The following is a 457,266-nucleotide window of genomic DNA, read 5'->3' as shown; positions in this document are numbered from 1 at the left end:
GATGACCGGTGTGCGCCAGCCGACGCTGTCGCAGCAACTGGGCATCCTGCGCGATGAAGGGCTGGTCGCGACCCGTCGTGAGGGCAAATACATTTTCTACGGCCTCGCCAGTCCGGAAGTCATTCAGGTCATGAAAACGCTCTCCGGACTGTATTGCGGGGCAGTGCTGAAAAGTCTCGGCCATCAATAAATGCCAGCCAACACACAACCCCTACAATGGATTTGTGTGAAGGCTGAGAAATCCTTGCGTGCAGCAAAAGGAACAAGCAATGAACGATCAACACTGGGGCCCATCCATCAGTGCGGACATCGTGGTCATCGGCGGCGGTACGGCCGGTATCGGTTTCGTCGCCAGTCTGCTCAAACGTGATCCGGCTCTGAAAGTTACCGTGATCGAACCCAGCGCCCAGCATTACTATCAACCGGCGTGGACGCGGGTCGGCGGTGGTGCCTACGACGTCAAAGACACCGCACGGCCGATGAACAAGGTCATGCCAAAGCAAGCGAACTGGCTGCAAGCGGCAGTCACCGCGATCGACCCGGACAAACGCCAACTCACCCTCAATGATCAACGTACCGTCAGCTATCAGAACCTGATTGTCTGCCCCGGCCTGCGTCTGGCCTGGGAGAAAATCGAAGGTTTGCAGGAAAGCCTCGGCCAGCACGGCGTCACCTCCAATTACAGCTATCAGCATGCGCAGTACACCTGGGATCAGGTGCAGAAACTGCGCGGCGGCAAAGCGCTGTTCACCCAACCGGCGATGCCGATCAAATGCGCCGGCGCGCCGCAAAAGGCGCTGTACCTGTCCTGCGATCACTGGCGTAAAAACGGTGCGCTGAACAATATCAATGTCGAATTCAACCTGGCCGGCGCCGCGCTGTTCGGTGTGGCGACGTTTGTTCCGCCGTTGATGAAGTACATCGAAAAGTACAACGCGCAGTTGGCGTTCAATTCGAATCTGGTCAAGGTCGACGGCCCGGCGAAAACCGCGTGGTTCGAGATCAAGGATGCCGATGGCAATGTCATCCGCGAGGCGAAAACCTTCGATCTGCTGCACGTCGTGCCGCCGCAGGTTTCGCCGGATTTCATCGCACAAAGCGCGTTGGCCGACGCCGCCGGCTGGTGCGAAGTCAACCCGCACAGCCTTCAGCATCCGCGCTATCCCGAGGTATTCGCACTCGGTGATATCTGCGGCACCAGTAACGCGAAAACCGCAGCTGCCGTGCGCAAGCAAGTCGTTGTGGTCGCGGAAAACCTGCGGGCCCTGCGCAAACAACAACCGCTGCCGCTGAAGTACGACGGCTATGGTTCCTGCCCGCTGACGGTGGAGAAGGGCAAGGTGATCCTCGCCGAGTTCGGTTATGCCGGCAAGTTGCTACCGACTTTTCCACTGGATCCGACCGTGGCGCGACGTTCGGCATGGTTTCTCAAGGCAACCTTGCTGCCGTGGTTCTACTGGAACGGCATGCTCAAAGGCCGCGAGTGGCTGACTGGTCTGTCCAAGGTTGACTGAGAAAACCCTATGTTGCTGGCAAGTCTGTTTGGCGTGGTGATGGGGTTGGTCCTTGGCTTGACCGGGGCCGGCGGCGGGATTCTTGCGGTGCCGGCACTGGTGCTCGGGCTTGGCTGGACGATGACGCAAGCGGCGCCGGTGGCGCTGTTTGCGGTCGGCAGTGCGGCGGCGGTCGGTGCCATCGACGGCCTGCGTCATGGCCTGGTGCGCTATCGCGCGGCGTTGTTGATTGCGGCGTTGGGTGCGGTGTTCTCGCCGTTGGGAATCTACTTCGCGCACCAGTTGCCGGAGAAAATCCTGATGATCCTGTTCAGTCTGCTGATGGTCATGGTGGCCTGGCGCATGCTGCGCCGCGAGCGTCAGCAGGAGGGGCCGAGCGATCACGGTCACGCCAGCTGGGGTCAGAAAAATTGCATGCTCAATGAACAAACCGGGCGCTTCGACTGGACCGCTAAATGCACTGCTACGTTGGCGGCACTGGGCGCAATTACCGGCGTGGTGTCCGGATTGCTCGGTGTCGGCGGCGGCTTTTTGATCGTGCCGGCGTTCAAGCAACTAACCGATGTGCAAATGCGCGGGATTGTCGCCACATCGTTGATGGTGATCAGCCTGATTTCGGCGATTGGCGTGATCGGCTCGTTCCACGCCGGTGTGCGGATTGACGGGCAGGGCGCGGCGTTCATCGTCGCCAGCATTGTCGGCATGATCATCGGGCGCAAGCTCTGTGCACGGGTGCCGGCGCGGGCGTTGCAGGTGGGATTTGCCAGTGTCTGTCTGGTGGTGGCGGGGTATATGTTGTTGCGGGCGTGAGTATTGGAAGATCAAAAGATCGTCCGATCGCGGCCCGAGCCTTCGGCAGCTCCTACAGGGATTGCGTTTCCCTGTAGGAGCTGTCGAGTGAAACGAGGCTGCGATCTTTCAGGTTGTTACAACACCAAGTGCGGCAACCACAGCGAAATTGCCGGCACGTAAGTCACCAGCATCAACACCAGGAACAGCACGGCATAGAACGGCAGCAGCGCTTTCACGGTGCTCTCGATACTGACCTTGCCCACCGCCGAACCGACAAACAGCACGGCACCCACCGGCGGCGTTATCAATCCGATCCCCAGGTTCACCAGCATGATCATGCCGAACTGCACCGGATCGACGCCGATGCCGAGAATCACCGGCATCAGGATTGGCGTCAGGATCAGGATCAGCGGCGCCATGTCCATCACCGTGCCGAGCAACAGCAGCATGACGTTGATGCACATCAGGATCACGTAGCGGTTGTCCGACAGGGTCAGGAACAGCGTGGTGATCTTCGCCGGGATCTGCATCAGGGTCATGATGTAGCCGAAGCTCGCGGCGAAACCGATCAGGATCATCACGATCGAAATCGTCCGCACTGTGCGGTGCATCAGTTTCGGCAGTTCGCGCCACTTGTAGTCGCGGTAGATGAACATGGTGACGAAGAACGACCACAGCACGGCGATGGCCGCCGATTCGGTAGCGGTGAAGATGCCGGACAGGATGCCGCCGAGGATGATCACCATCGCCATCAGGCCCCAGAGGGCTTCGCCGACGATTTTCAACGCCTGGCGCATCGGGATCACTTCACCTTTGGGATAATCGCGTTTTCTCGCGAAAATCAGGCATAGCACCATCAGGCAGGCACTCATCAGCAAGCCCGGCACGATGCCCGCCATGAACAGCGAGGCAATCGAAACCGTGCCGCCGGCGGCCAGGGAGTAAAGCACCGAGTTATGGCTGGGCGGGGTCAGCAGCGCTTGCACCGAACCGCTGACAGTCACGGCGGTGGAGAAATCCCGTGGATAGCCCTTGCGTTCCATTTCCGGAATCAGCACCGAACCCACCGACGCGGTGTCGGCCACCGACGAACCGGAGATCGCGCCGAAAAAGGTCGAGGCGACAATGTTGACCAGTGACAGACCGCCGCGGACAAAACCCACCAGCACCCCGGCACACGCCACCAATCGACGCGACATGCCGCCCTCGGCCATGATCGCCCCGGCCAGGACGAAGAACGGAATGGCCAGCAGCGAGAATTTGTTCACCCCCGAAGCGACCTGGATCATTACCGCCTGGAACGGAATGTCGATCCACCATGCACCGATCAGGGCGGCCGCGCCGAGCGCGTAGGCGACCGGCATGCCGATCAGGATCAATACGATAAAACTGCCCAGCAGAATCAGAGCGTCCATTAAGCGGCACCTTCACTTTCTTCAACCAGATCGAACTGCACGACCCGCCGTTTGCTCTGGTCACCGAGCAAGAGTTTTTCCAGCACGAAAACCAGCGTCAGCAAGCCGCCCACAGGAATTGGCAGATAGGTCACGCCAACGCGCAGATCGGGCAGGGCTGCCATGAACTGGTTCCAGGTGGACATGCACAGCTTGGCGCCCCAGATCGTCATGAAGATGCAGATCGCCGCCATGAGCAGCTGTGAAAATATCGCCGCTGCAGATCTCAGTTGTGGAGGCATGCGATCGGTGAGCATGGCCACGGCCATGTGCGCGCCGGCGCGGTAACTGGCGGCGGCACCGATGAAGGTAAACACCATCATCAACAGGATCGCCGTGGGCTCGGGCCAGCTCGAACCGGTGCCCAGCACGTAGCGGGCGAACACGCCCCAGGGAATCATCAGGGAAATCGCCAGGACGGAAAGGCCGGCGACCCAGATGCACGTCATGTAGATCTTGTCGTTGATACGCAGCAGTAGATTCTTCATCGGGTTCCACCGTAACCGGGTGCGCCGCAGTCATCGGGCGCACCGGGCCTTGTTCATGAGGACGGAGCGGGAGGCGTTACTGAACGGCTTCGATTTTCTTGATCAGGTCGGCATACTTCGCGCCGTACTTTTCCCGCACCGGCGCGGTGGCGTCGTAGAAGGGTTTTTTGTCGACCTCGATGAATTCGACGCCGGCGGCCTTGAGTTTTTCTTCACTGGCAGCGGACTTCTTGTCCCACAGCACGCGCTCTTCGGCCTGGGCAGCCTTGGCGGCAGTCTTGACCAGCGCCTGTTGATCCGGAGTCAGTTTTTCCCAGGTGATTTTCGACATCACGATCGGCTCTGGCAGGATCAGGTGGCCCGTGAGGCTGTAGTACTTCGCATTCTGGAAGTGGTTGTGTTCGAGCAGGGTTGGCGGGTTGTTTTCCGCGCCGTCGATCACGCCGGTCTGCAGGGCACTGAAGATCTCGCCAGTGTCCATGGCGATGCCGTTACCGCCCATGGCGTTCATCATGTCGATGAACATCGGGTTGCCTTGCACGCGGATTTTCATGCCCTTGAGGTCTTCGAGCTTGCGCACCGGTTTCTTGGTGTAGACGTTGCGCGTGCCGCCGTCCATCCAGGCCAGGGCCACCAGGCCGAACTCAGAGTTGGTGATTTTGTCGAGGATCTCGTCGCCCACTGCGCCGTCGATGACGTTACGCATGTGTTGATGGTCGCGGAAGATGAACGGCATGTTGAACACGTTCACGTCCGGGACCACGGGGCCGACGATACCCAGGCTGACGCGAGACAGCTGTACGGCGCCGACTTGCATCTGCTCGATGACTTCTTTTTCGGAGCCCAGCACACCGCCGGGGAAGTATTGGAAGGTCAGTTCGCCGTTGGTCTCCTTGGTCAGCGTCTTGCCCATGTTTTCTTCGGCCACCACGGTTGGATAACCGGCGGGGTGAATGTCAGCGAATTTGAGTTGCAGGGCCTGAGCGGCGCCAGTGAAGGTAACCATCAGCGGGAGTGCAGCGGCCAGCAAGGTGCGTTTGAAGTTCATGGGGGTGAGTCTCCAGTCTTGTTATTTTTGTGTTCAAGGCGCAGCGGTGCAGTACAAGCGGGTATTACAGGGAATCGTTGAACAGCGGCTCCGGCAGGCCTTTGACGTTGGGGTTGAGGGCGAAAACGCCGCCGGCCAGGGATTGCGGATCGTGGTCATCGCCGGGACGAATCGAGGTGACGAAGAGGGTGTCCATGCGGCTGCCGCCGAAGGCACACATCGTCGGTTTCTTCACCGGCACTTCCAGCGAGAAATCAAGACGACCGTCCGGGGCAAAGCGGTGGATGAGGCCGGCATCGTTGGCGCAGATCCAGTAGAAACCTTCGGCGTCCACGGCGGCTCCATCGGGACGGCCGGGAAAGTGGTTCATGTCGACGAAGACGCGGCGGTTCGACGGTGTGCCGGTCTCGGTGTCGTAATCGAACGCCCAGATCAGTTGTACGTCGGGATGCGAATCTGACAGGTACATGGTCTTGCCGTCAGGGCTGAAACCGAGGCCGTTGGGCACGATGAAACCGTCGAGCTGCGTTTCGATGACGCCAGACTGCCCGGCACCGTAGCGGTAGAGCCGGCCTTCGGGCGCGTTCAGGCCCATGTTCAGCACCATGCTGCCGGCCCAGAAGCGGCCCTGACGGTCGCAACGACCATCGTTCAGGCGCATGTCGTCACGGTTGTGCTCGACACTCGCGAGCAGCTCGCTGTCGAGGCTGCCGTCGCTGTGCGGGTGCAGATGGAAGAAGCCGCTTTCCATGCCGGCGACCCAGCCGCCACGGCTGTGGCGCGCGATGCAGGCGAGCATCTGCGGGGTTTTCCAGGCATGCACATGGCCGGTCTCGGCGCTCCAGCGTTGCAGCCCGCCGTTGGCAATATCCACCCAGTACAGTGCGTTTTCCTCTGCCACCCAGACCGGGCTTTCGCCCACGGCGTTGCGCGCATCGACGATCAAATCGGCTTGCATACTCATTCCCTTGCGTCGTTGTCAGAGTGATCAGCCGCCGAACGGACCTGCGGCGACAAACGCGCCGCCCTGATAGATCCGCGCCGGATCATCGGCGGCCGGCATTGGCTGCGCTTCGACCTTTTCGCGGAACACCTCGGAGCTGTCCTTCGCGGCAAAACCGAGGTGGCTGGCGAATTTGTTGTCCCACCAGACGTCCTTGTTGGCGGACATGCCGTAGACCACGGTGTGGCCGACATTCGGTGTGTACAGCGCGCGTTCGAGCAATTGCGTGAGGTCGTCGAAGCTCAGCCAGGTGTGCATCATTCGACGGTTTTGCGGCTCGGGGAACGAGGAGCCGATGCGGATGCTCACGGTCTCGATGCCGTAGCGATCGAAATAGAAACTGGCCATGTCTTCGCCGTAGGACTTGGACAAACCGTAGTAGCCGTCGGGGCGGCGCGCGGAACTGGCGTCGAGTGGTTCATCCTGTTTGTAGAAGCCGATGACGTGGTTGGAACTGGCGAAGATCACCCGCTTGACGCCATGCCGGCGCGCGGCTTCATAGATGTGAAACACACCGCAGATGTTGGCGCCGAGGATTTCTTCGAAGGGCCGCTCGACGGAGACACCGCCAAAATGCAGGATCGCATCGACGCCTTCGACCAGTTGGTGCACGGCGTGTTTGTCGGCCAGATCGCAGACCACGATTTCTTCACGATCATCGATGGCCGGGGTGAGGGCGGCGATGTCCGACAGGCGCAGGACATTGGCATAAGGGCGCATCCGTTCGCGCAGGACTTTGCCCAGGCCACCGGCGGCGCCGGTCAGCAGCAGACGGTTGAACGGGGCGCGGGGAGTAGAGGTAGACGTCATGGCAATCCCTTACACGTTGTTATTAGGTTTGTTGTAGGTTGTCGTATGACTGCGCTGAAGTATCGGTAGGGTTTCCGGAACTTGTCAACGCGACTTTTGGTGTAAATGACGGAAGGGGCTCATTCACTTTTCAATCACCGCGACTCCTTCGTTGCAATGCAATCTCCTTGTGGGAGCGAGCCTGCTCGCGAAAGCGGTGTGTCAATTAACATCAATGGTGAATCTGCCGCCGCCATCGCTGGCAAGCCAGCTCCCACAGGTATCAGCGTTGTTTTCAATTACCGCATTCACCACAAAATCCTGTGGGAGCTGGCTTGCCAGCGATGAGGCCGGTCCAGGTAACTCTTGTATCGACTGACACGCCGCCTTCGCGAGCGGGCTCGCTCCCACAGGGAAATCCGGTGTGGCGACTGGCTTTACAACAACGAAATCGGATAACTGATAAAGATCCGGTTCTCGTCAAACTCGTTGGTGCTGAAGTCCCGGCGAATCGTCGCGTTGCGCCATTTCACGTTGAGGTTTTTCAACGGGCCGCTCTGCACGGTGTAGGCCAGTTCCGACTCGCGGCCCCATTCCTTGCCGTCATTGGTGGTGGCGGTGTGTACGTTGTCGCCGCTGATGTAGCGGTTCATCAGGGTCAGACCGGGAACGCCAAGGGCGACGAAGTTGTAGTCGTGGCGCAGCTGCCAAGAGCGTTCCTTGGCGTTGTCGTAGCTGGCGTTGTAACTGTCGTTGGCGAGGGTGCCGCCGCTGGTGCCGTTGACCCGCATCCACGCGTCGTCGCCGCTGAGCTTTTGCAGGCCGACATAGAAGGTGTTGCCGCCGTAGCGGGCCGAAAGCAGGGCGAACGCGGTTTTGTTGTCGAGGTCGCCGGCCTGAGCGCTGCCGTCCTCCTTGCCGGTGAAGAAACCGAGGTTGGCGCCCAGCGTCCAGTCGCCCAACGGCTGGCTGTGGCTGAGGTTGAAATACTGCTGCTGGTAGATGTCCGTGAGTTCGGCGTACCAGACACCGACCTGCGTGCGCTTGTCGTTGAAGCTGTACTCGCCGCCACCAAAGTTGAAGCGGTCGGAAGTGAACGCGCCGCGGCCGTTCATCGACATGTCTTCCATGCTCGCGTCGTTGCGCGGGCTGTTGCCACGGAACTGGCCACCGTAGACAGTCAGGCCATTGATCTCGGTGGAGGTGATCTGGCCGCCGCGAAAGGTCTGCGGCAGCGAGCGGCCATCGTCGGAGCGCAGGATCGGCAGCACCGGCATCCACTCGCCGACCTTCAATTCGGTCTTCGATACCTTGGCTTTCAGCGCTACGCCGAGGCGGCCGAAGTTGTCGGCCGGGCGTCCGTCATCGTGGATCGGTAACAGTTGCGTGCCGCCCGTGCCTTTGCCGCCATCGAGCTTCTGCGAATACATTCCCAGCACATCGAGGCCGAACCCCACAGTGCCCTGGGTGAAGCCGGATTTGGCATCGAGGATGAAGTTTTGCGTCCACTCCTCAGCCTTGCCTTGCGGGTAGGCCGGGTTGACGAAGTTGCGGTTGAAGTAGGCATTGCGCAGGTTCAGCGTGGCTTTGCTGTCTTCGAGAAAGCCTTCGGCATCGGCGCTCATCGGTAAGGCCAAGGCAAGGCTGCTGCAGCCGATCAGGCCGAGGGTGGAACGCGGGCGAAGCGTGGCAAAGCGGGAAGGGCGGACGGAACTGCAGACGAGTGTGCTCACTGTGACGCTCCCTGTTTCGTTTGTTGTTTTTATTATTTGTCATACGTCGTCGTACAACATGGGTGCGGATATTTCCTAGGTTTTACGGGAATGTCAACAGCAAGTTATACGATGACTTGCCGTCGCGACGCAGATCACTTTGTAGGAGCTGCGGAACGCTGCGATCTTTTGATCTGGCTTTTTAAAAAAAACAGGATCAAAAGATCGCAGCCTCGTTTCACTCGACAGCTCCTACAAGTATCTGTGTTGTCCATGGGATGTGTGTTGCCGGTGAATTTGCGGCAAACTTCACCCACCTTCCGCACAAGGCCTTGCAATGGATCAATACGCCCCGCGCAACTGGCAGCCCCACGAAAAGCCCAGTCTGCCCGGTTCCCCCTCAACGCCGTTGCATTCCAATCCCAAGCGCCTGGCCTATGCGCTGGTCGGTGTGCTGGTGGCGGTCACCGGTGGGTTGGGCAACTCGCTGGTGGTGGCCAACCTGCCTTACCTGCAAGGTGCGCTCGGCGCGACCACCGCGGAAATGGCCTGGCTGCCGGCAGCGTTCGTGATGACCAATGTGTCGATGAACCTGCTGCTGGTGAAGTTTCGCCAGCAGTTCGGGTTGCGTGCGTTCACCGAAGTGTTCCTGGTGTTGTATGCGCTGGTGACCTTCGGCCATTTGTTCGTCAATGACCTCAATTCGGCGGTGGCGGTGCGCGCGGCCCACGGCATGGTCGGCGCAGCGCTGAGTTCGCTGGGTCTGTATTACATGGTTCAGGCGTTCCCGGCGAAGTGGCGGATGAAGGCGCTGGTGCTCGGCCTCGGCACCTCGCAACTGGCCTTGCCGCTGGCGCGGTTGTTCTCCGAAGACTTGCTGCAGATTGCCGAATGGCGAGGTTTGTACCTGTTCGAATTGGGCATGGCGCTGCTCTCGCTGGGCTGTGTATTGATGCTCAAGTTGCCGCCGGGCGACCGCTTCAAAACCTTTGAAAAACTCGACTTTCTCACCTTTGCCATTCTCGCCACTGGCGTGGCGTTGCTGTGTGCGGTGTTGTCGCTCGGGCGGATCGATTGGTGGCTGGAGGCCGACTGGATCGGCTATGCGTTGGCTGCTTCGATTGCCTTGATCATCGCCGGTCTGGCCATCGAACATAACCGCAGCAACCCGCTGCTGATGACCCGCTGGCTGGGCAGCGGGACGATGATCCGCCTGGCGCTGGCGGTGACCCTGATTCGCATGGTCACCTCGGAGCAGTCCACCGGTGCGGTGGGTTTCATGCAGAACCTGAACATGGGCTATGAGCAGTTGCACAGCCTGTACGTGGTGATGCTGATCGGCAGTGTTGCGGGACTGTTGACCAGCGCACTGACGATCGACCCCAAGCACCTGCTGATGCCGTTGATCATCTCGCTGGGTCTGATGGCCACCGGGTCGGTGATGGATAGTTTTTCCAACAACCTGACGCGCCCGGAAAACCTCTATTTCAGTCAATTCCTGCTGGCCTTCGGCAGCACGTTTTTCCTCGGCCCGACCATGGTTTTCGGTACTCGTAACGTGCTGACCAATCCGCGTAATCTGGTGAGCTTTTCGGTGCTGTTCGGGATCTGCAATAACCTCGGCGGCCTGCTGGGCGCGGCGCTTCTGGGCACCTTCCAGATCGTCCGGGAAAAATTTCATTCCAGTCACATCGTTGAGCACCTGACGCTGTCTGACCCGTTGGTGGCTGCACGCGTGCAGAGCGGCGGCTCGGCCTACGGTTCGCTGTTGGCCGACCCGAGTCTGCGCAACCTGGCGGGTATTCGCAGCCTGTCCAATGCCGCCACCCGTGAGGCCAACGTGCTGGCCTACAACGATGTGTTCATGCTGATCGCCGTGATTGCGGTGCTGACCATGATCTGGCTGTCCATTCGCGCGCTGTGGCTGATGAGCACCACCAAAGCCGTCGCCCCAGCGCCATCCACACCTTCGAGCGGTGCCACTTCTTCATGACCGAACCGACCACCACGACCACCAATGCCATTGCCGCCACACCTGAAGGTGTAGCGCCGCCGTCATCACCGAACACCGAGCCGCGCTCGCTGCGGGTGCGGATCATCTCTTCAATGGGCTTCGCGGCGATTGCCATCGTCGGTGTGTTGATCGTGCTGTATGCCTGGCAACTGCCGCCATTCAGCAGTGCCGTCGAGACCACCGAAAACGCCCTGATTCGCGGCCAGGTAACGATCATCGGCCCGCAACTCGCCGGTTATGTCTATGAAGTGCCGGTGCAGGATTTCCAGTACGTGAAGGCCGGGGATTTGCTGGTGCGCCTGGACGACCGCATCTATCAGCAGCGCCTCGACCAGTCGCTGGCGCAACTGGCGGTACAGAAAGCCGCATTGGCCAATGTCGTGCAGCAACGCAACAGCGCCGAGGCGACGATCAAATTGCGTCAGGCCGTACAGGCCGACAGCGAAGCGCAGTTGCGCAAGAGCGAGGCCGATCTGCGCCGTAACCAGGAATTGGTGCGCGACGGTTCGGTGTCCAAGCGTGAGATGGATGTAGCACTGGCGGCGAATGCGCAGAGTGTTGCGGGGGTGGCGCAGGCCAAGGCCAATCTGGAAATCGCCCGCCAGGATCTGCAAACGGTGATCGTCAATCGTGGCTCGCTGGAAGCGGCCGTGGCCAGCGCCGAAGCAGCGGTGCAACTGGCGCGGATCGACCTGTCGAACACGCGCATCGTTGCCCCGCGTGACGGTCAGCTCGGGCAGATCGGCGTGCGTCTCGGCGCCTACGTCAACTCCGGGGCGCAGTTGATGGCGTTGGTGCCGAACCAGAAATGGGTGATCGCCAACATGAAGGAAACCCAGATGGACAATGTGCGCGTCGGGCAACCGGTGCGCTTCACCGTCGATGCCTTGAACCACCGTAAATTCACCGGGCATGTGCAGCATATTTCGCCGGGGACTGGTTCTGAATTTGCGTTGTTGCAGGCGGATAACGCGACCGGCAACTTTGTGAAAATTGCCCAGCGGGTGCCGGTGCGGATCACCATCGATCCGGATCAACAGGAAGAGGAACGGTTGCGTCCGGGGATGTCGGTGGTGGTCAGCATCGACACTGCAGCAGGCAACACCCAACCTCACTGATCAACAGATAACCCTGTGGGAGCTGGCTTGCCAGCGATGACGTCGGCATATCCGAAATATCTGTTCCTGACACACCGCCATCGCTGGCAAGCCAGCTCCCACAGGGGGATCGTGTTTCAGGTTGTGATCATTGGCGGTAGCGTGCCGAGCAGGGATACGGCGGCTACGGCACCAATGCCGAGTAACCATTCCAGCATCACAGTGCGCCGGAGCGTGCCCATCCGCTGCTCGCAATCCTCAACCCGCAAGCGATTGAACAGCGCCAACCCTAGCATCCCCAGCACGATCAGCGCCTTGATCAACAGAATCAACGCAAACCCGCTGAACAGCGGCGTCGGCCACCACTGGCCGGTCAGCACGCGGACATTGATCAAACCGGTGATCAGCAGCCCCGCGACCAAGGCATAACCGACTCCGCTGAAGCGCCGCAAAACTTCACGCATCGGCTCCGTCGGCTGACGCAAAATCATCACCAGCAACAACAGCCCGCCCAGCCACGCCGCCACACAGATCAGATGCACGATCTGGTTGAGAATCAGCAAATGGCCGCTCACACCATCGAGCATGGCGCCATGCCCGACCGGTGCGAGGGTTGCCAGTAGCAAGGCGCTCAGGCCCAGCCGCGACGGCATGTTCGAATGCCAAGGCGTAAGCAGCAACGCCAACAGCGCGGCATTGATCAGCAGATGCCAGCGCCACACCTGACCGAAAAACGTATTGCCCAACACCAGTGCAACCGTGTCCGGATCAAACGCCGCCGCTACCGAACCGGCCATACTCGCAGTGATCAACAGCGCCCAGGCAATCCCGCTGACCAGCGCCACAACGGCCAGCCAACGCGTCAGTCGCGCCAGGTGCCGGTCCACTTGCAGCGCCTCATCCCTGAGCAGCAACGGCCTGAACAACCAGGCCCCGAACAGCATCAACACCACGATGAAATGCACAAAGCGGCACAGCACCAGCGCTTCACTCATGAATTACTGACCAACCTTGAACTGATAAGCGCCTTCGCTTTTGTGCGTATCGACCGACACCGCGTGCCATTCGACTTTGTACTCGCCAGCGGACAGCGGAGCGGCGGGGGTGACGATCAGGGTTTTCTTGTCGCCTTCGGTGGTCAGTGGCTTGATCGCGACCGCTGCGCCATCCTTGGTCACGGTGACTTTGGTGAAACTGGCTTCGACGCCTTCAGAAAAGGTCAGGCGCAAATCGGCGGGAGCGGCGACTGTGCTATCGGCGGCCGGGGTCTGGCTTTTCAGGTGGGCGTGGGCAAATACCGAAGATGCGGCAAACAGCGAAGCGAGCAGGGCAGTGGTGGTCAGGACGTTCTTGAACAGCATCGCGAATACCTCTGAGGCAGGATTGAAGAAGCGTCAGTTTAGCCATCCGCTCACGCCAGCACGAAGTTTTGTTTGCAGCGGTCGCCCGCGGACCAGAGCGGATGCTAGTCTTGGGCAACGCTGTTGTCAGGGAGCCCTCATGGGCAATCACAAGATCGAGATTCGTCGCAACAACGTCGAGAAAATTCTCCTCGCGGCGGAAAAAGTCTTCGCCGAAAAAGGCTTTGGCGGCACGGCCATGGCCGACATCGCGGCTGAAGTGCAACTGCCGCGATCCAACCTGCATTACTACTTCAGCACCAAGAGCGAGCTGTACAGCGCGGTGCTGTTCGACCTGCTGGAAGTGTGGAAGCAAGACGCACTGTGCTTCGAGATGTTTGATGATCCGCGCGTGGTGCTGAGCAGCTACATCCGCGCCAAGATGAACCACTCGCGCAGCCGGCCGTACGGTTCGAAAGTCTGGGCCAATGAGATCATCCACGGCGCGCCAACGTTGGGTGAGGCGCTGGATGTCAGCCTGTATGACTGGGCGAAGATGAAGGAAGCGAAGATTCGTCAATGGGTCGAGGACAAGCGGATTTTGCCGGTGGAGCCGTCGAGTCTGCTGTACATGATCTGGGCGTCGACTCAGCACTATGCTGACTTTGATCATCAGGTGAATATTCTGAATGAACATCAGCCGTTGTCGGACATGCAGTTTGAGCGGGCGGTGCAGACGGTGACGAGTGTGATATTGCGGGGGATCGGGTTGGAACCCTGAAAGCAAAAGCTGACCCTCACCCCAGCCCTCTCCCGGAGGGAGAGGGGGCCTACCGAGGTGTCTTGCGAGTTACATCGACCTGAAAGCCCGGTTCGATTATGGATTCAAAGCAGTTCGTGCCTATGCATGTATCGATTTTGGATTCAAAGCAAATCGTTCACGTCGGTGGATTTCTAAAATATCCCCCAATCAGTCCCCTCTCCCTTTGGGAGAGGGTTAGGGTGAGGGGCTAGACCGCAACGTGATACGGATTCCGCGGATCATGATTCCAGTCCAGAAACGGCTTGCCAGTCTCCATCGGCACCATCTCGATGCAATCCGCCACCGGGCAAGTGATCTGGCACAAGTTACAACCCACACACTCCTCATCAATCACTTCATATTTATGCGTGCCGTCCGCTTGCTTCAGACTACCGATCGCCTGGTGTGAAGTGTCCTCACAAGCAATATGGCAACGCCCGCAACCAATGCACGCCTCCTGATCAATCTTGGCAATCACCTGATAGTTGATGTCGAGGTACTTCCAGTCCGTGGTATTGCCCACCGCACGCCCGGAAAACTCGGCAATGTTGGCGTAGCCCTGACTGTCCATCCACCGCGACAGCCCGTCCTTCATCTCCTCGACAATGCGGAAACCATGCAGCATCGCCGCCGTGCACACCTGCACTGCGCCGCTGCCCAGCGCCATGAATTCCGCCGCATCACGCCAACTGCCGATGCCGCCAATGCCGCAGATCGGCAAGCCTTGGGTTTCTGGATCGCGGGCAATCTCGGCGACCATGTTCAGCGCAATCGGCTTCACCGCTGAGCCGCAATAACCGCCATGCGTGCTTTTGCTGCCGACGGTGGGCAGGGCGACCATGTGTTCCAGGTCGACGCTGGTGATCGAGTTGATCGTATTGATCAGCGACACCGCGTCCGCACCACCGCGATGGGCCGCGCGAGCGGCGACGCGGATGTCGGTGATGTTCGGCGTCAGTTTGACGATCACCGGCAGCGAGCAATAGGTCTTGCACCAGCGTGTGACTTGCTCAACGTACTCCGGCACCTGACCGACCGCCGCGCCCATACCACGCTCGGGCATGCCGTGCGGGCAGCCGAAATTCAGCTCGATGCCGTCAGCGCCCGTAGCTTCGACCAGCGGCAGGATGTGTTTCCACGACTCCTCGACGCACGGCACCATCAGCGAAACGATCAGTGCGCGATCCGGCCAGTCCTTCTTCACCTGAGTGATTTCGCGCAGGTTGATTTCCAGCGAACGGTCGGTGATCAGCTCGATATTGTTGATGCCGAGCACTTCACGGTTATTGCCGTAGTGCGCCGAATAACGCGACGACACGTTGACCGCCGCCGGATCCTCACCGAGGGTTTTCCAGACCACGCCACCCCAGCCCGCTTCAAACGCGCGGACCACGTTGTAAGCCTTGTCAGTCGGTGGCGCGGAGGCCAGCCAGAACGGATTCGGCGCTTTGATGCCAGCGAAGACAATCGACAGATCGGCCATTTACGCAGCCTCCACGTTAAGCATCAGTTGAGCGTTGATCGCCTCGGCGGCGAGTTTGCCGTGCTGCACGGCTTGCACGGTGAGGTCTTGATCGAGGCTGGTGCAATCGCCGCCGGCATACACGCCGGGGATGCTGGTGCGCAGGTTTTCATCGACCTGAATGCGCTCGCCCTGGCGCTTGAGTTCGCGGGCTAGCGGGTCGGCGAGGGCGCTGCCGTCGAAGGCCTGACCGATGGCTTTGAAGATCGCATCGGCCGCCAGCTCGAAAGTTTCGCCGGTGGTTTGCAGGCGACCGTCGACCAGATCGGTGCGGGCGAAACGCATGCCGCGCACGTGGCCCTGAGCGTCGAGCAGTACCTCTTCCGGTTGCGCCCAGGTCAGCAGGCGTACCTGATTGGCTTTGGCGATGTCTTGTTCGTGACCGGTGGCGCCCATGTCCGCCGCGCCACGCCGATACACCAGATTCACATCACGGGCACCGAGGCGGGCCATTTGCACGGCCATGTCAATTGCCGTGTTGCCAGCGCCGAGAACGATGCAGCGTTCGGCCAGTGGCAGTTGTGTGAGGTCATCGGCCTGACGCAGTTCGCGAATGTAATCGGTGGCGGCGAGCAGGCCCGGGGCATCTTCGTGGGCCAAACCGAGTTGCTTGCTGGCGTTGAGGCCGAGGCCGAGGAACACCGCGTCGAACTGCTGATGCAGTTCACTCAGGGTCAGATTCTCGCCGAGCTTGTGCCCGTGACGAATCTCGATACCACCGATCTGCAGGAGGAAATCCAGTTCTTTCTGCGCGTAATCGTCGACCAGTTTGTACTTGGCGATTCCGTATTCATTGAGGCCGCCAGCCTTCTCCCGTGCTTCGAAAATCACCACGTCGTGGCCGTGCATGGCACTGCGGTGGGCGCAGGACAAACCGGCCGGTCCGGCGCCGACCACGGCAATCCTTTTGCCGGTGGCGGCGGCGCGCTGGAACGGGTGTTCGGTGAAGTGTGCGTTGTCGACGGCATAGCGTTGCAGCAGGCCGATCAACACTGGCGCGCATTCGTGGGCGTTGTTGCGCACGCAGGCTTGTTGGCAAAGGATTTCGGTCGGACAGACTCGTGCGCAACTGCCACCGAGGATGTTAGCCGAGAGGATTTTCTGCGCCGCACCCGGAACGTTGTCCTGATGGATATTGCGGATGAACGACGGGATGTCGATCTCGCTCGGGCACGCATTCACGCACGGTGCGTCGTAGCAATACAGGCAGCGAGAGGCTTCCAGATGTGCTTGGCGATCGTTGAGCGGTGGCGCCAGATCGGTGAAATGCCCGGCGAGGGCGGTCGCGCTTTCGTGCGGGTGGGGGAGATGGTTCAGGGTCTCGATCACGGGTTTGTGCCTCACGGTTATTGAGGTTCTCTGCCTCTGATGGGCAGTGGTTTGATCGTTCCCACGCAGAGCGTGGGAACGATCATCTTCGGGGGATCAGCGTTTCACAGCAGTCGGCTTGTGCAACTCAGCCCGCTTGCTCAGCAAATCAAACACCGCCGGATACGCCGGCCGTTCGATATACCGCCCGGCGCCACGCTCGGCGCGCAAATCACCATCGGCCCAGACCAGCCGGCCCTGGCTGACGGTATGGCTCGGCACACCGCGCACGGTTTTGCCTTCGAAGATGTTGAAGTCCACCTGCTGATGGTGGGTCTTGGCGGAAATGGTGCGGCTGCCTTGCGGATCCCACAGCACCAGATCGGCATCGGCGCCGACGCGAATTGCACCTTTGCGCGGATAGAGGTTGAAGATTTTCGCGGTGTTGGTGGAGGTGAGGGCGACGAAATCCTGCATCGATAAACGACCACTGTTGACGCCTTCATCCCACAGCACCGCCATGCGATCTTCGATACCCGCCGTACCGTTGGGAATTTTGCTGAAGTCATCGCGCCCGGCGGCTTTCTGCTCGGCGCAGAAGCAGCAGTGGTCAGTCGCGGTGGTGTGCAGATTGCCGTTTTGCAGCCCGTGCCACAGCGCCTCTTGATGACCGCGCGGGCGGAACGGCGGGCTCATCACGTAACCGGCAGCGGTCTGCCAGTCCGGATGTTGATAGACGCTGTCGTCGAGCAGCAAATGCCCGGCAAGCACCTCGCCGTACACCGGCTGACCCTTGCTGCGCGCATAGGTGATTTCGTCGAGGGCTTCCTTGGTCGAAACGTGCACCAGATACAACGGTGTGCCGATGGTTTCAGCGATACGAATCGCCCGACTGGCCGCTTCGCCTTCAACCTGCGACGGCCGCGACAGCGGATGCGCCTCCGGCCCGGTGATGCCTTGGGCCATCAACTTGCGTTGCAAGTGATAAACCAGTTCGCCGTTTTCCGCGTGCACGGTCGGCACCGCGCCGAGTTCCAGGCAGCGCTCGAAACTCGCCACCAGCGTGTCGTCGGCGGCCATGATCGCGTTCTTGTAGGCCATGAAATGCTTGAAACTGTTGATGCCGTGATGGCTGACCAACTCGGCCATTTCCTCACGCACCTGCTCGCTCCACCAGGTAATCGCGACGTGGAAGCCATAGTCGGAGGCGGACTTTTCCGCCCAGCCGCGCCACTGATGAAAGGCTTCCATCAGCGACTGCTGCGGATTGGGAATCACGAAATCAATGATCGATGTGGTGCCGCCGGCCAGACCGGCCGCCGTGCCACTGTAGAAATCCTCACTGGCCACAGTGCCCATGAAGGGTAGTTGCATGTGGGTGTGCGGATCGATGCCGCCGGGCATCAGGTATTGGCCGCTGCCGTCGAGTACTTCGGCGCCGGCGGGAATATCAAGGTTTTCACCGATGGCTTTGATCACGCCGTCGGCGCAATAGACGTCGGCGCGATAACTTTCATCATGGGTAACAACGGTGGCGCCACGGATCAACAGAGACATTCCGAGTTCCTCGCAGGCATTGACCGACTTGTGTCGGTTCTAGATGTTTTATTGATGTACGGCGTTGCAGGGTGTATTCCTGTCAGCGCTGTCAGGAATAGAAACTAGTCGCAGATTTGCAATAGATCAAGATTATTTTTTATAAGCTTATGACTGTTTTAAGTGTATGAAAAATAACGATAAAAAACGTAAATCACCAAAATGGTGAGGCCGTTCACCATTTTGACGCACTTGACAGGATGGAAATATGAGCAAGATTTCCTATGTGAAATCAGCCGCTTGAAGTTGAGCTGCGGTTGCTCGCTCACGATGAAAATAAATGCAGTGCACCAGATTGAGTCCTGTCTGTTCGGACAACTTGCCAGGTGTTTAGCCTGAGCACCCAGACAAGTTTCCGCGAACTCACCCGGTGAATAATTAAAACTGATGAATATCAGAAAGTTGCAAAGCGTTTAACGCTCGGCCCGATGCGCAAGCGGGGCACCCGGCACGTTTATTGATGCCGCCGCTGACACCATGGCCGGTGCACGAAAGTTGTCAGTTCCTCCGGCCATCGTCCGGCTCGCACCCTCGTGTGCAAGCCGCCTGATGAGCAAAAAAATAATCAGAAGAACAGTGGAGCGGCCATGCAACAGAACAGATCGCAAGTGACCGAGCGCGACGGCTTGTATGAACTCGAAGCCGGCAGCGACGTCCTCGACAGTCCCCGTTACAACCACGACATGGCACCGACCAAGGTGCGCGAACGAACCTGGAACAAATGGCACATCACCGCGTTGTGGGTCGGCATGTCGATCTGCGTGCCGACCTACACCCTCGGCGGTGTCCTCACGGCTTACTTCGGCCTGACCGTTGGCGAGGCGTTGCTGGCGATTCTGTTTGCCAACGTTATCGTGCTGATTCCGCTCACACTGAACGCCTTTCCCGGCACCAAGTACGGCATTCCGTTTCCGGTGTTGCTGCGCTCATCGTTCGGCATTCTCGGTTCCAACGTGCCGTGTTTGATTCGGGCGTTGGTGGCGTGTGGCTGGTTCGGCATTCAAACGATGTTCGGCGGGCTGGCGATACACCTGTTTCTCGGCTCGGTGTTCGAGGGCTGGAAATCCCTCGGCGGCACCGGGGAGGTGATTGGCTTCATGATCTTCTGGGCGCTGAACCTGTGGGTGGTGATTCGTGGCGCCGAGTCGATCAAATGGCTGGAAACCTTGTCGGCGCCGTTGCTGGTAGCGGTGGGCATCGGCCTGCTGGTGTGGGCGATGCCCAATGTGTCGATGACCGAGCTGCTGGCGATTCCAGCGAAACGTCCGGAGGGCGCCAGTGTGGTGAGTTACTTCGCCGCTGGGCTGACGGCGATGGTCGGGTTTTGGGCGACGTTGTCGCTGAACATTCCGGACTTCAGCCGTTACGCCAAGAGCCAGAAAGATCAGATCCTCGGGCAGATTTTCGGTCTGCCGCTGACCATGTTTCTGTTCGCTTCCCTTGGCGTAATCATGACCGCTGCGTCGGTGAAACTGGTCGGCGTCACCGTGTCTGATCCAGTCAGTCTGATCGGCCACATCCAGAGCCCGGTGTGGGTGGCGGTGGCGATGGCGTTGATCATCATCGCCACGCTGTCGACCAACACTGCTGCCAATATCGTCTCGCCGACCAACGACTTTCAGAACATCGCGCCCAAGGTGATCAACCGCACCAAAGCGGTGTTGCTGACCGGGTTTGTCGGGCTGGCGCTGATGGGCCATGAGCTGCTGAAAAAACTCGGTTTGATTGTTTCCGATGTCAGCCTGGAAACCGTTTACTCCAACTGGTTGCTGGGCTATTCGAGCCTGCTCGGGCCGATCGCCGGGATCATGGTGGTGGACTATTTCCTGATCAAGAAACAGCAACTGGACCTGGCCGGGTTGTACCGCGACGACGTTTATCCAGCGTGGAACTGGGCCGGTTTTGTTGCGTTTGGCGTGCCGGTGGTGCTGACCTTGTTGTCGCTGGGCAGCGATGCGTTCAGCTGGTTTTACAGCTATGGCTGGTTCACCGGCTCGGCGCTGGGCGGGATTATTTATTACGGGTTGTGCGTGATGCGTGCGCAGCCTTCGGTCGTGAAAACAGCGGTGTGAATGAGGGCCCCATCGCTGGCAAGCCAGCTCCCACAGGGATCGAGTCGTACACAAATTGTGTGTTCACTCAAGAACCTGTGGGAGCTGGCTTGCCAGCGATAGCGGTCTACCAGACACCACAGCGACATCCATAAGAAAAGCAGCCTGAGGAGATCCCCATGAACGCAGCCGTAGACGTTCTGCAATCGAGCCATCAGCACATCAACCGCGATCGCCTGTGGGCGTCGCTCATGGAGCTGGCCAAGCTCGGCGCCACGGTCAAGGGCGGGGTGTGTCGCCTGGCCCTGACCGATCTCGACCGCCAGGCCCGCGACCTGTTTGTGCAATGGTGCAAGGACGCCGGATGCAGCGTCACGGTCGATGCTGTCGGCAACATCTTCGCCCGTCGCCCCGGGCGCAATCCGAATCTGCCACCGGTGATGACCGGCAGCCACATCGACACCCAACCCACCGGCGGCAAATTCGACGGCTGCTTCGGCGTGCTCGCCGGCGTCGAAGTCCTGCGCACGCTCAACGACCTTGGCGTGGAAACCGAAGCGCCGCTGGAAGTGGTGGTCTGGACCAACGAAGAAGGCTCGCGCTTCGCCCCGTGCATGATGGGCTCCGGGGTGTTTGCGGAGAAATTCACCCTCGAAGAAACCCTCGCCAAAGTCGATGCCGACGGCGTCACCGTTGGCGAAGCGCTCAACGCCATCGGCTACGCCGGCCCGCGCGAAGTCAGCGGGCATAAGGTCGGCGCTTATTTCGAGGCGCACATCGAACAAGGCCCGATCCTCGAAGACGAACAGAAAACCATCGGCGTGGTACTCGGTGCGTTGGGGCAGAAGTGGTTTGATCTCAAGCTGCGCGGGGTCGAAGCGCATGCCGGCCCGACACCGATGCACCTGCGCAAAGATGCACTGGTCGGCGCTTCGGTGATCGTCGGCGCCGTCAACCGCGCCGCCCTCGGCCATCAACCCCACGCCTGCGGCACCGTCGGTTGCCTGCAAGCCTATCCCGGCTCGCGCAACGTCATCCCCGGTGAAGTGCGCATGACCCTCGACTTCCGTCATCTGGAACCGGCGCGTCTCGACTCGATGATTGCCGAGGTTAAACAAGTCATTGAGGCCACCTGTGAAGAGCACGGTCTGACTTATGAACTGACGCCGACAGCAGACTTCCCGCCGCTGTACTTCGAAAAAGGCTGTGTGGAAGCGGTGCGCGGCGCGGCGAAAGGGCTTGGCTTGTCGAATATGGACATCGTCAGCGGCGCCGGGCATGACGCGATTTTCCTCGCCGAACTCGGCCCGGCCGGAATGATCTTCGTGCCGTGCGAGGGCGGCATCAGCCACAACGAAATCGAGAACGCCGCGCCGGATGATCTGGCGGCCGGCTGTGCGGTGTTGTTGCGGGCGATGCTGGCGGCTTCGGCGATGGTCGCGGGAGGACAGCGCGCAGCCTGAAGATCAAAAGATCGCAGCCTTCGGCAACTCCTACAGGGAAACCATAGATCCTGTGCAGGAGCTGCCGGAGGCTGCGATCTTTTCGCTGTCACCACAACGTCATGAAAATGTGCGATTCTGCCGGCCCATGAAAATCATCACCTCCGGCGCGTCCTATCTGGACATCGACGCCTACGCCTGCTGCATCGCCTACGCAGAATTACTCAACCTGCAAGGCATTCCCGCCCGCGCTGCCAGTAACGCACAACCCAACGCCAGCGTTTCGCACACTGTGCTCGGCTGGGCTGCTGCTTTTGACGATTACCCGCCGACGCTGGACGATGAGTTTGTCCTGGTCGATGTCTCGGACTATCACCATTTCGACTCGATGGTGGTGCTCGAGCGGGTGGTAGAAATCATCGATCACCATCCAGGGTACGAAACCTATTGGCAGCAGAAGCTTGGGTCTGCCGCCGATATTCGTCCGATCGGCGCTGCGGCAACCCAGGTTTTTCAGCGCTGGCAGACGGCCGGTGTGCTGCCGCAGATCAGCGTACAAAGTGCCGCTTTGCTGGCCACCGCGATTCTCGACAACACGCTGAACTTCAGCGGGCAGATGACCACACCAGCGGACATTGAGGCTTACGTCGACCTCGCTTCACGCTCAAAGCTGACGTCAGACTGGCCCCGACAATATTTTCTCGAATGCCAGACTCGCATCGAATCGGACCTGGCCGCTGCATTGGCAGCCGACTCGAAGCGCATGAAACCCGAGAGCAACCTGCCTGGCTTCTTCGCACAAATGACGGTGTGGGATGCCGATGCCTTGCTGCAAAAACACCGGCCGATGATCAAGCGCTGGATGGCAGAGCAGGGCGATGACTGGCTGCTGAATGTAATCAGTATCCGCGACCGCAAAAGCTGCTTTCTGGCGCCAGGCGAGGTCAGCCAGCAAAAGCTCAATCGCTTATTGCCACTCGACTGGCAGGCCGGATTGGCCGTGCGGTCGCCGTCAATGCTGCGCAAGGAATTGTTGAAATTGGGGCTGGACGCTGGCAGTCACTGCGCACCAAATACCATCGTCCAGTAAACCCCTTCATCACTGCGCGCCTCACTGGCAAACCCGGCACCAACCTGGGTAAACATCGGGTTCATCAGGTTGGCGCAATGCCCGGGACTGGCCAGCCATCCGGCCATGGCCTTGCCCGGTGAACTCTGTCCAGCCGCAATGTTTTCGCCAATTTGCCGACCACGATAACCCGCCGCACGCGCACGATCGGCGGGCAGGTCGCCATCCGGGTCGCGGTGGGCAAAATAGTTGCCGTAAGCCATGGCTTTGCTGTGTCCCTGTGCGGCGGCGCCCAGCGCGGCGTTCCAGCTCAATGGCCGGGCGGCGGCGAAGCGCTGGCGTCCACACATCCGTGGCCGGGCGCGCGCGGCGTTGACCTCGGCGAGCAACGCCTTGCCGACGCTGCGGTTATCGCCAACGCGGCTGTCGAGCACCGGTTGCGCCAACACCACTTGCCACTCATTGCGCGAACGACTGATGCCGATGTCGGCGTAGCTCGCATCCAACAGCGCGGCGCAGTGCTCGTCTTGCAGCATGTCGAAGGCCTCTTCGGCGTCCTCGGCCCCGACCACGCGAATACTGCGCACCGCGATGGCGGAATAGCCTGACGACTTCAACGCTTCACGCATGCCGCCGGCGTAGCGATAACCGATCGGCAAGGCCAGGTTCGACTTCAGCGCCAACGGTGCCAGCCGTTGCGCCGGGCGTCGATCACAGCGTTGTGGATGGGCGCGATAGTCGTTGATGGCGGCCACCAGTTGTCGCTCCGCACCGGCATGGGCGGTTGCAGCGAACAGCGGCGAAAGGATCAGCAGGCACAGCGAAACCAAGCGAGACGAGCGAACGGCGTGGCGCATGAGACGGGCAGCTCTGAAGAGGGACAGCGCAAAAGTTGAGTGGACCGCAGAAAGCGGCGCGGATAGGACTGGGCTTTTTGGACTTGGTTCAAGGGGCGGGGAGATGTTTTGTTGTGGGGCGACGAGGCGCTGGTTGTTTCAGGAAGATCAAGCGTGGTTGGACTGGCCTCATCGCTGGCAAGCCAGCTCCCACAGGGTGCGGCGTCGTACACAAAATTGTGCTCGCCACAAAAACTGTGGGAGCTGGCTTGCCAGCGATGGCGCCCGCCCAGCCAACACATCAGCGATTCAACACATCCGCCATCCACTGCAAATACTGCGCACGGTCGGAGATCGAGTTATGCCCCGAATCCGGCACCACCCTGAGCACCGCCACGCCTTGCGGGAAACTCTCCAGCAAACGCTGGGTGCTGGCGCGCGGAATCACCTCGTCGTCACTGGCTGCAAGCAACAGCGTCGGCACGTGGAGATGCGCGGCGTATTTGCCGGATTCGAAACGATCCTTGAGTAACCACTTCACCGGCACCCATGGATATTGCCGCGTCGCGATTTCTTCGAGGCTGTTGTAAGGCGTCACCAGAATCAGCTGCTGCACCGGCCGCTGACTGGCCAGACGTATCGCGACACCGGAACCGAGGCTGCGCCCGACCACGGCAACCTGCGGGTGACTGGCGTAGACCTGATCGAACAGCGCCAACGCATCCTCGGCAATCGCCGCTTCGGACGGGGAACCGCCGCTGCCACCAAAGCCGCGATAGTTGAGCAGATACACCGCGTATTCGGGAAACGCCTCGGCAAACTCCGGCAGATTGCGCGACACATCCTCGGCATTGCCGCCGAAATAGATCAGCGCCCGTGGCCCGACACGTTCGCGGGTGAGCACCGAAACCTGCGCGTCCGGCATCGACAAGGTCAGTTGTGAGTCGGTGTTTGTGAAGGCATTGGGCTGCGGAAAATAGATCAGCGAGCGCTGAAAAAAGAACAGCGCCGCGCACAGCACCAGGTACACGGCAACGATCAATGCGACGAGTGACATCAGGGTTCGGGACATTCGGCTACTTTTAACGGTGTGTGAAGGATTGCTGTCGCAGTGTAGTCCAGCCCTGCAACCGGGCCGCTCGCACACACAACATGCAACAGATCCACGCAGCAGGGGAACCAGCATGAGCCACACTGAGGGTTACTCCCGTCGCCGATTGCTCACGCTGGCTGCCGGGGTTTCGGCGGTCTTCACCTTTGATCGGGCGTTGGCCACAACCACTACGTCCGCGACTTCTGGAGGCCACGCCATGCAGACCCGCGCCATCCCGTCCAGCGCCGAGTCGCTGCCAATCGTGGGGCTGGGCACCTATCGCGGCTTCGACGTCGCCCCCGGTGATCCGGCCTACCGGCAATTGCCTGCAGTGCTGGATGAGCTGTTCACCAAGGGCGGCACGCTGATCGACAGTTCACCGATGTATGGCCGTGCCGAACAGACCACCGGTGAGCTGCTGTCGATCCACGAACCGCGTTCGCCGGCGTTTCTGGCGACCAAAGTGTGGACGCGCGGACGTAAGGAGGGCATCGCGCAGATGGAGCAGTCGTTCAGCCTGCTGCGCACCGAACGCATCGACCTGATGCAGATTCACAACCTGCTCGACTGGCAAACCCACCTGCCAACCCTGCGTGAATGGAAAGCGCAGGGGCGCATCCGCTACATCGGCATCACCCATTACACGCCCTCGGCCTACGAGGAAGTCGAAGCAGTGCTGAAGGCCGAGCCACTGGATTTTCTGCAAATCAACTACGCCCTCGATGACCGCGGCGTGGAGAAACGCATCCTGCCGCTGTGCCGTGAGCGCGGTGTTGCGGTGATCTGCAACCGGCCGTTTGGTGGTGGTGATCTGCTCGCGCGGTTGAAGGGCAAACCGTTACCAGGCTGGGTTTCCGATGTGCAGGTCAACAGTTGGCCGCAATTGGCTTTGAAGTTTCTGCTCTCGCATTCAGCGGTGACTTGTGTGATCCCGGGCACGGGTAATCCGCGTTACATGGCCGACAACGCCAGGGCCGGGTTCGGGCCGATGCTCACCGACGCGCAGCGGCATCAGTTGATTGCGTTGGCAGGTTGAGCGAGCCGGGATCTTCCGTTTGCTTCGATGGCTGAGGTATTTAATTTCCAAATGGTCTTGGAAACTGTCAGATCTGACAGTTGGAGGGGCTTTGTTAGCACGTAGTCATGATGACACTACTTCGCTCAGGAAGAATCATCATGGATGCGCAAAGCCGTCGATTCGCCTGTTTTACCGGAGTTTGCCTCGTGTTCATTCTGTTTGCTGCTTACGCGCTTGATGAAAAATACATGTGTATGGGAGCGCAGCGTGGACAGTTTGCAACCGTGCCTGCGAATTCTGTGAAAGAGGCGGCGACGTTAGCCAAAGCGTTTTGGGGCGCTGCGGGTTGTTATAAAAAATGACAAGCCATCAACCGCGATAGCGCAACGCCTCCAGCAACAACGCAAACGCCGGCGCAGCCTGACGCCGGCTCGGGTAATACAGGTGATACCCGGCAAACGTCGGGCACCAATCCTCAAGCACCTGCAGCAAACGGCCGTCGGCCAGATACGGCGCGACGACGTTCTCCGGGATGTAGCTCAATCCGAAACCGTCCAGCGCAGCGTCGAGCAACGGGTAGACACCGTTCAGGGTGATTTGCCCGGACACCCGCACTTTCAGGCTTTCACCATCCTTCTCGAATTCCCAGCTGTACAACCCGCCGTTGGTGGGCAGGCGCAGGTTGTTGCAGGCGTGGTCGGTCAGATCGCGTGGCGTTTGCGGTGGGGTGCGTTTGGCGAAATAGGCGGGTGAGCCCACCACCGCCATGCGCATGTCGGGGCCGATGCGGGTGGCGATCATGCCTTGTGCGACGTCTTCGCCCAGGCGTACACCGGCGTCGAAACCCTGGCCGGCGATGTCGACGAAACCATAATCGCAGCAGACCTCGATGGATATGTCCGGGTACTGCGGCAGAAAATCCTTGAGCACCGGGCGCAGCAACCAGTTCAGCGAGTGATCGGTGGCGCTGATGCGGATCTTGCCCGCCGGGGTGTCGCGCAGGTTGCTCAGCGCCGCCAGTTCCAGTTCGATTTCTTCGAAGCGCGGGCCGATGGTTTGCAGCAGGTGTTCGCCGGCTTCGGTGGGCGAGACGCTGCGAGTCGTGCGGGTCAGCAGGCGCAAGCCCAAACGCGCTTCAAGCGCGCGAATCGTGTGACTGAGCGCCGATTGCGAAACGCCGAGTTTGGCCGCCGCTTTGGTGAAACTGCGCTCGCGGGCCACGGCGAGGAAGGCGAGGAGGTCGGTGGCGTTTTCCCGAAGCATTGATGAGTGTCCTGCATAAGTTTTTTTGAATTCTAGTCGATTATCGGAAGAGTTCGGCTGGGTAAAGTAGTGGCATTGATTATCTGGAGGAATTGCCATGAACCCGATTGCCGCTTCTGCGTTGACCCTTTCCCTGTTGGCGGGTGAGGTTCAGGCCAATGACAATCCGCGCGTGACCGTGACACCCAATGGCTCACAAGCTTCGGCCAGAGGCCCGGCCGATTGGTTCACTGGCACTGTGCGTGTCGATGCGCCGTTCAAAGGCTCCGACGCGGCACGGGTCAGTGGCGCAACGGTGACGTTTGAGCCGGGCGCGCGCACCGCGTGGCATACGCATCCGTTGGGACAGACCTTGATCGTCACGGCGGGGTTTGGGTTTGTACAGGAATGGGGGCAGCCGGTGCGTGAGATTCGTCCTGGCGATACCGTGTGGATTGCGCCGGGGGCCAAGCATTGGCACGGCGCGGCGCCGACCACGGCGATGAGTCATATCGCTATCGCTGAAGTACTGGATGGCAAAGTAGTGGATTGGATGGAGCAGGTGAGTGATGAGCAGTATTCGCGTTCCGAGTGAAGCGCTTCCCTCACCCCAGCCCTCTCCCGGAGGGAGAGGGGGCCGACCGAGGTGTCTGGCGTTATCCATCGACCTGAGAGACCGGGTCGATTGTGGATTCACAGCAAAGCGTTATCCATCGACCTGAAAATGCTCTATCGATTATGGATTCACAGCAAGACGTTCACGTCGGTGCAGCCCTCAAATATCCCCGGATCAGTCCCCTCTCCCTTTGGGAGAGGGCTAGGGTGAGGGGCTCTTTTCAGGCGTTTAGATCATCTCCGGCAGTGAAGAGAGGATTTTATCGAGGGTGATCGGATACTCCCGCACCCTAGCCCCCGTGGCGTTGTAAATCGCATTCGCCACCGCTGCACTGACCCCGCAAATCCCCAACTCACCAACCCCCTTGGCCTTCATCGGCGAAGACACCGGATCAGTCTCATCAAGGAAAATCACCTCCTGATGCGGAATATCGGCATGCACCGGCACTTCATACCCGGCCAGATCATGGTTGACGAAAAAACCCAGCTTCTTGTCCACCGCCAACTCTTCCATCAACGCCGCACCGACGCCCATGGTCATCGCGCCAATCACCTGACTGCGCGCCGCTTTCGGGTTGAGAATCCGCCCGGCCGCACACACTGCCAACATGCGGCGGACACGCACTTCACCGGTCGCGGCATCCACCGCAACCTCAACGAAGTGCGCACCAAACGTCGATTGCTGATACTGCTTGGCAAGGTCGCCGAATTCGATGCTGTCCTCGGCCACGATAACGCCATTTTGCGCAGCATTGCGCAGCGGCACGTGCTTGTCGCCAACCCGCACCTGACCGTCGACAAACTCCGCCTGATCCACCGCCATGCCCAACGTGCCCGCCACCGCTTCACGCAGCTTCATGCACGCGGCGTATACCCCGGCGGTCGAGCAGTTGGCGCCGAACTGTCCGCCGGAACCTGCCGACACTGGAAAGCTCGAATCGCCCAGATGCACGCTCACATCCTTCAAACCAACACCCATCATCTCAGCGGCTGTTTGCGCGATGATCGTGTAACTGCCAGTGCCGATATCCGTCATGTCAGTTTCAACGGTGATTTTGCCGTCACGCTCCAGCCGTACCCGCGCGCCCGACTTGACCAGTAGGTTGTTGCGGATCGCCGCTGCCACGCCCATTCCGATCAACCAGCGACCTTCACGCCGTGTTCCCGGTTGCGCATTACGCTTGTCCCAACCGAACTTCTCCGCGCCGGTTTGCAGGCATTCGATCAGGCGCCGCTGCGAGAATGGCCGCTCGGTTTTCACCGGGTCGACCTGGGTGTCGTTGAGAATGCGGAACTGGACCGGATCAAGCTTGAGCTGCTCGGCCATCTCGTCCATGGCGATTTCCAGCACCATCAGCCCCGGCGTTTCACCAGGTGCACGCATGGCGTTGCCTTCGGGCAGATCCAGCGGCGCGAGGCGCATGCTCACTAGTCGATTTTCAGCGGCGTATAACAACTGACTCGGTTGCGCCGCGACCTCGACCTTGCCTTCAGCCAAGTTGCCCGACCAGCCTTCGTGGGCGATCGCGGTGAGTTTGCCGTCCGCCGTCGCACCCATGCGAATGCGCTGAATCGTCGCCGGGCGGTGGGTGGTGTTGTTGGCGATCTGCGGGCGGGCGAGGGCGACTTTCACCGGTCTGCCAGCCATGCGCGCACCCAGGGCGGCAAGAATCGCATCGGCGCGAATGAACAACTTGCCGCCGAAACCTCCACCAATGTACGGCGAAATCAGCCGGACTTTTTCTTTAGGCAAACCAAGCGTCGTCGCGATGTCGTCGACGCTCCAGGCGATCATCTGGTTCGATGTCCACAAGGTCAGTTGATCGCCTTTCCAAGCCGCTAACGTGGCGTGCGGCTCCATCATCGCGTGGGACTGATCCGGCGTGGTGTAGGTCTGATCGAACTGCACCGGCGCGGCGGCGAATGCCTTGGCGAAATCACCGTGGCTGACGTCGGGCAATTCGTCTTTCGGCTCGACACCTTGGTCGCGCACGCTGGCCAGATCGAATTCGCCTTTGGCCGCGACGTAGTCGACCTTGACCATTTGCGCAGCGGCGCGCGCCTGTTCAAAGGTCTCGGCAACCACCAGCGCAACCGCCTGGTGGTAGTGCTGAATCTCCGGCCCGGCCAACAAATGCGCGGCGTTGTATTGGCCTTTGCCGAGTTTGCCGGCGTTGGCGGCGGTGACGATGGCCAGCACACCTGGCGCGGCTTTCGCCTGTTCAAGATCGATATTGTTGATGCGCCCCTTGGCGATGGCCGAGCCGACCATAAAGCCGTAAGCCTGATTGGCCACCGCTTCACGCTGCTCATAGGCGTAAGGCGCCTGACCGCAGGTTTTCAACGGCCCTTCGATGCGGTCGGTGGGCTGGCCGATGACCTTCAACTGGTCGATCGGGTTGGTGGTGGCGGGCGTGTCGAATTTCATGCTTCATCCCTCGCTTGCGCCAACACCGAACCGAGCGTGCGCTCGACCAGGGTCAGTTTGAATTGGTTGTCGTGGGTCGGCGTGGCGCCGTCGAGCAGGCGTGCGCTGACCGCTTTGGCGCCTTGGGGCAGCAACGCTTCGGCGGCTTCAACCCGCCATGGTTTCGGCGCGATACCGCCGACGGCGATGCGGCCGCTGCCGTCCTTTTGCAGGATCAGGCCGACCGAGACCAGCGCGAACGCATAGGACGAGCGATCTCGCACCTTGTGATAAACGTGGGTGCCGCCGACGGGCGCGGGCAGTGTCACCGAGGTGATCAACTCGCCAGGCGTCAGGCTGGTTTCGATGTTCGGCGTGGTGCCCGGCAATTGATGGAAATCGGCCATGGCGATGCTGCGGGTCGTGCCATCGGGTTTCACCGTTTCAATCTGCGCATCGAGTGCGCGCATGGCAATTGCCATGTCACTCGGGTGTGTGGCGATGCACGCGTCGCTGACGCCGATGATGCCCAGTTGCCGACTGACCCCGCCGATCGCTGCGCAACCGCTGCCGGGTTGGCGTTTGTTGCAGGCCTGATGGGTGTCGTAGAAGTATGGGCAGCGCGTGCGTTGCAGCAGGTTGCCGGCAGTGGTCGCCATGTTGCGCAACTGCCCGGAAGCCCCGGCGAGCAACGCGCGGGAGAGCAGCGCGTAATCTTTGCGGACGCGCGCGTCGGCTGCCAGATCGGTGTTGCGCACCAGCGCGCCAATGCGCAATCCGCCTTCGGGCGTGGCTTCGATCTGATCCAGGCCGAGGTGATTGACGTCGATCAGATGCAGCGGGGTTTCGATGTCGAGCTTCATCAAATCCAGCAGGTTGGTGCCGCCAGCGATGAAGCGTGCGCCTTCTACCTGTAACGCTTGCGCAGCGGCAGCGGCGGGGGAGTCGGCGCGGCTGTAATTGAACGGTCTCATGCCGGCACCTCTGCGACTTCAGTGATCGCTTCAATGATGTTCGAGTAAGCCCCGCAGCGGCAGATATTGCCGCTCATGCGCTCCTGAAACTCACTGGCGATCAGTTGCGGTTGCTCGGTCAAGCTGGGGCTGACGTGGCTGGGAATGCCGTCGCGGATCTCTTTGATCACCGCCACCGCCGAACAGATCTGGCCCGGTGTGCAATAGCCGCACTGATAGCCGTCATGCTTGATGAACGCGGCTTGCATCGGGTGCAGATTGTCGGGCATGCCGAGGCCTTCGATCGTAGTAATCTCACTGCCTTCATGCATCACCGCCAGAGTCAGACAGGAATTGATGCGTCGACCATCGGCGATCACCGTGCAGGCGCCGCACTGGCCGTGGTCGCAACCTTTTTTACTGCCGGTCAGATGCAGGTGCTCGCGCAGGGCATCGAGCAGGGTGGTGCGGGTGTCGACGTCAAGCGCACGCGGCTTGCCGTTGACGTTGATCGTCACTTTGCTCATGGCCGGTTGCTCCAGATTGGCCGCGTAGGCCTTGAGGCTGATAAACGGCGGCATCGCGAAGGCGGTGGCGGTCACGGCGCCGAGGATCAGAAATCCGCGTCGGGAAATCGTCATGGTTCGATTCCTTTTCTCTCTTCATCAGGGCAGCAGGGTCGTGGATGGCCCAAGCGGGCAGCCAGCGTCATCGCCGGTCTCGTTAAGGAGTGACTGCCGGAGGGAGGAAAAGGTTTTGTCGGATTTTCGCTATAGAGTTATGCGTGTGGCTCATTAATCGACGGTACGACACAATCGCCTGTAGGCCTTCGCGTGCTCGCGATGGCGTCTTGTCCGTCAACATGAGTGTTGAATGTCAGTGCCTCATCGCTGGCAAGCCAGCTCCCACAGGTTTCGATGTTGTGAACGAAATTTTGTTTACAGCATGAGTTCCTGTGGGAGCTGGCTTGCCAGCGATGGGACCAGATCATCCAGCCTCAATGCCCGCCGACCACCATCGAGGTAAACGGCGCCACATACGCCTGCAATGTCACCAGCCCGCCGACCAGAATCGCCAGCACGATCGAGTGGAAGAACACGTAGCGCAGAATCTCGCCCTCATGCCCATACCAGCGGGTCGCGGTGGAGGCGACCACGATCGATTGCGCATCGACCATTTTGCCCATCACCCCGCCAGAGCTGTTGGCCGCCGCCATCAACACCGGACTGATCCCGAGCTGTTCCGAAGTCACCCGCTGCAAGCCGCCAAACAATACGTTTGACGCTGTATCGGAGCCGGTCAACGCCACACCCAGCCAACCGAGCAGCGTGCCGAACATCGGATAGAAAATCCCCGTCGCTGCAAACGCCAGACCCATGGTCGCGTCGAGTCCGGAGTAACGCGTGAGAAACCCCAGCGCCAGCATCGCTGCAATGGTGATCAGCGAAAACCGCACCACCCACAATGTGCGCAGGTATTGCTTGATCAGTTGCGGAATCGAGTAGCCCATCAGCAAGCCACCAACAATCGCCGCCAGCAGAATCCCGCTGCCGGTAGCGGTGAGCCAGGTGAATTTGTACACCGCTTCTTCAGCCTTCGGTGCCGCGACCACCGGCGGGACTTTTTCGATTTGCAGGTGCAGGCTGGTGAACGTCACGGCCGGGGCGAAAATCGGGTTGGCCTCGCGTAGCGGTTTGCCGGTGGGATCAAGCTTGGCTGACTGGGTGACCGGATCAATCGCCGGACGGGTGTCGAACATGTTCTTGAAGCCCTGCGTGCCCCAGGCAAACACGAACACAGTGAGGATGATCCACGGCATCCACGCGCGCATCACCGCCGGGCGCGCCTGATCGCTGAACGCGGCGCTGGCAGTGATTTTTTCTTCATCGACTTTGGAGTTGTCTACGCGCCCCGAAAGCGCAGCGGAGGTGTGAATGGTCGCTGGTTTCCACACCTTTAAAAACAGCGTCAGACAGGCCATGGAAATCAGCGCGGCGATCACGTCCACCAGCATTGGCCCGTGGTAGTTCGACACCAGAAATTGCGGGATCGCGAAGCTGACGCCGGCCACCAGAATCGCCGGCCAGATCTCGAGCATCTTGCGCCACCCGGCGAATGCCCAGATCAACCAGAACGGCACCAGCACCGAGAAAAACGGCAACTGCCGACCGACCATCATCGACAATTCCATTTCATCCAGCCCGGTGACTTTGGCCAGTGTGATGATCGGCGTACCCAGTGCGCCGAATGCCACCGGCGCGGTGTTGGCAATCAGCGCCAGACCCGACGCGGCCAATGGCGAAAACCCAAGTCCGATCAGAATCGCCCCGGTCACCGCCACTGGCGTGCCGAATCCCGCCGCACCTTCGAAAAATGCACCGAAGCAGAACGCAATCAGCAGCAACTGCAAACGTCGATCATCAGTGATGCGTGCAAGTGAGTCCTGCAGCACTTTGAACGAGCCGTTCTCGGTGGTCAGGCGATGCAGAAAAATGATGTTGAGGACGATCCAGCCGATTGGCAGCAAGCCATTCGCCGCGCCAAACAACGCCGCCGAACCGGCCATATTGGCTGGCATTCCGAAGGCGAAAATCGAAATCAGCAGGGCGGACGCCAGCGCCAGCAGCGCCGCCAAGTGCGCCTTGACGTGGAAAAACGCCAGTGCCGCGAGCATCACCACCACCGGTACGGCGGCCATGAGCGTGGAGATCACCGGGTTGCCGAACGGGTCGTAAATTTGCTGCCAGACCATGGTCCACCTCTGCTTGTTGTTATTGAGGGCGCAGATCCATTGCGTGGGGCTAGGTTGCAAGCAGTATAGGTGGCATTTCGCCGCCGCTCGGGCAGCGCGTACGGGGCGACAAACGGTCGCTAGTGGCCAGTGAATCAACGGCGTTTTGCCCGGTCGTATCTGCGGCTGCGCGCACCGCGTCCTGATGGCGCGGGCAGTGTGGCCGATTCCGTCGTCAAGACCTTGGTTTTAGGGAAGTGTTGAATGAAGCGCGCAACAACGATGCTGCTGACCGTGACCGCCGCCGTAATGCTCGGTGGCTGTGTCGCGGATTTTGATGATGACCACCGCCATGGCCGGCATTACGACCGCGATCATGGCCGCAATTACGACCATGACCGGCGCTGGGATGACCGCGATGATCGCCGCGACGGGCGTCGTTACTATCGTGATCGGGATGATGACTGATTGAACGCAAGAGGGCGTCCCGCGATGGGACGCCCTCTTTGTTTAGCCCTCGATACTCAAGAAAAGTGAGCGCTCGCCCGGACGCTGGATCGCGCAGGCACGGAGGCCTCGATGTCCAGCAAATGGGTGGCGAGAATGTCGCTCAGAAAACGGAATTGATCGTTGATGCCGACCACTTCATTGCTGAAGTGATTGGTCGCAGCGGGCATCAACAGATCTTCGAAATCTTCGTTGAACACCAGTGCCTGCGCTTTGTGCGACACGGCGTGCTGGTCGTAATAGTTGCTGCCGAACACCGGGAAACTCACGGAGAGTGTGACGTGGGTGTGAATCATGTTGTGAACTCCTCGCTGTGTTTCGGATGGCTCAATCGTGCCTTTGATGGGCGGTGGGCGGAAGGCAATCGTGGCGATGGTGAATATCGATGGCAGTTATGGTTGGGGTTTTTTGGGTGTTGCTGATGGCCTCATCGCTGGCAAGCCAGCTCCCACAGGTTCTGAGGTGATCACAAAATCTGCGGCCGCTGGAAATCCTTGTGGGAGCTGGCTTGCCAGCGATGAGGCCGGTACTTCCAACATCAGGCTCAATTGACCCACCTATAATCAAATCTGCCTCTCACACATTTGAAGGAAACCGCCACCGTGAACCCGCGTGCGCTGCTCGTCGCCGCACTGTTGTTGCTGGCCGGCTGCGCCACCTCGGCGCGGGTGCCGGTGGCAGCGCCGCAGGCCGTGTTCGTCTCGCCGCAGACCTGGCAGCAGATCGACCGGGAAATCGTCAGTGCTTCGCAGCAGTCCACCGAGCAAGTCAAAGTCTTCGCCCGTGGCTCGATGGAACATTGGCGCACTCGGGTCTATCAGCAAACTGAAGAAAATTTCATCCCGTGGTTCAGCAGCTATTGGACCCAGGAATGGCTGTCGATGAAGGTCAGTTGGTACACGATCAATGCCGGTGGCGAGCAGGACGCCTCGGCCAAGCGTCTCGCGGCGTATCTGCTTGAGCAGTATCAGGAAAGGGTGCTGGCGCCGGTGGCGGTGGAGATCGATCCGGATGCGATTCTTGGTCAGGCCACGGCGTTCTATGCGCAGTTGATGGCGCAGCAGATGCCGCTCATCGCCCAACGTCATGGTGTGCCCGTTGGTCAGCTCAATGGACGTTTGCAGAAAGTCCCGGCCATTGCGCTTGGCCCGCCACCGGCGCGGGATGCCTCGCTGTTTCAGGTGATCAGTACCGAGCCGTTGAATACGCTGCCGGCCTATGCCGCGCTGATCGACAAGATTCACACCGAGGGTGGCGCCAAGGGCATTGCCTCGACGGACGCGGGCATGGCCCCGGTGGCCAAGCGCGCCAGTCAGCGGATGGAAGCGGAAATGGCCCCGCGTGGGGCTGCCAGCGCAGTCGCAGCAGCGGCCGGAAAACTGGCTGGCGGACTGATTTCGGTCGGTGTGGCCGGCATTCGCGCGATCATTCAGGCCAATGACCGCCCTGACAGCGAAGCGCTGATCCGCAGCAGTCTGGGCAGCACCTTCGACAAGGCCTGGATGAAACTGGTGCAGAACCCGACGACTGGCGTCATGGCCGGCACGTTGCACATGGCCGGGCAGGTCGAGCGCAATCTGGGTGGGGGCGATGAGCCGTCGGTCGGCTTGGGCGTGAATCCTGTCGAATGGCAGCCACCGCAATCTACTAACCAGCAGATCGAAACCAACATGCAAGGAGAGTGATCATGGCTTACATCGATATTTTTGTCGCACCGGTGCCGAATGCAAATCGTGAGCAGTACAAAAAACACTGTGAAATCGCGGCGAAACTGTTCAAGGAATACGGCGCACAGGACGTGGTTCAATGCTGGGGCGATGACGTGCCGGAGGGCAAGGTCACGTCATTCCCGATGGCGGTCAAACTCAAGGAAGGCGAAACGGTGTCGTCCGGCTGGCTGATCTGGCCAGACAAAGCTACGCGCGACGCCGGCATGGCAAAAATGATGGACGACCCGCGCATGCAACCGGACGTCAACCCAATGGGATTTGATGGCCAGCGCATGATCTTTGGTGGTTTCAAGAACATTCTTGAATCCTGAGGCCTGCGCAAAATCTCTTGTAGGCTTTCGTCTACTCGCGATGGCGCCCGTACATTCAAAATCATCATTGCCTGACCTACCGCTATCGCTGGCAAGCCAGCTCCCACAGGTTTTGTGTGAAACCAGCAATGGTGGGCGCACCGCACGACCCTGTGGGAGCTGGCTTGGCAGACCTGCCGCTATCGCGAGCAGGCGAAGGCCTACAGGTACTGTGTTCACTCGGGTGAGGGGGTGATGCGGCAGCTTTTGCGCTCGCGAATCTGTTCGTCAGTGGGCCGCTCGCGGACGAACTCGAAACGCGGCTCACCCTCGCTGTAATGCACCAGCCAGCCCCATTCCAGCTCCTTTTCATCCTGCCCGGGATGCGGTGGTCGCGCCCACCACGGTTCTTTGCTGAGGATCTCGCGCATGGCGGCCTCCGGTTGATGGCAATCCTTGAACTATAGCTTCCCGTCACGAGTCGTCAGATCAGGCTGTGTAGAATCCGGCGGAACACTTTGAACAGGGAGCAGGGCCATGACCGATGAAGCGAAGCGACTGTTTTTCGCCCTCGATTGCCCGCCGGCGCAACGCAAGGCGATCGCTCAGTGGCGCGGGGAGTTGGGGTTGCGCACCGGTAAGCCGGTGCCGGCGGACAATTTTCACCTGACGCTGCTGTTTCTCGGCGCGGTGCCATTGGCGCAGATCAACGACGTCTGCGAGGCGGCCGGACAAGTGCGCACGCCGGGAGAGGCGTTGAAGATTTCGTTGAACCACTTGCAGGTCTGGCATCGCGCCGGGGTGTTGTCGCTGGCGCCGGAGCAGGCGCCACAAGCGCTGCTGCGGCTGGTCTACGCACTAGAGCAGGCGATGTTGCCCTTTGGCTTTGAAGAAACAACCCGCGAGTTTCGCCCGCATCTGACGCTGGCCCGTGACTACCGTGCGCCGGAGCCTGAGTCGGCCACGCCGCCGGAGTTTTTCCTGCGCTCCGAACGCTTTGCCCTGTTCGAATCACACAAGGGTCGCTATCGGATCCTGCAAGATTGGTCGCTGATGTGAGCGCACAAAAAAAGGCGCCCGAAGACGCCTGAGAATTCACCTGAGCCGAGGGAGCCAGGTGAGGCCGTTCATAGCAGGGTGCAGCGGTGGTAAGGCGCTGCGTGAACGGGAAATTTTTACACTGATCGTTCCCACGCTCTGCGTGGGAATGCCTCTTGTGACGCTTCGCGTCACGCTTTGGGACGCAGAGCGTCCCGGACTGCATTCCCACGCGGAGCGTGGGAACGATCATCGGCTCACTTACCGAGTTTCACCCGGGTCCAGCCACGGGTCATGATCCGCTGCGTGGCAATCGGCTGATCCGGCACCGCATACAACGTCGCCATTACCGCTTGCGACGGGTACGAGCCCGGGTCGTTGCGGATCGCTTCGTCCACCAGTGGCGTGGCCGCCGCGTTGGCGTTGCTGTAGCCGTTGCTGTTGGTGATCTCGGCGATGATGTCCGGACGCATCAGGAAGTCCATGAACAGGTAGGCGTTCTCGACGTTCGCCGCATCACGCGGAATGGCGACCATGTCGTAGAAACTGCCGGCGCCTTCCTTGGGAATGCTGTAGTCGATCACCACGTTGTTGCCCGATTCCACGGCGCGGGCCTTGGCCTGCAGCACGTCGCCGGAGTAACCAACTGCCACGCAGATGTTGCCGTTGGCCAGATCGGAGATGTATTTCGAGGAATGGAAGTACGCCACGTTCGGGCGAATCTTCATGAACAGCGCCTCGGCTTCCTTGATGTGCGCGGTGTCCTTGTCGTTCACCGGATAGCCCAGGTAGTGCAGGGCGGCCGGGATCATTTCGGTCGGCGAGTCGAGGAAACTGATGCCGCAGGCTTTCAGCTTTTTAGCGTTTTCCGGCTTGAACAGCAAGTCCCAGGAATTGGTCGGGGCGTTGGCGCCGAGCACTTCCTTGACCTTGGCCGGATTGAAACCGATGCCGATCGAGCCCCACATGTACGGGAACGCGTGGGCGTTGTCCGGATCACTGGCGGCGGCGTTTTTCAGCAGCACCGGGTTGAGATTCTTCCAGTTCGGCAGCTTCGATTTGTCCAGGGTCTGATAGACGCCAGCCTTGATCTGCTTGGCCAGGAAACTGTTCGACGGCACGACCAGGTCGTAGCCGGACTTGCCCGCCAGCAAACGCGCCTCAAGGGTCTCGTTGCTGTCGAAGACGTCGTAGGTCACGCGGATGCCGGTCTCGTCTTCGAACTTCTTGACGGTGTCCGGCGCGATGTAATCGGACCAGTTGTAAACACGCAGCACCTTGTCGTTGGCCTGGGCGCCCATGACCATTGCGCCCATTAAGGACAGTGTCAGCAGAGTCCTGCCAAACATTTTCATTGGTACAACTCCATTCTTTTTATTCAAAAACACAAAGCCAAAACTCGGTTAACAGCGCCAGCATGTGTAGGAGCTGTCGAGTGAAACGAGGCTGCGATCTTTTGATCTTTCACATCAAGATCAGAAGATCGCAGCGTGCCGCAGCTCCTACAGGGTTATGCGGTGGCGGCTTGTTGCTGTGGTCGCCACGACTCGTTTGCGGTCTGATCCATCGCTTCCTGAATCGCCCGCTTGCGGTTGGCTTCTGCCTTGCGGCCGAAGTACCAGACCAGGAAAGTCACCAGCGACACCGCCAGCAGAATCAGGCTGGCCACGGCGTTGATCTCAGGTTTCACGCCCAGACGCACCGCCGAGAACACTTCCATCGGCAACGTCGTCGAACCTGGTCCGGAAACGAAGCTGGCCAACACCAGGTCATCCAGCGACAAGGCGAACGACATCATCCCGCCCGCCGCCAGCGACGGCGCGATCATTGGAATGGTGATCAGGAAAAACACCTTGAACGGTTTCGCACCGAGGTCCATCGCCGCTTCTTCGATCGACAGATCCAGCTCGCGGAGGCGGGCGGAGACTACCACCGCGACATAAGCGGCACAAAACGTGGTGTGGGCGATCCAGATCGTGACGATGCCACGCTCCTGCGGCCAGCCGATCAACTGCGCCATCGCCACGAACAGCAGCAACAGCGACAGGCCGGTGATCACCTCAGGCATTACCAATGGCGCGGTGACCAGACCGCCAAACAGCGTGCGGCCCTTGAAACGCGTGACGCGAGTCAGCACGAAAGCGGCGAGGGTGCCCAACGCGACTGCGGCAATCGCGGTGTAGCAGGCGATTTCCAGCGAGCGCACTACCGAGCCCATCAGTTGCGTGTTGTCGAGCAAACCGACGTACCACTTCACCGACCAGCCGCCCCACACCGTCACCAGTTTCGAGGCGTTGAACGAGTAGATCACCAGAATCAGCATCGGCAGATAAATGAACATCAGGCCGAAGATCAACATGAACTTGGAAAAACCGAAGCGTTTCATCCCCGTGCCTCCATCTCTTTGGCCTGGCTGCGGTTGAACAGCAGAATCGGCACAATCAGGATCAACAGCATCACCACCGCCAGCGCCGATGCCACCGGCCAGTCGCGGTTATTGAAGAACTCTTGCCACAGCACGCGACCGATCATCAGCGTCTCCGGGCCACCGAGCAGTTCCGGAATCACGAACTCACCGACCACCGGAATGAACACCAGCATGCAGCCGGCAATAATGCCGTTCTTGGCCAGCGGCACGGTGATTTTCCAGAAGTTGTTGAAGTTGCTCGAACCCAGGTCCTGCGCGGCTTCCAGCAAGCTGCCGTCGTGCTTGACCAGGTTGGCGTACAGCGGCAGCACCATGAACGGCAGGTAGGCGTAAACCACGCCGATATACACGGCCGTGTTGGTGTTGAGGATCTCGATCGGGTGATCGGTGAGTCCCGTCCACATCAGAAATGCGTTAAGCAAACCGTTGTTGCTGAGGATCCCCATCCACGCGTAAACGCGGATCAGGATCGCGGTCCAGGTCGGCATCATGATCAACAGCAGCAGGACGTTTTGCGTTTCCTTGCCGGTCTTGGTGATCGCGTAGGCCATCGGGAAACCGATCAGCAGACACATCATCGTGCTCAGCGCCGCGACCTTCAGCGAACCGAGGTAGGCCGACAGGTACAGCTCGTCTTCGCCGAGCATGGTGTAGTTGCCGATGTTCAGCAGCAGCTGGAATTTCTGTTCGGCGTAGGTGTAGATCTCCGAGTACGGCGGGATCGACAGTGCGGCTTCCGAGAAACTGATCTTCATCACCAGAAAGAACGGCAGCATGAAGAACAGGAACAGCCAGATGAACGGAATGCCGATCACCAGTTTTCGCCCGCTGGGCACCAGGCGCAGGAATTGCTGATTGAAGGTTCTCATGAGCGCAGTACCACGCCGCTGTCGTCTTCCCACCAGACGTAGACTTTGTCGTCCCAGGTCGGGCGCGCGCCACGGCGCTCGGCGTTGGCCATGAACGACTGGACGATTTTGCCGCCGGGCAATTCGACGTAGAACACCGAGTGGCCGCCGAGGTAGGCGATGTCATGCACCTTGCCTTCGGACCAGTTGTAGCGGAACTCGGGTTGGGTGGTGCTGACGAGCATTTTTTCCGGACGGATCGCGTAGGTGACCGACTTGTCCTGCACCGAGGTGCTGACGCCGTGACCGACGTAGATCTTCTGCTGCAAGTCCGGGCTGTGAATGATCGCGTGACCTTCAAGGTCTTCCACCACAGTGCCGTCGAAGGCGTTCACGTTGCCGATGAATTCGCAGACCATGCGGCTGACCGGTGCTTCATAGATGTCGACCGGGCTGCCGATCTGAGCGATCCAGCCGAGGTGCATGATCGCGATGCGCTCGGCCATGGTCATGGCCTCTTCCTGGTCGTGGGTCACCATCACGCACGTCACGCCGACGCGTTCGATGATCTGTACCAGCTCCAGTTGCATCTGCGAGCGCAGCTTTTTATCCAGCGCACCCATTGGCTCGTCGAGCAGCAACAGCTTCGGACGCTTGGCCAGCGAGCGGGCGAGGGCGACGCGCTGGCGCTGGCCGCCGGACAACTGGTGCGGGCGGCGTTTGGCGTATTGGGTCATGTGCACCAGACGCAGCATTTCATCGACACGGGCGTCGATTTCACTGGCGGGCAAACGGTCTTGCTTGAGGCCGAAGGCGATGTTCTGCGCGACGGTCATGTGTGGGAACAGCGCGTAGGACTGGAACATCATGTTGATCGGCCGCTCGTACGGCGGCATGTCGGTGATGTCCACGCCGTCGAGCAGAATCCGCCCTTCGGTCGGGCGCTCGAAACCGGCGAGCATGCGCAGCAGGGTCGATTTGCCCGAACCGGAGCCACCGAGCAGAGCGAAGATTTCGCCCTGATGGATCTCCAGGGACACATCGTCCACGGCCACGGTTTCGTCGAACTTCTTGGTGACACGATCGACTTTCACCAGCACCTTTTTCGGTTGCTGATGACCTTCAAGTGCCTTCCTGTAAGTGCTGGAGGCGTTTGCCATGTGAAACTCCCAACAGGTTTCGTTCGCCTGGCCAATGTGGCCGGGCTTAAGTGGATTGCAAGCCTGTAAGCGCTGCTCCGGTCGAATCGCCGCAATACACTGTGGGAGCTGGCTTGCCAGCGATGGCGGTGGGTCAGTCACCATTAATGTTGAAGGTGACGGCCTCATCGCTGGCAAGCCAGCTCCCACAGGGTTTTGCATTGTTCTGACAGGTATTGCACTTACCGATCCGGCTTGGTCGGCGCCGCCGTCCTGGCTGCCTGGGTCGTACTTGTTGTTATTACGGGTGTTGCTGTTCACGAATGACGGATGCGCGCAGGCACACCCGACGTCCGAGGGGGCAGTAAATCGTTACGTATTCTTGGGTTGGATCAGCGCTTGTTGCGCCGCGCCGCCCGTTGCCGGCAAGCCGCGCCGAACGCCTGGAATATCTTCAGGTAGTTCGGGTTGTCCAGCACTTGCCATTCCGGGTGCCATTGCACGCCGAGGGCGAAAGTCGGGCTGTGCTCGACCGAGATCGCCTCGATCAAACCGTCCGGCGCCACCGCTTCGGCGCGCAGGCCGGGCGCGAGGCGGTCGATGCCCTGGCTGTGAATCGAGTTGACCTGGAACTCGCCCGGCAGCTCCAGTGCTTCGAACACACCGCCAGCGAGTACGGTCACGGCGTGGGCCGGTGCGTATTGCACCGCCACGTCCGGGCTATCGGCTTCGCGGTGATCGAGCATGCCCGGCAGCTCATGCACCTTCTGATGCAGGCTGCCGCCGAACGCCACGTTCATTTCCTGGAAGCCTCGGCAGATACCGAGCACCGGAACGCCCGCCGCAATGGCTGCACGCAATAAAGGAAGGGTGGTGGCATCCCGCGCCGGATCGTGATCCGTGCCGGGGGCGCTGGCCGGGCCTTGATAGTGGAAGGGTTCCACGTTCGAGGGCGAGCCGGTCAGCAACAGGCCGTCGAGTTGACCGAGCAGGTCTTCGATTTCAGTCAGGTTGCCAAGAGAAGGAATGACCACTGGCAGCCCTTCAGCGCCAACGCTGACAGCACGTACGTACTTGTCGCCGCTGATGTGATAGGGGTGCAGGCCAATCTGTTTGACGCACGCAGTAACGCCGATCAATGGCTTGAATGCCATTTTTATTCACCTCGAAGTTTGACACTTGAACGAGCTTTTCCGGAGCTTAGCCTCGTTGATTTTAATTAACAACTGTCATGTAAAAAATTCTAAACGCCGTTCATCATATCTTCATGATTTCAGGGTCTGTGGCGCCTGTATTGGCACGCGAGTGTTAAAAAAAGCCCGAAAAATAAACCCTGCGCGGCCATCTGTTCGCTATTGACTTCACTTTGCCGTTCGGGTTGACTGGCTCGGCGAAACAGTAGTGAACATAATAATTAACAGCTAAATAGGTGCATCATGTCGGTCCCTCTGCGTACCGTTCAACTCAACGAAGCAAACGCATTCCTTAAGAAATATCCTGAGGTTTTGTACGTCGACCTTCTGATTGCGGATATGAACGGTGTGGTGCGCGGCAAGCGCATCGAACGCACCAGTCTTCATAAGGTTTATGAGAAAGGCATCAACCTGCCGGCCTCGCTTTTCGCGCTCGATATCAACGGCTCCACGGTGGAAAGCACCGGCCTGGGTCTGGACATCGGCGACGCTGACCGCATTTGCTATCCGATCCCCGGCACCCTGAGCATCGAGCCGTGGCAGAAGCGCCCAACCGCACAACTTCTAATGACCATGCACGAGATCGAAGGCCAGCCGTTTTTCGCTGACCCGCGTGAAGTGCTGGCCAACGTCGTACGCAAATTCGACGACCTCGGTCTGACCATCTGCGCCGCGTTCGAACTCGAGTTCTATCTGATCGACCAAGACAACGTGAACGGTCGTCCGCAATCGCCACGTTCGCCAGTGTCCGGCAAGCGTCCGGTGTCGACTCAGGTGTACCTGATCGACGATCTCGACGAATACGTCGATTGCCTGCAAGACATCCTCGAAGGCGCGAAAGAGCAGGGCATTCCGGCTGACGCGATCGTCAAGGAAAGCGCCCCGGCGCAATTCGAAGTCAACCTGCATCACGTCTCCGACCCGATCAAGGCGTGCGACTACGCCGTCCTGCTCAAGCGTCTGGTGAAGAACATCGCCTACGACCACGAGATGGACACCACCTTCATGGCCAAGCCGTATCCGGGCCAGGCGGGCAACGGTCTGCACGTGCACATTTCGATCCTGGACAAAGAAGGCAACAACATCTTCGCCAGCGAGGATCCCGAGCAGAACGCTGCACTGCGTCACGCGATCGGCGGTGTGCTGGAGACCCTGCCTGCGCAAATGGCGTTCCTCTGCCCGAACGTCAACTCGTACCGCCGCTTCGGCGCGCAGTTCTATGTACCGAACTCGCCGAGCTGGGGCATCGACAACCGCACCGTGGCCGTGCGCGTACCGACCGGTTCGCCGGACGCCGTGCGCATCGAGCACCGTGTCGCCGGTGCCGACGCCAACCCGTACTTGCTGATGGCGTCGGTGCTGGCCGGTATTCACCACGGCCTGACCAATCAGATCGAACCGGGTGCCCCGGTGGAAGGCAACAGCTACGAGCAGAACGAACAGAGCCTGCCGAACAACCTGCGTGATGCACTGCGCGAGCTGGACGACAGCGAAGTCATGGCCCGCTACATCGACCCGATGTACATCGACGTGTTTGTCGCGTGTAAAGAGAGCGAGCTGGCCGAGTTCGAGAACTCGATTTCAGACCTTGAGTACAACTGGTATCTGCATACGGTGTGATTGGCTGAGGCCCTCAAAAGCTGAAGAGCCCCTCACCCTAACCCTCTCCCCGAGGGAGAGGGGACTGACCGGGTTGTCTTGAGATGTTCAGCGACCTGAACGATCCAGTCGATTATGGAATCGGCAAAGATTTTTCAGGTCGGCGGAGATTCTGAGCATCCCCCGATCGGTCCCCTCTACCCCTGGGAGAGGGCTAGGGTGAGGGCAGCCACCTCAAGCCAGACATCGCAACCAGACAGCCCCCCAATTCCCCCTTGTCGAGCCACAACAATGACAACGACCCGCAACGACTGGGAACAACGCTTCCAGTCCCTGACCATCGAAGCCCGCGCGTTCATCAACGGTGAATACCGCCCGGCCATCAGTGGCGATACCTTCGAATGCCTGAGCCCCGTCGATGGCCGTTTCCTCGCCTCCGTGGCTAGCACCGATGAAGCCGACGCCAACCTCGCCGTTGACGTCGCGCGTCAGTCTTTCGAATCCGGCATCTGGGCGAAAAAAGCCCCGGCCGAGCGCAAGCGCATCCTGATTCGCTTCGCCGATCTGATCCAGCAGAACCAGGAAGAACTGGCGCTGCTGGAAACCCTCGACATGGGTAAACCGATCAGCGATTCGATGAGCATCGACATCCCGGCGACCGCCAATGCGATTCGCTGGAGCGCCGAAGCCATCGACAAGATCTACGACGAAGTCGCCGCGACGCCGCACGACCAACTCGGCCTCGTCACTCGCGAGCCGTCCGGTGTAGTTGCGGCCATCGTGCCGTGGAATTTCCCGCTGATCATGGCCAGCTGGAAATTCGCTCCAGCACTGGCGGCAGGCAATTCGTTCATTCTGAAACCTTCGGAAAAATCGCCGCTGACCGCAATCCGCATCGCTCAACTTGCGCTCGATGCTGGCATTCCGAAAGGCGTGTTCAACGTTCTGCCAGGCTTCGGCCACACCGTCGGCAAGGCGCTGGCGTTGCACATGGACGTTGACGTGCTGGCCTTCACCGGCTCCACAGCGATTGCCAAGCAACTGATGATTTATGCCGGCCAAAGCAACATGAAACGCGTCTGGCTCGAAGCAGGGGGCAAGAGCCCGAACGTGGTGTTTGCCGACGCTCCGGATTTGCGCGCGGCAGCACAAGCGGCGGCCGGCGCCATTGCTTTTAACCAGGGCGAAGTCTGCACTGCCGGTTCGCGCTTGCTGGTCGAGCGCTCGATTCGCGAGCAATTCATTCCGCTGTTGGTGGAAGCGCTGCAAGCGTGGAAACCCGGTCATTCACTCGATCCGGCTACCACCGTCGGTGCCGTGGTCGATCAGCGTCAACTCGACAATGTGCTGCGCTACATCAGCATCGGTCGCGAGCAGGGCGCCGAACTGATCGCCGGCGGCCAACGCATCCTCGAAGAAACCGGCGGCCTCTATGTGCAACCGGCGCTGTTCGACGGCGTGACCAACGCGATGACCATCGCTCAGGAAGAAATCTTTGGCCCGGTGCTGTCGCTGATCACCTTCGACACCGCCGAAGAAGCGCTGCAGATCGCCAACGACAGCATCTTCGGCCTCGCCGCCGGCGTCTGGACCAGCAACCTCAGCAAGGCGCACACCTTCGCCCGTGGCCTGCGTGCCGGCAGCGTCTGGGTCAACCAGTACGACGGCGGCGACATGACCGCACCGTTCGGTGGTTTCAAACAATCGGGCAACGGCCGCGATAAATCGCTGCACGCGTTCGACAAGTACACCGAGCTGAAAGCGACCTGGATCAAGCTCTGATTTTCGACAGCGGTGGTCGCTCTTGATGAGCGACCTTCGGAGAACAATAAAATGAAGCAACAACACGTAAACAGCTACTACGCCGCCACCCGCAATGAAGTCATCGACTTTCCGGTTCTGGAAGAGTCAGTCGAGTGCGACGTCTGCATCATCGGCGCCGGCTACACCGGTCTGTCCTCGGCGCTGTTCCTCACCGAAGCCGGCTACAAAGTGACGGTGCTGGAAGCGGCGAAAGTCGGCTACGGCGCCAGCGGGCGCAACGGCGGTCAACTGGTCAACTCCTACAGCCGTGACGTCGATGTGATCGAAGAGCGCTACGGCGACAAGACCGCAGAAATTCTCGGCAGCATGATCTTCGAAGGCGCCGACATCATTCGTTCGCGCATCAAGGAATACGACATCAAATGCGACTACCGCCCGGGCGGCATCTTCGCAGCGATGAACAAAAAACAACTCAACGGTCTGGCTGAGCAAAAGCGCAGCTGGGAGCGTTACGGCAACCGCAATCTGAAGATGCTCGACGCGGCTGACATTCGTCGCGAAGTCGGCTCCGATGCTTACGTCGGTGGCCTGCTGGACATGCAGGGCGGCCACGTTCACCCACTGAACCTGGCGCTCGGTGAAGCGGCTGCGATCACCCGTTTGGGCGGCAAGATCTACGAGCAATCGGCGGCCGTGGAAATCAAATACGGCGAGCCGAACGTTGTGCGCACCGCCAAAGGCCAGGTCCGCGCCAAGTACCTGTTGATCGCCGGCAACGCTTATCTGCCACAAGGTCTCGACAACCGCGTGACCGCGAAAAGCATGCCGTGCGGTTCGCAGATCGTCGTCACCGAACCGTTGACCGAAAAACAGGCGCGCAGCCTGATCACCAACAACTACTGCGTCGAAGACTGCAATTACCTGCTGGATTACTACCGCCTGACGGCCGACAACCGTCTGCTCTACGGCGGCGGCGTGGTCTACGGCGCGCGTGAACCGGACGACATCGAACAACTGATCCGCCCGAAGATCCTCAAGACCTTCCCGCAGCTCAAAGACGTCAAGATCGACTACCGCTGGACCGGCAACTTCCTGCTGACCATGTCACGCATGCCGCAATTCGGCCGCATCGAAAAGAACGCCTACTACATGCAAGGCTACAGCGGCCACGGCGTCACCTGCTCGCACCTCGCCGGCAAACTGATCTCGGAAATGATCCGCGGCGACGCCGAACGCTTCGACGCCTTCGCATCGCTGCCGCACATGCCAATGCTCGGTGGTCGCACCTTCTCCGCGCCACTGACTGCCCTCGGCGCCGTCTACTACTCGCTGCGCGACCGCTTTGGCATCTAAGTTACCTCCCCGGCGGCGGCCCCAAGACCCCGCCGGTTTTTCTTATCGCAACACTCCCTGATATCCAAATGTGGGAGCTGGCTTGCCAGCGATGAGGCCAGCAAACACAACATCAATCCGACTGAAACACTAAAGATCAAATTGTAGGAGTGAGCCTGCTCGCGATGAGGTTAGAAAAGACACCATCACTCCCGCTGACACACCACAAAACCTGTGGGAGCTGGCTTGCCAGCGATGGCGGTCTTTCAGCAAAAGGGATGTTGAATGTGCCACCCGATCGCTGGCAAGCCAGCTCCCACAGGTTTTGTATTCAGCCCAGAATTACCACCGGCAGGTTCATTTCACCCACCGTCCATCGAACCTGCTGAGCAACACCGGCAAACGTGATTTAATAGCCGCCTTTCACGGTTCCGGGACACGGGAGCAACGTGATCCGCGCCCCACGCGCGGCACCCGCCACCCACCCCCATTACCCGTGGGTCTGCGCGAGAACCGCCGAGCGGCGATCAGGCAAGGCAAAAACAGGCGAGGAAGCGGAGTGTAGGGCCCTACATGAGCATTCCGAGCCTGTTTTTAACGCAGCATGATCGTCGCGCAGGCAGTTTTCGCGCAGAGCCTAAGTACTTCTCACATAAGGCAGTCATGGATACGGGTTCTCGACTCAAACTAGTACGCGAAAGCTACAAACTCTCCCAGCGCGAGCTGGCCCGGCGTAGCGGCGTGACCAATGCCACCATCTCCCTGATCGAACAAAATCGCGTCAGCCCCTCCGTCAGCTCACTGAAAAAGCTGCTCGAAGGCATACCCATGTCCCTGGCCGACTTCTTCACCTTCGACCAACCCCCGCGCGAACACCAATACGTCTTCCGCGCCAACGAACAACCCGACCTCGGCCGCCACGGCCTGCGCCTGCTGCTGATTGGCGCCTCGGTGCCAAGCCGGCAGATGCGCTTGTTGCGTGAGCAATACGCACCGGGCGCTAGTTCGGGGGAAGAGCCGATTGTGCATGCTGAGGGTGAGGAGTGTGGACTGGTGACTCGGGGTACGGTTGAGTTGACCGTGGATGGGTCGGTGAGTGTATTGAATGCAGGGGATGGGTATTACTTCCCGACCACGCTGCCGCATAAGTTCCGGAATATCGGGGCGGATGAGGCTGAGATTATTAGTGCGAATACGCCGGCGAATTTCTGACGCGCTAGTGTGTGGTTTAATTGCAGTTATCAGAAGACGGTAGTTAGAAAGAAACCGCGTTATTGCGGTTTCTTTTCGTCTGCTGTTCTGCAAGCGTCATTTGTCTTGGCATTGACCATTGCGTTTTTCGGCTTCCGTACAGGTTACATATACAGCCTTATCGCCACGTACTGATTGTTCGGTATCTACAATTCCAGCCATCGAAAGGCTGGCATAGCCAATCGCGCTGGCTACCAAGAGAGCTCGAATAGAGTCGCGATAGATATTCATGTTTTATTCCTTCCGGTGATTTCAGTGAATGAGATATTACCTAACTAAATTTATATATATCTGCGAAAAATACACCTGTTAAAGTTGACAGGTTGTTAAAGCGATATGCGATAAGGCATATCACCAAAAAGTCAGGATTTTCTCATGGTCTAATGCCTATCCTTTCTTCGGTTGTTTTTCATTCGCTCTTTACAAAGCCCCTAGGCAGCAATCTCATCAGCCCCAACCGACTTGTAGGACGCAAAACCGGTCGGCGAGGGAGCCGGTTGGAATGCCGTAAAACCGCGTTTCAAGGTGCAATCGACGTAATCCGATGCGTTCGAAGTCTCAGGGCAAAAAAGCTCGCCATGTCTGTGCCACTTCATCGCCCTCGACGGACGAATCCCCTCACCACACGACGCGTTTTCCTACGCCTTTTTCAGAACTCAAATCCGCACACACCTCGATTTGGAACTTTCCTAAAAAGCGATGTCAATTTGATGGCGTGTCGCGACGCTCATTGAACAGGATCAACCAGTGCCAGGCTGTTTCCTGGCAACCCAAGGAAGTGTGTGATGAGACTATTACTCGCCATGTTGTTGATGTTCAGCAGTTACACGTTCGCCAGTTGCGGGAACATCGACGACCACGATCAGCGGGCCTATTGCAATGCGAGGGAGAGCGGCAGCAGTTGCGGCAATATCGATAATCACGATTTGCGCGCCTCGTGCAACGCCGAGTTGGGTGGCAGCTCCTGCGGCAACATCGATGACCATGATCAGCGCGCCTACTGCAACGCGAAGAAGAGCGGCAGCAGTTGCGGCAATATTGATAATCACGACTTGCGTGCGCGGTGCAATGCGGAGCAGGGCAACAGCTCATGCGGCAACATCGATGACCATGATCAACGAGCCTATTGCAACGCCACGACCGGCGGCAGCAGTTGCGGGAATATCGACAACCATGACCTGCGCACCCGCTGCGAAGCCCTGAAACGTTGAACCTTGCAGATCAGTTCGAATTGATGGCATTACGATATCAATGATAGAGTCCCGGGCCATTTTTCCAAGGAAGACCACTGTGCTACGTAATCGTCTCTTTGTCTGTGCTGCATTACTTACTTGCAGCTTTTCCGCACAGGCCATCTCAAAAACCGAATATCTGAAAGGCTGCAAGATCCTTGAAAACGCCGCGATGGTCGTGATGCAGGCACGTCAGGATGGCGCTCCCATGGCGACGCTTTGGGACATTTCGGAAAAAAATGAGAATAAGTTGATCACCAAGATGTATCAGAGGCTCATTCAAGATGCGTATGAAGAGCCACGGCGCGAAACCGCAGAGCAGCAAACGGCCGCGACCACTGAATTCCAGAACAAATACTTCTCTGCCTGCTTGGTCAGTACGCCCAAAGAATGAGTGCCGATTTAAAGATTCTGCGCAGCCAGTGTGAAGCGATGAAGCGCTGATATCCGGTTCCTGTCACCAATAGGGGAAACCGATGCCTGAACAGGCGTCGGTTTTTTTTCGCCTAAACCATGACCATTCATCCAATACACCGCACCTTCGAGCCAGCCACTCTTCCAATGCTGTAACTCACCCAGCAAAGGAAGAACCACCATGCTGAACCATAAAATCGCGGTGTTAACCCTCGCGGCGTTGCTGTCCGGCAGTTCGCTGTACGCGATCGCGGCCAGCGAAATGCCGACCCCGACAGCGAACGACGGCAACAGCCAGACGCGTGATCCGGCGTCTCCAGCCACCAATGCCGACCCGGATGCCGACTCGCTGCCCAAGGGTGGTCATGGTGGCAAGACCGACAATGGGCCGGTGCCTTCTGCCTCCAAGCCCAGCCCTGCGGGTCAACCGTCCGGTAGCAGCAGTGGTGGTAACGGCGGTGGTTAACGGATATTGCGCACTAAAAAGCCCGGTCCTTTTGAGCCGGGCTTTTCTTTGCCTGTCGCTGGCATGGAAATCAGTCGTTTACTTCGTTTTCCAATGCCCGCCACCATTCTCACAATCAATCCGCGCCTGCGCCAAATGCTCCACGTCGTAGTAATACGTGGTCACTTGCGCGTTGTCGGGGATGTTCAGGGCTTTGGCGTTTTTGTCCTTGCTGGTGGAATGCGGGTTGGCCAGGGATTCCTGGGTGATCGTGGCGATACACGTGGCCTGATAGTGATCGGCGCAGTGTTCAACCTTGGTTTTAGTGCTGCTCAGCATGTCCTTGCTTTCGTTGCTGCACGACCAGTCGATTGAGTTGACCGGCATGCCTTCGTATTCATAACAACTGTGGGTTTCCACCGCTGGCACCGAGGCGCTGGAGGATTGGGTCTGGACGTCGCAGCCTTCGGCCATGACGCAGGTGGGGATGACGGCGAAGGTGGCGATCAGAAGCAGGAATCGAATGTTCATCGGGCTTTCCTCTCCAATGGCGCCGTGTCTGATCGAGGATTTGGCGCTGATACAGTTTCGAGATTGTGCGGAGGAGGGAGGTTCCATCGGGTTTTTGATTTGCTCCTATCGCGTACACTGCGAAACAATCGGAAACATTCAGCGCCCAAGGATTGGAACATTGCCCATGATTGAAATCGGCAGCCGCAATAACGCGCCCCCCTCGCAGCATCCATTCCACGACATCTATTTGTTTCACATTGACCCTGCAAAGCCAGACACGCCTTTCTGTTTCGAACAGTCGATGTCCGGCGGGCATATGGAGCATGGCGGTGCGCGATGGTTGGCGCTGGATGAGCTGGACGCCTGGCCGGGAGAGTGGCGTGAGCATTTGAATAAGGCTGATTGCGCGTGGGTTGCCGAGTTGATCGATGCCCATCCAAAAGCCGATCAGGCTGGTTTGGTGTCGCTGATCCTTCAGCGGCATTGCGGGTCAGCGAAGCCAGTCGGGCGTCTTAAGGCCATCGGCAACTGGCTCAAACGCAACATCCATGTCGGCGGCCGCTACGGCGTTTAACCCTCGGAGAACCCCATGACCCAGACCCTCGAACGTGCAATCGCCATCGCCGCCACGGCCCACGCCGGACAGGTCGACAAGGGCGGCGCGCCGTACATTTTGCATCCGCTGAAAGTCATGTTGCGCATGACCACATTGGAAGAACGCATCGTCGCTGTGCTGCACGATGTGGTTGAGGATTGCGGCATCAGCCTCGTTGATCTGCGCAAAGAAGGCTTCAGCGAAGACGTTTTGAGCGCTATCGAATCCGTGACCAAAGTGCCGGGCGAATCCTATGAAGACTTCGTCGACCGCGCCGCACAGAACCCGATCGGTCGGGTGGTGAAGCTGGCGGACTTGGAGGAGAACAGCGACCTGTCGCGAATTGCCTCGCCAAGTTGGGAGGATTTGGAGCGGATCGAGAAATACCGTCGCGCGATTGGACGGTTGCGCGGCTGAAAACGAATACATTCCCTGTAGGAGCTGCCGAAGGGGTTGTGGTGTGTCAGGTAGATAGCCAGGAAGGCGACTATGAAATCCATTCTCTGTTTGTTGATTGCTGCCGGTTTCGGCGCGCTGTTGCAGTTCGAAGGCGTGCCCCACGGTTTGTTGTTAGGCTCAATTGTCGTCACCGCATTGTTTGCCAGCAAAACCGGTATCGCGCCGGCAACGCCTTATGGACTGGGCTACATCCAGGTCACGCTGGGTATCGCCACCGGGCTGATGTTCGAAGCGTGGGACAGCGAGACGGCCTCGACGATGTTGCCTAGCCTTGGTGTGTTGCTGATTTGCCTGACGGTGCAAATCGCGTTGGCCGGATGGTGGCTGACGCGCGGCGCAGGCTGGAACCGTACCGATGCGCTGTTGGCGGTTTATCCCGGCGCATTGGCAGCGGTGTTCGATTTACTCGAGTCGGAGAAAGCGTCGAGCAAGGTCATCATTGTGCATCTGATGCGCTTGCTGCTGATCACGGTACTGGTGAGTTTCCTGATTCCCGGCCAGGCGGCTGCGGTGGCGGTTGCCGATGGTGATCCTTTAACGACAGGCATGGCACTGACCGCGTTTTCGGTGATCGCATTGAGTGTACTGCTCGGACGCTTGCTGCTGGTGATCGGCGTACCGGCGCCGTTCATGCTCACGGCGATCATTATCACTGCCGTGTTCGTGAAATCGGGATGGCTGCACGGTTTTCATATGCCGGACTGGAGTTTGAATCTGGCGGCGCTGATTCTCGGCGTGCGGATCGGCTCAAGGTTTCAAGGCCTTGGCTTCGCGGAACTGGGGCGTCATGGCCGCACGGCGTTGGTCTCAGTGGGTTTGATGATCGTGGTAGCCGCAGTATTTGCTGAGGTGGCGGCGCGCTGGTTGGGCAGTGATCCGCTGTCGCTATGGCTGGCGTACATGCCGGGGGCGATTGAGACGATTGCGATTGTCGCGTTTGGTGGCGGGCTGAATGTGGTATTTATCCTGACTCATCATTTGAGCCGGATGGTGTTGCTGCATTTTGCCCCGGCGTTGTTGGTGCAAGTGCGGAGGGCGCGGGAGGAAACCTGACCGGAGCCACTGATGCCTGCATGTTGCTGCGTGTCAGTTAGATCCATCCCCCTCACCCCAGCCCTCTCCCCCAGGGGGGCGAGGGGGAAGGGAGCCGATTGTGGGCTGTTCAAAACTTGAGTTCGGCTCGCTATTCCAGGTCGGCGTAGCTCGGAAAAACAACTCGGTCAGTCGCCTCTCTCCCAAGTGGGCGAGGGGGAAGGGAGCCGATTGTGGGCTGTTCAAAACTTGAGTTCGGCTCGATATTCCAGGTCGGCGTAGCTCGGAAAAACAACTCGGTCAGTCGCCTCTCACCCAAGTGGGCGAGGGGGAAGGGAGCCGATTGTGGGCTGTTCAAAACTTGAGTTCGGCTCGATATTCCAGGTCGGCGTAGCTCGAAAAAACAACTCGGTCAGTCCCCTCTCCCTCTGGGAGAGGGTTAGGGTGAGGGGCTTTTGCTCTACGTGGTCGATGCGGCACTAGCGGATGTGTGCGTCGAAGCCTTCGCTATCCGGCGCGATATCGCTCTTCAAAGTCAAAGCAGGAATCTCATACTCCCCACCATTCTGCTGCCGAAACCCGATCGGCCGCGCACTCCACAACTCATCCAACCGCCGCCCCAGTTCATCACAAGTCTCGGCATACCGCGCCGCATCCATCCGACTAGTCCGATACACCACAAACGGTGGCACCACTTCAAACCCCGGGTAATACAAAATCCCGTGTTGAATCGGAAACAACAAATCATCCATCGGCCCGTTAATCCCGCGCGGCGCATAGTGCGATTCCCAGCCGCCAGTGGTGACCATCAACATCGCCCGTTTGCCTTTCATTTTCCCTTCGCCATAACGCTCGCCCCAACGACTGTCGGAATGTTCGCCGACGCCATAGGCAAAGCCGTATGCATACACCCGATCGACCCAGCCTTTGAGAATCGCCGGCATGGTGAACCACCACAATGGAAACTGCAGGATCAGCGCGTCAGCCCACAGCAGTTTCTCCTGCTCACGGGCGATGTCGGCAGCCTGAGTGCCTTCGGCGTAGGCGACTTTCGAGTCGAGGGAGGCGTGGAACGGTTTAGTCGCATCGCGCTGCGGGGCATCGTCAGCGTCGAGGCTGGCTTTCCAGTTCATCGCGTAGAGGTCGGAGACCTGCACGGTGTGGCCGGCGGCTTGCAGGCGCTGGACGCTGAAGTCGCGCAGCGAGCCGTTGAGGGAAGTCGGTTCTGGATGGGCGTAAACCAGTAGCACTTTCATGTTGAAGCTCCGTTAGCTGAGTGACTGCAGGATCGGCGTTCAACCGGTATATTGGAAATGAATGTCTGATATGTCTGGTATAGCCATGAATAATTTGAGACGACTGGATATCAATCTGCTGCTGACCCTTGATGTGCTGCTGTCGGAGCACAACGTCACCCGCGCGGCGCAGCGGCTGAATCTCTCGCAGCCTTCGGTGAGCGTGCATCTGGCCAAGTTGCGCGACATCTTCGGTGATCCGCTGCTGTTGCCCGGGCCGCGTGGCATGCGCCCGACGGCGCGTGCCGATGAACTGCGTGAACCGTTGCGCGAAGCGTTGGAGGCGTTGGAGAGGGCGGTGGCGCCGGCCAGTGCGTTCGACCCGGCGCTGGCGACGCACACCTGGAAAATCGCCGCGACCGATTACGGCGAGTCGACGGTGGTGTTGCCGGCCCTCAGCAGATTGCGCGAACAGGCGCCGGGCACGCGTCTGGCGGTGATCGATCTGACCCCGGCGCATCTGGTCAAACAGGCCGAGCAAGGCGTGTTCGATCTGGCGCTGCACATCAGCGAAGATGCGCCGCCGGAGCTGCATCGACGTCCGCTGTTCACCGAGCGTTATGTGCTGGCCGGTAGAGTCGGGCATCCAGGTTTGATGCAGGCGCCGAGCCGCGAACAGTTCTGCGCGCTGGAACACGTGATGGTGTCGCGCGAAGGTGGGGGCTTTTTCGGGGTGACCGATCGGGCGTTGGCCGATGTCGGGCTGATGCGCAAAGTGGTGTTGTCGGTGCCGCACTTTCTGATGGCGATGTCGGTGCTGGCGGCCACCGATCTGGTGGCGATGCTGCCGTCACGCCTGGTGCGTGGCAACCCGGCGTTGCAAGTGGTCGACGCGCCGCTGGAAGTACCCGGTTACGAGATGGCGATGTTCTGGGGTGAACGCTCGCATCGCGATCCGGCGCACAAATGGCTGCGCGAGCATTTGCTGGCGTCGGTCTGAGGCGCAGTCAGGCGTGGCCGAGGGCAATCGCAAACGACACGACGATCATGCACGCAAACGCAAAATTGAGATTCATGAGGTATTCATCCTGAGCCTTTTAGAAGTGCGGCCATTCTGAACAGGTTGAAAGCAAAGAAAAAATTCGCCTTGTCGATTCCAATGATCGAAACGATTGATACCCGGTCGGTTTGTGTTTACTTGGGGCTTTCGCTAGTCTTGCGAAACCTGCAATTACAAGCATAAACAGGCATAACCATGCACGATCATTCCGCAGCCGAACTGCCCTCTCTGCGCCGGCAGAAAATCCTTTTGCTCCTCGAACGTGACGGCAAGGTCATGGCCTCCGAGCTGAGTCAGCACTTTGCGGTGTCCGAGGACACCATCCGCCGCGACCTCGCCGAACTGGACAACGCCGGGCTGGTGCAACGCGTACACGGCGGGGCGTTGCCGCGTCCGAAAGACTCCGGCAAGGACTACTTCACGCGGCTGGACGAGACGGATGAGGTGAAAATCCGCCTGGCGCAACGGGCCGCGCAGGAAATTGAAGACGGGCAGATTGTGTTGTTCGATTCCGGCTCGACCACGCTACAAGTGGCGCGCTCGTTGCGTGCAGATATCAGCATCACGGCGGTGACCGCTTCACCGATGACGGCGATTGCTTTGTCTGAATTCAAGGGTGTGAAAGTGATTCTCGCTGGCGGCCAGTTGAACCCGCGAACGATGGCGGCGGGTGGGCATGAGGCGCTACGGCTGCTGGCCGGGATCAGGGCGGATCTGGCGATTACCGGGGTTTGTGCGATTCATCCGGAAGTGGGGATCACTTCGCTGCATTTCGATGAAGTGCCGGTGAAGCAGGCGATGCTCGATGGCGCCGCGCGGGTGATTGCGGTGACCACGGCGGACAAGCTGGGAGCGGTGGAGCCGTTTGTGGTGGCGCCGTGTTCGCGCCTGCATACGCTGATTACCGAGCGGCATGTGGCGTCGGGGAGTGTCGAGGATTATCGGCGGTTGGGGATTGTGGTGGAGCAGTTGCCGGATTGAGGTTTTGTGGTGGAGCTGATGGCCTCATCGCTGGCAAGCCAGCTCCCACAGGTTTTTGCGGTGTACATGAAATTTGGGTACGCCACGGACACTGTGGGAGCTGGCTTGCCAGCGATGGGGTCAGCAGGATCAACACAGGCTTAGCGAAGTCGCTCAAGCATCTGGTAATACCACATCCCCGCCGCCAACAACGGGTTACCGAGCAAATCCCCCATCGGCACACGAATGTGCTGGCACTGGGCAAACGTATCGAACTGCTCCATCTGCCCGGTGATCGCCCGGCCCATGATTTCGCCCATGATGTGCGTGGTCGCGATGCCGTGCCCCGAGTAGCCCTGGCAATACCAGACGTTGTCCGAGAGCTTGCCCAGTTGCGGGATGCGGTTGATGACGATGCCCATTGCGCAGCTCCACTGGTAATCGATCTGCACGCCTTTGAGCGCCGGGAAGGTTTGCTCGATGCACGGGCGCAGTTCGGCGGCGATGTCCCGTGAGTCCTTGCCGCTGTAGTTGGCGCCGCCACCAAACAACAGGCGGCCGTCGGCGGTGAGGCGGTAGTAGTCGAGGACGAAACGGCAGTCGTATACCGCAAGGTCTTCGGGGTTGATCTGTTTCGCCAGATCGCCGAGCGGTGCGGTGGTGACGATGCCGCCCATGGCCGGGAAAATCTTGCCCTTGAGCTGCCCTGGTTCGAGCTTGTGGTAGACGTCGCCGGCGAGCATCACCTGATTGGCGTCGATCTGCCCGTGAGCCGTGCGCACACCGGGCGTAGCGCCGTGAATGATCTCCAGCACTTCGCTGTTTTCGAAGATCAGCGCCCCGAGACTTTCCGCCGCCCGCGCTTCACCGATGCACAGGTTGAGCGGGTGCAGATGCATGTTGCGGGTATTCTTGATTGCGCCGTGGTAGAGGTCGCTTTGCAGCAGATCACGCACCTGACTGCGGTCGAGCAGGCTGACTTCATCACCTAATCCGCGCCGTACGGCTTCTTCATGATCCTTACGCAAATCAGTCATGTGGCTGGGCTTGTACGCGGCGTGCAAGTGGCCGTGTTTGAGGTCGCATTGAATGCCGTATTTCTCGACGCGTTGCTGGATGATTTCATGTCCGCGCCAGCGCAGGTGCCAGATGAAATCATCGACTTCATTGCCGAGTTTCGCGCGCATCTGTTTGCGCATCGCGCCGTCGCCGGAAAGGCTGCCGGTGACTTGTCCGCCATTGCGCCCGGTGGCGCCCCAGCCGATTTTGTGGCTTTCGACGATGGCGACTTTGATGCCTTTTTCAGCGAGTTCGACGGCGGTGGCGACGCCGGTAAAGCCGCCGCCGATGATCACCACGTCAACCTTGTGCCGGCCTTGCAGGGTCGGGTAGTCGGTGTCTTGGTTAAGGGTGGCGGTGTAGTAGGAATTGCAGCGTTCGGTCATGTCAGTGTCCACACAAATTCTTCGGTTGTACGCGGTCCCTGTAGGCCTTCGCCTGCTCGCGATAGCGGTGTGTCATTCACCTATGATGTGACTGACATGGCCTCATCGCGAGCAGGCTCACTCCTACAAGGGATAGTGGTGAATATTCAGGCGTCGGTGAGATACCACCGCCAATCCTGCTCACCCACTTCGGCCATGAACTGTCGATACTCGGCACGCTTCACCGCCAGATACACCCCGAGAAATTCCTGCCCCAATGCATCCCGCGCCCACACCGAATTTTCCAGCGCCTGCAGCGACGTCAGCCAATCCGTCGGCAGCAGTTCCTTAGCCTGCGCATAGCCATTGCCCTCGACCGGCGCACCCGGATCAAGGTCTTCACGAATGCCACGATGAATCCCGGCAAGGATCGCCGCCGCTGCCAGATACGGGTTGGCGTCGGCGCCGCAGATGCGGTGTTCGATGTGCCGGGTGTTGGCCGGGCCACCGGGCACGCGCAGGCTGACAGTACGATTGTCGACGCCCCAGGTCGGCGCCAGCGGCGCGTAGCTGTTGGCCTGAAAGCGTCGATACGAGTTGGCGTTAGGGCAGAACAGCAGCAACGAATCGAGTAGCGAGGCGAGCATGCCGCCAATCGCCGTGCGCAGCAGCGGCGTGCCGGCCGGGTCTTCCGAGGCAAACAGATTGTGTCCCGCGCCATCGGCCAGACTCACATGCATGTGCATGCCGGTGCCGGCCAGATCATCGAACGGCTTGGCCATGAAGGTCGCCTGCATGCCGTGCTTGTGGGCGATGGCTTTGACCAGACGTTTGTAGCGCACCGCCTGATCCATCGCCTCCAGCGCGTCGCCATGTTCGAGAGTGATTTCGACCTGACCCGGCGCGTATTCGGAGATCGCCGTGCGCGCTGGAATGCCGTGCAGTTTGCAGGCGCTGTAGAGGTCGGCGAGGAACGGTTCGATCTGTTCCAGCTCGCGCAAACCGTAAACCTGAGTGTGTCGCGGTCGACCGCCGTCAGCGTCCAGTGCCGGTTGCGGACGGCCGTTGTGATCGCGTTTGGCGTCGAGCAGATAGAACTCCAGTTCACACGCCATCACCGGGTGATAACCCTCGGCCTTGAGCCCGTCGATGACCTTGATCAGCAAGTGTCGCGGGTCGGCGCTGCTCGCAGGCATGCCCTCGGTCGGGTGCATGCTGACCTGCACGGCGGCGGTCGGAATCTTGCGCCATGGCAGGCGCACCAGACTGCCTTCCAGCGGATAGGCGCGGCAGTCGATATCGCCGACGTCCCAGACCAGACCGGAGTTCTCGACGTCTTCACCCTGCACGGTCAGACCGAGGATGGTGCTTGGTAGCGGTCGACCGCTTTGGTACACGGCGAGCAGTTCTTCGCGGTGCAACAGCTTGCCGCGTGGCACGCCGTTGGCGTCGAGAATGAACAACTCGATCATGTCGATATCGGGGTTCTGGTCAAGGAACAGGCGTGCGTCTTCGATGGCTGCGAATTTCATAATCAATCACTCACGATAGCGCCGCACAGGCGCGCAGATTCGGGCCAGACACGACGCGGCAAGAAGGCGTAGGTGTCCTGGCAGGGATATCAAGAAGCAGGGGACTGTCGCGGTTCTTTAACGGACGCGATCAGATAGACCGGGCGATATCCGGCGGGCGTGCGGAGTGACGCAGCTTGGAACGGCGCAGGGCCATGGGGAGATTGACGATACGATTCATACGCCGCCCTTGTGAGAGAGGGCGCGCAGGGTAGAGACGTTCAACGATTCTGGTTGTTGTAGTGACGTACTCATAACGCGTGTTTCCGTTGGCGGAAAACGTCGGTGGCGGGGGATGCCCGCCGACCGGTGTGCCCGGATAGTAAGGGGGAATTCGCGGGCGTGTAAACGGGAGATTCGCAGGCCAGGGTTCAGCGCATCAGTTCAAAGCCCAGCCCGGCGAGGGCGCAAACGATCAACACACTGATCACACCGCGTTTGAAAACGAACAAGGCCAATGCCGCCGCAACGGCCAGCGCCACTGAAAAAACATCTGTCGCCCCGTTAAAGCCATTCGGCCAGAACACGTGATAAGCGAAGAAACACGCCAGATTCACAATCACCCCGACCACGGCGGCGGTTATTGCCGTCAGCGGTGCGGTGAACTTCAGTTCGTTGTGCGTCGATTCCACCAATGGCCCGCCGGCGAGGATGAACAGAAACGAGGGCAGGAAGGTGAACCAGGTCACCAGCGTTGCTGCCAGTGCGCCGGCGGCAAAGGCATGTTCGGGGCCGAACGCCGGTTGCACGTAGGCACCGACGAAACCGACAAACGCCACCACCATGATCAGCGGGCCGGGGGTGGTTTCGCCGAGGGCGAGGCCGTCGATCATCTGTGTCGGCGTCAACCAGCCGTAATGCCCGACGGCACCCTGATAAACGTAAGGCAGCACCGCGTAGGCGCCGCCAAAGGTAAGCAGCGCGGCTTTGGTGAAGAACCAGGCCATTTGCGTGAACGTGCCGTCCCAGCCGAACAGCACCGTTAGTAACGCCATCGGTAAACACCAGAGCACTGCGCCGATCAAAGCCAGACGCAGCAGCTTCGGCAGGCTGAAACGGGCGTGTTCGGGGGCCGGCGTATCGTCGTCGATCAACGCCGGGCCGAAGGATTTCTCGCTGTTGCGCGCCCCTGTGTTGCTGAACCGCTGCGGTGCGAACCGTCCGCCCAGATAGCCGATCAACGCAGCCCCGAGGACGATCAAGGGGAAGGGCAGATTGAAGGCGAAAATCGCCACGAACGACGCCCCGGCAATCGCCCACAGCCAGGCATTTTTCAATGCACGCGAGCCGATGCGATGCGCGGCGTGCAGGACAATCGCGGTGATCGCCGGTTTGATCCCGTAAAACACCCCGGCCACCGCCGGCACGTCACCGAAAGCGACGTACAGCCACGACAAGCCAATCAGAATGAACAGCGACGGCAGCACAAACAGCGCACCGGCGATGACACCGCCCCAGGTGCGATGCAGCAGCCAGCCGATGTAAGTCGCCAGTTGCTGAGCCTCGGGGCCGGGCAGCAACATGCAGTAGTTGAGTGCGTGCAGAAAACGCTTTTCGGAGATCCAGCGCCGACGTTCGACCAACTCCTGATGCATGATCGCGATCTGCCCGGCCGGCCCGCCGAAACCGATGCAGCCGAGTTTCAGCCAGAAGCGCCAGGCCTGGCGCAGGGTGACGGGATCGGGGCGGGGCAGGTTGTTCGGCGCTGTGCTCAAGCGAGACTCCGGAGTTGAATCCTGGCGGAGTGGCTATCTAATCAGACTTTTAACCCTCACCCCAGCCCTCTCCCTGTATGTACCGGAGACATGGTGGACAGGTGTTCGGAGACATGGTGGACACATTTTAATAGACACATTGCTTATCGCGAAGGAGATGGCCTGTGTCTTGGGAAGAGGTGTCCACCGTGCAGCTTCGTTCAGAATTCGTGCTGTTGGCTCGGCAAGAAGGGGCCAATGTTCGGCAGCTTTGCCGTCGATTCAATATCAGCCCAAGCACTGCCTACAAATGGCTCAACAGGTTTGAAAACCTCGGTGCTCAAGGGTTGATCGATCAGTCTCGACGACCGAAGACGTCACCCAAACGCTGCGCTGATGAGGTTGAGCAGCAGATTTTGACCGTGAGTCAGGAGTACGCCGCTTGGGGCGCTCGCAAGCTCAAGCGCGTGTTGGAAGACGACGGCAAAGTGATGCCCTCTGTCAGCACCGTGCATGCGGTTTTACAGCGTCATTCGCGCGTTGATCCAAAGGCTGCCGAGGTCAAACCGTTTATCCGGTTCGAGCACGAGGCGCCCAACGATCTTTGGCAGATCGACTTCAAAGGCCATATCAGCCTGAAACACGGACGTTGCCATCCGCTGACGATACTGGACGATCACTCACGGTTCTCACTGTGCATCGCTGCGTGCGCCAATGAGCAGCGCCGAACCGTCCAGGAGCAACTAATGCGGGCCTTTCGGCGCTACGGTCTGCCTCTGCGCATGACGATGGACAACGGTTCGCCATGGGGTGACCAGACCGGCGTTTATACCGCGCTGGAGGTCTGGCTGATGAGCCAGGGCATCAAGGTCGGCCACTCCCGACCTTATCACCCGCAAACCCAGGGAAAGCTGGAGCGCTTCCACCGCAGTCTGAAAAGGGAAGTCCTGCAAGGCCAACTCTTCATCGATCTGGACGATGCACAACGGGCGTTTGATATCTGGCGTGATATCTACAACCAGAAGCGCCCGCATCAAGCGCTGGACATGCAGGTTCCTGCTACTCGCTACAGCAGCAGCCCACGGGAATACCAGGAGCAACCAGCGGCACCTGAGTACGACGATGGGGATGTGGTCAGGAAGGTTCAGGTGAAAGGAGAGATCTACTGGAGGAACCGTGAATACTCAGTTGGAAAGGCTTTTCACGGGAGGTCAGTAGCTATCCGGGAAACGACGGAGGACGGCATCCACGATGTCTACTGGAGTAGACATCGTATCGCCCGAATCGACTTGAACTTGCAGATCGTGACGGCAGGTAAGAAGATCTAAAACCGTCCACTATGTCTCCGAACATGTGTCCACCATGTCTCCGGTACATACACTCCCAGAGGGAGAGGGGGCCGACCGCGGTGTCTGGCGTTATCCATCGACCTGAAAGATCGAGTCGATTATGGATTTGATGGTCACCCGAAGGGGCCGACCGCGGTGTCTGGCGTTATCCATCGACCTGAAAAATCGAGTCGATTATGGATTCAGAGCCAATCTTTCAAGTCGGTGAATCTCTGCAATATCCCCCAATCAGTCCCCTCTCCCTCGGGGCGGTCCGACGTTTCGGGAGGGCTAGGGTGAGGGGCTTTTGCTTTTCAGGCATGCGCCAGGCTCCAGCGCAACGCCGCATCCCTATCGCTCTCACGGCCCTCGACCCAGTGAGAACCCTCAGGCGTAGTCTCGCGCTTCCAGAACGGCGCACGGGTCTTGAGCACGTCCATGATGAACGCGCACGCCTCGAACGCCATATGCCGATGCTTGCTGCTGACCCCGACAAACACAATCGGCTCACTCACCGACAACGCACCGACCCGATGCACAATCTCCACACCCAACAGCGGCCAGCGCTCGCGGGCCTCCTCGGCGATCTGTTCGAGGGCTTTTTCGGTCATGCCCGGATAGTGCTCAAGAAACAGTTCATTCACGCTCTGACCCATATTCAGATCACGCACATAACCAACGAAATTCACCACCGCGCCGACCCGTGGATTGCGCGCGTGCAGATCGGCGGTCAACTGGCCGACATCGAAGCTTTTGTGCTGGACTCGAATAGCCATCGATCAACCTCCGGTCACTGGCGGGAAAAACGCGATTTCATCGAAATCCTCAATCACCTGACTCGGCTGACACAACTCCTGATTCACCGCGCACATCAGGTTGCCGGCGCCGAGCACTTCACGCCAAAGATCGCCGCGCTGCATGAGCATTTGCCGCACGTCTTCCACGCAGCCCAGCGTGTCAGTCAGCGGAATTTTTTCACCGCCCAGATTGAGCCGGTCACGGTAGCTGGCGAAGTAGTTGATCAGGATCATTGCGCGTCCTCCCATTGAAAGTGCCCCGAGCGACCGCCCTGTTTGCTGAGCAGGCGGATATCGCCGATAACCATGGCCCGGTCCACCGCTTTGCACATGTCGTAAATGGTCAACGCGGCAACGCTGGCGGCGGTCAGCGCCTCGAGTTCGACGCCGGTCTGGCCGGTGAGGCGGCAGGTGCTGGTGATCTGCACGCGGTCCGGTTCGCAGGCCGTGAGTTCGACGTGAATCGAACTGAGCAGCAGCGCATGACACAGCGGGATCAGCTCGTGGGTACGTTTGGCGGCCTGGATGCCGGCGATCCGCGCCACCGCGAAGACATCGCCTTTCGGGTGACCGTTGGCCTGGATCATTTGCAGGGTTTGCGGGCGCATCTGCACCCAGGCTTGCGCGCTGGCTTCGCGGCGGGTCGCGGCTTTGTCGCTGACGTCGACCATGTTGGCGCGGCCCTGATCGTCAAGGTGGGTGAGGGTGTGGCTCATACGGAAAACTCCTGGATCGGGCTGTAAATTCGCGGGGCGTTGCGGTGCGGTACATGGATCAGATTGAGTCGGTGTTTGAGTGCCCAGCGCACGGTCAACGCGGTAGGCGCGGACAGACTGACGAGGGTGCCGAGGCGGGCGCGCACGGCTTTGTGAATCAGTTCGAGGCTGCAACGGCTGGTGACCACGACAAAGCCTTCAGCGGCATCGACGGCGGCGAATTGCATCGCGCCGATCAGCTTGTCGAGGGCGTTGTGGCGGCCGATGTCTTCGCGGCACAGCAAGGCTTCACCGTCAGCGTCGAAGAACAGCGCGGCATGCAAGGCACCGCTGCTGCGCGCCAGTTGTTGAGCGGCTTCGATGCGTTGGCGGATGCCGTCGAAATGTTCGGCCGGCGGCAGTGCTGACGGTTGCAGAATCTGCAGTTGCGGCAACGCCTGCTCAAGCGCTTCGACGCCGCAGATGCCGCAGCCGCTGGTGCCGGTCATTTGCCGACGATGATCCTTCAAGGCCCAGAACGCCCGGCTGGAAATCTGCACATCGGCCTGACAGGCCTGATCGAAATGCGTCAGGCGGATGTCGTAGATCTCGTCGACGCTGTCGATGATCGCGTTGCTCAGGCTGAAGCCACGGATGAAGTCTTCGAGGTTGCCGGGCGAGACCATCATCACTGCCTGGCTGAGGCCGTTGTAGGTGATGGCGAGGGCGATTTCCGAGGCCAGCGCGGCATGCGAGACGGCGGCGTCGGGCAGGTATTCGCGAAACGCCACTTGCGCCGGTTGTGGCGCGGGGGCGTTGGGTTCGCTGGTGGATTCTGTGAGGGTTTCGACGTGGCAGAGCATCTGAAAAGTCCCGAAGCGCTGAAGAGTGTTCAGGCTACGGGGGCGTTAAAAGTGCGTCCAATCGCTTGTTCCGATGTGGTGATTGCTTTGGTCGATCAACCAGGATTTGTCTTGGCTGGTCAGGCCCCATCGCTGGCAAGCCAGCTCCCACAGGTTTCTGCGTCGTGCGCAGAAACTGTGATCACATCGGAAACTGTGGGAGCTGGCTTGCCAGCGATGAGGCCGGGACATCCACCCTTGCTTATTCGGCAGAAACCTCAACCCCAAACAACTTCCGCGCCTCGGCAAAACACTTCTCGGCAATCGCCGAACGCGGCTCGGTCTTGCGCATCACCAGGCCTAGCGGCGCCAGCACGCTGGCATCCGGCAACTGCATGAACGACAGGTGCTCGATCGGCTCCTCAAGCCCGCTGTCCAGCGGCATGATCGCGCAGCAGAAGCCTTGGTGAATCGCCTGCAACAGCTGATAGGTCGAGTCGCTTTCCATGATCGGCTGCGGGCTGAGCCCACGGCTGCGGAAGCTCAAGTCGATGGATTTACGGTAATGCATGCCGGCGGTGATCATCCCCAGCGGTAACTCGGCAGCGTCTTCCCAGCTCATTTCCGAGCCTTCGAAATGGAAGTGGCGGTTGTCGTAGAGCAGGCCGACGCGGGTCTCGCCGATTTCGAAAAACTCGAAATAGTTCGGGTTGACGTGGTCCAGATAGCAGACGCCCAGATCAAGCTGATTGTTGCCCAGCCCGGCGATGATCTCGTCGGAACTGAGCGATGACAGGCTGAACTTCAACTCCGGATACGTCCCCGACAAACCCTGAATGTAATTGACCGGGTTGAAGCTGCTCAGCGGCACCAGACCCAGACGCAAGCTACCCACCAATTGCCCGCGACACGCCGCCGCTTCGGCGAACAAACCGTCATGCGCGGCGAGCAAGGTGCGCGCCCAGGCCAGCACGCGTTCGCCGGCCTGAGTGAACCCTTCAAAGCGCTGGCCACGGTTGACCAGCACCAGATCCAGCTCATCTTCGAGATTACGCAGGCGCATCGACAACGTCGGTTGGGTGATGTGGCAGCGTGCGGCGGCCTGGCCGAAGTGGCGGGTTTCGTCCAGCGCGATCAGGAACTTGAGTTGTTTGATGTCCACGATGGCACCTGCTCGATGGGGATTTTTTGATTGAGTATTGACGCGGATGCGCGAGACGCACGAAAAGCGCAGGGTGCGACGATCTCACTTGAACAGTTGTTCGTCCAATCGGAAGTATTTAAGGCACTATCGATCAGCTCTATCAGGCCCGGTTTTACTGGCCCTGAACAACGTGAAAGGCACCGATAGAGCCGGTCGATAATGTGGTTGGCCAGAGTGATTAGACAGTACTCATAAGTGGCACTTAGGCTGCTCGGCAATGTTGATTGACTGCTGCCGGAGAACTGCCATGAGTGCCAAAGCCGATGCCCTGTTTGTCCCCCTGAATATTGCCGTGCTGACGGTCAGCGATACGCGCGATTACGCCAGCGATACCTCGGGCCAGTTGCTGGTCAGTCGGTTGCTGGAAGCCGGTCATACGTTGAGCGAGCGCAACTTGCTCAAGGACGATCTGTACAAAATCCGCGCTCAGGTAGCGAACTGGGTTGCCGACGAAGGTATTCAAGTGGTGCTGATCACCGGCGGCACGGGTTTCACTGGTCGCGACAGCACGCCGGAAGCGGTGGCCTGCTTGTTTGATAAGCAGATTGACGGCTTCGGCGAGCTGTTCCGGGCGATTTCGATTCTGGACATCGGTACGTCCACCGTGCAAAGCCGCGCGCTGGCCGGGCTGTCGAACGGCACGCTGGTGTGTTGCTTGCCGGGCTCGACCGGCGCTTGCCGCACGGCGTGGGAAGGCATTCTTGCCGAGCAACTGGACAACCGTCATCGCCCATGCAACTTCGTCCCGCACCTGAAAGCCGTGCAAGCCTGCGGGTCACGCGGATGAGCAAAGCACCGTTGATGCCGGTCGAGGACGCCCTCGACCAATTGCTGTGCATGGCCAATGAGCAACGTCTGGCCGACAGCGAACTGCTGGCGCTCGACGATGCGCGTGGGCGGGTGCTGGCCAGTGATCTGCTGGCGACCCTCGACTTGCCGCCGTGGCCGAACAGTGCCATGGACGGTTACGCGCTCAATCTCGCCGATCTGCACCGACAGCCGCTGAAGGTCTCACAGAAGGTTTACGCCGGGCTGGCACCGGACACGTTGCTGCCCGGCACCTGCGCACGGATTTTTACCGGCGCGCCGCTGCCGCCCGGCGCCACCTGCGTCGAAATGCAGGAGAACGTTGAAGTGCTGGAGGACGGCCGCGTGCGCTTCTTGCAGCCGCTGAAGGCGGGGCAGAACATCCGCGCGCAAGGTCAGGAAAATCGCGTCGGCGACATCCTGCTGCGCGCCGGCAAACGCCTTGGACCGTTCGAACTGGCAGTCGCCGCCGGACAAGGGTTGGCGCAACTGCACGTGGTGCGTCGCCCGCGTGTGGCGCTACTGTCGACCGGTGATGAACTGGTCGAACCGGGTCAGCCGTTGCGCCCCGGCAGCATCTACAACAGCAACCGCGTATTGCTCGGCCACTGGTTGCGGGAATTGGGCTGCGAGGTGATCGACGCCGGCATCCTCCCGGATCGCCCGGCGCAGACGCGGCTCAAACTTGAGCAACTGCAAGTAAGCGTTGATCTGATTCTGACTACGGGCGGCGTGTCAGCCGGGGATGCCGATTGCCTCGGGCAAGTGCTGCGCGACAGCGGCAAACCGCTGTTGTGGAAACTGGCGATCAAGCCTGGCAAACCGTTGACGGTCGGGCATTTTGGCACGGTGCCGGTGATTGGTTTACCGGGCAATCCGACCTCGGCGCTGGTGACGTTTGGCTTGTTGGCGCGGCCGTATTTGCTGCGTATTCAGGGTGTGGAAGATGTCATGCCGCTGAGTTTTACGGTCAATGCAGGTTTCGACTGGCACAAGGCTGGCGGCCGCCGTGAATACCTGCGGGTGCGGCTGGAGGCGGGGCGTGCGGTGCTCTATCCCAATCAAAGCTCCGGCGTCCTGCTTGGCGCGACCTGGGCCGATGGCCTGGTGGAAATCCCCGAGAACAGCACGCACAGCCTCGGCGACCCGCTGCGCTTCATCCCCTTCAACGAACTCTTCTGACCTCACCACCAATCAAAACTGTGGGAGCTGGCTTGCCAGCGATGGCGGCAGGTCAGTTGGCATTGACGTTGGCTGATACGGCCTCATCGCTGGCAAGCCAGCTCCCACAGGGTTTTGAGGTGTACGGATCAGCTCAGCACATAATCCACTGGCTTCAGCGCCGGCGGCACTTCGGCGCCCAGTTCGGCGAGGATGTCGCGCTCGATGGTGCGTACCAGCGCATCGGTCGGCAGGTCGTTTTCGTCGCGGCCAAACGGGTCTTCCAGTTCATCGGCAATCGCATCGAGGCCAAAGAACGTGTAGCTGACAATCGCTGTGAACAACGGTGTCAGCCAGCCCAGCGGTTCGGCCATGGCGAACGGCAGCAGGATGCAGAACAGATAAATCGTCCGGTGCAGCAACAGCGTGTAGGGAAACGGCAGGGGCGTAGTCTTGATCCGTTCGCACACCGCTTGCGCCTGGGTCAGGCTGGTCAGGTGATTGGCCAGCAACATGTAGCGCCACTCAGTCAGTTCACCGTTCTGATGCAGATCGGAACACTGCTGGCCGATCGTTTGCAGAATGCGCCCACTGTAGTCCGGCGTCTGCGGATCAGGTTTCGGCATGATCCATTGGCTGCTCGCATCCGCTTCGCTTTCTTTACGCAAGCGCGCGTTCAACGCATGGGCAAAACCACAAAGATTGAGCAGCAACGGTTTACGCTCAGCCGATTCACGAATCACATGGGTTTCACGAATCACCGAGCGAATGTGCACGATCACTTCGCCCCAGGCTTTACGCGCCTCATACCAGCGGTCATAACAGGCGTTGTTGCGAAAATTCATGAAGATCGACAGCGACAAACCGAGCAAGGTAAACGGCGTGGCATTGACCTTGGTGAAGTTGCTCGGATGGAGGATTTCCACCAACACAATGGCCGAGGCAAGGAGGGTGACCATCAGCGTGCGCAGGGCGATGCGTTTGGCAATCGAACCCTTGAGGGTGAAGAGAATGGCGAACTGGTTGACCTTGGGTCTGATGATCATGCTTTGCGGTTCCGATAACCGATGAAACTGGCGGGATCAGCCGCCGGTCATGTTCATGAAGCGCACAACCTGAACATCGTCGTTCACTTCGAAATTATGTCGATACGGCTTGAGCTTCATCGCCTCGACAATGGCTTTCTCCAGCCGCTGCGGTTGCCCCGGGTGGGCGCGCAGCAGCGCTTTCAGATCCACCGAATGCTCGTTACCCAGACACAGTAGCAGGCGCCCTTCGACGGTGAGGCGTACGCGGTTGCAGGTGCCGCAAAAGTTGTGGCTGTGCGGTGAGATAAAACCCAGACGAATCTCCGGCGCCTCGGCCAGCCGCCAGTAGCGCGACGGGCCTTGTGTCGACTCGGCCGAGTCGATCAGGGTGTAGCGTTCGGCAATCTTTTCCCGCACCTGGGCGCTGGAGAAAAACGACTCGGCGCGACTGTGTTCACTGATGATCCCCAGCGGCATCTCTTCGATGAAAGAGACGTCGAGCTGACGATCAATGGCGAAGCTGACCAGATCGTTGATCTCCTGATCGTTACGGCCCTGCATCACCACGACATTGAGTTTAGTGCGGGTGAAACCGGCCTTGCGCGCAGCATCGATGCCGTTGATCACCTGCGCCAGATCGCCGGTGCGGGTCATCTGTTTGAAGCGCTGCGGATCAAGACTGTCGAGGCTGATGTTCAGGCGTTTGACCCCGGCGTCGAACAGCGGTGCCGCGAGTTTGCCCAGTTGCGAGCCGTTGGTGGTCATGCACAGTTCGCGCAGGCCGGGCAGGGCGGCGATCTGCTCGCAGAGCTTGACCACGCCCGGGCGGATCAATGGCTCGCCACCGGTCAGGCGAATCTTGCGCGTCCCCAGCGCCACAAAGCTCTGCGCCAGTTGATAGATTTCCTCCAGCGTCAGCACTTGTTGGCGGGGCAGAAACTGCATGTCTTCGGCCATGCAATAGACGCAGCGGAAGTCGCAGCGGTCGGTTACCGACATGCGCAGATAGTCGACGCGGCGGTTGTAACCATCGATCAAGACACGCTCTGACATGACAGCCTCGCAGGAATGAAAACCCCGGTTGAAGGAGTTTGGTCAGCGCAGGTTATGGCTAACTTTAAGTGCCGTCCAATCACTGTTAATGAACAGCTGATTGATCCCGTCGATGATGAATTATTTTGCGCAAAAAGTTGCTTCGTTAGTTTCGCAAAGCCCCGTAAATAAAGGGTTTTAATCCGTGATAGATGCTTTCGATAAGTCGGTCATTAATAGCGATTAGACAATGTTTTGTAACGGTTCATATCCTTGCCCCGGCAAACCCAACGACCCCTTTTCAACCTTGAAAGTCGGCCGTCGCTGTTTAACCGAATCAGGTTCATGCCTGTGTGCATCGTCATGGAGAGTCCCATGTCACAAGTCGACCGTTACAAACCCTACAAAGGCGCCGCTGCCGGTTGGGGCGCTGTCATCAGCCTCACCAAGAGCTGGCTGGGCAGTGAAAACGCCCTGAAAAACATCCGCGCCATGCTCAAGACCAACCAGAACGGCGGCTTCGACTGCCCGGGTTGTGCCTGGGGTGAAGCGCCGGGCGCGAGCATGTTGAAGTTCTGCGAAAACGGCGCGAAAGCGGTGAACTGGGAAGCGACCGGACGTTTGGTCGACCCGGCTTTCTTCAACAAGTACACAGTGTCGAGCCTGGCCGAGCAGAGCGACTACTGGCTGGAGTATCAGGGTCGTCTGACCCACCCGATGCGCTACGACGCGCGGGTCGACCGCTACGTGGAAATCAGCTGGGAAGATGCTTTTGCGCTGATCGCTGATCATCTGAAAAACCTCAAATCGCCGCACGAGGCCGAGTTCTACACCTCCGGCCGCGCGAGCAACGAAGCGGCGTTTCTCTATCAGTTGTTCGTCCGTGCGTTCGGCACCAACAACTTCCCCGACTGCTCGAACATGTGCCACGAAGCCAGTGCGGTGAGCATGATCGAGACCCTCGGTGTCGGCAAAGGCACCGTGGTCTACGAGGACCTGCATCACGCCGACGCGATTTTCGTCATCGGCCAGAACCCCGGCACCAACCACCCGCGCATGCTCGAACCGCTGCGTGAAGCGGTGAAGCGCGGCGCGCAAGTGGTCTGTATCAACCCGCTGAAAGAGCGTGGCCTCGAGCGTTTCCAGAACCCGCAGAACCCGCTCGAAATGCTCAGCAACGGCTGGGAAGCGACCAACACCGCGTACTTCCGTCCGGCCCTTGGCGGCGACATGGCGATGATTCGCGGCATGGTCAAATTCCTGTTGGAGTGGGAACGCGAAGCTCAGGCGACTGGCGGCGAGCCAGTGTTCGATCATGCGTTCATTGTCGAGCACACCACAGGGCTCGACAGCTATCTGGCTGAAGTCGAGGCGACAAGTTGGGAGCACATTCTCGAGCAGTCCGGCGTGCCGTTGCATGACATCGAACTGGCCGCGCGCATGTATGGCCGCGCCAAAAGCGTGATCATGTGCTGGGCCATGGGCCTGACCCAACACGTGCATTCAGTGGCAACCCTGCAGGAAGTCATCAACCTGCAACTGCTGCGCGGCAACGTCGGCCGTCCGGGCGCGGGGCTGTCGCCGGTTCGCGGCCACAGTAACGTGCAGGGCGACCGCACCATGGGCATCAACGAACTGGCGCCGAAGGACTTGCTGGACGCGCTGCAAAAACGCTTCAACTTCGACGTGCCGCGCATGCACGGGCACAACACGGTGATGGCGATCGGCGCCATGGAACGCGGCGAAGCCAAGGTGTTTATCGGTCTGGGCGGCAACTTCGCCCAAGCCACGCCGGACACCCCGCGTATCCACGCGGCGATGCGCAAACTCGACCTGACCGTGCATATTGCGACCAAGCTCAACCGCAGCCACTTGGTCACCGGTCGCGACGCGCTGATCCTGCCGTGCCTCGGGCGCACCGACATCGACATCCAGGCTGAAGGCCCGCAAGGCGTGACCGTTGAAGACACCTTCAGCATGGTGCATTTGTCGTTCGGTCAGTTGAAACCGAAGTCGGCGCAGTTGAAATCCGAGCCGGCGATCATTGCCGGGATCGCCGCCGCAACACTGGGCAAACATCCGATTGATTGGGAGTGGGTGGTGGGCGACTACGGGCGCATCCGCAACCTGATTGCCGACGTGATTCCGGGCTTCGAGAACTTCAATGAAAAACTGCTGATTCCGGGTGGTTTCCACCTCGGCAACGACGCCTCGGATCGGGTCTGGAACACCGCCAGCGGCAAGGCGCAGTTCACCCCGTGCGTGCTGCCCGAGCACTTGATCAGCGAGGGCGTGCGCAACCTGCCGGTCAAGCCGCATCTGATTCTGCAAACCATGCGTTCCCACGATCAGTACAACACCACGCTGTATGGCCTCGATGACCGTTATCGCGGTGTTTACGGCATGCGCGATGTGATCTTCGCCAACGAGCAGGACATCCAGCGCCTGGGCTTTGAACCGGGGCAGAAGGTTGATCTGGTGGCGCTGTGGGATGACGAGCGCGAGCGTCGGGTCAGCGGTTTCACCCTGATTGCCTACGACATTCCGCCAGGGCAGGCAGCGGCGTATTACCCGGAGACTAACCCGCTGGTACCGCTGGAAAGCTACGGCGACCGCACGTATACGCCGACCTCCAAATTCGTCGCGATCCGCCTTGAAGCCGCGAAGGTCAGCAACCTGATCCCGTCGTCGCTGGCGTAACCCGCGACTCATAAAAACCATAGCAATTTGACTGGCTGCAGGCGTTCGCGTCTGGCGGTGGCCCGGGTTCGTGCTGCCGCTTTTCAGCCTGGATGAGGACATCATCATGTTCAATCTGGAGGCACTGGACCTGGCGCGAATTCAATTCGCGTTCACGGTTTCGTTCCACATTATTTTCCCGGCGATCACCATTGGCCTGGCGAGTTTCCTCGCGGTACTCGAAGGCCTGTGGCTGAGAACCCGCAATGACACCTACCGTGATCTCTACCATTTCTGGTCGAAGATTTTCGCGGTCAATTTTGGCATGGGCGTGGTTTCGGGACTGGTCATGGCGTACCAGTTCGGCACCAACTGGAGCGGCTTCTCGGATTTTGCCGGGAGCATCACCGGGCCGCTTTTGACCTATGAAGTGCTGACTGCGTTCTTCCTTGAGGCCGGTTTCCTCGGGGTGATGCTGTTCGGCTGGAACCGTGTCGGCCGTGGCTTGCACTTCTTTGCCACGGTAATGGTCGCCATCGGTACGTTGATTTCGACGTTCTGGATTCTTGCGTCCAACAGCTGGATGCAGACGCCGCAAGGCTTTGAAATCGTCGACGGTCGGGTGATGCCGCTGGACTGGCTGGCGATCGTGTTCAACCCGTCGTTCCCGTTCCGGCTGGCGCACATGGCGATTGCCGCGTTTGTCGCCACGTCGTTCTTCGTCGGTGCCTCGGCTGCCTGGCATTTGCTGCGCGGCAATAACACGGCGCCGGTGCGCAAGATGTTTTCCATGGCGTTGTGGATGGCGTTGATCGTTGCGCCGATCCAGGCAGTGGTCGGTGACGCCCATGGCTTGAACACGCTGGAACATCAACCGGCAAAAATCGCCGCCATCGAAGGTCACTGGGAAAACGCCGACAACGGCCCGACGCCGCTGGTGCTGTTCGGCATCCCTGATATGCAGGCGGAGAAGACCAAGTATGCGCTGGAGATTCCCTATCTCGGCAGCCTGATCCTCACCCACAGCCTCGATAAGCAGATCCCGGCGCTGAAGAGCTTTCCGAAAGAAGACCGGCCGAATTCGACCGTGATTTTCTGGAGCTTCCGCGTCATGGCCGGGTTGGGGATGTTGATGATCCTCGTTGGTTTGCTGGGGTTGGCGCTGCGCCGGGGCGGCAAGCTTTATCAGCATCGCGGCTTCCAGCGACTGGTGTTGTTGATGGGGCCGAGCGGGCTGATTGCGCTGCTGGCCGGTTGGATTACCACGGAAGTCGGGCGTCAGCCGTGGGTGGTTTATGGCTTGTTGCGCACTCACGACGCGGCATCGCATCACTCGGTGGCGCAGATGAGCACGTCGCTGGCGCTGTTCGTGGTGATCTATTTCACCGTGTTCAGCGTGGGCATCGGCTACATGATGAAACTGGTGAAAAAAGGCCCGCAGCCGCACCACGAACATCCACCTGCGGGCGATGAATTGCAGACGCCGCGTCGACCGATTTCGGCGGCTACCGCCCCTATGAAGGAGCATTGAGTCATGGGTATTCAAGGTATCGATCTCTCGTTGATCTGGGGAGTGATCATCGCCTTCGGGGTGATGATGTACGTGATCATGGACGGCTTCGATCTGGGCCTGGGGATCCTGTTTCCGCTGATCCCGGATGAGCAGGAACGCGATGTGATGATGAACACCGTCGCGCCGGTGTGGGACGGTAACGAGACGTGGCTGGTGCTCGGTGGCGCGGCGTTGTATGGCGCGTTTCCGCTGGCGTACGGGGTGATTCTCGAGGCGTTGTATCTGCCGCTGATCCTGATGCTTTGCGGTTTGATTTTCCGCGGTGTGGCATTTGAGTTTCGCTTCAAGTCGTCGCCGCAAAAACGTCATTGGTGGGACAAGGCGTTTATCGGTGGTTCGCTGCTGGCGACGTTCTCGCAAGGTGTGGTGATTGGCGCGTATGTGTCCGGGATTCCGGTGGTCGATCGGCAGTTTGCCGGCGGCGGTCTGGACTGGTTGGCACCGTTTCCGCTGGTGTGTGGCGTGGGGCTGGTGATCGCGTATGCGTTGCTCGGCAGTACGTGGTTGCTGGTCAAGACCGAAGGCATGCTGGAGTCGCGGATGCGTCTGTTCACCCGGCCGCTGGCCTTGCTGTTGATGGCGATGGTGCTGGTGATCGGCGTGTGGACCCTGCAACTGCATCCGGAGCTGGCGACACGTTGGTCGACACACGGGCATCTGCAGGTGTTTGCCGGATTGGTGGTGTTGGCGTTGCTGGCGCTGTTCGGGCTGCTGCGCACGTTGCGTCAGCGCCATACGCACTGGCCGTTTGTGTTCACCCTGGTGCTGATGTTGCTCGGTTACATCGGCCTGGCGCTGAGCATCTGGCCGAACATCATCCCGCCGTCGGTAAGCATCTGGGCCGCCGCGTCACCGCCGTCGAGCCAGTTGTTTGCGCTGATCGGTGCACTGTTCATCCTGCCGGTGATCCTGATGTATACCTTCTGGAGCTACTACGTATTCCGCGGCAAAGTGAGGATTGGCGATGGCTACCATTGATTCGCGCGAAGTGAAGAACAGCCGCTGGTACAAGCGTCTGGGCTGGCTGTTGTTGATCTGGCTGGGCAGCGTGGTGTCGCTGGCGGTGGTGGCGAGCCTGCTGAAACTGGCGATGTATGCAGCGAGGATGAGGACCCACTGAGCCTGAAAAACCGCAGCCAGGCTGCGGTTTTTTATTGCCTCAATCTTCCGAGCGACTGCTGACCCTGTGGGAGCTGGCTTGCCAGCGATAGCGGTGGGTCAGTCGACATCAATGTTGAAGGGGCGGGCCTCATCGCTGGCAAGCCAGCTCCCACAGGGTTTTGTGTTGTTCAGGGATGATGAGCATTACACCGATCATTGTGGGAGCGAGCCTGCTCGCGAAGGCGTCAGGTCAGACAATGTTGATGTTGAATGTAAGGGCCTCTTCGCGAGCAGGCTCGCTCCCACATTGGATCTCGGTTCGGCCGAAGATCTACTGATCAACTCAAGCCCCTGTGGGGGCGGTGTGTTTGAGATTTGAGTTACTGGGCGCCGAACATCGCGGTCCAGTAGATACCGGCACTGCTTTTCGGGTCGGTCGCGTAGGCGGCGCCGAGTTCCTGGTATTGCGGGTTCATCAGGTTGGCGCAGTGGCCGGGACTGGCGAGCCAGCCTTCGACGACTTTGTGCACGGTGTCTTGTCCGGCGGCGATGTTTTCGCCGACCTGTTGGCCGCTGTAGCCGGCGAGTTCGGCGCGATCGCCGGGAGTACGGCCGTCGCGGTCCTTGTGGTCGAAGTAGTTGTTGTTGGCCATGTCGCGGCTGTGATCCTGGGCGATCGTGCCCAGCGTCGCGTTCCACGCCAGCGGTGCGGCAGCGGCGAACGCCTGACCACCACACTGACGCGCCTGACTACGGGCGACATTGAGTTCATTGAGCAACTTCTGTCCCTCACTTTGCGCGTCACCGAGCTTGGCCGACAGCAGCGGCCGCGCCAGCACGATGCGCCAGTCACGGTCATCGCGGCTGACACCGACATCGACGAACTGCGGATCGAGCACCACCTGACAGAAACTCTCCTGAATTGCCTTCATCGCCGACGCCGCATCACGCGGGCCGTTGAGCGTGATCGCCTGCACATTGACCATCGGGTAACTGGCGCTGGCCATGGCTTGCTGCAGATCGACGGCACCGGTAGCGCGTAATCTCAGCCGTGGATCAGCTGACAGCGGTGGCAGTTCGTTCGACGCCTGACTGCCGCAACGCTGCGGCTGGCTGCGGTAGCTGTTGATCGACTCGATCAGTTGCGATTCATCGCCAGCCATGGCCGGAATGGCAAACATAACGCCCACGGACAAAACGGCAAGACGCAAAACGGATGGCATGAAGCGCATGGAAATCTCCCTGGAGCTGAATGCGCCCATGATGCGCGAAAGGCCCCCGGGGAGTGCAATGTCTTTTTTCTTCATTCAGCGGTTTTTCTGCGCAACTTTGCCGATGGATTTGCCGTCTACACTCACCGAAGGCCCCGGAAACCGGGTGTCTCCCCGACGTAACACCTTGCCCGACTCGGGCGCTGCCGGAAGAACAGACATGGGATTGAAAGGATGGGCGGGTTGTCTCGTATTCACCCTGTTGGCAGGCTCTGCATGGGCCACCGATCAGGCCCCGATCAAAGCGAAGGCTGAAGAAAAAGCCCAAGTGCTGGAAGAGAAAGCGGCGGACAAAGTCAGCGCCGCACCGGCACCGAAAGCCGAAGCCATTACCCCCACCGAAGTGCAGGCAGTGGACCCGGTCGGCGCCGCGCCGCTGGATGATCCGATCACTTGCCTGGCGCGCAGTATCTATTGGGAAGCCAAAGGCAAAGACACGCCGGAAATGGAGGCCGTGGCCAGTGTGGTGATGAATCGCCTCGGCCACGAAGGTTTCCCCGATACGGTATGCGCTGTCGTCAAACAAGGCTCGGAAACCAAGAGCTGCCAGTTTTCCTGGTGGTGTGACGGGCGTCCGGATCAGGTCAAGGAAGATGCCGAATACACGCTGGCCAAGGATATCGCCCGCAAAGCGCTGAACCGCCAGCTCAAGGATCGCACCAACGGCGCGCTGTATTTCCACGACCGCAATGTGCATCCGAGCTGGGCTAAGGAGTACCGCAAGACTGCCGAAACGAAAAAATTCCTCTTCTACAAACCAGCGGGTGGCGACGCGCGTTAAGCGCAGACCTGCCGCACACAATCGCGCAACCAGCGATGCGCCGGGTCGGTGTCCATGCGCGGGTGCCAGAGCATCGACACGCTGATGTCCGGCATCGCGAAGGGCAGGGCGAAACTGTGCAGGCCCGTGCGCAGTTTGCTCGTATGACGTTGTGGAACGGTGGCAATCAGGTCTGATTCCCGCACCAGCGTCAGCGCTGCCGAGAAGCCACCGAACGAGGTGACGATGTCCCGCGTCAGTCCGAACGCGAGCAGTGCTTCGTCGACCGGGCCGCTGCTGCGCCCACGTCGGGAGATAAGAATGTGCTGGCCACCGGCAAAGCGCTTGCTGGTTATTTTTCCCGCGCTCAACGGATGCCCCTCACGCACTACACCGATCCACTGATCTTGAAACAGGATGCGGCTGTGCAGCGTCGGGTCGGTGCTGTCGTCGACCACGCCGGTTTCCAGATCGACGCGACCTTCGCGCAACGGCGTGCTGTCCTTGTCGGCTTTCTGCACAAAACGCAGGCGCACGCCGGGTGCTTCTTCGGCGATCCGCGCGAGCAGGGCGGCGGCAAAGGTTTCAACAAAACCGTCGGTGTTGCGCAGGGTGAAGGTGCGTTGCAAGCGGCCGGGGTCGAGCACTTCGGCAGGTCGTAAAACCGCTTCGGCGTCTTGCACCAGATGACTGACCCGTTCGCGCAGTTCCAGTGCGCGCGGCGTCGGTACCAGGCCACGACCCGCTCGCACCAGCAACGGATCTCCGGTGGTTTCGCGCAGACGGGCAAGGGCGCGGCTCATGGCCGACGGGCTCAACCGCAAGCACTGGGCGGCGCGGGCGACGCTGCCTTCACGCAGTAACACGTCGAGGGTAATCAGCAGGTTCAGATCCGGGGCGCTCATGACATGGCGTTCCATGCAGGTATTGAGTGCAAAGCATGCGTCTTGCGCCGTGTGTTGTCGAGGCTCAGGCTATGGCCGGTCACCTTTGCACTGTGAGCCTGCCATGTCCCAAGAACCCCTGAGCACTTCGGCCCGATGGGCGCTGACCAGTCTGGCCCTGTCGATGTTGATGCCGTCGCTGGACACCAGTATTGCCAACGCAGGGTTGCCGGTTCTGGCGACGGCGTTCGAGGCGACGTTTCAACAGGTGCAATGGATCGTGCTGGCTTACCTGCTGGCGATCACCACGCTGATCGTCAGTGTCGGGCGGCTGGGCGATGGCTTTGGTCGACGTCGATTGCTGTTGATCGGGATCGGCATTTTCACCAGCGCTTCGTTGGCCTGCGCGCTGGCACCGGGACTGGGCTGGCTGATCGGTGCGCGAGCGGTGCAAGGCGTCGGCGCGGCGATCATGTTCGCCTTGACCGTGGCGTTGGTGGCCGATGCGGTGCCCAAATCGCGGGCGGGCAGCGCGATGGGGTTGCTGGCAACAATGTCGGCGACGGGCACCAGTCTCGGGCCGTCGCTGGGCGGGCTGTTGATGACGCATGTCGGCTGGCAGGCGATATTTTTGCTCAACGTACCGCTGGGCTTGCTCAATGCGTGGCTGGTGTACCGCTATTTGCCGGCGGATCGGGCAACAGGGCCGCGAGTCGCGTTCGATTATTCTGGCAGCGTGGTGCTGGTGTTGACGCTGGCGGCCTATGCGCTGGCAATGACCCTTGAAGGTTTCACCGTGCCGTTGCTGCTGGCCACCCTGGGCGGCGCAGGATTGTTCATCGTGGTCGAGATGAAGGCCAAGTCGCCGCTGATTCGTTTGTCGCTGTTTAGCGACGCGCGATTGAGCAGCAGTCTGACGCTGACGTTGCTGGTGACCACGGTGATGATGACCACGCTGGTGGTCGGTCCGTTTTACTTGCACCGGGGTTTGGGTCTCAGCAGCACAATGGTCGGCGTGGCGTTATCGATCGGACCGCTGTTGTCTGCGTTTGGCGGTGTGCCGGCCGGGCGTCTGGTGGATCGTTTCGGCGCGCGCCGGATCGTGCCGGGCGCGTTGCTTGGCATGGCCTGCGGTTGTGGCTTGCTGGCGCTGTTGCCGATGAGTCTGGGGTTGCCCGCCTATTTGCTGCCGATTGCAGTGGTCGCCGTCGGCTATGCGCTGTTTCAGGCGGCGAACAACACCGGGTTGATGGCCGGAGTTCGTCAGGAGCAGCGCGGCGTGGTTTCGGCGATGCTCGGGCTGGCGCGCAATCTTGGCTTGATTACCGGGGCGGCAGTAATGGGTGCGGTGTTTGCGCTGGCGGCGGGGGATCCAACGCAGGCGCCGGCAACGGCGATTGCCAGTGGATTGCATATCACTTTCGGCGTCGCCTCAGCACTGATGCTGACAGCCCTGATCATCAGCCGAGCCGAGATCAAGCTGTGGGAGCGACAGCGCGCCGATTCGACCTGCTCGCGGTAGCTGCGGGTCAGGGAAAGTTGATGTTGATCAAGCTGACCTCATCGCTGGCAAGCCAGCTCCCACAGGGTTTTGGGTTGGCCGGAAATCTGGATTCAGCGCCAATCATTGTGGGAGCTGGCTTGCCAGCGATGACGGCGGAAAAGTCGATGAAGGTGATTGCCGGGCGGGGAAGAACAATTCGAAGCAGGTGATGCCATCGACACTGCTGACGCTATAGCGGCCCTGATGCAACTGCATGATGGTCGCGACAATCGACAGGCCCAGACCATTGGATTGCGCCGAGCGCTCGCGTGACTGATCGACGCGGTAAAAACGCTCGAACAGCCGGGCTAAATGTTCAGGCGCAATGGTTGTGCCCTGATTGCGCACCCGCAGATAACTGCCATCCAACTCGGCAATTGCCTCCACCTGCACCGTCGAATCAGCCTCTCCGTACTTGATCGCATTGGCGCACAGATTGGCCAGTGCGCGGCGTAGCAGCATCGGCTCGGCCCAGATCACACCGCTGCCACGGGCCTCGATACTCATCCCGACATCTGCCGCCAATCCTTCAAAGTAATCGGCAATGCGTTGCATCTCATCCGCCGCATCCAGCTCCTGGCGCTGGCTCAGGGCACTGGCCGGATCGGTGCGCGCCAGAAACAGCATGTTGTCGAGCATCCGCGTCAGCCGTTCGAGCTCTTCGACGTTGGAGGCGAGCAACTGCTGATAAGCCTCGATACTGCGATTCTGCTGCAGCGCGACCTGGGTTTCGCCGAGCAGATTGTTGATCGGCGTGCGCAGTTCATGGGCCATGTCGGTGGACACCTGACTCAATTGCGCAAAACCCGTGGCGAGGCGGTCGAGCATGGCATTGAACGCCTCGATCATCGGCTGCAATTCTCGCGGCGCACCGCTGCTGGCGAGGCGTTCGCCAAGGTTGCCGACACCAATGCCATGAGCGTGCTTCGCCAGTTGCCGCAACGGCAGCAAACCGCGATACACCAGCAAACAGCCAACCACCGCCAGTAACAGTGCCGCCAGCGAGGCGAGTCCATAAACACTCAAACGGTAATTGGCGAGCATCGCCGTGCGCTCGCTCATCAGGCGCCCGGTGGTGACTTGCAGATTGCCCAGTTCGCCGGAATCGATACTCGCCGCCACCGCCGAAAACGGCACGCCGTCGACACTCGGCAGATGCTGTACGTCTTTGAGTGTCATCGCATGATCGATGGGCACCGCTGGCAACGTCGGTGTATTCAGGTTGCCCGGGTTGACCACCAGCAGCGGCGGTTGCCCCGGCGTGCCGATGGTCAGCAGTGCTTCGTGGTTGCCGAGCATGTTCTGGAACAGCGCCGGTTTGTTCTTTATCAGCTCCAGAGTGTTGCTGTCGTTGAGAAAGGTGCGCAACTGATCGATGCGGCTGACCAGCGCTGTGTCATCACGGCGGATCAACTGCTGCTCCAGTTCGTTGTACAGCGCAGCGCCGAGGCCAGCCAGCGAGGCGAACGCAAGCAGGGCGAACACCAGCGCCAGGCGCAAGGTCAACGAATACGGCCGAGGGCTGCTCATGGCTGCGTATCGAAGCGATAACCGATGCCGCGCACGCTGTGGATCAGCTTGAGCTGGAACGGATCATCGATCTTCGCCCGCAAGCGGCGCACGGCGACATCGACCACATTGGTGTCGCTGTCGAAATTCATGTCCCACACCCGTGAGGCAATCAGCGAACGCGCCAGCACTTGTCCGGTATGCGTGGCGAACAACTGCAGCAACGCAAACTCTTTGTTGGTCAGGGTGATGCGTACACCGGCACGGCTCACGCGGCGCTTGAGTACGTCGATCTGCAGGTCGGCGACTTGCAGTTGTTCGTCTTCATGGATCGGCCCGCGCCGGGTCAGGGTGCGCAGGCGCGCCACCAGTTCGGCAAAGGAAAACGGCTTGATCAGGTAATCATCAGCGCCCAGTTCCAGGCCTTTGACGCGGTCAGCAATGTCATCGCGAGCAGTGAGGAACAGCACCGGCGTGTCAGCCTCCTTGCGCAACCGGCGCAGGACTTCCCAGCCATCCATTTTCGGCATCATCACATCGAGCACGATCACATCGAAACTGTGTTCCAGCGCCAGGTGCAGCCCGTCGGCACCGTCGCGGGCGAGGCTGACGCTGTAACCCAGTTCCTGTAATCCGTTGAGCAGGTAATTGCCGGCCTTGGGTTCGTCTTCGACAACCAGAATATTCATCGATCAGTCTCAATGGTCATTGATGCAACCGCTGCCTTGTACCTGATAGTCCAGCACATGCTCGCGGCCCTGATGGTCGAGATAATTCAATTGCGCCGGGACCACGCCACACGCTTGTGAAATATCAGTGCTGGACAGGACTTTGTCGACATCCAGATTGACGTAGAAGCCGGATTTGTCATGAATCACGGCGGTGTCGGGCATGTTCGCGGCGAACGCGCTGCCGGTGGCGAGGAGGGCGGTGAAGGCGAGCAGGAGGCTTTTCATGATCAGTCACTCAGTGGTCAAAGTTGATCGGCATTGGCGCCGGGACAACTTCAGGCTACCGAGCGATCCGCACGGCAAACCGACAGCTGAATGACAAAGTTGTAATGAAAGTGACTGCGAATCTCCCTGTAGGAGCTGCCGAAGGCTGCGATCTTTTGATCTTGCTTCTAAAAGTCAAAGTCAAAAGATCGCAGCCTTCGGCAGCTCCTTCAGGGATTTGTGGTGGTCGGTCAGCTCGCGTGGGTATTGAGGATGCTCGCCACCTGCTGCGGCTGGCAGTTCAGATAAGGCGAAGACTTCAACCAGCGCTGATCCGGGTACCACGAAAACATGAACTGGCCGTTCTTCAAGCGGTCGATCACCTGCTTGGCAATCTGTGGCCGTACCGCCGGGCAACCCTGGCTGCGGCCGATGCGCCCCTGTTTCTTGCTCCACAACGGATTCACATAGCTGGCGGCGTGAATGACGATCGCACGATCGCGGGCCATGTCATTGAAACCCGGCTCCAGACCGTCCATGCGCAGCGAATAACCGTGGGTGCCGCTGTAACTTTCCTGGGTGCGGAACAGGCCGAGGCTGGACTGGTAACTGCCTTCGACATTGGAAAACTGCGTGGCGAAGTTTTCCCCGGAGTTGGAGCCGTGGGCGACCAGATCGCGCAGCACCAATTTCTTTTTGCTCAGGTCGAAGATCCACAGGCGGCGTTCGGTGGACGGTTGCGAATAGTCGATGATCGCCAGATGGCGGGACGGCTTCGCACCGTTGTTGACCGCGCATTGCATGGCGTTCAAAGCACCTTTCAGCGCTTGGGGATTGAGTTCTGGCGCGGCGTGCGCGAGGCTGGTGAAGAGAACCGGCGATGGTTTGCCGGCGGCAAAAACTGGACTGGTCACGACGATAGCGGTGGCAGTCAGCAGAAGTCGGCGCAAAAACGTCAACATTTTATAAAGTGTCCTCACTTGCTACATATTTGGCACTTTGGCTCCTGACTCCCAGTCAATACCCGCAAGCCCGCAGATCGAGCCTGACTGTTCAGCGCACCTGATGTAAGGTTGGCCATCATCTAGACGGCCATGGATTGGAGTAAAGCAGTTGTTCAAAAAGTACGCATGCTACTTGAGCATTTGTTTGCTCGCTGCGCCGTTTGTCGCTTGTGCCGATGAGCCGCTGCCACCGCTGGAGACATTGCCAACACCACCGGCGGAAATGCCGGTCGAGCCGCAGAGTCCGTTGCAGGCGGTGTTGATCAGTCTGGCGCAGTCGTGTCCGGCGATTGCCACGCGCCTCAACGGCCCGGCGCTGACGCAACTGCAAGCGTTCTACCAGCAGCAAGACTGGATGCCGGTGTGGGCCAACGAATCCGCACGATTGCCGGTGTTGCATGCGCAATTACAGCTGTTGGCCGATGATGGCCTCAATCCAAAAAACTATCCGATCGCCACCACGGCGCCTCAGGATGGCGAGTTGTGTGCCGACATCGACATCAGTCGCAACTATCTCCAGGCCCTGCAGGATTTGCACTACGGTCTCCTGCTGCAATCGCACTTCGAACCGCTGTGGCATGCCGACGCCACTCCGCGCGACCGTCAGGCGGAATTATTGGCCATCGCCGTTCCCGGCCTGCACGACATTCCCGCTGCGTTCGACCTTGCCCGTCCGCGTCTGGCGCAATATCAGGACCTGCGTCAGCTCTATGCGGCGCAACGGCTCAAAACCTTGCCGCAATGGCAAGCGGTGGGCAACGGGCCGCTGCTGCGCCCGGCCATGGAAGACAAACGCGTACCGGAACTGGCCCAGCGTCTGTACAGCGAGGGCTATCTGACCCAGATCATTGGCACGCCCGGCAATGCGTATGACGGCGTGCTGGTCGACGCCGTGAAGAGTTTTCAGGCCAACCATTCCTTGCAGGCTGACGGGGTGGTTGGGCCGGGAACGATTGCTGAACTCAACATCAGTCCGCTGACCCGCCGCGAACAGTTGCGGGTCAACCTCGAGCGTTTCCGCTGGATGGCCCAGGACCTGGAGCCCAATGGCTTGCTGGTCAACGTCGCCGCCGCTGAACTGACGCTGTATCAGGGCGGCGTGGCGGTGTGGCAAACGCGCACTCAGGTTGGCCGCGCCGAGCGCCAGACGCCGTTGCTCAAATCCCGGGTGACACGCCTGACCCTGAACCCGACCTGGACCGTGCCGCCGACCATCTGGAAAGAAGACAAACTGCCGGAAATCCGCAAGGACCAGACCTTCCTCAGCCGCCAGAACCTGCAAGTGCTCGACGCCAACGGTCAGCCGCTGGCGGCAGCGGACATCGACTGGGACAACCCCGGCAACATCATGCTGCGTCAGGATGCCGGGCCGCGTAATCCGTTGGGGCAAATGGTCATCCGCTTCCCCAACCCGTTCTCGGTGTATCTGCACGACACGCCGAGCAAGGCGCTGTTCGAAAAAGGCCCGCGCGCCTTCAGCTCCGGCTGCGTGCGGGTCGAGCATCCGATGCAATTGCGCGACTTGTTGCTCACACCCGCAGAAAAGGCCCGCACCGAAACCCTGCTGGCCACCGGCACCACCCACGAATTTCGCCTGTCAGCGCCGGTGCCGATCCTGATGACTTACTGGACGGCACAGGTCGACAGCAGCGGCCGCGTGCGTTACTCACCGGACATCTACAGCCGTGACAGCGCCTTGCTCGCCGGCCTTGATCGGGCGCATTGAGCCTCAGCGGGTGCTCCGGTTCCAGAACACCCGCGCCAGCCATGCATCGACACTCAACTTGCCAGCGCCAGCGAACACCAGCGGCAGCAGCGCCGCCAGGTAAATCGCCGGCAGCTTGAAGTTGCCGAAGCCTTTGTTAGTGATCGCATACCCCTGCGCCAGCTCGCTCAGTGACGACCAGTCAGCCGGCCAGTGCACGGCGGCGGTGGCGACAACAGTGACCACGATCAGCGAGATCGCCGAGATCCGCGTGCCGAAGCCCACCAGAATCGCCAGTGCGCAGATCAGTTCAGCCCACATCGACAATTCCCAGTTGAGCGTTGCCGGCAGGTGATCGAACGGGAAGGGGAATCTGTCCTGGATGTCTTCGAACCAGTTCTGCCCGTTGAATTTCTCCAGTCCGGACTCGAAGAATTCCCAGGCGATGAACAGGCGCAGGGTCAGTGGGGCGATCCACGTGCCGGCGCGGTCGAGGTTCAGGTGCAGGGATTTGACCGCAGTTGAAAGAGTGGTGGTCATGAGGCGTCTCCGGTGAATTGAGTGAAATCGACCGGGTCATTTCAGCGTTGGGGTGTATCGGTGATGTGTCGGCAGGATGGGGAATTGTGCGTTGGGTGTGTCTGCGGCTTCCGGGTATACAGTGCGATACAGGCAAAAGCCCCTCACCCTAACCCTCCCGAAACGTCGGACCGCCCAGAGGGAGAGGGGACTGACCGAGTTGTCTTGCGTCATCCATCGACCTGGGAAATCCGGTCGATTATGGATTCACCCAAGCACGTTCAGGTCGGCGTACATCCTCAATATCCCCCGATCGGCCCCCTCTCCCTCCGGGAGAGGGCTGGGGTGAGGGTAACGGGCTGGACTCATATCGACGAGCCAGTCAGCATGACCAAAAAAACGGACCACCCCCCATGCGACGACTCCCCTCACTGGCCGCCCTGCGCACCTTCGAATGCGCCGCCCGCCACGCGCATTTCGGTCGGGCAGCCGCCGAACTGTGCGTCACCGACAGCGCCGTCAGCCATCAGATCCGCCAGCTCGAAGAACAACTCGGCGTCTCACTGTTCATCCGCGAAGGCCGACAAATCCGCCCGACCATCGCCGCCGGGCGGCTGATGCAAAGCCTGCAACAAGCCTTCGAACTGATCGGCGATGCCTGCGATGAATTGCGCGATCCGTCGTCGCTGGCCGTGCTCAGACTGGCCGTCACCGCCGAACTCGCGCAAAAGTGGCTGATGAGTCGCCTCACTGATTTCTACGCGCGTTATCCGCACATCACCTTGCACCTCTACGAACAACCGATCGACGCCACGGCGCCCGGCGAAGACATCGACCTGGCGATCACCTATGGCACCGGCCCGGTGGACAGCAGCGCCTACTTCGTTCGGCCACTGCCAGCCTTGCAGTTCTTCCCGGTGTGCAGCCCCGGCCTGTTCAACCAGGGCAGCTTGAAAACCCCGAAGGATCTGGCCCGTCACTGCCTGCTGCACGACGATCAGGACGGCAAGACCTGGACCGCGTGGCTGACCAGCCACGCCGGTGATCTACGTCCGCAGCGTCAGTTGTATTTCGCCCACGCTGGTTTGGCGTTGGAAGCGGCGGCGCAAGGGCAGGGCGTGGCCATGGGCGATAACCTCACCGCGCAGGAGGATTTACAGAGTGGTCGCCTCGTGCGGCCCTTCGCATCCAGCATGACTGCCCTTGGCCAATACGCGTTGGTCTGCGAGCGGCTGCGACTGGAGCGTCCGGCGGTGGCGCAGATGCTCGAATGGTTCAACGATCAACTGGCCGATTGATGAGTTGAATTCAACTGTTCCGCAATAATCATCGTTGGCGGGCGTACTGTGTGCGCCCTTAGCCTGTGGTCATTCCCATCGCGAAGACGAGGTTTGACCATGGCACGTTTGCTCGACTCCACCCCCAAACAGGACGGCTTCCGTCTGCCCGGCGAATTCGAAGCCAAGTCCGGCTGCTGGCTCGGCTGGCCGGAGCGCACCGACGTCTGGCGCAACGGCGCCAAGCCTGCGCAGAAAGTCTGGGTGCAGATCGTTACCGCCATTTCCCACAGTGAACCGGTCACCGTCTGCGCCTCCGCCGCGCAGTTCGCCACGGCCCGCCGGCAGTTGCCGCCACAAGTGCGCGTGGTCGAGATGACCTGCAACGACACCTGGTTCCGCGACAGTGGCCCGTGCTTTGTGGTCAACGATCACAGCGGTGAAGTGCGCGGCGTCGACTTCGAGTTCAACGCCTATGGTGGCCTCGACGGCGGTCTCTATTATCCGTGGGACAAGGATGATCAGATCGCCAGCAAGATCCTCGAGATCGAGCGCTTCGACCGCTACCGAGCGCCGCTGATTGCCGAGCTGGGCGGCATCCAGAGTGACGGCGAGGGCAGCATCCTCACCACCGAACAATGCCTGCTCAACCGCAATCGCAACCAGCATCTGGGCAAGGACGAAGTCACCCGACGCCTGACTGATTACCTCGGTGCCGAGCAAGTGATCTGGCTGCCACGCGGCTGCAAGTTCGACGAAACCGATGGCCATGTCGATGACCTCGCCTGCTTTGTGCGTCCCGGTGAAGTGGTGTTGCAATGGACCGACAACCGCGACGATCCGCAGTGGGAAATTTATCAAGAAGCCTACGACATCCTGCGCGGCACCCGCGACAGCCGTGGCCGCGAGTTGATCGTGCACAAGCTGCCGCAACCGGACGTGCTCGAGTGGACCGCCGAAGAAGCCGACGGCCTCGACCAGCAGGACAGCACCCACACTCGTCAGGCCGGCACGAAAATCTGCGCGTCGTACATCAACTACTACGCCGGCAACAGCTCGATCGTTGTGCCGCTGTTTGGTGATCGTAACGACAAGGTTGCCATGGCGACGCTGGCCGAACTGTTCCCGCAGCACAAGATTGTCGGCATCGAGAACTCCCGGGAAATCCTTCTCGGCGGCGGCAACGTCGCGTGCATCACCATGCCGCAATACGCCGGCCTGAAAAAAGGAGCCTGACCATGCGCCTGCACAAACTGACTCAAGCCTTGATGCTGGTGCTCGCCCCCTTGTGTGTGCAGGCTGCCGACACCGCCAAACCGGTAGTAAATCTGTACATCTGGGGCGAGTACCTGGCGCCGGATACCCTGAAGAATTTCGAGGCGCAGACTGGCATTCATGTGGTCGCCGATCACTTTGATTCGCTGGAAACCGTCGAGACCAAATTGCTCACCGGGCGCAGCGGCTACGATCTGGTGTTGACCGCCGGACAGCACCTGTCGCGGGCCATCGAGAGCGGCGCGATCCAGCCGTTGGACAAGGCCCGGGTGCCGCACTTCGCCGGGGTCGGTGAAGAGTTTCGCCAGCACATGGCGGTGTTCGATCCGGGCAATCGCTATGCCGGGATTTACGCCTGGGGCACCACTGGCTTCGGCTATCAGGAGGAGGCGATAAAACAGCGGTTACCCGATGCACCGACGGACAGTTGGGCGATGTTGTTCGATCCGGCGGTGGTTTCGAAATTCGCCGATTGCGGTGTGAGTCTGCTCAACGATCCCAACGAAGTATTCGCCGCTGTCATGAAGTACATGGGGCTGGACATCAACCGACAGAGCCTCGATGACTTGAAACTCGCCGAGCAGCAACTGGCGAAGATCCGGCCGTACATTCGCTACTTCGACAATGACCTGAATATCAGCGATCTGGCCAACGGCAATACTTGCGTGGCGATGTCGTGGAACGGCAACGTCGCGATCGCGGCGGGGCAGGCGGAGGCGGCGAAGAAGCCGTTCACATTGAGTTACCGGATTCCGAAAGAGGGCACGTTGATCTGGTTCGATGCCATGGTCGTGCCCAAGGACGCGCCGCATCCCCAGGCCGGGTTGGCGCTCATGGATTATCTGATGACGCCGGAAGTGATTGCGCCGATCACCGACACCATTCACTACGCCAATGCGATCACGGCGGCGGATGGTTTGGTGGACGCGTCGATTCGTAATGATCCGGGGACGTATCCGTCCGCGCAGGTCAGGGCTTCGCTGTACAGCAAGAATGACAATGGCAAGGCGTTCAATCGGGCTTTGATCCGGGCGTTCAGCCGGTTGAAATCCGGGCTTTGAAAAGCGGGCCCTCACCCCAGCCCTCTCCCTTCGGGAGAGGGGGCCGAGCGAGGTGTCTTGCGTTATACATCGACCTGAAAGACCGAGGCGATTATGGATTTAAGCCTTGGCGGTCATGGATTCACAGGCGCTATTTCAGGTCGACGTAAAATCTCCAATATCCTCCAATCAGTCCCCTCTACCTTTGGGCGGTCCGACGTTTCGGGCGGGTTAGGGTGAGGGCAGTCGATTATGGAATTGAGAAGTCTTGGCGATCATGGATTCACAGGCGCTATTTCAGGTCGACGTAAATCGCCAATCTCCCCCAATCAGTCCCCTCTCCCTCTGGGAGAGGGCTAGGGTGAGGGCAGCGGTTTAGGCACCCGCCACAAATACCACGCCGCCACCGTCCGAAAAGGACTCCAGGCTAACCCGATCTCAACCATCTGCCTGCGCGTCGGCTGCACCTCCAACCCCTTCAAACGCCGATACCCCTCACGCACACCAAAGTCATCCGCCGGCAGAATATCCATGCGTTCCAGGCTGTAAATCAGCAACATCTCCACCGTCCAGCGACCCACCCCGCGCAAACTGACCAAACGTTCGATCAGCACCTCATCGTCCATCGCCAGCGCCGTGGCGTAATCCGGCACCACGCCATCCAGCGTCGCCTGGGCAATCCCTTGGATCGTCGCAATCTTGCCCGCGGAAAACCCGCAACTGCGCATGCGCTCAAAATCCGTCGCAAGGATTTGCTCCGGCCGCGGAAACGACTGCCCAGGAAACAACCCCACCAGCCGCCCGACAATCGCATCGCCGGCCTTGGCATGCAGTTGCTGATAAGCAATCGCCCGCACCAGCGACTCGTAGGGATCACGCGCCGGATGCGGTTGATGCCGGCACGGGCCGACCGCTGCGATATGGCGTTGCCAGTCCGCATCGAGCGCGGCCAGAAACTCGCTGGCCGCTTGATAGGCATCAGGCATGTTATTTCAGCAAGCCGTTGACTTCGCCGTAGGTGAAAGCCTTGAGATCATGGGTATCGAGTTTGCCGCTGGCCAGAAAGCTTTTCACCAGCCCGCCCATGGCGCCATAGAGGAATTCGGCGATGCCGGAACCCGCGCTCAAGCGGCGCACACCCAGCGCTTGCAGTTCTTGCGGCGAAGGCAGGCAAGCGAAACCCAGGACATTGACCGGCAGCGTCGTGCCTTTGCAGATGGCCTCGATTTCATAGGCCGAGGTGACGCCCGCCGCGAACAAACCATCCGCGCCGGCCGCTTGATACAGCGCCGCGCGGTGCAGGGTTTCGGCGACGCGATCCTCGGCGGGCACAAGGCTTTTCAGATAGACATCGGTGCGTGCATTGATGAACAGCTGCACCTCGCGCTTGTTGGCCACCTGTCGCGCCACTTCGATCTTGCGCGCGAGCAGCTCGGGATCGGCAGAACCGTCCTCGATATTGATGCCCACGGTCTCCGCTGCGATCACCGCATCCAGCACTTCGGCGACGCGCCCGAGGTCATCGGAATAGCCGGCCTCGACATCCACGGTCAAGGGAATGCTGATCACCCGGGCGATGGATTCCACCGTCGACACCAGACGTTCAAGGGGCAGGGTGTTGCCGTCCGGGTAACCGTGAGCCCAGGCCACTGCCGCACTGCTGGTGGCCACGGCTTTACCGCCCAGGTGCTCGACCAGTCGCGCACCGGTGGCGTCGGCGACATTGGTCAGAATCAACAGACCTTGCTGGTGCAACTGGTGAAACTGCGTAGCGAGCGCGTTCATCAAAAATCCTTCTTGTCAGTTGATTCGGTGGGTCAGAATGCCAGTTGTTGGGTGAGTTGCACGGCGGCGTTTTCCAGCCGCAGCAGAAACGCCTTGCGCGGTTGTCCACCACCATAGCCGGTGAGCGAGCCATCCGCGCCGATCACCCGATGGCAGGGCACCACAATCGACAACCGATTGTGCCCATTGGCCAGGCCGACCGCGCGACTGGCGCCGGGTTTGCCCAAACCGGCGGCGATGGCGCCGTAGGTGCTGGTGTGGCCGTAAGGTATCTGCAGCAGCGCCGACCAGACCTGCCGGGCGAACTCGCTGCCGGGCAGGTGCAGTGGCACGGTAAAGGTCGTCAGTTGACCGGCGAAATACTGCGCCAGTTGCTGCTCGATCTGTTGCAGATGTGGGTTGTGCCCCGGCGCGACCGCATAGCCGTAGCGGTGTTGCAGTTCTTCGACTTCGCGGGTCAGCGCCGGGCGATCAAGAAACTCCAGCAGTACCAGGCCACGCTGCTCGGCCATGGCAATCATCGGCCCCAGCGGGGTGGTCAGTCGGGTGAACAGCAGCGGCTCGCTGTGTTCGGCGCGACCGGGGGTGATGTGGAACGACTTCTGGAAAGCATCACGAAAACCGCTGAGCGATTCATAACCGGAATCAAACGCGGCGTGATCAATCGAGGTGCCTTGCTTGATCCCGCCCAGCGCCATGCCCAAGCGGCGCGTTCGCAGCCACGCATGGAAGGTCATGCCGAAGTGCTGCTTGAACCAACGGCGCAGCTTTAGCGGCTCGATGCCTTCAGCGAGCAATTGTGCGTCGCTCCAGCGCAGCTCTGGATCGGCCTCCACGGCGGTGAGCAGGCGCTGCACCCAGTCCGGCGCGATGGCCGCCGCGTCCAGCGGTTTACAACGCAGGCAGGCGCGATAGCCCGCCGACAGACAGTCATCAGCCTGGGCGAAGAACTCGACGTTCTCCGGTTTCGGCTTGCGCGCCGTGCAACTGGGGCGGCAGAAGATTCCGGTGGTTTTCACGGCCGTAAAGAACACGCCTTCATAGGCAGTGTCGCGTTCGAGCATGGCGCGAACCATTTCGGCGTGGGGCGGCAGGACAGCGGTTTGTATGTTCATGGCTCGAGAGTAAAACCAGATTCTCGATGGCTCCACCGAAAAATCGACAGTGAATTTTCAAATCCCCTGAACTACCGTGTAGGAGCTGCCACAGGCTGCGATCTTGATCGTTCCCACGCTCTGCGTGGGAATGCAGCCTGGGACGCTCCGCGTCCCAAAATCCCAGATCGCCGCTATCGGCAGCTCCTACCGTTTGTTGAGGTGTGCCCGATGCATCCGTTTTCCATCCAACACATTGATCACATCGTCCTGCGCGTCGCCGATCTTGCGCGCAGCATCGACTTCTACGGCCAGGTGTTCGGCGCCGAAGTGGTCAAACGCAACGAACCGCTGGGCCTGATCCACCTGCGCGCCGGCACTTCGATGATCGACCTCGTCGACCTGCAAGGCGAACTCGGCCGCAAGGGCGGCGGGGCGGCCGGGGCCGAGCGACGTAACGTCGATCACTTTTGCCTGCGCATTGAGCCATTCGACGAAGCAGCGCTGATTGCACATCTGCAAACCTTCGGCCTCACCGCCGCGAAAGCCGAGTCACGCTTCGGCGCCGAAGGCAAAGGGCTGTCGCTGTACTGCTTCGACCCGGACGGCAATCAGGTCGAGCTCAAAGGCCCGTCCGAGGCTTAAGCGCGTTTGGCCATCAACAGCGCCGAAGCCGCCGCCGACAGCAAACCCGCGCAGCAACGATTGAACATTCGTTTGCCGCGCGGCTCGGCGAACCAGCGGCGCATGTGCAGGCCCATCCACGCGTAGGCGCTGATGGCGATCCACTCCAGCAGCAGAAACAGCACGCCCAGCACTGCAAACTGCGCCGGCACCGGGCGTGCCGGGTCGACGAACTGCGGCAGAAACGCGGTAAATAACAGGATCGCCTTCGGATTGCCCGCCGCCACCAGAAACTCCTGCCGCGCCAACGCAAAGAAGCCAACGGTCGCGCCCGTCACCTGCTGCTCGGCCTCAGGATTGGCCCGCCATAACTGCCAGGCCAAGTACAGCAAATACGCCGCGCCAATGATCTTGATCGCATGGAACAACCATTCTGAAGTTTGCAACACCACCGACAGACCGGCACCGGCCAGCGCGATCATCCCGGCGAACGCCAGAATCCGCCCGATACCCGCCGTGCAGGCGCGGCGAAAGCCATAACGCGTGGCGTTGCTGATCGATAGCAGATTGTTCGGCCCGGGGGCCATGTTCAGGGCGAAACAGGCCGGAAGAAACAGGATGAGCGTGGCGAGATCCATGGCGGCACTCCAGTAACGAGAACGATATTTTTATCACAGCCTCCGGGCGCCCAGACCCATACAGTCACGCGGTGCTGTCGCGGTACAGCGCCCGGCGCCGTTGGGCAACGCGGTCGAACTTTTTGCAGATGCCTTCACTCTGAATGACTCAGAGGGTGATGGTTTCGGCAGAAATAACTATCCGGCCGGTCAGAAACCGCGATAGCCGTGTAAAATTTCGCCGACGTTGCACTCACCCCGTTTGGCCCCAGGCGGCCCCACCAAGAGCGATCTACATGCAAGCAAAGGCCCGTGAAGTTTATGTGCCACCGGTGCTGCAAGATCTGCGAGCCGGCACTGCCGAGCTGCACATCGCGCTGGAAAAACGCCTTCCCTTTTTCTCCGATACCCTCGATACCCAGGCCTTTGTCCGGCTGGTGCAGGCCTATTACGGCTTCTATTTACCGCTGGAAAACGCACTGCAGCAAAGCGATGCAATCCCCACCGATTTTGATCTGGCGCCCCGCCTCAAAACGCCAACCCTGCGCGCCGACCTGCTAGCTCTGGGCGTATCCGCCGCAGCGCTGCAAAGCCTGCCGCACTGCCAGCAGTTGCCGATCATCGACTCAAGCGCTGCCTGCCTGGGCGTGCTCTACGTCCTCGAGGGCGCGACGCTCGGCGGGCAGATTCTGCGCCGCGAAATCTCTTCACGGTTAGGCCTGGAAGCCAACAACGGCGCGGCCTTTCTCGATATCTACGGCGCCGCCACGGGCCGGCGCTGGCGCGATTTCATCGAATATCTGGGCAATCAGCCGATGAGCGCCGATGAGCGCGCCGCCGTCGTCACAGCGGCACAAACCACATTCAGTTGTTTCGAGCGCTGGCTCGAAAGCCGGGAGGTACTGGCATGAACCCGCAAGACAAAGAAGCCTTTGAAGAACTGCTGGCCAACTGTGCCGATGAGCCGATCCGTTTTCCCGGCGCGATCCAGCCCCACGGTTTGTTGCTGACCCTGAGCGAGCCTGAGTTGGTGATCATTCAGGTCAGCGCCAATGTCGAAACGTTGCTGGCCCGAGAGCCGCAAAGCCTGATCGGCCAGCCGCTGGAAAGCCTGATCGGCGACGCCGAAGCGGCAAAAGTGCGCGAGGCCTTGCTGCAACCGTCGCTGTCCGACTTGCAGCCACTGCGCTTCAGGCTCAACGGCACCGCGTTCGAGGGTTTGTTGCATCGTCATCAGGGCGTATTGATCCTGGAGCTGGAAATCCACGTCGAAAACTTCCAGCCGCGCAACGTCGCCGGCAACCAGACTCATCTGGGGCGCATGCTTCAGCGTCTGCAAGCGGCGACCACGTTGCAGGCGCTGTACGACATCAGCGTCAAGGAAATCCAGGCCATGACCGGTTACGACCGGGTGTTGATCTATCGTTTCGAGGAGGAGGGCCACGGTCAGGTCATCGCCGAAGCCTCCGACCCGTCGATGGAAGTGTTCAATGGCCTGTTTTTCCCGGCCTCGGACATTCCCGAGCAGGCGCGCGAGCTGTATCGCACCAATTGGCTGCGGATCATCCCCAATGCCGATTACCAACCGGTGCCGCTGCTGCCCAAGCTGCGCCCGGACACGAACACGCCGCTGGATCTGAGTTTCGCCACCCTGCGCAGCGTGTCGCCGATCCACTGTCAGTACATGAAGAACATGGGCGTGTTGTCGTCGATGAGCATTTCCCTGCTCAAGGGTGACAAGCTCTGGGGCCTGATCAGTTGCGGCAATCGTCAGCCACTGCACGTGCCGCACGAATTGCGCGCGGCGTGTCAGACCATCGGCCAGGTGCTGTCGCTGCAGATCAGTGCCATGGAAGCGCTGGAGATCAGCCGTCAGCGCGAAGAAAAAGTCGAAGCGTTGGCGCTGCTCAATCAAGCGATGATCGATTCGCCGCAGAATGTCTTCGACGGTCTGGCCAATCAGCCGCAGACCCTGATGGCGCTGACCAATGCCGGCGGTATTGCAATCATCGAAGACAAACAACTGCACCGCTACGGCAACTGCCCGGAGCCGGAAGACATTCGCGCCTTGCACAAGTGGCTGCAGGACAGCGGCGAGTCGGTGTTTGCCAGTCATCATCTGACCAGCGTCTACCCGCCGGCCGCGCAGTATCAGCAGGTGGCCAGCGGCGTGCTCGCCATGAGCCTGCCAAAACCGGTGGACAACGGCGTGTTCTGGTTCCGCCCAGAGGTCAAGGAAAACATCAATTGGAGCGGCGATCCGCGCAAGCCGCTGGACCTGGAAAACTCCGATGCCGGCCTGCGCTTGCGCCCGCGCACCTCGTTTGAAATCTGGAAAGTCGAGATGGCCGGGATATCCACCAAGTGGAGCCACGGTGACCTGTTCGCTGCCAATGACCTGCGCCGTTCGGCACTGGAAAACGATCTGGCCCGGCAGGTGCGCCGCGAGCAGGAAGCGGTGCGCGCCCGCGATGAGCTGGTGGCGGTGGTCTCCCACGATCTGCGCAACCCGATGACCGTGATTTCGATGCTCTGCGGCATGATGCAAAAGGCCTTCAGCTCCGACGGCCCGCACACTTCGCGGCGCATCTCGACGGCCATCGACACCATGCAGCAGGCTGCCGGACGCATGAACACGCTGCTGGAGGACTTGCTCGACACCTCGAAAATCGACGCCGGGCGCTACTCCATCACCCCACAAAAGCTAGATGTCGCGCAGATGTTCGAAGAGGCGCAGGCGCTGCTTGCACCGTTGGCACTGGACAAGGACATCAGCATTTCCTTCGCGGCCGATCCTGATCTGCGCATTCATGCTGACCCGGAGCGGCTGTTCCAGGTGCTGTCCAATCTGGTCGGCAACGCGATCAAATTCACTCCGCGACTGGGCAGGGTGGGCGTGCATGCGACGTCGGTCGGCGATGACATTGTCTTCACCGTGCGCGATAGCGGCGAGGGCATTCCCAAGGAGCACCTGCCGCACGTGTTCGATCGTTACTGGACGGTGAAAGAGGGCAATCCGACCGGCACCGGCCTGGGTTTGTACATCACCCAAGGCATCGTCGAAGCCCACGGCGGGCGGATTTTCGCAGAGAGCGAACCGGGGCAGGGCAGTGAATTCCGCTTCACCGTGCCGCGTCTGGACTGAGCGTAGATTTTAATGTGGGAGCGAGCCTGCTCGCGAAAGCGGTGGGTCATGTGATCGTTCACACGCTCCGCGTGGGAATACCTCAACGGACGCTCTGCGTTCGGCTCTGAAGGGGACGCGGAGCGTCCCAGGCTACATTCCCACGCAGAGCGTGGGAACGATCAGGATCACAGGGGCATTTTCTTCAATACCGGGGATCGGGTGCTGGTTAGGGTGAGCACCTTGTTCCTCGATTTGAAGCAGGTGTGCGATGAGTCTGATTGTTTCCATGGCGGCGTTTGCGTTGGCGGCGTCGATCACGCCGGGGCCGGTGAATATTGTGGCGTTGAGTTCCGGGGCGCAGTTCGGTTTTCGCGCCAGTCAGCGGCATGTTGCCGGGGCCACGTTGGGGTTTGTGTTGCTGCTGGTGCTGATGGGGCTGGGCCTGCACGAGGTGCTGAAACTCTGGCCGTTCATGACCCGGGTGGTGCAACTGGCCGGCGTGGCGTTTCTGCTGTTCATGGCGTGGAAACTGGCCGTGGATGACGGGCAATTGAATGCCGGTGATTCCGGACGGGCGCCGTCGATGCTGTACGGCGCGGTGATGCAATGGCTCAACCCGAAAGCCTGGCTGGCCTGCGTCGCGGGCATGGGCGCGTTTGTCGCCGATGGCGAGGCGCGGCTGGTGTGGCAGTTTGCGGCGGTGTATCTGGTGATCTGTTATCTGTCGGTCGGCTGCTGGGCGTATGCCGGGACGTTTTTGCGTGGGTACTTGAGCAATGCAACGGGGATGCGCTGGTTCAATCGGAGCATGGCGGGGTTGTTGGCGCTGAGTGCTATCTACCTGCTGCTACCGTAAACCCTGTAGGAGTGTGCCTGCTCGCGATAGCGATGTATCAGTCAATATAGATGTCGACTGATACGCCGCTATCGCGAGCAGGCTCACTCCTACAATGGATCGCGGGTAGCCGAGAGATTATTAGCCGAACGGCTGCTGAAAGGCGCCGCCCTCAATGTGATACACCTTCGGCTCTTCGGAAAAATATTCCTCCAGACCCAGCATGAACAGCCGATGGTCCTCACTCGCTTCAAACCCCGGCGTGTGATCCTCAAGGGATTGCCAGCGCACAATCAAATTGAACACCTCAGGCGTTTCAATTCCCTGCGCAAGCAAGTGCCCGCCGTAACCCTTGGCGCGCCTGAGCAGTGGCTCGACCCCGGCAAATGCCTGCCGGAAGGCTTCGCTGTTCCCTATGTGAACGGGCAGTAAAGCGATCTCATAAATCATGGTGTTCTCCTCGGGACTGAGTTCAGCGATTGGCGAGTTCGGGCGACGGCACGACAGCAATCGCAATTTTCCCTTGAACGCCGTTGTTGGGCGTTTCCAGCCGGGCATGGGCGAGGCCGATGTCGGCCAGTGGATAGACCGCGCCGACGTGCGGGCGCAACTGACCGTTGGCGATCAATGCGCTCAACTCGTCGAGTTTGCCGCGATTCTGTCGGGTGAAAACGAAGTGATAACTGGCGTTCTTGCCCCAGGCCTGAATCAGGTTTTGCGGTTGGGCAAGGTCTACGATCGATACCACGCGGCCCAGTTGTGCGAGGGCGTCGGGGCTGCGCGCCAGGGTGTTGCCGCCGATCGTGTCGAAGACGACATCGACGCCACGACCCTCGGTTTCGCGCAGGATCGCGGCGACATAATCTTCCTTTTCGTAATCGATCAGCACATCGGCGCCCATACGCTGGGCGAACTCGAAATTGCCTTCACGCACAGTGGTGAAGACCTTCGCGCCGATGGCTTTGGCCAGCTGAATCGCGACATGACCAACGCCGCCCGCGCCGCCGTGGATCAGAATGCTCTCGCCGACTCTGAGCGCCGCCCGCACGACCAGCGCTTCCCACGCCGTGCCGCCAACCAGACTCAGGCTCGCCGCTTCAAGATGGCTCAGTGTGGGCGGCTTCTTGCCGACAATGTTTTCGGCCGCGACGTGGTATTCGGCATAACTGCCTGGACCGTCGAAAATCTGCGGGGTGTACCAGACTTCGTCACCCGGCATGAACGCTGTCACCCCCGGGCCGACCGCTTCGATAACGCCAGAGACGTCGTGCCCGGTGATGGCTGGCAGGGGCACCAGATCGGCATAGTCGCCACGGCGCACCTGATAATCCAGCGGATTGATGGAGGTGGCGTGCACCCGGACCAGCACTTCTCCCGCGTGTGGCACTGGTTTGGGCACTTCACAAAGTTCGAACGATTGTGCGCCGCCAAATGAAGTAAGGATCATCGCTTTCATTGCATTTCCTCGTTTCGGTAAAAAGGGATATCGGGAATTATCGATATCTTGGGGCAAAAAATTACAGCTCGCTGCCGATGATCTCGGCCAGCGCACTGATCGCTGCTTCGTTACGTTTGTAATAGGTCCACTGCCCAATGCGCCTGACCTCGACCAGGCCTGCGCGTTGCAGCGTCGCCAGGTAATCGGACACCGTCGACTGCGACAGCCCGACGCCTTCCTGAATACTGCTGACGCAAACGCCCACCGTGTGCACGTCACCTTCATCCTGGGGAGGAAAGTGCTTCTCGGGATCCTTCAGGCCTTTGAGGATTTCCAGGCGTGTGCGGTTCGAGAGGGCTTTGAAGATTTCGAGTAGGTCCATGCCGCGAAGATATCGGAATTTACCGATATGTCAATATCTGAATGTGTTGGCAGCGATTGATCGTTCCCATGCTCCGCGTGGGAATGCCTCATCGGACGCTCTGCGTCCGGCTCTGGAAGGGACGCGGAGCGTCCCGGGCTACGTTCCCCACGCAGAGCGCGGGAACGATCAATCGGGGCAAACCATCAGCCGCGATATTGGCCGGGCGTTGCCGCCAAATGCTGCTTGAACGCTCGCTGAAAATGCGCCTGATCGGCAAACCCGGCTTCCAGCGCCACATCCGCGATCAACTGCCCGCTGCGCAAACGCTCGCGGGCGAACTGGATGCGCTGGTTGACCACAAAGGCGTGGGGCGTCATGCCGTAATGCTGTTTGAAGGCACGGATCAGGTACGAAGGCGACAGTTGTGCCGCCGTGCAGATGTCGTCGAGGTTCAGCAGCTCGGTACAGTGTTCGCGGATGAAATCGGCCGCGCGTTCCAGCTTGAAATTGGGTTCGCGCAGCGAGGGGCCGGCGGGATTCAACCGCAGTTGCAGGTCGCTGAAAAACTCCACCGCAGCGCTTTGTTTGCGCAGTACGTCCTGCTGTTCGTCGACCAATGTTTCATAAAATCCATTCAGGTCGTTGAACAGCGCGGTGTCGTCGAGATGAGTAGTGGAGAAACGCCGAAACTCAAGATCACTGGCGAACCCCAACTGATGCTGCAAATCCGTCAGCCATGGCGTCTCGACATACAGCATCACATACGACCAGGGCTGATCATCGATCGGACTGCACGCATGCACATCGCCGGGATTCATCAGCACCACGGTGCCTGCCGCGACTTCGAACTGCGCCTGCTCATGCACATAGGTGCTGCGACCGGCGGTGATCGCGCCAATGGAAAAGTGCGCGTGGGAATGGCGCGCATAGCAGACCTCGCGGCCATCGGCGATGGCCCGCGCTTCAATGAACGGCAGCGCCGCGTCACGCCAGAAACGCGGGGCTTTTTCAGGGTTTTTGGCGGCAGCGTGTTTCATCGTTGTTATTCCCGGCAGGCCAGCGCGCCAGTGTATTAGCTCTGGCCGGCAAAGGCCCGTTCGAGTTCGGCAATGTCGAGTTTTTTCATCGTGAACATCGCCTGCATCGCTCGCTGCGATTTGCTGGTGTCGGCATCCAGCATCATGTGCATAAAGGCCACCGGCACGATCTGCCACGACACGCCGAACTTGTCCTTGAGCCAGCCGCATTGCTGGGCTTCGACGGGGCCACCCTTGGACAGGTTGCCCCAGAAATGGTCGACTTCTTCCTGATTCTGGCAGTTGACCTGAAACGAAATGGCCTCGCTGAATTTGAACATCGGCCCACCGTTGAGCCCGGTGAAGGTCTGGCCATCGAGCTCAAAACTGACGGTCATCACCGCACCTTCCGGCTTGCCGTGAAATTCCTGACCGACCTTGCTGTAGTGGGTCAAGCCGGTGATTTTCGAATGATCGAAGATCGAGCAATAGAACTTCGCAGCGGCTTCGGCCTGATCGTCGAACCACAGGCAGGGCGTGAGTTTCTGAAAGCGTTGCATGGCAGTCATCCTCGGCAGGTTAGACACGCTGGATTAACAGCGTAGTCAGTCCTTGGTCGATTTCCGGTGCCGTAGATCGACAAGTTAGCGGGCGTCAGATCGTAGTCATAACGACTAGAGATTGAGTCAAATTGACCGGCATCTACGGCGCTTATCTCTACAACGGCCAGATGCCGATTGCGCTGCTGGTGGCGATGCACGCCCTGACCATCCTCGGCCCAACCCTGATCAAGATCGGCTACGTCATGCGCCTGCTGGCGCAGCACCGCATCCGTGGTCCCGAAACCACTTTGGGAGCTGGCTTGCCAGCGATTGCGGTCTGATATTCAACATTGATGTCGCCTGAAATACCGTCATCGCGAGCAGGCTCACTCCCACAGGTTTGTATGGTGGTCGCAAATTCCTGGCACACCCAAACCACTGTGGGAGCTGGCTTGCCAGCGATGAGGCCAGCACCTTCAACATCAATGTTGACTGACCCGACGCCATCGCTGGCAAGCCAGCTCCCACAATGATTGATGGTGTTTCTGAAATCTCAGCGGCGCTCGGCAACCATCAGCAACGACTGCGGCACTGGACTTTGCGGATGCTGTGGCTCCTGCAAACCGGCCAATTGGAACCCGGCCATGTCCAGCGCATTCAGCCAACTCGACAACGTGCGGAAATACCACGGCATCGGCTGCCACTGACCTTTGAATCCCGCGAACGATTCTTCGCGCCAGCCATCCTGATAATCGCCTGCCGCGACAGACCATGGATGCAGTGTCTGAATGACCACAACACCTGTGGGAACAAGCAAGGCATTCATCGCGGCAAGCAGCGGAATTATGTCTTGATGCAGTAGCGAGAAATTCAAGCACACCAGGTTGTAGTCACGACCGATATCGACCTTGCCATCGACCAGCGCTTCGTAACTCGCAACATGCACCCGCGCCGCCCCCGCCAGACGCGCCGCCTCGATCAGCCGCGCATCGCCATCCACACCGACAGCTTCAATCCCGCGATCCGCCAGCGCCCGCAACAACCAGCCTTCGCCGCAACCCAGATCAAGTACGCGCTGCGGTTGGCGGCCCATAATCGCCAGCACAATCGCCTGATCGGTAACCTGCTGACGGCTTTCAATGGCGCCGCTGCGGATCGCTTCGATCCAGGCATCAGCGTTGGCATGCCAGCTCTGCAAAAGGCTGGATTCGGGGGAGGGCATGGCGGTGTCCCGACTTTTGAAAAACCACAGTATGGACGCTGATCGCGGGCAAGGGCTTGTAGATCAGCGGATTCACCACAACCCCGAACGCCGATTTTCTTTAAGACATCGATATCAGGTCCATTTTCAGGTCATTTTTTCGAAGCCGCCAAAACCTCCTTGAGCGCTGCATTCGCACGTTCGGCAGTCTGCGCATCCTCGTGTTTTTTCAACTGCTTAGTGACCTCGCCCAACTGTGCCGCGCTGAGCCCGACGCGCAAGCTTGCCGCCATATGCGCGCGCAGTTGCGGTTCCACGCCCGGCGTCGCTGCCAGCGCTCCGACAGTGGCCAGTTCACGGCTTTGCCAGTCGAGGTTGTCGCGCTCGAAGATGTCGCCGAACAGGTGGGTTTGCAGGAACCGGTTGATGACTGGGGCAAACTCGAACACCGGGCCTTTGACCGGAGCGCCCGAGATTTTCGTTTGATTCGCGGTGCCGGCGGCCAGCAGTTCATCCCCGACTGGAATCGCCTGGCTCGGCTCACGCCCCGGCGCATCTTCGATGCCGCGTTGTTTGCGCGCCTGCACCACGGTCATGAGCTCATTCAAGGCATTGAGGCTGCGCGGGAAGCCGACGTAGGCGTAGAGCTGCACGAGAATTTCCCGGGTTTCGCTGATCGTCAGGCCAGCGTCCAGTCCTTGGTTGAGGGCCGCGTTGAGGTTGGGCATGTCGCTGGTCGCCATGAACGCAGCAATCAGTGGAATCGTCTGTTGTTTGCTCGAAAGGGCTTGTCCGGTGGTTTGCGCGGTGGTCATGGATTTCGGTGCCTCGGCTGCTTGGGTGGTAAGGCTGAACATCGCGCCAACGCTCAGGCAGAGCGCCATGAGTGCGGGGAGGGCAGCGCTGCTGCGTGTGTCCGTGGCCATCGTGAAAGGCTCCGTCCACTGTGGTTCTGCGATTCTCTGGGTATCCGTGGTCGGGCCATAACCACGGCTCAGGCCCATGCAGCCAAAGCCGAGGGCGGATACTTCGAGTGAACGGATGCCGAGTGTGCGCTTGTGCATGTCGATCTCCCATTGGGCGTGGGGGAAAGACTAAGCGAGGTGACTGGTGGGGACTAGACGGATAAATCGGGATGGCTTGATGAGTTCTGCTCATCAATCTGCGGGAGGCGGCAAAGCGAAAGTGAGGGTGTGACCCCTCACTCAGTCCGTCTGTTGACTACTGCGGGATGCGCAGCTTGTCCAGCAGTCGGTTGACCAACAGCTCGTTCAGCATGATCACCTGTTGCAGCGCCAGCAGCGGTTTGCGCTCCGGGCCGCCTATCGAGTTGGCGATGTTACCGGCCATGGAGTGGGCGTAGGAAAGCGACTCACAGGCTTCGACCAACAGGGTTTCTTCATCCAGCGTGGGGTCGACCAGATAGACCGGGCGAAACTTGGGTGAGCTTGGCGGAGCCCCTAGTGCTTCGGGCCGGAGGTAGTAGTCGAGGGCGCGGTCGGTTGCCTCTTTGACCTTTTGCGGGTCAAGCGCGGGGTCGTGAGGGATTGGATCGGTGGGCGGTGGATTTGGCGTGATCTTGAACATAGATAAAGCTCCAATTTGAAAAAATGGGAGCCATCACCCTCGCTACCAAACGGCGGGTGGCGGCCATGCGCGGGTTGGTAGACCGGTCAAATTGGGTAACCCGGCGCTCACGGATGAGCCCCACGCATGCCCACCATTCAAAGCCATACCTCAAAAAAAGGAGACAGCATCGACGGTGTCGCAACAACGACAATTTAAAGCGGGCTACCAAACCCGATCACTGTTTTGCAGTGACAGGCCAACGATATAGCCCGGCCCATAGCCGTGTAAGCCGGCGGATTCTGGCGTACGCGTAGGTAACGACGCAAGGTGTTGTAGGGGGGATGGCGTAACGGTTTGTGTGTTTTAAACGCGATCACGGCTTAGTGTTTATTGATGAAAATACTGGATGGCGGGGGCTTTGTGTTTTGCGGTGTGTCAGTGCGATTCCCCCCTCACCCCAGCCCTCTCCCCCAAAGGGGGCGAGGGGGAAAGTGTAGTGGTCTAATGAAACCGGACACCCATTTAGGCGAGAATGCTCGCCAGATAGAGGTGTCTGATGACCAAACAACGTCGTTCTTTTTCCGCTGAATTCAAACGCGAGGCCGCAGGCCTCGTGCTCGATCAAGGCTATAGCCATATCGAAGCCAGCCGCTCGCTTGGTGTGGTTGAGTCCGCGTTGCGCCGCTGGGTTAATCAGCTTCAGCAGGAGCGCACTGGCGTTACTCCGCAGAGTAAAGCGCTGACGCCAGAGCAACAGAAAATCCAGGAATTGGAAGCTCGAATCGCTCGACTTGAGCGGGAGAAATCCATTTTAAAAAAGGCTACCGCGCTCTTGATGTCGGAAGAGCACGAGCGCACGCGCTGATTGATCAACTGAGCCCCCAAGAGCCGGTTGATTGGCTTTGCGCAGTCTTTGATGTCACTCGTTCGTGTTACTACGCCCACCGTCTCAGGCGCCGAACTCCAGACGTTGAGCGGCTTCGGTTGCGCAGCCGGGTTAACGAACTGTTTACGCAAAGTCGAAGCGCCGCCGGTAGCCGCAGCATCGTGTCGATGATGCAGGAAGACGGCGAGCAAATTGGGCGGTTCAAGGTGCGAGGCCTGATGCGGGAACTGGAGTTGGTCAGTAAACAACCTGGATCACATGCCTACAAACAAGCGACGGTTGAGCGGCCCGACATTCCGAACATATTGAATCGAGAGTTTGATGTGCCGGCGCCGAATCAGGTTTGGTGTGGCGACATCACCTACATCTGGGCTCAAGGGAAATGGCATTACCTAGCTGTGGTTATGGATCTTTACGCGCGCCGAGTGGTGGGCTGGGCGCTGTCGAACAAGCCGGATGCGGATCTGGTCATCAAGGCGTTGGACATGGCTTACGAGCAGCGTGGCAAGCCTCAAGGGCTTTTGTTTCACTCGGATCAGGGCTCGCAATATGGCAGTCGCCAGTTTCGCCAACGGCTTTGGCGTTACCGCATGCGCCAAAGCATGAGCCGTCGTGGAAACTGTTGGGATAACGCGCCGATGGAGCGTGTGTTTCGCAGCCTGAAAACTGAATGGATACCGACCGTGGGCTACATGACAGCTCAAGAAGCGCACCGCGACATCAGTCATTACCTGATGCATCGGTACAACTGGATTAGACCGCACCAATTCAACAACGGACTGGCCCCAGCTCAGGCCGAGAAAAAACTTAACGTCGTGTCCGGGATTAGTTGACCACTACAAAGGGAGCAGATCTCCAGGCCTTTCAAAACCTGAGTTCGACTCGGTATCTCAAGTCGGTGCAACTTGCACATTCAGCGCGGTCAGTTCCCTCTACCTCTGGGAGAGGGTTAGGGTGAGGGCTGTCGGTAATATAAAAATCTGAAGAGGAGGTGTGACATGAATCGATTGACTGGCGGCTGCCTATGCGGCGATGTCCGTTTCGAAGTGACAGGTCAGCCCTACCGTGTCGGCATCTGCCACTGCCTCGATTGCCGCAAACGTCACGGCACGCTCTTTCACACCTCGGCCATATTTCCCGAGGATGCGTTGAAAGTCACCGGCGAAACCCGCGACTTCAACGGGCGCTTTTTCTGCCCGCGCTGCGGCTCTCCGGTGTTCGCGCGTTCCGAAGATGAAGTAGAGGTAAACGTCGGATCACTTGATGAGCCTAATCAGTTCAAACCCACCTACGAACTCTGGACGATTCGCCGCGACGCGTGGCTGCCGGCGCTTCCACTGGCTCACCACTACGAACGTGATCGCGAAAGCACGGGGCGTACCGAAGAATAGTTGCAACCCTCAGCCGACCTTTGTGGGATCACAGCTAGCCTGCTAGCGAATGCGCTAGTTCAGCCAACACCTTCTTTGGCAGACCCGTCGCCATCGCCAGCAGGCTGGCTTCTACAAGGGATTGGTGTGGATCAAAGAATTGCGGGTTGGCACAAAACACTGTGGGAGCTGGCTTGCCAGCGATAGCGGTAGGTCAGGCAACAACGATGTTGAAGGTGCCGCCGCCTTCGCTGGCAAGCCAGCTCCCACAGGAATTGAGGTGGGTTGAGGATTTTTGGTGTGACAAATAGCTAATAGGGGAGCCAGCAGGCTGGCTGCCACAGAGATAAGTGTCAGGCACCGGTCCATTTTCAGCCGCGAATAAAGGCTAAAAGATCCGCGTTAATCGTTTCGGCCTCCGTCGTCGGCATCCCGTGCGGGAACCCCGGATACGACTTCAGCGTGCCATTGGGCAGCAACTTGGCCGACAACGGCCCCGAGTCCGCATACGGCACAATCTGATCATCCTCGCCATGCATCACCAGCACCGGCACGGTGACTTTCTTCAAGTCCTCGGTGAAATCCGTCTGCGAGAACGCGACGATCCCGTCGTAATGCGCCTTCGCTCCGCCGATCATGCCCTGACGCCACCAGTTGGCAATAATCCCTTCCGATGGCGTGGCTCCCGGCCGGTTGTAGCCATAAAACGGCCCGGTCGGAATATCCCGATAAAACTGCGCGCGATTCGCCGCCAGTTGCGCCTGAAAGTCATCGAACACCGATTTCGGCAGCCCACCGGGGTTGCTCTCGGTCTGCACCATCAACGGTGGCACCGCACTGATCAGCACACCTTTGGCGACGTTGGCCTGGCCATGCCGGGCGATGTAATGAATCACCTCACCGCCACCGGTCGAGTGACCGACATGCACCACGTTCTTCAGGCCCAGATGATTAACCACGGCCAGCGTATCGTCGGCGTAATGATCCATATCGTGCCCGTCCCAGACCTGGCTCGAACGCCCATGCCCACGGCGATCATGGGCAACCACCCGAAAGCCCTTGCCGAGGAAAAACAGCATCTGCGCATCCCAATCGTCGGAACTGAGCGGCCAGCCGTGGTGAAAGTGGATCACTGGCGCGTCTTTCGGGCCCCAGTCCTTGTAGAAAATCTCGACGCCGTCTTTGCTGGTGACAAATCCCATGTTCGCAACTCCAGACCAATCTGATGGATAACCCGCGCGTTAATCGCGGACCGGTTTCGCTCATGACGAGTTTTCTACTGTGCAGGCTCGGTGAGAGCCGTTATCAACTGTAGGATTAAAGTCGACATCTGCATGACCGGTGGTCGCAACGTCTGGCTTCGTACGCAAATTAGGCTTTGCTGAAAGGGATAAGCCGAGGCGCGCGTAGGCATCGATGGCCACAGCGGCGCCCCTTCAGAACACCGTGAGTCTGAGGAATTTCCCCGATGCTGACCTTGAATATCAATGGCAAGGATCAGGAGCTCGATGTCCCCGCGGACATGCCGTTGCTCTGGGTCCTGCGCGATGTCGCGCACCTGACCGGTACCAAATTCGGCTGTGGCATGGCCCAGTGCGGGGCCTGCACCGTGCACGTTGACGGCGCGCCGTTGCGCGCCTGCATCACCCCCGCGACGGCCGTGGCCCATGGACAAAAAATTCTTACCATCGAAGGCCTGTCCACCGACGGCTCGCACCCGGTGCAGCAAGCCTGGGCCGAACTCGACGTGGTGCAGTGCGGTTACTGCCAGTCGGGGCAGATCATGTCTGCGGCGGCACTGCTGGCGAAAATCCCCAAACCCACCGACAGCGATATCGATCAGGCGCTCTCCGGCAATATTTGCCGCTGCGGCACCTATCCCCGGATTCGCGCAGCGGTTAAGCGTGCGTCGGAAATCGGCTGATTCAATCTGTGGGAGATAGACGATGAACAGTCCTGTATCGCGTCGGGGTTTTCTCAAGGGCAGTGCCGTGTTGGGCGGCGGGTTGGTGGTGGCGTTTGTCGTCCCCGGCGGCCACAAATTTGCCTATGCGGCGGAGAATGAAGGCAAGGTTTTCGCGCCGAATGCGTTCCTGCGCATTGCCGCTGACAACAGCGTCACCGTTTTACTGGGCCATTCGGAGATGGGCCAGGGCATCTGGACCGGCCTGACCATGTTGATTGCCGAAGAACTGGACGCGGACTGGTCGAAGATCCGCGTCGAGCATTCGCCCGCGTCGGCAGCGGATTACGGCATGCCCGCGTTTGGCGGCATGCAGATTACCGGCGGCTCGACGTCGACGTGGATGGAGTTCGACCGCTATCGGCTGGCGGGCGCGACGGCGCGGCAAATGCTGGTAGAGGCGGCGGCGAAGCGCTTTGACGTGGCACCGTCGGCGATTCGTACCGAATCGGGCGTGGTCATCGCTGGTGACAAGCGCGCGACTTACGGCGAGCTGGCAGATGCCGCCGGACAACTGCCGGTGCCGGATCCGAAGTCGATCACTTTCAAGGAAGCCAAGGACTGGAAAATTATCGGCAAACCGACCAAACGCCTCGATACCCCGGAGAAAATCACCGGTCGCGCCAAGTTCGGCATGGATGTGCAGTTTGAAGGCCTGATGACGGCGATGGTTGCGCGCCCACCGGTATTTGGTGCCAGCGTTAAATCCTTCGAAGGTGCTGAAGCGCTGGCGGTGCCGGGCGTGCACAAAGTGGTGCAGGTGCCGAGCGGGGTCGCGGTGATTGCTGATCATTACTGGGCGGCGAAACTGGGCCGTGATGCGCTGAAAGTCGATTGGGAATTGGGGCCGAATGCGGACCTGAGCAGCGAGAAACTGCTGGCGAGCTTCCGTAAATTGGCCACGACACAAGGCACGTCGGCGAGTCAGGCCGGGGATGCCAAGGGCAGTTTTGGCAAAGCGGCGAAGAAGATCGATGTCGAATACAGCGTGCCGTATCTGGCTCACGCGCCGATGGAACCGCTCAACTGCACGGTGAAGATCAGCGCTGAAAAATGCGAAATCTGGACCGGCACGCAGTTTCAGACGCTCGATCAAATGGTCGCCGGCAAGATCACCGGGCTGAAACCGGAGCAGGTCGAGATCCACACCGAATTCCTGGGCGGCGGTTTCGGGCGCCGGGCCAACCCGACTTCAGACTTTGTCGCCGAAGCCGTGCAAGTGGCTAAAGCCGCGGCCATGCCGGTGAAAACCGTCTGGTCGCGGGAAGACGATATTCGTGGCGGTTACTACCGTTCGATGTTCCTGCATCAGGCGCGGATCGGGCTCGGTGCCGATGGCCTGCCGTCGAGCTGGCAGCATGTATTGGTCGGGCAGTCGATCATGGCCGGCACGATGCTGGAAAAAACCATGGTCAAGAACGGCGTTGATGCAACGTCGGTCGAAGGCGTTTCCGACAGCCCTTATGTCAAAGGCCTGGCCAACCACCAGGTCGATCTGCATTCACCGCAAACCGGGATCAATGTGCTGTGGCTGCGCTCGGTAGGTCACAGCCACACGGCGTTTGTCATGGAATCGCTGATCGATGAGATGGCCACGGCGGCAGGCAAAGATCCGGTGGAATACCGACGAACCTTGCTCAAGGAGCATCCTCGGCATTTGGGCGTGCTCAATCTGGCGGTGGAGAAAGCCAACTGGAAAGCACCGTTGCCGGACGGCCATGCGCTGGGCGTGGCGGTGCACGAGTCGTTCGGCAGCTACGTGGCGCAGGTCGCCGAGGTGTCGCAGGACAATCTGGCGATTCGCGTGCATCGCGTGGTCTGCGCGGTGGACTGCGGGATCGCGGTGAATCCACAGAGCATCGCGGCGCAGATGGAGTCGTGCATCACTTTCGGTCTGGGCATGGCACTGCACAGCAAGCTGACGCTCAAGGACGGCGCGGTGGTGCAGTCCAACTATCACGATTATCAGGTGCTGCGGCTCAACGAGATGCCGGTGGTGGAAGTGCACATCGTGCCCAGCAGCGACAAACCCGGCGGCATCGGCGAGGCCGGTGTGCCGCCGACCGCGCCGGCGGTGGCCAACGCGGTGTTCGCCCTGACCGGGCAGCGCCTGCGCGAGTTGCCGCTGCAACTGTCGGGGGTGTGAGATGAAACGACATCTAGTGTTGGGCACGGTGGTTTTACTGGGGCTGGGCGGTTATGCCTCGGACCTGTTCGCCGATGATCAGGAAGCGCTGAAAGCGTTCGGCACGGTGCAGAAAGTTTTCCAGAGCCCGCGTTGCCAGAACTGCCACATTCCCGGGGATTCGCCGCTGCAGTTCGACGCCGGCATCCCCCACGCGATGAACGTGGTACGCGGCATGGACGGCAAGGGCGCCGCCGGTCTGCCGTGCGCAACCTGTCACGCAGAAAACAATCCGCCGGCCAGTTACGGCCCGCATGCACCGCCGGGTGCGCCGCACTGGAGCCTGCCGCCGGCGGCGCACAAAATGGCCTGGATCGGCCTGCCGCCGGACAAGCTCTGCGCGATGATCAAAGATCGTTCGAGCAATGGTGATCGCGACTTTGCCGCGCTGATCAAACACGTCAGCGAAGACAAACTGGTGCTGTGGGGCTGGAACCCCGGGGCCGGGCGTGCACCGGTGCCAGTGCCGCACGATATTTTTGTCGCGCAATTCAAGCTGTGGGCCGAGGCGGGCGGGCCATGCCCGGTGGCGCAAATGTGAGCCATTGCCAAATTAGCGCTACGCTTGAAAGCATTGTTGCCAATGGAGTGTGCTGATGCTGGTTCCAGGAAAACCTGCGAATGAAACGGCGCGCGTTCAAGCGTTGCACGGTCTTGAACTGCTCGATTCCGCCCCTGAAGAGCGTTTCGACCGACTGACACGGTTGGCGAAACGCCTGTTCAATGTGCCGATTGCACTGGTGACGCTGGTCGACACCAACCGGCAGTGGTTCAAATCGTGTGTGGGGCTTGATGTCAGCGAAACGCCGAGGGATGTTTCATTCTGCGGCCATGCAATTCTTAACGACGGCCTGCTGTTGGTGCCGGACGCCCGCGAGGATGTGCGCTTCCATGACAACCCGCTGGTCACCGGCGCGCCGAACATTCGCTTCTACGCCGGTTACCCGCTGACTGTGCCCAATGGCAATAAAATGGGCACGCTATGCCTGATCGACACCAAGCCCCGCGACCTCGACCAGGAAGAGCGTGCGCTGTTGCGTGATCTGGCGGAAATGGCCGAGCAAGAGTTGGCTGCTGTGCAGATCGCGAGCATGGATGAATTGACCTTGCTGTCCAATCGCCGTGGTTTCAAGCAACTGGCGCAGCATGCGCTGGACGCCTGCGCGCGCCTGGAGCGGCCGGCAACCTTGCTGTTTTTCGACCTCAATGACTTCAAGCAGATCAACGATCTGTATGGGCATGCCGAAGGTGACGGTGCGCTGAAGACCTTCGCCGATGTGCTGCGTATTGCCTTTCGCGAAAGTGACGTGGTCGGGCGGCTCGGTGGCGATGAGTTCGTTGCGCTGCTGACCGGCTCCAGCCATGTCGAAACCACAGCGATCATGGCGCGGCTCAAGGATATTCTCGAAGAGCGCAATGCCACGTTGCATCGCGGGTATGCGATTCGCTTCAGCGTCGGGCAGATCGAGTACGACGCCAAGCGCCATGAGACCGTGGATCGGCTGCTGGCGGATGCCGATAGTGCGATGTATGTGCACAAGCAGGCCTTGAAGCGTTGTTGATTCGGGCCTCATCGCTGGCAAGTCGAATCGTCGCACCGCAGCTCCCACCGGGATCTGCAGTGAACCGGGATTTTGTGAACACCCGAGAAACCTGTGGGAGCTGGCTTGCCAGCGATGGCGTCCGCACATTCAACATCGTCATCGGCTGACCCACCGCCATCGCGAGCAGGCTCACTCCTACAATGGTGTCGGGAGTTCTCAAAATCCCGGTTCACCACAAATCCATGTGGGAACTAGCCTGCTAGCGAATGCGTCAGCCCGAACCATACATATCTATTTGGCAAACAACTGCCCAATGTCCTTGAACGCCTTGAACTCCAGCGCATTGCCGCACGGGTCAAACAGAAACATCGTCGCCTGTTCCCCGACCAAACCCTGAAAGCGAATTCCCGGCTCAATCACAAACTTGGTCTCGAGCGACTGCAAACGCTCGGCCAGCGCCTCCCATTCCTGCATACCCAACACCACACCAAAATGCGGCACCGGCACGTCATGCCCGTCGACAGCGTTGGTATGCGCGGCCTCCTGCGAGGCGTTTTTCGGTGCCAGGTGAATCACCAGTTGATGACCAAAGAAATTGAAATCGACCCAGTGATCACTGGAGCGACCTTCCTCCAGACCAAACACCTCGCGATAAAAGTGCCGTGCGGCTGCGAGGTCATACACCGGAATGGCCAGATGAAAAGGGCTGAGCTGCATAGTGGGATTCTCGATCGGTTGGGTTGACTGAGTTTAATGCTGTGAAATGTGATTGAAAGACGATAGTTTTTGCGTCGAGCTCAAATTATTTCGATCAGTCGAGGTGCGCATGCTGCGTGAACTGAAGACCTTTCTTGCCGTGGCGCGGCATGGCACTTTCGCTGCGGCGGGGCTGCACATTGGCCTGACGCAATCGGCGGTCAGCGCGCAGATCCGCAATCTTGAACAGGCGTTGGGGATTCGCCTGTTCGACCGCACTGGCCGCCAGGCAATGCTCAATCCGGCGGGGCAGCGGGCGGTGCCGATGGCGCAGGAGATGCTGGCGATTTTTGGCCGCATGGCGGTCAGCGAGGACGTCAGTGAGTTTCGTGGCGAGCTGAAAATCGGTGCCGTGGCCACTGCGCAAACCGGGTTGTTGCCTCAGGCGTTATTGCGCTTGCGTCAACAGGCACCGGGGCTGGAGCCGAAACTGGTGCCGGGCGTGTCGTTGAATCTGCTCAGTCAGGTGGATGCCGGCGAGGTTGATCTGGCAATCATGATCAAGCCGCCGTTCGAACTGCCCAAAGAGCTGTCGGCGCAGGTGATCCGGCGTGAGCCGTTTGTGTTGATCGTGCCGCCGCAGGTCGATGGCAACGATCCGCTGCGGTTACTCGCCGAACGGCCGCATGTGCGCTACGACCGCAATTCGTTTGGCGGGCGATTGGTGACGCGGTTTCTGCGCGAGCAGCGCATAGAGGTCAACGTAGCGCTGGAGTTGGATGAACTGGAAGCGATCGTGAAAATGGTCGAGTCGGGGCTGGGTGTTTCACTGCTGCCCAAAGCAGGGCTGTGGCTGGAGCATCCGCTCAAGGTCAGAGTGATCGAGTTGGGCGAACTGACGTTCTATCGCGAGATGGTTTTGCTGCAGCGTTACAGTCAGCGCAATCAGCCGATTCAAAAGCTGTTCGCACAATGTCTGGAATAACCCCAATCCCCTTGTAGGAGTGAGCCTGCTCGCGATCGCGGTGGTCCAGAGACATGAATGTTGCTGACCCGACGCCATCGCGAGCAGGCTCACTCCTACAAGGGATTTGGGTTGTTCAAGAAATAGCAGGCATAAAAAAACCCGCCAGATTGGCGGGTTTTTTATTGGCTAAGCGAAGATCACTCTTCGATGTTGCCCATGGCGGTGGTGTTGAAGCCGCCGTCTACGTACATGATTTCGCCGCTGATGCCCGACGCCAGGTCGGAGCACAGGAAGGCGCCTGCGTTGCCGACTTCGTCGATGGTGACGTTGCGACGCAGCGGGGTTTGCGCTTCGTTGGCGGCCAGCATCTTGCGGAAGTTCTTGATGCCCGAGGCTGCCAGAGTACGGATCGGGCCAGCCGATACGCAGTTGACGCGGGTGCCGTCCGGGCCCAGGGAGCCGGCCAGGTAACGTACGCCAGCTTCCAGCGAAGCCTTGGCCATGCCCATCACGTTGTAGTTAGGCATGGTGCGCTCGGCGCCCAGGTACGACAGGGTCAGCAGGCTGCCGTTGCGGCCTTTCATCATTTCGCGGCCGGCCTTGGCCAGGGCCACGAAGCTGTAGGCGCTGATGTCGTGAGCGATGCGGAAACCGTCACGGGTGGTGGCTTCGGTGAAGTCGCCGTCCAGTTGGTCGCCCGGGGCGAAACCAACGGAGTGGACGATGCAATCCAGGCCGTCCCACTTCTTGCTCAGTGCTTCGAAGACCTTGGCGATTTCTTCATCGCTGGCCACGTCGCACGGGAAGCACAGCTCAGGGCTCGAACCCCAGCCTTGGGCGAATTCTTCAACACGACCTTTCAGTTTGTCGTTCTGATAAGTGAAGGCAAGCTCAGCGCCCTCGCGATGCATGGCGGCAGCGATGCCGGATGCGATGGACAGCTTGCTGGCGACACCGACGATCAGTACGCGCTTACCGGCGAGAAAACCCATGTGTTGCTCCTCTTTCAGGTTATTGCGCAGTGGCTGGTGCCAAAAAAGCGGCTTCCAGCAACTGCTGTGTATACGGATGTTGGGGGGCGGCAAAAATACTTTGCGCGTCTCCCTGTTCGACCACTTGGCCATGCTTGACCACCATCAGCTGGTGGCTCAGCGCTTTCACCACAGCCAGGTCATGGCTGATAAACAAATACGTCAGGTTGTACTTGGCTTGCAGTGAACGCAACAGCTCCACCACTTGCCGCTGCACCGTCCGGTCGAGCGCCGACGTCGGCTCGTCCAGCAGGATCAGCGCCGGTTTCAGCACCAAAGCCCGGGCAATGGCGATTCGTTGCCGTTGCCCACCGGAAAATTCGTGGGGGTAGCGGTGCCGGGTTTCCGGATCCAGACCTACCTCCTTCAATGCCGCAATAATCGCCGCCTCTTGCTCCTCGGCGGTGCCCATCTTGTGAATCCGCAGGCCTTCGCCAACGATGTCACTGACACACATGCGTGGGCTCAGGCTGCCAAACGGGTCCTGAAACACCACCTGCATCTCCCGACGCAACGGGCGAACCTCGTTCTGCGTCAGGCAGTCTAGCTGCTTGCCTTCAAAGCGGATCGCGCCTTTGCTGCCGATCAACCGCAAAATCGCCAGGCCCAGCGTGGATTTGCCGGAACCGCTTTCGCCGACAATCCCCAGGGTCTGACCCTGAGGCAGGCTGAAATTGATGCCGTCCACTGCCTTGACGTGATCCACCGTGCGCTTGAGCAGGCCTTTCTTGATCGGGAACCAGACTTTCAGGTCCTCGACCTCAAGCAGCGGCGCGCCGATTTTATTGCTCGCCGGGCCGCCGCTGGGCTCCGCGCCGAGCAATTCCCGAGTGTACGGATGCTGCGGCGAACGGAACAGCTCTGCGCACGATGCCTGTTCGACGATGCAACCGCGCTGCATGACACATACGCGATGCGCAATTCTTCGCACCAGGTTCAAATCGTGACTGATCAGTAACAGCGACATGCCTAATCTGGCCTGCAATTCCTTGAGCAAATCGAGGATTTTCAGCTGAACGGTCACGTCCAGAGCGGTGGTCGGTTCGTCGGCAATCAACAATTCCGGCTCGTTGGCCAGGGCCATGGCGATCATCACGCGCTGACGCTGTCCACCGGACAATTCATGGGGCAGGGCCTTGAGGCGCTTGTGCGGCTCGGGGATGCCGACCATCTCCAGCAGCTCCAAAGTGCGTTTGGTCGCCACTTTGCCGGTCAGGCCCTTGTGGATGCCGAGGACTTCGTTGATCTGCTTCTCGATCGAGTGCAGCGGATTCAGCGAGGTCATCGGCTCCTGAAAGATCATCGCGATACGATTACCGCGAATGTGCCGGATGGTTTTTTCACTGAGGCCCAGCAGGTTTTGCCCGGCGTAGTTGATGCTGCCGGCCGGATGGCGGGCCATCGGGTAGGGCAGCAGGCGCAGGATCGAATGCGCAGTCACCGATTTGCCCGAACCGGATTCGCCGACCAGCGCGAGGGTTTCGCCGCGTTTGATGTCGAAACTCACGCCTTCGACGACCCGGTGCACGCGCTCGCCGAAACCGAACTCGACGGCGAGGTCACGCACTTCGATCAGATTGTCCTGATTCATTTCACTTCCTCGGGTCGAAGGCATCGCGAGCGGACTCGCCGATAAACACCAGCAAACTCAACATCAATGCGAGTACGGCGAAGGCACTCATGCCCAGCCACGGCGCTTGCAGGTTGGATTTGCCCTGGGCGACCAGTTCACCCAGCGACGGACTGCCGGCCGGCAAGCCGAAACCGAGGAAGTCCAAAGCGGTGAGGGTGCCGATGGCGCCGGTGAGGATGAACGGCATAAACGTCATGGTCGAGACCATCGCATTGGGCAGGATATGGCGGAACATGATCGCGCCATTCTGCATGCCCAGCGCGCGCGCGGCGCGCACGTATTCGAGGTTGCGGCCACGGAGGAACTCGGCGCGCACCACGTCGACCAGGCTCATCCACGAGAACAGCAGCATGATCCCCAGCAGCCACCAGAAATTCGGCTGGACGAAACTGGCGAGGATGATCAGCAGATACAGCACCGGCAAACCCGACCAGATTTCCAGAAAACGTTGGCCGGCCAGATCGACCCAGCCGCCATAGAAACCCTGCAAGGCCCCGGCAATCACGCCGATGATCGAACTCAACACGGTCAACGTCAGCGCAAAAAGCACCGAAATGCGGAAGCCATAAATCACCCGCGCCAACACATCGCGGCCCTGATCGTCAGTACCCAGCAGATTGTCCGCCGACGGTGGCGCGGGCGCCGGGACTTTCAAGTCGTAGTTGATGCTCTGATAGCTGTAGGGAATCGGCGCCCACAGCACCCACGCATCCTTGGCCTTGAGCAGTTCGCGGATGTACGGGCTTTTGTAGTTGGCCTCCAGCGGGAATTCGCCGCCGAAGGCGGTTTCCGGGTAGCGCTTGATCGCCGGGAAGTACCAGTTGTTGTCGTAATGCACCACCAGCGGCTTGTCGTTGGCGATCAGCTCGGCACCGAGGCTCAGGCCGAACAGCACCAGAAACAGCCACAGCGACCACCAGCCGCGCTTGTTGGCTTTGAACAGTTCGAAGCGGCGGCGGTTGAGAGGGGACAGGTTCATCTCAATGCTCCCGGCTTTCGAAGTCGATGCGCGGATCGACCAAGGTGTAGGTGAGGTCGCCGATCAGTTTCACCACCAGCCCGAGGAGGGTGAAGATGAACAGGGTGCCGAACACCACCGGGTAATCGCGGTTGATCGCCGCTTCGAAACTCATCAGACCCAAACCGTCGAGGGAAAAGATCACTTCGACCAGCAAGGAGCCTGTGAAGAAGATGCCGATGAACGCCGACGGGAACCCGGCGATCACCAACAGCATGGCGTTGCGGAACACGTGGCCGTAGAGCACACGGTGGCGGGTCAGGCCTTTGGCCTTGGCGGTGACCACGTATTGCTTGTTGATTTCGTCGAGGAAGCTGTTTTTGGTCAGCAGGGTCATGGTCGCGAAGTTGCCGATCACCAGTGCGGTCACCGGCAGCGCGAGGTGCCAGAAGTAATCGAGGAGCTTGCCGCCGAAACTCAACTCATCGAAGTTGTTCGAGGTCAGGCCCCTTAGCGGGAACCAGTCGAGATAACTGCCGCCGGCAAACACCACGATCAGCAGGATCGCAAAGAGGAACGCCGGGATCGCGTAACCGACGATGATCGCCGAACTGGTCCACACATCGAAGTGGCTGCCGTGCCGCGTGGCCTTGGCGATCCCCAGCGGGATCGACACCAGGTACATGATCAGCGTGCTCCACAGCCCCAGCGAGATCGACACCGGCATCTTTTCCTTGATCAGGTCGATGACCTTGGCGTCGCGGAAAAAACTGTCGCCGAAATCCAGCTGCGCGTAGTTCTTGACCATGATCCACAGACGTTCCGGGGCCGATTTGTCGAACCCGTACATGTGCTCGATTTCCTTGATCAGCGCCGGGTCCAGGCCCTGCGCGCCGCGATAGGACGAACCAGCCACGGACACCTCGGCACCGCCGCCGGCAATGCGGCTGGTGGCGCCTTCGAAGCCTTCGAGCTTGGCGATCATCTGTTCCACCGGGCCACCGGGCGCGGCCTGAATGATCACGAAGTTGATCAGCAGAATGCCGAACAGCGTCGGGATGATCAGCAGCAGTCGCCGAAAAATATACGCCAGCATCTGATTACTCCGTGCCCGCAGGGTCGGCTTGCAGTTTGGTTTCGACTTCTATCGCCGGTTTCGCGTCAGGTTTGACCCACCAGGTGTTAATCCCGATGTCGTACTTGGGCGAGACCTTCGGGTGACCGATGTGATTCCAGTAAGCCACGCGCCAGGTCTTGATGTGCCAGTTGGGGATCACGTAGTAACCCCATTGCAGCACACGATCCAGCGCACGGGCATGGGCCACCAGGCTTTTGCGCGAGTCGGCGTTGATCAGGTTCTCGACCAGTTGATCGACGATCGGGTCTTTCAAACCCAAGGAATTGCGGCTGCTCGGTTTGTCGGCGGCGGCGCTCATCCAGTATTCGCGCTGCTCGTTACCCGGTGAGTTGGACTGCGGGAAGCTGCCGACCATCATGTCGAAATCCCGCGAACGCACGCGGTTGATGTACTGCGAAACGTCGACGCGACGGATTACCAGATCGATGCCGAGGTCGCTGAGGTTGCGCTTGAATGGCAGCAATACGCGCTCGAATTCGGTCTGCGCAAGGAGGAACTCGATGACCACCGGTTTGCCGGTGGCGTCGACCATTTTGTCGTCGACGATCTTCCAGCCAGCCTCTTGCAGCAGTTGATAGGCCTCGCGCTGTTGGGTGCGGATCATGCCGCTGGCGTCGGTCTTCGGGTTTTCGAACGCCTCACTGAACACCTGTGCCGGCAGCTTGCTGCGGAACGGCTCGAGGATCGCCCGCTGATCGGCGTCGGGCAGGCCGGTGGCGGCCATTTCCGAGTTCTCGAAATAGCTGCGGGTACGGAAATAGGCGCCGTTGAACAGTTGCTTGTTGGTCCATTCGAAGTCGAACAACAGGCCGAGCGCCTGGCGCACGCGCACGTCCTGAAACACTGGACGGCGCAAGTTGTAAACGAAGCCCTGCATGCCGGTCGGGTTGCTGTTGGCGATCTGTTCCTTGATCAAGCGGCCCTCGGTGACCGCCGGAATGTTGTAAGCGTTGGCCCAGTTTTTCGCGGTCATTTCCAGCCAGTAATCGAACTGCCCGGCCTTCAACGCTTCGAGGGCGACGGTGTTGTCGCGGTAGTAATCGGTGGTCATCGTGTCGAAATTGTAGAAACCACGGTTGACCGGCAGGTCCTTGCCCCAGTAATCCTTGACCCGCTCGTAGCGCACCGAGCGCCCGGCCTTTACTTCGGCGACCTTGTACGGGCCGCTGCCCAGCGGGATTTCCAGATTGCCCTTGTTGAAGTCGCGATCGGCCCACCAGTGTTTTGGCAGCACCGGCAACTGGCCGAGGATCAGCGGCAACTCGCGGTTGTTGCTGTGTTTGAACTTGAACAGCACTTTCAGCGGGTCTTCAGCGATGACTTCGGAGACGTCGCTGTAGTAGCCGCGAAACATCGGCGAGCCTTCCTTGGTTAGCGTGTTGAAGCTGAACACTACGTCATCGGCGCGCACCGGGTGGCCGTCATGAAAACGGGCTTCGGGGCGCAGGTAGAAACGTACCCAGCTGTTGTCCGGGGCCTTTTCGATTTTGCCGGCGATCAGGCCGTATTCGGTAAAGGGCTCATCGAGGCTGTGCTTGGTCAGGGTGTCGTAGATCTGCCCGATATCATCGGCGGGCACGCCTTTGCTGATAAACGGGTTGAGGCTGTCGAAGCCACCAAAACCGGCCTGACGAAAGATGCCGCCCTTCGGCGCGTCCGCGTTTACGTAATCAAACTGTTTGAAATCGGCCGGGTATTTCGGCGGCTCGTTGTACAGGGTCACGGCGTGTTGCGGGGCGGCCAAGGCCAGCCCGGCGAACAGCAGGCCGCTGGCCTGGACGAGCAGGGCGCGGATAGGGTTCATCGATCTTTCTCCGAAGACTTCAGCCACCACGCGCTCAGGCCCAGGGTGTAGGGCGGCGTGGTGACGAAGGCCAACCGGTTGCGGTAGGCCAGGCGGTGATAATTCAGATACCAGTTGGGAATGCTGTAGTGCTGCCAGAGCAGCACGCGGTCGAGCGCCTTGCCTGCGGCGACTTGTTCGTCGCGGGTGCGCGCGGCGAGCAGTTGTTCGAGCAGGTGATCGACCACCGGGTTGGCGATGCCTGCGTAATTCTTGCTGCCCTTGACGCTCACCTGGCTGGAGTGGAAGTACTGCCACTGCTCAAGACCCGGGCTTAGGGTCTGGTTGAGCGTCATCGAGATCATGTCGAAATCAAATTGATCGAGGCGCTGCTTGTACTGCGCCCGATCCACGGTGCGCAGGCGCGCGTCGATGCCGATGCTGTTGAGATTCTCGATGTAGGGCTGGTACAGGCGCTCGAGGTTCGGATTGACCAGCAGCAGTTCGAACCGCAGCGGTTGGCCGCTAGCGTTTTGCAGACGCTGACCGTTGAGCTTCCAGCCGGCTTCAGCGAGCAATGCCAAGGCTTTGCGCATGGTTTCCCGCGGGATGCCGCGACCGTCGGTTTTTGGCAAAGTGAACGGCTCGGTGAACAGCTTGGCCGGCAGTTGTTCCTTGTACGGTTTGAGCATCAGCCATTCATGCCCGACCGGCAGGCCGGAGGTTGTGAATTCACTGTTGGGGTAGTAGCTGGTGGTGCGTTTGTAGGCATCGCTGAACAGCGCGCGATTGGTCCACTCGAAGTCGAACATCAGGCCCAGCGCTTCGCGGGTCTTTACGTCGGCGAACGTCGCGCGGCGGGTGTTCATGAACAGGCCCTGACTCTGGGTCGGGATCTGATGCGGGATCTGCGCCTTGATCACATCGCCACGGCGCACGGCAGGGAAGTTGTAGCCGTTGGCCCAATTCTTCGCCTGATGCTCGATGTAGATGTCGAACTCGCCAGCCTTGAACGCTTCGAAGGCCACGTCGCTGTCGCGGTAAAACTCGACTTCCATGCGATCGAAGTTGTACTTACCGCGATTGACCGCCAGGTCCTTGCCCCAGTAATCCTTGACCCGCTCGAAGATCAACTGCCGGCCCGGCGTCACCGAAGTGATGCGATAGGGGCCGCTGCCCAGTGGCGGTTCGAAGGTGGTGGCCTTGAAGTCGCGGTCTTTCCAGTAATGCTGCGGCAGCACCGGCAATTCGCCGAGGCGCAGAATCAACAGCGGATTGCCCGAGCGCTTGAGCACGAAGCGAATGCGCTGTTTGTTGAGAATGTCGACCCGCAGCACTTCCTGCAACGCGGTGCGGTACAGCGGATGGCCGTCCTTGAGCAGCGTTCGATAGGAGAACGCTACGTCGTAGGCGGTGATCGGCGTGCCATCGTGAAAACGCGCCTCGGGACGCAGATTGAAGACGACCCAGCTGCGATCTTCGCTGTACTCCACCGATTGCGCGATCAAGCCGTAACTCGACGCCGGTTCGTCGCCGGACGGCGAATACTGGCCGGTGCCGACCATCAACGGCTCGTTCAGCTCGTTGATGCCGTACTGGAGGAAATTCGCTGTGGTGACCGGGCTGGTGCCCTTGAAGGTGTACGGATTGACCGTATCGAAGGTGCCGAACGCCATCACCCGCAACGTACCGCCCTTGGGCGCTTGCGGGTTGACCCAGTCGAAGTGGGTAAATCTGGCCGGGTACTTGAGCGTGCCGAACTGCGCATAACCGTGACTTTCGGTAATCGTCGCGCTTGCGGTTGAGCTCAAGGCCAGGCTGATCAGGAGCAGGAGGAGGGCACGCTTCAAGTCAGATCCGATCCAGGCGGCTTGGGCTTAGTGGGCCGTACAGTAACAGCTTGTCTGGACAGGAAAAAGATGCGGGTTAATGCGGGGTTAATCGTTTGCGCGAAGAGCCCCTCACCCTAACCCTCTCCCAGAGGGAGAGGGGACTGACCGAGTTGTTTCTTCGAGCTACGCCGACCTGAACCGTCGAGTCGAACTCACGGTTTGAAAAGCCCCTCACCCTAACCCTCTCCCGGAGGGAGAGGGGACTGAAAGTGGTGTCTAGGCGAATTGCACCGACGTGCGATATCGAGCTGAACTCAGATTTTGAAAAGCCCCCGATCGGCTCCCTTTCCCCCTCTACCCCTTGGGGGAGAGGGCTGGGGTGAGGGGGATCGATCTAAAGCACGCCACAAAATCCGAACCAAAAAAAAGCCCCTGAAAATTCAGGGGCTCGTCTGTCAGTGCGGCTGATAAACCGTGAGCATCTGCCCCGGCTTCAATGCTTTACCCGCACCCGGATTCCAGCGCTTGAGATGCTGCATCTCAACGTTGAAGCGCTTGGCTACCACGTACAGCGTATCGCCGCGTTTGACCTTGTACTGAGTCTGCTGCGCGCTGTCGTCCTTGCCTTTGCTCTTGCTGTTGGCCGCAATCACCGTGTTCACACGGCCGGACTTGCGAGCCGGAGCACGCTTGGTGGTGTCCTGCATGACCAGAGTCTGGCCAACTTTGAGGTTCTTGCCGGTCAGCTTGTTCCAGCGTTGCAGATCCTTGACTTCGACCTTGTTGGCCTTGGCAATGGAACCGAGGTTGTCGCCACGCTTCACGCGATAAGCCCGCTTGAGCTTGGCCACTTCCGATGGGTCAGCACCCTCGAACACTGGCTTCAGCGAACGCGGGCTGATCAGTTCGTCAGGCCGCATGGTCTGCAAACTGGCGGTCAGCAATTGCGCCTTCGACGTTGGCACCAGCAAATGCTGAGGGCCATCGATGGTGGTGCGTTGCTTGAAGGCCGGGTTGAGCTGGAACAGTTCGTCTTCGTCGATGTTGGCAACCGCGGCGACTTTGGACAAATCCATGCGCTGGTTGATTTCGACGACCTGGAAGTACGGTTCGTTGGCAATCGGGTTGAGGTTCACGCCGTAAGCTTCCGGCGCCAGCACCACTTGCGACAGTGCCAGCAACTTCGGCACGTACGCCTGGGTTTCCGCCGGCAGCGGCAGGTTCCAGTAATCGGTGGGCAGGCCAAGCTTTTCGTTACGTTCGATGGCGCGGCTGACCGTGCCTTCACCGGCGTTATATGCCGCCAATGCCAGCAACCAGTCACCGTTGAACATGTCGTGCAGACGGGTCAGGTAATCCATCGCTGCCGTGGTCGAAGCGGTGATATCGCGACGGCCATCATAGAAGCGGGTCTGACGCAGGTTGAAGTAACGCCCGGTGGACGGAATGAATTGCCACAGACCCACCGCATCGGCCCGCGAATAGGCCATCGGGTTATAGGCGCTTTCAATCACTGGCAGCAGGGCCAGTTCCAGCGGCATGTTGCGTTCTTCGAGGCGTTCGACGATGTAGTGAATATAGAGACTGCCGCGTTCGCCGGCGTTCTCGAGGAAAGAGGGATTGCTGGCGAACCACAGGCGCTGTTGCTCGATGCGCGGGTTGACGCCGAGGCCTTCCTGCAGCTGAAAGCCCTGGCGCATGCGTTCCCAGATGTCCTGGGGAACCTGTGGGCTGGGCTTTTCGGTCAGCCAGATCGGCTTCTGCTTGGCTCGCGCAGCAATGTTCGGCGTATGGGTCGCTTCAGTCTGCGGAGCATGGCTGGAACAGCCCGCCAGCGTGGCGGACACAGCCACCGCGATGGCTTGCGCCAGGCGGGTCAATGCGTCTGAATTGACGGACTTACGTATGGATGACGACATTGGCTGGAAGTAAGTTCCGGGCAAAAATGTCGGGGGATTCTAGAAAGCGCACCCCCCTAGGTCAACCATTCAGAATTTTTGTACCAAGCGGCGGGGTACTTAGAACTTATCTTTCCAGGCCCGCAGAGCCGCAAATACCTCACTCGGCGCCCGGTTTTGAGCGCCTGCCCGTTCGTCCACTTTTTGTGTAACTAATGTTTCAGTGGTGCGCAAAAACGGGTTTGTGAGCTTTTCCAGGGCGAGCGTCGAGGGCAGGGTCATCACACCGTTTTGCCGCTGCTGGGTGACTTTTTCCAGACGGGCGGTAATGTCCGGGTTCGTCGGTTCGACGGCGGCGGCAAACTTGAGATTGCTCAGAGTGTATTCATGCGTGCAGTAGACCAGCGTATCTTCCGGTAACGCTGCAAGGCGGCTGAGAGAATGGTGCATTTGCTCCGGCGTGCCCTCGAACAGGCGACCGCAACCGGCGGCGAACAGGGTGTCGCCGCAGAACAGCAGGCCGTGGTGGTAATAGGCAATGTGTCCCAGGGTGTGACCGGGCACCGCATAGACGTCGAAGTCCCAGCCGAGCACGCTGACCGTGTCGTTGTCCTTGAGCGCCACATCGCGCCCCGGAATGTTTTCGCTGGCCGGGCCGTAGACCTTGGCGCCGGTCGCCGCTTTCAGGCGTTCGACGCCGCCGACGTGATCATGATGGTGGTGGGTGATCAGAATGTCGCTCAACACCCAGCCCGGGTGCGCTGCAAGCCATGCCTGTACCGGCGCGGCATCGCCCGGATCGACCACCGCGCAGCGCTGGGTGCGGTGATCCTGTAACAACCAGATGTAGTTGTCGGTGAACGCGGGCAGGGCACTGATCTGTATCATCGTCGGAATTCGCCAAGCGGAAAACATTGGCGCATCTTAGTAGTTCCTGGCGCTTTGGAGAATGCGATGAGTGATAAAGCGTTCGCACAGGCTGATCCTGACTGGCTGGCCCTGATCGGTGCAGCCCGTGAATGGCTGTCCGGCCCGCTCGGGCAATTTCTGCTCGATGAAGAGCGGCGCATGCTCGAAGACGAGTTGGGCCGGTTCTTTGGCGGTTATCTGGTGCATTACGGCCCCTCGGCCGAAACCCCGCCGGCGGCGCCGCAAGTACAGCGCAATGTGCGCCTCGGTGCGCCGTTGCCGGGGGTCGAGATTGTCTGCGAAGAGCAAGCCTGGCCGCTGAGCGAGCATGCCGCCGATGTGGTGGTGATGCAGCACGGCCTGGATTTCTGCCTGTCGCCTCATGGTTTGCTGCGTGAAGCAGCGAGCAGCGTGCGCCCCGGCGGGCATTTGCTGATCATCGGTATCAACCCGTGGAGCACCTGGGGTCTGCGCCATGTTTTCGCCCACGACGCCTTGCGTCAGGCGCGCTGCATCTCGCCGTCGCGGGTGGCCGACTGGCTCAATCTGCTGGGCTTTGCGCTGGAGAAACGCCGCTTCGGGTGCTATCGTCCGCCGCTCGCGTCACCCAAGTGGCAGGCCCGTCTGGCCGGCTGGGAACGCAAGGCCGGTGACTGGCAGCTGTCGGGCGGTGGCTTCTATTTATTGGTCGCGCGCAAGATCGTCGTGGGGCTCAGGCCGTTGCGGCAGGAACGTCGCGAGCCGATGGGCAAGCTGATTCCGCTGCCGATGGCCAAGGTCAACCGCCGCCGCATCGAACCGTAAACCTTCTTTTATTTGTGGCCGGGCTTGTCCCGGCCTCGGTCATTGTCGATCCGTGATCGGCAAGACAGGCATTTTTCTGGATAGAGTGGCATGAGCGAAAGCGTTGAAAGCGTCGACACCGTAGAACTGTTCACTGACGGCGCCTGCAAGGGCAACCCCGGCCCGGGCGGTTGGGGCGCCTTGCTGGTGTGCAAGGGCGTCGAAAAGGAGTTGTGGGGCGGCGAAGCCAACACCACCAACAACCGTATGGAACTGCTCGGCGCGATCCGTGGCCTCGAAGCCTTGAAGCGTCCGTGCGAAGTGCTGCTGGTGACTGACTCGCAGTATGTGATGAAGGGCATCAACGAGTGGATGGCCAACTGGAAAAAACGTGGCTGGAAAACCGCCGCGAAAGAGCCGGTGAAGAACGCTGATCTGTGGAAAGAGCTGGACGAGCAGGTCAACCGCCACAAAGTCACCTGGAAATGGGTGCGTGGGCACATTGGTCATCACGGTAACGAGCGGGCGGACCAGTTGGCTAACCGTGGTGTCGACGAAGTGCGCGGTTACAAGCAGAGCTGATTTTGCCGTTACACCGTGGCGCGGCCTTCGCGAGCAGGCTCGCTCCCACAGGGAAATGCATTCCAGATCTGATGCCCTAAGTTGGAATGCATTCCAATGTGGGAGCGAGCCTGCTCGCGAATGGGACGCCACGGTCTGACTGAAACACCCCACCGAGCGTGTTAACATCCGCGTTTTTTGCAAGATCGACCCGTTGAGAGCTGAACACTGATGGCCACCAGATCCGTTGTACTCGATACCGAAACCACCGGCATGCCGGTGACCGATGGTCACCGGATCATTGAAATCGGCTGTGTCGAACTGATCGGCCGACGCCTGACGGGCCGGCATTTTCACGTTTATCTGCAGCCGGATCGCGAGAGTGATGAAGGCGCCATCGGCGTTCACGGCATCACCAACGAGTTCCTGGTCGGCAAGCCACGCTTTGCCGAAGTCGCCGATGAGTTTTTCGAGTTCATCAAAGGCGCGCAGCTGATCATCCACAACGCGGCGTTCGACGTTGGCTTCATCAACAACGAATTCGCCTTGATGGGCCAGCAGGATCGCGCTGACATCACCCAGCACTGCTCGATCCTCGACACCCTCATGATGGCCCGGGAACGTCACCCGGGGCAGCGCAACAGCCTCGATGCGTTGTGCAAACGCTACGGCGTTGACAACTCCGGTCGTGAACTGCACGGCGCTTTGCTCGACTCGGAGATTCTTGCCGACGTCTACCTGACCATGACAGGCGGCCAGACCAGCCTGTCGCTGGCGGGTAATGCGTCTGACGGCAATGGTACGGGCGATGGTGCGGATAACTCGGCGACCGAGATTCGTCGTTTGCCGGCGGATCGCCAGCCAGCGCGAATCATTCGTGCGACGGAAGAGGAGCTGGCGGCGCATCTGGTGCGGTTGGAGATCATTGCCAAGTCTGCCGGTGGCCCGGCGTTATGGACGCAGATCGCCGAAGCCGACGCCCAGGCCTGAAGATCAAGAGATCGCAGCCTGCGGCAGCTCCTACATTGAAATGTGATCCCCTGTAGGAGCTGCCGAAGGCTGCGATCTTTTGTTTTTAGCGGTATGAAGCCAAGTGGCCACCCTCGCCACTTTCGCTGCAACCCTCTACCCTGAGTGCATTGGCCGATTCAATTCTGCCGCCTCGGGACACTGAGCCTCATGTACAAAGATTTGAAGTTTCCGGTGTTGATCGTCCATCGCGACATCAAGGCCGACACGGTCGCGGGTGACCGTATCCGTGGCATCGCCCGGGAGTTGGAGCAGGAAGGTTTCAATATCGTTTCGGCCATCGACTACACCGAAGGACGGTTGGTGGCATCGACTCACCATGGCCTCGCGTGCATGCTGATTGCCGCCGAGGACGCCAGCACTAACTCGCATCTGTTGCAGAACATGGCCGAACTGATCGGTCTGGCACGGGTGCGTGCGCCGGATCTGCCGATCTTCGCCCTCGGCGAGCAGGTCACCCTGGAAAATGCCCCGGCCGATGCCATGGCCGAGCTCAATCAATTGCGCGGCATTCTCTATCTGTTCGAGGACACCGTGCCGTTTCTGGCGCGGCAAGTGGCGCGGGCGGCGCGCAAGTATCTGGATGGCTTGCTGCCGCCGTTTTTCAAGGCGCTGGTGCAGCATACGGCGGACTCCAATTATTCCTGGCACACCCCCGGCCATGGCGGCGGCGTGGCGTATCACAAGAGTCCGGTGGGGCAGGCGTTCCATCAGTTCTTCGGTGAAAACACCCTGCGTTCGGATTTGTCGGTGTCGGTGCCAGAGCTTGGTTCGCTGCTCGATCACACCGGGCCGCTCGCCGAAGCGGAAGCGCGGGCGGCGCGCAATTTCGGCGCCGATCACACCTTTTTCGTGATCAATGGCACCTCGACCGCCAACAAGATTGTCTGGCACTCGATGGTCGGGCGCGATGATCTGGTGCTGGTCGATCGCAACTGCCACAAGTCGGTGTTGCACGCCATCATCATGACCGGCGCCATTCCGTTGTACCTGTGCCCGGAGCGCAATGAGCTGGGGATTATCGGGCCGATTCCGCTGAGCGAATTCAGCCGCGAATCGATTCAAGCGAAGATCGATGCCAGCCCGCTGACCAAGGGCCGCACAGCGAAAGTCAAACTCGCCGTGGTCACCAACTCGACCTACGATGGCCTCTGTTACAACGCCGAGTTGATCAAGCAAAGCCTTGGCACCAGCGTCGAAGTGCTGCATTTCGATGAAGCCTGGTACGCCTACGCGGCGTTTCATGAATTCTTCACCGGGCGCTACGGCATGGCCACCTCGCGCAGCGAAGACAGCCCGCTGGTATTCACCACGCATTCCACGCACAAACTGCTGGCGGCGTTCAGTCAGGCGTCGATGATTCATGTGCAGGACGGCGGCGCGCGGCAACTCGACCGCGACCGTTTCAATGAAGCGTTCATGATGCACATTTCGACCTCGCCGCAGTACAGCATCATCGCTTCGCTGGACGTGGCGTCGGCGATGATGGAAGGCCCGGCCGGGCGTTCGCTGTTGCAGGAAACCTTCGACGAAGCCCTGAGCTTTCGTCGCGCGCTGGCCAATCTGCGTCAGCACATTGCCGCCGATGACTGGTGGTTTTCGATCTGGCAGCCGCCGGGTGTCGAAGGCATTGATCGCGTGCAGACCGAGGACTGGCTGCTGCAACCGGATGCCGATTGGCATGGTTTCGGCGAAGTCAGTGACGATTACGTGTTGCTCGATCCGATCAAGGTCACCCTCGTCATGCCGGGGCTCAATGCCGGTGGCGCGCTGAGCGAGAAGGGCATACCGGCGGCGGTGGTCAGCAAGTTTCTTTGGGAGCGCGGCCTGGTGGTAGAGAAGACCGGGCTGTATTCGTTCCTGGTGCTGTTCTCGATGGGTATTACCAAAGGCAAGTGGAGCACGCTGCTCACCGAACTGCTGGAGTTCAAGCGCAGCTACGATGCGAATGTGCGCCTCGACACCTGCCTGCCGTGTGTGGCTCAGCAAGACGCCGCGCGTTATCGCGGCATGGGCCTGCGCGATTTGTGCGATCAATTGCACGCCTGCTACCGCAGCAATGCCACAGCCAAACACCTGAAACGCATGTATACCGTGCTGCCGGAAATTGCCATGAAACCGGCCCACGCCTACGATCATCTGGTGCGCGGCGAAGTCGAAGCGGTGCCGATCGATGAGCTGGAAGGCAGGGTTGCGGCGGTCATGCTAGTACCGTATCCGCCGGGCATTCCGCTGATCATGCCCGGCGAACGCTTTACCGAATCGACCCGATCGATTATTGATTACCTGAAATTTGCTCGCACGTTCGATAGCAGCTTCCCCGGTTTTGTCGCGGATGTGCATGGATTGCAGCACGAAGATGAAGGCAATGGGCGGCAATACACCGTCGATTGCGTCAAGGAATGAGGACTTTTCCCAGTATGCAACCGGTCATGAATCCAAAATACCCAGGGCTGTCGGTGCGCGTCGCCGATGAAGGCTTTGCGCCGTATATCTGGGGCAGCGACTTCAGCTTCGAAGTCGCGGCCTATGGTGCCGCCGTGATCGGCCAGCCTGTCGAACAATGGCGGGTGACGCCGATCGTGCCGTACCGCAAGTGCTACGGCATCGATCCGGAGGAGTTCAGCGCTTTCCACAACGCGGCCGATAGCGCGATTTTCATGGCCTATCTGGATGATGAGCCGGTTGGCCATCTGGTGATCAGCACCAACTGGAACGGCTTCGCGCATATCGATGAACTGGCGGTGCATGCGCCGGCGCGCCGCCATGGTGTGGCCAAGGCCTTGCTGGATGTCGCGCAGTTCTGGAGCCGCAAGAAAAAGCTACCGGGGATCATGCTGGAAACCCAGAACAACAACCTCGGCGCCTGTCGGCTGTATGAGCGTTGCGGCTATGTGATCGGTGGTATCGACCAGTTGCGCTATCGCGGCATTGATCCGAACACCGCCGAAGTGGCGCTGTTCTGGTATCGATTATTCGATAACCCGTTGGAGAACCCGATCAGCTCGCCAGCATCGCCTCGGCTTGTTCCGTGAGGATCGCCAGTAACGTCTGAATCGCTGCCGACGGCGCGACGTGCTTGAAGGTCAGCGCGTAGACGCTGATCGGTACGGCCGGCGACAGCGGGCAGACATCCAGCCCGGCCGGGCGCGCGCCCAGTGCAGTGAACGGGTCGACGATGGCCAGGCCTTCACCGGCCTCGACCATGCTGCGCATCATCTGATGGGTTTGCACCCGCGTCTGCACACTCGGCGCCGGGTGCAGCGCCTGGAGTTTGTTTTCCAGTGCCGGGCTCAACGGGTCCTGACCTTCGAGGCCGATCATGGCCTGACCGGCCAGATCCTGCAGGGAAATGTATTTCTGTTTCGGCTGCAACCAGCCATGGGGCGCGAGCAATTGCAGCTTGCCCTGGGCCAATGGCCGGCAATCAATGTCGGGATGTTCGGGGTCGTGCAGGCTTAAACCGAGATCGCTCTCGCGCAGCAACAGGCTGCGGACAATGTCGCGAGTCGGCGCGCTGAGCAGGCTGCACGGTGCGTCGGGCAGACGACGACGCAGGGCGGCGAGACTTTGTGGCAGTAATTGTTGCGCCAGCGGCGCAGTGCCGATGATGCGCAAAGGTGGGGCGAGGTATTGCTTGAGACTGCTGGCCAGCCGTTGCACCGGCTCCAACGCTTCATAAACGTGGGCGATTTCGACCTGCAACGCCCGCGCTTCGGGTGTCGATTGCAGGCGTCCGCGCACGCTGGCGAACAGCATGAACCCCAACTGACTCTCGGCTTCGCGCAAACGCTCTTCGACCTCGGCCACCGGCAACTGCAACCATTCGGCGGCGGTGCCCAGGTGACCGGTCTGCAAGAGCGCCTGAATCACTTCGATATGACGTAAACGCATGCGTGAAGTCCATGTTCAGCAGGTGGGGTCAGTGGCTGAATCCTACCCCAAGTCTGCGCATATGACTTCTGCTCATAACGGCCAGTTATGAAGCGACGGTTGGCTCGGGTTCACGCGTCAGGGTGATACCTGACTGGACCAGGAGAAACTCGTTCTCGCTGACCTTGTTGACGCGATCGCCAATCGCCAGTTTGTAAATCGGCTCCGAGCCAGTGGAACCGTCTGCCGACGGATTGGATTCCTGGAACTCATGCACGGAATAAACGCGGCCTTCCGCATCTCTTGCATGGAACTGACCGACGAGTACTGCTGCCATCTGCTTAGAACCTCTGGAGATAAAACGCTTGATTTGCGGCTTGGTAGACCGCCATCAAGGCCTGTAAGTTTTCCTACAGGAAAAAAATAATCAGCACGCAGGAATTTGCCCTTGTGTGCTGGTGGAATCGTCACCGGATCATCTATAACTACTCGCTCCTCCCACGGACCATCGAGAGTCTTCCATGAGCAATGTCTACAACGTCGCCGTAGTGGTCGGTAGCCTGCGCAAAGCATCGATCAATCGCAAAGTCGCCCTGGCACTGGCAGAACTGGCTCCGGCGAACCTAAAGCTTGAGATTGTCGAAATTGGCGATCTGCCACTGTATAACGAAGACATCGACGGTGATTCACCGCCGGCAGCCTACAGCACTTTCAGGCAAAAAGTGGGTTCATCCGACGCGGTGCTGTTTGTCACGCCCGAATACAACCGTTCGGTGCCAGCGCCGCTGAAGAATGCCATCGACGTCGGCTCGCGGCCTTATGGCAAGGCTGTCTGGAGTGGCAAACCGGGGGCGGTGATCAGTGTTTCGCCAGGTGCCATCGGTGGTTTCGGGGCGAATCAGCATCTGCGCCAGTCGTTCGTGTTTCTCAACGTGCCGTGCATGCAGCAGCCGGAAGCGTATCTGGGCGGTGCAGGCTCGGCGTTTGATGAGGCGGGCAAGTTGAGTGAGTCGGTGAAACCTTTTCTGCAAAGCTTTATCAATGCCTACGGACAGTTCGTCGAGCAACACAAGAAGTAACCTGTACACGGAACAATGTAGGCCTTCACCTGCTCGCGATAGCGGTGTGTCAGTCGACCAATTGGTAACTGACAGTCCGCTATCGCGAGCAGGCGAAGGCCTACAGGTTTTGTGTTGGCTTCATAACCCCATTTCAATTTAAGGCTGTTGCGGATGCTCGCTGCGTCACTGATTTTCCTGCTGACCATTACCCTTGTCATCTGGCAACCCAAAGGCCTCGGCGTCGGCTGGAGTGCGACGCTTGGCGCCTTGCTGGCGCTGATCTTCGGCGTTGTGCACCTGAGCGATATCCCGCTGGTGTGGCAGATCATCTGGAACGCCACTGGCACTTTTGTCGCGCTGATCATCATCAGCCTGTTGCTCGACGAAGCCGGGTTTTTCAATTGGGCCGCGTTGCACGTGGCGCGTTGGGGGCGGGGCAGCGGGCGCAAGCTGTTTGCCTTTATGGTGCTGCTCGGCGCGCTGGTTTCAGCGCTGTTCGCCAATGACGGCGCGGCGCTGATCCTCACGCCGATCGTGATTTCGATGTTGCTGGCGCTACGGTTCTCTCCGGCCGCGACCTTGGCCTTTGTCATGGGCGCGGGTTTTATTGCGGACACGGCGAGCCTGCCGCTGGTGGTGTCGAACCTGGTCAACATTGTTTCGGCGGACTTCTTTCACATTGGCTTCAACCGTTATGCCGCAGTGATGGTGCCGGTGAACTTCGTCAGCGTCGCGGCAACGCTGGGTATGTTGCTGTGGTTCTTCCGCCGCGACATCCCAGCGGCGTACGACCCTGAGCAACTCGAACATCCCGAAACCGCGATTCACGACAAAGCCACGTTCTATGCCGGTTGGGCGGTGTTGGTGATTCTGCTGATCGGTTGCTTTGCGCTGGAGCCGCTGGGCATTCCGATCAGTGCGATTTCCGCCGTGTGCGCCGCGCTGTTGCTGGGCATCGCCGCCCGTGGCCACAAGATTTCCACGCGCAAGGTGATGAAGGAAGCGCCCTGGCAGATCGTGATTTTTTCGCTGGGCATGTATCTGGTGGTCTATGGCCTGCGCAATGCCGGGCTGACCGGGTATCTGGCCGGTTGGCTGGATGTCTTCGCAGGTCACGGCGTCTGGGGCGCGGCAATGGGCACGGGGGTGCTGACGGCGTTGCTGTCGTCGATCATGAATAACCTGCCGACGGTGTTGATTGGCTTGTTATCGATCGATGCGAGTCAGGCGAGCGGGGTGGTCAAGGAGGCGATGATCTATGCCAACGTGATTGGCAGCGATCTGGGGCCGAAGATCACGCCGATCGGCAGTCTGGCGACGTTGTTGTGGCTGCATGTGCTGGAGCGCAAGGGGATTCACATTGGCTGGGGGTATTACTTCCGGGTCGGGATTGTGTTGACGGTGCCGGTGTTGTTGGTGACGTTGGCGGCTTTGGCTGTGCGGCTGTCCATTTAGACCGAGTCGGCCGCAATCGCTGGCAAGCCAGCTCCCACAGGGATCTTCTGTGTGCTCACTACCTGAGCCACACCACAAAGCCAGCTCCTATTAACTTTGTGGTGTGCTCACTACCTGAGTCACACCACAAAGCCAGCTCCTATTAACTTTGTGGTGTGCTCACTACCTGAGCCACACCACAAAGCCAGCTCCTATTAACTTTGTGGTGTGCTCACTACCTGAGTCACACCACAAAGCCAGCTCCCATTAGCTTTGTGGTGTGTTCACTATCTGGGCCACACCACAAAACCTGTGGGAGCTGGCTTGCCAGCGATGGGGCCGGTACAGGCGACACAAAAAAATCAGGCCTGGCCGGGTACATTCGGCCAAAGGTCGGACACCAGAAACAACCGCTCAGCCTCTTCCCATTGCCCTCGCGCATTCTCGATCAGGCGTACCATCAACTGCGCCGGGGCCAGTGGCTCAAGATCCTCCAGCCACATCCGTAAATGCTCCAAAGTCCAGGTCTGATCCGCCGGATAATGCGCCGGCGCCAGCCAGGCATGGCGGGGCAGGGGTTGCCAGCGTCCGGCTGGACGTTGCGCGACAAACGCCGGCCAGTCCTTCTGATGCAACCAACTGCCGCGCAAATGCTGCGGATGCGCACCGTTCGGTGATTCAGCCTGCCCGGGCCACGGGTACAACAGATAACCGCCCAGCCACAGCTGCGCACTGAACACCTCGATGTCCAGCTTCGCCAATACTGCACGGCTTTCCGGGCGCGCCGAAATCGGCAACTGATGTTGCGCCAGATGCGCCAGTTTGCGGTCCAGCCGATCATGACAACCCGGCCCCAGCCATTGCGCCGGATCACGACCGTCACCATTTTGCGGCCCAAGGTAAAGCTTGATCGCCAGTTCCAGGTGATGCACGCCATCGCGATCACGCAGCAGCATGTCCAGCTCACCGAGCGTGTGGCCCTCACGGCGGATCGGCAGGTTGGCGGCGATCAATTCAATGCCCGGCGCATGCTGCACGGCAAACTGCCACAGACGCTCGTAATACAAGCCCAGCCGCCGCGTACGTGCCTGTGACAACCAATGCAGCAAGCCATAGCTGTCGCGATCAAGCTGGCGCAACCAGTGCTCCAGTCGCTCTGGATCGTGCACCCAGTCACTGCCCGCCAGCGGATGGCGCTGCGGCCACGGTGTGGTGGCAAGCATCGGCGGGGCGAGGATCACCCACGCCAGATCGCGCACTTCCGGATGGCGTAATTGGTGGGGCAACTGCAGCAAGTCGGGAAATAGGATCATCTTGCGAGCATAGCCGTAAACACGAGCACACCCTTGAGGCTGAAAGGATTTTGTCTAACCGGCGCTTTCGCCCATAATCGTGTTTTTCGCGTTTTCGATTGTCCGCAGAGGTCCCATGGAGCAATTTCGTAATATCGGCATCATCGGTCGCCTGGGCAGTTCCCAGGTGCTGGATACCGTCCGCCGACTGAAACGGTTTCTGCTCGATCGTCACCTGCATGTGATCCTCGAAGACACCATCGCCGAAGTGCTGCCGGGCCACGGTTTGCAAACCTCGTCGCGCAAGATGCTCGGCGAAGTCTGCGACATGGTCATCGTCGTCGGCGGTGACGGCAGCCTGCTCGGCGCCGCGCGTGCGCTGGCCAAACACAATATTCCGGTGCTGGGGATCAACCGTGGCAGCCTCGGCTTCCTCACCGATATTCGCCCGGATGAGCTGGAAGTCGAAGTCGCCAAGGTGCTCGACGGCCACTATCTGGTGGAAAACCGCTTCCTGCTGCAAGCCGAAGTGCGCCGGCATGCCGAGGCCATTGGTCAGGGCGACGCGCTCAACGATGTGGTGCTGCACCCCGGCAAATCGACGCGGATGATCGAGTTCGAGTTGTACATCGACGGCCAGTTCGTCTGTAGCCAGAAGGCCGACGGCCTGATCGTCGCCACGCCGACCGGTTCCACCGCGTACGCGCTGTCCGCCGGTGGGCCGATCATGCATCCCAAGCTCGATGCCATTGTGATCGTGCCGATGTACCCCCATATGTTGTCGAGCCGGCCAATTGTGGTCGATGGCAACAGTGAGCTGAAAATCGTCGTGTCGAAAAACATGCAGATTTACCCGCAAGTCTCCTGTGACGGGCAGAACCATTTCACCTGCGCGCCGGGTGACACCATCACCGTCAGCAAGAAAGCGCAGAAGCTGCGGCTTATTCATCCGCTCGATCACAACTACTACGAAGTCTGCCGCACCAAGCTCGGCTGGGGCAGCAAGCTGGGCGGTGGAGGCGACTGATGCTCGATCCCGCGCGCAGTTATGACCTGATTGGTGACGTGCACGGATGCGCCCTGACCCTCGAACACTTGCTTGACCGACTCGGTTATCACAAGCAGGGCGGGGTCTGGCGGCATCCATCGCGCATGGCCGTGTTCGTCGGCGACATCATCGACCGTGGCCCACGCATTCGCGAAGCGCTGCACATCGTCCACGACATGGTCGAGGCCGGTCAGGCCTTGTGCATCATGGGCAACCACGAATTCAACGCGCTGGGCTGGAGCACGCCGGCGCTACCGGGCAGCGGCAAGCAGTTCGTGCGCGAACACACGCCGCGCCATGCACGCCTGCTGCACGAAACCCTGACTCAATTCGAAGACCATCCTGGCGACTGGCATGATTTCCAGCGCTGGTTTTACGAGCTGCCGCTGTTTGTCGACGCCGGACGTTTCCGTGTTGTCCACGCTTGCTGGGATGCCGGACTGATCGAACCGTTGCGAGCGCTGTTCCCCAATGGCTGCATCGACGAACACTTCCTGCAGGCCTCGGCCGTGCCGGACAGCTTCGCCTGCACCGTGTTCGACCGTCTGCTGCGCGGCACTGACATGCGCCTGCCGGATGGCCTGACCATGACCAGCGGCGACGGTCTGGTGCGTTCGTTCTTCCGCACCAAGTTCTGGGAAGACGATCCGAAAACCTACGGCGATATCGTCTTCCAGCCGGATGCACTGCCAGACCCGGTGGCGCAGAAGCCGCTGACCTCCAGCGAAAAAAACAACCTGCTGCGCTACGGCGTCGACGAGCCGTTGCTGTTCGTCGGCCACTATTGGCGCAGCGGCAAACCGGCGCCGATCCGCCCGAACCTCGCGTGTCTGGATTACAGCGCGGTGCTCTACGGCAAACTGGTCGCCTATCGTCTGGATCAGGAAACCCGCCTCGATCCGCATAAATTTGTCTGGGTCGATGTCGAGCGGCCGGAGGTGCTGCAATGAGTGCGGTAGCGGTATTACGTCTGCCGTTGGCAGTGGACTTGAGCGGTTTCGTCAAACTGCTGCAACGAATGCAAGTGCCGCATCGGGTCAGCGAAGAGGCCGGCGAACAAGTGTTGTGGGCGCCGGCGGAAATCAGCGATGACGTGCGTTCACTCTACGAACGCTTCCCGGCTGGCGATCCCGATCAGCAAATGGACATTCCCGTCGCGCCGACCGTCAAGCGGCCGAGCTTTGCCGAGCAACTGAAATACGCCAAGGCCACGGGGTTCATCCTGTTGTTGTGCCTGATCGTTGGTGGATTGACGTACCTCGGTGAGAATCTGCAGACCCTGCGCTGGCTGACCTTCCTCGATTTTCAGGTAGTCGGCGAGTACATCCATTTCACACCGTTGGCCGACAGCCTTGCGGCGGGGCAGTGGTGGCGGCTGGTCACGCCGATGCTGATCCACTTCGGCATCCTCCACCTGGCCATGAACGGCATGTGGTACTGGGAGCTGGGCCGGCGTATCGAGTCGCGTCAGGGCAGCATTAACCTGATCGGCTTGACGCTGTTGTTCAGCCTCGTTTCCAACTACGCACAGTTTGTCTGGAGCGGCGCGACCTTGTTTGGCGGGCTGTCCGGCGTACTTTACGGTTTGCTCGGGCATTGCTGGATCTTCCAGCTGCTGTCGCCGAACCCCGCCTATCGCCTCCCGCGCGGCGTGCTGGTGATGATGCTGGTGTGGTTGCTGGTGTGCATGTCCGGGCTGATCTCGATGATCGGTTTCGGCGAAATCGCCAACGCTGCCCACGTCGGCGGGTTACTCATCGGATGCTTCACCGGTTTGTTGGGCGGTTTGTATAACCGCCGTAAACTGGCCGCCTAAAATTTTCTGTAGATAAAGAGCACGGAGACCCTGATGTCCTCTTTTAACGACATGATCAACAACATTACCCCGGACATCTACGAGAGCCTGAAGCTGGCCGTGGAAATCGGCAAATGGTCCGACGGTGGCAAACTCACCGCCGAACAGCGCGAGCTGTCGTTGCAGGCGATGATCGCCTGGGAAATCCAGAACCTGCCTGAAGACCAGCGCACCGGTTACATGGGCCCGCAGGAATGTGCCTCGAAGTCGATTGAAGTGCCGAACATCCTGTTCAAGTCGGATGCCATCCATTGATCGAGATTGGCCGCGGTGCAATCAGCAAAATGTCGGCGCGCCTGGACGGGCCGAACGTGCAATACGCGTTTCGTCTGGATGACGTCGAGGTGCCGGTCAACCCGTTGATCGGCACCACGGTGCGTCTGGAATACCTGGGGGCGATCCACTGCACCCATTGCGGGCGCAAGACCAAAACCAGTTTCAGTCAGGGCTATTGCTACCCGTGCATGACCAAACTGGCGCAGTGCGATCTGTGCATCATGAGCCCGGAGCGTTGCCACTATGACGCCGGCACCTGTCGCGATCCAGCGTGGGGCGAGCAGTTTTGCATGACCGATCATGTGGTTTACCTGTCCAATTCGTCGGGCATCAAGGTTGGCATCACTCGTGCTACGCAACTGCCGACTCGCTGGATCGATCAGGGTGCATGTCAGGCATTGCCGATCATGCGCGTCTCGACACGGCAGCAATCGGGCTTCGTTGAAGACCTGTTCCGCAGTCAGGTGGCGGACAAGACCAACTGGCGCGCGTTGCTCAAGGGTGATGCGGCGGCGGTCGATCTGGCGCAGGTACGTGACCAGTTATTCGAAAGCTGCGCCGAAGGCCTGCAAGGTTTGCAGGAGCGATTCGGCCTGCAGGCGATTCAGACCATTGCCGATGTCGAACCGCTGGAAATCCGCTACCCGGTCGAGCAATACCCGGCCAAAATCGTCAGCTTCAACCTGGACAAGAACCCGATTGCCGAAGGCACGCTGCTGGGGATCAAGGGCCAGTACCTGATCTTCGACACCGGCGTGATCAACATTCGCAAGTACACGGCCTATCAGCTCGCCGTGCATCAATAAGGACGCCAGCATGCGCACCGAACAACCGAAGATGATTTACCTGAAGGACTATCAGGCGCCCGAGTACCTGATCGACGAAACACACCTGACCTTCGAGTTGTTCGAGGATCACAGCCTGGTGCACGCGCAGTTGGTGATGCGCCGCAACCCGGCGCGTGGCCCGGGCCTGCCGCCGCTGGTACTCGATGGCCAGCAGCTGGAATTGTTGTCTGTGAGCCTGGCCGATCAGGCGCTGTCTGACGCCGACTACCAGCTGACCGAAAACCATCTGACTCTGCAACCGACCAGCGAAACCTTCACGCTCGACACCAGCGTCAAGATCCACCCGGAAACCAACACCGCACTGGAAGGCCTGTACAAGTCCGGCACGATGTTCTGCACCCAGTGCGAGGCCGAAGGTTTCCGCAAGATCACTTATTACCTCGACCGCCCGGACGTGATGAGCAAGTTCACCACCACCGTGGTCGCCGAACAGCACAGCTACCCGGTGCTGCTCTCCAACGGCAACCCGATTGCCTCGGGCCCGGGCGAAGACGGCCGGCACTGGGCTACGTGGGAAGACCCGTTCATGAAACCGGCGTACCTGTTTGCGCTGGTGGCCGGTGATTTGTGGTGCGTTGAAGACACCTTTACCACCATGACCCAGCGCAATGTCGCGCTGCGCATTTACGTCGAGCCGGAAAACATCGACAAGTGCCAGCACGCGATGAACAGCCTGAAGAAGTCGATGCGCTGGGACGAAGAGGTTTACGGTCGCGAGTACGATCTGGACATCTTCATGATCGTCGCCGTCAACGACTTCAACATGGGTGCGATGGAGAACAAAGGCCTCAACATCTTCAACTCCAGCGCCGTACTGGCCCGCGCCGAAACCGCGACCGATGCTGCGCACCAGCGCGTTGAAGCGATCGTCGCTCACGAATACTTCCACAACTGGTCGGGCAATCGCGTGACCTGCCGCGACTGGTTCCAGCTGTCGCTGAAGGAAGGTTTCACGGTGTTCCGTGATTCCGGCTTCTCCGCCGACATGAACTCGGCCACGGTCAAGCGCATTCAGGATGTGGCTTACCTGCGCACCCACCAGTTCGCCGAAGACGCCGGCCCGATGGCCCACGCTGTGCGCCCGGACAGCTTTATCGAGATTTCCAACTTCTACACCCTGACCGTGTACGAGAAGGGTTCGGAAGTGGTCGGCATGATCCACACCTTGCTCGGCGCCGAAGGCTTCCGTAAGGGCAGCGATCTGTACTTCGAGCGCCATGACGGTCAAGCGGTGACCTGCGACGACTTCATCAAGGCGATGGAAGATGCCAACGGCGTCGATCTGACCCAGTTCAAGCGCTGGTACAGCCAGGCTGGCACGCCGCGTCTGGCGGTGAGCGAGTCGTACGACGCTGCTGCAAAAACCTACAGCCTGACCTTCCGCCAGAGCTGCCCGGAAACCCCGGATAAAGTTGAAAAACTGCCGTTTGTGATTCCAGTCGAACTCGGCCTGCTCGACAGCCAAGGCAACGAGATTGCCCTGCGTCTGGCTGGCGAATCATCGGCGCAAGGCACTACTCGCGTGATCTCGGTGACTGAAGCCGAGCAGACTTTCACCTTCGTTGATATCGCTGCACAGCCGCTGCCATCACTGCTGCGCGGCTTCTCGGCGCCGGTGAAACTGAGCTTCCCGTACAACCGCGATCAACTGATGTTCCTGATGCAGCACGACTGCGACGGCTTCAACCGCTGGGATGCCGGTCAGCAACTGTCGGTGCAGGTCCTGCAAGAGTTGATCGGCCAGCAGCAGAAGGGCGAGAGTCTGAAGCTTGATCCGCGTCTGGTGTCGGCGCTGAAAACCGTGCTGTCCGATGAGTCGCTGGATCAGGCGATGGTTGCGGAAATGCTCTCGCTGCCGGGTGAGGCCTATCTGACCGAAATCAGCGAAGTGGCGGATGTCGAGGCGATTCACACCGCTCGCGAATTTGCCCGCAAGCAACTGGCGGACAGTTTGTTCGAGGCGCTGTGGCTGCGTTATCAGGCCAACCGTGACCTGTCGAAGAAAACCCCGTACGTGGCCGAAGCCGAGCATTTCGCCCGTCGCGCGCTGCAGAATATTGCGCTGTCGTACCTGATGCTCAGCGGCAAGCCGGAAGTATTGGCAGCGGCGCTGGAGCAATTCGAAAGCGCCGACAACATGACCGAGCGCCTGACCGCGCTGGCCGTGTTGGTCAACTCGCCGTTCGAAGAGCAGAAAGCGCTGGCACTGGCCAGTTTCGCCGAGCACTTCAAGGACAACCCGCTGGTCATGGATCAGTGGTTCAGCGTGCAGGCCGGCAGCACCTTGCCGGGCGGTCTGGAGCGCGTGAAAGCGTTGATGCAGCACCCGGCGTTCAACATCAAGAACCCGAACAAGGTGCGTGCGCTGGTCGGTGCGTTTGCCGGGCAGAACCTGATCAACTTCCATGCGGCCGATGGCTCGGGTTATCGCTTCCTTGCGGATCTGGTGATCGAGCTGAACGGCTTCAACCCGCAGATTGCTTCTCGGCAATTGGCGCCGCTGACTCGGTGGCGCAAATACGACAGCGCTCGTCAGGCGTTGATGAAGGCCGAGCTGGAGCGGATTCGGGCGTCGGGGCAGTTGTCGAGTGATGTGTATGAGGTGGTGAGCAAGAGCCTGGCTTGATGGTGTGTTGGAGTCGGTGTTCCAGCTGTGGACCGGCCCTCACCCTAACCCTCTCCCAGTGGGAGAGGGGACTGACCGAGGTGATGTTCGAGTTACACCGACCTGAAAGTCCGAGCCGAACTCAGATTCTGAAACAGATCAAAAGCCCCTCACCCTAGCCCTCTCCCAGTGGGAGAGGGGACTGATCGAGGTGGATGTTCGAGTTACGCCGACCTGAAAGTCCGGAGGCGAACTCAGGTTTTGAACAGCACGAAGATCTGCTCCCTTTCCCCCTCGCCCCCCTGGGGGAGAGGGCTGGGGTGAGGGGGTGGGATTCACGCATCACCACAAAACCCAAGCCGTACATATAAAAAAACGCCGCACTAATAATGCGGCGTTTTTATTGACTGAAAGTTACTTCAGGTCAAACCGGTCCAGGTTGGTGACCTTCGTCCACGCCGCCACAAAGTCCTTCACAAACTGCTCCTTCGCATCCGAACTGGCATACACCTCAGCCAGCGCCCTCAACTGTGCATTGGAACCAAACACCAGATCCACCCGCGTCGCCGTCCACTTCACGCTGCCGGTTTTACGGTCGCGCCCCTCGAACTCATCCGCATCCCTTGAAGTCGGCTTCCACTCCACGCCCATGTCCAGCAGGTTTGTGAAGAAGTCGTTGGTCAGCGCTTCAGTTTGCGAGGTGAATACGCCATGCCGGGTTTGCCCGACGTTGGTATTCAACACCCGCAAACCACCCAGCAGCACAGTCATTTCCGGTGCGGTGAGGGTCAGCAGTTGTGCCTTGTCGATCAGCAGCGCCTCGGCCGAAACGGTGTACTTGCCTTTGCTGTAGTTGCGGAAGCCATCGGCAATCGGTTCAAGGAAGCCAAAGGAGTCGACGTCGGTTTGCTCTTGGCTGGCATCCGTACGTCCCGGAGTGAATGGCACCGTGACCGAATGGCCGGCATTTTTCGCTGCTTGTTCGACCCCGGCATTCCCGGCCAACACGATCAGGTCCGCGAGCGAGACTTTCTTGCCGGCAGCGCCGCCATTGAACTCGTTCTGAATGCCCTCAAGGATTTGCAGCACTTTGGCCAGTTGCTCAGGCTGGTTGGCTTGCCAGAACTTCTGCGGTGCCAGACGCAGGCGGCCGCCGTTGGCGCCGCCGCGTTTGTCCGAACCGCGGAATGTCGAAGCAGCGGCCCAGGTGGTCGAGACCAGTTGTGACACCGAAAGCCCCGACGCGAGGATTTTGCTTTTCAGCGCGGCAGCGTCGCTGTCGTCGATCAGTGGGTGCGTGGCATCCGGAATCGGGTCTTGCCACAGCAGTTCTTCGTTCGGCAGTTCCGGGCCAAGGTAACGAGACAATGGACCCATGTCGCGGTGGATCAGTTTGTACCAGGCACGGGCAAACGCATCGGCCAGTTGATCGGGATTGGCGAGGAAGCGCCGCGAGATCTGCTCGTAGGCCGGATCGAAACGCAGCGCCAGGTCGGAGGTAAGCATGGTCGGCGAAAGCTTTTTGCTCGGGTCATGGGCATGCGGAACGGTGCCGGCACCGGCGCCGTTTTTCGGAATCCACTGGTGCGCACCAGCCGGGCTTTTGGTCAGCTCCCACTCGAAGCCAAACAGGTTTTCCAGGTAGTTGTTGCTCCACTTTGTCGGCGTGGTGGTCCAGGTCACTTCGAGGCCACTGGTAATGGTGTCGCCGCCCTTGCCTGTACCGAACGCGTTGCGCCAGCCTAGGCCCTGTTCTTCGAGGCCGGCCGCTTCCGGCTCAGGCCCGACGTTATCGGCAGGGCCGGCGCCGTGGGTTTTACCAAAGGCGTGACCGCCCGCGATCAACGCGACGGTTTCTTCATCGTTCATGGCCATGCGGCCAAAGGTTTCGCGGATATCGTGGGCCGACGCGACCGGGTCCGGATTGCCCTCAGGGCCTTCGGGGTTTACGTAAATCAGGCCCATTTGCACCGCAGCGAGCGGGTTTTCCAGATTACGTTCGCCCTGATCGGTGCGGCTCTCTTCTTTGCCATGCAAATCCGGTTCGGCGACCAGCGTGCCGTCACCGGGCTCCTGCATGGCTGACTTGTCTTTGCCGTAACGGCTGTCGCCACCGAGCCATTCGTGCTCGGAACCCCAATAGACATCTTCGTCCGGCTCCCACACATCGGGGCGGCCACCGGAGAAGCCGAAGGTTTTGAAGCCCATGGATTCCAGTGCGACGTTCCCGGTCAGAACGATCAGGTCGGCCCAGGAAATGTTGCGACCATATTTCTGCTTGATCGGCCACAGCAGGCGCCGGGCCTTGTCGAGACTGACGTTGTCCGGCCAGCTGTTCAGCGGCGCAAAACGTTGTTGCCCGGAGCCGGCGCCACCACGGCCATCGGCGGTGCGATAGGTGCCGGCGCTGTGCCAGGCCATGCGGATGAAGAGGGGACCGTAATGGCCGAAGTCGGCCGGCCACCAATCCTGGGAGTCGGTCATCAGTGCGTTGAGGTCTTGTTTCAGGGCTTGAAAGTCGAGGCTCTTGAAGGCTTTGGCGTAGTCGAAGTCCTTGCCCAACGGATCGGACTTGGGCGAGTGCTGACTCAGGATTTTCAGGTTGAGTTGATTCGGCCACCAGTCACGGTTCGTCGTACCACCACCGGCGGCGTGGTTGAACGGGCATTTCGATTCGTTTGCCATGTTCGGGTCCTTATCAGGTCTGCTACGGCCGGCTCGTGCCGACTTCGGACTAGTAAGGCTAGACCCGACTTGAGGAGTCAGCTAATAGGCCGACTATTGGAGGCTGATAGGCAAAGTCTTTCAGCTTCTTTCGGAGCACTTCACGGATGAGCCGATAGCGGCTGCCTGCTTGAAACATGCGTTGTTGAGCCTCTGCAAAAAACAAAATGTGAAAATCGGGATGACAGGAAGAAATGTTATTGTATAACATAAAATTCGTTTCATTCTGTTTCTACCAGCGTTAAAGCAAAACGCTGGCAGCGATCCTCACATTTCAGCGCATGGAAATTTTGCAATGCCTGCCCGTTCCCACCCCCTGCAACGACGCCTCAATCCGTTGGCCGCCGCGCTGCTTTTTGCGTCGCCGGTATTCGCCGCCGACACCCTCGAACTGCAACCGCAAGTCATCACCGGCAATCCGCTCGGCAGCCAGACACTTGCCTCGCCCTCGACGGTACTTAGCGGCGACGACCTCACGTTCCAACAGAAGGGCAGTCTCGGCGAAACCCTGAACAAGCAACCCGGGGTTTCCTCGTCGTACTTCGGCCCGGGTGCGAGCCGACCGATTATTCGTGGCCAGGACGGTGATCGCATCCGTATTCTGCGCAACGGAGTCGGCGCGCTGGATGCCTCGTCGCTGTCTTACGACCACGCCGTGCCGCTGGACCCGGTCAACGTCGAGCGCGTTGAAATCGTCCGTGGCCCGGCGGCTCTGCTGTACGGCGGCAGTGCCATTGGCGGGGTGGTCAACACCTTCGATAACCGCATCCCGACTGAGGCCATCGATGGCATTCATGGCGCTGGTGAGTTGCGCTATGGCGGTGCCGACACCACGCGCAGCAGCGCCGGCAAACTGGAGGCTGGTAACGGAGAATTCGCCTTGCATCTGGACGCTAGCGCCCGCGAGTTCAATGACCTGAAAATCCCCGGTTACGCGAAAACCGCTCGCGAACGCGCAAACGACGACGGCGACTCGAAAAAACATCGCCTGGCCAACAGCGATGGTCGCCAGGATGGCGGCGCGGTCGGCGGGTCGTACACCTGGGATGACGGTTATGCCGGTCTGTCCTACAGCAACTACGATTCCAATTACGGTTCGCCCGCTGAACAAGACGTACGTATTCGCATGCAACAGGAGCACTACGCCTTTGCCTCGGAGATACGCAATCTCGACGGGCCATTCACCTCGATCAAACTGGATGCCGGTTACACCGATTACGAGCACCGCGAAATCGAAGGCGGCGAGGTTGGCACGACGTTCAAGAACAAAGGTTACGAGGCACGGGTCGAGGCGCGGCATCAGCCGTTGGGGCCGTTCAATGGCGTGATTGGTGCACAGGTCAGCCGCAACGAGTTTTCGGCATTGGGTGAAGAGGCGTTTGTGCCGCAGACCGATACCAATGCCGCTGCGCTGTTCATTCTTGAGGAGTTGCAAGCCACCGATCGACTGCTGTTCACCCTCGGCGGACGCCTTGAGCACACCACGGTCGACCCGGACGCGAAGGGTAACGAACGCTTCGCCAGCGCCGACCGCTCCAGCAGTTTCACCGCTGGCAGTCTTTCCTCTGGCGCGGTGTACACGCTGACGCCGATCTGGTCGGTGGCTGCGACGCTGGGCTACACCGAGCGCGCACCGACGTTCTATGAGCTTTACGCCAACGGTGCCCATGTGGCGACCGGCACCTATGAAGTCGGTGATGCCGGGCTGTCGAAAGAAAAAGCCGTGTCCAGTGATCTGGCGTTGCGTTTCGATAACGGCACGCACAAGGGCAGTGTCGGTGTGTTCTACAGCCACTTCTCCAATTACATCGGTTTACTCGGCACGGGTCGCACATTGAATGATGAAGGCGAGGAGGACGCCGATGGCATCCCTGAATACACCTACTCCGGCGTGCGGGCGCGCTTCAGCGGTATTGAGGCGCAGGACCGCTGGAACCTTGGCGAAAATGCCTACGGCAAGTTTGCCCTGGAGTTGTCCGGTGACTACACCCGCGCGAAGAACCTGGACACCGGCGAAGATTTACCGCGAATCGCGCCGCTGCGGCTCAACAGTGGTCTGTTGTGGGAACTGGATCGTTGGCAGGCGCGCATCGATGTAGAGCACGCCAGTTCACAACATCGGGTGCCGGATAACGAAAGCGGCACCGACGGCTACACCACGCTGGGCGCCAATGTCGGGTATCACTTTGATGTCGGCCAGAGTAAATGGCTGGCCTTCGTCAATGCCGAGAACCTGACCAATCAAACCGTGCGTTACGCCAGTTCGATCCTGCGCGACATTGCGCCGGCAGAAGGGCGCAGCATTCAGGTCGGATTGCGCACGACGTTCTGATAATCACTGATTCCCACTGTAGGAGCGGCCGCAGGCTGCGATCTTTTGATCTTTATTTTAAAAGCAAAAGATCGTCCGATCGCGGCCCGAGCCTGCGGCAGCTCCTACACGGGCGTGATCAGGTGGATTGGGCGGTGTCGTCATCCGGCACGTCGTCGAGAATATCCTCTTGCCCCGGCAATTCAGTAATCACACTGAAATCCGTCACTTCAACCGCACCCAATCCATACCCCAGCAAATGGAAAGAAAACGCTTTGCGCTCTTGCGGGTTGTCGAAGCTGAAGTTCATTTCCAGTGGCTGCTCGGCGGTTGCGACCATCTCCTGCGGCAAGCCGATCTGCACGTCCTGTTCAAACTCCTTGGCCTTGAGCTGAATATACGCCGCCTGCTGCGGATCGACCGAGCGCACGGTCAGACGCACGCGTGTGTGCGAGCCTTTGGGCATTTCCAGGTATTGCGCGCCAATCAGATTGTCGGCCCAGTCATCGTTGATCTGAGCTTGCAGCGGGATGACGTTGGTGCTGCCGAATTGATAGCGATGATTGAGCGGCGTGCGCAACAGCGACAGGTCGAGGGCGTTGGCACGGGCGGCGATCTGTCGGGCCGGGTGGCCGCTGTAGTTGCCTTTATAGATGGCGCTGTCGGCGATGAACCCGGCGCTTTCGTAGTAGCGGCAGCGACGCGGCATATCGCACTCGGAAAAGATCCCCTGACCGTTGTGATAGCGCAGCTTGCCGTTGGTGAACGACATGATTTCGCGGCCGCTGTCGTAGTCGCGAAACAGCGAGCGACCGCTCAGCGCGGAAGGCACCGGCAAGTCGAAGTAATCGAGAATCGAGGTGCTCAGATCGACGTGGCCATACACGCCTTTGTTCAGCCGTGGCAGTTGTGCCTGCTCCGGTGCCAGGGTCAGGTTGAAGCCCCACGAAGAAGCCAGGCGGACACCGTCGATGCCGTGGGACTCGTCCGAGGTGATCACCACCAGCGTGTCTTTCAGAACGCCTTGGCGTTCGAGGCCGTTGAGAAACTGCTCCAGCGCATCGTCGAGATAACCGACGGCCGCCTGTTTTGGCGTTTCGTAGCGTTCCAGATATTCCTCGGGTGCGGAGTAGGGCTGATGCGTGCCCACGGTCAGCAACGTCAGCAGCCACGGTTTTTTCTGTTTTTTCAGTTGGCCGACATAGTCCAGCGCACCTTCGAAAAACGCCTTGTCATCCTTGCCCCACGGGAATTCCAGGTAGTTGCTGTTGGTAAACCATTCCAGACCATGAGTCGCATCGAAACCGATGTGCGGCATGATCTTGTCTTTGGCCATGAAACGCAGGCCGGCACCTTGCAAATAGTGAGTGCTGAAGCCGTGATCTCGCAGTTGCGCCGGCAGGCAGGCCTGATTGCGCTCGTTGAGGGTGAGCATTTCCACGCCTTTGGGCGTGCCGTTGTTGAGCTTGTCGTAATCGCCGCAGAGCATCGCGTACAGACCGCGAATGGTCTGGTGTGTGTGCAGCACGTAATCCGGGGTGTTCATGCCGCGCTCGGCCCAGCGGCTGAGGTTGGGCATCAGGTCTTCCTGATAATGGCTGCCGATCGCCTCGCGGTTGGCGCGGATGTAAGCACCGGGAATGCCTTCCAGCGCGATGATCAGTACGTTGCGCGCTTGCCCCGGCGCGGCCAGCAATTTCTGCCCGTTGAGGTCGACGTCGGTGAGTCCGGCCATGGCCGGCGCGGGTTCTTCGACGTCACCGTCCAGCCACTCCTCGGCCTGGATCTGCAGATCAGCGGCCTCGCTGGCCAGCAACTGGTGTGGCAGGTTGTACTGGCGCCACGGATCGGCTTCGCTCGGCCACAGGTTTTGCGCACCCCAGTGCGCGGCGAACAATAGCAGTGGCGCGCTCCAGGCTGCGCGGGGCAGGGGCGGGCGCGGCATGCCACGGCCGGCAAATTGGGTCAGCAGCCAGAACAACAGAGCCAGCAGCAAAGTGATGCCCAGTGCAGGATGGGCCAGGCCGCCACCGGTGGAATTTTCCACGAACTGCGGATCGATCAGGTAATGAATGTCGGAAGGTGTCGGCAGACGCCCGACGGCGCTGACCAGTTCAGCGGTCGCCACCGCCAGCAAGCCCCAGAACAGCAGCACCGGCAAGGCCAGCCACCACGCCCGGCGATGCAGCAACACCACCAACAGGCTGCCAATGGCCAGATCCGATAAATAGCCCAACGGCGCCGACCAGCCCAGCGCCGCACGCAGGCACACCGGCACCACCAGCACCAGAACAATCAGCGAAAAGAGGCGGGCATGCGGCTGCCGCAACCGGTTAAAAAGAGCACTCACAAAAAAGACCTTCCAGCCATTAAATCGTCATAAAAGTGTGCGCGATGATACCAAGGGTGGGCTGTCTGATCGCCCTTTTAAACGCTCAGCTGATGCGCTGGCGTGCGGGCTAATCAAGGTGATGGTGCGTCCGCAGGCCTGACCGGCCCTCGTGTTGCACGACCATTGGCGATATTGCTGCCGACGGATTTATTGTTTCAGGCTGTTTAAGGTGCCTAACCATCACCGGCATCCAATGTAGGAGCTGTGCAACGCTGCGATCGTTTTAAACCTCACAATCAAAAGCGCGCAGCCCGATTTCGCTCAACAACCCGTGCTATCGATATGCGATAAAGATATTTAATTTCTATTTTTTATAGCGATAAAGTCAGGCCTTTCAGCAAACCACCCCCATGCTGCGAGGTTGTCATGGCCACACCGTTCAAACGTCCCGCACTGACTCTGTTGGCCGCTTCTCTGGTCGCGAGTGCGTTGTTCAGCACCGGCGCTCAGGCCGAAGGCAAGATCAGCATCGCCCAGCAATTCGGCATCGGTTACCTGATTCTCGATGTGGTGCGCGATCAGAACCTCATCGAAAAACACGGTAAGGAACAGGGCCTCGACATCAAGGTCGACTGGAACAGCATCTCCGGCGCCACCGCGATGAACGAAGCGTTGCTCACCGGATCGCTCGACGTGGTTTCCGCCGGCGTGCCGCCAATGCTCACCGTGTGGGATCGCACCAAGGGTAAACAGAATGTCAAAGCCATCGCCGCACTGGGCTCGATGCCCAACTATCTGCTGACCAACAATCCGAACATCAAAACGCTCAAGGACTTCACCGACAAGGACCGGATTGCCGTGCCGGCCGCCGGCGTCGGCTTCCAGTCGCGCACTTTGCAGATCGAAACCGCCAAGGAGTTCGGTGACGCGCAGTACAAGAAATTCGACGACATTTCAGTCAGCCTGCCGCACCCCGATGCGACGGCCGCGCTGATCGCCGGCGGCTCGGAAATCAACTCGCACTTCTCCAGCCCGCCGTTCCAGTACCAGGCCCTGCAGAATCCCAACGTGCACAAAGTGCTGAGCTCTTATGATGTGCTCGGTGGGCAGGCGACGTTCAACGTGCTCTACACCACAGAAAAATTCCACGACGAAAACCCGAAAACCTACAAGGCGTTCTATGACGCGTTGGCCGAGGCCGAGAAGATCATCAAGGCTGATAAGCCGGCGGCGGCTCAGGCGTACATTCGTGTCGAGCAGTCGAAACTGCCGCTGGCTCTGGTCGAGCAAATCGTCAAGGATCCGGAAATCGATTTCACTGTGGTGCCGCAGCGCACCTTTATCTATGCCGAGAAATTGCAGGAACTGGGCGTGCTGAAGAACAAGGCCGACAGCTGGAAGGATTACTTCTTTGAAGAGGCGCATGGTGGGGCCGGTAGCTGAAGAACCCGGCCCGGTGCAGGGGATTTCCGGAACTCAACCGGCAGGCTCGATCAGTCGCGTAATGGGGTGATCGTGCCCCTCGACGTGCCATTTCACCCACAACCGATTGCGTCCGTCGGAACTTTTATCTGGCTCGATGGACAGCCAGTTACGACTGGCAATCAGGCAATTTCCATCGTATCCAATGGCTTGCATTTCGGCAGTAAGGTCGGTGTCGATCTTTTCCCGGGTACCGGTGATCGTTTCCAGGCTTCTGATCGTCAGCACAGGCAGAGGAGGATGGACGATGCCGGTTGAAATCAACTGATGGATGACTTCTGCACCATTGTCGATATGTCGGGGGTTGGCCGAACGAATGACGCTGGCGGCGGCTACATGCACATCCCCGGAGACAATGGTGACTTTGCATTTCGCCAACTTGGCAAAATCGAGCAATCCATTGATCAGTTGCTTACGCTCGTTTTTGTGCGGCTGATGGCGCCAGTGGTCCCGGAAATCATCCTCCGGCCCGATCTCCCCTGGAATCCATCCGATCAGGGCCTCAAGCAGCGCAAGGTTGACGAACGATACCGGAACGCTGGAGATGAACAGCAGGTGTGAAGGTTTGCTGACCGTCAGGCTTTTGATCCAGGTAAACATCTGCGAGATGCTTTTTTGCGACATGATTTGCGTGGGCTGTTTGAGCTGGCCGTTTCTGCCTTTGATGTCGGGCGCGCGTTCAGACCTGAGGTCGGGAACGACAATGGCGAGGCCACCGAGGCCTTCAAAAGCGAAGGTATGCCCTTGACGAGTAATTGCTCCCGGGCGGCTCTCGGTTTCGTCAACCTGTAATTGGTAGAGTCGAAAATAATAACTGGCAATGCGGAACAGCCCCTGGTGTACGGGACTTTCATGCAGGGCTTGAGGATAGGAACCCCAACCGTCAATGATGTCGTGATCGTCCCACATCATCAGGGTCGGAACGCAGCTGAGCATGTTCAGTATCTGTGGTCGGGCCCAGTATCGCGGATAAACACTGGCGAAAAACTCGTCTGCCTGAATCTCCATTTCTTCAGTCCACAGAGTGTCATCGCGATTCCAGGAGAACTGTTTGTACCATTCATTCAAGGGGCCTTGAGTCTGCAACAGTTCATCGCTGTAAATCTGATCGCCTCCCATGACCAACAGATGGTACTCGGCTTGTTTGTGGGTCTGCGCGAGATGACTCCAGCGTTCGGCATAACGATCTGCCAACGAATTGAGGTATTTGACATCCGACACACCGTTGCAGGAGGTGTAAGCGATGCGGGGCGCCTGATCCAGAGGCGGGACGTGAAATGAGCCCGACACATCTCCCAAGTCATAGTCGATCTTCAACTGCGTTTTACTTTGCTGGATCTGCATGTCCAGTCGCCAGACGGCCATGCGCGGTTTGATCAAAGGAATCCGGGCAATCCGTTTGATCGTCGGATTGTGTGCCTGCGCGACCTGCGTAGTGGGTGCCGGCGCGTTGAGGTCTTGCACCAGCAGGGCAGATACACAGTATTTCTGATTCTGAATACCGCGAAAGCTCAAAACCGGGCCAAAGGGACTCATGTTGTCGTCCTCGCTGACAATAGAAAAACGGATGCCACGCAATGCCGTGGTGTCTCCGAGCGTAGTCCGTTTTTGCAAGTAGCGAGGACGCGAGGGGAGCGTTTCAGTTCATGCCATCATCAAAAATGCTTTCGATTGATAACCCGAATGCCCGGGCAATCTGAAAGGCCAGTGGCAGACTCGGGTCGTAGCGTTCGTTTTCAATCGCGTTAATCGTCTGACGCGACACGCTCAGGCGTTCAGCCAGATCGACCTGCGACCATTTGCGCTCGGCGCGCAATTCCTTGAGGCGGTTTTTCATTGGTAACGGCGTCGCGCAATGTGCAGGCCGACAATCCACATCAGACCCATCACCGGCCACACGCACGTCCACGGAATGTGCGGAGCGCCGACGTTTTCCAGAAAACCGTAGCTGAACGTCAGCAGTGCCGAGGCGGCAAAGGCAAAACCCAAGGCTTCGAACTGGATGCGCAGATGCATTTCATCCATGCGCCGCATATTGCGCACGATGGCCCAGCACATCAGTCCCGCCGGAACGATCGGCGTCAGTGCGACGGCCGAGCGCAGTACGATGGGGGCGTCCATCAGGTATTGCGAGGCAATCAATGAGGCTGTCAGGACCAGCATGTAGATGATTAATGCTGCGCCCAATTCGAGGTAGTACCGGTTCATTCTTCACTTCCTATGTAAAAGACCCTTTACATGGTCGCCGAAGATTTATCCGATGTAAAGCACGCTTTCCATCACGGCTGGTAGCCTCGAACAGACTCATGCCGGAGGATTTCGCCTAGCTCAGTAGCTTAAAAGCACACTTTCTGGACAGCGTAATAGCCACTCAGTAGCATTCGAGCCCAACGGATTATCCCTTCGCACGTCGTCCGACGTGGAACGCTCAAGGAATCGATATGCGCGACACCCCCATTGACCAAAAACGAACGATCGTGACCCAGGTCAACGGCGAGATTCGCTATGAAACCCGGATCAGTTTCAGCTCCACGTCGCTCGTCGATGGCGAAATTCGGGTGCATCGTGCTGAAGGCAATCAGCTAGATGTTCCGGTGGCCGGGGCGGACTTCGCTTTGCGCTTTGATCTGGATGGGGTGCATAGAGTACCGGTGACGCAGCAGGCAGCGGTTGAACCGGTTGAACCGGTGCCTGCCGATAACAGCTTGAAGTTATTCACCTCGAAAACCGTGTGGATCACCCTCGGGTTGTGGTTCTTCGTCAGTTCGGTGTTCGGTTGGCTGGGGATTGTGGTGGCAGGCGGATATCTCGGTTACCAGTGGCGTGAGGTGGAAAAGCGCAAGAAACAGTTGGCCAAGGCGCCCGTAGATAAAGCCGTGCCCCGTTCCGGCTCGGGGATGTCACGGGAAAGCGTACGCAAGGCATTGGCCCGCAGGCATTAATGTGGCGCACAGCAAAAACAAAAAAAGGGGCGGCCTGATCATCGATCAGGCCGCCCCTTTTTTATTGCTGCTCAGTCAGATCAATGCATTTTGCTGTGATCGTGACCTTCCATGTTGGTCAGCGCGCGAACCGGCGCTTTAACCTCGAGGGTTTCTTTATCACCCTTGGCGTTTTCCACGATCAGGGTCAGCGGCACAGTTTCGCCTTCCTTCAACTGAGCGGTCAGGCCCATCAGCATCACGTGGTAGCCGTTCGGATCAAGCTTGACGGCTTTGCCGGCCGGCAGCTCGACAAACTTCACCGGGCCCATGCTCATGACGTCGTTCTTCATGGTCATTTCGTGGATCTGCACGTCTTTGGCCGCTGGCGTCGCGACGCTGAGCAACTTGCTGTCGCTGTCGGCGGTGAGGGTCATGAACGCGCCGCTGGCGGACTGGGTCGGCACGGTGGCACGGACCCAGGCATCGTCGACTTTGGTCGCTGCGGTCGCCTGGAATGCCAGACCCAGCAGAGAAAAACCGATGACAGCGCGTTTGAGGTGGTTCAGAACAGGTTGCATCAGCAAACCTCCATAACAGTAAGCAAATCTTCCGTACATTGTTCTGCCGAAAGCGACGTGGACAGACCCAGGCGCAAGCCGCCGTTGGAGTCGTAAACGTAACTGGTGGCAGTGTGCGAGATGGTATAGGTGTCGCCGGCCGGGACTTTCTCGTAGAACACGTCGAATTCCTTGGCCGTGGCCGCGGTTTCCTCAAGCGTGCCGTACAGCGCAACGAACGTCGGGTCGAAGGCTTTCATGTAGGCGTCGAGGATTTCCGGGGTGTCGCGCTCGGGATCGAGGGTGATGAAAATCACCTGCAAGCGATCGCCATCGGCGCCCATCAGCTTTTTGATTTTCGCCGCGCGGGCGAGGGTGGTCGGGCAGACTGCCGGGCACTGGGTGAAGCCGAAGAAGACCATCGGCATCATGCCGCGAAAGCTCGACAGCGTCATGGTTTCGCCATCGGTGTTCTTCAGTTTGAAGGTGCGCCCCATGATCTTGTTACTCAGATCCTTGCCGTACTTGTACGACAGTTGGCCACGGGTGTCGCAGCCGGCGAGCAGGCCTAGCCCGAGCACGCCCATTCCCGCAAGCACCTTGCGGCGAGTCAACAAAGCCGTCATCTAATACCGCCTTTTGCAGCCCGTCAGTCAGCAGGACTGGCGGGGGGTTAACCGTAAAAGCGGCGCATGATACCAAACTGAAGGCAGAGGCCGGCCACGGATCGCCGCATGGCGCAGGATCGAGCGACAAAAGGTGTAAGAAAAAGTGACCACAGCTTACTGCACGCGTGATTCAGCGGCGCTCCAGCCCCCGCCCAGCGCGGTGTAAAGGTTGACCTCGGCGACCAGTTGCGCGAGGCGATCGGTGATCAGGCCTTGCTGCGAACTGAACAGCGAACGCTGCGCATCGAGGAACGTCAGGCTGCTGTCGACGCCATTCTGATAGCGGTTCTGCGCCAGGTTGTAATACGTCTGCGTGGCTGCGACGAGATCCCGCTGCGCCTGCAATTGTTGCTGATAGGTGCTGCGCGCGGCGAGACCGTCGGCGACTTCCTGAAACGCGGTTTGAATCGACTTTTCGTATTCGGCCACCGCCACATCTTTCTGTAATTTCGAATAATCCAGGCTGGCGCGCAGGCTGCCGGCGTTGAAAATCGGCAGGTTGATCTGCGGCTGAAAGGTCCAGGCCCCGGAACCGGCGCCGAACAGTCCGGACAGATCGCGACTCGACGTGCCGGCATTCGCCGTCAGGCTGACACTGGGGAAAAACGCCGCCCGCGCCGCACCGATATTGGCGTTGGCCGCTTTCAGTTTGTACTCCGCCTGAAGGATGTCCGGCCGACGCTGCAGCAGATCCGAGGGCAACCCGGCGGGCAGTTGTTGCACCAGATCGCTGGCCAGCGGACGGGCGGGCAGGGTCACTGGCACCGGCGCGCCAACCAGCAAGGTCAGGCTGTTCAAGTCCTGGGCGACCTGGCGCTGGTAGCGCGCCAGATTGGCCCGAGAGCTGTCGACGCTGGTCTTCGCTTGCGCCTGTTCCAGCGCCGACGATTTGCCGGCCTCGCGATTACGGGTGGTCAGGTGCAGGCTCTGTTCATCGGCGGCGAGGGTGTCGCGGGTCAGCTCCAGCAACTCCTGATCGGCGCGCCAGGTCAGGTAGGCGTTGGCGACGTTGGCCACCAGACTCAGCTCGGCACTGCGCCGCGCTTCTTCAGTCGAGAGCCAGGTCTGCAAGGCCTCCTCGCTGAGGCTGCGCACGCGACCGAAGAAGTCCAGCTCGTAAGCGCTGATGCCGAGGTTGACCGAGTACGTCGAATTGATCAGCGCTTTGCCCTGGGTCACGCTCGGCGGCATCCGCTGGCGTAACTCGTTGGCGTTGGCCGACACCGCCGGGAGCAGGTCGGCGCGCTGAATGCGGTATTGCGCCTGGAACGCTTCGACGTTGAGTGCCGCCACGCGCAGGTCGCGGTTGTTGACCAGCGCGCTTTCGATCAACTGTTGCAGCGCCGGATCAGTGAACAGCGTGCGCCAGTCCTCGCTGCTCGTGGCTGGCTGCGTGGCTGCGGGATACTGCGCGGCAGTGGGTGAAGCGGGGCGCTGGTACTCGGGAATCAATGAACAACCGCCCATCAGCATCGCCATGGACAGCAGGGAAAGTCGCAACGTCAACATCGAACTGCCTCATGCATTAAAAGAGCGTTGTGCTCAGGCCCCGGCCATCCATTTCGCCAGACCATGGCGACCACTGACCCCGAGTTTGGCCGTGGCGCGTTTCAGATATGTCTCGATCGAGCTGTTTTTGACTCGCAGCTGTTCGGCCATTTGTGGCACGGTGCCGCCGGTCAACAGGCCCAGACAGACTTCTTTTTCGCGCACTGACAGGGCGATGTCGCTGATCGCCAGGCGTTCATCGAACACCTGCGCCAACGGTGCCTGATCCAGTTCGGCCAGGGGCTGGCGCGGTTGTCTGGCGAGGATTTGCCGGCTGATCTGCGCGTGGCGTTCGATCAGTGGCAGCAAGGTGTCGGACAGGCGCTTGAGAAACGACAGTTCCGGCAGGGAAAACACCCGTTGGGTATGCGGTCGGTAAAACGAGATCACGCAACGGCGATTGGACGTGCGCGAAACCAGATTGCATTGATGTGCGCTGTGTTGCGGATGGCGAGGCTGGAGCGAGGCTTTCAGTTGAATCAGCAGCGAGTCGTTCATCTCGATCATCTTCTGCAGCAGCGGATGATCGTCGGGGCTCTCCAGCGGATCGGGCGCGGCACAGGTCTGCGCCAAACCGGCGCTGCCCAACGGTTTGATGTCGACCACGCTGGCCTGACGCTCATCCAGCGTCCACTCACTGAGATCTACCCGGTTGACCGGCACCAGCGTGTCGACCAACTGGAACATGTTCGTGGCGAAGTGATCATCGCCGGTGCTGGCAATCAACTCACCCAGTTGCCAGTAGAAGTGCGGGTTTTCCATATTACGAATGCTGCCGGTCAGATTCATATCCTTCATCCCTGGTTCAGAGCCATCACTGAATCGTCTGCCGTCTCTGTAAAAGCCGCCCACGCAGTCATTTCTCCTTGAACATGATCTGGAGCGGGATTTAAGCCTATGGATTTGTCCTACGTCTGTAGGGGAAAACAGGGACACAAAGTGCCACTATTTCTGAATATTGGCGCCGGGGTTCTGACGCTGTTGAACGCCGGCGTAACGGCGAGAGTGACTGTTCAGTCACGCTCAAGCCCCGGAAACCGGGCGATGATGAATACTGATCGGCAGTGCTCGGGTAAATGGCGGCGCTGCTATGTGGTTTTTTTCCTACAAGCTTTTCAGTATTTCCTCTCCGAATTTTTAGACAGTGCCTGCGATAACCACGCCCATAGCGCGTACCAGGGTGGTGGTTGTCCGGGTTTCAGGTGTCATGTCGGTGGCGGGGCCGATGCTTGAATACCGGCAAAATTTCATGAGAAGGACCTTATGCAGCCTACTTCTGCCAACGTGGCGGACGATCTGTCCGTGCCTGTCGAGACATTCGCGCTGACTGCCGCTCAGCGGGATATCTGGCTGGACCAGCTAAGCCGCGGTGATTCGCCGCTGTATAACATTGGCGGTTACGTCGAACTGAGCGGGCCGCTGGATCCGGCATTGCTGCAATCGGCACTCGAATGCCTGGTTGCGGCGAACGACGCCTTGCGCATTGTGCTGCTGGCGGACGTCGGTCACGACGGGCTGCCGTTGCAAGGGTTTGCACAGACGTTGCCGGTGCCCATGCCGCTGTTTGATTTCAGCGGGCACCCCGATCCCCAGTCGGCAGCTCGGGCGCTGGTCGAAGAGCAAATGGCCCAGGCTTATGTGATGAGCGGGCAAGCGCTGTTCCGCTTCTGTCTCATTCGCCTCGATCAGCACCGCCACTGGCTGGCGGCGCAGGCCCACCATTTGATTATCGATGGTTGGGGTTTTGGTCTGCTGTTCAAATCGGTGGGCGACATTTACAGCGCGTTGTCCCGTGGCGAGCGTCCAGATGTGGCGGCACAGTCCTATGTCGCCTTTATCGAAGATGACGCGCGCTATCATCAGTCATCACGCTATGAACTCGATCAGCGCTACTGGCTGGACAAATACCGCAGCCTTCCCGAACCCTTGTTGATTCCCCGTCATCGCGAACCCCTTGACCCTGAAGCGGCGCCGAGTTGCATCCACGTCGAGGCTTTTCCGGCCCTGCTGCACGAGCGCATGAAAGACACCGCGCGACACCTCGGCGGTTCGGCCTTTCACGTATTGTTGGCGGCGCTGCACGTGTATTTCAGTCGTACCGCCCAGCGTGATGAGTGGGTTGTCGGCTTGCCGATTCTCAATCGCTCCGGTGCCCGTTTCAAAAGCACCTTGGGCTTGTTCACCCAGGTCAGTGCGATGCGCATGGGCTTTGGCCGTGAGCTGTCATTCGCTGACTTGATCAAGGCGATCGGCGATGGCCTCAAACAGGACTTCCGCCATCAACGCTATCCGCTGAGCGAGATGAACCGTGCGCTGGGTCTGTTACGCGAAGATCGCTCGCAACTGTTCGAGCTGTCGGTGTCCTACGAGCAGGACGACCATGACTACCGTTACGCTGAGGCGCCGGGGCACGTGGTCAAAGTCTCCAACCAGCACGAGGCGACACCGCTGGCCATTCACCTGCGCAGCAACCGTTACAACGACAAGGCCTGGTTGCATCTGGTGTATTCGCCGGCCTATTTCACGGCTGACGAGATCGCGGCGTTGACCGAGCGCTTGTTGCTGATACTGGAGCAAGGGGTGGAATGTCCGGAACTGGCAATCGCCGATTTCAACCTTAATAGCCCGGCAGAACTGGCCCGGCTCAATCAGTGGAACGACACTCGCGTCAGTTATCCGCAAGGGCAACTGATTCATCAGCGATTCGAATCGCGAGTGGCCGAACAACCGGACGCCGTGGTCGCGACGTATCAGGGACGAACCCTTGGTTATGCCGAGCTGAACCGGCAAGCCAATGCGTTGGCCCATCATCTGCTGGGCCTCGGTGTGCGGCCGGATGACCGGGTTGCAATCGTTGCCCGCCGCGGCCTGGAAACGCTGGTCGGGCTGCTGGCGGTTCTCAAGGCTGGCGCCGCTTATGTGCCGATTGATCCGGCGCATCCGCCCGAGCGCCTGAGTTACTTGCTCGGCGACAGCGCTCCGGTGGCGCTGCTGACGCAAAGTGATGTGCGTGATCGCTTGCCCGCCACAGCGCTGCCAGTGATCGAGCTTGATCGCCGAGAATGGTCGCTCGACAACGTGACCGATCCCGACGTGCCGGGGTTGAACACCAGCCACCTCGCCTATGTGATTTACACCTCCGGCTCAACCGGGTTGCCCAAAGGCGTGATGGTTGAACACCGCACCTTGGGCAATCTGCTCGACTGGCACTGCGCGGCATTCGCTCTCGGCCCTGGCCAGCACACGTCGAGCCTGGCCGGCTTCGGTTTTGACGCGATGGCGTGGGAGGTCTGGCCGGCGTTGTGTGCCGGGGCGACGTTGCATTTGTCACCCGCGAGCGAAGGCAACGAAGACATCGATGCGCTGCTGGCGTGGTGGCGGGCGCAGCCGCTGGATGTCAGCTTCCTGCCAACGCCGATTGCCGAATATGCCTTCAGCCAACAACTCGATCACCCGACCTTGCGCACCTTGCTGATCGGCGGTGATCGTCTGCGCCAGTTCAATCGTGCGCAGAGTTTTGCGGTGATCAACAACTACGGCCCGACCGAAGCCACGGTGGTCGCCACCTCAGGTTTGATCCTTCCGGGGCAGGCGTTGCACATCGGCAAACCGGTGAGCAATGCCACGGCTTACCTGCTCGATGATCAGCAGCGCCCGGTGCCGATTGGCATCATCGGCGAGCTGTATGTCGGCGGCGCCGGGGTTGCCCGGGGCTATCTGAATCGCCCGGAATTGACCGCAGAACGCTTCCTCGACGACCCGTTCAGTGCGCAGCCGGATGCGCGCATGTATCGCACCGGCGATCTCGCACGGTGGCGCACCGACGGCAATCTTGAGTACATCGGTCGTAATGATGACCAGGTGAAAGTTCGCGGCGTGCGTGTTGAACCGGGCGAAATCGAAGCGGCACTGGCCAGCCATGATGCGGTGCGGGAAGCCGTGGTGCTGGTGCGCGACGGTCAACTGCTGGCATGGTTCACCGAGCGCGAAGCGCTGGACATCCTGCAACTGCACGCTCACCTGACAGCGCGTTTGCCGGCCGCCCTGTTGCCCGCCGCTTACGTCCGTCTGGCGAGTCTGCCGCTGACGGCCAACGGCAAGCTCGATCGCCAGGCCTTGCCGGCGCCGGGGCCGGACGCGTTGATCCGTCGTCAATACGAGGCGCCACAAGGTGACGTCGAAATCGCTTTGGCGCAGATCTGGGCCGAGGTCTTGCAAGTCGAACGGGTCGGGCGTCACGACCACTTTTTCGAACTGGGCGGCCATTCGTTGTTGGCCGTCGGCCTGATCGAACGCATGCGTCAGATCGGCATGAGCAGCGATGTTCGCGTGCTGTTCAGCCAACCGACCCTGGCGGCGCTGGCAGCGGCGGAGGGCAGTGGCCGCGAAGTCGAAGTGCCGGCCAACCGCATTGCCGCCGATTGCACGCACATCACGCCGGACCTGTTGCCACTGGTGCAACTGGATCAGGTGATGATCGAGCGTATCGTTGCGACGGTGCCGGGTGGTGCCGCCAATGTGCAGGATATCTACCCCTTGGCGCCGTTGCAGGAAGGCATTCTCTATCACCACATCACTGCCGCGCAGGGTGATCCGTATCTGCTGCAATCGCTGCTGGCATTCGACAGCCTCGAGCGGGTCGAGGCCTTCGCCGTTGCGCTGCGTCAGGTCATGGCGCGGCACGACATCTTGCGCACGGCGGTGGTCTGGGAGGGGCTGACGTCACCGGTTCAGGTCGTTTGGCGCGAGGCCATTTTGCCGGTGCAGGAAGTCGAACTTGACCCTGCTGGCGGCGCAATCATCGATCAGTTGCACGAGCGCTTCGATGCGCGGCGTTATCGCCTCGACATCAGTCAGGCGCCGCTGCTGCGCCTGATGTATTCCCGAGACCCGGCGCATAACCGGGTGGTCGGCATCTTGTTGTTCCATCATTTGGCGATGGACCACATTGCGCTGGAGGCGATGCGCGAAGAAATTCACGCCAGCCTGTCCGGGCACGGCGAACCGCTGGCGGCACCGGTGCCGTACCGCAACTATGTGGCGCAGACGCGATTCGGCGTCAGCGAGCAGGAGCATGAAGCGTTCTTCCGGCAGATGCTCGGCGACATCGACGAGCCGACCTTGCCGTTCGCTTTGCAGAACGTACAGGGCGACGGCAGCAACATCGAAGAGGCCGAGCAAGCCTTGGCGAGCGATCTCTATCAGCGTTTGCAGCAGCAGGCACGCCTGGCCGGCGTGAGTGTCGCCAGCCTGATTCACCTCGCCTGGGCGCAGGTGCTGGCGGCGACATCCGGCCAGCAAAGCGTGGTGTTCGGCACAGTGTTGATGGGGCGCATGCAGGGCGGCGCGGGTGCCGACCGGGCGTTGGGGGTGTTCATCAACACCTTGCCGCTGCGCGTCGATGTCGGCGAGGGTGCGCGCGCAGCGGTGAAATCCACTCATGCGCGCCTGACCGCTTTGCTCGCCCATGAACACGCGTCCCTGGCGCTGGCCCAGCGGTGCAGTGGCGTTGCTGCGCCAGCGCCGCTGTTCAGCGCCTTGCTCAACTATCGGCACAGCGATGATGTCGAGCAAAAAACCTCCCGGCAAACCTGGCAGGGCATCGAGACGCTGGCCAACGAGGAGCGCACCAATTACCCGTTTACCCTGAGTGTCGATGACTTCGGCACAGGCTTGCGTCTGACCACCAGAACCTTGTCGAACATCGGCGCGCAGCGGATTGGCGCTTACGTGCAAGCGGCCCTGAATGGCTTGGTCGCGGCGCTGGAGACCGAGCCTCAGCGGCCGCTGAATAGCCTGCTGCTGTTACCGCAGGAAGAACTGCAACGGCTGCTGATCGAGTTCAACGATACGGTGGTCGACTGCCCGCTGGACCAGCCGCTTCACACACTGTTTGAACAACAGGTGCAGCGCAAACCGAATGCCGTCGCCGTGCAATTCGCCGAACAGCGCCTGACTTATCGCGAGCTGAACGAGCAGGCCAACCGCTTGGCTCATTATCTGCGCGGGCTGGGCGTGCAGCCGGATTCGCGGGTAGCGATTTGTGTCGAGCGCGGGCCTGAACTGGTGATCGGCCTGCTGGGCATACTCAAGGCGGGCGGTGCTTATGTGCCGCTCGATCCGGATTACCCGCTGCAACGGCTGAATTACATGTTGCAGGACAGCGCACCGGTCGCGCTGCTGGTGCACGCCGCGACGCGCGACCTGCTTGGCGAACCCGGCGTGCCGCTGATCGATCTCGACCTCGGCGCCTGGCAGAACCAGTCGCACGACAATCTGCAGGTGCCGGATCTCGGCGCGGCGAATCTGGCCTACATGATCTACACCTCCGGCTCCACCGGCACGCCGAAGGGTGTGATTATCGAGCACCGCAGCGCCTGCAACATGGTGCACTGGGGCTCGCAGTTGTCGCCGCCAACTGAGCACGGGGCGTTGCTGCAAAAGGCGCCGTACAGTTTCGACAGTTCGGTATGGGAAATCTTCTGGCCGCTCTGCTCGGGCATGCGCCTGGTGCTGGCGCGGGCCGATGGCAACCGCGATTCGGCTTATGTCACGCGAGTGATTCGCGAGCAGAACATTACCGTGGTCAAGTTCGTGCCGGCGTTGTTGCAGCAGTTCATCGAACAGGACGACGTCAGCCAGTGCACCAGCCTCACCGACGTGCTTAACGGTGGCGGCGAGTTGACCGTCACCCTGGCCCGGCAAGTCCGCGAGCGCCTGCCGTGGGTGCGCCTGCACAACGTCTATGGGCCGACCGAAACCACGGTCGACAGCAGCGGCTGGACCCTGGAGCCCGGCGAACCGGTGCCGCCGACGCTGGTGCCGATCGGCAAAGCCCTGAGCAATACGCGGCTCTATGTGCTCGACGCCTGCGATCAACCGGTGCCGCTTGGCGTGAGCGGGCATTTGCACATTGGCGGGGTGGGCGTGGCGCGGGGCTATTTGGGACTGCCGCAATTGCAGGCCGAGCGCTTTATCGACAGCCCGTTCGTGGCCGCTGATCGCTTGTATCGCACCGGCGATCTGGTGCGTTACGGCGCCGATGGCAACCTCGAATTCCTCGGTCGCAACGACTTTCAGGTCAAGCTGCGCGGGGTGCGCCTTGAGCTGGGCGAGATTGAAGCGCGCCTGCTGGAACACCCGGCCATTCGCGAGGCCGTGGTGCTGGTGCGCGATGAGCGACTGGTGGCGTATTACAGCGTGCGTACCGGGCTGACTGCACCGACGCTTGAGGCCTTGCGAGCGCATGTACTGGCGCAGTTGCCGGAATTCATGGTGCCCGGTGCCTACGTGATGTTGGCCGCATTGCCGTTGACGCCTAACGACAAAATCGACCGCAAGGCCTTGCCGGAACCGGGGGCCGAGGCGCTGCTCAGCCGTCCTTACGAGGCACCCGAAGGTGACGTGGAAACGGCCTTGGCGCAGATCTGGGCGCAGGTGCTCAAGGTCGAGCAGGTGGGGCGCCACGACAACTTCTTCGAGCTGGGCGGGCATTCGCTGTTGGCGGTCAGTCTGGTGGCGCGCATGCGTCTGGCCGGGCTGCATGTCGACGCGCGGACGCTGTTCAGCCAGCCGACGTTGGCCGCGCTGGCGGCACAGACCTCGCGGCAGGCCAAGCAGGTCGAAATCGCCCAGACCACCATCCCGAGCCTCAACCGCAAACGCCGCCTCTGACGGCGACCACAATCCCTGTAGGAGCTGCCGAAGGCTGCGATCTGTTGATCTTGTTTTTAAAAGCAAAATCAAAAGATCGCAGCCTTCGGCAGCTCCTACAGAGACGAACAGCGAGCAGGGCGGCTTGTCCCCGCTTCCCATGTCAGACACCCACGCCCCGATGTTTTAGTTTTTCCAGGCTGCGCGCCGCGTGCACGGACTCGCTGCTGCGCGCTCCTTTTTTCCGTATTTACAGCAGGTTACCTCATGCATTTCAGCGAACTGATGGCTGCCATTTCCACCCATGCGATCCGCCTTCAACAGGAAGATGAAGACCTGGTCATTCTGGGCAGCGACGACGCGCTGGATGACGCGTTGTGGGACAGCCTCGCGGCGCACAAGGCGCAATTGCTGGAATTGGTTGCCCAACACGGCGGCGACTGGCTGAGTCCTGCGTTTCGCATCACTCCGGACATGCTGCCGCTGGTGAATCTGCAGCAGGACACCCTTGACCGCATCGTCGCCACGGTGCCGGGTGGCGCGGCTAACGTACAGGACATTTATCCGTTGTCCGCGTTGCAGGAAGGCATGCTCTATCACCATCTCTCGGCTGCTGCCGGTGACCCTTACATCTCGCAAGCGCGCTTCGTGTTCGACAGCCAGCAACGGCTGGACGCTTTCGCCGACGCGCTGCGTTGGGTGGTCAAACGTCACGACATTCTGCGCACCTCGTTCGTTTGGGAATACCTCGACGAAGCGGTGCAAGTGGTCTGGCGCGAAGCGCCGCTGGTGTGTGAAGAAGTCAGTGTCGACAGCGGCGCCGATGTGCTGACGCAACTGCTCGAACGCCACGACCCGCAGCACTTCCGTCTCGACATGCAGCAAGCGCCGTTGCTGCGCATGGTCTATGCGCAGGATCCTGCTCAGGGTCGCGTCGTTGCGCTGTTGCTGTTTCATCACATGATCATGGATCACGTGGCGCTGGATGTACTGCGTCGGGAAATTCAGGCCTGCCTGCTCGGGCAGACCGCGCAAGTGGCCGCGCCGGTGCCGTATCGCGATCACTTGGCCAAGGCGCGCAGTGCCGGCAATGAACCGGCGCAGGAGGCGTTTTTCCGCGACATGCTCGCCGACATCGACGAGCCGACGCTGCCCTGCGGTCTGCAGGATGTGCAGGGCGACGGCCACGCCATCGAGGAAGCCGCGTTGATGCTCGACAGCCGCTTGAGCCGGCAGTTGCGCGAGCAGGCGCGGCAGTTGGGCGTGAGTGTCGCGAGCCTGACGCACCTGGCGCTGGCGCGCGTACTGGGGCAATTGTCGGGGCGCACGGCGGTGGTGTTCGGCACCGTATTGCTGGGGCGGATGGACGCGGGCGAGGGCGGTGAGCAGGCGTTGGGGATGTTCATCAACACCTTGCCGCTGCGCGTTGATGTCGGTGCACAAAGCGTGCGTGCCGGCGTGCGGGCGACCCATCAGCGCCTGACGGCGTTGCTGGCGCACGAGCAAGCTTCGCTGGCCCTGGCCCAACGCTGCAGCGCCGTCGCGGTGCCGACGCCGCTGTTCAGCGCGATTCTCAACTACCGGCACAGCAGCGTCGAAGAAGTCGCTGACGTGGTCGACATAGCCCCCGGTGTGCAGGTGCTCGGTGCGCGCGAGCGGACCAACTATCCGCTGACGATCAACATTGATGACCTCGGTGTGGACTTGCGCATCACCGCGCTGGCGGATGCAGCACTGGGCGCCGAGCGCATGGCGGCTTATTTGAACACCGCGCTGGAGAGTCTGGCGGCGGCCCTGCAATCCAGTGCCGATGTGGCGCTGCAAGAGCTGAAAATCCTCCCCGCCAGCGAACGCGAACACCTGCTACACGACAGCAATTTGCCGCTGTCGCAGTTCCCCGACACCCCGCTGATCCACCAGCAATTCGAAGCCCGGGCACAGGCCCGCCCGGACGCTACGGCGCTGATCTTCGAAGGGCAAACGCTCAGTTACGGCGAACTCAATCATCGCGCCAATCAGGTCGCCCACCATTTGCTGGCGCTGAACATTCGCCCTGACGACCGTGTCGCCATCTGCGTCGAGCGCGGCCCACAAATGATCATCGGTCTGCTTGGCGTGCTCAAGGCGGGCGCCGGTTATGTGCCGATCGATCCGGCCTATCCGCTGGACCGAATCAGCTTCACCTTACAGGACAGCGCACCGGTGGCGGTGCTGATGCAGGCGGCGACGCGCGATCGCGTGGCCGCTCTCGAGGTGCCGCAGATCGACCTCGACAGCGCTCACCTCAAGGCCGAACTCGACAGCAATCCGCAGATCCCCGAACTGACCCCGGCGCATCTGGCGTACGTGATCTACACCTCCGGCTCCACCGGTCTGCCCAAAGGCGTGATGGTCGAGCACCGCAACGTGGCGCGGCTGTTTTCTGCCACCGATGGCTGGTTCCAGTTCAACCAGCAAGACATCGGCGTGCTGTTCCATTCCTTCGCCTTCGACTTTTCGGTGTGGGAAATCTGGGCCGCGCTGGCATTCGGCGGGCAATTGCTGTTGATCCCGCAAGCCGTCAGCCGCTCGCCGGACGACTGCTATGCATTGCTCTGCGAAACCGGCGTGACCGTGTTCAACCAGACGCCGAGCGCATTCCGCCAACTGATCGCCGCGCAGGGCCGCAGCCAGCTTCAACACTCGTTGCGGGAAGTGATTTTCGGCGGCGAAGCGCTGGAGCCGGGCTTGCTCAAGCCGTGGTATGCGCGGGTCGGCAATGCCGGCACGCGGCTGGTGAACATGTACGGCATCACCGAAACCACGGTGCACGTGACCTATCGGCCGTTGCAGGCTGCCGACGCGCAGTTGCTCGGCGTCAGTCCGATTGGCGTGCGCATTCCCGACTTGCAACTGTATGTTCTCGATGCGCAGCGCGAACCGGTTCCGGTCGGCGTGATTGGCGAGTTGTACGTCGGTGGCGCGGGTGTGGCGCGCGGTTATCTGAATCGCGAAGCACTGACCGCCGAGCGTTTTATCAATGATCCGTTCAGCGAAAACGCCCAGGCGCGGTTGTATAAAACCGGTGACCTCGCGCGCTGGGCCGCCGATGGCAGCCTCGAATACCTGGGGCGCAATGACGATCAGGTGAAGATTCGCGGTTTCCGCATCGAACTGGGCGAAATCGAAGCACGCCTGTGCGCTTGCGAAGGCGTGCGCGAAGCCGTGGTCATCGCCCGTGAGGAAAGCCCCGGTGATCAGCGTCTGGTTGCCTACTGGCTGGCCGACGAAGGCGCCGCGCCGGATGTGGCGCAATTGCGCGATCAACTGCTGGTTTCGCTGGCTGAGTACATGGTGCCGAGCGCCTTCGTGCGTCTCGAGAATTTCCCGTTGACCGCCAATGGCAAGCTCGACCGCAAAGCCTTGCCGGCACCGGACAGCGAAGCGTTTGCCCGACGGGGTTTCCAAGCGCCGGTCGGTGCCGTGGAAAATCTGATTGCCGAACTCTGGCAGACGTTACTCGGCGTCGAACAGGTCGGTCGTCATGACAATTTCTTCGAACTCGGCGGCCATTCGCTGCTGGCGGTGAAGCTGATCGAACGCATGCGCCAACAGGATCTGCATTGCGACGTACGCGTGTTGTTCGGTCAACCGAGCGTAGCAGCGCTGGCGGCGACCTTGAGCAGCGAACGCGGCATCCTCGTTCCCGTCAACCAGATCGAACCGGGTTGCACGCGCATTACTCCGGCGATGCTGCCGCTAGCCAATCTCGATCAGGCCGCGATCGATCGTGTCGTTGCAACTGTGCCGGGCGGCATCGCCAATGTGCAGGACATCTATGGGTTGGCGCCGTTGCAGGCGGGGATTCTCTATCACCATCTGGCGACCAGCGCCGGCGATCCGTATGTGTTGCAGGCGCAATTTGCCTTCGACGGTCTGGCGCAGATCAAAACCTTCGTTCGCGCCTTGAACGGCGTGATCAAACGCCATGACATTCTGCGTACCGGCATTGTCTGGGAAGGGCTGGAAGAGGCGGTACAAGTGGTCTGGCGTGAGGCACCACTGGCGCTGGAACGCGTTGATGCCGATGAACTCGACGGCGACGTGCTGGAGCAGATGCAGGCGCGTTTCGATCCACGCCACTATCGTCTGGACCTCAATCGCGCGCCGCTGATGCGCTTTGTCTACACCGAAGATCAGCCGCACAACCGTTGGATCGGCATCCTCCTGATGCACCATATCGTCCTCGACCACACCGCACTGGAAGTGCTGGTCGCGGAAATGAGCGATGTGATGCTCGGCCATAGCGTCGATCTGCCGCCGCCGGTGCAGTACCGCCACTTTGTCGCGCAGGCGCGGCTCGGCGCCGATGATCGGGTCCACGAAGCTTTCTTCCGCGAGATGCTCGCCGACATTGACGAGCCGACCGTGGCCTTCGGTTTGCAGGACGTGCACGGCGACGGCAGCGCGATCCTCGACAGTCATGCCGAGCTGGACGCCGGCCTCGGCCAACGTCTGCGCGAGCAGGCGCGGCGGCTGGGTGTCAGCGTTGCCAGCCTGGTGCATCAGGCCTGGGCTCAGGTATTGGCGCAGGTTTCCGGCCAGCAAGACGTGGTGTTCGGCACCGTATTACTGGGGCGCATGCAGGGCGGAGAAGGTGCAGATCGGGCGCTGGGCATGTTCATCAACACCTTGCCGTTACGCGTCAGCGTCGCTGCTGATGCGGTAGAACACGGCGTGCGTGCCACGCATGCGCGTCTGGCGCAGTTGCTCGGCCATGAGCAGGCGTCATTGGCGCTAGCCCAGCGTTGCAGCGGTGTCGGCGGTGCGCAGACGCTGTTCAGCACCTTGCTCAACTACCGCCACAGTGCGCCCGAGTCGGCCGCCGTAGCGTGGGATGGCGTGCAGATTCTCAGCTCGCGCGAGCGCAGCAATTATCCGCTGGTGGTCAGTGTCGACGACCTCGGCGAGGGGTTTCGCTTGAACGTGCAAGCCGTGCCGCAGGTGGACGGTGCGCGAGTCTGCGATTTCTTGCAAACCGCGTTGCACAGTCTGGTGACGGCGCTGGAGTACACGCCGCAGGCGCCGTTGCAGCAGCTGTCGATCGTGTCGCCGGGCGAGCGGCAACGGGTGCTGGTCGGCTTCAACATCAGCGGTCGTGAATACCCGCCCGCACAAACAGTGCCGCGTCTGTTCGAAGCACAAGTGGCGGCGCATCCCGAGGCGCTGGCGGTGGTGCAGGGCGAGCAACAGCTCAGCTACCGCGAACTGAATCAGCGCGCCAATCGCCTCGCCCATCACTTGATTGGCCTCGGCGTGCAAGTCGATGACCGTGTCGCGCTGTGCCTGCGTCGTGGCCCGGACATGCTCGTCGCACTGCTGGCGATTCTCAAGGCCGGCGCCGGTTACGTGCCGATCGATGCGGATTATCCGGCAGAGCGCATCGCTTACTTGTTGCAGGACAGCGACCCGATCGCGGTGCTGGCGCAGGCCTCAACGCGCGACCTGCTCGGCAGGGTGCCGGTGATTGATCTGGACGCCAGCGACTGGCAGAACTTGCCTGACCACAATCCGCTGCGGCCAAATCTGACCCCGGAAAATCTGGCCTACGTGATCTATACGTCGGGCTCTACCGGGCAGCCGAAAGGCGTGATGGTCGAGCACCGCACTCTGGAAAACCTCGTGCACTGGCACGCCGAAGCCTTCGATCTGCACGCCGGCAGCCACACCGCCAGCGTCGCCGGTTGCGGTTTCGATGCCATGGCCTGGGAAGTCTGGCCGGCGTTGTGCGTCGGCGCGACTTTGCACCTGCCACCGCCTTCAATCGGCAACGAACACCTCGATGAATTGCTCGAGTGGTGGCGTGCTCAGCCGTTGCAAGTGAGTTTTCTGCCGACCCCGGTCGCCGAATACGCATTCAGTCGCGAGCTGGGCCATCCGACCTTGCGCACGCTGCTGATCGGTGGCGACAAGTTGCGCCAGTTCCCATGTGAGCAGACGTTCGCTGTGATCAATAACTACGGCCCGACCGAAGCCACGGTGGTCGCGACTTCCGGGCGCATCGAACCCGGACGGGTTCTGCACATTGGCCGGCCGATTGCCAATGCCAAGATCTATCTGCTGGACCGTCAGCAACAGCCCGTGCTGACCGGTGTGCAGGGCGAGTTGTATGTCGGTGGCGCCGGGGTAGCGCGCGGTTATCTGAATCGCCCGGAACTGACGGCTGCACAGTTTCTCGACGACCCGTTCAGCGACGAGCCGCACGCGCGGATGTACCGCACCGGTGACCTTGCGCGCTGGCTGGACGACGGCAATATCGAATACCTGGGACGCAACGACGATCAGGTGAAACTGCGCGGTGTGCGTATAGAACTCGGAGAAATCGAAGCGGCGCTGAGTGCTCACGAGGCGGTTCGCGAATGCGTGGTACTGGTGCGTGACGGGCGTCTGGTCGCCTGGTTCACCGAAATCAAATCGGTCGAAATCGGCGACTTGCACCAGCATCTGCAAGCCCGACTGCCGGACACGTTGGTGCCGGCTGCATACGTACGCCTGGCCAGCCTGCCGCTGACCGCCCACGGCAAACTTGACCGTAAGGCTTTGCCCGAGCCGGATCAGGACGCGTGGCTCAGTCGTGAATACGAAGCACCGCAAGGCCCGGTCGAAACGGCGTTGGCGCAGATCTGGGCCGACGTTCTGAACATCGAACAGATCGGCCGTCACGACAACTTCTTCCAACTCGGCGGCCATTCGCTGTTGGCGGTGAGCCTGATCGAACGCATGCGTCAGGCCGGTCTGAGCGCCGATGTGCGCGTGCTGTTCAACCAGCCGAACCTGGCCGCGCTGGCGCGGGCCTTGGGCAGTGGCCGGGAAATCGCGGTGCCGGCCAATCTGATTGCGGCCGATTGCACGCACATCACTCCCGACATGCTGACCCTGACCACACTCGATCAGGCCAGCATCGAGCGCATCGTCGCCACGGTGCCGGGCGGCGCAGCCAACGTGCAGGATATCTATCCGCTGGCACCGTTGCAGGAAGGCATTCTTTATCACCATCTGAGCGCCGAACAGGGCGATCCGTACCTGCTGCAATCGCGTCTGGCTTTCGACAGTCTCGAACGTTTACAGACCTTCGCCGCACACTTGCAGCAGGTCATCGCGCGCCACGACATTCTGCGCACCAGCGTGATCTGGGAAGGCTTGCCGAGCCCGCAGCAAGTGGTCTGGCGCGAGGCGCAGATGGTTGTGCAGCAGGTGCCGCTGGATGCGCAGGACGGCGATATTCTCGAACAGTTGCACGCGCGCTTCGATGCGCGGCATTACTGCCTCGATCTGACCCTCGCGCCGCTGATCCGCATGGTCTACGCCGAGGATCCGGCGCAACAGCAAGTCGTCGCCATCGTGCTGTTCCATCACTCGATTCTCGACCACACCGCCATGGACGTGATCGGTCGGGAAATGCACGCGTTGATGTTCGATCAACTCGACACGCTGACGCCACCGATGCCTTACCGCAATTACGTGGCGCAGGCCCGCCTGGGCGCCGATGAGCAGGCGCACGAAGCGTTCTTCCGCGAGATGCTCGGCGATATCGACGAGCCGACCTTGCCGTTCGGGCTGCAGGATGTGCAGGGCGACGGGCGCGGCATCGAAGAAGCGCTGCACCCGGTGGATGCCGCGCTCAATCTGCGTTTGCGGGAACAGGCCAGGCAGTTGGGCGTCAGCCCGGCGAGCCTGATGCACATGGCCTGGGCGCAGGTGCTGGGCGTGGTCTCCGGCCGCCGTGACGTGGTCTTCGGCACGGTGTTGATGGGGCGGATGCAGGGCGGCGAGGGTGCCGACCGCACGCTCGGGGTATTCATCAACACCTTGCCGCTGCGCGTCGATCTCGCTGAAGGCGTGCGCGCCGGGGTGAAAACCACCCATGCGCGGCTGACGGCGCTGCTCGGCCATGAACACGCGTCACTGGCGCTGGCCCAGCGTTGCACTGCGATGAGCGGTTCCGCACCGTTGTTCAGCGCCTTGCTCAACTATCGACACAGTGCCGCCGAGCAGCAGCCGCACGACGGCCAGGGCATCTGGCAGGGCGTGCGCATGCTTGGCGGTGAGGAGCGCAGCAATTATCCGTTGACCTTGTCGGTGGATGATCTGGGCGAAGGTTTTGCCTTGGATGTGCTGGCGGTTGCAGAGATCGGTGCGCAACGGATTTGCAGTTACATGCACACCGCACTCGAACATCTGGTGACGGCGCTGGAAGAGGCACCGCAACGCCCGCTCAACCGTTTGCCGGTGCTTTCGGTGGCGGAATACGAACACTTGCTGGTCGGCTTCAACCAACATTCAGCGGCCTATCCGCGTGGCGCGACGATTCAACGCTTGGTCGAGGTTCAGGCTGAGCAGCAGCCGAATGCACTGGCCGTGGTGCAGGGCGCGCAGCACCTGACCTACGCGCAGCTCAATCAGCGCGCCAATCGCCTGGCCCATCACTTGCTCGGGCTCGGCGTGCAGCCCGATGACCGCATTGCCGTGTGTCTGCGCCGTGGCCCGGACATGCTCGTCGCGTTGCTGGCGATCCTCAAGGCCGGCGCCGGTTATGTGCCGGTCGATCCAGCGTATCCGGCGGAACGCATCGCCTATCTGTTGCAGGACAGCGCGCCGATGGCGGTGCTGGCGCAGGCTGCGACGGTTGATTTGCTCGGCGCCGTGCCGCTGCTTGATCTGGACAATCCCACCTGGCAACAGTTGTCCGAGAGCAATCCGCAACTGTCCGCGTTGACTCCGGCGCATCTTGCCTACGTGATCTACACCTCAGGCTCCACCGGCCAACCGAAGGGCGTGATGGTCGAACACGCGACGCTGGAGAACCTGGTGCACTGGCACTGCGAGGCCTTTGACCTGCGCGCCGGCAGCCACACGTCGAGTGTCGCCGGTTTCGGCTTCGACGCCATGGCATGGGAGGTCTGGCCGGCGTTGTGCGTGGGCGCGACCCTGCACCTGCCGCCGGAGTCGGTGAGCAACGAGCACCTCGATGAGTTGCTGGAATGGTGGTGCGCGCAGCCGTTACAGGTGAGTTTCCTGCCGACGCCGGTTGCCGAATATGCGTTCAGTCGCGACCTCGGCCACCCGACCTTGCGCACGCTGTTGATCGGTGGTGACAAGCTGCGCCAGTTCCCCCGCGAGCAGACTTTCGCGGTGATCAATAACTACGGCCCGACTGAAGCCACGGTGGTTGCCACCTCCGGCGCGGTCGAGGCCGGGCAGATGCTGCACATCGGTCAGCCGATGGCCAACGCGAAGATTTATTTGCTCGACGACCAGCAGCGCCCCGTACCGGTCGGTGTTGCAGGCGAGTTGTATGTCGGCGGTGCCGGTGTGGCGCGTGGTTATCTGCATCGGCCCGAGCTGACTGTCGAACGCTTCCTCGACGACCCGTTCAGCGACGAACCGCAGGCGCGCATGTACCGCACTGGTGACCTTGCACGCTGGCTGGCTGACGGCAGCGTCGAATACCTGGGGCGCAACGATGATCAGATCAAACTGCGCGGCGTGCGCATCGAGCTGGGCGAAATCGAAGCGGCGTTGAGCGCTCACGCGGCAGTGCAGGATTGCGTGGTGCTGGTGCGCGACGGCCAGTTGCTGGCCTGGTTTACCGAACGCCTGAGCGTCGACATCGAGGATTTGCGCAGTCATCTGCAAGCGCAGTTGCCGCAAGCTCTGGTGCCTGCCGCTTACGTGCGCCTGCAAGCACTGCCGCTGACCGCCAATGGCAAACTCGACCGCAAGGCGTTGCCGGAGCCTGATCAGACGGCGTGGCTGAGCCGCGAGTATGCCGCGCCACAAGGTTCGGTGGAAATCGTGCTGGCACAGATCTGGTCCGAAGTCCTCAATGTCGAGCAGGTCGGCCGTCACGACAACTTCTTCGAAATGGGCGGGCATTCCCTGCTGGCGGTGACGCTGATCGAACGCATGCGTCAGGTCGATCTGAGCACCGACGTGCGCGTGCTGTTCAGCCAACCGACTCTGGCCGCGCTGGCGGCGGCGGTGGGCAGCGGCCGCGAGGTTGCAGTGCCGGACAATCTGATTCCCGCCGATTGCACACAGATCACCCCTGACATGCTGCCGCTGGTGCAACTGGATCAGGCCAGTATCGAACGCATCGTCGCCACGGTGCCGGGTGGCGCTGCCAACGTGCAGGACATTTATCCGCTGGCGCCGTTGCAGGAAGGGATTCTTTATCACCACCTCAGCGCCGTGAAAGGCGATCCGTACCTGCTGCAATCGTGTCTGGCGTTCGACAGCGTCGAGCGTGTTCAAGCGTTCGCGGCGGCGCTGCGCCAGGTCATGACCCGCCACGACATCCTGCGCACTGCGATTGTCTGGCAAGGCCTGCCGGCGCCGGTGCAAGTGGTCTGGCGGCATGCGGAGCTACCGGTCCAAGCCGTGGCGCTGGAGCCTGCGCAGGGCGAAGCCATCGATCAACTGCGGGCACGCTTCGATGCGCGGCACTGGCGTCTGGACTTGGGTCAGGCACCGCTGTTGCGTCTGGTGTATGCCCTCGATCCGGAACATCAGCGCGTCGTCGCTATGCTGTTGTTCCACCACATCGCCATGGACCACACCGCGCTGGCGGTGGTCAGCGCGGAAATGCAGGCGATTTTGCAGGGCGATGAGCAACTGCCGGTGGCCGCTGTGCCGTACCGCAATTATGTTGCGCAGACTCGTCTGGGTGTCAGCGAACAAGAGCACGAAGTGTTTTTCCGCGAAATGCTCGGCGACATCGACGAACCGACTCTGCCGTTCGGCCTGCACGATGTGCATGGCGACGGTAATGACATCGAGGAGGTCTGCCAGCCGCTGCCCGCCGTGGTGGCGCAGCGACTGCGCAGTCAGGCGCGGTTGCTCGGTGTCAGTGTCGCCAGTCTTTTTCATCTCGCCTGGGCGCGGGTGCTGGCGGCAACGTCCGGTCAGGAACGCGTGGTCTTTGGCACCGTGCTGCTTGGCCGGATGCAGGGCGGGGCGGGCGCGGATCGCGGGTTGGGCATGTTCATCAACACCTTGCCATTGCGTGTGGATGTTGACGAAAGCAACGTGCGCGCCGGGGTCAAGGCCACGCATGCGCGGCTCAGTGCGCTGTTGGCGCACGAACATGCTTCGCTGGCGCTGGCCCAGCGTTGCAGCGGTGTCGCGGCGCCGTCGCCGCTGTTCAGTGCAATGCTCAACTACCGGCATAGCGACAGTGAGGCCCGTCAGAACGCCAAGCGTGAATCCTTGCAGGGCATCGAATCCCTGGCCGGCGAGGAGCGCACCAATTACCCGTTGACCCTCAACGTCGACGATCTCGGCAGTGGCTTCCAACTGACGGTGATGACCCCGTCGCGCATCGGCGCAGCACGCATCGGCCAGTTCATGCAGAACGCGCTGGTTGCGCTGGCCGAGGCGTTGGAGCAGACACCACAGCAACCGTTGAATCGTTTGACGGTGTTGCCGGACGAGGAGCGACAGGCGTTGTTGTTCGGCCTCAACGCCACCGACGTCGATTACGATTTGCAGCAGACGCTGCACGGCTCGTTCGAGGCGCAGGTGCGACGTACGCCAGAGGCTGTGGCCGTCGTCGCCGGCGATCAGGCATTGAGCTACACGCAGCTGAACGAGCGCGCCAACCGCCTGGCCCGGTACTTGATCAGCCTCGGCGTGCAAGTGGATTCACGGGTGGCGATCTGCGTCGAACGCAGCCTGGAAATGGTCATCGGTCTGCTGGCGATCAACAAGGCCGGTGCCGCGTATGTGCCGCTGGACCCGGCCTATCCGCCGGAGCGCCTGACCTACATGCTCGAGGACAGCGCGCCAGCCGTGGTGCTGGTGCACGGCGCGACCCGTGCGTTGCTGGGTGAGATCTCGGCAGCGATGGTCGATCTCGACCAGATCACTTGGCAATCGCTGTCTGCCGACAATCCGCAAATCCCGGCGCTGACACCTCAACACAGCGCGTACGTGATCTACACCTCCGGTTCGACCGGCCAACCGAAAGGCGTGGTCAACGAACACGCCGGTGTGGTCAACCGCTTGCTATGGATGCAGGACGCCTATCAGCTGACGGCGGCCGATTCGGTGCTGCAGAAAACTCCGTTCAGCTTCGATGTGTCGGTGTGGGAGTTCTTCTGGCCGCTGATGACCGGTGCGCGACTGGTCATGGCGCAGCCCGGCGGGCACAAAGATCCGCAGTATCTGAGCGAAGTGATCGAGCGCGAGCACATCACTACGCTGCACTTTGTGCCATCGATGCTCGATGTGTTTCTCGCCAACAGCGATACCACACGCTGCGACAGCGTGCGCCAGGTGATGTGCAGCGGTGAGGCGTTGCCGGGCAGTCTGGTGCGGCGCTTCAAGCTGCAACTGCCGGGCAGCGGTTTGCACAACCTGTACGGCCCGACCGAAGCGGCCGTCGACGTCACCGCGTGGGATTGCACCGGTTCCATCGAGCAGACTCCGGACAACACGCCAATCGGCAAACCGATTGCCAACACCCGCATGTACATCCTCGATGCGCAACAACAGCCGGTGCCGCAAGGCGTAGTCGGCGAGCTGTACATCGCTGGTGTGCAGGTGGCGCGCGGGTATCTGAACCGGCCTGAGCTGAGTGCCGAGCGCTTCCTCGACGATCCGTTCCAGCCTGGTGGGCGCATGTACCGCACCGGCGACGTCGCGCGGTATCGGCCGGACGGCAATATCGAGTACCTGGGGCGTAACGATGATCAGGTGAAGATCCGCGGTCTGCGTATTGAACTGGGCGAAATTCAGGCACGCCTGACCCAGGTCGACGGTGTGCAGGAGGCCGTGGTGCTGGCCCGCGAAGACGTGCCGGGCGACAAGCGTCTGGTCGCGTATTACACCGGCGAGCGCTTGGACATCGACCTGCTGCGCAGTCATTTGCTCGAGCACTTGCCGGACTACATGGTGCCCGCCGTGTTCGTGCATCTCGCCGCTTTGCCGCTAAGTCCCAACGGCAAACTCGACCGCAAAGCACTGCCGGCGCCGGATCAGCAATCGCTGAAAACCCGCGAATACGAAGCCCCGGTCGGCGAAGTGGAAATCACCCTCGCACGGCTCTGGGCCGAGCTGCTCAACGTCGAACGGGTAGGGCGCCACGATCACTTCTTTGAATTGGGTGGTCACTCATTACTGGCGGTCAGCCTGATCGGCCGGTTACGTCAGGAAGGCATGGAAGCCGATGTCAGGGGGTTGTTCGAACAACCGACCCTGGCCGGCTACGCCGCAATTACGGAAAGAATGGAGATCGTCCTGTGAATGTGCTCGAACTGTTGGCAACCCTGAAGGCAAAAGACATTCAGTTGGCGGTGACCGATGAGCAATTGCGCGTCAATGGCAACAAGCAGGCGTTGAGCGATCCGGCGCTGCTGGCCGCTCTGCGCGAGCACAAACCGGCGCTGATTGAACTGATCAAGGCCGGCCAATACTCGGCCACCCGCGTCGGCCAGATCGATGTTCCGGCCAACGGCATTCTCCCCGGCAGCACGCACATCACGCCAGCGATGGTGACCCTCGCTGAAGTGGATCAGCCGATCCTTGACCGTTTGATCGCCGATGTCCCGGGTGGCGCCGCCAATGTGCAGGACATCTACCCACTGGCGCCGTTGCAGGAAGGCATTCTCTATCACCACGCGAGCAACGAGCAGGGCGATCCGTACGTCATGCAATCGTACTTTGCGTTCAGCAGCCGTGAGCGTTTGCAGGATTTCGCCCAGGCGTTGCAAAAGGTCATTGATCGCCACGACATCCTGCGCACTGCCGTGCATTGGGAAGGGCTGGACGTGCCGCTGCAAGTGGTCTGGCGTCAGGCGCAGTTGCCGATGGAAGAAGTTGTGGTGCACGACGGCGAAAGCGCTGTGCTGCAGCAATTGCACGAGCGTTTCGATGCGCGGCATTTCCGTCTCGACGTCAAGCACGCACCGATGATGCGGCTGGCCTACGCGTGGGATGAGGCCGGTCAGCGCGTGGTCGCGACGTTGTTGTTCCATCACATGGCGCTGGATCACTCGGCGCTCGATGTGGTGCGTCACGAACTGCTCGCCTGCCTCACCGGCGAGGATCAATCGCTCGGCCGGCCGGTGCCGTTTCGCAATTACGTAGCGCAGGCGCGGCTGGGCATCAGCGAAGCCGAACACGAGACGTTTTTCCGCGACATGCTCGCCGACATCGCCGAGCCAACGCTGCCCTACGGTTTGCAGGACGTGCAGGGTGACGGCCTCGGCATCGCCGAGCTGAGCCTGCCGATCAATGCGCTGCTCGGTCAGCGTCTGCGGGCGCAGGCGCGGCAGCTCGGCGTGAGTGCCGCGAGCCTGTTTCATCTGGGCTGGGCGCAGGTACTGGCGGTGCTCACCAGCAAGCAGAATGTGGTCTTCGGCACGGTGCTGATGGGCCGTATGCAGGGCGCCGAAGCCACTGAACGGGCGCTGGGGATTTTCATCAACACCTTGCCGCTGCGCGTCGATGTCGATGCGCGGGGCGTGCGCGCTGCGGTGGAGGCGACGCACAAACGCCTGACCACGCTGATGCGCCACGAGCACGCGCCGCTGGCACTGGCCCAGCGTTGCAGCGGCGTGGTCGCGCCGACGCCGTTGTTCAGTGCCTTGCTCAATTACCGCCACAGTCACACGGCGGCGACGGCGAGTGCCGAGACCCTGGCCGCTTGGGAAGGCATCAGCACGATCAGCTCCGAAGAACGCACCAACTATCCGCTGACCCTGAGCGTCGATGATTTCGGCGATGCCTTCAGCCTGACGTTGCTGGCCACCACCGAGGTCGATCCACAGCGCATCTGCGATTACCTGCAGTGCGCCCTGGAAAGTCTGGTGCTGGCGCTGGAGCAGGCGCCGGACACCGCGCTCAACCAATTGCCCATTCTTCCGGCGGCGGAGCGCGAGCAGCTGTTGTTGGCGTTCAACGGCACTCACGCCGACTTCCCGGCGACGTTGACCATTGGCCAACGTTTCGAAGCGCAAGTGGTGCAGCGGCCCGAAGCCGTGGCCGCGCAATACCTCGGTGAGCAACTGAGTTATGCCGAGCTCAACCGGCATGCCAACGCGCTGGCCCATCATTTGATTGCGCTGGGAGTGAAGCCTGATGATCGCGTCGCCATCGTCGCCCGCCGTGGCCTCGATACGCTGGTCGGGCTGGTCGCCATTTTGAAGGCGGGCGCCGGTTATGTGCCGGTCGACCCGGCGCACCCGGCCGAGCGTCTGCACTACTTGCTCAGCGACAGCGCCCCCGTTGCCGTGCTGATCCAAAACACTCTGCGGGATCGCCTGCCGGCGCTGGCGGTGCCGGTGATCAATCTCGACCCGCGCACCTGGCCATTGAGCGAGACCTTTGATCCGCAGGTGCCGGGCCTGACCACCGCACATCTGGCCTACGTGATCTACACCTCCGGTTCCACCGGCCTGCCCAAAGGCGTGATGGTCGAACACCGCACCTTGTCGAATCTGGTCGACTGGCATTGCAGCGCGTTTGATCTGTGCGCCGGTCGCCATACGTCCAGTCTTGCCGGGTTCGGTTTTGACGCCATGGCCTGGGAAGTCTGGCCGGCGTTGTGTGCTGGCGCGACTTTGCATCTGGCACCGACGCACGAGGGCAGCGAGGACATCGATGCGCTGCTCGAGTGGTGGCGCGCGCAGCCACTGGACGTGAGTTTCCTGCCGACACCGGTCGCCGAATACGCCTTCAGCCAGAACCTTGAACACCCGACGCTGCGCACGCTGCTGATCGGTGGCGACCGCTTGCGCCAGTTCAGCCGCAACCAGCAATTCGAGGTGATCAACAACTACGGCCCGACCGAAGCCACCGTGGTCGCCACCTCTGGCCGCATCGAGGCGGGCGACGCCTTGCACATCGGTAAACCGGTGGCCAACGCCACGGTGTACTTGCTCGATGAACAGCAGCGTCCGGTGCCGATTGGCGTCATGGGCGAATTGTATGTTGGCGGAGCCGGGGTCGCTCGCGGTTATTTGAATCGCGCCGACCTGAGCGCCGAGCGATTCCTGCATGACCCGTTCAGCCCCGCGCCGAATGCGCGCATGTATCGCAGCGGCGACCTCGCGCGCTGGCGTGCCGACGGTACGATCGAGTACCTGGGGCGTAACGACGATCAGGTGAAAATCCGTGGTGTGCGTATCGAACTCGGCGAAATCGAAACCCGCCTCAATCAGTTGCCCGGCATTCAGGAAGCCGTGCTGCTGGCCCGCGAAGATGAACCGGGCCAACCGCGTCTGGTGGCGTATTTCACCGAGCAGAGTCAGGTTGAACCGCTGGCGGTAGCCGAGTTGCGCGCGCACCTGTTGACCCAGTTACCGGATTACATGGTGCCGGTGGCCTTCGTCAGACTCGACGCACTGCCGTTGACCGCCAATGGCAAGGTCGACCGCAAGGCCTTGCCGAAACCTGAGCGTGCGGCGCTGTTCACCCGCGAATACGAGGCGCCGCACAACGAACTGGAAAGCGCCTTGGCGCAGATCTGGGCGCAGGTGTTGCAGGTCGAGCGAGTAGGGCGTCAGGATCATTTCTTTGAACTCGGCGGCCATTCGCTGTTGGCCATGCGCATGGTGTCCCAGGTTCGCCAGCGCCTTGGCGTGGAGCTAGCACTGGGCGATCTGTTTGCCAACGCCGAACTGGCAGCGGTTGCCGAGGCGGTGGCGCAGGCCGGGCGCAGCACGCAACCGGAGATTGTCGCGGTGGCCCGTGATGGCGCCTTGCCGCTGTCGTTCGCGCAGCAGCGCTTGTGGTTTCTCGCACAAATGGAAGGCGCCAACACCGCGTACAACATCCCCATCGGCCTGCGCCTGCGTGGGCAATTGAATGAACAAGCGTTGCAACAGGCCTTGGCGCGCATCGTCGCGCGGCATGAAACCCTGCGCAGCCGTTTTGCCCAGTTCAATGACGAGGCGCAAGTGCTGATCACCCCGGTCGACAGCGGTCTGCTGCTGCGCGTTGAAGACCTGCGCCAGCACCCGCAACCCGATGAAACCTTGCAGGCGCTGATTCAGGGCGAAGCCTCGGGGCCCTTCGACTTACAGGACGATGCGCTGATTCGTGGTCGGTTGGTGCGCCTCGCCGACGATCATCACGTGTTGTTGCTGACCCTGCACCACATCATCTCCGATGGTTGGTCGATGGGTGTTCTGACCCGCGAACTGATGGCGTTGTATCAGGCCTTCAGTCATGGCCAGCCGGATCCACTGCCACCGCTGGCGCTGCAATACACCGATTACGCGGTGTGGCAGCGGCGCTGGCTCAGTGGTGAGGTGCTGCAGCGCCAAAGTGAATACTGGCAACAGACTTTGGCCGGCGCTCCGGCGCTGTTGACGCTGCCGACTGACCGCGTGCGCCCGGCACAGCAGGATTACGCCGGCAACACCGTCGACGTGGTGCTCGATGAACGCTTGAGCGCCGGACTCAAGGCTTTGGCTCAGCGTCACGGCGTGACGATGTACATGCTCATGCTCAGTGCCTGGGCGAGTCTGTTGAGTCGTTTGTCCGGGCAAGCCGAAGTGGTCATCGGCTCACCGGTCGCCAACCGTACCCGCGCCGAGATCGAAGGCTTGATCGGCATGTTCGTCAACACCCTGGCCTTGCGTATCGATACCTCGGGCGAGTTGAGCTGCGAAGCGCTGCTGGCGCGGGTCAAGGCGCGGACGCTGGACGCGCAGGCGCACCAGGACCTGCCGTTCGAACAAGTGGTGGAAATCACCAAACCGGCGCGGAGCATGGCGCACAGCCCGTTGTTCCAGGCGATGTTCAGTTGGGACAGCGGCCATGGCGCCAGCCTGAGTCTGGGCGAGCTGACGCTGGAAAGCGTCGCCGAGCCGAGCCACTTTGCCAAATTCGATCTGTCACTGACGCTGGCAGAGGAGCCGGGCGGGATTCGCGGTGTGCTGGAGTACGCCGTTGCCTTGTTCGATGAGTCGACTATTCAACGGTACGTCGGCTACTTCCAGCGCCTGTTGCAGGCGATGGTCAGCAACGATCAAGCGGTGCTTGAACACGTGGCGTTGTTGGCGGACGACGAGCGTCAGCACCTGCTGGTCGATCTGAACGCCACCGCCGTCGCCCACGATCTCGAACAGACCGTTCATGGCCGCTTCGAAGCGCAGGTGTTGCGCACGCCAGACGCTGACGCCGTGGTCGCCGGTGAGCTGCGTTTGAGTTACGCCGAGTTGAACCGCCGCGCCAACCAACTCGCCCATCACCTGCGCCAGTGCGGTGTCGATCGCGATTCGCGGGTGGCGATCTGCGTCGAGCGCGGGCCGCAGTTGTTGGTCGGTCTGCTGGCGATTCTCAAGGCCGGCGGCGCTTATGTGCCGCTCGATCCCGGTTATCCCGCCGAACGTCTGGCCTACATGCTTGAGGACAGCGCGCCCGTGGCGGTGCTGGTGCATGCGCCGACGCGTGCGCTGATCGGCGAGTGCGCCGGCGTGTTGGTCGATTTCGACGAGTGCAACTGGCAAGACCTTGCGCAGAGCAATCCGCAGGTGCCGGACTTGAGCGCGGCAAATCTGGCCTATGTGATTTACACCTCCGGCTCCACCGGCACGCCGAAAGGCGTAATGGTCGAGCACCGTAACCTGGGCAATCTGCTGCACTGGAGCGCCGGGCTGTGCCCGCTTTCTAGCGGCGCCGCGCTGCTGCAGAAAACCCCGTTCAGTTTCGACGCCTCGGTGTGGGAGCTGTTCTGGCCGTTGAGCTGCGGCATGCGCCTGGTCCTCGCCGGCCCGGACGATCATCGTGATCCGGCGGCGCTGGTGCAGCTGATTCGTGAGCAACAGGTCAACGTCGTGCAGTTTGTGCCGGCACTGTTGCAGCAATTCCTTGAAGTGGCAGAGGTCGGCGAGTGCAGCAGCCTCAGCGATGTGTTCTGTGGTGGCGGTGAGCTGACCGCCGCGTTGGTGCGTAGCGTCCGCGAGCGTCTGCCGCAGGTACGCCTGCACAACGTGTATGGCCCGACCGAAGCCACTGTCGACAGCACCGTGTGGACGCTGGAACCGGATTCGCCGGTACCGCAAGGCGCGCCGCCGATTGGCAAACCGCTGTGCAATACCCGTGTGTATATCCTCGACGCTCATCAGCAACCGGTGCCATTCGGCGTAGTCGGCGAGATGTATCTGGGCGGTGTGCAGGTGGCGCGGGGTTATCTGAATCGGCCTGAGCTGACAGCCGAACGCTTCCTCGACGATCCGTTCAATGATCAGCCAGGCGCGCGTTTGTACCGCACCGGCGACGTCGCGCGGTATCTCGCCGATGGCAATATCGAGTATCTGGGGCGCAACGACGATCAGGTCAAGATCCGTGGTCTGCGCATTGAACTGGGTGAGATCCAGGCGCATCTGGCGCGCGTCGACGGCGTGCGTGAAGCTGCCGTGCTCGCTCGCGAAGACGTGCCGGGCGATCAGCGCCTGGTGGCGTACTTCAGCGGCGAACCGCTGGACATCGATCAACTGCGTAGCCAACTGCTCAAACACTTGCCGGATTACATGGTGCCTGCCGTGTTTGTGCATTTGCCGGCCTTGCCACTGAGCCCCAACGGCAAGCTGGATCGTCAGGCCTTGCCGGCCCCTGACCAGTCGGCGCTGCTGACCCGCGATTACGAAGCCCCGGTCGGTGAAGTCGAAACCGTCATTGCCGGTATCTGGGCCGAGTTGCTGAAAGTCGAGCGAGTAGGGCGCTTTGATCACTTCTTCGAACTGGGCGGCCATTCATTGCTGGCGGTCAATCTGGTTGCGCGCATGCGCCGGGCCGGGCTGTCGGCGGACATTCGCGTGCTGTTCGGCCAACCGACGCTGGCCGCACTGGCGGCGGCAGTAGGCGGGGAACCCGCAGCAGCGGTGCCGGCAAATCTGATTCCAGCCGATTGCCCGCGCATCACGCCCGAACTGCTGCCACTGGTGACGCTGGATCAAGCAACGATCGACCGCATCGTCGCGAGTGTCCCCGGCGGTGCGCGCAATGTTCAAGACATCTACCCGCTGGCACCTTTGCAGACCGGCATTCTGTTCCATCATCTTTCGGCTGCGCAGGGTGATCCGTATGTGCTGCAGGCGCAGTTTGCCTTTGCCGACGAGCAGCGTTTACAGGTATTCACCGAGGCACTGCAACGGGTGATCGAGCGTCATGACATTCTGCGCACCTCGCTGTTCTGGGAGGGTCTGGAAGAGCCGGTGCAAGTGGTCTGGCGTGAGGCTTCGCTGAGCTGTGAGGCCTTGCAGCTGGACGCCGAAGCGGGCGATGCGCTGAGCCAGTTGCACAGACGCTTCACCATCGATAACTACCGCATGCCCGTCACCGAGGCGCCGCTGATGCGCGTGGTGTACAGCCGTGATGCCGTCAATCAACGGGTGGTGGCGTTGTTGCTGTTCCATCATTTGGTCATGGATCACGTGGCGCTCGAGGTGTTGCAGCACGAGATGCAGGCGTTTCTGCTGGGCAACGCCGGGCAACTGAGCGAGCCAGTGCCGTATCGCAACTACGTGGCGCACACCCGCGCCGGGCTGAGCGCGCAAGAGCACGAAAGCTTCTTCCGCGAAATGCTCGGCGCGATCGATGAGCCGACCTTGCCCTATGGTCAGAATCTGGCCCATGACGGTCCCGCGCAGGAAGCGCAGTTGACGCTGGAAAACACACTCAGCCACAGCGTAAGGCAACAGGCGCGGCGCTTGGGTGTCAGCGCCGCCAGCCTGATGCACCTCGCCTGGGCGCAGGTGCTGGGGCAATTGTCCGGGCGCGACGCCGTGGTTTTTGGCACGGTTTTGCTTGGCAGATTGCAGGGCGGCGAAGGAGCGGAGCGGGCGCTGGGTGTGTTCATCAACACCTTGCCGCTGTGCATCGAGCTCAATGCGCACAGCGTTAAAGGGGCGGCGCTGGCGACCCATCAACGCTTGAGTCAGTTGCTTGCTCACGAGCACGCGCAACTGGCGCAGGTGCAGCAGTGCAGCGCGATGCCGGCGGGTACGCCGCTGTTCAGCACGCTGCTCAACTATCGTCACAGCGCCCCGGTCGGGCCGATATCCGCGGAGGTGCAAGCGGCGTGGCACGGGATGCAATTGCTCGATGCCGAGGAACACACCAACTATCGACTGACCCTCAGCGTTGACGATCTTGGCGAAGATTTCGGCTTGAAGGTATTGGCCGGGGCTGGGATTGATGCACAGCGAATCTGCGGGTACATGCAGGGTGCATTGATGACTTTGCTGAACGCGCTGGAGCACACGCCGCACGCGGGGTTTGATCGGTTGTCGGTAGTCAGCGCCGAAGAACGTCATCAGTTACTGGTCGAGTTCAACGCCACACAACGCGAGTATCCGCAGGCGCTGACAGTGCACGCGTTGTTTGAGGGGCAAGTGGCGGCGCAACCGCAAGCGGTGGCCGCGGTGCACGGTGAGCAATCGTTGAGTTACTTTGAACTCAATGCGCAGGCCAACCGTCTGGCCCATCAGTTGATCGCGCAAGGCGTCCAGCCGGGCGACCACGTGGCTATATTGTTGCCACGTTCGCTGACGCTGCTGGTCGCACAACTGGCAATCGCCAAGTGCGCGGCGGCCTATGTGCCGCTGGACATCCATGCGCCGAGCGAGCGGCAGTCGTTCATGGTCGATGACTGCCAGGCTGTGGCACTGTTGACCTTGAGCGGTGAAGTCATCGACTACGCCGTCCGGCGCATCGATCTGGATATGTTGTCGCTGGATGAGCAATCAACGCAAAACCCGAACCTTTCGCAAACCTCGGAATCGCTGGCGTACATCATGTACACCTCCGGTTCCACGGGCACACCGAAAGGCGTGATGGTGCCGCACCGAGGCATCGGCCGGTTGGTGATCAACAACGGTTATGCCGATTTCAACCCGCAGGATCGGGTGGTGTTTGCCTCCAATCCAGCGTTCGACGCCAGCACCATGGACATCTGGGGGCCATTGCTCAATGGCGGTCGCGTCGTGGTCATCGACCATCAGACGCTGCTCGACCCGAACGCTTTCGGCCGTGAATTGAGTGCTCGCGGGGCGACGATCCTGTTCGTCACCACCGCGCTGTTCAACCAGTACGTGCAACTGATTCCGCAGGCGCTCAAAGGCTTGCGTATGCTGTTGTGTGGCGGCGAGCGGGGCGATCCAGCGGCGTTCCGGCAGTTACTGGCCGAGGCGCCAGCGCTGCGTATCGTGCACTGCTACGGTCCGACCGAAACCACCACATACGCGACCACTTTTGAGGTGCGCGAAGTCTCGGAAAACGCCGAGAGCGTGCCGATTGGCGGGCCGATCGGCAACACGCAGGTTTACCTGTTGGATGCCCATCAACAACCGGTGCCGATGGGCGTGACCGGTGAGTTGTATATCGGCGGTGAGGGTGTGGCGCTGGGCTATCTGAACCGGCCGGATCTGACTGCCGAGAAATTCCTTCGCGATCCATTCAGCGATAAACCCGGCGCGCTTCTGTACCGTACGGGCGACCTCGCGCGTTGGCTGGCGCCGGGGCAACTCGATTGCATCGGACGGAACGACGATCAGGTGAAGATTCGCGGCTTCCGTATCGAGCTGGGCGAAATCGAAAACCACCTGCTCAGCTGTGCCGGGGTCAAGGAAGCGGTTGTGCTGGCTCGCCAGGACAGTCAACAAACCACGCGTCTGGTGGCGTATTACACCGCTCACGCTGAACAGCTGGACAGCGCCGGGCTACACAAGCAGTTGCAAGCACGACTGCCGGAATACATGGTGCCGTCAGCGTGGGTGCAACTGGATAGGTTGCCGCTGAACAACAATGGCAAGGTTGATCGCAAAGCCTTGCCCAAGCCTGACGACGCTACGTTACTCAGCCGCGAATACACAGCACCACAAGGTGAGCTGGAAACCGCACTGGCGCAGATCTGGGCCGAAGTGCTGCAAGTCGAGCAGGTCGGGCGTCACGATCATTTCTTCGAACTCGGCGGTCATTCGCTGTTGGCGATGCGCATGGTTTCGCTGATCCGTCAGCGCCTCGGCGTCGAACTGGCGCTGAGTGATCTGTTCGCCGATGCGCAATTGAGTGCGGTTGCTGAAGTATTGAGCCGCGCCGGGCGCAGCGCGCTAGCGGACATTGTGCCGGCACCGCGTGATCAACCGCTGCCGATGTCCTTCGCCCAGCAACGTCTGTGGTTCCTCGCGCAAATGGCCGGTGGCAACTCGGCGTACAACATTCCTCTCGGCCTGCGCCTGCGCGGTCACCTCGACGGCGACGCCCTGCAAGCGGCGCTGGCACGGATTGTCGCTCGTCACGAAACCCTGCGCAGCCGTTTCATCCGCCTCGACGACACTGCGCAGGTATCGATTGCCCCGGTCGACAGCGGTTTGCTTTTGCGCGTGGACGATCTGCGCCAAGCCTTGCAAGCCGAGCTCACCTTGCAGGGATTGATGGCGCAGGAAGCCTCGACAGCGTTTGATCTGCAGAATGATTCGCTGATTCGTGGGCGACTGGTGCGCTTGGCCGACGATCATCATGTGCTGTTGCTGACCGTGCACCACATCGTCGCCGATGGCTGGTCGATGGGCGTGCTGACCGCTGAATTGATGGCGTTGTATCAAGCGTTCAGCCAGGGTCAGCCTGATCCGCTGCCAGCGCTGACGCTGCAATATGGCGACTACGCCGTGTGGCAGCGCCGCTGGCTAAGCGGGGAGGTGCTGCAGCGGCAAAGCGAGTACTGGCAGCAAACCCTCGACGGTGCGCCGGCCGTGTTGACGCTGCCCACCGATCGCCCGCGTCCGGCACAACAGGATTACACCGGCGGCAACGTCGACGTGCTGCTGGACCCGCGCCTGAGCGCGGGGCTCAAGGCCTTGAGCCAACGTCACGGCGTGACTCTGTTCATGACCCTGATGAGCGCCTGGGCGCTGCTGATGAGTCGTCTGTCCGGGCAAACCGATGTGGTGATCGGTACGCCGGTGGCCAATCGCACTCGCACAGAAGTCGAAGGCCTGATTGGCATGTTCGTCAATACGCTGGCCTTGCGCATCGACACCTCGGGCGCGGTGAACGTCGAAGCGCTGCTGGCGCGGGTCAAGGCGCAGACACTGGCGGCGCAGGCGCATCAGGATCTGCCGTTCGAGCAAGTGGTGGAAATCGCCCGGCCGCTGCGCAGCCTGGCGCACAGCCCGCTGTTCCAGACCACGCTGAACTGGGACAGCAGCGTCGGCCCGCAACTGGCGTTGGCTGATCTGACGCTGGAGGGCGTGGCCGGGCCGGGCGATGTCGCCAAGTTTGACCTGACGCTGACACTGGGCGAGGTCAATGGAGCGATTCGCGGTACGCTGAACTACGCCACGGCGCTGTTCGATGCGCTGACGATCAAGCGTTACATCGGCTACTTTGAACGCCTGCTTGAAGCAATGATCAGCGGTGAGCAAACGGTACTGGAACAGGTGCCGTTGCTGGCGGTGGATGAGCGCCAGCGTTTGCTGTACGACTTCAACGCCACGGTGCGTGACTACCCGCAAACACTGACCGTGCACGGGATTTTCCAGCAGCAGGCGGCGGCGCATCCCAAAGCGGTGGCGGCGGTACATGGCGCGCATTCGCTGAGTTACTTTGAGCTGAATGCCCAAGCCAACCGCCTGTCCCATCACCTGATCGCCCACGGCGTGCAGCCGGGCGATCATGTGGCGATCCTGCTGCCACGTTCGCTGGAGTTGCTGGTCGCGCAACTGGCCATTGCCAAATGCGCGGCGGCCTACGTGCCGCTGGACATCAACGCACCCAGCGAGCGCCAGGCGTTCATGGTTGAGGATTGCCGGGCGGTGGCGCTGTTGACCCTCAGCAGCGAAGTCATCGACTACGCCGCGCCGCGTATCGATCTGGACATGCTGACCCTCAACGGCCAGCCGACGCATAACCCGAACCTGCTGCAGTCGTCCGAGGCGCTGGCGTACATCATGTACACCTCCGGCTCTACCGGCACGCCGAAAGGAGTGATGGTGCCGCACCGGGGCATCGGCCGCTTGGTGCTCAACAACGGTTATGCCGATTTCAATGCGCAGGATCGTGTGGTCTTCGCCTCGAACCCGGCGTTCGATGCGAGCACCATGGACATCTGGGGGCCGCTGCTCAATGGCGGGCGCGTGGTGATCATCGACCATCAAACGCTGCTCGATCCGAATGCCTTCGGCCGTGAACTGAGTGCCAGTGGCGCGACGATCCTGTTCGTCACCACCGCGCTGTTCAACCAATACGTGCAACTGATCCCGCAGGCGCTCAAGGGCCTGCGGATGCTGCTGTGCGGCGGTGAGCGTGGCGATCCGGCGGCGTTCCGGCGACTGCTGGCCGAGGCCCCGGCATTGCGCATCGTGCATTGCTACGGCCCGACCGAAACCACCACGTACGCCGCGACATTCGAAGTGCGTGAAGTGGCGGAAAACGCCGAGAGCGTGCCGATTGGCGGACCGATCGGCAACACGCAGGTGTACGTGCTCGACGCGTATCAGCAACCGGTGCCGATGGGCGTGACCGGCGAGCTGTACATCGGCGGGCAGGGCGTGGCGCTGGGTTACCTGAACCGGCCGGATCTGACCGCCGAGAAATTCCTCCGCGATCCGTTCAGCGAGACGCCGGGCGCGTTGCTTTATCGCACCGGTGACCTCGCGCGCTGGCTGGCGCCGGGACAACTCGATTGCATCGGCCGCAACGATGATCAGGTGAAGATTCGTGGTTTCCGCATCGAGCTGGGAGAAATCGAGAGTCGCCTGCTGAACTGCGCGGGGATCAGGGAAGCCGTGGTGCTGGCGCGCCGCGACGGCCAGGACGCCACGCGACTGGTGGCGTATTACACGGCGCACGATGGCGTCTTGGACAGCGCTGAACTGCACGCTCAGTTGCACGCACGCCTGCCGGAATACATGGTGCCCACCGCGTGGGTGCAACTCGATGTGTTACCACTGAATAACAACGGCAAGGTTGACCGCAAGGCACTGCCGGCACCGACCCAGGAGGCGCTGCTCAGTCGGGTCTACGAGGCGCCGGCCAATCCACTGGAAATCAGCCTCGCACAGGTCTGGGCCGAAGTGTTGCAGGTCGAACAGGTCGGCCGTCACGACAACTTCTTCGAACTCGGCGGCCATTCATTGCTGGCCATGCGCATGCTCTCCCAGGTGCGCCAGCAATTGGGCGTGGAACTGGCGCTGGCTGATCTGTTTGCCAATCCGGAACTGGCGGCGGTCGCCAACGTATTGAGTCAGGCCGAACGCAGCAGCTTGCCGCCGATTCTGCCGGCGCCGCGCGATCAGGCGCTGCCGCTGTCGTTCGCCCAGCAACGCTTGTGGTTCCTCGCGCAGATGGGCGGCGGTAATACCGCTTACAACATTCCCTTGGGCCTGCATTTGCGTGGACGACTCGACGCAGAGGCGCTGCACCGGGCATTGGCGCGGATCGTCGCGCGTCACGAAAGCCTGCGCAGTCGTTTCGCACAATTGAACGACGAAGCACAGGTGCTGATTGCCCCGGTCGACAGTGGCCTGTCGCTGATTGAGGAGGATTGGCGACAACAGCCGCAGACCGACGAGGCCTTGCGCGCGCTGATCGAAACTGAAGCACGCGAACCGTTCAACTTGCAGGACGGTCCGTTGATTCGCGGACGGTTGCTGCGTCTGGCCGATGAGCACCATGTGCTGTTGTTGACGATGCACCACATCATCTCCGATGGCTGGTCGATGGGCGTGCTGACCCGTGAATTGATGGCGCTGTATCAGGCGTTCAGCCATGGCGAGGCAGATCCACTGCCAGCGCTGGCCTTGCAATACGCCGACTACGCGGTGTGGCAGCGGCGCTGGCTCAGCGGTGAGGTGCTGCAGCGTCAAAGCGATTACTGGCAGCAGACCTTGGCCGGCGCTCCGGCGTTGCTGAGCCTGCCAACCGACCGCCCGCGTCCGGCGCAACAGGATCACCACGGCGGCAGTGTCGAGATCGTGCTGGACGAGCAGACCAGCGCCGGCCTGAAGACGTTGTGTCAGCGTCATGCCGTGACACCGTACATGGTGCTCATGAGCGCCTGGGCAATGTTGCTCGCGCGCCTGTCCGGGCAGTCCGATGTGGTCATTGGCTCGCCGGTAGCCAACCGTACCCGCGCCGAGATCGAAGGGCTGATCGGCATGTTCGTCAATACTCTCGCGCTGCGCATCGATACCTCGGGCGATCTGACCGGTGCGGCGCTGCTGGCGCGGGTCAAGGCGCAGACTCTGGCCGCGCAGGCGCATCAGGATCTGCCGTTCGAACACGTGGTGGAAATCACCCGGCCGCTGCGCAGCCTTTCCCACACACCGTTGTTCCAGACCCTGGTGAGCTGGGACAGCAGCGTGGCGCCCGCCCTGGCACTGGACGGTCTCACGCTGGAAGGCGTGGCCGGGGAAAATCACTTTGTGAAGTTCGACCTGTCGCTGAGCCTCGGTGAGAACCCGCAAGGCATACGTGGCGCGCTGCGCTACGCCACGGCGTTGTTCGATGAGTCGACCGTGCAACGTTTTGTCGGTTACTTGCAGCGCTTGCTGGCGGCGCTGGTCAGTGATGATCAGGCGCTGTTGGCGCAGGTCAACCTGCTTGCGCCGGAAGAGCAGCAGCGCTTGCTCGGCGATTTCAACGCAACGGCGGTTGATTGCCCGGTCGAACAACCGATCCAGAGCCTGTTTGAAGCACAGGTGCGTCGTCAACCGGACGCCATCGCCGTGCAGTCGGGCGAACACAGCCTGACGTATCGCGAGCTGAACACGCGTGCCAACCGTCTTGCGCACCATTTGCGCGAGCAGGGCGTGGGGCCGGATGCGCGAGTGGCGCTGTGCGTCGAGCGCGGGCTTGATCTGATGGTGGGGTTGCTCGGCATTCTCAAGGCCGGTGGTGCTTATGTGCCGTTGGATCCGGCTTATCCGGCGGAGCGCCTGGACTTTATGCTCAGGGACTGCGCGCCTGTGGCGGTGCTGGTGCAGACGGCCACCCGTGTGCTGTTTGCCGGGACCGACGTGGCCGTGATCGACTTTGACCAATGCAGCTGGCACGAACAATCGGCAAGCAATCCGCAAGTGCCCGGTCTGAACGCCTCGAATCTGGCGTACATGATCTACACCTCAGGTTCGACCGGTACGCCAAAAGGCGTGATGCTCGAACATCGGGGCTTGTGCAATCTGGTGCATTGGGGATCGCAGATCTGCCCGCCGACCCCAGACGGCGCGCTGTTGCAAAAAGCGCCGTTCAGTTTCGATGGTTCGGTGTGGGAGTTCTTCTGGCCGCTGACCGCCGGTGTGCGTCTGGTGCTGGCACGGCCGGGCGGCCATCGGGAACCGGCGTATCTGGCGCAAGTGATTCGTCAGCAACGTGTGACGGTGGTCAAGTTTGTGCCGGCGCTGTTGCAGCAGTTTGTTGAACTGCAGGATGTCAGTGAATGCACCAGCCTCACCGATGTGTTCTGCGGTGGCGGCGAACTCACCGCGGCGCTGGCCGCTGCTGTGCGTCAGCACCTGCCGTGGGTGCGCCTGCATAACGTGTATGGCCCGACCGAAGCCACGGTTGACAGCACGGCGTGGACCCTGGAACCGCACATGCCGGTGCCAACGTCTGAATTGCCGATCGGCAAAGCCATCTGCAGCACGCGTCTGTATGTACTCGATGCCCATGACCAACCGGTGCCGCTCGGCGTCATTGGCCAGTTGCACATCGGCGGCATCGGCGTGGCGCGCGGTTATATGGGGCTGCCGCAGATGCAGGCCGAGCGCTTTATCGACAGTCCGTTTGTGGCCGGTGATCGCCTGTACCGCACCGGCGATCTGGTGCGATACCGCGCTGACGGCAACCTCGAATTCCTCGGGCGCGACGACTTCCAGGTCAAGCTGCATGGCTTGCGTCTGGAACTCGGTGAAATCGAAGCGCGGTTGATCCAGCACCCGGATGTGCGCGAGGTGGTCGTGCTGATGCGCGACGAGCGTCTGGTCGCGTATTTCACGGTGCGCGAGGGCAGTGCAGCGCCCGCGATCGACACGCTGCGCGCGTTCATCCTCGAACAATTACCCGAGTACATGGTGCCGGGCGCGTTTGTTGCGCTCGACGTTTTACCGTTGAGTCCCAACGGCAAGATCGACCGTCAGGCGCTGCCGGCACCGGGCCTCGACGCGGTGCTCAGCCGCCACTACGAAGCGCCGCAAGGCGAGGTCGAAAGCTTGCTCGCGCAGGTCTGGGGTGAAGTGTTGAATGTCGAGCGGGTCGGACGTCACGACAACTTCTTTGAATTGGGCGGGCATTCGCTGTTGGCGATTCGTTTGGTCAACCTGCTGCAACGTGCGGGGCAGGAGGTGACGCTGGCGCAGTTGTTCCAGCGGCCGAGTGTCGAGTCGCTGGCGGCGCTGCTCAGTCAGCACCATGCCGTGCCCGCGCAGCCGGAAGGACTGGTCGTGGTGCGACCGGGCGAGGGCGGCAATGCGCTGTTCCTGATCCATGAATTCAGCGGGCGGGACGTGTATTTCCCGGCATTGGGCCTGCATATCGAGGGGCAGTTTCCGATTTACGGTTTGCCCGGTGTGCCGCTGGGGCAGCCGCAACTGCGGACCCTTGAGTGCATGGCCGCGCGGATGGTCGGGATCATCCGCTCGGTGCAGCCGCATGGGCCGTATCGTCTGGCCGGGTGGTCGTTTGGCGGCTTGCTGGCGTATGAAATCGCCCAGCAATTGCTCGGTCTCGATGAGGCGGTAGCGTTTGTCGGCCTGCTCGATACCTACGCGCCACATCCGGCCAGTCAGGATAAAACCCGCTGGAGCGGCGCGCATCGCGACAAGCGTCAATTGCTTGAACACTGCCGCGCGCGTTCGCAGATGCGGGGGGCAGAGGGGCTGCCAGCGTTAGCCGACGTAGAGAAGCTTGAGGCTGAAGTCGAACTGATCGCCTTCGACGAGCTGTTCCAGCGCTGCTGCGAACAGCAATTGCCCGACCCGGAACTGGCCGCACTGAGCGCAGCGGATGCCTGGAGTTACTTTGATCGTGAGGCCGCTCATGGTTTGGCGCTGGCGCATTACCGGGTCAGCCCGGCCAGCCAGCCGGTGCACTTGTTCCGCGCTCAGGCACTGATGCCGGGGCAGGCACAGCCGAGTCCGACCCGTGGTTGGGAGAACAAGGTCGGTGCAGGTTTGCTGCGCTGCATCGATGTGCCGGGGGATCACCGCAGCATGATGAAAAACCCGGATGTCCAGGCACTCGGCCAGGCCTTGAGTCAGGCCATGGCCGCTGCGCAGGCCCCGCAACCACAGGTTTATCAACCCGTGTTGACGATCCAGAGCGGGCACGCCGGGCATGCGCCGATCTTTTGCGTGCCGGGGGCGGGCGACAGTGTCACCGGGTTCATTCACCTGACCGAAGCGCTCGGTCCGGAATGGCCGATTTTCGGTCTGCAACCGCGCGGGCTCGATGGCAGCGGCGTGCCGCACAGTCAGGTGGAAGCGGCGGCGAGGTGTTATCTGCAAGCCGTCGAGCAGTTGTATCCGCAAGGTCCGGTGCACTTGATCGGCCATTCGTTCGGCGGTTGGGTCGCGCATGCCATGGCCGCGCAGTTGCAGGCGACCGGGCGTGAGGTAGCGTCGTTGACCCTGATCGACAGCGAAGCCCCCGGTGGCAATGGCACGGCGGGCAAACCGTATACGACGACCGCCGCGCTGGAACGCTTGATCGAGACGCTGCAACTGTCCAGTGGCAAGTCGTTGGGCATCGATCCGCTGGCGTTCGCCGAGGCTGACGACACCACGCAAATGCGCCTGTTGCACGAGGGCATGGTGCGCGCCGGTGTGTTGTCTGCGCGTTCGTCAGCGCAGGCCATGCACGGCCCGGTCCGCACCTTCGCCACAGCCTTGCGCACGGTCTATCAACCGCAACTGGCCTACAGCGGGGCGGTGCGGCTGGCGCTGGTCGATGACCCGACGCTGGATGCGTGGGGCAATCAGCGCGAGCAAGCGGCGATGGTTGAGGGTTGGCAGCGTCAGGTGACGGATCTGGCGGTGTGGTACGGGCCGGGCAACCACTTCACGATTCTCAAGGCGCCCAACGTCTTCAGTCTCGCGGCGTGGTGGCATGACGGCCTGAAAGTGCCGGCCGGCCAAGTGTTGTCGTGAATGTTGTTTTCAATTGGAGCCCGGCGTTAAGCCGGGCTCACCCCTGAACGGACTTGTGGTCATTTATGGAAAAGTCGAAGTTGCGCAAAGTCGGTATGGGTCTGGCGTTAGTGGCAGTAGCGGGATTGGCGTTCTACGCGGTGCAAGCACCGGCCGAGGCGCCGCAATACCTGACCGCGCCTGTGGAGCGCGGTGATATTGAAAACGCGGTGCTGGCCACCGGGTTGCTCGAAGGCATCAAACAAGTGGACGTCGGTGCGCAGGTGTCCGGGCAATTGAAGTCGCTCAAGGTCAAGGTTGGCGACAAGGTAAAGAAGGGGCAGTGGCTGGCGGAAATCGATCCGCTGGTGCTGCAGAACACCCTGCGTCAGGCTCAGGTCGATGAGGAAAACCTGCAAGCGCAAAAGCGCGCCACGCAGGCTCAACTGAGGCAGACCAAAGCGATTTACGAGCGCTACAAGAACCTGCAGGACGACGCGTCGATCTCGCGCCAGGATTTCGAAAATGCCGAGTCGAACTATCAGGTACAACAGGCCAACCTGATGTCGCTGGACGCGCAGATCAAAAGCGCGCACATCCAGATCGACACGGCCAAGGTCAATCTGGCGTACACACGGATTGTTGCGCCGATCGATGGCGATGTGGTCGGCGTGGTCACTCAGGAAGGCCAGACGGTGATCGCCAGCCAACTGGCGCCGGTCCTGCTGAAACTGGCGGATCTGGACACCATGACGGTCAAGGCGCAGGTGTCCGAAGCCGATGTGATTCACATTGCCCCGGGGCAGGAGGTGTATTTCACCATTCTCGGTGAGGACAAACGCTACTACGCGAAACTGCGTGGCACCGACCCGGCGCCACAGAACTTTCTTGAAACACCGCCCGCCGGCACGCCAAAGCAAAGCAGCGCGGTGTTCTACAACGCCTTGTTCGAAGTGCCCAATCCCGATCATCGCTTGCGCATCTCGATGACCGCGCAGGTGCGCATCGTCCTCGATACCGCCAAATCGGTGCTGACCGTGCCGGTCGCGGCGCTTGGCCCGCGCAACGCCGATGGCAGTTTTCCGGTACGGGTGCTCGACGCCAAGGGCCACGCGCAATCGCGCAATGTGCAAACCGGGATCAACAACAACGTCAAAGTGCAGATCAATGCCGGGCTGGCGGAAGGCGATCGCGTAGTCATCGGTGATCCGCTGACGAATGTGGCGGGGGCCTGAGCATGACCGAGCCACTGCTACAGCTCACCGGTATCACCCGCAGTTTCACCGCCGGTGACCGCGAATTTCTCGCGCTGAACAACATCAATCTGACGATCAATGCCGGGGAAATGGTCGCGATCATTGGCGCCTCGGGCTCGGGCAAATCGACCCTGATGAACATCCTCGGCTGCCTTGATTACGCCACTGCCGGCAGCTACAAGATCAACGGCCAGGAAACCCGCGATCTGGACAATCAGGCCTTGGCCGAACTGCGCCGCGACTACTTCGGTTTCATATTCCAGCGCTACCACTTGCTGCCGCATTTGAGCGCGATGCACAACGTCGAGATGCCGGCGATTTACGCCGGGACGCCGCAGCTTCAGCGCCACGCCCGCGCCCGCGAGTTGTTGGCGCGACTGGGTCTGGAAGGGCATTTGACGCATCGGCCGAGCCAGCTCTCCGGCGGTCAGCAGCAGCGGGTGAGTATCGCCCGCGCCTTGATGAACGGCGGCGAAGTGATCCTCGCCGACGAGCCGACCGGCGCACTCGACACGGCCAGCGGCAAGGAGGTCATGCGCATCCTGCTGGAGCTGCACGCGGCGGGGCATACGGTGATTCTGGTGACCCACGACCCGAAAGTCGCCGCCAACGCCGAGCGCATCATCGAAGTCAGCGACGGCGAAATCCTCAGCGACCGCACCAACGAGCGCGACACCACGCACCTGCTCAGCGAAGAACCGGTGGCACCGAAAGCGGCTGCGTCACGGCGCCTGGTCGCCAGCCTCGGGCTGTTCAAAGAAGCGTTCGCCATGGCCTGGGTGGCGTTGATTTCCCATCGCATGCGCACCTTGCTGACCATGCTCGGCATCGTCATCGGCATTACTTCCGTGGTGTCGATCTCGGCGGTCGGCGAGGGCGCGAAGAACTACGTGCTCAAGGACATCGCCGCCATCGGCAGCAACACCATTGATGTCTATCCCGGCAGCAGTTACGGCGACAAACGTGCAGCGGCCATCGAAACCCTGACGCCGGCCGATGTCACCGCGCTGAATCAGCTGTATTACGTCGACAGCGCCACGCCAATGATCGGCCGCAGCCTATTGCTGCGCTATCGTAATATCGACCTCGACGCCCAAGTCAACGGCGTCAGCGATCAGTACTTCAAAGTGCGCGGGATCAAAATGGCTGCGGGCATCCCGTTCAGCGAAAGCGATGCGCGGCGCCAGGCGCAGGTGGTGGTCATCGATCACAACACCCGCCAGCGTTTGTTCGGGCAAGACGTGGATCCGTTGGGGCAGGTGATCCTGATCGGCAACCTGCCGTGCACGGTGATCGGCGTGGCCGCGCAGGATAAAAGCCTGTTCGCCTCGGGCAAGACCCTGAATGTCTGGGTGCCTTATGAAACGGCGGCCGGGCGGGTATTGGGCCAGCGTTATCTGGACAGCATCAGCGTGCGCATGAAGGACGGCCAGCCGAGCAAAGTCGTGGAAGAGCACGTTACTCAACTGTTGTTGCAACGCCACGGTACCAAGGATTTCTTCACCAACAACCTCGACAGCGTCTTGCAGACCGTGCAGAAAACCAGCCGTTCGCTGGCATTGCTACTGTCGCTGATTGCAGTGATTTCCCTGGTGGTCGGCGGCATCGGAGTGATGAACATCATGCTGGTGTCGGTGACCGAACGCACTCGCGAGATTGGTATTCGCATGGCGGTGGGGGCGCGGCAGTCGGACATTCGTCAGCAGTTTCTGGTGGAGGCGGTGATGGTGTGTCTGTTGGGCGGAGCGATCGGGATATCCCTGTCGTATGCGATCGGGCATTTGTTTTCGGTGTTTATCAAGGAATGGGAGATGGTGTTTTCGCTGGCGTCGGTGCTGACGGCGGTGGTGTGTTCGACGTTGATCGGGATTGTGTTCGGGTTTGTGCCGGCACGGAATGCTTCACGGCTTGATCCGATTGAGGCATTGGCGCGGGATTGAGAGCGGCCCTCACCCTAACCCTCTCCCGGAGGGAGAGGGGACTGACCGCGGTGTTCTTTCGAGGTGCGCCGACCTGGAAATCGCGTCGAACTCAGGCTCGAAAACTACACAAATCTGCTCCCTTTCCCCCTCGCGCCCTTGGGGGAGAGGGCTGGGGTGAGGGGGTAGCGATCCAGAGCCGTGCACAAAACCCACGTTTATCACGCCGCACTCGATCCCAACGTCTCCAACGGCGAATACATCCAGCGCATCAACGAATGCCGCCCACTGATGCCCAACTTGATCGCCGCCCGTTTCAGATAACTCTCCACGGTGTTGACCTTCAGCGCCAACTGCTCGGCCAGTTCCGGCGCCGTGCGGCCGGCGAGCAGGCCGACACACACTTCGGTTTCGCGGTTGGACAGGCTCAGCCCCAGTTGCTCCAGGCGCTCGTCGAAGCGTAGGCGCAAGGTTTCCAGGCCGCTGCCTTCGGCTGCTTCGGACGGGGTTTGCGGTTCAAGGGTGGCCGGTTGCAGGGCGTTGATGTGTTTTTCCACCATCGGCAGCAGTACCGGGGAGATGTCCTGCAACAGGCTGCGCTCTTGCGCGGAAAAGCGCTGCGACTCGCCGTTGCGGTATACCGAAATCACGTAGCGGTAGCCATCCTTGCGCCGGGTCAGGTGCAGTTGCGAGGCGTCCGCGCTGGTCGCAGCCGGCGGATTCTGTAAGTGGTGGGCCGCCGCACTGTGTTCGGAAAACACCGTTTCGGCGAGCAGGGCCGGCTCTTTCAGTGGCTCCGGCTCACTGCGGCTCGACGCGCGGCTCACCGGTTCGACACGCATCTGCCGGATGTGCGTGGCGTCTACCGCCAGTTGCGTCAGGATCAGGTCATGCAGCATGCGCGGAAAGTGCCGGCTGCCGGTGCTGGCGATGACCTTGCCGATGTGGGGGAACAAGTGTGAATTCATATGCGTGTCATCCCTGAGAGGCGTTAATTCAAAAACGTCTGCAGCACTGTCGACGATCTCCTTGGTCGACGAAATACCGCAGACTTGGATCCTATCCTAGTACAACGTTTGAGCTTCTGTTTAATGAAGGTGTTATTAGCTAATAACCCTGATTTTGCTGGCTTCAATGCGGGAGCGAAGAGAACACCGTCGCTGAATTGTCCTGTTCAGGTTGACGGTGAAACGCGTTTGAACCGATTTATCCCCTTTCGATGCGTCAGTAACCTGTACACAACTTGAACGCAACAACAACTTTCCAACATTGAAAAGGGACGCCCATCATGACCACTCCAACCTACAACCGCCTGAACAAAGATGACGCTATCGTGCTGCTGGTCGACCACCAGACCGGCCTGATTTCCCTGGTGCAGGACTTCTCGCCCAACGAATTCAAGAATAACGTGCTGGCCCTGGCCGATCTGGCCAAGTTCTTCGAACTGCCGACCATCCTCACCACCAGTTTCGAACAAGGCCCGAACGGCCCGCTGGTGCCGGAATTGAAAGAGATGTTCCCGGATGCGCCGTACATCGCTCGCCCAGGTCAGATCAACGCCTGGGACAACGAAGACTTCGTCAAAGCGATCAAGGCCACCGGGCGCAAGCAGATCATCATTGCCGGTGTGGTCACGGATGTGTGTGTAGCGTTCCCGACCTTGTCGGCGCTGGCGGAAGGGTTTGATGTGTTTGTGGTGACTGATGCGTCCGGCACCTTCAACACCACCGTGCAACAAGCCGCGTGGAGCCGCATGACTCAAGCCGGTGCGCAGATGATGAACTGGTTCTCGGTGGCCTGTGAGCTGCACCGCGACTGGCGCAACGACATTGAAGGCTTGGGCAATTTGCTGTCGCAGCGCATCCCCAACTACCGCAACCTGATGAACAGCTACTCGGCGCTGACCGCACAGCAGAAGTAAGCCGACGTGCTGCAAACGAAAAGCCTGCCCTGAAAAGCAGGCTTTGTCGTGTCTGCACTTTAAAGCGCTGGCAGCGTTGCGATGGCGTTACTTCAGGTTATGGCTGAAGAACTCGGTCAATTTGGCGAAGGGAATCAGGTTGACCCGGTCGTACAAGTCGACATGGCCGGCCCCTGGAATGATCAGCAGCTCTTTGGGTTCGGCCGCGCGCTGGTACGCGTCTTCACTGAACTCGCGGGAGTGCGCCTGAGCACCGGCGATGAACAGCAGCGGGCGCGGGGAGATGCTCTCGATGTCATTGAACGGGTAGAAGTTCATGAACTTCACATTGCTGATCAGCGTCGGCATGGTGGTGGTCTGCGGCGAAGCATCGGCCGGGGTGACCTGGCCACGCGGGGTGCGGTAGAAATCGTAGAACTCGTCCCCCACGGCATTACCGGTGAGTTTGAGCGGTGTGCCGCCGGTGTAGCGGACCGGGCCGCCCCAGGACTGCGCGTCACGCTGCTGCGCCGCCTGTTCAATGATCGATTGGCGTTGAGCTGGCGTGAGCGAATGTTTGAGGCCGTTGCGGTTGGCAGCACCCATGTCGTACATGCTGACGGTGGCAATCGCCTTCAAACGTGGGTCGATCTTGGCGGCGCTGATGGCGAAGCTGCCGCTGCCGCAAATACCGATAACACCGATACGCTCGCGATCGACCAGTGGGCGAGTGCCGAGAAAGTCCACCGCCGCGCTGAAGTCTTCGGCATAAATGTCCGGCGCAACCGACTGGCGTGGCAGGCCTTCGCTTTCGCCCCAGAAGGACAAGTCGAACGACAGCGTGACGAAACCCTGTTCCGCCATTTTGGTCGCGTAGAGATTGGCGCTTTGCTCTTTCACTGCGCCCATCGGGTGGCCGACGATGATCGCGGCATTTTTTGACTGTGGGTCAAGGTTCTTCAGGCTGAACAGATTGCCAGCGACCTTCATTCCGTACTGGTTCTTGAAGGTGACCTTTTCCACGGTCACTTTATCGCTGGTGTAGAAGTTGTCTGCGCCGTTCGACATATCGGCTCCCATGGCTGAAAAAGTACTGAAGAGCAGCCCGAAGGCCAAGCAAAAACCTTTCACTGGAATGTCCTTGCGATTGAGGGTTTATTCGTCTGAGCCTGTGCACGAACATTCTCTCGATCAGCGCCTCGGCGCCGAAGTGCATTCCTCTGGATTGCTTGCCTGATCCACTGAATCTGGATTTTTAACGCCACGCGCATCCGCCGCGGCCGTTTGGCGCGGCGCGCAGAGTAGATATGGCGGCGATGAGAGGGCGGGATGGGATATGGATTACGCAGAGGATTCAGTGCTGGCCTCGACCAATCCGCTTTCAGCCTGACGACCGCTGCGCTGGGTTTCCGGAACCCCGACCCCAAGCAACACAACTGCTACTGCCGCAATAGCGGCCAGGGTCAGAAACGCCGCGCTGTAACCAGCCTCCTGCACGACGAACCCGGCGAGGCCGTTGCTCAACGCCGCGCCCAGCCCGAAGGCCGTGGTCAGTGCGCCAAGGCTAATGTTGAAGTGTCCGGTGCCCTGCGTGAGGTCTTTGACCATGATCGGAAACAAAGCGCCGAACAGACCGGCGCCGACGCCGTCGAGCATCTGCACAGCGACCAGCCAATAAGCATCGTCCGACAGCGTATAGAGCACACCGCGCAATGGCAGGATCAGAAAACCTGCCAGCAGTAACGGTTTGCGTCCCCACAGATCGGCTTTCGCCCCGACCAGTAACGCCGCCGGCACCATCACCAATTGCGCCGCGACGATGCAGGCGGAAGTCAGCGGGGTGGCCATCTGCAGATTGGCTTGCGCGAGTTTTTGACTCACCAACGGCAACATCGCCGCATTGGCGAGATGGAACAGTGCACAGCAAATGGCGAACAGCAACAGCGGCCGGTTGCTCAGCAGCACCGACAAACCGGAAGGCTGACGATGCCCAGCGTCGGCCGGATCCAGTCCGCGGGCCAGATCATGGTCGATGGCTGCTGGCGAAACGCAGGCGATGGCAATGACACTGGCCAGGGCCATGGCCGCCATCAGATAAAACACCGCCACCGGGCCGAACAGATACGCGAACACCCCGGCCAGCAGGGCGGCGCAGGCATTGCCGGCATGATTGAAGGTTTCGTTGCGCCCGGTTCGCCGCGTGAACGCTCGTGGCCCGGTCATGCCCAGGGTAATTGCGCAAATGGCCGGGGCGAATATCGAAGCGGCCATCGCACTCAGGGTTTGCGTCAACGCCACCCACGTGAAGGACGTCACGAACGGCAGCAGCAGGCAACTGCCGGTCACCAGCAGCGCGGCGATCGCAATCAACGCACGTTTGCGCCGGCTGTTGTCGACCCAGGCGCCGGCCGGCGTCTGGGTGATCAGTGCAGCGACCCCGGCAATGGTCATCACCAGGCCAATGCTGGCCGGCTCCCAGTGATGCACCGCCAGTAAGTAAATGGCCAGATAGGGACCGAGACCGTCGCGCACGTCGGCGAGGAAAAAATTCAGGCTGTCCAGTGACAGGTTGTTGCGGTGATCGAGGTCAGCGGCCACGGCGGTGTCTTCAATGTTAGAGGTTTGCGGATGGATTCAACCTCAGCAAGCCTAATGACCTGCGGCCGTGAATATAAGTTGCAAGCTGCTGCCGTGTCGTTGCGAAACAACGCCTAAGGCCTGAAAACGACGTTCCGTCATACGGTTGCTGCACGTTCGACGCGCTACTTGTATCCTTGCGCCGGTCGAGGACATACGACCGCTGTTATTGCCTTGAATCAGTAACGGCCGGAACCGGAAACCGGACTTTCCATTAGGTACTTTCGTGAAGCGTGATACCCACCTCGTCATCCTCTTGTTGCTGGTCATCGGCTGCTCCCTGGCGTCGCTGACCATCTGGAAAGTGCTGTCTTCGCGCGATCGCGCGCTGGAGGAAGTCAACGTGCACGGGTTGAACCTGACCCAGGCACTTGAGACCTATTCCGAAGGCATTGTCCGGCAAAGTTCGCTGCTGTTGCTCGGGCTGGTCGAGCGCCTGGAAACCGAGGGCAGTGGCCCCGCGCAGATCCAGCGCCTGAGTGCGCTGGTCAACCGCCAGCAACCGCTGATGCCACAGCTGAGCGGTATCACTATCTATGACCGCGATGGTCATTGGCTGATGTCGTCGAACCGGCCGATTCCGGTGGGTGCCAGCAGCGTTGATCGAGCCTACTTCATTCATCATCGCGACGATCCGAGCCGCGAACCCTTTATCGGGCCTCCGATCCGCAGCCGTTCCAATCAGGAATGGGTGATCACCGTCAGCCGCCGTTTCAATGATGATCGCGGCGAGTTTGCCGGGGTCGTGGCCGTGACCCTTGGCGTGGAAAACTTTCTGCGTCTGTTCGGCAAACTCGACATCGGCCAGGACGGGGCCATCGGCCTGTCCTATACCGACGGTACGTTGCTGGTGCGCTATCCCTTCCGCGAGCAGGACATGGGCCGCAACTTTTCCAAGTCGCCGATCTACGCCAAATACCTGGTCGATCAATCGGTCGGCACCGCCTCTTATACCTCCAGCCTGGATGGCGTCGAACGCCTCTACGCCTTCCGCAAAAGTGAAAAATTGCCACTGATCACTACGGTCGCCATCGGCAAGCGTGAAGCCCTCGCGGCCTGGCGAACCGAGGCGTTGCTGTCGGCGGTGGTGGTGGCGGGGCTGTTGGGGCTTACCGGTCTGATTGGCTGGTTCTTGATTCTCGATATCCGGCGCCGGACCCAGGTGGAAGGCGAACTGCGCATCGCTCAGCAGCAATTGCTCGGCTCGAACCGACAGTTGGAGTTGTTGGCCATGAAAGATGCGCTGACCGGTTTGGCGAATCGGCGTTGCTTTGATCAGACCCTGGCCACAGAGGCGCGGCGGGCACAGCGCGACGGCTCGTCGCTGGCCTTGTTGATGATCGATATCGACTATTTCAAGCGCTTCAATGATGCGCTCGGGCACGTTGCCGGCGACGCCTGTCTGCAAGCCGTCGCCAGGGTGCTGGATGAATGTGTGCGGCGACCGTCAGACCTGGTCGCGCGCTACGGCGGCGAGGAGTTCGCGGTCATCATGCCCGCCACCGACATCGACGGTGCCGCCGTGGTGGCGCAATTGATCATTGAGCGTTTACAGCAAGCAAACATTGCTCACCCCTCCAGTCCCGTGGCCCGCGTGAGCCTGAGCATCGGCATCGCCGCCGCGCGCGGTTCACGCCTGGACCCTGCGCACGGTTTGATCGAGTCAGCCGATCAGGCGCTGTATCAAGCGAAAACAGCGGGGCGCAACCGGTTCATGGCATCCCGAGCGCAGCGCTTACTCGACGTCGATGGACAGCAGGCCACTGACGCGTGACACCAGCGTGTCGACGACAAAGGGTTTGGTCAGTACCTGCATGCCCGGGCCGAGTTGACCGTTGCCGATCACTGAGCTTTCCGCATATCCGGTGATAAACAACGTCTTCAGTTTCGGCCTGATCTGCCTGCCTGCATCGGCCATTTGTCGGCCGTTCATGCCGCCGGGCAAGCCGACATCGGTGATGAGCAAATCGATGTGCGCGCTGGAGCGCAATACTTCCAGGCCCTCAACGCTGTCGCACGCTTCGAGCAGGTTGTAGCCAAGGTCGTTCAGCACGTCTTTGAGCAGCGTGCGAACGGTGGGCTCGTCGTCGACAATCAGGATGGTCTCGCCGGCCTTGGTTTGAGGCGTTGCCAAGCTTTGCGCGTCATCGTGATTGCGCTGCGTTTCGCCGAGGTAGCGCGGCAGGTAAACGCACATGGTGGTGCCTTGACCCACGGTCGATTGCACCCGCACCTGTCCGCCAGATTGCTTGGTGAAACCGTAGATCATCGACAGCCCCAGCCCCGTGCCCTGGCCCAGCGGTTTGGTGGTGAAAAACGGGTCGAAGGCCTTGGCCATCACTTCCGCACTCATACCGGTTCCGGTGTCGGCGACAGACAGGCACAAGTATTGCCCTTCGGGCATTTCCCTTACGCGCGCCGCTTCAGCATCCAGGGTGCGATTGGCGGTTTCGACGGTGATGCTGCCGCCGTCGGGCATCGCGTCGCGAGCGTTGATGCACAGGTTGAGCAGGGTGTTTTCCAGTTGACTGGCATCGACCAGCGCCGGCCACAGGTCGGCGGCGACGACCGTCTTCAGGCGAATGCTCGGGCCGACGGTGCGCTGGATCAGTTCGGTCATGCCGGCAATCAGCGCGTTGACTTCCGTTGGCCGGGGATCGAGTGTCTGCCGCCTGGAGAAGGCCAGCAGGCGATGGGTCAGGGCCGTTGCGCGTTTGGCGGCGTCTTGTGCGATCAGCATGTATTTGTCGATGTCGCTCAGACGCCCTTGGGCGATGCGTTTGTCCATCAGCTCAAGGGATGCGCAGATACCCGCCAGCAGGTTGTTGAAGTCATGCGCCAGACCGCCGGTGAGTTGCCCGACCGCTTCCATTTTCTGCGATTGCCGCAACTTTTCTTCGGCCTGCATCAGCTCTGCGGTGCGCGCCGAGACCCGTTGTTCCAGTGTGTCATTGAGGGCCTTTAACGCAGCGGTGACCCGGTCGCGCTCGGCTTCGACGTTGCGCCGGTCTTCGACATCGATGAGCACGCCGGGAAAGCGCAAAGGCGTGCCGTCTTCGGCGCACTCGACGCGGCCGTTGGCTTCAATCCAGGTGTATTTGCCATCCGCGCCGCGCACTCGGTACTGGTGCGAATAGGCCCCGCCGCGGGCTTTGACTTCGTTGATGGCGGTTATCAGTCCCTCCCGGTCGTCCGGGTGAACGGTCATCACTACTTGTTCCAGGCTCAGACCGTCGAGCCCCCAGGCGGGATCGAGGTCGAACACCCGCGCGAAGGCTTCATCGACGCTGAAGCGATCGCTGGGCAGGTGCCAATGCCAGGTACCGATAATGGCGCCAGCGGCGAGGGCCAGTTGCACGCGTTCGACGTTCTCCCGAGCGACCGCCTCGCTGATGCGCAAACGCTCCTGCGCGTCGCGGCGCTCGGTGACATCGCTGAAGAAGATCGCGATCTGCCGATCGGCCGGGTCGCCGACGCGCACGGCACGCACATCGAACCAGCGTTCGAAGGTATTGGCGTAGTTCTCGAAGTTGGCCGGCTCGCCGGTCTTGGCCACATGGCCGTAGGTTTCGAACCAGAACTTCTCCAGGTTGGGCGCAAACTCGGTGACCCATTTGCCCCGCAGGTTGACCCCCGCCTGACGCTCGAACGCCGGGTTGGCCTCGACAAAGCAATAGTCGATCGGGTGGTCGTTGGCGTCGAATTTGACTTTGACGATGGCGAACGCGGCCTCGATGGTTTCCAGAATGGTGCTGAAACGTTCTTCGCTACGACGCAATGCAGTTTCGGCACTGCGCGAGCGGGTCAGGTCGAGCATCGCCCCGATCATGCGTTCGGCCTGGCCATCGGCATTGCGAATCAGGTGCCCGCGATCCAGCACTTCGGCGTACGAACCATCGTGGCAGAGGAAGCGGTACTCAGCGCTCCAGGTCGTCCCGGAGCCGTCAATCGCCGAGCGAATCGAGGTCGTCACGCGTGCGCGATCCTGCGTGTGAATCTGCGCAAACCGCCAGTCACACGTCGGCTCGATGGCTGCTGACGCGTAGCCATACGCCTGTTGCAGCGAGTCGTTCCAGATGACCTGATTGGTTTTCAGATCCCAGTCCCAGACGGCGTCGCAGGTCGCTTTGACGGCCAGACGCAGGCGCGTGACTTCGGACTCAAGCTCCTCGCGAGTAAGCTGTTTCAGGGTATCCACTCCTCATGCCTTTATTGTTGCTCTGCGTTTAATTGGCGTGTTTCAAGCCAGCGACTTTGCAAGCTTTGTGAGCCATTGACCCGGGGTGTCATGTTTAAGTTGCACGCGAGCCAAGGGGGCATGCGCTTTCATAGCGATTCGCCGCGATCCAGTCTGTCGAGCAAGCTCTGCCCGCGCTGCCACAAGGCCTGCTGCTTTTCCGGCGGCATGCGGTCGAGGTTTTTGTACATCATGCCCATGCGCTGATTGCCGCGCAGAAGGTCGCCGTGGCGCATCAGAAAATGCCAGTACAACGCGTTGAACGGGCACGCGTTGTCAGCCGTGGTTTCGCGCACCGAGTAGGCACAGTCGCGACAGTAGTCGGACATCCGGTTGATGTACTGGCCGCTGGCGCAATAAGGCTTGGAGCCGAGGTAACCGCCATCGGCGTGCATGACCATGCCGAGGGTGTTGGGCAGCTCGACCCAGTCGAACGCGTCCATGTAAATGGCCAGATACCATTCACAGATCTGGCTCGGCGCGATACCGGCGAGCAGGGCGAAATTGCCTGTCACCATCAGGCGCTGAATGTGATGGGCGTAGGCGTGTTTGAGGCTTTGGCCGATGGCCTGGCGCATGCAGTTCATCTGCGTTGCGCCGGTCCAGTAAAACTCTGGCAAGCGCCGCGTATTACCGAAGGCATTGCCCTCGGCGTACTCCGGCATGTGCAGCCAATAAACGCCACGGACGTATTCGCGCCAGCCGATCAGTTGGCGAATGAAACCTTCGGCGGAGTTCAGGGCAATGCTGCCGGACCAGTAGGCAGACTCCACATCACTGCAGAGTTGGCGCAGGTCCAGCAAGCCAATATTGAGCGCAGCGCTGATGCGGGCATGGAACAGAAACGGCTCGTTGCTGGCCATGGCGTCCTGATAATCGCCGAAGCCCGCCAGACCATAGTCGAGAAAGTAGGCCCACAATGCCTGGGCGTCGGCGTGCGTCACCGGATAGTTGAAATCGTCCAGGCTGCCGTAGTGACTGGCGAAGCGATCCTTGACCAGTGTGAGGACATCGAGGGTGATTGCATCGTTGGTAAAACCCGCCGGGTAGGGCGCCTTGACGGTTTTCGGCAGGGCTTTGCGATTGTCGGCATCAAAGTTCCACGCGCCGCCGACGGGCGTGCCATCGCCATTGAGCAACAGGCGACTTTTGCGGCGCATCTCGCGGTAGAAAAATTCCATGCGCAGTTGCTTTTTGTCTGCGGCCCACGCGCGGAATTCGTCGCGGCTGCACAGGAAACGGTTGTCGGCATGCCAGTGGATCGGCAAGCCACAATCCTTCAGTGATTGCTCCAGACGCCAGTCGCCGCATTCGGTCAGGTGCAATTCGTTGGCCTGTAGCAGTGCCTGCCAGCGCTTTAACTCGCCGGGCACCGAGCCGCTGTTTTGCGGGTCGTCGAGGGTCACGTAATGCACACGGAGGCCCTGATCTTTCAGGGCTTTAGCGAAGTGACGCATGGCGCTGAAGATCAGCGCGATCTTCTGCGGATGATGGGCAACATGGGTGGCTTCCTCCATGACCTCGACCAGCAGCACACGATCCTGTTCGCGATCCAGACCTGCCAATGAAGCCAGATCAAACGATAACTGGTCACCCAGAACGAGGCACAGCCGATGGGTTTTGTTCATTTCACGGATTCAGCGTAATGAGCAGCAGGCTGCCGAGTGGACGTTTAAACTCAAGTCCAGATAGTTGTACAGATTGTAGTCTGTGTATAGGTTTTTGTGCGGTGAATATTCACATTCCCCCTGCTCGCGAAGGCGTCGTCACATTCAACATTTTGGGTGACTGACCCGCCGCTTTCGCGAGCAGGCTCGCTCCCACAAGGGCTTGCACTCCGACTCGGATAAACGCTCCCGATATTTCGCGAGCGTTTACTGTGTCTTGAAAGGCTTAGGCGGGATAAACGGGGTAGTCGATATAGCCCTCGGCGTTGCCGCCATACACCGTTGCCGGGTTCAACGCATTCAACGGCCAGTCATTGGCAATCCGCGCAGGCAGATCGGGGTTGGCCATGAACGGGCGGCCAAAAGCGACCAAGTCTGCCAGCCCGGAATCGAGCAGTTGCGCACCGGATTCTGCGGTGTAGCGCCCGGCATAAATGATCGCGCCGCTGAAGGTGTCGCGTACGGCCTGACGAAACGTGAGGGGCATCGCCGGCGCGTTGTCCCAGTCGGCTTCGGCGATGGACAGATAGGCGATGCCCACGTCCTGCAGCACCTTGATCGCTTCGATGTAAGTGGTGTGCGGATCCTCTTCGACCATGCCCAAATAGGTCCGCGCTTCATCGGTGGTGGTGAACAGCGGCGCAAATCGCACGCCGACCTTTTCCTTGCCGATGCACTCGGCGACACCGGCGACCACTTCCTTGAGAAAGCGCAGACGATTTTGCAGCGAACCGCCGTACTGATCCTCGCGCAAATTGCTGTGGGCAGAGATGAACTGGTTCACCAGATAACCGTTGGCGCAGTGCAATTCGATGCCATCGAAACCCGCGTCCATGGCGTTGCGCGCCGCCTGGATGTACAGCTGAACCAACTCCTGAACTTCATCGGTGCTCAGCGCACGAGGTGCCGACGGCGGAACCAGTTCACCGGCACCGGGCGCAGTTTCGATAAACACGCTGACCCGATCGGTAGCCACGGCAGAGGCAGAAACCGGCGCCGCGCCGTCGGGCTGCAGTGCGGTGTGGGAGACGCGGCCGACGTGCCACAACTGGGCGAAAATCACCCCGTCCACGGCATGCACCGCCTCGGTGACTTTGCGCCAACCGGCGATTTGCTCAGGCGTATGAATGCCCGGCGTCCACGCATAACCCTGGCCACGGGGTTCGATCTGCGTGCCTTCGGTGACCAGCAGACCGGCGCCGGCACGTTGTTGGTAATACTCGGCCATCAACTCATTGGCGATGTTGCCCGGTTGGGTGCTGCGCTGGCGGGTGAGAGGCGGCAGGACGATACGGTTTTTCAGGGTGTGGTTGCCGAGTTTGGCGGGTGTGAAGAACGTGCTGCTATTCATGGATTACCTTGTCTTGGCGTTTATTAGACCAGTCGACTATTGATTGGGTGAAAAAATAACGCCGAGCAAGACGCACTCGGCGTTAGGAAGGTTGGAAGCGAAGTTTTAGCCCAGCATCTTCAGCAGTTTTTCAGCGACAGCGGCGGAGCTGGCTGGATTCTGGCCGGTGACCAGTTGCCCGTCGGCGACTACATGAACCTGCCAGTCAGCGACTTTCGAATAATGGCCGCCGAGGCGCTGGAACTCGTCCTCGATCAGGAACGGCACCACGTCCGTCAGGCCAACGGCCTCTTCTTCGGCATTGGTGAAACCGGTGACCTGGCGATGCTGGACCAGCGGTTTGCCGTCAGCGGTGAGGGCGTGACGCAACACACCCGGTGCATGGCAGACAAAACCGTGGGGTTTGTTGGCGCGGTCGAAGGCTTCGATCAATGCGATCGACTGCTTGTCTTCGGCCAGGTCCCACAGTGGGCCGTGGCCGCCGGGGTAAAACACCGCATCGAAATCATCTGCGCTGACGTCGGCCAAGCGACCGGTGTTGGCGAGTGCCTGTTGCGCGGCAGAGTCTTTGCGGAAGCGATCGGTCTCGGCCGTCTGGGCATCAGGCTCATCGCTTTTCGGGTCCAGCGGCGGCTGGCCACCGGCCGGTGAGACCAGCGTGACGTCGGCGCCGGCGTCCTTGAAGGCGTAGTAGGGGGCGGCGAACTCTTCCAGCCAGAAACCGGTTTTCTTGCCGGTGTTGCCGAGTTGATCGTGGGAAGTCAAAACCATCAGGATTTTCATAGAGCACCTTGAGTCGATCAGGTGTCTTCGATTGAGCGAAGGATTCGCACATCGGCCACACCGGTCAGAAAACGTTTGTCGGGGCACAGCATAGATTCCAATTAGACCAGTCGTCTAGTAATTTTTTATCCTGCGGTTTTTCATCGACAGGTGTGGCAAACTTCCGTTCCTCCCAATATACGACTGGTCTATTGCCTGGTAACTTGCGCCCCATGAAAGCGACCTACGACGACACCCGCCAACACTTGCTCGACACCGGCCACCGGATGATGGCCGAGAAGGGCTTCACCAGTGTCGGCCTCAACGAAATCCTGCAAACCGCCGGTGTGCCCAAGGGTTCGTTCTATCACTACTTCAAATCCAAAGAGTTGTACGGCCAGGCGTTGCTCGCGGATTATTTCGTCGGCTACCTCGCCGACATGGAACGCCGCCTGACGCTGCCGGGGCTGAGCGCCTATGAGCGGCTGATGGATTACTGGCAGGGCTGGCAGAACCGCTGCACCCTCGAAGGGCATGGCGATGAGTGTCTGGTAGTCAAGCTCAGCGCCGAAGTCGCCGACCTGTCGGAGTCGATGCGCCTGACCTTGCGCGATGGCGCCGAGCAAGTGGTGGCGCGCATCACCCTGTGTATCGAGCAGGGTCAGGTTGAAAACAGTCTGCCCCAGGGCGATGCCCGGCATCTGGCGGAAACCTTGTATCAGTTGTGGTTGGGCGCCAGTTTGCTGAACAAATTGCAGCGTACCGGGCAGTCGTTGCAGACCTCGATGGCGATGACCCGACAACTGCTGGCGGTATGAGCGGTGGGGCCGTTGTGGGCCAGGTTACATGACTCAACACACCTCGCCCTGACTGTTGCAGGGCCGCACATCCTCGGCACGCCATTGTTTGATCAAGCGCCGGCGGTCAGGCGCGTAGTGTTCGACAAGCACCTGCACCGTCGCAAGGTCAGCCATATCGATCACGCGAAACCGGCTGTCGCCTTCGCACCACGCCGCGATGCAGCGCTTGCCTTCGATAAAGCCCAACATGATCGGCCAGATGATGTGTTCGGCGGCCTCCGCATGTTCGAGCGCTAGCGCGATGCGCAGCTTGTTCTGCTCGCGCAGCGCCCGACGAATCTCGCTGAGGTCGATGGTTGTGCCGGGCTTGTGCGGCTTGGCCACGTAAAAGGTTTCGTCTTCGAAGATCGGCCGCATCTGCGCGGGCAGCACGGCACTGATTTTCGCCAGGGCATTGTTGACGGCGCCCGCGAGTTGGCTGTCGGTCTGCCGGCTGACCCATTGCGCACCGATGACCAAGGCCTGTATTTCCTCGGCGCTGAACGATAAAGGCGGCAGGACAAAACCGGGCTTGAGCACATACCCAAGGCCCGGCTCGCCGTCGATCTCGGCCCCCATGCCTTGCAGCGTGACGATGTCGCGGCGAATCGTGCGCAACGACACTCCCAATTCAGCCGCCAAGGCTTTGCCGGACACCGTACGACGATGGCGCCGCAGCGCTTGCATCAGCTCAAACAGACGATGACTTCTGGCCATTAACGCTCCATGGCGACGACACCTTTGCCGCCGAGTTTGCGGCCCTGTTCGAGCTCGCGGATCAGTTGTATGGCGCCGTCCAGCGGCACCACTTCTCCTAGCCGAATCTTCAAGCGTGCCTCACTGGCGGCACTGGCCAGTGTTTCGAGGATTTCGTGTCGCGGTGTGCCAATGACCAGTTTCAGTCGCCGATCAATCAGGCCACGCAGGAATTTACCCGGACCCGGATTGAGATCAAGCAAACAGCCGCCCGGACGCAGCAATCCGATACCGGTCGAGACCTTCATCGTCGCGGCCGTGTCATACACCACATCGAAGCGCGCCGGCAGTCTTGTCAGGTCCGTTAACCGGTAGTCGTAGACGGTTGATACCCCCAGCGCCTGTGCCCGGGCAACGTCCGACGCGCTGCAACTGCCCGATACCGTGGCCCCCGACATCAGGGCGATCTGCACCGCCGCTTCGCCGACTGCCCCCGCGCAACCATTGATGAAAACCTGCTGACCGGCTTGCAGTCTGGCCTTGTCGATCAACCCGTTCCACGCGGTAATGCCCGGTGTGCCGAGGCACGCCGCATCGGCGAAGGAAAGAGTATCCGGTTTGCTCGCCAGAAAGTCCTCCCTGGTCACGACGGCTTCGCCCAATGCGCCACTTTCTTTGAAGCGGGATAGCCCGAAAACCGCGTCGCCGACCCGGAAGCGGCTGACGCTCGCCCCAACCGCAAGAACCACGCCGGAGAAATCCATGCCCATCGCGCGCGGAAATGTTCTGCCGGTGATGAGCTTCATCCGGCCCTGGCGCAACTTCCAGTCGATGGGGTTGATCGCTGCACATTTGACCTGCACGAGCACTTCATCCTTGCCGGGTGCCGGCAACGGGAATGCTTCAATGTGCATCACCTCCGGACCGCCGTAGCGTGAGTACTGAATACGTTTATAGCTCGCTGACATGTCGGGTTCGCCTTCCGAGAGTGGACATGACGCCGACTCTATAACGGGGCAGTGCCAGTTTTTGGCACCATTCGCTTTCTATCGAGAAGACGGATTGATGAACGGTGTTCATGACTTCATGAAGCTCAGCGCCGATAGTCGCAGGATCCTCGTCGGTTTAACGTAGCGGCTGATTATCCCGCCAGCAGGCGCTTAGCGATGGCAGCACGCCCGGTTCGAAACGTCACCCATTCCCGCCGACTTCTGTTGACGGCCATCGCACTGTTGCTGACAGCCTGTGCTTCAACTGAAAAAGGTTCGACCTCCATGAAACGTTCACCTGCAATGACCTCCGATGCCGCGGCTGCCGTATCCCCGGCACTGGCTCATAACACCGATGCCATGTTGTTTGGCGAAGTATGGAAGCGCCCCGGATTGTCACCCCGTGACCGCAGTCTGGTAACCGTTGCAGTGTTGATCGCACGCGGACAAACCGCCGAGATGGCCGCGCAATTCAACCTCGCACTGGACAACGGTGTCACACCGCTGGAACTGTCCGAAACGCTCAATCACCTGGCGTTTTATTCCGGCTGGGGCAATGCGGCAGCGGCGCTGCCTATCGCCGGCGAGGTGTTCACCGCGCGCAATATCGGTGCTGAGCAACTGGCGCCGGTTGCGCCGTCGTTGTTGCCGCTGGACCAGGCTCGCGAAGCTGATCGCGTGGAACGCGTGAATGCGGCGGTGGGATCAGTGGCGCCGGGGCTGGTCGAGTTCACCACCAAAGCGCTGTTCCGCGATCTGTGGTTGCGGCCAGGTCTGGCGCCTCGCGATCGCAGCCTGATCACGGTCAGTTCGTTGGTGGCCAACGGGCAGACCGGCCAGGTCGGCTATCACCTGGGTCGGGCGATGGACAACGGTTTGAGCCAGACCGAAGCGGCGGAAATGATTACCCAACTGGCTTTCTATGCCGGATGGCCGAATGCGTTTTCCGCCGTGCCGGTGTTCAAGGAAGTGTTCAGCCAGCGCGCGCCGGGCTGACTGAACAGGGCGTCAAATCTGCTCCGGCAAGTGCGTGATAAGTTTGTCCAGCGTGATCGGATAATCGCGCACGCGCACGCCGGTGGCGTTGTAAATCGCATTGGCGATGGCCGCTGCGGCGCCACTGATGCCCAACTCGCCGACGCCTTTGGCCTTGAGCGGCGTGGCGTAGGGATCAACCTCATCGAGGAAAATCACCTGCTGATGGGGAATATCGGCGTGCACCGGTACTTCGTAACCGGCGAGGTCATGGTTGACGAAAAAACCAAGGCGCTTGTCGACCTGCAGTTCTTCCATCAGTGCGGCCCCGGCGCCCATGGTCATGCCGCCGATGATTTGGCTGCGCGCGGTCTTCGGATTGAGAATCCGCCCCGCTGCGCAGACCGCCAATTGGCGGCGCAGACGAATCTCGCCGGTCGCCGCGTTGACCGCGACTTCGGCGAAATGTGCGCCAAAGGTCTGCTGGGCAAAGCGCTGGGCCAGATCGCCGAATTCCATGCGGTCTTCGCCAACGAGATCGCCTGCGGCCGCCGCGTGAGCCAAAGGAAAATGCCGCGTACCATCGTGCACCTCGCCGTGGGCAAATTCGGCCGTTTGCGGATCAAGTCCGACGGCGCGGGCAGCGGCTTCGCGCAACTTGACGCAAGCGGCATAGACCCCGGCGGTTGACGACGCCGCCCCCCATTGCCCGCCCGATCCCGACGACTCCGGAAAGCGCGAGTCGCCAAGGTGCACTTCGACCCGGTCCAGTTCCACACCCATCATCTCGGCGGCGGTCTGCGCAATGATCGTGTAGCTGCCGGTGCCGATATCAGTCATGTCGGTTTCGACAGTGATTGTGCCGTGCCGATCAAGACGCACACGGGCCGCCGATGCGGTGGTTGGCGCGCCACGTATGGCAGACGCCAGACCGATGCCGATCAGCCAGCCATTCTCCAGACGTTGGCCGGCGCTTGCGTTGCGCTGGTGCCAGCCGAATTGCTCGGCACCGGTTTGTAAACACTCGACGAGTTGCCGTGTCGAGAACGGACGCGATGGCTGTTCGGGGTCGACCTGTGTGTCGTTGAGCAGGCGCAACTGCAGTGGGTCGATAGCCAGTTTTTCCGCCAGTTCATCCATGGCAATTTCCAGCGCCATCATTCCCGGTGCTTCCCCCGGCGCGCGCATGGCCGAGCCTTCAGCCAGGTCCAGCACGGCAAGATTCAAGCGGGTCATGCGGTTGGCGCCAGCGTAGAGCAAACGCGTCGAGGCCGTCGCGGCTTCGGCCCGGCCCCCGGGCAGGTTGCCTGACCAACTCTCATGGCCGATGGCAGCGATCAAACCCTCGCGGCTGGCACCGATGCGAATGCGCTGAAGCGTCGCGGGGCGATGGGTCAAATTGTTGAACATCAGCGGACGTGGCAGCGCGACTTTCACCGGGCGCCCGGCGTGGCGTGCCGCCAGCGACGCCAGCACCGCGTCACACAGGATCGTGCCTTTGCCGCCGAAACCGCCGCCGATGTAGGGCGATATCAAACGAATATCTTCTTTGCGCATGCCGAGTGTCTTGGCCAGATCGCGCACGCCCCAGTTGATCTGCTGTATCGACGTCCACAACGTCAGCGAATTGCCGTTCCACTGGGCGATGGTGGCGTGGGGTTCCATCATCGCGTGCGCCTGATCCGGCGTGCTGTAGTGCTGGTCGATCTGGATCGGTGCGGCGTTGAAGGCGCCTTCGAAATCTCCGATCTGCGTCTGCGGCGGTGGGCCGAAACCGGCGGGTGGGGGCGGTGTGGCCGAATCCTTGGCGGCAGCCAGATCGAACGCGCCGGGTTCGGCCACATAGCTGATCTCGAGCAGATTGGCAGCCGCGCGGGCCTCTTCAAATGTCTGCGCGACGACAATCGCGACGGCTTGGTGATAGTGGTCCACCTGCGGGCCGGCCAAGGCGCGCGCGACATAGAACTCGCCCTTGGCCAACGGCCCGGCATTCTCGTAGGTGACGATCGCGATCACCCCGGAACTGTTGCTTGCCTGCGTCGAGTCGATCGAGGCAATTCGCCCCTTGCCGATCCCGGCGCCGACCACATAGCCATAGGCGGGGTAGGGCACTGCGGCATGTTGTTCATACGCGTAGGGCGCGGTCCCGGTGGTTTTCAACTTGCCATCGATGCGGTCGGCGGGCTGGCCGATGACGTTCAATTGATCGATCGGATTAGTGCCGGCCGGTGTGTCGAATTTCATCGCTGAGTTCCTCTTCAGGCGGGCTGGCGGACAACACCGGGCGCCTCAGCGCCAGCGTTTGCAGGCCATATCGCCTACGAGCCTAGGCCATTGAACCGCATCTGATAATGCGCCTTGCCAGGATGGAGTCATGAGTTCGGGTCATGAATCCTGATCAACATGACAAATAAGAATAAGTTTCAATTACACGATCTCTGGTATACCATTCGCGCCGCTGTTCTGGCGGTTTTACCCTTCGTTCTGGCCTATTCGTAAGGTTTTCATTTCATGCGTCGTACTCTGCTTTCAATTTGCGTGCTGCAGGCGTTGTCTTCTTCCTCGTGGGCCGAACAGGCCGATTCAACATCCTCAGCGCTAGAGCTGGAGGCGACCGACGTGGTCGGTACAGCGGATTACGAACGGGCCGACGGCCCGGTGCAGGGTTATCGCGCTACACGTTCCGCCAGTGCCACGCGCACCGACACCTCAATCCATGAAACTCCGCAATCGATCAGCGTAGTGACCAAGGATGCGGTCGAAGACCTCGGCGCCACGCGTCTGCAAGACGCACTGGATTACGCCGGCGGCGTTGGCCGGGCAAACAATTTCGGCGGGCAGGGATTGACCACATTCACCGTGCGCGGCTTCACCACTGGCGAGTTCTACCGTAACGGTTTCCCGATCAATCGCGGCTACCCGAACATGCCCGACGCCAACACCATCGAGCGTCTGGAAGTGCTGCGCGGGCCGGCGACGATGCTCTACGGTCGTGGCGATCCCGGCGGCACCTTCAACGTTGTTTCCAAGCAGCCGTTGGCCGAGCGCACAGTCACCTTGGGCAGTCAGTTGAATGATCAAGGCATGAAGCGCGGCACGCTGGACGCCTCCGGCCCACTGGACGAAGAGGGGCGCCTGGCCTATCGATTGAACGTGGTGGGCGAGGGCGGCGATACCTTTCGCGATCACGTCGAGACCGAGCGCTACGGCGTCACGCCAGTGCTGACCTGGCAGGCCAGCGATACCACGCGAGTGATTTTCGAGGGTGATTTCATGCGCAATAATCATCCACTGGATCGCGGCGTGACGCGTTACGCCAAACAGATCGGCACCGCCTCGCGCGACACGTTTTTCGGCGAGAAAGACGCCGGCAAATTGCACAACGACAACAACATGGCGCAACTGCGCTTCGAACATCTGCTCAATGATGACTGGACGCTGGGCGGTGGTTTTCAGTGGCTCGACGGCTCGCTTGAGGGCAATGCGATCGAAGCCAACGGCATTGCTGATGACGGTCGAACCCTGGGGCGCAATTTCAACTACCGCAAACTGGAGTGGACCGACAAGGACACCCAGCTCAATCTGACCGGGCATTTCAGTACCGGCGGCTTGCAGCACACCTTGCTGACCGGCATCGAATACGAAGATTACGACTACAAGTCGATCATTCAGCGCTCCAGCGGCGCGGTCGGCGCCTACCCGATCGACATCTTCGATCCGGTTTACGGTCAGCCGCGCCCGGCGCTGACTCGCACCCCGACCCACGACAAGGAAAACCTCAAGACCTATGCCGCGTTCGTCCAGGATCAGGTGGCGTTGACCGAGCGTCTGAAGGTGCTGGCCGGGGCGCGTTTCGAGCGTTTCGAACACGACTATGAAACCTACGTGCCGGGCGGAAAAAACTGGCAGGCCAGCGACAACGCGGTGACCCCGCGCCTCGGCGTGACCTACGACCTGACCGAGACCCTGGCGGTCTACGCCGACACTGCGCGCTCGTTCAAGCCCAACACCGGCGCGAGCCGCGTGGGCGGAGGCTTCGCCCCGGAGAAAGGCAAATCCTACGAAATGGGCGTCAAGTGGGAAGCGCTGGATCATCAGTTGAGCGTCGACGCGGCGATCTATCAGATCGAAAAGCGCAACGTGCTGACTACCGACCCGGTGGACTCGACCTTCAGTGTGGCGGCCGGGGAAGTACGCAGCCGTGGTTTCGACCTGAACGTCGCCGGCAACCTGACTCCTGAATGGCGCGTCATCGGCGGCTACGCCTACGTGGATGCCGAAGTGACCAAAGACAATGTGATCCGTTCGGGCACGCGACTGATGAACATTCCGCAAAACAGCTTCAGCCTGCTCAACGTCTACGAATTTCAGGACGGCACGCTTAAAGGCCTGGGCCTGGGTACCGGACTCAAGTACGTCGACGAACGCGCCGGGCAAACCGCCAATACTGCGTTCTCGATGGACAGCTACACCGTTGTCGATTTGCTCGGCTTTTATAAGGTCAACGAGAAGGTGCGGCTCAATCTTGACGTGAAGAATCTGTTTGACCGGGATTATGAAGAGGGCGCGTTTGGTAATGTCTACGCCTATCCGGGCGCGCCGCGAACGGTGCAGGTTGGGATTTCCTACACCTTGTAAGCCGAGCTGCAACGGCTGCCCCTCACCCCAGCCCTCTCCCGGGGGAGAGGGAGCCGACCGAGGTGTCTTGCGCTATGCATCGACCTGACAGATCGCGTCGATTACGGGTCCATCCGCAATGCTTGGTGGTATTGGATTCACAGCCGTTATTGCACGTCGGCGCTCATCGCCAATATTCCCCAATCGGTTCCCTCTCCTTGGGGGAGAGGGAGCCTATGCATCGCGTCGATGATGGGTTCATCCGCAATGCTTGGCGATATTGGATTCACAGGCGCTATTGCACGTCGGCGTTCATCGCCAATATCCCCCAATCGGTTCCCTCTCCTGGGGGAGAGGGCTAGGGTGAGGGCAGCTGTTTCGGCACATGCCACTTAGCCAGTGACACAACCTTCCGGTGTTTTTCCAGCAAACTCATGCGCGTTGAACAATTAGGGCTCAAGCATCAAGGGCCGCCATACGATCGGAGCAACTCCAAGTATCGCGTTGTGCTGCTTGGGGTCGGGCGTCTCGTGGTTCGCAGATTCAGGTGAGTGTTTGTTCTCCGTGTCTTGCGGTTCGTCGGCGGGGGGCTTTTCGGTGTCGCAGGCAACGTTATCCATGGGTCTTTCGCCAGATGATTACAGGCAGGCAACTATTTGATCTGCACGATTACCTTGCCTTTCGCACGGCCCTGTTCGACGTAAGTCAGGGCTTGGCCCGCTGACTCGAAGGCGAAGGTGCGGTCAAGCACGGGCCTTATTTCACCGGCTTCAATCAGCGTGGTGATTTCCTGCAGTTGTGTACCGCTCGCCCGCATGAACAGGAAGCTGTAACGGGCATCCTGCTTGCGCGCCTTGCGCCGAATACTCAGGCTCAACAAGCGCATGACTTGCCGCAGCGGCCAGGCCAGGCCTTGCGCCTTTGCGAACTCGGCAGTTGGCGGGCCTGATATGGAAATCAGCTGACCACCCGGTTTGAGTACCTTGAGCGAGTTTTCCAGAACGTCGGAGCCGAGGCTGTTCAGCACCACGTCGTAGTCGCGCAATTCGCGCTCGAAGTGCTGCTGTTTGTAATCAATCACCACGTCTGCGCCCAACGCTTTAACCCATTTGACATTCGCGGTGCTGGTGGTGGTCGCGACAACAGCGCCGAGGTGCTTGGCCAGTTGAATGGCGATTGTTCCGACACCGCCGGAACCGGCGTGAATCAAGACCTTCTGACCCTTTTGCAAACGGGCGATGTCGACCAGCGCTTGCCAGGCTGTCAGAGCAACCAAAGGAATGCCGGCGGCTTGTTCCATGCTGAGGTTGGCGGGCTTTAACGCCACGGCGTTTTGCTCGACGGCGATTCGCTCGGCGAACGTGCCGATTCGCTGTTCGGGCACGCGCGCATACACCGCGTCGCCGGGCTTGAAACCCTTGACCGCTGCGCCAACCTCAATCACCACACCGGCACAATCGTTGCCCAGCACCAAGGGCAATGAGTACGGCAGAATCAGTTTGAATTCGCCGCTGCGAATCTTTGAATCGAGTACGTTGACGCTGGCCGCATGTACATCAATCAGCACGTCATGGGCGCCGGATACAGGCTCGGAGACATCGCCAATGCGCCCGTTCTGCTTGCCGTAGCGATCGATAAAATAAGCTTTCATGGTGGGGACGGCTCTCACTGTTTCGGGAAGGGCTGCATTGCCTGAGCGGATTGCCTCAGTGGTCGAGTACCGCGCCCCAATGATTGAGCAGGATCAGCGGCTCCGCCGATTTCGGCCCGAGGTCTCGATAGGCGAAGGCCGTGCCGCCAACCAAAATCGATTGGTTGGCGGCGTTGACGAAAAGCGTCTGCGCCATTGCACTCACGCCAGATAGCGCTGGGCGACCGCCGACTGGCGAATCTGCGCCAGCAGGCCCTGCCGCGCGGTTTGCAAGGCATCCCAGCGCTCACCTTCATGCAGCGGCGGGATGGTCACCGGCTCGCGACGATCGAAACCGACCAGCGCCGCATCGACCAGATCGGTGACCTCCATGATCTCGCTCAAGGTGTTGATGTCGATGCCCGCGCGATCCCAGATCTCGGTACGCGTCGCGGCCGGCAGCACGGCTTGCACGTAGACGCCCAGTGGCGACAGTTCCAGGCTCAGCCCCTGAGACAGGAACAGGACAAACGCCTTGGTCGCGCCGTAGACCGACATGCCGAACTCCGGGGCCAGACCGACCACCGAGCCGATGTTGATAATCGCGCCGTCACCGGCCTTCGCCAGACGGGGAGCGATGGCACTAGCGAGCCGCACCAGTGCCGTGGTGTTGAGGGCGACCAGATTGGCCACTTTGTCGGTGCTCTGCTCGATGAAGTTGCCGGACTGCGCGGCGCCCGCGTTATTGACGAGGAGGCCAATGCGCGCATCGTCGCGCAGGCGCGTTTCGACGGTGTGCAGATCGCTGAGTTGGGTCAGGTCGGCCTGAAGCACATCCACGGCGACGCTGTGTTCGTTACGCAGTTTCGCGGCGAGTGTTTCCAGACGCACAAGGTCGCGGGCGACCAGCACCAGATCATGTCCGCGTTGAGCGAAACGTTCGGCGTAAACCGCGCCAATGCCGGTAGAGGCGCCAGTGATGAGAACAGCAGGGCGGGTAGTCATGGGATCATCTCTTTTTCAAAAAATCGATTAGGGTTGATGCAGGAGGCAGAAATTACGGCGGAGTTCAACCTACTGAGCAACAGCGCTTTGTGTCTGTGTGTGCAGCCGTAACCTCTGCATTTATGATGATGATCGAAATCTAAACTGTCAACGCTTTTGATTATGGCTGACATCTATGTATTATCGGCGCATGATTTTTCAGCGGAGGTATTGCACGTGAGAGTGACCAAAGCCCAGGCGCAGGCTAATCGCGAGCACATCGTCGAGACCGCTTCGGTGTTGTTTCGTGAGCGAGGTTTTGACGGTGTCGGCGTCGCGGATCTCATGGCGGCGGCCGGATTCACCCACGGCGGTTTCTACAAACACTTTGGCTCGAAGGCCGACCTGATGTCCGAAGCCTCGGCCAACAGCCTTGCGCGCTCGTTGACCAGTGCCGAAATGGTCGATGTTCAAGGCTTCATCGACGCTTATGTGTCGAAAGATCATCGGGACGGGCGGGGCAGTGGCTGCACCATGGCGGCGCTGTGCGGCGACGCCGCGCGCCAGTCTGACGACGTGAAAAAGGCGTTTGCCGACGGCATCGAGCGCACGCTGCAGACGCTCGGTGACAAGTACCCGACAGGGCCAGACGCGGCGCCTGACGCGGGGCGAGTGAAAATGATCGACATGCTGGCGCGGGCGGTGGGCGCGATTGTTCTGTCGCGTGCCTGCCCGGATGACTCAGCGCTGGCCGATGAAATACTTGCGGTATGCCACGCTGAAATGACCGCGTCATTGCTGATATCTGCCGACAGTGCAGAAGTGGCTGGTTGATCGGTATTGTCCTTTTTGAGTTGACGGTGAAACGCTTTTCAGCCGATTTATCCCGTCCCTGTGCGTCAGTAATCTGTACCCAACTTGAACGCAACAACAACTTCAAAAACTCAAAAGGGACGCAGACCATGACCACTCCAACCTACAACCGCCTCAACAAAGACGACGCCATCGTGTTGCTGGTCGACCACCAGACCGGTTTGATTTCTCTGGTGCAGGACTTCTCGCCAAACGAATTCAAGAACAACGTGCTGGCCCTGGCCGATCTGGCCAAGTTCTTCGACCTGCCAACCATCCTCACCACCAGTTTCGAACAAGGCCCGAACGGCCCGCTGGTGCCGGAACTGAAAGAGATGTTCCCGGACGCGCCGTACATCGCTCGTCCAGGTCAGATCAACGCCTGGGACAACGAAGACTTCGTCAAAGCGATCAAAGCCACCGGGCGCAAGCAGATCATCATTGCCGGTGTGGTCACGGATGTCTGCGTAGCGTTCCCGACCTTGTCGGCGCTGGCAGAAGGGTTTGAGGTGTTTGTGGTCACCGACGCTTCCGGCACCTTCAACACCACCGTGCAACAAGCGGCGTGGAGTCGCATGACCCAGGCCGGTGCACAGATGATGAACTGGTTCTCGGTGGCCTGTGAGCTGCACCGCGACTGGCGCAACGACATTGAAGGCTTGGGCAATCTGCTGTCGCAACGGATCCCGAACTATCGCAACCTGATGAACAGCTATTCAGCGCTGACGGCTCAACAGAAGTAAGCCGACGCGATTCAAACGAAAGCCTGCCCTGAAAAGCAGGCTTTTTGTGTTTTCTGCCGCTGCACCTATCAGAACGGCGTTTTTAGACGGTCGACGGCATCCCCTCCTTTTCGCCGACACGGCCTTTGAACGCCAGTGCGAAACACAGCAGAACCACCACCGAAAATCCTGCCGGGAACAGCCATATACTTCTCCAGTCGTGGCCGTTTTGCGCGGTGAAGTGGTCAGTGATCTGACCCGCCACCCAGAATCCGATCAGCATGCCCACACCGTAAGTGGCCAAGGTGATCAGGCCCTGAGCCGAGCTGCGGAAGCGCTCGGGCGCTTTGGCATCAGTGTAGATCTGCCCACAGACGAAGAAAAAGTCATAACACACGCCGTGCAGTGCAATACCGATCAGCAGCATGAACGCTTGGTCACCATTGTTGCCGTAGGCGAACAACACATAGCGCAAGGCCCAGGCCAGCATCCCGACCAGTAAGGCAATCTTGATGCCGAAACGCTGGATGAACAGGGGTAGCAGAAGCATGAACAGCACTTCGGAGACCTGACCCAGAGCCATCTTCGCGGTGGGATTGGTGACACCGATTTCGGCCAGAAACGGATTGGCATTCTGGTAATAGAACGCCAGAGGAATGCAGATCAGGATGGATGCAAGAAAGAACACCAGATAGCTGCGATCCTTGAGCAAGCCCAATGCGTCCACACCCAGCATCTGCTTGATGCCTGGCGAATCGCCCGTCGACTTCAGCGGCGCCGTGTTCGGCAGGCTGAAACTGTAGAGGCCCAACACCAGCGAAGCCACGGCAGACATCAGGAACGTGTTGCGCAAACCGCCTGCAGCAATCGTCTGTTGAGCGTCCCAGGCAAAGCCGAAACTGATCACGATGCCAGCGACGATCCAGCCAATGGTGCCCCATACGCGGATGCGGGAAAACTCCCGGGCCGGGTCTTTGATCTGTCGGAAGGCTACCGCGTTTACCAGGGCCAGCGTTGGCATGTAGACCAGCATGTAGGCCAGTACGTAGGGATAAAACGCACTGAAATCAGGCGCGCGATAAAGCTGAAAGAGCAGCACCGCGCCCAGCAGGTGCAACACCGCCAGAATGCGTTCGGCATTGAAAAATCGATCTGCAACAAGTCCAACGACAAACGGCGCAATGATCGCGCCCCACGACTGCGTGGAAAAAGCCATACCCACCTGGCCGCCGCTTGCTGCCAGTGTCGTGGTGAGAAAGGTGCCGAGGGTGACAAACCAGCCACCCCAGATAAAAAACTGCAGAAACATCATGACGCTGAGTCGCGCATTCATTACGTTCATTTCAATCACCGTATTATTTTTATGTCGGTAACAGCGTGGTAATCAGCGTTCGCCAAGGCCCAGCAGACGCCGGTTGGATTGCTCGTCAGCGCTCACACTGGCGAAATCGTCGAATGCCTTGCGGGTTCGGGTGATCATGTGTCGCTCGATGAAGGCCGCCCCTTCGGCAGCGCCTTGTGCCGCGTCTTTCAGGCAGCATTCCCACTCCAGCACGGCCCAACCGTTGAAGTCGTATTGGGTCAGTTTGCTGAAGATCGCTTTGAAGTCGATCTGGCCATCGCCCAGTGAACGAAACCGACCCGGACGATCAACCCAACCCTGATAGCCGCCGTATACACCGGACCGAGCGCTGGCGTGGAACTCCGCGTCCTTGACGTGGAACATGCGGATGCGCGCGTGGTAGCGATCGATGAAGCCCAGGTAGTCCATTTGCTGCAGCAACAGATGGCTCGGGTCATACAGAATCGCCGCGCGTGGATGATGATTCACCGCTTCGAGGAATTGCTCGAAAGAGGCGCCATCGTGCAGGTCCTCGCCGGGGTGGATCTCGTAACAGAGGTCGACACCGGCCTCATCGAAGCACTCGAGGATCGGCAACCAGCGTTTCGCCAACTCGGCAAAGCCCTGTTCCACCAGACCGGCAGGACGTTGCGGCCACGGGTAGACGTACGGCCAGAGCAGGGCGCCGGAAAAGGTTGCGTGGGCGGTCAACCCCAAGCGCTGACTGGCGCGCGCCGCCAGTTTCAACTGGTTGATCGCCCACTCGGTGCGTGCTTGCGGCTGGCCACGTAGCGCAGCCGGGGCAAAGTCGTCAAAGAGAGCGTCGAACGCCGGATGGACCGCGACCAGTTGGCCTTGCAGGTGTGTCGACAGCTCGCTGATCACCACGCCAGCCTTGGCGCATATGGCGATGAGTTCGTCGCAGTAATCCTGACTCTCGGCGGCGCGTTCCAGGTCGATGAAGCGCGTGCCGAGGGTCGGCAATTGAATGGCTTTGTAGCCTTGAGACGCGGCCCATTGCGCGATGTTGGCCAAGGTATCGAAAGGCGCTTCGTCGGCGATGAATTGGGCGAGAAAGATGCCGGGGCCGCGCATCCCGATCGGGGGCTGTTGATCAACGCTCATTGGCGGGTGCTCCATTGGCAAGGTCGGGTATTTGAGTCCATTTGGCTTCTCCACGATGGTTGGCGATGGCAGTCTCGATAAAGGCCATACCGCGCAGCCCGGTGGCAATGCCTGGAACGCCGGGTGCGTCAGGGCCGCTCGCACCTTGGAAAATGGCTTGCGCGAGGTCGCCATAGAGATTGGCCATCGCCTCGAGGTAGCCTTCCGGGTGTCCGGCGGGCAAGCGCATGCGCCGCGTGGCGTTTGCGCACAGCCAAGGTTGACCAAGGCCCGAGCGCAGCACGCGCATCGGTTCATTCAAGGGTCGATGGATCAGACTGGCCGGCTCTTCCTGACGCCATTCCAGCCCGCCCTTGTCGCCATACAGGCGAATCTTCAGCGGATTCTCTTCGCCCGCGCACACTTGGCTGGCGATCAATACACCGCTGGCGCCGTCGGCCATTTTGAACAGCATCGAGGCGTCGTCATCCAGTTGGCGACTGCTCAAATGTGAGCCGAGCATCGCGCTGATGAACTGGATGGATTGACCGGCGACAAACTCCGCGAGGGAAAACGCGTGCGTGCCGATGTCACCGATGCAGCCACCAATACCGGACTGTTCAGGATTGTCGCGCCAGCCCGCCTGTTTGTTGCCTTGGCCAGCCACATCGCTGCTGAGCCAGCCTTGCGGGTATTCGACGAGGACTTTGCGCAGGCGCCCGATTTCACCGTTGGCGACCATCTCGCGTGCCTGCCAGACCATCGCATACCCCAGGTAGGTATGTGCCAAGGCGTAGATCCGCTGGCTGTTGTTGACCACGCGGGCCAAGTCCTGGACTTGCGCCAGATTGAGCGCTGCAGGCTTTTCACTGAACACATGGAAACCCGCACTCAGTGCTGCACTGGCGATAGGGGCGTGCAGGTGATTGGGCGTGACGATCACCAGCAGTTCCATGCGCTGATCGGCCGGCAGTGCGTGTTCGGCGGCCAGCATGTCTTGCCAGGCGTCATAGCAGCGTTGCGCAGGCAGCCCGAGCGCCGCACCACTGCGTTGATTGTTGTGTGCGTCGCGGCTGAACGCACCGCAGACCAGTTCGAAGCGTCCATCGAGGCCGGCGGCTTGCCGGTGTGCCTGGGCGATGAAGGCGCCTTCACCGCCGCCGACGAAGCCCATTCTTATTTTGCGACCTGCAGCAATCATGGCAATTGTCTCAGTGGATACATGCGGAACTTTGATGATGTAACCGGTTACATCGTCGGCGAAATCTAGGCCTGAAATCAGCGAGTGTCAAACCGTGTCTGACGAATGCCAACGTTTCGGCCCGTGACGCTGTGCGGTAAGCTCGACGGCCGATTTGATTGAAAGAGCGAGGCAGTCTTGTCCAATATCCGCGAAGTGGCACGGCTGGCGGGTGTCTCGGTGGCAACGGTGTCGAGAACATTGAAGTCCCCCGAGCGGGTGCTGCCCGATACCCGCGAACGGGTCATGGCCGCCGTCCAGCAAACCGGCTATCGACCGAATTTGATGGCGGTACAGTTTCGCTCGCGCAGAACGGGAAACCTGGTGATTCTGGTCCCGACCATTGCCAACACCTTTTTCGCCAGAGTGATCAGCGGCGCACAAAAAGCCGCGCAGGCCGCCGGATACCGGTTGCTGTTGTGCGACACCCAGGGCCAGGAATCGCTTGAGCGACAGTTCGCCCATCTGGTGTACGCCCATCAAGCCGATGGCGTCATTCAGTTGCGTGCCTTTGATCCATTCGATGAATCCGCCGCCGAGCCAGTGCTGACCCCGATCGTCAATGCCTGCGAAGTCATCCGGCACGGACGGCATCCAACGATCAGTCTGGATAACGTTGCGGCGGCCAAAGCCATGACCGAGTACCTGATCGCGATGGGGCATCAGCGCATCGGACTGATCAAAGGACCCAAAGGCAGCCCGCTCACGCGTGATCGTCTGGCGGGGTATGAAGCGGCCCTGCGCGATGCCGGTCTCGCGCTCGATCACACGCTTATCTGTCACGGCGATTTCACGCTCGACGCGGGCTATTCGGGTGCCGGCAAACTACTCGCGCTCGACAGCCGACCGAGCGCGCTGTTTTGTGAAAATGACGAAATGGCCATCGGCGCGCTCAAGCGAATCAAAGAGCAGGGGCTGCGTGTGCCGGAGGATATTTCTCTCGCCGGATTCGACGATATTCCAATGGCCGCGTACTGCGATCCACCGCTGACGACCATTGCCCAGCCCGCCGAAATGTTCGGCGAGAAAGCCGTGGAAATGCTGATTGCGCTGATCGAGAAACAGCCGTTGCCGCAACGGCATGTGGTATTGCCGTTCGCGTTGACGCGGCGTGACAGCACGGCGCGGGGACCTGCAGCTGATAAATGACCTCGTGACTGCTCCGCGCAGGTTTGTCAGTGGTGTCAGTTTTTCAGACTCACCGGCAGCCGGAAAATTGTCCCTTTTGAGTTGACGGTGAAACGCTTTTCAGCCGATTTATCCCGTCCCTGTGCGTCAGTAATCTGTACCCAACTTGAACGCAACAACAAATTCAAAAACTCAAAAGGGAAGCAGACCATGACCACTCCAACCTACAACCGCCTCAACAAAGACGACGCCATCGTGCTGCTGGTTGATCACCAGACCGGCCTGATTTCTCTGGTGCAGGACTTCTCGCCGAACGAGTTCAAAAACAACGTGCTGGCCCTGGCCGATCTGGCCAAGTTCTTCGAACTGCCAACCATCCTCACCACCAGTTTCGAACAAGGCCCGAACGGCCCGTTGGTGCCTGAGTTGAAAGAGATGTTCCCGGATGCGCCGTACATCGCTCGTCCTGGTCAGATCAACGCGTGGGACAACGAAGATTTTGTGAAGGCGATCAAAGCTACCGGTCGCAAGCAAATCATCATTGCTGGTGTGGTCACGGATGTCTGCGTAACGTTCCCGACCTTGTCGGCGCTGGCGGAAGGGTTTGAGGTGTTTGTGGTGACCGATGCGTCCGGCACCTTCAACACCACCGTGCAACAAGCCGCGTGGAGTCGCATGACTCAGGCTGGTGCGCAGATGATGAACTGGTTCTCGGTGGCGTGTGAGTTGCACCGCGACTGGCGCAACGACATTGAAGGCTTGGGTAATCTGCTGTCGCAGCGGATCCCGAACTACCGCAACCTGATGAACAGCTACTCGGCGCTGACCGCACAGCAGAAGTAAGCCTGCGCGACCACACAAAAGCCTGCCATGAAAAGCAGGCTTTTGTGTTGCGCCGATTCAATCAGCGTCAACCGCCCACTCATCACGAAACTGCAACAGAAAGTCGACAAACGCCCTGACCCGTTGCGGCACATACCGCCCGTGCGGGTAGAGCAAGGTGTAAGGTCGCGAGCGCCCGGCGTACGGCTTAAGTACCTCGACCAAGCTGCCGTCCGCCAGCTCCTTTTCGACAATGAACTTGTACGTCTGGAAGACCCCGGCACCATGTCTGGCCAGGGTGACACCGCCGAGCACGTCATCGGAGCAGGAGTAACCGCCGTCGGAAATCACTTCGCGATCGTGGCCATTTTCCTGGAACAGCCAGGAGATCCGCCGTCCGCTGCTCGGCAGTTCGAACTGAATGCATTCGTGTTGCACCAGGTCTTCCAGGGTCTTCGGTGTGCCAGCCTTTTTCAGGTAGTCAGGGGAGGCGACCACCACCAGTTTTGCGTCCTCCAGCAGTCGCGCGACCATGGTCGAATCCGGTTGCGCGCGGACGCGGATCGCCAGATCGTAGCCTTCGCCGACGAAGTCGATATTGCGGTTGCCCAAGTGGATGTCGACAGTCACGTCGGGATAGAGCGCACGGAATTTGGGAAGCAGCGGCAGGATGCGGTGATGCCCGTAAGTGGTGGGAAGACTGATGCGCAACTGACCGGACGGTGAGGTCTGTGCGCCCATGACTTCTTGTTGCGCTTCGACCAGTTGCGTCAGCGCCTGGCTGCACTGGACGAAAAAGTTTCTGCCCGCTTCGGTCAAGCGAATGCTGCGTGTGGTTCGGGCAAACAGGCGCGAACCCAAGCGCTGTTCCAGACGCAAAATCGACCGGCTCACCGCTGCGGGTGTCACCCCCGCGAGTTGCGCGGCGGCGGTGAAACTGCCGGCTTCAGCGGCGAGGCAGAAGAGTTCGATACTGCCCAATTGCAAGTCATCAAAGTGGCGCTTCATGTGAGTACACCGAGGATCAACTGACGGTTCATTCTCAGGCTTATCTCATGAAGCGGCACCGCCGGTACACACCGGCGGTGCTGCGGGGAGGTATCAATGGCCAGCGCTCTGACCACCGTCGACATGGAGGATTTCGCCGGTGACGAAGTTCGCACTGTCCAGATAAAGGATCGCTTGCACGATGTCATCGATCTCACCCATATGGCCGACCGGGTGCAGGCTGCCGAGGGCGGCGTGAGTCTCTTCACCGTGCATCGGTGTTTTGATGATGCCCGGCGATACCGCGTTGACCCGAATACCACGCTTCGCGTACTCGATGGCCAGCGACTTGGTCGCGGCATTGATGCCACCCTTGGTCAACGAAGCGAGCACCGACGGCACGCCGTCAATCGCGTGGTCGACCAGACTGGTGGTGACACTGACGATGTGGCCGCTGGCGTTTTTCTCCATTTCGGCAATGGCCAGTTGCGAGATGTGGAAGAAGCCGCTCATGTTGGTCGCCACCACTTGTGCGTAGTCTTCCTTGCTGTATTCGGTGAAAGGCTTGGCGACGAATATCCCGGCGTTATTGACCAGCGTGTCGATGCGCCCGAAACGTGCGACAGCTTCGCGAATCACGCGCTCGGCAGTCTGCGGGTCGGCGATGTCACCGGCGACGGCGAGAACATCCGCGTCAGTGGACGGTTTGATCGAACGGGAGGTCGCGACCACCTGATAGCCGCGCTCACGGAAACCCTTGACCAGGCCTGCGCCAATGCCTTGCGAGGCGCCTGTGATCACTACAACTTTCTTGGACGTGTTCATGATATTTCCTCATGCAATCTGGATGATTTGAATAAACGGATTTCGGAGGTCAGGCGTGAGCCGCAACCTGTGCTGCCTGACGTAACGCTTGCTCGTAATAAGCGACGGACTGGGAACCGGGGATGACCTGCTTGTCATCAAGGACCATGGCCGGAACCGAATCGATGCCGCGTTGCTGGTAAAACTGTTCAAGTTCGCGCACGACCTGGCTGAACTCAGCGTTGGCCAGAACCTCTTGCGCACGCTGGCTGTCGAGTCCGACTGCGCCTGCCAGATTCACCAGCGTGGTGTGGTCATTCGGGTTCATGCCATCAGTGAAGTAGGCCTTGAGCAAGGCTTGTTTCAACTTGCGCTGATGTCCCTGCGTGGCAGCCCAGTACAGCAGTCGGTGGGCATCGAAGGTGTTGTAAAAATGGCTGCGTTTTTCCAGGTCGAAGTGAAAACCGATCTGCTCGCCGCGTTCGATGATCATCGCGTTGCGATCCGCCACTTGCTCAGCGCTGCGCCCGTATTTGCGCATCATGTGCTCGATGGCGTGTTCACCTTCGGCGGGCATGTCGGGGTTCAGTTCGAACGGTTTGTAGGTCAGTTCCACATCGATTTCGCCCGCCAGATTCTCGATCGCTTGCTCCAGAGCGGTGGCGCCCAATGCGCACCAGGGGCAAACGACATCCGAGACGAAATCGATTTTCACGGCCCGGCTCATGACTGCGAGTCCGCCAACTGTTGGCGATATTCGGTGGTGGTGATACCGGCATAACCCCAGTTATCGGTGTCGACTTCCTCGATCACGATGTGGGTGAGCTTCGGGTCCTTGTGCAGCACCCGCTGCATCGTTTCGGTGATCTCCTTGATGACCTGGGCTTTCTGTTCCCGGGTCACGCCGTCACGGGTGATGCGTACGCTGATGAAAGGCATGGGGATCGCTCCACTGGCCAGCCCGTCAGGATGATGGGCCGCTGTTGGAGTGAACTTTAAGAAGCCACGCAAGATTGATAAATAGGCTTCGAGGTACATCATTTGTGATGTGGTGTATCAAATGGCCGCTTGCGGAGAAGTGCGCAAGAAGTTGCGCAGTACCTGGCCTGTTTTCATCCGGAAAAGTCTGTACAGACCTTATGTACCGTGGCTTTCAGCCAAGTGCGCAACTTCTTGCACAGTACTGCGCAAAAAGTTGCGCACTTTTATTTGTTTAATCTCGTTTATTCAAAGGTCGGCGTGCGGGCTGTTTGCTTAAGGCGTTGAAGAATAATGGCTTTGTGATGGCTGGCATGAAGTTTGATAGCTCAGGCCTACCCGGACAGGCAATGGTGCCTGTCGGTTGTGTGTTTCGAGCAAGGAGAGCATCCCCATGGCAACACCAGCGTACATGTCCGTCACTGGCGAAAAACAAGGTCTGATCACCGCCGGTGCATTCACCGCCGACTCCGTTGGCAACACCTTTCAGGAAGGCCACGAAGACCAGGTCATGGTTCAGGCTTTCACCCACGACGTGATCATCCCGCGTGACCCGCAATCCGGTCAGCCAACCGGTCAGCGCGTGCACAAGCCAGTGGTCATCACCAAGGTCTACGACAAGGCTTCGCCTCTGCTGCAAGCGGCGCTGACCTCCGGCGAGCGCATGAGCGAAATCGTTATCCAGTGGTACCGCACTTCGGCGCAAGGCACCCAAGAGCACTACTACACCACCAAACTGGAAGACGCGATCATCGTCGCCATCAACAACAAAATGCACAACTGCCAGGATCCAGGCAACGCGCATTTCACCCACCTGGAAGAAGTGCAGTTCACCTACCGCAAAATCACCTGGACCCACGAAGTTTCCGGTACTTCGGGTTCCGATGACTGGCGTGCTCCAGTCGTTTAATTACGGCTGATGGTTGTACCGCCTCGATCGGCATGACTGGTCGGGGCGGATTCACTTCTAAAGAATTTTTTGCCAATAGCCCCTTGAGGGCTGTTGCGCGTCGCAGCACTGCGCGAGGAACAAGGGATGTTCTCACCGGCCAACCAGCCTCATTTCAATCTGACCGTCGATGGCATCGACAGCGACTTTCAAGTGCTGTCGTTCACCGGTCGCGAGGCCCTTAACACGCCATTCGAATTCGAGCTGGAACTGGTCAGCGAAAAGGCCTCGATCAACCTCGAAAGCGTGCTGCACAAACTGGCGTTTCTTCAGCTGTCGCCAACCGGCACGGGGATCCACGGGCTGGTCTACAGCATTGCCCAGGGCGAGGCGGGCAAGCGCCTGACTCGTTACAAGATCTCCCTGCGCCCGCAACTGGCGTACCTCGCGCACCGGGTCAATCAGCGCATTTTCCAGCAGATGACCGTGCAGCAGATCATCAGCCAGGTCCTGGAAGAACACGGCATCCTCGCCAGCGATTACCACTTCCAGCTCAGCGCGATTTATCCCGAGCGCATTTACTGCGTGCAGTACGACGAATCGGACCTGGATTTCGTCCAGCGCCTGTGCGAAGAGGAGGGGATTCACTACCACTTCCAGCACACGTCGAGCGGCCACAAGCTGACCTTCGGCGATGACCAGACGGTGTTCCCGAAACTGGCGCCAGTGGCCTATCAGCAGGATTCCGGGCTGGTCGCCGACAAACCGGTGGTCAAGCGTTTCGGCTTGCGTCTGGCCACCCGCACCAGTCGCACCACGCGCCGCGATTACGACTTCGTCAAACCGAAGATCGAGCTTGAAAGCGACGCCAAAAGCAGCGCCCAGCCGGACCTTGAGGACTACGATTACCCGGGCCGTTTCGTTGATCGCGAGCGTGGTAAACACCTGGCCAATCGCGCCTTGGAACGCCATCGCAGCGACTACCGTCTGGCCGAGGGCAACAGCGATCAGCCGATCCTCGTCAGCGGGCATTTCCTCGCCCTGACCGAGCACGCCAACCCGACGTGGAACGATCTTTGGCTGCTCACCGAAATCTTCCACGAAGGCAAACAACCGCAGGTGCTGGAAGAGTCGGTGACCAGCGACACCACCGACAACAAGGACGACTTCCACCAGGGCTACCGCAACCGCTTCAGCGCCATCCCGTGGGATGTGCCGTACCGTCCGCCGCTCGATCACCCGAAACCAAAAGTCCTCGGCACACAAAGCGCCGTGGTCTGCGGCCCTGAAGGCGAAGAGATCTACTGCGACCAATACGGCCGGGTGAAGGTGCAGTTCTTCTGGGACCGCGAAGGCAAGCACGACGACATGACCAGTTGCTGGATGCGCGTCGCGTCGAGCTGGGCAGCGGAAACCTTTGGATCGATCAACATTCCGCGGGTCGGCATGGAGGTGTTGATCACCTTCCTGGAAGGCGATCCCGATCAGCCGCTGATCACTGGTTGCCTGTACCACGGCGCCAATCTGCCGCCGTACAAGCTGCCGGACTTCAAGACCCTGGCCACGGTCAAGAGCAAGGAATACAAGGGCAGCCGCGCCAACGAACTGCGCATCGACGACACCACCAGCGAGATCAGCATCGCGCTGCGCAGTGATCACGGCGCGAGTGCGATCAACCTCGGTTACCTGACGCATCCACGCCCAAGCGGTGGTCAGCCGCGTGGCGAAGGGTTTGAGTTGAGAACCGACCGCCACGGTGCGGTGCGTGCGGCGGCCGGTCTGCTCATCACCACCGAGCCACGGCCGAACGAATCAAAGCACCACAAGGATCTGCCGGAAACCGCTGAACGCCTCGCGACTGCGAGCGATCAGCAAGATGGATTCGCCGTGCAAGCCAAAGAGTTGCAAGCCCAGGAAGCCGGCGATCAGGACGACGTCGCCAAGGCACTGCACGCCCAGCATCAAGGCGTACTCGGCTCGGGCCCCGCCAACCTCACCGCCAACGAATTCCCCGAGTTCACCGAGCCGCATCTGGTCCTCGCCAGCCCGGCCGGCATCGCCCTGACCACGCCGCACTCCAGCCACATCGCCACCGGCGAACACCTGGCGCTGAGCAGCACTGGCCACACCAGCCTGTCGATCGGCAAACGCCTGCTCGCCAGTGCCAGTCGCGGCATGCGCCTGTTCGTGCAGAGCATGGGCTGGCGGCTGGTCGCCGCCTCTGGCGACATCGACGTGCGCGCACTGAAGGACAGCATCAACCTGCTGGCCAAGCTCAACATCACCGCCAACGCCGACCGCATCACCATCACCGCGAAAACCGAACTGGTGATTCAGGGCGGTGGCAGCGCCACCACCTACAACGCCGGCGGCATCACCCACGCCACCAGCGGCCCGTACACCGCGCACGCGGCGAACTTCGCCTACACCGGGGCGAAAAGTCTCGCCGGGGTGTTCCCGGAACCGCCGAAACCGGGCAAGGGCAATCTGGAATTGTTCAACCAATACGCCGGGCGTCAGGGCATCAAGGAAGGCGATTACGAAGTCATCGATGCCCTGGGCAAAAGCATCAAGGGCAAGCTCGACGGCAAGGGTTTCGCCAGCGTCGCCGGCGCTGCACCGGGGCCGGCACGTGTGCTGTTCGGCAAGGATCCGGCGGACACCTGGAGCGATGGCAGTTACATCGGAAAACCGGAGTGGCCGTTGAATCCACCGGGTGCCGAAGACGTGCCGAGCCAAGTGCAAGCCATGGTCGCGCAGGTGTTGCCGAGCAAGAGCTGGGAGATGTTGGAGAAGGGTAAGGACATGGCGCAAACAGGGATGAGTGCGATGCAGACCGCGCAAGGTGCGATGCAAACGGCGCAGCAGGTGAAAGGCTTGGCGCAGGGCGGGGTGGCCGGGTTGCCGAAGCTGGCGAGTGCGGCCATGCCGAGTGCCTCCGGGATTTTGGGAGCGGCGGGCAAGGCGGGTAAGTTGCCGAGTCTGCCAGCGCCGACGATTTCGAAATCTGTTGTTAAAACTCCAAGCCTTCTGACTGGAGAAGTACTGTCATGACTGAAGCAGCCGGTGCGCAAAAACGTGAACCACAGGTCGCCGTTGTACCGTTGAACACTCTGGATGTGCAGGATGTCGGGCGCGGTGCGGCTCGATTTGATGCTTGGCTGCGATCTATCAGTGGCGATGTGGTTACGCTGGATCGTATCAAGGGTGTAGCTGGAGCCCTGCCTGTTGTCGGCAACATCATGGCGCTGGTTGATGCGCTTGGCGATATCGTGACCCTCACCAAAAGCAAGCAGCGCGAACTGCTCGACTGGGTGAGCCTGGGCATCAACCTGATTGGTGTCTTGCCCGCGCCTCCCACGATGGCTGCAGCGCGCATGAGCTTGCGTCCGACCCTGTTTCTTGTTCGTCAGGAACTGCGCAACAGCGTCAAAATGCTGTTGGGCGATTCAATGATTGAAGTATTGGTCGGTCATTTGAATGCAACCATCGTCGGCACGATTGATGACTTCGTCAAACAAGCCCAAGGAAAGCTTTCCGGGATACTCGCTGACGCTGGAAAACTGGGCGAAAGCGCGGTCAGCGAAATTGCCAAAGGGCTTGAGGCCGTCGTCAACGGCAAGCTTGACGCGAAAGGCGATGCACGCGCGGCCAGTCAGAAAATCACCACGGCGGGCAATCAACTGCTCAGTGATCCTAAAGCGGCCATCGGGAACATTTTTGGTGCCGCTTTCAGTGCTTACAAAGCAGTAGGTAAGGGTGTCGCCAACAGTGCAGCCAAGAATCTGCTTCCGGATCAAGCCAAGAAGATGGTTTTGACGCATACCGGAACCTTGCGAGCCATGGGGCCTGAGATAAAAACCCAACTGAGCAAGTTGGGGGATCCAGGTACACGTCATTCGATCGGCTGGTTATTGCAAATGCTCAGCGGTGCTGTTTTGACGTGGCGCAAGCGCCGTGGGCATGGTCAGAGCGCGAGCGTCAAACCCAATGCGACCAGCAAGGCACAACGCAAGGCCGGGGAAGGTCGATTAGAGGCCTCCAGTCATCAAGCACCGGCCAAAGGTGCAGCCAATCCAAACAAGAACGTCGCTTGTACCGGGACCTGCCACAGTATTAGTTTTTCGCTGGGCTCAGAGCTACTTCGTCATACCGACTTCAGTCTGACCGGTGCCTTTCCAATCGAGTGGTCGAGAACCTATAACTCTCGACTGGATGCCTATGACCAAGGCTTATTGGGTGCACGCTGGGTAACCGAACTGAGCACACGCTTCGATTGCCGAGAAGAGGGTCTGGTCTTTTTTGGCTCCGATGGCAGAAGCCACGACTACCCACTCCCCAAGGTCGGACTGTTTCACTATGACCCTGTAGAGAACGTCACGCTGATCCGCAGCAGAGAAGATCAGTTGCTGTTGTGCCGCGGCTTTGAGCGCAAGGAAACCTACGTTCGTCATGGTCGGCGCTACCTGTTGGCTGGCGTTGTACTTCGTAACGGTGCCGGGATCATGCTTCATTACGAGCATCGTCACGGTGACGAATCGATCCTGTCGGACTTGATGACTTATCAGGACGAAGTCACTCAAGTGCTTTCGCATCTGGGCACGTTAATTGATGATCACGGACGCCTCACCGGTTTGTGGGAGATCAAGGATGGTGTGCCTCAGCGTCAACTGTGCAGTTATCAATACGACACCTTCGGCGATCTGATTCTGGCGCAGGATGAGGATGGAGCCGCCTGGTCGTATCAGTACGAGCATCACTTGATCACTCGCTATACCGATCGAACCGCCCGGGGCATGAACATCGAATGGCAGGGGCGTGGCGCCGACGCAAAGGCTATTCGGGAATGGGCGGACGATGGCAGCTTCGATACGCGTCTTGAGTGGGATGACAATATTCGTTTGACCTATGTGACGGACGCGTATGGCAACGAGACTTGGCATTACTACGACATCCTTGGCTATACCTATCGCATCCGTCATCCGGATGAGCGCTCTGAATGGTTCTTCCGTGACGAGGCCAAAAATCTGGTTCGTCATGTTCATACAGATGGAAGTACCGATCGCTTCAGCTACGACGCCCGCGGGAACATGGTTGAACACATCCGCCCGGATGACAGCGTCGAGTACTACGCGTTTGACGACCATGATCAACTGATCAAAATCAGTGACGCAGAAGGTGGTCAGTGGCAGAGAGGGTATGACGACCGCGGTAACCTTGTTGAGGCGATAGATCCTTTAGGCAACAAGACGGAGTACGCCTATAACAAGGCCGGACTGCCAATTGCCATCAAAGATGCCAACGGCAATGAAAAAGCGATCGAATACAACGAGGCCGGTCAACTGACCAAGTACGTTGACTGTTCTGGCAAGGCCAGCGCATGGGAGTACGACGCGCGTGGCCAGATGATCTGCTTCACTGACGCCGCCGGGCAAAGCACCGAATACGAATACAGAAATGGTCAACTGGTGCTGATCAAACATCCTGACAAAACAGAAGAGCGTTTTGAGCGGGACGCAGAGGGGCGACTGCTGGCGCACGTTGATGCATTGGGGCAATGCACGACTTGGAGTTATACCGCGGCCGGGTTCGTCAGTGAGCGTGTAGATGCCGCCGAGCAGAGCCTGCGTTACAGCTGGGACCGTTTGGGTCGCCTGGTTGCCTTGGAGAACGAGAACGAACAACGCGCCCACTTTCACTACGATCCGCTTGGCCGCTTGTTGGAGGAGAGGGGGTTCGACGGACGCACGACTCGCTATCAATACAATCCTGAAACCGGGCGCCTGGATAGCAAGTTCAATGGCCAGCGTGTCATCAAGTTCAACTTCGACTACATGGGGCGCCTGACTGATCGTCATGCAAATCTGGGCGGTGAGTCTCAAAGTGAAGCGTATGCCTATGACGGAAATGGTCGTCTGGTCATGGCCAGCAACGGCAACAGTCGCCTGAACTGGTTTCATGATCCTGCCGGCAATCTTATTCGTGAACACCAGCACTATCTGGATCTCGACAAGCCTCTTGTCGCTGTCTGGAAACATGAATATGACGTTCTCAATCTACGTATAGCGACGGTTCGCCCAGACGGGCACAAGGTGAGCTGGTTGACCTACGGAAGTGGCCACCTTCTGGGGTTACGACTGGACGATCATGATCTGATTGCATACGAGCGCGACGATCTGCACCGTGAAGTGGCACGCCATCAAGGTAATCGTCTACTACAAACCCAGAAGTGGGACCCGGCTGGGCGGCTTCAGGAGCAACTGCTGGGGCACTCTGACGACAAATCGACTCTACTCAAGCGCGAGTATAAGTACGATGCAGTGGGCCAGTTGACCGAGATTAACGACACTCGACGGGGCCCATTGGCGTACCGCTACGACCCGGTTGGCCGTCTTATCAGTGCCGTCAGCCGACTGGGCACCGAAACATTTGCATTCGATCCGGCCAGCAATCTGTTGGATGACGCGGTTACGCAGGTTCGACGACCGCTTGATCAGGACACGCCGCGCAGTAAGTTGCTCGATAACCTCCTGCGTGAATACGCCGGTACTCACTATGAGTACGACGAGCGTGGCAATCTTATCCAGCGATGGCACAACGGAAGTTACAGCCGTATGCGCTGGGATCTGTTTGATCGAATGGTGAATTTCGACGATGCACGTTTGAGTGTCGATTTCGCTTATGACGCGTTGGGCCGTCGCCTGTACAAAAACTCCAATGCTCACTACAAGGAGCGTCCAGAGGCAGGGTCTCAGTGGAATCACAACGAACATGCTCGTAAACAAAGAGAATTAGGCTGCGGTTTCACGTTATTTGGCTGGGACGGAGATAACCTGGCGTGGGAAAGCAGTCCTGCTCAAGCAGATGACGGAACGGGGAGAACGGTTCATTACGTTTTTGAGCCAGGCACTTACATTCCGGTGGCCCAGGCTGTTTCCTACGGCTCGATACAACTTTCAGGACTGCCCGATTATGTTGGCGACTACACGCTCGACGACGATCCCTTGTGGAATCACCAACCGACTGTACAAAGTTTCGATGCGATTGCCTGGTACCAGTGCGATCGTCTGGGGACACCATTAGAACTCACTGATGAGAACGGTGAGATTGCCTGGAGTGCTCACTACAAGGCATGGGGAGAGGTTCGTGAGCAACGTTCCGCTCGAGCACAGCAGTTGGGGTTGGCCAACCCGATACGTTTCCAGGGGCAGTACCACGATGTAGAGACCGGCCTGCATTACAACCGCCATCGCTACTATGACCCTGGTGTCGGTCGATTCATAAGCAAGGACCCGGTGGGTTATGCAGGTGGTTTGAACACCTACGCTTACGCGCCTAACCCCACAGGCTGGATTGACCCTCTAGGCTTGACGAATACCCCAGACGGTACGGGGAAAACCGTTCCGATGAACAATCTGGGTATTCCCGACAAGAGTCAATTTGATCCAAAACCTGGCATTACAAAGCCTTACGCCCGAAGTTCGGCGTGCGGGCCTACTACGGCGCAAACCGCCTCGGTACAGGGCCTACCTTGTGTGGTGTGTGGAACCGTGGCGCCTAAAATGGTTGCTGATCACAAAGATGCTTTGGTGGTGGAGTATTATCGAACGGGCACTAACGATGCGACGCATCAGTCCTCGTTGTTGGCTGTGCAGTCACACTGCCCCGTCTGCTCAAGAAAACAGGGTGGGCATGCATCATCGTATTCAAAATGTATGAAAACCAAGCTGGGGATCTGATTTATGCAAAAGGCTGACGCTGTTTGTCTGGACGAAGCGCAGGAAAAAATCTGTAGCAAGTATGGAATGCCTGTGCAACCGCCCGAAGAGATGGTCGCGATCGCTATTGACTCGCTTGGCAAGTCGCCGATTTATGGCACAAGAGTTCAATTGCCGGAAGACGGCAATATCAGCTGGTTTATTCACTGTGGTGAGTTCTCGGACGCGGATGACTTCTACAAGCCTGTCCATATTCACCACCTGAGTGAAATGCTGCCCGAGGTTGTGAATTATCTCTGTCTGCCCACTGGCGCAAAATTCATCATCGATACAGCCGGCTATGAAGACGTCTGGATGGCCGAGTAAGCAACATTGAAACCGGATCGTCACCGGTTTCACGCTTGATTGATCGCGTGGATCAATTTCGTCTGTCAAAGGAGTGACAACAATGAAGGACGCTATCCGCTTGGGCGACTCCACCACTCACGGTGGCAAGGTCCTCGAAGCCTTCTCGCAGACTGACCTCAACGGCAAACCCATTGCCGGGGTCGGGCACAACGTCAGTTGCCCGTTGTGCAAAGGGATATTCCCGATTGCCGAGGGCAGCAGCACCTACACCGTCGATGGCACGCCTATCGCGCTCGATGGCATGAAAACCGCCTGTGGCGCTGCGCTGATTGCCAGTGGCCCGAAAGGTGCGGTCGTCAGCTGAGTGCTGTAATGGGAATTGGCGCATGCGCACCTCGCCGGCCACGGCTTCTCAAGCCAGCAACTGCGCGATCCATTCAGCCTGTCGCGTGACATCTCGTACCTTCGCCTCGGGCAAAGCCTGCTGCGCCCGGGCGAACTGACCGAGGGTCTTTTGCTTTTCGTTCAGTATCCGTTGCCACTTGGCCAGAAACTCCGGACTGCGTGCCTGCATCTGTAGCGGGCCGAAGTACAGTTCTTGACCGGTGTAGGTCACGGGGGCTGCGCGTTCGGCCACGATGATTTCGTAGTCGAAGCGGTTTTCCCGCAGAAGCTCTTCGCTGAGGATGCGGTAGCCGTTTTCCATCAGCCACTGGCGCAGCGGTTGTTCGCCACCGTTGGGTTGCAGGATCAGACGTTCCTGGCCGTTGAGGTGGGCCTTGCCGCTGTCGAGGATGTCGCGGATGGTCTCACCGCCCATGCCGCAGATCGTGATGGCGGTGATCCCGTCGGCAGGTTTAATCGCCGCCAGGCCATTGGCCAGGCGCACGCTGATGTGCTGTTGCAGATCATTCTCGCGCACGGTGCGTTCGGCCGCGTGGAACGGCGTCGCCGCAACCTCGCCAGCCACGGCCGCGCTGATCAAACCACGACGCATCAGCGCCACCGGCAGATAGCCGTGATCCGAGCCGATATCCGCCAGCCGAGCACCGGCAGGTACGTGGGCAGCCACGCGCTCAAGGCGCATGGACAATGTCTGTTCGTTCAACGGCAACCCCTTGATGGCCGGCAAAGGGGTGCGACTCTGGCGAGCAACGCCGGGCCTGTCAAATCCCGGCGACGGAATTCAATGGCCCATTGGCTGCGCTGAACGGCCAATGGGCGCTGAGGCTTAGCCGGCCAACGTTGCGTTGTCGATCACGAAACGATACTTCACGTCACCCTTGAGCATGCGCTCGTAGGCGTCGTTGATCTGGTCGGCGCGGATCAGTTCGATGTCGGAGACGATGCCGTGCTCGGCGCAGAAATCCAGCATTTCCTGGGTTTCAGGGATGCCGCCGATCATCGAGCCGGCAATCGTGCGGCGTTTCATGATCAGGTTGAACACGTTCGGCGACGGGTGCGAAGTGGCTGGCGCACCGACCAGCGTCAACGCACCATCACGCTTGAGCAGCACGAGGAATGCATCGAGATCGTGCGGCGCGGCGACGGTGTTGAGGATCAGGTCGAAACTCTTGGCGTGGGCGGCCATTTCTTCGGCATTGCGCGACACCACCACTTCATCGGCGCCCAGCGCTTTCGCCGCTTCGCGTTTGGATTCAGAGGTGGTGAACGCCACCACGTGGGCGCCCAAGGCGTGGGCCAGTTTGATGCCCATGTGGCCGAGGCCACCAATGCCAACCACACCGACTTTTTTGCCGGGACCGGCGTTCCAGTGGCGCAGCGGCGAGTAAGTGGTGATGCCGGCACACAGCAGCGGCGCGACGGCAGCCAGTTGCGCTTCGGGATGGCGAATACGCAGGACGTAGCGTTCATGCACGACGATGTTTTGCGAATAACCGCCCAGCGTCCAGCCCGGTGCGTCCGGGGTCGGGAAGTTGTAGGTGCCGATCATGCCGTCGCAATAGTTTTCCAGCCCGGTTTCGCAGTCATCGCAATGTTTGCAGCTGTCGACGATGCAACCGACGCCGACCAGATCACCGACCTTGTAGTCCGCGACATGCGCGCCGACGGCCGAAACGCGACCGACGATTTCGTGCCCCGGTACGCACGGGAATTGCGTGCCGGCCCATTCCGCGCGCACCTGGTGCAGATCCGAATGGCAGATGCCACAAAAGGCGATATCGATCTGCACATCATGGGCGGCCGGCGCGCGGCGGTTGATCTGCATTGGCTCAAGGGGTTTGTCGCCCGCGTGGGCACCGTAGGCTTGTACAAGCATGGGAACATCCTCGATCGGTTTGTCGTAAGGCATTGTTTCTGTTCCCGCGCTGCGGGCACTAGCGCATTCCTGTGCAATCCTTGCCTGATCCTGTGCGTTGTTGTGACATTGCGCGGACAGACGCTCGTGGCGTTTGCAGGTAATCTCCCGGTTCACTGACGACAACAAAATCAAAACAGGAGTCATTGATGCAACCAATCCGTCTCGGTCTGGTGGGCTACGGCAAGATTGCCCAGGATCAACATGTCCCGGCAATCCTCGCCAATCCCGCCTTCCACTTGGTCTCCGTCGCTACCCAAGGCAAGCCTTGCGCAGGCGTGGAAAACTTCCAATCCTTAAGTGAATTGCTGGAAAACGGCCCGTCGGTGGATGCGATTGCCTTTTGCACACCGCCGCAAGGGCGTTTCGCCCTGGTGCAGCAAGCACTGGCCGCCGGCAAACACGTACTGGTGGAAAAGCCGCCGTGTGCCACCTTGGGCGAAGCGCTGGCCTTGGTCGATCAGGCTGCCGAGCAGGGCGTCAGTGCTTTGTTTGCCTGGCATTCACGCTACGCACCCGGCATCGAAGCCGCCCGCGACTGGCTCGCTTCGCGCACCCTGCAAAGCGTGCAGATCGACTGGAAAGAAGACGTGCGCAAATGGCACCCCGGTCAGGCCTGGATCTGGCAACCCGGCGGCCTCGGCGTGTTCGACCCGGGCATCAATGCCTTATCGATCGTCACCCATCTGCTGAAGCTGCCGCTGTTTGTCGAATCCGCTGAACTGCGTGTACCGAACAACTGCCAGTCGCCGATAGCCGCGTCGATCCAAATGTCTGACGCCCGCCGCCTCGATGTGCGTGCGGAGTTTGATTTTGACCATGGGCACGATGAGCTGTGGAGTATTGAGGTTCGCTGCGCCGAAGGTGTGTTGCGCCTGGATAACGGCGGCGCGTTGTTGAGCATTGACGGTGTGCGCCAGGCTGTGTCGGAGGAGGGTGAGTACGCGGCGGTTTATCGGCATTTTCAGCAGTTGATTGGCGACAAGGCCAGTGACCTGGATGTGCAGCCGTTGCGGTTGGTGGCGGACAGTTTTTTTGTCGGCAGTCGGGTGTTGGTTGAGGCGTTTTACGATTAGCCTCCGGCTGGCCCGGCACGGTTATTTTAATCGCCAAGCGAGAGCCTGCCCTGAACGGCAGGCTTTTTCGTTAGAGCACCGTTCGTCCAGTGCCCGGCACTTGCGCTGTGCCGTTGCCTCTCACGTTTAAGCGCGGATATCCCGCGTACAAGAACGGAGAAACAAGCATGGACATCGATGAAAATGCACCGGGCAACCGGTCACAGCAAGACGTGACACGCACGACGGACAATGAGACGGGGCATGATCCGAAACGCAACCCGGCCGAGGTTCCGTTGCCCGCCGATGAAGAGTCGCCGGTCGATGAAGACATGACGGATGTGGCGGCCAACAACTCGGTGTCGAGCGAGCATCCTGGGTCGCAATGACCGGATTGAATCAGTGTGGGGACAGACCATGAGCACGCCATTCAAGGTCGGCGACGCGGTTCACTGGAACAGCGAGGCCGGGGAGATTCGCGGCAAGGTTGTCAAGGTGCACACCCGGGATGTCGAGTTCATGGGCCGCCATCGGCCTGCTTCAAAGGACGAGCCGCAGTACCAAGTCAAAAGTGACAAGACCGGGCATCTGGCGATGCACCACGGCGCGGCGCTTCATCCCGCGAAGTGACCGGTCTAGTGCGACGAAACAAACTCGGAAGGCGTTGTCGGCGGCGGCAATGAGTACGTCGCCTTCATCCATTCAATCTCCGCCTGCGGCGTGCGGCCGAAAAACCGTTTGAACTCGCGACTGAATTGCGAGGCGCTTTCATAACCCACGTCAAACGCTGCTGCCGATGCGCTCATGGCTTGGCGCAGCATCAGCAGCCGCGCCTGATGCAGGCGTGTCGACTTCAGGTATTGCATCGGCGAGGTATCGGTCACGCTGCGAAAGTGCAGGTGAAAACTCGGTACGCTCATGCTCGCTTCGCGGGCCAATTGCTCGACGTCGAGGCGCTGCTGATAGCAGCTGTGAATCTTGCGGATCGCCCGGCTCACCTTGCCGAAATGCCCGCGACGATGCAGCGCCGCACGCATTGATCCACCTTGCTCGCCCGTGAGAATGCGGTAATAGATCTCACGCACCAGCGCCGGTCCGAGAATTTTCGCTTCACTGGCGACGCTCATCGCCTCGAGAAAACGCAAGGTCGTGGTGCGCAGCGCGTCGTCCATCGGCGAGGCATACATGCCCTTCGGCTCAGCATCGCTGACGCCATGCACCTCATCGACTTGCAACATCAACTCGCTGGCCAACTGAAAGTCCAGTTGCATGTAAATCGCGAGCATCGGCTCGGCTGCCGTGGCGTCGGTCTCCATGGTGAAGGGGATGGGCACGGACACCACCAGATAATGCTGCGCGTCATAGACGTAGGTGTCCTCACCCAGATAACCGCGCTTGCGACCTTGGCAGAGGATGACAATGCCGGGGTCGTACAACACTGGTGTGCGGGTCAGTGGGCGATTCGAGCGCAGGAAGCGTACATCATCGAGCACGCTGAGGTTGTAGCCCTCGACCGGTGCGAGGACTTCCATCAGTTGCACCATGCGCGCGGTGCTGCCATCGGCCGGCGTCATTGTTTTCTCTCTCAGTGATCGGTGGAGCAACTCAGCGCTTGCCATTGATCAATCTCGTCGAGCGCCTGTTGCAGGCGGTCACGCACCAGCCCCAACGCATCACTGCCGAGTAACAAATGGGCGGGAGGCTCCGGGCAATCGATGATCTGCAGCATTGCTTGCGCAGCCTTTTGCGGGTCGCCGAGCTGCTTGCCGCTTTTTGCTTCCCGGGCTTGGCGGATCGGGTCGAAACTGGCGTCGTAGTCGGCAATGCTGCGCGCGGTGCGTTGCATCGAACGGCCGGCCCAGTCGGTGCGAAACGAGCCAGGTGCCACCGCCGTGACGAAGACATTGAAGGGCCGCAGCTCTTTGCTCAGGGTATCGGAGATCCCTTCAAGCGCAAATTTGCTGCCGCAGTAATAGGCGATGCCGGGCATCGTGATGGTGCCGCCCATGGAGGTGATGTTGAGGATGCGGCCGGCGCGACGCTGGCGGAAGTAGGGCAGGAAGGCCTTGGTCATGGCGACCGCGCCGAACACATTGACGTCGAACTGACGGCGCATGTCCTCCAGCGGCGATTCTTCAAAAATACCTTCGTGACCGTAACCGGCGTTGTTGATCAGCACGTCGACGGGACCGTGAGTGGCTTCCACTTGTGCAACGACGCTGTCGATCCGCTCAAAATCAGTGACGTCCAGCAGCACCCCGTAAGCGTTGTCCGGGGACAGCGCCTGGAAGTTTTTCAGGTCGGATTCATTGCGCACAGTACCGATCACGCGGTGGCCGTTGGCAATGGCTTCCTTGGCCAGTGCATGGCCGAAACCGCTGCTGACGCCGGTGATGAACAGGGTTTTGCTTGGTTTCATGACGGTCTCCAATGACTCGGGTGTGACGTCATGGTAGCCATCACCCAAGCGCTCACCTATGCCGGTTTGTCTTGGAGCCTTGCCTATTCCTATCAGGCGCTCGTGATGTTCAGAAAAAACGGTGTCTGCCGGCTAAGCACGCTCACCGTCGATCTTGCTGTTCTGTGGCCGTCAGAAACGTGCCAGTCGATAGGGCGTGCCACTTGGCAAAGCCGTTGCCGGGATTGCATCTGCGCGCGTCATCCTCACCACCATCTCCGCCGTCACCGCCGCCTGTGTCAGCCCCAGATGCTGGTGCCCAAACGCAAGCAACACCTTGCCCCCACAGACCTGATCAATCACCGGCAACGAATCCGGCAACGATGGCCTAAAGCCCATCCACGGCGTCGCTGCTTCAGCACTCAGATCCTTGCGAAACAAGCCCTGACTCAATCGATGCAACTGCCATGCGCGTTCCATGCTCGGTGGCTTCTCCAGACCGGCGAACTCGACGGTGCCGGCCAGGCGCAAGCCTTCGGACATCGGCGTCATGATGAACTTGCGCTCCAGTGAGGTCACGGGGAAGGGCAGTCGATCATGTTCCTGCGGCAGCATCAGGTGGTAACCGCGCTCGGTGTCCAGCGGTACTTTTTTGCCGGTGAGGGCGGCGGTGAGTTTCGCCGAATGTGCACCGCAGGCAATCAGCACGCGGCTTGCAGTCAGAGCGCCATTGCCGGTGATCAGCGCAACACCATGCTCTTGTACATGGCCGCCCTGAACCTGTTGCTGCACAAAACTCACACCACTGGCCTTGGCCGCTTCGACCAGTTCGCACACCACGCGATATGGATCGATGAAATGCCCGGTGCGCGGGAAGAACAAACCGCCCTGAATCTGTTCGCTGAGTTGCGGCGCGGTTTCGCGTATGGCGCCGGCCTGCCAGTAGTCGACCGGCACTTGCTGCTGGAGCAATCGGCTCTGCAATGTCTGGATCGCCTGACGCGATTCGGGACGTTCGAACACCAGTAACGAGCCATCGATCTTCAACAGGTCGGGCCGCTGAATGTCGGCGAGCAAGCGCTGCCAGGCCTCCAGACTGCTTTCATTGAGCGCGCGCAAGCCTGCTACGGTGTTCTGAAAAGGCGCCGGCCGCAGATTCAGCAGCAACCGGGTGAACCATGGCAGGGCGCGTGGCAGGTATTTCCAGTCCAGCCGCAACGGCCCCATCGGGTCCATCAGCATGGCTGGCAGGCGCTTGAGGATGGACGCGTCGGCAATCGGAAACACCTGCTCGGTCGCCAGATGCCCGGCGTTGCCGAATGAGGCGCCGTGGCCGGGTTGCTGCTGATCGATGACCACCACGCGCAAACCCTGGCGAGCCAGACGCAGCGCGCAGGCGACGCCGATGATGCCGGCGCCGACCACGGCGATGTCGTGGGAGACGTTATTCACCATGGCGCTGCACTTCCCTGTGGCCATCAAGCAGACGCCGTAATTGCAGCGGATTGCCTTGTTTCAATGCGTCAGGCAGCAAGCTGTCCGGGAAGTCCTGATAGCAGACCGGGCGCAGGAAACGCAGGATCGCCGCCGTACCAACGGATGTTGTGCGCGAGTCGGATGTGGCCGGGAACGGCCCGCCGTGAACCATAGCGTCACACACCTCGACCCCGGTGGGCCAGCCGTTGACCAGCAAGCGACCGGCCTTGCGCTCCAGCGTCGGCAGCAATGCACGCGCCTGTTCCAGGTCTTGGTCATCCAGGTGCAACGTGGCGGTCAACTGGCCTTCCAGAAGCTCGGTGACCTGACGGATTTCAGCTTCACTTTCGCATTGCACGATCAGCGCCGCCGCACCGAACGCTTCGGCTTGCAGGCGGTGATCGGCGAGAAAGTCGGCGGTCTCGGTCACGAATACATGGGCCTGACACTGGTTTGGGCCGCTGCCGGGCTGGCCAACGCCGGCGATGCGCGTATCGGCACTTTCGGCAAGCGCATTCACGGCAGCCTCGTAGGCGCTGAAGATGCCCGGTGTCAGCATCGTCTGCGCCGGGCTGCGCTGAATGGTCTCGGCGGTGGCGGCGATAAATTTGTCCAGCGCCGGTCCTTTCAACGCGATCACCAATCCCGGATTGGTGCAGAACTGGCCCGCGCCCAATGTCAGCGAAGCCACGAATCCTTCAGCCAAAGCTTGCGTGCGATTGTCCAGCGCCGCTGGAAACAACAGCACCGGATTGATCGAACTCATTTCCGCGTACACCGGAATCGGTTCTGGTCTGGCCTGCGCTGCTTGAATCAACGCCAGACCGCCGCTGCGCGAACCGGTGAAACCCACCGCTTTGATCCGTGGATCTGTGACCAGCGCAATGCCCACTTCGCGGCCGGAGCCGTACAACAAGGAAAACACGCCGTCCGGCAAGCCACAGGCTTTTACCGCCCGGGCCACCGCGCGGCCGACCAGTTCGCTGGTGCCGGGATGCGCACTGTGCGCCTTGACGATCACCGGACAACCGGCGGCCAGTGCCGATGCGGTATCACCGCCCGCCACTGAGAACGCCAGCGGAAAGTTGCTTGCGCCAAACACCGCGACCGGTCCCAGCGCAATCTGCCGTTGACGCAGATCGGCGCGCGGCAGCGGTTGACGTTGCGGCAGCGCGCTATCGACACGCACATCCAGCCATTCACCGGCTCGCACCGTGCGGGCGAACATTCTTAATTGCTGGCAAGTACGCCCGCGTTCGCCCAGCAGTCGCGCGTGCGGCAGGCCGGTTTCCGCGTGGGCACGGTCGATCAGCTCATCGCCCAGGGCTTCGATTTCCCCGGCAATGCCTTCAAGGAATTCGGCGCGGACATTCAGGGGTGTCTCGCGATAAACATCGAATGCGGCCCAAGCCAACGCGCAGGCCTGTTCGACATGCCCGGCCGAGCCACCGGCATACGCTGGTTGCAGCGCTTCATCGGTGGCCGGATTGATCCCGCGAATGGCGCTGCGATTGCCGGCAATCGTGTGCTGCCCGATCAGCATGTGGCCCGTCAAAGTCATGGTGTCTTCCTGATAAAAGGGAAATGCCTGCCGCGTAGCAAAACGCATCGCGGCAGGTGAGGCTGAGGTGTCAGGCGAAGTTCTGTTCCGCCGACCAGTTCTCGTACCAGTGACGGAACAGCGAATACTGCTTCTCGGCATACCGCCGCTGCGAATCGCTCAACGCATCGGTTTCGTTGAAGTGCAGGGTGTATTCCTTGTCGCCGTTGAGCACCATGAGGTGTTTGTAATACAGCACCAGGTCGCAGCCTTCATCGAACGACGACAGTACCGCCAGCGCCGATTCCAGTTCCCGGGCCTGACGACGGGCCTTGGCGTCGCCCTTGGCCGCTTGCTTGCTCAGCGCCACCAGTTGCAGCACTTCGCGGGGCAGGGCGTTGCCGATGCCGGTGATGGCGCCGGTGGCGTTGCAGTTGACGAAACCGTGGACCACTTGCGTGTCGACGCCGACCATCAAGGTCACATCATCGTCCTTGGAAGTGATGTTTTCGGCGGCGTAACGCAGGTCAGCACCACCGCCGAATTCCTTGAAGCCGATCAGGTTCGGGTACTCGCGACGCAGTTCGAAGAACAGGTCAGCGCGAGTGGCGAAACCGTAGTAAGGGCTGTTGTAGATCACTGCCGGCAGGTTCGGCGCGGCTTGCAGAATCGCGGCGAAGTGGGCTTTTTGCGCAGTCGCCGAAGCACCACGGGATAGTACGCGCGGAATCACCATCAAACCCTGCGCGCCGACTTTCGCCGCGTGCGCCGCATGGGAGACCGCTTCACGGGAATTCACCGCGCCGGTGCCCACGATCGTCGGGATGCCCGCCGCGACCAGACGCGCCACGCCTTCTTGACGCTCGGCCTCGGTCAGCAGCGGCCAGTCGCCCATGGAACCGCAATAGACCACGGCGCTCATGCCGATATCGATCAGTTCGCGACCCTTGGCCACCAAGGCGTCGAAGTCCGGTTTGCGCTGGGCGGTGCACGGGGTCATCAGGGCCGGCATGCAACCGGTGAAGATGTTGTCGCTCATTGTTTTAACTCCTTGGCACATCATTCAAATTGCGGTGAAAAGTCTGCGCGGAGGCTCAGATGCCCCACGCGAACGGGTCTGCTTCGTCGATCAGCAAGGTGCTGTCGGCGGTCATGTAAGCGCGGCCGGTGATGAACGGGCGCACTCGCTCGCCGTCCCATTCGAAGCGGCCTTCGAACTGGCTGCCGGTGATACTTGCCTGCACCCAGGTGGCGCCGGGTTGCAGTTTGTCGTCGGCCGCGAGGCAGGCGAGTTTGGCGCTAGTGCCGGTGCCGCACGGAGAGCGGTCGTAGGCTTTGCCAGGGCACATGACGAAGTTGCGGCTGTCGGCAACGGCGTCGTCTGCAAACAGTTCGATGTGATCGATGACGGCGCCGTCTTCGCCGTAAATGCCCTGATCTTCGAGGGCCTTGAGCATTGCCCAGGTGTACGCCGTGAGGTGTTCGACGTTGTCCATCGTCAATGTCTGGCCGTGCTCGGAGACGAGGAAAAACCAGTTGCCGCCATAGGCGATGTCGCCCAATACCTGACCGACTCCCGGCACGTCCACCGGCACCTGTTTGCGATGGCGGTAGGCGGGCACGTTGCCCAATGTCACCGAGCCGTCCTCATGCAACGTGGCGCTGACCGGGCCGACTGGCGTGTCGATTTTGTGGATGCCCGATTGGATTTTTCCCAAGTACTGCAACGAATTGATCAGGCCGATGGTGCCGTGGCCGCACATGCCCAGATAACCGGCGTTGTTGAAGAAAATCACCCCGCACGTGGCGTCCGGCGAGACCGGCTCGCAATACAGCGCGCCGACCAGCACATCGTTGCCACGAGGCTCCAGCAGGCAGGCGCGGCGCCATTGGTCATGCTGAGTGCGCAGCGCATCGCGTTTTTCCACCATGCTGTTGCCGGGCAGGTCGGGGAAGCCTGTCATCACCAGACGCGTGGGCTCACCGCCGGTGTGGGAATCAATGACGTGTACTCGTTTCATGAATAGATTCCTTTAGGTGATTTCAGTAGGCGCCGGCAGGGCGCGCAGCCACGGTCGAGTCGGGGGCGGCGATTTCGCTTTCCTCATCATCGTCTTCCAGACGCAGCAGATGCGCCGGCACACCGGTCGCGGCGCCCCAGTAATAAATGCCGGTGGCGCATGCGGCGACGACGATCGTGTCGAACGGATGAGCGAGGATGCCGAGGCCACCAAAGGTGCCGAGTTTCGACAGCACGATGGTCACCGCGTAGAAGGCGATCAGCCACGCTGAACTACGCACCTGGCGGGCCAGATTGAGGTGGGCGGTCGGCACGAAACGGCCGCACAGGAGATAGACGACGAACATCAGAATCTGCAGGCCAAGCAGCCACGACACGGTGTTCCAGCCCGACCAGTAGACAATCAGCGCGGCGATGATGAACGACACCGGCCCGAGCACGCCCATGCACTTGACCCGGAACGGCCGTGGCATGTCTGGCGCATTGCGGCGCAGCGCGGCCACGGACACGGGGGCCACGGCGTAGCTCAACACCAGCGCAGCGGAGACCACGTTGATCAGCGCCTCCCACGACGGAAACGGCAGGGTCCAGAACACCGACAGGGCGAAGGTCAGCCACAGCGCCGGACGTGGGATGCCGGATTTTTCGTCGATGTGGGTGAAGACCTTGAAGAAGGTGCCGGTCTGCGCCCAACCGTAGATCACGCGCGGGGTGGCGTTCATGTAGATGTTGCCGCAGCCGCTTGGCGAGATCACCGCATCGGCGACCACCAGATAAGCCAGCCAACCCACACCCAGTGCCAGTGCAATGTCGCGGTACGGCAGGGAAAACTCTTTGCTGATCCCGGCCCAGCCATTGGCGAGCATTTCGGTCGGGATGCTGCCAAGAAAGGCCATTTGCAGCAGCACATAAATCAACGTCGACAGCAGCACCGAGAGGATCAGCGCGATGGGAATAGTGCGCTGCGGATTCTTCACTTCACTGGCCACGGAGATGATTGGCGTCAGCCCCAGGTAAGCGAAAATCACGCCACCCGCCGACACCGCCATTTCGATACCGGACAAGCCGAACGGGGCGAAACCCTGCGCGTGGAAGTTGGCCGGTTTGAAGAAGGTGAACAGCACACCGATCACCAGCAACGGCACGATGAATTTGAATACGCTGACCAGATTATTGGCCTTGGCGAAGGTCTTCACGCTGCGGTAGTTGAGCAGGAAGAAAATGCAGAGCAGACCAAACTGCACCATCCACCCGAGGATCGTCGGATCGCCGCTGCCAGCCTTGGTCAGCTCGGGAAACCATGCCGCCGCGTATTGGCGCGAAGCAACCACTTCGATCGCCACCAGACTGGAAAACGCAATCAGGGTGATAAAACCCATCAAGTAGCCGAGCAACGGCCCGTGGGAGTACACCGGATAACGCACCACGCCACCGGCACGCGGCAGTGCAGCGCCGAGTTCACAGTAGACGATGCCCAGCAACAATACGGCGAAGCCGCCCAGCAGCCAGGAAAAAATCCCCGCCGGCCCGGCAATCGCGGACACATGACTGGCCGCGAACAACCAGCCGGAACCGAAGATCGCCCCCAGCCCGATAAATGTGAGGTCGATCAGTGAAAGCTGTTTTTTGAACTTGCCTTGGCCTGACATGGCATCGCCTTCTTGTGAGTTATTGGATAGGCAGTTGTGTCACTCGGACGGCCAGACTTTGAACTCATCAACGGTGTGGCGATTGATGTTTTGCCGCGGGTTCGATGACGAAATCAGCACAATGGCGCCGATGAAACACGGCCCTCGACACGCCTTGAACGATGCTGCAATCTGCACGCGAACGCCGCATGGCGGGGACTTGGTCGATCCACGTTACGAGGGGAATCTCTGATGCAGCAGGCGTTTTCGATCCTGGCTCAAGGCATGAATGGCCAGCGTCCGCAGACACTGGAGGAACTCTTGGCCGGCGCCGCGCTGTTGTTGCCGATGCTTGATGTGATCCCCAATGCGGCGATTTTCATCAAGGATGTGCAGGCCCGTTACGTGCTCGCCAACCGCACGCTGGTGCAACGCTGTGGCTTGAAGGATTTGCGCCCGTTGCTCGGCAAAACCAGTGCGCAGGTGTTCCCGGCACAACTCGGACCGGGTTACACCGAGCAGGATCGCAAAGTGCTGGAGGAGGGTTTTGTGCTGGAGGATCAGCTGGAACTGCATCTGTACGGCAGTCGCGAACCGGGCTGGTGCCTGACGCACAAGCAGCCGCTGTACAACCGTGACGGGGTCATTATTGGTCTGGCGGGAATCTCGGTTGACCTGCAATCGGCCAGTGAAACGCACCCGGCATTCGAACGGCTGGCGGCGGTCGATGAGCATATTCGCGCGAATTTCAATCGCCGCGTCACCCTCGGTGAACTGACCCGCATCGCCGGTATCTCTGTGGCGCAACTGGAGCGTTATTGCAAACGGGTATTTCACCTGACACCACGGCAGATGATCCAGAAAGTGCGGCTCGAACACGCGCACCGGTTGTTGCATACCGACCTGCCGATTACCGATGTGGCGCTGCAATGCGGCTACACCGATCACAGCGCTTTCACCCGCCAGTTCAAGGCCTCGACCGGGTTTACTCCGCGTGAGTATCGGCAGGCCACCTCACCTTGATGAAATGGCTATTGAAGAGCACTGTAGGGGCTGCCGAAGGCTGCGATCTTTTGATTTTGTTTTATAAGATCAAGATCAAAAGATCGCAGCCTTCGGCAGCTCCTACAAGGGCGTCATGCCAGTACTGTCAGCCATGCCGAGAGCAGCAGCAACAACGCGAGTGTCGCGTTCATGCGCTTGAACGCCTTGGGCGATTCCATCAAGCGAGCACTGCCCACACCCAGCAACGCCCAGAACGTCATGCATGGCAATGACACCAGCAAAAACGCCAGCGACAACACCAACAATCGCAGCGTCTTGTCACCACCGCCGACAAATACGCTGACCACCGCCACGGCCATCATCCACACCTTGGGATTGACCAGTTGCAGCATGGCCGCGCCCAGCACGCTGAAACTTTCGGCCTGCGTCTCAGCCGGGTCCAGCGATGGCGGCGCGCTGCGAAAGATCTGCCACGCCAGCCAGCTCAACCAGAGCACACCGCCCCAGGCCATGGCTTGCTGCACGCGCGGGTAGCGCAGCAAGGTTTCGCCGGCACCGAGGCCGACCACCAATACAATCAGTGCCGCCGCCGCGCAGGCGCCAAAAATGATCGGCAACGTGGCGAGCAGGCCTTGGCGCGAACTGTGGCTCAACACCAGAATATTGGTCGGCCCCGGCGTAATCGAGGCAACGAAAGCGAATAGCAGGAAGGGCAATAATGACGCCATGATCCGGATTCCCTGAAAGTAAATACAGGAAGCCATGATTGCCAGTCGGCGTGTGTCAGTCTGGAAGGTTTGAGCAGCGCTTGCGGTAGTCGGCGGGGGTGAGTTGGTAGGCGCGACGGAACCAGCGACCGAGATGACTCTGGTCGGCAAAACCGAGCACGCTGGCGACCTGCGCCGGCGTTTCCCCCCGAGCCAGCAACTGACGCGCCTTGGCCAGACGCAGCTGGATCAGGTACGCGTGTGGGGCCAGGCCAAAGGTTGTTTTGAATGCACGACTCAAACGAAAGCGATCCACACCGCAGACACGAGCCAGATCATCGAGGCCAATATCTTCATAGGTATGCGCGTGCAGATAATCGCGCGCCAATTGCGCCACCATCGGCAGGCGAGGATCGAAATCCTGGCGTTTGCGCCACGCGAGATGGCGCGTGAGCGAGCCGAGCAAGCCATCGATGGCGGTCTGGCGGACAATGCGCAGATCGCCGTCATGCAACGCATGAAAAGCGTGACTGATCGCTGTGGCCAGACGCGGGTCCTGACTCAGCGTATCGGCAAAACCGGGCTGGCTGTCGGACGGTGCATCTTCGAACAGCGCGTGCATTTCACGCTCAAGCCAATGCGGATCGAGGTAGAGCATCGAATAGGTAAAACCCTCCTCGGTAGGCGCTTGCCCATCGTGGATTTCCCCCGGCTCCAGCAGGAACACGTTGCCCGGCGTACTGCGATGGCGCATGCGGCGGCAATTGAACTGCTGCACACCTTGCTCGGTGACGCCGACGAGGAAACTGTCATGCCAGTGCGGATCGTAGGCATGGCCCTCAAAGTGAGCGCGAATCGATTCAATCCCGGTGTCGACATCCTGGGACAGCTCGATCCAGTTGCGTTTATCCACGGAGGCTCCAGAGTTCGCCATTGAAAGGTGCGGCCCCATAAAATACCGCGCAATGATCATCGACGTTTAGAAGATTTGTGCAGGTGAGGGGACTAGACTCTGCAGGTCACGACCCCTTTGCCGGCAGGTGGAATGCGATGATTAACCGATGCTCGCTCTGGGGCATGCTCACCCTGATCGGGCTTAGCCTGACGCTTGGCGCAGGCTGCTCCAGCCGAAAACACTATCCACCCTCGGGGGTTGGCGATGCCTGCTACGCCAAAGCCTTGCCGACGGTCGGCGAGGGCGGTCTGGCCTGGGGCTCCAGCCTGAACATGGCCCGGCAGAAATCGTTGAACAACTGCATCCGTTATGCCGGGCGCTCCGGGGGCACGCCGGACACCTGTCAGGTGGTATTGGCCAAATGTCGATAGCTTTCTGTTGACATGGTTGCTTTTGGCAAATATATAGTTGCTTTAAGCAATTATCTGAGTGTTTGCCATGTCCAGCAGCCATCTCCTCGAGCAAGCCGATGTTGTGCGCGGCTTCAATCGTTTTTACACCCATCAGATCGGCGTATTGCAGGAGCATTTGCTGCAAAGCGACTACTCGCTGACTGAGCTGCGCATTTTGTATGAGCTGGCCTCGCGTGGCGACCTGACCAGCGCCGATCTACGCCAGATGCTTGGACTGGACGCCGGCTACATGAGTCGCATCATCAGTGGTTTCGAGAAGCGTGGCCTGATCCAGAAAGTCCCGTCGCCGACCGACGCCCGCGCCGCGCAATTGCGCCTTACCGAGCTGGGCCGTGAAATTCTGATCCCGTTGGAAAAGGCTTCCCGTGAACAGATCGTCACCATGCTCAAGCGATTACCTGAACCGCAGCAGAAACGTCTGATCGGCGCCATGACGCTGATCCAGACACTGCTGCAAGGCAACAAGGATTCGAACTACGTGTTACGCGATCCGCAGCCCGGTGACATGGGCACGGTGATGCAACAGCAAGCCGCGCTGTATAGCCGCGAATACGGCTGGAATTCGGAGTTCGAAACACTGGTGGCCGAGGTGGTCGCCAAGTACCTGCGTGATTACGACCCGACAAGCGAGCGCTGCTGGATTGCGGAAAAGGACGGCAAGGTTATTGGCTCTGTGTTTATCGTCCGCCAGGATGAAACGACCGCCAAACTGCGCATGCTCTACGTCGACGCCAGCGCGCGGGGCTTGGGCATTGGCAGTCGTCTGGTCGAGGAGTGCCTGCGCTTTGCCCGGCAGATTGGCTACCAGAAAATGACCTTGTGGACGACCAGCAACCTGACGGCTGCGCGCAAGATTTATCAGCAGGCGGGGTTTGAACTGGTGGAGGAGGAGGCGGTTCACAGATTTGGCAAGGATCTGGTGAGTCAGACGTGGGCGCGGGCGCTGTGATCTGATTTTCATCGGCGGGTGCAGTGAAAAGGCAGACGAAAAAAAACCGCCTTTGCGGGGCGGTTCTTTTGTAAACCTTGGTTTGCGACCGAGGTTTTTTGCTTCACTAGCTGCTTTAACGTTCGCTCATGGTAGGAGTCTTTGTGCCCCCTTGCAAGGTTAAAGTTTGTAAGAAACTGGTTGTTTGCGCTATTTCATTTTCATAAAAAGCTGGCAGAAATAATGGTTAACAAAACAGAAAATTACTTTTCCTGAAAGCCTCTGAATGAAGGTTATGATGCGGGCGCTCACTTGTTCGAGCAGCGGTGAGGCCAGGCTGGTGACCAAACGGTTTCATGCCCTTTGACACGGTTTTGCACCCGTGCCGGAATGATGTTTCGGAGGGATTTCAACCGGCCGCCTCACTAGCTGCTTTAACGTGCAGGCTGAAGGCAAGTATGATCCGGTAAGTTTGCTGGAGGTTTGGCCCCCAGCCCTGGAGGCCAAAACGTATGAAGCTTTTGCTGCGTACGCTGAGCCTTGTATGGAGATTGTTTAAAGCCTTTCGCTTTTACGAGTTCCTGCGAGACCACTTTGACGACCTGAAGTAAGGGCCGTTGAGGTGGGAGAAGCCCGTTTCAGTTTCGACTGGAACGGGCTTTTTTTGTTTTTTTAAAACTGTCATAAGTAGGATTTTTCTGTGTCGGATTTTTTTGCGTGTAGGGCATTTCTTTGGCAAGTGTAGGCCAAGTTCAAACCACCCCGTAATCCGCAAAAAAACGTTCGATTATCGAGCACCCAAACCTTCGTCCAATTGCCCACCTCGAAACTCCGGCGTACTGTGAGTCGCGATGCCTGAAACCCCGTAATCCCAAAATAACGACAACAACGAGCAATGCCCCATGGACAGTCATCTGCTGAGCGATCGCAGCAGCGTGTTCCGTCACGCTGACCCTTATGCCGTCTCCGACTACGTCAACCAGCACGTCGGCCAGCACTTCATCGGCCTGTCCAGAACCGCCCACCCGCAAGCCTGCCTCAACCATCGCAAACTCGCCGACCTCGATCTGGCCCGCATCAGCTATGGCGGCAGCGTGCGCGTGACGTCCGTGGCACTGGAGACCGTTTACCACTTACAAGTTTTGCTGCGCGGCAATTGCCTGTGGCGCGGGCACAAACACGAGCAGCATCTGGTGCCGGGCGAGTTGCTGTTGATCAATCCGGATGATCCGGTCGATCTGACGTACTCGGATGATTGCGAAAAATTCATCCTCAAGGTGCCGGTCAGCGTGCTCGAATCGGTGTGCGACGAGCAGCGTTGGCAGCACCCCTCCAGCGGTATCCGTTTCCTGCGCAATCACTATCGGCTGGAGGAGCTGGAAGGCTTCACCAACCTGCTGGCGATGATCTGTCAGGAAGCCGAGGTCAGCGATCCGTTACTGCGGGTGCAGGAGCATTACGCGCAGATCATCGGCAGCAAACTGATTTCGCTGATGAACACCAATGTCAGCCGTGAGTGCCTGAGCACGCCGAACGTCAGCTTCGAGCGCATCGTCGATTACATCGAGCGCAATCTGAAACAGGATCTGCCCGCTGAACATCTGGCCGCGCAGGCGAGCATGAGCCCGCGCTCGCTGTATGCTTTGTTCGAACGCCAACTCGGCGTCACACCGATGCAATACATCCGCCAGCGCAAACTGGCGCGCATCCACACCTGCCTCAGCGACCCAAGCTGCCCGGTGCGCAATCTCACTGAACTGGCGCTGGATTATGGCTTTCTGCACCTGGGCCGCTTCTCCGAAAGCTATCGCCAGCAATTCGGCGAACTGCCGTCGCAGACCTTCAAGCGCCGCCACTGACACTCCGCACTAAACCCTCGCGAAACATGCTGAATCATCTGCCGCGCCATCCTGCACAAAACGGATAGCGATCTGCAGGATTCGGCTATTGCCCCGTGCATCGCCTCCCTAATCTGACCTGGCCTGAACAATAACAATGGAGGCCCCGGCCATGTCCCTGGGAATCGACTACCTCAATGCCATGCTTGAAGAAGACAAGGAGAAGGGCGCCTACCGCTGCAAGCGGGAGATGTTCACCGATCCGCGTCTGTTTGAACTGGAGATGGCGCACATCTTCGAAGGCAACTGGATTTACCTCGCCCACGAAAGCCAGATCCCCAACAACAACGATTTTCTCACCACCACCATGGGGCGCCAGCCGATCTTCATCGCGCGCAACAAGGACGGTGTGCTCAATGCGTTCCTCAATGCCTGCAGCCATCGCGGCGCCATGTTGTGCCGGCACAAGTCCGGCAACCGCTCCAGCTACACCTGCCCGTTTCATGGCTGGACGTTCAACAACAGCGGCAAACTGCTCAAGGTCAAGGACCCGAGCGAAGCCGGTTACCCACAAGGCTTCAACTGCGAAGGCTCCCATGACCTGACCAAAGTCGCGCGTTTCGAGTCCTATCGCGGCTTCCTGTTCGGCAGCCTGAATGCCGATGTGAAATCCCTCACCGAACATCTGGGCGAGTCGGCAAAAATCATCGACATGATCGTCGACCAGTCGCCAGAAGGCCTGGAAGTGCTGCGCGGTTCAAGTTCCTATATCTACGAAGGCAACTGGAAACTCACCGCTGAAAATGGCGCCGATGGCTACCACGTCAGCTCGGTGCACTGGAACTACGCCGCCACCCAGAACCAGCGTCAACAGCGCGAAGCGGGTGAAGCGATCAAAACCATGAGCGCCGGCAGTTGGGCGAAGAAGGGCGGCGGTTTCTACTCCTTCGACCACGGTCATCTGCTGCTCTGGACCCGCTGGGCCAACCCTGAAGACCGCCCGGCCTACGAGCGCCGCGATGAACTCGCCCGTGATTTCGGCCAGGCCCGCGCCGACTGGATGATCGAAAACTCGCGCAACCTGTGCCTGTACCCCAACGTGTACTTGATGGATCAGTTCAGCTCACAAATCCGCATCGCCCGGCCGATCTCGGTCGATAAGACCGAAATCACCATTTACTGCATCGCCCCCAAAGGCGAGAGCGCCGAGGCGCGCGCCAAACGTATTCGTCAGTACGAAGACTTCTTCAACGTCAGCGGCATGGCCACGCCGGATGACCTGGAAGAATTCCGCTCGTGCCAGACCGGTTATGGCGCTGGCCGTGGCTGGAATGACATGTCCCGTGGCGCCACCCACTGGGTCGAAGGTGCCGACGCAGCCGCCGAAGAAATCGACCTCAAACCACTGCTTTCCGGCATGCGTACCGAAGACGAAGGCCTGTTTGTGCTGCAACACAAGTACTGGCAAGAAACCATGCTCAAGGCCGCTGCCGCCGAACCTCAACTGATTCCTGTGGAGGCCGTGTGATGAGCAACCTCTACGAAACCGTGCGCGATTTTCTCTACCGCGAAGCGCGCTATCTCGATGACGGCCAGTGGGATCAATGGCTGGAACTGTACGCCGCCGATGCGACCTTCTGGATGCCGGCCTGGGACGACAACGACACCCTCACCGAGGACCCGCAAAGCGAAATCTCGCTGATCTGGTACGGCAACCGTGGCGGCCTCGAAGACCGCATTTTCCGGATCAAGACCGAGCGCTCCAGCGCGACCATTCCCGACACCCGCACCTCGCACAACCTGAGCAACATCGAAATCGTCGAGCACAGCGCAGACCAGTGCCAGGTGCGCTTCAACTGGCACACCCTGAGCTTTCGCTATCAGGTCACCGACAGCTACTTCGGCAGCAGTTTCTACACCCTCGATCTGCGTGGCGAACAGCCGCTGATCAAGGCCAAGAAAGTCGTGCTGAAAAACGATTACGTCCGTCAAGTCATCGACATCTACCACATCTAGTCGACACGGCGAGGTGCACCATGAATTTCCAGATTGCGCTTAATTTTGAAGACGGCGTCACTCGTTTCATCGAGGCGGGTGGCCATGAAACTGTCGCCGATGCGGCGTATCGCCAAGGCATCAACATTCCGCTGGACTGCCGCGACGGCGCCTGCGGCACCTGCAAATGTTTCGCCGAGGCCGGGCGTTACGACATGGGCGACAACTTCATTGAAGACGCCTTGAGCGCCGATGAACTCGCGCAAGGTTATGTGCTGACCTGCCAGATGCGCGCCGCCAGCGATTGCGTCGTCCGCGTGCCGGCCGGCTCGCAGGTGTGCAAGACCGAACAGGCGAACTTCCAGGCGTCGATCAGCGCTGTCCGGCAGTTGTCCGAGAGCACCATCGCGCTGTCGATCAAGGGCGAAGCGCTGAGCAAACTGGCGTTTCTGCCGGGGCAATACGTCAACTTGCAAGTGCCCGGCAGCGAGCAGACCCGCGCCTATTCCTTCAGCTCGTTGCAGAAAAACGGCGAGGTCAGTTTCCTGATCCGCAACGTGCCTGGCGGCTTGATGAGCAGCTTTCTCACCGGGTTGGCCAAGGCCGGCGACAGCATGAACCTGGCCGGGCCGTTGGGCAGTTTCTACCTGCGCGAGATCAAGCGGCCGCTGCTGTTGTTGGCGGGCGGCACCGGCCTGGCACCGTTCACCGCGATGCTGGAAAAGCTCGCCGAGCAGGGCAGCGATCATCCCGTGCATTTGATCTACGGCGTGACCAACGATTTCGATCTGGTCGAACTCGATCGTCTCGAAGCCTTCGCCGCCCGCATCCCGAACTTCAGTTTCGGCGCCTGCGTGGCCAATCCGCAGAGTGCGCATCCGCTCAAGGGCTACGTCACCCAGCACATCGAGCCGCGCCATCTCAATGAAGGTGACGTCGATGTGTACCTGTGCGGCCCGCCGCCGATGGTTGAAGCGGTCAGCCAATACATTCGTGAACAGGGCATCACCCCCGCGAATTTCTACTACGAAAAATTCGCCGCAGCGGCTGCCTGACCCCTATTTTCGAGGTTGTCATGAACAACAGATTCTCCAACAAGGTCGCGCTGGTCACCGGCGCGGCTCAGGGTATCGGCCGCCGCGTCTGCGAACGCCTACTGAACGAAGGTGCGCAAGTCGTCGCCATTGATCGCTCTGAACTGGTTCACGAACTGCAAGGCGAGGGCGTTCTTGCGTTGACCGCCGACCTTGAGCAATACGCCGATTGTGCAAGGGTCATGGCCGAAGCGATCAACACCTTCGGCCGTCTCGACATCCTGATCAATAACGTCGGTGGCACGATCTGGGCCAAACCGTTCGAGCACTACGAAGTCGACCAGATTGAAGCCGAAGTGCGCCGCTCGCTGTTCCCGACGCTGTGGTGTTGCCACGCCGCGCTGCCGTACATGCTCAAGCAAGGGCGCGGCGCCATCGTCAACGTCTCGTCGATTGCTACCCGCAGCATCAATCGCGTGCCGTACGGCGCGGCCAAGGGCGGCATCAATGCCCTGACTGCGTGCCTGGCGTTCGAGAACGCCGAGCGCGGAATTCGTGTCAACGCCACCGCGCCGGGCGGCACCGAAGCTCCGCCGCGACGCATCCCGCGCAACACCAGCGAACAGTCGGCGCAGGAGCAGGCCTGGTACCAGGAAATCGTCGCGCAAACCCTCGACAGCAGCCTGATGAAACGCTACGGCAGCCTCGACGAACAGGTCGGCGCGATCCTCTTTCTCGCCTCTGACGACGCCTCGTACATCACCGGCGTGACCTTGCCGGTCGGTGGCGGCGATCTCGGTTGAGCACTATTCAAGGGACACAGACATGCAGCGAATCCTGATTGAAAACCTGACGACGATCATCGTTGATCTGCCGACCATCCGCCCGCACAAACTGGCGATGCATACGATGCAAAAGCAGACTCTGGTGATCCTGCGCCTGCGTTGCAGCGACGGTATCGAAGGCATCGGTGAAGCCACCACCATCGGCGGCCTCGCTTACGGTTATGAAAGCCCGGAAAGCATCAAAGCCAATATCGACGCGCATTTGGCTCCGGCCTTGGTCGGTATGGAAGCCAATAACATCAACGCGGCGATGCAGCGTCTCGACAAGATCGCCAAGGGCAACACCTTCGCCAAGTCCGGCATCGAAAGTGCACTGCTCGATGCCCAAGGCAAGCGCCTCGGTCTGCCGGTCAGCGAACTGCTCGGCGGCCGCGTACGGGACAGCCTCGAAGTGGCCTGGACCCTGGCCAGCGGCGACACCGCCCGCGACATCGCCGAAGCCGAGCAGATGCTCGAAGCGCGTCGCCATCGCATCTTCAAATTGAAGATCGGTGCCAACCCGCTGGAGCAGGATCTCAAACACGTGGTGGCGATCAAAAAAGCCTTGGGCGAACGCGCCAGTGTGCGGGTCGACGTTAACCAGTACTGGGATGAATCCCAGGCGATTCGCGGCTGTCAGGTACTGGGTGACAACGGCATCGACCTGATTGAACAACCGATCTCGCGGGTCAACCGTTCCGGGCAGATTCGCCTGAATCAGCGCAGCCCGGCGCCGATCATGGCCGACGAATCGATCGAAAGCGTTGAGGATGCCTTCAGCCTCGCCGCTGACGGTGCCGCCAATGTGTTCGCCCTGAAAATTGCCAAGAACGGTGGCCCGCGAGCCGTGCTCAGAACCGCGCAGATCGCCGAGGCCGCCGGCATCGCGCTGTACGGCGGCACCATGCTCGAAGGCTCCATCGGCACGCTGGCCTCGGCGCACGCCTTCCTCACGCTCAAGCAGCTGACCTGGGACACCGAACTGTTCGGCCCGTTGCTGCTGACCGAAGACATCGTCAGCGAAGCGCCGCAGTACCGCGATTTCCACTTGCATATCCCGCGAACCCCGGGCCTTGGCTTGACGCTGGATGAAGAGCGTCTGGCGCGTTTTCGTCGCCACTGAATCAGGAGAATCAGCATGTTGTTCCACGTAAAAATGACCGTGAAATTGCCCGCCGATATGGACCCGTCATTGGCCACCCGGCTCAAGGCGGACGAAAAGGAACTGGCGCAACGGCTGCAACGCGACGGCGTATGGCGACACCTGTGGCGCATCGCCGGGCATTACGCCAATTACAGCGTGTTTGATGTGCCGAGCGTCGAGGCCCTGCACGACACGCTGATGCGCTTGCCGCTGTTTCCCTACATGGACATTGAGGTCGATGGCCTCTGCCGGCATCCGTCGTCGATCCATACGGACGATCGCTGATCCAGGGTTTCGAATCCATCCCTGAACACTGTGGGAGCTGGCTTGCCAGCGATAGCAATACACCAGCCGCCATCAATGCTGGATGACACACCGCAATCGCTGGCAAGCCAGCTCCCACAGGGGAAGGTGGTCTGTCCTGAAGATTCGCGTAAACCACAAAACAACAAGATGAGGTAACCACTATGACCGTGAAAATTGCCCACACCGCCGAGCTGCAGAAATTCTTCAAGGAAGCCGCCGGTTTTGCCAACGACGACGGTAAATCCCGGCTGAAAACCATCGTCCTGCGCATCTTGCAAGACAGCGCCAAGATCATCGAAGACCTGGAAATCACTGATGGTGAGTTCTGGAAAGCGGTCGACTATCTCAACCGATTGGGTGCTCGTTCGGAGGCGGGATTACTGGTCGCAGGCCTTGGCATCGAGCATTTCCTCGACCTGTTGCAGGACGCCAAGGACGCACAGATTGGCTTGACCGGCGGCACACCGCGTACCATCGAAGGCCCGCTGTACGTGGCCGGCGCGCCGTTGTGTGAAGGCGAGTGCCGCATGGATGACGGCAGCGAAGAGGGCGTCGCCACCCTTATGCACCTCGAAGGCCGGGTGTTCGATCTGCACGGCCAGCCCTTGGCCGGTGCCACCGTTGACCTGTGGCACGCCAACACCAAGGGCACCTACTCGTTTTTCGACCCGAGCCAGTCCGAATACAACTTGCGCCGCCGCATCATTACCGACGCCGAAGGCCGTTACCGCGCTCGCAGTATCATGCCCTCCGGTTATGGCTGCGACCCACAAGGGCCGACCCAGGAATGCCTGAACCGGCTCGGCCGCCATGGCCAGCGTCCGGCCCATGTGCATTTCTTTATCAGCGCACCGGGGCATCGGCACCTGACGACGCAAATCAATCTGTCGGGTGATCAATACCTGTGGGATGACTTCGCCTATGCGACCCGTGAAGGCTTGGTCGGGGAGGTGGTGTTCCGCGAGGACGCGGTGTCGGGGCGTTATGCCGAGCTGAAGTTCGACTTCCAGTTGCAACCGGCGCCGGATGCCAGTGCTGAACAACGCAGTCAGCGGCCGCGTGCGTTGCAGGAGGCTTGATACCGAGTCGTCTGTGCCCCTCACCCTAACCCTCTCCCGGAGGGAGAGGGGACTGACCGAGATGATCTTGAGCGCTACGCCGACCTGAACGTTTCTTACCGAATCCAACCCGGTTTTTCAGGTCGATGTATAACGCAAGACAACCCGGTCGGCTCCCTCTCCCTCGGGAGAGGGCTGGGGTGAGGGGAAATCGGGCCTAAGGTAATGCGAAAAAGATATTGGCTACGTATTTTTAAGATCGTTTAGTTTTGTCGCAACGACGAATCAAAACGCATCAAACCGATAGACCCCCGATTGCCATGACGGCACACGCTGAATCGATCACAGGTTTTTCAGGTTTGATTCACACGGGAGTGAATCATGCCGCATACCCTCGATATCTCCACATTACCGACGCTGGACCTGTCGCTGTTCGAAGGCACGGCGCAGCAGCGTTACGAATTTCTTGAAGACCTGCGCCACGCCGCGCGCGACGTCGGCTTCTTCTATCTGACCGGCCACGGTATAGACAGCGACTTGCTCAAGCAGGTGCAGACCCACGCCCGGCAGTTCTTCGCCTTGCCCGACAGTGAGAAAACCGCCGTTGGCATGATCAACTCGCCGCACTTTCGCGGTTACAACCGGGCCGCCTCGGAGATCACCCGTGGCCAGCCCGATCTGCGTGAACAGTTCGATCTGGGCGCCGAGCGCGAGGTTTTGCCATTAGACGCGGACAGCCCGTTCTGGGCGCGGCTGCAAGGCCCCAACCAATGGCCGGCGGCACTGCCGGAACTGAAACCTTTGCTGCTGGAATGGCAAGAGGCGATGACGCGGATGTCGTTGCGCCTGCTGCGTGCGTTCGCTCAGGCACTCTCGCTGCGCGCCGATGCGTTTGATCAGCTCTACGGCGACAAACCCAACGAACACATCAAATTGATGCGCTATCCCGGCCAGTCCAGCGAGTCGAGTCACCAGGGCGTCGGCGCGCACAAGGACTCCGGTTTCCTCAGCTTCCTCCTGCAAGACCAGCAGGCCGGTCTGCAGGTCGAAATCGAAGAGGGTCGCTGGATCGACGCGTTGCCGCGCGAGAACACCCTGGTGGTGAACATCGGCGAACTGCTTGAACTGGCCAGCAACGGTTATCTGCGGGCCACGGTCCATCGAGTGGTTTCGCCACCGGCGGGTAGCGAACGCCTGTCCATCGCCTTCTTCCTCGGTGCGCAACTGGATGCCGTGGTGCCGCTGTATCCGCTGCCCACCGCACTGTTGCGCGAGGCGCGCGGGCCGGCGAGTGATCCGCTCAATCCGTTGTTTCGCGATGTCGGCTGGAACTACCTCAAGGGTCGTTTGCGCTCGCATCCGGATGTCGCGCAGCGCTTCTACGCCGATGCGCTGCTGCCACCACCGCCCGTTCGAAAATCCGCCTGACTCATCACTCGCTCAAGGACTCCGCACATGATCAAGAAAGCAGGTTTGACCCTGGCCGTGCTCGGCGCGCTGGTGACGTCGTTCGGTGCGCAGGCGTTGGAGCCGTTACGCGTCGCTGCCGACCCTGTGCCCCACGCGCAGATTCTGGCGTACATCCAGAAAATCGATCCGCAACTCAATCTCAAAGTCATCGAGATCCCCAACGGCGTGAACTCCAACGAGCTGTTGGTGCACGGTGATGTCGACGCCAATTACTTCCAGCACTTGCCGTACCTGAAATCCCAGGAAAAGGCCCTCGGTGAAAAACTTGCGGTGGCGGCCACGGTGCATATCGAACCCTTGGGCATCTACTCGCACCGGCACAAAAGCTTCGCCGACGTGCCGGTAAAAGGCACCGTCGCCGTGCCCAACAACGTCACCAACCTGAGCCGCGCGCTGTACCTGTTGCAGGACAACGGCCTGATCAAGCTCAAACCCGGCTTCAACGATCCGGCGGCGGATCAGGCAACGCCCAAGGACATCGCCGAAAACCCGAAACAGCTGAAGATTCTCGAGATCGAATCGCCGCAGATTCCGCGCTCGCTGGACGACGTCGACCTGGCCGTGATCAACGGCAACTACGCGCTGGACGCCGGCCTGGTGCCGGCCAAGGATGCTTTGGGTCTGGAGAAAGCCGAGCACAATCCTTACGCCAACATTCTGGTGACCACGCCGAAGCTTGCGCACGACCCGCGTATCGCGCAACTGGCCAAGGACCTGACGTCGCCCGAGGTGGCCAAGTACATCAGCGACAACTTCGCCGGTTCAGTGATTCCGGTGGCGGGCGGCAAACCATGATCGCCGTCGAGCAGGTGAGCAAGACATACCCGTCGGCCACGCAACCGGCGCTGGATCAGGTCTCGCTGAGCATTCCCGACGGCGCGGTCTACGGGATTCTCGGGCGTAGCGGGGCGGGCAAGTCGACGCTGCTACGCTGCCTCAATCTGCTTGAGCGACCGGACAGTGGACGCATTGTGCTGGATGGCGTTGACCTGACGACGCTTTCGGTCAGCGAACTGCGCCAGCAGCGCCAGCGCATCGGCATGATCTTCCAGGGCTTCAACCTGCTGCATTCACGCACGGTGTTCGACAACATCGCGGTACCGCTGGAGATCGCCAAGGTGGGCAAGCCGTGGCGCCATGTGCGGGTGCGCGAATTGCTGGAACTGGTTGGCTTGAGTGACAAGGCGCAAGCCTTTCCCTCGCAGTTGTCCGGCGGCCAGAAGCAGCGCGTCGGGATTGCCCGCGCGCTCGCCGCTGAGCCGGCCTATCTGTTATCGGACGAGGCCACCAGCGCGCTCGACCCGGAAACCACCGCGTCGATCCTCGAACTGCTGCGCGACATCAATCGGCAACTTGGCGTGACCATCGTGCTGATCACCCATGAACTGGAGGTGGTCAAGTCGATCTGTGACCACGCCGCATTCATGGCCAACGGGCGTCTGGTCGAGGCCGGGCCGGTGCCACGGTTGCTGGCCGATGCGCAATCGCAACTGGGTGCTTCGTTGCGACCGACCTGCGGCTTGCCCTTGGGCCACGCTGAGCCGGGCCTGAGTTTTCTCAAGCAATACGGTGTAAGGGCGGCGCACTCATGAACCGCACGGTCAATTGGGATGAAATCCTGCAGATGGTGTTCAACGCCACCGGTGAAACCCTGTACATGGTCCTGCTCGCTGGGCTGTTCACGCTGCTGATCGGTTTGCCGCTGGGCGTGTTGCTGTTTATCAGTCGACGCGATGGACTGCTGCCGATGCCACGCCTGAATGCCGCGCTGGGTGGCGTGGTCAACCTTGGCCGTTCGCTGCCATTCGTGGTGATGCTGATTGCCCTGATTCCTCTAACGCGGCTGGTGGTCGGCACAACGCTGGGCAGCACCGCCGCTGTGGTGCCGATCACCATCGGCGCCTTTCCGTTCTTCGCGCGCATCGTCGAAAACGCCCTCGACGAAGTCGACAAGGGCCGCATCGAAGCGATCCTCGCCATGGGCGGCGACATCGGTCATGTGATCTTCAAAGTGCTGTTGCCCGAAGCGCTGCCGGCATTGCTCGCAGGCATCACGCTGACGCTGGTGATGCTGATCGGTTTCTCCTCGATGGCCGGGGTGATCGGCGGCGGTGGACTCGGAGATCTGGCGATCCGTTACGGCTATCAGCGTTTCAACAATGAAGTGATGGTCGCAACGGTGGTGGTGTTGGTGATCCTCGTTCAAGGCGTGCAAAGCCTGGGCGATCGATTGGTTCGTTCGCTGGCGCATCGCCGCTAAGGAATTGTATGAGTGTGCCGGTCGCTGTGGCCCGTGAGCCGCTGATTCGTGTACGTGAGTTGAGCAAAATATTTGGCGTGAGCCGGGCGCTGGATGCGGTCAGCCTGGACATCTACCCCGCTGAAGTCGTGGCGTTGCTCGGTGCAAATGGCGCGGGCAAGTCGACTCTGGTGAAGATCCTCGCGGGCAGCCAGACCGCCGACGCTGGCGAGATCTGGCTGGAGGGCGCGCCACGCCATTTCAGTTCGCCGCTGTCGGCGCGACGCTTCGGTATTGTCGCGGTGCACCAACAGATCAACGAGGGCATCGCACCCGGTTTGAGTGTCGCGGAAAACCTGCTGCTCGATGAGCTGTGCAAGCCAGACGCGGACTTCTGGCTCAATCGCAAACGCCTGCTGGAACGCGCTGCGAGTATCGCCGCTGGACTGGGTCTGGTGTTGCCACTGGAGCAGCCAATCGAACATCTCGGTCAGGCCGAACGGCAACTGGTGGTGCTTGCTCGCGCGTTGGCGTTGCAGCCGCGTCTGCTGATTCTTGATGAACCGACGGCGGCGCTCTCCGATGCCGAGGCGCAACGGTTGTTTGGATTGATCGACACCTTGCGCAGTCGCGGTGTGGCGATTCTGTACATTTCCCATCGACTTTCCGACCTGCAACGCGTGGCGGATCGCGCCATCGTTCTGCGCGATGGCAAGTTCGCGGGCGAGTTCACGGCGCGGCAATTACCGGAAGCGGTGAGCGCCATGCTCGGGCATACGCTGGCCGAGCATGTTTACCAGCCGCGCGTGGCCGGGCGCGAGGTGTTGCAGCTCAACGCCTTGCAAATCCTGCCGCGATCCGCCGCGTTCGATCTGACCCTGCACGAGAACGAAGTCGTGGTGCTCACCGGCCTGTTGGGCGCCGGTAAAAGTGAAATCGCCGAGGTGCTGTTCGGCCTGCGTAAAGCGGCCTCGGGCAGGGTGCAACTGGATGGCGCTGACTGGCGTGCGGACTCGCCACGTCAGGCCATTCAAAGCGGGGTCTTCTTCGCAGCCGAAGATCGCGCCAGTCAATCGCTGGTTGCGGATTTCTCTCTGCGTCGAACCCTGACTTTGCCGTTTCTCGAGCGCTTCACTCGTGGCGGTTTTATCCGCAACCGCGCCGAAGCGGCAGCGGTCGAGGCACAAGTGGCAGAACTGGGGATCAAGACTGCCGGTATCGATGTGCCGATGAGCGCACTGTCGGGCGGCAATCAACAGAAAGTCGTGCTCGGCCGCTGGCTGCTCGGCGAAGGGCGGGTGTTGATCCTCGATGAACCTTTTCAAGGCGTCGATGTGCGTGCCCGCCGCGACATCGGCCAACTGTTGCGTGACAGCGCCAAGGGCCGAGCGACGCTGGTGATTTGCGCCGATGTCGATGAAGCCCTGGAAATTGCCGACCGCATCCTCCTGGTACGCGATCACGCCGTGGTCGCCGAGTACCCGCGCGCCGGCCTCAATCGTGCTGATCTGGTCGCGGCACGGCCGGCAGCGACGTCACCGAACATTCCCCTCAAGCCACGCCAAGGAGCAGAGCGAGTGCCTGATTCAAGTTCACTGTTATCGACCGAGCCGGCCCGCGCCGAACGTCTGCTGCATGTGCTGATCCGCTACGGCCTGTTGTGGCTGCTGGCGCTGATCGTGGTGTTTTTCAGTGTTGCCGAGCCGGCATTCCTGCGCGTCGGCAACCTGTTCAGCATCCTGCAATCGGTGTCGATTGTCGCACTGCTGGCGTTGGGCGTGACGCTGACCATGGCCGTCGGCGGCCTCGATCTGTCGATTGGCGCCGTGGCGGCGATGAGCCTGATGATCGCCAGTTACGTGATGGTCGTGCTCGGCTGGGGTGCGGTGCCGGCGGTGTTGATCAGTCTGGCGGGTGGCGCGCTGGTCGGGCTGCTCAACGGCTGGCTGATCGTCAAACTGCGGGTGCCGGACATTCTCGCGACGCTGGGCAGCATGTTCCTAGTGATCGGCGTGCAGTTGATTCCCACGGGCGGACGCTCGATTGCAGTGGGCATGACCTTGCCCAGTGGCGAGGAAACCGAAGGTACGTTCAGTGCCGCGTTTCTTGCGCTGGGGCGCGGGCGGTTGTGGGAGGTGGTGCCGATTCCGGTGCTGATTACCGCTGTGGTCGCTTTAGCCGTGTGGCTGTTTCTCGAACGCACGCGCATTGGTCGTTTGTTCTATGCCATTGGCGGCAACGAGCAAGCGGCGCGACTGGCCGGTGCGCCGGTGCAGCGCTTCAAGTTGTTGGCTTACGTGCTCTCGGCGCTGCTTGCATCGCTGGGGGGATTGTTGCTGGCCGCGCGGCTGGGTCGCGGCGACGTCAGTTCGGGCAATGGCCTGGTGCTGGATGCTCTCGGCGCGGCGCTGATCGGTTTTGCCGTACTCGGCGCGAAGAAGCCCAATGCCTTTGGCACTCTGATCGGTGCGCTGCTGGTGGCGGCGCTGCTCAATGGTCTGACCATGCTTAACGCGCCTTACTACGCGCAGGATTTCGTCAAGGGACTGGTGTTGGTGCTGGCCCTGATGTTCACGTTCGGCCTCGCGCATCGGGCGCGTTGAGCCGCTTCATTCAAGGAAGTTGTATGCACGGTTCAATCAAACAATTTGCCCGTCATTGCCTCGCCGGCGCGTTGCTCTCGGCCTTGGCGCTGAGCGCTCAGGCCAAAGCCTTGCCCGGCGCGCCGGCGCCGTTCGACAAAGGTCAGGTGCAGATTGCATTGGTCGGTTATTTGTTCTCTGGGGACTTCCCCGAGGCGTACTTGCGTGGCGTGGAAAAACAGACCGAAGCGCTGGGTGCCAACCTGCGCGTATTCGATGCCCGGCAGCAGGCGGCGAGTCAAGGCGAGATGATCGATCAGGCGATTGATCTGGGCGTCGACGGCATCATCGTTCAGCTCGGCCTGGCCGAAACACTGAAAGCGCCGATTGACCGGGCTATCGCCAAAGGCATCAAAGTCGTCGCTTTCGATGTCGATCTGAACACCCCGCAAGTAACCCAGGTCGAGCAGGATCACCATGCGCTGGCGCGTCTGGCGCTGGATCAAGCCGTCAAGGACAACGGCACAAAGTTCGATGCCGGCTACGTGTACATCAGTGGATTTACGCCGATGGAGCGCCGCGACGAGATCTGGAGTCAGGTCAAGAAAGCCAATCCGGGGATCGTCGAGAAGGCGCGCTTAGGCACGCTGAATCCACCGATTGCCAACTCGGTGGCGGATCAGGCCAGCGCCGTGCTTCGCGCCAACCCGGGCATCAGCGTGATTTTTGCGCCGTTCGACGAGTTTGCCAAAGGCGCGAAAATAGCCGTGGATGAGGCTGGGCTGGCGAGCAAGGTGAAGATCTATAGCGCCGACATTTCCACCGCCGATATTCAGATCATGAAAGAGCCGGACAGCGCCTGGGCGGCGACGGCGGCGGTCAATCCGCAAGTGGCCGGGGCGATCAGCGTGCGCAGTCTGGCGATGTTGATTGCCGGGGAAAATCCGGGGCATCAGGTGTTGGTGCCGCCGACGCTGATTACCCGTCAGCAGTTGCTGGATCTGGATGTGAAGAACGTCCGCGACCTGGCGCAGAAGCTCCCGGCTTTCGGCGACACCGCGAATGTCGCGCGGGCCCCGTGGATTCCCGTGGCTAACTGAATCATCAAATCCAACAAAGAAACCTGTGGGAGCTGGCTTGTCGGGTCGCCGCATCGCAGCGATGGCGGAGTCTCAGTCGGCAGAGATATTGACTGGAATGACCTCATCGCTGGCAAGCCAGCTCCCACAGGGACGAGGTGAGTCAGACAATTTATTGCTGATTTGCCACTCAGAATTCTGGAGCTGCCATGCACAACAAAGCCTTGCGATTACGCAAAAGCCGTTCGCCGAAAGCCGATCCAGCATTCGGTAAACGACTGCCCCCGGGGCAGGTACTGACGGAGCGTTTTCCAATTCTCCACGAAGGCGCAGTACCGGAATATGACCTCGCCAACTGGTCGCTGCGGGTGTTCGGCACGCTCGCACAACCGATCGAATTACGTTACGCCGACCTGCAGGCACTGCCGCAACGGCAACTTCGCTGCGACATCCATTGCGTGACACGCTGGTCGAAGTTCGACACTGAGTGGAGTGGGGTGCATCTGCAGGATTTGTTGCAGGCGTTCGATTTCCAGCCGACATCGGCGTTCGTCATGGCCCATGCCGATCACGATTACCAGACCAACTTGCGACTGGATGATCTGTTGCACTCCGACAGTCTGCTGGCCACCCATTACGCTGGCCAGCCGCTGACCGCGCAACATGGCTGGCCGCTACGGTTGGTGGTGGCGGGGCGGTATTTCTGGAAGAGCGCAAAGTGGCTGCGCGGGCTGGAATTTGTTGAACAGGAACAGCCGGGGTTCTGGGAGCAGAACGGCTTTCACCTGCACGCCGATCCGTTTGCCGAACAGCGATTCAGTGGTGATGAACTGGATATTGCAGAGGATGCCTGGCTGGAGAAAGCCTTCGACTAAGTAGCGTCTGATGCAGATCAAAACTGTAGGAGTGAGCCTGCTCGCGATAGCGGTGTGTCAGTTGACAACTTTCTTATTGATATACCGCTATCGCGAGCAGGCTCACTCCTACAGGGAACCGTATTTCAGTCTAAAAATTGTTTTTAGTTGGTTTAAGTGTTGGCTCAGCAACACTTCTGTTGAACTAAGAACAACTTTTTAGAGCGATCTAACCTAAGCGTTATTGGTTCTTTTGCGATCGACGGAAGCTCGTCTAGCATCGGGCTTCAAGGGGAAACGTCTCACGCTGGGGAAACTGCAACTCACCGTAAACAAGCCTTCACTGCCTTCCAGAAATCCAAAACTACAGCAGACATTGCCGCGCATTGCTTGCCGAACTTTATTGTCGGTAACGGCCGGGTATTAACTGCGATTCAAGGAGCTGTTATATGCATTACCGTTCCCGTTCATTATTGGCGGCTGCTGTCGTGTCCGCCATCTGGCAACTTCCGGCCAACGCAGAAGAAACCTCCGCCAGCGCCGACAGCGAATCGCGACTCGGCACCGTGTTGGTCACCGGCACCCGGGGTACTTCGCGCACCGTGCTCGACTCTCCGGTGCCGGTCGACGTGCTCACCGCCGAAGACCTGAAATCCGCCGGCGCCGCTGATGGTGAACTGGGCGCGGCGTTGCAGACGTTATTGCCATCCTTCAGCCTGCCGCGCCAATCCAACTCCGGTGGCGCCGACCATGTGCGCGCGGCGCAACTGCGCGGCATGAGTCCGGATCAGGTGCTGGTACTGGTCAACGGCAAGCGTCGCCATACTTCGGCGGTGGTCAACGATTCGTCGAAGATCGGTCGCGGTACCGCACCCGTGGATTTCAACTCGATCCCGCTCAGCGCGATCAAACGCATCGAAGTGCTGCGTGACGGCGCCGGCGCGCAGTACGGCTCCGATGCAATTGCCGGGGTCATCAACATCATCCTCGACGACGCGCCCGAGGGCGGCGAAGTGTCCACCAGTTATGGCGCCTATCACACCCATCAGGACGCCATCGACAAGACCACCACCGACGGCCAGAACAGCGTGACCACCGCGAAGATCGGCACGCGCCTGGGCGAGGAGGGCGGATTTATCCGCGGCGGTACCGAATACAAGGATCGCAACCCGACCAATCGCGCCGGTTTCGATGGTTTTGCCGATACCCCCCGCCAGCGCAACTATGTGATGGGCGACGGCGTCGCGCGCGACGTCAACCTCTGGTTCAACAGCGAATTGCCGCTGGCCGGCGGCAAGGCCTACAGCTTTGGCACTTACAACCAGCGCCACACCACCGGCGCCGAGTTCTATCGCTATCCGTATGAACAGCCGCAGTTCTACCCCAACGGCTATTTGCCGCAATCGCTCGGTGACAACAAAGACGTCTCCGCTACCGCCGGTTTCAAAGGCCTGCTCGGTGACGAGTGGGACTTCGACAGCAGCGTTACCCACGGCCGCAACCGCTTCGATGGCACGACCCGGCGCACGCTTAACGTCAGTCTCGGCGAAGACTCGCCGACGAAGTTCGACACCGGCGATTACGAGCTGCGCCAGACCACCACCAACCTCGATTTCAGCCGCGAACTGCGCCTCGGCGAGCGCTCCTTTGTATTGGCGGTGGGCGGTGAATACCGCTACGAAAATTACCTGACCTACGCCGGTGACGAGGCCTCGTATATCGGCTCCGGAGCGGACGGCGCCAATGGCCTGCGCCCGAGCGAAGAGTCGGATCTGGATCGCAACGTGTTCGGTACTTACGCCGAGTTGTCCGGCGATCTCACCGAGCGTTTCTTCGTCGACGCCGCCACCCGCTGGGAGCATTACGACGATGCCGGCAGCAAACTGACCGGCAAGCTCAGTGGTCGCTACAAACTCACCGAGCAATGGGCCCTGCGCGGTGCGGTGTCGAACAACTTCCGCGCGCCGTCACTGGCGCAGAGCGGCTTCCAGAACACCACCAGCAACTTCGGCGATGGCGGCACGCTGACTGACATCCGCGTGCTCTCGGTCAACGACCCGATCGCCCGTGCGCTGGGTGCCGAGAAGCTTGATCCGGAAACCTCGAAGAACTTCAGCCTCGGCCTGACCTTTCAGTTGAATGAACGCTTCGATGCATCCCTGGACGTGTTCCGCATCGACGTCAAAGACCGCATCACCCTGTCGCAACGCATTGGCAGCGATGCCCTGGAAAACTACATCAACGACAACTTCGGCGTTGCTGGCGTGCACGACGTCAACTTCTTCACCAACGCCGCCGACACCAGCACCCACGGCGCCGAACTGGTGCTCAACTACCATCAGCCGTTCTACGAAGGGCAATTGGGCCTGACCACCGCGTACACCTACAACCACACCAAAGTCACCAGCACCAAAGGCACGCCATCGCAACTGACGGCACTGGGTATCGGCAATGACGCGCTCGTTGGCGTCGAAGAAACCAACACCCTGACCGATGCAGCGCCGAAGGATCGCTTCATCTTTTCCGCCAACTGGGCCAGCGAACATTGGGGCCTGCTCGGACGCTTGACGCGCCAGGGCGAGACCACCCGCGTGTTCGATTTCGGCGATTCGCAACCGGAACAAACCTACGGCGCGGTGTGGCAACTGGACGCCGAGGTGGCTTACAAATTCACGCCGAAATTCAACATTGCCGTGGGCGGTAACAACCTCACTGACAACTACCCGGAACGCTCCGGTTCGGCGATCAACTACGGCGGCAACCTGCCGTACGACGTGCTCTCGCCAATCGGCACCAACGGCGCCTACTACTACGCCCGCGCCACCTATGGTTTCTGATGCAGGGCCGGGGCGGCATCTGCCGGTGTTTCAGGCGTTGCTGATCACGCTGGGCATGGTGATCACCACCGATATTCTGAAAACCGCGCCGACTGTAGCCCTCAACGTCGGGCCAGAACATTTCTATCTGGTGTGGGTGCTGGGCGGTGTCGCGTCGATGATTGGCGCGCTGTGTTTTGCCGAGATGGCCACGGCGTTTCCGCACCCTGGCGGCGATTATCACTTTCTGCGCACCGCGTATGGCGAGCGCATGGGATTCCTGTTCGCCTGGTCGCGGTTTTCGGTGATGCACACCGGGTGGATTGCTTTGTCGGCGTTCATGTTTGCCGATTACGTCGATGCGGTGATGCCGTTGGGTCAGTACGGCTCGGGGTTGTTTGCCGGGGCGGTGATTGCGGCGCTGGTACTGCTCAATCTCACTGGCAAGCACATTGGCTTTCTCACCCAAGCCTTGTTGGTGGGACTGTTGGCACTGGGCTTTTTGAGCATTGCCAGTGCCGGCGCTTTTTTGGCTTGGCAAGGCATCGAAGCGCCTACGCCGAGTCTTGCGCCCGTCGCGCAAAACACCGGTATGGCCGGGTTTTCGGCGGCGATGATTTTCGTCTTTCTGGCGTTCGGCGGCTGGAGCGATGCGGCGACATTATCGGCAGAGGTTCGCGATGGTCGACGAGGGATTTTCATTGCCATGCTCGGTGCGCTGAGCGTGTTGATGGCGATCTATCTGGCGCTCAATTGGGCGTTCGTTCAGGGCTTGGGATTCGCTGGACTGGCCGCCAGCAATGCACCGGCGGTTGAGTTGTTGAACCGTGCTTTCGGTGCACCGGGTGTCATGCTGATTTTGCTGATGGTCGGTATCGCCGCGATCGCGACCATCAACTCGACCCTGCTGGTCGGCGCTCGCACCACTTACGCTGCTGCGCGCGATGTGCCACAACTGCGCAGCTTCGGTGCTTGGGACGATCGGCATGGTGTGCCGCGCAAAGCGTTGCTGGCGGAAGGTGCGGTGGCGTTGCTGCTGGTGCTGTTTGGCAGTTTTACCCAGAGCGGTTTCAACACCATGGTTGAGTACCTGACTCCGGTGTATTGGTTGTTTTTGAGTTTGAGCAGCGTGGCGCTGATTATTCTGCGGGGGCGTTTTCCCGAGGTGGCGAGGCCGGTCAAGGTGCCGTTGTATCCGCTGTTGCCGTTGCTGTTCTTCGGGTTGTGCCTGTACATGCTGTATTCCAGCGTGACGGTGGTGGGGGTTGGGGCGTTTTTTGGGATTGGAGTGTTGCTGGTTGGTGCCGTGCTATTGGCCGGGTTGAGCCGTTTAAAAGCGATCCCTCATCGGAAACGCCGCCCGCCCAGCCCTCTCCCGGAGGGAGAGGGGGCCGACCGAGGTGTCTTGCGTGATACATCGACCTGACAGACTGAGTCGATTATGGATTCAGTGAAGCACGTTCAGGTCGGCGTACTTCTTCAATATCCCCGGATCGGTTCCCTCTCCCTTTGGGCGGTCCGACGTTTCGGGAGGGCTAGGGTGAGGAGCTTCTAGAAGGACACCTCCGCCGGCTGCGACAACCGCAGCACCGACAAATCCCCGGTAATACGCTTGTAAGCCAAACGAATCGCTTCGATGTTGGCCACATTCTTCTCACTGTTCTCATGCAAAATCACAATCACCTTGGTACTCAAGCGCTCAGGCGCCTGAGCACCCTTGTCCCGCCACTGCCCATAAGCATCAAGCACACTGAAACCATCAGGAAATCGCGACGTCACCTCCTGATCAAGAAACTCACGCCAGCGCGCCGGGCTGACCGCACCGTCCTTGCCATCGATCGAACCCACGGAGAAGTACAACTCGGTACGAATCCACTGCGCCTGCGCCGGCCGCGACGCATCGCCTTGCAAGGTCGAACTGACGGGGTCATGGGTGTGAACGGATGCAGGAGGTGGGCTGGCACAACCGGCAACGGCGACGAACAGCGCCGCCAGTAGAAGACGTCGAGGCATGGAACATCCTTATTGAACGATGAGTAAACCGCTCGAGTATAAGGTTGCTGTCTGACCGCCAATAAAGACCTAAAAAGCAGGCATTTAGGCGCTTCGGGAATAACCCTTCAGCGCGCAAAAATGTGGGAGCGAGCCTGCTCGCGAAAGCGATTTTTCAGACAGCGAAAATATTCCATGCCAGAGCCTCACCGATTCATTACGCACTCGCCGGTGGTTTCGCCAACGCAATCTCTGCCGCACCCAGCCGCTTGAGAATCTCGAACAGCAAATCACTTTTGGTCACCCCGACAATCCTCGGACTGCCCACATAACCGGTCACCGACAAGGTAATCCCGTCCGGCGACAATTTGCTGAAGCGCACAAACGGCGCCGGTTTATCGAGGATGGTTTCGTTCTCCCGATAGGTGTTGAGCAACAGGTCCTTGACCTCTTCGGGATCGATGTCCAGCGGGAACACCAATTCCAGTGACGCCACGCCTTGCGCGCTGCCGCCCAGGGTCACGTTGCGCAGGTTCTGCGAGATCAGTTGCGAGTTCGGCACGATCACGATCGAGCGGTCGCTGAGCTGGATTTCCGTGGCGCGCACGTTGATGCGGCGGATGTCGCCTTCCACACCACTGATGCTGATCAAGTCGCCGACTTTCACCGGTCGTTCAGTCAACAGAATCAGGCCCGAGACGAAGTTCTTGACGATCTCCTGCAGACCAAAGCCGATACCCACCGACAGCGCACTGACGATCCACGCCAGATTGGTCCACTGCACGCCCAGTGACGACAGCGTCAGCAGAATCACGAACGCGTAACCGATGTTGGAAAACAGCGTGCTCAGCGAGGCGCACATGCCCGGGTCCATGTCGGTCTTGGGCAGGAACTCGTTGTCGAGCCAGCGGCGCAGGGCGCGGATCAGCCAGATGCCGATCATCAGCGCCAGTACGGCATTGAGCAGATGGCCGGGGACGATGTTCAACTTGCGCAGTCCGGCGCCGCCGAGGATCGCCATGATGTTGCTCGCCAGTTGCCCGAGCGTCGTGCCGATGCCGCCGACAAACAGGGCGATGACCGCCAGCAACAGCAGCGCTGCCCGACTGAAACCCGACAGCAGAATCTCGATCTGATCAAGTCGTCGATCGCCAATGCCGAGCAGCTGTTTGAGCGCCTTGCCGCTCGCATGTCGGGGTGAAAACACATGCTCACAGGCGTCCTTGACCAGTTGAATCAGCAGGTAGAAACCCGACAAGACAATGTACGCCCACACCAGCTCATAACTGATGAACCGCGCCAGCGATACGTAGCCTGCGAGCAGGGCAATCGCCGAGACAAACATCGAGACGCTGGCGAGGGTGTAAATCACCCCGGCAAACGTGCTGTTTGCCGCCGCCGCGTCATTGGCCGCGACCAGCGCCTTGCGCACTTTGCCGACGCGCAACAGCAGACTCGTCACGATTGCCAGCACAACGATGGAAATCACCCCGCGCCCGGCGATCACGATCTGGCTGCTCATGCCCGTGGCATTGCTGACCTGGACCAGCGTCACCAGCACCAGTAACGTGCAGGACAGAATGCGTGGGTAGGGTTTGAGCGCCAATGCCACTTGATCGGCAATCGCTGGCAGGCGCCACGAGGGATGCTCGGTCGACAGCAACGCACGGCTCAATCCGGTGAGCAGCACGCAGGCATAGACGACTTTTTCGAACTCTTCGGAGAAGGTTTCCAGCACCGGCGGCAAAGGTTGGTGGCGGGTGCAGGCATAGAACAGCAATTGTAAAGCAATCGCGGTGGTGGCGATGGTTGCCAGCGCCGAGGCGAACGCCAGCGCACTGCGACGCAGGCGACCCTCGGGCATGCGGTAAATGCACACCCAGGTCAGACCGCGTTCGGCCAGTCTGCGGCCGAATGTCCAGATGATCAGCGCCAACGCCATCAACACACTGGTGTAGAAACGTTCCCCTGGTGCCCACACGGTGGCCCAGGTGTTGCGCACCTGCGCGACGAAAAAGCGTAAACGCTGACGGTCGTCGTCACTCGGGCTCACCAGCGGCGACCAGAAACTCGGGCTCAGCACGCTGTCAGTGCCCAGCGTCAGCTCACTTTCAAGCAGTGTGCGACGGATGCCGGCGATCTGCGTAATCAGATCCGCCGCGCTCTGTTTCAGCGCCGCCAGGCTCTTCAATGTGCCATCGACCTTGCTCTTCTGCTCGGCCAGCGACGCTCGTTGCGCGACGATGTCTGCCTGCTCCGCCGCCAGATCGGCATCCGGCGCCGCCCCCAGCACCCCCAACTGCACCGCCAGTTGCGCCTGCTGCGGCAACAACGCCGCCGATAACCGATCGACATCCAGAATAAACGCCTGCACCCGATCCTGCGGTCCTTCGAGCTGGTTGTAATTGTTCGCTGCGGAAATCTGTTGTTTGAGGCCATCGAGGCGTTGTTGCAAGGCCTGCAGATCGCTTTGCGAAATCACCGGCAATGGCGCAGCCGCGGTGGTTACCGGCGCCGGCAAGTCGGCTGCCCATAGCGTCGGGCTACCGCCAACCAGCAGCATGAATGCGAGAATAAACAACGACTTCAATGTGTTGCGCATGGGTGCGGCGGCTCGAATTGATCACACAGTCTATGAGGTTAGGTGATCAAGCCGATCGGGGAGGAAAAGTTTCGGGCAGAGCAGGGCAGGTGCGCAGCGCTTCCAGACGAAAAAAGCCCGACGGGTGAGGTCGGGCTTTTCTTCGGTGACTGCGCTGAAACGCTGCATTCAGACGGCGCGGCGTTCGAGCAAACGGTCTGAACCGTCTTCGGCTACTGCGTCGCTGAACAGCGGGTCGGTTTCGGTGGCGGCGGCTACCGCGTCGCTGAACAGTGGGTCAGTCTGAGTAGCGTCGGCCACTGCATCGCTGAACAGCGGATCAGTCTGGGTCGCGGCGGCTACTGCGTCGCTGAACAGTGGATCAGTCTGGGTGGCAGGTTCAGCGGCAAAAGCATTCAGGGCAAAGAGCGAGAAAGCGATGCTGAGAACGGCTTGGCGTTTCATGAGTGTGTGCTCCGTGGGGTAGTGGTGAGGTCTGGAGCCGATCTTACGCCGCGAACCTGATAAGAGAACTTCATTGAATTAATGGCTGTTATTGATGCGGTTAATGATCAGCGTTGATGTCGCATTCCAGAGAGGAATGCGGGGCATAAAATTAATGAATTTTTCTTATGTGATTTCTCGGCGTAGTTTCTTCTGAAACAGAAAGGAGTCTCGTCGTGCACCCAGCATCAGCAGAAAAATTCGACACCTCCCGCGCCAGCGAATACGCCCGACAAAGCCGCATCGCCCTGGCCGGCTACGACGCCTGTCACGATCTGGCGGCCTGCATGTTGGCCGCCAGTCTCGGTTCGCGCCCGGCCAACATACTGGTGGTCGGCGCGGGCGGTACGGCACAGGAAATCATGGCGATGGCGGCGCTGGAACCGCAGTGGCGTTTCATCGCGGTCGATCCTTCCGCGCCGATGCTTGAAGCCGCCGTGCAGCATCTGCAGGCCAACGACTTGCTGCATCGGACGCAGATTCATCTCGGGCATGTCGAGGACTTGCCGGCCGATGCGCAATTCGACGCGGCGACGTTGATCGGCGTGCTCCATCATCTGAACGGTGATGACCTCAAACGCCAGATCCTGCAATCGATTCAGGCGCGTCTCAAGCCGGGTGCGCCGCTGATTGTCGCGGGCAATCATTACGCCTATGCCAGTCAGCCGTTATTGCTGGAAGCGTGGGGGCAGCGCTGGCGCCAGCAGGGTGCGAGCGCGGAGGAGGTGAAGGCCAAGCTGGGCAAGATTTTGCAAGGCGCCGATCCGCCGCATTCCGAGGCGGCGGTTCAGGCGCTGTTGCATGAGGCGGGATTTGGCGAAGCGACGCGGTTCTTCAGCAGTTTGTTCTGGGGCGCGTGGCTGACGTGTAAACCTGTCTGAGCAGTCGCTGAACAAGGTCGCGCCTTATCAGGAAATGCTGGGACGAGGTGCCCCTTCTACATTCTCAGTCTTGCTTTCGAATGAACAGTGGCCGATCAGATCGCGAGATGGAGAGCGCGCTCAGCCATTCACTAGCTGACGACGATGACACTTGCGTGGTGGTAAATGATGACTCTCCTTCCTGCATACTGGGTACCGTAGAGGCTGACCATGTAGTCGGCGAAAAAGGTCGAGAGGGTCGCAAGATCCGGCGACTTCCACTCGCCGGTATTGGCGTCGATAAACAGGCACTCGCCGGCTTGTGCAACGTAGAAGGCAATAGCGTGTGTACCGCCGAGTCCAATGTAGTAGAAACCGTTCCCTGTGAGATGGGTGTGTAGCGCTTGCTCGAAGGCTGTGTAGTCGACATCACTCACCTTATTAACCTCCTGCAATCCGCCCGACATGTATCGATGGAGCATGCTGGCCGATTTGGTGAGGTTTGTGGCGGCTTTCACCGCTGCATCTGAAGCCTCGGCAACTTTTTCCGCAGTCGGCATCCTTTCAAACCAGCCCCTCTCGCTCTTTCCGTTGAAGACTGCGTCGAGCCGTTCGGCCTCGTCCATGAGGGTTCTGAACTGGGTTCTCGAGGTTTCGAATTCTTTGCCAACGGCGTTGAAGGCAGCCTGATATCTGACGAACTCCATATTCACTTTACCGTCAGTGTTGGTCGCGAGTTTGCGAAAGGCGACGATGTTCTGCTCGCCAAGTAATTGGGCGCCAATCCAGCGGCTGGCCATCCCGCGACAAACACCGCCGTCAATGGTCTCGTCGTCACTCTGATAGGTCGGCGTGATCATCTCGAGAGTCGGGTGTCTCGTCAGGAGGGCATCGGTGGTGGTTCGAGCATGATCGGGCATTGAGATCTCCTTGTCCTTCTAGCACGGTCTTCCTGACTCGGTAGAACTAAGATGGGGACCGCGCCGCCCGGACTTGAGGCCGATAGTTCCCAGCGGCAGTCCTGCTCTTTGCCAGGCGAGCCTTACATTCCCAGAGGCTTGGGTTGAACCGATGAGTTCGCTTGGCCGTGCGAGAGTGACCGTACTCCCAGCATAGCTGCCTTCTCACCTTTGAACATGCGCAGGAGCAGAAAGGCTGCCAGTATGGAGTGTCTTATCAATGACATTGTCGCAAATAGTGCTGGAAACCCTGGTCAGACTAAGGGTGCTTAAGCATCGGGGTCGGAGTGCCGATAGGTTAGAAGCAATACTGCGCTGACAATCTCAACCCGGAATCAAGGAACGACTGCATATGCAGGATATTTCCCACCTGAACAAAACAGCTACCCATAGCGAAGGAGAGAGCAAATCACTAACCCCGATAGCGACAGTCAGGGCACTTTGCCTGCTGGCAGTCATCGCTTTCCTCCTCATCGTCGTCGCCGGCTGCGCGGTTCAGTCAAGCACGCCTTATCCCACTCTGTTCGTCCTCGCTTTCGCGGTGTCGATGCTTCTCAGTTTCTACATTCTGATGAGTCTTATCGAGATTAAGCTGGCTCAAAAGCTGATGCACCTAAAGTCGAGCTTACTGATCTGGGCTGTCTTTTTAGGTGGACTAAGCGTTGTTGCCAAGATCGATGCTCAAGTCGAAATCAATCAAATGTTTCACGTTGACCCCTCTCTGCTACCGATGACATTGACCGCAGCGACATTCATGCATGCCGTGGCTAAACTCCAGTGGATTTTCTTTCTGATTTCCATTGTCTCCTTTGCAATGTTAGTGCGGTACTCCTATTTACGTCGAAAACGTATGCGAGCAGGCGGTTATATGCTCTGCCATCTATCAAACAGTCTGGTATTTTTTCTCGCTGGTATATTTGTAACCACTGTTCTGGCATCGGATGAGCGTCGTGGTGAAGTGTTATATCGCTTTGCACATGTTGCTGACTTCAGTAGCTACTCACCGTGCACTAATGTTCGTTCTGATGAATTTGACGTGCTTTATCTCGACAGCAGTAGAGCCAAAATACTCATAGCTCCCAAAATCATTGCCAGTGACGAAATAGAGCCTGCGATATACCCTTTACTTAAGTGGGTACAAATACCGCATACATTCAGAACGTTGATGTGTGAATACGGTGTTGGTGGAAGGAGTTGAATTGGGACTGTAATAGCAGCTTAGCGCGCCCACATGTTGGCTTGTCTCAGAGGAACCTTCTACTGCGGCATTCGCCTGAACTTGAAAACCATCTGAGATGGAACCTTCGTGCTTAATTGATCAGCGGCATCGGCCAGCGCTTCCGGAAAGGAATGGCTGGCTTTTCATGTTCCGTAACGGCGGAATTTTTGCCGTACGTTTCGCCTCGCTTTGGCTACGCGTCGTTGTTTTACTGTTTATACGTGAGTGTCTGTTTTTCCCCTGTGATGTTTCTAATACCGGACTTCGGTAACTCGAATGTTTGGAACTCGACACCCATTGAGTCGACGTGGTGCCGCTTTAAAAAGTAAAACATGTCGTTGGATTCTGCGATCTGGCAGCCTTCATATTTGTCAAGCTTTGCATAAATCACACGACGTAGGTCGCAGTTGGAAGCAAGACCCAGCGCCGCTGCCTGGCCAGTATTTGAGGGGACGCGTACCAAAAGATACCAAGTGGATATCAATAGAAACGTGAGCAAGCAGAGAATTCCAACAACGATGTACCCAATGCGATTTTCTGCGGCACGGTCACGAACGTTGGAAATCCATTTGGGGGCTACGAATTCACCAATGTCGCCTCGGGGTTGCTCAAAAAGCAGCATGAGCAGGGTGATGGTTCCAACCAGAGACATGGCAAACAATAGTGTGCCAAGAAAGGACCCGAATCCGGTTGCACCATAGGCCCAAAACTGCTGTGCACTGATGTTTACTCGCTCAATCGCTATGTCAAGGGTCAGATAAAATTTTTCCAAGTGTGCAAAACCGCTAAGAGTAAAAGCACCCACCATGCTGGCTATAAAGAGAACCGCGTCAATGCGGAGATATTTTCTGAGACGTCGAATATTTTCCTCTCGCTTCATAGGTGCGATCATTTTTTTCCTTCAAAAGTCGAGCTATCAGGCTCTGCGGGGATTTGTTAGGGTCAGTCAGTGAGAGATCTTTCAGGTCTTCGATTGAGGATTGAAAAAAGGCTCTAAAAGACAGTCTACTCACCCGAAGGACTGTTGCGACAATTCTCCAAGGCCTGTAGAACCTCTTCATTCGCACATTCGCGCGACATAACCAAGGACAGCTATGACTTTAAGTACGGAAATCGATAGGGCCATTTCACTTCAATATCAGGGGGCTTCGAGCTTCGGTGAGCTTGCTCAATTGAGGCGACTTTTCTCGCCCGCATTTGTGTCTGATTTGCAGCAAGCGCTCGCTGCAGACCAGGCCAAAGGTGCGGTAACGGTGACACTCGGCTGGATCGACAAAAGACCTTACGCAGATATGACCGTTTCAGGAACAAAAGACGCTCATCAAAAACCAATTACTCGACCTGTCGAGTTAGGCGACGCGGCGATTTTTGTGATGGAAGTTACCAGATTGAAGGATCAGAACATCAGGAGTCGTATCAGAGGTTTGATTGTTCAGGCCAAAGCTGCCCCGACGGCTTCTCTGCCAAAGGTCCCAGTAACAGCCCTCTCACCATCGCATCCCAATTGCTCTACCAATAAAGAACTCGCGTTGCTTTCCAACTGGCCGAAATTTGACTTGTATCTAGCAAACGGCCGACGTGGCCCAATATTGGACACTTTTACTCTGCCTAAATGTTCCAGTCCTCCCTCTTATGGTTGGTACGCCGCTGCTCCGGGAAGCCGAAGTTCGGGATGGGATACCAGTGGTTATTGGAGGTCGAGGTGGATGTGCGCACCCGCCGTTAAGGGTCACCTCTGCGATAGTACGCTGGGTGAGGTCATAGAGGCGTTATTCAAAAGGTCCAGTATTGATAAAGTTCCTGTCGGTGCGGATTGCACTATGACGTATAGTGTTTATCAAATCGGTGCACCTCCAATACTTCCGAATGTAACAGAATGGGATAGGCTCTGCGCCACCCTTGTACAACTAACTGCAAATAATCGACAAGCTACAGCTGGTCCGCCTGGCCTGTTTGTTTCTTTTCCCTATATGCCCGGGTTGACGGCAATGGTGGGTGCTGCGTTTCGCAAGTTGATTGGCTTTTTCAAAGAGACTCGTTTCCCGGTTATTATTATTGAGCGCGAGTGGTTGGGGTAATATTGAGTGGGTCTGGCTTTATCTGTTTTTATCGCTGTTTCTATGGAGAAAAATGTCATGAATGACAAGAAATTGGCTAGGATCTGCTGGAATAGCAACAACTGGCAAAAGCCCTCCGGGAAACTCGGGAAAGTAAAAAACAATAAATCGTACGAAACTGAAACAGGTTATGGTCACGAGGAGTGGCTACTGGATGTTGGGAAGTTGGTGGATGGTTACCACTATGCTTATATTCAGGCGGTCGGGCAGCACCATGCGAAATATCTGGGGTGTACCTACGATATCTCATTTTATACTATAGACGGGGTAACCAAGTTGCGCTGGTGGTTGGGCGAAATATTGAATGTCCAAGTGATCGAAAGCGAAGAGTCGCGAAAGGTCTACAACGTTTATAAAAGAAAGGGGTGGTTAAATGAAATGTACGCGCAGCTCGATGCGGTCGACGCTGACACAGCTCAATTCAAACGCATTTCCGCAGTAAATTTTTGCTGTATAAAATTTTTACCTGAAAATATCAAGCTTCTTGAGGAGCCTCTGCCTTTTTATTCTGGTAATCCGGCGGTGAAGTCTGATTATTACAATTTGAAGAACAGGATTTCGGTTCCAGAATTTGGCAGTTTCGGTGAGTTCATATTTGCCTCTGGTGGGATGGGTGTAAAGGACCGGACCTCTGCGGTTTATCGTGGAAAAATAACAGATATTGACCTAGTGCATAATCAAATTCAGAAGTGTCTGCATGAGCTGTTCGATGAACAGTATGGAAGTGTCAACGTTTCTGTCGAAAATCTGACAGGTTTTGGGACAAAGATTGACGTTGTTGTTCGGCTGGGCAAGTCGTTCGTGTTCTATGAAATAAAAACAGCCAATACTGCAAAGCAATGCATCAGAGAAGCGCTCTCACAACTCCTTGAGTATTCGTGCTACACAAACCGCAACCTTGCGAAGAGACTAGTAGTGGTGTCGCCGGCAAAACTGACCGATGAGGCGAATGCCTATCTGCAAAATATTCGCAAACTGTTCAACATTCCACTGTTCTATCAGAGCATTGATCTGGAAAATAAAACGTTAACCAAAGAAGCATGAATCGATCGATGAAGTGGCCGCGGACTAATGCTTCGACGAACTCGAATCGCTCATTGTTCTCGGCATTCTCAACCGGGTTCAACAACCGGGTTGGGCAGCTTGACCCTGCACGAAAATTTCTCGGCACTCAGTATTCCTGCACCCTCATTCTCGCCAAACTTGACCTGTTGAACGACGTTCCCCCCTGCACCAATCTGATCACCAAATCGTAGGTCGAGGAGGCCGCTGTCGCGGTGCTCGATCAACCGTTTGCGGCCAATGGCAATCTCGCCACTGCAGGTGACTGCGTGGCCTCGAAGTATCTGGCGGCCTGGTTTATCGCGGGCCTTGTCGATGGAGACGTCGCACGCAATGCGCTTTTTATTACGGCGCGCCGGTGGCGGTGAGAGATCTCTACATCGGGCGGGCGCTGGAGAACATTTCAACGTTCCTGTAAGACAGGGATCAGCTCTCGCTGGTATCGACAGATTCCGGAACCGCCTCTGCCTCCAATCTCGCCCGATCAGCCTTGCTGATGTATTTAGGCTTTTTCGGCGCCAGTTTGGCGCTGGCCTTTTTGGCCTTTTCCTTGAACAACTGCTTGAGTTTCTTTTGGCGATTCATGTGTTCTACCCGGTCTGCAAGTTTGAATATCGGTTAGCGAAGGGCGTAAACGTACGCATCAATGGACGAGCCACAAGATATGCACGTTGCCCTCGAAAAGGGGCGAATCCTGACGTAAGCCTCGGGCCAAGGCAATGCCAATTCCTCACATGGCGATAAAGTCACGTACAGCCTTGATGGTCGGCGCGGGGGCTTCTTCCATCAACCAATGTCCTGCCGCCGGAATCACCACCTCGGTGACGTTGTCCGCAGCATTGCGCATGACGATCGCTTCGTTGTTGCCGAAGGACTTTTAACCGCCCACGGCCAGCACCGGCATGCTCAAGTGTTTCTGCAGGACCGGAGCGTTGTCGAGAGCGTCCTGACGAATGCTGCGGAACTGCGCGAACGCCGCGTGCATGGCGCCGGGACGGGCGTAGAGCTTGGCGTAATGCTGGCGGGTGCCTTCATCGACTTTGGCCGGGTTGCCGGCGAACTCGTTCCACGCACGTGCATGGTGGCACCTTCGACCTTAATGTCCTGAGTGTGGAAGGTCGGCGGGAAGGGGACAACCTCGGCAAAAGCCTGGACACTCAAGGTCAAAAGGGCGAGGGCGGCCAGTAGCGGGCGCTCATGACGAAGTCTCCAAGCGTGGTGGCGATGGAGACAGCGTAGACGTATCGATCAGGGCCGGCGGAGTTTCATCCAGAAGCGAACGCCGCCTCGATAAACGCCCCCAGCGCCTGCTCTTCAAGAATCTCGATAGAGAAATGTCCGAAGCGTTTCGGCAGCCAGATGATGCGCGTTCCGGACGGCGATTGCAGGTTTTCGCGAGTCAGTGGTTGGCCGTTTTCGTCTTCCGGCTGAACACCGCTGGCGAGCAGTTCGTCGTAAGCCAACTCGATATCCGGGGTCGTGTAGCAATGGCGGTAAATCATGCCTTCGCCCACTGTATCCAACAGCTCCTTGAGATTCCCCGCCAGCGGCTGGACCAGCATGAAGCGTTCCTGACCGATCAATGCGACGGCATAGCGCACGTGCAGGCCCCCGCGATTCCAGATCTGCGTTGTGGAGATCCGCGCTTGCAGTATCTGCGCGTAGTAGGCGCAGGCTTGTTCAAGGTCTTTGACCAGTACGTCGATGTGGCTGAACTTCAAGTCCATGAAATAGCTCCTGTCGGGCGGTGTCGATGGGCTGGGTGTAATCGACGATCGGCCAGCCGGAATAAACTAAGCTGATGTGTAACGTCAAGATGACACAGGAGCATCCCCCCATGAAGGCGCGCCGCATGATCAAGTCACGTACGTGGATTGCAACGATTTCTTCCTTGGCCCTGGTCTTCAGTTCGGCGATGGCATTGGCCGATCCCGGTAATGGAAAGGGCCAGGGCAATGGCAAGGGCAATTCGCAGAATGTGCAGGGCCACGGCAACCAGAAAGGTAACAGCAACAAGGGCAACAACGCTGGCGGTGACTGGAATGATGGCCCAAGCATCAATCGTGGCAATGTGCTCGGAATTGTCGGAGGCTATCGCGACTACTGGAGCCCGGGCCCCTCGCTGCCACCGGGCATTCAAAAGAATCTTGCACGCGGCAAGCCATTGCCGCCCGGTATCGCGAAAAAGCTCGATGGACGTCTGCTCGGTCATTTGCCGCATTACGATGGCTACGAATGGCAGCAGGCGGGCACCGATCTGATCCTCGTCGCGCTGGCAACCGGCCTGATTTATGAGGTGCTCAACGGGGCATTTGATTAAGCGTTATCGCGCCGCAGATGTCGCCGCTGGCCAAGGTTGAAGTGTGGCTGCATTGCTGCAAGGCACGCAGCAATGATCTGCAAATGGAGGGTCTTGTTCGTCCGCTCATCGGTTATCAGACTGGAATCAACTGACGTTGAAGCAGCTTCCAGATAAGGAGAGATGACGATGGTTTATGTGATCCGGTTTGAGCAGTTTGGCAATCACGACGTACTGCAAATGCAGGCAACCGACAAGCAAGCGCCGGGGCACGGTGAGGTTTGGCTTGAGCAAGAAGCGGTAGGGGTCAACTTTCTTGATGTGACCCAACGCAAAGGCGCGGTCGCGGTTGCGTTGCCTTCCGGCTTGGGACTGGAAGGCGCGGGGCGGGTGGCCGCAGTGGGCACAGGTGTCAGTAACATCGTTGTGGGTGATCGCGTGGCTTACGCCACCGGGCCATTGGGGGCTTATGCCTCGGCGCGGCTTTTCCCGGCAGAGCGGCTGGTCAGAATTCCTGATGCCTTGTCTTGCGATGAGGCAGCGGCGGTGATGTTCAAGGGCATCACCGCGCAGTATTTATTGAAATCCACCTATCCCGTAGGGCCGGGCACCACCCTGTTGCTTTACGGGGTGGCGGGCGGTTTGGGGGCGATCATGGCGTCATGGGCAAGGCATTTGGGCGCGACGGTGATCGGTGTCGTGTCGAAGCAGGCCAGTGTCGAAAAGGCCCGGGCGTCGGGTTGTAACGAGGTGCTGGAGTTCGACGCCGAGACCCTGGCAGCGGACGTCGCACGACTCACCGATGGGCAGAAGGTCGATGTGGTGTATGACCCGATCGGGCGGGTGTCTTTTCAGGCGTCACTGGACAGCTTGCGCCCGCGTGGTTTGATGGTGTCGTTCGGCGCCTCATCCGGTGCGCCGGCAGCCGTGGAACTGGCGACACTCAACAGCAAGGGTTCGCTGTTTTTGACCCGTCCCTCACTGGCTGCGCACACTGCGACGGCTGCTGAGTATCAGGCGCGTGCGCAGGATGTTCTGGCCGCTGTCGCAGCCGGTATCATCCAGCCACATATCTGGGCGAGCTATCCATTGGCCGATGCCGCACTGGCGCATGCCGACCTGGAAACGGGCCGATCTTCTGGGGCGATCATTCTGAAACCATGAATCTTGATGTCTTGAGCAATCAACACGGCGATGAGATCGCTGCATTCCTGGCCGTCGCCTCGCAAGGTTCCTTTGTCGCGGCGGGTCGGCTGCTGCAACGCCATCCGACGATTATCTCCAAGCGCCTTGCCGCGATGGAGAAGCGTCTGGGCGTTCGCCTTGTCGAGCGCTCGACCCGTCAGGTCCGCATTACCGAGGCCGGCGCCCAATTGGAGCAGCGTCTGCGTTCGGCCGTCGAACTGATGAACGACGCCCAGCAGCAAGCGGCGCAGGGGGCCGGCGAACTTCGCGGCACGTTGCGCCTCGCGTTGCCGGCCGCCATGGGCCGACTCTGGCTGGGGCCGATGTTGCCGGAGTTTCTCAAAGCTCATCCGCAAGTTTCGATTATTGCCGACTACAGCGAGGGGTTGGTCGACATCATCGAGCAGGGGTTTGACGCCGCCATTCGTATCGGCGAGCTGGAGGATAATCGGCTGATCGCGACGAAGCTCAGCAACCACCGGCGGATTCTGTGCGCCTCGCCAGCCTATCTCCAGATGCATGGCGTGCCTGCAACACCTGAGGATTTGCTTCAACACAACTGTCTGCGCTTCAGCGGACTGGCGTCTTTTCCGCTGTGGCGCCTTCATCGTGGCCATGAGCTGCAAACCGTTAGCGTCAAAGGCAACCTGACGGCCAGCGACAGCGAGTCGCTGCTGGCCGCTGCCCGGGCGGATGCCGGCATCTTGGGCGCGGGCGATTGGTTGATGAGTCGCGATATCGCCGCCGGAAAGCTGATTCATGTCCTGCCTGACTGGCAACTGGATAGCGCGGGAGGTGTGTATCTGGTCAGACCCTCGGCGCGGTTTCCGACGGCGGTGGTCGTCGCGTTCAAGCAATGGCTCGAAGCGATGTTCGCGCCCGCGCCACCGTGGGCTTTTTGATGGCTGGCAGTGGTCTGCAGATGGCGCGAGTGACAGCAGATTTGCCTGCAACACTGCGCGCCATCCACCTCGATCAAACGATTTTCAAAGCACTCAGCACGATCAGTGATTGCTCGGCAAAAGCCTGGGCCTGTTCGGTCAGTGCGGCGATGTTGGCTTCGGCGGTGGTCAGCGTTTTGCCGTCCTTGACCAGCACTTCGTTTTGTTCGGCAATGACGCTCCACGCCAGTTGTGCCCACTCTGCCGGGTGCTGTTTGCCCTGGCGGATTGCAATCAGGAACAGTTGCTGGAAGCGGCTGACCGTGACGCCACCCCCGGTGACCGGGCTGCTCAGCACTTGAATGTCGGCGTTGAACAGCGCGCGCTTGCACAGTTGCAGGTTGAACGCAGCGCAGCGTTCGTACACCCGCGCCTCGGCGGCTTCGCTCTGGCAAGGGGCTACCGCGCCCATGCTGACCAGGATGGCGATGGCCTGTTCCAGATCGTCGTAGGCCATTGGCGACACCGCATCGAGCAGCTGCTGCATCGTTTTGGCTTCATACATCTGGTCCGCGAGGGCATTGAGGAGCGGACGGTAAATTTCCGCTTGCAGCGTCGCTGCGCCAGCGGGGCCGGTGACGCTGGAGGCTACGTTTTCTGTCGGCTGCATCAACACAAATCGCGTATTGAGCATGCGCGAGCGGCGCTCGGTCGCGCTGAGTCGGTTGGCACCGCGCACGTACAGGTCGCGACGGAAAGCCTGGTTGACGAAGTAGTCACGCGCCTGCTCGCGCATCACCGGGTGTTCGATACCGTCGAGAAAGGCCAAGCCTTCGGCGCTCAGGTTGAGTGCGTCAACCGAATCCATCGGCACCGCCGTCGTGACGTAATCGAGCTTGGCCGGGGCCAGTGCATCAACCATGTCGGCGAAATACATGCAGTTCCAGTCGCGATTGAAATATTCATGGGCGACGTACTGACGGTCCTGGCCTTTGATGGTTTGCAGCCTGGCCCCCAAGTGCGGCGCGGCAATGGCGTATTTGGGGTTGGCCGCCAGCAGCGCTTCGGAAAACTGCAACGCGGCATCGATGCGCTGATCCGCTCGCGTCGAGTGACTGGCAAAGCGGTCGTGCAGGCTGAACAATTGGCGCAACGGCGCAGCAGGCGACCAGCCCGGGAATGCGTTGTAGCTGACGTAGAGATGACCACCCGGTTTGAGGTGGCGTCGGGCGAATTCGACAATCAGCTTCTGGTTGTCACGGCTGACCCAGGTCCAGATGCCATGCAGGCTGATGCTGTCGAATTGCGGCAAATCATGGCGCGCCAGCAGTTGCTCGAAGCTGTCGTCGTACAGCCGCGCACCGTTATTGCCAAGCGCCGCGAGTTCAATCGCATGGGCCGCCTGACCGGGGTGGAAGTCCGTACCGACGAAGCCGGCCGGGTTGGCCGTGGCGTGAATATTGATTGACACACCCTGACCAAAACCGAGTTCGCAGTGATAACCGTCGGGGTTGTCCAGACCGGCAAAGCCGCGCAACAACAGGCAGTAACGCTGGAATACCGGATTGATTTCCCGGCTATAGCTGTAGGTGTAGCCTTCGTCCGTGAAATAACCTTCGTTCCAGGCGTTGCTCATGGGTGCAGCCTCTTGAATCGTCATTGAAAGTGGCTTTATACGTGATGGACTCGCGCCATTAAAACCTCTCGGTGTCCACCAGGATGTTGTCGGCAGGATCGAACCATTCGATAGGGTCCATGTGGATATTTCGCAGGGCCACGGTTTGCCGGTGAGATACGTACAGCGGCTCGGCCCAATAATTGATCAGCATCGAGCGTCGGCGCGCGCCCGAAAGATTCCGGCTGCCGGCATGCAGCAGGTCGATATCGAACACCAGAATGTCGCCCGCACGGCCCGTGAACTGGACGGATCGCGTCTCATCATGGACGTCAGCGTGCGGTGCTCCGGACACGGCAGCGAATGGCGCCAGTCCTGACCTCGGGGCACGGGCCAGCGATCCGACGGCAGTACACCCGCATCAAACGCCTGGCGCAGGTCGTCCAGCCACTCGGCGGGTATGGCGCGACGGAGCAGGGCAAAACCCTGCTGATGAAGCTGTTCACGGTTATTCATGATCGGACGTGTTCGCTCCTCACAAACGCAGGCCCATCTCCAGGGCGCGGGTCTCGAAGCCAAACTCGGCATACATGCGCACCGCGCGCTCGTTGAACGGCCAGACCGTCAGGCGCAAGTCTTGAGCATTTTGCTCGATAGCCCAGTCTTTCACCCGTTGAATCAGCGTGCGGCCAATGCCTTTGCCCCAAAACGGCTCGGCCACACAGACTGACCCGATGCGAACCACGTTCTGCGGCTGCATCAGCGGGCCGGAACTGGCGGACACGGTGGCCGTAATGAACGCCACGGGGCGCTCAGCGGCGCTGGCGATATAGACGATCTGGCCAGGCTTTTCGAATACCCCGGCCCAGTGCGGCAAGTCGCGGGCAAAATCTTCGGTCGCGGCGGCGTAGATATCGGGGCGGGCGGCGTGGTGTACCGAGTTGAGCAATTGGCCCAGCTCGCTCATTGCCAGCGCATCGGCGGCAGTGGCTGTGCGGTAGGTGATGATTTCTTCCATGATAAAAATTGCTCCTTGGGTGTGTTTATAAGTTCGCATCCTGCGGTAAACGGCGAAATAAAGCATCCGGGATCCTGCTGCATTTCAACGAAGCAGGGTGCACCTGGGTCGCTTTTTCAGGCCAATCTGTGCATTGAATGTTTCGGCGTTAAACGAATAATCGAGTGCTCGAATCTTTTGGAATTGGGCACTGTATGGAAGCGTTACGCATTCAATCTGGCGACATTTATCGTTCATGGACGGCAGCCTCGGAGCGTCGCCCATGAGCCTGCATACCCGCACCAAACGCCTGACTGTACCGCAATTGGTGGCGATGAAAGGCCAACAGAAAATCGTCTCGCTCACGGCCTATTCCAGCGCGATTGCCAAACTGATCGACCCCATCGTCGACTTCATTCTGGTCGGTGACTCCACGGCCATGGTCGGTTACGGCCGCCCCTCGACACTGAGCATGCAGCTCGAAGAAATCACCGGTCACACGCGTGCGGTGGTCGATAGCACGCGCCTGGCCTGTGTGGTGGCCGACATGCCGTTCGGCAGTTATCAGGAATCCCATGAACAGGCCTTTCGCAATTGCGCTCAGGTGTTGGCGCGTACCGGTTGTGATGCGGTGAAGCTGGAAGCCAACAAGGCCTTGGCGCCGACGGTCGAGTTTCTGGTGGCGCGCGGGATTCCGGTCATGGCCCATGTCGGGTTGATGCCGCAGTTCGTCAATGTCATGGGCGGTTTCAAGGCCCAGGGCCTGACAGCTGAAACCGCTGCGGTGATTGCCGAAGACGCCCGCGCCAATCTCGACGCGGGCGCCTTCAGCCTGTTGCTCGAAGGTGTGGCGGAGGGCGTGGCGCGGCAGATTACGCTGGAGTCGAAAATGCCCACCATCGGCATCGGCGCTTCACCGGCCTGCGACGGGCAGGTGCTGGTCACCGAAGATGTACTCGGCCTGGGCGGTGAACATCTGCCGCGCTTCGTCAAACGCTACGCCGATGTCGGTGCGGTGATCAGCGAGGCTTGTGCGCAGTTTGCTGACGATGTGCGCCACGGCCGGTTTCCTGAAGCGCAGCATTGCTATGGACTGTAGACGCGGTTTTCTTCAGTGATCGCCAGCGCCAGTCGTTGCACCGCGTGGGCAATGTTCTTGTCCCAATCGAGGCTGTAGCTCAGGCGCAGGTGCTGGTTCCAGGCGCCTTGCTGGCTGAAGATTTCGCCGGGGGCGATGACGATCCGCTCGGCCAGCAGGCGCTCGAACACCCGTTGCATGTTGATCGGCCGCACAGCCTTGAGCCAGAAGCTCGCACCACCTTGCGGGGCGAGCACCTGCCAGTGGCCGCTACCGTACTCTTCCAGCAAGGTCTGCAGCTGTTGCATGCGCTTGACCAACAGAGCGCGCAACATAGTCAGGTGCTGGTCAATGCGCCTGGAGTTATAGAGTCTGGCAATCGCTTTCTGCCGCATCGGCGAGAGGCGAAATCCGCGCTGCATAAACAGTCGATGAAACTGCGCGGCCTGCTGGCGACACAGCACGTAGCCGTACGGCGCTTCGCCGCCAATAATCTTGTCGAATGTCGAGAACACCAGCAGCTTGTCCGGATCGGCAAAGTCCCGATAACGCGTAGCTGACTTGGAGAAACTCAACTCGCCCCACGTGTCGTTTTCGAACAGCCAGATCGCCCGCTCGGCCAGCCAGCGACAGATCTGCTGTTTATCCTGCGCGGGCATCAACTGGCCTTGAGGAATATTCACCGTGGAGGAGAGCACCGCCAGGCGTATCGGTTCGCGCGTGAGTAACGCCTTCAATGCAGGCAGGTTGAAGCGGCCGTCATCGCCGAAGGGCATTTCGACAACGCGGATATTGGCCGCCTGCAACTGGCGCAGAATCGCCCACGAGCAGGGCGATTCCACCAGCGCCACAGTGCCACCGAGATTCAAGGCACTGAGCGACAACTCCAGCACACTGCGCAGGTCCGCGCCGATATACACCTGCTCGGCCTGCCAGTGGTTGTGAGTGGAACGGGTGTAGCGTTCAGCCAGGGCCGCGCGCAATTCCGGCTCGCCGAGGGGCTGATAGAGCGGCGCGTGCGAGCGCGGGTATTGGCGGGTCAGTTCGCGCTCCATCGTCAACAATGGGCCTTGCAGCGACAGCAGCATCGCCGGCGCATCGCTGCTCAGGGCCAGCATGCCGGGCTGACGGGCGCTGGCGAAGACGTGATCCAGAAGATTGCCAGAGTTGGCCGTCACAGGTGCCGACGATATTGACCGGGTGAAATAGCCGAACCTGGCTTTGGCGTGGATTCTGCCTTCGTCCTCGAGCAGTGCGTAGGCGTATTTGGTCGTCGATACTGAAACGCCGAGGCGCAATGCCAGTTGTCGCAGTGACGGCAATTTTTGCTCACCCATGCCACTGGCGGCCTCGATCAATCCGACGAGGTAGTGGTAGACCTCCTGATAGGCGAACGCGGTGTCCTTGTGGGGCGTCAATGCTGTTCTCCTTGATTGTCAGCTTAGGGAGCAAACGGAAGACTGCGCTAAAGCAGTCAACTGTCCGTCTGCGCCGCCGCCCAGTGCTTCATTTCTTCAGCAATGAAGTGATTGACCAGGTCGCTGTACATTTTCTCAATGGCATCTGCATTCAAACCTTCGTTTTCGGCCCAGTCGCGACGGGTTGCCAACATCGCCTGAAAACGCTCCTGTGCCCGCACTGAGGCCGCCGAGGTCTTGAACTTCGAGGCAGCGAGTACGTACTGAAAGCGCTTGCCCAGCAGTTTGATCACCGCTTGATCGAGTCGGTCGATTTCACTTCGAATATCTTGCATGTCCGCACAGTCGGCGGGTTGTAACGTGTTGATGACGTCCATGTGCGTCTGTGCCTCTCGAATTGTTGTTGATCGTGCGGCGGGTTTTCAGCGGGTAAGCGCAGCGTTTTTTGTCACTTTGCCGGAGTTCTGAAAAAAACGCTCTGGGCGGCACGGTGCAAGGGCCGCAGATGACTGGCGATCCAGCAGCTCTTCACTGGCGAGGCGCCCGACGATTGCCGCCAGCGTCACTCCGGGATGCATCGCGCAAACGTAAACTCCGCCGACACCGGGCAGGTAACCGACAACGGGGATGCCGTCAGCGGGCATGGGCCGGAACCCGACGACGACGGGTTGCGGCTCGATGGAAACCACTCCGTGAAGTTCATTTTGTATGGTTTCGGCGGTTCGCCAGGCAAGGTTTGTCGGCGAGTTGCCCGGCGCCTCGCCCAGATAATCTTCAGCGGCCAGCAACGTGCCGTCGGCACTTTGCCGAATTTCCATTTCGGGGCTGGAGATGATGCCTTTGACGAGGCCCGGTTGGGTCTTGTAGCGGATGAAAATGGCGGGGGAGGCGTCGATGGGCAGGGAGACGTTGAGCATCTGCGTTAACTGTTGGGTGCCGGTCCCCGCAGCAAGCACGACAAGGTCGGCATCGATCGCGCCCGTTGTGGTTTCAACGCCGGTGACATCGGCGTTGCAGGTTGTGAAACCGGTCACGCGGGTTTGCGTTAGCAATTGCGCGCCCAGCGCCCGGGCGCCGGCAATCAGGGCGTGGGTGGTTTGCACGGCGTCGAGTGCGCCTTCTTCCGCGCGATACAACGCGCAGGGTGGGGGATTTTTCAGGTTGGGCTCGCGAGCAAGCACCTCGGCAGACGATAACAATGTCGCCGACGCCGGATACTCTGCTGATTCGTTGTACGACAAAGCCCCGGTCCAGCGAATCTGCAAATCCGGCAGCTCGGTTTCGAGTCGTCGGTATGCTTCTATGGCCATACCGCGCAACTGCGCAATCGGATCAGCGCCGGCGTGCGAGGCATTGATCCAGGCGAAAGAGTTTGCCGTGACGCCGCTCGCGATCTCGTCAGCCTCGATCAGCGTGACGTGCGCTCCTTTGCCAGACAGGTGATACGCAAGGGCGGCACCGACGATGCCCGCACCGACCACCACAATTCGCCCACGTGCTTTATGATCCATTTCAACACTCCCTGTTGTCGATCGGCTGATCCTGCAGCAGGGAGACGCGGCGAGCAACCAGAAAAAAGCCCGGCCAAAGCCGGGCTCGTCCGCTGGCAACGGCTTAAGCAGGCATATCTCCGGCGGGCATTTGGAATGTCAGTCCGTGACGGATGCTCAGTCGCTATGGATCAAGGGTCAGATTACGACGCCGAATGCTGACTGACGTGTTTTGGCCCCGCTAACGCCCAGGCAATCAACCCGAACAACGGCACAAACACGATCAGCACGATCCACACACCTTTATTGCTCGCTTTCCCCTCGCTCTTGCGCACCCGATTGATGGCCCAGAGTTCAATCAGCAGAAGAACTGCCGCCAGTACGATCCACACGGTTTCGATTTGCATTGGCTACCTCCTGATGGTCTGTTCGTTAGGTGGCGTGGGGGGCGGCGGGTTCATTTATTTTTCTTCAGTGCGTTGAGCTGCCGCGCCAGTTGCAAGGCTACGCGGCCGCTGTTGAAAGTCGGCAGCAGGTGGGTGAAAGGGATTTCGATGATCCGGTTTTCGCGCACCGCGCGCAGTCGCGACAACACCGGGTCGTGGGTCAACAGATAGCGTTTGCGACGGGCGGGTGACCATTCGGCGTCGGCCAGCAGAATCACGTCCGGGTCGCTGGCCAGCAGGGTTTCGCTGTTGACGGTGACTCGATAGAGGTTGATGTCGGCAAAGACATTGCGTGCCCCGGCAGCGGCCAATAACGGGGTGACAAACCCCCGCCGACCTTCGCTGTCGAGGCCTTTGACTTCGCTGTCGAGATAGAACACCGACAGCGATTTACCCGCACCGGCCAGGGCTCGGGCACTGGCGAGGTCGGCGTCCATGGCCGCACTCAATTGCCGCGCCTGTGGCTGTTTGTGCAGCAGCCTGCCCAAGGTCAGCAAGTCATTGCGCACATGCGCGAAGTAATCCAGCGAATGCCCGTTGCAGGCCGACTCCAATAGATAAGAACCGACGCCATTGCGCGCCAGACCCGAGCGTGAAGTCACACCGTCGCCGAATGCCGTGGCGAACCCGCCAATCACCAGGTCCGGTTTCTGTGCGTAAAGCACTTCGCTGGCCGGGTATTGCCGCGCGATCACCGGCACACCGAAATACGTGGCTGGCCGCTGACCGGCATCGGTGTCATCCAGATACGCCACGCCAACCAGCGCTGGCCCGGCACCCAGCGCCAGGACGAGATCCGCTGCATGCTGATTGAGCGCGACGACGCGCGAAGGCGCAGCGGCGTTCCAGTCCTCGCCGCAATTACTGAAGCTGTCGGCGAGTGCCGGCATTGAACAGAGCAGGGCGCCAAGCGCTAACAGGATCGATTTCATCCCTGCGCCTTGACCAGCAAATCCGCGACCACTTCACCGCCCACCAAATGCCCCTCGACCAGCCGCTGCACCTCTTCATGGCTGTGCACGCCATACCAGCAACGTTCCGGGTACACCGTCACAATCGGCCCCAGATTGCACGGAAACTGGCAGTGCGTGCGTGTCAGCAAGACACCGCCCGGCGTCTCGATATGATCGTGCGCCAGCAAATGCCGGCGCAGGGTTTTCCATAACTGCAAGGCACCGCGCTGGGTGCAGCGCGGGCCGGTGCAGAGGAACACATGGCGCGCATGCTCGGGCACATGCGACCAGTCCGGGTGCGTATCGACGCCGTCGACGGTTTTGATTTCACTCATCAGAAGCGGTACGTGTAGCGTACTTCGGAGGTGAACGGCCGGCCGAGGTTGTCGACGTTGCTCGAACGGCTGGTGACGTAGTCGCGGTCGAAGAGGTTTTCCACCAGCAGACTCACCCGGTGTTGGTGGGCGTTGTCGAGGTAGCGATAAGCGTCGGCGTCGACCACCGAATAATTGCCGTATTCGACTTGCTTCGAGCTTTTGATATCGCGGATGTAACGGATCGCACCGCCAACACCCCACAGGCGATTTTCCGATTCATAACCCACCCGCGAGCGGGCGAAGAAGCTTGGGATGTCGTTGATCGTCACACCGGTACGCGACTCGGTGAGGTTGCGGGTCATGTCCGCTTGCAGGCTCCACTGATCGTTGAGCGCCAGTTTCGCGTCCGCCTCGAAACCGCGCATCTGGATCGTGCCTTCACCGTTGACCCACTGAATGTCATTGAGGGTGATCAGGTCGTCGATCTTGCGTTTGAACAGGGTCACGCTGGCGCTGAATTCGCGATCCAGCAGCAGGCCCTTGTAGTCGACCCCCAGCTCCGTATTGCGGCTTTTTTCCGGTTTCAGGTTGCGGTTACCGATCTCGTCGCCCGGCTCGTTGACGAACAGTTGCTCGGCGTTCGGCAGTTTGTAGGCGCTGCCGTATTGACCGCGCACCGACCAGTTGTCGTTGAGGTCATACAGCGAAGTGAGCATGCCGACCGTGGCGCTGTCGCCACCGCTCATGGCCTCGTGACGCACGCCGATGCTCGGATGCCAGTCGGGCAGGGCGTCGATCTGCGGGCGCAGTTGCGTGTAGAACGCATGGGCTTCGGCCTTGTCGTTGTCGATGATCAGCACGTCGTCCTGGCCCTTGAACCACTGGTTGTCGCTGCCGAACACCAGCACATGGCCGCCGGGCAATTCAGCCTTGCCTTCGGCCTGCACACCCCAGTCGGTGAAGCCCCAATAGTCGTTGTGATTAATGACCTTGGTGCCGCCGCCATTGACGTTGTTGACCCGGGTGTAGCGCGTGTCCCAATCGTTGATATGGCCTTTGACGAAGTAGCTCAGGCGTTCGTTGAGGGTTTGCTCGAAGGTCGCCGTAGCGATTTGCTGCACGCGGTCGTTGGTGGTTTTGTGGTTGTCCACAGGGCGGGCGAAGTCGAGATTGGCGTCGGCGTATTGGTAGAACAGTTCCAGCCGCGCATCATCGCCAAATGACTGAATCGCCTTGCCGCCGAAGGTGGTGACTTCGTAGGCGCGGTTCTTCTCGCTGACGTTTTTCAGGTCGCGGTTGCGATACGGTTGATAGCCGTCGGAAACGTTGTGGCTGACATACGCCAGCAAACCGAGATCGCCGAAACCGTTATTGAAGATGTTCTCGACGCGAGCGTCTTCGGTGGTGCCGCCAAAGCTGTCCACGCCCAGATTCACTTCGCCGGCGGCTTTGCGCGATTGCGGGCTGCGGGTGACGATGTTGATCACGCCGGATACGGCTTGGGTGCCGAACAACAGGCTCTGGCCCCCTTTGAGTACTTCGATGCGTTCGATGGCGTTGGCTGGCAAAGTGTCTAGATAGAGGCCGCCGTACAGGCGATTGTTCAGGCGCACGCCGTCGAGCAGGATCAGCGTGTCATCGTTGCGCCCGCCCAGCAGCGAATAGGTGCCGTAGTCGAACGGGCCATTTTTCGGCGCCACGTACAGGCCGGGAATGAACATCTGCATGACGCGGCTGACATCGGCACTGGGGCCGGCGCGCTCGATCTGTTCGCGGCTGACGATCTCGACCTTGCTGCCGAACTTCGCCATGTCGGCGACCGTGGTCGACTCCACCGACGGTGCGGAAACGATTTGCTGATTGAGTTCCAGTGGTGTGTCGTCGGCCAGTAGCAGCGGGCTGAACAGGCAACCAAGAAACAGGGTTGGAGCAGAAGTGTAGAAAGGTCGAATCATTGTCTTCTCGAAAAGGATCTTCGCAGAAGAGCATGCAAGAGAAGGCATCGCGCACAGCCAATACCGGCCCATGCCCGCCCACCGCAGGATTTTGCCAAACAGCAATTCAGGCCGGTCTCCGGGCTCGCGCGTATCGAGGCTTTCACCTTCCCATGGCCGTCTAACCACAGTGGTGTATCGAAAGCATCACGCGCATACCGTTGCGGGGGCAGCACCGGACTTGTTCGAAAAGAACGTACCGGTTTCCCGTTTCACCCCATGCACGGCGGCATGGGACACCTGAAACTGGGCGGCATCTGAACATTCGAATGACCGTTCGTCAACTTGCCGATACAGGTACTCGACCCGCGAATTACCAACTTTGGAAATAACTACTAAGGTCTATAGCGGTAATCACAACGCAATATCGCGCGGCGTCGACAGGCGTGAGGGATTCGCCACGTACGCTGAACAGGGAGGTTCTCATGCACGGTGCCAGCGGCCATCCTCACGGTGGGCACGCCCCGCATTTCATTCGCAGCGCTTTACTGGTCGCCATGGCCAACACCCTGATGCTCGCAGACGCTCAAGCTGCGTGCGGGCCTCTGGCGGCGGGTGCCTACAACGTCTCGCAAACCTGTTTGCCGGCGGCCGGCGTCGATGCGTCGATCAGCACGCAGTCGGGCACTACCATTACCACTACGGCGGGTTCCTCGTTGAACAGTCGTGGCAACAATGCCAACACCACGCTGACACTCACTGGCACTACGGTAAACAGCACACCCCCAACGGCCGCCAACGCAGTGTTTGCCAATGTCATCGGCACCACCGGCAACGCCAGCCTCAGCGTCAATGGCGGGACCAACACGGTGAATGTCGGCGGCAGTGGCCTGGACGCGCTGGCGATCACCAATGCCAGCGCTGGCTCGTCGACGTTTTCGGTGAGTGCCGGCACCACGCTGAACATCCTCAATACCGTGGTCGGCAATGAACACGATGGCATCGACATCAACGCCAGCGGCGGCGGGGCGATCAACCTGAATCATCAGGGCAATGGCCAGATCACGTTGCTTGGCGGCAACGGCGTCTGGACCAAAGCCACGGGCAGTGGCGAGACCAACGTCAACGTCGGCAGTGGCGTGAATATTCTGGTCAACAACGATGATGCACTCTCGGCCGGTCTTCCGATCATTGACGACACTTTGCCGACTGCCGGCATTGGTAACCACGCCGGCGTGCATACCCGCGCAGTCAATGGCAACACCACACTGATCAACGCGGCGAATGTGCAAAGCATCGGCATGAACGCCTTTGGCTTGTTCACCGAGGGCGGCACAGGCAATACCCGCCTGACCAACAGCGGCAACCTGAGTACCAGCGGCCTCAACGGTTTCGGCATTCGTTCGTTTTCCAGCGTTGGCAGCATCGCCATCGTCAACGACGGCGCCATCACCACCACGGGTGGCGGCGCCCACGGTATCTATGCCAATGACAATGTCGGCGGCAGCGGTTCGATCAGCATCGAGAACAATGCTGCCATTAACGTCGGCAGCACGGCCAATGCCGCCGGTTCGCGGGCGATCTACGTGATCAAGCGCGGTACCGGTGATGTCGCGATCACGGGTAGCGGCAATATCAAAGTACTCGGCGACATCAACACCACCCGGGCCTACGCGATCATTGTCAGTGCCGAAAACAACAATGTGCTGATTGATTACTCGGGCGATCTGTTCGCCAGCGGGTTTGGCGCGGGCGGTATACGGGTCGATTCGACCGGCGGCAATGTTCAGGTCAACTACCGTGGCGATCGCATCGAAACCCTGCACAGCAACGCCAACGGCATCTATGCCTCGACGCAGTCGCCGACGGGCACGGTCAACGTCAATTCCGGCGGCACGATCATCACCCACTCGAACACTGGCTCGGGCGACGGCACGGGCATTGGTGCTTTTGGTATCCAGGCGCTGACGCTGGGCGGCGACGTCGGTGTCGTGTTCAACGGCCCGCTGATCGACGTCAACGGTCAGGGCGCGGCGATTCTGGCCGGCAATGCCTTCAACTCAGGCAGTGGGCTGGGCACATTGAGTGTCAGTAACAGCGGGGAGTTGATCGCGCGGGGCAATCAACAACGCGGTATCCGAACGTTTTCGGTCACTGGCGCGCAAAGTGTGGTCAACAGCGGCGCGATCCAGACCTTCGGTGCCAGCGACAGTCAGGGCATTCTCGCCCAGGCCTCGGGCGCCGCGAATTTGACCGTCAACAACAGCGGCGCGATCACTACTCGAGGCGTTGGCTCGTCGGCCATAGACGCCTTGACCGAGGGCGGCAGCGTCAATGTCAGTAACAGCGCCACGCTTCAGGGTGGGTGGGCCGATAGCAGCGGCATCGCCCTTGGCGGTGCGAGCCAGACGTTGACCAACTCAGGTGCGATCACTGCGCTTAGCGATGTCGCCGTACGCGCCGATGCGACCACACCGGGCACGACGTTTGCGCTCAACAATACCGGGCAGATAACCGGCGTTATGAATGCCGTCAGCGCGGCCAGCACGGTGGCCAACAGCGGCACCTGGACACTGCGCAATTTCACCGCCAGTAGTGCCAGCGGCAGTCGCGATACCTGGGGCGTTGCCGTCAGTGATCTCGGCTCATCGGGCGCCAACAGCATCGACAACAGCGGTGTGATTCGTCTGGCGGCGCAACCGGCGACGGGCATCGTCAGCTTCAACGCCAGCGGCGCCTATCTGCCCTTGGGGCAAACGGCCAATACGCCGACGCTGGGCGGTGCTGTACAGGGCCAGTTGCTCGGTGTAAACCGATTCACCCATAGCGGCACGCTCGACCTTGCCGCCGGCAGCAACACGGTCGGCAATGTGTTGCTGATCAGCGGGGCCAACACCGTCGGCACCGATGGCGGCGGGGTGTTCGTGTCCAATGGCGGCCGGCTGCTGCTTAACACCACGTTGAATGGTGGTGGCGCGAACAGCCTCTCGGACATGCTGGTTGTGGATTCGACAACCACCGCCAGCGGCGGCGCCACCGGCGTGATCGTGAGCAATGTCGGCGGCCAGGGCGATCTGACTCAGGGCAATGGTATTGCGGTGGTCGAACTGCTCAACAAGACCGAAGCCGCGAGCGACGCCAATGCCTTTCAACTGGCCCGGCGTGTTGTCGCCGGTCCGTACGAATATCGCCTGCAGCAAGGTGCCCAGGACGGTAGCGGCAAGGACACTTGGTATCTGCGCTCGGACGCGGTACCGCCGGACGGTCCTCCAGGCCCTGATCCCGATCCCGATCCCGATCCCGATCCGACGCCCGATCCTTCCCCGGTACCCAATTACCGTCCGGAAGTTTCGCTGTACGGTGCCGTGCCCGCGCTGGCCCTGGTTTACGGCCGGACAATGGTCGACACCCTTCACGAGCGGGTCGGCGAGGAACGCCTGAATCGCGGTGATCCATTGCCCAAGGAAGACGAATCGACGTTGGCGCCATCGATGGGCTGGGGCCGGGTGATCTACCGCAGCGGCAAACAGGATGGCGACCGCAAAAACGCCTTGGGCAACACACCCGAGTACAACTATGACCTGACGGCATTTCAGGTCGGCACCGACCTTTACCGCAAGGACCGGCCCGACGGCAGTCACGAGCAGGCCGGGCTGTCATTGTCCGCCGGCACCATCGACGCCGGCGTCAGCCACTACACCCGCCGCGCCGCCGGCGAAGACACCTTGCGTGCGTACGGCGTCGGCGCGTACTGGACGCACTTCGGCCCCTCCGGCTGGTATCTGGACGGGGTGTTGCAGGTCAACCGCTTTGACATCGAAGCCAAACCCAACGACATGGCCAAACTGAAAACCCGCGGTTGGGGCTACACCGCCTCGCTGGAAAACGGCTACCCGTTCGAGGTCGACAAAGACTGGTACATCGAGCCGCAATTGCAAGCGATCTACAGTTACGTCGATCTGGACAGCAGCGATGACGTCGGCGCGAAGATTCGCTTCAAGGACGTCGACTCACTGATTGGCCGCGCCGGCGTGCGTATCGCCAAGGACTGGGACACCGAGGGCGTCGACAACAGCGCACTGCGCACCAATGGCTGGATCCGTCCGAGCATCTGGCATGAGTTCAAGGGGCAACCGAAAACCGAGTTTTCCTCCGAGTCGGGGTACATTCCGTTCGAATCCGATATTCAGGGCACGTGGGGTGAAGTGAATGTCGGGGTGGATTACCAGGCCAATCAACGCACCACGTTTACCGCATCGGCTGGCTATCGTCAGGGGTTCGACGGTGACAGCCATGGGTATGACGCGATGCTGGGGTTCAAGATCAATTTCTAGGGCTTTTGTACACGCCGCAAACCCTACATTGGATGGCTTGCTGACGCTCGGCCCTATATCCTTCACGCCTGTTTGATGGACTGACTTAGGGAAGAATTGCATGCCGTTCAGGGTGATGGTGGTCGGTGGTTACGGAAATTTCGGCAGTATCGTCTGCCGGCACCTGGCGCTGATGCCGGAGATCGGCTTGGTACTCTCCGGCCGTGATCCGCAAAAATTGCAGCGCAAAGTCGATGAACTGAACAGTCAATCGGGCATCGTCTGCGAAGGCTGGTGCGGTGATGCCATGGGTGCGGAGTTCGAAGCCGCTTTGCGTGCGCTGAACATTCAGTTGGTCGTACACACCGGCGGGCCGTTTCAAGGGCAATCCTATGCCGTTGCGCAGAGTTGCATCGATGCCGGCGTGAACTATTGCGACCTGGCGGACTGCCGCACGTTCGTCAACGGCATCGACGTGCTTGATGCGCGGGCGAAGCAGGCGGGTGTGGCGATCCTCAGTGGTTGCAGCTCGGTGCCGACGTTGTCGTCAGCCATCATCGATGAGCAGCGCCTGCGCTTTTCGCGCATTGACTCGATCGAGCATGGCATTTCCTCCTCGGCGAAAATGCCGGGGCTGTCGACCATCGAAGGCGTGCTCGCTTACGCCGGCAAACCGATCAAACAACTGAAAAGCGGCAAGGTCCACGAAGTCTCCGGCTGGCTGGACCTGAGCTTGCGCAAAATGCCGCAGATGGGCACCCGATTGCTGGCCAACGTTGATGTTCCCGACATGGATATTTTTGCCAATCGTTATGGTGCGCAGACCTTGAGCTTCAAGGCGGGCGCCGGTCTCAAACTCGGCGGCATCGCCAACGGTCTGCTGGCTCAGGCGCTGAAAATCGGGCTGGTGCGCGACCATGCTTTGTGGGCTGCAAGATTGCATCGCCTGGGCACGCGGTTCGAGCGTTTCGGCGATGGCAAAAGTGCAATGTACATCGACGTGCAGGGCCTTGGCGTCGACGGCAAACCGTTGTCGATGACCGCGCAACTCACCGCCCTGAATGACAAAGGCCCCGAGATTCCCAGCTGCGCTGCCGTGGCACTGGCCACGAAAATGGCGCAAGGCTACGTGCCGTCCTCCGGTGCCCGGCCTTGCGTGGGCGAAATCAGCGTCGCCGAATACATGGCCGCGATCAACGACCCGGCCAACCTGAGCCTGGCCGTGCACTTCTCCGACGGGCAGCGCTGACATGCTCTATCTGTGCCTGAAGTACTTGCACATCATCGCCGCGATTTTCCTGTTCGGCTTCGGCATGGGTTCCTACCTCTACCTGATCGCCGCCAGCCGCACCGCCAACCCGCAGGTCATAGCGCACGTCGCGCGCATGGTCGTGCGCTTCGACACGTGGATCACCACACCGGCCGGGTTCGTGCAAATCATCACGGGGTATCTGTTGATGCGACTTTCGGGTTTGTCGATGAGTACCGACTGGGTGCTGACCTCGCTGATTATCTTCTTCTGCGTCGGCTCGCTGTGGCTGCCGGTGTTGCTTCTGCAGAAGCGCTTGTACGTAATGGCGTCGAGTGCGAGCGAGACGGGGGCCGACCTGGATGAGCAATACCAAGGCGTGTACCGCCAATGGTTATGGATGGGCGTGCTCGGTTTTGGCGGGATGTTTGTCATCGTGCTGATGATGGTGACGAAGATGACACCGCTGCAGTTGTTCAGTTTTCTGGCGTAGGTACAGTTGCTTTGAGAAAGCGCTGTTCATGATCTGGAGTTGGCAACAGGCAAGCGTCGTACTTGCCGAACAGGCGATAGCGGTTCAGCGCGATACGGTCGTAGGCCCAGTCGCGCAAGCCTCGCGGGAAGATGCGCAGCAGTCGTAATGGCTGCCAGCGGGCGGGTAATTGGCTGATGACTTCGAGAAAAGCGTCGGAGCGTTCCCAGTAGTGGCGGTCGCGGATTACGGCCATGGTGTCGAACTGATCTATGGGCAGGCCGGCCCACGCCAGCAACGCTTGGCCCTCCGGCGATTGAACCGCTGCCAAACGTACGCGACGCTGATGATCGTGACGAATCAAGAAGCGCGCCCAGCCGTTGCAGAGTTTGCAGACGCCGTCGAACAGGACCACGGATTCGCCGGGGTTGAGCAGCGGGGCTGGGGTTGGGCGGGTTTTTGGGGTGGACATGGTGTGGGTTCGGGAGATGCTGGAATTGCTGCGATCATAGCCTCAGAAGGTGCTTGGCGCGAATGGCCATATTCGGTGATCGCCGGACTTGCGCGTTAACCTGGACGCGCTGGCACTCTGCGAGAAAACGTAGATCAACTACAGTTTCCCTAACCAGTCTTTAAGGAAGTTCGTCTATGTCAGTGGATCAGGATCGTTTTTCTCGCGCTTTCAGTTTTGTGCTCAACAACGGTATTGAATTGTTCCCGGTGAAAATGAAGCGCAGGGATACCGGCGTCGTTGCCTTTCGCATATCAAAAGGGGGAACTGCCGGAAATACATTGGAGGTAGGGGAGGAGGTTGATGAAGAGACAATGATTTATAAGGTCTTGAAACTTGGCTATGCAGTTCGCTGCTGCTCGGTCGATGGGAGCATTCGGGGATTGTATAAACCGGATCAGCGATCTGTGCGCGAGGTACGTCGTTAATAAACATATTTGTTACCCCCCAAGAGGTTAACTCTTGCGGGTATCTGCACGCCACAGGCAACACGAACTCTAAAGGCCGGCGCTGAAGAGTCTCGAGTGCAGATCAGATTGCGAGGCTCTCAAGAATGGGCGAAATTAGGGTGGAAATGTAATTAGCCAAAAATATCTGACAGCTCCTTGGGGTAGTGTGGTTCCAAGGTGAATACTGGCGAGGTTTTAGCGAATTTGTTTATGTCGCCAGCTAATAACTCTGTGTATCTCTTGAATATATCTCTGAAGGTTTTAGGTACAGGTCCGTATAAGCTTTTGCAAGTCGCTACAAAGTCTGAAACTGCGCTTATGAAATGTTGGTCTGCCTGCGTTACTTCAATGTAATCGTAGGAGGCTTCACTGTTTTCTTTTGTATGAATATCGAAGTTATGAGCAGCAGCGTTCCTTGCCTGGCGTAGCTTGTGAAGCGCGTGGCAGATATCTTTGGAAAGAATTTTGTTTTCCTGCAGATGCTGTATGTGGTCGAAAAAATTAATCTCAGGTGCATTTTTTGTTATTGGTTTTCTACTTAGCCTTTTTTCCCAAGATTTTTTCGGTTTGTACTCTTTTAAACTTTCTGTGCTGGCTTTGGTTGCCATGGCTTCCAGATACAGTGCAGCTCCAATAACTTGGCCCTTTTTTTCAAAGCTTCCAAGGTCAATTGCGTGGCTAGGAAGGTTTTCTAGAACCCCAAGTTCCTCATCGCTCAGGCTATGAACGTATGCATGCAGTGTCAAAAAGTGCGGAATGGGTGCTTCGCTGTATATTAGGTCCCGAACGATATGGTGGACCTTTACTCCTAGGTGTGTTTCGTGGCGTCGGTTTGTTGCAGTCAACTTTTTTGCGAAAGTTGTGATGAAACGTTCCGTTAAAGGGATGTCCAAAAGTATCTGGTCTGCGTTCAGGTAAAATTTAATCTCAATGGTAATGCTGTCGGATGACAGGATATCAATAAAATATTTTAATGTTTTATCATCAAGTCTTGCTTCTTCGACTGGTGTGGTCGTGCCTTCTGTAGATATAAAAAAGCTGCGTAGTTTTGCACCCAGTCCGTAATTCAGGTCTTTCTTGATTTCATCAATGTTCATTCAATTTAGCTTCCCTTGGGGGCTGACGACTTATGTGCGTCAAGTGCCGATTTTTTCGGGCTTTGTCAAGGTGCAGAACAGTATTCAAACCGGCTAGGGTATATTTTTATTAATTAGACATTTTTACTTACTCTCGTTCTTTCGAGCCAAGGGGGCGGCCAAAAACTTCATCAAAGGCTAGTTCCGCTTGTTCGCGTATCATCTTTGAACTGCCTTTCATCTTGAGAATCAAAACTTTCCAGCGAAATTTACTATATGGTAAGTCATCGATATTGATTCCATTATTTTCATCGAGCTTCATGCAGACGTCGTATCGAACGCCTCTCTCAGGAAGATTTTCTCGATAGTTACGGTTGAATAGATGACTTTTAAGGCGATTTTTGACAGTGTAAGAGTGGCCTCTATAAATTGCCTTTAGACCATCGATGGTTAAGTTGCATCTGTTTTGCTCGGACTGATAATCAGACATGATCACATACAGTCCTGTTCCGTAGTACGTTGCCTCAACATCGATGCTGGAACTAACAGATTTTGAAGTAACTGATTTGTGGTCTTTTTTGTAGTCATGAGCCGAAAAGAAGTCTACGAAATGGCTTCGCACAGTTTCCTGCAGTTCACGTTCTAGCGTAACTAAGTTTTTGATGTCATACATGCATCGCGAGTCCAAAAGCTATCTAAGGAGTGGGCAATGGTTAGAGAGCGTGATCCGCTTCCAGTTGCCCTCACACTGCTGTTTCACCGCCCCGAACGTCCCTCACTCGATCTTTCGATCCGGCTCGCAGCGCATGCCGAAGCTTCAACGCCGGCCGTTCGACGCAGTAATACGAAACACCACTCAGCAAGAACGACAGCACCAACACCGTTGCAATCTTGTGCCAGTCGAATGAAGTAATCGGCGAGAGACCGTGCAGGAAGTAGAACACCACGAAGTGATTGAGGAATACGCCGTAGCTGATGTTGCCCAGGAACTCGTCAATCCGGTGAAACTTGAGCTTCGTCAGCAAGAACACTACGGGGATGCCCACGGCAATGCCTGCGGCCACTTCGGCGTTGAACGGTCGGCGTTCGATCCATCCCGCCATGATCGCTACAAAGATTAACGCCGCCGCCACAGCGGTACCACCAGCAATCGCTAAACCCTTCGCCTGTGGTTTGTAGAGATAGCTGCCGCACAGGAAGATGAACAGGACACCCGGCAACAAACGGTAGCCGTAAAAGTCGGTGTTGATGAGTCCAAGACACGCGGGGATGAAGACCGCGACGGACAAGGCGAAAGCCACACCGCGTGCTCGGTAGATGAGCAGGAACGGGATCACCAGGTAGAAGCACATCTCAAGGCCGAGCGACCACGCCGGTGGCAAAATCCAGATTCCGGATGCACCAAACATATAGAACCCGAGGGGCACGATGGCCAGGCTCGCGGCGATGTTTTTGACGGTTAATTCGGCCGCTTGCGGCGTACCGGGCAGCAGGAAGTAGATCACCGCACAAGAAACGACGAAGTAGAACAGGAACTGCGGATAAAGGCGCAAGGCCCGGTCCAGGTAGAACAGACCGACCTTTTCGGGCGCCTTGTAGTTGCGCTCGATCAGAGAAGTCATGACGAAACCGCTGATGAGCAGGAAGGAAATCACAGCAACCACACCCGGGTTGAACCCCATGAACATCTTGCCCAGATGCGAAACGGCGACCATAACGGCCAATAGCAGACGGTAGGCTCCCACGTGTATCCCCAAACGACCTTGTAGTTATGGCGGGTAAATTACGATGGTTTGTGGGTGGATTACAGGTTTTTCTCTGCGCTCGGGGCTAGGGAATTGCGGGAATTTCAGGATTTCGGAGAATGCGGGATTTATGCGAGTCATTCGCAGTGGGCGAGAGCGCTCGGCACGGAACCAAGCGCTCAGGGGTAGGGCGGGGCACTTACTGCTCCACCCTGACGTTTCAGCCTTTGTTTGCGTTCAGCTTGCGCAGTTCTTCGTAGGTCGCCGACTGGACGAACCAGAAGCCGGAAATGATGCACCAGCACAGGGTGCCGGCCACGAAGATACCCAGCGCCGGGAGGAACCCGCTGGTGAAAATCGCGACGATAGCGACCAGCCAGATGAACGCCAGGGACAGATAGAGGACGGTGTTGTTGACGCTGATGACGAAGTCTTTCACAGGGGCATATTCCTTGCGGGATGTAGAAAAATTCCCCCTCTCCGGGGGGCGAACCCATGCTATCACATTGCCTTCATGGTTCAAGGAAGGGGAACTCATTGCCGTGTGGAATGGGGACAGATTTATTTATCAGGCAGACCGGGCGCTTCTGGCCGAAAGCAGACACCCGATGCAATCTTGAGCCCTTTGTGACAGCAGCCACACCACAGCCACAAAGGGATTACCTATCAATCCACCGGCACAACATTATCCAGCGCTCGATTCACCGCCAATTCCCCCAGCATCACCACTTGCGCAATCCCCAGCGCAGTTTTGCGGTGGCCTGGGTCAAGGAGGGCGGCGAAGTTGCAGAGCATTTCGGTGGCTGAGCCGAGGGATTCGCTGGCGTTAACCAGCAAGGACTCGCTGTCGTAGTCGGAATTGGCCAGAAACATGGGCGCGTGTTTTTTGTCGCTGCCCATGATGCGTTGAGTCGGGGTGAGGTAGTAATCGAGTGCTCGTTCTGCTGCGTCGTTGAGTGTTCGGGAATCCGGGAATTTGTAGGGTGAGACTGGATCGGTTTCTGGTGGATTCGGCGTTGGTTTGAACATAGATGAAGCTCCATATGGGACTTAAGGAGCCATCACCCTCGCTACCAAACGAAAGATGGTGGCCATACGAAGGTTGGTAGACCGGCCCATATGGAAAATCCGGCGCGCCCGAAGACGCCCTGCGCATGGCCACCATAAAACAAATGCTGAAAAAGCATCTGCGCACGGTGACGTTATGCGTCATATGGAAGCGGGCTACCAAACCCCATCACTGTTTTTCAGTGACCCAGGAACGATAAAACCCGCGCCCCAGACGCACAAGCCGGCGGATTCTGGCGTAGTCGTAGGCAACGGCGCAAGACGTTGTAGCCTTAAGCAGGTAACGCGACGTGTCTTTTAAACAGCCACGAAAAACTCCTAAACACGCATCATCAACACGCCGTTCAAAATGACATTCGTCGGTCCACCCTGCAGTTCACGCAAAGGCTTGGAACCCTCACGTCGGGGAGCGCATCAACACTAGGTTGCAACCCAAAAAGACGAGGAAGGATACCCATGTCAGTTCATCCGATTTTGTTTCTGGGCGGTTCCGGCGCCATCGGCCACCATTCTGCCAAAGCCATACGCGCCGCTCACCCCGAGGTCCCTTTACTGATCGGCGGCCGTGACCTGGCCAAGGCTCAACAAGCGGCAGAGGAAATGGGCGGGGCGCAGGGCGTGGTCATTGATCCTGCTGCCGAAGACTTGGGGTTGGGCGATCGCCCGGTCAGCGCCGTGGCGGTTTTCTACATGGATCATTCTCTTGCCGGGCTACGTTTTGCGCAGCAGCGCAAGGTGCCGCACCTGAGCATTTCTTCCGGCGTGTTCGAGATTGCGCCGCAAATCGCCAGTTTCATCCATCGCCCTGACGCGGCGCCTATCGTGCTGGGTTACGAATGGATGGTGGGCGCGACGACCGTGGCGACATTGCACCTTGCCGAAGCGTTTGCCCGAGTGCGCGATATCCGTATTGATGCGCTGGTCGACGAAGAGGACGGTGGCGGGCCGACCGTGGCCAAGGATTTCGAACACCTGAACAAGATGCTGCCGGCCGCCCTGACTCGGCGCGACGGGGAGTACATCTGGCGCGAAGGGGAGGACAAGAACGTCAGCTTCCGCGCGCTGGACGGTACGCCGATGCAAGCCAGCGGTTTCTCGTCCATCGACGTCACTGGGCTGGCGGCCGCCATCGATGCGCCGAATGTGCAGTTCAATCTCGCCAGCGGGGTCAGTTCTTCGCGACGCGCGGGGCGGCCGATGTCGACTGAGATCCTTATCGAAATGGTTGGCGAGGATCGCCAGGGGCGACCGTTGCACACTCGGCATGCCCTCGTGCATCCGGCGGGCGCCGCCGCGCTCACGGGGTTGAGTATCGCGATGCTGCTGGAGCGACTGCTCGGCCTCGATGGTCGAGCGCCCACTACGGCAGGTCTTTACTTCCCTTATCAGTTGCTCGAGGCCGGTGCGTATCTGGAGCGTCTGAGCAAGGAGGGCGGTGAGTTGCTTGATCTGAAAGTGCCGTAAGGCAGGTTTCTTTCGGAAAAGCTGATCTTGCTCATTGAGCCGCTGGCGAGCCTTGATGCGCTCGCCAGTGCTCATTCGCCCTCACGGCGACTGCCAAGCCCCGCCATCCGCCACCGGCACTTCACCCAGATCATAAGGATTGATCCCCTCAAGGCAGCCGACATTGAAGCCGAATTCATGCGGATTGGTACTGCGTCGATGATGGGTGTAGATGCCGCAGTTACCGCAGAAAAAGTGCTCGGCCACTTGCTGGCCAAAGCTGTACTTCAACAGCGCAGACTGGCCACGGATCACTTTCAGGTCCGCCGCCGGCACTGCCGCAACGACTGCGCCACGGCGTTTGCAGAAGGAGCAGTCGCAGCGATGCGGCGCCGGCAGGCCGTCGGGCAGGTGGATTTCGAGAATGACGGCGCCGCAATGGCAGCTGGCTCGATGGTCACGGCGGATCAACGTATTGCCGATCTGTTTGAGCATGACTAAGCCTCCATCCAGTCCACCGTTGCCGTTTCGCGCCATTTGACCTCGGTGATGCCATACCGCTCGGCCTGGGGTTTAGAGATGACTTTCAACGGTGGCTTGCCGGGTTTGGGAATCGGCGCGATGCCGGCATCGCAACTCGCCCAATGCCATGCGTCAACATTGCGCATGGTTTTTGCGCGGATGACGAATGATTTTGGCTGGCCGTGAAGTTTGTATTCGATGACGAAGATGTCGACGTTGCTCATGCGTTCCTCCTTACGCTCATACGCAAATGAGTTTTGCCGTCGAAAAAAATTCAAAGGATTTTCGGGGTTTGTTTCAGGCTGCTGACAATTGTTTTGCTTTGAACGGTTGGAACCGGCGGAGGCCTAAAGATCAAGACTTTGCCAAGCAGACAGAACAGGAAAAATTCCCTCGATTTCAACCCCGGAGGTACCCGGTGAACAAGACGATCAGTGCCGAGGATTTGAACATTCAGCTCAAACACAACGATGACGCTGCACTGTTCAAATGGCTGCTCGCCAGTTTCCTGATGGGCAAGCGGATACAGGCCGAAATCGCCGCCGAAGCCTATCGGGTGATCGCTGATAAACACGGGCGCGATACACCGCGCAAACTGGCCGCGTGTAGCCATCGTGAACTGGTCGCGATGCTCGGTGAGGCGCACTACGTGCGTTACGACGAGACCACCGCCGTACGGCTGCACGCCTTGGCACGCCGGTTGAACGACGAATACGCGGGCAAGGTCAGCCATATGGTCGAGGCCAGCGCTGATCGCCAGGCGTTTGAGAAACGGCTGGCGGAGTTCGACGGCATCGGTCCGAAAACCGTGGAAATCTTCATGCGCGAGGCAAGCGCTGTGATCAGCCTTTGATCGTGGGCCGTGACGAAAAGCGGTCACCGCCCAGATCGTGCAGAGCCTATTTGACTCGACGGCCAGAACGATTGATCGCCAAAAGGCACAGCCCGACCAGCAGTGCGGCGCCTGCAACCAGCAGTGCCGAAGGTTGCATCGGCTGGCGCAAGCCTGATGCTGTATGCCGCTGCGATATCGCCAGTGGTCGGGTTGCAACGGTCGCTTCGTCAAACGTACGCAATGGTGAAACGGCTTCTGCCTGAAACGGCATTTCCTCGATGCTCAGACGCAGGCCATCTGACAGTTCCAGTGTCCGCGCGGTGATCGTGCCAACGATTCTGTCTGGATAAACCGGTTCGCCATTGGGATCGAGTTGGTCATAGAAGAAGTTCTGCCCTTCGAGCCAGCCCACGGCCGTCTGCAACTCGGGGCCCAGGTAATACTTGCCGTCGAGGAAAAAGCCAGAAAACTGCGGCGCGCGCTCGACGCTTTCAATGCTGTAACGCTCACCCGCTTTCATACCGGTTTCAGGGGCAATCATGGTCAATCCCTCCGCTGTAGGTTCAGCGGTAGAGAACACGGAGCGACCGTCGTTCCATGTAAAGGAGGAAAGGTAGCCGTTGTCCCGAAATGAACCGGTAAACGGTGAAAACAACTTGGCCCGATGAAAACCGGGCGAAGTTGCAGCGCTACAGGTTCATCGGGTGCCAGGGCTTTTCTATGTCCGTCAGGCCCGAGGTGGCGTTTGAGGCGCGGCACCAAACGCTATCACCGGTGTGTGGCTCAGACAGTAGCGAGCAGCGGAAGACGCGCCAACATGTTTTTCAACGCCAGTGCATCCCACGGCAGGTGTTCGGCGATGCCGATGCCAACAACGTCAGCAATGCTGGCAATGTCTGCCAGCAGCCGCACCACATGGGCGATGGACATCTTGCCTTGGGCGACGCCGTCAAACGTTCCCGGTGGCGCTTCTGGATTGGCGAACAGCAGCGAGCGGAAACCGTTCGGATCCAGTACATCCAGATCCAAGTGAATGGCCAGGTGTTTCGCACCGGTAGAACGGAACCATTTCAGCACCGGTTCGCTGCTGTGGGCCAATTGCGCGGGGCTGGCATGTTGCAGTCCCAGGCGTTCAATCAGAGCGGTTTCCACAGGCATTGTTTCCATCAAACCGGCATACATCACGTTTGCCGGTTTCAGCGGACATTTGACTGCAGCAGCAAAGTCCGCATCACCTTCGCCCAGCAGATTGCCCAGCACCATGGCGTGGGCATTGGCGAAGTCCGCAGGCGTTAACACGTCGGGGTGTGCATCGACCCAGAGCACGGCAAGGTCGCCGGCATAGCGCTCGTTGAGGTAGGCGAACGGTGCGAGATCCACCAGACAATCACCGCCGAGAATGACCATCCGATCCGGTGCATGCTCATCGATAATCGCCCGCGCACTGTGCAGTTGTTGCAACAACGCGCTACGCCCGCGGATCCCGCTCTCCATCGGTAATGGCTCGTCACTTGGCATTGCGACCGGCACCTCAGCCACCGGCCCGTGCGGATCGGGTGCCAGCCAGGCCAACAGTTGCGCGCCGAAATGATAAGGCGGGTTGTTGCCACCCTGCCATTGGGGGAAAAGCAGGCGCAGGGTTTTATCGTTCGAAGGGGTCATGCCGAGATTCCTGATGGGGGCGAGCAGGCGGCTCAGAGGCGAAAAAGTACGGTGCCGGTGGCCTGGCGCGATTCGAGACGCGCTTAAGCCGTGTCATGGTGACGATGACCGCTATCGTGCGCTTTGCTGAACTGGCCAGACACTTCGCCTGACTGGCCAAGCGGTCATTGCTGTTTCGAAAAGACGCTGGGTGAAACGCCAAAAGCGCTTTTGAAGGCGCGGCTGAAGTGCGCCATGTTGGTGAAACCAAAGCAGAGTGCGACTTCGCTGACGCTGCGAGACGGGCCTTTCATCAGCGCCGTCCGGCAAGCCTGAAGACGTTGCTGCCACAGCCAGCGAGTGGCCGTTGTGCCCTCCATGGCGAACAGGCGGCTGAGTGCGCGCGGGGAGACATGAATGGCTTGTGCGATGGCCGCGAGGTCCAGCCCGGTGTCCTCAAGGTTGGCCAGCAAGAAGTCTTTGGCTTTCATCAGTTGCGCGTCATGACGGCTCGAGTGGCCAAGATCCGCGAGGTCGAACGCGCCTTCGAAAGCTGTGGCCAGCACTTCCAGCAACGCGCCACTCAAGCGTTCGCCGGCACGGGTTTGCTGAGGGCCGGTATCGAGCACTTCAACCATCATGTTGCCGGCCAGTCTTGCCAGTGCCGAATGGCTGTCGAGCGTGCGACTGACCAGGGCTTCGGGTCTGGGCAAGTGCTGGATCAATCGTTCGCGGGGGATCGCAATGACGATCTGATCGTCTCCCTTGGGGAAACGGCACCGGTAGGGTTCGGCACTGTTGAACAGCACGATATCGCCGCGAGCCTGTACCGATCGTCGCCCGCGTTGTTCCAGTTCGGCTTCTGTGCTGAGGGTGAGGCAAAGAAAAAACTGCTCAACGCCTGAATCTGTCTGTCTGCTTTCGTATTCGATGGGCGCCGATGAGATGTGCGTCAGCAGAATATCGCCTAGCGTGTTAGCGCTGAGGCGACCATCGAATGGCGTGTCGGACAGCGTGCGCTGGGTGGTCAGGCCGTAGGTGGCGCACACTACCTCGCTCCAATAGTCGAGCCGCTCTTTGGCAAGCAAGGATCGAGGAGGGTAGAGAATGGCCATTGTCGTAGTAACTGACTCGCAGAGTGGGTTCGGCTAGCAAGGATGCTATCAGACCAGCAGGCTCAACGAACCCGAAAGCTATTCAAAGACTGCTCGCTGACTGATGGATATCTATATCGACCATCCGGTCTCCGCATGTCGATATCAAACACAACCATGGCGCAATCAGGCTACTGGATTGTCGGACAATCCCGGTAAGGTGACGCGTCTTCACGTCAAAATAACCCCATCCAGATCATGGGGTTAATAAGAACTGCGGCGGTTGAACGGGCTTCTTTCGGGAAGTTCAGCAGGCAACGATCGTGCTCGTTTGCCGGAGTCAACTCGCTTAAATGTCGATCAGCAGAGAACAAAAAAACCAATGATCAGCCCGAACTCAACGGATTCGAGTAGCCAATTGGCGCAGGGCTTCAAGCCTCGTCACGTCACCATGCTGTCCATCGCCGGGATTATCGGCGCCGGATTGTTCGTAGGTTCAGGACATGCCATTGCGGCGGCGGGGCCGGCGGTTCTGTTGGCTTATCTGTTCTCCGGTTTGCTCGTCGTGCTGGTCATGCGCATGCTCGGCGAGATGGCGGTGGCCAATCCGGACACCGGCTCGTTCTCGACCTATGCCGACCAGGCCATCGGGCGCTGGGCGGGGTTCACCATTGGCTGGTTGTACTGGTGGTTCTGGGTTCTGGTCATTCCTATCGAAGCGCTGGCGGCCGGGCATGTGCTTAACCAATGGTTTCCGCAGGTTGATGCCTGGCTGTTCGCGTTGGGCTCGATCATTGCGCTGGTGGTGACCAACCTGTTCAGCGTGTCCAAGTACGGTGAATTCGAATTCTGGTTCGCCATGGCCAAGGTCGTGGCGATCATCGGTTTTATCGGCGTTGGTTTCGCCGTGTTGATGGGCTGGATTCCCGACAGGGAAGTCAGCGGCTTGAGCGGATTGATGGCCGAGCACGGCGGGTTTGCGCCCAACGGCTTGTCAGCGGTGGTCGGCGCGTTCATCACCATCATGTTCAGCTTCATCGGAACCGAAGCGGTGACCATCGCCGCAGCCGAATCGAATGATCCGTCGCGCAACATTGCCAAGGCCACGCGCTCGGTGATCTGGCGTATTGGCGTGTTTTACCTGCTGTCGATCTTCGTCGTCATCTCCGTGGTGCCGTGGAATGATCCGTTGCTCGCTTCGGTCGGCTCTTATCAGCGCGCCCTGGAAATCATGAACATTCCTCACGCCAAGTTCATGGTCGACGTCGTCGTGCTGATTGCCGTGGCCAGTTGCATGAACTCCTCGATCTACATTGCCTCGCGCATGTTGTACTCGCTGGGCCGGCGTGGCGATGCGCCGAAGATGCTCAAGGCGACATCCTCGGAAGGTGTACCGCGCGCAGCGGTCATCGCCAGCACCGTGATCGGTGCGTCAATCACCGTGTGGAGCTATTTCATGCCTGCCGGGCTGTTTCAATTCCTGCTGGCCAGCTCCGGGGCGATTGCCTTGCTGGTATACCTCGCGATCGCGGTGTCGCAGTTGCGCATGCGGCGGATACTGCGCCAGCGCAACGTCGAGCTGACTTTTCGCATGTGGCTGTTTCCGTGGCTGACGTGGCTGGTGATTGTGTTCATCTGCGCAGCGCTGGCGGTGATGATGATCACTCCTGAACATCGCACCGAAGTCACCACAACTATTGGCCTGGCGCTGGCGATTTCCTTTATCGGCCTGGTGACGTCGCGGCATCCTGCGCCGGCGGCGAGGGTTACGTCGGTGGGGTAGGCGGTTGCGCCGAACCTGATACTCCCTTCGCGAAGGCCGAAGGGAATGACAGACGCCTGCGTCTCAGACCGATTCTTATGAGGACATGATGTCATCGATCTCCGCCGTGGCCGACGGTGCGACGCAATCCGTCGGGTTTCTGCTGTTAGACAAATTCACCCTCATGTCGCTGGCGTCCGCCGTCGAGCCATTGCGCATGGCCAATCAACTGACCGGGCGAACGCTGTATCGCTGGCACACCTTCAGCGCCAATGGCGCGGCGGTCTGGGCCAGTGACGGCGTGCCGATCACCCCGGATGGCTCGTGGAGTAATCCCTCCGTGGCGGACACGGTCATCGTCTGCGGTGGTGTCGGCATCCAGAGCGCAATTACCCGCGAGCACACGACCTGGCTGCAAGCCCTGGCGCGGCAATCGAAACGCTTGGGCGGGGTCTGCACCGGCAGTTGGGCGCTGGCCAAGGCCGGGTTGCTCGACGGCTATGAGTGCAGCGTGCACTGGGAATTTCTGGCGGCCATGCAGGAGGCGTTTCCGCGCGTCAATGTCAGCACCAGCCTGTTTACCCTCGACCGCAACCGCTTCACCAGCTCCGGCGGCACCGCGCCGCTGGACATGATGCTGCACCTGATTGCGCGCGATCATGGTCGTGAACTGGCCACCGCCGTCTCCGAGATGTTCGTCTACGAGCGCATCCGCAACGAGCAGGATCATCAGCGCGTGCCGCTCAAGCATGTGGTCGGCACGCACCAGCCCAAGCTGCAAGAAGTCGTTGCGTTGATGGAAGCCAATCTTGAAGAGCCGATAGACCTGGACAACCTGGCCGAATACGTGGATCTGTCACGGCGGCAGTTGGAGCGGTTGTTTCAGAAGTACCTGCAATGCACGCCGTCGCGCTACTACTTGAGGTTGCGGCTTATTCGCGCGCGACAGCTGCTCAAGCAAACCTCCTTGTCGATCGTTGAGCTGGCGTATGTCTGCGGTTTCGTTTCCACACCGCATTTCTCCAAATGCTATCGCGAGCACTTTGGCGTACCGCCGAGCGACGAGCGATCAGGTTCTGAAATGAGCCGTAAATCGGCATCGCCACGGTCAGTGACCAAACCGCTGACGACGCTCGACCAAGCGCGCGACGAATCGACGTTTGCCAGTGTCCGAATGATGGAGCGTGCAGATTTGGCATCCACGGGATGATCGGTCGGTCTGCTTTGACAGTTGATCACTGCAGATTCCGCATACGTATAGTTCTTGCTCCATTGCGCGGTTGCCAATAAACCCTCCTGTCAAGGTCAATGAAGCCGGTGAGTCACCGGCACCAGGAGGGATCATGAACGCCACGCCAATTCCCGAAGGTTTCACCCCGTTTACCCGCAGCAGTCCGTTGCTTGATTTGCTGGGCCCGATCTACGCGCGAGGCAGTGGGCTGCAATTGGAACTGGGATTGTTGACTGACTCACGCCATGCCAATGGCCGTGGCACCTTGCATGGTGGTGTATTGGCGACATTGGCCGATGTCGGGATGGGTTATGCCATGGCGTTTTCCAGCGACCCTCCGCAGCCATTGATCACCGCGAGCATGACTCTGGATTATCTCGGCGCGGTAAAAATGAATGAGTGGCTGGAAGTGCGTTTGGAGCATTCGAAAAAGGGACGTCAACTGGCGTTTGCTGCTGTTAGTTTGCATGTTGGGGAGCGAACGGTTGCGCGGGCCAGTGCGGTGTTTGCGGTGCCGGTGAGTTGAAAGTGAGTATTCGTCAAAGCGTTGGTTACTGTGCCATTAACCCTTGCGCCACTGCATCTTTTGGCGCACCCGTTGAAACTCGTACGGTAAGCCAATCAGGGCCGTTTCTGATTGGGTTTCGGCCGCGTCGATAGAACTTTGGTCGGTGTCTGGCGTGATGGCATTTCGATGTCTTCCTGTGCATAATCGGACGCCGCTGCCAAAGCAGACTGAAGTGGAATCATGGGAAAGGGAGCACCTTCGTGCGCCTTTTCGACATCATATTGGCGATCTTGGAGATGGATCGGCCAGCCAGTTTCAGTCAGTCGCGAGCAGCTTTGAGATCGAAAGGAATCAGCATGACGCAGAGGGTGGTGCAAACGATTTCTCGTGCCTGGTCGCGCATGGGAGAGCTGAGTCGACTTCGGACTCCGTCCCAACGCAGTGAATACATCGTTGAAGGTTTCGCCGATGACCGGGTGATCGTATTGGTCGCCTCCAAGCGCCACGTCCTGCTCAGATCGGCGTTCGAAGCGGCGCTGAATTACCTTCACCAACACAGCCATGGGATTGAAAGTCCGTGCCTGATCAAGTCAAACAATGACCCGGCGCTATCCGGCCCGCTCTGTCGTGCCAGTAGAGTCACGTTGAGCGGGGCGTACGGCCCGCGAAACATCAATTACGTACTGCCAATTCTGCAAGCACTCGGCGTGGTCGATATTCGCACATCGACGCCTAATGCTGTCTGGCTCGTGACGCCTCTCGCAGCCAATGATCTTTCATTTTCGAACCCGGTACGACGAGTCGGGAAGGGTTTGCTCACTGCCAGGCAATTTGATTTTGCTCAGTATCTGAGCGGTTTATGGACAGGTGCAGCAGGTTCGTTTTCGCATCGCTACAAGGTCAGTAGGCACCATTCCTGGAAAGACTGGAGAGCTCGGCATGGCGCCAGCGATTGGTGGTGCCAGAGCTTAAGCCAAGCGAACCAGCACTATTGCTGGCGTGAAAAGGCTGCCCCGCATGATTTTGCGAGTATTGCAGCTGAGCTGCGCAAGAGTCTGGAGAACAATGATGAAGCCGCGGCGTTGGTCGCGTGCAAGGCGATCTTTGCCTGGGGTGGCGTTGCTCGAAAGGCTGACGATGCTTCTTTGCAGTGGGTCGAGTTGCAGGCGGCAGCCAAGACCTTGTGCCGTTCAATCCGCAGGGCCGTTAAGTTGCTTGACCGCGCATGTGCAGACCCGCTGGACGATTTCAACGGAAAAACACTGTTGATGAATTCAGCGATGACCAAGATCTATGCCGCAGCGGCGCCGGACAGCTTGATTATTTATGACGGTCGTGTGGGTGCGGCATTGGGGTTGTTGGCGCGCACTTGGCTTTTGGCAAATGCTGAGCGCACGGTTCCTACGGATTTGGCATTTCGCTGGGGCCCGAATACCAAGACCGCGAACCAGAAGGATGAAACGAGAAATCCTTCGCAAGACCTCTTCATTTTCACAAACCTCTATACCACCTCCAGCGACATTCCTGCACGCAACAGGGAGTGGGCTGAGCTTGTGCGGATGAGCAGCCGCTTGCTGTGGACTACGGGCAAAGTTCTCGACGCGCAGAGTTACACGGTGACATTAAGCATGTTGGAGCGTTCGTTGTTTATGTTGGGGTATGACGTTCGCTGATAGCACGCCGTGAGTTTTCAAGTTTCTGAGGCGTTGGTCATGATCCCTTCGTTATTTGATGCAGTGACAGCTGTTGTGAGTAAAGCATTGGCAGATTCAAGGACCGCAATCCGGGCCGCTAATTTTCAAGGAGATCAGATGTACGAGCAAAATATCGAACTGCTGCGCGAAGAATCCCTGCGTTTGCTTGAAGTGGAAATCGATCTGTTGCAACGAATGAAGGATGCAGACGGCGTAGTGGTCGATGAGCACAGTCATGAGCACCAGACGTTTACCCAGGCCAGCATCCAGAAAGATCTGCAAATGCTCCGGGGCGAAGCAGACAAGCTTCAGCGCCTGGAAATGGTGCTGGCCGTTGTCGGCACGATGAAGGCAGGTAAATCGACGACGATTAACGCCATTGTCGGCACTGAGGTGCTGCCAAATCGAAATCGTCCGATGACCGCTCTACCGACGCTCATTCGTCATACCCCCGGCCAGATCGAACCTGTTTTGCGTCTGGAAAACATCGGCCCGATCAACAGTGTCGTAGCTGAGTTGCATGAGTTGCTGCGTGACCCCGCCGGGCAGCAATTGCCCTACGAACTGATTGACGACAAGGATATGCAGTCCCTGCTGCGGCTAATTGACGAGAATCAGCGGTTTGACAACTGCTATCAGGGTCCTGAGGCCATTTTTTGGTTTCTCAGAAGCTTGAATGATCTAGTGCGCGTAGCGCTCGAGTTGGGCGTGGACTTCCCATTTGATAGCTATGACGAAATTCACGAAATCCCCGCTATTGAAGTCGAGTTTTCCCATTTGGCCGCAATGCCAGAAGGTTTGGGCCGTTTGACCTTGCTCGACACGCCCGGCCCGAATGAAGCCGGCCAGCAGCATCTTCGCAAAATGCTGGGCGAGCAACTGAAAAACGCCTCGGCTGTTTTAGCCGTTCTGGACTTCACTCAACTCAAGTCAGATGCTGACCAGCATGTGCGCCAGGAACTGGAGCGAATCGCAGATGTAGCTCAAGGGCGGATGTTTGCGCTCGTCAACAAGTTCGATGAGAAAGATCGCAACAGTGATGATGAGGCGCAGACCAAACGCTTTGTTGCTGATTCATTGATGGAGGGTCGACTACAGCATTCTCAGGTATTCCCCGTATCGTCAAAATTCGGCGATCTTGCCAACCGTGCACGACGCGAGTTGGCACTCAATGGCTGCTTGCCGACGATTGTCGGCGAGCAGAACGCCTGGGTGGAGGACTTCGGTAAAGCAGCGTTCGGCATGCTTTGGACGAGCATGGTGACAAATCCGGAGGCCGTGAAAACAGCGGCCAACGCACTCTGGAATGCCTCGTTGTTCGCGGCTCCTCTGGATCAGATCATTCGTAAAGCCCACGCCGGCGCTGCGACACTTGCCGTGGCTTCTGCTGCCGCCAAGCTCGCTGACATCGCGGCCAGATTGAACAACTTTCTCTCTGTTCGAGATGCTGCGCTGGGAAAGGGCGTAGAAGAATTGAGCGAGCAGATCAATTCTTTGCGCAATGACATCGACCGTATCACCGGTCTGGAAGCCAAGACGCGAAAGGATGCCGAACGCGCCTTGCAAGCTATTGATGGAAAAATGAATAAGGTCTTTTCTGAAATTCGTGCCGCCATCAGCGCTCAGATTCAAGAGGGATTCAAAGCGGGCAAGGAAACCGAAGAGCAACAACCTCAGGAGCGCAAAAGAGAGTCTCTGACCGGACTGCTCTCGATGCTGACGGGTGCGGGTAGCCAACGGAGGCTGGAGAGACGACGTACGACTTACGGCTATGAGTTTAATGAAGACACGCCTGTCATCAAACTCAGCAATCGGGAAAAAGCTCAAGAGATTACGCAGGGTATCGAGAATGGAGTCCGGGAGATAATCACGCTCAATGAAAGGCGTTTAGTCGCAGAGACTGAGCTCATTTTGCGAGATTTTCATGTTTTGTTCGAGCAAGGCATTTCAACTCAGGCCAGTGAGATTATCAGCCAACTCAACCAGCGATTGAACCGCAGCGGCTTTTCCATTGCAATCAAACTACCACCCATGCCAGCGCTTTCAATGCGACCTTCCAGTGGAGAAGTGTTGGGTGAGGTCATCGAAAACAAGCAGCGCAGTGTGCGTCGGCGGCGTCGAGCCGGTGGGTTGTGGGGGGGCATTTGCAGCTTCTTCGAGACAGATGACTGGGGTTGGGAAACCTATTCGTCGAGAGAGGAATATTTTGAAATCGACGTGAATAAGGTGAAGGCCTCTATCGAAAAGTCTGTCGCCGATGTGTTCGCTGGTTTGGCGAGTGCCACGGTCGAGACCATCGCCAAGCCACTGGAGGCCAGTGTTGACAACTTCTTTGATGAACTCAGGCTCACCGTCGAGTCCATCCGCAGCGACCTGAATCAAAGTATTCGCGACAAACAGTCCGATCAAGGGCAGCAGCAAAGACTGGGTGAACTGCTGGCAGGCTTCAAACGCCATGTGCCTGGTATTCAAAAGGACAGTGATGCGCTCAAACGTGACATCCCTTCCGCGGGCGTTGAGGTGGCGGCATGAGTGAGCAGACCCCGATTTCACCCGGCTCGGATATCTGCCAGACACTGACGTGTCTGCCCGAAAAATTCGTGGTGGATTTTGCCAACGGCATTGATGTCGCGCGGGAACGCCAACGTTACATGGCCAAGCGGGATGGGTTTTTCACTCGCCTTTTCGACGGCTTTACCGGTCAGGGTGATCGCAATCAGGCTGAGATCAACGCAAGCCTTACTGATGGCGTGGAAGGTGCGTTGAACTGGTTGAAGGATTTGAGCGAGTCGTTGGCCAAAAGCAATCATGCGATTGTTCAAGTCAACACCCGGGTCAACGCCCTCAAACATGATGTCGCCACCCTCGTCGATTTTTCGATAGAGAGCCGCCAGGCTATTAATTCGCTTTCGCAACGTCTGGACGAGCGTTGTGATGAGCTGGATCGCAATGTCGCAAGGATTGACCGGTTACAGCAGGCACACCTGCATCTGGACGATGTCTTCGGCAAGTGGGGAGCAGGGCGGTTCAATATGTTCACGCTGTCCGGGCGCTGCTATGCAGCACTTGAAGAACTGCGGTGGGGGGCGTTTGGCGACTATTGCCAGACAGTGTCCGGGCACGAACGACAGAAACAGCTTGAGCGTCTGGCCAATCAGGCAATCATTCAGATGAACAAGGATGCAGGAATTAGTCAGGGCGAGCGTATAGCGACTCGCGACCGGTGGCTGGCTTGTCCTGTTGGAAGTGTTGTTTCTGCTGACGGCGAAGATGCTATTCGCTATCTGGGGGACTGGACGGACCCATATTTTACACCTTTCGCATTTGCGGCCTCGCAGACCCCGGAAGAGTTGCCTGTGCATTTGCCAAGGATCATTGCAGCGCCAAGGGTGACAGAAGCCATGATCAGTGAGCTGTTTCTGGAGGCTTCATGATGACTGCTCCCTTGAAAGTCGGGTTGGTACTTTCCGGTGGTGGGGCCAAAGGGGCCTATCAGGTCGGTGTGCTCAGAGCCTTGCGCGAACTCGGCACCCGCATTGATGCAGTTTCAGGCGCCAGCATTGGCGCTCTCAACGGCGGCGTTCTGGCTTCTTCTCCATCGCTGGATGTTGCTATCGAGCGCCTTGAGGCTGTCTGGGAAAGATTGGCCAATGACTCCCCGTTGAGCATGAAGGCGCCTGGATATCTGGCGCTGTTGGCTGCGGCGGGCCTGCGGATTCAGGGGGCAGGGGCTGTGCTCGGGCTTGTTCACGCCGTGAAGAAAATAGCGGGCGCCTTTGAGTTCGAGTTGCCGAGCTGGCTTGATGGGCTCGACGAAGGCTTGCTGGACGACCAACCGTTGAAGCAACTGATGGATGAGTTTCTCGACAGCAAGCAGCTAGCGACAGGGATCCCACTCTATGTCTCGTTGTATCGCAGCAACGGCGGTCTGCAGGACTTGGCGTCAGCATTCATGGCTGAGCTGGGGCTGAGCAATACACCGGATTCGGAATTCGTGCATATACAGTCGCTCGAGGAAGACCGGCGCAAACAGGTGTTGCTGGCTTCTGCTGCGATCCCGCTATTGTTCGCCTCCCGCAAACACGGTGAAAAACGTTACTCGGACGGCGGCCAAGGTGGCTGGCAGACGATGCAGGGTAATACGCCAATCACCCCATTGCTGGAAGCTGGATGCAATCTGGTAATCGTCACTCACTTGAGTGATGGATCACCATGGAGCCGTCAACGATTTCCGGATGCAACCATTTTGGAAATTCGTCCCCAACAAAGCCTTAACCGAGCTACGGGCCTCATGAGCGGCGCTCAGGACTTGCTCGGTTTTGATGTCGACAAGATCCCCACCTGGATCGAGCAGGGTTATCAGGACACGCTGCATTGTGTTGGACGGGTCATGAAGGCTCAGCAAAGCCGCGACGAATTGCGTGTCGCGCAAGCCGCTCTTGCAGGCATCGCAAGTGAGTCCGCAAGTGCCGACGCAACACTGGCCGATGCGATGGCACGATTATCCAGGCAGCCCTGACAAGGAGTCAGAAGTGGCAAATGTAAAAATTGAATGGGATTGGCTGCATTGGAATTGTGGTCAGACGTGGGGAACTGATGTCTGGCCGGAATTGCAACGCAGAGGGGTTAAACAGCAAGACCTTGAACGATGCGTCTATGTGATCAGGCTCAACGGTCTGTTCGCCATCCAGTACCCGCTAGGCGTTTCTCCCACGGTCTATATCGGCGAAGGAAACTTTGAACAACGTATCACTCAGCACAAAAACTGGCTGATGGAACTCGCGGATTTGCAAGGCGAGTATGAGTTTCTCATCGGCTATTGTTTCCCTCGCGCGCGGAACGCCTCGAAAGTTTATTCCGATTTCGAGGCGATGCTGATCCACGAATTTCGAGACATTTACGGCGCGGCTCCGCTGCGCAACAGGCAAATGGAATTTCAGAAATCAAACCACGTGTTTGAGCCAATGAATGAAATCCGCAGCGCGATCATGATTGGTCAAGGCATGCGTTTTCATTGGGCGGTGCAGCCGATGAAAAGCTCGCCTATGTATGATGTTTACCAGCGGACTATTCTGGAAGAGTTGAGGGTTTGACCCTGTCTTTAGCGGGGTAAAGCGAGAAGTCGTTGGTTAAATAAAATTTCAAGTCATTTGTTGTTGGCTAATTTGTTAGGGGTTTCCATGGATTTAGCTCCAGCTACAACCAAAACATCTATCGTGCTGCTGGGTGTTGCAATAATTGCGTTCGGCATAATTGTTTTAATGCAGGTGCTCACCGGATATCCGCCGTTCAAGGATCAATATTTTTTTCAGCTATTTGGAATCGAGGGACGAAACTGGTTTGTGGGCGGGAGAGAGGCTGTCCACTTTTTTGGATTTATTGGTTGTGTCTTATTCGGATGGTCCTATGTTTACTCGATGACATTCAAGGGGATGCTGAAGGTTCATTTTTTTATTCTCCCCGTTTTGCTGATGTTTTTGCTCGCATTAACAAAGTTTGTTGAACTGAATATTCCCTACTATTTTTTTGCAATCTTTGCTCTGATAGGTGCAGTCATATCTGTTTTAATGACAGTCTGGATGAACAGTTCCAAGCGCAGCGTTAAATACCCAAAGATGATCATTGTTCCGACGCTAGTTTGTCTCTCAATCTCTTGGATATGTGAGTTTTTTTGGGAGCCAACCATTCGCGCTTGTGGATGGCAACAAAGTGAGGGCATCACCTGGGCGCTACTGGTAGGGGAGAATAGCCCTTGTGTCTGGACACACCTTCGATTCCAGTGGGCTCAGATCATCATCGATTTTGCTGCGATCGTTATAGGCTTGGTGATTGCGCTTATTATTTATAAGTGTCTGGCGCATCAAAAGCGATGACGCCATCTGATTGGAGTTCGCGATATATGTGCTGTGCAGAGGGCAGAGGGCGCGGCTACGATGATGAAGAGTATAAACCGTGGTGTCGCCTGCGTTTCTAAAACCTCTTGCCAGTCATGTAGACGAGCCGATTCAAGCCACTACCGGCATAAGGATCTCAGCGACTGCGGATCGAATGACACATTGGCCATACTTCGAGTGTCAGCGACTAATTGCCATTGCCCAGCAGTGCCGTCGATTTCGCGCAGGGCCCATTGCCCGGGGCCGGACCAGGACAGTTCTATGTACGGCCCTTCAAGCACTTCGTTTGCGATTAACATGTCTACTTCGTCGGCAGGTCCCGGGAGCATGCCACCGACAGCAATGGGCACGCGCTGACGCAAAAGGCTGTTGAGCATGCTCAGCAACTCGACACGTGATGTGTAATGCACTCTGTGCTCCCCGACTTCGGTGTGGGCAAACACCAGGCTTCCGGTATCGGCGTCCACGGAACTGATCAGCGTGAGATGCGTCGGTGGCCGGCCTGAGCCTTTTGAATACCTCAAGCCTGATCCATCGCCGCCGCGACGCCCTGATCCTCCCCCAGAAACCCACCACTCTGATGCTGCCAGAGCCGCGCATAAATGCCGTTTCTGTTCAGCAACTCAGTGTGCGTCCCTTGCTCGATAATCCGCCCCTCATCCATGACAATCAGTCGATCCATCGCCGCAATCGTCGACAGCCGATGTGCAATAGCGATGACGGTCTTACCCTGCATCATTTCATCAAGACTTTCCTGAATGGCGACTTCGACTTCCGAGTCCAGCGCACTGGTGGCTTCGTCGAGCAGCAGGATCGGCGCGTTCTTCAGCATCACCCGGGCGATGGCGATGCGTTGACGCTGACCGCCGGAGAGTTTGATGCCGCGCTCACCAACCAGCGTGTCGTAGCCGCTGTGACCTTGTTTGTCGCTGAGTTGGCTGATGAAACCGTCGGCCTGTGCGTTGGCGGCGGCGCGGCGGATATCTTCGTCGGTGGCGTCCGGGCGGCCGTAGGCGATGTTGTCGCGTATCGAGCGGTGCAGCAGCGACGTGTCCTGAGTGACCATGCCGATCGCGCTGCGCAGACTGTCTTGGGTCACCTGCGCGATGTTTTGCCCGTCGATGCGAATCTCGCCGCTGTCGACATCATAGAAACGCAGCAGCAGATTGATCAGCGTCGATTTGCCCGCACCGGAGCGGCCGACCAAGCCAATTTTTTCGCCGGGCCGGATGTTCAGGCTCAAGTTGTCGAGGACCTGACGTTCGCCGTTGTAGTTGAAATTGACCTTGTCGAACGTCACTGCACCGCCCGCCGGCACCAGCACGCTGGCGTTCGGCGCGTCCTGCACTTTAGGGCCGCGGGTGAGGGTGGCCATGCCGTCCTGCACGGTGCCAATGTTTTCGAACAGCGACGTCATCTGCCACATGATCCAGTGCGACATGCCGTTGATGCGCAGCGCCATGGCGGTGATCGCCGCCACCGCACCGGTACCGACCTGACCCAGATGCCAGAGCCACAGCGCGTAGCCGCCGGCACCCAGAATCAGCCCGACCACCAGCGCCTGATTGACGATTTCGAACTGGCTGACCAGACGCATCTGGCGGAAACCGGTGAGCTTGAAATCCTCCATGGCGGCGCGTGCAAAGTGCGCTTCACGTTTGGAGTGTGAGAACAGTTTCACCGTGGTGATGTTGGTGTAGGCGTCGGCAATGCGCCCGGTCATCGATGATCGCGCATCGGCCTGTTCCTGGCCGACCTTCCCCAAGCGCGGCACAAAATAAACCATGGCCAGCCCGAATAACGCGAGCCAGGCAATGAACGGCAGCATCAGTTTCAAGGCAAAACCGCCAGCGAGGGCGATGATCGCAATGAAGTAAACGCCGATGCCCGGTGCGATTTCGATCAGGGTGAACAAGACTTCGCGCACCGCCAATGCGGTCTGCATGACCTTGGTCGTGACCCGCCCGGAAAATTCATCGGAGAAGAACGAAAGGCTTTGCCGCAGCATCAGCCGATGAAAGTCCCAGCGCAGCCGCAACGGCAGATTGATCGCCAGAATCTGGTGCTGGACCATGGTGCGCAACGCCACCAGGCCGATGCTGATGAACAACACAATGCCGATGCCCCAGAGCACGCGACTTTCTTGCGCGTTGACGCCGCCACCGGCCTGCCACGTCGAGAGCAAATCGACGACTTGCCCGAGAAAGGAAAACAGCCAGGCTTCGTAGATCGACACACCGGCACTGAGCAGCGCCAGCGCAAGGATATAACCGCGTGCGCCGCGCGTGCAGGCCCACAGGAACCGCATCAGGCCGACGGGCGGAGGCGGTGCTTCGTCGGGAGGAAATGGGTCGAGCCGTTGTTCAAACACGCGCAGCATTGTGGTCTCCGAAATGATCAGGGTCTGGGGATTCTGCCATTGAATGGCGGCTTTGAGGGTTTGCACGTCAATGGCTTGTCCCCATTGGGCGCTGGATTCCCGAGTATCGCCCGGGATTCCGGGTGCATGCCGGTCAGCTAAGCTGACAGCTCAGACGCCTTGAGCAATGCAAGATGCAGCGAATACACCGGGTTTCCTGTTGGGAGTCGATGGGCAAAGGAAATGTTTAATTTCTTTTTGACGTTTCTGTTCGTGCTCATTCCCACGGCGTCGCTGTCACTCGACAGTTACCTTCGTTACCGGGTGGCCAAGAGCAAACCGGTGAGCAAGGCGTGGAGGGCTTGCAATCATGTTCTTTCAATCATGCTGATCATGCAGTTGCTTGGTTTGGCGCTGTACTTCTTTTACATCGCTTGAATCTGGCGGGTTTCGATAGAGGGATCGATGTGGTGAGTTTCGCTTGCGCACTGTTGGTGATAGGCCTGGGGCTGATTTTGTATGTGTCAGATATGTTCGGCTATTCAAAGTCCGTTAAGGCAGAGCGGTCTCGGCTGATGTCCGCTCAGATGCTTACAAGGGAGCAGAGAGACAAGCGCCGGTATTATCAGTGGGCAGGCGCCGCGAGAGTTGTGGGTTGGATTGCGATAGCCGTGGGGCTTTTGCTTTTGATCTTCCGGTAACGCGAAACAGTGTGGGACAGAGTTTCAGCATCTGGCCGGGCTGCCAGTTTTCAACCTCGCGGCGCGCCAGCCTCAACGCGCGCCGAAATCCACTTTCGACTGTACGCCAGCACGCCCTCGGCGATGGCTGTGGGAAAGTGGATAAACCCGTGAGGCGAGGAGGGCAGCATGTACATTTCGACCGGGGCCGCTTGCGCCCAGCGCTTGGCGATCTCGAGAGTGTCATCGCGCAGCGGATCGAGTTCACCGGCAAACAGCAACGCGGGCGGGAAGCCGCTGAAATCGCCGTACAGCGGAGACAGCGGTGGCTGGCGGCGCTGCTCGTCAGTCAACTCGGGCGTAAGCAGACGTAGCGCCTCGACCATGCCCGGGCCGTCCAGCACCAACGTGTCTGCGGGGGCGGTGCGTACGCTGGGCGTGCCGGTCAGGTCGTAGACGCCGTAATACAGCAGTGCGCCGCTGATTCTCTGCAGCAGATCGGGCCATTGTTTCAGCGCCAACAGTGTCGCCGCCGCCAGATGGCCGCCCGCCGATTCACCGACTACCACGACGGGCAGGCCGGCGAACTCAGCCTCTTGTAACAGCCAACGAGTGGCGTTGAGGCAATCCTCCAGCAAGCCTTCGATGGGCGTGGACACGGCCAGTCGATAATCCACCGAAACCACGGTCACCTGGCAGCTGTCGACGATGGCCGCGTTGAAGTTGTCGTCCATCTGCGCATTGCCGATCACCCAGCCGCCACCGTGAAAGTCCAACACCACGCCTTTCGCCGGGCCCTTGGGGCGAATGATCCGCACCGGCACGTTATCAATCAGCTTGCGCTCAGCCGACAGACCAAACTTGCGCAACACGCCGGAACCGCCGATCTGGCTGACGCGCAACAGCGCCTGAATCAAACGCGGCGTCAGGCGATTGCGGATCTTGAAACGTGGCAGCCAGGCCAGCTTCCTGTTGAAGGCGCGTACCTCATCCAACTCGCGTTCGCCCTGCGGCCACGGTGTTGCAGTACCGCAATTGGCATTGCTCATCAGCGGTTCTTGATCAGGATGGAAAAATTCAACGCCGCCGCCACACACAGCCACGCCAGATAAGGAAACAGGATCAAACCAGTGATCAGGTCCAGTTGTATCGCCAGCACCACCATCGCCGCGACCACCAGCCACAACACGGTGAGAATCACCATCGCCGCCAGCACCTGATGCGCACCGAAGAACACCGGTGTCCACAGCGTGTTCAGCGCAATCTGCGCCGCCCATAGCGCCAGCACGGTCTGGCTACCGGGAATCAGGCTCAAGCGGTAACCGGCCCAGGCCAGCAGCAGATAGATAATCGTCCAGGCCACGGGGAACGCCCAGTTGGGCGGGGTGAAACCGGGTTTGTTCAGCCCTTCGTACCACGGCCCCGGTTTGAACATCACGCCGGTGGTTGCCGCTGCTGCGCAGGCCAGAAGAAAAATGAAGAAGGTCATCGCCTGTCCTTGGCTGAAATCAGCCGGTTGGGGGTTTAAGAAAGGGACGCCTCGGCAAGGAAAAAGTTTGCCATGAAATCCGGATTGGCCAGAGAGGCGATTCAATTTGAACTAAAAACTGACCACTGCGTCAGGATAATCAGTGCCTTTTCCAACTGACGTGGATGACATCATGTACACCTATCACATCGAATATCTGTTCAACGGCGAGCCGCGGACTTTTCTGCTTGAACTCAAGGAACAGCAGTTGTCCGAGCACGAAGCCGCGATGCATCTGCTGGAACTGCACTTGGGCGACGCTGAAAACGGCCTGATGATGCCCACTGCAGACTCAACACCCGAGCAGATCCTCGAACAGGCCGAGCGGGTAGGGATTACGGACATCAAGGTCGTCAGCCAGACCAACTGAAGGGTGAGGCAAACGTTGGCAACGGTGGGGATCCATTGCATGCTGCGCGCACACTTCACTGTACGCCCGGAGGACACGCCTTGCCGACCCTGAGCCGCGCTGATCTTGCTTACGTTCTACAAATCCTCGAGCAAGACACGATTCACGACTTGAGCCTTATTTCTCAGGCCGTGCAGATGAATCCTCGCGACCTGTTGAATCAAGTCGCGATTGCCATGGCCGATCAGTTCCTTAGCGGTGCACGCGACTTTCACGCATGCGACGAGGTGATGAATCTGTTGTTCGGCGATATCGTGAACCTCGGCATGGATGCCGAAATGCCCGAGCCGGCTTTTTCCATCTACCTCGCGTTTGATTCTGGAGAGCATTGGCACACCGGTGATAACAAGGAGGTCGTACCGTGGGAAAAATGGACGCGACCTGAGCTCGTGCAGATTCTTGATCAGCTGACTGGTGGCTTGTCCGGAGGTCGTCGATAGTTACACGCTTTCTAGCGCTGGATGGTCGACAAGCACGTTTGCCCGGTCTTGATAGAACCGCAAAAACTCATCCGCCGGCATCGCTTTGCCAAACAGCCAGCCCTGACCAAAATGCACGCCGTGATCGCGCAGGTAATCGCGCTGGGCTTCGGTCTCGATGCCTTCGGCGACTATCTGCAGGCGCAGGCTCTTGGCCATTTCGATGATGTGGCCGGTCACGGTGCCGGTCGCGGCATCCTGATCGATATTATCGACAAACGACTTGTCGATCTTCAGCACGTCCAGCGGCAGTTGCTGCAAATGCTGCAGGCTGGAAAACCCGGTGCCGAAATCATCGATAGCCGCCAGATAACCCAGCTCACGGGCATGGTTGACCGTGGCCCGCGCGGCGTCGATCTCGACGAATCCGCGCTCGGTGGCCTCCAGCCAGATTTGATGCTGCTGCACGTTGGCCCGGTCCAGCGCGGCCTCCAGTTTCGCCAGAAAGCGCCCGCTGCTGACGTCCTTCGCCGCCAGATTGATCGCCACGTGCAAGCTGCGCTCCTTGACCAGCAACGGGCCGAGGTCACGCATCACATTGTCGATGACCTGATCGGTGATCGGCAGAATCAAACCGCTGTGCTCGGCCAGCGGAATAAACGCATCGGGGCACACCCGCGAGCCATCCGGATGCTGCCAGCGCACCAGTGCCTCCGCACCGACGCAGGCTCCGTCGCTGAGGCGGATGATCGGTTGATAGTGAACAACGAACTCACGATTGCGCACCGCCATTTGCAGTTCCGCCAGCGGCGACAGACGTTGCCGGGTGCGGCGCACGATCAGCAACACCAGCACCCCGGCGAGCAAACCACCGATGGGCAATAGCAGTAACTCCCGGCGGATCAAGCCTTGCATCAGCTCATGGCGCGACAGCGCGGCGATGACGACCCAGTCGCCGCTGTGCACGAGGGTGTAGAGATAGCCGTCGGCAAGGCCCGAATGCGGGCCGGAATGCACGCGGGCAAGAAAGTGTTCTGCGCCCGGTCGCGAGGCACTGACCAATTGTCCGGCAGCAGTGCCGACCGCCAGGTGCAGATCCTCGTCAAGCATCACCTGCAAAAACTGCTCGGGATCGACCAGCACGTTGAACGCCGCGTACTGCAGCGCCATCATCGGCTTGGCCGCAACGATGCGCGACTGCACACCGAGCGACACACGCACGCCATCCGCGGTGGTGAAGTCTTCACGCCACGGCGCCGCATGCTGCCCGACCAGGCCCCATGACCCGCAGGCGTAAATCTCTTCTTCGACATAGCCGATCGACTTCACCGAGAGGGTGTTGATGGTCAGCAGACGCATCTCGTCGATGCTTTCCGGCGTGCACGGCGCGAGCCGCGAGCCGGCGATGGATTTCAGCGCGCCGGCCGCTTCACTGAAGGTGCCATGGGCACGACTGGAGGCGATGGAAGCGAGGGTTTCCAGACGTTGTTGAGCCGCTGCCAGATTCAACATCCAGGCGACGTAACCCATCAAAATGACCGGAAGCAAGACACACGGAAGGCCCAGGAGAATGCTCCCCCAGACAATGCGTTTTTTGTTCATGGCGCCACCTTGGCCTCAAGGCCTGTGACGTGCGCACAGCACGGCTGTTTCCCAGCCCTTTCAGAATACCGCCGGTGTGTGGGGCAAATATTGCTGTAGATCAACCGCCGGCTCGCCTTGCGCGAGCATTCCATACACCGCAAAACTTTGTGGGAGCTGGCTTGCCAGCGATGGCGTCGGCACGTCCAACATCCTCATAGCCAGACCTACCGCTTTCGCGGGCAAGCCATGCTCCCACAGGTATTGGGTGACGCCCGAAATCTTCAATCATCCAAGCAGACAGGTCTAAATTGCTCCCTGGATTAGCGCCTGGTACGGACCAATCGCGCACCCCACGGCCCGATCGCGCTGCCATTTCCATTCAAAGCAAAACTGTCATATTCAGTATCACTTGCCTACCCATAGTGACCAGCCCAACGCTTAAACAATGAGGCTGCACTGTGTTTCAACGTCTTCTGTGTTCGCTGTCCGTACTGAGCCTGTCCATCGCCGCCGCCCATGCTGCCGAGTCCGTGCCGCTGGACACGCCGCGCCTGCAAGGCATCGACAACTTCCGTGATATCGCCGGCATCACCACCGCGTACACCACGGCCCACGACGGCACGATGCGCAGCGGCGTGTTCTACCGCTCCAACGCGCTGACGCCGACGGCCAGCGATCTGGCGACCCTCAACAGCCTTGGCATCAAAGCCATCTACGACCTGCGCACCCCGAGCGAAATCGCCGCCACCCCGGACACAATGATCAGTGGCGCGACCTACCAGAACATCGACATCATCGGCAGCACCACCTCTGGCTCGAATATCACCAACATTTCCTTCAACAGCGCCGCCGACGCCATCGCCATGATGGAGCAGACCAACCGCGCCTTTGTCAGCGACGCCGGCATGCGCGGCCAGTTCGGCGTGCTGTTCAATGAACTGGCCAGTGTCGATGCCGCGCAACTGTTCCACTGCACCGCCGGCAAGGATCGCACCGGCTGGACCGCTGCCGTTTTGCAGAGCATTGCCGGCGTCGACAACGCAACCATCATGGCCAACTACCTGGCGACCAACGACTACACCGCCGCCCGCGTCGCCGCCACGCTGAAGGCGCTACCGCCAAGCATGGCCGCGATCTACGAGCCACTGCTCGGCGTCCAGGCTAGCTACTTGCAGGCCGGACTCGACGAAGTCACCGCCGAATACGGCAGCATGGACAACTACCTCAAACAAGGCCTCGGCCTGTCGCAAGAAACCATTTACGTCCTGCGCGGCAAACTGGTCGAATACAACAGCCTGCCGGGTCAGGCCGGGCTGATCGGCAACGCCGCTGCCGGCGCCGAATTGCTCCGCGAGTTGCAAAACACCAGCCTGTCCGGCACCTACAGCGCCTACAACTACTATCTGCAATCGGCGATCGATGCCGGCACCCTCGGCGGTGTTGAATCCCAGGTCGGCGGCCAGGTGCACGCCGACGCCGCCAGCTACCTGCTGCGCCAAAACGCGATGATCGAACAAGCCGCCGCACCGTTCGCCAGCGGCACTGATCTCAAGATCGGCCAATACCGCCTCTGGACCACCGCGCTCGCCGGCTACCTCGGCACCGACGGCTCGTCCCACGCCGAGAGCAGCAACGAACACAGCCAAGGCCTGATGGTCGGCATCACCCAACGCTTCAGCGAACAACTCAGCGCACGCGGCGGCTTCGGCTACAGCAAAGGCAGCGTCGGCGGCGCGGGTGGCGAAGCCGACACCGACTTCACCTTCCTCAATGTCGGCGCCCGCTACGGTTTCACCAGCCTCGAACAAGGCCTGTTCCTAGACGCCAACGCCAGCGTCGGCTACGTCGACTACGACAGCAAACGCGATCTCGGCGGCGGCCTCGGCACCGCGAAGGGCGACACCCACGGCAACCTCAGCGGCGCCACCGTCGCTCTCGGTTATCGCGCCCCGGTCAACGGCATGACCTTCGAGCCGAGCCTAGGCTTCCGAGTCAGCCACCTAGACCTCAACGGCTTCAAAGAGAAGGGCAGCGAACTGGCCCTCGACGTCGACGACAACAGCGCCACCCGCCGCAGCGCCGTCGCCAACCTCAACGTCGCCTTCGCCCCAGTGGCGATGGGCGCTTGGCAACTGGTGCCGGGCGTACAAGTGGGTTACGAACGCACACTGGGCGATAACCAGGTCGAGAGCCAAAGCCACCTGCTGGGCCTCGACATCGAACAACGCGCGGCTTTCGATAATCGCGATCAGTTCAGCGGCGGCGTCAACCTCAGGGCCAGCCTCGGCGCCCTGAGCTTGGGTGCAGAAGTCGGCGCCAACGGCGGCGGCGACAGCCACGGCTTCAACGGCGGCCTCAAAGCCAGCTACGCCTTCTAAAAAAAGCGGGGTCAAGGAAGACCCCACTCCAACCAACACCACAGGTTCTATGGGTTGCTATCAATCTAAATCACACCACAAACCCCTGTGGGAGCTGGCTTGCCAGCGATAGGGCCAGCCCAGCCAACATCTCCATCGACTGACCCACCGCCATCGCTGGCAAGCCAGCTCCCACAGGTTTTGTGGATTGCCAACAATCTCAGGCACACCAAAAATCCTTGTGGGAGCTGGCTTGCCAGCGATTGGGCCAACACAGCCAACCTCTTCATTGCCTGACCCACCGCCATCGCTGGCAAGCCAGCTCCCACAGGTTTTGTGGATTGCCAACAATCTCAGGCACACCAAAAATCCTTGTGAGAGCTGGCGTGCCAGCGATTGGGCCAACACAGCCAACCTCTCCATCGACTGACCCACCGCCATCGCTGGCAAGCCAGCTCCCACAGGTTTTGTGGATTGCCAACAATCTCAGGCACACCAAAAATCCTTGTGAGAGCTGGCGTGCCAGCGATTGGGCCAGCACAGCCAACCTCTTCATTGCCTGACCCACCGCCATCGCTGACAAGCAGCTCCCAAAGATTGTGGAATGCCAACAATCTCAATCACACCGCTGACCCCTGTGGGAGCTGGCTTGCCAGCGATTTGGCCAGCCCAGCCAACATCTCCATTGCCTGACCCACTGCAATCGCTGGCAAGCCAGCCACAGGTTTTGTGGATTGCCAACAATCTCAATCACAACACAGACCCCTGTGGGAGCTAGCCTGCTAGCGATAGCGCCTTCCCAGCCACCATCACCACAACAGACTCACACCCTCAATCCCGCCCCCGCAAATCCGCCGGACTCACCCCATAAGCCCCCTGAAAATACCGACAAAACCGCCCCACATTGCTAAACCCGAACCGCAACGCCACCTCCGTCACCGACCCCGAACCCCGCTGCTTCAACACCTCATAAGCCCGCTCCAGCCGCACCTGCCGCTGATACGCCACAATCGACATCCCGACAAACCGCCGAAACCCCTCCTGCAACGCCCGCTGACTCACATGACTCAACCGCGCCAGATCCACACCACTCACCAACTGCTCCGGATGCGCCTGAATAAACTCCACCGCCAACTTCACATGGCGCGGCGCAACCATCGCCGTCGGCCGCCGCAACGCCTCGGAAAAGTTATGCGGCCAAGCCTCCAGCACCGCATCAATCAACATCTCGCGCAACCGCGACGGCATCAACGTCCCGCTGTTGATCAACAGATCAAACTCCGTCCCCGTGGCCAGATCAATCAACGCCTTGATCCCCTGAAACGCTGCCGTCTCAAGATCCACGCTCGGCTCAAAAACGATCTTCTGCAGAATCGGTTTATCTAACAGCGCCGACAGCCGCTCGGTGAGCTGATGGCGATTGATCGACATCCCGTGATGCGCGTGATCATCAAAGAAACGCATCGAACGGATATCCGCCTTATCAATCGCCAGCCCAACGTGCGACACCCCGATAGACTCGGTGGCATGGTTGAAAACGATCTTGCCGGCAGTGGGAATGACGAACGTGATCTCATCCTGTGGATCAGGGAAAGCGACGGTGAAATCACCGTGATAACGCATCCGCCGAAAACTCACGCCATCGTGCCGCCCGTAGACCCCGCCAATAATGATGTTCGACGGCAGCGGCGGATTGTCCGCATAACGATTGCCAAACAATCTGGAAAACAGTGCACCGAAGTCGTCCGAACGGAGGTTGTCGGAGCGCAGGATGATTTGCTGGCGAACGGGAGTCGGAAACACCTTGGCGGCACCTTCGGTTGGGGGCTCTAGGACAGGGGTGAAGGGTAGGGCGCCGAGGAGGTTAGCAGAGGAAATATGACCGGTTTGTGACAGTCGGAAACATGCCGTAACACCGCCGCACCACGTTTAAGCAAAGGACACTCGGCAGCCAATCGCCGACATGGCAACCTGCTCGCCACTGTACTCAGCAAGCAAACACAGGCACCGCGCCAAGCCCCAGCCCCTGTTTGCCCAGCCCTGAAAGCCAAAAATCATCGGAGCGGCAATGCAAGCCAACACACAAACACTCCCCATCACCCTGACCCCGGAACTCGACTTCGACCAAAACGCCGCCAGCGCTTTCGGCGAATCGCTGACCCACGAATACACCCAAGCCACACCATTCCCGCACATCGTCATCGACAACTTCCTGCAAGCAGACGTCATCGCCAGCATTCGCGAACACTTCCCGGTCGAACCGACCAACAACGAACAGACCTACGAGCGCGGCTACAAAGGCCAACTCAAACGCCAAATCAGCCCTAACGCCTGCAGCCCGTACCTGAAGAACGTATTCAACACCTTCAACTCCGCACCCATGCTGGAATTCCTCGAAAAACTTACCGGCATACAAGGCCTGATCCCCGATCCGTATTTCGCCGGCGGCGGCCTGCACGAAACCAAAACCGGCGGCTTCCTCGGCGTGCACTCGGATTTTCGACTAAACAAAAAGCTCAACGTCGAGCGACGGCTGAACGTGATCATTTACCTGACCGAGGACTGGCAGGAGGCGTACGGCGGCAACCTGGAGCTTTGGGATGTGGGGATGAAGAAATGTCTGAAGAAAGTGCTACCGGTTTATAACCGGTGTGTGATTTTTAATACGGACAAGGATAGTAACCATGGGCATCCGGAGCCGTTGACTACGCCGGAACACATCACTCGGCGGTCGATTGCGCTTTATTACTACACGGCGAGTGGGGTGGGCGGGGAGCCGGGGCAGAGGAATAAAACGCACTATAAGCCGCGGCCGAAGGATCGGTGGAGTTTGAGGTACTACATGAATAAGTTGTTTAGAACGAAAGCGTGAGGAGGCTGCGTAATCAGGGAAGCAGCCGTTTTTTGGACTGGGTGGTAGCAGCTGGTGGTGGTTCAGCTTTCGGCCAATTGCTGCCATTCACGAAAGGCTGCTCTCGGCCAATAGCTGCCATTCATAATGAGCAGTAAACCTCCCATTGCAGCCGGTCGCGCCCGACGCAGTCGATCAAAATCATCTGCTAATTCACGGTTGTGAGGGGGCGGAAAAAATCCAGACGCCTTGAAGGTCGATGTCTCAGTCCCTGTAGAGTAACGCTTCAACTACAACGCCAAACGCTGATGAGTGTTCGCGACGATTGGGGTAGTAGAGATGGTAACCGGCAAAGGGTTGACACCAATCTTCCAACACCCGCACAAGGCTACCGTCCGCAAGTTCCTTCGCCACCATGTCCTCTGGCAGGAAAGCCAAGCCACATCCCGCCACGGCCGCACGCAGAATTGGCACGCTGCTGTTGAATGTCCATTGGCCCTCGACGCGGGCCTTGAGCTCGTGGCCATCCTTTTCGAAATCCCATTGCATCAGGCTGCCGTGAGTCGGTAGGCGCAGGTTAATGCAGTTGTGCGCCGCCAGATCTCCCGGTTCCATCGGGTAAGGCCGATGCTGGAAATACTGCGGCGAGCCGACAACGGCGATGCGCAACGATGGCCCAATCGGTACGGCAATCATGTCCTTGGCTACCTGTTCGCCCAGGCGCACCCCCGCGTCATACCGCTGCGCGACGATGTCGGAAAGGGCGTAATCGACGGTGATTTCGACCCTGATGTCCGGGTAGTCGGGCAGCACCTTCAGCAGCTTCGGCCAGAGAATATTGTTCGCCGCATGCTCGGACGCCTGAATCCGCACATTGCCGGCGGGGGTGTCGCGAAACTCGCTGACGGCGGCCAGTTCCAGTTCGATCTCATCGAACCTCGGTGCCATCGATTGATACAACCGCTGACCCGCCTCGGTCGGCGAGACGCTGCGTGTGGTGCGCGTCAGCAGGCGCACACCCAAGCGGCTTTCCAGTGCGCGCATGGTGTGGCTCAGCGCCGACTGCGAGACGCCGAGTTGTGCGGCAGCACGGGTAAAGCTGCCTTCGCGGGTGATGACCACGAAGGCTTGCAGGTCGTTGAGATTGGCGCGGGACATTGATGAGAACCTCTCATGAGGGGGCGCGTGATTATTCCATGAAAGCAGGTCGCACACAGATGCGCGACCCCCAGAGAGTTGATTACAAGGTACGGGCGTAGAACGTGGTCAGTTTGCCAATCGCGGCATCGACATAACGCGGCACCCAGTAGGTTTCAATGTGGGTGGCGCCATCGAGGATGAACACTTCCTTGTCGGTGGTGCCGGTGGCTTTGGGGAACGCATCCTGGGTCATGTACAGGCTGTCGGCCTTGCTGCCGGCGATCATCAGCAACGGTTGATTGATCAATTCGATATGGTCGGTGGCGTCGAAACGCATCAGGTCAATAAGGCTGCTGGTGGTGTATTTGAAGGTCGAGTTCGGGTGCGCGTGGGTTTTCCAGTAGTACTCATAGCCTTGGCGATACAGTTCGAAAGGCAGTTTGGCAATCTGCTCGTCGGTGAGGTTGGCATCCCCCGAATACAGCACCGCGCCCCCCGCTGCCTCTTGCGCGCGGGCAGCTGATGCCTGCTGCAAACGTTGCTGGATGCTGTCCATTTGCGAGTCGTTGTAGCCGTTGCGGCGTACTCGACCCGAGTTGAACATGCTCACCGTCGCCAGGGATTTGAAGCGTTTGTCGGTTTGCGCCGCCGCCAACGAATAACCACCGCCGCCACAAATGCCGAGCAGGCCCAGACGATTGTCATCCACGCCAGCGAACTGGCTGATGAAATCGGCCATGCCGTGAATGTCTTCGATGCGATACGCCGGTTTATCGATGCTGCGCGGCTGGCCACCGCTGGCGCCCTGATAGGCCGCATCGGCCGTGATGGTGATGTAGCCCTGTTCGGCGAGCCGCTGGGCATAGAGACCGGCGACTTGCTCTTTTACGCCGCCATTGGGATGCGCAACCACCACGGTCGGGTAGTTCTTCTTCGCGTCGTAGTTGGCAGGAGTGTAGACATTGGCGGCGATGTCCAGCCCGTTGAGCTTATAGCTGACCGGGTGGATGTTGACCTTGCCCGGCTCGTTCTTGCTGATCGCGCCGTCATAGGCGAGTGTGAACGGGTTCTTCTTGTAGTCAGCGGCTAACGCTTCGCCCGCCGAGAGACCGACCAATGCCGACATGAGCGTGGCTTTGAGAGTGTTTTTCACGTGAAGCTCCTGAGCAAAAAAAGGGCGGCAGTAGCAAAAGTATTTGGGTCAGTCCAGCTGTTTTTCTTTGAGGAACTGCGCGACCAGATCAGCGATCTGCACGTTGTTCAGATCCGACATGGGGAAATGGGTATTGCCGTGAATGCCAATCTCCGGCAGGTGTATCAGTCGCACATCACCGCCATGGCGATTGACCGCGTCACGCCAGAGCCGGGCCATTTTCAGGCGTGCGCGCCAACTGTCCTGAGCGGGCAGATCGACTGTCTGTTCCGGAATGTTGTCTCCGTACAGGATCAGGATCGGAATGCGCGTCAGTGCCATGAATTGCTCCATCGGCACCGCTGCGCCTTGCACCGTGTCGAACGCGCTGGGAATCGGCGCCGGCACTTCACCGTCAGCAAACACGAAACTGCTGCCCGGTTCGAACGCCACGATGGCTTTGACCTTGTCGTTCTTGATCGCCGTCAACCAGCCCGGCCCGCCACCCTGAGAATGCGTAAACAGGATGCCGGGGCCGATTTTGTCGAACAGCGCCGACACACCATCGGAGACCACGCCCATGTCAAACGGCCCGGTGTTCGGCGTCATTGCCCTGAAAAACTGCTCGCGGGTCTGGGCGTCCTGTGCCACTTGCACGCCGTTGAAGTAGCGGGGCCAAAGGCCGATGCGGAACTGGTTGAACCACAGTTGTTCGTCCGGCACAGGCTTGATGGTGGTCTCGACCATGCTGCGCCCGGCATCACCACGCCGGGGCTGATCGATCAGATAGACGCCGTAGTGGCGGCGCAGAAAGATGTTCTGAAAACCCTCGCGACCATCGGCGGTGGTTTCCCAGGTCTTGGAAAACTGACCCGCGCCGTGCCACATGACGATGGGCAGTTTTCGCGCGTCCGCCGGGATTTGATAGAAGGCGTAGACGTGGTCACCGTGGTAGGTCTGGCCGTTGGGTGTCATCGGTTGGCGCGGGTTGAAGGTGCCCGGTGCCGTGGTCATCGTTCCGCCGGCGGCGAAGCTGCCTTGTTTCTGGATCAGCAGCGGGCCTTCGGAGTGGTTCGCGCAGGCCGCCAACAGGCTCAGCAGCGTGACGCTCAGTAAATGCTTTGCAGATTTCATGTCATTTCCCCGCTGTTGCGAGCGCTTGGGTCAGCGCTGCGCTTGCCCGCTTGGCAGTCTGTGTATCGCCATGCTTTTCAAGCAGCTCGGTGACCTGGCGCAACTGTGCCGCACTTAGCCCGACGCGCAGGCTCGCCGCCATGTGCGAACGCAGTTGCGATTCCACGCCCGGGGACGCTGCCAGCGCCCCGACTGTCGCCAGTTCGCGGCTTTGCCAGTCGAGGTTGTCGCGCTCGAAAATGTCGCCGAACAGATGGGTTTGCAGGAACCGGTTGATCACCGGAGCGAACTCGAACACCGGGCCTTTGACCGGGGCGCCGGAGATTTTCGTTTGATTCGCCGTACCCGCTGCCAATAGCTCATCCCCGACCGGAGTCGCCCGGCTCGGCTCACGTCCCGGCGCATCGTCAAGGCCGCGTTGTTTGCGCGCCTGCACCACGGTCATCAATTCATTCAAGGCGTTGAGGCTGCGGGGGAAGCCGACGTAGGCGTAGAGCTGCACGAGAACTTCACGGGTTTCGCTAATGGTCAGGCCGGCATCAAGCCCTTGGTTGAGCGCCGTGTTGAGGTTGGGCATGTCGCTGGTCGCCATGAACGCCGCGATCAGTGGAATGGCTTGTTGCTGGCTCGACAAGCTGGCTGCGCTGGCGGGTGTGCTGGTCATGGTGGGCGAAGCCTCGGCTGCTTGAGTGGTGACGCTGAACATCGCCCCGACGCCAAGGCAGAGCGCCATGAGTGTGGGGAGTGCAGTGCTGTTGCGGGTGTCAGTGATCATCGTGAAGGGCTCCATCCATTGCGGGGCGCTGCGGTGTCGCTGAATCGTACGGAGGTTGGTTATGGCGATTAACCCTGATATTGCGCATGGGTTCCTGAGCAGAACTCATGAATCGACGGAGCAGTCATCGCAGAAATCCAGACGCAACCCCGCAGATTCGGGGCTTAGACGTCGACTAGTCGATTGCCCCCAACGTGCCGGGAGCGCAACTTCGACACATTCCGTAACTTCATTTACCGGCGTATTGCGCATCCGAGACCTGTTCCCCCCAAGTGACGGTCTTGCCGTCCTCGGCTTCAGCGATGGCGATGTGGGTCATGCCGTTGCTGGCCGTGGCGCCATGCCAGTGACGGGTGTTCGGTGGAATCCAGACACTGTCGCCCGGACGGATCTCCTGACGCGCGCCACCCTCTTGCTGCACATAGCCGACGCCGGCAGTGACGATCAGCGTTTGCCCCAGCGGATGGGTGTGCCACGCCGTGCGTGCGCCCGGCTCGAAGGTCACTGTGCCGCCGCCGATGCGCGCCGGCGGTTCACCTTTGAACAGGCCATCAACGCGCACCGTGCCGGTAAAGTTTTGCGCCGCGCCCTTGACCGAGGGCTGCGCGCCGTTTGGCGTGATGCGGATTTCGCCGGCGGCCTGGGACTCTGCCGCCATCAGTGACAAAGCAACGAGTGGCGCAATCAATCGGTTCATCGGATTGGTTCTCCGGTCAGACAAGAAAAGCGGCGCCGCCCGTGGCGCCGCGTTGGGCAGACTCAGAGTCCGGTCATTTTCAGTGCCGATTCCGGCAGGCGTTCACCGTGCACCTGAATCTGCGCGATCTGCTCGTTGATCACGCGCAGATCGTCGCCGGTCAATTGCAGTTCGACCGCGCCCAGATTCTCTTGCAGTCGATGGGGTTTGGTCGTGCCAGGGATCGGCACAATCCACGGTTTTTGTGCGAGCAACCAGGCTAGCGCGACTTGCGCAGGTGTCGCGTGCTTACGCTCAGCGACGACTTTCACCACATCGACCAGCGCCAGGTTGGCCTTGCGCGCTTCGGGGGAAAAACGCGGGACGAAGTTGCGGAAGTCGCTGGCGTCGAACTGCGTGTGCTCATCGATCTGACCGGTGAGAAAACCGGCGCCCAGCGGGCTGAACGGTACGAAGCCGATCCCCAGTTCTTCCAGCACCGCCAGCAGCTCCAGTTCCGGGCCGCGCCAGAACAGCGAGTATTCGCTCTGTACCGCCGTGACCGGTTGTACCGCGTGGGCCCGGCGGATGGTTTCCACACCTGCCTCAGACAGGCCGAAATGCTTGACCTTGCCCTCGGCGATCAATTCCTTGATGGTGCCGGCGACGTCTTCAATGGGCACCTGCGGATCAACGCGGTGCTGATAAAACAGGTCGATGTGATCGGTACGCAAGCGCTTCAACGACGCCTCGGCGACGGCGCGGATACGCTCCGGCCGGCTATTGGTGCCGCCGCCTCGTGCGCCGGTGATCGGGTCGATATCGAAGCCGAACTTGGTGGCGATGACGACCTGCTCGCGGATCGGCTGCAAGGCCTCGCCCAGCAGCTCTTCATTGGCGAACGGGCCATACGCTTCGGCGGTGTCGAACAAGGTGACGCCTTGCTCGTGGGCCGAACGAATCAGCTTGATCATGCTGGCTTGGTCGGCTGCCGGCCCGTAGGCCGACGTCATGCTCATGCAGCCAAGGCCCAATGCAGACACTTCCAGGCCATTGCCCAACGTGCGGTTTTTCATTATGTCACTCCGTACAGAATTCGATTAATGCGTGAGAGGGTGATCGTTCAGCCAGCCGTTCACGCGTTCCATGGTCTTGCGCTCCTGCTCACCCTCCATCACAAATCCTTCCAGCACTTTGGCCTTCGGCGCGTGCTTGACCAGCACACTGCGGCTGTTGCCCAAGCCGTAACCGCCGTGGGTGTTGAAGGGGATGAGGGTCTTGCCGGTCAGGTCGTGGGCGCTGAGGAATGCGCGCACGATCGGCGGCGCGGTTTCACCCCAGATCGGAAAACCGAGATAGATCGTGTCGTAGTCGCTGAGGGCATGAACCTTGTTCTGCAGCTCGGGCTCGAAGCCACTGTCACGCTCCTGGCGGGCCTGCTCCACGGTTTGCAGATAGTCCTCGGGGTAAGCGTGGGCCGGACAAATCTCGAACAGATCGGCACCCAGTCCACGCTGGATCAGCCCGGCAACCACACGGGTATTGCCCGAGCGCGAAAAATACGCGACCAGAATGCGCGAGCCAGAACGCGGTGTTTCACCGGCACTCTGCGTGTCGGCAAGCGACAGCAGTGGCGCGCTGGCCAATGCGGCGATCACCGTGCGCCGCAGCGGATCGTGATCGTTACTCATCGGCCGACACGCGCCTTGAGGGATTCGGGGTAGCGCTCGCCTTCGATGCGGACTTGCGCCAGCGCGGTATCAATCGCTTTGAGTTCGGCCGCATCAAGCGTGATCTCCGCGCCGCCGAGGTTTTCTTCCAGGCGATGCAGTTTGGTCGTGCCCGGAATCGGCACAATCCACGGTGCCTGCGCGAGCAGCCAGGCCAGCGCGATCTGCGCCGGTGTCGCTTGTTTCTGCGCGGCTATCTGACGGACCAACACCACCAGCGCCTGATTGGCCTGGAGCGCCGATTGGCTGAAACGCGGGACGATGCTGCGGAAATCGTCGCTGCCGTAAGTGGTCTCAGCCGTCACCGTGCCAGTGAGAAACCCCTTCCCCAGCGGACTGAAGGGCACGAAGCCAATGCCCAGCTCCCAAAGCGTCGGCAGGATTTCCTGCTCGGGATCGCGCCACCACAGTGAGTACTCGCTTTGCAGCGCCGTGATCGGCTGCACCGCATGCGCACGGCGAATGGTCTGCGCACCGGCCTCCGACAGGCCGAAGTGCTTGACCTTGCCTTCGCCAATCAAGTCCTTCACTACGCCGGCGACGTCTTCGATCGGCACGTTCGGATCGACGCGGTGCTGGTAGAGCAAGTCGATGTAGTCGGTCTTCAAACGACGCAACGAGCCCTCGACGGCTATTCGAATACGTTCGGGGCGGCTGTCCAGAGTCTGCTTTGTATTGTCGGCGCCGACGGCGAAGCCGAATTTTGTGGCGATCACGACCTGGTCGCGAACTGGCGCCAGCGCCTCGCCGACTACTTGCTCATTGATATAGGGGCCGTAGAATTCGGCGGTATCAAAGAACGTGACGCCTCGCTCAACGGCTGAGCGGATCAGTGCGATGGCTTGTTCGGTGTCCGTGGCCGGGCCATAACCATGGCTCAGACCCATGCAGCCGAGGCCGAGGGCGGATACTTCGAGTGAACTGTTGCCGAGTGTGCGTTTGTGCATGTTGATCTCCCGTTGGGCATGGGAAGAACAGTAAGCGCGCTAACGACTGAGGACTAGACGGGTAAATCGGCAAAGCTTGATGAGGTTTGCTCATCAGTCCCGGAAAAGGGGACGTGGCGACTGCCGAATGAAAGCCTGGGTCACGGTAGGCCATCACCGCTCGCACACAAAAAATCTGACACTCTCTTGACCGTCCGCTTTTGGCCGATTGCTGCCCGTGAATGCAATCAGAGGCAGCCTTTCCCATCCGAGTTGTGACGTCTCGATTCAAACGCTGATCAGCTAATGCGTGCGGCTATTGGAGGGCGATAGACAATGCCCTCCAACACATAGATTTTTAACAAGTGACCTGTTCTGGTAGCTTACGACGCTCACAAGGATTTGACAGGAAGTCATTATGGCCAAGCCAGCGGCGCGAAAAAGTGATCCATACAGTTGCCCATTGCCAGGACACGGCACCAACCCTATTGCGGTCGGCTCTCCCGACGTGTTTTTTCGACGGACTGGCCGCAGCACGGCAAGGTGACGCGTGCACATGCGGGAGTGCGCTCTCATCTGGCCTATCTTCGACTGTGCTCATCAACGGTAAGAATGCCGCAACCATTGACACGGGTGGCACTCACGGCGGCGTCGTAGTTGGCGGGTCGGGGACGGTGATAATCGGTGATACCCATTCGCCTTGTGAGTTTGTTGCTCCTGCGCCGTTAGCGGGGTATGCGCGTTGGATCGGCTTCAGAATACCTGCGGACGAGAGCTACGAAGGCCTATCCTGCACCGCGCATTTTGATGACGGCTCATCGTTGCCCGGTGTATTTGATAAAGACAACGCCATTAAATTTTCGAACCTATCGGGGAAGGCGTGCGTGATGCTCCAATTTGAAGAGCAAGCATCCGAAGAAGCGGCATCTCTCACCGAAAGTCTATTGAATTCGATTTTGGGATAAGGACCATCCTATGACAGAGCCGTACATCGTCACTGGCAGCTATGTGGTCCAGCGAGAGCACGCCTTGCAAGACTCTCCTCTTGATCGGGCTTTAGAGCTAATGGAGGGCTCTGCGCTGCGGTTTTCACTGGATGCGATATCTGATGAAAAAACTCGAGCGAGCTATATCAAGAATATCCAGCGTATGTCTCAGCAAACACGCGATGACGTGAAAGCTGGAAAGATTACGGCGCAAGAGGGAGTGAAGTTCAGTCACGAGATGCGCAACAAAATCATGGTTGAGCATCGCAAGTTCACCTCTGCGCAGGGGCTGGCAATCGCCCAGAGGAAGAAAAAGGGTGGGACGGAGCTCAAAACACTTTTAAATATGTACTCTGAAAACCTATTCCAAAAAGGTTACGACAGCCTTTCGGAAATAGAGAAGAACAAAGTCCATTACACCATTCTGGAATCTTCGGGCCGGGATAATGCCAAGTTCTCGGCCGGTACAAAAAAGATGCTGATCATGGGCAAGCTTGGTGTTCTCGTAACTGCGGCTCTGGCGACATATCAGATATTGAATGCTGAAAACAAACCCAAGGAAGCTGCGCGCCAAGGAATCATTGTCGGTGCTGGGGCATTTGGTGGGGTACTTGCAGGGTTGGGCGTCAGCGCATTTTGCGGACCTGGTGCCCCCATTTGTGCAATCGCAGTGGTCTTGGTTGGAACAATCGCAGGCGGTGTTGCGGGCGAAGCTGTTGCGAGTTCATTGGATGAAGAGCTTGAGGAGTTCACGCATTGGGACACCTTCTGACTGAGCCAGAACTGACCAAGGTCAGAGCGGCACTCTCCGAGCCCTTCAACGACTTTCCGGTTGAATATGACTACCTAGCAAGGAAAGTAAGAGGCGTCGACCCTGACATTCTTTACGAAATTCTCTATTCAGAGGTCGCACCGGTGTGCTTCACCAATCTTGTGGCCGCAGTACCCCCGGTATGGACTGGTTTCGATCCTGACATACTCAGAGAGTCGATAGAGGAAAGGTTGGCTGCGAGAAAACGTAATTGGTTTCGTCGGCAGTTCGATAAGGTGTTGGTGCGCTGGCTGAAATACAACTACGCCTATATTTGGAAGGAAATCGCCAGCAGATTGTGATCCAGAATGCTTCAAGGCCTCAGCTTGGTGAACCTTGAAGACTGGCGACCACCGCAGCTGCTTTTTCACGCTAAAGGCAGCCTCCATCGGAAAGAGTGGGAGATCTCGAGATGCTGCGCGGAGCTGAGAACAGTGAGATGTTGCGGGAATACTACGAGATTCTGGTTACTCCAGAGGCCAAGCACGCGCTCTTGTACATGATTGGATGGGCATCAACGCTTAAGGGCTATGACTGCTTTCCAAGCTCGCACGGATACATCAAGGATTTTCGTTTCTTGCGTGAGGATGACTGCGATTTTGCATTCATTCCGAACCAAAAGTGGATGTTGTTCTACTTCAGAAAGCCGTGCCTGCGTCTCCAAAAGTTTTCGCGTGAGGAAATTTTTGAAAGAATTCCCGACGTAAAAGAGAATGCGAACGGAGAGTTTACTGTCAGGCTTAAAAGTATGAGCGACGTCATGCGCTTAGCTAGTTACATCGAAAGTTAGATGTGATCACGGTGATATTTGTTCGATTACATCAGTCGACTCCGAACAGCCGCAATGGGCCGAAAATTGGTCGTTATGCTCATTTTTCTCTCTGTTTTCTCCCGTATGGCGGCCTAATCGCCGCCATAGTCGGGGGCCGGTTACTCCGTTGGCACTACGTTATCCAACGCCCGATTCACTGCCAACTCCCCAAGCATCACCACCTGTGCAATGCCTTGCAGCGTCTTGCGTGCCGGTCCCTGCACCAGCCCGATCACATCCCCAAGCATCACCGAGGCCGAGCCGAGTGATTCGCTGGCATTCACCAGCAATTCCTCAGTCTTGGTGTTCGGGTTGGCGATAAACATCGTGTTGGTTTGGTACGGGGTGAGCATGATTTCCGGGGCGGGGCCGAGGTAATGGGAGAGGGCGCGGTCGACGGCTTCGTTGAATTTCTTTGCGTCGGGGGCTTCGTCGCCCGAGATCGGATCTGTTTCTGGCGGATTCGGCGTTATTTTGAACATAGATGAAACTCCAGGATGAAAAGTGGAGCCATCACTTTCGCTACCAAACGAGGGTGGTGGCCAAAACGCAGGTTGGTAGACCGGTCACCTGGATACCCGGCGCGTCCGAAGACGCCCTACGCATGGCCACCATAAACAGCGGACGAAGACGTCCGTGCAAATAGATCTGCGATGCGACAGGTATGCCGGGCTACCAAACCCGATCACTGCTATTCAGTGACCGACCCACAATAGAACCCGCATCCAAGGCGCACAAGCCGGCGGATTCTGGCGTAGTCGTAGGCAACGGCGCAAGGCGTTGTAGGTTGGGATGACGTAACTTGGGGTGTCTTTAAACAAAGTCCAGGAATTGCTTCAACAGGGCAGTTCGAGCTGTTTTTGCGATGTCTTTGTGGACTGGAGGAGCGATAGCCGTTTCGCGATCCACCGCAGCAAGTCCCGTGGCTAGAGGGGGAGTTAATTCGCCAGCGAAATCAGCGTGTCGATCACATTGATCGGCACATAAATCAACGTAATCGCCGCATACGCTTTACGCGACCGAGCCACAAATGCGCCAATCGGCAACGCAATCATGACCACATCGAGCAAACCCCAAAGCGCTACAGGCGATGCCTCAAACAGCGTGACATTGACGATCAGCCCCAGGCACAGATACGTGGACAGCGACAGCAATGCATAGCGCCCATCCTGTTCGAAATACACGCGCAACCCGTTCTGCTCATCCTCACTACGGCTCGGCAGCAACAACGCAGCGGTGACAAACAGCGACAGCGTCAGCATCACCAGCAGTAGAAATTCAAGAAACGAGAAGCTCTGTTTCACCGTCGACAGTGCGTTGACGGCCCACCAGAATTGCAGCTGCATGGTAAACAGCATCACCGCCCAGACCAGCGCCACCCAATCTGGCTTGGCTACTCGGCGGATGCGGAACACCGTTAATACGCCAAGCAGCAGGCGGGTGACGGAGAGCCCGAGGATCATTGAGAGAACGGTGGCGACGATTGGGAAGTTGCTCATCTTGCCTCTCGTGAACTCGGTTTTGGCTGAAAGGGTGTTTTGGGCAGACTAGGTGGGGCGAGTAGGACCGTCAAACGGGGCTGTGCGGTTAGGTTGGCGGAAAACGGCTGTAGAGCCTTGCTGCGAGAAGGTAATGGATTAGGATGCGCGAAGGCTGGAATGGATCTTCTCGACTAAGGATGCGTTGTTTATGAAATCAGCTTTTTCGCAAGTCACCGAGCGTTTGCACAACCGCCGGTTTTCCGTGGCGAACAATGCTCAGGGCTTGTCCGATGCACGCACGGTGTTTCACTACTTCGTCGAAGGCGCGGCGGTTTGGGGGACTTATGCGGGTGGGCATATTCGCATGGGCAACCAGGTTGGGCGGGTGACCGGGCCGGATAGTATCGAGCTGCTTTATCAGTGCATCACCACGGATGGCGAGATTCGCGCGGGTTGGTCGCGGGGCGTGGTGGGAGTTGATGAGGCGGGGCGGACGACGTTGCGGTTTGTGTGGGGTTGGTTGTCGGGGGCCGAGGGTGGCGGGGAGTCGAGTTATGTTGAGGTGGTCGCTTAGCGATGGGGCATCTTGTGATTATCGCGTGCTGCTCGGCACTAATCTTTCAATGCAAGGATGACTATGTCTGTCGATCTTGATGAGTTGCTGGAACGTGTCACCGATGAGCAATCGTTCATTGAGTTCGTCGCGGCGCTGGGTGCTGATTTCTCCCGGGAGCAGGCGCTGGACAAGGCGACACCATCGTCTCCTTATGAAGCGGGTGCGTCGGGCTGGGAAAATGGATCGGTCGATACGTTTCTTGATGCTGCGGCTGCTTGGGCGATGGCTACTTCGAGGAATGCTCAGGCGGATGCTGCCGTTTCTAATGTCTGGCAACGGTGCGCGGAGATTTTGTTGGCCGGGAAGTTTTACGAGTGAGGCTCGCAGATCATCCGCTTTAGGCCTGCATTTTTTTTGATAAGAAAACGCCCAAGGGTTTGGCGTGTCCTGGATGGTTAGGACCGCGTACTGCCTTGGGCGAGATGGGCGCAGATTAGGTGGGTGCATGTAGACGTCAACTCTTCGCCATCACATCCCACGTCCGCATCACCTGCGTAATCGCCGCATCAATACTCTCAATCGGCGTGTTATCCCGAGCAAGGATGGAAATCCCCTGCAGGAAACTGTCGAACACCGTCGCCATGGCGGCGGCGTTCGTGTCCTCCGCTAACAATCCTTCACTCACACCACGCTCGACACACGCCACAATCCCCGCGCGGGTTCGGGCGCGGGAGTGGGTGAGGGCTTGAGCGACGTGGGCGTTTTCCGGACTCGGCGCGCTCATGACGCCGAGGGTGACCATGCAGCCTTTCGGGTGGCCGTCGTCGCATTGCATGCGTGCCGATTGGCGCAGGGCGGTTTCGATGGCTTGGCGTGGCGGCAGGGTTTCGTCCCACAGGCATTCGGTGACTTGGGCGAAGGTCGTCAGGTAGCGCTGCACGCATTCGTCGAACAGGGCTTCTTTGGAGCCGAACGCGGCGTAGAAGCTCGGCGCGGAAATGCCGCCGCCCAGTTCAGCCTTCAACAGTGAAAGGGACGTCGAATCGTAGCCGTGTTGCCAGAACAATTGCATAGCCTGGTCGACGGCGTCGTCGCGATCGAATGCGCGGGGGCGGCCGGTTCTGGCCATAGCGGAAACTCCTCGGAAAGTGATTTGGATACTAGTCGATACATAAGTCGTTGACAACGTGCCTCGGCTGCCGCCAGTATTTTATATCGATCGGTATGCAAGTCTGACTTTCCAAACTCAAGGAGTTTCCCGTGACACCTTCATTGACTCTAACGGCTGCGCCCAAACGCCTGCCCATTGGCGCCTTGCTGGCGCTGGCCATGACCGGATTCATCTGCATCGTCACCGAAACCTTACCCGCCGGGCTGTTGCCGCTGATCAGCGATGGTCTGGCAATTTCGCCTTCCATGGCCGGGCAGATGGTTACCGCGTATGCGCTGGGCTCGGTGCTGGCGGTGATCCCGATGACCATTGCCACGCGCGGCTGGCGTCGGCGCAATGTGTTGTTGCTGACCATCGTGGGTTTTCTGCTGTTCAACTCGATTACGGCGCTGTCGTCGCACTATGGTGTGACGCTGGTGGCGCGGTTTTTCGCCGGGGTTGCGGCGGGTCTGGCGTGGAGTCTGTTGGCCGGTTATGCGCGGCGGATGGTCGAGCCTGATCAGCAGGGAAAGGCGTTGGCACTGGCCATGGTCGGTACGCCGATTGCCCTGTCTTTGGGGGTGCCGCTCGGCACATGGCTGGGAGGGCTGGTCGGTTGGCGTACGACGTTCGGCATCATGTCGGGGCTGACCTTGATTTTGATCGTCTGGGTGCTGGTGAAAGTCCCCGACTATTCACCACAGCCTGCGCATCAGCGCCTGTCGTTACGCAAAGTGCTGACGACGCCGGGCGTCCGGCCGGTGCTGGCAGTGGTGATCAGCTGGATGCTGGCGCACAACATTCTCTACACCTACATCGCACCGTTTGTGGCGCCGGCGGGGCTGGCGGATCGAGTGGACCTGGTGTTGTTGGTGTTTGGTCTCGCGGCGCTGGCGGGGATCTGGCTGACCGCGAAACTGGTTGAGCCGCTGTTGCGCAAAACGGTGTTGGTGAGCCTCGCTACCTTCGCTGGTGTTTGCGTGGTGCTGGGATTTATGGGGCATGTGCCGCAGGTGATTTACATCGGCGTGGCGGTGTGGGGTTTGAGTTTTGGCGGTGCGGCGACTTTGTTGCAGACGGCACTGGCGGATGCTGCCGGTGACGGCGCCGATGTCGCGCTGTCGTTGAATGTGGTGGCTTGGAACAGCGCGATTGCTGGCAGCGGGGTGGTCGGCGGGGTGTTGCTCGACCGCTGGGGCGTCGCCTCGTTTCCCTGGGCCATGTTGGTGCTGGTGAGCGTAGGGTTTGCCATTGCCTTCGGCGCGCGGGTGCACGGGTTCAAGTCGGGACCGCGTATTGCTGGAGCGGTTGCGGTTGCCGGGCACTGATGCCCGGATGCGCGCACTGCGTGGGCCTCGAGGGCGACCACGAATCAATTACTTTGTCAGTGATTACAGCGGCCGAAGGATTACGGGTTCTTTGCTCGAGGAAGCCAATCAGGTTTCAGCGCGTCATTAGTTCTATTGGCTCAGCCCCTTGGAATCCGCCAACCCGCCCTCATAACCATCGCTATACCCAACACCCCGAAGAGGAACGACACGCCATGACCACTCAAACCGAAACCGCCATCCTCGCCGGCGGCTGCTTCTGGGGCATGCAGGATTTGCTGCGGCGCTATCCCGGTGTGTTGCAAACCCGCGTCGGTTACACCGGCGGTGATGTGCCGAACGCCACCTACCGCAACCATGGCAACCACGCCGAAGCCATCGAGATCACCTTCGACCCGGCGGTGATCAGCTATCGACAGATCCTTGAATTCTTTTTTCAGATACACGACCCGAGCACGCCCAACCGCCAGGGCAACGACCTTGGCCCGAGCTATCGCTCGGCCATTTATTACCTCAACGAAGCGCAGCGCGACATCGCTGAAGACACGGCTGCCGATGTCGACGCCTCAAAACTGTGGCCGGGCCGCGTGGTGACTGAAATCGCACCGGCGGGGCCGTTCTGGGAAGCGGAGCCGGAGCATCAGGATTACCTTGAGCGCATTCCGAATGGCTACACCTGCCATTTCATTCGCCCGAACTGGAAGCTGCCGAAGCGCGCGTGAGCGGTGCACGCCGCTCATTCAGCGCCAGTACATAGGCGCTGAACATATCCGCCAGCCCGTCGGCGCATACCGAGATTTCCTCCTCGGTACGCGGGCTGCCGGAAAAATCCTTGCCGACCGAACTGAGCGTGGTCAGGATCAAATCGCACGCTGCGGTACGGACCTGCTCACCGACCTCGGGCAGTAACTCTTCCATGAATGTCGCGAAAATCTGCCGCCCGGCCGCACGCACTGCGTGGGCCTCGGGGGCGTTGCGGTAGAGCGGGGCGGCGTCGTTCAGCGCGCCGCGCATCTGCGCTTCGTCGCACTCTGAACGAATGAATGCCTGCACCAGCGTACGCAGGCGTTGGAGTGGCGGCTGTTCAAACTCCTGCAGAATTCGCTGCAGCATCTGGGTGGTGTGCAGCCACTCATCGCTCTGCAAGCGGAACAGGATTGCGGCTTTGTTGGGGAAGTACTGATACAGCGAACCGATGCTCACGCCAGCCTTTTCCGCGACCCGTGCGGTGGTAAAGCGAGTGGCGCCGTGCTCGCTCAAAACCTGAATAGCCGCTTGCAGAATAGCCGCCACCAGTTCGCTGGAGCGTGCCTGCTGCGGCTGTTTGCGTGAGGAAATACGGGCAGTCTGGCGGTGGGTCATGGGCAGCTCGGACGTCAGAGGGGAATGCGAATAGCGCAAGAAGCGAATCGCTCGCATCATTTAAATGCGACGAATTGCTCGCATTCTAGTTCCCGACTGACGGAAAGCAATCATGACAACCTTGACCACTGAACCTCTCGCAAGCCTGATCGAACGCCTCTACGCCCAAGCCGGCGCCGCCACCAGCCCGGTGCTGGAAACGGTGTCAGGCGAAGAACGCGAGCGCCTGATGCACAGCAAAACCGAGTACCTGAAACTCTATGAAATGCTCAAAGACCTGTGGCTGCCGGTCTCCCGCGACACAGGCAAACTGCTGTACATGCTGGCGCGCAACATCAAGGCCAAGGCGATTGTCGAGTTCGGCACCTCGTTCGGTCTCTCCACCCTGCATTTGGCGGCGGCACTGCGCGATAACGGTGGCGGTGTGCTGATCGGCAGTGAGTTCGAACTGTCGAAAGTTGAAATGGCTCGGCATCATTTTGTTGAAGGTGGCGTCAGTGATCTGGTGGAGATTCGCCAAGGGGACGCGCTGGTGACGCTGGCAACGGATCTACCGGAATCAGTTGATCTGCTCCTGCTCGATGGAGCCAAGGCGTTGTATGGCGACGTGTTGAGTCTGGTCGAGAAACACCTGAAACCGGGGGCGCTGGTGGTGGCGGACAACACTGACTATTGCCCGGAGTACCTGGCCTACGTGCGGGCGCCGCAGAACGGGTATTTGTCTGTGCCGTTTGCGGATGATATTGAGCTGTCGATGCGGCTGGGTTGAGCCCGTTTCTTCAGGGAGCCACTGGTTGATAGGTGGCTCCAATTTGGTCGGGCGGGAAACCATTAAAAAACACGGGTGGAAATCCTGGATTTGAGAAAACTTCCCTGTCTGACTTTCTCGATGGGTAATCTCGACCGCGACTGCCATCAATCAACGCTAATCAGCGAATCGCTATCACTTATCGGGACAGAACATTTCTAAATACGGTATAGCGCATAAAGGTCTGAAAACCTGTTACTTCTTACAGTATCCGAAGCGAATAAACTGCTAGAGCATGGTGTTTCACCAATGTTTTATTCATGAAAAGGGAGATACATCATGGCACTTACGATTAACACGAACGTTACTTCATTGATCGTTCAAAAAAATCTTGCTAAGACGCCGGATGTACTAAGCGCGTCGATGAACACATCAAGCAGCGAACCTAAGATTGATAGTGCAAAAGATGACACGGCAGGAACGCTGGAGGAACAGCGTACTGAAACACCGCCGCTTGAAGGAGAGCAGCATCGTACTGACGAAGAGCTGCCAAAAGGGAGTTAGGCGCCGCAAACTCGGAAGCCGGGTACTAAAAATCTGTGCCGGTACCTGGCTCTCGTCAGCAGCTGATTCCTCTAGGCTTCGCAGTCAATGCTTCGCATAATTGTTTTATGCTGAATGAACATCCGTCTTCGCGGGCAATCCCGCTCCCACAAGGTTATTCGGCATGTTCACAATAACGGCATCCCACCAAAACCTGTGAGAATGTGGCTTGCCCGCGAAGAGGCCGGAATGCATTGCATCATAGTCACCTGACACACCGCGATCATAAACAGGCCCGTCCTTCGTAGACTTAGAGCAAACTCCACGACACCCCGACATAAACCCCCATCCCTTCACCCGGCGTCGACCGCGCAGCATCCAGTCCTTTGTCGTCATACCCCGGCGTGACCGTTGCTGCGTAGTGCTTGTTGGTCAAATTACGCATATCCACCCAGCCCTGCCAGTCACCTTTCGGCGCGTTGTAACCCAGCGTCGCGCCGAACAGTGCATACGGATCGGCGTAGTAGCTGTTGGCGTAATCCACCGCCACTTTGGACACCAGTTGCGTATTCACCGCCGCAAAGAACCCCTGCGGCCAGTCGTAACGCAACTCACCCTGGTAGTAATGCATCGGCAGACCGGGCAGGCGGTTGTCACCGAAGCGATCATCATCGCGATAGTGGAAATCACTGAAGGTATACGCCTGACGCAAGCTCAACTGACGGCCATCGGCCGCCGACCAGAGTTTGCTGTTCAGGCTCGCTTCAACGCCTTGGTGCACGGTCGGGCTGGCGTTGAGTTCGTACGGGGTGACGGCGGTGGCATCGGGCAGCACCGACAGCAGTTCATGCCGTACCTGCGCGTAGTACCACGCCAGACTCCACTCGCCGACGGCGCTGTCGCCACGACCGCCCAGCTCCAGCGTGGTCGCGGTCTGGTTCTGCAATTCGATTGGGTCTTTCTGTGTTCCAGTCGCAGCACCATTGCCAGCCGGGAAGCGTACGTTGGAGCTGTAGATCAGCGACCACGGATGCGGCGCCTCGACCGAGCGGCTGAGGTTGCCGAACACTTGCAGGTCCGGGGTGATCTGGTAACGCAGGCCGAGGCGCGGCGCGTAGTCCCAGTCGTTCATGCTGGTTTTGCCGCCGCTTTGCGGGTAGGTCACGGCGCTTTCGCGGCGGGTGTAGATGGCTGCGAGGCCGGTGGTCAGCCAGAGGTCGTCGGCGATTTCCAGGTCGTTGCCGAAATGTAGAACGGTGTCCGAACCCTGATAGGTGAAGTTGCGCATGCGCGTGCCGAGCAGGTAGCTGGCGGTGTTGCCGGAGGGAACTCGCACAAACTCGCTGGCGCCGTCGTTGGGCAGATGTTTGGTCACGCGCAGGCCGACGTTGCTGCGGCTTTCCATGCCGAAAATCGTGTCGCGGCGTTTGTAGTCGAAAGTGCCGCTGACGTCGGTGTAGGCGACTTTTAAACGGTTCGGGCCTTCGCGCAGGTCCATCGGATAGTCGTGATAAACGAGGCCGGTCTGGATGCTCGAATCGTCATCGATGTAATAGGTGGTCTTGTTGCCGATGAAGGTGCTGCCCGGCTGTTTGCGGCTGTCGTCGCGCGCTACATAGGACGGATTGGCCGCGCGGGGTGAGTGTTCGATGGAGTGCTTGGTCACGCGGCCGGCGAGGTCGTTGTCGGTCTCGCGGTAGCGGAAATAGAAGCGGGTTTCCAGGTTCGGGTTGAAGCGATAGCCGAAGTTGGCGATCAGGCCTTTGCTCTCGCTGGCGGTGTGATCCTGATAGCCGTCGGCGTTGGAATCGGTGAGCGACACGTAGTAATCGAAATCGCCGAGCACTTGCCCGGAACTGACCTGACGCTGCTGATAGCCGTGGCTGCCGGTGGCGTAGCGCACTTGCAGTTTTGGCGTGTTGTAACCGGTGTGGCTGACGTAATCGATGGCGCCGCCCAGTGCCAGCGAACCGCGATCAAAACCGTTGGCGCCGCGCAGTACTTCAACGTGCTCGACCCACAGCGGCTCGAGCAATTCATAGGGCGTGCCACCCGGACCGGTCAGCGGCAGGCCGTCGAGCATCGTGTAAAGCCCCGACGCATGCGCGCCCGGTGCGCGGTTGATGCCCGAACCGCGGACCGAGATTTTCACGCCTTCGTTGCCCGCCGACTGCGCGTAAACCCCGGGCTGATACGCCAGCACATCCTGATTGCTCGCCACACGGCCCTGCAATGGCTGACGCATGTCGACCAAGTTGGTGCCGCCGGGCACTTGTTCCAGACGGGTTTTGGCTTCTTCGACGCTCGCGTCTGAAGCGCTTTGCTCGTCGGCCGAAATCAGCACTTGCCCCAGTTCCAGACCTTGAGTCTCGGCCATTGCCGGGCAGGCGAGGGCCAGGCCGAGCAGGGCGGTGGGCAGGGATTTGGACGCGGGCATCGAGAAACTCCAGGCAGACAAGGGCAGGGCAATGAACAGTGCGACGCAATAAAGAACGAACGAAACACATGGCAATTTGGCTTTTTGTCCGGCAATGGCAATCAGCACGGCATGAACTAACCTCACGTGTCTGGTTTGTCCCGTCAATCAACACTCTGTTTCTGCATTTATTGGAGAGAGGCCAAGGTCATGGCAAAAGGTAAAAAGAAGGCCGCCACGGCGCCTGAAAGTCCGAAGCTGAAGAACAAGGATTACCTTGAGCAGTTGCGCAAACTGCACGTCGAACTGGTCAAGTTGCAGGAATGGGTGATCGCCAAAGGCGTCAAGGTCTGCATCGTTTTCGAAGGCCGCGATGGCGCTGGCAAGGGCGGGACCATCAAGGCATTGACCGAACGTGTCAGCCCGCGAGTCTTTCGCGTGGTGGCGCTGCCGGCGCCGACCGATCGCGAGAAAAGCCAGATGCATGTGCAGCGTTATCTGCCGTATCTACCGGCGGCAGGCGAAGTGGTGATTTTCGATCGCAGTTGGTACAACCGCGCCGGCGTCGAGCGGGTGATGGGTTTCTGCACCGATGAGCAGGCCGACAAGTTCCTCAAATCGATTCCCTGGGTCGAGCACGCCATCGTCCAGTCCGGGGTGATCCTGCTCAAGTATTGGCTGGAAGTCAGCCCCGAAGAGCAGACCCGCCGGCTTGAGGCGCGGATCAACGACGGGCGCAAGACCTGGAAACTGACACCGATGGACCTGAAATCCTACAGCCGCTGGTACGACTACTCACGGGCGCGGGACGAAATGTTCAAGCACTCCGACACCGAACACGCGCCATGGCTGGTGGCCGACTCCAACGACAAGCGCCGTGCCCGGCTGAACATCATCACCGATGTGCTCAGCCGCATTCCCTATGAGGATGTGAAGCGCGAGAAGGTCGAGTTGCCCAAGCGGCAGAAGCCGGGTAAATACCGGGATCCGGATTATCCGTATAAACGCGTAGCGGAAAAGTTCTGACGAATTGCGTCAGACACAGGGGAACTGACCAGCACAAATCCCTGTAGGAGTGAGCCTGCTCGCGATAGCGGATTGTCTGTGTCGGATGTGTTGCCTGACACACCGCTTTCGCGAGCAGGCTCGCTCCCACAGTATTCGGTGGTGTATCCATCATTGTTGATCGGCAAAGCCCTTTAGAAGCAAACAGTCCATCCGTCGACTGCGCTGAACCCCTTTGATCCCGTTTCTTTCTATCAAGGAAGCCCTTCACGAGATCATTCCCCGATGTTCAATCAGCGCAAACAAGAAAAACTGGCGGCATGGCGAAAATTGGCGACGCAATCGCAGATTCGACTGGATCCGGAAGAACAGTACGACGAACTGCTCAAGGCAGCCGATGAGATGGAGGAGCAGGGGTTGATCACCAGCGCCGAGTGGCGGCAGTTAGTTCGCGATGCAGGTAATGTGTTTACCGCTGATTTGGGGCGAACAAACGGTTAAGTCCTTCAGGTCACGCGACCTTTCTTCGACTTCAACTGTGCGCCCCTGGAATCGTGCAGTAGCCGCGCAAACGCGATTTTGTCGATCGGCCGACTCATGAAGTAACCCTGCACTTCATTGCACTGATCGACCCCGAGAATATCCAGTTGCTCTTCAGTCTCGACGCCTTCGGCGGTGACAGTCAGGCCCATGGCTTTGCCCAGGCCGATGATCGCCTGCACCACCGCGCGATCATTGGTGCCGCTGCTGATCGAGGCGATGAAGCGCTTGTCGATCTTGATCCCGTCAAACGGATAGGCACGCAGGTAACCGAGCGATGAGTAACCGGTGCCGAAGTCGTCCATGTTCAGGCGTACACCCAATTCCTTCAGGGCATTCATGGTGGTCAGGGCGCCGTCGGTGTCGTTGAGCATCACGTTTTCGGTGATCTCCAGTTCCAGGCGGCTGGCCGGAAAACGGGTTTGCACTAGTACCTCGCGAACATCCTCGACCACATCGCTGACGGCAAACTGCGCGGGTGACAGATTGACCGACAGCATAATGTCTTCCGGCCAACCCAATGCGGTTTCGCAAGCTTCGCGCAGCACCCAGCGACCGAGCGGGACAATCAGATCGGTCTGTTCCGCCAGCGGGATGAACAGGTCCGGACCAAGCAGGCCTTTGCTGGGGTGTTGCCAGCGCACCAGCGCTTCGACCGAAACGATGTGTTTGCCATCTACCTTATAGCGCGGCTGATAGTGCAGGATGAATTCGTTGTGCTTGAGCGCGTGGCGCAGGTCATCCTCCAGTTGCCGGCGCGTCTGGATCTGATCGCTCATGTGCGCTTCGAAATAACACCAGGTGTTTTTGCCCTCGGATTTGGCTTGATAGAGAGCGATGTCGGCATAACGGATCAGGTCGCTGGGCACATAGCCGTGGCGGCGACTGAGCGAAATGCCGATGCTGGCGCCGATGTGCAGCGGGTGATGTTCGAACACTATCGGTTGATGCAGGCTGCCGATCAGGCGGGTGCAGAACTTGTCGATTTCGTGCTGACTGTCCATGCCGTTGAGCACCACGATGAATTCGTCGCCGCCCAGTCGCGCGACGATGTCGTGTTCGCGGGTGCATTCACGCAGGCGCGCAGCGACTTCTTGCAGCACCGCGTCACCGGCCGGGTGGCCGAGTGAATCGTTGATTGGTTTGAAGTTGTCGAGGTCGATCATCAACAGTGACAGCGGCGGCGCGTGCTCCTTGAGCAGCAGCGCCTCATCCAGATAACGCGCGAGTTTGTTGCGGTTGGGCAGGCCGGTCAGGGCGTCGTGCATCGACAGATGCTGGATCTGCGCATGGGCGGCGACTTCGTCAGTGATGTCGCTGGCGGTGCCGCGATAGCCGATAACCGTGTGCTTGTCGAAGATCGGCCGCGCGGACAACCGACAGTGGCGTTGCTGGCCGGAGTGATCGCGGTAGGTGCAACGCAGGTCGCTGGTGCTGTTTTCCTCGGTCAGGTTTCTCAGCCACAGTTCCAGTGGCGTGGTGTCACAACTCAACAGGTGGCCGATGTCTTGCCCCAGCCACAGGGTTTGCGGGTAACCGGTCACTTCGCTGAAGCGCGCCGACAGGTAAGTCAGCGCCAGGTGGCGGTCGACTTCCCAGATCCAGTCCGACGCGGCTTCAGCCACCGCGCGAAAGCGTTCTTCGCTGGCTTCCAGCTCCCGGTTGGCGTTTTCCAGTGCTTGATTGGAGGTTTGCATGACGGCAAAACTTTGGTCGACGTACTGCGATGAACGCAAGGCATGGCGGAAGAAGTACGCGGTCAGCAGCATCAGCACCACAATCGTCGCGCCGAGTGGCGGCAGCAATGACCATAATAAATGTTGCCCGGGTCGCTCCAGATCAGCGATCAGGCTGTAACCGGTGTTGTCCAGCGGTACTCGTGGGCGCTCAGGTGCAAGGGTTTCATCCAGCGCCAGGGTCAGGTTGCTCAAGCCATAACCGCTGCCGATCAGGCGCAACTTGGTCGGTGTAAGTTTGTCGACGAACACCAGCACCGAAGAGGTTTGCGGATCGCCCAGTGGCCGCTCATCGTTCGGGATGATCGCCGCCGTCGACACCAGCGCCGGCCAGCCCTCGAACAGTGAATAGCGACTGACTGGCTTGGTCAGATCACCTTGGCCCAGCACTTGATCGAGTAACTCCGTGGCGCTCACCTGAACGAACGCGGACAGCTCGGCATCGACCATTTGCCCGCGCACCACCGCGTAACGGGTGCCTTCGCGGTTCAGCACGAACACGCCGTCATAGCCGTCACTGGTGAACAGGGTCTTGCCGAGGTTCTGCTCGGTGTAGGCCCAGTCGGTGTCGACCTGACCGCTCAAATGCTCGTAGGCGGTGGTCCAGTAGGCGTAGCTGGTGATGTAGTTTTTCGAGGCAGTGATGCGGTTTTCCAGCGCGCGAGCCGAGTAAAAGCGGGTTTTGTTGACCTCTTCGCTGTCCAGGCGCTCGGCGATACCCAGCAAAGCGACCGCCGCCGCAATCACGCCGCTGACAAACAGCGCACCGACCGCGAAGGCCAGGCGGCGGGTGACGGCGCTCTGGCGCGGTGGAAGCGGGGCTGCATAGCTGGAAAGGTCCATGTGCTCGTCCTTGATCCGCTGTCTTCTGAATCTAGAACCACGGCGCGGGCGCAATGTTCAGATTCTTCTCGGCGACTGCATTGAAAGCGTAGTGAAGCCCGCGTGATTTGCCTCCCCGAGTGCAGCGCGCCGATCAGCGGCGATTCCCGAAAGGGCAAGACTTCCCGCGCAAAAACCGGATAATGGCGCCCATTCGTTTAGCCGTATTCTGGTAATCCCGCATGGAAATCAAGGTCAATTTTCTCGACAACCTTCGACTTGAAGCCAAGTTCGACGACTTCACGGTGATCGCCGATCAGCCCATTCGCTACAAGGGCGATGGTTCGGCACCGGGGCCGTTCGATTACTTTCTGGCGTCGTCGGCGTTGTGTGCGGCGTACTTTGTGAAGTTGTACTGCGACACGCGCAACATCCCCACGGAAAACATTCGTCTGTCGCAGAACAACATCGTCGACCCGGAAAACCGCTATAACCAGATCTTCAAGATCCAGGTCGAGTTGCCGGCGGATATCTCCGAGAAAGATCGTTTGGGCATCCTGCGTTCCATCGACCGCTGCACGGTGAAGAAGGTCGTGCAGACCGGTCCGGAATTCATCATCGAAGAAGTCGACAACCTCGACGCCGATGCCCAGGCGCTGTTGATGCCGGTGGCCGGCTCGGACGCAGGCACCTTCATCGCCGGTAAGGACCTGCCGCTGGAACAGACCATCGCCAACATGTCGGGAATTTTGGCCGACTTGGGCATGAAGATCGAAATCGCTTCGTGGCGCAACATCGTGCCCAATGTCTGGTCGCTGCATATCCGTGATGCGCATTCGCCGATGTGCTTCACCAACGGCAAGGGCGCGACCAAAGAAGGCGCACTGGCCTCGGCGCTGGGCGAGTTCATCGAACGTCTGAACTGCAACTTCTTCTACAACGATCAGTTCTGGGGCGAAGAAATCGCCAACGCCGAATTCGTCCACTACCCGGACGAGCGGTGGTTCAAACCGGGCCCGAAAGACGAGTTGCCGAGCGAGATCCTCGACGATTACACCCTGAAGATTTACAACCGTGACGGCGAGCTGCGCGGCTCGAACCTGTTCGACACCAACTCCGGCAACACCCAGCGCGGCATCTGCTCGCTGCCGTTTGTGCGCCAGTCGGACAATGAAGTGGTGTACTTCCCGTCCAACCTGATCGAAAACCTCTACCTCAGCAACGGCATGAGCGCCGGCAACACCCTCGCCGAAGCGCAGGTACAGTGCCTGTCGGAGATCTTCGAGCGCGCGGTCAAGCGCGAAATCCTCGAAGGCGAAATGGCCCTGCCGGACGTGCCGCAAGAAGTACTGGAGAAATACCCGAGCATCCTCGCCGGCATCAAAGGCCTGGAAGAGCAGGGCTTCCCGGTGCTGGTCAAGGACGCGTCGCTGGGCGGTGAATTCCCGGTGATGTGCGTGACCCTGATGAACCCGCGCACCGGCGGCGTGTTCGCCTCGTTCGGCGCCCACCCGAGCCTGGAAGTGGCGCTGGAACGCAGCCTCACCGAACTGCTGCAGGGCCGCAGTTTCGAAGGCCTCAACGATCTGCCGCAGCCGACGTTCTCCGGTCAGGCCGTCACCGAACCGAACAACTTCGTCGAGCACTTTATCGATTCCAGCGGTGTGGTTTCGTGGCGCTTCTTCAGTGCCAAACCAGATTTCGAATTCGTCGAGTGGGACTTCTCAGGCCAGGGTGAAAACTCCAACGCCGAAGAAGCCGCAACGCTGTTCGGCATCCTCGAAGACATGGGCAAAGAAGTCTACATGGCGGTCTATGAGCACATCGGCGCCAAGGCTTGCCGCATCCTCGTGCCGGACTACTCGGAGATCTACCCGGTCGAGGACCTGATCTGGGACAACACCAACAAAGCCCTGCAATTTCGCGCCGACATCCTCAACCTGCACAACCTCAGCAAGGTCGGCCTGCGCAACCTCGCCCAAGGCCTGGAAAACAGCGAGCAGGACGATTACACCGAGATCACCACGCTGATCGGCGTCGAGTTCGACGACAACACGCCGTGGGGCAAGCTGACCATTCTGGAGCTGCGCCTGCTGATCTGCCTCGCCCTGCAGAAGTACGAACAGGCCAAGGATCTGGTCGAAGCGTTCCTGCAGTACAACGACAACACCGTTGAGCGCGGCTTGTTCTATCAAGCGGTCAACGTGGTGCTGGAGATGGAGCTGGACGAAGATCTGCAACTGGAAGACTACGAAGCCAACTTCCGCCGGATGTTTGGCGATGAGCGTATGGACGCGGCGATTGGCTCGGTCAACGGCAGCGTGCGCTTCTACGGTTTGACGCCGACCAGCATGAAGCTGGAAGGGCTGGATCGGCATTTGCGCTTGATCGAGAGCTATAAGAAATTGCACACAGCGCGGGCGAATGTGACGGCTTTGTCGCGCTGATATCTGCGCTAGAACAAAAGCACCCTCGGGTGCTTTTTTTACCTGCAAGTCTTGAAACGTGTGAATGTCTTATAGGTGAGTAGTGGCCAAGTGCTAGAATTTGCCACGAGCGTCTGAAGTCACGGACGATGATTTAAAATCAGGGAGAAGTGTAAATGTCGGAAAAGATTGTAAAGTCCAAACTGGTCAACTTTCTGGTAGCTGATGTCGAGGTGAATTACGAGGAGGTGGGTGAGTTTTACGATGCTGTTGGCGCCGGCAATGTCGACGTGGTGGCCGGGGTCATGGAGTCGTTCAAGCAAGCCTATGGCGGTCTGTGGGTCGGTGGGAAGATGGTGCTGACCAAAACGGCGGTTCACCTCAATGCCAACGCCCTGAATCGCATGGTTCAGGACGGTACGTTAGACATCGAGATTCCGATCGGTATGATCCGCGCTGTCGCCAACGAAGGTGGATTCTTCACCAAGATCATCCGTCTGGACACCGACGCTGGTAGCGTCAAATTCCGCTGCTATGGCGCTAAAGAGGTCGTGGCGCTGATCGAAAGGATGATCGTGCCACGGGTCTCGACTGCGGTGCTCAAACGGTCTTCTAACGCTTAACGGCCATGCGCCGCATTCGCCAGCAGCCCGGTATCCACTCGCACAAACACCGAGTCACCCACCGCCGTCAACACGTCCCCGGCAAACACCTCACAGATCACCCGGGTCTTGCGCCCGACGTCACCCTCGACTTTCGCGCGCAGAGTCAGCGGCACGCCCATCGGTGTCGGTTTGATGAATTTGATCCCAAGGTTGCCGGTGACGCAGTCGATGCGCGGCAAGCTGCCGGGTTCGCGGTTTTCTGCGCGGTAGTGATACGCCATCGCCGTCCAGTTGGAATGGCAGTCGACCAGCATCGCGATCAGCCCGCCGTAGACCAGATCCGGCCAGCCGCAGTATTTGGCCTCCGGCAGGTGTTCGGCAATGACGTGCACGCCGTCTTCATGCCAATGGCTTTTGACGTGGAGGCCGTGCGGGTTGCGGCCGCCGCAGCCGTAGCAGACGCCTTCGGGCGCGGCGAGGTCTTGCAGAGGAGTATCGAGGCTGGACATGGTTTTTATTATCCTGGCGTGGTGAGTCCGGTCAGGCGCAAGCGATTGCGCCCGCCGCGTTTCGATTCGTAGAGGGCGGCGTCGCCTTGCTCGATCAGCGCGGTGAGGTTGGCTGGCGGTTTGTCGAACAGGCTGGCGCCGATGCTCAGGGTCACGGCGGCAGTAGTGGGGAATGTCTGTGAAGTGGTGTTCAGAAACTGCTCGCGCAGTGTGTTGCCCAGTTGCATGACGCGCTCGCCCGAAGCGCTGTTGAGCAGGATGACAAACTCGTCACCGCCCAGGCGCGCTGTCAGCGCATTGCGCGGCAGCACCGAGCGGATCATCTCGCTCAGTGCGATCAGCAAACGATCCCCGGCGGTATGGCCGTACTGGTCGTTGACCAGTTTGAAATTGTCGATGTCGATCAGCAGCAGGGCGCCGGGATGCTCCGGCGATACGTGTTCGAGCAGGCGCGGTGCGCGCTTTTCCAAGGCGCGGCGGTTGTACAGGGCCGTCAGCGGGTCGCGCTCGGCGAGGCGGGCGATCTGTTTTTCCCGACGGTAACGTTCGGTGCCGGTCATCGACAGGGCGATCAACATGATTGCCATCGCACCCTCGACCAGGGAAATCTGAATGATCTCGCCCCGAAACGCCGCCAGATCGATCAACGTGCCGGGGATCACCACGGTCAGGGCTTTGGCCACGTAGAAGATCCCGTGACCGAGCAGGACGTAACGCAACTGCACCGCACCGACGCTCAGCGACTTGCCGTGGGGGCGCAGCAGTGAACTGGCCTTGAGGGTCGACAGCGCCACCAGCAGCGAATTGGCCGCCAGCATGACCTTCGACCACAGCGGCCCGTCCGGCAACAACAGCATGACCAGCCAAGTGGCGAAGATCAGGTACCAGGCCGGCGAAAGGCGGATCTGGGTGAAGCGCGCCACGCCGAGCAGGAACAGGAAATGTGCGGTCACCAGCAAGCCGTTGGCGAACCAGATGCCGATCAGCAAAAAGCCGCTGCTGCGCAGCAGAGCCAGGGTGGAACCGACGGTGATGGTGGCGAAACCGGCGCTCCAGAACAGTAGCGAAGGCTCACGAATGCTGCGCCACTCGATCGCCAGATACAGCGCGGCGGCGGCTGCGAGGGCGATGGAAATGGTCAGCATCGTAGGTGGGTCGAGCGGCATTTCTGGATGAGCCTGTCTGATTGGCGGTGAGACCGGCGATTGTAAGCGTTCGGGCGGTTTTTTCGCAGAGGTCGTGTTGCCGCGCAGACCATTGGCAGCGGGGAGGGCGCGGTTGCTGACCGCCGCCCTGATCACCGTGCCGATCGGTCATTGCTCGGGCGTGAGCCAAGTGTCGACGACTCGACGGTCCAGTTCTTCCCAATACGCCATACCCAGCACCCGCGTGGTGTTGAGCCCGCGCAGGTAGCCGCGCAACTGGTTAGCGGTGTCTTTGATGAGCTGCCGGTCGGTCGCGTCTTTGTTCAGCAATACGCTTTCGTACTGAACCAGATACTCGGCCACGCGCTCGCGGAAATCGGGCAGAACGGCGTCACGGATCAGGTCAAACGTTCTCAAGGCGAACTCCTCATTTCATGTTTTTCTCGTTGTGATTGAGTGTGTATCAGTCTGCACGTCGCGCAACTATTGCTAGAAGTAATAGTGACCATCACGAAACGCAAGTTCTGCTTTGTTGGCGATCGGCGGAAAATCACTCCCATCGAACACGCAGCTCAAGGAATTTGCGCGATGAACACACTGACCCGATTGGCTTTGGTCGCGTTGCTGACAGGCGGCGCACTGTTCACAGCCCCGACTTACGCAGCCGACGCCGGGTCGTGTCACTTCCAGACCATCACGGGCAGCAGCGCCACGTTGCAGCATTCGCAAACCGTGGGCGTGTTGCTCAGTGAGAACACGCTGGACAACCTGCAATACCTTGGGCGTTACCACGACATGGCGGTCAACGGTGCGAAAGGTGCGCTGGATTCGCGGATTCGAGCAGCCTTTGTCAGCAGTTCCGATCCGGAATTGGCCATCGACTGGCTGGTAAGTTCGCTGCAACAGCAGTTCTTGTCCGTGACCGTTTACGACAACCTTGATGCGTTGGTACAGGCGCATCCGGACATCGTGGTGAAACTCGACACCTTCAATCGTTTGCTGACGCAGCAAAACAGCCTGGTCGAAGCGCGTTTCACCGCACGTTTCTACGACGCTGACCTGCAATACATCGGCAAGGCTGAAGGCGCCGTTGAGAAACAGCTGCCCTCGGTGTGGGTGCATAACCAGGCGGCACCGGTCATTGCTGCACAAGTCGACAAGCAGCGTGACTTGCAACTCAACGCCTTGAAGCAATTCGATGTGTCGCTCAAGGCGCTGGTGGCGTCGAGCTGATCACTTAAAACATAAATGGCGACGGCGGCTCCGTGAGGCTGAACCGTTGCCGGTTGAACCGAACCTTTATTTTCAGGATGACACCGATGCGTCTTTTATTTGTGCCTGCTTTGGCCTTTGCTTCTTTGTTGCTCGCCGGTTGTGCTTCGGCGCCGAATAACCCGAGCCTTACTTTGCAGACCAGCAAGACGCCTGCGCAGTACGCCGATTGTGTTGTGCCGAAGTTGCAGGGCAGTGCGTTGAACCCGACGGTTTCGCAGACTCAGCGTAGTTACCGGATTGTGGTGCCGAGCAAGATTTCTGCTGACAACGTGCTTGAGGCGTACAAGGCGGGTAATGGCGGCAAGGTGTTTATTTACGAGCGGCATTTGTTGGCTTCGAATCTTTTGCCTTCGAGTTTTGAGCGGGCTGCGCAGGATTGCATCTGATTTTCGCTTTTGTATGGATTTGACTGAGCTCCTTTGGTTGGCCGCAACCAACCAATTTTTTGCCTCGCGCCCTGATGTGGTTGCGGGGCTTTTTTTTGTTTGGGCTTGGCGGCCTTTGGGCCGACCATGCTCGGGGTGTTCTTTGTGAATATCCGTTGCTGCGGTGATGGCTTATTACGGTTTCGCCCTTACGGCGACTCACTTTTTTTCAAACGCCAAAAAAAGTAAGCAAAAAACGCTTGCTCCTGCGTGCGGCCCGCTCGCTGGGGCTCGGGGTTCCTTCGCTGCGGGATCGATCCGGGCGCAGCGTCTCCGGTTTGCTTCGCTGCACCTACTCCCGCTGTGTTTGGCTGCGCCAAACGGTCGCTGCGCTCCCACGCCCGGATCAATCCCTCCGCTCAGCCTTCCGACGTCGCCTGTGGATCAAGATCAAGAGCAGGCGAGCTGACACTCGGCCTATTGAGTGGTGAAGAGTGGGGGGCGTGGACGGCTTTGGATTTGTGGTGGTGCTTCCGCTCATCGGAACGCCGCCCGCCCAGCCCTCTCCCGAGAGAGAGGGGGCCGATCTGTGGGCTTTTCACAGCCTGAGTTCAACGCGGTATCGCACGTCGGCGTAACTCTCCCAAACACCATCGTCAGTCCCCTCTCCCTTTGGGAGAGGGCTAGGGTGAGGGGCTTTTGATCTGGGCTATGCAGCAGGTTGCTGTAACATGCGGCGACTTCACTTATGCGAGCAGCGGAAATGGATTCTCACTCGATATTGACCTTCACTCTGGTCGCCGCAATTGCCATCGCCAGCCCCGGGCCGGCGACTTTGATGGCGATCAATAACAGTCTCGCGCATGGGCAGCGCAGCACGATCTGGTCTTCGCTGGGCAATGCCAGTGGTTTGTTCTGTCTGTCGGCTGCGGCGATGTTGGGGCTGGGGGCGTTGTTGGCCAGTTCGGAAATTCTGTTCAATGCGGTAAAAATCATCGGGGCCGGGTATCTGTTCTACCTCGGGGTCAAGCAGCTGTTCAAGAAGGGCCCGATGCTGCCGGAGGGTGTCGAGGGGGAGGCGAGCATGGTGCGGCCGACTCGCGGCAAGTTGTACAAGTCGGCGTTCCTGACGGCGGTGACCAATCCCAAGGCGACGATGTTTTTTACCGCATTGTTTCCGCAGTTCATTGATCAGGGCGCCGCGCTGTTGCCGCAGTTTCTGATCCTGACTTCGATCTTCATGGCGTTGTCGGTGTCGTCACTGAGCGTGTACGCCGCGTTGGCTTCCCGCGCCAAGGGCGTGCTGACCCGGCCGGCGTTGTCCCGTTGGGTCAATCGTGTGGTCGGTTCAACGTTTATCGGTTTTGGCGCAGCGATTCTGACGATGCGTCGGCAGGCGGCTTAAACCCATTTGAACCGGGCCGGGAATCTCGCCACGAAGCAGGTTCCCAACTCGGCGCTTGAGGTCACGCTCAAGGTGCCGTTGTGCGCCGTCGCTATCTGCGAGGCGATGTACAGACCCAGCCCCAGACCTTCGCAACGTTGCCCGGCTTCGGCGCGGGAAAACGGTTCGAACAGCAGTGGCATCAGCTGCGCTGAAATCGGCGTGCCCTGATTGGTCAGGGAAATCACGATCTCGTCGTTTTCTGCACAAGCTTTGAGGACGATCGGTGTGCTGTTCGAGCCGTGGGTAACCGCATTGCCCAGCAGATTGGAAAGCAATTGGCTGATCCGTAGCGCATCGCAATAGACGCCTGCCAGCACATCCAGTTCATGAATGAATTTCGCCTGCGGATGGGACGCCTGAACCTCGGCAAGGGTCAATTGCAGGGTGTGCTGCAAGTCGTCCACCAGCTTGCGCTGCACCGGAATCCCGCCGCCCAGGCGTCCTCGGGCAAAGTCAAGGATGTTTTCGATCAGCACGCCCATGCGCACCGAGCTATTGCGGATCGCCGCAATCAGGTTGAGCGAGCGCTTGTCTTCGGTTTTGCTTTGCAGCAGGTCGGCGCTCATGCGCACGGCGCTCAGTGGTGTGCGCAAGTCGTGGCCGAGTACGGCGATGAATTGCTCGCGCAGGCGCCCGAGTTCATTGGCGTTGTCCAGCTCGATTTGGGTCGCTTCCAGATGGCGTTGCGTGTCCAGGTTCATGGCGATCAATTGAGCGAACAAGGTCAGTGTTTTGGTAATGGCCGGTTCGTCGATATTGGCCGGGACCGAGTCGATAGCGCACAGAGTGCCGAAGAAGTCGCCATTGGCTTTGACGATGGGAATGGAGATGTAGCTTTCCAGGCCATAGGTTTTCGGCGTGTGGTGCAGCGAAAAGACCGGGTGCGCACTGGCGTGCCCGAAAATCACCGGTTGTTGATGCTGGCGGATCTCGTGGCAGATAGTCGATTCAAGTACCAGTTCGCCACCGGGTTTGAGCCCGAAATCAATAGAGTCATCGACGGCGCACGCCACCCAGTTGCTTTCGGTGACCCGCGCTACCGCAGCGAAACGCATGCCCGTGAGGTGCTTGACCATGCTCAGGATGACCGGAACAGCTTCAATGCTGCGGATCGCGTCGATGTCGGGGGTAAAGGCCGGATTGGTCATAGCGCGATGCTTCGTGAAGAGTTCGCTCAGAGACTAACGGTTATTACTGCTCATGACTAATCCAGCGGCCAGAAAGTACAAGGGCGCCGTGGATGTCCCCGGCGCCCTTGTTTATTGCTGCTGATCAGAACGTCAGTGACTCAGAACTTGTATTTGGCGGTCAGCATGTAGCTGCGCGGGTTGCCATAGTTGTCGTTGGAACCCCACGTGACATTGGAGCCGATGGCGGAGTAGTAGACGCGGTCAAAGATATTGTTCGCGTTAACCTGAAGATCCAGGTGTTTGTTGACCTCGTACCCGGCCATCAAATCAGTGACGGCGTAGCCACCCTGTTCGAGGCGGTAGCTGCCGTTATTGGCCAGGGCGACATCGTTGTACATGCGGCTCTGCCAGTAGACGTTGCCACCCACGCGCAGGTGTTGCAGCGGACCCTGGAAGCGGTACACGGTGGAGACCTTGAACAGATGCTCAGGCGTGTCGGTATCGAAACGCTGATTGTTGTTCGTCGGGTTCTCGTCTTTGATGTAGTGCGCGCGGGTGTAGGTGTAGCCGGCGCCGACCTGCCAGTTGTCGGTCAGCGCGCCTTGCAGTTCCATGTCCACGCCTTGGCTGCGGATCTTGCCCGATGACCCGTAGCAGGTCAGGACCGGGCAACCGAACTGATTGTCGGCCAGGGTGGCGCGGCCGGTCTGGTCCATCTGGAACACGGCCAGACTGGCGTTGAGGGCGCCGTTGAAGTACTCGCCCTTGATGCCCACCTCGTAGTTTTCGCCGACGATCGGCTCGAGCACCTTGCCGCCGAGGTCCTTCTGGGTTTGCGGGGTGAAGATGTCGGTATAGCTGGCGTACACCGAGTGATGGTCGTCGAGTTTGTAGATCAGACCGGCATAGCGAGTGACGTTACGAGTGACCTTGTAATCGCCATCGCCGGAGCGGTCATCGTAGTCGTACCAGTCGAGACGGCCGCCGAGGATCAGCGTCAGCGGATCGGCCAGGCTCAGGCGGGTGGTCAGGTACACCGCGTCCTGGGTGGTGACGTTGCGGGTCTTGCCGTCACGGACGAAGTCAGGCTTGGGCGCGCCAATCGGCCAGGCCGTGGTGTACGGATCGTATTCCTTGGTGGTCGCGTCATATACGCGGTTGCTGGCGCCGACCACCAGTTCGTGGCTGCGGCCGAACGCTTCGAACGGGCCGCTGGCAAACACGTCGAGCGAGTGTTGCTTGTCGGTGTGATGGGATTGATAAGCGGTGGTTTCCAGCGGGCCGGCGTAGCGCGACAGGTAAGTCCCGGAGAACTCGCCGTCGAGGGTCGAGGACGAGCCGGCGACGTGCAGTTTCCAGTCATTGTCGAAGCGATGCTCGACTTCACCGAACACGGTGTCGATTTGCAGCTTGCGGTTTTCCCAGTCGGTACCCGGGTAGGTGGAGCGGGGCAGATCGAGGTGATGGCCGTTGGTGCCAATCGGCAGGCCGCCCCAGAAATAGTTGGTTTGCTCATTCTGCCGCGAGAAGCCGAGGGTCGCGGTGGTGCTGTCGCTCAGGTCGGCTTCACCGATGGCGTAGAACAAACCATGATCGTTTTCTTCCTTGTCGCGGAAGCTGTCGGCGCCCTGGTAGGAACTGACCACGCGGCCACGCAGGGTGCCGCTTTCGTTCAACGGGCTGGAGGCGTCGATCTCGCCACGGTAGTCATCCCAACTGCCGGCGGCGCCAGTGAGGGTGACGCGTTGATCGGCGGTCGGGCGTTTGCGCACCAGGTTGATCGCCGCCGAAGGGTTGCCGGCGCCGGTGACCAGGCCAGTCGCACCGCGGACGATTTCGACGCGATCGAACATCGCCAGGTTCGGTTGCACCGCCATCGAGAACGGCGAGTAGGAACTCGGCAAGCCGTCGTACATGATGGTGTCGATGTCGAAACCGCGTGAACTGTACGTCTGCCGCCCTGGGCCGCTGGCCTGACTGAGGAACAGTCCCGGCGTGCCTTGCACCACATCGTTGATGCTGGTCATGTTCTGGTCGTCCATGCGCTGACGGGTGATCACCGTCACCGCCTGAGGCGTTTCGCGCATGGTCAGCGACAGCTTGGTCGCCGTCCGCATCGGGCCAGTGGTGTAAGACTGAGTGTCCTCGGTGGTGCTGCTCATCTGCGTGGCGCCGATTTCCGTCGCATCCAGTTCCAGCGTGGTCGGCGCGGTTTTTTCAGGCGTGGCGGGCGTTGTCTCGTCGGCCAGTGCCGGTGCGATGCTGGCCATGCAGATGGCGAGCGCCAACAGGTTAGGTGAACGGTTTGAACGGCGGTGAATGGTGCGAAACGACATCAATCTGCTTCCCCAAATGATACGAAAACGAATCCAGTGCGAGTGCGTGTAGGAATTATTCGCATTAGTGTGTCAGATCATTCCGGGTGAAGAAAGCCGTACGGCTTAGTTAGTTAACGAATTTTTCACAATTGGCTGACCGCTCTGTGGCGCGGGTTGGCGCAGAGTCGTGGTTTTTTGGGGGGCAAATGAGGTGCAGCAGACCGGTCACAAAGGTCGGTGACCGGCGCTGCTGAGGGGCGTGCTCAGTGGGTGAATATGACGAACAGGGCTGTCAGTTCAGATCGCTGGCGTCGTGCCGCTCGGGCACTTGAGTCGCTTCATCGCCCCACGTGCGATTGACGCGTTGCCCACGAATGACTGCCGGCCGTTTGGCGATGTCTTCGGCCCAGCGCTGCACATGCGTGTATTCGTGCGCCGCGAGAAACTCGGCGGCGGAATAAACGTTGTTGCGCACCAGTTGCCCGTACCACGGCCAGACCGCGATGTCGGCGATGGTGTAGCTGTCGCCGGCCAGATAGGCGCTTTCGGCCAGGCGCCGATCGAGCACATCCAGTTGGCGCTTGGCTTCCATGGTGAAGCGGTTGATCGGATACTCCATCTTTTCCGGCGCATAGGCATAGAAATGCCCGAAACCACCGCCCAGGTACGGCGCGGCGCCCATTTGCCAGAACAGCCAATTCAAGGTTTCGGTGCGGCCGGCCGGGTCTTTCGGCAAGAAGGCGCCGAACTTTTCGGCCAGATACAGCAGGATCGAACCGGATTCGAACACACGAATCGGCGGCTCAACGCTCCGGTCCAGCAGCGCCGGGATTTTCGAGTTGGGGTTAATCTCGACAAAACCGCTGGAGAACTGATCGCCTTCGCCAATGCGAATCAGCCAGGCATCGTATTCGGCAGCGCTGTGTCCCAGCGCTAGCAGCTCTTCCAGCAGAATCGTGACTTTGACGCCGTTGGGCGTGGCCAGCGAGTAGAGCTGCAGCGGATGTTTGCCGACTGGCAGCGTCTTGTCATGGGTGGGGCCGGCAATCGGTCGATTGATACTGGCGAACTGTCCTCCTGACGGGGCTTCGTTTTTCCAGACCTGGGGCGGAACATACGGCGCTTTGCTCATCTAAGGGGCCTCTTCGTTGGCAAGTGGAAAAAATACCTCGCTGATAAGAGACAGGACACCACAGAACTCGCTGTGTAATCCAGAGGTCGCCAGGCCAAATGTCCCCTGCATTCAAGACTGGCCAATCCCCGGAATCAATAAACATGCGGCAAGGCCAATCAGGGCGGTGCCAATCACCCGGTCAATGACTCGCTGTTTTTCCAGCATGCGGCGGCGCAATCCCTCTGTGGAGAAGAACAACGCGACCAGACTGAACCACAGCCAGTGGGCCAGCGACATAAACAATCCGTACGCGAAGTTAATGGCGAGCGAGCTACCGGCCTGAACAAACTGGCTGTATGCCGCGACGACAAACAACATGGTTTTCGGATTCAGTGCATTGGTCAGAAAACCGCTGCGAAACACCGCCCAGGCTGAGGTGGCCGAGCCGCCAGCGTCCGCAAACGTCATCACCGAGGTATTGGTAAAAGATTTGATGCCCAGATAAACCAGGTATCCGCCGCCCAGCAGTTTCATCGCCATAAACAACAAGGGCGACTGCGTGATGATCATGGCCACGCCAAACACCGTGTAGAGCACATGAACCTGCACGCCACAGGCGATGCCCAGCGCCGCCATCAAGCCACTGCGTCGCCCGAACGCGTAACTGTTGCGGGTGACCATGGCAAAGTCCGGCCCAGGACTGATCACCGCCAACATCGTGATGGCGATCATCAGAAAAAACTCATTCATCAACATTCTCCAGTCATTATTTGCGCTACGTTAACTCACAGATGTCGCGCTGCATGACGCGACCCGGATCGTGATCAGTACAGCGTTTGGCGCGAATGATGAAGAATTGTCGTCTGCAGAAAAAACGATTTATAGTCGCGTAAATCTGTGAGAAATCGTCGTCTATATGAACTTGCCTCCATTGGCTGCCTTTCGTTTTTTCAACACCGCCGCGCAGACCCAGAGTTTCGTCAAAGCCGCGCAACAGTTGCACGTCACTCATGGCGCGGTGAGCCGTCAGGTGCGCTTGCTGGAGGAGGCGATCGGGGTCGAGTTGTTTGAACGGCGCAACCGGGCGATCTTTCTCAATCAGGCCGGTCGCCTGTTGTTCGAGGTCACTCGACCGATGTTCGAGCAGTTGGAAGGGGTGGTTTATCGTTTGCAGCAAGAGCGCCATGACGATGTGCTGGTGGTGTCTTGCGAGCCGACCATCGCCATGAAGTGGCTGATCCCGCGTCTGCCCGACTTTCACCGCAGCCACCCGCACATTCAGGTGCAACTGCTGACTGCCGGAGGGCCGATCGACTTCGCCCGTTCAGGTGCTGACCTGGCGATCCGCCGAGACGATTTTCACTGGGATGAATCGGTTCATGCCGTGACGATTTGCCAGGAGTGGATAGGCCCGGTTTGCCTGCCCTCGAAAAAGCCCGAGTCCGCTGATTTGCGCGGCGCCTGCCTGTTACGCAGCAAAACGCGTCCGCTGGCATGGGACAACTGGCTGCGGCTTGCCGGCCAAGGCGTACCGGACGGCAGTCGCGTCGACTACGAACATTTCTATCTGTGCATCCAGGCAGCATTGGCCGGCCAGGGCATCGGCATGGCGTCTTTTCTGATGGTGCAAAGTGAGCTGGAGTCCGGGCAATTGATCGCACCGTTCGGTTTTACGCAGGACGGATCGACTTACTGCCTGCTATCGCCACGGCCGTTCGAAAGCTGCGCCAACAGCACCGCCTTCCGAGTGTGGCTGACTGAAGCGATGAACGTGTGCCGTTCTCATCGCTGACCTCCTGAACAGAGCTGCTGCAACGAACCTGTTAACGCCTGGCGCACAATCAGCCCAACTCAGCGCTGCGGCCATTGATCCTTGATTTCAAACCACGGCGCCTTCGACGTTACTTCGACGTGTTGCTGTTTTTCGCTGGTGAACGTTGTGTCCAGCGTGCCCAGCGCGACCGAAATCCATTCCCTGTGCTCACCCTCATCACGCGCCCAGAACAGTGACGAGCCGCAGTGCGAGCAGAACTGGCGCTGTACCGCTTCAGAAGAACGGTAAGACTTGACTTGATCGGCCCCCGCCAGCAATTCCAGATTCTGGCGCAGCACGCTGCCATAGCTGGCAAATGCCGCACCATGGCTTTTGCGGCACTGGCTGCAGTGGCAGTGCGAAAGTGCTTTGGGCCGTGAGCGGATCTGGTATTTCACCGTACCGCACAGGCAACTGCCCCGGAAGGTTTGAGGGGAGGGCGTGAGCATTATTATTGGGAGTCCTTATAAGTGATGGCGTGTTTCAGGCTGCCGGGTGACTGCGCCAGAAACCCGGTAATCAGGGAAATCACTTGCTGCTGAATCACCGCGCGTGGACGGCCACCCTCGCCATCGGTGCAGATGATGCTGTCGCCCGGTACGTCTTTGTCGAGTATGGCCACGGCGCCAGGTTTGCAGATCGCCATAAAGGTGAAATGGCTGGCGTCGCTGATCTCGACGAAGCGCGATGAGGTTTTCGGCAGGCGTTTGGCGAGGTCGACGGATTCCAGTTGCGCGGGCAGTTCTTTCGACGGTACGCCGGCGGCGATCACCAGGATCGGTACGGGGTAGGTCGCCAGGCTTGCATCGGTCATCCCGCGCGACAGGCCCAGGTCCAGTGACACCACGGCAGTGATGCGCTTGTCACGCCAATCGGCGGCGAGCTGAGCTTTCGATTGCGCCGAGCTTTCAGTGTTCATCTGTTTATACGCCGTGCAACTGATCAATTGCGTTTGGACTTTGCAGTCGTCGGCAAAGCGCTTGGGGTCGAAGCGCGCGCCGCCGCTTTCCAGCACCGTCCAGCCACCGAGAGAATGGCCGATAACGGCAATTCGATCCTTGGCCACCGTACCGAATTTACCCGGTTGCGCCGTTACCGCATCAATGGCACGGCTGAGGTCAACGGGGCGTTGCCACAGTTGCGCTGCTGCTTGCGGGCTGCGATCGCGGCTGGTAGTGCCGGGATGGTTGACCGCGGCGACGATGTAACCCTGATGGGCCAGCGCACTGGCCAGCCACGTCTGGTTGATCCAGCTGCCGCCGTTGCCGTGGGAAATCACCACCAATGGATGCTCACCCTTGGCGGCTGGGGCGTCGAGCACGGCTGGGGCGCCGACGAAGACCGGGTTGTCACCGAACAATTGGGGCGTCCCATCCGTGGTCGCACTCGGGTACCAGACGACCATTTCCAGCGGGCGCTCGTTGCGCGGGTCGGCCAGCGTGGCGTACTGGAAACCGACGGGTCCGGTATCAGCGAATACGTGGCTGCTCAAGCAGATCAGTAGCAAGGCGCCGAGAGACTTTTTCATTGTTGTTATCTTCCGTGATGGGCCGAATGGGCGAGGTGAACTTTGCCCGATTTCGCGCGCTTCAGCGAGCCTCTTTGATCCCTGCGTCTTAGGCATTTTCCATCGGCCAGCGTGTAGCCAGATGCGCTGTCAGATAGTCCAGAAAGGCTTTGACCTTCGGCGTCATCGCCGCGCGTTCCTGTACGCAGGCGTAGATGTCCATCGGCTCGACAACGGAGTGGGTGGCGTCGCTGTGTTCAAACAGCGGCACCAATTGCCCGCTCGCCAGATAAGGTGCCGCGACAAACTCCGCCAGCCGGGTGACCCCAGCGCCGTGGACCGCCATTTGCGCCAATGCATCGATGTCATCACTGACGGCGGTGGCATTGATCGGGGCATCGAAACGCCGGCCGTCGCGAGTAAAACTCCAGCGCAAAAAACGCCCGTCCAAGGGATAACGAAAGGCCAGGCAAGCGTGGTTTTGCAGGTCGTCTGGTGATTGCGGGCGACCGGCGCGTTGTAGATAGGCCGGCGCGGCGCACATGACGAAGGGCAGTGAAACGATCTTGCGCGCGACGATGCCGTCCTCCAGTTGCGGTTTGATCCGCAGGCTCAGATCGATGCCGTCCTGGATGTGGTTGATCTTGCCATTGGTGGTCGAGAGTTCGATGAGCAGACGCGGATGCCGAGCTGCGAAACCGGCGATCAGCGAGGCCAGCACATGGCGGCCGAACGCAGACGTCGACGCGATACTCAAGCGGCCTTGCAACTCGGTTTCATCGCTGCTGATCGAGCTTTGCGCGGCTTCCAGGTCCGCCGCAATACGGCGAACTTTCTCGTAGTAAACCGCGCCGTTTTCGGTCAGCGCCATGCTGCGCGTGGTGCGCTGCAACAGGCGCACGCCGAGATGCGCCTCCAGCCGATTGATCGTCTGGCTCACCGCCGCCGCGCTCACGCCCAAGGTCTTGGCGGCGCCGACAATCGAGCCGGCTTCAACCACTTTGATAAAGCTGGCAATCGCCGCTAACAGATTCATCCATGCCCCGTTGAGGGTTGATTCGTAAGTTCTGCTTTATAAAGTACCTGCGGTTGAGCGTCTAGTTGCAGCCGGAGGGCTTTGCTAACGTGCGGTCTCCCTGTCAATGGATGGAAACGCCTTATGAATCAACCAACAAACTCCGAAGCCATGATCCTTGGCCGTCGAAAGCTGTCGCCGCGCGCCACGCCTTATGTGTTTGCGTTGTACATGGCGACGATCATGGCGTTTCTGATGTCGCTGGTGATCACCGCTGCCAACTCCGGCATTGATAATGATTACCTGGGTAATGCCTTGCACGCCTACAAGCTGGCGATGCCTGCGGCGTTCCTGTGCATCCTCATCGTGCGGCCGATCGTGATCAAACTGGTCGCGTGGACAGTGCATCCGCATTGTTGAAAACCGCCACGTCAGCAGTGATTGTTCTGACGTCTTCGCGAGCAGGCTCGCCCCTCATTGGAACTCAATTCCCGGTGGGAGCGAGCCTGCTCGCGAATGGCCTGGGGTCTCAGAAAAATTCATCGAGCAACTGATAAAAGGCGATCCGCTGCTGATCCGGCTCGACGCCATACACCTCGAAAAATAGCGGTAGCCACTGCTCGCCGAGGTTGTCCGTGATGCTGTGCGCAGCCAACGCCAAATCCTGATAACGATCGGCAACGCCCAGGCGTCCGCAGTCGACAAACCCGCTGAAACGACCATTGGCTGCGAGCAGGTTGGGCAGGCACGCATCGCCATGAGTCACCACCAGATCCTCGTGCGCCGGGCGTGTGGCGAGCAACTGCTCGAACACTTCCTCGGCGGATTGTCCGAGGCGCGAGTCGTCGAAGTCTTCTTCATCGATCAGCCCGGCGAGCAGGTGTTCGCGGGCCCGTGTGATCTTCTGCTCCAGGCAATGATCGAACGGGCAACTGTCGATCGCGACCGCATGCAGTGCGCGCAACGCCTGGGCTGCGAGCGTGACGATCTGCTGCGGCGAGAGGTGCTCGCTGCTGGCCAGATCGCGACCGGCCACGGCGGTCATCAACAGCCAGTTGTGTTGCGCTTGCGTGGTGGTGTCGAGCACTCGCGGCGCCGGCAAATCCTGAGTCGCCATCCAGCGTAACCGCTGCACTTCACCGGGCAACTCGCCCCAGGTCATCACCTGTTCGGTTTTGACGAACTGCGGCGCAGCCCCGGCAGGCGTGATCCGCCATACATCAGCGCGCGATTCGCCAATGGTCTGCTGTTCAATGGCCGCACCGGCAAATTGGCTGCGCCATGCTGCTGGGAAATCCATGTCTTTTGTCCTTGTCATTATCGATGTGCGCATTGTGCCGCTCTGGCGGTTTTGTTCGCAAACAAGGATCGGCGCGCAGAAATCCATCGAAACTTCGCCAACGCCCCGAGTGTCCAGACCCTTACACCTCCCGGCGGATGTGCTGCCGGGACAGCTCCATGCAGCGGAGAAAGACGAGGATCGAGATGACGATGACAGTGGGAGATTTTCTGGTCGAGCGGCTCAGCCAATGGGGCGTTACGCGGATTTTTGGTTACCCGGGTGACGGCATCAACGGCGTGTTCGGCGCGCTCAGTCGGGCCAAGGGAAAAATCGAATTCGTCCAGGCGCGCCATGAAGAGATGGCTGCGTTCATGGCCTCGGCACACGCCAAGTTCACCGGTGAGCTGGGCGTGTGCATTGCCACTTCCGGCCCAGGCGCCTCGCACCTGATCACCGGCCTTTACGATGCGCGCATGGACCACATGCCAGTGCTGGCCATTGTCGGTCAGCAGGCACGCACGGCGCTGGGCAGTCACTACCAGCAAGAGCTGGATCTGGTGTCGATGTTCAAGGACGTTGCCGGGGCATTTGTGCAGCAGGCGTCGGCGCCTTCACAGGTGCGGCATCTACTTGATCGGGCCGTGCGCACGGCCGTGGGCGAACGCCGGGTAACCGCGCTGATTCTGCCTAACGATTTGCAGGAGCTGAAATACGAAGCACCGGCACGCGCGCATGGCACCGCGCATTCCGGGGTGGGTTACACGAAACCCAAAGTGTTGCCGTATGACGTGGATCTGCAGCGTGCCGCTGACGTTTTGAACGCGGGCGAGAAGGTCGCGATTCTGGTTGGCGCGGGGGCTTTGCAGGCGACCGATCAAGTCATCGCGGTGGCCGAAAAACTCGGCGCGGGCGTCGCCAAGGCTCTTTTAGGCAAGGCCGCGTTACCCGACGATCTGCCTTGGGTCACCGGCAGCATCGGCCTGCTCGGCACCGAGCCAAGCTACAAACTGATGAGCGAATGCGACACTTTGCTGATGATCGGTTCGGGTTTTCCCTACGCGGAGTTTCTGCCCAAGGAAGGCCAGGCGCGGGGCGTGCAAATCGATTTGCAGCCCGACATGCTCAGCCTGCGCTACCCGATGGAGGTCAATCTGGTTGGCGACTCGGCGGAAACACTCGCGGCGTTGTTGCCGCTGCTTGAGCAGAAAACCTCCAGCAAGTGGCGCAAGAAAGTCGAAGGCTGGCGCGGTAGCTGGGAGAAAACCCTGGAAAGACGTGCGATGGCCAAAGCCGACCCGGTCAACCCGCAAAGGGTGGTGTATGAGCTGTCACCGCGCCTGCCCGATCAGGCAATCATCACCAGCGACTCCGGCTCGTGCGCCAACTGGTTTGCCCGTGATCTGAAGATTCGCCGTGACATGCAGTGTTCATTGTCCGGTGGGCTGGCGTCCATGGGCGCCGCTGTGCCTTACGCGATTGCCGCCAAGTTCGCCTATCCCGAACGTGCAGTCATCGCGCTGGTGGGCGATGGCGCGATGCAGATGAACAACATGGCCGAGCTGATTACCGTCGCCAAATACTGGCGACAGTGGGCGAGCCCGAAATGGATCTGCGCGGTGTTCAACAACGAGGACCTTAATCAGGTCACGTGGGAGCAGCGGGTGATGGAGGGTGATCCGAAATTCGAAGCTTCGCAAAGCATCCCCGATGTGCCTTACCACTTGTTCGCCATCTCCATTGGCCTGAAGGGCATTTTTGTCGATCGCGAAGAAGACGTCGCCGCTGCCTGGGAGCAGGCACTGGCCTCGGAGGTGCCGGTGTTGATCGAGTTCAAGACTGATCCGAGTGTGCCGCCGCTGCCACCGCACATCAAACTTGAGCAGGCGAAGAAATTCGCCACGACGCTGCTCAAGGGCGATCCGGATGAGGCCGGGGTGATCCTGCAAACCGCCAAGCAGGTGCTCGGCGCAGTGTTGCCCGGAAAAAAGTAACCGGTTAATCGACAGGCAACTGTTGATCGTTCCCACGCTCTGCGTGGGAACGCCTCTAGGGACGCTCTGCGTCCAGTGACGCGGAGCTTCACGGGCAACTTTCCCACGCGGAGCGTGGGAACGATCACCGATCGAGTGGGCACGACAAGAGGTAAGTTGATGATTTTCGTGGGCTGTGCAGGTTGGAGTCTGGGGCGCGAGCATTGGCCGGCGTTTTCGGTGGAAGGCTCGCAGTTGCAGCGCTACGCTTCGCGCCTCAACTGCGTGGAAATCAACAGCTCGTTCTACCGCCCGCATCGTCGGCAAACCTATGAGCGATGGGCTGATGGCGTACCGGAGGACTTTCGCTTTTCGGTGAAAATGCCCAAACACATCACCCATGAATTACGTCTGGCGGGATGTGAGGCAGCGCTGGACAAGTTTCTGGCTGAGTGCGGCGGGTTAGGCGAGCGTCTCGGTTGCTTGCTTGTGCAATTGCCGCCATCACTGGCGTTCGACGCCACCATCGCCGAAGCCTTTTTTAAGATACTGCGTCAGCGCTTCTGCGGCCCTGTGGTGCTCGAGCCACGGCATGAATCGTGGATCATCGCTGAGCCGATGTTGATGACTTGGCAGATCGCCCAAACAACCGTCGATCCCTCGCGCATCAGCAATGATGCTGCGCCCAGTGGCGGGGGGGGAACCCGGTATTGGCGCCTGCACGGCTCACCGCGCATTTACCACAGCGCCTACGATTCAACTTATCTGCTAGACCTCGCACAAGCTCTGCAATCAGCGGCCGCAGCAGGTGCTGCGACCTGGTGCATATTCGACAACACCGCCAGCGGCGCAGCGCTGGGCAACGCCTTGACGCTGGCCACACTGACGGCCGATTGGGCGCAGGAATGTGCGGCCGTGAAACTCAACCTGGCGAAGAAGCCCTCACCCTAGCCCTCTCCCAGAGGGAGAGGGGACTGACCGAGGTGTTTGTGCAAGTAACGCCGACTTGAAATACCGAGTTGAACGCAAGATTTGAAAAAGCGCACAAATCGACTCCCTTTCCCCCTCGCCCTTGGGGGAGAGGGGACTTACCGAGGTGTTTGTGCAAATGACGCCGACTTGAAATACTGAGTTGAACGCAAGATTTGAAAAGCGCACAAATCGGCTCCCTTTCCCCCTCGCCCCTTGGGGGAGAGGGCTGGGGTGAGGGGGTAGATCGAACAGACTGTCGCGATCGCCTGCAAAACCACTAATTACCATCGGCCACTTTGCGCTCTATCTCATCGATCTTGCGCTGCAGCGTCTCGGCGTCCTGCTCCTTCACTCTCGTGGACGAGGGCGTGATGACCTTATCCACGGCTTCGGTGTCATCGTCCCGGTCTTCAAGATCGCGCTCGACCACATTCACCGGTTTGCCAGACGTGTCGGTTGGCGGGGCGTTGGGGGTTTTCTCGTCGTTGTTCATGTTGGTGACCTCCAGGGGTGTAAACATTGGAGGCAGGCAGTGCGGCAGGCGTTCGATATTTTTGCCGGGTAGTGCCGAATGGCGCCCTCCCGCGTTGGAGAGGGCGCGCTGACGGTGTTCAGTCCTTGAGAATGTCGCGATCCTTGGTTTCCGGCAGGAAGAACGTACCGAGTATCGCCGTCATCACCGCAATCACGATCGGGTACCACAAGCCGTAATAGATGTCCCCGGTCGCGGCGACCATGGCAAACGCCACCGTCGGCAGGAAGCCACCGAACCAGCCGTTGCCGATGTGATAGGGCAGCGACATCGAGGTGTAGCGAATGCGGGTCGGGAACAGCTCGACCAGCCACGCCGCAATCGGGCCGTAGACCATGGTCACGTAGATCACCAGCACGGTGAGCAGGAGCAACACCATCGGGTAATTGGTTTTCGCCGGATCGGCTTTCTCCGGATAACCGGCCTCCTTGAGTGCAGTGCCGAGGGTCGCGGTGAACGCGTCGTTGCGGGTCTTGAAGTCGGCAGCCGGTAGCGCACTGCCTTCGAAACTCTCGACGACTTTGTCACCGATGCGCACTTGCGCAACGGTGCCGGGTTCGGCGATCACGTTCTCATACGGTATCGCGCGTTTTGCCAGCAGGGTCTTGGCCAGGTCGCAGGAGCTGGTGAATTTGGCCTTGCCCACCGGGTCGAACTGGAACGAGCATTGATCGGGGTTGGCGATCACTTTGACCGGGTTCTTCTCCTGAGCGATGAACACGTCGGGGTTACCGTACTGGGTCAGCGCGTGGAAGATCGGGAAGTAGGTCAGCGCCGCCAGCATGCAGCCGACCATGATGATCGGCTTGCGCCCGATGCGGTCGGAGAGGCTGCCGAAAATCACGAAGAACGGCGTGCCAATCAGCAGTGAGCCGGCGATCAACAGGTTGGCGGTTTGCGGGTCGATCTTCAGTGTCTGCAACAGAAAGAACAACGCGTAAAACTGTCCGGTGTACCAGACCACCGCTTGCCCGGCAGTACCGCCGAGCAGCGACATGATCACTACTTTGAGATTGTCCCAGCGCGCGAAGGACTCGGTCAGCGGCGCCTTCGACGCCTTGCCTTCAGCCTTCATTTTCTGGAACACCGGCGACTCGCTCAGTTGCAGGCGGATGTACACCGAGACGATCAACAGCAGGATCGACAGCAGGAACGGAATCCGCCAGCCCCACGCCTCAAAGGCTTCAGTGCCCAGCGCGGTGCGGCAGGCGAGGATCACCAGCAACGACAGAAACAGCCCAAGCGTCGCAGTGGTTTGAATCCACGAGGTGAAGAACCCGCGTTTGTTGCGCGGCGCGTGCTCGGCCACGTAAGTCGCGGCGCCGCCATACTCGCCACCCAGCGCCAGACCCTGCAGCAGGCGCAGGGTAATCAGGATGACCGGGGCAGCGACACCGATGGTCGCGTAGCCGGGCAAAATACCGACGATCGCTGTCGACACACCCATGATGACAATGGTGATGAGGAAGGTGTGTTTGCGCCCAATCATGTCGCCGAGCCGGCCGAACACAATCGCCCCGAACGGCCGCACCGCGAAGCCGGCGGCAAAGGCGAGCAGGGCAAAAATGAACGCGGTGGTTTCGTTGACGCCGGCGAAGAAGTGCTTGGCGATGATCGCCGCCAGTGAGCCGTAGAGATAAAAGTCGTACCACTCGAAAACCGTACCGAGGGACGAGGCGAAGATAACCTTGCGCTCCTCTTTGGTGATGCCGCCGCTGCGCGGTGGACTGCCGGTGGATGCTGTGTCGATTGTGGCCATGGGTGTTCTCCGTCGTGCTTATTGTTGAAGGCCGGAGTCCCCCGTTACTGCTTATCGCACTCTGGCCTTGTGGCAAATACCGCCATTGCTTTCGCGTGAAACTTGCACAGTCTGACCGCCTCGCATGGCTGCAAGGTTTCCTGAAGCATAATCAGCTTTTGCCAGATATCCACCCGCCGGCCCGCGCATCACGCCTTGACCCAACGCTGACGACTCCACGCACTCAGCCAGTCGACCACAAACACCAGCACCAGCATCGCCAGAATCACCGTGCTCGCTTGCGCTTCCTGAAACAGGCTGAGGCTGACATAGAGCATCTGCCCAAGCCCGCCGGCGCCGACAAAACCCAGTACGCTGGCCATGCGGATGTTGTTTTCCCAGCGATACAGAATGTACGCAAGCAACTGCGGCGCAAGGTTCGGCAGTGTGCCGTAGCAGAACGCAAGAATCGGATTGCCACCCTGCAAACGAATGGCTTCGGCCGGTTGCGGCGGCGTATTTTCCAGTGCCTCGGCGAACAAGCGGCCGAGCACGCCGGTGGTGTGCAGGGCGAGGGCGAGGGTGCCGGCGTTCGGGCCGAGGCCGGCGGCAAGCACCATCAGTGCGGCCCAGACCAGTTCCGGAATCGCCCGCAAGGCATTGAGCAACAGGCGCGAGGCACTTTGCAGCGGCCAGCCAAAGCGCCCGGCGGCGGGCAGGGCGAGAACGATGCCGAACACCGCCGCGAGTAGCGTGCCGAGGGCCGACATGGCCAATGTTTCCAGTGAACCATGGAAGATTGCCTTGAGGTAATCCGCACTCAAATCCGGGCTGAGAAAACGCTGCACATACGCGCCCATCTGCTTGAGACTGGTGGCGCTGCCCAGTTCACCGAGATCCAGCCCCAGATAAGCGAACGAGGCAATCACTGCCAGCGCGATGCCGGCGATCAGCAGCAGGTTGATCAGGCGATTCATGTCAGCCTCCAGCGCAACAAGCGGCTGAGTTGATCGGCGGCCAGCACCAGAATCAGAAAGCACAGCAGAATACTGGCGACTTCACCGCCGGCGAACATGCGGATCGACAGATCGATCTGCTGACCCAAACCTCCGGCGCCGACAAAGCCCATCACCACTGACGCACGGATCGCGCATTCCCAGCGATAGACCGTGTAGGAAAGCAGTTCCGACGCGACATTGGGTAACGTGCCGTAAGCAAACGCCGCCAGTCGGCCGCTGCCGGCCTGCAACAACGCGTGCGCCGGGCGCTGGTCGGTGGATTCGAAAATCTCCGCGTAGACCTTGCCGAGCATGCCGCTGTAGGTGATGGCGATGGCCAGCACACCGGCTGCCGGCCCCAACCCTACGGCGCGCACAAACAGCAGCGCCCAGACGATTTCCGGCACGCTGCGCAGGAAAATCAACAGTCCGCGCACCGGCCAGCGCAACAGACGCCCCAGTCGGCTTGGCACTCCACCGCGTGAAGCGGCGGACAGCGACAGCGCGCGGCTGGCGATCAGGCCTGCCGGTATCGCCAACACCAACGCCAATGCCATGCCAGCAGTGGCGATGGCCAGGGTCTGCAGGGTGGCTTTGAGCAGTAACTGCAGAAATGCTTGGTCGTGCGCCGGTGGCCAGAACTGCGCAACAAAACGGCCCATCTCATTCTGGCTGTCGGGCAGCAGTACACCCAGATTCAGTTCGCTGAGCTGGACGCCCGGCCACAGCAAGGCAATCGCCAGCAACGTCAGCAGCAGCCGTGGCCACGCCGCGGGATCGCGTGAATCGGCTTTCAGCATCGTGGAATCTGCACAGTCAAAGGTGCCACCGCAGCGGTCGGCGATTGCAGTTTTTCGTTGGCGTACAGCGCGTCGAGCATTTCATGGCGGACTTGCCCGGAAGGGCGGTCGAACAGAATCTGCCCGTCGCGCAGACCGATGATCCGTGGGAAGTGCGACAACGCCAGATCCACCGCATGCAGGCTGGCCACCAGAGTGACGTTGTGTTCGCGGGCATGGCGCGAGAGGATCGACAAGGTGTGCCCAGCCATGACCGGGTCCATTGCTGACACCGGTTCATCAGCCAGCAGAATCTCCGGCGCCTGATACAACACCCGGGCAATCCCGACGCGTTGCAACTGGCCGCCAGACAATTGCTGACAATGCGCGAACAACTTGTCACCCAGATCCAACCGCGCCAACGCCGCGCGCGCCCCGGCCACATCAAGTGGATGCAACAGGTTCAGAAGACTTTTGCCCAGACTCCATTGGCCGAGCTTGCCGGCCAGCACCGCTGTGACCACGCGCTGACGTGGCGGCAACGGCGGTGCCTGATGCACCAGGCCAATCCGCGCGCGCAGGCGCTGACGCTGGCGGGCCGACAAGTGCCAGGCGCGCTCGCCGAGCACTTCGATCTCGCCGCTGCTGGGCCGCAACGCGGTGGCCAGCAGGTTGAGCAAACTCGATTTTCCGGCCCCGGACGGGCCAATGATGGCGACCTGTTCGCCAACGCCAATCTGCAAATCGACACCGCGCAGGGCGTCGACTCCATTGGCGTGGCGCAGGCGGCCCTGGTTGAGGCTCAGGGTCATTTCAGCAATTCGGCGGCGCGGGCGGCTTCCTCGATGCCCTTGTAGTTCTCGGGCTTGGTGTCGATGAAACGGCTGGCGGCCTGCAGATCAAGAATCTTTTTCTGCTCCGGGTTGGCCGGGTCCAGATCGAGGAAGGCTTTCTTGATCTTCGCCGCCAGCGCCGGGTCGAGGGTGCCGCGCACGGTCCAGTTGTAATCGAAGTAGGTCGGGGTGGTGGCGAAGACTTTGACCTTGTTGGTGTCGACCTTGCCGGCATCCACCAGTTTTTGCCAGACGCTGGCGTTCAGTACACCGGCGTCGACCTTGCCGGCCTGCACCCAGGCTACGGTGGCATCGTGCGCGCCGGAGTAGGCGACACGGCTGAAATACGCTTCAGGCTTGATGTTGTCGTTTTTCAGCATGAAGTAACGCGGCATCAGACTGCCGGAAGTGGACGATACCGAACCGAAGGCGAAGGTCTTGCCTTTCAGGTCGGCGAGGCTGTGAACATTCGGGTCGGCGGTGATGAATTTGCTGGTGAACTGCGCGTCCTGTTCGCGTTGTACCAGCGGAATCACCGGCGTCGTTGCATCAGTCTTCAAACGCGCCTGCACAAAAGTGAAACCACCGAGCCAGGCCATGTCGAGGCGATCAGTCGCGAGGGCTTCAACCACTGCCGGGTAATCGGCCACCGGCACGAACTGCACCTTCATGCCCAGTTGCTGCTCCAGATAGGCACCCAGCGGCTCGAATTTGCGCAGCAGTTCGGTCGGCGCTTCATCGGGAATCGCGCTGACCCGCAAAACGTCGGCGGCGTGGGTCACAAGGGCAGAAAAGGACAGCGCCAGGCCGGCGGTTAGTGCCAGGGTTCGTTTGAGCATGGGAATCTCCGTTTCGTGAGCGTCAAAAGGGCTGAAGTGGCGACGTGAGGCGCAAACTCAGGGTAGACGAAACGGCGAGGTTATACGCACTCAAGGCATCAAAGACCAGCATCAACAGATGTGGATTTGTAAGCCGGCCAACCCTTGAAGGCGAGCGTTGATCGTATTGTTCGCCGGGGCGCGGGCGATGCCGGACGCGACGAGTTCACTTCGCTTGTTGAATTCTTGCCTGAGTGTCCTGATCGATGAGGGCGCGCAGTGCAGCGAAAACCGGTGCGGCACTGGTGTGCTTTTTGCCGTAGGTCAGATTGAAGCGGTAGTCGAAGTCCGCCGGGTTCTGGCCCTGAGTGTGTTGCAACAGGGTTTCCAGCTTATCCAGTGCCTTGACCGCTTTGGCTTCGGTTGACCGGGCATGTTCGTAGTCGTCCCACAACGCAAGAATCTCGTTTCTCAGCGCCTCATCAAGCGAGCGGGTGAGCAGCAGAAGGTCATTACGCTCCTGCTCAGCCTTGTCGGGGAACGCGGCCTGATCGACTGCCGGGATGTCGCCGTTGATCGCTTCGCCCAAGTCGTGAATCACGCACATCTTCAGCACTTTCAGCAGGTCGAGTCCGACCAGTTCATCGGCGAAAACCATCGCCATCAGGCACAGGCGCCAACTGTGTTCGGCGGTGCTTTCGGTGCGGCCGCTTGAGGTGTGTGCGCTTCGGAGAACGTCCTTGAGTTTTTCCGCTTCACGCAGAAATTCAAGGCGTCCGCTGATTTTTTCGAGGTCCATGAACTTGCCCGGTGGTGGTGCCGAGAGGCAAGCCTAGAGCCGGTGGGGTTGAGCGTCCACGCATAAAATATGCGTTCAAAGCGTCTCGACCAGCCGCGCCGCCGTGCCGTCGGACAACGGAATGCGGGTCCAGCGGCACAGGCTCTGGCGGATTGGCACAAGGTCGGAGTCGTTGTTGCCGGTGACGAATTCCAGCGCTGGTGGCGCCTGCAGTTCGCGCCAGCCGAGGGCGTCGAGTGCGAGTTCGTTGCTGGCGATTTCCGGCGTCACGAAACGCCACAGCGATTGCCCGAGCAATTCGCTCAGCGGGCTGGCGAACTGTGCGGCACGGGCCGGGGAACAGGCCAGCAAGCGGTGGGTGAGGTCACAGACCAGATGCACCGGTCGCGTGCTTTCGCGCACCAGACGGGCTAGAGCCTGATCGGCTGCCGTGTCGAGACGCGCGGCCAGCAATTGCTCAAGCTGTAGATGCGCAGCCGGATCCAGCGCCAGCACGCCACTTTCCCAACGGGAAATAGTCGATTGGGTGACGTTGAACATCTCGGCGGCATGGCTTTGCTTGACGCGATGCAACAGGCGCCAACGACGCAGGGCGATGCCGGGGAGGGCAGGTTTGAGCAATGAAACTGACATGATGGATGTCGGAAAAATCTAAAGGGCCGCCAGTCTGAAGACTGCCGACCCCTGCTGCAAATCGATCTGACGATCAGACTGCTTCGGGCAGTCTGGCAATGACCTTGATCTCGAAATCAAACCCATACAGCCACGTCACACCAACAGCCGTTACCGTCGGATGCGGCGCCTCTCCCCAGAACTCGGTCAGCACCACATCCCAGATCGTCTCGAATTTCGACTGGGGGTCAACGATAAACACGGTGACATCGACCACGTCATCGAAGCTGGCACCGGCCTCCTCAAGGATTGCATTGAGGTTAGTGAAAGCCTGACGCACCTGGTTTTTCAGGTCCGGCTCGGGCGTGCCGTCCTCGGTGCTGCCGACCTGTCCCGAGACAAACAGAAAACCGTTGGAGCGAATGGCTGGCGAGTATCGATGCCGCTCATAGAGGGTGCGGCGTGCGGGTGGGAAAACAACATCGCGCTGAGTCATGGGAGTGTCTCCTTCATTTGAGTTGATGGAGCCACTGTAGGTATTTGCAGGCGGGCGATAAACGCGCAAGCTTGGCGTTCACTGTTTGTGGAATCCAAACAATCGAGGGCGCACCTTGGACCGTTTTGACGCAATGCAAGCCTTTGCCCGGGTGGTCGAGGCGGGGAGTTTCACCAAAGCGGCAGAAACCCTGCACATGAGCAAAACCACCGTGACGCAACTGGTTCAACAGTTGGAGGCACGGCTGCGGGTCAAACTGCTCAACCGCACCACGCGCAAGGTCAACGTCACCGCTGACGGCGCGGTTTATTACGAGCGGGTGATCAAGTTACTGGCGGATATGGACGACGCCGAAACCAGCCTGCCCGGCGCGGCCGCGTTGCCCAAGGGCCGACTGCGCGTGGACGTCCCGAGTCCGCTGGCACGGTTGATTCTGGTGCCGGCCCTGCCTGAGTTTCACGCGCGTTATCCGGATATCCAGATCGACATGGGCGTCAGCGACCGCATCGTCGACATCATTGATGAGAATGTTGATTGCGTGGTGCGCGGTGGCGAGCTTATGGACTTGTCGCTGATGGCGCGCAAGGTCGCCGACCTGCAGTTGGGCGTGTTTGCCGCGCCGCAATACCTGGCGCGGGCGGGCACACCTGCGCATCCACGGGAGCTGGAAGACAGCCATCATCGCGTAGTCGGTTTCCTCTGGGCACGCACCGGCAAACCGGTGCCGTACGCCTTGCACAACGCCAGTGAAAACCTGCAAATCAAAGGCCGCCACGTGCTCGCGGTCGATGATGGTAATGCCTACCTCGCGGCAGGTCTGGCGGGCTTGGGCGTGCTGTGGCTGCCCAAATACATGTCTGCCGAACACGAGGCGCGCGGCGAACTGGTGCCGCTGTTCGAGGACTGGAAACTCGAGTCGATGCCGCTCTACATCGCGTATCCACCGAACCGCCATGTCAGCCTGAAACTGCGAGTGTTCATCGACTGGATTGTCGAGGTCATGGCGCAGCATGACCCGGTGATCGATCGGCTGGGGGTGCGGTCAACGACAGGTGATTGACTCTGACGCCATTCGAGCCAACTATCGGCGCACAACAACATGACCGATGGACCCGAACTTGATCGAACGACGCCAATTCAGCGGAGGCATGAAGGGGAAAAACCTCCGCTATCTGAATGAGCAGGGCGCGGATGAAACGCGCCTGACCCGCACCGGTTTTCTGCTGCTCGAACACTTTTCATTGCCGGCGTTTACCCAAGCGCTGGACACCGTTGTCACTACCAACCTGTTGCGTCCGGGGTTGTTTTCCTCGCGTACGTTTGGTTTGGGTGACGGCGAAGTCATCAGTGATCTGGGGCTGGTGATCCGCCCCGATGCACGTCTGGATTCGGCCGCGCTTCAGCAACTGGATCTGCTGGTGGTGTGTGGCGGGTATCGCACCGAACTGCGGGCGAGTGATGAGTTTATTCATTTGCTTCAGGTTGCAGCGGAGCGCGGCATCTCGCTCGCCGGGTTATGGAATGGCTCGTGGTTTCTTGGCCGGGCCGGTTTGCTGGATGGTTATCGCTGCGCGATCCATCCGGAACATCGCCCCGCGCTGACCGAAATTGCTAAAACCACCCATGTCAGCAGTGAGCCTTACGTGATTGATCGCGACCGGCTGACGGCTTCGAGTCCGTCCGGTGCTTTTCACATGGCACTCGACTGGATCAAAAGCCTGCACGGCAAAGCCTTGGTCGAAGGCATCGAAGACATTCTGGCTTTTGAGGAGTCGCGCTACCGCCGGATCAAACCGGATGAAAACCTCTGCGTCAGTGCGCCGTTGCGTGAAGTGGTGAAGCTGATGGATGCCAATCTGGAGGAGCCGCTGGAGTTGGAGCAACTGGCGGTGTACGCCGGGCGATCACGTCGCCAGTTGGAGCGCTTATTCAAAGAGCAACTGGGCACCACGCCGCAGCGTTATTACCTGGAGCTGCGCATCACCGAAGCAAGGCGTTTGCTGCAACACACCGAGCTGTCACAAGTGGAAGTGCTGGTCGCGTGCGGCTTCGTTTCCCCAAGCCATTTCAGCAAATGCTACAGCTCATATTTCGGCTACAGACCCTCCAAAGAAAAACGGCTGGTCAAATAACACCAGCCGTCACCCACCTGAATTCACCTCAATATCCCACGTCGGCGTACCTCTCCCAAGCACCACGGTCAGTCCCCTCTCCCTCTGGGAGAGGGCTAGGGTGAGGGGCTTTTAAACACCGTCACCCACACACGTTTAACTTACACGCACTGTTACGCCATAACGGCTACAACACCTTGCGCCGTTGCCTACGCGTACGCCAGAATCCGCCGGCTTACGCGCCTTGAGGCGGGCTGTATCGTTTCCCTGTCACTGCAAAACAGTGATCGGGTTTGGTAGCCCGTTTCTTGACAGCCCGTATTGCATCACCTTATTGCGGTCTCTTTTTCGGGACTCGGTTTGATATGGTGGTCATGCGTGGGGCCCTTTCGGGGGCGCCGGGGTTTTCTCTGTCTTGACCGGTCTACCAACCCACGTGTGGCCGCCACCCTTCGTTTGGTAGCGAAAGTGACGGCTCTTCAATTCTTTCAAGACAAAGAGTCCTTTATGTTCAAAATTACGCCAAACCCGCCAGAAACCGATCCAATCCCCTACGACGCCGCACTCGAACCTCAAAACATCAAAGAGGCCACCGACCGCGCGATCAACTTCTACCTCAATCCTTCCGCGCTGAAGACTTCAATCCCCACCCGCAAAACCGGCAAGATCTACCTGATCGACCCCACGGTGGACAACGAAACCCTACTCGTCGAAGCCACTGAAACCTTGTCCTGCGCTAGTGACATGGCCCGAGATCTCGCCGATGTGATCGACCCTTCACAGCGCAAAAAGATGCTGATCCTGCAACAGGTGATCATGCTCAGTGAGCTGGTGGTCGGTCGAGTTCTGGATAACCAGCGCTTGCCGCACTAGTCGCGATGCAGATGGGTGAGGGGGCGTGCCCCCTCATTTGCACGGAAGCGTCCGCGATCGCGGCGCTTCACGCCTTCTATCAAAGAACCTGAAGCGGTTCTTGTCTGGAGTTTCAGCTGATGTCTCAGCCACCTGAACCACCGGTCACAGACCTGGTGTCCCCGTACGCATCGCCCAATTCAAGAAAGCTCCACGAAGCCGCAGAACGGGCGCTTGACCATTACCTGTTGCCTGCCGCGATCATGGCCACACCCTATACGCCCAGCACGATGTTCATGGTTAACCCGCAATCCGACGCCGAGTCCTTGCTGAGCAATGCCAGCGGTTCCCTGGCGTCTGCCACGGTGATGCTCGGTAATTTTGCCGGCGTGCTGGAAGGATCAAACCGCCATACGCTGCTGGGCATTGCGCAAGTGGTCATGTTGGGGGAGTTGGCGGTGAACAAGGCGCTGGATCTTGTTGTGCCAACTGAGTGATCGCGCACGTTGGGCGGGGTTGAAGGGTGTCTGGTCGGGCGTGATCGCGAGCAGGCTCACTCCTACAGGGGAACGCATTTCAAATTTAGGCGTTCGCCTGCTCGCGATGACGCCAGTTCAGGCAAAGAATCTGCAAAATGTGACCATCCCTCAATCCCATCCTCAATATTCAAGCAGTCAGCCTTTGCGGCTGACTGCTTGTTTGTTTCTACAGGTGGTCAGCGTCGATCACGGCTTTGGCAAACGCCTGCGGATCCTCCTGCGGCAAGTTGTGGCCAATCCCGCCGTTGATCAAACGGAACTGATACTTGCCGGTAAAGCGCTTGGCGTAATCCTCCGGCGCCGGGTGTGGCGCACCGTTGGCATCGCCTTCAAGGGTAATGGTCGGCACGCTGATCGAAGGCGCGGTGGCGAGTTTCTGTTCTAGCGCGGCGTACTTCGCTTCGCCCTGTACCAGGCCCAGACGCCAGCGGTAGTTGAACACGGTGATGTCGACGTGATCGGGGTTCTCCAGTGCCTTGGCGCTGCGATCGAACGTGGCGTCGTCGAATTTCCATTGCGGCGAAGCGGTTTGCCAGATCAGTTTGGCGAAGTCATGCGTGTTCTTCTCATACCCGGCGCGACCACGGTCAGTCGCAAAGTAGAACTGATACCACCACTGCAATTCCGCCTTGGGCGGCAGCGGGTTTTGCCCGGCGGCCTGATTGCCGATCAGATAACCACTGACCGAAACCAAAGCTTTCACCCGTTCCGGCCACAGCGCCGAGACGATGTCCGCCGAGCGCGCGCCCCAGTCATATCCGCCGAGCACCGCTTGCCTGATCTTCAGCGCGTCCATGAAGTCGACGACGTCACTGGCCAGCGCCGCCGGTTGACCGTTGCGCAGGGTGTCTTTGGAGAGGAACTGCGTATCGCCATAACCGCGCGCATACGGCATCAATACCCGATACCCCTTGGCCGCCAGCAACGGTGCGACTTCGTCGTAGCTGTGAATGTCGTAAGGCCAGCCGTGCAGCAGGATTACCACCGGGCCATTGGCAGGGCCGGTTTCGGCGTAGGCGACGTCGAGCACGCCGGCCTTCACATGTTTGAGCGGGCCGAAAGGCGAGGGCGCGGAATAGCTGACGGCGGAAGGTTCTGCGGTTTGCGCCTGAGCGCTGCCAAAAGCGCCGAACAACGACAAAGCCAGAATCGACAAACCGAACGCGGTTTTGCGGGTGTGCAGTGCCATCTTCATGGTGACGTCTCCTTTGCGAGCCTTTGGCCAAGCGTTCTGAATGAACACCTGAAACCTTGAGTGCATTTGAGCGCGGAGACGTATCTGGCCTGTGTCGAAGAACGGCTTTGTTGCAAGTCGATGTGTCGCGGTGGGGTTCGTACACAGTGTGATACACGGCGCCTAAACCGACTCAGCATGGGCCTGATTCAGGTCAAAATAATAAGTCGCTGTTTTAAAACAAAAAAAATTTCACTTCGCGCTTCCCAAAGCAAAAAAACCTTGGTAAATTGCGCCCCGTTCTCACAGCGAACCTAACGAAGTAGCTGGACAGAGCAGTAGGGGCGTCGCCAAGCGGTAAGGCAGCAGGTTTTGATCCTGCCATGCGTTGGTTCGAATCCAGCCGCCCCTGCCATATTCGAAAAAAACGCCAACTTCGCAAGAAGTTGGCGTTTTTTTATGCCTGCGATTTGGCCAGGCGGAGCAGGGCAGGCGTGCGCGGCGCCGAAGCACCGCGCACGCCGTCCACTCAGTGCGGTGCGCGCGGGATGGTTTTCATCAGGTCTTCAGGGCTGATGTGGCCGACCACGCTGCCCGGTTGCGGCAGGTTGAGGATGTGGCCTTTCATCTTGCCGATGATGTGCATCTCGCACGGCTTGCAATCGAACTTCAGCGTCAGCACTTCATCGCCGTGGATCAACTGCATCGGCGCGACTTTGGTGCGCACGCCGGTCACGCCTTTCGCCTGTTTCGGGCACAGGTTGAAGGAGAAACGCAGGCAGTGCTTGGTGATCATCACCGGCACTTCGCCTGGTTCTTCGTGCGCCTCATACGCCGCGTCGATCAACTTGACGCCGTGACGGTGGTAGAAGTCGCGCGCCTTCTGGTTGTAGACGTTGGCGAGGAAGGTCAGGTGCGAATCCGGGTACACCGGCGGCGGGTTGGTTTCGGCTTTACGTCCGCCACGCGGGTGAGCGGCGACACGGGCGGCGGTCAGGGCTTCGATCACTTCACGGCGCAGCGACTTGAGCTGCGAGTTCGGGATGAAGAACGCCTGTGGCGCATCCAGTTTGATGTCGGTCGCGTGGTACTGCGTGGTGCCGAGCTGGCCGAGCAGATCACGCAACTGTTCCAGTGCTTGCTCAGGCTTGTTGGCCACGCCGAACGGACCGTTCAGGGTGATGCTGGCGCTGATGCCTTCTTCACTGGTGGCGGTCACTTCCAGCTGTTCTTCACGCAAACGCGCGACCCAACTCAAAGCCACGCGACGCTCGGACGAAGTTTTTTGCAGCGCCTGTTGCCAGTTGTGATCGAGGTTGCGATTCAGCGGGTGGTTCGGGCGCAGCTTGTACAGGCCTTCCGGCATTTCGTTCGGCTCGACGCGATAGCGGTAGCGCTTCTCGCCGTCTTCTTCGAATTCACCTTTTGCTTCGGCGATGTTGGCGCGGAAACCGACCACTTCGCGTTTGACCAGCACGTTCAAGCCATCGCCGTTGGACAGCGGTTCGTGGGTGACGACCTGCATGTCACGCTTGGCGACTTTCTCGACGATACCGACAGGCAAACCGGTGAAGGTCGGCGAGTCGAAGGCGCCGATGTCGATCTTGCGATCGGTGACGAAATAGTCGGTGCTGCCACGGTGGAAAGTCTTTTCCGGATCGGGCAGGAAGAAGTGCGCGGTGCGGCCGCTGGAGGCGCGGGCCAGGTCCGGGCGATCCTCGAGTACATCGTCGAGGCGCTGACGGTAATAGGCGGTGATGTTCTTCACATAGCCCATGTCTTTGTAGCGACCTTCGATCTTGAACGAACGCACACCGGCTTCAACCAGGGCGCGGATGTTGGCGCTCTGGTTGTTGTCTTTCATCGACAGCAGGTGTTTTTCGTAGGCGATCACGCCACCCTTTTCATCTTTGAGGGTGTACGGCAAACGGCACGCCTGCGAGCAATCGCCACGGTTGGCGCTGCGCCCGGTCTGTGCATGGGAGATGTTGCACTGGCCGGAGAAGGCCACGCACAACGCGCCATGGATGAAGAATTCGATGGCGGCGTCGGTTTCGTCGGCGATTGCGCGGATTTCTTGCAGGTTCAGCTCGCGGGCCAAGACCAGTTGCGAGAAACCGGCCTGATCGAGGAACTTCGCTCGCTCCAGCGTACGGATATCGGTCTGGGTTGAGGCGTGCAGCTCGATCGGCGGAATGTCCAGCTCCATCACGCCCAGATCCTGAACGATCAGCGCGTCGACCCCGGCGTCGTACAACTGATGGATCAGTTTGCGCGCCGGCTCCAGTTCGTTGTCGTGCAGGATGGTGTTGATGGTGGTGAAGATGCGCGCGTGATACTTGCGGGCGAACTCCACCAGTTCGGCGATTTCGCCGACTTCGTTGCAGGCGTTGTGGCGCGCGCCGAAGCTCGGGCCGCCGATGTACACGGCGTCAGCGCCGTGCAGGATCGCCTCACGGGCGATGGCCACATCGCGGGCAGGGCTGAGCAATTCCAGGTGATGCTTGGGCAAGGACATAGTTTTTTTAGTCAGGCTGTCACGGTTAGGCGCGCATTCTACCCGTGAAACGACATGTCGGCACCTCTGTACCGATGGTCTGCAAATCGCGCTCTGCACGTTTCGCGGGTTCGCGCAACTGTCAGACCTGTCAGTTGTTGTGCAGAAGGAAGTTCGAAATAGTAATGAAATCACTCGGCGAACATTCATTACGAAAAGGACATGTTGCTATGAACGATAAAGACTATTTTGGTTATTTAGGCATCAACAAAAATAATTTGAACAGAAGGAGCCGCGCGCCGGAAATTTACTACAAAGCAGTGATTGACCCCGTCCATCCGCACCTTAGCGGGCCGGTATTTCAGGCAACCAAAGAAGGCAGAGCTTTCTACTTCGGTTCCGCCGAGACCTTTAGCCTGATCGCGCACCATAGAGAGCATGCAAACGACATTTTCGAAATAATGTCATTCGTTATCAATAACGAGCTACCCGATGGGGAACACGACATAGGGGGGCAGGGTAGTAGTGTTCAAGGGCTCATCACAATGACCCCGCATATCATCTATGCCAAGGCGGGGAAAATTAAGTTTCAGAGAAATGACGCGAACAGTTCGATAACCGCCAGTTTCCACTTCGACTTTGAGCTTGAGGATGACGGCCAAATAAAAAAATACAGCGTGAAGGAAGGAAAGTTATCGCTTGTCGCAACAGGGCCACTTGAAGCCCGGAAGCAATCCTGAAAAAGACCCGAGCCAGCCTTTAGAGGCTTGGCTCGGGTCTATGAATCGGCGGCTGATGACTTAAAGGCGTGAAACTCAGGCCTTGGCCGCCATCGCAGTCACTTCCACACGCATGCCTTCAACTGCCAGCGACGCCACACCTACCGCCGCACGCACCGGCCATGGCTTAGCGAAGTAGCGCTTGTAAACCTCGTTGAATGCCGCGCGATCGGCCATGTCGGTCAGGTAGATGGTCAGGTGCATCACCCGGTCCATCGAGCTGCCGGCGCGTTCCAGCGCAACCTTCAGCGCTTGCAGGGTGCATTCGCTTTGCAGGGTGATGTCGCCCAGTTCCAGACTGCCGTCGGCACGGGTCGGGATCTGCGTGGACATCATGATCCCGTTGAACGTGGTGACGTCCGACGAAATCGAGTCTGCGTCCGGATCGGGGGTAAAGGTGATGTCTTGGTTAGCCATGCGGATCCCTTGTTTAAGCGAGTAAATCGCGCCAGTTTACAGATTCAGGGCTAACGGACAAATGATCAGCCGCCACCGCAGTGAAAGCGTTGAGGGCGATCAAACCGGCTGCGTCGCCGCTTCTGCCGCTAGGGCTGCAACGACGCTGGGGCGGGCGGCGATGCGACGGGAGTGGGCGGCCAGCGCCGGCCAGTGCTGCAGGTCGATATCGAAGCTTGGCAGCCACGTCAACACGCTAAACAGGTAGGCATCGGCGACTCCGAATGTGCCCAGCAAATAGTCCTGATCCACCAGCCTGCGGTTCAGGTAGTCGAGGCGTTTAAACAGTTTTTGCGTAAAAATCACTTTGCTCGCTTGTGGCATTTGCGCATCGAACAGCGGTGCACAGCCACCGTGAATTTCCGTGCTGATGAAGTTCAGGTCCTCTTGCAAGCGCGTCCGCTGCCAACTGCCGAGTGTCGGCGCCAGTGCGCTTTCGGCGACCTGATCGGCGAGGAACTGCAGGATCGCCGGGCCTTCTGTCAGCACTTCGCCGTTATCCAGGAGCAACGCAGCGACGTAGCCCTTGGGGTTGATGTCGCGAAAGTCTTGTCCGTCGGCCGTGCGTTTGCTCTGATTGTTGACGCGAATCAGCTCGAAGGGCAGGCCCGATTCGCGCAACACAATGTGCGGCGCCAGCGAGCAGGTCATCGGGGCGAAATACAGTTTCATGGCACTTCCAGTGGGTGGGGAAGTGTCAGCATCCCTTGCAGGGACAGGTCTTCGCAAAGGTCATTTGCGGTGTTAGCGTATGACAAAATCTCATGAGTACCGAACTCGCCATGGTCGCCAGACTCCCCTCGCTCAACGGCTTGAAAGCGTTTGAGTGTGCCGCTCGGCATATGAGTTTCACCAAGGCTGCCGAAGAACTGAACGTCACGCAAACCGCCATCAGCCATCAGATCCGCCGTCTCGAAGAGGAGTTGGGCGTGAATCTGTTTCTGCGGCTCAAGGATGGGCTGGCCCTGACTGAAGACGGCCAGGCGTACTTGCCTGGCATTCGTACAGCGTTCCAGGAGTTGCGCTATTCGACGCAGACGTTATTGGAGTCGCGCCACAACAGCGTGTTGACCATCAATACCTTGGTGTCGGTCGCCTCCAAATGGTTGTTGCCGCGATTGCCGTCATTTCAGCAGGCGTTTCCCGCCATCGATGTGCGCATCAGCGCATCCACCGAGCTGGTCGATTTTCGTCGGGGCGGCATCGATGCCGTGATTCGTTACGGGCGTGGCGACTGGAAAGGCTTGCGCGCCGATTTCCTGATGTCCGATGAGATTTTTCCGGTGTGCAGTCCGGCGTTGCTCGACGCGTCGAAAAGCCTGAGCGCACCGGCCGATTTGCTCGAGCACACGTTGTTGCAAGTCAGTGGCATGACCGCCGGCGACTGGAACAACTGGCTCAGCGCCGCCGGTGAGTGTGCGCAACTCGCCGAGCGCCCGCGCCTGACCTTCGATCTGGCAATGATGGCCGTGCAAGCGGCGGTGGACGGGCAGGGTGTGTGCATCGGGCGTTCGACGTATGTCGACGACGACCTGCGCGCGGGCCGGCTGGTCGCCCCGTTTAATCTACGGTTGAAGGATGACTTGGGTTTCTATTTGGTGACGCCCCATGAAACCGCCGATACCCGCAAGATCGCGGCGTTCAGGACTTGGCTGTTGGCGCAACGCCCCGGCGACGAGGCCTTTGTATAAGCGTGTATCAATCCCGTGCAAGGACACACGTAAACAACAAACCGAGGATTTGCGACACATCCTTTCTACATGCCGCGCCCACAGTAGAGGTCACCCCAACACGACCTTTGAGAGGCACGCCATGCACCGTCCACTGTTTCTGACCACTGCAATAATCTTCGCTTCGATGATCGGCCTTGCACACGCGGCCGACGCGCAACCCAAGAGCTGGCAGCAAGGGTTGAGCCGCACCGATCTGGTAAAGCAGGATCTCGGCGCGGCCGACCGCGAAGTGATTCAGGCACGGGTTGATTTCGAGCCGGGCGTGACCTCGCCCCGGCATGCCCATCCGGGCGTGGAAGTCGCTTATGTGATCAGCGGCACGTTCGAGTATCAACTGGAGGGCCGGGCGCCGGTCACGTTGAAGGCCGGTGATTCGCTGTTCATTCCGGAAGGCGTGGCGCATATCGCGCGCAATGTCGGTCAGGACAAAGGTTCCGAACTGGCGACTTACATCGTCAAGAAAGGTGAGCCGGTGCTGATTCTCAAACCGCAGAGCTAACGCGTCGGGCCGTAATAAATCGTGTGCAGTATCAGCAACTCTACGAAAGCGACGACCACGCAAAACCTGACGAACCCCGCAGTAAAGACCCTGCGGGGTTTTTCGTAGCTGAAGTCGAAACCGCACAGTAACAACAGAATGCCGAAGAAGGTTTTTATCGCGCGCATCAGCGTTCATCCTTGGCCATGCCACGTTCGCACGGCTGATTCATGAGTCAGTTCCAGATGCCACTATTCAGTGCAGCGTCACAACTCTGCGACTCTCGCCAATCCTGATTCTGTCCAGCGCCCGGTTCAACGCATCGAGGGCATCGAGCAGGGCCTTGGCCTCGGCTTCTCGGCCTTCGCCCCAGAGACGTTCGGCCATTTTGTTCATGGCCTGAATGGAACGCTCGATGTCTGCGGCGGTGGTGGCCTCTTTATGGACTGACAGTTTTTTCGGCATTCAGGCCTCCTCTGGTGACGTATGACGAATCAGGCCGGTAAACGCTTGATGCGGTTTTTCGACGGCTATTGCAGCACATCTGCAAGCGTTTTGCTGCGACGTCCGCTGTCCATGTGTCGCAGGAATGATCAGTGGCTGTTCTCGTCTGGTCTAGAGTGGATCGATACAACGACTGACGAGATCAGGACGATGTTGGGCAAGTATCCCGAGCAGAAGCAGTCGCCACAGATTCGATGGAGTATTTCGCCTGGGCGATGCTGAGTTCACTCGGCAAGTTTGCACCGTTCTTGGCTGCAAGAATCTCGGCCATCACGCTGACGGCGATCTCCGCAGGCGTCTTGCTGCCGATGTACACGCCGATCGGTCCGTGCAGACGCTTAAGTGACGCTTCGGTTTCACCAAAATGCTCGATCAGGCGTTCGCGGCGCAACTGGCTATTGCGCCGCGAGCCGATGGCGCCGATATAGAACGCCGGGCTGTGCAGCGCTTCCAGCAATGCCAGATCGTCGAGTTTGGGGTCATGGCTCAAGGCAACGATGCAGGTGCGCAGATCGACCGCGAAGTCGCGCACCACGTCATCCGGCATGCCAATGATGCGCTCCACGCCATCGACCGCCCAGGTTTCGATGTACTCGGGACGCGGATCGCACACCGCCACTTTGAAACCGTTGAACAACGCCATGGTCGCCAGATACTCGGCCAGTGCGCCGGCCCCGATCATCAGCATCCGATAGCCGGGTCCCAAGGTGTTGAGCATCTGCACGCCATCGAAGCTGAACTGTTCCGGCGTCGCAGTCGGTTCGAGCATGACCTGACCGGACTCCAACGCCAGGCGACGACGAACCAGTTGCCCGGCGTCCAGTTGCACCAGCAACGCGTCGAGTGACTGCCACGACGGATTGAACTCAAGGATCAGTTCCAGCGTGCCGCCACAGGGCAAGCCGAAGCGATGCGCCTCATCGGCACTGACGCCATAGCGCACCCCTTGCGGTGCGCTGTCGCTAAAAGCGCTGCCGCCATGGGCCGTGGTGTAGCGATGGATCAGATCGTCTTCGATGCAGCCGCCGGACACGCTGCCCACCACGCGACCATCGTCACGCAACGCCATCATCGACCCGGTCGGACGCGGAGAAGAACCCCAAGTGCGCGCCACCGTGGCGAGCAATACACGCTCGCCAGCGGCAAGCCAGTCCCGCGCCGTGCGCAGGACCAGCAAGTCGATGCTTTCCATCAGTGTCTCCTCTTAGCGCATCTGCAGGATGATCGGGCTGCTGCTCGCCGGATCGGTGTGCTCACGCAGTTTGCCCACGCTCTGCGCATCGACAGCGCTGGCCTGATTGCCCCAGGTGCTGCGCATGAACGTCAGCACTTCAGCGATCTGCTGATCTGACAACTGCTCGCGGAAGGCCGGCATGCGATAAGCGTCCGGCACGCCAGCCGCGACCACACGCTGCGAACCATTCAGGGTGATGTTGATCGCCGAAGCGCTCTCCTTGGCCAGTGCCGAGGTGGCGCCCGCCAGCGGCGGCATCCATTCAGGTTGCCCCTTGCCGTCGAGGCCGTGGCAGGAAGCACAGCGCGTCACGTAGGTATGCGCACCGGGCGAGTCCAGGCGTTGCGCTGCCGAAACCGCTTGATACTGCCACGGCGCGCCGTCCCGTTCGCGATCCCCGGGAAGTGACTTCAGGTAGTGGGCAATCGCGGTCAGATCGTCATCGCTCATGAACTGCGTGGAGTTGTTGAACGCTTCGGTCATCGAGCCGTAGACCACCGCGTGTTGGTTGCGACCGGTCTTGAGGAACTGCACGATTTCCGCCTCACTCCAGCGGCCCAGACCGGTGTTGTGGTCATCGCGCAGGCTCGGCGCGTACCAGCCATCGAGCAAGGCGCCGGCGAGGTACGGTTTACCGGTGTCATCGAGTGCCTTCTCGTTGAACGCCAGGCCGCGCGGCGTGTGGCAACTGCCGCAGTGCCCGGCGCCCTGAACGAGGTAAGCGCCACGGTTCCACTGTTGATCCTGCGAAGGTTTGGCCACGTACGGTTCGGCATCGACAAACACACCGTTCCACAGTGCAATCGGCCAGCGCAGGTTCAGCGGAAACGGAATCGCGCTGGGGATGTTTGCCTGTTTGACCGGCGCCACGCCTTTCATGAAGAACGCATACAGCGCCCGCACGTCATCGTCACTGAGCTTGGCGTAGGACGGGTAGGGCATCGCCGGGTACAAACGGCGACTGTCGGGGGCCACGCCGTGACGCACCGCCCGGTCGAAGTCCGCCAGGCTGTAGTGGCCGATGCCGGTGTCCGTGTCCGGGGTGATATTGGTCGCATGGATTGAGCCCAGCGGTGTGGCCATTTCCAGGCCACCAGCGAATGGCGCGCCGCCCGGCACGCTGTGACAGGCCACGCAATCGCTGAGCCGGGCGACGTATTCGCCACGGGCGACCAGTGCCGGGTCGATGTCGGCCACGGCGATCTGAGGATTTTCCAGGCGCGAGACAGGCTCGCGGGTGACATACCAGGCCAGCAGGCCTGCCGCGACCAGGCACGGCACTGCCAGCCAGCCAGCGGTTCTTGCGAATCGGCTGTTATTCATGGACGCTCCGGCGCTGATCAAGTGAAGGTGTGTCGGCTCATGGGCAGGCTGCGCACCCGCTGACCGGTTAGCCTTGCCACCGCGTTAGCGACGGCGGGCGCGACCGCTGGCAACGGCGGTTCACCGATGCCACCCATTTTTTCCCCGCTCTCGACCACACGCACGTGGACCCGGGCCATCCGCGCAGGCGGCAGGATCGGGTACAAGTCGTAATTGCGCGCCCGGGGCTTGCCATCAATCCACACGGCTTCTTCCACCAGGGTTTGCGACAGTCCCAGCGCCACGGCGCCATTGACCTGAGCCTCGACAATCGCCGGGTTGACGATGCTGCCCGGGTCAATCGCCTGCCAAATGTCGTGCACCTTGACCTGGCCGTTGTCGATGGACACCTCAGCGATCACCGCCGTCTCTGTTCCGAACGGCGAAGCCATGGCCACGCCGCGCGCACGTTTGCTGCCATCCTCGGCGGTAAACGGCCCGCGCTTCCAGCCGCCCGACAGTTCACCCACCGCTTGCAGCAGCGTGGTCAAACGCTTGTTGTCACGCAGCAGATGCAGGCGCAGGTCGAACGGGTCTTTGCCGCCCTTGTCGGCCAGTTCATCGAGGAACGATTCATAGAAGAAGTCGTTCAGCGAGTTGCCTACCGAACGCCAGTAACCGAGCATCGCCGGGCCTTTGACGTAGATCTGCGCGATGCGCTTGTTGGGGATCGCATAGGACTTGCCCGACAAGCCTTCAAGCGCTGTGGGGTCGAGTTTTTCACCCTGCTTGCCGGCAAGGGCTTCGGTCGGCCCTTCGGTGGCACTGATCGCTTCGATTGCCAGCGGCCAGCCGTCGCTGTCCAGCGCCGCACGGAAATTCACTGCGGCAACCGGGCGCAGCACGTCACGCAGGAACTCTTCTTCGCGACTCCAGATCAGTTTCACCGGTCGGCCAACGGCCTTGGACAGCGCAATCGCCTGCGGATAGGGACTGGCTGAATCGTAGAGGAAATGCCGACCGAAGAAGCCACCCAGCAGTGGCGAATGCAACGTAATGCGCGACGGATCCAGCCCGGTGCGTTTGGCGATGTCGGCGCGGAACATGTCCGGCGCCTGATTCGGCAACCAGACTTCCAGCGAACCGTCCGGATTGAATCGGGCCAGTGCCGAAGGCGGTTCCAACTGGCCGTGGTTCAGGTATTGGTTGTGGTAAGTGGCGTCGATCCGGGTCTTGGTCTCCTTGAGAATCGACGCCACGTCGCCTTGGTTTTCATCATCTTTGGCCGGGCCTTTATCTTCAGCAAGGCGCTTGAACCAGGCATCGCTGGAAAAGTCCGCGGGCATCGGCCGTACTTTGCTCTCGGCCGTTGGCTCTTGCCAATCAACCTGAATCGCCTCGACCGCACGTTTGGCATGCCACCAGCGCTCCGCGACCACTGCCACGGCGCCCGGCAGACGATGCACGGAATGCACGCCTTTCATTGCCTTGACCTGGTCTTCGTTGCGCAGGTTGCCGACCGTCATGCCCAAACGCGGAGCATGTTGCACGGCAGCGTGGAGCATGTCGTCGACTTTCAGGTCGATGCTGTATAGCGCCTTGCCCGTGGATTTGTCATAGGCATCGAGGCGCTTCACCGGTTTGCCGATCCAGCGGAACTGGCTCGGATCACGCAGCTTCACGGAAGCCGGATCGGGAACCGGCAGATCCATTGCGCGCTCGGCCAGATCACCGTAGGCCAACGAGCGGCCCGACTTGGCATGCACGACTTTGCCCGGCTCGGTGGTCAACTCGCCGACTGGCACGCCAAGCTGTTGCGCGCCCGCTTGCAGCAGCATGGCACGGGCGAGAGCGCCGAGGCGGCGCATGACCGGGTAGCTCATGCGCACCGACATACTACCGCCGGTGATGCGCATGCCGTTTTCCAACACCACATAGGCTTCGCCGGGCGGCGCGGCTTCGACGAGGAAGGTTGCCGGGTCGGCATCCAGTTCTTCACCGACGATTTGCGCCATCGCCGTGAACGTACCTTGTCCGCCCTCCATGAACGGGCAGAGCAGACGCACGCGGTTGTCCGGACGGATCTCGAGAAACGCCGGCACCTGCGTGCCGCGCTCGGCCGTTGCCGCGGCAACGGCGGCTTGCACGCGCGTCGCACCCAGCGGCAGACCGAAGCCGAGGACCAGCGCGCCGACGGCGGTACCGGTCAGAAAACGCCTGCGCGAAACATTGATCGGTTCGTGCAGATCCAGCACCGAGGCTTGCTGTGAAGGGTCGATACGTATGTTCATCACGCGTCTCCCTTGCCGGCCAGCTCATGCACGGCGGCATGAATGGCGTTGTAGGTACCGCAGCGGCACAGGTTGACCATCGCCGCTTCGATTTGCGCATCACTCGGTTTGGGGTTTTGTTTGAGCAGCGCGGTGGCGGCCATCACCTGCCCGGACTGGCAGTAGCCACACTGCGCGACCTGCAGATCGACCCAGGTCGCGACCACCCGTTTGCCCACGTCATCGCTTTCGATCGCCTCAATGGTGGTGACCTCGCGGCCGACCACACCCGCCACCGGCGTGACGCACGAGCGCACGACGTTGCCGTCCACCAGCACCGAACAGGCGCCGCATTGCGCCAATCCGCAGCCGTATTTGGTGCCGGTCATGCCCAGATCATCGCGGATCACCCACAGCAAGGGCGTATCGGCGTCGGCATCGACCTGATAGGTCTTCTGGTTGATTCGTAGTTCCATGGTTCACCCGCTGATCATCGGTTGACTTGCATTGTTATGAGCGGTGACACGCGGCGAGGCGTATCAGCGTTTTTCGTTCAATTCGCTACTGTGCCGAGGGCTTCTGCTTCGAATGGCTGCCCACGCAAAAGGGCAATGTCACGACTCGGCGCGGTGCCGAACAGCCGGGCATATTCGCGGCTGAACTGCGACGGACTTTCATAGCCGACCGCAAACGCCGCCCGCGAAACGTCGAGACGCTCGACCAACATCAGCCGCCGCGCTTCGTTGAGCCGCAGCCATTTCTGGTACTGCAGCGGACTCATGCCAGTGAGCTGTCGGAAATGGTGGTGAAAGGTCGGCGCACTCATCTGCACCCGCGCGGCCAGATCGTCGATGCGCAGGGCATCTGCGTAGTTGAGCTTGAGCCAGTCAATCGCCTTGGCGATGCGATAACCCTGGCCATCGACGGCAGTGATCTGTCGCAGCCGTGCGCCTTGGTCGGTGTGCAGCAGCCGATAGTGGATTTCGCGCAGAATCAGCGGCGCCAGCACCGGGATTGCCTCGGGTTCATCGAGCAATGCCAGCAGGCGATCGAGCGCGCCTTCCAGCGCAGACGACAGACTGCCAATCGCGGCGCCCGTGCCCGTTGCTGGCTGCCGTTTGGCCGGCAAACCGCTCTTGGTGATGACCTCTGCGAGCATGCTGACATCCAGCTTCAGCACGAGGCCGACACAAGGCTGTTCGGGGCTGGCGAGCATCACTTCGGAGTTGGCCGGCAAGTCCAGCGACGTCACCAGAAACCGTGACGGGTCATAGCTGTAGCCTTCACCGCCGACCCACAAGCGCTTTTCGCCGCGACCGACGAGAATCAGGCTCGGTTCGATCATGCACACCACGGGCGGCGCCGGTTGATCGCGACGAAACAGCGACAGCCCGGGTATGGCCGTGGCGAAGTCACCCGGTGCGCTCACGCGCGGGTCAATGTGCAATGCCAAAGGCGATTCCTGGGGCAGAGGGGTAGGGATCATGTCGGGTCACTCCTGTTGACCGAACTCTAATCCGCGCGCGAGACGTTTCCTATCCATCACCCTGCATCGCCAGAGGATCAGGCAAGCATTCAAGAGGAATGCGCTAGGGAAGGGCCGGATTGACCGGGAGAATGTGTCTATCTGTTACGGGGGCAGTGTCCGGAAGGGACGACAAACTGCTTGCCCCTGCGCATCACATCCACAAGTTTTTCGCACCACAGGTAGTTCTCATGACGTTTCCATCTACAGATCCATCTAAAAGAACAGGCGGCTGGAGCGCTGTGCTGGCCATGTCGTTGGCCGCATTCGCCTTGGTCGCTTCAGAATTCATGCCGGTCAGCCTGCTGACGCCTATTGCGGCCGACCTGCACATCACCGAAGGCCAGGCCGGGCAGGGCATTTCCGTGTCCGGTGCCTTTGCCTTGATCACCAGTCTGTTGATTGCCTCGGTCGCCGCTCGCGTCGAGCGCAAGAAGCTGTTGCTGGGCCTGACCTTGCTGATGATCGTCTCCGGTACGGTCGTCGCGGTCGCGCCGGGTTACCCGTCATTCATGTTTGGACGTGCGCTGATCGGGATAGCGATTGGTGGTTTCTGGTCACTGTCGGCGGCGACTGCAATACGTCTGGTCAAGCCTGAACAGGTTTCGCGAGCGCTGGCCATCGTCAATGGCGGTAACGCGTTGGCCACGGTCATCGCCGCGCCTGCGGGTAGCTTCCTGGGTTCGCTGATCGGCTGGCGCGGCGCATTCTTCTGCGTGGTTCCGGTCGCAGTGCTTGCCTCCGTGTGGCTGCTGATCAGCCTGCCGTCGTTCAAGGCAGAGCGCCAGGCCGGTAGCGGCAACGTTCTGCGCCTGATGAAGCAGCCGCCAGTGGCCTTGGGCATGGTCGCCGTCAGCGTATTTTTCATGGGCCAGTTCATGCTGTTCACCTACCTGCGTCCCTTTCTTGAGGGCGTGACCGGCGTAAGCGTCTCAACCTTGTCCTTGATGCTGCTGGGGTTGGGACTAGCAGGGTTTATCGGCACCTTTCTGATCGAACGGTTTATGGGCCGTGGCCTCTACCGCACGTTGACCGTCATCCCGCTGATCATGGCGGCCATCGCACTGGCGTTGGTCAGCTTCGGCAAATCACCGGTGCTCACCGCCGTGTTGCTCGGCCTCTGGGGACTTGTTGCCACAGCCGCGCCGGTCGGCTGGTGGACATGGCTGGCGCAGACGCTTCCGGATGACGCGGAAGCCGGAGGCGGCTTGCTCGTGGCCATTGTGCAACTGGCGATCGCCGGAGGCGCGATCATTGGCGGTCTGGCTTTTGACCTGAGCGGATACAAAGCCACATTCGAGCTCAGTGCTGCGGTACTGGTTGTCGCGTCTGTGCTGGCCTGGTTGGCGGGGCGCAATGCCACTGAAGTTCATCTTGTTGAGTCGGCCGCTGTTTCCGGCGATCCGGAGTCCCGATTTGTCTGATCGAGCAGGAGGCTGCTCAATGCACCAATGACGGTTGGGTCGCGACCGAGACCGTGAAGACCACGACAAACAGCACGACCAATCCCCAGAACATCACCATGATCGTCAGCAGAAAAACCTTAAGGCCTTGATAAAGCCTGCGCAGCCAATGGCCTTCGGGTTTTGCTTCAGCGCGGGCTCTGAGTACGCCTTTCAAATAAAAGCCGAGCAGCGCAAGCAGTGCGCCATCTATCGCCAGCGCAGGCAGGCCGGCCAGGGGGAAAATGCTTTCCCAGCGATAGAAAGAAGACCGGCTCAGAAAGACCACATAACAAGTCAGGCTGCCGTAGGGCAGGGCTCGCCACCATTTTCCCGCCAGCGCCCCGACCATCAGGCACATGATCACCATGAACGGGCTGAGGAGAATATGGAGCATCCACTCCAGTACGTTGGGCAAGTAGTCCGGGGAATGGATGTTGCGCCAAAGGTGTTCCAACATTGTTTGGGTTCCTGCCTTCTAGGGAGTCAGTGCTGCTGCGGTGCTTCCGTGCTGCTGGACGGTATCGGCGTGTTTTTGGGTTACATAAGGGGTGTTGGGTGAATTGGCGGCTTTAGGGAGCGCGAACTACGCCGGAGCATGCCCGGGCGGTGGAGGGTTTCCAGTTTTTGCGCTATTGCTATAGGACCGGCATGGAGCCGGGATCAAGGAGTGATCTGATGAACGATTATCGAAAGTTGACCCAGGCGGAACTGTCTGTTGCCCTAAAAATGGCTGAGAGCGAGGTTGCGCTTTATGTCGCCGACAATGAGCCCATGGCGGATGGTTCTGGCCACTGGGTGTTCTTTTCTCTCTCAGCGCCCAAAAGCCTTCTCTCTCGCCTAAGGGTTGACGATGGTCACCGGCTGGCACTTGGCAAGTCGTGGACAATTGCGCCCTGACAACACGGTTGCTTCACTTCGGAGCGATCCGGGCCAATACGTTCCGATCGCTTCTCCTTAGTCCAATCACGGGTCAACAGTTTGGTGACGGTTGGCGTGCGGCAGCTTTCGGCCAGAAGCGGACGTAATAGCGTTTGTGTAGTATCTGCCTCTCTTCCCTCCTATATGAGATGCCGATGTCTAGCCGACACTCCCCATCCCCTACAAGAGCTGTCCTAGACCTGCGAAACGCACGTTCGCTATTGGGAAAACGGCTGAGCGTGCTGCTGCACGACCAGTACTATTTCAACGACGAGAAAGATCTGGGAGACATAGGTTCTCTAGAGTGGCGTTTTGGCGAAGGAGAAGTTCTATCCATGTATCTCTTGAGTGATGGCGAGAGAGTAGGTGCGGACTTGTTTCCTTCTGATACGCCGACTCCCTTCGAGATAGAGCCAAACGTGACCTGCTCCTGGAAGAGGGAAAACCTGCTTGCGGATCTGTCAGCAACCCACCTTGAAAACACAAAAATTTGCGCAGTTGAGGGAATTCTTGACTCTTTCAACGGACAAGAGCCTTGGCTGGCCGGATTCAGAGTTACGTTCGAGACCGGTGACTCGTTGATCTACCTAAACCAGGGCGACGATGCCGTCGTATTGATTAATGCGCTACCGCCAGTAAGTGTAGGCCTCGAAACCCGCTTCGTTACCTCAATTTAATGACAGCTATGGGTCGACTGCGGACCTTCCCAAAGACAGCAATCGGCCAATTGCGGCCCATCAATTAAAGGCACTTTTGTCCGAAATACACTATTCAAAAATATCTGTAGCACGACGCGCAGTCACCGACCTCAAGGACGATGTAGCCCTGTCGCATCCCGCCAGTACATGGTTTGTTCGAACTGAAAGCTAACTAGAAAGAAGGCTGAACACGACTGAGATATTGATTGGGCGACTTTTTCCAAATCTTCCATAGCGGACTCTCCCTCTGGTTCGGGCCCTTTAATTCTGATGGTACAACGCACAGCGACAGGAAAGTCGATACCCATTGTATTCTCAGCATAAATCGTGGGGTCACCGAAAGCGTCATCGGTACTTAATTTAAGTCCTGAGCTAAATTCAGCGTATAGCCCATCTTCTGTTACCTCGACTTTTCGAGCACCAGCATTCTCAAGGGCATTGCTCAATGTCAAAATTGTGAGCGTACTATCAGCTTCCAAGCACAGATCAAGACTCATCAATCCTCTCTTTTTACCGATGAACACTTGCACCAAATTTGAATGCGATCGTCGCGACAGTGTATTTGACTAGCGGTACGAATGTCCGCTTTTGGCCGAAAGCGGTCATTCGGGAGCAGTCGCTATCGGCCAAAATCGCTCAACTACAGCAACCTCCTCACTCAAATCACCCATCCTGCAAAAGCTTCAAAGCCCGATCAAAATCGAACCTTTCCACCTGTACCGCGACCAGAGCCAGACGTTCTTCTAACGCCCGATCAAGTCGCATGTTGCGCAATCCCGCAAGTGCGTCCAAAGCCGCCGTGTCACCTTCGTCCAAAAGACCCGCGAGTCTGTTCAGTTGCTCGTTGATAGCGGAGTCGTTCTGTAGCTCATCACCTGCGCCGGCCGGTGTGTCTGCCTTGAGGTCGGCCAGTGCCACCAGAATCGGGTGCAGGCAATATTCGACCTGCATCGCCAGCCCTTGCAGCACCGTAGCCGGCTCGCCGTCATGGCAGGCCTGTTCCAGCAAAGCGCAGGCTTGCGCCACGGACCTGGCGCCGATGTTGCCGGCGGTGCCGCGCAAGCTGTGCGCCAGTCGTTCAGCGGCGCCAGCATCCGGATCGATCCGTGCGGTGTGGAACTGTTCGATAAAGCCTGTCTGGGTATCGCGAAATTTGCAGAGCAGGCGTAGGTAGAGATCCCGCCGTCCCATGCAGGTGGCGAGACCTGCCGCGAGGTCGATGCCCTCAAGCTGCTCGGGCAAGCCATCGGCGAATCCTGCGTTCAGCGATGCTTGAGCGGCACGTGGCTTGATCCATTTTGCCAGGGTGGCGAACATGGTTTCGACGTTGAGTGGCTTGGAGATATGGTCGTTCATGCCGCATTCGAGGGCGCGCTCGCGGTCACCGTCCATCGCGTTGGCGGTCATGGCGATCACCGGCAAAGTGTTGAAGCGCGGTTGCTGGCGGATTTGTCGGGTTGCCGTGTAGCCATCCATCACCGGCATCTGGCAATCCATCAACACGCCATCGAAGTCGCCATCCTCGGCGAGGATGTCCAGGGCCTCCTGACCGTGTGTGGCGAGTCGCAGGCGTATTCCGACGCTCTCCAGCAGCTCGCTGGCCAGTTCCTGATTGAGATCGTTGTCTTCGACCAGAAGCAGCCGCGCGCCATTGAGGCTGGCGACGGTGTTGGCATTGTGCAGGGAGCGTTCGCCCGTTCGCGTTTCACCCTGTGGTTCTCTGCCCAGCACCACGCCGATGGCTTCGAGCAGCGAGGACGGCGTGACGGGTTTGGTCAGTACCACCGGCAACTGGATGCCTTGGCGCTCGGCTTCTTCGCGGGCTTCTTCGCGTCCAAATGCGGTGATCATGATCACCGATGGCGTGCGCATCAGGCTGGCGGAATGCATTTTGCTCACGGCTTCCATGCCATCCATGCCGGGCATCCGCCAGTCCATCAAGACCAGATTGTAAGGCAGTGCCTGGTGCTCGGCGTCGGCCAACATGCGCAGCGCCAGATCACCGCTCTGCGCGACATCCACTTCCAGGCCAAAGCTGCGCGCCATGCCTGAGAGAATTTCACGCGCACTGGCATTGTCATCCACGACCAGTACCCGCATGCCCAATAGCTCGCCGGCCTTGAACATACGGCGCGGCTGCACGCCTTGCTGCACAGCGAGTTGCACCTGGAAATGGAATGTCGAGCCGACCCCCGGTTGGCTTTCCACCCAGATTCGGCCGGCCATCAGCTCCACCAGCTTCTTCGAAATGGACAAGCCGAGCCCGGTGCCGCCGTACTTGCGAGTGATCGAACTGTCTGCCTGACTGAACGACTGGAACAGGCGTGAACACTGCTCGACGGTCATGCCGATGCCCGTGTCGCGCACCCAGAAGTGCAGTTGCACGTGTTCGTTGTGTGTACCCACTTCTTCCACGCCGACCACGATGTCACCGTGCTCGGTGAACTTGGCCGCGTTGTTGCCCAGATTGATCAGCACTTGCCCCAGGCGCAGGGGATCGCCGATCAGGGCCGTGGGCAGATCGGGCGGGATCTGGAACAACAACTCCAGACCCTTGTCCTCGGTCTTCAGGCCAATCATGGCGGCAAAGCTGTCGAGCACGTCCTCGAGGCGGAAAGGCGCCTGTTCGAGGCTCATCCTGCCGGCCTCGATCTTGGAAAAATCGAGGATGTCGTTGATGATTCCCAGCAGGTTCTCCGCCGAGCGATGCACCTTTTCAATGTAGTTGCGCTGGCGATTATCCAGATGGGTACGCAGCGCCAGGTGGCTCATGCCGATGATGGCGTTCATCGGCGTGCGGATCTCATGGCTCATGTTGGCAAGGAACTCGCTCTTTGCCTGAGTGGCTTCTTCGGCTGCTGCTCTTGCTTCTGCCAGCGCCGTCACGTCGATGTTGATGCCGGTTGCGCGCAATGGCTGGCCGTCCGGCGTGCGTGAGAAACGGTTGAGCGAGCGGAACGTGCGTATCTGCCCGTCATTTTTGCGCACGATGCGAAAGTCGAATTCGACGCGGTCATCGCCACTCTGCACGGCGCTGTCGAAGGTGCTGCTGACCCGCGCCACATCCTCGGGATGCACCAGCGCCTGCCAGTGCTGCAGCGTGCCACCGAAGGCACCCGGTTCAAGACCAAACAGGGTTTCAAGCTGCGGCGTCCAATAGTTTGTGCCGCTGACCAGATCAACATCGAACAGACCGATGTCGCCGGCCTCTTGCGCCAGGTTCAGGCGATCGCTGGCAGTGCGCAGCTTGGCTTCCATCGCTCTGCGCTCACTCACGTCGCGCACCGAGGCACAGACGCAGACGCCACGACCTTCCAGGCGGGGCAGGTGGGAAAGGCCAATTTCCACGGAGAACAGGCTGCCGTCTTTGCGCACGCCGCTCAGGTCCTCCAGATCGCCACCCATCTGCCGGGTGCCGCCGCTGGCAATGAAACCGTCGCGCAATTTGACATGACGCTCGCGGGCAGCCTGAGGCACCAGACGCTCGATGCTGGCGCCAATCAACTCGCCGGGTGCATAGCCAAACAGGCTGTCCATTTGCGGGTTGGTCATCAGAATGCGACCGTCAGCCCCCAGCACCAGCATACCGTCCGGTGCAGCCTCGATGATGCCGCGGTACCAGGCCTCGGTGGCCCGCAATGCTGCCTGTTGGGCTTCCAGCTCACTGGCCTGGTGTTCCAATTGCAAAGTCTGCGCGCCCATTTCGTCCGCCTGACGACGAGTCTCCAGCAGCAGCGCCTGGGCCGCCTCACTGCGCTCCATGATGGCCATGGCGCCGGCCAGCCTGGGCAACACTTCTTGCAAGAGCAGCGCTTCGTTCTCTTCCAGTTGGCGAAAACCGGCCATTTCCACCACCCCGAGCAGGCGTTCGCCACGCAGCACGGGTTGAACCATCAGGACGCTAGCGGGAGCGGCGCCCAACTGCGTGCGTACATGCCAAAACGGTTCGGGTAAATTCTGCAGGTGGCGGGGTTGGTGATCCAGTGCGCACTGGCCAAGCAACCCGTCACCGAGCTCAAGTTCAACGGGCAGCGGATGCTCACTGTCCACCGCGTAACCGCCCACCAATCGAAGGCGCGAGGCGCCTTCATAGAGAACGTAAAGTGCCCCTTGGCACATGCCCAACTGCGGCGCGATGTGGCTAAAAAAAGCCTGGGCCAACTGCTGCGGGGTTTCCGCCTGTTGCAGATCCACTTGCAGAAGCGAAGTGTGGTTTTTAACCCAGCGCTGGCGCTCAAGCTGACAAGCCTCCACCTGCAACGTGGCGATGGCTCGGGCGAGGTCACCGGTTTCGTTGCGAAGGTCGGTGTGGGGGATCTGCCCGTCGAGTTTGCCGGACGCCAATTCGTCTACCGCCACACGGACACGATTGAGCGGCACGCGAATGGAGTAACTGACCAGCCAGGTCAACAGCAAGGCCAGTGTCGACCCGCCCAGCAGCAACACATAGGTGATCGTGGTACTGCGCTGCGCATATTCGGCCAGATTCTTCGCGGTATCGTGGATGTCGGCTTGCTTGTTGTTCTCGATCTGCGTGAGCAGCCCGTCGCTGCCCTGTTCCAGCGCGAGAAAATCCTGACTGTTAAGCAACATCCAGGCTTGACCGAGGGAGCCTTTGCCGGCGAATTCCAGCGCCGCATCGCCATCTTTTTGCAGACGCTGCAAGACCCTCTCGAACTCCAGCAGACTGCTCAAACTGCTCTGTCGCCGCAGTGTCGGGCGCACCTGTTCCAGGGCCTCGTGGAGTCGTTCCTGGGCGACACTCATCTGCGTTCTGGCGCTGATGCGAATGTCCGCGTTGTTGGTCGCGATCGCACGTTGCATGGCCAGCAAAAGATACGGCAACTGCACCCGGACTTCCTGCACATGCTGGATACCCACCAGATCCTGCTGGTACAACTGCTGCATTTCGTTCCTGAGCGAATACTGGGTGCGCAGGCTTTGCACGCCCAGTATCAGAACCAACATCAGCAGCGCCGCGAAGCCGATGATCAATTTGCTGCGCAGGGACAGGCGCTCGAGCGTCTCGAACAGTCTGTTCATAACGGGCCTCGTTCAGCAGTGGGGGGGGGCAAAGAGCGGCACACGGCTCAGGGTTGGTCAGCGATCTGTTCAAGCAAGGCCAATTGTCTGGCCAAGTCCTGATCGCTGTCGGCGAACTGCACGGCAATGTTCTGGAACTGCCCGGCATTGGCCAGAAATGCATCGCAGATGTCCGGGTCGAAATGTTTGCCGCGGCCTTCGCGGATTATTTCCACTGCCTGCTCATGGGGCATGCCGGGCTTGTATACGCGGCGGCTGATCAGCGCATCGTAGACATCCGCCACAGCCATCAAACGCGCGCTGATCGGAATATCGTCGGTGGCCAACCCTTGCGGATAGCCGCTGCCATCCCATTTTTCTTGATGCCCGTAGGCGATTTCCTTGGCCAGACGAAGGAAGTCGACGCCGATCTCCAACTGGTCCTCGGCGTGCTGGATGGCGTCGCGTCCCAAGGTTGTGTGGGTCTTCATGATCTCGAACTCTTCCGGAGTGAGACGTCCGGGCTTGAGCAGGATGCGATCAGGAATGCCGATCTTGCCGATATCGTGCAGCGGTGCCGACTTGAATAGCAGCTGGATGGTTTCCTCGTCGAGAAAGTGACGAAAGCGCGGATGCTCGCGCATCAGTTCGGCCAGCAATTTTATGTAGTGCTGGGTGCGGCGAATGTGGTTGCCGGTTTCGTTGTCGCGGGTTTCGGCCAGCGAGGCCATGGCGTGGATGGTGACATCCTGGATGGCAATCACCTCGCGGGTACGGCGTTGCACTTCCTGTTCCAGAAAATCGTTTTGATTGCGCAGAAAGTCGGCGACGGCCTTGAGCTTGACCTGAGTCTCGACCCTGGCCATGAGCACCGGAGGAATGATCGGCTTGGTGATGTAGTCAGCAGCGCCGAGGCTCAAGCCGCGAATTTCGTCCTCCGTGGCGGTCATGGAGGTCAGGAAAATGATCGGTATATGACAGAGGCGGGCGTCATGCTGGAGCCGCTCGGCAACGTCATAACCGGACAGCCCCGGCATCATGATGTCCAGCAGAATCAGGTCGGGGAGCGTGTCGGCCTGCAGAAGGCGCAAGGCTTTTTCACCGCTGTTGGCGGCCTTGACCCGGTATTTGTCCTTTAGCAACTCGGCGATCAGCATCAGGTTGTCTGGGGTATCGTCGACCACCAGAACGGTTGCTGATGGATAAACGCCCTGCATGCTATCCATGGATGTTGGCTCCCTTGACTGATAAGCAGTAGGCGTACTTACGCCAGACTCTTGTCGGCAAGCGTAGCTAGAAAAGCTGCAATCGGTAGGTCGAAGCAGGGAGGTTTGTTCGATGAGGTACTCGATTATTGGCCGCTCGCGCCACGGTCATCAATCCCACGCTCTACCACGCCCCGTTTATCTCTTTTGATCCCCCGATAAGAAAAACCGATACCTGCTTAAGGATTTCCCAGAGGCGGGCGGTATACCTGCGGCTTTACAGTCACCTTCATCGTTCAGCGTGGACGGTCTACTTACAGGCCTTGTCCGTCGGGACTTCTACAAAAATAAGAAGGTGAGAGCATGACGAGTGAAACGGTCGATATCAAAGCGTGGATCGACAACCGCAAAGTGGTGCCGTACCAGTGGCTGATTATGGGTTTATGTTTTTTCATCGTGCTTTTCGATGGCTTCGACGTCGCGGTGATGGGGTTTATTGCCCCCTCGCTGATTCAAGAGTGGGGATTGTCAAAAGCAGCGTTTGGCCCAGTGATGAGCGCGGGCATGGTTGGGCTGGCGATCGGCGCGCTGACCGCTGGCCCTTACGCCGACCGAATCGGCCGCAAAAAGGTACTCCTAACGGCGGTGACTGGCTTCAGCGTGCTGAGTCTGGCCTGCGCCTTTGCGCGTAATCCCTACGAACTGGCGGCCTTGCGTCTGCTGACCGGTGTGGCGCTGGGCGCAGCGTTGCCCAACACCACCACACTGCTTTCCGAGTATTTGCCGGAACGCAATCGGTCACTGTTCATCACGATCATGTTCACCGGGTTCAACATGGGGTCGGGGTTGGGCGGATTTCTCGCCGCGTGGTTGATTCCCCATCACGGTTGGCAGTCGGTGCTGCTCGCTGGCGGGATTCTGCCGATGTTGTTACTGCCCTTGATGTGGCTGTTGCTGCCTGAGTCGGCGCGTTTTCTTGCCGCGCGCAACGCGCCCGCCAGCCAGATTGCCAAGGTGCTGAACAAGCTGGGCGGCACGTTTAGCGCGGCGACGAAATTCGTCATCGCCGAACCGCAGGCTCAGCAAAAAGCACCGCTGCGCTTGTTGTTCACCGAAACCTATCGCTTCGGCACGCTCGCTTTGTGGGCGACTTACTTCATGGGGTTGCTGGTGATCTACCTGACCATGGGCTGGATGCCGACCCTGCTGCGTGAAGGTGGGCTGTCCATCGAACGCGCCGCGACCATCACCGGCCTGTTCCAGATTGGCGGTACCGTCGGCGCCATCGTAGTCGGCTGGGCGATGGACCGGCGTAATCCAAACGCGGTAATTGCCACGTCCTACGCACTGGGTGGCGCTTTCATTCTGCTGCTGGGCGCCTTCAGCCTCGAATCCAGTCTGCTGGCGTTCGGCGTAGTGGCGGCAGGTTTCTGCATGAGTGGGGCGCAAACCGGCCTCAATGCTTTCGCGCCGGGCTACTACCCGACAGATTGTCGCGCCACGGGCGTCAGCTGGATGCTGGGTATCGGCCGCTTCGGGGCTATCTTTGGTTCACTCATCGGTGGCGCGGTGCTCAGCCTCGGGCTGGGGTTGCCGCTGCTGTTTGCCCTGTTGAGCGTGCCTGCCTTTATCGCTGCACTGGCGATCATGGCCAACGGTCATGCACGGCGCCGAGTCAATCGGGCCTTGCTGACGCATTAATCTTTTTCGACAAAGGAACTCGTTATGGCACGCATCATTGGTGGCCTCGCTGTATCTCACACCCCGACTATCGGCTTTGCGGTCGATCACGACAAGCAGCATGAGGCCGCCTGGGCGCCGATTTTCCGTGGTTTTGAGCCGATCAAGGTGTGGCTGAAGGAGCAGCAACCGGATGTGCTGTTCTATATATTCAACGACCACGTGACTTCGTTTTTCTTTGATCACTATGGTGCCTTTTCCCTCGGTGTCGATGAGCGTTACGAAGTCGCTGATGAGGGCGGTAATCCACGCGAGTTACCGGGGATCGCTGGCCATGCGGCGCTGTCGCGGCACATCGGTGAGAGCCTGGTAGCGGATGAATTCGACATGAGTTTCTTCCGTGACAAGCCGCTCGATCATGGCTTCTTCTCGCCGATGTCGGCGCTGCTGCCGTGCGAGCCGGACTGGCCGGTGGAGATCGTGCCGCTGCAGGTTGGCGTGTTGCAGTTCCCGGTGCCGAGTGCGCGGCGCTGCTACAAGTTGGGCCAGGCGCTGCGCCGGGCGATCGAAAGCTACCCCGAGGACTTGAAAGTAGCCATCGTCGCGACCGGTGGCGTTTCCCACCAGGTGCACGGCGAACGCTGTGGGTTCAACAACCCGGAGTGGGACCAGCAGTTCATTGATCTGTTGGTCAATGATCCCGAGCGCCTGACCGAAATGACCCATGCCGAATACGCCGCGCTGGGGGGCATGGAAGGTTCGGAAGTGATCACCTGGCTGATCATGCGCGGCGCGCTGTCGGCCACGGTGAAAAACCTGCACCAGGATTACTACCTGCCGTCGATGACCGGCATTGCCACACTGTTGCTGGAAAATCAGGATCGGCCCGTTCCCGTTGACGTCATTGCGCGGCATTTGCAGCACATGCAGCATCAGTTGGCGGGTATCGAGAAGCTTGAAGGCACCTATCCGTTCACCCTGGAACGCAGCGCCAAGGGCTATCGGTTGAACAAGTTTTTGCATCGCATGATCGAGCCGCACTGGCGTCAGCGTTTCCTCGACCAACCCGAAGCGCTGTTCGATGAAGCAGGGCTGAGCGACGAAGAGCGGGATCTGCTGCGCCGCCGCGACTGGCGCGGATTGATTCACTACGGGGCGATTTTCTTCGTGCTGGAAAAACTCGCTGCCGTGGTTGGGGTGCCGAATCTGCAGATCTACGCAGCGATGCGCGGACAAAGCCTGGAGGCGTTCATGAAAACCCGTAATCAGCAGGTGCTCTATTCGGTAGCGGGCAAGGCCCCGCGCTAACGTCACGGCGTCATCGACGGCTCGCTCCGGGCCGCTTCGCAACACCCTTGAATGATTTCACTGCGCCCGGCTCATGCGGGCGTAGCGGACTGCTTCATCCCAAAAAAATGGATAACAATAACAATGAAAATCACCGCCAATACCCGCGTAGTCTTCACGCTGTCCGCTGTTTGTGTGCTGCCTGTCGAGGCGAGCGCCGCAGGCTTTGTGGAAGACGCCAGCGCCAATCTCAATCTGCGCAACTTCTACATCAATCGTAATTTCACCAACCCGGCCAATGCGCAGGGCAAAGCCGAGGAATGGACGCAGAATTTCATTCTCGATTTCCGCTCTGGATTCACCCAAGGTGCAGTCGGATTTGGTGTGGATGTGCTGGGCCTGTATTCGCTGAAGCTTGACGGCGGTCAAGGCACGGGAGGCACGCAATTGCTGCCGCTGGACAGTGATGGCCGACCTGCCGATCAATTTGGGCGCCTGGCTGTCGCCGGGAAAATGAAAATCGGCAAGACCGAAATCAAGCTCGGCGAGTGGATGCCAGTGTTGCCGATATTGCGTTCCGACGACGGTCGCTCGTTGCCACAAACCTTTCGTGGCGGTCAGGTCACTTCACAGGATATCGCCGGGTTGACCTTGTATGGCGGTCAGTTCCGGCAGAACAGTCCGCGCAACGATTCAAGCATGGAAGACATGTTCATGCAGGGCAAAACCGCGTTTACCTCTGACCGTTTCAACTTCGTCGGCGGCGAATACGCGTTCAACGAAAAGCGCACGATGATCGGCGTGTGGAATGCTCAGCTAAAGGACATCTATCAGCAACAGTATCTGCAACTGGTTCATAGCCAACCACTGGGTGACTGGACGCTGGGCGCCAATCTTGGCTACTTCTGGGGTCGCGAGGATGGCAGTGCCCGCGCAGGCGATCTGGACAACCGTACGTTCTCGGCATTGCTGTCGGCACGCTACGGTGGCAACACGTTTTACCTCGGTTTGCAAAAGCTCAGCGGCGACGATGCCTGGATGCGCGTCAACGGCACCAGCGGCGGAACCTTGGCCAACGACAGCTACAACAACAGCTACGACAATGCGCGGGAGGAATCCTGGCAGCTGCGCCATGACTACAACTTCGCCGTCCTCGGCGTGCCCGGTCTGACCCTGATGAACCGTTACATCAGCGGCGACAATGTGCACAGCGGAGCCGTCACCGACGGTAAAGAATGGGGCCGCGAATCCGAGTTGGGTTACACGCTGCAAAACGGCGCGTTCAAGAACCTCAACCTGCGCTGGCGCAACTCGAGCATTCGCCGCGATTACAGCAGCAATGAGTTCGACGAGAATCGCTTGATCATCAGCTATCCGTTGAACCTGCTTTAACCGCTTCATTGGCCTGAGTTCGGATTACCTGGCGGATCACCTCCATCAACGCCTGCGCGACCGGTGAGTGCAGGCAGCTGCTGCGGTACGTCAGGCCGATGGCCCTGGCGGTCTGTTTCAATTCCAGCGGCAAAATGCACAACTCGCCGCTAGCGATTTCCTGTTCCAGTTGATGCGCTGAAACGGCTGCGAGCATGTCCGAGCGTAACAACAGTCCGCGAATGATCGCCATGTCGGCGCTTTCCACCACCGGGGAAGGCGCCGGAATGCCGAAACCGGCGAAGCAGTCGTCGAGCATTTTGCGCGCCGGCGAACCGGCGCGCGGCAATACCCACTTCGCGTTAGCGAGATGATCTTGCAGGCCGGTTTTGCCGTAGAGCGGATGATCACGCCGCGCAAGCACGACCATTTCCTCTGTCAGCAGTGACTCACCGACCAGGTCGCTAGCATAGGTCGACGAACGCAGCGCTCCGAAAATGAAATCCACATCACCGGCGCGCAATTCAGTCGCCAGCAGGTCGAAGGGACTCTCATTGGTGATCACTTGAATACCCGGGTGCTCGGCCATCAGACGCACGATGGCTTCGGGCAGGATGCGCGTGCGGCCGAGGGGCAGGGCACCGACGTGGACGACGCCGTGCAAGGCACCGAGGAGGGCGGTGATGTCGCTGTCGATATGGCGCAGTTCGTTCAGCGCACGGCGGATTGCAAACAGGATGTCATGACTCGCGCGGGTCGGTTGCAAGCCGCGCGGCGTGCGCTCGAACAGCGATTGGCCGCAGCCGTTTTCGAGGACTTTCAGCGTCGAACTGACCGCAGGCTGACTCAGCCCCAACAGGTTGGCCACTGTCTGCATGTGCTGGGTTTCACAGAGTTTGACGAACACTTGCAGGCGTCGCGCCTGGAACAGATAAAGCGGTTCAATCGCAGCTTTTTCACCTTGGCTGAGCAATGTCGGCACGCTCCCAAGCTCCGCCAGCACCCGTCGCGCTCGGGGCAGCAAACGCTCTCCGAAATTGGTCAGGCGCATACCGTTGGCGTGGCGCTCGAACAGCATTACGCCCAGCCGTTTTTCGAATTCGGAAATCGATCGGGTGACCACCGATTGCGCCCGGTACAGCGCGACTGACGCCTTGGAGACGCTGCCGTGATCAGCCACGCGGACGAAGGCGCGCACGTGCATCAGGCTCGGCAGTTCAAAGACTTCCATGGGTAAGGACTCTGCGGGTCGGCGAATCCGACGACTATGCCGCCGCTATTTTCGAGTGGCAATAAAAAAAACGCATACCTCGAACACTCGAACGCATTACTCCGTCGGCGGGGTGCGATGCGATGCTCTTTCGCAACGCAAAGGAGTATCCGCAATGATCGAATCAACCAAAAACGCGCTGGTTGTCAGCGCCCACTCAGCCGATTTTGTCTGGCGTGCCGGTGGCGCCATCGCCCTGCATGCACAGCAGGGGTACCACGTTCACATCGTCTGCCTGTCGTTCGGTGAGCGCGGCGAATCCGCCAAGCTGTGGCGCAAGGGCGAGATGAGCGAAGACAAGGTCAAAGCCGCACGTCGCGAAGAGGCTCAGGCCGCCGCCGACATTCTCGGGGCCAGTGTCGAGTTCTTCGATATCGGCGATTACCCGATGCGCGCCGACAAGGAAACCTTGTTCCGTCTAGCCGATGTTTTTCGCCGGGTGCAACCGGAGTTCGTCCTCAGTCACTCGCTCAAAGACCCGTACAACTACGATCACCCGCTGGCCATGAACCTGACCCAGGAGGCGCGCATCATCGCCCAGGCCGAAGGCTATAAACCGGGTGAGAAAATCGTCGGTGCACCGCCGGTCTACAGTTTCGAGCCACACCAGCCCGAGCAATGCGAATGGCGCCCCGATGTATTGCTCGACATCACTGATGTCTGGGACAAGAAGTACGCGGCCATCCAGTGCATGGCCGGACAGGAGCATTTGTGGGAGTACTACACGCGCGTTGCCCAGCAACGTGGTGTGCAAGCCAAACGTAATGTCGGGATCACCTCAACCCGCAACATCGTTTATGGCGAGGGTTACCAGAGTATTTTCCCGCGTGTCACGGAGAATCTGGGATGAGCGAACATATCGGCAAGACAGGCGTTGTTGTGCGCAATATTCAGCGGGCCGAAGCGGCGCTAGTCGATGAGTTGAAACGCTTCGGGGTCGCGACCATACATGAAGCACAGGGCCGCAAAGGACTGTTCGCGAGTTCGATCAGGCCGATTCAACAAGGCACGGTGATCAGTGGTTCAGCCGTCACGGTGCTGGTTGCGCCGGGTGACAACTGGATGTTCCATGTGGCCGTCGAACAATGCCGGCCCGGCGATATTCTGGTGGTTGCGCCGAGTTCACCGTGTACCGACGGCTACTTCGGTGACCTCTTGGCCACCTCGCTCAAGGCTCACGGCGTCCGGGCGCTGGTGATTGAGGCAGGCGTGCGCGACACCCATACCCTGCGCGAAATGGGCTTCCCGGTCTGGTCCCGCGCCATCAGCGCGCAAGGCACAATTAAGGAAACCCTGGGTTCGGTCAACCTGCCGCTGGTGTGCGGCGGGCAACTGGTGCACCCGGGTGATGTGGTGGTTGCTGATGACGATGGTGTGGTGGTCGTACGACGCACCGAGCTGCAGCAAGTCGTCGAAGCCAGTCGCGCCCGGGCCGACCTGGAGGAACAGAAGGCTTTGCGACTGGCCAAGGGTGAACTGGGGCTGGACATTTACAACATGCGCGCGCGCCTGGCGGAAAAGGGTTTGCGTTACGTCGACAGCCTTGAAGAACTGGGAGACTGAGCATGGCGCAGACCCGCATTCCCTGTCTGCTGATGCGCGGCGGTACGTCGAAAGGCACTTACTTTCTGGCCGACGATTTACCGCAAGAGCCTGCGCTGCGAGATCGCGTGTTGCTGGCGGTGATGGGCTCGCCGGATGCGCGGCAGATCGACGGCATTGGCGGCGGTGATTCACTGACCAGCAAAGTGGCGATCATCAGACCGTCGAGCCGCGCGGGTGCTGATGTCGATTACCTTTTCGCCCAGGTGCTGGTGGATGAGCCGCGTGTCGATTACGGTCAGAACTGCGGGAACATCCTCGCCGGTGTCGGTCCGTTCGCCATCGAGCGCGGGTTGGTGGCGGCGACAGCCGATGTCACCCCTGTGCGGATCTATATGGAAAACACCGGACAGATCGCCATCGCCCATGTCCCAACGTCTGATGGTGAAGTGCGCTATGACGGCGACGCCCGTATTGACGGCGTGCCGGGGCAGGCCGCGCCGTTGATTGTCGAATTCGAGGATGTCGCGGGCTCCAGTTGCGGCGCCTTACTGCCGACCGGCAACGCCCGGGACGTGATCGACGGCGTTGAAGTGACCTGCATCGATAACGGCATGCCCGTGGTGCTGATCAACGCGCAAGAGCTGGATTGCAGTGGCTATGAGAGTCCCGCGCAACTCGACGTCAATGCTTCACTGAAACAGCGTCTGGAGTCCATCCGCCTGCAAGCGGGGCGGCGCATGAATCTGGATGATGTGAGCCAGCGCAACGTGCCGAAAATGTGCCTGATTGCACCGCCGCAGGTCGGTGGGGCCATCACCACACGCAGTTTCATTCCCCATCGCTGCCACACCAGCATTGGCGTGTTCGGCGCAGTCAGCGTGGCCGCCGCCTGCCTGATCAAAGGCAGTGTGGCAGCGGTCATGGCGGTGGTGGAGGAGGGCGAGGTGAAACGCCTGTCGATCGAACATCCGACGGGCGAGTTCACGGTGGAGGTGCGCTTGCAGGACGAGCGATTGGTTGGGTGCGGACTGATGCGCACGGCTCGGTTACTGTTTGATGGCTTCGTCTGCATTCCATCAGCGACCTGGCGTGGTAAAGCCGTTGGTCAATCAGGAGAGTGCCTCTCGCAAGTACGCGTAAAGAGCTGAAAGCTCCATTTTTCACTTTGCTCCTGCCTATTCCGGTGGCAAGCCTTGGCTGACCTTTTTAGTGGGTGGCCGCCAACCAGCGAAGAAATCTGGAAATCTCAAACCCCAGAAACGACAAAGCCCTGAATAATCAGGGCTTTGTCGGTACCAAATATGGCGGAGGCGATGGGATTCGAACTCATGGACCTGTTACAGTCGACGGTTTTCAAGACCGTTGCCTTAAACCACTCGGCCACACCTCCGTTGCGTTGCGGGCGCCATAATACCTGAATGAAACACACTGTCAAACTCTCTGCATGGCTTGTTACAGAGCGTCTGTTATGATCTTTGCGACTGAACGTTTCAAACCAACAGGAGTGTCGCCATGCGCGAACAGGATTACGCAGTTAATAACAGCGTGCAGGCTGAGCAGCTAGAGGTTAGCCGCGTCCTGCGCAACACTTATGGCCTACTGGCTCTGACCCTCGCATTCAGCGGCGTCATGGCTTTCGTTGCCCAGCAGATGCGCGTTGGCTACCCGAACATTTTCGTGGTGCTGATCGGCTTCTACGGGCTGTTTTTCCTCACCAACAAGCTGCGTGATTCCGCGTGGGGCCTGGTGTCCGCTTTTGCGCTGACCGGTTTCATGGGTTTCCTGCTCGGCCCGATCCTCAACCGTTACCTGGGCATGCAGGGCGGCGCTGAAGTGGTCAGCTCGGCGTTCGCGATGACCGCACTGGTGTTCGGTGGTCTGTCGGCCTACGTGCTGATCACCCGTAAGGACATGAGCTTCCTCGGTGGCTTCATCACCGCTGGTTTCTTCGTGTTGCTGGGTGCAACGCTGGCAAGCTTCTTCTTCCAGGTCAGCGGCCTGCAACTGGCGATCAGCGCAGGTTTCGTGCTGTTCTCGTCCGTGTGCATCCTGTTCCAGACCAGCGCCATCATCCACGGCGGTGAGCGCAACTACATCATGGCGACCATCAGCCTGTATGTATCGATCTACAACCTGTTCATCAGCTTGTTGCAGATCTTCGGCATCATGAGCCGCGACGACTGATCGTTAGTCGTTTCAACAAAAAACCCGCTTCGGCGGGTTTTTTGTTGCTCGTCGAAAAGCGTAGTGGCCTTTCGCCTACAAAAATGATCTGAAAATAGTGGCGTATTTTTGGAACTCACCTAAACCTAATTACCAAGGAAGAGCAGTAGCCTGATCGACAGGAGTCGGTAACCAGCACCCCTCGTTTAATTCCTGCGTCCCTCGCATTCACTTCCCTTGCTGTTGATCGCCAGGCCTTTCGGTCGAGAGCGACTGTATTCGTTCGTCCAGTGAAAATCGGGAGGTGAACCACGCCAAACTCCATGCACCGTGACCGTATCCCGGCGAATGACCGGGACCCTGATACCAGAAAAATAATGGAGGCCCTGCCATTGCAGGCGTTGTCCCAATCAAGGAGATCATCGATGAACCAGCCCCAAGGAAAACTGGCTGTACTGGCCGTCACCACCGCGCTGTTCAGCGCGTCAACCCTCGCCGGCGTCTATCCTGACTTCGGCTATCAACCACCTTCCAGCCAATACTCTGGCCCACTGTTTGAGTTGAGCCAGAATTACCCGGCCACAGCGCCGAAAGTACCGCTACCCGGTTTTTTCAAGAATCTACCGACCAAGCCAGATAACAATTTTGAGACTTGGCGTGCGTACATGGAGGAAGTCAAAACCTATTGCCTCGAAGGCAACGTCGAGGCTGATTGGTACGTGCAGAACAATAAAAAACGTCAGTGGTATCACATGCCGTGGCAGCACTACGGCCCGCTGGGACGCGAAGGGATTCACGGCCTGACCAAAGAGGCGCAGATCCAGGTCAAGCAACTCGCCCCCACGCAGACCGCCACCGGCCAGACTTACGCGGTGGGCATCTATAACGACATCGGTGCCTATACCATCGGAGAGGTCTGGAAAGACCCGAACAACCCTGATCCGAAATACACATCGGCACCCAACAGCTTCCCCGACGGCACCGTAGTCTGCAAAGCCCTGTTCGCCGATATCGATCGCAGCACCGTGCCGTTCCTGGTGAACCCGGTGTTGTGGAAGGGCTACGTCACCGAAACGTTCACGTCGGCCAATCGCAAGGTCAAGGATGTCGCATTGATCCAGATGGACATCGCCGTGCGCGATCAGCGCATGAGCGCCACTGGCTGGATCTTCGGCACCTTTCAGTACAACGGCGCGAAAACCGGCAAGCCGGGCTGGGACAACCTTGTCCCGGTAGGGATCATGTGGGGTAACGATCCGGAAGAAATCGGCAACGACTTCACCAACCCGCAACCGACGCAAACCAAGATCAACCCCGCGTTGCAACAGACGGCGATCAACGCCAAGACCCAAGAATTGCCGCCCACCCATCTGGGCTGGAACGGTCGCCTCAATGGTCCGGTGGACAACCCCAACAGTTCCTGCCTGAGCTGCCATGCGACCGCCGAAACGCCGCAAGTGGCGATCATGAATCCAACGTTCCAGGCCAATGCGCCGCAGCCGGGTTCGCCTGAATGGATGAAGTGGTTCCAGAACATTCCGGCCGGCCATGCTTTCACGCCGGGCACTCAAAGCACTGACTACAGCCTGCAGTTGTCCGGCGGTCTGGTGAATTACTTCGAGTGGAAATGCGACATGAGCGGCATCTATGCTGACGGCAAGAATGCGTGCAGCAAAGCGTCGGACATGAAATTGAAAATGCTCAAGTCCACCAACAACGCCACGCCGCAGCCATTGCAGAAAGTCATTCGTGACCCGAGCCTGCAGCAACTGCTGGAGTAAGAAGCGAAAAGCCTGCGCACGTTTCGGCGTGCGCAGGCTTTTTTCAGTTGATCACGATGCTGCCATCAGTCTGCTGTTTGTAGACGGTGTAGGGCAGCAACAGCGTGTCGAGTGCCCCGGACACCACGGCATCGATCAACACCACGGGAATCGCGGCGTTTTTGTAATCGTCGGCATCAACGCCCTTGCCCAGAGGCGCATGCAGACTGCAAAAGTCGTAGGCGAGGCCGCTGTAAATCCTTGGCACCGCCCCGCAATAACTTTTCTGCTCCTTGAGGCTGTCCACCGCAGCCTGATCACTGCGCACCACGGTCTGTACGGTCCCGCAACCGGCAAGCGTCAACGCTGCCAACACCATTGCCTGAAATCTCATTACCGCCAATCCTTCGCCGGAAAAACCTCAATCTACGCCGAACATGCGGAAAAAGCACTCAGGCCATCGGTGGCAAACGCCGCTTCACCGGCGTCTTCTTGACGATCGCGGTGTTGGTTTCGGCCAAGGTATTGAGGCGGTCGAGCAGGGTATCCAGTTGTTCCATCGAGCGCACATGCAGGCGCGCGATAAAGCAGTCCTCGCCCGTCACCTTGTCGCACTCGGTGAATTCGGGAATCGACAGAATCTGCCGTTCAACTTCCTGTAACTGTCCCGGCAATGGCCGCACCCGGACGATGGCCTGCAATTGGTAACCAAAGCATTTCGGGTCGATCTCCACGGTATAGCCCTTGAGCACACCGCGTTCCTCCAGGCGCCGCAAGCGTTCAGCCACGCTTGGCGACGATAATCCACTGATCTGCGCCAGCGCTTTGAGTGAGCGCCGTGAATCTTCCATCAAGGCGCTGATGAGGATCTGGTCAATGTCGTCGGTCATGGAAAACTCCAGCATTAGGCAATTGACGGAAACCACCCTCGATAAAAAAGGCAGATTGCGAGTTTAGCCTGCTTTTTGCTCTGGAGCGTTTGCGTGTTCGCTTGGCATACTTTTGCCACAAAGACAGGAGATCAATGATGGACAAGACACTGCGTCACGGCTCATTTGAAATGACCGCCGCCATGCTGATATCCGGGACGATCGGCTGGTTTGTGCTGGTCTCCGGGCAACCGGTACTCGATGTAGTGTTCTGGCGCTGCGTGTTCGGCGCCGGCACCTTGCTGTTGATCTGTGCCGCTTTCGGCTTTCTGCGCCCGGGCATTCTGACTCGCACCACGTTCTTGCTTGCGGTGCTGAGCGGGGCGGCGATTGTCGGTAACTGGGTGTTGTTATTTGCCTCGTATTCTCGCGCTTCGATTGCGATCGGCACGGCGGTGTACAACGTGCAGCCGTTTATGCTGGTCGGGTTGGCGGCACTGTTTCTCGGCGAAAAAATCACTCTGCAGAAGTTGTTCTGGCTGGCGATTTCGTTCATGGGCATGTTGGCGATCGTCAGTGCCCATGGCACTCAGGGCGAGAGCGGCAACGACTATCTGATGGGGATTGCGTTGGCGTTGGGCGCGGCGTTTCTGTATGCGATTGCAGCGCTGATCATCAAGCGCCTGACCGGCACGCCGCCACATCTGATCGCGCTGATTCAGGTCTGCACCGGGATCTTTCTGTTGGCGCCGTTCGCGCATTTCAGTGCGCTGCCGCAAGCGCCGAGCGCCTGGGCCAGTCTGGTGACGCTGGGCATCGTCCACACCGGTCTGATGTATGTGCTGCTGTATGGCGCGATCCAGAAATTGCCGACCGCATTGACCGGCGCACTGTCGTTCATCTACCCGATTGCGGCGATCTTCGTCGACTGGTTCGCGTTCGGCCATCGCCTGGAAACCCTGCAATGGATTGGCGTGGCAGCGATCCTGCTGGCCGCTGCCGGCATGCAACAGGGTTGGGGCTTGAAGTCCCGGCGACTGGCCGCGCAGTAACCCTCAGATGTTCCAGTGCGGCGCGGTTTTCGCCAGGCGCTGGCGCATCTCGCCGATGTTCGCCGCCAGTTGCCGGGTTAGCAGTCGGTAACCATCCAGCGTGCTGTAAACCGGCGCATCGAGGTTGGCTTCCGGCAACTCCAGCGGCTTGTCCAGGCGTTGCGAAGCGCCGGTTTTCAACGCTCGGGCCATGCCGATCAGTTGCACGCGAATCTGCCGGTGCTCGGCCTTCAGCGCGGATTGCAGGTGGGCCATGGCTTCTGGATCGTTGGCATCCGGGCGGATGTTGCCGAGGATCTCCAGCGTGCTGATGCACATGCGCAGATTGCGCTGGATCGCATCGAGTTCGGTCATGGACACCTTCACTTCCTTGGACACCGACGGCATCAATGAGCGCAGCTGCACCATCACCGCGCCGAGCCGGCCCATCAGTTTCAAATGCTCATCGGCGCTGACTGGTTGACCGCTGATGATGCGTCCGTACACCGTGGCGCAATCGCGCAAAGCATCGGCGAGGTTGTAGCGCCACGAATACACCGCGTAGAGCGGCAGGGCGAAAGAGAAGGCCAGAGCGAGGGCGATGCCGATCAGAATATCGACCCCACGCCACAAGCCATCGGTGATCGGATTGTCGCCATGCCCGGCGACGATGAACACGGTAATCGCCGAGAGCAAGGCAGTGTAACCACCCTTGCCGATGGCGTGATAAGAGAAGAAACCGCAGACCACCGCCATTGCAAAATACGTCAGCCACGGCATGCCGAGCCATGCCTGCTGCGCCACCAGCAGCAACCCGACGCCGGCACCGATTAACGTACCGGTGGCGCGCTCGGCGGCTTTCTTGCCGATGTTGCCGTGGTGCTGCAAACCACCGATCACCACCAGCATGGTCACTGACGCCCATTCGCCGTGGGGCAGGTTGATGCCGGTGGTCAGCAGGATCGTCGCCAGTAACCCGAGGGCCACGCGCACCGCATGAATCAGCCGCGCGTGCCGGTAACGTCGATAAGGATCCAGCAACGGTCGCAAGACACGGCGCAGCAAGGGCGGAAGTCGATGGGTGCTGTAAGTACTCAGTGCGGGCCTCTCGTGATGGCGGTTCAGATCAATGGAACGGGAAAATGTAATTCATCCATGCTGCCATACGCAGGAGGATTTTGCGCATCGTGCCAATGTGGTGGAAGTGCTGACTGTATAACGCGGCCTGCCCGTACGCACCGCCCGGCATCAGCTTGCTGTACTGGGCGAAGTCCGGATCGGTGATTTCGATGATCACCGGCACACGCCCGGCCGGCGGCGAACCGGTGTAGCCGATCAGGGTGCCGGAAGGTTGCACCTGACCTTCGGCAATCACCCCGATGACATTTTTCACCCGACCGGCGAACACCTTGCCGGGAATGCCGTCGAACGCGACTTCCGCCTCATCGCCGACGGTCAGGCGCAGCAGGCTGTTCTGGCGCATCCACGCAGCAAAATATTGGCCTTCCTCGGGAATGAACACCATCGAGGGCCGCAACGGCAACTTGCTCGCCATCATCCCCGGCCGCAACGAAACATGGGTGACGAAGCCTTTGCTCGGCGCGCGGACGGTGGTGTTGTCCAGCTCGAACTGGGCGTTGTCGAGTTGCGCTTGCAAATCGTCGGTGCGGGCAATCGCGGCATCCAGTTCACGCTGGGTGCCGAAGTTGCGCCGGATCAATTCGGTGATCCGGTAGCGATCACCCTTGGCGGCGATCAGTTGCGCCTTGAGCGACTTCACCCGGTTTTGAAACGGCGTAGGGTCGATGCGAAACAGCACGTCGCCTTTTTCCAGCGGCTCGTTCCCTTTCACCGGCACGTCGATCACTTGGCCGCTGATGATGGGAATCACCGGCACAGAAACGAAGTAAGTGCGCGCCACTTCGGAGTAGGGATGGTTGTAGTTCATGGTGAAAATCAAGGCGCCGATCATCAGGATGCCGCCCAGTACGGCGGTGGGCACCGTCCATTTGTTCAGCGGGATACGGAAGATCTTGAACACTGCGACGCAGATCGCGGCGTAAGTCAGGATGAGCAGTAGATCCATGGCGTTCAGCCCTCCCGGTTGTGGGGAGCAGTGGCATTCGCCGCTTCGAGTCGCTCGAGGCGTCCTTGCAGTTCGATCACCTGTTGCTCCAGGCGAGCGACATGGTTTTGCACGGATTTGCCGTCACCGAACCCCCAGCCGCGATCTTCTCGATAGGCCATCGCCCAGATCCACAGGAACGGCCAGAGCGCATGCAGCGTGAACAGACTGACCCAGCCAGTGGCATGGATTGCATCCTGATGCGGATGGTTACGGTGCACAGCAATTTCGTAGGGAATGTCATGCAGCACGATGATCCCGTAAAACAGTACGAGCCCGGCAAACACCAACACGCCTAACGCGAAGTAATCCAGCATGATCAAGCTCCCGGCATCCAGCACAGTGCTGGCATCAGTGTAGACACTGATTTGCCGGGCGCTTGGCGACTTTGGATCAGAACCGCATGCGGTCGCCTTCTTGCTTGTTCATGATGCGGGTGACAGTGATCAGAAGATGTAATCGGTGGTCAGGAAGCTCGAATCACGCCCGCGAATGATCTCGCTGATCAGGTCCTTGTTGCTGTCCTGGAACTTGGTCGCCACCAGCGTACGGATCGAGAACACCCGCAATGCATCGTGTACCGACAGCGTACCTTCCGCCGAATTCTTGCGGCCGTTGAACGGGTAAGTGTCCGGCCCGCGCTGGCATTGCGCGTTGAGGTTGATCCGCCCGACCTGGTTGGCAAAGGTGTCGACCAGACGACCGACCGCCACCGGGTTGGTGCCGAATATGCTCAGTTGCTGACCGAAGTCCGACTCCAGCACATAGTCGATCACGGTATCGAGATGACGGTACGGCACGATCGGCACAACCGGGCCGAATTGCTCTTCCTGGTAGACACGCATCTGCGGATTCACCGGGTACAGCACTGCCGGGTAAAAGAACGAGGCGAGCGATTCGCCGCCATTGGGGTTGACCACTTCGGCACCCTTGCTGCGCGCATCCGCCACCAGACCGTGTAGATAATCGACCTTGCCCGACTCCGGCAGCGGCGTCAGCGACACGCCGCTGTCCCATGGCATGCCCGGTTTCAGCGTGGCCAGTTTGGCGTTGAATTTTTCGATGAAGCTGTCGACCACGTCTTCGTGGACGAAGAGGATTTTCAGCGCGGTGCAGCGCTGACCGTTGAACGAAAGTGAACCGGTGACCGCTTCGCTGACGGCGTTGTCGAGATCGACTTCCGGCAGAACGATGCCCGGGTTTTTCGCATCCAGCCCTAGTGCGGCGCGCAAACGGTGAGGTTTCGGGTGCAGTTTCTTCAGATCGCTGGCGGCTTTGTTGGTGCCGATGAAGGCGAAGATGTCGATCTTGCCGCTGGCCATCAGCGCACTGACGGTTTCGCGGCCACTGCCGTAGATCACGTTGATCACGCCGGTGGGGAAGCTGTCGCGGAAGGCTTCGAGCAACGGACGGATCAACAGCACGCCGAGCTTGGCCGGTTTGAACACCACGGTGTTGCCCATGATCAGCGCCGGGATCAGCGTGGTGAAGGTTTCGTTCAGCGGGTAGTTGTAAGGCCCCATGCACAGGGCGACGCCGAGCGGCACGCGGCGGATCTGCCCGAGGGTGTCCTGTTCCAGCTCGAAACGGCTGGAGCGGCGATCGAGCTCCTTGAGCGCATTGATGGTGTCGACGATGTAGTCGCAGGTGCGGTCGAACTCTTTTTCCGAGTCCTTGAGGTTCTTGCCGATCTCCCACATCAGCAACTTCACCACGGCATCGCGCTGCTGACGCATGCGGCCGAGGAAAGCTTCGACGTGCTGGATACGTTCGGCCACGCGCATGGTCGGCCACAGGCCCTGGCCACGGTCGTAGGCACGTACGGCGGCGTCGAGGGCGGTGAGCGCGGTGTCGGCATCGAGCAGCGGGGTGCTGCCGAGAATGACTTGTTCGTCGCCGTTGTCACCTTTCAGATAGACCGGGCTGCGCACAGTGGCGAGCGGGCCGTCCCAGCGGCGCAACTGGCCGTCGACCAGATATTCGCGTTGCTCGACCTGAGCGTCGAGGCGGTATTTTTCCGGGATGTCGCTGACAGAAGGGAACAGGTTGCCAAGGATGTTTGCTGTGGTCATGTCGCTACCCCGTGTTGATGTCCGTATGCAGATCAAAAAGCCTTCACAGGTTATACGCCTGAATGCGCCGAAATTTAAACCCGCAAATGTCACCCGAATGTCACGCAAAGGCGCAGAGCAGAGGGGGCTGGCAACACCGCGAACTCTGTGGGAGCTGGCTTGCCAGCGATGTGGCCGGTACTTTCAGCATCTTCATTGCCTGACACACCGCTATCGCTGGCAAGCCAGCTCCCACAGGGTTTTGTGTCTATAGCCGATCCCGAGGCGAGTCCTGGCTGGCCCCGTTTGCCCCCCTCGCTGTCCCGCAATGCCCTCAACCCGTTGCACCCGCTGCCTTACTGTGTGAACACAACAATAAGCGAGGCCGTTATGCGGGCAATCCGACTGACTCTACTGCTGGCGTTGGCCATGGCGCTGCCTGGCTGCGGCGACGACCCCAAACCCCCAGCCAGCGCCAACAGCAACGCCATGCCCAAAGACCCGGCGCTGGCACAGATCTACGCCAACAGTTGCCAGTTGTGCCACGCCAATCCCGCCGCCAACGCACCCCTCACTGGTGATCGCAAAGCCTGGGAGCCGCGCCTCCAGCAGGGCGCTGACACGCTGCTCGATCACGCCATCAACGGCTACAACGGCATGCCGCCGATGGGCCAGTGCGTCGAGTGTTCGGAAGAGCAATTCCTGCAATTGATCGGCTTCATGGCCGACCAGCCCCTCCCTCAATAAGGTGCCCGGCATGACCATGGATCTGACACGGCGTCAGTTGTTGCAACGGGCAAGTATTGTCGGCGCGTTCAGCGCGTTGGCGAGCCACCCGGCACTGGGCCAGTTGATGCGTGCGCCGCGTTTGATTCCGTGGCGCAACTGGTCGGGCGGGCAGAGTTGCCTGCCAGCCGCTCGGTTGGCGCCGAAGAATCTCGATGAGCTGGCAACCATCATCAAGCAGGCACAAGGCAAGATTCGCCCGGTCGGCTCGGCGCATTCCTTCAGCGCGCTGGTGCCCACTGACGGCACGCTGTTGTCGCTGAGCTATTTCAACGGTCTGCTCGATCACGACGCGAAAACCTTGCAAGCCGAATTCGCCGCCGGCACACCGATGTCGCGCATGGGCCAGCCGCTGAAAGACATCGGTCAGGCTCTGCAAAACATGGCTGACATCGATTACCAGACACTCGCCGGGGCCATTTCCACCTCAACCCACGGCACCGGCAAAAACTTCCAGTCGTACTCGGCGCACGTCTGCGGCATGCAACTGGTGACGGCCAGCGGTGAAGTGCTCGACTGCGACAGCCAACGCCATGCCGAAGTATTCAACGCTGCCCGCGTCTCCCTTGGTGCCCTCGGTGTGGCAACAAAAATCCGCCTGCAAAACCGCCCGGCCTATCGCCTGCGCGAACGCCAGTGGATCGCCAAGACTGAAGAACTGCTGGAGGACATCGACAACAACACCCGTGAAAACCAGCACTGGGAAATGCTTGTTGTCACTCATTCCGACTACGCCCTGTCCATCGCCCTCAACGAAACCGACGATCCGTCCACGCCGCCGATCAGCCCGGAAGAAGAGGGCGGTAACGAGTTCGTCACCCTGATCGAGAAGATTGACAAGTACGGCAGCGACTTCCCCGACCTGCGCCGCACGCTGCTCAACAACTTGCGTCATCTGGCCAGTTTCGATGATCGCGTCGGCGACTCGTTCGACATCTACGCCAACGTACGCACCGTGCGGTTCAATGAAATGGAATACTCGGTGCCGGCTGAGCACGGCCCGGCTTGCCTGCGGGAAATCCTCAAGCTGATTCAGGACAAGGACCTGCGCACCTGGTTTCCCATCGAGTACCGCTACGTCAAGGCTGACGACATTCCGCTGAGCATGTTCGAGGGCCGCGACAGTTGTTCGATCTCGGTCCACCAGCATTATCAGATGGATCATCACAACTTCTTCGCGGCGGTTGAACCGATCTTCTGGAAGTACAACGGCCGACCGCACTGGGGCAAGTTGCACACGCTCAACGCGAAGAACCTGCAAGCGCTATACCCGCGCTGGCGCGAATTTGTCGACGTGCGCCAGGCACTGGATCCGAGCGGGCGCTTTCTCAATGCGCATCTGGCGTCGATATTGGGGGTGAGCTGATGGCGGTCAATCGACGCAATTTTCTGCTTGGCACGTTGGGGTTTGGCGCATTGTTGGTGGGCGTCGGCGCGTGGTTGCGGCCGGGAGACCACGGCGCGCCGTACAGCGATTATTTCCGCGCACTGAACAAAGAGTTAAAGGAAAAAGGCCCGATGCGCCCGGTGCTGCTGATCGACCTGGATCGGCTCGATCACAACATCGATGTGGTGATGCAGTCGGTCAAGCGCGGCGGCAAACAATTGCGTCTGGTGGAGAAGTCGCTGCCGTCACCGGGACTGTTGAGCTACATCGCACAACGTGCCGGGACGCAAAAATTGATGTCATTCCATCAGCCGTTTCTCAATCATGATGCGCAGGTATTTCCACAGTCCGACATCCTGCTCGGCAAGCCATTGCCGGTGCGTTCGGCAGAGCTGTTCTACCAAACCCACAAAGGTCCGTTCGATCCCGCAAAGCAACTGCAATGGCTGCTCGACGGCCCCGAACGTTTGCAGCAATACCTGCAACTCGCCCAAGGCTTGGGCACGCGGATGCGCATCAACATCGAACTGGACGTTGGCCTGCATCGCGGTGGGGTCAGTGACGTGAACGTGCTCGGGCAGATGCTCACGCTGATCAGCGCCAATCCGCAGCACCTGGAATTCGCCGGGTTCATGGGTTACGACCCGTTCGTGGGCATGGGCGTGCCGGGGATTCTCGGCTCGCCGGAGGAGTTGTTCGCCAAGGTCATGGTGATTTATCAGCGTTGCGTTGATTTCACCCGGCAGCATTTTCCCGCGTTGTGGCATGACGGTTTGTGCCTGAATACCGCTGGCAGCCCGAGTTATCGCATTCATGAAAAAGAGAAGCTCAGCACTGAAGTTTCGGTGGGCACGGCGATGCTCAAACCGACGCACTACGATTTGCCTTCGCTGGCCGAGCATGTGCCCGCGACTTACATCGCCACACCCGTGTTGAAAAGCACTGGGGCTGTGAGCATTCCGGCGCTGGACGACAAGTCAAAACTGTTCTCGTGGTGGGACCAGAATCAGCGCCAGACCTATTTCATCTACGGCGGTAACTGGATGGCCGAGTTCGAATCGCCAGCCGGTTTGCAGAGTAATGGGGTGTACGGCCGCAGCTCGAATCAGGAAATGGTCAATGGCTCGAATGCCGTGGGATTGGTTGTGGAAGATCAAGTCTTCCTGCGTCCGACGCAGACTGAAGCAGTGCTGTTGCAGTTTGGGGATTTGTTAGCGGTGCGGGGTGGCAGGCTCGTCGAAATCTGGCCGGTTTATTCTTGATTTTTGAACTTCTAAAATGTTCGGTGAAAGACATGTAAGGAAGTAAAAAACGATTCGATCATCCGGTCGGTTTATCAAAGCCATTGCGGGAGTTTCATGGAAGGGCGCATCTGTCTACTGTCAGGTTTTACAGTAGACGCGGATAAAATTTGAGCCTATTTAGTGTGTGACAGAGTCAGGATTATAGGCTTTTGTTGAAAGTCCAGCGATAAAGCTTAAAAAGCTTTTTTTCATTGATGCGAGATTCCGCTTATAAGGATGTTTAAGATGACTATTGATATTGAATCAGAATCAAAAGCTGTCGGCGAAGCGAAAGTAGAGATTGAGGGGCAAGGGCCTTATGAGGTTGACAAGTCCTTTCTTGAGTTTTCACACGAAGCTGTAGAAGTTTTTGTCGTATTAAAGACTCCTAGACTGCTCAGTAAGTACTTCAGGTTTAAATTTCCTTCGAACAGCAGTCACTTGGAGTACAACAGATTTTCTGCGGAGTATTTTGATGAGGATGGTGAGTTTTACAGTCTCGAATACAAGCCGATTTCAGGCGGCATTGATACATTTATTGAAAGGTCATCGAGTAAAGTAAGTGCTGTCTTCAATATGCAAATGAAGCTGGCAAAGGAACAGGACGGCGCGCCTCACCCTAAAATCACAGTGCATGGTCGGTTTGATCTGTCCACCTCGAACTGACTTAAAGCCAAATCTCGATAAAAGTGTAAAACCTGTGGGAGCTAACCTGCTAGCGATGGCTACCTCCCACAGTATTTTGTTGTGTCTGTGATTTCTCGACCAATTCTGTAATGAAGCTTTTATGACAAAAGTTCGGTAGCACATCGCCAGTCCGGTCATGCCTATGTAACGCGCTTGAGGGGCCCAACGGGGCGCTTTTCACAAGCCGAGGCGGGACGCCGGGAGTGAGGCAATGGGGACTATGGAACGCTACTCGAAAGTGGGCATGCAGGAACTCGATCAACGCCTGTCGAAGATCGTCGAAGCCGCGCGCAAGAAGCCGGTTTCGGTGTATCGCTACGGCGCGCCATGGGTCTGGATTGTCTCGCAGGATGACTGGCAGGGCGCCTTGAAAGAGGTCTCCAGCTACATTCCGCCGGGCCATTCGCTGGTGTTGCTGCGCCCGCAGATCGACGACTTGCTCGACGCCCACCGCGAGCTCCTGCACGACCTCAATGCCGAACCGGGCATGCTGATTCCCGCGCAAACGGTCATGCACATCTTGCTCCTGCAACTGCTGTATTCGGTGCCCAGCGAGCAGCAACTGTATGAACAGCTCAATTACAACCTGTTGTTCCGCTGGTTCGTCGGTCTTGGCCTGAACCAGAAAGTCTGGAGCTTCAACGCCCTCAGTCGCGACATCGCCACGCTGCTCAACGAGCCCCGTGCGGTGCTGCTCATTCAAAAAATCATCGGCGAAGTGTTCTGCGGCGCGTTGCTGCAAATGCCCGAGTTCTCCTTGAACTTCGCGCTTTTGCACACGTGGCTGGGCAAACACGCCTGCGCCTCGACAGCCAGCAATTGACGCCATACACGCGGCGTTCGAAACGCCAACAGGTCATCGCGAATTCAGGGGGTAGTGTGGAACCGATTTTCAAGTCACGGCTGGCGCTGTGGGGCTGGCTGCTGGTGACGGCGGGCGCGCAGCCGGCATTGGCCGAAGAGGCCGCCAACAACGCAGCGGCGCAGCGTCTGGTCGACGTCAACGAGTACTTCGTGCGCGGCAACACCGTGCTCGATGCGCGGGCGATTGAAGAAGCGGTGTACCCGTTCCTCGGTCCGCAAAAAGCCCTCAGTGACATCGAAGGTGCGCGCGACGCGTTGCAGAAGGCCTATCAGCAACGCGGCTATCAATCAGTGTTCGTCGAGCTGCCCGAGCAAGCCGTTGCCGATGGCATCGTCTACCTGCAAGTCAGCGAAACCAAGGTCGGCCGGGTACGTGTGGTCGGGGCCAAACACTATTCGCCGCTGGACATCCGCGACGACGTCCCGGCGCTGAAGGAAGGCGAGGTGCCGGACTTCGCCAAGGTTCAGGGCGAACTCGCGCAGCTCAACAAAACCCCGGGGCGGCAAGTCATGCCACTGGTGCGCGAAGGTCAGCGCCCCGGCACCATGGACGTCGATTTGCAGGTCGAAGATCAAAACCCGTGGACTGCGAGTGTCGGCCTCAACAACGATTACAGCGCCGACACGGAAAAACTGCGCACGGTCACCAGCCTTGGCTACAACAACCTCTGGCAACTTGGCCATAGCGTCAACCTGACGTTCTTCACTGCGCCGCAGGAAACCGACAACGCCAAGGTCTGGTCGGGCTCCTACACCGCGCCGCTGACCGATCGTTGGAGCGTGCAGTTCTCCGGTTACCAGTCCGACAGCAACGTCGCCACCATCGGCGGCAGCAACGTGCTCGGCAAGGGCCACTCCTATGGCGTCTCGGCGATTTACACGCTGCCCTCCAGCGGTAACTGGTCGAATTCTCTGTCCGCCGGCATCGACTTCAAGGACTTCGACGAACGCCTGACCTTGTCCGGTGAGAGCGACAAAGTCCCGCTGCAATACGCACCCTTTACCTTCGCTTACAACGGCTATCGCTACACCGAGAAGAGCCAGCTCGGCCTCGGTCTGAGCCTGGTCGCGGCCACTCGCAGCATCTTCGGCTACGGCAGTTCCGACGAAGACTTCGACTACAAACGCTACCGCGCCAAACCGAGCTTCGCCGTGCTCAAGGGCGACACCAACTACACCTGGACCTTCGACAGCGACTGGCAGAGCGCAAGCAAAGCCGCTTTCCAGTTGGCCTCGGGGCCACTGGTTTCCAACGAACAGTTCTCTGCCGGTGGCGCGACCTCGGTGCGTGGCTATCTGGCCGCCGAGCGTACCGGCGATGACGGCTTGCTGCTCAGCCAGGAAGTGCGCACGCCATCGCTGGCCAAGTACGCCGGCACGTGGATGCAGGACTGGCGTTTCTATGCCTTCGCCGAAGGCGCACAGCTTTATCTGCGCGACGAACTGCCGGACCAAGACGCCAATTACGCCCTGGCCAGCGTCGGCCTCGGCACCCGCGCCAGCCTGAGCAAATGGCTGTCCGGCAGCCTCGACTGGGGCTATCCGCTACTCGAAGGGCCGAACACCTCGAAACAGGAATCGCGCCTGCACTTCAACCTTCAAGCCACTTTCTGACAAGGAGCACGTTCATGCAGCGCCTCTTTCTTTCGTTGTTGATCTGCCTGGGCTTCGTGCTCCCGGCCACGGCTCAGGCCTGGTGGCAGGACGACTGGCATTACCGCAAACAGATCGCTGTCGACACCACGCCACAAGGCGCGGCGATCAATCAGGCCCTCGGCCGCACCGCGCTGCTGGTGCGCCTGCACACTGGCAATTTCACCTTCGACGGGGTGAAAGAGGACGGCTCGGATCTGCGCTTCGTCGCCGCCGATGACAAGACTGTGCTCAACCACCAGATCGAAAGCTTCGATGCGCTGATGGGCATGGCGCTGATCTGGGTCGATGTGCCGAATGTCGAGGGCGGTCAGCGCCAGGACATCTGGATGTATTACGGCAATGAGAAGGCGCCGGCGACCGGCAACGGCCAACTGACGTTTGATCCGAATTACACCGCGCTGTATCACTTCGACGGCGCCACCGGCACCCCGCCGAAAGACACCACCGCCTACGGCAACACCGCACAAAGCGCGACCGGCGCGGCGATTGACGGCGTGGTTGGGCGCGCCTTGCAGTTTAGTGGCCAGCCGTTGTTGCTGCCGGCCAGTCCTTCGTTGCAACACAACACCGGCAGTGCGTTCACTTTCAGTGCCTGGCTGCGTCTGGATCAGGCCAGTGGCGAGCAACTGATTCTCGCTCGCCGTGAAGGCGCCAACAGTCTGCTGGTCGGTGCCAATCAAGGTGTGCCATTCGTTGAGATCGATGGCCAACGTGCCGTCGCCACACAAGCGCTGAATCCGGGCCAATGGCAACACGTTGCGCTGACCGCTGAAGGCTCGAAAGTGACCCTGTTCATCAACGGTCGCGAAGCGGCCACGCTCGCTCAAGCGGTGCCGGCCTTCAACTCGGTCATGGCCATCGGTGCTGACGTGCACGAAGGTCCGTTCCAGCCGTTTGTGGGCGCTATCGATGAATTGCGCCTGTCGAAGGTTTCACGTCCGGCAGCGCTGTTGCTGGCCGACGCCACTTCGCAAGGCGCCGAGTCGAAACTGGTCGCTTACGGCGTCGATGAAGAGCAATCCGGGTTCGGTTTCGGCAGCCTCGGCTTCCTGCTCAACGCGGTGCCGATCGACGCCTGGGTGATCATCGCCGTGCTGGTGCTGATGATGTTCCAGTCGTGGATCATCATGCTGCGCAAGAACCGCAGCCTCAGCCGCGTCACTGCCGCCAACGAAGACTTCCGTGTGCAGTTCGCCAAAGTCGGTACGCGTCTGGAAATGTTCGCCGACGACGCGCAACTCGCCCAGCGCTTGCAGCATTCATCGCTGTGGCGCCTGTACCTGGTGGCGGTCAAAGAGATCCGCACTCGCCGCGAACAGGGCGCCGATACCTCCTCGGTTTCGGCTGCGACCATCGAAGCGATCCGTTGCTCGATGGACGGCGTGCGCACCCGCGAAAATCAGCAGCTCAGCTCGAAGCTCTCGACCCTGTCCAACGCCATCGCCGGCGGCCCTTACATCGGCCTGCTCGGCACGGTGCTGGGGATCATGGTGGTGTTCCTCGGCACCGCAATGGCCGGCGACGTCAACATCAACGCCATTGCTCCGGGTATGGCTGCCGCGTTGCTCGCGACCGCGATGGGCCTGTTCGTCGCGATCCCGGCGCTGTTTGGCTACAACCGCCTGATCACCCGCAACAAGGAAGTCAGCGCCGACATGCGCGTGTTTGTCGACGAGTTCATCACGCGGCTGGCGGAGATGCACGGCGAGAGTCAGTTCAGTGAGTCGGCGCATCGCGGCCATCACGCCAACCACTCCGTACCGGCCTGAGGAGCACTGACATGGCGTCTGTAAATGCCTCCCACGACGATGACGACGATGCCGCGGTAGACAGCATCAACATCACCCCGCTGGTCGACGTGCTGATGGTGGTGCTGGTGATGTTCATCCTCACCGCCACCGCGCAGGTCTCCGGGATCCAGATCAACCTGCCCAAGGCCAGCGCCTCCGTGTCGCTGTCCGAGGCCAAGACCAAAGCGATTTCGGTCAACGACGGCGGCCAGGTGTTCCTCGATGCCTATCCGGTGACCTTGGCGGAACTGGAAGAGCGCCTGCGCATCGAGAAAGCGCAGAGTCCGGATTTCCCGGTGATCGTGCGTGGCGACGCGACGGTGCAATACCAAAAAGTCATTGAAGTGCTGGATCTGTTGCGCCGGCTCGAACTGTCCCAAGTCGGTCTTGTGACCGGCAAACCGAGTCAGGGCTGAGTCATGACCGCACAACTCCCGATCGAGCCGCTGCCGGTGAAAAAGCCAGCGCTGCGTTACGCGAAGTGGGGCGCCGGATTGCTGATCGGTGCGCTCGCCGCATGGTTTCTGTGGCAGTGGGCCAATGACATGAGCGGCATCCGCCGCGAAGCGCCGAAGGTGCCGACGATCATTCCGTTGCCACCACCGCCACCTCCGCCGCCGGAAAAACCGCCAGAACCGGAAACCCCGGTGGAAGAAAAAGTCGTCGAGCCTGAGCCAACGCCCGAGCCAGAAGAGGTCAAGCCCGAGGAAGAAGCACCGCCATCCCCGGCGGACGATCTGGCCAACCCGATGCAAATGGACGGCGATGCGCAGTCCGGCAACGACGCTTTCAACATCGGCGCGGGCAAGGGTGGCGGCATGGCTGGCACTGGTGGCGGGCGTCTGGGCACGGGCACGTACAGCCAGTTTCTGGCGTTCACCTTCCAGCGTTTGCTGCGTGAGAACCCTGAGCTGCGCAACCTCGCGTTTTCGTTGCAGGCCGATGTCTGGCTGAGCAGCGTCGGCGAGATCACCCGCGTCGAGCTGATCAAGTCGAGCGGTAACCCCGAGATTGATACGCAAGTGCTGGCCGCGTTGCGCGGTGCGCCGGCGCTGAGCGAACGGCCACCGGCCTCCATCACTTTGCCTGTGCGCCTGTCCCTGCAAGGGCGGCGTCCAGGTTGACCCCCACTTTTAAAGCTTTGGCAAAAGGAGTTGTGTGCAGATGATTTCCAACGTGAATCGATTGTCCCTGGCGGTCGGCATGGTCATTGCGACCCTGGTCGGTCAGGCCGTGGCAGCGCCCGCGCCCGCGCCCTCGGAGAACGCCACGATCAATCTGATCCGCTTGCTGGTCGAGCAGGGCATTCTGAAGCAGGACAAGGCCGACGCACTGATTGCTCAGGCGCAGAACGAAGCGGCCCAGGCCAAACAGGCTGCGGCATCCACCGCCGTGGCGGCCGGGCCAGTGGCGGCGCCGGGTGACGTCCGTGTGCAATACGTGCCGGCAGCGGTGCGCGACCAGATTCGTGATCAGGTCAAAGCCGAGGTCATGGCCACCGCCAAACAGGAAAACTGGGCCGCGCCCAACAGCTTCCCGGAATGGGCTGCGCGCATCAGTTTCGACGGCGACATTCGCTTGCGCAACGAATCGCGCTACTACTCGGACAGCAACAGCAACGAGATCGTCGACTTCGCCAAGCTCAACAACAACGGCCCGTACGACGTCAATCCGAACAGCAGCACCAATCTGCCGCCGCTGCTCAACACCCGCGAAGATCGCACCAACCAGTTCCGCATCCGCGCAAGGCTGGGCATGAAAGCAGAGATTTCGCCGCAATGGACCGCCGGCATTCGTATCGGCACCGGCTCGGACAACAACCCGGTATCGACCACGCAAAACCTCGGCGGCGGTTTCGCCAAAAAGGACATCTGGCTCGATCAGGGCTACCTGAACTGGAAGCCTACGGATGAATTGACCCTGACCGGCGGGCGCTTCGCCAACCCGTTCATGTCCACCGACATGCTCTATTCCAACGACCTGAACTTCGACGGCGTCGCGGCGATTTTCGACCACAAGCTCAATCGCGATTGGGGCGTGTTCGGCACCGTCGGTGCGTTCCCGGTGGACTACACCAACGACACCGCCAGCAGCAACGGTTTCGACAAGGAAGAGAGCGACAACAAGTGGTTGTACGGCGCGCAGATTGGCGCCAAATGGGCAATCAACAGCAACAACCGTTTGAAAGGTGCACTGGCCTACTACCGCTTCGACGACATTCAAGGCCAGCGTTCCAGCCCTTGCGAACCGTGGGCCGGCGCGCCGGGCTGTGACAGCGACGGCAGCCGCGCGGCGTTCATGCAGAAGGGCAACAGCGTGTTCCTGCTGCGCGACATCACGCCGAACCCGCTCAACCCGACCACCACGCCGCAGCCGCAATTCGTTGGTCTCGCCTCCGAATTCAATCTGCTTGATCTGAACATGGTCTGGGATGCCGACCTGCCAGAAGACTTCAAGCTGCGCAGCCAGGGCAACTACATCCACAACCTCGCGTACGACGAAGGCGACATGCGCAAGCGTTCGGCCGGGCAGATCGTCAACAACCTCGACAGCAACGGCGACATCGAAAGCGGCGCCAATGCGTGGATGGTGCAGTTCACCCTCGGCAGCGCGCTGGACCTGAAAAAGCAGGGTGACTGGAACATGTTCGCTGGCTACAAATACATCCAACCGGATGCCTTGCCTGATGGCTTCAACGACTCGTCATTCCACCTTGGCGGCACCAACGCCAAGGGCTATTTCATCGGCGGCAACTACGGTCTGGCGAAGAACGTATACGCGACCGGTCGCTGGATGAGCACCGAAGCGGTGTACGGCGCGCCGTTCGACATCGACGTCTTGCAGCTTGAGATCAACACGCGCTTCTAAGGCGCCGGGAGAGGGTTATGAAAACGCGATTTGTGTGGCTCGGGCTTGGGCTGTTGATCGCCACTGGAGCGCATGCCGAAGGCATGGAAGAACGCCTGCGCACGCAATTGCGCAGCACCACGCAACAGTTGCAGGCCCTGCAAAGTCAGCAGGCCCAGGCCAGCGCCGCGCAATTGGCGGCGCAAAACGAAGCCAAGGCTGCGCAGGCGCAAATCAAGCAATTGAGCGCTGAACTGGCCAAGGCCAAAGGCGTCGCCGAGCAATTGGCCGGACAGCAACAGAGCCTGCACAGCCAGGCGCAGGCACAAGTGGCGGCCAGCGCCGAGCAGACCGGCAAGTTCAAAAAGGCCTATGACGAGTTGCTGGTCATGGCCCGTGCCAAAGAGGCAGAACGGTCTAAGCTTCAAGCGCAATTGACTGAACGTGACACACAAGTGCAGCAATGTTCAGTCAAGAATCAGCAGATGTACGGCGTCGCCAAACAGATCCTCACTGCCTACGAAAACATCGACGTGGCCGAGGTGATGAAGATCCGCCAGCCGTTCGCGGGCAGCGCCCGGGTCAAGTTCGATGAACTGGCTCAGGGGTTCGGTGATGAGCTTTACAAGACTCAATTCGACGCGCCGCAAGCCGCGCTCACGCACTGATAGACAAGGAAGAAGTAATGACTCAATTGATCAGCCATGTTTCCCCACAATCCCTGACCGACGTCCTGCAAGCCGCCGGTTATCGCGTCAACCAGACTGAACAGAACGGCATCGTCCAGTTGCTCAGCGCCAGTCAGGGCATTGGCTACGCCGTGCGTTTCGGCAACCCTGCGGTGGAGCAGGGCAGTTACGTCGACTTCACGTTCAGCTGTGCGCTGCGGGTGCAGGGAGAGTTGCCACAGGGTGTGGCCGAGCAGTGGAACGCCAGCCGCCGGTTTGCGCGGTTGTCGTTGCAGGGCGAGTTTTTGGTGATGGAAATGGACGTGGTGGTGGCGGCGGGCGTGAGCAATGATCACCTGCGTGGCAACCTGGAATTGTGGGATCGCCTGCTGCAAGAGTTTATTGTTTATCTGCGTGACTTCACCCAGAACGGCAGCGCGCAGACCGCCAAAGTCGCCGTCGCTGAGCAAGAGGAAGTCGCGCTGTGAAAAAGCCTGCCATGGTGATCAGCGCTGCGGCAGTGGCGCTGTTGGTGGTGACCGTGGCGCTGGTGGTGCGGCCGGGCAGTGACCCGGTCGCCGCCCAGCAATCGTCGCCGCTGGCGGCGGTTGCAATGGGGCCGGCGGTGGCGCGGTTGGGTAATCAGCAGGTAACCCCTGCGGAACTTCAGGCGTTGCTGGCGACAGTCCCGCCAGAGACCCGCGAACAATTGCGCGGCAATCGTGAAGCGCTGGAGCGCTGGATTCGCACGCGGCTGGCCGAGAAAGCGGTGCTGGAGCAGGCCGATGCCCAAGGCTGGGCGCAGCGCCCGGACGTGGCCCGGCAGACCCGTGCGGCGACTGAGCAGATTGTGTTCCGTGATTACTTGCGTTCGGTCAGCCAGGTGCCGGCGGATTATCCGAGTGCGGCCGAATTGCAGCAGGCTTATGACGCCGGCAAAACCAATTGGCAGACGCCGGCGTTGTATCGGGTCAGTCAGATTTTTCTCGGCGTCAATGATCCGCAGAATCTTGAAGCGGTGCGTAAGCAGGCGCTTGAACTGAGCAAGAAAGCGCAGGCGACACCGGCAGAATTTGCCGCACTGGCGACTCAATATTCGCAGGATCGCGTCACCGCTGAACGCGGCGGCGATAGTGGCCTGCAACCGTTGCAGCAACTGGTGCCGGAGGTGCGAGGCGCCGTGGCACGGCTCAAGGTGGGCGCAGTCTCTGATCCCGTCCAAAGTGCCGCCGGGTTCCATTTGATCAAGCTCACCGAGCAACAACCCGCCCGTACCGCAACCCTCGATGAACTGCGCGATCAACTGACCCAGGCCTTGCGTGCGCAGCGGCAGGAGCAAATCGCCCAAGCCTATCTGGACGGCATGCTCAACACCGCAACACTGAGCATCGACGGCGCTGAACTCAACAAAGTCCTAGAGGAAAAACACTGATTTCACCTTCTCTGAGTGACCTGTGGGAGCTGGCTTGCCAGCGATGGCGGCTTACCAGTCACCCATGATGTTGGATCTGCCGGCCTCATCGCTGGCAAGCCAGCTCCCACAGGATCTCCACTGGGTTCAGAAATAGTTTAAAAGTGCTGAAAGCCACCAAAATACAAAGATCGACAGGGAGTCATCGATGTCATTCACCGAACCCGCAGGACGACCGGGCACCACCGATTACCACTGGCCACACGACCACAGCGAACCGTGGCTCGCCCACGCCGCGACCATCGACGCTGACGTCGCCCAATACTTCCTGGTCAGCGCCCGCTGCGGTTGCTTCATGCAAGCCGCGCGCAGCCTCAACGTGCGCTCGACCTTGCTGCGTAAACAACTGGCCCAGCTCGAACAAGAACTGCAACACACGCTGTTCAGCTTCCAGGGCAGCGCACTGAGCCTCACCCGTGAAGGCCAGCAACTGCAGGCCAAACTGATAGCGCTGGCCAACGAACGCAAACTGCCGGTGATCGAACAGCCACTGATCCGCCTCGCCGTCGCCGAATCGATCCTCCACGACATCCTCGGCCGCGACCTCATCGCACTGCTGCGCCGCAATGCCAGCGTGCGTCTGGAAATCATCGCGCTGGACAGCGAATTGTCGCTGCGTGCCGTCAGCGCCGACGTCGTCCTCTGGCTTGCCCACGGCGAAACCCCACATCCGGGCCCGACCTTCGCCACCAGCGAACCGCAAGCGCTGGCACGTCTCGACTACCTGCCACACATCGCCAAACGCTACTCCCGCGTCACCGCCCGCCCGGACACACCCGACGACCTCGCCGACTTCATGCTGGTGCAATGGCAACACGACCGGCAGATCGACAGCTTTCGCCCATGGAATGACCTGGTCGAACAGCGCCTGGCCGGGGTGGTGCAGATGCAGTCCTATGAATTGATGCTGGAGATGATTCGTTGCAGCGCGTGCATCGGTTTGTTGCCGGCGTACATGAGCCGCTTTGATCGGGGGCTGATCGCACTGCCGGGGTTGTTTGAAGAACCCATGCAATTGCAGGCGTGGCTGGCGGTCAACGCCGAGTCACAGAATGTGGCCGAAGTGCAAACCCTCACCGACCTCATTCATCACACTTTCTCCGAGCGCCACGAATGGTTTCAGTCCTGATTCACATCTATTGTGGGAGCGAGCCTGCTCGCGAAAGCGGCCTGACATCTGTCACAGTTCGCTTTCGGGCAGACTCATGTTACTGGATGACATTATTCACGCTATGATTGGGCAGTAAATTTGATGTTGTCTACGCTGACAGTCAATAGGTTGCCGGTCTCGGCAGAGGCTCCATCAAGACTGAACTCCACTCTTTTAATACCGGGTTGCTCAACGGCCACCACCTCATATTCAGTATGGTCCACTGCACTGATTTTTTTAGTCTCCAGTAGGGTTGCTTTGTCGTCGTAAAAGGTAGCAGTAAATACGCCGTCAGGAGTGCCGCCCGAATACACCTTGTACTTAAATTCAATGCTTGAACAAGGCACTTTTATGTCCATTGTCACGAGTAAAGATCCTTCCACTCGGCGCACAAAATACAGGTAATGCTCACCGGCGCTATTGATGATTTTTAGATAACTTTTTGGCTCCGCTGCTGAAGTGATTGTCATGTAGTAGGTTTCGAGAGTCGTGAAAGGCCCTTCAGGGTAATCTACGAATTCTTCGATAAAAAATTGCTGGAGTAGGGTAAATGTTCTTGCGGGAGAACTCGACAAACCCTCCGGAGTTTTGGCGGTAAAGCTGTACGTGGACGGGGTCAGGCCTCCTATCGATAAACGCCATTCGCCGGTTGATGTATCTGAGGTAGCCTCGCCTTTGGACACCTCTCCGTCGAACACCTCAATGTTCTGACCTGGGGCGGCTGTGCCGCTTATCTTAAATGAAGTTTCTACCGTAATTCCTTCATTGAGAATCTCGATACCGCTGCCCAAGCCTTTGATTGACGTTAGCGTTGGTAAAACATGGGTCGAGTACTTCTTCATGTTGAAACTCCTGCATTAAGTGTGGAAGGAGCCATCAAAGCGCAAGCTGAAGAATCGCGCACCTGTCAGATCTGACAGGTGCGAGCTAAAATCCGACGGGCGGCTGAGTTGCAGGTTTGTGTCAAATAACGCAAACGGTGAATGAAAGATCGCTTTCGCGAGCAGGCTCGCTCCTACCGTATTTACTCTCGCCAGACAGACAACTGGCAGTTTAGAGTGGTCGGCCACACATCGATCCAGGAAGGATCCGCCATGCCCGATCACAACACCGCCATTCATATTGAACGCTTCAGCGAGTCACACATCGAGGCTGTCACTGCGCTCTACAACGAGCGGGCCGTCACCCGGCAGGTGTTGCAGATGCCGTTTCAGTCAATCGACGTCTGGCGCCAACGGTTGCTGGCGGAAAATGAACGGGTGTTGAAGCTGGTCGCGCTGCATCAGGGCCAGGTCATTGGCCATCTGGGGCTGGAAAACTATTCGCGGATTCGTCGCAGCCATGCCGGCAGTGTCGGTATGGCAGTCGCTGTGGCGTGGCAGGGCAAAGGCGTGGGGTCGAAGCTGTTGGCGGCGGCGCTGGACGTCGCCGACAACTGGATGAATCTGCACCGCGTCGAACTCTCGGTTTACGCCGACAACGAGGCCGCCATCGCGCTCTATCGCAAATTCGGTTTCGAAACCGAAGGCCTGTTTCGCGATTACGCCGTGCGCGACGGGCAATGGGTCGACACCCTGAGCATGGCCCGCCTGCGCAATCGCCCGAAAACCTGACTCAGTCGCCCAGCGCAAACGCCACCGCCGACTGTGCATGCAGTTCGGTGGTGTCTAGCAGAGGCAGGGCGCTGTGTTCGGGTTTGATCAACAGGCCGATTTCCGTGCAACCGAGGATGATTGCCTGCGCGCCACGCGCGGAGAGGGATTCGATCACTCGTTGATAGATTTGCCGAGACTGATCGCTGATCACGCCGACGCAGAGTTCGTCGTAGATGATCCGGTGCACGTCCTTGCGCTCGGCTTCGTCCGGCACCAATACCGTCAAACCCTGGGCAATCAAACGTTGCTTGAGAAAATCCTGCTCCATGGTAAAAGCCGTGCCGAGCAGGCCGACCGTGCGCGCATCGATGTCCAGAGCCGCCTGTGCGGCCGGTTCGGCAATGTGCAGAAATGGAATGCTGATCGCCGCCTGAATCTGCTCGGCAACCTTGTGCATGGTGTTGGTACACAGCACCACGCATTCGGCGCCGCCGGCTTCGAGCCTGCGCGCAGCATCGACCAGAATTGCTGCCGCATCGTCCCAGCGCCCGGCGTGCTGGGCCTGTTCGACAGGGCCAAAATCGACGCTGTGCATCAGCAATTGCGCCGAGCGCAACGGGCCGAGACGGTCACGGACTTGCTGATTGATGAGTCGATAGTATTCGGCGCTGGATTCCCAGCTCATGCCGCCGATCAGGCCGATGGTGCGCATTGGATGTCCTCAGGCAAATGACAGTGTCGAGCGTTCAGGTCTGCGCGGAGTTTCCTTTTCTTCATGTTTCGATGCCAGCAGCAAGTGACTGTACCGCTGATCTTTCACGCAGGTGTCATGGTGCTTCATCGGGCCTGGTGCAGGTTAAACGTACGCCGGGGCTGGTATCTGCCACTATCGACCTTTGCAGCTCCTTTCCGAGGAACACCGCTATGGACGACGTACAACAACTGGGCGAGATGCTTCGTCATTACGCCGAGAGCGAAGCGCACAAGAAGCAACTGTTCGAGACGCAATCGGCTGCTTGGGCTACACGGATTACTGCGCTGTTCAGCGAAATTCAGCAATGGCTGGAGCCGGTGCAGGCGCCGAATCTACTGGAGGTGAGTCGCGAGGCCTATGTCGCGTTCGGGCCGAGTAACCCGGTAGAGACGTCCACTTTCAAGACGGAGAAGCTGAGCATTGTGATTGCCGGCAAACCGGTGGAGTTCGTGCCGGATGTAATGGGCAGCGCGGGTCAGATCTCGCTCGCGGTGATGGGGCTGACGGCGGCGCGGTATGGCAGCATTTCGTTGGTTGGATTGCCGGACGGCACGTGGCAATGGCGCAAGACCAATGGTTTGAAGGATCCGGATACGTTTGCCTTCGACGCCAATTTCCTTGCCCAGCAGTTGCAGAGTCTGATTCCTCGCGATCGCGGTTAAGATCAAGAGCTTACCCCCTCACCCCAGCCCTCTCCCCCAGGGGGGCGAGGGGGAAAGGGAGCCGATCTTCATTGTTTTTGAGATTGCATTCACCCGAGATATTTCAGGTCGACGTAATCCGAACAAACAACTCGGTCAGTTCCCTCTCCCCCAGGGGGCGAGGGGGAAAGGGAGCCGATCTTCATTGTTTTTGAGATTGCATTCACCCGAGATATTTCAGGTCGGTGTAACTCGAATAATCAACTCGGTCAGTTCCCTCTCCCTCTGGGAGAGGGCTAGGGTGAGGGCAGCCCACCTGACACCCCTCACATATCGAGATTGACCCACCCCGGCTTCGCCACCTCCGGCGCCACTGCTCTCACCGTCTTGCCAGTGGCCAGCTCAACCCGCCGAGCCACCTCCGGATCATCGGCAAACGGCACCATGCTCGCCTCATCCAGACTGTCCGCTGTCTCCCGCCGCAAGCAGTACTCCACCGCCAGCCACAGAAACACCACGCCCAACACATCAAAGAAAATCTCCATCACGAGCGGCTCCCTGCCTCAGGCGATCTGCGCTTCACTGCGCGCCAGTGCAACGTCGGCAACCCGCACCGTGCGCCACACGTTGTAAGCCATCAGCAACATCCCGGTGAGGAAGAACACCCCACCGGCGAAACGCACGATGAACCCCGGATGACTGGCCTGCAGCGCCTCGACGAACGAATAGGTCAGCGTGCCGTCCTCGTTGATCGCCCGCCACATCAGGCCCTGGGTGATACCGTTGACCCACATCGAAGCGATGTACAACACCGTGCCAATCGTCGCCAGCCAAAAGTGCAGGTTGATCAGCGGCGTGCTGTACATCTGCTCGCGACCGAAGACTTTCGGCACCATGTGATAGGTCGCGCCGAAGGTGATCATCGCCACCCAGCCCAAGGCGCCGGCGTGCACGTGGCCGATGGTCCAGTCGGTGTAGTGGGAGAGGGCGTTGACGGTTTTGATCGCCATCATTGGCCCCTCAAATGTCGACATGCCGTAGAACGCCAGCGACAGCACGAGGAAGCGCAGGATCGGGTCGGTGCGCAACTTATGCCAGGCGCCGGACAAGGTCATCATGCCGTTGATCATCCCGCCCCAGCTCGGCGCGAGCAGGATCAGTGACATGGCCATGCCCAGCGACTGCGCCCAGTCCGGCAGCGCTGTGTAGTGCAGATGGTGCGGGCCGGCCCAGATGTACAGGGTGATCAGCGCCCAGAAATGCACGATCGACAAGCGATACGAATACACCGGGCGATTGACCTGTTTCGGCACGAAGTAATACATCATCCCGAGGAACCCGGTGGTCAGGAAGAAACCCACCGCGTTGTGCCCGTACCACCACTGCACCATGGCGTCGGTAGCACCGGAATACACCGGATAGGACTTGAACCAGTCCACCGGAATCGACAGGTGATTGACCACATGCAGCATGGCGATCACCAGAATGAACGCGCCGAAAAACCAGTTGCCGACGTAGATGTGCTTGGTCTTGCGCTGCACCACGGTAGTGAAAAACACCACGGCGTAGGCGACCCAGACCACGGCCATCCACACCGCGCCGGAGAATTCGATCTCGGCGTATTCCTTGGTGGTGGTGTAGCCCATTGGCAGGGTGATCAGCATGATCACAATCACCGATTGCCAGCCCCAGAAAGTGAACGCCGCGAGTTTGTCCGAATACAGGCGCACCTGGCAGGTCCGCTGCACCGCGTAGTAACTGGCGGCAAATTGCGCGCTGCCGGCGAAACCGAATATCACCAGGCTGGTATGCAGCGGTCTTAGACGGCCGAAGGTGGTCCACGGCAGATCCAGATTCATCTCTGGCCACACCAGTTGCGAGGCGATCAAAACCCCCATCGCCATGCCCACCACGCCCCAGAAAATTGTGGCAATGACGAATTGGCGGACGACCTTGTAGTTATAAGCCTGTCCGATTGTTGCTGTGCTCATGGTCAGTTCATCCACGGTTGCAAAGTCTTGCCAGGCCACCCGGTCTGGCATGAGCTGCACTGTAGAAACCCCGCCAGAAACAAAACAGGCTCAGGAATCTTTGATTTGTGCGGATCAGATTGAAGGGCTGACTGCGGCGTTCTGCCGCGCCCTGATATGGTTTTTATCGCTTCAGGTGA

The 457,266-nt window shown here is 59.6% G+C and carries 396 protein-coding genes, 2 tRNA genes, 6 pseudogenes and 1 riboswitch (1 of these 405 cut by a window edge); of the genes and pseudogenes, 199 read left to right on the top strand and 205 right to left on the bottom strand.

What is annotated here, in order from left to right:
• The 3 genes from AC3IUF_RS18285 to AC3IUF_RS18275 all read left to right on the top strand — a co-directional run.
• Positions 1 to 190, top strand: the 3' portion of a protein-coding gene (locus AC3IUF_RS18285; RefSeq protein ID WP_007915092.1) for an ArsR/SmtB family transcription factor. It extends 152 nt beyond the left edge of the window; the window shows 190 of its 342 coding nt (coding positions 153-342); its start codon lies off the left edge, out of view; its stop codon occupies positions 188 to 190.
• 79 nt (positions 191 to 269) lie between these two features.
• Complete coding sequence (locus AC3IUF_RS18280; protein WP_489278901.1) at positions 270 to 1,514, top strand: NAD(P)/FAD-dependent oxidoreductase; 1,245 nt, start codon at positions 270 to 272, stop codon at positions 1,512 to 1,514.
• Between the two features lie 9 nt (positions 1,515 to 1,523).
• Entirely contained in the window at positions 1,524 to 2,324 is an 801-nt protein-coding gene (locus tag AC3IUF_RS18275) for a sulfite exporter TauE/SafE family protein (RefSeq protein WP_007915096.1), read from the top strand.
• 116 nt (positions 2,325 to 2,440) lie between these two features.
• Here the strand turns inward: AC3IUF_RS18275 and AC3IUF_RS18270 are convergent, their stop codons facing one another.
• From AC3IUF_RS18270 to AC3IUF_RS18245, 6 genes are all read right to left on the bottom strand, one after another.
• The gene (locus AC3IUF_RS18270) at positions 2,441 to 3,721 is read right to left on the bottom strand and encodes a TRAP transporter large permease (RefSeq protein WP_007915098.1); all 1,281 of its coding nucleotides are present in this window, start codon (positions 3,719 to 3,721) and stop codon (positions 2,441 to 2,443) included.
• Entirely contained in the window at positions 3,721 to 4,248 is a 528-nt protein-coding gene (locus AC3IUF_RS18265) for a TRAP transporter small permease (protein WP_007915101.1), read from the bottom strand. Before AC3IUF_RS18265 ends, AC3IUF_RS18270 begins: the two co-directional genes overlap by 1 nt.
• 76 nt (positions 4,249 to 4,324) lie before the next feature.
• Positions 4,325 to 5,296, bottom strand: a complete 972-nt coding sequence (locus tag AC3IUF_RS18260) for a TRAP transporter substrate-binding protein (protein WP_007915104.1) — start codon at positions 5,294 to 5,296, stop codon at positions 4,325 to 4,327.
• A 64-nt stretch (positions 5,297 to 5,360) separates the two neighbouring features.
• Positions 5,361 to 6,254, bottom strand: a complete 894-nt coding sequence (locus AC3IUF_RS18255) for an SMP-30/gluconolactonase/LRE family protein (protein ID WP_489281677.1) — start codon at positions 6,252 to 6,254, stop codon at positions 5,361 to 5,363.
• A gap of 30 nt (positions 6,255 to 6,284) precedes the next feature.
• On the bottom strand, positions 6,285 to 7,109 hold the full coding sequence (locus AC3IUF_RS18250) for an NAD-dependent epimerase/dehydratase family protein (RefSeq protein ID WP_489278899.1): 825 nt from the start codon (positions 7,107 to 7,109) through the stop codon (positions 6,285 to 6,287).
• Between the two features lie 416 nt (positions 7,110 to 7,525).
• Positions 7,526 to 8,821, bottom strand: a complete 1,296-nt coding sequence (locus AC3IUF_RS18245) for an OprD family porin (RefSeq protein WP_489278898.1) — start codon at positions 8,819 to 8,821, stop codon at positions 7,526 to 7,528.
• A 316-nt stretch (positions 8,822 to 9,137) separates the two neighbouring features.
• Here AC3IUF_RS18245 and AC3IUF_RS18240 point away from each other — a divergent pair, with 316 nt between their 5' ends.
• Both AC3IUF_RS18240 and AC3IUF_RS18235 read left to right on the top strand, forming a co-directional pair.
• Positions 9,138 to 10,793, top strand: coding sequence for an MFS transporter (locus AC3IUF_RS18240; RefSeq protein WP_007915115.1), 1,656 nt, complete (start codon positions 9,138 to 9,140; stop codon positions 10,791 to 10,793).
• On the top strand, positions 10,790 to 11,932 hold the full coding sequence (locus AC3IUF_RS18235; RefSeq protein WP_007915117.1) for an HlyD family secretion protein: 1,143 nt from the start codon (positions 10,790 to 10,792) through the stop codon (positions 11,930 to 11,932). Before AC3IUF_RS18240 ends, AC3IUF_RS18235 begins: the two co-directional genes overlap by 4 nt.
• 116 nt (positions 11,933 to 12,048) lie before the next feature.
• On the opposite strand, the gene copD is transcribed toward AC3IUF_RS18235, so the two are convergent.
• The gene (copD, locus tag AC3IUF_RS18230) at positions 12,049 to 12,906 is read right to left on the bottom strand and encodes a copper homeostasis membrane protein CopD (RefSeq protein ID WP_489278896.1); all 858 of its coding nucleotides are present in this window, start codon (positions 12,904 to 12,906) and stop codon (positions 12,049 to 12,051) included.
• A 3-nt stretch (positions 12,907 to 12,909) separates the two neighbouring features.
• Positions 12,910 to 13,272 carry a copper homeostasis periplasmic binding protein CopC gene (gene copC / locus AC3IUF_RS18225; RefSeq protein WP_134176650.1) on the bottom strand — a complete coding sequence of 121 codons (363 nt, stop codon included), beginning with the start codon at positions 13,270 to 13,272 and terminating at the stop codon, positions 12,910 to 12,912.
• A 139-nt stretch (positions 13,273 to 13,411) separates the two neighbouring features.
• Between copC and AC3IUF_RS18220 the strand changes: the two genes are divergently transcribed.
• Complete coding sequence (locus tag AC3IUF_RS18220; protein WP_007919317.1) at positions 13,412 to 14,032, top strand: TetR/AcrR family transcriptional regulator; 621 nt, start codon at positions 13,412 to 13,414, stop codon at positions 14,030 to 14,032.
• Positions 14,033 to 14,261: 229 nt separating this feature from the next.
• Here the strand turns inward: AC3IUF_RS18220 and preA are convergent, their stop codons facing one another.
• The 3 genes from preA to hydA form a co-directional block, all read right to left on the bottom strand.
• On the bottom strand, positions 14,262 to 15,536 hold the full coding sequence (preA, locus tag AC3IUF_RS18215; RefSeq protein ID WP_007918798.1) for an NAD-dependent dihydropyrimidine dehydrogenase subunit PreA: 1,275 nt from the start codon (positions 15,534 to 15,536) through the stop codon (positions 14,262 to 14,264).
• Positions 15,537 to 16,904 carry an NAD(P)-dependent oxidoreductase gene (locus AC3IUF_RS18210; protein ID WP_489278893.1) on the bottom strand — a complete coding sequence of 456 codons (1,368 nt, stop codon included), beginning with the start codon at positions 16,902 to 16,904 and terminating at the stop codon, positions 15,537 to 15,539.
• Between the two features lie 96 nt (positions 16,905 to 17,000).
• Positions 17,001 to 18,440 carry a dihydropyrimidinase gene (hydA, locus tag AC3IUF_RS18205; protein ID WP_489278891.1) on the bottom strand — a complete coding sequence of 480 codons (1,440 nt, stop codon included), beginning with the start codon at positions 18,438 to 18,440 and terminating at the stop codon, positions 17,001 to 17,003.
• Between the two features lie 626 nt (positions 18,441 to 19,066).
• On the opposite strand from hydA, the gene AC3IUF_RS18200 reads away from it, so the two are divergent.
• The 3 genes from AC3IUF_RS18200 to AC3IUF_RS18190 all read left to right on the top strand — a co-directional run bounded on the left by AC3IUF_RS18200 (position 19,067) and on the right by AC3IUF_RS18190 (position 23,062).
• Positions 19,067 to 20,551, top strand: a complete 1,485-nt coding sequence (locus AC3IUF_RS18200; RefSeq protein WP_007918787.1) for an NCS1 family nucleobase:cation symporter-1 — start codon at positions 19,067 to 19,069, stop codon at positions 20,549 to 20,551.
• 158 nt (positions 20,552 to 20,709) lie between these two features.
• On the top strand, positions 20,710 to 21,993 hold the full coding sequence (locus AC3IUF_RS18195; RefSeq protein ID WP_007918780.1) for a Zn-dependent hydrolase: 1,284 nt from the start codon (positions 20,710 to 20,712) through the stop codon (positions 21,991 to 21,993).
• 127 nt (positions 21,994 to 22,120) lie between these two features.
• Positions 22,121 to 23,062 (top strand): DHH family phosphoesterase, encoded by a 942-nt coding sequence (locus AC3IUF_RS18190; RefSeq protein ID WP_489278889.1) that lies wholly within the window; start codon positions 22,121 to 22,123, stop codon positions 23,060 to 23,062.
• Here AC3IUF_RS18190 and AC3IUF_RS18185 read toward each other — a convergent pair.
• Positions 23,032 to 23,898, bottom strand: a complete 867-nt coding sequence (locus AC3IUF_RS18185) for a CAP domain-containing protein (protein WP_007918776.1) — start codon at positions 23,896 to 23,898, stop codon at positions 23,032 to 23,034. The two genes, AC3IUF_RS18190 and AC3IUF_RS18185, sit on opposite strands and share 31 nt — an antisense overlap.
• A gap of 280 nt (positions 23,899 to 24,178) precedes the next feature.
• Positions 24,179 to 24,949: an alpha/beta hydrolase gene (locus AC3IUF_RS18180; RefSeq protein WP_489278887.1), complete on the bottom strand. Its 771-nt coding sequence runs from the start codon at positions 24,947 to 24,949 to the stop codon at positions 24,179 to 24,181.
• A gap of 112 nt (positions 24,950 to 25,061) precedes the next feature.
• On the opposite strand from AC3IUF_RS18180, the gene AC3IUF_RS18175 reads away from it, so the two are divergent.
• Both AC3IUF_RS18175 and AC3IUF_RS18170 read left to right on the top strand, forming a co-directional pair.
• Positions 25,062 to 26,006 (top strand): aldo/keto reductase, encoded by a 945-nt coding sequence (locus AC3IUF_RS18175; RefSeq protein WP_489278886.1) that lies wholly within the window; start codon positions 25,062 to 25,064, stop codon positions 26,004 to 26,006.
• Positions 26,007 to 26,146: 140 nt separating this feature from the next.
• On the top strand, positions 26,147 to 26,350 hold the full coding sequence (locus AC3IUF_RS18170; protein ID WP_489278885.1) for a hypothetical protein: 204 nt from the start codon (positions 26,147 to 26,149) through the stop codon (positions 26,348 to 26,350).
• A gap of 7 nt (positions 26,351 to 26,357) precedes the next feature.
• Here the strand turns inward: AC3IUF_RS18170 and AC3IUF_RS18165 are convergent, their stop codons facing one another.
• On the bottom strand, positions 26,358 to 27,251 hold the full coding sequence (locus AC3IUF_RS18165; protein ID WP_123376691.1) for a LysR family transcriptional regulator: 894 nt from the start codon (positions 27,249 to 27,251) through the stop codon (positions 26,358 to 26,360).
• Between the two features lie 97 nt (positions 27,252 to 27,348).
• On the opposite strand from AC3IUF_RS18165, the gene AC3IUF_RS18160 reads away from it, so the two are divergent.
• Positions 27,349 to 27,825 carry a (R)-mandelonitrile lyase gene (locus AC3IUF_RS18160; RefSeq protein WP_007918765.1) on the top strand — a complete coding sequence of 159 codons (477 nt, stop codon included), beginning with the start codon at positions 27,349 to 27,351 and terminating at the stop codon, positions 27,823 to 27,825.
• Between the two features lie 249 nt (positions 27,826 to 28,074).
• Here the strand turns inward: AC3IUF_RS18160 and paoC (AC3IUF_RS18155) are convergent, their stop codons facing one another.
• The 4 genes from paoC (AC3IUF_RS18155) to AC3IUF_RS18140 form a co-directional block, all read right to left on the bottom strand.
• On the bottom strand, positions 28,075 to 30,273 hold the full coding sequence (gene paoC / locus AC3IUF_RS18155) for an aldehyde oxidoreductase molybdenum-binding subunit PaoC (protein ID WP_489278884.1): 2,199 nt from the start codon (positions 30,271 to 30,273) through the stop codon (positions 28,075 to 28,077).
• Positions 30,270 to 31,226 (bottom strand): FAD binding domain-containing protein, encoded by a 957-nt coding sequence (locus tag AC3IUF_RS18150; protein ID WP_489278882.1) that lies wholly within the window; start codon positions 31,224 to 31,226, stop codon positions 30,270 to 30,272. The genes paoC (AC3IUF_RS18155) and AC3IUF_RS18150 overlap by 4 nt, the downstream gene beginning before the upstream one ends.
• Entirely contained in the window at positions 31,223 to 31,846 is a 624-nt protein-coding gene (gene paoA, locus AC3IUF_RS18145; RefSeq protein WP_007918834.1) for an aldehyde dehydrogenase iron-sulfur subunit PaoA, read from the bottom strand. The genes AC3IUF_RS18150 and paoA overlap by 4 nt, the downstream gene beginning before the upstream one ends.
• A gap of 356 nt (positions 31,847 to 32,202) precedes the next feature.
• A complete protein-coding gene (locus tag AC3IUF_RS18140) occupies positions 32,203 to 33,957 on the bottom strand; it encodes an L-lactate permease (protein ID WP_489278880.1) in 1,755 nt (584 codons plus the stop codon).
• Positions 33,958 to 34,200: 243 nt separating this feature from the next.
• On the opposite strand from AC3IUF_RS18140, the gene AC3IUF_RS18135 reads away from it, so the two are divergent.
• Positions 34,201 to 34,404, top strand: a complete 204-nt coding sequence (locus tag AC3IUF_RS18135) for a hypothetical protein (protein ID WP_064120858.1) — start codon at positions 34,201 to 34,203, stop codon at positions 34,402 to 34,404.
• A gap of 56 nt (positions 34,405 to 34,460) precedes the next feature.
• On the opposite strand, the gene AC3IUF_RS18130 is transcribed toward AC3IUF_RS18135, so the two are convergent.
• Complete coding sequence (locus AC3IUF_RS18130; RefSeq protein WP_007918828.1) at positions 34,461 to 34,739, bottom strand: hypothetical protein; 279 nt, start codon at positions 34,737 to 34,739, stop codon at positions 34,461 to 34,463.
• Positions 34,740 to 34,809: 70 nt separating this feature from the next.
• On the opposite strand from AC3IUF_RS18130, the gene AC3IUF_RS18125 reads away from it, so the two are divergent.
• The 3 genes from AC3IUF_RS18125 to AC3IUF_RS18115 are packed head-to-tail and all read left to right on the top strand — an operon-like array spanning position 34,810 to position 36,484.
• On the top strand, positions 34,810 to 34,995 hold the full coding sequence (locus AC3IUF_RS18125; protein ID WP_489278877.1) for a hypothetical protein: 186 nt from the start codon (positions 34,810 to 34,812) through the stop codon (positions 34,993 to 34,995).
• A 50-nt stretch (positions 34,996 to 35,045) separates the two neighbouring features.
• Entirely contained in the window at positions 35,046 to 36,128 is a 1,083-nt protein-coding gene (locus AC3IUF_RS18120; protein WP_414915886.1) for a hypothetical protein, read from the top strand.
• Positions 36,129 to 36,130: 2 nt separating this feature from the next.
• On the top strand, positions 36,131 to 36,484 hold the full coding sequence (locus tag AC3IUF_RS18115; protein ID WP_463543317.1) for a DUF1428 domain-containing protein: 354 nt from the start codon (positions 36,131 to 36,133) through the stop codon (positions 36,482 to 36,484).
• A gap of 215 nt (positions 36,485 to 36,699) precedes the next feature.
• Here AC3IUF_RS18115 and AC3IUF_RS18110 read toward each other — a convergent pair whose 3' ends face one another.
• Positions 36,700 to 36,894 carry a hypothetical protein gene (locus tag AC3IUF_RS18110; RefSeq protein WP_007918825.1) on the bottom strand — a complete coding sequence of 65 codons (195 nt, stop codon included), beginning with the start codon at positions 36,892 to 36,894 and terminating at the stop codon, positions 36,700 to 36,702.
• Positions 36,895 to 37,000: 106 nt separating this feature from the next.
• Here AC3IUF_RS18110 and thpR point away from each other — a divergent pair, with 106 nt between their 5' ends.
• Positions 37,001 to 37,522 carry an RNA 2',3'-cyclic phosphodiesterase gene (gene thpR / locus AC3IUF_RS18105; RefSeq protein WP_463543316.1) on the top strand — a complete coding sequence of 174 codons (522 nt, stop codon included), beginning with the start codon at positions 37,001 to 37,003 and terminating at the stop codon, positions 37,520 to 37,522.
• Positions 37,523 to 37,758: 236 nt separating this feature from the next.
• Here the strand turns inward: thpR and AC3IUF_RS18100 are convergent, their stop codons facing one another.
• The 5 genes from AC3IUF_RS18100 to AC3IUF_RS18080 form a co-directional block, all read right to left on the bottom strand.
• The gene (locus AC3IUF_RS18100; RefSeq protein WP_489278874.1) at positions 37,759 to 38,856 is read right to left on the bottom strand and encodes a polyamine ABC transporter substrate-binding protein; all 1,098 of its coding nucleotides are present in this window, start codon (positions 38,854 to 38,856) and stop codon (positions 37,759 to 37,761) included.
• Between the two features lie 155 nt (positions 38,857 to 39,011).
• The gene (locus tag AC3IUF_RS18095) at positions 39,012 to 39,887 is read right to left on the bottom strand and encodes an ABC transporter permease subunit (protein ID WP_007919252.1); all 876 of its coding nucleotides are present in this window, start codon (positions 39,885 to 39,887) and stop codon (positions 39,012 to 39,014) included.
• A complete protein-coding gene (locus tag AC3IUF_RS18090; protein WP_371042493.1) occupies positions 39,884 to 40,765 on the bottom strand; it encodes an ABC transporter permease subunit in 882 nt (293 codons plus the stop codon). Before AC3IUF_RS18090 ends, AC3IUF_RS18095 begins: the two co-directional genes overlap by 4 nt.
• A 29-nt stretch (positions 40,766 to 40,794) precedes the next feature.
• Positions 40,795 to 41,937, bottom strand: a complete 1,143-nt coding sequence (locus AC3IUF_RS18085; protein ID WP_007919249.1) for an ABC transporter ATP-binding protein — start codon at positions 41,935 to 41,937, stop codon at positions 40,795 to 40,797.
• A 371-nt stretch (positions 41,938 to 42,308) separates the two neighbouring features.
• Positions 42,309 to 43,070, bottom strand: a complete 762-nt coding sequence (locus AC3IUF_RS18080; protein ID WP_007918691.1) for a gamma-glutamyl-gamma-aminobutyrate hydrolase family protein — start codon at positions 43,068 to 43,070, stop codon at positions 42,309 to 42,311.
• 282 nt (positions 43,071 to 43,352) lie between these two features.
• On the opposite strand from AC3IUF_RS18080, the gene AC3IUF_RS18075 reads away from it, so the two are divergent.
• The 4 genes from AC3IUF_RS18075 (at position 43,353) to AC3IUF_RS18060 (ending at position 49,016) form a co-directional block, all read left to right on the top strand.
• Entirely contained in the window at positions 43,353 to 44,729 is a 1,377-nt protein-coding gene (locus AC3IUF_RS18075) for a glutamine synthetase family protein (RefSeq protein WP_064120847.1), read from the top strand.
• A gap of 270 nt (positions 44,730 to 44,999) precedes the next feature.
• A complete protein-coding gene (locus AC3IUF_RS18070) occupies positions 45,000 to 46,490 on the top strand; it encodes an aldehyde dehydrogenase (protein ID WP_489278871.1) in 1,491 nt (496 codons plus the stop codon).
• Positions 46,491 to 46,541: 51 nt separating this feature from the next.
• Positions 46,542 to 47,825, top strand: coding sequence for an NAD(P)/FAD-dependent oxidoreductase (locus tag AC3IUF_RS18065; protein WP_095113594.1), 1,284 nt, complete (start codon positions 46,542 to 46,544; stop codon positions 47,823 to 47,825).
• Between the two features lie 642 nt (positions 47,826 to 48,467).
• Positions 48,468 to 49,016, top strand: a complete 549-nt coding sequence (locus AC3IUF_RS18060) for a cupin domain-containing protein (protein ID WP_007950154.1) — start codon at positions 48,468 to 48,470, stop codon at positions 49,014 to 49,016.
• A gap of 96 nt (positions 49,017 to 49,112) precedes the next feature.
• Here AC3IUF_RS18060 and AC3IUF_RS18055 read toward each other — a convergent pair whose 3' ends face one another.
• Complete coding sequence (locus tag AC3IUF_RS18055; protein ID WP_185052010.1) at positions 49,113 to 49,286, bottom strand: hypothetical protein; 174 nt, start codon at positions 49,284 to 49,286, stop codon at positions 49,113 to 49,115.
• 554 nt (positions 49,287 to 49,840) lie between these two features.
• On the opposite strand from AC3IUF_RS18055, the gene AC3IUF_RS18050 reads away from it, so the two are divergent.
• The 3 genes from AC3IUF_RS18050 (at position 49,841) to AC3IUF_RS18040 (ending at position 51,167) form a co-directional block, all read left to right on the top strand.
• Positions 49,841 to 50,266, top strand: a complete 426-nt coding sequence (locus AC3IUF_RS18050; protein WP_007919295.1) for a hypothetical protein — start codon at positions 49,841 to 49,843, stop codon at positions 50,264 to 50,266.
• 79 nt (positions 50,267 to 50,345) lie between these two features.
• Positions 50,346 to 50,681 (top strand): hypothetical protein, encoded by a 336-nt coding sequence (locus AC3IUF_RS18045; RefSeq protein ID WP_093440784.1) that lies wholly within the window; start codon positions 50,346 to 50,348, stop codon positions 50,679 to 50,681.
• A gap of 201 nt (positions 50,682 to 50,882) precedes the next feature.
• Complete coding sequence (locus AC3IUF_RS18040; protein WP_489278870.1) at positions 50,883 to 51,167, top strand: hypothetical protein; 285 nt, start codon at positions 50,883 to 50,885, stop codon at positions 51,165 to 51,167.
• Positions 51,168 to 51,245: 78 nt separating this feature from the next.
• On the opposite strand, the gene AC3IUF_RS18035 is transcribed toward AC3IUF_RS18040, so the two are convergent.
• Positions 51,246 to 51,677: a hypothetical protein gene (locus AC3IUF_RS18035; RefSeq protein ID WP_007919301.1), complete on the bottom strand. Its 432-nt coding sequence runs from the start codon at positions 51,675 to 51,677 to the stop codon at positions 51,246 to 51,248.
• 166 nt (positions 51,678 to 51,843) lie between these two features.
• Here AC3IUF_RS18035 and AC3IUF_RS18030 point away from each other — a divergent pair, with 166 nt between their 5' ends.
• From AC3IUF_RS18030 to AC3IUF_RS18020, 3 genes are all read left to right on the top strand, one after another.
• Positions 51,844 to 52,233: a hypothetical protein gene (locus tag AC3IUF_RS18030; protein ID WP_007919303.1), complete on the top strand. Its 390-nt coding sequence runs from the start codon at positions 51,844 to 51,846 to the stop codon at positions 52,231 to 52,233.
• A gap of 15 nt (positions 52,234 to 52,248) precedes the next feature.
• A complete protein-coding gene (locus tag AC3IUF_RS18025) occupies positions 52,249 to 52,671 on the top strand; it encodes an HD domain-containing protein (RefSeq protein ID WP_123376700.1) in 423 nt (140 codons plus the stop codon).
• Between the two features lie 72 nt (positions 52,672 to 52,743).
• A complete protein-coding gene (locus AC3IUF_RS18020; RefSeq protein WP_489278869.1) occupies positions 52,744 to 53,766 on the top strand; it encodes an AbrB family transcriptional regulator in 1,023 nt (340 codons plus the stop codon).
• A 458-nt stretch (positions 53,767 to 54,224) separates the two neighbouring features.
• Here the strand turns inward: AC3IUF_RS18020 and AC3IUF_RS18015 are convergent, their stop codons facing one another.
• Positions 54,225 to 55,001 (bottom strand): NAD(P)H-dependent oxidoreductase, encoded by a 777-nt coding sequence (locus AC3IUF_RS18015; RefSeq protein WP_489278868.1) that lies wholly within the window; start codon positions 54,999 to 55,001, stop codon positions 54,225 to 54,227.
• A gap of 85 nt (positions 55,002 to 55,086) precedes the next feature.
• On the opposite strand from AC3IUF_RS18015, the gene AC3IUF_RS18010 reads away from it, so the two are divergent.
• Together AC3IUF_RS18010 and AC3IUF_RS18005 are read left to right on the top strand one after the other, a co-directional pair.
• Complete coding sequence (locus AC3IUF_RS18010; RefSeq protein ID WP_489278866.1) at positions 55,087 to 55,980, top strand: LysR family transcriptional regulator; 894 nt, start codon at positions 55,087 to 55,089, stop codon at positions 55,978 to 55,980.
• Positions 55,981 to 56,235: 255 nt separating this feature from the next.
• The gene (locus AC3IUF_RS18005; RefSeq protein ID WP_150750858.1) at positions 56,236 to 57,021 is read left to right on the top strand and encodes a DeoR/GlpR family DNA-binding transcription regulator; all 786 of its coding nucleotides are present in this window, start codon (positions 56,236 to 56,238) and stop codon (positions 57,019 to 57,021) included.
• Between the two features lie 140 nt (positions 57,022 to 57,161).
• On the opposite strand, the gene AC3IUF_RS18000 is transcribed toward AC3IUF_RS18005, so the two are convergent.
• The 3 genes from AC3IUF_RS18000 to chrA form a co-directional block, all read right to left on the bottom strand.
• Complete coding sequence (locus tag AC3IUF_RS18000) at positions 57,162 to 58,445, bottom strand: NAD(P)/FAD-dependent oxidoreductase (RefSeq protein WP_007918958.1); 1,284 nt, start codon at positions 58,443 to 58,445, stop codon at positions 57,162 to 57,164.
• A 146-nt stretch (positions 58,446 to 58,591) separates the two neighbouring features.
• Positions 58,592 to 59,956: a glutamine synthetase family protein gene (locus AC3IUF_RS17995; RefSeq protein ID WP_489278864.1), complete on the bottom strand. Its 1,365-nt coding sequence runs from the start codon at positions 59,954 to 59,956 to the stop codon at positions 58,592 to 58,594.
• A 410-nt stretch (positions 59,957 to 60,366) separates the two neighbouring features.
• Positions 60,367 to 61,710 (bottom strand): chromate efflux transporter, encoded by a 1,344-nt coding sequence (gene chrA, locus AC3IUF_RS17990; protein WP_489278863.1) that lies wholly within the window; start codon positions 61,708 to 61,710, stop codon positions 60,367 to 60,369.
• 164 nt (positions 61,711 to 61,874) lie between these two features.
• Here chrA and AC3IUF_RS17985 point away from each other — a divergent pair, with 164 nt between their 5' ends.
• Entirely contained in the window at positions 61,875 to 63,017 is a 1,143-nt protein-coding gene (locus AC3IUF_RS17985; RefSeq protein ID WP_489278862.1) for an IS481 family transposase, read from the top strand.
• A gap of 314 nt (positions 63,018 to 63,331) precedes the next feature.
• On the opposite strand, the gene moaE is transcribed toward AC3IUF_RS17985, so the two are convergent.
• The 5 genes from moaE to AC3IUF_RS17960 all read right to left on the bottom strand — a co-directional run bounded on the left by moaE (position 63,332) and on the right by AC3IUF_RS17960 (position 66,513).
• Positions 63,332 to 63,793: a molybdopterin synthase catalytic subunit MoaE gene (moaE, locus tag AC3IUF_RS17980; protein ID WP_007918948.1), complete on the bottom strand. Its 462-nt coding sequence runs from the start codon at positions 63,791 to 63,793 to the stop codon at positions 63,332 to 63,334.
• A 3-nt stretch (positions 63,794 to 63,796) separates the two neighbouring features.
• Positions 63,797 to 64,048: a MoaD/ThiS family protein gene (locus AC3IUF_RS17975; protein WP_007918946.1), complete on the bottom strand. Its 252-nt coding sequence runs from the start codon at positions 64,046 to 64,048 to the stop codon at positions 63,797 to 63,799.
• The gene (moaC, locus tag AC3IUF_RS17970; protein ID WP_007918944.1) at positions 64,045 to 64,530 is read right to left on the bottom strand and encodes a cyclic pyranopterin monophosphate synthase MoaC; all 486 of its coding nucleotides are present in this window, start codon (positions 64,528 to 64,530) and stop codon (positions 64,045 to 64,047) included. The genes AC3IUF_RS17975 and moaC overlap by 4 nt, the downstream gene beginning before the upstream one ends.
• Entirely contained in the window at positions 64,527 to 65,372 is an 846-nt protein-coding gene (gene fdhD / locus AC3IUF_RS17965) for a formate dehydrogenase accessory sulfurtransferase FdhD (protein ID WP_489278861.1), read from the bottom strand. The genes moaC and fdhD overlap by 4 nt, the downstream gene beginning before the upstream one ends.
• Before the next feature lie 241 nt (positions 65,373 to 65,613).
• Positions 65,614 to 66,513, bottom strand: coding sequence for a LysR family transcriptional regulator (locus AC3IUF_RS17960; RefSeq protein WP_007918939.1), 900 nt, complete (start codon positions 66,511 to 66,513; stop codon positions 65,614 to 65,616).
• Positions 66,514 to 66,802: 289 nt separating this feature from the next.
• Here AC3IUF_RS17960 and moaB point away from each other — a divergent pair, with 289 nt between their 5' ends.
• Together moaB and AC3IUF_RS17950 are read left to right on the top strand one after the other, a co-directional pair.
• Positions 66,803 to 67,342, top strand: coding sequence for a molybdenum cofactor biosynthesis protein B (moaB, locus tag AC3IUF_RS17955; RefSeq protein WP_489278860.1), 540 nt, complete (start codon positions 66,803 to 66,805; stop codon positions 67,340 to 67,342).
• A complete protein-coding gene (locus AC3IUF_RS17950; RefSeq protein WP_489281674.1) occupies positions 67,339 to 68,544 on the top strand; it encodes a molybdopterin molybdotransferase MoeA in 1,206 nt (401 codons plus the stop codon). The genes moaB and AC3IUF_RS17950 overlap by 4 nt, the downstream gene beginning before the upstream one ends.
• A gap of 128 nt (positions 68,545 to 68,672) precedes the next feature.
• On the opposite strand, the gene AC3IUF_RS17945 is transcribed toward AC3IUF_RS17950, so the two are convergent.
• Entirely contained in the window at positions 68,673 to 69,569 is an 897-nt protein-coding gene (locus tag AC3IUF_RS17945) for a bestrophin family protein (RefSeq protein ID WP_123376710.1), read from the bottom strand.
• 36 nt (positions 69,570 to 69,605) lie between these two features.
• On the bottom strand, positions 69,606 to 70,604 hold the full coding sequence (gene moaA / locus AC3IUF_RS17940) for a GTP 3',8-cyclase MoaA (RefSeq protein WP_007918429.1): 999 nt from the start codon (positions 70,602 to 70,604) through the stop codon (positions 69,606 to 69,608).
• Positions 70,605 to 70,958: 354 nt separating this feature from the next.
• Here moaA and AC3IUF_RS17935 point away from each other — a divergent pair, with 354 nt between their 5' ends.
• From AC3IUF_RS17935 to AC3IUF_RS17920, 4 genes are all read left to right on the top strand, one after another.
• On the top strand, positions 70,959 to 73,283 hold the full coding sequence (locus AC3IUF_RS17935; RefSeq protein WP_489278858.1) for an FdhF/YdeP family oxidoreductase: 2,325 nt from the start codon (positions 70,959 to 70,961) through the stop codon (positions 73,281 to 73,283).
• Between the two features lie 106 nt (positions 73,284 to 73,389).
• The gene (locus AC3IUF_RS17930) at positions 73,390 to 74,793 is read left to right on the top strand and encodes a cytochrome ubiquinol oxidase subunit I (protein WP_489281672.1); all 1,404 of its coding nucleotides are present in this window, start codon (positions 73,390 to 73,392) and stop codon (positions 74,791 to 74,793) included.
• 3 nt (positions 74,794 to 74,796) lie between these two features.
• A complete protein-coding gene (gene cydB / locus AC3IUF_RS17925; RefSeq protein WP_007918423.1) occupies positions 74,797 to 75,813 on the top strand; it encodes a cytochrome d ubiquinol oxidase subunit II in 1,017 nt (338 codons plus the stop codon).
• Positions 75,800 to 75,955, top strand: coding sequence for a DUF2474 family protein (locus tag AC3IUF_RS17920; RefSeq protein ID WP_489278856.1), 156 nt, complete (start codon positions 75,800 to 75,802; stop codon positions 75,953 to 75,955). The genes cydB and AC3IUF_RS17920 overlap by 14 nt, the downstream gene beginning before the upstream one ends.
• Positions 75,956 to 76,316: 361 nt before the next feature.
• Here the strand turns inward: AC3IUF_RS17920 and AC3IUF_RS17915 are convergent, their stop codons facing one another.
• Positions 76,317 to 77,168 (bottom strand): CAP domain-containing protein, encoded by an 852-nt coding sequence (locus AC3IUF_RS17915; protein ID WP_007918421.1) that lies wholly within the window; start codon positions 77,166 to 77,168, stop codon positions 76,317 to 76,319.
• A gap of 199 nt (positions 77,169 to 77,367) precedes the next feature.
• Here AC3IUF_RS17915 and AC3IUF_RS17910 point away from each other — a divergent pair, with 199 nt between their 5' ends.
• Positions 77,368 to 77,988 (top strand): cell wall hydrolase, encoded by a 621-nt coding sequence (locus tag AC3IUF_RS17910; protein ID WP_123376714.1) that lies wholly within the window; start codon positions 77,368 to 77,370, stop codon positions 77,986 to 77,988.
• On the opposite strand, the gene AC3IUF_RS17905 is transcribed toward AC3IUF_RS17910, so the two are convergent.
• Positions 77,985 to 78,872: a LysR family transcriptional regulator gene (locus AC3IUF_RS17905; RefSeq protein ID WP_489278854.1), complete on the bottom strand. Its 888-nt coding sequence runs from the start codon at positions 78,870 to 78,872 to the stop codon at positions 77,985 to 77,987. The two genes, AC3IUF_RS17910 and AC3IUF_RS17905, sit on opposite strands and share 4 nt — an antisense overlap.
• 103 nt (positions 78,873 to 78,975) lie before the next feature.
• Between AC3IUF_RS17905 and AC3IUF_RS17900 the strand changes: the two genes are divergently transcribed.
• Positions 78,976 to 80,373, top strand: coding sequence for an MFS transporter (locus AC3IUF_RS17900; protein ID WP_489278852.1), 1,398 nt, complete (start codon positions 78,976 to 78,978; stop codon positions 80,371 to 80,373).
• A gap of 102 nt (positions 80,374 to 80,475) precedes the next feature.
• On the opposite strand, the gene AC3IUF_RS17895 is transcribed toward AC3IUF_RS17900, so the two are convergent.
• From AC3IUF_RS17895 to AC3IUF_RS17880, 4 genes are all read right to left on the bottom strand, one after another.
• On the bottom strand, positions 80,476 to 81,924 hold the full coding sequence (locus tag AC3IUF_RS17895; protein ID WP_489278851.1) for a heavy metal sensor histidine kinase: 1,449 nt from the start codon (positions 81,922 to 81,924) through the stop codon (positions 80,476 to 80,478).
• Entirely contained in the window at positions 81,921 to 82,592 is a 672-nt protein-coding gene (locus AC3IUF_RS17890) for a heavy metal response regulator transcription factor (RefSeq protein WP_007918415.1), read from the bottom strand. The genes AC3IUF_RS17895 and AC3IUF_RS17890 overlap by 4 nt, the downstream gene beginning before the upstream one ends.
• A gap of 9 nt (positions 82,593 to 82,601) precedes the next feature.
• Positions 82,602 to 82,859 carry a DUF2790 domain-containing protein gene (locus tag AC3IUF_RS17885; protein WP_038366121.1) on the bottom strand — a complete coding sequence of 86 codons (258 nt, stop codon included), beginning with the start codon at positions 82,857 to 82,859 and terminating at the stop codon, positions 82,602 to 82,604.
• A 230-nt stretch (positions 82,860 to 83,089) separates the two neighbouring features.
• Positions 83,090 to 83,800 (bottom strand): murein L,D-transpeptidase catalytic domain family protein, encoded by a 711-nt coding sequence (locus tag AC3IUF_RS17880; protein ID WP_007918401.1) that lies wholly within the window; start codon positions 83,798 to 83,800, stop codon positions 83,090 to 83,092.
• Between the two features lie 151 nt (positions 83,801 to 83,951).
• Between AC3IUF_RS17880 and AC3IUF_RS17875 the strand changes: the two genes are divergently transcribed.
• Complete coding sequence (locus AC3IUF_RS17875) at positions 83,952 to 85,568, top strand: L,D-transpeptidase family protein (protein WP_095113570.1); 1,617 nt, start codon at positions 83,952 to 83,954, stop codon at positions 85,566 to 85,568.
• 3 nt (positions 85,569 to 85,571) lie between these two features.
• On the opposite strand, the gene AC3IUF_RS17870 is transcribed toward AC3IUF_RS17875, so the two are convergent.
• Entirely contained in the window at positions 85,572 to 86,087 is a 516-nt protein-coding gene (locus tag AC3IUF_RS17870; RefSeq protein WP_489278848.1) for an HvfX family Cu-binding RiPP maturation protein, read from the bottom strand.
• Between the two features lie 392 nt (positions 86,088 to 86,479).
• On the opposite strand from AC3IUF_RS17870, the gene AC3IUF_RS17865 reads away from it, so the two are divergent.
• The 3 genes from AC3IUF_RS17865 (at position 86,480) to AC3IUF_RS17855 (ending at position 89,679) form a co-directional block, all read left to right on the top strand.
• Positions 86,480 to 87,364, top strand: a complete 885-nt coding sequence (locus AC3IUF_RS17865; RefSeq protein WP_007915644.1) for a LysR substrate-binding domain-containing protein — start codon at positions 86,480 to 86,482, stop codon at positions 87,362 to 87,364.
• Between the two features lie 99 nt (positions 87,365 to 87,463).
• The gene (gene aguA / locus AC3IUF_RS17860; protein WP_489278847.1) at positions 87,464 to 88,579 is read left to right on the top strand and encodes an agmatine deiminase; all 1,116 of its coding nucleotides are present in this window, start codon (positions 87,464 to 87,466) and stop codon (positions 88,577 to 88,579) included.
• Between the two features lie 2 nt (positions 88,580 to 88,581).
• The gene (locus tag AC3IUF_RS17855; RefSeq protein ID WP_489278846.1) at positions 88,582 to 89,679 is read left to right on the top strand and encodes an extracellular solute-binding protein; all 1,098 of its coding nucleotides are present in this window, start codon (positions 88,582 to 88,584) and stop codon (positions 89,677 to 89,679) included.
• Between the two features lie 335 nt (positions 89,680 to 90,014).
• Here the strand turns inward: AC3IUF_RS17855 and AC3IUF_RS17850 are convergent, their stop codons facing one another.
• From AC3IUF_RS17850 to AC3IUF_RS17840, 3 genes are read right to left on the bottom strand one after another with little or no spacing between them, the layout of a single operon-like run.
• Positions 90,015 to 90,644 (bottom strand): DNA-3-methyladenine glycosylase family protein, encoded by a 630-nt coding sequence (locus AC3IUF_RS17850; RefSeq protein WP_489278844.1) that lies wholly within the window; start codon positions 90,642 to 90,644, stop codon positions 90,015 to 90,017.
• Between the two features lies 1 nt (position 90,645).
• Positions 90,646 to 91,443: an isocitrate lyase/PEP mutase family protein gene (locus AC3IUF_RS17845; RefSeq protein WP_489278843.1), complete on the bottom strand. Its 798-nt coding sequence runs from the start codon at positions 91,441 to 91,443 to the stop codon at positions 90,646 to 90,648.
• 32 nt (positions 91,444 to 91,475) lie between these two features.
• Positions 91,476 to 92,558: a bifunctional transcriptional activator/DNA repair enzyme AdaA gene (locus AC3IUF_RS17840; RefSeq protein ID WP_489278842.1), complete on the bottom strand. Its 1,083-nt coding sequence runs from the start codon at positions 92,556 to 92,558 to the stop codon at positions 91,476 to 91,478.
• A gap of 210 nt (positions 92,559 to 92,768) precedes the next feature.
• Between AC3IUF_RS17840 and AC3IUF_RS17835 the strand changes: the two genes are divergently transcribed.
• Entirely contained in the window at positions 92,769 to 93,182 is a 414-nt protein-coding gene (locus AC3IUF_RS17835; protein WP_122600310.1) for a VOC family protein, read from the top strand.
• Here AC3IUF_RS17835 and AC3IUF_RS17830 read toward each other — a convergent pair.
• Positions 93,179 to 93,799 carry a LysE family translocator gene (locus AC3IUF_RS17830; protein ID WP_489278841.1) on the bottom strand — a complete coding sequence of 207 codons (621 nt, stop codon included), beginning with the start codon at positions 93,797 to 93,799 and terminating at the stop codon, positions 93,179 to 93,181. The two genes, AC3IUF_RS17835 and AC3IUF_RS17830, sit on opposite strands and share 4 nt — an antisense overlap.
• A 275-nt stretch (positions 93,800 to 94,074) precedes the next feature.
• Between AC3IUF_RS17830 and AC3IUF_RS17825 the strand changes: the two genes are divergently transcribed.
• The 3 genes from AC3IUF_RS17825 to AC3IUF_RS17815 all read left to right on the top strand — a co-directional run bounded on the left by AC3IUF_RS17825 (position 94,075) and on the right by AC3IUF_RS17815 (position 97,761).
• Positions 94,075 to 94,689, top strand: a complete 615-nt coding sequence (locus tag AC3IUF_RS17825; protein ID WP_007915661.1) for a biliverdin-producing heme oxygenase — start codon at positions 94,075 to 94,077, stop codon at positions 94,687 to 94,689.
• Positions 94,686 to 96,923 carry an ATP-binding protein gene (locus tag AC3IUF_RS17820; RefSeq protein ID WP_489278839.1) on the top strand — a complete coding sequence of 746 codons (2,238 nt, stop codon included), beginning with the start codon at positions 94,686 to 94,688 and terminating at the stop codon, positions 96,921 to 96,923. The genes AC3IUF_RS17825 and AC3IUF_RS17820 overlap by 4 nt, the downstream gene beginning before the upstream one ends.
• Before the next feature lie 250 nt (positions 96,924 to 97,173).
• The gene (locus AC3IUF_RS17815; protein ID WP_160058442.1) at positions 97,174 to 97,761 is read left to right on the top strand and encodes a LysE family translocator; all 588 of its coding nucleotides are present in this window, start codon (positions 97,174 to 97,176) and stop codon (positions 97,759 to 97,761) included.
• Between the two features lie 120 nt (positions 97,762 to 97,881).
• Here AC3IUF_RS17815 and AC3IUF_RS17810 read toward each other — a convergent pair whose 3' ends face one another.
• The 5 genes from AC3IUF_RS17810 to AC3IUF_RS17790 form a co-directional block, all read right to left on the bottom strand.
• A complete protein-coding gene (locus AC3IUF_RS17810; protein WP_489278837.1) occupies positions 97,882 to 98,190 on the bottom strand; it encodes an antibiotic biosynthesis monooxygenase family protein in 309 nt (102 codons plus the stop codon).
• Positions 98,191 to 98,212: 22 nt separating this feature from the next.
• On the bottom strand, positions 98,213 to 99,196 hold the full coding sequence (locus AC3IUF_RS17805; protein WP_489278836.1) for a zinc-dependent alcohol dehydrogenase family protein: 984 nt from the start codon (positions 99,194 to 99,196) through the stop codon (positions 98,213 to 98,215).
• Between the two features lie 61 nt (positions 99,197 to 99,257).
• Positions 99,258 to 99,560: an ArsR/SmtB family transcription factor gene (locus AC3IUF_RS17800; protein WP_007910618.1), complete on the bottom strand. Its 303-nt coding sequence runs from the start codon at positions 99,558 to 99,560 to the stop codon at positions 99,258 to 99,260.
• Positions 99,561 to 99,745: 185 nt separating this feature from the next.
• Positions 99,746 to 100,579 carry an AraC family ligand binding domain-containing protein gene (locus tag AC3IUF_RS17795; protein ID WP_489278834.1) on the bottom strand — a complete coding sequence of 278 codons (834 nt, stop codon included), beginning with the start codon at positions 100,577 to 100,579 and terminating at the stop codon, positions 99,746 to 99,748.
• Between the two features lie 35 nt (positions 100,580 to 100,614).
• Positions 100,615 to 101,118, bottom strand: coding sequence for a VOC family protein (locus AC3IUF_RS17790; protein ID WP_489278833.1), 504 nt, complete (start codon positions 101,116 to 101,118; stop codon positions 100,615 to 100,617).
• Positions 101,119 to 101,249: 131 nt separating this feature from the next.
• Between AC3IUF_RS17790 and AC3IUF_RS17785 the strand changes: the two are divergent.
• A pseudogene (locus AC3IUF_RS17785) lies at positions 101,250 to 101,441 on the top strand (hypothetical protein); the annotation flags it as partial.
• A gap of 212 nt (positions 101,442 to 101,653) precedes the next feature.
• Here the strand turns inward: AC3IUF_RS17785 and AC3IUF_RS17780 are convergent.
• The 3 genes from AC3IUF_RS17780 to AC3IUF_RS17770 form a co-directional block, all read right to left on the bottom strand.
• Positions 101,654 to 102,322, bottom strand: a complete 669-nt coding sequence (locus AC3IUF_RS17780; protein ID WP_489278832.1) for a class I SAM-dependent methyltransferase — start codon at positions 102,320 to 102,322, stop codon at positions 101,654 to 101,656.
• A 131-nt stretch (positions 102,323 to 102,453) separates the two neighbouring features.
• Positions 102,454 to 103,365 (bottom strand): carboxymuconolactone decarboxylase family protein, encoded by a 912-nt coding sequence (locus AC3IUF_RS17775; protein ID WP_489278831.1) that lies wholly within the window; start codon positions 103,363 to 103,365, stop codon positions 102,454 to 102,456.
• Between the two features lie 157 nt (positions 103,366 to 103,522).
• Positions 103,523 to 103,888, bottom strand: coding sequence for a DUF6124 family protein (locus tag AC3IUF_RS17770; protein ID WP_095113557.1), 366 nt, complete (start codon positions 103,886 to 103,888; stop codon positions 103,523 to 103,525).
• A gap of 538 nt (positions 103,889 to 104,426) precedes the next feature.
• Between AC3IUF_RS17770 and AC3IUF_RS17765 the strand changes: the two genes are divergently transcribed.
• Both AC3IUF_RS17765 and AC3IUF_RS17760 read left to right on the top strand, forming a co-directional pair.
• A protein-coding gene (locus AC3IUF_RS17765; RefSeq protein WP_489278830.1) for an IS3 family transposase occupies positions 104,427 to 105,589 on the top strand; the annotation gives its coding sequence in 2 pieces (ribosomal slippage) (positions 104,427 to 104,682 and positions 104,682 to 105,589; 1,164 coding nt in all).
• Positions 105,590 to 105,754: 165 nt separating this feature from the next.
• Positions 105,755 to 106,147, top strand: a complete 393-nt coding sequence (locus AC3IUF_RS17760) for a GFA family protein (RefSeq protein ID WP_489278829.1) — start codon at positions 105,755 to 105,757, stop codon at positions 106,145 to 106,147.
• A gap of 350 nt (positions 106,148 to 106,497) precedes the next feature.
• Here the strand turns inward: AC3IUF_RS17760 and AC3IUF_RS17755 are convergent, their stop codons facing one another.
• Entirely contained in the window at positions 106,498 to 107,328 is an 831-nt protein-coding gene (locus tag AC3IUF_RS17755) for an alpha/beta fold hydrolase (protein WP_095047914.1), read from the bottom strand.
• A gap of 266 nt (positions 107,329 to 107,594) precedes the next feature.
• On the opposite strand from AC3IUF_RS17755, the gene AC3IUF_RS17750 reads away from it, so the two are divergent.
• From AC3IUF_RS17750 to AC3IUF_RS17735, 4 genes are read left to right on the top strand one after another with little or no spacing between them, the layout of a single operon-like run.
• Complete coding sequence (locus AC3IUF_RS17750; RefSeq protein ID WP_003224136.1) at positions 107,595 to 108,050, top strand: (2Fe-2S)-binding protein; 456 nt, start codon at positions 107,595 to 107,597, stop codon at positions 108,048 to 108,050.
• Positions 108,051 to 108,072: 22 nt separating this feature from the next.
• Positions 108,073 to 110,235, top strand: a complete 2,163-nt coding sequence (locus tag AC3IUF_RS17745) for a xanthine dehydrogenase family protein molybdopterin-binding subunit (RefSeq protein WP_489278827.1) — start codon at positions 108,073 to 108,075, stop codon at positions 110,233 to 110,235.
• Between the two features lies 1 nt (position 110,236).
• Positions 110,237 to 110,815: a hypothetical protein gene (locus AC3IUF_RS17740; RefSeq protein ID WP_123376734.1), complete on the top strand. Its 579-nt coding sequence runs from the start codon at positions 110,237 to 110,239 to the stop codon at positions 110,813 to 110,815.
• Between the two features lie 55 nt (positions 110,816 to 110,870).
• Positions 110,871 to 111,836, top strand: coding sequence for a GGDEF domain-containing protein (locus AC3IUF_RS17735; protein WP_007910596.1), 966 nt, complete (start codon positions 110,871 to 110,873; stop codon positions 111,834 to 111,836).
• Between the two features lie 273 nt (positions 111,837 to 112,109).
• Here the strand turns inward: AC3IUF_RS17735 and AC3IUF_RS17730 are convergent, their stop codons facing one another.
• Positions 112,110 to 112,535, bottom strand: a complete 426-nt coding sequence (locus AC3IUF_RS17730; RefSeq protein WP_007910594.1) for a VOC family protein — start codon at positions 112,533 to 112,535, stop codon at positions 112,110 to 112,112.
• A gap of 109 nt (positions 112,536 to 112,644) precedes the next feature.
• Between AC3IUF_RS17730 and AC3IUF_RS17725 the strand changes: the two genes are divergently transcribed.
• On the top strand, positions 112,645 to 113,499 hold the full coding sequence (locus AC3IUF_RS17725) for a LysR family transcriptional regulator (RefSeq protein WP_489278825.1): 855 nt from the start codon (positions 112,645 to 112,647) through the stop codon (positions 113,497 to 113,499).
• 179 nt (positions 113,500 to 113,678) lie between these two features.
• Here AC3IUF_RS17725 and fabI read toward each other — a convergent pair whose 3' ends face one another.
• From fabI to gloB, 8 genes are all read right to left on the bottom strand, one after another.
• Positions 113,679 to 114,473: an enoyl-ACP reductase FabI gene (gene fabI, locus AC3IUF_RS17720; RefSeq protein ID WP_007910591.1), complete on the bottom strand. Its 795-nt coding sequence runs from the start codon at positions 114,471 to 114,473 to the stop codon at positions 113,679 to 113,681.
• A 19-nt stretch (positions 114,474 to 114,492) separates the two neighbouring features.
• Positions 114,493 to 116,103, bottom strand: coding sequence for an ABC transporter ATP-binding protein (locus AC3IUF_RS17715; protein ID WP_095111844.1), 1,611 nt, complete (start codon positions 116,101 to 116,103; stop codon positions 114,493 to 114,495).
• A gap of 1 nt (position 116,104) precedes the next feature.
• Positions 116,105 to 117,124, bottom strand: coding sequence for an ABC transporter permease (locus AC3IUF_RS17710; protein WP_095047909.1), 1,020 nt, complete (start codon positions 117,122 to 117,124; stop codon positions 116,105 to 116,107).
• Position 117,125: 1 nt separating this feature from the next.
• Complete coding sequence (locus AC3IUF_RS17705; RefSeq protein WP_095111845.1) at positions 117,126 to 118,199, bottom strand: microcin C ABC transporter permease YejB; 1,074 nt, start codon at positions 118,197 to 118,199, stop codon at positions 117,126 to 117,128.
• A 4-nt stretch (positions 118,200 to 118,203) separates the two neighbouring features.
• Positions 118,204 to 120,045, bottom strand: a complete 1,842-nt coding sequence (locus AC3IUF_RS17700) for an extracellular solute-binding protein (protein WP_489278823.1) — start codon at positions 120,043 to 120,045, stop codon at positions 118,204 to 118,206.
• The gene (locus AC3IUF_RS17695) at positions 120,042 to 121,874 is read right to left on the bottom strand and encodes an extracellular solute-binding protein (RefSeq protein ID WP_489278822.1); all 1,833 of its coding nucleotides are present in this window, start codon (positions 121,872 to 121,874) and stop codon (positions 120,042 to 120,044) included. Before AC3IUF_RS17695 ends, AC3IUF_RS17700 begins: the two co-directional genes overlap by 4 nt.
• Positions 121,875 to 122,311: 437 nt before the next feature.
• Positions 122,312 to 123,775 (bottom strand): transglycosylase SLT domain-containing protein, encoded by a 1,464-nt coding sequence (locus tag AC3IUF_RS17690; RefSeq protein WP_007910577.1) that lies wholly within the window; start codon positions 123,773 to 123,775, stop codon positions 122,312 to 122,314.
• Positions 123,776 to 123,874: 99 nt separating this feature from the next.
• On the bottom strand, positions 123,875 to 124,642 hold the full coding sequence (gene gloB, locus AC3IUF_RS17685) for a hydroxyacylglutathione hydrolase (RefSeq protein WP_007910575.1): 768 nt from the start codon (positions 124,640 to 124,642) through the stop codon (positions 123,875 to 123,877).
• Positions 124,643 to 124,708: 66 nt separating this feature from the next.
• On the opposite strand from gloB, the gene AC3IUF_RS17680 reads away from it, so the two are divergent.
• From AC3IUF_RS17680 to AC3IUF_RS17660, 5 genes are all read left to right on the top strand, one after another.
• The gene (locus AC3IUF_RS17680; RefSeq protein ID WP_007910573.1) at positions 124,709 to 125,467 is read left to right on the top strand and encodes a class I SAM-dependent methyltransferase; all 759 of its coding nucleotides are present in this window, start codon (positions 124,709 to 124,711) and stop codon (positions 125,465 to 125,467) included.
• A 90-nt stretch (positions 125,468 to 125,557) separates the two neighbouring features.
• The gene (gene rnhA / locus AC3IUF_RS17675) at positions 125,558 to 126,028 is read left to right on the top strand and encodes a ribonuclease HI (RefSeq protein WP_007910572.1); all 471 of its coding nucleotides are present in this window, start codon (positions 125,558 to 125,560) and stop codon (positions 126,026 to 126,028) included.
• 210 nt (positions 126,029 to 126,238) lie between these two features.
• On the top strand, positions 126,239 to 126,997 hold the full coding sequence (gene dnaQ, locus AC3IUF_RS17670; RefSeq protein ID WP_007910571.1) for a DNA polymerase III subunit epsilon: 759 nt from the start codon (positions 126,239 to 126,241) through the stop codon (positions 126,995 to 126,997).
• A 189-nt stretch (positions 126,998 to 127,186) separates the two neighbouring features.
• Positions 127,187 to 129,442 carry an Orn/Lys/Arg family decarboxylase gene (locus tag AC3IUF_RS17665; protein ID WP_489278821.1) on the top strand — a complete coding sequence of 752 codons (2,256 nt, stop codon included), beginning with the start codon at positions 127,187 to 127,189 and terminating at the stop codon, positions 129,440 to 129,442.
• A gap of 14 nt (positions 129,443 to 129,456) precedes the next feature.
• A complete protein-coding gene (locus tag AC3IUF_RS17660; RefSeq protein WP_489278820.1) occupies positions 129,457 to 130,071 on the top strand; it encodes a GNAT family N-acetyltransferase in 615 nt (204 codons plus the stop codon).
• Here AC3IUF_RS17660 and AC3IUF_RS17655 read toward each other — a convergent pair.
• Both AC3IUF_RS17655 and AC3IUF_RS17650 read right to left on the bottom strand, forming a co-directional pair.
• On the bottom strand, positions 130,037 to 130,930 hold the full coding sequence (locus AC3IUF_RS17655) for a LysR family transcriptional regulator (RefSeq protein ID WP_489278817.1): 894 nt from the start codon (positions 130,928 to 130,930) through the stop codon (positions 130,037 to 130,039). The genes AC3IUF_RS17660 and AC3IUF_RS17655 overlap by 35 nt on opposite strands.
• 85 nt (positions 130,931 to 131,015) lie before the next feature.
• Positions 131,016 to 131,246, bottom strand: coding sequence for a hypothetical protein (locus AC3IUF_RS17650; RefSeq protein WP_007910567.1), 231 nt, complete (start codon positions 131,244 to 131,246; stop codon positions 131,016 to 131,018).
• Between the two features lie 184 nt (positions 131,247 to 131,430).
• Here AC3IUF_RS17650 and AC3IUF_RS17645 point away from each other — a divergent pair, with 184 nt between their 5' ends.
• Together AC3IUF_RS17645 and AC3IUF_RS17640 are read left to right on the top strand one after the other, a co-directional pair.
• Positions 131,431 to 131,988 (top strand): NADPH-dependent FMN reductase, encoded by a 558-nt coding sequence (locus AC3IUF_RS17645; protein WP_038366013.1) that lies wholly within the window; start codon positions 131,431 to 131,433, stop codon positions 131,986 to 131,988.
• A gap of 153 nt (positions 131,989 to 132,141) precedes the next feature.
• Positions 132,142 to 133,425, top strand: coding sequence for an arsenic transporter (locus tag AC3IUF_RS17640; RefSeq protein WP_489278815.1), 1,284 nt, complete (start codon positions 132,142 to 132,144; stop codon positions 133,423 to 133,425).
• 341 nt (positions 133,426 to 133,766) lie between these two features.
• Here the strand turns inward: AC3IUF_RS17640 and AC3IUF_RS17635 are convergent, their stop codons facing one another.
• Entirely contained in the window at positions 133,767 to 134,717 is a 951-nt protein-coding gene (locus AC3IUF_RS17635; RefSeq protein ID WP_414893687.1) for a DUF1853 family protein, read from the bottom strand.
• 115 nt (positions 134,718 to 134,832) lie between these two features.
• On the opposite strand from AC3IUF_RS17635, the gene AC3IUF_RS17630 reads away from it, so the two are divergent.
• From AC3IUF_RS17630 to pepN, 6 genes are read left to right on the top strand one after another with little or no spacing between them, the layout of a single operon-like run.
• Positions 134,833 to 135,723 carry an NAD(+) kinase gene (locus AC3IUF_RS17630; protein WP_003224174.1) on the top strand — a complete coding sequence of 297 codons (891 nt, stop codon included), beginning with the start codon at positions 134,833 to 134,835 and terminating at the stop codon, positions 135,721 to 135,723.
• Complete coding sequence (locus AC3IUF_RS17625; protein ID WP_007919225.1) at positions 135,723 to 136,694, top strand: metallophosphoesterase; 972 nt, start codon at positions 135,723 to 135,725, stop codon at positions 136,692 to 136,694. Before AC3IUF_RS17630 ends, AC3IUF_RS17625 begins: the two co-directional genes overlap by 1 nt.
• Entirely contained in the window at positions 136,691 to 137,560 is an 870-nt protein-coding gene (locus tag AC3IUF_RS17620; RefSeq protein WP_095111852.1) for a rhomboid family intramembrane serine protease, read from the top strand. The genes AC3IUF_RS17625 and AC3IUF_RS17620 overlap by 4 nt, the downstream gene beginning before the upstream one ends.
• 33 nt (positions 137,561 to 137,593) lie before the next feature.
• Complete coding sequence (locus AC3IUF_RS17615) at positions 137,594 to 137,854, top strand: YeaC family protein (RefSeq protein ID WP_007919229.1); 261 nt, start codon at positions 137,594 to 137,596, stop codon at positions 137,852 to 137,854.
• Positions 137,851 to 138,681 (top strand): DUF2797 domain-containing protein, encoded by an 831-nt coding sequence (locus AC3IUF_RS17610; RefSeq protein WP_007919231.1) that lies wholly within the window; start codon positions 137,851 to 137,853, stop codon positions 138,679 to 138,681. Before AC3IUF_RS17615 ends, AC3IUF_RS17610 begins: the two co-directional genes overlap by 4 nt.
• 10 nt (positions 138,682 to 138,691) lie before the next feature.
• The gene (gene pepN / locus AC3IUF_RS17605) at positions 138,692 to 141,349 is read left to right on the top strand and encodes an aminopeptidase N (protein WP_489278813.1); all 2,658 of its coding nucleotides are present in this window, start codon (positions 138,692 to 138,694) and stop codon (positions 141,347 to 141,349) included.
• Positions 141,350 to 141,742: 393 nt separating this feature from the next.
• Here the strand turns inward: pepN and katG are convergent, their stop codons facing one another.
• On the bottom strand, positions 141,743 to 144,013 hold the full coding sequence (katG, locus tag AC3IUF_RS17600; RefSeq protein WP_489278812.1) for a catalase/peroxidase HPI: 2,271 nt from the start codon (positions 144,011 to 144,013) through the stop codon (positions 141,743 to 141,745).
• A gap of 334 nt (positions 144,014 to 144,347) precedes the next feature.
• On the opposite strand from katG, the gene AC3IUF_RS17595 reads away from it, so the two are divergent.
• Positions 144,348 to 146,384 (top strand): TonB-dependent receptor, encoded by a 2,037-nt coding sequence (locus tag AC3IUF_RS17595; RefSeq protein WP_489278811.1) that lies wholly within the window; start codon positions 144,348 to 144,350, stop codon positions 146,382 to 146,384.
• 118 nt (positions 146,385 to 146,502) lie between these two features.
• On the opposite strand, the gene AC3IUF_RS17590 is transcribed toward AC3IUF_RS17595, so the two are convergent.
• A complete protein-coding gene (locus AC3IUF_RS17590; protein ID WP_489278810.1) occupies positions 146,503 to 148,713 on the bottom strand; it encodes an LTA synthase family protein in 2,211 nt (736 codons plus the stop codon).
• A 408-nt stretch (positions 148,714 to 149,121) separates the two neighbouring features.
• Between AC3IUF_RS17590 and AC3IUF_RS17585 the strand changes: the two genes are divergently transcribed.
• On the top strand, positions 149,122 to 150,138 hold the full coding sequence (locus AC3IUF_RS17585; protein WP_007915967.1) for an ABC transporter substrate-binding protein: 1,017 nt from the start codon (positions 149,122 to 149,124) through the stop codon (positions 150,136 to 150,138).
• A gap of 33 nt (positions 150,139 to 150,171) precedes the next feature.
• Here the strand turns inward: AC3IUF_RS17585 and AC3IUF_RS17580 are convergent, their stop codons facing one another.
• The 3 genes from AC3IUF_RS17580 to AC3IUF_RS17570 form a co-directional block, all read right to left on the bottom strand.
• Complete coding sequence (locus AC3IUF_RS17580; protein WP_141232651.1) at positions 150,172 to 151,755, bottom strand: alkaline phosphatase D family protein; 1,584 nt, start codon at positions 151,753 to 151,755, stop codon at positions 150,172 to 150,174.
• A 61-nt stretch (positions 151,756 to 151,816) separates the two neighbouring features.
• The gene (locus AC3IUF_RS17575; protein ID WP_095111858.1) at positions 151,817 to 152,014 is read right to left on the bottom strand and encodes a helix-turn-helix transcriptional regulator; all 198 of its coding nucleotides are present in this window, start codon (positions 152,012 to 152,014) and stop codon (positions 151,817 to 151,819) included.
• Complete coding sequence (locus AC3IUF_RS17570; RefSeq protein WP_095111859.1) at positions 152,011 to 152,385, bottom strand: hypothetical protein; 375 nt, start codon at positions 152,383 to 152,385, stop codon at positions 152,011 to 152,013. Before AC3IUF_RS17570 ends, AC3IUF_RS17575 begins: the two co-directional genes overlap by 4 nt.
• 233 nt (positions 152,386 to 152,618) lie before the next feature.
• Here AC3IUF_RS17570 and AC3IUF_RS17565 point away from each other — a divergent pair, with 233 nt between their 5' ends.
• The gene (locus AC3IUF_RS17565; RefSeq protein WP_414915929.1) at positions 152,619 to 153,119 is read left to right on the top strand and encodes a hypothetical protein; all 501 of its coding nucleotides are present in this window, start codon (positions 152,619 to 152,621) and stop codon (positions 153,117 to 153,119) included.
• Positions 153,120 to 153,199: 80 nt separating this feature from the next.
• On the opposite strand, the gene AC3IUF_RS17560 is transcribed toward AC3IUF_RS17565, so the two are convergent.
• The 4 genes from AC3IUF_RS17560 to AC3IUF_RS17545 form a co-directional block, all read right to left on the bottom strand.
• Positions 153,200 to 153,679, bottom strand: coding sequence for a copper chaperone PCu(A)C (locus tag AC3IUF_RS17560; protein WP_007915979.1), 480 nt, complete (start codon positions 153,677 to 153,679; stop codon positions 153,200 to 153,202).
• A complete protein-coding gene (locus AC3IUF_RS17555) occupies positions 153,679 to 154,284 on the bottom strand; it encodes an SCO family protein (protein WP_007915980.1) in 606 nt (201 codons plus the stop codon). Before AC3IUF_RS17555 ends, AC3IUF_RS17560 begins: the two co-directional genes overlap by 1 nt.
• A gap of 156 nt (positions 154,285 to 154,440) precedes the next feature.
• Complete coding sequence (locus tag AC3IUF_RS17550; RefSeq protein ID WP_489278809.1) at positions 154,441 to 155,835, bottom strand: efflux transporter outer membrane subunit; 1,395 nt, start codon at positions 155,833 to 155,835, stop codon at positions 154,441 to 154,443.
• Between the two features lie 33 nt (positions 155,836 to 155,868).
• Positions 155,869 to 156,663, bottom strand: a complete 795-nt coding sequence (locus AC3IUF_RS17545; protein ID WP_095111863.1) for a helix-turn-helix transcriptional regulator — start codon at positions 156,661 to 156,663, stop codon at positions 155,869 to 155,871.
• Between the two features lie 474 nt (positions 156,664 to 157,137).
• Here AC3IUF_RS17545 and AC3IUF_RS17540 point away from each other — a divergent pair, with 474 nt between their 5' ends.
• The 5 genes from AC3IUF_RS17540 (at position 157,138) to AC3IUF_RS17520 (ending at position 197,835) form a co-directional block, all read left to right on the top strand.
• On the top strand, positions 157,138 to 163,548 hold the full coding sequence (locus tag AC3IUF_RS17540; RefSeq protein WP_489278808.1) for an amino acid adenylation domain-containing protein: 6,411 nt from the start codon (positions 157,138 to 157,140) through the stop codon (positions 163,546 to 163,548).
• A 246-nt stretch (positions 163,549 to 163,794) separates the two neighbouring features.
• Positions 163,795 to 176,811: an amino acid adenylation domain-containing protein gene (locus tag AC3IUF_RS17535; protein WP_489278806.1), complete on the top strand. Its 13,017-nt coding sequence runs from the start codon at positions 163,795 to 163,797 to the stop codon at positions 176,809 to 176,811.
• Positions 176,808 to 194,660, top strand: a complete 17,853-nt coding sequence (locus AC3IUF_RS17530) for a non-ribosomal peptide synthase/polyketide synthase (RefSeq protein ID WP_489278805.1) — start codon at positions 176,808 to 176,810, stop codon at positions 194,658 to 194,660. Before AC3IUF_RS17535 ends, AC3IUF_RS17530 begins: the two co-directional genes overlap by 4 nt.
• Before the next feature lie 65 nt (positions 194,661 to 194,725).
• Positions 194,726 to 195,874, top strand: a complete 1,149-nt coding sequence (gene macA / locus AC3IUF_RS17525; protein ID WP_463543272.1) for a macrolide transporter subunit MacA — start codon at positions 194,726 to 194,728, stop codon at positions 195,872 to 195,874.
• A gap of 2 nt (positions 195,875 to 195,876) precedes the next feature.
• Positions 195,877 to 197,835, top strand: a complete 1,959-nt coding sequence (locus AC3IUF_RS17520; RefSeq protein WP_007915988.1) for a MacB family efflux pump subunit — start codon at positions 195,877 to 195,879, stop codon at positions 197,833 to 197,835.
• Between the two features lie 200 nt (positions 197,836 to 198,035).
• Here AC3IUF_RS17520 and AC3IUF_RS17515 read toward each other — a convergent pair whose 3' ends face one another.
• Entirely contained in the window at positions 198,036 to 198,782 is a 747-nt protein-coding gene (locus AC3IUF_RS17515) for a response regulator transcription factor (RefSeq protein WP_414915934.1), read from the bottom strand.
• Between the two features lie 320 nt (positions 198,783 to 199,102).
• On the opposite strand from AC3IUF_RS17515, the gene ycaC (AC3IUF_RS17510) reads away from it, so the two are divergent.
• Positions 199,103 to 199,735 carry an isochorismate family cysteine hydrolase YcaC gene (gene ycaC, locus AC3IUF_RS17510; protein WP_007916011.1) on the top strand — a complete coding sequence of 211 codons (633 nt, stop codon included), beginning with the start codon at positions 199,103 to 199,105 and terminating at the stop codon, positions 199,733 to 199,735.
• A gap of 87 nt (positions 199,736 to 199,822) precedes the next feature.
• Here the strand turns inward: ycaC (AC3IUF_RS17510) and AC3IUF_RS17505 are convergent, their stop codons facing one another.
• Both AC3IUF_RS17505 and AC3IUF_RS17500 read right to left on the bottom strand, forming a co-directional pair.
• The gene (locus AC3IUF_RS17505; protein WP_489278804.1) at positions 199,823 to 200,845 is read right to left on the bottom strand and encodes an alpha/beta hydrolase; all 1,023 of its coding nucleotides are present in this window, start codon (positions 200,843 to 200,845) and stop codon (positions 199,823 to 199,825) included.
• Positions 200,846 to 201,055: 210 nt separating this feature from the next.
• Positions 201,056 to 202,312, bottom strand: coding sequence for an MFS transporter (locus AC3IUF_RS17500; RefSeq protein WP_489278802.1), 1,257 nt, complete (start codon positions 202,310 to 202,312; stop codon positions 201,056 to 201,058).
• 265 nt (positions 202,313 to 202,577) lie between these two features.
• Between AC3IUF_RS17500 and AC3IUF_RS17495 the strand changes: the two genes are divergently transcribed.
• The gene (locus tag AC3IUF_RS17495) at positions 202,578 to 204,125 is read left to right on the top strand and encodes a sensor domain-containing diguanylate cyclase (RefSeq protein ID WP_489278800.1); all 1,548 of its coding nucleotides are present in this window, start codon (positions 202,578 to 202,580) and stop codon (positions 204,123 to 204,125) included.
• On the opposite strand, the gene AC3IUF_RS17490 is transcribed toward AC3IUF_RS17495, so the two are convergent.
• From AC3IUF_RS17490 to AC3IUF_RS17475, 4 genes are all read right to left on the bottom strand, one after another.
• Positions 204,087 to 206,549: a PAS domain-containing protein gene (locus AC3IUF_RS17490; protein WP_489278798.1), complete on the bottom strand. Its 2,463-nt coding sequence runs from the start codon at positions 206,547 to 206,549 to the stop codon at positions 204,087 to 204,089. The two genes, AC3IUF_RS17495 and AC3IUF_RS17490, sit on opposite strands and share 39 nt — an antisense overlap.
• Positions 206,550 to 206,677: 128 nt before the next feature.
• Positions 206,678 to 208,216: a cryptochrome/photolyase family protein gene (locus tag AC3IUF_RS17485; RefSeq protein WP_489278797.1), complete on the bottom strand. Its 1,539-nt coding sequence runs from the start codon at positions 208,214 to 208,216 to the stop codon at positions 206,678 to 206,680.
• Between the two features lie 265 nt (positions 208,217 to 208,481).
• Positions 208,482 to 209,606: an alkene reductase gene (locus AC3IUF_RS17480; protein WP_447785902.1), complete on the bottom strand. Its 1,125-nt coding sequence runs from the start codon at positions 209,604 to 209,606 to the stop codon at positions 208,482 to 208,484.
• A 105-nt stretch (positions 209,607 to 209,711) separates the two neighbouring features.
• Positions 209,712 to 210,389 (bottom strand): type 1 glutamine amidotransferase domain-containing protein, encoded by a 678-nt coding sequence (locus tag AC3IUF_RS17475; RefSeq protein ID WP_489278795.1) that lies wholly within the window; start codon positions 210,387 to 210,389, stop codon positions 209,712 to 209,714.
• A gap of 212 nt (positions 210,390 to 210,601) precedes the next feature.
• On the opposite strand from AC3IUF_RS17475, the gene AC3IUF_RS17470 reads away from it, so the two are divergent.
• Positions 210,602 to 211,186, top strand: a complete 585-nt coding sequence (locus tag AC3IUF_RS17470; RefSeq protein WP_489278793.1) for a TetR/AcrR family transcriptional regulator — start codon at positions 210,602 to 210,604, stop codon at positions 211,184 to 211,186.
• Positions 211,187 to 211,219: 33 nt separating this feature from the next.
• Here the strand turns inward: AC3IUF_RS17470 and AC3IUF_RS17465 are convergent, their stop codons facing one another.
• Both AC3IUF_RS17465 and AC3IUF_RS17460 read right to left on the bottom strand, forming a co-directional pair.
• A complete protein-coding gene (locus tag AC3IUF_RS17465) occupies positions 211,220 to 211,924 on the bottom strand; it encodes a helix-turn-helix transcriptional regulator (protein ID WP_102899148.1) in 705 nt (234 codons plus the stop codon).
• Positions 211,924 to 212,871 (bottom strand): NAD(P)-dependent alcohol dehydrogenase, encoded by a 948-nt coding sequence (locus AC3IUF_RS17460; RefSeq protein ID WP_489278791.1) that lies wholly within the window; start codon positions 212,869 to 212,871, stop codon positions 211,924 to 211,926. The genes AC3IUF_RS17465 and AC3IUF_RS17460 overlap by 1 nt, the downstream gene beginning before the upstream one ends.
• Before the next feature lie 306 nt (positions 212,872 to 213,177).
• Here AC3IUF_RS17460 and AC3IUF_RS17455 point away from each other — a divergent pair, with 306 nt between their 5' ends.
• The gene (locus AC3IUF_RS17455; RefSeq protein WP_414915941.1) at positions 213,178 to 213,888 is read left to right on the top strand and encodes a carboxymuconolactone decarboxylase family protein; all 711 of its coding nucleotides are present in this window, start codon (positions 213,178 to 213,180) and stop codon (positions 213,886 to 213,888) included.
• Positions 213,889 to 213,900: 12 nt separating this feature from the next.
• Here AC3IUF_RS17455 and paoC (AC3IUF_RS17450) read toward each other — a convergent pair whose 3' ends face one another.
• Positions 213,901 to 216,111 (bottom strand): aldehyde oxidoreductase molybdenum-binding subunit PaoC, encoded by a 2,211-nt coding sequence (gene paoC, locus AC3IUF_RS17450; protein ID WP_489278789.1) that lies wholly within the window; start codon positions 216,109 to 216,111, stop codon positions 213,901 to 213,903.
• A gap of 267 nt (positions 216,112 to 216,378) precedes the next feature.
• On the opposite strand from paoC (AC3IUF_RS17450), the gene AC3IUF_RS17445 reads away from it, so the two are divergent.
• A complete protein-coding gene (locus tag AC3IUF_RS17445; RefSeq protein ID WP_095111879.1) occupies positions 216,379 to 218,505 on the top strand; it encodes a TonB-dependent siderophore receptor in 2,127 nt (708 codons plus the stop codon).
• A gap of 631 nt (positions 218,506 to 219,136) precedes the next feature.
• On the opposite strand, the gene AC3IUF_RS17440 is transcribed toward AC3IUF_RS17445, so the two are convergent.
• The 3 genes and pseudogenes from AC3IUF_RS17440 to AC3IUF_RS17430 all read right to left on the bottom strand — a co-directional run bounded on the left by AC3IUF_RS17440 (position 219,137) and on the right by AC3IUF_RS17430 (position 221,119).
• Complete coding sequence (locus AC3IUF_RS17440; RefSeq protein ID WP_489278788.1) at positions 219,137 to 220,135, bottom strand: NADP-dependent oxidoreductase; 999 nt, start codon at positions 220,133 to 220,135, stop codon at positions 219,137 to 219,139.
• 58 nt (positions 220,136 to 220,193) lie between these two features.
• Positions 220,194 to 220,331, bottom strand: a pseudogene (locus AC3IUF_RS17435) (alpha/beta fold hydrolase); the annotation flags it as partial.
• 5 nt (positions 220,332 to 220,336) lie between these two features.
• Positions 220,337 to 221,119 (bottom strand): SDR family NAD(P)-dependent oxidoreductase, encoded by a 783-nt coding sequence (locus AC3IUF_RS17430; RefSeq protein WP_489278787.1) that lies wholly within the window; start codon positions 221,117 to 221,119, stop codon positions 220,337 to 220,339.
• A gap of 216 nt (positions 221,120 to 221,335) precedes the next feature.
• On the opposite strand from AC3IUF_RS17430, the gene AC3IUF_RS17425 reads away from it, so the two are divergent.
• Positions 221,336 to 221,932 carry a TetR/AcrR family transcriptional regulator gene (locus AC3IUF_RS17425; protein ID WP_489278785.1) on the top strand — a complete coding sequence of 199 codons (597 nt, stop codon included), beginning with the start codon at positions 221,336 to 221,338 and terminating at the stop codon, positions 221,930 to 221,932.
• Between the two features lie 128 nt (positions 221,933 to 222,060).
• The gene (ycaC, locus tag AC3IUF_RS17420) at positions 222,061 to 222,693 is read left to right on the top strand and encodes an isochorismate family cysteine hydrolase YcaC (RefSeq protein ID WP_150648451.1); all 633 of its coding nucleotides are present in this window, start codon (positions 222,061 to 222,063) and stop codon (positions 222,691 to 222,693) included.
• Positions 222,694 to 222,775: 82 nt separating this feature from the next.
• Here ycaC (AC3IUF_RS17420) and AC3IUF_RS17415 read toward each other — a convergent pair whose 3' ends face one another.
• Genes AC3IUF_RS17415 through AC3IUF_RS17405 form a run of 3 tightly spaced genes read right to left on the bottom strand, consistent with a single transcriptional unit; the run spans position 222,776 to position 226,319 of the window.
• Entirely contained in the window at positions 222,776 to 224,014 is a 1,239-nt protein-coding gene (locus tag AC3IUF_RS17415; protein ID WP_463543261.1) for a nucleoside permease, read from the bottom strand.
• 42 nt (positions 224,015 to 224,056) lie between these two features.
• Positions 224,057 to 225,139 carry a sugar phosphate isomerase/epimerase family protein gene (locus AC3IUF_RS17410; protein ID WP_489278782.1) on the bottom strand — a complete coding sequence of 361 codons (1,083 nt, stop codon included), beginning with the start codon at positions 225,137 to 225,139 and terminating at the stop codon, positions 224,057 to 224,059.
• A complete protein-coding gene (locus AC3IUF_RS17405; protein ID WP_489278781.1) occupies positions 225,129 to 226,319 on the bottom strand; it encodes a Gfo/Idh/MocA family protein in 1,191 nt (396 codons plus the stop codon). The genes AC3IUF_RS17410 and AC3IUF_RS17405 overlap by 11 nt, the downstream gene beginning before the upstream one ends.
• Positions 226,320 to 226,496: 177 nt before the next feature.
• Here AC3IUF_RS17405 and AC3IUF_RS17400 point away from each other — a divergent pair, with 177 nt between their 5' ends.
• The gene (locus AC3IUF_RS17400; protein ID WP_489278779.1) at positions 226,497 to 227,507 is read left to right on the top strand and encodes a LacI family DNA-binding transcriptional regulator; all 1,011 of its coding nucleotides are present in this window, start codon (positions 226,497 to 226,499) and stop codon (positions 227,505 to 227,507) included.
• Between the two features lie 189 nt (positions 227,508 to 227,696).
• Entirely contained in the window at positions 227,697 to 228,329 is a 633-nt protein-coding gene (gene ycaC, locus AC3IUF_RS17395; RefSeq protein WP_489278777.1) for an isochorismate family cysteine hydrolase YcaC, read from the top strand.
• A gap of 57 nt (positions 228,330 to 228,386) precedes the next feature.
• On the opposite strand, the gene AC3IUF_RS17390 is transcribed toward ycaC (AC3IUF_RS17395), so the two are convergent.
• The 4 genes from AC3IUF_RS17390 to AC3IUF_RS17375 all read right to left on the bottom strand — a co-directional run bounded on the left by AC3IUF_RS17390 (position 228,387) and on the right by AC3IUF_RS17375 (position 231,038).
• A complete protein-coding gene (locus tag AC3IUF_RS17390; protein ID WP_463543258.1) occupies positions 228,387 to 229,316 on the bottom strand; it encodes a LysR family transcriptional regulator in 930 nt (309 codons plus the stop codon).
• Between the two features lie 93 nt (positions 229,317 to 229,409).
• A complete protein-coding gene (locus AC3IUF_RS17385; RefSeq protein WP_414915952.1) occupies positions 229,410 to 230,120 on the bottom strand; it encodes an SDR family NAD(P)-dependent oxidoreductase in 711 nt (236 codons plus the stop codon).
• A 49-nt stretch (positions 230,121 to 230,169) separates the two neighbouring features.
• Positions 230,170 to 230,826, bottom strand: a complete 657-nt coding sequence (locus AC3IUF_RS17380) for a DsbA family oxidoreductase (protein WP_489278775.1) — start codon at positions 230,824 to 230,826, stop codon at positions 230,170 to 230,172.
• Positions 230,823 to 231,038, bottom strand: coding sequence for a tautomerase family protein (locus AC3IUF_RS17375; RefSeq protein ID WP_016987787.1), 216 nt, complete (start codon positions 231,036 to 231,038; stop codon positions 230,823 to 230,825). Before AC3IUF_RS17375 ends, AC3IUF_RS17380 begins: the two co-directional genes overlap by 4 nt.
• Before the next feature lie 433 nt (positions 231,039 to 231,471).
• Here AC3IUF_RS17375 and AC3IUF_RS17370 point away from each other — a divergent pair, with 433 nt between their 5' ends.
• From AC3IUF_RS17370 to AC3IUF_RS17350, 5 genes are all read left to right on the top strand, one after another.
• Positions 231,472 to 231,987, top strand: a complete 516-nt coding sequence (locus AC3IUF_RS17370) for an Hcp family type VI secretion system effector (RefSeq protein WP_008084998.1) — start codon at positions 231,472 to 231,474, stop codon at positions 231,985 to 231,987.
• 126 nt (positions 231,988 to 232,113) lie between these two features.
• Entirely contained in the window at positions 232,114 to 235,020 is a 2,907-nt protein-coding gene (locus tag AC3IUF_RS17365; protein ID WP_489278773.1) for a type VI secretion system Vgr family protein, read from the top strand.
• The gene (locus tag AC3IUF_RS17360) at positions 235,017 to 239,705 is read left to right on the top strand and encodes an RHS repeat-associated core domain-containing protein (RefSeq protein ID WP_489278772.1); all 4,689 of its coding nucleotides are present in this window, start codon (positions 235,017 to 235,019) and stop codon (positions 239,703 to 239,705) included. The genes AC3IUF_RS17365 and AC3IUF_RS17360 overlap by 4 nt, the downstream gene beginning before the upstream one ends.
• Positions 239,706 to 239,708: 3 nt before the next feature.
• Positions 239,709 to 240,050, top strand: a complete 342-nt coding sequence (locus AC3IUF_RS17355) for an immunity protein Imm33 domain-containing protein (protein ID WP_489278771.1) — start codon at positions 239,709 to 239,711, stop codon at positions 240,048 to 240,050.
• A gap of 82 nt (positions 240,051 to 240,132) precedes the next feature.
• Positions 240,133 to 240,396: a PAAR domain-containing protein gene (locus tag AC3IUF_RS17350; RefSeq protein ID WP_123376776.1), complete on the top strand. Its 264-nt coding sequence runs from the start codon at positions 240,133 to 240,135 to the stop codon at positions 240,394 to 240,396.
• A gap of 48 nt (positions 240,397 to 240,444) precedes the next feature.
• Here AC3IUF_RS17350 and AC3IUF_RS17345 read toward each other — a convergent pair whose 3' ends face one another.
• Together AC3IUF_RS17345 and AC3IUF_RS17340 are read right to left on the bottom strand one after the other, a co-directional pair.
• Positions 240,445 to 241,140 (bottom strand): tRNA (adenine(22)-N(1))-methyltransferase, encoded by a 696-nt coding sequence (locus tag AC3IUF_RS17345; RefSeq protein ID WP_489278769.1) that lies wholly within the window; start codon positions 241,138 to 241,140, stop codon positions 240,445 to 240,447.
• 123 nt (positions 241,141 to 241,263) lie between these two features.
• Positions 241,264 to 242,313, bottom strand: coding sequence for an NAD(P)-dependent alcohol dehydrogenase (locus AC3IUF_RS17340; RefSeq protein WP_007916032.1), 1,050 nt, complete (start codon positions 242,311 to 242,313; stop codon positions 241,264 to 241,266).
• 188 nt (positions 242,314 to 242,501) lie between these two features.
• Here AC3IUF_RS17340 and AC3IUF_RS17335 point away from each other — a divergent pair, with 188 nt between their 5' ends.
• The 3 genes from AC3IUF_RS17335 to AC3IUF_RS17325 all read left to right on the top strand — a co-directional run bounded on the left by AC3IUF_RS17335 (position 242,502) and on the right by AC3IUF_RS17325 (position 244,037).
• Complete coding sequence (locus tag AC3IUF_RS17335; protein ID WP_007916034.1) at positions 242,502 to 243,428, top strand: Gfo/Idh/MocA family protein; 927 nt, start codon at positions 242,502 to 242,504, stop codon at positions 243,426 to 243,428.
• Positions 243,429 to 243,595: 167 nt separating this feature from the next.
• The gene (locus tag AC3IUF_RS17330) at positions 243,596 to 243,796 is read left to right on the top strand and encodes a hypothetical protein (RefSeq protein ID WP_007916036.1); all 201 of its coding nucleotides are present in this window, start codon (positions 243,596 to 243,598) and stop codon (positions 243,794 to 243,796) included.
• Positions 243,797 to 243,824: 28 nt separating this feature from the next.
• Entirely contained in the window at positions 243,825 to 244,037 is a 213-nt protein-coding gene (locus AC3IUF_RS17325) for a hypervirulence associated TUDOR domain-containing protein (protein WP_007916042.1), read from the top strand.
• A gap of 5 nt (positions 244,038 to 244,042) precedes the next feature.
• On the opposite strand, the gene AC3IUF_RS17320 is transcribed toward AC3IUF_RS17325, so the two are convergent.
• The 7 genes from AC3IUF_RS17320 to AC3IUF_RS17290 all read right to left on the bottom strand — a co-directional run bounded on the left by AC3IUF_RS17320 (position 244,043) and on the right by AC3IUF_RS17290 (position 252,490).
• Positions 244,043 to 244,981 (bottom strand): AraC family transcriptional regulator, encoded by a 939-nt coding sequence (locus tag AC3IUF_RS17320; protein ID WP_489278767.1) that lies wholly within the window; start codon positions 244,979 to 244,981, stop codon positions 244,043 to 244,045.
• Between the two features lie 11 nt (positions 244,982 to 244,992).
• Positions 244,993 to 245,826, bottom strand: a complete 834-nt coding sequence (locus AC3IUF_RS17315) for an oxidoreductase (protein ID WP_095111901.1) — start codon at positions 245,824 to 245,826, stop codon at positions 244,993 to 244,995.
• Between the two features lie 171 nt (positions 245,827 to 245,997).
• Positions 245,998 to 247,260: an NAD(P)/FAD-dependent oxidoreductase gene (locus AC3IUF_RS17310; RefSeq protein ID WP_489278766.1), complete on the bottom strand. Its 1,263-nt coding sequence runs from the start codon at positions 247,258 to 247,260 to the stop codon at positions 245,998 to 246,000.
• Positions 247,250 to 248,842 carry an aldehyde dehydrogenase (NADP(+)) gene (locus AC3IUF_RS17305; RefSeq protein WP_489278764.1) on the bottom strand — a complete coding sequence of 531 codons (1,593 nt, stop codon included), beginning with the start codon at positions 248,840 to 248,842 and terminating at the stop codon, positions 247,250 to 247,252. The genes AC3IUF_RS17310 and AC3IUF_RS17305 overlap by 11 nt, the downstream gene beginning before the upstream one ends.
• Positions 248,843 to 248,912: 70 nt before the next feature.
• Positions 248,913 to 249,860, bottom strand: a complete 948-nt coding sequence (locus AC3IUF_RS17300; RefSeq protein ID WP_150750952.1) for a dihydrodipicolinate synthase family protein — start codon at positions 249,858 to 249,860, stop codon at positions 248,913 to 248,915.
• Positions 249,861 to 249,915: 55 nt separating this feature from the next.
• Positions 249,916 to 250,842, bottom strand: coding sequence for a 4-hydroxyproline epimerase (locus AC3IUF_RS17295; protein ID WP_489278763.1), 927 nt, complete (start codon positions 250,840 to 250,842; stop codon positions 249,916 to 249,918).
• 22 nt (positions 250,843 to 250,864) lie between these two features.
• The gene (locus AC3IUF_RS17290; protein WP_489278762.1) at positions 250,865 to 252,490 is read right to left on the bottom strand and encodes an APC family permease; all 1,626 of its coding nucleotides are present in this window, start codon (positions 252,488 to 252,490) and stop codon (positions 250,865 to 250,867) included.
• A gap of 231 nt (positions 252,491 to 252,721) precedes the next feature.
• Here AC3IUF_RS17290 and AC3IUF_RS17285 point away from each other — a divergent pair, with 231 nt between their 5' ends.
• Positions 252,722 to 253,492 (top strand): AraC family transcriptional regulator, encoded by a 771-nt coding sequence (locus tag AC3IUF_RS17285; protein WP_093430807.1) that lies wholly within the window; start codon positions 252,722 to 252,724, stop codon positions 253,490 to 253,492.
• Positions 253,493 to 253,605: 113 nt separating this feature from the next.
• On the opposite strand, the gene AC3IUF_RS17280 is transcribed toward AC3IUF_RS17285, so the two are convergent.
• Together AC3IUF_RS17280 and AC3IUF_RS17275 are read right to left on the bottom strand one after the other, a co-directional pair.
• Positions 253,606 to 254,202: a LysE family translocator gene (locus AC3IUF_RS17280; RefSeq protein WP_489278761.1), complete on the bottom strand. Its 597-nt coding sequence runs from the start codon at positions 254,200 to 254,202 to the stop codon at positions 253,606 to 253,608.
• 55 nt (positions 254,203 to 254,257) lie between these two features.
• On the bottom strand, positions 254,258 to 255,094 hold the full coding sequence (locus AC3IUF_RS17275) for an AraC family transcriptional regulator (RefSeq protein WP_489278759.1): 837 nt from the start codon (positions 255,092 to 255,094) through the stop codon (positions 254,258 to 254,260).
• Positions 255,095 to 255,231: 137 nt separating this feature from the next.
• Here AC3IUF_RS17275 and AC3IUF_RS17270 point away from each other — a divergent pair, with 137 nt between their 5' ends.
• From AC3IUF_RS17270 to AC3IUF_RS17175, 20 genes and pseudogenes are all read left to right on the top strand, one after another.
• Positions 255,232 to 255,507, top strand: a complete 276-nt coding sequence (locus AC3IUF_RS17270; protein WP_095111907.1) for a hypothetical protein — start codon at positions 255,232 to 255,234, stop codon at positions 255,505 to 255,507.
• 67 nt (positions 255,508 to 255,574) lie between these two features.
• Positions 255,575 to 256,498 (top strand): bifunctional helix-turn-helix transcriptional regulator/GNAT family N-acetyltransferase, encoded by a 924-nt coding sequence (locus AC3IUF_RS17265; protein WP_489278758.1) that lies wholly within the window; start codon positions 255,575 to 255,577, stop codon positions 256,496 to 256,498.
• An 881-nt stretch (positions 256,499 to 257,379) separates the two neighbouring features.
• Positions 257,380 to 258,336, top strand: a complete 957-nt coding sequence (locus AC3IUF_RS17260) for an AraC family transcriptional regulator (protein WP_489278757.1) — start codon at positions 257,380 to 257,382, stop codon at positions 258,334 to 258,336.
• 151 nt (positions 258,337 to 258,487) lie between these two features.
• Positions 258,488 to 259,843: a benzoate 1,2-dioxygenase large subunit gene (benA, locus tag AC3IUF_RS17255; protein ID WP_489278756.1), complete on the top strand. Its 1,356-nt coding sequence runs from the start codon at positions 258,488 to 258,490 to the stop codon at positions 259,841 to 259,843.
• Complete coding sequence (gene benB, locus AC3IUF_RS17250) at positions 259,843 to 260,331, top strand: benzoate 1,2-dioxygenase small subunit (RefSeq protein WP_489278755.1); 489 nt, start codon at positions 259,843 to 259,845, stop codon at positions 260,329 to 260,331. The genes benA and benB overlap by 1 nt, the downstream gene beginning before the upstream one ends.
• A 20-nt stretch (positions 260,332 to 260,351) precedes the next feature.
• Complete coding sequence (benC, locus tag AC3IUF_RS17245) at positions 260,352 to 261,365, top strand: benzoate 1,2-dioxygenase electron transfer component BenC (protein WP_489278753.1); 1,014 nt, start codon at positions 260,352 to 260,354, stop codon at positions 261,363 to 261,365.
• A 20-nt stretch (positions 261,366 to 261,385) separates the two neighbouring features.
• Positions 261,386 to 262,147: a 1,6-dihydroxycyclohexa-2,4-diene-1-carboxylate dehydrogenase gene (locus tag AC3IUF_RS17240; protein ID WP_489278751.1), complete on the top strand. Its 762-nt coding sequence runs from the start codon at positions 261,386 to 261,388 to the stop codon at positions 262,145 to 262,147.
• Between the two features lie 22 nt (positions 262,148 to 262,169).
• Positions 262,170 to 263,291, top strand: a complete 1,122-nt coding sequence (locus AC3IUF_RS17235; RefSeq protein WP_489278750.1) for a muconate cycloisomerase family protein — start codon at positions 262,170 to 262,172, stop codon at positions 263,289 to 263,291.
• A 15-nt stretch (positions 263,292 to 263,306) separates the two neighbouring features.
• Positions 263,307 to 263,597 carry a muconolactone Delta-isomerase gene (catC, locus tag AC3IUF_RS17230; RefSeq protein WP_095111915.1) on the top strand — a complete coding sequence of 97 codons (291 nt, stop codon included), beginning with the start codon at positions 263,307 to 263,309 and terminating at the stop codon, positions 263,595 to 263,597.
• Positions 263,598 to 263,779: 182 nt separating this feature from the next.
• Complete coding sequence (catA, locus tag AC3IUF_RS17225) at positions 263,780 to 264,697, top strand: catechol 1,2-dioxygenase (RefSeq protein WP_489278749.1); 918 nt, start codon at positions 263,780 to 263,782, stop codon at positions 264,695 to 264,697.
• 360 nt (positions 264,698 to 265,057) lie between these two features.
• Positions 265,058 to 266,104, top strand: coding sequence for an isopenicillin N synthase family dioxygenase (locus tag AC3IUF_RS17220; protein ID WP_489278748.1), 1,047 nt, complete (start codon positions 265,058 to 265,060; stop codon positions 266,102 to 266,104).
• Positions 266,105 to 266,131: 27 nt separating this feature from the next.
• Positions 266,132 to 266,941 (top strand): MetQ/NlpA family ABC transporter substrate-binding protein, encoded by an 810-nt coding sequence (locus AC3IUF_RS17215; RefSeq protein ID WP_489278747.1) that lies wholly within the window; start codon positions 266,132 to 266,134, stop codon positions 266,939 to 266,941.
• The gene (locus AC3IUF_RS17210; protein ID WP_489278746.1) at positions 266,938 to 267,738 is read left to right on the top strand and encodes a methionine ABC transporter ATP-binding protein; all 801 of its coding nucleotides are present in this window, start codon (positions 266,938 to 266,940) and stop codon (positions 267,736 to 267,738) included. Before AC3IUF_RS17215 ends, AC3IUF_RS17210 begins: the two co-directional genes overlap by 4 nt.
• Positions 267,735 to 268,406, top strand: coding sequence for a methionine ABC transporter permease (locus AC3IUF_RS17205; RefSeq protein WP_489278744.1), 672 nt, complete (start codon positions 267,735 to 267,737; stop codon positions 268,404 to 268,406). Before AC3IUF_RS17210 ends, AC3IUF_RS17205 begins: the two co-directional genes overlap by 4 nt.
• 8 nt (positions 268,407 to 268,414) lie before the next feature.
• Positions 268,415 to 269,647, top strand: a pseudogene (locus AC3IUF_RS17200) (sugar ABC transporter ATP-binding protein); the annotation flags it as partial.
• Positions 269,648 to 269,962: 315 nt separating this feature from the next.
• Positions 269,963 to 270,988 carry an ABC transporter permease gene (locus AC3IUF_RS17195; RefSeq protein WP_007916088.1) on the top strand — a complete coding sequence of 342 codons (1,026 nt, stop codon included), beginning with the start codon at positions 269,963 to 269,965 and terminating at the stop codon, positions 270,986 to 270,988.
• A 23-nt stretch (positions 270,989 to 271,011) separates the two neighbouring features.
• Complete coding sequence (locus tag AC3IUF_RS17190) at positions 271,012 to 272,067, top strand: substrate-binding domain-containing protein (RefSeq protein WP_489278743.1); 1,056 nt, start codon at positions 271,012 to 271,014, stop codon at positions 272,065 to 272,067.
• 188 nt (positions 272,068 to 272,255) lie between these two features.
• Entirely contained in the window at positions 272,256 to 272,921 is a 666-nt protein-coding gene (locus AC3IUF_RS17185; RefSeq protein WP_489278742.1) for a sulfite oxidase-like oxidoreductase, read from the top strand.
• Between the two features lie 428 nt (positions 272,922 to 273,349).
• Entirely contained in the window at positions 273,350 to 275,737 is a 2,388-nt protein-coding gene (locus AC3IUF_RS17180) for a TonB-dependent receptor plug domain-containing protein (RefSeq protein WP_489278741.1), read from the top strand.
• A complete protein-coding gene (locus AC3IUF_RS17175) occupies positions 275,727 to 277,142 on the top strand; it encodes an APC family permease (protein ID WP_489278740.1) in 1,416 nt (471 codons plus the stop codon). The genes AC3IUF_RS17180 and AC3IUF_RS17175 overlap by 11 nt, the downstream gene beginning before the upstream one ends.
• Before the next feature lie 125 nt (positions 277,143 to 277,267).
• Here AC3IUF_RS17175 and AC3IUF_RS17170 read toward each other — a convergent pair whose 3' ends face one another.
• The 3 genes from AC3IUF_RS17170 to AC3IUF_RS17160 form a co-directional block, all read right to left on the bottom strand.
• Positions 277,268 to 277,729 carry a DUF3574 domain-containing protein gene (locus AC3IUF_RS17170; protein WP_489278739.1) on the bottom strand — a complete coding sequence of 154 codons (462 nt, stop codon included), beginning with the start codon at positions 277,727 to 277,729 and terminating at the stop codon, positions 277,268 to 277,270.
• Between the two features lie 196 nt (positions 277,730 to 277,925).
• The gene (locus tag AC3IUF_RS17165; protein WP_489278738.1) at positions 277,926 to 280,310 is read right to left on the bottom strand and encodes a DUF3772 domain-containing protein; all 2,385 of its coding nucleotides are present in this window, start codon (positions 280,308 to 280,310) and stop codon (positions 277,926 to 277,928) included.
• 168 nt (positions 280,311 to 280,478) lie between these two features.
• Complete coding sequence (locus AC3IUF_RS17160) at positions 280,479 to 280,754, bottom strand: hypothetical protein (protein WP_489278737.1); 276 nt, start codon at positions 280,752 to 280,754, stop codon at positions 280,479 to 280,481.
• A 215-nt stretch (positions 280,755 to 280,969) separates the two neighbouring features.
• Between AC3IUF_RS17160 and AC3IUF_RS17155 the strand changes: the two genes are divergently transcribed.
• Entirely contained in the window at positions 280,970 to 281,674 is a 705-nt protein-coding gene (locus tag AC3IUF_RS17155) for a class I SAM-dependent methyltransferase (RefSeq protein WP_489278736.1), read from the top strand.
• A 131-nt stretch (positions 281,675 to 281,805) separates the two neighbouring features.
• Here the strand turns inward: AC3IUF_RS17155 and AC3IUF_RS17150 are convergent, their stop codons facing one another.
• Positions 281,806 to 282,573 carry a YopT-type cysteine protease domain-containing protein gene (locus AC3IUF_RS17150; RefSeq protein WP_007916102.1) on the bottom strand — a complete coding sequence of 256 codons (768 nt, stop codon included), beginning with the start codon at positions 282,571 to 282,573 and terminating at the stop codon, positions 281,806 to 281,808.
• 391 nt (positions 282,574 to 282,964) lie between these two features.
• On the opposite strand from AC3IUF_RS17150, the gene AC3IUF_RS17145 reads away from it, so the two are divergent.
• Positions 282,965 to 283,810: a hypothetical protein gene (locus AC3IUF_RS17145; RefSeq protein ID WP_007916103.1), complete on the top strand. Its 846-nt coding sequence runs from the start codon at positions 282,965 to 282,967 to the stop codon at positions 283,808 to 283,810.
• Positions 283,811 to 284,039: 229 nt separating this feature from the next.
• Here AC3IUF_RS17145 and AC3IUF_RS17140 read toward each other — a convergent pair whose 3' ends face one another.
• On the bottom strand, positions 284,040 to 284,723 hold the full coding sequence (locus AC3IUF_RS17140; RefSeq protein WP_489278735.1) for a hypothetical protein: 684 nt from the start codon (positions 284,721 to 284,723) through the stop codon (positions 284,040 to 284,042).
• Between the two features lie 202 nt (positions 284,724 to 284,925).
• Here AC3IUF_RS17140 and AC3IUF_RS17135 point away from each other — a divergent pair, with 202 nt between their 5' ends.
• The 3 genes from AC3IUF_RS17135 (at position 284,926) to AC3IUF_RS17125 (ending at position 287,378) form a co-directional block, all read left to right on the top strand.
• On the top strand, positions 284,926 to 285,909 hold the full coding sequence (locus AC3IUF_RS17135; RefSeq protein ID WP_007916105.1) for a hypothetical protein: 984 nt from the start codon (positions 284,926 to 284,928) through the stop codon (positions 285,907 to 285,909).
• A 57-nt stretch (positions 285,910 to 285,966) separates the two neighbouring features.
• Complete coding sequence (locus AC3IUF_RS17130) at positions 285,967 to 286,992, top strand: hypothetical protein (protein WP_489278734.1); 1,026 nt, start codon at positions 285,967 to 285,969, stop codon at positions 286,990 to 286,992.
• Positions 286,993 to 287,225: 233 nt separating this feature from the next.
• Positions 287,226 to 287,378 carry a hypothetical protein gene (locus AC3IUF_RS17125; RefSeq protein ID WP_238539560.1) on the top strand — a complete coding sequence of 51 codons (153 nt, stop codon included), beginning with the start codon at positions 287,226 to 287,228 and terminating at the stop codon, positions 287,376 to 287,378.
• A gap of 58 nt (positions 287,379 to 287,436) precedes the next feature.
• Here AC3IUF_RS17125 and AC3IUF_RS17120 read toward each other — a convergent pair whose 3' ends face one another.
• The 3 genes and pseudogenes from AC3IUF_RS17120 to AC3IUF_RS17110 all read right to left on the bottom strand — a co-directional run bounded on the left by AC3IUF_RS17120 (position 287,437) and on the right by AC3IUF_RS17110 (position 288,737).
• Complete coding sequence (locus AC3IUF_RS17120; RefSeq protein ID WP_007916107.1) at positions 287,437 to 287,595, bottom strand: DUF2986 domain-containing protein; 159 nt, start codon at positions 287,593 to 287,595, stop codon at positions 287,437 to 287,439.
• A 145-nt stretch (positions 287,596 to 287,740) separates the two neighbouring features.
• Positions 287,741 to 288,085, bottom strand: a pseudogene (locus AC3IUF_RS17115) (alpha/beta fold hydrolase); the annotation flags it as partial.
• A gap of 190 nt (positions 288,086 to 288,275) precedes the next feature.
• Complete coding sequence (locus AC3IUF_RS17110; protein ID WP_007916108.1) at positions 288,276 to 288,737, bottom strand: VOC family protein; 462 nt, start codon at positions 288,735 to 288,737, stop codon at positions 288,276 to 288,278.
• A 125-nt stretch (positions 288,738 to 288,862) separates the two neighbouring features.
• On the opposite strand from AC3IUF_RS17110, the gene AC3IUF_RS17105 reads away from it, so the two are divergent.
• From AC3IUF_RS17105 to AC3IUF_RS17095, 3 genes are all read left to right on the top strand, one after another.
• On the top strand, positions 288,863 to 289,330 hold the full coding sequence (locus AC3IUF_RS17105; RefSeq protein ID WP_176472293.1) for an anti-virulence regulator CigR family protein: 468 nt from the start codon (positions 288,863 to 288,865) through the stop codon (positions 289,328 to 289,330).
• 168 nt (positions 289,331 to 289,498) lie between these two features.
• Entirely contained in the window at positions 289,499 to 290,473 is a 975-nt protein-coding gene (locus AC3IUF_RS17100; protein ID WP_489278733.1) for a quinone oxidoreductase family protein, read from the top strand.
• Positions 290,470 to 291,396, top strand: coding sequence for a LysR family transcriptional regulator (locus AC3IUF_RS17095; RefSeq protein WP_007916112.1), 927 nt, complete (start codon positions 290,470 to 290,472; stop codon positions 291,394 to 291,396). The genes AC3IUF_RS17100 and AC3IUF_RS17095 overlap by 4 nt, the downstream gene beginning before the upstream one ends.
• A gap of 73 nt (positions 291,397 to 291,469) precedes the next feature.
• Here the strand turns inward: AC3IUF_RS17095 and AC3IUF_RS17090 are convergent, their stop codons facing one another.
• The 3 genes and pseudogenes from AC3IUF_RS17090 to AC3IUF_RS17080 form a co-directional block, all read right to left on the bottom strand.
• Positions 291,470 to 293,011, bottom strand: a complete 1,542-nt coding sequence (locus tag AC3IUF_RS17090) for a methyltransferase regulatory domain-containing protein (protein WP_007916114.1) — start codon at positions 293,009 to 293,011, stop codon at positions 291,470 to 291,472.
• 58 nt (positions 293,012 to 293,069) lie between these two features.
• A pseudogene (locus tag AC3IUF_RS17085) lies at positions 293,070 to 293,506 on the bottom strand (phytanoyl-CoA dioxygenase family protein).
• Between the two features lie 19 nt (positions 293,507 to 293,525).
• Complete coding sequence (locus tag AC3IUF_RS17080) at positions 293,526 to 294,008, bottom strand: GNAT family N-acetyltransferase (RefSeq protein WP_489278732.1); 483 nt, start codon at positions 294,006 to 294,008, stop codon at positions 293,526 to 293,528.
• A 262-nt stretch (positions 294,009 to 294,270) separates the two neighbouring features.
• On the opposite strand from AC3IUF_RS17080, the gene panB reads away from it, so the two are divergent.
• A complete protein-coding gene (panB, locus tag AC3IUF_RS17075) occupies positions 294,271 to 295,086 on the top strand; it encodes a 3-methyl-2-oxobutanoate hydroxymethyltransferase (RefSeq protein WP_489278730.1) in 816 nt (271 codons plus the stop codon).
• Here panB and AC3IUF_RS17070 read toward each other — a convergent pair.
• The 7 genes from AC3IUF_RS17070 to AC3IUF_RS17040 all read right to left on the bottom strand — a co-directional run bounded on the left by AC3IUF_RS17070 (position 295,074) and on the right by AC3IUF_RS17040 (position 301,644).
• On the bottom strand, positions 295,074 to 296,483 hold the full coding sequence (locus tag AC3IUF_RS17070) for an aminotransferase-like domain-containing protein (RefSeq protein WP_489278728.1): 1,410 nt from the start codon (positions 296,481 to 296,483) through the stop codon (positions 295,074 to 295,076). The two genes, panB and AC3IUF_RS17070, sit on opposite strands and share 13 nt — an antisense overlap.
• A 56-nt stretch (positions 296,484 to 296,539) precedes the next feature.
• The gene (locus AC3IUF_RS17065; protein WP_007916125.1) at positions 296,540 to 296,860 is read right to left on the bottom strand and encodes an isochorismate lyase; all 321 of its coding nucleotides are present in this window, start codon (positions 296,858 to 296,860) and stop codon (positions 296,540 to 296,542) included.
• A 45-nt stretch (positions 296,861 to 296,905) separates the two neighbouring features.
• Positions 296,906 to 297,994, bottom strand: a complete 1,089-nt coding sequence (locus AC3IUF_RS17060) for an NAD(P)/FAD-dependent oxidoreductase (protein WP_489278727.1) — start codon at positions 297,992 to 297,994, stop codon at positions 296,906 to 296,908.
• A 182-nt stretch (positions 297,995 to 298,176) separates the two neighbouring features.
• Positions 298,177 to 298,380 (bottom strand): PLD nuclease N-terminal domain-containing protein, encoded by a 204-nt coding sequence (locus AC3IUF_RS17055; protein WP_007916127.1) that lies wholly within the window; start codon positions 298,378 to 298,380, stop codon positions 298,177 to 298,179.
• A 50-nt stretch (positions 298,381 to 298,430) separates the two neighbouring features.
• Complete coding sequence (locus AC3IUF_RS17050; protein WP_489278725.1) at positions 298,431 to 299,351, bottom strand: ABC transporter substrate-binding protein; 921 nt, start codon at positions 299,349 to 299,351, stop codon at positions 298,431 to 298,433.
• The gene (locus tag AC3IUF_RS17045; RefSeq protein ID WP_447785811.1) at positions 299,348 to 299,707 is read right to left on the bottom strand and encodes a (2Fe-2S) ferredoxin domain-containing protein; all 360 of its coding nucleotides are present in this window, start codon (positions 299,705 to 299,707) and stop codon (positions 299,348 to 299,350) included. The genes AC3IUF_RS17050 and AC3IUF_RS17045 overlap by 4 nt, the downstream gene beginning before the upstream one ends.
• The gene (locus AC3IUF_RS17040) at positions 299,707 to 301,644 is read right to left on the bottom strand and encodes a TonB-dependent receptor plug domain-containing protein (protein WP_489278723.1); all 1,938 of its coding nucleotides are present in this window, start codon (positions 301,642 to 301,644) and stop codon (positions 299,707 to 299,709) included. Before AC3IUF_RS17040 ends, AC3IUF_RS17045 begins: the two co-directional genes overlap by 1 nt.
• Positions 301,645 to 301,736: 92 nt before the next feature.
• A riboswitch (cobalamin riboswitch) is annotated at positions 301,737 to 301,942 on the bottom strand.
• Positions 301,943 to 302,108: 166 nt separating this feature from the next.
• On the opposite strand from AC3IUF_RS17040, the gene AC3IUF_RS17035 reads away from it, so the two are divergent.
• The 3 genes from AC3IUF_RS17035 (at position 302,109) to AC3IUF_RS17025 (ending at position 307,678) form a co-directional block, all read left to right on the top strand.
• Positions 302,109 to 305,957, top strand: a complete 3,849-nt coding sequence (locus tag AC3IUF_RS17035; RefSeq protein WP_489278721.1) for an autotransporter outer membrane beta-barrel domain-containing protein — start codon at positions 302,109 to 302,111, stop codon at positions 305,955 to 305,957.
• Positions 305,958 to 306,057: 100 nt separating this feature from the next.
• Positions 306,058 to 307,185, top strand: a complete 1,128-nt coding sequence (locus tag AC3IUF_RS17030; protein ID WP_489278719.1) for a saccharopine dehydrogenase family protein — start codon at positions 306,058 to 306,060, stop codon at positions 307,183 to 307,185.
• 1 nt (position 307,186) lies between these two features.
• Entirely contained in the window at positions 307,187 to 307,678 is a 492-nt protein-coding gene (locus AC3IUF_RS17025; protein WP_489278717.1) for a DUF2269 family protein, read from the top strand.
• Here AC3IUF_RS17025 and AC3IUF_RS17020 read toward each other — a convergent pair.
• Entirely contained in the window at positions 307,662 to 308,129 is a 468-nt protein-coding gene (locus tag AC3IUF_RS17020; RefSeq protein ID WP_463543217.1) for a thiol-disulfide oxidoreductase DCC family protein, read from the bottom strand. The two genes, AC3IUF_RS17025 and AC3IUF_RS17020, sit on opposite strands and share 17 nt — an antisense overlap.
• 176 nt (positions 308,130 to 308,305) lie before the next feature.
• Here AC3IUF_RS17020 and AC3IUF_RS17015 point away from each other — a divergent pair, with 176 nt between their 5' ends.
• Entirely contained in the window at positions 308,306 to 308,596 is a 291-nt protein-coding gene (locus AC3IUF_RS17015) for a hypothetical protein (protein WP_463543216.1), read from the top strand.
• Positions 308,597 to 308,748: 152 nt separating this feature from the next.
• Here the strand turns inward: AC3IUF_RS17015 and AC3IUF_RS17010 are convergent, their stop codons facing one another.
• The 5 genes from AC3IUF_RS17010 to AC3IUF_RS16990 form a co-directional block, all read right to left on the bottom strand.
• Complete coding sequence (locus tag AC3IUF_RS17010; RefSeq protein WP_463543215.1) at positions 308,749 to 309,714, bottom strand: DUF4145 domain-containing protein; 966 nt, start codon at positions 309,712 to 309,714, stop codon at positions 308,749 to 308,751.
• A gap of 127 nt (positions 309,715 to 309,841) precedes the next feature.
• Positions 309,842 to 310,366 (bottom strand): hypothetical protein, encoded by a 525-nt coding sequence (locus AC3IUF_RS17005; protein ID WP_463543214.1) that lies wholly within the window; start codon positions 310,364 to 310,366, stop codon positions 309,842 to 309,844.
• Positions 310,367 to 310,436: 70 nt separating this feature from the next.
• Positions 310,437 to 311,438, bottom strand: coding sequence for an acyltransferase family protein (locus AC3IUF_RS17000; RefSeq protein ID WP_463543213.1), 1,002 nt, complete (start codon positions 311,436 to 311,438; stop codon positions 310,437 to 310,439).
• 220 nt (positions 311,439 to 311,658) lie between these two features.
• Positions 311,659 to 311,877: a hypothetical protein gene (locus tag AC3IUF_RS16995; protein WP_007916145.1), complete on the bottom strand. Its 219-nt coding sequence runs from the start codon at positions 311,875 to 311,877 to the stop codon at positions 311,659 to 311,661.
• 227 nt (positions 311,878 to 312,104) lie between these two features.
• Complete coding sequence (locus AC3IUF_RS16990) at positions 312,105 to 312,467, bottom strand: DUF6124 family protein (RefSeq protein ID WP_007916147.1); 363 nt, start codon at positions 312,465 to 312,467, stop codon at positions 312,105 to 312,107.
• Positions 312,468 to 312,962: 495 nt separating this feature from the next.
• On the opposite strand from AC3IUF_RS16990, the gene AC3IUF_RS16985 reads away from it, so the two are divergent.
• Complete coding sequence (locus AC3IUF_RS16985) at positions 312,963 to 313,970, top strand: NAD(P)-dependent oxidoreductase (RefSeq protein ID WP_414915993.1); 1,008 nt, start codon at positions 312,963 to 312,965, stop codon at positions 313,968 to 313,970.
• 81 nt (positions 313,971 to 314,051) lie between these two features.
• Here AC3IUF_RS16985 and AC3IUF_RS16980 read toward each other — a convergent pair whose 3' ends face one another.
• Complete coding sequence (locus AC3IUF_RS16980; protein ID WP_007916151.1) at positions 314,052 to 314,444, bottom strand: GFA family protein; 393 nt, start codon at positions 314,442 to 314,444, stop codon at positions 314,052 to 314,054.
• A 2-nt stretch (positions 314,445 to 314,446) separates the two neighbouring features.
• Positions 314,447 to 314,695: a DUF6555 family protein gene (locus AC3IUF_RS16975; protein ID WP_007916153.1), complete on the bottom strand. Its 249-nt coding sequence runs from the start codon at positions 314,693 to 314,695 to the stop codon at positions 314,447 to 314,449.
• Positions 314,696 to 314,889: 194 nt separating this feature from the next.
• Between AC3IUF_RS16975 and AC3IUF_RS16970 the strand changes: the two genes are divergently transcribed.
• Entirely contained in the window at positions 314,890 to 315,324 is a 435-nt protein-coding gene (locus tag AC3IUF_RS16970) for an HhH-GDP family DNA glycosylase (protein ID WP_447785794.1), read from the top strand.
• Positions 315,325 to 315,370: 46 nt separating this feature from the next.
• On the opposite strand, the gene AC3IUF_RS16965 is transcribed toward AC3IUF_RS16970, so the two are convergent.
• The 3 genes from AC3IUF_RS16965 to AC3IUF_RS16955 form a co-directional block, all read right to left on the bottom strand.
• Positions 315,371 to 315,847, bottom strand: coding sequence for a short chain dehydrogenase (locus AC3IUF_RS16965; protein WP_489278713.1), 477 nt, complete (start codon positions 315,845 to 315,847; stop codon positions 315,371 to 315,373).
• 242 nt (positions 315,848 to 316,089) lie between these two features.
• Entirely contained in the window at positions 316,090 to 316,968 is an 879-nt protein-coding gene (locus tag AC3IUF_RS16960; protein ID WP_489278712.1) for an arginase family protein, read from the bottom strand.
• 164 nt (positions 316,969 to 317,132) lie between these two features.
• Positions 317,133 to 317,996: a helix-turn-helix domain-containing protein gene (locus tag AC3IUF_RS16955; RefSeq protein ID WP_463543208.1), complete on the bottom strand. Its 864-nt coding sequence runs from the start codon at positions 317,994 to 317,996 to the stop codon at positions 317,133 to 317,135.
• 427 nt (positions 317,997 to 318,423) lie between these two features.
• Between AC3IUF_RS16955 and gabP the strand changes: the two genes are divergently transcribed.
• The 9 genes from gabP to AC3IUF_RS16910 all read left to right on the top strand — a co-directional run bounded on the left by gabP (position 318,424) and on the right by AC3IUF_RS16910 (position 329,109).
• Positions 318,424 to 319,824, top strand: a complete 1,401-nt coding sequence (gene gabP / locus AC3IUF_RS16950) for a GABA permease (protein WP_489278711.1) — start codon at positions 318,424 to 318,426, stop codon at positions 319,822 to 319,824.
• Between the two features lie 88 nt (positions 319,825 to 319,912).
• On the top strand, positions 319,913 to 321,013 hold the full coding sequence (gene gbdR, locus AC3IUF_RS16945; RefSeq protein WP_489278709.1) for a choline metabolism transcriptional regulator GbdR: 1,101 nt from the start codon (positions 319,913 to 319,915) through the stop codon (positions 321,011 to 321,013).
• A gap of 133 nt (positions 321,014 to 321,146) precedes the next feature.
• Complete coding sequence (locus AC3IUF_RS16940) at positions 321,147 to 321,560, top strand: PaaI family thioesterase (protein WP_095111948.1); 414 nt, start codon at positions 321,147 to 321,149, stop codon at positions 321,558 to 321,560.
• Between the two features lie 242 nt (positions 321,561 to 321,802).
• Complete coding sequence (locus AC3IUF_RS16935; protein WP_176472281.1) at positions 321,803 to 323,215, top strand: hypothetical protein; 1,413 nt, start codon at positions 321,803 to 321,805, stop codon at positions 323,213 to 323,215.
• A gap of 138 nt (positions 323,216 to 323,353) precedes the next feature.
• Complete coding sequence (locus tag AC3IUF_RS16930; RefSeq protein WP_489278707.1) at positions 323,354 to 325,768, top strand: dynamin family protein; 2,415 nt, start codon at positions 323,354 to 323,356, stop codon at positions 325,766 to 325,768.
• On the top strand, positions 325,765 to 326,670 hold the full coding sequence (locus AC3IUF_RS16925) for a diguanylate cyclase regulator RdcB family protein (protein ID WP_489278705.1): 906 nt from the start codon (positions 325,765 to 325,767) through the stop codon (positions 326,668 to 326,670). Before AC3IUF_RS16930 ends, AC3IUF_RS16925 begins: the two co-directional genes overlap by 4 nt.
• Positions 326,670 to 327,755, top strand: coding sequence for a patatin-like phospholipase family protein (locus tag AC3IUF_RS16920; protein ID WP_238539563.1), 1,086 nt, complete (start codon positions 326,670 to 326,672; stop codon positions 327,753 to 327,755). The genes AC3IUF_RS16925 and AC3IUF_RS16920 overlap by 1 nt, the downstream gene beginning before the upstream one ends.
• 13 nt (positions 327,756 to 327,768) lie before the next feature.
• Entirely contained in the window at positions 327,769 to 328,329 is a 561-nt protein-coding gene (locus AC3IUF_RS16915; RefSeq protein WP_007916191.1) for a hypothetical protein, read from the top strand.
• A gap of 87 nt (positions 328,330 to 328,416) precedes the next feature.
• A complete protein-coding gene (locus AC3IUF_RS16910) occupies positions 328,417 to 329,109 on the top strand; it encodes a hypothetical protein (RefSeq protein ID WP_095111952.1) in 693 nt (230 codons plus the stop codon).
• Between the two features lie 541 nt (positions 329,110 to 329,650).
• Here the strand turns inward: AC3IUF_RS16910 and AC3IUF_RS16905 are convergent.
• Positions 329,651 to 331,510, bottom strand: coding sequence for an ABC transporter ATP-binding protein (locus AC3IUF_RS16905; RefSeq protein ID WP_489281670.1), 1,860 nt, complete (start codon positions 331,508 to 331,510; stop codon positions 329,651 to 329,653).
• Between the two features lie 222 nt (positions 331,511 to 331,732).
• On the opposite strand from AC3IUF_RS16905, the gene AC3IUF_RS16900 reads away from it, so the two are divergent.
• Entirely contained in the window at positions 331,733 to 331,927 is a 195-nt protein-coding gene (locus AC3IUF_RS16900; protein WP_007916204.1) for a hypothetical protein, read from the top strand.
• A 313-nt stretch (positions 331,928 to 332,240) separates the two neighbouring features.
• Here the strand turns inward: AC3IUF_RS16900 and AC3IUF_RS16895 are convergent, their stop codons facing one another.
• Positions 332,241 to 333,218, bottom strand: a complete 978-nt coding sequence (locus AC3IUF_RS16895) for an alpha/beta hydrolase (RefSeq protein ID WP_489278703.1) — start codon at positions 333,216 to 333,218, stop codon at positions 332,241 to 332,243.
• On the bottom strand, positions 333,218 to 333,658 hold the full coding sequence (tspO, locus tag AC3IUF_RS16890; protein ID WP_007916213.1) for a tryptophan-rich sensory protein TspO: 441 nt from the start codon (positions 333,656 to 333,658) through the stop codon (positions 333,218 to 333,220). Before tspO ends, AC3IUF_RS16895 begins: the two co-directional genes overlap by 1 nt.
• A 142-nt stretch (positions 333,659 to 333,800) precedes the next feature.
• On the opposite strand from tspO, the gene AC3IUF_RS16885 reads away from it, so the two are divergent.
• Together AC3IUF_RS16885 and AC3IUF_RS16880 are read left to right on the top strand one after the other, a co-directional pair.
• A complete protein-coding gene (locus AC3IUF_RS16885; RefSeq protein WP_007916215.1) occupies positions 333,801 to 334,067 on the top strand; it encodes a DUF6555 family protein in 267 nt (88 codons plus the stop codon).
• Positions 334,068 to 334,147: 80 nt separating this feature from the next.
• Complete coding sequence (locus tag AC3IUF_RS16880; RefSeq protein WP_007916218.1) at positions 334,148 to 334,546, top strand: hypothetical protein; 399 nt, start codon at positions 334,148 to 334,150, stop codon at positions 334,544 to 334,546.
• Here AC3IUF_RS16880 and AC3IUF_RS16875 read toward each other — a convergent pair whose 3' ends face one another.
• Positions 334,547 to 336,127 carry an EAL domain-containing protein gene (locus AC3IUF_RS16875; RefSeq protein ID WP_489278700.1) on the bottom strand — a complete coding sequence of 527 codons (1,581 nt, stop codon included), beginning with the start codon at positions 336,125 to 336,127 and terminating at the stop codon, positions 334,547 to 334,549.
• 440 nt (positions 336,128 to 336,567) lie between these two features.
• Between AC3IUF_RS16875 and AC3IUF_RS16870 the strand changes: the two genes are divergently transcribed.
• On the top strand, positions 336,568 to 338,487 hold the full coding sequence (locus tag AC3IUF_RS16870; protein WP_489278698.1) for a tyrosine-protein phosphatase: 1,920 nt from the start codon (positions 336,568 to 336,570) through the stop codon (positions 338,485 to 338,487).
• Positions 338,488 to 339,297: 810 nt separating this feature from the next.
• Here AC3IUF_RS16870 and AC3IUF_RS16865 read toward each other — a convergent pair.
• Positions 339,298 to 340,269 (bottom strand): AraC family transcriptional regulator, encoded by a 972-nt coding sequence (locus AC3IUF_RS16865; protein ID WP_489278697.1) that lies wholly within the window; start codon positions 340,267 to 340,269, stop codon positions 339,298 to 339,300.
• 265 nt (positions 340,270 to 340,534) lie between these two features.
• On the opposite strand from AC3IUF_RS16865, the gene AC3IUF_RS16860 reads away from it, so the two are divergent.
• Positions 340,535 to 341,338: a 2OG-Fe(II) oxygenase gene (locus tag AC3IUF_RS16860; RefSeq protein ID WP_489278695.1), complete on the top strand. Its 804-nt coding sequence runs from the start codon at positions 340,535 to 340,537 to the stop codon at positions 341,336 to 341,338.
• Between the two features lie 243 nt (positions 341,339 to 341,581).
• Here the strand turns inward: AC3IUF_RS16860 and AC3IUF_RS16855 are convergent, their stop codons facing one another.
• The 8 genes from AC3IUF_RS16855 to AC3IUF_RS16820 all read right to left on the bottom strand — a co-directional run bounded on the left by AC3IUF_RS16855 (position 341,582) and on the right by AC3IUF_RS16820 (position 348,851).
• Positions 341,582 to 342,475, bottom strand: coding sequence for a LysR family transcriptional regulator (locus tag AC3IUF_RS16855; protein WP_007913030.1), 894 nt, complete (start codon positions 342,473 to 342,475; stop codon positions 341,582 to 341,584).
• An 82-nt stretch (positions 342,476 to 342,557) separates the two neighbouring features.
• Entirely contained in the window at positions 342,558 to 343,610 is a 1,053-nt protein-coding gene (locus AC3IUF_RS16850; protein ID WP_007913032.1) for an alpha/beta hydrolase, read from the bottom strand.
• A 48-nt stretch (positions 343,611 to 343,658) separates the two neighbouring features.
• Positions 343,659 to 344,603 carry an alpha/beta hydrolase gene (locus tag AC3IUF_RS16845; RefSeq protein WP_177321049.1) on the bottom strand — a complete coding sequence of 315 codons (945 nt, stop codon included), beginning with the start codon at positions 344,601 to 344,603 and terminating at the stop codon, positions 343,659 to 343,661.
• Positions 344,604 to 344,724: 121 nt separating this feature from the next.
• On the bottom strand, positions 344,725 to 345,498 hold the full coding sequence (locus AC3IUF_RS16840) for a carboxymuconolactone decarboxylase family protein (protein ID WP_007913034.1): 774 nt from the start codon (positions 345,496 to 345,498) through the stop codon (positions 344,725 to 344,727).
• Between the two features lie 229 nt (positions 345,499 to 345,727).
• Positions 345,728 to 346,195, bottom strand: coding sequence for a (R)-mandelonitrile lyase (locus AC3IUF_RS16835; RefSeq protein WP_007913035.1), 468 nt, complete (start codon positions 346,193 to 346,195; stop codon positions 345,728 to 345,730).
• A 62-nt stretch (positions 346,196 to 346,257) separates the two neighbouring features.
• Positions 346,258 to 347,250, bottom strand: coding sequence for an aldo/keto reductase (locus AC3IUF_RS16830; RefSeq protein WP_007913036.1), 993 nt, complete (start codon positions 347,248 to 347,250; stop codon positions 346,258 to 346,260).
• Positions 347,251 to 347,274: 24 nt separating this feature from the next.
• A complete protein-coding gene (locus AC3IUF_RS16825) occupies positions 347,275 to 347,865 on the bottom strand; it encodes a flavodoxin (RefSeq protein WP_007913038.1) in 591 nt (196 codons plus the stop codon).
• A complete protein-coding gene (locus AC3IUF_RS16820) occupies positions 347,862 to 348,851 on the bottom strand; it encodes an aldo/keto reductase (protein WP_007913039.1) in 990 nt (329 codons plus the stop codon). The genes AC3IUF_RS16825 and AC3IUF_RS16820 overlap by 4 nt, the downstream gene beginning before the upstream one ends.
• A gap of 394 nt (positions 348,852 to 349,245) precedes the next feature.
• Between AC3IUF_RS16820 and AC3IUF_RS16815 the strand changes: the two are divergent.
• From AC3IUF_RS16815 to AC3IUF_RS16800, 4 genes and pseudogenes are all read left to right on the top strand, one after another.
• Positions 349,246 to 349,795: pseudogene (locus AC3IUF_RS16815) on the top strand (PAAR domain-containing protein).
• A gap of 10 nt (positions 349,796 to 349,805) precedes the next feature.
• Entirely contained in the window at positions 349,806 to 350,588 is a 783-nt protein-coding gene (locus AC3IUF_RS16810) for a hypothetical protein (RefSeq protein WP_095111966.1), read from the top strand.
• On the top strand, positions 350,573 to 350,929 hold the full coding sequence (locus AC3IUF_RS16805; RefSeq protein WP_007913045.1) for a DUF7079 family protein: 357 nt from the start codon (positions 350,573 to 350,575) through the stop codon (positions 350,927 to 350,929). The genes AC3IUF_RS16810 and AC3IUF_RS16805 overlap by 16 nt, the downstream gene beginning before the upstream one ends.
• A 110-nt stretch (positions 350,930 to 351,039) precedes the next feature.
• Positions 351,040 to 351,417: a hypothetical protein gene (locus AC3IUF_RS16800; RefSeq protein WP_489278693.1), complete on the top strand. Its 378-nt coding sequence runs from the start codon at positions 351,040 to 351,042 to the stop codon at positions 351,415 to 351,417.
• A 140-nt stretch (positions 351,418 to 351,557) separates the two neighbouring features.
• Here the strand turns inward: AC3IUF_RS16800 and AC3IUF_RS16795 are convergent, their stop codons facing one another.
• Entirely contained in the window at positions 351,558 to 351,920 is a 363-nt protein-coding gene (locus tag AC3IUF_RS16795) for a DUF6124 family protein (protein WP_489278691.1), read from the bottom strand.
• Between the two features lie 456 nt (positions 351,921 to 352,376).
• Positions 352,377 to 352,937, bottom strand: coding sequence for a hypothetical protein (locus AC3IUF_RS16790; RefSeq protein WP_489278689.1), 561 nt, complete (start codon positions 352,935 to 352,937; stop codon positions 352,377 to 352,379).
• A gap of 190 nt (positions 352,938 to 353,127) precedes the next feature.
• Here AC3IUF_RS16790 and AC3IUF_RS16785 point away from each other — a divergent pair, with 190 nt between their 5' ends.
• Together AC3IUF_RS16785 and AC3IUF_RS16780 are read left to right on the top strand one after the other, a co-directional pair.
• Entirely contained in the window at positions 353,128 to 353,493 is a 366-nt protein-coding gene (locus AC3IUF_RS16785) for an avidin-fold protein (protein ID WP_489278688.1), read from the top strand.
• Between the two features lie 63 nt (positions 353,494 to 353,556).
• Positions 353,557 to 353,853 (top strand): DUF7660 family protein, encoded by a 297-nt coding sequence (locus AC3IUF_RS16780; RefSeq protein WP_489278687.1) that lies wholly within the window; start codon positions 353,557 to 353,559, stop codon positions 353,851 to 353,853.
• A 136-nt stretch (positions 353,854 to 353,989) separates the two neighbouring features.
• Here the strand turns inward: AC3IUF_RS16780 and AC3IUF_RS16775 are convergent, their stop codons facing one another.
• A complete protein-coding gene (locus AC3IUF_RS16775) occupies positions 353,990 to 354,604 on the bottom strand; it encodes a TetR/AcrR family transcriptional regulator (protein WP_489278686.1) in 615 nt (204 codons plus the stop codon).
• 131 nt (positions 354,605 to 354,735) lie between these two features.
• On the opposite strand from AC3IUF_RS16775, the gene AC3IUF_RS16770 reads away from it, so the two are divergent.
• Both AC3IUF_RS16770 and msrA read left to right on the top strand, forming a co-directional pair.
• Positions 354,736 to 355,953 (top strand): MFS transporter, encoded by a 1,218-nt coding sequence (locus tag AC3IUF_RS16770; RefSeq protein ID WP_489278684.1) that lies wholly within the window; start codon positions 354,736 to 354,738, stop codon positions 355,951 to 355,953.
• Positions 355,954 to 356,168: 215 nt separating this feature from the next.
• On the top strand, positions 356,169 to 356,675 hold the full coding sequence (gene msrA / locus AC3IUF_RS16765; RefSeq protein WP_007913059.1) for a peptide-methionine (S)-S-oxide reductase MsrA: 507 nt from the start codon (positions 356,169 to 356,171) through the stop codon (positions 356,673 to 356,675).
• Here msrA and AC3IUF_RS16760 read toward each other — a convergent pair.
• Positions 356,638 to 357,315 carry a TetR/AcrR family transcriptional regulator gene (locus AC3IUF_RS16760; protein WP_489278682.1) on the bottom strand — a complete coding sequence of 226 codons (678 nt, stop codon included), beginning with the start codon at positions 357,313 to 357,315 and terminating at the stop codon, positions 356,638 to 356,640. The genes msrA and AC3IUF_RS16760 overlap by 38 nt on opposite strands.
• A 112-nt stretch (positions 357,316 to 357,427) precedes the next feature.
• Between AC3IUF_RS16760 and AC3IUF_RS16755 the strand changes: the two genes are divergently transcribed.
• Positions 357,428 to 358,084: an O-methyltransferase gene (locus AC3IUF_RS16755; RefSeq protein ID WP_489278681.1), complete on the top strand. Its 657-nt coding sequence runs from the start codon at positions 357,428 to 357,430 to the stop codon at positions 358,082 to 358,084.
• Between the two features lie 318 nt (positions 358,085 to 358,402).
• Entirely contained in the window at positions 358,403 to 358,627 is a 225-nt protein-coding gene (locus AC3IUF_RS16750) for a hypothetical protein (RefSeq protein WP_007913065.1), read from the top strand.
• Between the two features lie 289 nt (positions 358,628 to 358,916).
• Here AC3IUF_RS16750 and AC3IUF_RS16745 read toward each other — a convergent pair whose 3' ends face one another.
• On the bottom strand, positions 358,917 to 361,043 hold the full coding sequence (locus tag AC3IUF_RS16745) for a TonB-dependent receptor family protein (protein ID WP_489278680.1): 2,127 nt from the start codon (positions 361,041 to 361,043) through the stop codon (positions 358,917 to 358,919).
• Between the two features lie 189 nt (positions 361,044 to 361,232).
• Here AC3IUF_RS16745 and ppk2 point away from each other — a divergent pair, with 189 nt between their 5' ends.
• Together ppk2 and AC3IUF_RS16735 are read left to right on the top strand one after the other, a co-directional pair.
• On the top strand, positions 361,233 to 362,048 hold the full coding sequence (gene ppk2 / locus AC3IUF_RS16740; protein WP_007913069.1) for a polyphosphate kinase 2: 816 nt from the start codon (positions 361,233 to 361,235) through the stop codon (positions 362,046 to 362,048).
• A 264-nt stretch (positions 362,049 to 362,312) separates the two neighbouring features.
• Positions 362,313 to 362,528, top strand: a complete 216-nt coding sequence (locus AC3IUF_RS16735) for a hypothetical protein (protein WP_489278679.1) — start codon at positions 362,313 to 362,315, stop codon at positions 362,526 to 362,528.
• Positions 362,529 to 362,533: 5 nt separating this feature from the next.
• On the opposite strand, the gene AC3IUF_RS16730 is transcribed toward AC3IUF_RS16735, so the two are convergent.
• Entirely contained in the window at positions 362,534 to 365,146 is a 2,613-nt protein-coding gene (locus tag AC3IUF_RS16730; protein WP_489278677.1) for a bifunctional diguanylate cyclase/phosphodiesterase, read from the bottom strand.
• A 221-nt stretch (positions 365,147 to 365,367) separates the two neighbouring features.
• On the opposite strand from AC3IUF_RS16730, the gene AC3IUF_RS16725 reads away from it, so the two are divergent.
• A complete protein-coding gene (locus AC3IUF_RS16725; RefSeq protein ID WP_489278676.1) occupies positions 365,368 to 367,572 on the top strand; it encodes an OsmC domain/YcaO domain-containing protein in 2,205 nt (734 codons plus the stop codon).
• 155 nt (positions 367,573 to 367,727) lie between these two features.
• The gene (locus tag AC3IUF_RS16720; protein WP_007913077.1) at positions 367,728 to 368,174 is read left to right on the top strand and encodes a hypothetical protein; all 447 of its coding nucleotides are present in this window, start codon (positions 367,728 to 367,730) and stop codon (positions 368,172 to 368,174) included.
• Here AC3IUF_RS16720 and AC3IUF_RS16715 read toward each other — a convergent pair.
• The 3 genes from AC3IUF_RS16715 to AC3IUF_RS16705 form a co-directional block, all read right to left on the bottom strand.
• Entirely contained in the window at positions 368,171 to 368,665 is a 495-nt protein-coding gene (locus tag AC3IUF_RS16715) for a PaaI family thioesterase (protein WP_007913079.1), read from the bottom strand. The genes AC3IUF_RS16720 and AC3IUF_RS16715 overlap by 4 nt on opposite strands.
• An 8-nt stretch (positions 368,666 to 368,673) precedes the next feature.
• Positions 368,674 to 369,831 (bottom strand): GGDEF domain-containing protein, encoded by a 1,158-nt coding sequence (locus tag AC3IUF_RS16710; protein ID WP_489278673.1) that lies wholly within the window; start codon positions 369,829 to 369,831, stop codon positions 368,674 to 368,676.
• 147 nt (positions 369,832 to 369,978) lie between these two features.
• A complete protein-coding gene (locus AC3IUF_RS16705; RefSeq protein ID WP_123376844.1) occupies positions 369,979 to 370,227 on the bottom strand; it encodes a hypothetical protein in 249 nt (82 codons plus the stop codon).
• A 171-nt stretch (positions 370,228 to 370,398) separates the two neighbouring features.
• Here AC3IUF_RS16705 and AC3IUF_RS16700 point away from each other — a divergent pair, with 171 nt between their 5' ends.
• From AC3IUF_RS16700 to AC3IUF_RS16690, 3 genes are all read left to right on the top strand, one after another.
• Positions 370,399 to 371,043, top strand: a complete 645-nt coding sequence (locus tag AC3IUF_RS16700; RefSeq protein WP_489278671.1) for an ATPase — start codon at positions 370,399 to 370,401, stop codon at positions 371,041 to 371,043.
• An 86-nt stretch (positions 371,044 to 371,129) separates the two neighbouring features.
• A complete protein-coding gene (locus AC3IUF_RS16695; protein ID WP_007913083.1) occupies positions 371,130 to 371,471 on the top strand; it encodes a hypothetical protein in 342 nt (113 codons plus the stop codon).
• A gap of 742 nt (positions 371,472 to 372,213) precedes the next feature.
• Positions 372,214 to 372,855, top strand: a complete 642-nt coding sequence (locus AC3IUF_RS16690) for a LysE family translocator (protein ID WP_489278670.1) — start codon at positions 372,214 to 372,216, stop codon at positions 372,853 to 372,855.
• On the opposite strand, the gene AC3IUF_RS16685 is transcribed toward AC3IUF_RS16690, so the two are convergent.
• The 4 genes from AC3IUF_RS16685 to AC3IUF_RS16670 all read right to left on the bottom strand — a co-directional run bounded on the left by AC3IUF_RS16685 (position 372,852) and on the right by AC3IUF_RS16670 (position 378,209).
• The gene (locus AC3IUF_RS16685) at positions 372,852 to 374,045 is read right to left on the bottom strand and encodes a GAF domain-containing sensor histidine kinase (RefSeq protein WP_489278669.1); all 1,194 of its coding nucleotides are present in this window, start codon (positions 374,043 to 374,045) and stop codon (positions 372,852 to 372,854) included. The genes AC3IUF_RS16690 and AC3IUF_RS16685 overlap by 4 nt on opposite strands.
• A 140-nt stretch (positions 374,046 to 374,185) precedes the next feature.
• Positions 374,186 to 376,363, bottom strand: coding sequence for a TonB-dependent siderophore receptor (locus tag AC3IUF_RS16680; protein WP_463543188.1), 2,178 nt, complete (start codon positions 376,361 to 376,363; stop codon positions 374,186 to 374,188).
• A 274-nt stretch (positions 376,364 to 376,637) separates the two neighbouring features.
• Positions 376,638 to 377,477 carry a glutathione-dependent disulfide-bond oxidoreductase gene (gene yghU, locus AC3IUF_RS16675; RefSeq protein ID WP_007913089.1) on the bottom strand — a complete coding sequence of 280 codons (840 nt, stop codon included), beginning with the start codon at positions 377,475 to 377,477 and terminating at the stop codon, positions 376,638 to 376,640.
• A gap of 111 nt (positions 377,478 to 377,588) precedes the next feature.
• On the bottom strand, positions 377,589 to 378,209 hold the full coding sequence (locus tag AC3IUF_RS16670) for a LysE family translocator (protein ID WP_489278667.1): 621 nt from the start codon (positions 378,207 to 378,209) through the stop codon (positions 377,589 to 377,591).
• A 166-nt stretch (positions 378,210 to 378,375) separates the two neighbouring features.
• Here AC3IUF_RS16670 and AC3IUF_RS16665 point away from each other — a divergent pair, with 166 nt between their 5' ends.
• Positions 378,376 to 379,251: a LysR substrate-binding domain-containing protein gene (locus tag AC3IUF_RS16665; RefSeq protein ID WP_489278666.1), complete on the top strand. Its 876-nt coding sequence runs from the start codon at positions 378,376 to 378,378 to the stop codon at positions 379,249 to 379,251.
• A gap of 59 nt (positions 379,252 to 379,310) precedes the next feature.
• Here the strand turns inward: AC3IUF_RS16665 and AC3IUF_RS16660 are convergent, their stop codons facing one another.
• The 3 genes from AC3IUF_RS16660 to AC3IUF_RS16650 form a co-directional block, all read right to left on the bottom strand.
• Positions 379,311 to 379,721: a GFA family protein gene (locus AC3IUF_RS16660; RefSeq protein ID WP_007913096.1), complete on the bottom strand. Its 411-nt coding sequence runs from the start codon at positions 379,719 to 379,721 to the stop codon at positions 379,311 to 379,313.
• A 2-nt stretch (positions 379,722 to 379,723) separates the two neighbouring features.
• Complete coding sequence (locus AC3IUF_RS16655) at positions 379,724 to 380,800, bottom strand: alpha/beta hydrolase family protein (RefSeq protein ID WP_007913098.1); 1,077 nt, start codon at positions 380,798 to 380,800, stop codon at positions 379,724 to 379,726.
• Between the two features lie 88 nt (positions 380,801 to 380,888).
• Positions 380,889 to 381,815, bottom strand: a complete 927-nt coding sequence (locus AC3IUF_RS16650; protein ID WP_007913108.1) for a LysR family transcriptional regulator — start codon at positions 381,813 to 381,815, stop codon at positions 380,889 to 380,891.
• Between the two features lie 123 nt (positions 381,816 to 381,938).
• Here AC3IUF_RS16650 and AC3IUF_RS16645 point away from each other — a divergent pair, with 123 nt between their 5' ends.
• The gene (locus AC3IUF_RS16645) at positions 381,939 to 382,214 is read left to right on the top strand and encodes a DUF2798 domain-containing protein (protein WP_007913109.1); all 276 of its coding nucleotides are present in this window, start codon (positions 381,939 to 381,941) and stop codon (positions 382,212 to 382,214) included.
• A gap of 109 nt (positions 382,215 to 382,323) precedes the next feature.
• Here the strand turns inward: AC3IUF_RS16645 and AC3IUF_RS16640 are convergent, their stop codons facing one another.
• Positions 382,324 to 383,094, bottom strand: coding sequence for an APH(3')-II family aminoglycoside O-phosphotransferase (locus AC3IUF_RS16640; RefSeq protein ID WP_007913110.1), 771 nt, complete (start codon positions 383,092 to 383,094; stop codon positions 382,324 to 382,326).
• Positions 383,095 to 383,279: 185 nt separating this feature from the next.
• Here AC3IUF_RS16640 and AC3IUF_RS16635 point away from each other — a divergent pair, with 185 nt between their 5' ends.
• A complete protein-coding gene (locus tag AC3IUF_RS16635) occupies positions 383,280 to 385,067 on the top strand; it encodes a thiamine pyrophosphate-requiring protein (protein WP_489278663.1) in 1,788 nt (595 codons plus the stop codon).
• 159 nt (positions 385,068 to 385,226) lie between these two features.
• A complete protein-coding gene (locus AC3IUF_RS16630) occupies positions 385,227 to 385,997 on the top strand; it encodes a DUF72 domain-containing protein (protein ID WP_489278661.1) in 771 nt (256 codons plus the stop codon).
• Positions 385,998 to 386,295: 298 nt separating this feature from the next.
• Here the strand turns inward: AC3IUF_RS16630 and AC3IUF_RS16625 are convergent, their stop codons facing one another.
• The 9 genes from AC3IUF_RS16625 to AC3IUF_RS16585 all read right to left on the bottom strand — a co-directional run bounded on the left by AC3IUF_RS16625 (position 386,296) and on the right by AC3IUF_RS16585 (position 393,623).
• Positions 386,296 to 386,511, bottom strand: a complete 216-nt coding sequence (locus tag AC3IUF_RS16625) for a hypothetical protein (protein ID WP_007919121.1) — start codon at positions 386,509 to 386,511, stop codon at positions 386,296 to 386,298.
• Positions 386,512 to 386,629: 118 nt separating this feature from the next.
• Positions 386,630 to 388,309, bottom strand: a complete 1,680-nt coding sequence (locus AC3IUF_RS16620; RefSeq protein ID WP_007919119.1) for an MFS transporter — start codon at positions 388,307 to 388,309, stop codon at positions 386,630 to 386,632.
• 188 nt (positions 388,310 to 388,497) lie between these two features.
• Complete coding sequence (gene phnE, locus AC3IUF_RS16615; RefSeq protein WP_007919110.1) at positions 388,498 to 389,265, bottom strand: phosphonate ABC transporter, permease protein PhnE; 768 nt, start codon at positions 389,263 to 389,265, stop codon at positions 388,498 to 388,500.
• The gene (locus AC3IUF_RS16610) at positions 389,262 to 390,086 is read right to left on the bottom strand and encodes a PhnE/PtxC family ABC transporter permease (RefSeq protein WP_007919103.1); all 825 of its coding nucleotides are present in this window, start codon (positions 390,084 to 390,086) and stop codon (positions 389,262 to 389,264) included. Before AC3IUF_RS16610 ends, phnE begins: the two co-directional genes overlap by 4 nt.
• Positions 390,080 to 390,877, bottom strand: coding sequence for a phosphonate ABC transporter ATP-binding protein (locus tag AC3IUF_RS16605; protein WP_489278658.1), 798 nt, complete (start codon positions 390,875 to 390,877; stop codon positions 390,080 to 390,082). The genes AC3IUF_RS16610 and AC3IUF_RS16605 overlap by 7 nt, the downstream gene beginning before the upstream one ends.
• Positions 390,874 to 391,737, bottom strand: a complete 864-nt coding sequence (locus tag AC3IUF_RS16600; RefSeq protein WP_007919100.1) for a putative selenate ABC transporter substrate-binding protein — start codon at positions 391,735 to 391,737, stop codon at positions 390,874 to 390,876. Before AC3IUF_RS16600 ends, AC3IUF_RS16605 begins: the two co-directional genes overlap by 4 nt.
• A 205-nt stretch (positions 391,738 to 391,942) precedes the next feature.
• The gene (locus tag AC3IUF_RS16595; RefSeq protein ID WP_463543178.1) at positions 391,943 to 392,515 is read right to left on the bottom strand and encodes an HD domain-containing protein; all 573 of its coding nucleotides are present in this window, start codon (positions 392,513 to 392,515) and stop codon (positions 391,943 to 391,945) included.
• A gap of 75 nt (positions 392,516 to 392,590) precedes the next feature.
• The gene (locus tag AC3IUF_RS16590) at positions 392,591 to 393,148 is read right to left on the bottom strand and encodes a helix-turn-helix domain-containing protein (protein WP_489278656.1); all 558 of its coding nucleotides are present in this window, start codon (positions 393,146 to 393,148) and stop codon (positions 392,591 to 392,593) included.
• Between the two features lie 73 nt (positions 393,149 to 393,221).
• Complete coding sequence (locus tag AC3IUF_RS16585) at positions 393,222 to 393,623, bottom strand: RidA family protein (RefSeq protein WP_414916033.1); 402 nt, start codon at positions 393,621 to 393,623, stop codon at positions 393,222 to 393,224.
• Positions 393,624 to 393,738: 115 nt separating this feature from the next.
• Here AC3IUF_RS16585 and AC3IUF_RS16580 point away from each other — a divergent pair, with 115 nt between their 5' ends.
• From AC3IUF_RS16580 to AC3IUF_RS16565, 4 genes are all read left to right on the top strand, one after another.
• A complete protein-coding gene (locus tag AC3IUF_RS16580) occupies positions 393,739 to 394,683 on the top strand; it encodes a LysR family transcriptional regulator (protein WP_489278654.1) in 945 nt (314 codons plus the stop codon).
• Between the two features lie 46 nt (positions 394,684 to 394,729).
• Positions 394,730 to 395,755, top strand: coding sequence for a GlxA family transcriptional regulator (locus AC3IUF_RS16575; protein ID WP_123376863.1), 1,026 nt, complete (start codon positions 394,730 to 394,732; stop codon positions 395,753 to 395,755).
• A gap of 486 nt (positions 395,756 to 396,241) precedes the next feature.
• Positions 396,242 to 396,607, top strand: coding sequence for a DUF6124 family protein (locus AC3IUF_RS16570; RefSeq protein ID WP_110718657.1), 366 nt, complete (start codon positions 396,242 to 396,244; stop codon positions 396,605 to 396,607).
• A gap of 119 nt (positions 396,608 to 396,726) precedes the next feature.
• Positions 396,727 to 397,083, top strand: coding sequence for a DUF6124 family protein (locus AC3IUF_RS16565; RefSeq protein WP_007919067.1), 357 nt, complete (start codon positions 396,727 to 396,729; stop codon positions 397,081 to 397,083).
• A 208-nt stretch (positions 397,084 to 397,291) separates the two neighbouring features.
• On the opposite strand, the gene AC3IUF_RS16560 is transcribed toward AC3IUF_RS16565, so the two are convergent.
• Positions 397,292 to 398,320 (bottom strand): alpha/beta fold hydrolase, encoded by a 1,029-nt coding sequence (locus AC3IUF_RS16560; protein ID WP_489278651.1) that lies wholly within the window; start codon positions 398,318 to 398,320, stop codon positions 397,292 to 397,294.
• Positions 398,321 to 398,639: 319 nt separating this feature from the next.
• Here AC3IUF_RS16560 and AC3IUF_RS16555 point away from each other — a divergent pair.
• Positions 398,640 to 398,714: transfer RNA gene (locus tag AC3IUF_RS16555), tRNA-Gln, on the top strand.
• Between the two features lie 114 nt (positions 398,715 to 398,828).
• On the opposite strand, the gene AC3IUF_RS16550 is transcribed toward AC3IUF_RS16555, so the two are convergent.
• A complete protein-coding gene (locus AC3IUF_RS16550; RefSeq protein WP_095112004.1) occupies positions 398,829 to 400,817 on the bottom strand; it encodes a peptidase U32 family protein in 1,989 nt (662 codons plus the stop codon).
• Between the two features lie 209 nt (positions 400,818 to 401,026).
• On the opposite strand from AC3IUF_RS16550, the gene AC3IUF_RS16545 reads away from it, so the two are divergent.
• A complete protein-coding gene (locus AC3IUF_RS16545) occupies positions 401,027 to 401,536 on the top strand; it encodes a hypothetical protein (RefSeq protein ID WP_007919639.1) in 510 nt (169 codons plus the stop codon).
• 75 nt (positions 401,537 to 401,611) lie between these two features.
• Here AC3IUF_RS16545 and AC3IUF_RS16540 read toward each other — a convergent pair whose 3' ends face one another.
• Both AC3IUF_RS16540 and gstA read right to left on the bottom strand, forming a co-directional pair.
• Positions 401,612 to 401,992: a RidA family protein gene (locus AC3IUF_RS16540; protein WP_007919637.1), complete on the bottom strand. Its 381-nt coding sequence runs from the start codon at positions 401,990 to 401,992 to the stop codon at positions 401,612 to 401,614.
• Between the two features lie 99 nt (positions 401,993 to 402,091).
• Positions 402,092 to 402,703: a glutathione transferase GstA gene (gene gstA / locus AC3IUF_RS16535; protein WP_489278649.1), complete on the bottom strand. Its 612-nt coding sequence runs from the start codon at positions 402,701 to 402,703 to the stop codon at positions 402,092 to 402,094.
• A 110-nt stretch (positions 402,704 to 402,813) separates the two neighbouring features.
• Between gstA and AC3IUF_RS16530 the strand changes: the two genes are divergently transcribed.
• Positions 402,814 to 403,722 (top strand): transcriptional regulator GcvA, encoded by a 909-nt coding sequence (locus tag AC3IUF_RS16530; RefSeq protein ID WP_489281668.1) that lies wholly within the window; start codon positions 402,814 to 402,816, stop codon positions 403,720 to 403,722.
• A gap of 166 nt (positions 403,723 to 403,888) precedes the next feature.
• Entirely contained in the window at positions 403,889 to 404,263 is a 375-nt protein-coding gene (locus AC3IUF_RS16525; protein WP_489281666.1) for a cupin domain-containing protein, read from the top strand.
• Here the strand turns inward: AC3IUF_RS16525 and AC3IUF_RS16520 are convergent.
• The 7 genes from AC3IUF_RS16520 to AC3IUF_RS16490 form a co-directional block, all read right to left on the bottom strand.
• Complete coding sequence (locus AC3IUF_RS16520; protein ID WP_185051925.1) at positions 404,260 to 404,430, bottom strand: hypothetical protein; 171 nt, start codon at positions 404,428 to 404,430, stop codon at positions 404,260 to 404,262. The genes AC3IUF_RS16525 and AC3IUF_RS16520 overlap by 4 nt on opposite strands.
• Positions 404,431 to 404,497: 67 nt before the next feature.
• The gene (locus tag AC3IUF_RS16515; protein WP_095112009.1) at positions 404,498 to 404,707 is read right to left on the bottom strand and encodes a hypothetical protein; all 210 of its coding nucleotides are present in this window, start codon (positions 404,705 to 404,707) and stop codon (positions 404,498 to 404,500) included.
• A gap of 181 nt (positions 404,708 to 404,888) precedes the next feature.
• Positions 404,889 to 405,938: an XdhC family protein gene (locus AC3IUF_RS16510; RefSeq protein WP_489278646.1), complete on the bottom strand. Its 1,050-nt coding sequence runs from the start codon at positions 405,936 to 405,938 to the stop codon at positions 404,889 to 404,891.
• A gap of 12 nt (positions 405,939 to 405,950) precedes the next feature.
• Positions 405,951 to 407,303: a c-type cytochrome gene (locus AC3IUF_RS16505; RefSeq protein ID WP_489278644.1), complete on the bottom strand. Its 1,353-nt coding sequence runs from the start codon at positions 407,301 to 407,303 to the stop codon at positions 405,951 to 405,953.
• 17 nt (positions 407,304 to 407,320) lie between these two features.
• Entirely contained in the window at positions 407,321 to 409,573 is a 2,253-nt protein-coding gene (locus tag AC3IUF_RS16500; RefSeq protein ID WP_489278642.1) for a xanthine dehydrogenase family protein molybdopterin-binding subunit, read from the bottom strand.
• Entirely contained in the window at positions 409,573 to 410,028 is a 456-nt protein-coding gene (locus AC3IUF_RS16495) for a (2Fe-2S)-binding protein (RefSeq protein WP_007915396.1), read from the bottom strand. The genes AC3IUF_RS16500 and AC3IUF_RS16495 overlap by 1 nt, the downstream gene beginning before the upstream one ends.
• Positions 410,029 to 410,105: 77 nt before the next feature.
• Complete coding sequence (locus tag AC3IUF_RS16490; protein WP_489278641.1) at positions 410,106 to 411,038, bottom strand: AraC family transcriptional regulator; 933 nt, start codon at positions 411,036 to 411,038, stop codon at positions 410,106 to 410,108.
• 230 nt (positions 411,039 to 411,268) lie between these two features.
• Here AC3IUF_RS16490 and AC3IUF_RS16485 point away from each other — a divergent pair, with 230 nt between their 5' ends.
• Positions 411,269 to 412,501, top strand: coding sequence for an MFS transporter (locus AC3IUF_RS16485; protein WP_489278640.1), 1,233 nt, complete (start codon positions 411,269 to 411,271; stop codon positions 412,499 to 412,501).
• A gap of 16 nt (positions 412,502 to 412,517) precedes the next feature.
• Here the strand turns inward: AC3IUF_RS16485 and AC3IUF_RS16480 are convergent, their stop codons facing one another.
• On the bottom strand, positions 412,518 to 412,979 hold the full coding sequence (locus tag AC3IUF_RS16480) for a hypothetical protein (RefSeq protein WP_414916046.1): 462 nt from the start codon (positions 412,977 to 412,979) through the stop codon (positions 412,518 to 412,520).
• Between the two features lie 218 nt (positions 412,980 to 413,197).
• On the opposite strand from AC3IUF_RS16480, the gene AC3IUF_RS16475 reads away from it, so the two are divergent.
• Together AC3IUF_RS16475 and AC3IUF_RS16470 are read left to right on the top strand one after the other, a co-directional pair.
• A complete protein-coding gene (locus tag AC3IUF_RS16475; RefSeq protein WP_489278639.1) occupies positions 413,198 to 413,419 on the top strand; it encodes a hypothetical protein in 222 nt (73 codons plus the stop codon).
• Between the two features lie 260 nt (positions 413,420 to 413,679).
• Positions 413,680 to 414,117: a hypothetical protein gene (locus AC3IUF_RS16470; RefSeq protein WP_463543166.1), complete on the top strand. Its 438-nt coding sequence runs from the start codon at positions 413,680 to 413,682 to the stop codon at positions 414,115 to 414,117.
• A 131-nt stretch (positions 414,118 to 414,248) separates the two neighbouring features.
• Here the strand turns inward: AC3IUF_RS16470 and AC3IUF_RS16465 are convergent, their stop codons facing one another.
• The 3 genes from AC3IUF_RS16465 to AC3IUF_RS16455 form a co-directional block, all read right to left on the bottom strand.
• Positions 414,249 to 414,635: a hypothetical protein gene (locus AC3IUF_RS16465; protein WP_095112018.1), complete on the bottom strand. Its 387-nt coding sequence runs from the start codon at positions 414,633 to 414,635 to the stop codon at positions 414,249 to 414,251.
• Positions 414,636 to 414,801: 166 nt separating this feature from the next.
• Positions 414,802 to 419,181, bottom strand: coding sequence for a response regulator (locus AC3IUF_RS16460; protein WP_489278637.1), 4,380 nt, complete (start codon positions 419,179 to 419,181; stop codon positions 414,802 to 414,804).
• A 47-nt stretch (positions 419,182 to 419,228) separates the two neighbouring features.
• Positions 419,229 to 420,386 (bottom strand): HD-GYP domain-containing protein, encoded by a 1,158-nt coding sequence (locus AC3IUF_RS16455; protein WP_489278635.1) that lies wholly within the window; start codon positions 420,384 to 420,386, stop codon positions 419,229 to 419,231.
• A gap of 342 nt (positions 420,387 to 420,728) precedes the next feature.
• On the opposite strand from AC3IUF_RS16455, the gene AC3IUF_RS16450 reads away from it, so the two are divergent.
• From AC3IUF_RS16450 to AC3IUF_RS16440, 3 genes are all read left to right on the top strand, one after another.
• Positions 420,729 to 422,066, top strand: a complete 1,338-nt coding sequence (locus AC3IUF_RS16450; RefSeq protein WP_489278634.1) for an MFS transporter — start codon at positions 420,729 to 420,731, stop codon at positions 422,064 to 422,066.
• A 24-nt stretch (positions 422,067 to 422,090) separates the two neighbouring features.
• The gene (locus AC3IUF_RS16445) at positions 422,091 to 423,353 is read left to right on the top strand and encodes a gallate dioxygenase (RefSeq protein WP_007915428.1); all 1,263 of its coding nucleotides are present in this window, start codon (positions 422,091 to 422,093) and stop codon (positions 423,351 to 423,353) included.
• A gap of 123 nt (positions 423,354 to 423,476) precedes the next feature.
• On the top strand, positions 423,477 to 424,724 hold the full coding sequence (locus AC3IUF_RS16440) for an OprD family porin (RefSeq protein WP_489278633.1): 1,248 nt from the start codon (positions 423,477 to 423,479) through the stop codon (positions 424,722 to 424,724).
• Here the strand turns inward: AC3IUF_RS16440 and AC3IUF_RS16435 are convergent.
• Positions 424,699 to 425,934 (bottom strand): LysR family transcriptional regulator, encoded by a 1,236-nt coding sequence (locus tag AC3IUF_RS16435; protein WP_489278632.1) that lies wholly within the window; start codon positions 425,932 to 425,934, stop codon positions 424,699 to 424,701. The two genes, AC3IUF_RS16440 and AC3IUF_RS16435, sit on opposite strands and share 26 nt — an antisense overlap.
• A 154-nt stretch (positions 425,935 to 426,088) precedes the next feature.
• On the opposite strand from AC3IUF_RS16435, the gene galB reads away from it, so the two are divergent.
• The 3 genes from galB to AC3IUF_RS16420 are packed head-to-tail and all read left to right on the top strand — an operon-like array spanning position 426,089 to position 428,666.
• Complete coding sequence (gene galB / locus AC3IUF_RS16430) at positions 426,089 to 426,823, top strand: 4-oxalmesaconate hydratase (protein ID WP_489278630.1); 735 nt, start codon at positions 426,089 to 426,091, stop codon at positions 426,821 to 426,823.
• On the top strand, positions 426,820 to 427,536 hold the full coding sequence (locus tag AC3IUF_RS16425; RefSeq protein WP_095112026.1) for a 4-carboxy-4-hydroxy-2-oxoadipate aldolase/oxaloacetate decarboxylase: 717 nt from the start codon (positions 426,820 to 426,822) through the stop codon (positions 427,534 to 427,536). The genes galB and AC3IUF_RS16425 overlap by 4 nt, the downstream gene beginning before the upstream one ends.
• A gap of 2 nt (positions 427,537 to 427,538) precedes the next feature.
• Positions 427,539 to 428,666 (top strand): 4-oxalomesaconate tautomerase, encoded by a 1,128-nt coding sequence (locus tag AC3IUF_RS16420; RefSeq protein WP_414894417.1) that lies wholly within the window; start codon positions 427,539 to 427,541, stop codon positions 428,664 to 428,666.
• A gap of 154 nt (positions 428,667 to 428,820) precedes the next feature.
• Here AC3IUF_RS16420 and AC3IUF_RS16415 read toward each other — a convergent pair.
• Positions 428,821 to 428,908 (bottom strand) — tRNA-Ser (locus AC3IUF_RS16415).
• A gap of 122 nt (positions 428,909 to 429,030) precedes the next feature.
• On the opposite strand from AC3IUF_RS16415, the gene AC3IUF_RS16410 reads away from it, so the two are divergent.
• Entirely contained in the window at positions 429,031 to 429,702 is a 672-nt protein-coding gene (locus AC3IUF_RS16410; protein WP_007915443.1) for a Bax inhibitor-1/YccA family protein, read from the top strand.
• A gap of 404 nt (positions 429,703 to 430,106) precedes the next feature.
• Positions 430,107 to 431,462, top strand: coding sequence for a hypothetical protein (locus AC3IUF_RS16405; protein ID WP_095112028.1), 1,356 nt, complete (start codon positions 430,107 to 430,109; stop codon positions 431,460 to 431,462).
• A gap of 43 nt (positions 431,463 to 431,505) precedes the next feature.
• Here AC3IUF_RS16405 and AC3IUF_RS16400 read toward each other — a convergent pair whose 3' ends face one another.
• Together AC3IUF_RS16400 and AC3IUF_RS16395 are read right to left on the bottom strand one after the other, a co-directional pair.
• The gene (locus tag AC3IUF_RS16400) at positions 431,506 to 431,835 is read right to left on the bottom strand and encodes a YceK/YidQ family lipoprotein (protein ID WP_007915447.1); all 330 of its coding nucleotides are present in this window, start codon (positions 431,833 to 431,835) and stop codon (positions 431,506 to 431,508) included.
• Between the two features lie 58 nt (positions 431,836 to 431,893).
• Entirely contained in the window at positions 431,894 to 432,331 is a 438-nt protein-coding gene (locus AC3IUF_RS16395) for an Lrp/AsnC family transcriptional regulator (protein WP_007915449.1), read from the bottom strand.
• Between the two features lie 137 nt (positions 432,332 to 432,468).
• Between AC3IUF_RS16395 and AC3IUF_RS16390 the strand changes: the two genes are divergently transcribed.
• A complete protein-coding gene (locus tag AC3IUF_RS16390) occupies positions 432,469 to 433,362 on the top strand; it encodes a DMT family transporter (protein ID WP_489278628.1) in 894 nt (297 codons plus the stop codon).
• Positions 433,363 to 433,365: 3 nt separating this feature from the next.
• Here the strand turns inward: AC3IUF_RS16390 and AC3IUF_RS16385 are convergent, their stop codons facing one another.
• The 4 genes from AC3IUF_RS16385 to AC3IUF_RS16370 form a co-directional block, all read right to left on the bottom strand.
• Positions 433,366 to 434,406 carry an FUSC family protein gene (locus AC3IUF_RS16385; protein ID WP_489278627.1) on the bottom strand — a complete coding sequence of 347 codons (1,041 nt, stop codon included), beginning with the start codon at positions 434,404 to 434,406 and terminating at the stop codon, positions 433,366 to 433,368.
• 61 nt (positions 434,407 to 434,467) lie between these two features.
• Positions 434,468 to 435,427: an HlyD family secretion protein gene (locus tag AC3IUF_RS16380; protein ID WP_123375416.1), complete on the bottom strand. Its 960-nt coding sequence runs from the start codon at positions 435,425 to 435,427 to the stop codon at positions 434,468 to 434,470.
• Between the two features lie 5 nt (positions 435,428 to 435,432).
• Entirely contained in the window at positions 435,433 to 435,783 is a 351-nt protein-coding gene (locus AC3IUF_RS16375) for a DUF3302 domain-containing protein (RefSeq protein WP_095112030.1), read from the bottom strand.
• A gap of 129 nt (positions 435,784 to 435,912) precedes the next feature.
• The gene (locus AC3IUF_RS16370; RefSeq protein ID WP_095112031.1) at positions 435,913 to 437,538 is read right to left on the bottom strand and encodes an NADP-dependent glyceraldehyde-3-phosphate dehydrogenase; all 1,626 of its coding nucleotides are present in this window, start codon (positions 437,536 to 437,538) and stop codon (positions 435,913 to 435,915) included.
• Between the two features lie 369 nt (positions 437,539 to 437,907).
• Between AC3IUF_RS16370 and AC3IUF_RS16365 the strand changes: the two genes are divergently transcribed.
• The 14 genes from AC3IUF_RS16365 to AC3IUF_RS16300 all read left to right on the top strand — a co-directional run bounded on the left by AC3IUF_RS16365 (position 437,908) and on the right by AC3IUF_RS16300 (position 452,085).
• Positions 437,908 to 438,264: a c-type cytochrome gene (locus AC3IUF_RS16365; RefSeq protein ID WP_489278626.1), complete on the top strand. Its 357-nt coding sequence runs from the start codon at positions 437,908 to 437,910 to the stop codon at positions 438,262 to 438,264.
• 76 nt (positions 438,265 to 438,340) lie between these two features.
• Positions 438,341 to 439,669, top strand: coding sequence for a D-arabinono-1,4-lactone oxidase (locus tag AC3IUF_RS16360; RefSeq protein WP_489281665.1), 1,329 nt, complete (start codon positions 438,341 to 438,343; stop codon positions 439,667 to 439,669).
• Positions 439,670 to 439,743: 74 nt separating this feature from the next.
• Positions 439,744 to 440,952, top strand: coding sequence for a DSD1 family PLP-dependent enzyme (locus tag AC3IUF_RS16355; RefSeq protein WP_489281663.1), 1,209 nt, complete (start codon positions 439,744 to 439,746; stop codon positions 440,950 to 440,952).
• A gap of 267 nt (positions 440,953 to 441,219) precedes the next feature.
• Complete coding sequence (locus tag AC3IUF_RS16350) at positions 441,220 to 441,639, top strand: hypothetical protein (protein ID WP_489278624.1); 420 nt, start codon at positions 441,220 to 441,222, stop codon at positions 441,637 to 441,639.
• Between the two features lie 232 nt (positions 441,640 to 441,871).
• On the top strand, positions 441,872 to 442,483 hold the full coding sequence (locus AC3IUF_RS16345) for a transposase (protein ID WP_007915478.1): 612 nt from the start codon (positions 441,872 to 441,874) through the stop codon (positions 442,481 to 442,483).
• Between the two features lie 56 nt (positions 442,484 to 442,539).
• Positions 442,540 to 444,138 (top strand): ShlB/FhaC/HecB family hemolysin secretion/activation protein, encoded by a 1,599-nt coding sequence (locus AC3IUF_RS16340; RefSeq protein ID WP_463543157.1) that lies wholly within the window; start codon positions 442,540 to 442,542, stop codon positions 444,136 to 444,138.
• Between the two features lie 14 nt (positions 444,139 to 444,152).
• Complete coding sequence (locus AC3IUF_RS16335; protein ID WP_489278622.1) at positions 444,153 to 445,949, top strand: DUF2341 domain-containing protein; 1,797 nt, start codon at positions 444,153 to 444,155, stop codon at positions 445,947 to 445,949.
• Positions 445,950 to 445,960: 11 nt separating this feature from the next.
• Positions 445,961 to 446,386 (top strand): ExbD/TolR family protein, encoded by a 426-nt coding sequence (locus tag AC3IUF_RS16330; protein ID WP_003201710.1) that lies wholly within the window; start codon positions 445,961 to 445,963, stop codon positions 446,384 to 446,386.
• 3 nt (positions 446,387 to 446,389) lie between these two features.
• The gene (locus tag AC3IUF_RS16325; RefSeq protein WP_007915486.1) at positions 446,390 to 447,094 is read left to right on the top strand and encodes an energy transducer TonB family protein; all 705 of its coding nucleotides are present in this window, start codon (positions 446,390 to 446,392) and stop codon (positions 447,092 to 447,094) included.
• Positions 447,095 to 447,134: 40 nt separating this feature from the next.
• A complete protein-coding gene (locus AC3IUF_RS16320; protein ID WP_095050699.1) occupies positions 447,135 to 448,838 on the top strand; it encodes a putative porin in 1,704 nt (567 codons plus the stop codon).
• A 17-nt stretch (positions 448,839 to 448,855) separates the two neighbouring features.
• On the top strand, positions 448,856 to 449,485 hold the full coding sequence (locus tag AC3IUF_RS16315) for a DNA repair protein (RefSeq protein ID WP_489278620.1): 630 nt from the start codon (positions 448,856 to 448,858) through the stop codon (positions 449,483 to 449,485).
• Positions 449,486 to 449,502: 17 nt separating this feature from the next.
• Positions 449,503 to 449,973, top strand: a complete 471-nt coding sequence (locus AC3IUF_RS16310; protein WP_489278619.1) for a YbjN domain-containing protein — start codon at positions 449,503 to 449,505, stop codon at positions 449,971 to 449,973.
• Entirely contained in the window at positions 449,970 to 450,917 is a 948-nt protein-coding gene (locus AC3IUF_RS16305) for a peptidylprolyl isomerase (RefSeq protein ID WP_489278617.1), read from the top strand. Before AC3IUF_RS16310 ends, AC3IUF_RS16305 begins: the two co-directional genes overlap by 4 nt.
• Positions 450,918 to 451,104: 187 nt before the next feature.
• Positions 451,105 to 452,085 carry a LysR family transcriptional regulator gene (locus tag AC3IUF_RS16300; RefSeq protein ID WP_489278615.1) on the top strand — a complete coding sequence of 327 codons (981 nt, stop codon included), beginning with the start codon at positions 451,105 to 451,107 and terminating at the stop codon, positions 452,083 to 452,085.
• A 101-nt stretch (positions 452,086 to 452,186) separates the two neighbouring features.
• On the opposite strand, the gene AC3IUF_RS16295 is transcribed toward AC3IUF_RS16300, so the two are convergent.
• A complete protein-coding gene (locus tag AC3IUF_RS16295; RefSeq protein WP_007915492.1) occupies positions 452,187 to 452,948 on the bottom strand; it encodes a hypothetical protein in 762 nt (253 codons plus the stop codon).
• Positions 452,949 to 453,200: 252 nt separating this feature from the next.
• Between AC3IUF_RS16295 and AC3IUF_RS16290 the strand changes: the two genes are divergently transcribed.
• A complete protein-coding gene (locus AC3IUF_RS16290) occupies positions 453,201 to 453,719 on the top strand; it encodes a GNAT family N-acetyltransferase (protein WP_489278613.1) in 519 nt (172 codons plus the stop codon).
• Position 453,720: 1 nt separating this feature from the next.
• On the opposite strand, the gene AC3IUF_RS16285 is transcribed toward AC3IUF_RS16290, so the two are convergent.
• Positions 453,721 to 454,413, bottom strand: a complete 693-nt coding sequence (locus tag AC3IUF_RS16285; RefSeq protein WP_414916066.1) for an aspartate/glutamate racemase family protein — start codon at positions 454,411 to 454,413, stop codon at positions 453,721 to 453,723.
• A 212-nt stretch (positions 454,414 to 454,625) separates the two neighbouring features.
• On the opposite strand from AC3IUF_RS16285, the gene AC3IUF_RS16280 reads away from it, so the two are divergent.
• The gene (locus AC3IUF_RS16280) at positions 454,626 to 455,117 is read left to right on the top strand and encodes a hypothetical protein (protein ID WP_007915498.1); all 492 of its coding nucleotides are present in this window, start codon (positions 454,626 to 454,628) and stop codon (positions 455,115 to 455,117) included.
• Positions 455,118 to 455,422: 305 nt separating this feature from the next.
• Here AC3IUF_RS16280 and AC3IUF_RS16275 read toward each other — a convergent pair whose 3' ends face one another.
• Both AC3IUF_RS16275 and ccoN read right to left on the bottom strand, forming a co-directional pair.
• Entirely contained in the window at positions 455,423 to 455,641 is a 219-nt protein-coding gene (locus tag AC3IUF_RS16275; RefSeq protein ID WP_489278612.1) for a cbb3-type cytochrome c oxidase subunit 3, read from the bottom strand.
• Between the two features lie 18 nt (positions 455,642 to 455,659).
• A complete protein-coding gene (ccoN, locus tag AC3IUF_RS16270; protein ID WP_489278611.1) occupies positions 455,660 to 457,087 on the bottom strand; it encodes a cytochrome-c oxidase, cbb3-type subunit I in 1,428 nt (475 codons plus the stop codon).
• Positions 457,088 to 457,266 lie beyond the last annotated feature (179 nt).

It is taken from the genome of Pseudomonas sp. KH_040 (assembly GCF_057839305.1).
This window is presented reverse-complemented; position numbering and strand designations above follow the sequence as displayed.

Excerpts from the sequence above, each read along its gene's own strand:
- AC3IUF_RS17645 (WP_038366013.1), top strand. The coding sequence starts at position 131,431 with ATGAGCAATGTCTACAACGTCGCCGTAGTGGTCGGTAGCCTGCGCAAA.
- AC3IUF_RS17160 (WP_489278737.1), bottom strand. The coding sequence starts at position 280,754 with ATGAAACGCCAAGCCGTTCTCAGCATCGCTTTCTCGCTCTTTGCCCTG.
- copC (WP_134176650.1), bottom strand. The coding sequence starts at position 13,272 with ATGCTGTTCAAGAACGTCCTGACCACCACTGCCCTGCTCGCTTCGCTG.
- AC3IUF_RS18035 (WP_007919301.1), bottom strand. The coding sequence starts at position 51,677 with ATGAACATTCGATTCCTGCTTCTGATCGCCACCTTCGCCGTCATCCCC.
- AC3IUF_RS16345 (WP_007915478.1), top strand. The coding sequence starts at position 441,872 with ATGGGGACTATGGAACGCTACTCGAAAGTGGGCATGCAGGAACTCGAT.
- moaE (WP_007918948.1), bottom strand. The coding sequence starts at position 63,793 with ATGGCTATTCGAGTCCAGCACAAAAGCTTCGATGTCGGCCAGTTGACC.
- AC3IUF_RS17385 (WP_414915952.1), bottom strand. The coding sequence starts at position 230,120 with ATGAACACGTCCAAGAAAGTTGTAGTGATCACAGGCGCCTCGCAAGGC.
- AC3IUF_RS17555 (WP_007915980.1), bottom strand. The coding sequence starts at position 154,284 with ATGACGGCTTTGTTGACTCGCCGCAAGGTGCTTGCGGGAATGGGCGTG.
- AC3IUF_RS16350 (WP_489278624.1), top strand. The coding sequence starts at position 441,220 with ATGACTATTGATATTGAATCAGAATCAAAAGCTGTCGGCGAAGCGAAA.
- AC3IUF_RS17515 (WP_414915934.1), bottom strand. The coding sequence starts at position 198,782 with ATGAATTCACACTTGTTCCCCCACATCGGCAAGGTCATCGCCAGCACC.
- AC3IUF_RS18180 (WP_489278887.1), bottom strand. The coding sequence starts at position 24,949 with ATGTCCCGAACCCTGATGTCACTCGTCGCATTGATCGTTGCCGTGTAC.
- AC3IUF_RS17280 (WP_489278761.1), bottom strand. The coding sequence starts at position 254,202 with ATGGCGTCATTATTGCCCTTCCTGCTATTCGCTTTCGTTGCCTCGATT.
- AC3IUF_RS18240 (WP_007915115.1), top strand. The coding sequence starts at position 9,138 with ATGGATCAATACGCCCCGCGCAACTGGCAGCCCCACGAAAAGCCCAGT.
- AC3IUF_RS17915 (WP_007918421.1), bottom strand. The coding sequence starts at position 77,168 with ATGCGCTTCATGCCATCCGTTTTGCGTCTTGCCGTTTTGTCCGTGGGC.
- AC3IUF_RS16920 (WP_238539563.1), top strand. The coding sequence starts at position 326,670 with ATGACTGCTCCCTTGAAAGTCGGGTTGGTACTTTCCGGTGGTGGGGCC.
- AC3IUF_RS17360 (WP_489278772.1), top strand. The coding sequence starts at position 235,017 with ATGACTGAAGCAGCCGGTGCGCAAAAACGTGAACCACAGGTCGCCGTT.
- AC3IUF_RS17370 (WP_008084998.1), top strand. The coding sequence starts at position 231,472 with ATGGCAACACCAGCGTACATGTCCGTCACTGGCGAAAAACAAGGTCTG.
- AC3IUF_RS16895 (WP_489278703.1), bottom strand. The coding sequence starts at position 333,218 with ATGAGCAATGCCAATTGCGGTACTGCAACACCGTGGCCGCAGGGCGAA.
- AC3IUF_RS16560 (WP_489278651.1), bottom strand. The coding sequence starts at position 398,320 with ATGAAGATGGCACTGCACACCCGCAAAACCGCGTTCGGTTTGTCGATT.
- AC3IUF_RS17060 (WP_489278727.1), bottom strand. The coding sequence starts at position 297,994 with ATGGATCATAAAGCACGTGGGCGAATTGTGGTGGTCGGTGCGGGCATC.
- AC3IUF_RS17365 (WP_489278773.1), top strand. The coding sequence starts at position 232,114 with ATGTTCTCACCGGCCAACCAGCCTCATTTCAATCTGACCGTCGATGGC.
- AC3IUF_RS16380 (WP_123375416.1), bottom strand. The coding sequence starts at position 435,427 with ATGGATCTACTGCTCATCCTGACTTACGCCGCGATCTGCGTCGCAGTG.
- ycaC (WP_007916011.1), top strand. The coding sequence starts at position 199,103 with ATGACCACTCCAACCTACAACCGCCTGAACAAAGATGACGCTATCGTG.
- AC3IUF_RS17150 (WP_007916102.1), bottom strand. The coding sequence starts at position 282,573 with ATGCCCGATCATGCTCGAACCACCACCGATGCCCTCCTGACGAGACAC.
- AC3IUF_RS18195 (WP_007918780.1), top strand. The coding sequence starts at position 20,710 with ATGAACGCAGCCGTAGACGTTCTGCAATCGAGCCATCAGCACATCAAC.
- benA (WP_489278756.1), top strand. The coding sequence starts at position 258,488 with ATGTCCCTGGGAATCGACTACCTCAATGCCATGCTTGAAGAAGACAAG.
- AC3IUF_RS16845 (WP_177321049.1), bottom strand. The coding sequence starts at position 344,603 with ATGACCACGGCACCGGGCACCTTCAACCCGCGCCAACCGATGACACCC.
- AC3IUF_RS18095 (WP_007919252.1), bottom strand. The coding sequence starts at position 39,887 with ATGAAACGCTTCGGTTTTTCCAAGTTCATGTTGATCTTCGGCCTGATG.
- AC3IUF_RS16575 (WP_123376863.1), top strand. The coding sequence starts at position 394,730 with ATGGACCCGAACTTGATCGAACGACGCCAATTCAGCGGAGGCATGAAG.
- AC3IUF_RS17465 (WP_102899148.1), bottom strand. The coding sequence starts at position 211,924 with ATGGCCAGAAGTCATCGTCTGTTTGAGCTGATGCAAGCGCTGCGGCGC.
- thpR (WP_463543316.1), top strand. The coding sequence starts at position 37,001 with ATGACCGATGAAGCGAAGCGACTGTTTTTCGCCCTCGATTGCCCGCCG.
- panB (WP_489278730.1), top strand. The coding sequence starts at position 294,271 with ATGAGCCTGCATACCCGCACCAAACGCCTGACTGTACCGCAATTGGTG.
- AC3IUF_RS17760 (WP_489278829.1), top strand. The coding sequence starts at position 105,755 with ATGAATCGATTGACTGGCGGCTGCCTATGCGGCGATGTCCGTTTCGAA.
- AC3IUF_RS18260 (WP_007915104.1), bottom strand. The coding sequence starts at position 5,296 with ATGAACTTCAAACGCACCTTGCTGGCCGCTGCACTCCCGCTGATGGTT.
- AC3IUF_RS18270 (WP_007915098.1), bottom strand. The coding sequence starts at position 3,721 with ATGGACGCTCTGATTCTGCTGGGCAGTTTTATCGTATTGATCCTGATC.
- moaC (WP_007918944.1), bottom strand. The coding sequence starts at position 64,530 with ATGAGCCACACCCTCACCCACCTTGACGATCAGGGCCGCGCCAACATG.
- AC3IUF_RS16840 (WP_007913034.1), bottom strand. The coding sequence starts at position 345,498 with ATGATCACTGACACCCGCAACAGCACTGCACTCCCCACACTCATGGCG.
- AC3IUF_RS16295 (WP_007915492.1), bottom strand. The coding sequence starts at position 452,948 with ATGAAGAAGTACTCGACCCATGTTTTACCAACGCTAACGTCAATCAAA.
- AC3IUF_RS17080 (WP_489278732.1), bottom strand. The coding sequence starts at position 294,008 with ATGGAAGAAATCATCACCTACCGCACAGCCACTGCCGCCGATGCGCTG.
- AC3IUF_RS16735 (WP_489278679.1), top strand. The coding sequence starts at position 362,313 with ATGTTCAATCAGCGCAAACAAGAAAAACTGGCGGCATGGCGAAAATTG.
- gloB (WP_007910575.1), bottom strand. The coding sequence starts at position 124,642 with ATGATACAGATCAGTGCCCTGCCCGCGTTCACCGACAACTACATCTGG.
- AC3IUF_RS17135 (WP_007916105.1), top strand. The coding sequence starts at position 284,926 with ATGACTTTAAGTACGGAAATCGATAGGGCCATTTCACTTCAATATCAG.
- AC3IUF_RS17810 (WP_489278837.1), bottom strand. The coding sequence starts at position 98,190 with ATGATTTATGAGATCGCTTTACTGCCCGTTCACATAGGGAACAGCGAA.
- AC3IUF_RS16365 (WP_489278626.1), top strand. The coding sequence starts at position 437,908 with ATGCGGGCAATCCGACTGACTCTACTGCTGGCGTTGGCCATGGCGCTG.
- paoC (WP_489278789.1), bottom strand. The coding sequence starts at position 216,111 with ATGAAATTCGACACACCGGCCGGCACTAATCCGATCGATCAATTGAAC.
- AC3IUF_RS16655 (WP_007913098.1), bottom strand. The coding sequence starts at position 380,800 with ATGAAAAAGTCTCTCGGCGCCTTGCTACTGATCTGCTTGAGCAGCCAC.
- rnhA (WP_007910572.1), top strand. The coding sequence starts at position 125,558 with ATGAGCGAAAGCGTTGAAAGCGTCGACACCGTAGAACTGTTCACTGAC.
- AC3IUF_RS16985 (WP_414915993.1), top strand. The coding sequence starts at position 312,963 with ATGTCAGTTCATCCGATTTTGTTTCTGGGCGGTTCCGGCGCCATCGGC.
- AC3IUF_RS16860 (WP_489278695.1), top strand. The coding sequence starts at position 340,535 with ATGCAAGCCAACACACAAACACTCCCCATCACCCTGACCCCGGAACTC.
- AC3IUF_RS17665 (WP_489278821.1), top strand. The coding sequence starts at position 127,187 with ATGTACAAAGATTTGAAGTTTCCGGTGTTGATCGTCCATCGCGACATC.
- AC3IUF_RS17050 (WP_489278725.1), bottom strand. The coding sequence starts at position 299,351 with ATGAAATCGATCCTGTTAGCGCTTGGCGCCCTGCTCTGTTCAATGCCG.
- AC3IUF_RS17045 (WP_447785811.1), bottom strand. The coding sequence starts at position 299,707 with ATGAGTGAAATCAAAACCGTCGACGGCGTCGATACGCACCCGGACTGG.
- AC3IUF_RS17220 (WP_489278748.1), top strand. The coding sequence starts at position 265,058 with ATGCCGCATACCCTCGATATCTCCACATTACCGACGCTGGACCTGTCG.
- AC3IUF_RS17680 (WP_007910573.1), top strand. The coding sequence starts at position 124,709 with ATGAGTGATAAAGCGTTCGCACAGGCTGATCCTGACTGGCTGGCCCTG.
- AC3IUF_RS17710 (WP_095047909.1), bottom strand. The coding sequence starts at position 117,124 with ATGAACCTGTCCCCTCTCAACCGCCGCCGCTTCGAACTGTTCAAAGCC.
- AC3IUF_RS16410 (WP_007915443.1), top strand. The coding sequence starts at position 429,031 with ATGCGCGAACAGGATTACGCAGTTAATAACAGCGTGCAGGCTGAGCAG.
- AC3IUF_RS17270 (WP_095111907.1), top strand. The coding sequence starts at position 255,232 with ATGATTAACCGATGCTCGCTCTGGGGCATGCTCACCCTGATCGGGCTT.
- AC3IUF_RS17265 (WP_489278758.1), top strand. The coding sequence starts at position 255,575 with ATGTCCAGCAGCCATCTCCTCGAGCAAGCCGATGTTGTGCGCGGCTTC.
- AC3IUF_RS17205 (WP_489278744.1), top strand. The coding sequence starts at position 267,735 with ATGAACCGCACGGTCAATTGGGATGAAATCCTGCAGATGGTGTTCAAC.
- moaB (WP_489278860.1), top strand. The coding sequence starts at position 66,803 with ATGAGTGCCAAAGCCGATGCCCTGTTTGTCCCCCTGAATATTGCCGTG.
- AC3IUF_RS16810 (WP_095111966.1), top strand. The coding sequence starts at position 349,806 with ATGACAGAGCCGTACATCGTCACTGGCAGCTATGTGGTCCAGCGAGAG.
- AC3IUF_RS16685 (WP_489278669.1), bottom strand. The coding sequence starts at position 374,045 with ATGACCAATCCGGCCTTTACCCCCGACATCGACGCGATCCGCAGCATT.
- AC3IUF_RS17090 (WP_007916114.1), bottom strand. The coding sequence starts at position 293,011 with ATGAGCAACGCCTGGAACGAAGGTTATTTCACGGACGAAGGCTACACC.
- AC3IUF_RS17805 (WP_489278836.1), bottom strand. The coding sequence starts at position 99,196 with ATGAAAGCGATGATCCTTACTTCATTTGGCGGCGCACAATCGTTCGAA.
- AC3IUF_RS18185 (WP_007918776.1), bottom strand. The coding sequence starts at position 23,898 with ATGCGCCACGCCGTTCGCTCGTCTCGCTTGGTTTCGCTGTGCCTGCTG.
- AC3IUF_RS17235 (WP_489278750.1), top strand. The coding sequence starts at position 262,170 with ATGCAGCGAATCCTGATTGAAAACCTGACGACGATCATCGTTGATCTG.
- AC3IUF_RS16400 (WP_007915447.1), bottom strand. The coding sequence starts at position 431,835 with ATGAGATTTCAGGCAATGGTGTTGGCAGCGTTGACGCTTGCCGGTTGC.
- AC3IUF_RS16790 (WP_489278689.1), bottom strand. The coding sequence starts at position 352,937 with ATGAGCAACTTCCCAATCGTCGCCACCGTTCTCTCAATGATCCTCGGG.
- AC3IUF_RS18160 (WP_007918765.1), top strand. The coding sequence starts at position 27,349 with ATGAACCCGATTGCCGCTTCTGCGTTGACCCTTTCCCTGTTGGCGGGT.
- AC3IUF_RS17775 (WP_489278831.1), bottom strand. The coding sequence starts at position 103,365 with ATGCACAAGCGCACACTCGGCATCCGTTCACTCGAAGTATCCGCCCTC.
- AC3IUF_RS16630 (WP_489278661.1), top strand. The coding sequence starts at position 385,227 with ATGATTTTCGTGGGCTGTGCAGGTTGGAGTCTGGGGCGCGAGCATTGG.
- AC3IUF_RS16925 (WP_489278705.1), top strand. The coding sequence starts at position 325,765 with ATGAGTGAGCAGACCCCGATTTCACCCGGCTCGGATATCTGCCAGACA.
- AC3IUF_RS17705 (WP_095111845.1), bottom strand. The coding sequence starts at position 118,199 with ATGCTGGCGTATATTTTTCGGCGACTGCTGCTGATCATCCCGACGCTG.
- AC3IUF_RS16645 (WP_007913109.1), top strand. The coding sequence starts at position 381,939 with ATGAATCAACCAACAAACTCCGAAGCCATGATCCTTGGCCGTCGAAAG.
- AC3IUF_RS16980 (WP_007916151.1), bottom strand. The coding sequence starts at position 314,444 with ATGCTCAAACAGATCGGCAATACGTTGATCCGCCGTGACCATCGAGCC.
- AC3IUF_RS16610 (WP_007919103.1), bottom strand. The coding sequence starts at position 390,086 with ATGCTGAAAGCCGATTCACGCGATCCCGCGGCGTGGCCACGGCTGCTG.
- AC3IUF_RS17625 (WP_007919225.1), top strand. The coding sequence starts at position 135,723 with ATGCTCGATCCCGCGCGCAGTTATGACCTGATTGGTGACGTGCACGGA.
- AC3IUF_RS17755 (WP_095047914.1), bottom strand. The coding sequence starts at position 107,328 with ATGGGATTTGTCACCAGCAAAGACGGCGTCGAGATTTTCTACAAGGAC.
- AC3IUF_RS16730 (WP_489278677.1), bottom strand. The coding sequence starts at position 365,146 with ATGGACCTTTCCAGCTATGCAGCCCCGCTTCCACCGCGCCAGAGCGCC.
- AC3IUF_RS17745 (WP_489278827.1), top strand. The coding sequence starts at position 108,073 with ATGAACAGTCCTGTATCGCGTCGGGGTTTTCTCAAGGGCAGTGCCGTG.
- AC3IUF_RS18025 (WP_123376700.1), top strand. The coding sequence starts at position 52,249 with ATGACCCAGACCCTCGAACGTGCAATCGCCATCGCCGCCACGGCCCAC.
- AC3IUF_RS16505 (WP_489278644.1), bottom strand. The coding sequence starts at position 407,303 with ATGAATAACAGCCGATTCGCAAGAACCGCTGGCTGGCTGGCAGTGCCG.
- AC3IUF_RS16820 (WP_007913039.1), bottom strand. The coding sequence starts at position 348,851 with ATGCACAAACGCACACTCGGCAACAGTTCACTCGAAGTATCCGCCCTC.
- AC3IUF_RS16310 (WP_489278619.1), top strand. The coding sequence starts at position 449,503 with ATGACTCAATTGATCAGCCATGTTTCCCCACAATCCCTGACCGACGTC.
- AC3IUF_RS17635 (WP_414893687.1), bottom strand. The coding sequence starts at position 134,717 with ATGATCCTATTTCCCGACTTGCTGCAGTTGCCCCACCAATTACGCCAT.
- AC3IUF_RS18020 (WP_489278869.1), top strand. The coding sequence starts at position 52,744 with ATGAAATCCATTCTCTGTTTGTTGATTGCTGCCGGTTTCGGCGCGCTG.
- AC3IUF_RS17015 (WP_463543216.1), top strand. The coding sequence starts at position 308,306 with ATGTCAGTGGATCAGGATCGTTTTTCTCGCGCTTTCAGTTTTGTGCTC.
- AC3IUF_RS17735 (WP_007910596.1), top strand. The coding sequence starts at position 110,871 with ATGCTGGTTCCAGGAAAACCTGCGAATGAAACGGCGCGCGTTCAAGCG.
- AC3IUF_RS17390 (WP_463543258.1), bottom strand. The coding sequence starts at position 229,316 with ATGAAGCGCCACTTTGATGACTTGCAATTGGGCAGTATCGAACTCTTC.
- AC3IUF_RS17035 (WP_489278721.1), top strand. The coding sequence starts at position 302,109 with ATGCACGGTGCCAGCGGCCATCCTCACGGTGGGCACGCCCCGCATTTC.
- AC3IUF_RS16700 (WP_489278671.1), top strand. The coding sequence starts at position 370,399 with ATGAACACACTGACCCGATTGGCTTTGGTCGCGTTGCTGACAGGCGGC.
- AC3IUF_RS17095 (WP_007916112.1), top strand. The coding sequence starts at position 290,470 with ATGAATCTTGATGTCTTGAGCAATCAACACGGCGATGAGATCGCTGCA.
- AC3IUF_RS16330 (WP_003201710.1), top strand. The coding sequence starts at position 445,961 with ATGGCGTCTGTAAATGCCTCCCACGACGATGACGACGATGCCGCGGTA.
- AC3IUF_RS17350 (WP_123376776.1), top strand. The coding sequence starts at position 240,133 with ATGAAGGACGCTATCCGCTTGGGCGACTCCACCACTCACGGTGGCAAG.
- AC3IUF_RS16465 (WP_095112018.1), bottom strand. The coding sequence starts at position 414,635 with ATGAGTCTTGATCTGTGCTTGGAAGCTGATAGTACGCTCACAATTTTG.
- AC3IUF_RS16900 (WP_007916204.1), top strand. The coding sequence starts at position 331,733 with ATGTTTAATTTCTTTTTGACGTTTCTGTTCGTGCTCATTCCCACGGCG.
- AC3IUF_RS18140 (WP_489278880.1), bottom strand. The coding sequence starts at position 33,957 with ATGGTCTGGCAGCAAATTTACGACCCGTTCGGCAACCCGGTGATCTCC.
- AC3IUF_RS18055 (WP_185052010.1), bottom strand. The coding sequence starts at position 49,286 with ATGAATATCTATCGCGACTCTATTCGAGCTCTCTTGGTAGCCAGCGCG.
- AC3IUF_RS17630 (WP_003224174.1), top strand. The coding sequence starts at position 134,833 with ATGGAGCAATTTCGTAATATCGGCATCATCGGTCGCCTGGGCAGTTCC.
- AC3IUF_RS17780 (WP_489278832.1), bottom strand. The coding sequence starts at position 102,322 with ATGCCCTCCCCCGAATCCAGCCTTTTGCAGAGCTGGCATGCCAACGCT.
- AC3IUF_RS16275 (WP_489278612.1), bottom strand. The coding sequence starts at position 455,641 with ATGGAGATTTTCTTTGATGTGTTGGGCGTGGTGTTTCTGTGGCTGGCG.
- AC3IUF_RS16745 (WP_489278680.1), bottom strand. The coding sequence starts at position 361,043 with ATGCCCGCGTCCAAATCCCTGCCCACCGCCCTGCTCGGCCTGGCCCTC.
- AC3IUF_RS17565 (WP_414915929.1), top strand. The coding sequence starts at position 152,619 with ATGCGCGACACCCCCATTGACCAAAAACGAACGATCGTGACCCAGGTC.
- ycaC (WP_489278777.1), top strand. The coding sequence starts at position 227,697 with ATGACCACTCCAACCTACAACCGCCTCAACAAAGACGACGCCATCGTG.
- AC3IUF_RS16500 (WP_489278642.1), bottom strand. The coding sequence starts at position 409,573 with ATGAACATACGTATCGACCCTTCACAGCAAGCCTCGGTGCTGGATCTG.
- pepN (WP_489278813.1), top strand. The coding sequence starts at position 138,692 with ATGCGCACCGAACAACCGAAGATGATTTACCTGAAGGACTATCAGGCG.
- AC3IUF_RS16755 (WP_489278681.1), top strand. The coding sequence starts at position 357,428 with ATGACAACCTTGACCACTGAACCTCTCGCAAGCCTGATCGAACGCCTC.
- AC3IUF_RS16335 (WP_489278622.1), top strand. The coding sequence starts at position 444,153 with ATGCAGCGCCTCTTTCTTTCGTTGTTGATCTGCCTGGGCTTCGTGCTC.
- AC3IUF_RS17285 (WP_093430807.1), top strand. The coding sequence starts at position 252,722 with ATGCAGCAGGCGTTTTCGATCCTGGCTCAAGGCATGAATGGCCAGCGT.
- AC3IUF_RS17880 (WP_007918401.1), bottom strand. The coding sequence starts at position 83,800 with ATGTTGACGTTTTTGCGCCGACTTCTGCTGACTGCCACCGCTATCGTC.
- AC3IUF_RS16475 (WP_489278639.1), top strand. The coding sequence starts at position 413,198 with ATGAACGATTATCGAAAGTTGACCCAGGCGGAACTGTCTGTTGCCCTA.
- AC3IUF_RS17170 (WP_489278739.1), bottom strand. The coding sequence starts at position 277,729 with ATGCCTCGACGTCTTCTACTGGCGGCGCTGTTCGTCGCCGTTGCCGGT.
- AC3IUF_RS18275 (WP_007915096.1), top strand. The coding sequence starts at position 1,524 with ATGTTGCTGGCAAGTCTGTTTGGCGTGGTGATGGGGTTGGTCCTTGGC.
- AC3IUF_RS18220 (WP_007919317.1), top strand. The coding sequence starts at position 13,412 with ATGGGCAATCACAAGATCGAGATTCGTCGCAACAACGTCGAGAAAATT.
- galB (WP_489278630.1), top strand. The coding sequence starts at position 426,089 with ATGATCGAATCAACCAAAAACGCGCTGGTTGTCAGCGCCCACTCAGCC.
- dnaQ (WP_007910571.1), top strand. The coding sequence starts at position 126,239 with ATGGCCACCAGATCCGTTGTACTCGATACCGAAACCACCGGCATGCCG.
- yghU (WP_007913089.1), bottom strand. The coding sequence starts at position 377,477 with ATGAGCAAAGCGCCGTATGTTCCGCCCCAGGTCTGGAAAAACGAAGCC.
- AC3IUF_RS16760 (WP_489278682.1), bottom strand. The coding sequence starts at position 357,315 with ATGACCCACCGCCAGACTGCCCGTATTTCCTCACGCAAACAGCCGCAG.
- AC3IUF_RS16785 (WP_489278688.1), top strand. The coding sequence starts at position 353,128 with ATGAAATCAGCTTTTTCGCAAGTCACCGAGCGTTTGCACAACCGCCGG.
- AC3IUF_RS16990 (WP_007916147.1), bottom strand. The coding sequence starts at position 312,467 with ATGTTCAAACCAACGCCGAATCCACCAGAAACCGATCCAGTCTCACCC.
- AC3IUF_RS16650 (WP_007913108.1), bottom strand. The coding sequence starts at position 381,815 with ATGAATCTGTTAGCGGCGATTGCCAGCTTTATCAAAGTGGTTGAAGCC.
- AC3IUF_RS17180 (WP_489278741.1), top strand. The coding sequence starts at position 273,350 with ATGCATTACCGTTCCCGTTCATTATTGGCGGCTGCTGTCGTGTCCGCC.
- AC3IUF_RS17540 (WP_489278808.1), top strand. The coding sequence starts at position 157,138 with ATGCAGCCTACTTCTGCCAACGTGGCGGACGATCTGTCCGTGCCTGTC.
- AC3IUF_RS17740 (WP_123376734.1), top strand. The coding sequence starts at position 110,237 with ATGAAACGACATCTAGTGTTGGGCACGGTGGTTTTACTGGGGCTGGGC.
- AC3IUF_RS17380 (WP_489278775.1), bottom strand. The coding sequence starts at position 230,826 with ATGAGCCGGGCCGTGAAAATCGATTTCGTCTCGGATGTCGTTTGCCCC.
- AC3IUF_RS18280 (WP_489278901.1), top strand. The coding sequence starts at position 270 with ATGAACGATCAACACTGGGGCCCATCCATCAGTGCGGACATCGTGGTC.
- AC3IUF_RS17440 (WP_489278788.1), bottom strand. The coding sequence starts at position 220,135 with ATGAAAGCTTATTTTATCGATCGCTACGGCAAGCAGAACGGGCGCATT.
- AC3IUF_RS16510 (WP_489278646.1), bottom strand. The coding sequence starts at position 405,938 with ATGGAAAGCATCGACTTGCTGGTCCTGCGCACGGCGCGGGACTGGCTT.
- AC3IUF_RS18165 (WP_123376691.1), bottom strand. The coding sequence starts at position 27,251 with ATGCTTCGGGAAAACGCCACCGACCTCCTCGCCTTCCTCGCCGTGGCC.
- AC3IUF_RS18000 (WP_007918958.1), bottom strand. The coding sequence starts at position 58,445 with ATGACCGAACGCTGCAATTCCTACTACACCGCCACCCTTAACCAAGAC.
- AC3IUF_RS17295 (WP_489278763.1), bottom strand. The coding sequence starts at position 250,842 with ATGAAACGAGTACACGTCATTGATTCCCACACCGGCGGTGAGCCCACG.
- AC3IUF_RS16670 (WP_489278667.1), bottom strand. The coding sequence starts at position 378,209 with ATGAATGAGTTTTTTCTGATGATCGCCATCACGATGTTGGCGGTGATC.
- AC3IUF_RS17325 (WP_007916042.1), top strand. The coding sequence starts at position 243,825 with ATGAGCACGCCATTCAAGGTCGGCGACGCGGTTCACTGGAACAGCGAG.
- AC3IUF_RS17175 (WP_489278740.1), top strand. The coding sequence starts at position 275,727 with ATGGTTTCTGATGCAGGGCCGGGGCGGCATCTGCCGGTGTTTCAGGCG.
- AC3IUF_RS17975 (WP_007918946.1), bottom strand. The coding sequence starts at position 64,048 with ATGATCCTGATCAACTACTTCGCCAGCTACCGTGACCGGCTCAATCTG.
- AC3IUF_RS17820 (WP_489278839.1), top strand. The coding sequence starts at position 94,686 with ATGAACCCGCAAGACAAAGAAGCCTTTGAAGAACTGCTGGCCAACTGT.
- AC3IUF_RS16515 (WP_095112009.1), bottom strand. The coding sequence starts at position 404,707 with ATGCCGAAAAAACTGTCAGTCCATAAAGAGGCCACCACCGCCGCAGAC.
- AC3IUF_RS17145 (WP_007916103.1), top strand. The coding sequence starts at position 282,965 with ATGCAGGATATTTCCCACCTGAACAAAACAGCTACCCATAGCGAAGGA.
- AC3IUF_RS17795 (WP_489278834.1), bottom strand. The coding sequence starts at position 100,579 with ATGAAACACGCTGCCGCCAAAAACCCTGAAAAAGCCCCGCGTTTCTGG.
- AC3IUF_RS17650 (WP_007910567.1), bottom strand. The coding sequence starts at position 131,246 with ATGGCAGCAGTACTCGTCGGTCAGTTCCATGCAAGAGATGCGGAAGGC.
- paoC (WP_489278884.1), bottom strand. The coding sequence starts at position 30,273 with ATGAAATTCGACACGCCCGCCACCACCAACCCGATCGACCAGTTGAAG.
- AC3IUF_RS17890 (WP_007918415.1), bottom strand. The coding sequence starts at position 82,592 with ATGAATATTCTGGTTGTCGAAGACGAACCCAAGGCCGGCAATTACCTG.
- AC3IUF_RS16290 (WP_489278613.1), top strand. The coding sequence starts at position 453,201 with ATGCCCGATCACAACACCGCCATTCATATTGAACGCTTCAGCGAGTCA.
- AC3IUF_RS17995 (WP_489278864.1), bottom strand. The coding sequence starts at position 59,956 with ATGAAATTCGCAGCCATCGAAGACGCACGCCTGTTCCTTGACCAGAAC.
- AC3IUF_RS16550 (WP_095112004.1), bottom strand. The coding sequence starts at position 400,817 with ATGTCCTTGCCCAAGCATCACCTGGAATTGCTCAGCCCTGCCCGCGAT.
- AC3IUF_RS16280 (WP_007915498.1), top strand. The coding sequence starts at position 454,626 with ATGGACGACGTACAACAACTGGGCGAGATGCTTCGTCATTACGCCGAG.
- moaA (WP_007918429.1), bottom strand. The coding sequence starts at position 70,604 with ATGTCAGAGCGTGTCTTGATCGATGGTTACAACCGCCGCGTCGACTAT.
- AC3IUF_RS16325 (WP_007915486.1), top strand. The coding sequence starts at position 446,390 with ATGACCGCACAACTCCCGATCGAGCCGCTGCCGGTGAAAAAGCCAGCG.
- AC3IUF_RS16725 (WP_489278676.1), top strand. The coding sequence starts at position 365,368 with ATGGAAATCAAGGTCAATTTTCTCGACAACCTTCGACTTGAAGCCAAG.
- AC3IUF_RS16720 (WP_007913077.1), top strand. The coding sequence starts at position 367,728 with ATGTCGGAAAAGATTGTAAAGTCCAAACTGGTCAACTTTCTGGTAGCT.
- AC3IUF_RS17165 (WP_489278738.1), bottom strand. The coding sequence starts at position 280,310 with ATGCGCAACACATTGAAGTCGTTGTTTATTCTCGCATTCATGCTGCTG.
- AC3IUF_RS17405 (WP_489278781.1), bottom strand. The coding sequence starts at position 226,319 with ATGATTGCTGCAGGTCGCAAAATAAGAATGGGCTTCGTCGGCGGCGGT.
- AC3IUF_RS17850 (WP_489278844.1), bottom strand. The coding sequence starts at position 90,644 with ATGCCTGATGCCTATCAAGCGGCCAGCGAGTTTCTGGCCGCGCTCGAT.
- AC3IUF_RS16395 (WP_007915449.1), bottom strand. The coding sequence starts at position 432,331 with ATGACCGACGACATTGACCAGATCCTCATCAGCGCCTTGATGGAAGAT.
- AC3IUF_RS16525 (WP_489281666.1), top strand. The coding sequence starts at position 403,889 with ATGATCGGCCTTGCACACGCGGCCGACGCGCAACCCAAGAGCTGGCAG.
- AC3IUF_RS17865 (WP_007915644.1), top strand. The coding sequence starts at position 86,480 with ATGCGACGACTCCCCTCACTGGCCGCCCTGCGCACCTTCGAATGCGCC.
- AC3IUF_RS17900 (WP_489278852.1), top strand. The coding sequence starts at position 78,976 with ATGTCCCAAGAACCCCTGAGCACTTCGGCCCGATGGGCGCTGACCAGT.
- AC3IUF_RS16775 (WP_489278686.1), bottom strand. The coding sequence starts at position 354,604 with ATGGCCAGAACCGGCCGCCCCCGCGCATTCGATCGCGACGACGCCGTC.
- AC3IUF_RS16975 (WP_007916153.1), bottom strand. The coding sequence starts at position 314,695 with ATGAGCAACGTCGACATCTTCGTCATCGAATACAAACTTCACGGCCAG.
- AC3IUF_RS17030 (WP_489278719.1), top strand. The coding sequence starts at position 306,058 with ATGCCGTTCAGGGTGATGGTGGTCGGTGGTTACGGAAATTTCGGCAGT.
- AC3IUF_RS17185 (WP_489278742.1), top strand. The coding sequence starts at position 272,256 with ATGCACAACAAAGCCTTGCGATTACGCAAAAGCCGTTCGCCGAAAGCC.
- AC3IUF_RS18075 (WP_064120847.1), top strand. The coding sequence starts at position 43,353 with ATGTCGGTCCCTCTGCGTACCGTTCAACTCAACGAAGCAAACGCATTC.
- AC3IUF_RS17945 (WP_123376710.1), bottom strand. The coding sequence starts at position 69,569 with ATGATCATCAGACCCAAGGTCAACCAGTTCGCCATTCTCTTCACCCTC.
- AC3IUF_RS16455 (WP_489278635.1), bottom strand. The coding sequence starts at position 420,386 with ATGGATAGCATGCAGGGCGTTTATCCATCAGCAACCGTTCTGGTGGTC.
- AC3IUF_RS16695 (WP_007913083.1), top strand. The coding sequence starts at position 371,130 with ATGCGTCTTTTATTTGTGCCTGCTTTGGCCTTTGCTTCTTTGTTGCTC.
- AC3IUF_RS16480 (WP_414916046.1), bottom strand. The coding sequence starts at position 412,979 with ATGTTGGAACACCTTTGGCGCAACATCCATTCCCCGGACTACTTGCCC.
- AC3IUF_RS17550 (WP_489278809.1), bottom strand. The coding sequence starts at position 155,835 with ATGTTGACGTTGCGACTTTCCCTGCTGTCCATGGCGATGCTGATGGGC.
- AC3IUF_RS17460 (WP_489278791.1), bottom strand. The coding sequence starts at position 212,871 with ATGTCAGCGAGCTATAAACGTATTCAGTACTCACGCTACGGCGGTCCG.
- AC3IUF_RS16570 (WP_110718657.1), top strand. The coding sequence starts at position 396,242 with ATGTTCAAAATTACGCCAAACCCGCCAGAAACCGATCCAATCCCCTAC.
- tspO (WP_007916213.1), bottom strand. The coding sequence starts at position 333,658 with ATGACCTTCTTCATTTTTCTTCTGGCCTGCGCAGCAGCGGCAACCACC.
- macA (WP_463543272.1), top strand. The coding sequence starts at position 194,726 with ATGGAAAAGTCGAAGTTGCGCAAAGTCGGTATGGGTCTGGCGTTAGTG.
- AC3IUF_RS17840 (WP_489278842.1), bottom strand. The coding sequence starts at position 92,558 with ATGAACATACAAACCGCTGTCCTGCCGCCCCACGCCGAAATGGTTCGC.
- AC3IUF_RS17935 (WP_489278858.1), top strand. The coding sequence starts at position 70,959 with ATGTCACAAGTCGACCGTTACAAACCCTACAAAGGCGCCGCTGCCGGT.
- AC3IUF_RS16440 (WP_489278633.1), top strand. The coding sequence starts at position 423,477 with ATGAAAATCACCGCCAATACCCGCGTAGTCTTCACGCTGTCCGCTGTT.
- AC3IUF_RS18235 (WP_007915117.1), top strand. The coding sequence starts at position 10,790 with ATGACCGAACCGACCACCACGACCACCAATGCCATTGCCGCCACACCT.
- AC3IUF_RS17320 (WP_489278767.1), bottom strand. The coding sequence starts at position 244,981 with ATGACGCCGGCCGATGGCAGCACCGCGCGCATGGTGCAACTGATGGAA.
- AC3IUF_RS17730 (WP_007910594.1), bottom strand. The coding sequence starts at position 112,535 with ATGCAGCTCAGCCCTTTTCATCTGGCCATTCCGGTGTATGACCTCGCA.
- AC3IUF_RS17800 (WP_007910618.1), bottom strand. The coding sequence starts at position 99,560 with ATGGACCTACTCGAAATCTTCAAAGCCCTCTCGAACCGCACACGCCTG.
- AC3IUF_RS18135 (WP_064120858.1), top strand. The coding sequence starts at position 34,201 with ATGAAGCGCGCAACAACGATGCTGCTGACCGTGACCGCCGCCGTAATG.
- AC3IUF_RS17375 (WP_016987787.1), bottom strand. The coding sequence starts at position 231,038 with ATGCCTTTCATCAGCGTACGCATCACCCGTGACGGCGTGACCCGGGAA.
- AC3IUF_RS17305 (WP_489278764.1), bottom strand. The coding sequence starts at position 248,842 with ATGACTTTGACGGGCCACATGCTGATCGGGCAGCACACGATTGCCGGC.
- AC3IUF_RS18250 (WP_489278899.1), bottom strand. The coding sequence starts at position 7,109 with ATGACGTCTACCTCTACTCCCCGCGCCCCGTTCAACCGTCTGCTGCTG.
- AC3IUF_RS17210 (WP_489278746.1), top strand. The coding sequence starts at position 266,938 with ATGATCGCCGTCGAGCAGGTGAGCAAGACATACCCGTCGGCCACGCAA.
- AC3IUF_RS17470 (WP_489278793.1), top strand. The coding sequence starts at position 210,602 with ATGAAAGCGACCTACGACGACACCCGCCAACACTTGCTCGACACCGGC.
- AC3IUF_RS16795 (WP_489278691.1), bottom strand. The coding sequence starts at position 351,920 with ATGTTCAAAATAACGCCGAATCCGCCAGAAACAGATCCGATCTCGGGC.
- AC3IUF_RS17485 (WP_489278797.1), bottom strand. The coding sequence starts at position 208,216 with ATGAACAAAACCCATCGGCTGTGCCTCGTTCTGGGTGACCAGTTATCG.
- AC3IUF_RS17595 (WP_489278811.1), top strand. The coding sequence starts at position 144,348 with ATGCCTGCCCGTTCCCACCCCCTGCAACGACGCCTCAATCCGTTGGCC.
- AC3IUF_RS16680 (WP_463543188.1), bottom strand. The coding sequence starts at position 376,363 with ATGTCGTTTCGCACCATTCACCGCCGTTCAAACCGTTCACCTAACCTG.
- AC3IUF_RS16780 (WP_489278687.1), top strand. The coding sequence starts at position 353,557 with ATGTCTGTCGATCTTGATGAGTTGCTGGAACGTGTCACCGATGAGCAA.
- AC3IUF_RS17535 (WP_489278806.1), top strand. The coding sequence starts at position 163,795 with ATGCATTTCAGCGAACTGATGGCTGCCATTTCCACCCATGCGATCCGC.
- AC3IUF_RS16835 (WP_007913035.1), bottom strand. The coding sequence starts at position 346,195 with ATGAACCGATTGATTGCGCCACTCGTTGCTTTGTCACTGATGGCGGCA.
- katG (WP_489278812.1), bottom strand. The coding sequence starts at position 144,013 with ATGGCAAACGAATCGAAATGCCCGTTCAACCACGCCGCCGGTGGTGGT.
- benB (WP_489278755.1), top strand. The coding sequence starts at position 259,843 with ATGAGCAACCTCTACGAAACCGTGCGCGATTTTCTCTACCGCGAAGCG.
- AC3IUF_RS16715 (WP_007913079.1), bottom strand. The coding sequence starts at position 368,665 with ATGTCCAGCCTCGATACTCCTCTGCAAGACCTCGCCGCGCCCGAAGGC.
- AC3IUF_RS17700 (WP_489278823.1), bottom strand. The coding sequence starts at position 120,045 with ATGAACCCTATCCGCGCCCTGCTCGTCCAGGCCAGCGGCCTGCTGTTC.
- AC3IUF_RS17355 (WP_489278771.1), top strand. The coding sequence starts at position 239,709 with ATGCAAAAGGCTGACGCTGTTTGTCTGGACGAAGCGCAGGAAAAAATC.
- AC3IUF_RS16390 (WP_489278628.1), top strand. The coding sequence starts at position 432,469 with ATGGACAAGACACTGCGTCACGGCTCATTTGAAATGACCGCCGCCATG.
- catA (WP_489278749.1), top strand. The coding sequence starts at position 263,780 with ATGACCGTGAAAATTGCCCACACCGCCGAGCTGCAGAAATTCTTCAAG.
- AC3IUF_RS17560 (WP_007915979.1), bottom strand. The coding sequence starts at position 153,679 with ATGCAACCTGTTCTGAACCACCTCAAACGCGCTGTCATCGGTTTTTCT.
- AC3IUF_RS18200 (WP_007918787.1), top strand. The coding sequence starts at position 19,067 with ATGCAACAGAACAGATCGCAAGTGACCGAGCGCGACGGCTTGTATGAA.
- AC3IUF_RS16875 (WP_489278700.1), bottom strand. The coding sequence starts at position 336,127 with ATGAACAAAAAACGCATTGTCTGGGGGAGCATTCTCCTGGGCCTTCCG.
- AC3IUF_RS16320 (WP_095050699.1), top strand. The coding sequence starts at position 447,135 with ATGATTTCCAACGTGAATCGATTGTCCCTGGCGGTCGGCATGGTCATT.
- AC3IUF_RS18015 (WP_489278868.1), bottom strand. The coding sequence starts at position 55,001 with ATGAAAGTGCTACTGGTTTACGCCCATCCAGAACCGACTTCCCTCAAC.
- AC3IUF_RS17895 (WP_489278851.1), bottom strand. The coding sequence starts at position 81,924 with ATGAGCAGCCCTCGGCCGTATTCGTTGACCTTGCGCCTGGCGCTGGTG.
- AC3IUF_RS16405 (WP_095112028.1), top strand. The coding sequence starts at position 430,107 with ATGAACCAGCCCCAAGGAAAACTGGCTGTACTGGCCGTCACCACCGCG.
- AC3IUF_RS18010 (WP_489278866.1), top strand. The coding sequence starts at position 55,087 with ATGAATAATTTGAGACGACTGGATATCAATCTGCTGCTGACCCTTGAT.
- AC3IUF_RS16710 (WP_489278673.1), bottom strand. The coding sequence starts at position 369,831 with ATGCCGCTCGACCCACCTACGATGCTGACCATTTCCATCGCCCTCGCA.
- AC3IUF_RS16930 (WP_489278707.1), top strand. The coding sequence starts at position 323,354 with ATGTACGAGCAAAATATCGAACTGCTGCGCGAAGAATCCCTGCGTTTG.
- AC3IUF_RS17290 (WP_489278762.1), bottom strand. The coding sequence starts at position 252,490 with ATGTCAGGCCAAGGCAAGTTCAAAAAACAGCTTTCACTGATCGACCTC.
- AC3IUF_RS16830 (WP_007913036.1), bottom strand. The coding sequence starts at position 347,250 with ATGAAAAACCGCACGTTGGGCAATGGCCTGGAAGTGTCTGCATTGGGC.
- AC3IUF_RS18005 (WP_150750858.1), top strand. The coding sequence starts at position 56,236 with ATGCACGATCATTCCGCAGCCGAACTGCCCTCTCTGCGCCGGCAGAAA.
- AC3IUF_RS18255 (WP_489281677.1), bottom strand. The coding sequence starts at position 6,254 with ATGCAAGCCGATTTGATCGTCGATGCGCGCAACGCCGTGGGCGAAAGC.
- AC3IUF_RS17950 (WP_489281674.1), top strand. The coding sequence starts at position 67,339 with ATGAGCAAAGCACCGTTGATGCCGGTCGAGGACGCCCTCGACCAATTG.
- AC3IUF_RS16540 (WP_007919637.1), bottom strand. The coding sequence starts at position 401,992 with ATGGCTAACCAAGACATCACCTTTACCCCCGATCCGGACGCAGACTCG.
- AC3IUF_RS18150 (WP_489278882.1), bottom strand. The coding sequence starts at position 31,226 with ATGAGACCGTTCAATTACAGCCGCGCCGACTCCCCCGCCGCTGCCGCT.
- AC3IUF_RS17455 (WP_414915941.1), top strand. The coding sequence starts at position 213,178 with ATGAAACGTTCACCTGCAATGACCTCCGATGCCGCGGCTGCCGTATCC.
- gabP (WP_489278711.1), top strand. The coding sequence starts at position 318,424 with ATGATCAGCCCGAACTCAACGGATTCGAGTAGCCAATTGGCGCAGGGC.
- AC3IUF_RS17300 (WP_150750952.1), bottom strand. The coding sequence starts at position 249,860 with ATGAGCGACAACATCTTCACCGGTTGCATGCCGGCCCTGATGACCCCG.
- AC3IUF_RS17025 (WP_489278717.1), top strand. The coding sequence starts at position 307,187 with ATGCTCTATCTGTGCCTGAAGTACTTGCACATCATCGCCGCGATTTTC.
- AC3IUF_RS17770 (WP_095113557.1), bottom strand. The coding sequence starts at position 103,888 with ATGTTCAAGATCACGCCAAATCCACCGCCCACCGATCCAATCCCTCAC.
- benC (WP_489278753.1), top strand. The coding sequence starts at position 260,352 with ATGAATTTCCAGATTGCGCTTAATTTTGAAGACGGCGTCACTCGTTTC.
- AC3IUF_RS16635 (WP_489278663.1), top strand. The coding sequence starts at position 383,280 with ATGACGATGACAGTGGGAGATTTTCTGGTCGAGCGGCTCAGCCAATGG.
- AC3IUF_RS18100 (WP_489278874.1), bottom strand. The coding sequence starts at position 38,856 with ATGAAAATGTTTGGCAGGACTCTGCTGACACTGTCCTTAATGGGCGCA.
- AC3IUF_RS17010 (WP_463543215.1), bottom strand. The coding sequence starts at position 309,714 with ATGAACATTGATGAAATCAAGAAAGACCTGAATTACGGACTGGGTGCA.
- AC3IUF_RS16825 (WP_007913038.1), bottom strand. The coding sequence starts at position 347,865 with ATGAGTAACGATCACGATCCGCTGCGGCGCACGGTGATCGCCGCATTG.
- AC3IUF_RS17520 (WP_007915988.1), top strand. The coding sequence starts at position 195,877 with ATGACCGAGCCACTGCTACAGCTCACCGGTATCACCCGCAGTTTCACC.
- hydA (WP_489278891.1), bottom strand. The coding sequence starts at position 18,440 with ATGTCTCTGTTGATCCGTGGCGCCACCGTTGTTACCCATGATGAAAGT.
- preA (WP_007918798.1), bottom strand. The coding sequence starts at position 15,536 with ATGGCCGATCTGTCGATTGTCTTCGCTGGCATCAAAGCGCCGAATCCG.
- AC3IUF_RS17260 (WP_489278757.1), top strand. The coding sequence starts at position 257,380 with ATGGACAGTCATCTGCTGAGCGATCGCAGCAGCGTGTTCCGTCACGCT.
- AC3IUF_RS16300 (WP_489278615.1), top strand. The coding sequence starts at position 451,105 with ATGTCATTCACCGAACCCGCAGGACGACCGGGCACCACCGATTACCAC.
- msrA (WP_007913059.1), top strand. The coding sequence starts at position 356,169 with ATGACCACTCAAACCGAAACCGCCATCCTCGCCGGCGGCTGCTTCTGG.
- phnE (WP_007919110.1), bottom strand. The coding sequence starts at position 389,265 with ATGAATCGCCTGATCAACCTGCTGCTGATCGCCGGCATCGCGCTGGCA.
- AC3IUF_RS17020 (WP_463543217.1), bottom strand. The coding sequence starts at position 308,129 with ATGTCCACCCCAAAAACCCGCCCAACCCCAGCCCCGCTGCTCAACCCC.
- AC3IUF_RS16910 (WP_095111952.1), top strand. The coding sequence starts at position 328,417 with ATGGATTTAGCTCCAGCTACAACCAAAACATCTATCGTGCTGCTGGGT.
- AC3IUF_RS17055 (WP_007916127.1), bottom strand. The coding sequence starts at position 298,380 with ATGCAAATCGAAACCGTGTGGATCGTACTGGCGGCAGTTCTTCTGCTG.
- ppk2 (WP_007913069.1), top strand. The coding sequence starts at position 361,233 with ATGGCAAAAGGTAAAAAGAAGGCCGCCACGGCGCCTGAAAGTCCGAAG.
- AC3IUF_RS17215 (WP_489278747.1), top strand. The coding sequence starts at position 266,132 with ATGATCAAGAAAGCAGGTTTGACCCTGGCCGTGCTCGGCGCGCTGGTG.
- AC3IUF_RS16965 (WP_489278713.1), bottom strand. The coding sequence starts at position 315,847 with ATGATTGCCCCTGAAACCGGTATGAAAGCGGGTGAGCGTTACAGCATT.
- AC3IUF_RS16425 (WP_095112026.1), top strand. The coding sequence starts at position 426,820 with ATGAGCGAACATATCGGCAAGACAGGCGTTGTTGTGCGCAATATTCAG.
- AC3IUF_RS17715 (WP_095111844.1), bottom strand. The coding sequence starts at position 116,103 with ATGAATCAGGACAATCTGATCGAAGTGCGTGACCTCGCCGTCGAGTTC.
- AC3IUF_RS16495 (WP_007915396.1), bottom strand. The coding sequence starts at position 410,028 with ATGGAACTACGAATCAACCAGAAGACCTATCAGGTCGATGCCGACGCC.
- AC3IUF_RS18130 (WP_007918828.1), bottom strand. The coding sequence starts at position 34,739 with ATGATTCACACCCACGTCACACTCTCCGTGAGTTTCCCGGTGTTCGGC.
- AC3IUF_RS18065 (WP_095113594.1), top strand. The coding sequence starts at position 46,542 with ATGAAGCAACAACACGTAAACAGCTACTACGCCGCCACCCGCAATGAA.
- AC3IUF_RS17905 (WP_489278854.1), bottom strand. The coding sequence starts at position 78,872 with ATGAGCGCCCCGGATCTGAACCTGCTGATTACCCTCGACGTGTTACTG.
- AC3IUF_RS18110 (WP_007918825.1), bottom strand. The coding sequence starts at position 36,894 with ATGCGCGAGATCCTCAGCAAAGAACCGTGGTGGGCGCGACCACCGCAT.
- paoA (WP_007918834.1), bottom strand. The coding sequence starts at position 31,846 with ATGACGATTTCCCGACGCGGATTTCTGATCCTCGGCGCCGTGACCGCC.
- AC3IUF_RS17615 (WP_007919229.1), top strand. The coding sequence starts at position 137,594 with ATGTCCTCTTTTAACGACATGATCAACAACATTACCCCGGACATCTAC.
- AC3IUF_RS16375 (WP_095112030.1), bottom strand. The coding sequence starts at position 435,783 with ATGCTGGATTACTTCGCGTTAGGCGTGTTGGTGTTTGCCGGGCTCGTA.
- AC3IUF_RS16445 (WP_007915428.1), top strand. The coding sequence starts at position 422,091 with ATGGCACGCATCATTGGTGGCCTCGCTGTATCTCACACCCCGACTATC.
- AC3IUF_RS18030 (WP_007919303.1), top strand. The coding sequence starts at position 51,844 with ATGATTGAAATCGGCAGCCGCAATAACGCGCCCCCCTCGCAGCATCCA.
- AC3IUF_RS16620 (WP_007919119.1), bottom strand. The coding sequence starts at position 388,309 with ATGGCCACAATCGACACAGCATCCACCGGCAGTCCACCGCGCAGCGGC.
- AC3IUF_RS17430 (WP_489278787.1), bottom strand. The coding sequence starts at position 221,119 with ATGACTACCCGCCCTGCTGTTCTCATCACTGGCGCCTCTACCGGCATT.
- AC3IUF_RS16595 (WP_463543178.1), bottom strand. The coding sequence starts at position 392,515 with ATGGACCTCGAAAAAATCAGCGGACGCCTTGAATTTCTGCGTGAAGCG.
- AC3IUF_RS16565 (WP_007919067.1), top strand. The coding sequence starts at position 396,727 with ATGTCTCAGCCACCTGAACCACCGGTCACAGACCTGGTGTCCCCGTAC.
- AC3IUF_RS17750 (WP_003224136.1), top strand. The coding sequence starts at position 107,595 with ATGCTGACCTTGAATATCAATGGCAAGGATCAGGAGCTCGATGTCCCC.
- AC3IUF_RS16490 (WP_489278641.1), bottom strand. The coding sequence starts at position 411,038 with ATGATCCCTACCCCTCTGCCCCAGGAATCGCCTTTGGCATTGCACATT.
- AC3IUF_RS17040 (WP_489278723.1), bottom strand. The coding sequence starts at position 301,644 with ATGATTCGACCTTTCTACACTTCTGCTCCAACCCTGTTTCTTGGTTGC.
- AC3IUF_RS16750 (WP_007913065.1), top strand. The coding sequence starts at position 358,403 with ATGGCACTTACGATTAACACGAACGTTACTTCATTGATCGTTCAAAAA.
- AC3IUF_RS16800 (WP_489278693.1), top strand. The coding sequence starts at position 351,040 with ATGCTGCGCGGAGCTGAGAACAGTGAGATGTTGCGGGAATACTACGAG.
- AC3IUF_RS16450 (WP_489278634.1), top strand. The coding sequence starts at position 420,729 with ATGACGAGTGAAACGGTCGATATCAAAGCGTGGATCGACAACCGCAAA.
- AC3IUF_RS16665 (WP_489278666.1), top strand. The coding sequence starts at position 378,376 with ATGAACTTGCCTCCATTGGCTGCCTTTCGTTTTTTCAACACCGCCGCG.
- AC3IUF_RS17930 (WP_489281672.1), top strand. The coding sequence starts at position 73,390 with ATGTTCAATCTGGAGGCACTGGACCTGGCGCGAATTCAATTCGCGTTC.
- AC3IUF_RS17790 (WP_489278833.1), bottom strand. The coding sequence starts at position 101,118 with ATGCAACGCTTTCAGAAACTCACGCCCTGCCTGTGGTTCGACGATCAG.
- fabI (WP_007910591.1), bottom strand. The coding sequence starts at position 114,473 with ATGGGTTTTCTCGCCGGTAAGCGCGTACTGATCGTCGGTGTCGCCAGC.
- AC3IUF_RS16905 (WP_489281670.1), bottom strand. The coding sequence starts at position 331,510 with ATGCTGCGCGTGTTTGAACAACGGCTCGACCCATTTCCTCCCGACGAA.
- AC3IUF_RS17835 (WP_122600310.1), top strand. The coding sequence starts at position 92,769 with ATGCATCCGTTTTCCATCCAACACATTGATCACATCGTCCTGCGCGTC.
- gbdR (WP_489278709.1), top strand. The coding sequence starts at position 319,913 with ATGTCATCGATCTCCGCCGTGGCCGACGGTGCGACGCAATCCGTCGGG.
- AC3IUF_RS17445 (WP_095111879.1), top strand. The coding sequence starts at position 216,379 with ATGCGTCGTACTCTGCTTTCAATTTGCGTGCTGCAGGCGTTGTCTTCT.
- AC3IUF_RS17725 (WP_489278825.1), top strand. The coding sequence starts at position 112,645 with ATGCTGCGTGAACTGAAGACCTTTCTTGCCGTGGCGCGGCATGGCACT.
- AC3IUF_RS17910 (WP_123376714.1), top strand. The coding sequence starts at position 77,368 with ATGGGATTGAAAGGATGGGCGGGTTGTCTCGTATTCACCCTGTTGGCA.
- AC3IUF_RS17005 (WP_463543214.1), bottom strand. The coding sequence starts at position 310,366 with ATGTATGACATCAAAAACTTAGTTACGCTAGAACGTGAACTGCAGGAA.
- AC3IUF_RS17140 (WP_489278735.1), bottom strand. The coding sequence starts at position 284,723 with ATGATCGCACCTATGAAGCGAGAGGAAAATATTCGACGTCTCAGAAAA.
- AC3IUF_RS17110 (WP_007916108.1), bottom strand. The coding sequence starts at position 288,737 with ATGGACTTGAAGTTCAGCCACATCGACGTACTGGTCAAAGACCTTGAA.
- AC3IUF_RS17100 (WP_489278733.1), top strand. The coding sequence starts at position 289,499 with ATGGTTTATGTGATCCGGTTTGAGCAGTTTGGCAATCACGACGTACTG.
- AC3IUF_RS16520 (WP_185051925.1), bottom strand. The coding sequence starts at position 404,430 with ATGCGCGCGATAAAAACCTTCTTCGGCATTCTGTTGTTACTGTGCGGT.
- gstA (WP_489278649.1), bottom strand. The coding sequence starts at position 402,703 with ATGAAACTGTATTTCGCCCCGATGACCTGCTCGCTGGCGCCGCACATT.
- AC3IUF_RS17815 (WP_160058442.1), top strand. The coding sequence starts at position 97,174 with ATGAGTCTGATTGTTTCCATGGCGGCGTTTGCGTTGGCGGCGTCGATC.
- AC3IUF_RS17335 (WP_007916034.1), top strand. The coding sequence starts at position 242,502 with ATGCAACCAATCCGTCTCGGTCTGGTGGGCTACGGCAAGATTGCCCAG.
- AC3IUF_RS17410 (WP_489278782.1), bottom strand. The coding sequence starts at position 225,139 with ATGAGCGTTGATCAACAGCCCCCGATCGGGATGCGCGGCCCCGGCATC.
- AC3IUF_RS18040 (WP_489278870.1), top strand. The coding sequence starts at position 50,883 with ATGCTGAACCATAAAATCGCGGTGTTAACCCTCGCGGCGTTGCTGTCC.
- AC3IUF_RS17120 (WP_007916107.1), bottom strand. The coding sequence starts at position 287,595 with ATGAATCGCCAAAAGAAACTCAAGCAGTTGTTCAAGGAAAAGGCCAAA.
- AC3IUF_RS17330 (WP_007916036.1), top strand. The coding sequence starts at position 243,596 with ATGGACATCGATGAAAATGCACCGGGCAACCGGTCACAGCAAGACGTG.
- AC3IUF_RS16960 (WP_489278712.1), bottom strand. The coding sequence starts at position 316,968 with ATGACCCCTTCGAACGATAAAACCCTGCGCCTGCTTTTCCCCCAATGG.
- AC3IUF_RS17585 (WP_007915967.1), top strand. The coding sequence starts at position 149,122 with ATGGCCACACCGTTCAAACGTCCCGCACTGACTCTGTTGGCCGCTTCT.
- AC3IUF_RS16660 (WP_007913096.1), bottom strand. The coding sequence starts at position 379,721 with ATGCTCACGCCCTCCCCTCAAACCTTCCGGGGCAGTTGCCTGTGCGGT.
- AC3IUF_RS17690 (WP_007910577.1), bottom strand. The coding sequence starts at position 123,775 with ATGTCGTCATCCATACGTAAGTCCGTCAATTCAGACGCATTGACCCGC.
- AC3IUF_RS17545 (WP_095111863.1), bottom strand. The coding sequence starts at position 156,663 with ATGAATCTGACCGGCAGCATTCGTAATATGGAAAACCCGCACTTCTAC.
- AC3IUF_RS17570 (WP_095111859.1), bottom strand. The coding sequence starts at position 152,385 with ATGAACCGGTACTACCTCGAATTGGGCGCAGCATTAATCATCTACATG.
- AC3IUF_RS17340 (WP_007916032.1), bottom strand. The coding sequence starts at position 242,313 with ATGCTTGTACAAGCCTACGGTGCCCACGCGGGCGACAAACCCCTTGAG.
- AC3IUF_RS18265 (WP_007915101.1), bottom strand. The coding sequence starts at position 4,248 with ATGAAGAATCTACTGCTGCGTATCAACGACAAGATCTACATGACGTGC.
- AC3IUF_RS16370 (WP_095112031.1), bottom strand. The coding sequence starts at position 437,538 with ATGACCACAGCAAACATCCTTGGCAACCTGTTCCCTTCTGTCAGCGAC.
- AC3IUF_RS17825 (WP_007915661.1), top strand. The coding sequence starts at position 94,075 with ATGCAAGCAAAGGCCCGTGAAGTTTATGTGCCACCGGTGCTGCAAGAT.
- AC3IUF_RS18060 (WP_007950154.1), top strand. The coding sequence starts at position 48,468 with ATGGATACGGGTTCTCGACTCAAACTAGTACGCGAAAGCTACAAACTC.
- AC3IUF_RS16625 (WP_007919121.1), bottom strand. The coding sequence starts at position 386,511 with ATGAACAACGACGAGAAAACCCCCAACGCCCCGCCAACCGACACGTCT.
- cydB (WP_007918423.1), top strand. The coding sequence starts at position 74,797 with ATGGGTATTCAAGGTATCGATCTCTCGTTGATCTGGGGAGTGATCATC.
- AC3IUF_RS17315 (WP_095111901.1), bottom strand. The coding sequence starts at position 245,826 with ATGAAACCAAGCAAAACCCTGTTCATCACCGGCGTCAGCAGCGGTTTC.
- AC3IUF_RS16605 (WP_489278658.1), bottom strand. The coding sequence starts at position 390,877 with ATGACCCTGAGCCTCAACCAGGGCCGCCTGCGCCACGCCAATGGAGTC.
- AC3IUF_RS16420 (WP_414894417.1), top strand. The coding sequence starts at position 427,539 with ATGGCGCAGACCCGCATTCCCTGTCTGCTGATGCGCGGCGGTACGTCG.
- AC3IUF_RS16315 (WP_489278620.1), top strand. The coding sequence starts at position 448,856 with ATGAAAACGCGATTTGTGTGGCTCGGGCTTGGGCTGTTGATCGCCACT.
- AC3IUF_RS17310 (WP_489278766.1), bottom strand. The coding sequence starts at position 247,260 with ATGGTGAATAACGTCTCCCACGACATCGCCGTGGTCGGCGCCGGCATC.
- AC3IUF_RS16485 (WP_489278640.1), top strand. The coding sequence starts at position 411,269 with ATGACGTTTCCATCTACAGATCCATCTAAAAGAACAGGCGGCTGGAGC.
- AC3IUF_RS17415 (WP_463543261.1), bottom strand. The coding sequence starts at position 224,014 with ATGAACGTAATGAATGCGCGACTCAGCGTCATGATGTTTCTGCAGTTT.
- aguA (WP_489278847.1), top strand. The coding sequence starts at position 87,464 with ATGGCACGTTTGCTCGACTCCACCCCCAAACAGGACGGCTTCCGTCTG.
- AC3IUF_RS16690 (WP_489278670.1), top strand. The coding sequence starts at position 372,214 with ATGGATTCTCACTCGATATTGACCTTCACTCTGGTCGCCGCAATTGCC.
- fdhD (WP_489278861.1), bottom strand. The coding sequence starts at position 65,372 with ATGCTCTGCCACGTCGAAACCCTCACAGAATCCACCAGCGAACCCAAC.
- AC3IUF_RS16600 (WP_007919100.1), bottom strand. The coding sequence starts at position 391,737 with ATGCTCAAACGAACCCTGGCACTAACCGCCGGCCTGGCGCTGTCCTTT.
- AC3IUF_RS18115 (WP_463543317.1), top strand. The coding sequence starts at position 36,131 with ATGGCTTACATCGATATTTTTGTCGCACCGGTGCCGAATGCAAATCGT.
- catC (WP_095111915.1), top strand. The coding sequence starts at position 263,307 with ATGTTGTTCCACGTAAAAATGACCGTGAAATTGCCCGCCGATATGGAC.
- AC3IUF_RS18175 (WP_489278886.1), top strand. The coding sequence starts at position 25,062 with ATGAGCCACACTGAGGGTTACTCCCGTCGCCGATTGCTCACGCTGGCT.
- AC3IUF_RS17130 (WP_489278734.1), top strand. The coding sequence starts at position 285,967 with ATGAATGACAAGAAATTGGCTAGGATCTGCTGGAATAGCAACAACTGG.
- AC3IUF_RS16855 (WP_007913030.1), bottom strand. The coding sequence starts at position 342,475 with ATGTCCCGCGCCAATCTCAACGACCTGCAAGCCTTCGTGGTCATCACC.
- AC3IUF_RS18190 (WP_489278889.1), top strand. The coding sequence starts at position 22,121 with ATGAAAATCATCACCTCCGGCGCGTCCTATCTGGACATCGACGCCTAC.
- AC3IUF_RS16590 (WP_489278656.1), bottom strand. The coding sequence starts at position 393,148 with ATGTCAGTTTCATTGCTCAAACCTGCCCTCCCCGGCATCGCCCTGCGT.
- AC3IUF_RS18080 (WP_007918691.1), bottom strand. The coding sequence starts at position 43,070 with ATGGCATTCAAGCCATTGATCGGCGTTACTGCGTGCGTCAAACAGATT.
- ccoN (WP_489278611.1), bottom strand. The coding sequence starts at position 457,087 with ATGAGCACAGCAACAATCGGACAGGCTTATAACTACAAGGTCGTCCGC.
- AC3IUF_RS17640 (WP_489278815.1), top strand. The coding sequence starts at position 132,142 with ATGCTCGCTGCGTCACTGATTTTCCTGCTGACCATTACCCTTGTCATC.
- AC3IUF_RS17240 (WP_489278751.1), top strand. The coding sequence starts at position 261,386 with ATGAACAACAGATTCTCCAACAAGGTCGCGCTGGTCACCGGCGCGGCT.
- AC3IUF_RS16545 (WP_007919639.1), top strand. The coding sequence starts at position 401,027 with ATGAACGATAAAGACTATTTTGGTTATTTAGGCATCAACAAAAATAAT.
- AC3IUF_RS17870 (WP_489278848.1), bottom strand. The coding sequence starts at position 86,087 with ATGACCACCACTCTTTCAACTGCGGTCAAATCCCTGCACCTGAACCTC.
- AC3IUF_RS17920 (WP_489278856.1), top strand. The coding sequence starts at position 75,800 with ATGGCTACCATTGATTCGCGCGAAGTGAAGAACAGCCGCTGGTACAAG.
- AC3IUF_RS18050 (WP_007919295.1), top strand. The coding sequence starts at position 49,841 with ATGAGACTATTACTCGCCATGTTGTTGATGTTCAGCAGTTACACGTTC.
- AC3IUF_RS16460 (WP_489278637.1), bottom strand. The coding sequence starts at position 419,181 with ATGAACAGACTGTTCGAGACGCTCGAGCGCCTGTCCCTGCGCAGCAAA.
- AC3IUF_RS17620 (WP_095111852.1), top strand. The coding sequence starts at position 136,691 with ATGAGTGCGGTAGCGGTATTACGTCTGCCGTTGGCAGTGGACTTGAGC.
- AC3IUF_RS17575 (WP_095111858.1), bottom strand. The coding sequence starts at position 152,014 with ATGAAAAACCGCCTCAAGGAATTGCGCGCCGAGCGCAAATGGTCGCAG.
- AC3IUF_RS17065 (WP_007916125.1), bottom strand. The coding sequence starts at position 296,860 with ATGGACGTCATCAACACGTTACAACCCGCCGACTGTGCGGACATGCAA.
- AC3IUF_RS16940 (WP_095111948.1), top strand. The coding sequence starts at position 321,147 with ATGAACGCCACGCCAATTCCCGAAGGTTTCACCCCGTTTACCCGCAGC.
- AC3IUF_RS17655 (WP_489278817.1), bottom strand. The coding sequence starts at position 130,930 with ATGCGTTTACGTCATATCGAAGTGATTCAGGCGCTCTTGCAGACCGGT.
- AC3IUF_RS18085 (WP_007919249.1), bottom strand. The coding sequence starts at position 41,937 with ATGGCAAACGCCTCCAGCACTTACAGGAAGGCACTTGAAGGTCATCAG.
- AC3IUF_RS17475 (WP_489278795.1), bottom strand. The coding sequence starts at position 210,389 with ATGAAAATCCTGATGGTTTTGACTTCCCACGATCAACTCGGCAACACC.
- AC3IUF_RS17885 (WP_038366121.1), bottom strand. The coding sequence starts at position 82,859 with ATGAAAAGCCTCCTGCTCGCCTTCACCGCCCTCCTCGCCACCGGCAGC.
- AC3IUF_RS17105 (WP_176472293.1), top strand. The coding sequence starts at position 288,863 with ATGATCAAGTCACGTACGTGGATTGCAACGATTTCTTCCTTGGCCCTG.
- AC3IUF_RS18170 (WP_489278885.1), top strand. The coding sequence starts at position 26,147 with ATGGATGCGCAAAGCCGTCGATTCGCCTGTTTTACCGGAGTTTGCCTC.
- AC3IUF_RS16585 (WP_414916033.1), bottom strand. The coding sequence starts at position 393,623 with ATGACTCAGCGCGATGTTGTTTTCCCACCCGCACGCCGCACCCTCTAT.
- AC3IUF_RS16640 (WP_007913110.1), bottom strand. The coding sequence starts at position 383,094 with ATGGATTTCCCAGCAGCATGGCGCAGCCAATTTGCCGGTGCGGCCATT.
- AC3IUF_RS17845 (WP_489278843.1), bottom strand. The coding sequence starts at position 91,443 with ATGAACGCGCTCGCTACGCAGTTTCACCAGTTGCACCAGCAAGGTCTG.
- AC3IUF_RS17190 (WP_489278743.1), top strand. The coding sequence starts at position 271,012 with ATGCACGGTTCAATCAAACAATTTGCCCGTCATTGCCTCGCCGGCGCG.
- ycaC (WP_150648451.1), top strand. The coding sequence starts at position 222,061 with ATGACCACTCCAACCTACAACCGCCTCAACAAAGACGACGCCATCGTG.
- AC3IUF_RS17660 (WP_489278820.1), top strand. The coding sequence starts at position 129,457 with ATGCAACCGGTCATGAATCCAAAATACCCAGGGCTGTCGGTGCGCGTC.
- AC3IUF_RS16435 (WP_489278632.1), bottom strand. The coding sequence starts at position 425,934 with ATGGAAGTCTTTGAACTGCCGAGCCTGATGCACGTGCGCGCCTTCGTC.
- copD (WP_489278896.1), bottom strand. The coding sequence starts at position 12,906 with ATGAGTGAAGCGCTGGTGCTGTGCCGCTTTGTGCATTTCATCGTGGTG.
- AC3IUF_RS16530 (WP_489281668.1), top strand. The coding sequence starts at position 402,814 with ATGGTCGCCAGACTCCCCTCGCTCAACGGCTTGAAAGCGTTTGAGTGT.
- AC3IUF_RS16285 (WP_414916066.1), bottom strand. The coding sequence starts at position 454,413 with ATGCGCACCATCGGCCTGATCGGCGGCATGAGCTGGGAATCCAGCGCC.
- AC3IUF_RS18070 (WP_489278871.1), top strand. The coding sequence starts at position 45,000 with ATGACAACGACCCGCAACGACTGGGAACAACGCTTCCAGTCCCTGACC.
- AC3IUF_RS17855 (WP_489278846.1), top strand. The coding sequence starts at position 88,582 with ATGCGCCTGCACAAACTGACTCAAGCCTTGATGCTGGTGCTCGCCCCC.
- AC3IUF_RS17480 (WP_447785902.1), bottom strand. The coding sequence starts at position 209,606 with ATGAATAGCAGCACGTTCTTCACACCCGCCAAACTCGGCAACCACACC.
- AC3IUF_RS17830 (WP_489278841.1), bottom strand. The coding sequence starts at position 93,799 with ATGGATCTCGCCACGCTCATCCTGTTTCTTCCGGCCTGTTTCGCCCTG.